This window comes from Psychrobacter sp. CoH-33_TS_01 (assembly GCF_058189395.1).
In genome coordinates, this window is sequence record NZ_JBVGQI010000004.1 from 1 (window position 1) to 414,016 (window position 414,016).

Sequence of the window (414,016 nt, forward strand, 5' to 3'; positions counted from 1 at the left end):
GTCTGCGCCGCCATGCGTAAGCTCGTTCATATCTGTTTCGGTGTCATAAAACACCAAATGCCTTATCAGCCTCAAGTAGCCCATATCACCACTTGATTCTGATTTAACAAGATGGTATCTACCGTATTTCTATAATTCTGCACCTAATCCTTATAATTATTAATAACGACCATAACTAGATTTTGCTAACATAGCCTATTGATTAACCATACTATTTTATAAGGTTATGTTATGAACCGTTTAATGATGCTAATAGGAAGTGTCGTCTTTGGCTATGCCGGTAGCTTTATCGCCAGCTTATTTGGCGCAAGTGATTGGTCGTCGGCAAGCTTAATCATGGGGTTAATTGGTGGCACCGTAGGTATATTCGTAGGGTGGTATGCAGCAGAGAATTGGATGTAATTTTTAGCTCAAATTACCGTAAGCCAAAGCTATTTTTGCTCAATGACAGTCAGCACAGGTAAGCTTCCCACTAAATCATGGCTTTTATGATAGCGGGTCATTAATACCTTGGTCACCGAGACGAGGTGTAGAGCCTCCTCTTTATGTCGATGCAGCTCTATTTTCAAATGATTGTCTTTAGTCAGGTTTTTCATTGCTTGATGATGGCTATCGACTAAAGGTAGGTTGAGATAGGAGATTAATCTACCGTTTCGAGTACGCCAGTTACTATAGTAAGCCCCATAAATATTCGCATAACTTACTGGCTGAAGTGTGCCTAGATTAAAACGACCCGGTCGGTATTGGATACCATCTTTATCAATAATCAGCACAACTGGGTTGGCCAGCCTATAGAGACTAAGAGCTAAGCCTATTAACATGCTAACTATCAAAACCCCACTAACAATCATGCCACTATGAAAACCAGAAAAGCCTTCAATGAGCAGCCCTTTGACAAAGACATATAAAAAAAAGCCCAGTAGAGGTATTAATAATATTTCTTTTAAACCTGAACGATCGATTGCGATAGGCAAAGTTATCTTGCCCATGTCAACGTTAGGATAGGGAACGTTGTCTTCAAAGATATAGTCGAGACTTCTGTTGTCAGCCTTTTTATCAACCATATACTTTCACTTTGCCTCTCACCAAGACTTTCAACTCGTTTATGAGCCCTAAGGCTTGGGGGAGTCCTAATTCAATATTATTAACGTGTGAGGGACTAAAGCCACCCCTCACCATGCTACTTAAACAAAATAGCCTAAGCAAATAAAAAAATTAACTCAACTCAAATCCGCTAACCATTCCGCCACCTGAGCAACCCGCACCTGCCTATCACCGCCAATCCGACGAAACGGCTTACCATGCCGCGTTAATTCCGCAGCAAATAAGTCGGCAATGTCTTCACGGCCATTCGGGCTATCGCGCAAATCGTCAGGCTCCCAAGGGATATCCACCTCTGTTAACAGGATCAAATCATAGTGGTGGGCGAGGGCAGCGTCAGTAAGCGCTTGCGGGCATTCGCCATAATATAAATTCGAGTAGACCATCAGCTCAAACAGACTGGTATCGCAAAATAGATATTGCGGCTCTTGCGCAGCGGCAGTGTTCTCAAGTGTCATCTGACCGCTTGCAATAGGCAATAAATCATCAAAGGTGCAGGTTAATTGCTGCGAGTCCCATTTTTCTTGCAAATACTCACGCATAAATTCGGGAACCCAAGGGGTCCCGAAATGTGCAGCTAAATCTTTACATAGAGTCGTCTTGCCCGTACTTTCAGCGCCCAGGATAGCGACGCTAATGACAGACTTAGGCGTATGCTGGCTCAGCTTGGAGCTGTATGCGGCGTTTCCATTCATAGTAAGCCCAGATTGCGATTAAGGTAAAGACCACATATTGCAGCGAGGTAAAGGTATAGCCCTTATAGAAATATAGCGGTACCGAGATAGCGTCAGCGACGATCCAGACCAACCAGTTTTCAATTTTACGCAGCGCCATTAGATACATTGCGATTAAAAACAACGCGGTAGTCAGCATGTCAGTGTAGTCGACCCAAGTAAATAAGTGTAGCCCAAGGACCGCTCCGTCAAAGCTAAAACCATTATTAATAACTGGGCGCAGGTAATAGACCAAAGCGACAAAGGCGGCAGAAGCGACCGCTAAAGTGAGCATGATGGGCACATCGCGCGCTTGGATGCGCTCAATCGTCACACCGTTCGTATCGGTATCCGTGCCAGTAGCTACCGTATTTTTATTCTGCGACCAGTTATACCAGCCATATAGGCTCATCGCCGTATAATACGCATTGATTAGCATATCGCCAAACAGTTGCCATTCCCACAGTAGGTAAACAAATAGGCCAGTACTTACTAAACCCACCGGATAGACCAGAATATTGGTTTTACGCGCCAGCAATACGCTAGCCACACCAAAAACCACGGCAATCAATTCTAAGCCGATAAATAGGGGGGAATAGGTTGCGTATTGGCCAAATAGCCATTCAAAAAGTCCTGCCATGATGCCTCTCAATAGCTAAATATTATTAACATGCTTGTTTTAAAGTTGGTGTTATTTTATATAAGGATGGTCATATTAGTGTGGGCTATATTCCAGACTGGTAGCCGCGGGTTAGTATACTATTAATGAAGCTAGCAAATGAGCCCTATACTGTCTATCTAGTACTCTGTAGCGTAGGGACATTAGGTTTTGAGAGAGTATGTAGTTATTGCTCGTTTATATTTAATAAAAAGAGTCTGTTAACGACAGGTATGCTGAGGGTAACCACAGTTGTAATAGTGGGCTTAGCTGCTATTATTGGTTTAGTCTACGAAATGGCTAGGCGTTTTAGCGCCCATGCTTTCGGCTATTCTCAGTAGATTACAGTTATTTGTAACAAAGTATTAGCAGAATACAATTAATAAGGCATAATAAAGCCATATTTTTAAGTATACAACCATTCACTAACAGCTGTTTACTCAGAATAATTGATAATCACTCACCTACTTTGATTGTCGCTGAGTCACTAAGCTGTTATTCATTAGTCGCCAACGCCACTAGCCAATCCCTAGTGTATTCAGTAGCTTTAGTATTTTGCTACTGCTTGAGACTTAAGTTAAACCCTGCCAAGGAAGCCCTTATGAAAAACTATATTACTGGAACCGGCCTATACATCCCACCTTACAGCATCAGCAATGAAGAATTGGTGGAGACGTTTAACCAGTATGTCGACAATTATAATGCTGAGCATGCCGAAGCGATTGCAGCGGGTACTGTGACGGAACTTCAGCATTCTTCTGCCGAATTTATCGAAAAGGTTTCTGGTATTAAATCGCGCTATGTCATGGAAAAGGCAGGTATTTTAAATCCTGAAATCATGGCTCCAGTTATCCCAGCTCGTAAGCTTGGCGAAGAGCTGTCAGTCATGGCTGAAATGGGCGTCGCAGCATTAAAAGACGCGCTAGCCGATGCTGGTCTAGAAGCCAATGATTTAGATGGTATTATCCTAGCTTGTTCAAACTTCCAACGTACTTATCCCGCCCTAGCTATCGAGATTCAAGATGCTATCGGCATGGTCGGTGGCTTTGCTTACGATATGAACGTAGCCTGTAGTGCAGCGACCTTTGGTCTAGCACAAGCGGCTGGTTGTATCTCTGCGGGTCTGGGCAAACGTATTGCCGTGGTCAACGTCGAGATTACCTCTGCGCATCTGAACTGGCGCAACCGTGACAGCCATTTCATCTTTGGTGATGTCGCTACTGCTTCGATTTTAGAGTCTTTAGAGACGCCAAAAGGCTATGAAGTCATTAACAGTAAGCTGTTCTCCCAGTTTTCTACCAATATTAAAAACGAATACGGCTTTATGGACCGCGCTGAGTACCTAGCGGCTGAATCGGTCATGTATCCTGATATTAAAGAGCCTGTTACCGATAAGTTATTTCTACAAAATGGCCGTAAAGTATTCCGTGAAGTGTGCCCGAAAGTTTCTGAGATTATCCTAGAGCATTTACAAGAGAATGAGCTGGCCGCTAGTGATGTGAAAATGATGTGGTTGCACCAAGCCAACGCTAATATGTTAGACCTTATTTTACGTACCGTAGTCGGTCGTGATGCGGACAAGTCTATTGCACCTAGCGTGATTGCCGAGTTTGCTAATACCAGTTCAGCCAGTCCCATTATCGTTTTCCATCGCTATAAAGATGAGTTGGCGTCAGGCGATTTAGGCGTTATCTGCTCCTTTGGCGCGGGTTATTCGATTGGCTCAGTGCTGGTCCGTAAGGTATAAGCTATAAGTTTGGCAGTGATTGAGCAGGATTTAGGATGATGCAGAGTGAGTAAGGTATTAATTCTCTAACTGCTCTATAGCGTCTTTTAATCATTGCCTCTTATTACCTCGATTCTTACCATATCTTGAAGAAAGCCAAGTCAGCCAATTGACTTGGCTTTTTACGTTTAGGGTATGACATTAGGACTGTGAATTTTTAAACTACTCTGTATTATTTCGCCATTTAATAACAATAACCAGCAATCTCACCCCTATGACCACACTTTACTAAAAGGGATTTCAGCAACCTGCACAAAGTTTGTTATAATCGCTGTCTTATTTTTATATTCAGAATAAAAGCACCCCCTATGAAAGAATCCTTACGCTTACGCTTAGATCAGATGGTCGATCGTCATGAAGAAGTGACCGCCCTGTTATCCGACCCTGATATTATTAGCGACAATGACAAATTCCGTGAACTCTCAATGGAGTATAGCGACCTAGGCGAGATTACCGCCTTGTGGTTACGCTACGTGCAGGCCGAGACTGATCAGGCTGATGCCGAAGAGATGCTGAACGAAGCTAGCGATCCTGAAATGAAAGAAATGATGCAGGATGAGATTGATACCGCTCGCCAGGCCATTGTAGACATGGAAGAAGAGCTCAATGTCATGATGTTGCCAAAAGACCCGAATGATAAAGTCCCAGCATTCTTAGAGATTCGTGCTGGCACGGGTGGCGATGAAGCCTCTATCTTCTCTGGTGACTTATTCCGCATGTACCAGAAATATGCAGCGACGCAAGGCTGGACGTTGGAGGTTTTATCCGCTAACGAAGGCGAGCATGGTGGTTATAAAGAAATCATTAGCCGCGTATCAGGGACTGGCGTGTATGGCCGCTTGAAGTTTGAGTCCGGCGCGCACCGTGTGCAACGTGTCCCAGAGACCGAGAGTCAAGGCCGTGTGCATACCTCAGCTTGTACCGTTGCGGTAATGCCGGTCGTTGAGATTGATGATACCGTAGATATTAATCCTGCCGATATCCGCTTTGATACCTTCCGCTCTAGTGGTGCTGGTGGTCAGCACGTTAACACTACGGATTCAGCGGTACGTTTAACGCATATTCCTACGGGTGTCGTGGCGGAGTGTCAGCAAGAGCGTAGCCAACATAAAAACCGTGCTAAAGCCATGCAGATGTTGATTTCACGTATTCAGCAAGCCAAAGTGAAGGCGCAGGTTGATACCGCAGATGAGTTACGTCGTGACTTGGTCGGTAGCGGAGACCGCTCAGAGCGTATTCGTACTTATAACTTCCCACAGGGTCGTATGACGGATCACCGTATCAACTTGACCCTCTATAAGCTTGACTCTATTATGGAAGGCGACTTAGACGAAGTGTTAGATGCGCTACTTCGCGAGCATCAGGCCGACTTGATGGCGACTATTGGTGGTGCTGACTAAGTGCAGCAGGGCTTATTAGCACAGTATTGCATTTTTCTCTATCGCAGCAATTTATTGAACGGCTACTGGCAGCGCAAATCTTAGTTTTGTGCTGCTAGTCTATTTATTTACCTAACAATTTTGAGATTCTTATGTCAAAGCAAAATAATCAAGACCAAGCCCCAGCTATGGAAGATACTAATGAGCTGATTGCCCAACGCCAAGCTAAGCTGGATGACATTGCTGCCGCAGGAAAACAGCCGTACCCGAATAAATTCAAACGCACCGATTATGCGCAAGATTTACAAGAGGCTTTTGACGGAATCTCAAAAGAAGAAATCGAAGAAAAAGCGGCCAATGGCGAAAAGACTCAAGTTAAAGTAGCCGGTCGGGTCATGCTCAACCGTGGCGCTTTTATCGTGATTCAAGATATGACGGGTCGTATCCAGTTATATGTTGCGCGTAAAGAATTAGATGAAGCCACCCTAGCAGATATTAAATCCTTGGATTTAGGTGATATCGTAGGTGTCTCAGGCTATATCGGTCGTTCAGGTAAAGGCGACTTATATGTGCATATCGAAGAGTTTACGCTACTGACCAAATCGTTACGTCCTATGCCGAACAAATTCCATGGCTTAGCAGACGTCGAAGCCCGCTATCGCAACCGTCATCTAGATTTGATGACCAATGAAGACAGCCGCAATACCTTTATGATTCGCAGCCAAGTCATCAGTGGTATTCGTCAGTTTATGCTCAATGAAAAGTTCATGGAAGTTGAGACTCCGATGATGCACCCGATCCCAGGTGGCGCGGTCGCTCGTCCTTTTATCACTCATCATAATGCCCTAGATATGCCGTTATACCTGCGTATCGCGCCAGAGCTTTACTTAAAGCGTTTGGTCGTGGGCGGTTTTGATCGCGTGTTTGAGATTAACCGCAGCTTCCGTAACGAAGGGGTATCTACTCGCCATAACCCTGAATTCACTATGATCGAATTCTATCAAGCCTATGCTGATTATCATGATTTGATGGACTTGACTGAGCGTCTGTTTAATCAACTGGCGACGAATATCTTAGGCTCTACCGAAATCACTTATCAAGGTGAAGAAATTAGCTTAAAAGCGCCGTTTATTCGTCTGTCGATGAAAGATGCTATCGCTGAACACGCGGAAGGCTTCGATATGAGCCGTATCGATGACCGCGACTATCTTGCTGATTACGCACAAAATACTTTAAAGCAGCAAGTGAAAGAAGGCTTTGGTATCGGTAAATTGCATACGATTATCTTTGAAGAGACCGCTGAGCATAAATTACGCCAGCCAACCTTTATCACTGAATATCCAGCAGAGACTTCACCGCTAGCACGTCGTAGTGATGACAATCCTGAGATTACCGATCGCTTTGAGCTATTCATTGGCGGCCGTGAGCTGGCCAACGGCTTTAGTGAGCTGAATGACCCAGCCGACCAAGCCGAGCGCTTCCGTGGCCAAGTCGCTGAAAAAGATGCTGGTGATGATGAGGCGATGCATTTTGATGCGGACTATATCGAAGCTTTATCGTATGGCTTGCCACCGACAGCGGGTGAGGGTATTGGTATTGACCGTCTGGTGATGCTATTCACTGATGCAGCCAGTATCCGTGATGTGATTCTCTTCCCACATATGCGTCCTAAAACCGACGCTTAAGTCACGGTTTAGCCCTCATTGAACAATGACTAAGTCATGTTTAGGCCATTATTAGGCTATTGTTAAAGGCGCTGCAGATTTGTAGCGCCTTTATCAGTATAAAGACATGCGCGTTAGATAGGCGTAAGACTTAATAACAATAGACTAAAGTTGTGATATAGTTAAAATGGCTAAATTGGCAAGCATCACTATAGGCTTGTCAGTTTTTCTTTGTTTAATTTTCATGCGTTTATGAATGGGTCAAAGTAAAAAAGGATATTATGACAGCCACTAACGGACAGCCTACCCCTTGGCAAATGATGATTCAGCGTAGTTTTTTATCTTTATATTTACTACCCAACGTCGACATAAAAAAAGCGGATAAATTTCAGGGCTACGATTACGTCTTTGAATTCGCTGATGCGACCTTATATTTACTTATTGAAGCCAATGTGTTGCAGACCAGCCGTCCGCAAATACAGAACAGTCAGGTGCACGAGCTCAGAAAACAGACCGTCAATCAACAGATTAAACGGCATGCTCAGCTCTACCAAAAAAACACCAAAGGCAACGACTCTCCAGCAAGTGAAAAACCGGTATTTTTTGTGGGTCTGACCTCGCTGTCTATTCAGCAAGATCAGGAAATGTATACGATTACCCATCAGTTTGGCAGCACTTTCTTTGCCGAAGAGTGCGTGCTAGATTTGGACAATGAAGACCAAGTTCTGCAGATATTCAGTTTGCAAAGTTTCGTCGATATCATCACCAGACTACAGACGCCTAGCGACCTGAATAGCTTCTTACAGTATCATCGCACTAGCCTAGTACAGCAGCGTACTTTTAGCAGTGAGTCTGAGCTACTCGAGCACTTCTTACGCTCGCCGGTATTCTACCAACGGGCTATTGGTGTGCAGAAGCAATTGATTGAAATTGGCTTGTTAGATGAAGTAGAGCCGCGACTATTGCAAGCGCTTTCGCCCAATCAAACAGAGCATATGCAAGCGCTGAGTGAGCAGCTGCAGAAAAATACTGCGATGTGGTATAAGTTGATTAATGGCCTCACCAAGCGTTTGTATCAAGTCGGTGAGCCGCTGCCCGCTGAGCTGGTCAAAAAGCTAATCGCTGAGTCGATGTATACGCGCACTTGCTTGATGGAAGAAATCCTAGCGTATACTGAGTCCAGCCCTGAAGAGCGTCAGCAAGGCTATGTGCGCCATCAGCATTCTTATAATGCTTTCGGTCGGCATTATATGCTGGTGTTTTATGGGCAAGACCCTAACAGTGCTTTAAGTGCGGACACGGTACGCGCGCAATATAACGACATGCTGTTTGAAGTCAACTCGCAGCTACAAGACCCGGTGATGGATGATTTGTTCTTAATCGGGGTGCACTTTAGCGCTCATAAAGATACGGGCAATACGGAAGTGCAGATTGAGGTTTATCATCAAGAAGGTTCCAAATTAACCGCTGATGTGCAACGTCTATATGCCCAGCTTGCGCAGCTCAAAACTCAGTCCTAAGCTCAAGGCGCTAGTATATTAGCGCTCCAGTATATTAGAGCTCAAGTAGGGTTGTCAGCAGCCGTCTGATTCTGATAATACTAAAGTTTTGATAAAATTTTACGAATGCGCCTTTATGCAAATACAGGCGCATTTTTAGTTTAAGCCGTTTTAGAATACTGAGCGGAGAGGCCGGTTAATGCCCCGTTACTGGCTTGAATGCAGTATAATATAGCTGTTTTTTTCTTCAAAAAATGCCCGAGAAAATACGCCATTGCCTATTCAATACTTATCTTATAGCGTTAAGAGTGGTATGGTAGGCAAGGTCTATAGCGTCTTATTCTCTACAGCGTTCTCTACAGCGTTCTCTACTACGCTACTGCAAGCTTAGGTCACTTTTCACCTTCACTCAATCGGCACTCTTTATGTCTCAGCAATACCAAGTCCTTGCCCGTAAATACCGCCCAAAAAACTTCCATGAGTTGATTGGGCAAGACCATGTGTCGCATGCCCTTATTAATGCTATTGATTATGAGAGGCTGCATCATGCGTACCTGTTTACCGGCACACGTGGGGTTGGTAAGACGACTATTGCGCGTATTTTATCTAAATGCCTAAACTGTGATACTGGGGTGACCAGTAAGCCGTGTGGCGTCTGCGATAACTGTGTGGCCATTGATGAAGGGCGTTTTATCGATCTGATTGAGATTGATGCGGCGTCACGTACGAAGGTGGAGGATACCCGCGAGCTGCTAGACAATGTGCCGTATGCGCCGACTCAAGGGCGTTACAAGGTTTATCTAATCGATGAAGTGCATATGCTGTCCACGCACAGTTTTAATGCGCTGCTAAAGACTTTGGAAGAGCCGCCAGCCCACGTCAAATTTCTATTAGCGACCACCGATCCGCAGAAATTACCTATTACCATTATCTCGCGCTGTCTGCAGTTTGTATTACGCCCTTTACCGCAAGTGCTACTGTCTGAGCATCTGGCGAATATCTTAACGCAAGAGCACGTCACCTATTCAGACCCAGCATTATGGCAGCTGGCTAATGCCGCAAAAGGCTCCGTGCGTGATGCCTTGTCTTTGACCGATCAAGCAATTGCCTTTGGTCAAGGCAGTCTGACGGACGATACAGTTAATAACATGCTAGGGCTGATTAATAGTGCGGATCTGCTTAGCCTGTTAGCGGATATCTATAGCAATAATCGTAGCGCTGTAGCGGCGCAAATCCAGCAGATGCGCCTGCAGATGGTAGATGCGTCTGGTATGTTTGATGGCCTAGCAGAATTGCTGCATCAGATGGCCTTAGTACAGTTATTGCCGGAGATTGCGCTAGGGCTGGATGAGCGCCAAGAGCAAGCCATTATTGAGCTGGCAAACCGTATTAGCCCTGAAGTTTTGCAATTATATTATGAAATTGTGGTGCAGGCTCGCGAAGGGATACGTCTGGCCAATACCCCGATGCAGTCGCTTGAGATGTGCTTGTTACGCTTATTAGCTTTCCGCCCTTTAAGTGATAACGAAGTGGCGGTTACGCCTGTTGCTTCGACTGCTGCCACGCCGCAAATAACGCACACGGCTAGCGAACCGGCTGCTTATGACAGTACAACTAGTGCAGCAGATGCTAGTGATAATGAGCTAAGTGATAATCAAAATAATCAGGCTGATGGCTTTTTAACAAGTAGTGAAGAGGTGAATACTCCTGCTATAGAATCTCCATTAGCAGACGAACCTCTTGCTACAACTCCTACTGTCTCTGACGATACAAATAATACGTTTGATGAGTCGCAGAGCTTAGCTAATACTTCTTTTAATAATGAAGGTTTTCAAGAGCTAGAGGCTGTCAGTACTGAAAACATAGAAGCAGTGTCTTATTCAGAAACAATGTCTTACTCGGAGTCAGATGCTAATGCAGACAATTTTAACCACCAAGCTACTGATGCTGTAGATAATCAGCAAGCGGCCGACTATGGTGCCATAAGCGATGTTACGGCTAGCCAGTATGAAGAAAAGATAGAAGAGGGTAATGATGCGCAAGTCATGGAGAGTCCGGTTGCAGAAGCAGAAACGCTAAGTGACCCTATTAGCCAAGCTGAACCTGAGTTAACCTTACAGCCTGAGCCTATCGTTGAGTCGCAACCATTAGAGCAGCCTGCGCCAGTAGCACAGCCGCAACCGACCGTTGATTCTATTCAGCCAGTCGAGCCCACGCAGGAGTTGACGGTATTGCCCGATGACCCACGTAGCCTACTTAAATGTCCAGCGCAAACTTTGGCAGGCGAGTGGAGTGTAGAAAAGTGGGATTACTGGCTACAGACCGCGCGAGAAAACAAGCAACTGGCAGAAGATGAGTTGGCACTAGCTCGCCAAGGCGTGATGACTGGCTTATGTGATGGCGACGCTACCTTCTTAACCGGAGTGAACAGTCCGCATTTGCACGCCACCTTCGCGCAGTTAGTAGGCAAGATTCAGCAGCAGTTCCCCAATACCCAGATTACTTTGCAAGTAGACCCCAGTATTGGTCAGCAAGCGGTTACTGCGACAGGTAGCGGCGGTACCCCGGAGATGCGCCAAAAGCAGCGTTTACAGCAAGCAGAAATGGTCGCCACGCAGAAATTACAACAATCACCGGTTATGCAATATCTAGCTAATCTTGGCCAAGGGCAAATGGGTAAGGTAAAAATTATAGGTATTTGAACAGTATACGAGTAATGATTTTATACAGTCTAAAGATTGCATAAAGTCACTCATAACAATTAGTATACAACTTGGTTAGTCTGGGTAATCTATGCTATGAGAGAACCTTAATAAGTCTAAAAGTTATTTCTGGGTAACTTTGTACGTAAACTAACATTTTCTGGTGGAAATGTAAGATACGCTAATAGGTATTCAATTATAATACTTTAGATTTATTACAAACTGACAGAGTGGTAATTATGTTAGATAATTTACGTGGTATGGCGGTGTTCGCTAGTGTGGTTGGACATGGCTCATTTAGTGGCTCAGCAAGAGAGCTTGGTATAACGACTAGTGCGGTTAGTCAGCAAATCCGTTCTTTAGAAAATGACTTGGGTGTGGTTTTATTACACCGCTCCACTCGTAAGCTGAGTTTAACAGAAGCGGGCGCCAGTTTTTACGAAGCCGCGAAAGACGTAGTTAGCGCAGCAGAGCAGGGTCGTATCCGCGTAAACCAATTGCGTGATGAGTTGGCTGGTGTGTTACGTATCGCGACGACACCAGAGTTGGGCGTTAATCGTATCTTGCCCGCGCTATCGACTTGGATGGCAGCGCACGATGATTTAAACATCCATTTCTTAGCAGACAACTCTTATGTAGACATGATCGATGAGCGTATCGACATTGCTATTCGTATGAGTCCTAGTATCAATGATTCCAACTTAAGCAGCCATCCTTTGGCCGATGTTCGCCAAATCTTGGTAGCCTCTCCTGATTATTTACGTCAACGTGACAAGATCGAAAAGCCAAAAGATCTGACCTCGCATCAGTTGATTTGTATCGACTTGATGAAAGATGGTCATCAGTTGGACTTTACCCAGACTGAAACGGGTAAAAAGACACGCATTAAGATGAATTCTCGTATTCATACCAATAACGTTTTCGTAGCGACTACTTTAGCTAAAGAAGGTCATGGCTTAGTACGTTTGATGGAAATGGATACTAAGAAAGAATTGGAATCTGGTGAGTTGGTCGAAGTATTACTAGACTATCAATTGCCAAGTTTTGTCCTGTATGCTGTGACCCTAAACCGTGAGCAGCAACCTGCGAAGATTACTCGTTGCTTAGAAGTGTTGAAAAAATACTTCCATTCAGCTTAAGCTTCTGCAATTTAGAGTCTCAAGTTTAGAATCTAAGGTGTAAAGACGATAAGCTACAGTATAGAATGAAAAAGCCGCTTAACTCATAAAGTTAGGCGGCTTTTTTAGGTCACGGGTTTAGTGAAAGCTATAAAATATTTGCGCTTTTAATGGTGTTAATGAGGCGCTCAGCAATTTGCTCACTCTCATTACGTTGGATATTTAAGGTCGGCAATAGACGCACTACGTGACCCCCGGTAATATTGATGATGAGCTTTTGCTCGTCGCGAGCGATATCTACTAACGCGCCACAATCTGCGGTCTCTGGTAAGACGATACCAATCATCATGCCGGCACCGCGACTGCTCACACCCTGTGCGCCAAACTCGTCGGTAAGTGCCTGGCGAATAAAGTCGCCTTCTCGTACGGCATTAGCCATTACATCGCCTGTTAATAGCTCGTACACGGTATGTACTACACGGCTCGCCAGCGGTGTGCCACCATAAGTTGAGCCATGGCTGCCAGCGCTAAATAGGCTAGCGGCACGACCACGCACCATACAAGCGCCAACAGGGAAGCCATTACCCAACCCTTTAGCGGTTGTTAACACATCCGGTTGGCTTTGGCTATGGTGGTAAGCAAAAGGCTTGCCCGTACGACCATTACCTGTCTGTACCTCGTCTAGCATATATAGCCAGTCATGGCTGTCGCATAGTGCCGCAACCTCGTCTAGGAAAGCGAAACCATTAGCGGCCGTATTTAAACCACCTTCCCCTTGAATAGGCTCCAAAAAGATGGCGCAGATATCTTCGTGGTCTTTAGCGGCTTGCTGGATAGCTGCGATATCACCGAAAGGGACTCGGATAAAGTCGTCATCCAAGGTAAAGAAGCCTTCACGAGCTTTTGGATTTGCTGTAGCCGATACCGTCAACAGGGTGCGACCGTGAAAAGACTTTTCCATCACGATGACTTTAGGACGCTTAAGGCCTTTATTGTGCGCAAATAGACGGGCTAATTTTAAAGCCGCTTCATTGGCTTCTGCACCACTATTGGCAAAAAACACATTGTCCATCCCTGCCGCCACGCACAATGACTCACCCGCGCGCTCTTGCCAATCGATACCATATAAATTACTGGTATGCACTAACGTCGCTGCTTGCTCTTGAATGGCGCGCGTAATATCAGGCTGGCAATGGCCAAGACCGCAGACCGCAATACCAGTCAGAGCATCAAGATACGGGGTATCATCAGCCGTATATAACCAACTGCCTTGCCCGCGGACAAAGCTGATAGGCTGGCGATTATAAGTGGGCATTAGATAAGATTGCGACATAGAAAATCCTTAAATCGTGGTAAGGCTTAGGGCGATTAAAATGCCCTAATGGCGGTGGCTATAAGCTTGATAAGTAGGTCAAGGCGCTAGAGGGACTTTTTTATAGAAAGTAGCGTTTTTATAAACACAATGAGTCATAGCTAGCTGACTGAGTCAGAAAATTAATAGTCGTCGTCGGCAGCTTCTTGAATGTCCGATGAAAAAGGACTGTCTTCGGCCCCAAATTTATAATCTTCATTGGCCCAAGCCCCTAAGTCTATCAATTTGCAGCGTGGGCTACAAAAGGGCTTGTTAGGGTTGTCCTGCCAAGGCGTTTTGGTGCCGCAGCGTGGGCAAGGGTAAGTTTTGGGGGTAGAGGCCGTATTCGGCGTATCTGGCACTGAGGATTGAGTCATAAGAATGCGTTTCATTGGCGAGAATAGGAGGAGTAAAGTATCATAGCATGGCCGGCTAAAAACACAATCCAACTTAATCACCTTAGCCCTTACCTAAATTTCATCCTTTCTTTTAGTTATCTTTCATTCACTATAGGTCTGCTCATACTTACTATGCTATCTCATCATCAAACCCGACCCTTTAAACCTGAAAAGCTTAAGCCGCCCCGCGATTTTAATGCGCCTGTATTGCTGCCCAATAAACGCCTGATTATTGAGATTGGCGCCGGTAAAGGCAAGCATGCGCTGCAATATGCCACAGCTAACCCTAGTGACCAACTGATCGCTATTGAGCGCACTCGTGATAAGTTTGATGCTTTCCAAAAGCTAGCCACGAGTGCAAAGCTGAATAACCTGATGCTCACCCATGCCGATGCCATACCTTGGATAATCAATGCCTTGCCGCCGGCTAGTGTTGATGGAGCCTACATTCTTTATCCCAATCCAGAGCCGCACAATCCCAATCAACAGTGGTTAAACATGCCGTTCTTTGAGTTTTTACTATCTCGCTTGAAGCCGGGCAGTCAGATTGTCCTCGCCAGCAATATCGACAGCTATATCGATACGGCTTATGAGCAAGCGGTGCAGACTTGGTGTTTACCTACTGAGCGGACGCCAGTAGCTATAGACAGTCAGCGTACGCATTTTGAAGTTAAGTACCTAGCGCGTGGCGAGACTTGTTGGCAGCTGACGATGATCAAGCCTGAAGGGTATGTCACGCGCTTTGATGATTGGCTAGCTAGTGAGCAGAATAGTCTTAAGTAGCTAGTCTTAATTAGCTAGTTTTCGATTGGGCAGGGAAGCATAGTAGGTGTTGAGCTGATTTTTAATACTGGTGCTTAGTTCTAAAATGTACCTATTGAAACAGAGCTTATTTATCTAGAATGCTTAAGAATAATAACAACAATAAAAAGGATTTTTAATGTTTAGTAAGCTGATTAAAATCATGCAATTGCTTAAGAGCTTATTCAATTTTTCCGGTAATAGCAGCGCTCCAGCTATTGTCTATGATGCGCGCTATCCTTTTGCCTATGCCGATGAGTTTAGCGAAGGACTAGCGACGATAGAAAAGGACGGTAAGTGCGGCTTTATTGACCAAAACGGTACTATAGTGATTGCCTGTGAGTTTGACGATGCTGAATATTTTAATGAAGGTCTTGCCCCTGTGCGGCAAGGTAAGCATTGGGGGCATATCGACCAGACTGGTAAGGTAGTGACGCCGCTAATCTATGATGAAGCCGACTTTCTAATGGACGGACTCGCCTTTGTGATGCAACAGGGTCAGTACGGCTGCGTGGATAAAACTGGAACGCTGGTGGTTCCTTGCCAGTTTGATGATGCCCTATCGTTTGATGAAGGGCGAGCACCCGTCGCAAAAGGGGGTCAATATAGCTATTTAAATGAGTCTGGCAAGTTGCTTAAAGATTATCAGTTTGAAGATGCTGAGTACTTTAATGAAGGCCGCGCTCTGGTGCAACAAAATGGGCTATATGGTTATGTTGATCCTAATATTAACCTGGTTATTCCTTGTCAGTTTACAGCGGCAGAGCCCTTTCAAGATGGAGTAGCAGCGGTCAAAAAAGACGGGCTTTGGGGCGTTATCGATAAACAAGGTAAATTATTATTGCCTTACCGATACCAAGTGCCTTTATCGTTTGTAGAAGGTTTGGCTGGGATACAGGAAGGCAGCTTTCAAGAGGCTAATTCACAAGCACAGCAGCATCGGTTAATAAGTACCTTCAATAGCAAAAGCGACTCTGAGAAGAAATGGGGCTATATCAATAAGTCTGGTAGGCTAGTCATTCCTTATCAGTTTGAGCAAGTTTCTATATTTAGCGAGGGGCTGGCGGGCGTGCAACTGCAAGGTAAAGCGGGCTACATCAATTCTACCGGCAAAGTAGTGATTCCTTACAGTTACGATGAGGGTAGACCTTTTAAAGAGGGTCTGGCTGCCGTAATAGTTGACGGGCAAACCGGCTTTATTAATCGATTGAGAGCGTTAGTTATTCCTACACAGTTTCACTATGCTGAGGATTTTACGGAAAGCATGGCGTTAGTTATGAATGAGCACGGCCAATTTGGCTATATTAATACCCAAGGCGAGTTTCTGCGTTTGCAGACGTCAGAAAGGGTAAGGTATTAAAGCAGTGATAAAGGTTTCCACAGTCAGTATGAATACTTTTATTCCCCAAGTCTTAGCGCTAGCCGATATTCCAGCGCCTCTTTGGACAACAGAAGCTAGTCAATTGCCAAAAGCTGTAGGGTCTTATATTTTAGTTATGCAGTTGGCAGAAGATAAGACGATAACCATTGGTAAGTTAGGCGTCTTTAAATTGCGCGCAGGCAGTTATTATTACGTGGGCAGTGCTATGGGAGGTGGTGGACTTGCCAGCCGAGTAGGGCGGCACTTTAGAGCAGACCCTGATAAAAAACTGCGCTGGCACGTCGATTACCTACGGGCTGAGATGACCCTGCTAGGATGTTGGGTGTGGCAAAGCGCCACAAGGATTGAATGTGCTATTGCGCAGCAGCTTAGTATAGCGATTAAAAATACGGAACAAGGTTTAGTAATGGCGAAAGTAGGCAGTAGCGACTGCCGTTGCCCAGGTCACGTCTTTTATGTAAATGATAGTTTTGAAAAGTAGCAGGCAAAAAAACACCCCACGTAAAGTGAGGTGTCATTAATATCAAATCTATTCATATTACTTTTATTATCAACGTACTATAGCACCGCAGCAATCAAAGGTCTGGATTCTGTATGGGCATCCAATACGGTTAAGAAAGTATAGGCGCCAATAAACTTACGACTGATAAACATCAGCTCTTTTGGCGGCAAGCTAAACTCTGTAGATTGCATGGCTGAGCCCGCCTCTTTCATAATACGCTGATGCAGTCGGCTCTCCGCCCAGCTATACAGACCATCGCTATCGATTAGCGCTGGCGGTATATCGGGATTAAGCTCAGGTAGGCTGAAAGGCTCGGTAGCCGTCAAGAATACTCTGGCCATATCTTCACGCACGCTCTGGCTCATCGTATCCAAAAACTCATAACCATGCATAGAGGCGAGCATAGCGTCAAAGTCATGATAGAAGCCGGCTTCTAATAGTCCGCGCGCAATACGCAGCAGATGGTCATCAAACTGGCGAATCGCCCCAAAGTCTAGTAAGACCACTTGATCCTGTACTTCGCTGTCAGCAGTGAGGTCAGTCGCCGTATCTTCGGGATTATTGATGCGGATCAGGTAATTACCGAAGTTTGGATCGGTCTGCATCTCGCCCCAAACGAAAATCTCCTGCAGCATAATCTCAATAGCGGCCTGACCTAATGCGTTACGGCGCGACTGGCTGAGTTGACGCAGGCTAGGGTCCGTAATAGAAACCCCATGCTCAAAAGTCATACATAACAGACGCTCGGAGCTATAGCGGCGGATAATTTGCGGCACTACATAGCGATTGTCGTCTTTCAGACGGTCATAAAAGCGCTCTGTAGTCGCAGCTTCAGCCAGATAATCGACTTCTTGATGCAGCAAGTCTTGAATCTCGGCAAACCACTCATCAAAGATGCGGGTCTGCGGCACCGCTTTGGTCACCCGTAGCAGATGCTTAAAGAGGCTTAAATCTGAGTCAATCGCATCGGCAACGCCAGGATACTGCACCTTCAGCACGACGACTTGACCAGTCTCACGAATGATAGCCTTATGCACTTGCGCTAAAGAAGCGGTGCCGATAGGTACCGGATCAATCTCTAGCTCAGCGTATAAGTCCCCCAATTGTGCTTTAAGCGTCTTTTGCATAGACGTCCAAGACAGGGTAGCCGTATTGTCATTCAGGCTTTGCAGAGCTTCTGTAATTTCGGGCGGCAAAAAGTGCTCACCGTATAGCGCTAGCATCTGGCCTATTTTGACGACCGAGCCTTTCAGTTTACCGAGCTCATCCGCTAAGTATTTAGCTTGCTCTTGCATAAAGGCTTGATTGCGAGTTCTGCGGTCTTCTTTATTTAAGAACAGCCCAGAGACACTATTGCCTGCCCAGCGCTTACCCAATTGTAGCGAGGTCTTAGCAATAGACAAGCGTCTGTCTAGGCGTGAAGTCTTTAATTCATCAAGCGTGGAGTTCGAGTTATCAGCCATAAAAACCTATCCATCTGGATCACCGGCGTGAATAAAAATAAAACCGCAGTAAAGTAGAGCTATACGATTTTGTCGGAATTAGTTTTGACGAGCGATGGCTTGGTAGCCGATATCGCGGCGGTACTGCGCCCCGTCAAAACGAATGCTGGCAACCGTCTGTAAGGCAGCTTGCTGGGCGTCAAAAATAGTCTCACCTAAGGCAGTGACGCATAATACGCGGCCGCCATCAGTGACGATATGAGCGTTGTCTGCTGCGGTCTTAGTACCGGCATGGAAGACTTTAATTGTAGGGTCTTCTTCAGTATGGTCTAGCTCAGGTAACCCAGTGATGACATCGCCCTTAGACGAAGTTTCCGGATAGCCTTTTGATGCCAATACGATACCTAACGCTGGACGAGGGTCCCAATCCGCACTCTCAGGTAGCTTGCCTGCTAAACCTTGCTCAATCAATGCGACTAAAGAGGTATTTAAGCGCATTAAGATAGGCTGAGTCTCTGGGTCGCCAAAGCGGCAGTTAAACTCGATGACATAAGGGTCACCCGCGTCATCAATCATAAGACCTGCGTAGAGGAAACCCGTATAAGGATGGCCTGCAGCTTTCATCTGCTCGACGACAGGACGAATCACGCGCTCAATGACTTTATCATAGACCGCGTCCGTCACGACAGGAGCAGGTGAGTACGCACCCATACCACCAGTATTAGGCCCTTTATCGCCTTCAAAAGCGCGCTTATGGTCTTGGCTGGTCGCCATTGGCAGAATGTTGTCGCCATCAATCATGCAGATAAAGCTGGCTTCTTCGCCGGTCAAAAACTGCTCAATGACCACACGGCTACCAGCTGCCCCAAATTTATTATCCGCTAGCATGTCATCAATAGCGGCATGCGCATCCGCCACAGTTTCTGCGACGATGACGCCTTTACCCGCTGCTAAGCCATCGGCCTTAACAACGATAGGGGCACCATGAGTATCGACATAAGCTTTTGCTGCCGCCGCTTCAGTGAAGGCCTCATAACCTGCAGTCGGTACGTTGGCCGCTTCCATAAACTCTTTTGCAAAAGTCTTTGAGCCTTCAAGCTGAGCACAGTATTTACTAGGGCCCCAAGTTGGGATACCGGCAGCACGGCAGTCATCGACTAGGCCAGCTACTAGCGGCGCTTCTGGCCCTACAATGATCATATCAACCGCATTGTTTTGGCAAAATTCGATAACGGCTTGATGATTATCGGTGTCTAGCGCAATGTTTTCACACTTATTCTCTAAGGTCGTACCAGCATTACCGGGGGCAATATAGATGGTGTTGACCTTGTCGTCTTTAGCACATTGCCATGCTAGCGCATGCTCACGACCGCCTGATCCGATAATTAGAATATTCATAGTGCTGTCCATAACTTGGTTCGTTACCTATAGTAGGGGAATGAAAAATAAAATAAGGGGAGAAAAGTCAATCAGTAGCGTGCAGTATTGTTAGTGTTGTTTAAGCTGCCGGTCTTTAAGGCTGGTTTAATCGCCAGTAGTCGGTCACCTAATATAAGCCGCTAATTCGTAAAAACGCTGCGTTCTCCAAACTGGCGCTAGAGTAATACGTCTAATGCACAGTTGCAGTAACTGGTTTGTGCGATTTAATCGCTTATTATTAGGGTTTTCTGCGCCCATAAAACCTTTATAACCTTAGAGATACTGATAAAACAGTACAACTGTAAGCTTTAGCTAAAACAGTATAGCTTAAGGGCAGGCTATCTTAACAAAATTCGTGACCATTTGGCTACGTGGTTACTGATAGGTCACCAATTCAAGCAATAAAAACACTAATCCGCCTAGGTTTAATAGCCGATGCCATTAAAGTGAAGCAGATTGTCTCAGTAATCCTTGTTTGACCTAGCACACTCTATTTCTAGTACAGGGTTTACTGCAGTTTTAACCCTGACCTTAAAGCGGCTTTTAACGGAAAAAAACGTAGGCAGAAAAGGAATATTGCTATAGTAAGCTATAGTAGTAAGAGGCAAAGTAGCGGGCTGCTTAGTGTTCTTTATTCGGGCACGCTAGCCTATATTCAACTGCTTCTATTTAACTGTCTTTATTTAAATTGAATAAGCGTTACTTATAAAAGGAGGGGTGATGGCAAAGGTATTAATTATTCTAGGTATAGTGCTAGTTTTGGTCGGTCTAGTATGGTTGGTCTTTCCAGGCGCCTTTTCTTGGTTAGGTCGCTTGCCTGGGGATATCAGTTACAGCTCTGACTCGGGCAATACGCGTTTTTATTTTCCTATAGTCACGATGATTGTCATCAGTATCGTAGCTAGTATTTTGCTGAATTTATTCAGTCGCTAGCTATTTAAGATAGTGGTTTAGGTTGCGGATTTGCTAGGTTAGTGAACACTCATAACCATTTCTTTTCTACCCACTAGCTATAGCCAAGTAATCGCTATAAACCAATGATTTCAGCAGCTGTTTACTTGCGCTAACCCTACTATTAATTATCTATTTGTTACTCATTAATGAAACATTCTTACACCCCTTTAGACGCAGCTTGTGATGCGTTAAAATTACGGGTAACGGCATTACTCCTACCATAAGCTATGGCATATGCATCAAGATGTTATTGCTAGCGAATTCAACTTTTATTAGACCATTTGTACATCACGTGGTCAGGGTTTGCTATTGGTTATTTATAGTAAATGAGTCTCATTATCTATGGGCTGTAAGATGTCGTTTATGTCCGTTTAATTATTTAGCACGACCCATAACCATAATCAAAATCAAGGATTGAACATGCCCAACACCTTAACGATCTCTCCCGAGCGCGTGCACCAGATTAGTGAGATTGCTAGCAGTTATATTCAAGAAGACAAGGCTATATTGGCGCAATTTATTAATCGCTACTACCAGTCATTGCATAGCGCAGTAGCGGATACGATAAGTGACGTTGATTTAGCGGGTATGGCGCTACATCACTATACGTTAGTTAAGCAGTATGATGGTCAGCAGCCTAGCCTGTGCCTATTGAATCCTAGTGCCGAAGAGCAGCATTTTCATAGTACGCGCACAGTCATTCAGATGGTCGCTTATGATCGTCCCTTTTTAGTAGACACTATGAGCATGTGCATCGAGGCGCAAGGCTTAGAAGTGCATCGCATTTATAACACTATTTTGGATGTGCAGCGCGATGACCACGGTCAAATCACTGCCATCGAGAGTGCAGAAGATAGTGATACCCGTCACTTGTCGCTCATTCATTGTGAGATTGACCGTATTGATGCGCAGGAGCTGGCCACCTTACGTCAAGCCCTATTGGATAAAGTCGCTACGCTAGATTGTGTGGTCGCGGATTGGGGCATGATGCAGGACAGACTGGCGCAAATTAAAGAGGAGTTAAAAGGTCAGCAGCTGCCTGAGGCTTATCATACTGCTGAAGAGATTCAAGCGTTTCTAGAATGGGTAATGAACGATAACTTTATCTTTTTAGGGTTTCGCGAATACCGTTTAGAGAATGGCGATACTGTCAAAGAGGGCAGTGAGGCGCATCTAAAAGATGAGTTAAATCTTATTAGCGTCGGCGGTAGTGGGCTAGGTATTCTAAAGGGCGGTAGCGAAGACACTCGCTCGGAAAGCTTTGCGCAGATGCCTGATAATCTAAAAAAACTGCTAACCATACCCCGAGTATTGCTACTGTCTAAGTCTAGCCATGTCTCGCCTGTACATCGTCCGGTCTATATGGACTTTTTGGGCATTCATAAATTTAATGAGGCCGGCGAGCTGATTGGTGAATACCGCTTTGTGGGCTTATTGACCTCGCAAGCTTATCAATTGACCGTGCAGCAAATCCCACTACTGCGCGAAAAAGCCAATAAGATTATGGCGATGGCTGATTTACCGCGCAATGGGCATAACTATCAAAAGTTGATGACTATTATCAATGCCTTGCCGCGTGATGACCTGTTCCAGGCCAGTATTCAAGAGCTGTATCCTATCGTGTCAGGGATTGCCGAACTGCAAGATAAAAAACGTTTGCGTATCTTTAGTCGCACTGATCACTACCAACGTTTTGTCTCAAGCCTCGTGTATATTCCACGCAATAAGTTCAATACCGAGCTGCGTATCAAGGTGCAAGAAGCGCTGATTAAAGCATTTGGCGGCATCTCTTCAGGGTTCACTACAGAGTTTAACGAGTCCTATCATGCTCGCGTGCATGTGCATGTGCGTACCGTGCCCGGCCAAATTAATGAGGTCGACTTGCCGGCCTTAGAAGATGAGCTGAACACGTTGATGGAAGCGTGGACAGACCGCTATCAACAAGTATTGGTTGAAACCGTCGGGGCGCAACGTGCTAATGCCTTGTCTAAGCAATATTTATCCTATATTCCAGCGGCTTACCAAGAGCGCTTTGATGTACGTACCGGGGTAGAAGATACCAAACGTTTGGCCAATCTAAGCCAAGACAATCCGATGCTCTGGCATTTGTATCAATCTACGGGTGATGACAGCAACCAGTTGCACCTCAAGCTTTATGGGTTAAATAAACCAGCTATCTTGTCGCATATCCTGCCAATTTTAGAAGATTTTGGGGTATCGGTTATCTCCGCGCAGACCTATGAGTTTGACTTGCCAGAAAAAGCCACTTGGCTGCAAGAATATGAGCTGACTTTACGCCATGCGGAGGCGGTTGATTTGGCCGTAGTCCGCGAGCAATTTGAAGACAGCCTGGCGCAAATTTGGGCGGGCCGCGTCGAGAGCGATTCGCTGAATGAATTGGTGCTAACCACTAAGCTGGAAACCTTTGAGGTGGTTGTATTGCGCGCGTTAATGCGTTATATGCTACAAGCTAAAGCCCCTTTCTCGAGCCAATATATTCAGCAAACCTTGGTTAAAAATAGCACGATGGCCGTTATGCTCGCCGAGCTGTTTGATGCCCGTCTGAACCCGGCTTATGATGACAGCACTCGTGAGAGTAAAGTTGACGATACTTTGGCGCAGATTAAAACCGCACTGACTAGCGTAGTGAGCTTAGATGAAGACCGTATCCTGCGTTGGTACCTCGACTTGATTAACGCCATTTTACGGACCAATTTCTATCAGCGCGATAGCGATGGTCAGCGCAAAGATCGGTTGGCGTTTAAGTTTGCGGCCAGTCAGATTCCTAATCTACCCAAACCAAAACCCATGTTCGAAATCTTTGTTTATTCGCCAAGAGTCGAGGCTGTGCATCTGCGCGGTGGCAAAGTGGCGCGTGGTGGTTTACGTTGGTCTGACCGCATGGAAGACTACCGTACTGAAGTGTTGGGACTGGTCAAAGCTCAGATGGTGAAAAACGCCGTTATCGTACCTGTGGGCTCGAAAGGTGGCTTTATCGTTAAGCGCAAGTCCATGGCCGATGGCCGTGAAGCCTTCCAAAAAGAAGGCATTGAGTGCTACCAGACTTTCTTACGCGGTATGCTCGATGTGACCGATAATTTAGTCGATGGCGCTATCGTCGCTCCGGACAACACGGTTCGCCATGATGAAGATGATCCGTACTTGGTCGTTGCGGCAGATAAAGGCACAGCGAGCTTCTCAGATATCGCCAATGGTATCTCAGCAGAATATAACTTCTGGCTCGATGACGCCTTTGCTTCCGGTGGCTCAGTAGGCTATGACCATAAAGCGATGGGCATCACCGCTCGTGGCGCTTGGGAGTCGGTCAAACGTCATTTCAGAATGCTAGGGCGTGATATTCAAAATAAAGACGACTTCACTGTGGTCGGTATCGGTGACATGAGTGGCGACGTCTTTGGTAATGGCATGCTGCGCTCAACCCATACGCAACTGCAAGCTGCGTTTAACCACTTGCATATCTTTATCGATCCAAACCCGGATACAGCAAGCTCGTATGCTGAACGCGACCGTCTTTTCAAATTACCACGCTCAACTTGGGAAGATTATAACCAAGACCTTATTAGCCAAGGTGGCGGTATCTTCTCGCGTCAGGATAAGTCCATCGCTATCAGCGACGAGATGAAAGCTGCGTTTGCTATTGAAGCTGATAGTCTAGCGCCAAACGAGCTGATTAATGCCTTGCTAAAAGCCCCAGTCGACCTGATTTGGAACGGCGGTATCGGGACTTATATTAAGAGCAGTGCCGAAAGCAATACGGAAGTCGGCGATCGTGCTAATGATGCGGTCCGAGTCAATGGTAGTGAAATCCGTGCCAAGGTCGTCGGCGAAGGCGGTAACTTGGGTTGTACGCAACGTGGCCGTATCGAATACGCCTTATCAGGTGGCCCTGAGCACGCTGGCGGGCACATCTATACGGATGCTATCGATAACTCAGGTGGCGTCAACTGCTCGGATCACGAAGTGAATATCAAAATCTTACTAGGGGATATTGTCGAACAAGGCGATATGACTGTTAAGCAGCGTAATGAGCTGTTAGAGAGTATGACGACTGATGTGGCAGAGCTGGTACTGCGCCAAAACTACTTGCAGCCGCAAGCGATTGAGCTGAGCCATCTACATGCTGCCGGTAACTTGGGCGACCATGCCCGCTTTATCGAGTATTTAGAGAATGAAGGCCGTCTGGACCGTGCTATTGAATTCTTACCTAGCGAAGACGAGATTGAAGCCCGTCAAAAGGTCAATATCGGTCTCACGCGTCCAGAGCTAGCTGTAGTGTTGGCTTATGGCAAAATGTGGATCTACGACCAACTGCTAGCGTCTGACTTACCAGATGATCAGTACTTCGTCAATGAGCTGCGTAAATACTTCCCGAATGAGCTGGCGAGCCGCTTCTTTGATGAGATGATGAATCACCGTCTGCATCGTGAGATTATCAGTACTTATCTGACCAATAGCGTGGGCAATAGACTGGGTATCGAATCAGTATTCCGTCTATCGGAAGAGACTGGCCAGAGTATGGCGACGTTAATCCGTGCCTATGCGATTGCCCGTGATATCTTCGATATTGGTGGGGTGTGGCAGCGTTTAGAAGCTTTGGACAATCAAGTGGATGCAGTGGTCTTGCTCAAAATGGAGACGCGTATTCGTGAGGCTTTAGAGCAAGGCATGGTGTGGTTAATCAATACCTTTGGTAGCGAGCTGCCAGTAGCCGGTATCATTAAACGTTTTGAAGGCAGCGTGCAAGACTTGACCAAGCCTCAAGGCATTATCGATACTCAGTTTGAAGAGCACTTGCAGGGCGATATTCAAGGTATGCTTGAGCAAGGATTAACCGATAGCGATGCCAGTATCTTTGCTATCTTACCGTACGCTATTGATGCGTTAGATACCGCGCTATTGGCTGAAAAGTATGAGCGCAGTGTCGATGAGATTGCAGGCTTGTATTTTGCGGCTTACCAGAGTCTACATATGGACTGGTTAATCCAACATATCGACGAGTTGCCACAGCAGAATCATTGGGATCGCCGTGCCCGTTCGGCCCTCATTAACGAGGTGTCGCGTAGCTTACGTCAGATGCTAAATGTATTGCTAATGCAAGATGATGCGGCGGCTAGCTTTAAAGCGTGGCAGCAAGCTCATCAAGCGCAGCTCGATTGTATTAATGACGAGATGCAAAAGTTAGACGCATCAGAAGTCGGTTTATCCGCATTATCCGTATTGCTCAGTGAGTTAAATAAACTTATTGTGGATTAATAGCTGAACCAATAATGTGCTAATAGAAGGGGTGTCATAATTATGATGCCCCTTTTTTAATGGTCTAAATATATAATGAATCCCGCTTAAAACGATCACAATTTATAAAAAGAAAAAAAGCCAACTAGGTAAATAAGCGCGCTTTACAATCAAACTGCTAATGACTCTGTTAAGATGCTAAACTGTTAAAAAGCGCAGCTCAATGCCAGACATTAAAATAAAAAGCTATTGATTCACTGACTACTAAGGATATTTTATGGAAAAGAACCCGCTAAAAATTGCTATCGCCGTAGTATTGGCCTTTGTTCTGATTCCCGCTATTGGCTATTATGCCGTTGGAACAGCAGAGACCGACGTCGTGAATGAAGCAGATATCGGCGCCGGTGAGACCACCCAATTACTCAAAGCAGCAGAGACAGCTTCTAATGCTAAGATTACGGACAGCCCCGCATTGGCAAAGCAGATAATTACCAATCGTAATGCTGAAACGGTATTAGTTGCGGCTAAGTAGTTAGTAATAGTTAAATCGAACGGCAAGTTTCCCATTGTGTTCTTTCTGCTTATAGTCAAATATTTGCGAATAAGCACCATTGGCACAAATGCTAAGATTATTAGTTACGATTACTTATACTGCGCCCATAAAAATAAAGCCACCAAGCTATTTGCTTAGTGGCTTTTTTGCGCTTCGATTATTAATAGTTAAGCTTTAACTGGCTATTTGACGACAGCCGGCGCCGCTAAGCTTACTATGACCGCCTGAGATTCTCTCAACCTTGACCTGCGTTAAAATACGGTCTTTAAGCGCTTGCACGTGTGAGATCACCCCGATCAGTTTCCCTTCCTGCTGCAGTCCTGTCAGCGTCGTCAGTGCAATCTCTAACGAGTCCTCATCAAGCGTACCAAAACCTTCATCCAAAAATAACGAATCGACACAGATATTCTGGCTCGCCATTTGTGACAGTCCCAGTGCTAGGGCTAGACTGATAATAAAGCCTTCACCACCTGAAAGGTTTTTAGTACTGCGTATCTCCCCACCTTGATAGTTATCAATGACCGTAAGCTCAAGCGGATTTTCCGTATCACGTTTGAGCAGGTAGCGGTCACTCATCTTATGCAACTGGGCGTTGGCATGGCTGACCATAATGTCAAAGGTGAGACCCTGCGCAAAGGTACGGAACTTTTTACCATCTTTAGAGCCAATTAGGGCATGTAGATTGTTCCAGACCTCAAGCTTATGGGTTTGCTCAGCAATCTTTGCTAATTGTGCTTGCTGCTCGCCTTTGCGTGCTTCATTGTCTCTAAGGGTTTGGTTAATAGCGCCAATTTGCTCAGACAGCGTATTTATCTCAGTTTGAAGCGCTTGCTGGCGAGCGACTAAGTCCTCACGGCTTTCTGCGGTCAAAGGCTCTGCTTGCAAGATGGTGAGGTTTTTCTGAGTTTGGGTTAATAAGAGCTGCGCTTGTTGAACGGCTGACTCAATATTGTGCTGGCGCTGTTGTAAAGCATCGCGCTCTTCTTTAGGCAGGCGTGCGGCTAAAAAGGCTTGCTCAGTAGCAAACTGTGACTCAGCTAGTAATTCGGCAAAGGTTTTCTGTTGCGTCGCTAGAGTAGTCTCGGTAGCGCTAATATCATTGACCAGTTTTTCTTGTCTTTCTTGTGATTGCTGTAGAGTCTGCTTAGCATTATCTAGCGTCCTCTGCGCTGCTGCTAGCTGCTCTTGTGCCTGCTCTTGCGCAATACGCAGTTTATCGGCTTCCACTTCCCAATCTTTATCGCCAAACAGGTCTTTACGCTCTGCCTTTAGCGCTTCTATGCTGATCACCTTATCGTTAAGCCATTGTGACAGCTTATTAAGCTCGCCAGCTTTCTCATCCCGTTGTGTTTGCTTAGCACTAATTTGTGCGGTCAGCCCGCTCAAGTTAGTGGTTAAAGTTTGCTGCTGCTCGCGCTCTTTACGCAAATGCTCGCTGAGTTTTTGTAAGGCGCGATGCTGTTGTCGTAAAGCCTCCATAAAGACGTTACATTCATCTTGATAGCTGACCTTACGTTGGTCAATATTTCCTTGCAAGGTAACTAGCGCTGATTTGGCGGGCAACTCAGTAATATCGGCTAAATGACCGGCTGCCATAGTTATTGATAAGCCATTCTGATATTTATTCACGAGGTACGTGATGTTCGTTATCACCGCCGCTAACTCGGTAAAATTACTTACCGTAGCGATTTCGATACTTTCTATTTTTTGGGCATCGAGGCTGATATTGCTGTTGAGCTCGTTGACTTGATCAGTTACTTGCTGTTGGGCCGTCTCTAAAGCCGTCACTGCTGTACGCGCCTCATCAACCCCCTGGCTGAGCTCGTCATACTGGCTTAAGGTCGTATTCAGCTTGACTCTGTGCTGTTCAAGTTGCTGCTTTACTTGATGAATAGCCTCAGACCGTTGCGCATCATTCGTATAAGGGACGTTCAAGGGCTGAATTATAGATAATAAGGGCTCAGCATAACCTGATGCGCTATTCAATATATGCGCAATAGCAGAGTGTAGCTGGCCGTTCATTTCCTGTACACGAGTTTGCAGGGTGGCTAGGCGTTGCTGCTGGCGCTCAAGCTCATTATTGGCTGTTGCCAATGCCACCCGTTGATCGGCTAACGTATGCTCATGGGTCTTGATAGCTTGGTTTAAGGTCTCAATTTGTGTTTGTAGCTGCTGCTCTTGTATCTGTTGTGCCTGTAGCGTTGACGACTTCTTCGCTAATAAGGGATGGTTGCCACTATAAGGATGCTCCGTTGCGCCGCACAAAGGACAAGGCTGACCGTCTTCTAATAGCTCGATATAGTCCTCAAGCTTAGCGACCTTTTGCGATAGCGCTAGATGGTCTTGTTTCTCTTGACGCTGCTGAGTCGCAGTTTGGATAGCGTCTTCGCTAGCTTTGATATTAGCAGCTAAGGTCGTTAGCTCGGCTTGATCTGCTAAAGCCTTCTGAATCTGCTGACTCTCAAGCTCAATCTCTGCTATTTGCTGCAGCTGATAAGTTAGCGGCTCTATCTGTACCATGATCTCGGTAATATGATTTTGCTGTTGGCGCAAATCAGGCACCTGCTTACCTTGCAACAAGTCGGCTTGCTGCTGTTGCAAATTCGCCAAATGCGTTTGTTGTTTACCAATCTTGCCTATGTCTTGTGCTTGCTGTTGTTTGAGCTGCGCTAGCTTAGTATCGCCAGCTTGCTTGGTTTGCTTAAAGTTCAGCTTGTCTGCGGCTAAATTGGCATTGGCTTCTAATAAAGCTCTTAGCCGGCTGCAATGCGTGGTATTGGTAGCTATATCGCTATCAAGGTCGTTCAGCTCGGGATGACTGTTTAAATACTGCTCTGTGCTGGTAAGCTGCGTCTTTGCCTGCTGCTGCTCCTGTTGGTCCGTCTCTATAGCTTTGGTTAACCGTTCTAAATCGTTATTAAGCTCAACTAGCCTTGCTTCCTCATTCGCTATAGCAGCGGACTGCTGTTGAATTTGCGCATCGAGCGTGCGCACTTGCGTATGGATAGGCCGTTGGCTCTGCCCGTGCTCGGCAGCTTGTTGCTCAGCAGCTTTAGCAGCTATCAAGGCATCGGTAGCGGTCTTTAACGTGGTTTGTTGCGTGGCTATTTTTTCAAGTAAATCCGTTTGCTCTGTCTTAAAGTTGGCTAAGGTTTGCCGGCTATAACTTAACTGACTATAAGGGCTGTCTATCTCTAAAGCACTCATGGCTAAACTTAGACGCGTGGCTTCAGGTGCAAAATTTTGCTGGCTCGTCTGCGCATTAGCGAGTGCCTGCTCATGTTGTTTAAGAGATTGCTGCTGCTCATGGAAATCATCCAACCATTTAAGTTGGCTGTCTAAATCAGCTAGCGTCTGCCGCTGGGTGACTTGCTGCTCCCCTAAAGCTTGCCCCTGTGCTTGGAGTTGGCTTTCTTCCTCAGCGCTTAATAAGGCCAACCCTGCTAAGCCCGTACGCAGATTGGTTAATACGGCTTCCTCTTCACGCTTCTTTTCAAACACATGCGTAGATATAGTCGCATAGATATCCGTACCGGTTATTTTCTCTAAGATATCCGCACGCTCGTCAGGCTTGGCTTTTAGAAAGGCAGAAAAACTGCCCTGAGCCAATAGGATAGAGCGGGTAAATTGCTGAAAGTCCATCCGCGTCAGCTCAATGATTTTGGCTTTAGTACGCGATAGCTTGCTCTCAAGGATATTATCTTCAGCGGCGCCCGCTACAATTTCGGCGACTTCATGGGTGGCGTCCTGCAAGTTACCATCAGCTTTATTATGCGCACGGCGTTGACCCCAGCGGCAGCGATAGTGTTTGTCCCCTAAGTCGATGACCACTTCGGCAAAGCACTCTGCTGTCTGCCGAGTCATGACCTCATTGCTGCTTTTGCTGATGCTATTGATACGCGGCGTCTCCCCATAGAGTGCCAGACAAATCGCATCCAATATCGTGGTCTTGCCCGCACCGGTCTGCCCAGTGATAGCAAAGATACCCTCGTTAATAAAGGCCTCATCAGCAAAGTTGATGTGCCATTCGCCTTTGAGGGAGTTTAGGTTTTTGAGTCTAAGTTCTATGAGTCGCATGGAGAAAAACAACCGTTGTTATAATTATGGGAATGAAGGAATAGGAGCAGTCTCGTAAGAGGAATGAGTCTCTGGGTAATGGGTAGAAAATACGTTATTCCGCTCGGTTATCCGCATGGCGAATGTTATATAAAATCTCTTCATAAGCCGCTTGCAGCCCGCCACGTTGTGATTCGGCTACTTCATGCGCATTGAGACAACGCTTAAATACTTCTAACTCATCCAAATCTTGCAAGGTCTCAGTAGACTCTTGTTGCTGCATGACTTTATCGTAAGTACGAGTGTTTTTAATTTTTAACACTTCACACGGTAGACCGTCTACTAGTGACTCTACCAAATCACGTAAATTGGTTACGATTTCATCGCCAGTATAGATAATTTCTAACCAAATGGTCTCGGTAGGGGTTAAAGACTGCAAAGCGGTCGTAATAGCATCTAAATCCCCTGAGACTTGCGCCAAAGGTTGGAAGCAAGGGATGGGTAAGGAGACCACTTGCATATGGCAAGCCGCGTCTTGATGCACGACTTTAATGGCCGGAGGGACTTGATTAAGTAGGGTTGTTACTGTGGCAGCAGGCTGACCAGTGATTATCTCTGCAGAAGCACTTTTAGAGTCGTCATTTTCGGGTTCAGTCACTTCCGCAAAACCAAATAGGTCATCCATAAACTCAGAGTTATTCGTAGCTGTCTTAGGCTGATTAATATTAACTTCTGGAGTTTTGGCTGTTTCTACAATGCTAGGCTCTAGGGTCGCAACTGTTGGTTTAACGGTATCTCCGCTAGTAAAGTCCCTAAGCGCTTCTCCAAACTGAACGAGCAGTACTTGTTTCTGCTGGCGAGCTTCCCCAAAGCCCATTGCTAACGGGGAGCCGGAATAGCGAATATGCTCGCAACCGCCTACTTTTTGCGGCACATGTAGGTGACCTAAGGCGACATAGTCAAAGCAGTTGGCAAACATATCTGCTGAGACTTTGCCCAAAGAGCCGACATACAGCTCGCGCACGCCATCATCATCAGTGGTCCTGCCACCCGCCGCAAAGAGGTGCCCAGTAGCGATGATAGGGATATGACGACCGTGAGCCTGGATTAATGCTGCTTGCTCAGTCTTAGCAATGGTCGCTACCTCATCGTAGTGAGCCTTAATCCCTGCGACCACCTTTGCGTCTTTATCATCGGCAGACTCGCCAGCGACACTACCACGCACATCACGGTCGCGTAGATATGGCACTGCGGTGATAATGCAATAGGGTGAGCCAGTATTGTCTGTCAAGGTCAGCACTTCGTTGGCGACATCTTCACAAGCGGTGCCAATCACATGCACGTTTAAGTGTTTTAAGAAATCCCTTGGCGCATCTAAAAACGACGGCGAGTCATGATTGCCCGCGACAATGACAATATGTTGGCAGCATAACTTAGTCACCTGACCTAAAAACTCATAATATAAAGCCTGCGCCTTATTGGTCGGAGTCATGACATCAAAGATATCACCAGCGACGATTAGCACATCGACGTTATGCTCTACGATAGTCTCTGTTAGCCACGATAGGAAAGTCGCAAACTCTTCATAGCGATTTTTGCCATAAAGCTTGCGGCCGAGGTGCCAGTCAGAAGTGTGTAAGACGGTAAGCGGAACAGGAGGAGCAATAGGGTTGGTCATAAGCGTAGGTGCAATCAATATAGGAATAAGGGTTAGGTCGATTATAAAGGATGTTAGCGATAATTATGCGGGTCAAAAGTCCTTTCACGACAAGGTGATAAATTAGCAGGATAATAAAGTATAAGGCTCACATCCAAGTTATCACGATTTGATAACCCCTATGGTAGCCCATTATTAGAATGAATAATAACCACCCGATAAACGGTAATAGTCAGTTAATAAGGCACAAGTTGCCCTATAAGATAAGACAACTGCTAACAGGAAGGTTAATAATACTATGACGACTTTTTATGCCTATCTAAATCAGTTAGCTAAACCATATTAAGAGCATGCGCCTGTTGGTCGGAGTCCATATCTACAGTACTACCGTCTGTACCAAACCAAGCTAAGGTCGCATGTAAGCTGACGACCCGACCCAAGATAAGCAAGGCTGGCGTGGGCAGAGTAGCATTGGCTTGTTTTTCAACGATATTGGCTAAGGTACCCGTTAGCACTTGCTGGGTAGGTAAGCTAGCGTGGGCAACGATAGCAATCGGCGTCTTAGGATTACGACCCGCCGCAATCAAGCCGGTAGTCAGACGCTCTAAAGCGTGCAGTCCCATATAAAAGACGACGGTCTCATTTTCGTCCAGTAGATTCGCAAAGTTATTATTCTCCGCGCCCGCTTTCATAAAGCTGGTGACGAACTTAATGGATTGAGCATGGTCACGATGGGTGAGGGGAATCCCGGAATAGCATGAGGCAGCATTAGCCGCAGTGACACCGGGCACGACTTGATAAGCAATACCTGCGGCTTGTAAGGCTTCAATTTCTTCACCGCCACGACCATAGACGAAAGGGTCGCCACCTTTTAGGCGCACGACACGTTTACCAGTCTTAGCAGCATTGATTAATAACTCATTGATACCTTGCTGTGCGACCGCATGATTGCTACGCTTCTTACCGACAAATACCTTATCGGCATCACGGCGGCACAGATCTAACACTTTATCTGAGACCAAAGCATCGTAATAGACGATGTCGGCTTGCTGCATGAGGCGTAGGGCTTTAAAAGTCAGTAACTCAGGATCGCCCGGGCCCGCACCTACGATATAGACTTCACCGTTTTTCTTAATAGGGTTAATCGGTTCTAAGTTAGCGTTTGAGGGGGTTATAGACTCTGCTAACTGCTGCGCGGTTTCCGCCAGATTATCCTCAAGCGCTTGCTGGGCTTCTTTATCGCGACCAGCAAACATCAACTCGCTGACCCGGCCTTCAAAAGCACGCTCCCAAAATTGGCGTCTACCCGTAAGCGTTGGAATCTTCGATTTTACTTCTGCGCGCATGCTACCGGCCAGCTTGGCCAAATTACCATAGCCTTGTGGAATCAAGGTCTCAAGGCGGGCGCGCAGTAGGCGGGCGAGTACTGGGGCTTTGCCATTGGACGAGATACCAATCACGATGGGGTTTCGGTCGACGATAGCAGGGAAGATAAAATCACATAGGGGCGGGGTATCAACCACATTCACAGGGATATTAAGCGTCTGGGCATCAGCATGGACTTGATGGTTGAGCGCTTCATCATCGGTACCTGCAATAATAATACGCTTGCCGGCGAGCCATTTTTTATCGTAATGCTCATGGATTAGGGTATGACGACCACTGGCGATGCCTTCTGCTAGCAGGGCTTGAACTTCCTCGGTAATCTCTGGCGCGACAATGGTAATACAAGCACCAGCGCGGGCGAGCAAATCCGCTTTACGCTGCGCCACCTCACCGCCACCGACAATGAGGATGGGCTGATTATCTAGCTTAAAGAATAGCGGGAAGGTGTTCATAATAGCGCCCTAAGTCAATTAAAAGGTGTGCAAAGATGGTTAGTAAAATAGCCTAAGCAAATAAAATGTTTTAAATTCTACGGTATTATGAATCATCTCTATAGTCAATTCTTTCGCCAAATTAAGCTTAGATTAGTCGATTTAGTCATACTGAGTCTAAAGGATTAGACATTAAGCGTTTGGAAATAATAACCTTATATTTTTTCCGATTATTAAATTGAATAGGCTGCTTTTGAAGGGAGGTCGAGTACTGGTATATAAAGATGGCAAATATGGTTTCTTAAATAGAGAAAGGGCAGTGGCTATCCTGATACCTATGCCCTTAAAAAAATCCCCTTAACCAAATTGGCAAAGGGGATTTTTTGTTTTATCCGTACTCAGGCTAGTAGCCCTGTATTACAGCTGAGTATGCAAACCACACTCACGATGCTCTTCTACTTTCGTCGGATCAAAGTAATCAAACTCGTTGGGCAGGTTATTCTCTTCTAGATATACGTCAAGATCTGCGTCCGTCTTGTAAAACAACGGGGCAACTTTCAATACACCGCTTTTAGACTGGCTAAGCACATCAAGACCTTGGCGGAATTCGGTTTGGTCTTTACGGATGGCGTTAAACCAAACGTCAGGCTGTAGCTCAGCTAGAGCACGACCGAACGGCTCAAGTTTGACTTGCTCGGTGAAGATTTCATGTTTGGCATCGTCAACGCCAGGGATGCCGCCTAAAGTCACATCACGATGGGCACGCGTCTGTTGTGGGATATAAGTCACAACATTTAGGTTCAGGTCTTCGATAACCTTATTAGCAAATTTATAAGTAGCGTCGGTGTTATAACCTGAATCTACCCATAGTACCGTGATATCAGGACGTTGCTTGGCAACGAGATGCAAGATAGCAGACTCGTAAGGGCGGAAGTTCGTCGTGATGATTGGGTTTTTTGCGTCTTTCAATGCCCAAGCCACGATTTCTTCTGGAGTTTTGCCTTGTAGGTCTTGGTTAGCTTGGTCGATATTAATGCTCATAAATAATCCTTAAAAGTAAGTAGAAAGTAAAATTGTGAAGTAAGAATAATTGCTAATAGGGTTAGGCATTAGCCAGTGGTCGCTCATCTACCTGGATTTCAGCCTGTGCTGTGCGGAACATCGGTAGACGGCTAGCGTCATCACCGCTATAGGCCGTAGGTAGGGCATAGAAGGCCGTTTGAATGTCATCCACCATATTTTCATGGGCGATAGCAAAAGTATCGACCCCTGAGCGCATAAGGTAAGGAATCTGATCACGGCCAAACGCGCCGGCCATACGGATTTCACCGGTGTAGCCTTCTAAGCGCAGATAACGGGCCAGACTAAAGCCGCGACCATCGGTGAATAATGGCGTATAGATAACTATCAAATCCAGAGCTCGTACTAGAGAAGTACTGGCGGGCTCTTCTTCATCGTTAGCTTCGTTAGCCGTCTGCTGTAGCTTTAATAGAGCGTCAAGCTGCTCGGTAGTGGTGGCGGTATTGGCCCATAAGCCGATGCGACTGCTACGCTGCGTTATTAACCCAAAAGTCTCTTGTAGTATGCCTTGTGCAGTCAGGACTTCCGTGAGCGGTAACACCACATCAAGGCGCTCATTACGATGCAGCAACTCGTCTAAATGGACGGTAGCGACTGCAATGCCATCCGGCAGCTCAGCCGTATGTAGGGCATGCCAAGTATCCTCATTGGTAATGTCGATACCTTCACGGTCTAAAATATTATGATTACCCATATACAGCTTCCTTAAACGGCGCAATACCGACCCGCTCTACAAAGTCACTAAATAATTCGTGGCTGTCTTCCTCTTGATGGCGCTCGCGAGTATAGACATCCAAGATGGTTTGAATGGTTGCGGCGACCTCATCCGAGGCCACAGCGCGGCCCAAAATTTTGCCGAGGCGCGCATCTTCTTTTGAGCTGCCACCCAGGCTAATCTGATACCAGTTTTCGCCTTTTTTATCCACGCCCAAGATACCGATATCACCGACATGGTGATGGGCACAGGCATTCATACAGCCTGACATGTTTAAGCGAATATCGCCTAAGTCATACAGGTAGTCGATGTCTGTAAATTGTTTTTCGATTTGCTCAGCGATATTGTGCGTGGTGGCATTGGCCAATGAACAAAAATCAAAGCCAGGGCAGACAATCATATCGGTCAGCGTGCCAATATTGGCGCGAGCTAAGTTGAGGGCAGAGAGCTGTTGCCAAATGGTATAGAGATCCGTGATTTTGACATCAGCAAACACCAAGTTTTGGTGATGGGTCGAGCGAATCTCACCAAAGCTGTAAGTATCTGCCATATCAGACAGTTGGTCCATTTGCGTGGCGCTGACATCGCCTGCAGGCACATATTTGCCATCGATTAAACCGGCCTTGAGTGAGATTACTACAGCGCGATATCCGGACACTTTATGAGCGACAGTGTTGTGCTGGTACCAATCTGCAAAGGCCTTATCATTTAATTGCTCTTGCAGCTGAGACTGACTGGCCAAAGCATCGATTTGCTCATAAGGATGCTCTGGAAAGTAGCTTTGCGCGATAGCAAAGTTGTCTTCATTTAGCGTCAGTGGGCCGTCTTTACTACGCGCTTCCCACTCAGTCTCAACCAATTTGGTAAAGTCTTTGGCACCCATGCTCTCAACTAAGATTTTGATACGGGCTTTAAATTTATTATCGCGGCGACCATGCAGGTTATAGACGCGTAAGATGGCATCTAAGTAGCTCAATAGGTGGTTGCGTGGTAGATACTCACGGATTACCTTGCCAATCACTGGGGTACGCCCAAGACCACCGCCTACCATGACTTCAAAGCCTACTTCGCCCTCATCATTTTTGACCAAACGTAAACCAATATCGTGGACTAGCGTGGCGGCACGATCTTCTTCTGTACCAATCACGGCAATCTTAAATTTACGCGGTAAGAAAGCAAACTCAGGATGAAAGGTCGACCACTGGCGAATAATCTCGCAGTAGGGGCGGGGGTCTTCCACTTCGCTAGCATTGATACCGGCATACGGGTCTGTGGTGGTATTGCGAATACAGTTGCCCGAGGTCTGGATAGAGTGCATCTGCACGCTCGCCAGCTCAGCTAGGATATCCGGCACTTCTTCTAACTTGGGCCAGTTCAGCTGAATATTAGTACGGGTGGTAAAGTGACCATACTCTCTATCATATTTACGAGTGATTTCGGCCAGCTTGCGCAATTGGCGGCTGGTCAGCAGGCCATAAGGGACGGCAATACGCAGCATAGGCGCATGGCGTTGGATATAAAGGCCATTTTGCAAGCGGAGCGGTAGAAAATGCTCTTCAGATAGCTCGCCTGACAGGTAACGACGAGTTTGGTCGCGAAATTGGGCGACGCGCTCATCAACCATTGCTTGGTCTGCATGGGTGTACTGATACATAGACGGCTCATACGATTGTCAAATTGATGAGGGTATAGTACCTATCGCGGCGGGGTTCGATAAATTCATATCAGTCATATCCATATCCAAACTATGCATAGATATGAATAAAGGAAGTTAGGTAGGCTAGTGCCCATCCTGACTAATACCTATTTATTAGCTTCCTTAACTTCCTATTTCTCATGATGATTAAAGGCCTGTTTTATGACTGCATCTAGTACCCAACCTGTCCAGCGTCTTGGCAAAACCAGCATCGTCCCGCCGCACGGTAGCGAGCATTTAAAGCCCTTGCTATTAGAAGGTGAGGCCCTCAGCCAAGCCCAGCAGCAAGCAAAAAGCCTGCCACAGATTACGCTGAGCTCAAGAGAGCGCGGCGATCTCATTATGTTTGGTATCGGCGGCTTTACCCCGTTAAATGGCTTTATGAATCAAGCTGACTGGCAAGGGGTGGTCGATGAGATGACTTTGAAAAGCGGTGATAATGCGGGGTTGTTTTGGCCTATTCCTATTACTCTATCTACCAGCGAAGCTATAGCAAATAGCCTAAGCAAAAATGATAAAGTTGCTCTCCTCGCTGAAAATGGCGAAATAATAGGCATCCTCACCGTAGAGGAAACTTATAAAATCGACAAAAATCACGAATGTCAGCAAGTATTTACCACTACTGATACCGAACATCCGGGTGTGAAGCAAGTATTGGAGCAGGGCGAAGTCAACGTTGCCGGTAGTGTGGAAGTCCTTAGCCAAGGGGAGTTCCCAACGCTATACCCTGAAATTTATAAGACCCCTGCTGAGACTCGTGCTCTATTTGAAGAGAAAAACTGGCAAACGGTTGCGGCTTTCCAAACGCGTAACCCAATGCACCGCTCGCACGAGTATCTTGCCAAAATCGCTATCGAAATCTGCGATGGGGTGATGATTCATTCGTTGCTAGGTGCCTTAAAACCGGGCGATATCCCAGCTGAAGTGCGTCAAGAAGCGATTAAGACCTTAATTGACAACTATTTTAAGCAAGATACCGTTATTCAGGCTGGTTATCCTTTAGATATGCGTTATGCCGGACCACGCGAAGCCTTGTTGCATGCGTTATTCCGTCAAAACTATGGTTGCAGTCATCTGATCGTCGGTCGTGACCATGCGGGTGTAGGCGATTATTACGGACCATTCGATGCGCAATCGATATTTGATGAAATCGATCGCGATGCTATGCAGACTAAACCGCTGAAGATTGACTGGACGTTTTGGTGTAATGCTTGCCAAGCGATGGCCTCAACCAAGACTTGCCCACATGATGGCGAGCATCACGTCAAAGTCTCAGGTACGAAGCTACGTAAAGCACTATCAGAAGATGAAGAAGTGCCAGAGAACTTTAGCCGCCCTGAAGTACTAGCTATTTTACGCGAGTATTATGCCGGTATCGCTAAGGAAGACCGTGCTGAAGTACAGTTAAAAGGTCACTCGGCGGTATAACTGTATGTTTACCAATTGCACAATCTAAGATGAATTGAATTTATTTAAACTCGTTTATATATAAAAAAACCAGCCCTTATAACAGTGCTGGTTTTTTTGATATAACAGAGGTGTAAAGAGGGGTAGGGTTGGTATTCGTTTTTTAATAGTTTGCACGATAATTTAAATAATAATTAGTAAATAGTCATTGCTGATTGTAGTGCACCAAAAATAATTAATAACCAAAAAAAGAATCCTAAGACCATCCAAACATAATTTGCTGCGGTAAATTTATCATTGGACAACCCTTCTATATCGCCAGTAGCAATATTCGCCTGGTGCTGCGCTTGCCAAATACTCCAAGCAATTATACCTATCATAACAACAGTCACCACCAGATAAACCACCCCTATCATCTCAAAATTATCCATGCCGTTAAAAGCAATCTCACCAATGATGTACAAGGTGGCAGGGATAGTTAATTTCGATAAATTCTGGCCGCTATTAGCAGTAGCTGCTGTATGCATTTTATCGAAGAGACTGTGGATGAAAAATATAGCAAACAAGGCTCTAGCGACAGGCCATACTTTTTCACCGGTACTGTCACGCCATCTTGACCAGTTTTCCCAAAACCAATACAACGTATACACACTAAAAGTCAAAATGAATAAAGCGAAAAACTTCCTTTTAGAGACAATGTAAAAAGGCGCATTTTGCACTAATAATGGCGGCGGCAAGGTCTCAGCAGTGGGGGCTTGATAAGGGTTATTAGGAATAACCGTATGTTGCTGAGGTTTTTCTAAGTTCATTCATCGTCCTTGAAGGTCATAAAATAAGCGGCAATATCGGTAAATCATAAGTTTTATTCATTATAAAACAAGCTTTTTTTAAATTAAGTTCGGTTTTATTTTAGGGATTTATATATGCCATATAGATATTAACTATATAAATCAGCTAATCATAGCCTTAAATTTTTATTATTCCGTTTAATTCTTTTGATAGCCAAATTAATCTCTAAGCAGAAAATATAAGGGCTGTTAGCATAGCGCCATCATATAGTCAGTCCACTCAAGACTTGACACAGAGTCACTGGTATAAGTTTGCGCCTGCCTCAGTCATATAATGACTTCTAGCCAGAAAATTTATATCAGTGACTCGCTAAGTACCAGTTTTAAACAGGACTGACTATACTAATAGCAACGTGCGCAAGTGCACTTAGAGGTCATCATGACAGTCAAACAAACCACTATAAATCAATATTCTAAAATTCCTGCCAGTATCACTGTCCGTAATACAAGCACCAGCTTATTGAAAACAGGACTGACTGCCATACTAGCAATGACGGTCTTCATCAGCGGTTGTGATCAGACGGCTGCTGATACGCCTGGTAGCAAGAATATCGGCCTGTTAAACGTCTCCTACGATGTTTCGCGTGACTTTTATAAAGGTTATAACCCTGAGTTTATAAAGAGCTACCAAGCGGCGCATCCAGACAGCCAGATAAAGATAGATCAGTCACATGGCGGCTCTAGTAAGCAAGCGTTATCAGTGGCGAATGGCTTACAGGCCGATGTGGTGACTATGAATCAGCAAACCGACATCGATATCTTGGTGGAAAAAGGCTTGGTGAGTAAGGATTGGCAGCAAAAATTTCCTAATAACGCGGTGCCTTATACCAGTACTATGGTATTTCTAGTCCGTACAGGCAACCCCAAGCACATTGAGGACTGGTCAGATTTAGCGCAGCAAGGGGTAGAGGTGGTTATGCCCAATCCGAAGACCAGCGGTACGGCTCGCTATGCCTTTTTGGGCGCCTATGGCTTTGGATTGCATGCTTTTAATCAGGATAAAACCAAGACTGACACTTATATACGCCAACTGCTCGCCAATGTGGTGACCTATGATAATGGCTCCCGTGCGGCCACTACGACGTTTAGTCAGCGCGGTATGGGGGATGTGTTAATTACTACGGAAAATGAGGCGCAACAAGTCGCCCAGCAGTTTGCTAAGGGTAAAGTCGAAGTTATCTATCCTAGCTATTCTATTCGTATCGATAACCCGGTCGCTGAAGTCAAGACCGTAACGGCTAAAAAAGGCACTAGTGAGGCCGCTCAAGCGTATTTGCACAGCCTTTGGGAGGTGAGTACCCAAGAGCAGATGGCCAAACTGTATTTACGTCCTAGCAATCCAGAGGTGCTCGCTGCCCATGCGCAGCAGTTGCCTAAGATTGCGACTTTTAATCCCACCGAAGTATTTGGTCCATGGTCACAGATAATGGAGACTTTTTTTGGAGAAGGCGGTCAGTTCGATCAATTGGCGAACAGTGACTCGTTAACAAAGTAGCGGTTTTTTATTGACGTTAAAATAACTGGCTTTAAAGTAAATGGTTTTAAGGTGAACAGTTAATCCTTCGCTGCTAATTAACACTATAACTAATAAAAAAGGGTGACCAATCATACCTAGTCACCCTTTTTGCTGCCCGTATTATTCTAATATTTAAGCCTTGTTATTGACCTTATGATACTCGCCAGCCAGCGTCGCCCCGCCTGAGCAATAATAATTTAGGGCATTCTTATCCGTACTATCAATCGTTAGTACCCCCTCTTTAATTTGATAGAACACTAAGCTGTTATCCTCAAGCGTCTGCTGAAAAATAGCGCCATGTACCGTATCTTGACCAACGAAACTGGCGGTACCTTGATAGGTACAAGTGGGTTTTTTGATATCGCTACGAGACTGCACATTAATCATAATTTTTTCAGCACTGTGATTAGTACTGCCAGCAGCACTTTTATCGGCAAGAATATCTACTGTCACCCAATCATAGCCTTCAGCGCGCTTGTCATAATCGCTACTGGCATATTTGCCGATGACCATAGGAATCACTTGCGCGGCGCCGACTTTATCCGTCGATAACGGGGTCGCTTTTGCTGTCGTCTTAGCATCTAAGCCGTTATCTGGCATGACTTGGCAGCCTAACAGACTAAAAGATAAGCCTAGGGTGGCGACAAGGCCTGTTAGACGTACTGGAGTGGTAAGGCGTGAAGCAATTGAGGTTGGCATTAAAGAGTGAGTCACAGCAGGTATCCAAGAAGGTTTTGATTTAGAGAGGTTTATTCTAGCTGTCTTACAGTTAGGCAAGCAAGTCTCTCAAGCAGAGGTAAAAAATGGATTATCCCATAGTCGCCTTGATTGCGCACAATTATTCCATTATTCCTTTTATTCACTACGATACCCTTATTCATCATTAAACATAATAACCAAGCACTGTTAGCATGAGCGCATCCATTAAATAACACTCTTTATACCTTTTTACGTCTGTCCTTATCTACTGCATCTATTTCGAGGTTTACCATGAAAGCATTAACTCTTAAGTCTGCTAGTCCATACGCCAACCGCTATAGCACTTATGCTAAGGCCGTCTCTACCGCAGCACTCGCTATCGCCGCATTAGGTCTTAGCGCCTGTAACAAAGCGCCAGAGGGTGAGCCTGCTGCTACCGGTACTGATACAGCTGCCGCTACCACTGAAGGTCAGGATATCGAGCTATTAAACGTCTCTTATGATGTGGCCCGTGACTTCTATAAAGACTACAACCCTATGTTCGTAGAAAAATATAAAGCTGACCACCCAGGTGCGAATGTCACTATTAAGCAATCACATGGCGGCTCTAGTAAGCAAGCCTTATCGGTAGCGAATGGTCTACAAGCTGACGTAGCAACGATGAACCAAGGGTCTGATATCGAACTGTTACAGAAAAAAGGCTTGGTGGCTGACGATTGGGAAAAGCAATTTCCAGATAATGCAGTACCTTTTACCAGCACCATCGTATTCCTAGTGCGTAAAGACAACCCTAAAGGTATCAACGACTGGCAAGATCTGACCAAACCAGGCGTCGAAATCGTTATGGCCAACCCGAAAGTGACGGGTAATGGTCGCTATGCCTTCTTAGGCGCCTATGGTTATGGATTGCATGCCTTTGATAAGAATGAAGATCAAGCCAAAGGCTATGTTAAAGACATGCTGAAAAACGTCAAAGTTTATGAAAATGGTGGCCGTGCTGCGACGACGACTTTCGTACAACGTGGCATTGGTGATGTGCTAGTGACTTTTGAGAATGAAGCCAACTTAGCCGCGACTCAGTTTGGTAAAGGCCAAGTCGACATCGTTTATCCAAAGTACTCTATCAAGTCTGAAAGCCCAGTAGCTGTTGTGAAAGCCGTTACAGATAAAAAAGGCACTACTGACGCCGCCAAAGCTTATCTTGACTACTTATGGAGCGAGCCTGCTCAACAACTAGCGGCTGATTTATACCTCCGTCCTAGCGTGCCTTCAGTCTTGGCCGCCAACAGTGACAAGTTGCCACCAGTAGATACTTTCCGTCCAAACGATGCCTTCGGTACTTGGGATGAGATCATGAGCACTTACTTCAGCGATGGTGGTGTGTTTGACCAATTAGCTGTGAACAACCCTAAGTAAGCCCTGTTTAAAAAATAAATAGTTAAAGAAATACAGCGTTAAAGTTTTACAGCAATAAAAGAGTAAATGTCCTATTGCCGAGCGACTATTGCCAAGCGATAGGCTATTTACTCTTAGCTTAATGAATACCAACCTGAGCAGGACAAAATTTGTTCGTAAAGCATTTATTAAGCTAAGAGTAGAGCCCAAGTTTATCCATTCCCAATGATGTAATGAGAGCGTAATGAAGCCGTTAGCCGCACCCATCCCCGCAGCTCCCAAACGTAACTGGTTAACCCGCCTGCGTCAACGCAACGTGTTACCAGGCTTTGGCTTGTCTATGGGTATCACTGTCCTGAGCCTATCGCTACTGGTGGTACTACCCTTTGCCATGATGGCGTTTACCACCTCGCAGATGGGATGGGCCGGTTTTTGGGGCACAATTACTCAGCCGCAAGTGACCGCAGCGATCATACTCTCGCTCAAGATGTCCTTTTATGCGATGTTGACCAACATGGTATTCGGCACCTTGGTCGCTTGGGTACTGGTGCGTTACGAATTCTGGGGCAAGTCTATTATCAATGCCTTGGTAGATTTGCCTTTTGCTTTACCGACAGCAGTGACCGGTATTTCACTAGCGACCCTATATGCGCCAAACGGTTTGATAGGGCAGTGGTTCGCCAAGTTTGATATTCAAGTGGCTTTTACGCCGCTAGGGATTTGGCTTGCGTTAGTGGTGGTCAGTTTTCCTTTCATCGTACGGGCAGTGCAGCCGGTATTAGAAGAGCTGTCAGTAGAGTTTGAAGAGGCCGCAGCGGTATTGGGGGCCAGTCGTTTCACCACCTTCCGTACCGTGCTATTGCCCGAGCTGTTACCCGCGCTACTGATGGGTGCAGGTATGATGTTTGCTCGTGCAACTGGGGAATACGGTTCTGTTATTTTTATCGCCGGTAACATCCCTATGCAGTCTGAGATCTTACCGCTGATCATTATCAGTAAGCTTGAGCAATTTGATATCCAAGGCGCTTCAGCAGTAGCTCTATTTATGCTGATGATTTCTTTCGTAATTTTACTAGCAATCAACTTACTGCAATGGCGTCTATCTCGCCGAGTTGGCGCCAAGTAGCGGTTTGTTTAAATAGAAAAATTTGACCTTGTAAAGATAAAATTAGGGCTCCTCATGCAAATCTCCAATAGCTATGACTACCAAAGTAATGCCGCCACCCGCGATACCCCGTGGGTGCGCCGAACCTTCATTACGATTGCCTGTTTATTCATGGTCATTATGTTGGTAGTGCCTTTATTCGCGGTCTTTTATGAGGCGTTTAAAGGCGGTTGGGAGCTGTATATCGCCGCCTTGGTCGATCCAGAAGCGCTATCGGCTATCAAGCTAACGTTGATTACTGCCGGTATTGTGCTGCCTATCAACGTGGTGATGGGACTAGCTATTGCTTGGTTAGTAACGCGCTATAAATTTAAAGGCAAGCAACTCGTTACCACCTTATTAGATTTACCGTTTTCGGTATCGCCCGTAGTGGCCGGTCTGATGTTTGTGATGCTATTTGGCTTAAACTCTACGATTGGCGGTTGGTTAGAGTCGTTGGGCTTCCAAGTTATCTTTGCTGTCCCTGGTATCGTATTGGCCACTTTATTCGTAACCTTCCCATTTATTGCCCGTGAATTGATTCCCTTAATGCAGTCGCAAGGGGATAGTGAGGAGCAGGCAGCATTGACGTTAGGCGCTTCAGGGTGGCAGGTATTTTGGCATGTAACGCTACCGAATATTAAATGGGCCCTGCTATACGGCATGATCTTGACCAATGCCCGCGCGATGGGGGAATTTGGTGCGGTCAGTGTGGTCTCGGGCCATATCCGCGGCGAGACCAATACTATGCCGCTACTGGTTGAGATTGCTTATAACGAGTATAACTTTACCGCCGCGTTTGCTTTATCCAGCTTGCTTGCTGCCTTAGCTTTAGTAACTTTGCTGGTTCAGCAGGTCATGAGTAAGCTGCAAACCCGTAAATATGCGAAGGGCAGTGACCGCTTGGCCATTACCGCACCGGCATTAGTGGTAAGCAAAACGGAACCTAAAGGAGGGCTTGATGCAGCCCAACCACAACCTACTAAATGAGTATCACTCAACGGTTAAGATGAATAGTGGCTGTGAATAAGTAGTATTAATATAAATAGCCTAAGTAATTAAAATCTTATATTCTCAAAAGAAACTAAAAGAGCATACGCAAAATGAGCATAGACATTCAACACGTTCGCAAGACTTTTGGCAATTTTACTGCCCTTGAAGACATCACTTTAAGCGTACCTACGGGCAAGTTAGTCACCTTATTAGGGCCTTCAGGGTGTGGTAAGACGACACTGCTACGTATCATTGCCGGACTTGAGTATGCGGATCAGGGTCAGATACTTTTTGATGGGGTAGACGTCACTAATACTCCGGTACAAAAGCGCCATATCGGTTTTATGTTTCAGCACTATGCCTTGTTCCGTCATAAGACCATTGCGGATAATATTGCCTTTGGTCTGACCTTATTGCCAAAAGACCGTCGTCCGAATAAGCCAGACATCCAAAAGCGAGTAGCGGAGTTGTTAGAATTGGTTCAGCTGCCAAACTTAGCCAATGCTTATCCGCATCAGTTGTCTGGGGGTCAGCGTCAGCGTATCGCCTTGGCTCGTGCCTTGGCGGTAAAACCAAAATTATTGCTGCTCGATGAGCCATTTGGCGCACTCGATGCTAAAGTCCGTAAAGAGTTGCGTACTTGGCTGAAACAGATTCATCACGAGTTGGGTGTAACTAGTATTATGGTGACCCATGATCAGGAAGAGGCGCGGGACGTTTCCGATGAAATCGTGGTTATGAATCATGGGGCTATCGAACAAGTGGGTACGCCAGAGACTCTAATTGCCGAGCCTGCCAGCGAATTTGTCGCAGACTTCTTAGATTTAGTTTGAATCTAAAATTGTTTTCACTAAAAAAGCCCTAAGCTTATGGTTAAGCTTAGGGCTTTTTACGTCTTTAACGTCACATAAAGCCTATTAAGTCATTGTCCTATGGCAACAGTAACTTGCCAGCCGGCGTAATGACCGTCTTATGCGAGTAATTACTACGGGCGGGACGTGATACCGTTGCCAATTTTTCGATATAGTCGATAAAGGACTGTGTATACAGCAGCTTGGTATCTTCTACTTTTGTCTTGTCAGTGAAGATAGGTCCAAGCGTAGTATAACCATCGCGACCTTCCGCAATATAATCATTGGTCACCATGACATAAGTCTTAGTTAAGTCGATGGGAGACCAGGTATTGGTTTGGCGATCGCGCACTTCTAAGTTGCGGACACGATTGCCTTTGGTTTGGCTCAAGTCTAAATCCCAGCGCAGACCAGCAGCATACGGGTGGGAGCCAGATGAGCCATTATTGTCTAGATAATTGGCGATAGCATCCTCAAGGGTGGCTAAGACTTGCTGACCCGTAATATCTAGATTGACCAGCGTATTGCTAAAAGGCAGTACGGTATAAGCATCATCGTAGGTTATCGTGCCAGCCGGGATTGTCTCACGAACGCCGCCACTATTTTGCAGCGCAAAATCTGCACGCAACGCGCCATCTAAAAACCCTTCAGCGACGACTTGGGCAATATCACTACCCCGAGCTGACGCAGCGGTATCTTCGCAGCCAGCGATGTCCGCTGATCGGGTGGTCCCTGGGACTCTTACTAGGCAGAGTGATTCCGTGGCTAGGCCAATTTCTTTAGCTAAATTATCGCTCAGTTGGTCAGTATAGCCTTGCAATATCTTAGCGACCTCAAAGTTTTCGGCAAATGGTAGGATAAGGTCCTTTTGTAATAGGGCTGACATTTGCGCGTTAAGCGTATTGACTAACGCCTGATTGTCAGCACTGTTTAAAGCCACAAAGTCTTCACTATCAGCATCAAAGCGGCTAAAAGTCTCAGCTACGGGAATGATTTGCGAACCCGCACAATCGGCGACATTACCTTGGCCATCAAAACTGATATTCATTAGTCCGACTGCCTTGGTGTATTCCCAAGCTTGACCAATACACACTGGGTTGCCATCTTTATTAGTAATCACCGTTGGGTAGGCACCCTGCGAGCCAAACGTGGACTGAGTCGCGTCATTGGCCCCAGGATTATAATCCTTGCTATAGCGACCAAAATCGCCTAATAGAGTGTGAGAGTCCCCACCAATGATGACATCGACGCCAGTAAGAGCAGCGGCAAGCCGTTGATCATTTTCATAGGTATAGTGAGTCAGCAAGACAATATGCTCAATACCTTGATTGCTCAACTCATTGATATAATTTTGCGCGGTCGTTGTCTCATCTAGGAACTCGGTCGTCGCTAATGGCCGTGATGAGTTTTTGGTCTTGCCCGCAATATCGAGACCGATAATGCCAATCTTAACGCCTTCTTTAGTGGTTTTAATCGTATAAGGTTTGATATAGTCATCGACTTTATTGGGCGCTAGCGGTGTGCCAACTTTGGGTTTCACATTCGCTCCCAATACTGGAGTCTGGCAGCTTCCGCTATTCAATCGATCTAAAAAATGCTTAAGTCCCGCATCCCCTTCATCAAACTCATGATTGCCGAGTGCAAAACCATCAAAACAAACAGCACTCATCATATCCGCGTCAGCATCTCCCTTATAAAAGCTGAAGTAACTGGTCCCAGTCAGGGCATCACCAGCATGCAATTTAAGAAAATTACCATTGCCATATTGGCTTTCTAACTCATCAAAAACGGTCTTAATCCGTGGAAAACCACCGTAAGCGCTACGATAAAGGGTATCGCCGATGACGAAATCGAGCTTCTGTTCAGGCTCTAGGTGAGAGTGTGAGTCGTTAATATGGGCTATTGATAACTCAATCGGGGTAAAGGCTGCCGACTCTTGATGATCATCATCGTCATTACACGCCGTCAAAGTACTGAGCATAGCAAAAGCTAGGGCTGAGAGCGCCAGCTTATTGTGGCTAAACGCATGACCATTGATTTTATGATTAGCTTTGCTTTTAAAGTAGGGGTTATAACTGCGATTAGTATTCTTATTCTGCGAAAATTTATTGAACATCATGATATCCTCACCCGATAGTGCAAAAGCACGAAAATACGTGCAAAAATAGAAAAACTGCACAATCAGTGTGAGGTGATAAAATGACATGGCGATGACTAGGCGGTGTCAAGTTAGTGACACGATGTTAATTCGATTTAGGCCTAATTTTCGATTTAGGCCTAATTAATGTAAGAGCAGGACAGGAACTTGGGTTTGTGCTAGTAACTCAGTGGTCGTACTGCCTACGAAGAACCGCCGCCATTTCGCGTGACCATAAGCCCCGATGATCACCATACTAATATCGTGCTCTCGTTGAAAGGCCGTAAGCGTCTTGACCACATTGTCACTATGTTGCTTACTGCTAAAGATATGCACGCTCACCTCCAATCCTGCCGCTATCAGTTGCCGATGTGCCTCATAAAGACTCTCTTCACGACTTTTAAAATGATTGCCCACCATGACTAGATAGCCTTGGCTACCACGAGACAGGTCACTATCACAAATCGTCTGAACGGCCTTAATAGCGGTCGGACTGCCATCAAAGGCTAACATATAGGAAGTGGGGGTGGTAAAAGCTTTTGAGCAAATCAAGATAGGCTGGCTTATTGCCCGTGCCACACTCTCAATCTGACTGCCGATATTTACATACTCGTGTTGATGGTCGGCACTACGACGTCCCATCACAACGACTCGGGTCTTCGGGGCAAAGTGTTCTATAGCAGGGAGGAGCTTGCCGTGGCGCAGATGTGATCGTATTTCTACTGAATCCCTATAATCTGGGTTATTAGCAATATGGGTCTTGGCATCTTTGACCAGTGCTTCGCCATGTTTGACCGTTAATCGAGCCGTTTCTTCATCTAATCGGGTCAATTCGTAGAGCAGAGACTGCCGACTGTCCATTCCGATGGTGCCGCTCAAATCGTGGCGACTCGACTTGGGGCTATGAACCACATGCAGTAGCGTTATAGACAAGTTGAGCTTTTGGGCACACCAGGCAGCGTAGTCACACACAAATTGCGTAACATGAGAGCCGTCGATACAGGCAAGTACCCACTGATTGGCTGGTTTCACGGTGGTAGTGGAAGTCTTTGGCATAGTCGCTTCCTTTCTAGTCTAGCTCGTAAGTGGGACAGCCTAATCCAATCCTAAGGGTGCTGCGAGCACGGCCAGCAATAGACCTAACAACACTGCAGCGTTAGGTCGCTGGGTAAGCTCAGGCTATCATCGGACTCTATACTTGTGATGACCGTTTGGCACCAGTCGGGCATAGCCGGGTCTAGCTGATACCATATCCAAGTCCCTTTACGCTCACTGCTTAAGATACCCGCCCGCTTTAAATGATTGAGATGACGCGAGACCGTAGGCTGTGGTTGCTCTAGTATCTCAGTCAAATCACAGACACATAAGCTCTCATACTGCCTTAATAATAGGACGAGTTTAAGGCGAGTAGGGTCACTTAAGGCTTTAAAAAAGGGCACAGGCAATGGCTGCATATATTTACTTTTCCGAATATATAAGGTAATCTAGCATTATATTCACTTATATGAATATATGCTGCTGTCTTTCATAGTAGCACATTTAGACAGTCCCATTAACCCCTATAAAAGTCGAGTTCATATAGTGCTGTTAGCCATCATAATTTTCCTATTGACCTTAATATTTGTGATCTGGCAGCCCCGTGGTTTAGGGATAGGGTGGAGCGCCGCTGTGGGTGCTGGACTGGCTTTGTTGACTGGGGTCGTCGATTGGTCTGATATTGCAATCGTTTGGGGTATCGTCTGGAATGCGACTTTTGCCTTCATTGCCATTATTATCATTAGTCTATTATTAGATGAAGCTGGGTTTTTCCGGTGGATAGCGCTGCACGTGACCCAAGCCAGTAAGGGCAGTGGACGGCGTTTGTTTGCCCTTATTGTTTTATTAGGAGCGTTTGTTGCCGCATTTTTTGCTAACGATGGCGCCGCGCTTATTTTGACCCCAATCGTCATTGCTATTTTGGTGACTTTACGGTTCTCGCCAGCGACCACCTTAGCCTTCATCATGGCGGCAGGCTTTATCGCCGATACGGCCAGTTTGCCACTGGTGGTCTCAAACTTAGTCAATATTGTCTCAGCCGACTTCTTTAATGTCAGCTTTGCTCGCTATGCGCAGGTCATGGTACCGGTCAACTTAGTCTCGGTCGCCAGCTCCTTGATAGTGCTGTATTTGTTCTACCGTCGTGATATTCCTACAATCTATAATACCGCTGACGTACCATCTCCTGCCACTGCTATCGTTGATAAAGCAACCTTTATGACCGGTTGGCTCGTACTAATCGGTCTGTTATTTGGTTTCTTCGTCTTAGAGCCCATGGGCGTCCCAATTAGCCTTATTGCTGGTATAGGCGCTGCCGTTCTGAGCATCGTCGCGCTATCACAACGCAAAATTGAGCTCATGCCCGTGGTCAAAGGCGCCCCTTGGCAAGTAGTCATTTTCTCGTTAGGCATGTATTTGGTGGTTTATGGGCTGAAGAATCAGGGCCTGACGGATTATCTCGCCAGCGTGCTAACAGCGTTAAGTGACCAGGGTATGTGGGCAGCGACGTTAGGGACAGGCTTGCTCTCTGCAGGATTGTCTTCAGTAATGAATAATATGCCAACGGTGCTGATTCAGGCACTCGCTATCGACCAAGCGACTACCACACCGCAGACTTTAGAGGCGATGGTCTTTGCGAATGTCATCGGCTCTGACTTAGGACCAAAAATTACCCCCATTGGCTCATTAGCAACCTTGCTATGGCTACACGTGCTCGCCAGCAAAAATATTAAAATTACTTGGGGTTATTATTTTAAGGTCGGCATTATTCTAACTTTGCCTGTATTGCTTGCGACCTTATCCGCACTGGTCATTTGGCTCACGCTGCTGCAGTAATCCACTAACTACTAACTACTGGCATCAGATAGGTTGCCTGCATATAAAACTATAATCCCCTATAACAATGAGACCTTATGATCATGACTAATGCAAACGAACCGCTAAGACCGTTAAATATTCTCTATATCTGTACCCACAACCGTTGCCGTAGTGCCTTATCAGAAACCATTACTAATCAATTGGGTAAGGGGCTATTAGTTGCTAAAAGTGCTGGGAGCCAACCCGCCGGTGCAGTGCATCCATTGACGCTCAAGTACTTAACCCAAGCCGGATATGACATCGCAGGCCTGACCAGCAACTCTTGGCAAGATACGGACTATATGGGTAATTTCAAACCAGACGTTGTGATTACTGTCTGCGATAATGCGGCTGGAGAAAGCTGCCCGTTATGGTTAGGTGCTACGCCAAAACTGCATTGGGGGTTAACCGATCCGTCTAAAGCTACAACGGATGAAGCTACCACTGCGGCTAATTTCCAACAGGCTATCGCTGCCATTGAGCAACGGGTCACAAAATTATTAGCAATTGCTCAATTACCATTAGACCAAAGACTAAAAGCACTAACCGAGCTTACCCAGTGATTTACTAACCCTTTCTTAGCACTGTTCCCAATTACCATTATGTTTTACGAGTGCCTATATGACTAACTTGACCAATAAACCGACTTCCGACACTGATTTAAGCACTACCTCCAACCTGAACACCAGGGCCGACTTCGATACTAGCCTGCCCAATATCAAACCAGAGCTATTTCACGTCCCTGCCAGCGCAGACTTTAAGCAAACCCCCAGTACTCATGCACCACGGATACTGTTGTTATATGGCTCATTACGTACGCGCTCGTATAGCCGCCTCGTGGTAGAAGAATCCGCCAGAATACTGCTAGCAATGGGCTGTGAGGTGAGAATTTATAATCCGACCGGTCTGCCACTAGCCGATTCGGCAGACGAGAGCCATCCTAAAGTACAGGAACTGCGTGAGGCGGTGCAATGGAGCGAAGGTATGGTGTGGTGTTCGCCTGAACGTCATGGCGCAATGACTGGCATCATGAAGACACAAATCGATTGGATTCCGTTATCTATTGGAGCGGTTAGACCGACTCAGGGTAAGACGCTCGCAGTTATGCAAGTGTGCGGCGGCTCGCAATCGTTTAATGCGGTCAATCAATTGCGTATCTTGGGACGTTGGATGCGCATGCTGACCATTCCCAACCAGTCGTCAGTGCCCAAAGCCTTTTTAGAATTCGAAGAAGACGGCCGTATGAAGCCGTCAGGTTATTATCTGCGCATTGTCGATGTGCTGGAGGAGCTAGTGAAATTCACACTGCTGACACGAGACCATAGCGACTACCTAGTTGACCGCTATTCTGAGCGGGTGGAGACGGCTGAGGAATTAATGAATCGGGTGAATCAAAAGTCCTTATAACCCCAATAATCCTCAGGAGACTCTGGCAGCTCAATTAGGATACGGCGCAATCCTTCCGCCCATTGTTGCCGGATAGCATTAAAGTAAGCGTCATACTCATCAACGCGGCGGCTTTGATAGTCGTCAAAGTGGTCATTGTGAAAGATGACCACATCGATGGGCATCCCGACGGATAAGTTAGAGCGAATTGTCGAGTCAAAAGACAACATGAGCGCTTGGGTCGCGTGTTGAATATCGGTCTGGTAATGTACGGAACGGTCTAAGATTGGCTTGCCATATTTACTCTCACCCAGTTGAAAGTAGGGCGTATCTTGGGTGGCGCGAATACAGTTGCCCTCTGGGTATATCATATACAACTCAGGCGTTTGCCCTTTAATCTGACCGCCCAACATAAACGAGCTGTTGAAACTAGTACTGTGGTCATCGGCTACGCTTTGCGCATGCTGCGTCACTTCACGCATACATTCACCCACCATCTGCGCTGCGTCAAATAAAGTGAGTACCGTATGCAGATTTTGCTCGTGGCAATGGTCAATGGCCGTTTGCAATTTGGTAAAGACCGCTTGTGAAGTGGCGAGATTACCTGCCGTTTGTAGCACGATAAAGCGCTCGCCTTTAATACCGTAGCGATATAATTTGCGAAAGGTGGAAATGTGGTCCACCCCGGCATTGGTGCGCGTATCGCTAGCGAATATCATACCTGCCTGTAAACGAATAGCCGCGCAATAAGTCATGAGGGATCCTTGAATGAATAGGGTGTTAATACCTACGTTAAGTTAGGCCAGTCGCGTAACCAATACTTGGCTATAGAGGCTCTCATAGCCGCCGCCCATGCGCACACCACGCACAGGAGCCGCATCAAGATAATCACGGCCAATAGCGACGTAAACATGTGAGCTAGGTCGGAATAATTGGTTAGAGATATCAAAGGTATACCAATAGCCATCCAACCAAGCCTCTGCCCAAGCATGGCTCGCCATATGATTTTCAGTATCGTCGTATAAATAGCCCGAGACATAACGCGCTGGGATTTTTTTATCCCGCAAACAAGCTAAAAACACATGGGAATGGTCTTGGCACACGCCAGCGCCAAGCTCGAATGCTTCTGCTGCTGTAGTCCCCACATGAGTAGCGCCTTTGGTGTAAGGCAGCTGTTCAAGCAGAGCCGCAGCTAGCGCCTGCAGACTCTCTAAACTGACTGCTTTTAGATAAGGCTCAGCAAAGTCGCGCATCGCCTCTGAGCATTGAGTTAGCTCACTGGGGACGGTATACAGTAAGTAGGGGACTTGTGGATTGTCCTCTAGGCGCTCTGTATCTGGATTGATTTCTACGATGCCCGAGGCTTGCATCTGTAAGTTGTTATGCGCCTCATTGCGACTCAAGGTCAGCCACTCGTTGCCAAACCCATCTTTTTGACTCTCGGCCACTTTGGGTAGCATCACATGCCACTCATGAATACTTTGGTGCGGCAGCGTCATGGGCGTCATTCGGATATATTGCACGCTACGCTGGGCCAGCTCATCATAATAATAATTGGTCTGATGACTAATCTGTAATTTCATAGTAACTCCCTACTAATATAAGCATTTGCTAACATACGTAATGTCTAACAGCATGATTTTTTAATTTTAAAAATTCTCTCAACTTTAGCGCTAAACCCCTTGCAATAAAATAATGCTAAATTCACGGCTTAAGAGCTTATAGTCTTGCAGCTGCTTGGAGTTGATAATTTGATGAGTCAGACGAATGAGCTCACGCCAGCGGGTGTTTTCGGGCAGTTGATTGACCCAGTGTTTAAAGTCATGACTGGCTTGGGTGCTGTCTTCATTGAGCAGTAGCGTGCGCTCTAGACGCTCAAAACGGCGCCCCAATTGCCAAAAGCAAGTGACCGTCGGATGCTCTTGTTTCATCGCAGCATTACAGGCATAGAGCTGTAGGGTAGCCGCACGATAAGTCCCAGCACTACCTAGCCGTTTAATCAGGTTATATAGCTCAGCCGTATCCTTACCGATGACCCCTTTGACCTCTTGAGCATTGGACTCAATGGCAGCTAGCACCGCGGGGATACGATTTTCATCGAGATCATGCAGCAAGGCCGTGGTCATGCCAGCCACCGACTGTTCGGGGTCCACGCTAAAGCCTAGATTTAGGATAATATGGCGAATTTGCTCTGCAGTTAATTGCTGCTTTACCAACTGCTTGATGAGATGGTTGTATTGATAAAGTCGCTCGCTGTAGCGTCCTAGCCAGACCAAATGATTGGCGGTGGATAGCAGCAAAATCATTGGGGCCTCAGAGATATTCTCGTAGCCAGACTCTACGGGATGAGCCTGCTCTCTATAGTGCTCATGCCGGGACATAAAGCTATGATCTATTTTGTTAGTTTGTTGGGTATCAGTCGTATCCTCTGCAAGTTGCGGCTGGATACTGTGCTCACCGAGCATGGCCGGATAGCGGTCATCGACCACCCAAGTATCCTTGATGCCGCCCCCTTGAGAGGAGTTCACCACCAGTGAGCCTTCTACCATCGCCACCCTAGTTAGACCGCCTGGTACGATATCTACCGTACCGTCGCCATGACTGAGGATAAAGGGTCGTAAGTCTATATGCCGTGGGGCGATACCGTTTTGCACGGCGGTGGGGTTGGTAGATAAGGCGATAGTGGGTTGCGCAATGTACCCCGATGGATTAGCCAATAGGCACTTACGGTAGTCTGCTATTTCCTGCGGCGTTGAGGTGGGCCCAATCAGCATGCCATAGCCACCCGAACCCTGAGTTTCCTTCACCACTAGGTTGTGCAGATTATCGAGTACATACTCTAGCTCATCAGGTTTGCGGCACTGGTAGGTCTTGATATTAGGCAGGATGGGTTTTTCGCCTAAGTAAAACTCAATCATATCAGGCACAAAAGGATACAGGCTTTTATCATCAGCCACCCCCGTACCCGGCGCATTCACGATGACCACATTGCCAGCCCGATAGGCACTCATTAGCCCGGAGACGCCTAAGATGGAGTCTGAGCGAAAGGCTAAAGGATCAATATAAGGGTCATCAATACGGCGATAGATAATATCGACCTGCACCTTACCGCGAATGGCTTGCATATATACTTTGCTGTTTTCGACAATCAAATCATAGCCGTGCACTAAAGGCACATTCATCTCATGCGCCAAAAAGGCATGCTCGTAATAGGCACTGTTAAAACGCCCTGGGGTTAAAATCACGATTTGTGGGTCATATTTGCTGGTCGCACTGGCCAAACAGGTTTTAAGTCGTTGCGGATAGTCGGAGACATCCAATACGGGCATCTGCTCAAAGATATCAGACAGCAGCATCTCAGAGATACTGCGACTCTCTAACATATAAGAGACCCCAGAAGGCGTACGTAGGTTATCCTCTAGCACACAAAATTGCCCCGTCTCATCGCGAATCAAGTCAATACCGCTAATATGCGAGTAGATGGGCTTATCTAAGTTAATACCCATCATCCACGGCTCATAGCAGCCACTGGCATAGACGTAAGTGTCGGGTACAATTCCCGCCTTCATAATAGCCTGCTCATGATAGATGTCATGGATAAAGGCGTTGAGCGCTTTAATACGCTGTTTACACCCTGCTTCTATATGCTGCCATTCTTTTAAAGAGATGATGCGGGGAATAATGTCGAAGGGAATCATGCGCTCGATGTTCTTAGCATCGCTGTATACCGTAAAAGTGACGCCTTTACGATAAAAAATATCTGCAGCTTGCTCATTGAGCTGATTGAGATTGTCTTGATGGGTGCTGTCTAGCCAGCGTCCTACCGACTGAGCAACAGGGCGAAACTGCCCATCTTGTTGGCGCAGCTCATCAAAGCTGTCTCGTCTTGGCGAATTGACAGGGTTTTTCTCAGCAGGCTGACTTTGGACTGGCTGTTTGGTGCTGGTCTTCGACTGGTTGTGTGATTGATTTTGTGTTTGAGAAGAGGTTTTAGTCATAATATTTCCCGTCCTTGGGCTAAGCGCTAATAAATTGAGCAATTGTACAGTTAGCGGTATGCATACCATCCTATGGCTAATACATATCAGTCATTAAAATATACTCTTTTTCACCCCCTATAAACAACAGTGGTTGATGGGTAAATTGTTATGGATATTACTTTTGTCAGGCTTAGGTGTGCCAGCAAGGCTGCATAGATTTACAACATTATCGTAGCGAGCTTTATGATAGGGTAATAGAAAGTACTGAAATTAGTCGATAACCGATTGATTAATTTATTATTTGTGGGTTTTCTTATGGCGCACCATGCTGATATTGGCAGCGTCTCATTTTCTGATACCCACCTGAGACATCCTTGATTTTTATAAGGAACGCTATCATGCCACGCCTATCCAAAAACACCCCAACCTATTTTCAACGTATTGCTACTGTTCTTAAGCGCTTACCGACCTTTATCGTTAGCAGTTTGCTAGCATTAAGTACAATAGTCGTTATGGGCTGTAGTAATGCGCCCACTGAGCAGATTTTACCCGCCGGCAGTAACGTCGTAGCATTGGGAGACTCATTGACTTATGGATATGGGGCTACCCCGGAGAACGCCTATCCTAACGTCCTAGCAGATTTGAGTGATTGGCAAGTGGCCAACGCAGGTATTAACGGCAATACGTCACGCGATGTGCTGGCACGCGTAGATGGAGTTATCCTGCAGCATCCAGATTTAGTCTTACTGGGGGTAGGCGGTAATGATGTGCTACAACGGGTCCAGCCAGCGACCACTAGTGAAAATATCACCGCCATCATCAGCAAATTAAAAGCTGCTGATATTCAGGTCGTCCTGATAGCTCAGCCTTACTTTAGCGCCAGTGCCTTATTGGGTAAGGCCAGCGATAATCCGCTCTATAAAGACATTGCCAAAGCTGAGAAAGTGCCGCTATATTCTGATGGCTGGTCCAAAGTACTATCGAATGACCGCTTAAAGTCAGATCAAATCCACGCCAATCCAGCCGGTTATCAAGAGTTTGCCAAGGGCTTGTTTGTTTATTTACAGAATGAGGGGTTAGCGCGCTAGCTACTTTATCAAAGCTACCTTTATTCATTTAGAGTTAGTTAATGAGGTCGCTGCAATGAGGCGCCTTGAATGAGACTAATGCCTAGGCGGTGTATTATGCAAAAGCTGCTATTAATAAAATTCATAATGCGACGGGTGATTTTATCAGTGCTACTGGCCACTATACCGCTCACCGCCAGTATGGCCGATGGCGCTCCTACTCATAACAGCTTTTCTAATAACCAAGTGGCTAATAATCATTCTGCGGCTACCAACTCGGCTAGTAATCCCAAGCTCACCACTATCAAAGCCATGTATACCGCTTCAAGTGAGCAAGAATTAGGCTCAGAAGTCTTGTTGGCAGATTATAGTAGCGGGGCATTGAAGCAAGCTTTGGCGCTAGAACGCCAGGTGGCGGAAACGGGTATGGTGTGTGGGTCTGGCGGGGATATTATGTGGCAATCGCAAGATACGGACTTTCAAGAGCCAGTGACGTTTGCCATAGATACAGAGGATAGGGTAGTCGTGCAGCTGTCCGACCGCGACACTTTGTCTTATGTGCTGACCTGTGCAGACGAGGGTTGTCTCATAGAAGATATCTATGATTTTGGCGGCTCGGTCAAAGAGATGTTATTGGCGGACTGCCAGTAGCCCACCGTCATTAGCAAAAGCAAAAGCAAAAGCAAAAGTTTAAAAGTTAATATAACCCTTTACCATCCTCAGGCTGTAAACGTAAGAAGTATAACCCCGCTAAAATCGTAATAATGCCCATCACCCAATACGTTGATTGAAACGCTGCGAGGGTATCCATTTCTACCCGTTCCGTTAAGATATTCAACACGGCAGCACCAAAAGCAATACCAAAACTAATCGCTAACTGCTGATTCACCGCCATGAGACTGTTACCACTACTGGTCTGCGTGCCCTGCAAATCGCCAATGGTAATCGTATTCATCGCACTAAATTGCATCGAGTTACACGCGCCCATAAAGGTGAGCAGCGGGATAAACCAATACCACGGTACTGAGGCATCAAACTGTGCCAATAGGATGATTAAAAACCCTATCAAGGTCGTATTTACCACCAACACTTTACGGTAGCTAAAGCGCTGGATAATTTTGCTAACCCACGGTTTGACCCCAATAGCCCCCACGGCAATCGGGGCTAATAACCAACCGGCCTCTGAAGGCGAGTACTTAAATTGAACTTGTAGTAATAAGGGTAATAGGTAAGGAACGGCACTAATCCCTAGGCGAGTGAGTAAGTTGCCCACGATGCCGATACGGAAAGTACGGATATCAAATAAGGATAAGGGGAATAATGGCTTATCCGCACGGCGCGCATGCCAAACGTAACCTGCCAGCAAAGCGAACGACGCAACCGTTAATACAATAGAGCCAAAATAACTGCCCGGTTGCGAGGCTTGTTCTACAGCTAAGCTCAATAAACAGGCCGCTGCAGCGAATAGAACAAAACCTAACCAGTCTAGCCGGCCTACGGTCTCTCTTAAGTCGGGGACTAACTTCATACCCAGATACAAGCCTACTAAGCCCATAGGAATATTAATCAAAAATATCCAATGCCAACTGGTATATTCCACCAGATAGCCGCCTAACAAGGGGCCGATTAAGGGCGCTACTAGAGCGGGAATCACCGCAAAATTCATCACCGTGAGCAGCTGATTACGGGGATACGATTTGACTAATATCAGCCGCGCTACTGGCGTCATCATCGCCCCGCCTAATGCTTGAATAATGCGCGCGCCAATGAGGAATTGTAGATTGGGTGATACTGCACATAGTACTGAGCCGACACAGAAGATGACAATAGCGGAGAGGAAGGTCTTACGCGTCCCATATTTATCAGCTAGAAACCCACTGATGGGGATAAATATCGCTAGGGTTAATGCATAACTAATCACTGCCCATTGCATCTTGAGCGGAGATTCGCCCAAGGCAATAGCCATTTGTGGTAGCGCCGTGTTGAGGATAGTGGCATCCAAAATCTGCATAAACAGAGCCACGGCCAGCACGTAGGGCAAGTATTTCGCTTGGATTGGAGAGAGGAGTGAAGCGGGGGCAGTAGCGGTTGGATTAGTCACGTTTTCTTAGTTGCTCATCAAGGTGTTGGACAATAATGTCAGGGTCTTTGATCCACGCTCCGTGTGGATTGCCTTTTATATGTTTGGGTAGTTTGACAGAAATCAAGGTCGAGTCGGCACACAGTTTGGCAAGATTTTGCGTAGATTTGTAAGGGGCATAGTCATCGCCCTCGATGTAGAAGTAGATGCCCTGACCTTTGCCCGCTTTTTTACTCGCCTGCAGATCAGCTTGGATAAAATCATAGCGTCCGGTCAATGCCGTATGGCACCAATCTGTCATCATGCCCTTAGTCTCACGATCGCCAAACTTAATCTTATAGCCGGGGAAGTAGCCATAGAGCGCAATCATAGGCTTAAACACAGCTACGGCACGGAGAATATTTAACTTGCCAGCCCCTGACCAATTTTTATAGTGCAGGTTGCCCGTAGCGACCCCAATCACCGGCACGTCATGCAGCACACTATAAATCGTTGCCATATGACCGCCCAAGCTATGCCCGAAGAGATAGGTCTTGTCATGCTCCGATAGAGCTAGCAGTTGCGGAATAAAGTCATCGACAATATCTTGGTAGTTATAATCGACGCTTTTATTAACCTGTGGGGTATTCTCACCGCAGCAAGGATAGTCGGCTGCGATAACGCTATAACCCTTAGCGGTTAATTCTGCAAACAACTTACTGTATTTACGCAGTGGCACGCCAATAGCGGTTAAAAACACTAGGGTGGTCTGTTGGTCATCAGCCGGTAAGGGCTTATGAGTGTGCACGTTTACTGTATATTGGCCTTTAAATTTGAAAGTCGTCATTGTCTCATCCTCCATGATGGTTGTTATTCTTATCGTAATGGTTATCGTCGTTAATAAGTCGTAAGTTATTTATTTAAGATATCGGCTTGTTTAAAATCTCAGGGTTTAAGACGCCAACTTGCGTAAGTGTTGGTCAATATGCTCGACAATAAAGTCAGGGTCTTTAATCCAAACCCCATGCGGGTTGCCTTTTAAATGCTGGGGTAACTTGACTGAGATCAGCTCAGACTCTTTACAAAGCGCAGCCAAGTGCTTGACGGCAGGGTAAGGGGAGTAGTTGTCACCTTTGATATGAATAAAGAATCCGCGACCCTTGTCCATATTCCCTTTGATAAAATCAAACTCTCCGGTCTTAATGATATGGCACCAGTTGTTCATTAGCCCACGAGCTTCTTTATCGCCAAAGCCGACTTTATAGCCGGGGAAATAACCGTAAAGCATGGTTAAGGGTTTAAACACGGTTAATACTTGCAGCATCTTGAGCCGCTCTAAGCCGCGCCAGTTTTTAAAATGGATGTTGCCGGTAGCGACGCCAATAGCCGGGATACCGGTTAGCGTACTATAGAGGGTCGCCATCTGACCCCCTAAGCTATGACCAATCAAGTAGGTTTCCTTATGCGGTGCAAAACTGACCAATTGCGGCATGAAATCATCCATAAGATCTTGGTAGTTATAAGTGATACGGCGGCTAACATGGGGGGTATTCTCCCCGCAGCAAGGATAATCCGCGGAGACTACGGTAAAGCCCTTAGCGGTTAAAGCGGCAAATAGCGTGGTATATTTTTCTAAGCGTACCCCAGTGGCGGCCATAAATACCAAGCTCTTCTGTTGGTCGGTATCAGGAGCTGGCGAGTGAATCTGTACGTTGACAGCGTATTTATTTTTGAAGGTAAAGGCGGGCATTAAAAGTATCTTCCATGAAAAATAGGCAATAGCGATGCCCTGATTGTAGCGGAATTTGCCTAGAGGACGAGGAATTCATCTATTTTTTTGGGGACGGTAAGGTCACGTGCCGTTAGTAGTAGACTCCAATAACCTTACCTTATCCTTATATTTGAATGGTTGCCGTTGCTATACAGTCGTTAGCAAATCGTTAATGGTTAACACCCCTATAGCAAGGTAAGATAGTTAGCCTATTAAATAAATAATTCTATAAATACATATATATAAATACATACCTAAAGCCTAAAAGGACCTTTCTATGAATAATGCCACTAATAACAACTCTGCTGACCAGAATGAAGCCTACACGCCACCCAAGGTCTGGTCTTTAGAGGCTGTTGGTAAAGACAACGGGGGCAAATTTGCCAGTGGCAACCGCCCGACGGCTGGCGAGCGCCATGAGCAAAAACTGCCAGTAGGTGATAAGCCCTTCCAATTGTATTCACTCAACACGCCTAATGGGGTTAAAGTAAATATTATCTTAGAAGAGTTGGCAGAATTGGGCATTAAAGAGGCGGCCTATGATGCGTATAAAATTGACATCATGGAAAATGACCAGTTTGGTTCAGACTTAGTGGCCATTAACCCCAACTCTAAGATTCCAGCATTAGTGGATCATTCTGGCGAGACACCTATCAAACTGTTTGAGTCGGGCGCTATCTTAATGTACTTGGCAGAGAAGTTTGACCAGTTTATTCCCAAGCAACCCGGACAACAACGGGCTGATTGTCTCTCATGGGTGATGTGGCAGATGGGCAGTGCGCCGTATCTAGGGGGCGGCTTTGGTCATTTTTATGCCTATGCACCGTATCCGATGCAATATCCAATTGACCGCTTTACCATGGAAGTTAAGCGTCAATTAGACGTCTTAGACCAGCATTTAGCGGACCATGAGTATATGACTGGCGACGGCGAAGACAATTACACCATCGCTGATATCATTATCTGGGCTTGGTATGGGCAGTTGGCATTGGGCAAACTCTATGAGGCCGCTGAATTTTTAGACGTGGCCAGTTATACAAACGTGCGCCGCTGGGCCGAGCAGATAAGCCAGCGTCCTGCAGTACAGCGTGCGGTAGACTTAGAGCTTAAGCCGATTAAGTAAGTGACAATTTGAGTAAGTGACAATCTGTTATAAAGTTAGCCTGAGTTTCTAGGAGCTCAGGCTTAAACGGCGCGTAAGTTGGCATCAACGGCTGATAGCAAAAATAAAGTTGAAACTATTTAAACATTTATTATTAGCTGTGCTATACTGCGCGCCTTGCTGATTGATAACATCGCCTGCAATTGACGTCTGGAGTAGACACCTATTCAAATTGTTGCCGATGATTTTGCTGTTAGCTGTTCATTCAACGCTACTATTATGCGCTGATACTACAGCCTACACTCACGGTAACAACCACCAAAATACGTCACTGACCTTGTACATTGGATGTACAGATCATTCGACGCTTATCTGTGTTGTGCCTTTATTCATTATAATTTTATAAATATTTACGTGTCAGCGACGTAAGCTTTTATATGCCCGAATACTAAGTATTCTAAAGGACCTTACATGACAGATAATACTCTAAACACGCCAGTAATTACCGCAGACGACGACCTAAGCTTTGTAGATCTTCAGTTATCTCCTGAGCTACTAGACGCGCTTAGCCGCAGCGGCTACGACACCCCAACTCCTATCCAAGCACAAGCTATCCCATCAGCCCTAGCGGGTCGTGATTTGATGCTGTCAGCACAGACGGGTAGTGGTAAAACAGCAGCATTCGTACTGCCTGTTCTTGACAAAATCATCCGTGATAAAGCCAACAACAAAACCGTCCATACTGTGATCTTGACGCCAACACGTGAGCTTGCCAACCAGGTTAGCGATAGCGTTCGTCAATACAGCTCACAAACTCGCAATATCTTCAGTGTACCGCTAGTAGGCGGCGCGCCTTACGGTGGTCAGATTCGTGCCCTTAATAAAGGTGTACAAATCATCATCGCTACCCCTGGTCGTTTTATCGATCACATGAAATCTGAGCGTATCGACTTATCACAACTAGACATTCTAGTACTGGATGAAGCCGACCGTATGCTAGACATGGGTTTCGCTGATGATATCGAAATGATCATGAAAGCGGCTCCAAACACGCGTCAAACCATCATGTGTTCTGCTACTTGGGATGGCCCAGTCGGCAAAATCGCTGAAAGCTTCACTAAAAACCCAGAGCGTATCGCTATTAAAGTAGAATCGGCTCACATCGATGAGTCAGTTTACTACTGTGATGATTTCAATCACAAAAACAGATTGCTTGATAAATTGCTAACGCAAAAAGACGTCAACCAAGCCATCGTATTCGCAGCGACCAAACGCAGCTGTGAGACTTTGACTAAAAGCTTGATTGAGCAAGGTCATAAAGCCCGTTTCCTACATGGTGATCTGCCACAAGCCAAGCGTACTCGCATCATCAACGATGTAAAAGCCGGCAAAATTGATATCCTAGTAGCGACTGACGTGGCTGCCCGTGGTATCGACGTAAGTGGTATCACTCACGTATTCAACTATGACTTGCCACGCCAAACAGAAGACTACGTGCATCGTATCGGTCGTAGTGGTCGTGCTGGCCGTACTGGTATCGCTATCAACTTATGTAGCATCGATGACCGTCCACAAATGGATGCCATCAACCGCTATCTAAAGCGTACTATCTTGGTTGAAGAAGTAGAAGGCATGGAGCCTAAGAAAAACACCAAAGAGATGAAAGTTGGTGCAGCTCCTAAACGTGGTCGTGGCGGCAACCGTGGCCGTGGTGGTCAAGGTAATGGTCGTGGCGGCAATGGCGGCGGTGGCTACCGTGGTCGCAGTGCTAGCAATGACAGCAGCCGTGGCGATAGCACTGGCGAAAACCGTGGTGGCTACCGTGGTAAAGCCGCTGCAGGCGCAGGTGCTGGCCGTGGTCGTCCAGCGGGTGCTGGTGCCGGTCGTTCTGACAGCCGTGGCAATGGTGGCGGCGCAGGTCGTCCAGCCGGTGGCCGCCCAGCAGCAGCGGGTAAGCCAAGCGGTGGTCAACGTCGCAGCCCAGCCCGTGCTACTGATGGCAACCGTGCCCCACGTCGCAACAACAATGGCTAATTTAGCATTGCTAGTCTAATAGCGGCTGATGTCTATAACTAGATAAGGCCGTTATATAGATAATAAAAAAGACCAGATAGTTGTTATCTGGTCTTTTTTTGTGCCTGGATTTTATTAAACAGTTAGAACATCATTTAATAAATTAGGCTTAAGTCGTCCATTGATCATTCACAATAGCGACCAGATAATATTGTCCTTGATACTCTTCAAACACCAAGCGCAGTGAGCGCCAATCGATACCGCTGTATTGTTCGCTGCCTTCTGAATAGAACTCCACAAAGTCGGCATCGGGGTATTTTTCTTTCAGATTATTTAAGCTATTGCCACTGCCTTGAAATTGATCATAGCTGACACTTTCAGCTTTATTTAAATCGTCTGCTACCCAAGTGCTCAAATAATTGGGTAGGGTAGTGATATAGATATCGCCGGTGCCGTCCTTTTCACCCCAAGTAAATTTGACCCGAGACTCTTTTAGATATTGGGCAAACTGCTGACGGTTAAACACTTTATCGCTATCGGGTTGGACATAGGCATACATACTAAAGCGCACACCCTTCACGGGATGAATATGCGGGATAATGGCCTGATAATTTTTATTGAGTAGCGCCTGTTTGATATCCTGAGCTTGCTGGGCAATCTGCATTTGCTTGGTTTGTTCTAAGCGCTCTGCTGTAGCAGGTGGGCTAGTTTGGGTAATCTTGTCGGTAATACTGACCGCTGGCTCTCCTGTCACAGGGGGCATAGTATCACTACCAGAGGGGATAGAATTCTGGCAGGCCGTTAATACCAATGCTACCGCCATTGCTGCTGCTAAAGGAAGCTTGCTCCTCTTGGCTGACCTCTTGGTTACCAATGACACATGAGAGCCTATTGTAGAAATAGTCATAAGGGTAACTCCTGTTCTTCTTGTTATTATTACACTGCTGCTAGGGCGTGTCCTCAATTAACAACACTAGCGTGTAATGGACTAAAACTGGCTATATTTTCGTCACTCTGCGAAAATTGTCTAGACAATATGCTTATATTCTCTGCAAAATTTCCATGGACTGACAAAAATCTATCTCACTTTTAGCCTCATGATTCAATTGAGGGCACGCCCTAAACTGTAGCTAAATTATCTATCTGCTAACTAAGCTATCTTTATTCTTGCCATTTTTTAATCTTATCTGCCATTTCATATCATGCTATAAAGCCTACCTTGGTTCTAAGCTTCTTCTGCAATCACTTGACTCAAATAACGGTTAAAGGCACAGGCAACGGCGAGCGTATTGTCATCTTGCTGCTCAGGGAATAAGCTGTTGTCTAAGCTAGGTAAATCAATCCATTGGGTTTGTGGGTAATGCTGTGCCAGGTACTGTTGCAAGTAGGCCTTAGTGCTATCGACAATTTGCGGGTCTGTACCATTCTCAGTGGGATTTACGGTATCTTCAGCTTCGAGGTCTTGTGTAGTATCTTGGGCATTGCTCTGTGAGTCTTCTGGATGCCAATAGTTATAGATGACCGCATGCAGATGTAGCGAGCGATGCTTGAGGGCTTCAATACTAAGCAAGGTATGGTTAATACTGCCCAAACGTCCTGAGGTGACCAACACCACGGGGTATCGCTGGCGCGCGACATAATCAATCGTCAGTAAGTCATCGTTAATAGGCACCATCAGCCCGCCAGCGCCTTCGAGCAAAACCCATTCATATTGGCTCTGTAGCGCTTGCGTCGAGGCCAAAATAACTTCTGGGTCAATTGCGCGTTGCTCTAATGCCGATGATAGGTGCGGGGAGGCCGGTTTGCTAAAGACGTAAGGGCAAGTCGTGCCGTCTTTATCGACCTCGTATAAGGGCGTCGCCATGATTTGGCGATGGGTGAGAATATCATCAGCGATGTCTTCACAACCCGTCTGTACTATTTTTTGGGTAATGACCTGACAACCACGATCTTTAAAGGCCTTTGCCAGTAGTCCGGTAGCGTAAGTCTTGCCAATATCCGTATCAATGCCAGTGATAAATAGTACGCTCATAGTCGCCTTGCCGCCCTTATATAGAAGAAAATAACCATTATTATATAGCGCTACGATATAGGATAAGGCGGTGGCAACGCGTAGGATTTTAGTACTATTTAACTGTCAGATTGTATTTCAAGATATTGATTTAATACCAATTTCAATCTATAACACAAAGTTTCTAATTCATCATTGTTCATAACCAGTGGTGGCATCATATACAGCAGCTTGCCAAAGGGTCGTACCCAGATTTTGTGTGTCAATAATAACGGCTGAAAGGCGGCCATATCGATAGCGTCTTTAAGCTCAATCACGCCAATAGCGCCTAGACAACGTACATCTTGAACTGCTGTATTTGTAGCTAATTCAGTCAGTTGCACCTTTAATATCCGCTCAAATTCACGTGCGCGTGCCGCATAATCGTCAGCTATCAATAAGTCTAATGAGGCGCTAGCAACAGCGCAGGCTAGGGGATTGCCCATAAAAGTGGGCCCATGCATAAGTGCTGGGTAATCGCTTTCGGTGATGGTTTGTGCGACTTTACGGCTACAAATGGTCGCAGCAAAGGTCATATAACCGCCGGTTAAGGCTTTGCCCACAGTCATAATATCGGGGCATATATCTGCATGTTCGCAAGCAAAAAGTCGACCCGTACGGCCAAATCCGGTGGCGATCTCGTCAGCTATAAGCAATACCTGATAGTCGTCACAGAGCTTACGCACGATTTTTAGGTAGTCTGGGCTATAAAAACGCATGCCACCAGCGCCTTGGACGATAGGCTCGATGATAAAGGCCGCCATAGTATGCTGATTATCTGCAAAAAAGCGCTCTAAATTTTGAGCATTTTCAGGACGTAACGCTTGGTCATAGCCCAAAGGTGGCATATCGACAAATAGCTGAACAGGCAGCTGCTTACCGTAGATGCTGTGCATACCATTTTCCGGGTCACAGACGCTCATAGCGTGCCAAGTATCGCCGTAATAGCCCGAACGTGTGGTGGCTATTTGGTTCTTTTGCGGGCGCTGGCAGGCCAATTGGTACTGTAAAGCCATCTTTAAGGCTACTTCAACGGCGACGCTGCCGCTGTCTGCATAGAACACCGCCTCAAGCTTTTGGCTTCCTAAGGCTTTTGGGACAATATCGAGGAGCTTTTTGCCCAAATCTATAGCAGGCTGATGCGTGAGGCCACCAAACATGACATGGGCCATTTTGCCGAGTTGCTCAGTGATAGCCGTATTAAGGGCTGGGTGATTATAGCCATGAACGGCTGCCCACCAAGACGACATGCCATCTAATAGCTCGTCGCCATTTTTGGTATAAAGCGTAACGCCATCAGCGCGGTCGATGACTAAGTTGGGATATGATGGCGGCAATGCGGCATAAGGATGCCAAAGGTGCTGCTGATCAAAGTCGTCATAGTTAGTATTAATAGGATTAGCAGCAACAGCATCAGAGCTTAGAGCGACAGAATTATTTTTGGTCATATTGGCAGTGATGTCCGCAGTTATTTTTTCATCTGTAGATAAGGTATTCGAAGCGTAAGTCATAATAAGAATCCAAGGTTGTAGCAAGCTAATAAAATGCGTGAGTAAAAGTCTGTGGGTAAAATACCGCACAGTAAATACAAAGCCTATAGTTATAGAGTATATTAATGCGTAGATATCCTAGGGTATCATTTCTCCAAACCCAGTTGGTTTGTTTTCGCATAATGTATATTATGTTAAATAGGCTGTTAAAGGTGTAACGGTTATGGGTTTTAAATCGGCTCAACGGTCGCTTTTAATAATAGATTCTGAAAACTTGAAAAACCTTGCACACTCTTTAGCGATGAGCATGAAAGGTTTTTGCTGCAAATCTAATGACTCAATTTCGCCAAACAGTCTGAATTAATATCAGCGATGGTTTTGGCCCCTGTTAAGGTCATCGCAACACGCATTTCTTTATCCAACAAGTCTAACAAATTGCTGACCCCAGCACTGCCATCTGCCGCTAAAGCATAGACAAAGGCACGGCCCAACATACAAAGATCAGCGCCTAGAGCCAACATACGCACAATGTCTAAGCCATTGCGGATACCAGAATCAGCCAAAATTTTAATCTCGCCCTTTACCGCATCGGCTATAGGCGGTAGCGCCCGCGCACTAGATAACACTCCGTCTAGCTGACGTCCACCATGGTTGGACACGACTATGCCATCTGCCCCAAAACGCACTGCATCTTTGGCATCTTCTGGGTCCAAAATACCTTTGATGACCATCGGCCCATCCCAGTATTCCCGAATCCAATCCAAATCCTTCCAAGAAATAGAAGGATCAAAGTTATTACCTAGCCAGCCTATGTAATCTGCTAATCCGGTAGGTTTGCCTAGATAAGTAGAGATATTGCCCAGATCATGCGGACGGCCATTCAGTCCTACATCCCACGCCCATTGTGGATGCGTCATAGACTGTAAATAACGGCGCATAGTGGCATTTTTACCACTCATACCCGAGTGCGCATCACGGTAGCGTGCCCCAGGTACTGGCATATCTACCGTAAAGACTAAGGTCGAACACCCCGCCGCTTTAGCACGCTCCAAGGCATTTTGCATAAAGCCTCGGTCCTTTAATACATAGAGCTGAAACCACATTGGACGCTGAATTTTAGGCGCTACTTCTTCAATCGGACACACCGAAACCGTCGACATAGTAAACGGAATGCCTTTTTGATCCGCGGCCATAGCCGCCTGCACTTCCCCGCGGCGCGCATACATGCCCGTCAGACCCACGGGCGACAACGCTACCGGCATAGACAGGGTCTCATTAAACAGCTGTGTCTCTAAGCTCAGTTGTGACATATCATTCAGCACCCGTTGTCTAAGGGCAATTTGCGATAAATCCTCAACATTACGTTTTAAGGTGTATTCATCATAGGCACCACCATCTATATAGTGAAATAGAAATGGTGGCAGGCGGCGCTTAGCGGCAGCTCTGTAATCATTTGCCGATGAAATAATCATACGTTTGGCCTTTTTATTCTGTTAGTTATCTAGGTAATATTTTGACGCTATCACACGCAGCACGAGCAATTGCGTTTATTTTTTGGCATTTTACCAATGCCAGGATTAAAGGTATTAGTTGGGTCTAAGCTTTTATAAAAGTTTTGCAAATCAGGCTCCGCTTCATATAAGTGCCCGACATTATGTTCAGCAGGATATTTGGCGCCACGTTTATTCAACTGCTCCAGCATCATCTTTTTCACATACTGAGCATCACTGCCCTTTTTCAAAATATAGTCTTGATGAAACACATAACAAAAGAAGTGTCCGTAATACAGCTTCATTTCTAAATGCTGTGCAATGGCTTCAGGTAGGGTTTCGAGCCACTCTAACTCGTTACGTGGTATGGCAATATCGAGCGCTAGTATCTCGCCTACTTCTTTTTCATGGATGAGCTCATACCTTAATGCTGCACCAGCGGCTGCGAAACGATTTAAAAAGGCGCTTTCTGACTCTTGCTCACTACATATAAAATAGCTACCGGTTGTTGATGATGCAAAAAACGACTGCAAAAAATCTTCGGCTTCAGCTATCCCGTCATCACTCATTTTTATCATGAGGTGATGCTCGTACTGATCACGGTACGCCATCATGCGCTCAGGTAAATGCTTTGGGAATAAGTTAGCTATAAACTGCATGACTTTATCGGTGAAATGCTTGGGCAGCCACGACCACTTATGCAGTTTGGCATCAATAGCGCCTTTGATAGAAAACAATCTAGGCAAGGCGTCAGTGCCAAGATGCTTGATACTCAAAAAAGTGTCTTTACCGTATTTGGCCGACACATCAAAGATATCACGATGCATATACTCGCCAACTTCAGGAGTATTGTTGAAGCTTGATAATATCTGCCGTCTTAACTGCGCAAGCTCACTGACACTATTACTGCCTATATAAAACGTCTTCTCTTGTTTAGCCGTGGGATAAGTATCTAAGCGTACGGCAAAAATCGCCAGCTTGCCAGCACAGCCACTGGCTTCATACAGTCTGCGCTTATCAGCATTAAACCGGCTGGGCGTATTGGCATCAACGTCCTTTACTCTGGCGATATATTCTTTATCTGATGCCATCTTGCCATGGTCAGGCAGCTTACTCTTATCAAAATCCCCATTTTGCAATCTCGTCAGTATTTCTTCCGGGGTATCCCCTAGCCCTATATCTAGATGATTGACCAACACCAACTGACCTTGGGCGTTAATCTGCGCAAACAACGCCAACTCAGTGTAAGCAGGGCCTCTTTTTACTAAAGACCCTCCCGAGTTATTCGAAATCCCACCAATAATAGACGCCCCTAAAGTCGAGGAACCAATCACCGAATGCGGCGCTCTATTCACCGCCTTCAGCTGACTTTGTAGTTGGTGTAACGTCGCCCCAGCCAAGCTGATGACTTGCTCATTATCGTTTATCAAATACAATTGGTCTATTGCCAGCGTATTAATGACTACCACAGGTCTATCGTAGTCATTACCGCTTGGCGTTGAGCCTTCGGTTAGGCCTGTTTTTGCCGCTTGCATGATAATAATACAGTTACCCTCAACGCACACTTCTAGGCAACGCCAAATCTCCAGCAAAGTTTGCGGAAACAAAACCGCTAAAGCGCTACCGCCACCAGAGCGCCATCCCATTCTATAGTATTCGTTTTTCTCTGGATCAGCCTGGACATTGCGCGCGCCCAGTACGTCTGTAAGCTTATCCAAGACTTGATCAGGACTGAGTATCTCCTGAAAAGGCATGTTTGCTGAAGAGATACGACCCTCCTTATCTAGTGATGGTATGTCATTCATGATGTTAGAGGACCTTGGTAACTAAAAATATAAATGGCGGCCGTGACGATGATGCCACAGAACAACACATAATATAGAGTAGGCAAAATAGTACGCCGAAGCGTCGCGCCCTCCATACCAAGTAAACCCACCGTTGCAGAGGCAGCCACCACGTTATGTATGGCAATCATATTACCCGCTGCCGCACCAACGGCTTGAGACGCTATGATTAAAGAAGGTGAAATACGTAGGCTCATCGCTGCTTCATACTGAAATTGGCTAAACATCATATTAGAAACGGTATTAGAACCCGCGATAAAGGCTCCTAATGCACCAATCGTAGAACTAATTAACGGAAAAGCATTGCCAAAAGTACCCGCAAACAACTCAGCACTGGCAACTGGCATACTAGCCACATCGGATAAGTTAACCCCTGAATTGATAAAGATTCTGACCATTGGAATAGTAAAAACCAGTACAAAACCAGCCGCTAAGACCGTTTTAGTAGATTCTTTAAAGGCATTATTTAGTGCACTACCAGGTTGTTTAGTTTGCAGAGCAGCGGCAACCAAGGCGCTTATGACTAACAAGCCTCCAGGTAAGTACAGAGGACTAAAACTAGCGCTTATGTCGGCCTCCCCTAACACTGTCGTAAAATCTAACGTGGCACTGGTTAGGAAGGATTCAAATCCAGCGAATACTCTCGAGCACACCAGTAAAATCGCAACGAGCAAATAAGGGAACCACGCCATAACCGCAGACATCTTTTTACTGGTTAAATCAAGCGTCACATCTTCCTTACTGACCACCAGTTTACCCATCCATTCGCTTGGCCAGTTTTTCTGCGGCGCAAAATCCCACGTGGTTTTTGGGACTAAAAATCCTCTTTTGGCCGCGTTGACAACAATGGCGATACTAACTAAACCTCCGACCAGTGAAGGAAACTCAGGCCCCAAAAAGACCCCTGTTAAGGTATAGGGAATCGTAAAGGCCAGACCTGCAAATATAGCAAATGGCCAAATAGCGAAGCCTTCTTTCCAGCTTTTATTCTTACCAAAAAAGCGGGTGAGCATCATCACCATGAACAGCGGCATGAACGTACCAATGACCCCATGAATCATGGCAACTTGACTGGTTATAAGCTGCAAAAAGCTGTCCCACTGCAGCCCTTCTTGTGCTAATCGAGCGCTAATAGCTGCGGTGTCTAAGCCCTTACTTACCCCTATCACAATAGGCGTACCGACGGCACCAAAGGAGACCGGTGTGCTTTGTATCATCATGCCCATTAACACTGCACCCAACGCCGGAAAGCCTATCGCCACCAGTAAAGGGGCAGCAATAGCCGCAGGGGTACCAAAACCAGAGGCGCCTTCCAGAAAGGTGCCAAAGCACCAGGCAATAATAATGGCCTGCACCCGCCTATCTGGCGATACGTTGGTAAATCCAGCTCGAATGACGGCAATGGCACCCGTATGCTTTAAGGTATTCAATAGAAAAATAGCCCCAAAGACTATCCACAATACCGAAACCGTAATGACCAAACCTTGAATGATGGATGAGGACACTCTAGTGAGCGTCATATCCCATATGAAAATAGCCAGCGCTGCGGTAACAGCTAAAACTATCGGCATTGTTTTTTTGGCTGACCATTGCAGGCCTATCAAAAAAATACCACAGAGAACGATTGGCAGTAATGCCAGTAGACCATATATTGTTTGATTCAAAATCATATCCTTTTTTATCGTTTAATCTTCCTTGAACCCAGTCATCGCAGCCTTTATTTTGACGCCTAAATGATGACTAAGTTGTATTAAACATTCACAAACAGGGACTGCTAATTTATCCAAGCCGTGTTGCAGACACAGCCAAGCACGACTTGCGACAGTCTATGGCCCCATGTTCCAAAAGCCTTAAAATAGTCTACGCCTTGTTAATTAATTGATATATTGCATCAATGGACAATGTTATTTTCCTTTTTTGCTATAATCTAATCCGCATTACGCCCATTGGAGCACAAGTATGGTCAAAGCTGACGATATGGTTTTATTTGTCCAAGTTGTTGAGGAAGGGTCATTCTCTAAAGTCGCTGCAAAGCTATCATTAACCAATTCAGTAGTGAGCAAGCGCATTGCAAGACTAGAAGAGAACTTAAATACTCAGCTCATTTATAGAACCACTAGAAAGTTGAGCTTAACCGATGCCGGCAGGACGCTTTATGACAAAGCTAAAATTGCTAAACATGCCTTTCAAGAAGCTGAGGATGCAGTAACGGGTTATAGCGAGGATATGAAAGGCACCATACGAATAACCCTGCCTGTGGTCTCTGCAAACTTGATATTGAGCGAATCGATTGCTGAATTCTGTAAACAACACCCTGAAATATCGGTAGATTTACAAATTACCAATCGCTTGGTTGACTTGATAGAAGAAGGTTTTGATTTGGCAATAAGGACCGCTGAGCTTGAAGACTCATCGCTCATTGCAAGGCGTCTTATAGATAGCCGATGGGTGATATGTGCGACGCCAGATTATTTAAAGCAATATGGCACGCCTCAAACCCCTGAAGAATTAGACCATCATGAGTGTATAATCTATAAGTTTGATAATACTTCTAACAACATATGGCCAGTATGTATAGACGGCACAGAGCAATTAATGCCGGTCTATGGTCGGTTTCATAGCAATCATCTTAGTGCGATTAAACAAGCTACGCTCAGCGATTTAGGCATCGCTTTTTTGCCCCAAGCGCTGGTCCATGAGGAGATACAACAACATACACTTACGCAGATTTTGCAGCGGTTTACACGAAAGGAGCTCGGCATGTATGCAGTATATCCCAAGGCCAGGCAACCCGATCAAAAGTTAAAACTGCTTGTTGCCCATTTGCAAGACTCACTACATCAAAAACAGGCTTACTACTGCTAAGTAAAAAACCTGTTTTGATGGCTATAAAAAAACCCTCCACACTCCTTAACGATGAGCATGAAAGGTTTTTCTATGGGTTTTATTTTCTAGATGTTAACTGCTAGGTGATTATTACTTCAATCTTCAATTCAATAACCAACCGCTTGGCTTAATAATCGATAGTATAGCTCAAGCCGTAGTTCGTCCCCACAGCAGACAGACGGTTAAGATCACCATACGTGGTCTGATGATAAACCGACTGATAGTCTTTATTCAGCAAGTTATAAACCCCATAGTCCAAACGACCCACAGGCATTTTTACTTGGCCTAATAAATCTAAAGTCATATACCCTGTGAATGGCAACGCGCTAGAATTAGGATCTTTTTGCTGGTCTTTAAAAGCTTTATCATCCCCACCAATGGCTAATGCCTGCAAGCGCACATTACTACCACCATCGAAGTTATATTGCGCAAAAGCAGTCCCTTTTAGTGGCGTCAAACTTACCGCGTCCAGCTCTAGCCATTCACCATCTTTGTCGTATTGGCCGCGGGTATAAGCCACGCTACCGCCCACTTGCCATTGGTCATTCAGGTTTTGTACTAAAGAGCCTTCTGCGCCGTAGATGCGTTGGTCAGTATCCACGACTTCTACCGTGTAGCTGTCGGTAAAGCGCACTACCTTGTCTGAATCGTTATAAAATCCGCTTAATTTGGCTGCTGTATCGCCATGCTTGCCTTGCCAGCCAAACTCATAGTTATTCACGGCAATAGGCTGTACATTTTCTGAATTCACTACAAAACCTGCCCGCACATCACGCAGCGCACGCTGGACATCAGCCGTAGTAAATCCTTGAGAAAAATTAGCAAATAATTGATCGTTTGCGGTCACTTGGTAGCTAGTACCCAAGTTAAACAAAGTCTTATCGTGATCAGTACTGCCGGCTTCTACTAATCCCGCTTTATAATCAAAACGATAGGCATCGGCTACCGGTTTTATGCTCGGATTATTAAAGTACTCTTCTAGCATTTGCTCGGTAATCGGAACAAAACTATCAGTTTCCGCTTTTAGCTTCTGATAACGCACGCCGGCACTGGCATGCCATTTATCGGTCAAATCAATATCGGTATTGGCAAATACTCCCAGTTTATCGCTGGTCGTCACGGGGCCACCGTTATAATTAACACCATTGTTTTTGGCTATCAACCCATTGCTAGCTAGGAAGGTATTTAGGTCTTGACCGTAGTAAGTTTGCTCACTTTTTTCGCGCTCATAGTCTACGCCATAACTAAACAAGGCGTTTTTACCCGCCAGCTCGCTTTCGGTCTGCATAGCAGCTCGCAAGCCCATGACTTCAATATCTGCTTCTGACTGGGCCACGATGATTGCCCCGCCTAACAGCTTGCCCAAGGTGGTTGCATCCGTCAAACCATTCGCCACCCAAACTTCCGCAGCAGCATCGGCACCACTTTTACCAGAGGGGTAAAAACGGCCTTTTTCATCGCGATAGTAGCCGGTAACGCTTAGATTTGAGCCAGCAACATCATCATTGTTATAGTTTAAGTTGACAGTAGTCTTGGTAGTAAACGGCTGGTTTTCTATTTCAGCACCCGGTACTGCTTTTAATGACGGAGCCATAGCCTTAGGCTTCAGCAAGACTTGTAGATTTTTACCATAATCGGGTCCGAAGTCTGTGTCCTGCTGATCATCATAATAAGTGACGGCTAAATCAACACGTTGACTGTCGGTTAATTGCGTCCCTACACTGGCATTAATGCTAAGAGCTTCAGTATCTTGTTGATCAGTTTGGTTGACATCAGGGCTAATACGCTGATCAGAACTATCAAACTTACCTCCTTTGCTATCATAGTCTACGTCTAAGCGACCATAGGACTTCTCGCCGCCATAGCCCAAAGTTTGTCCTACATGATAACCCAATGACTCTGAATCAAAATTACGACTGCTACTGACCCCTACTCTGCTTTGTCTAATAGGATCATAGCCTACCAACGACTTAGTGACCAAGTTGATCAGCCCGCCTGCAGCACCTGCACCATAAATACTGGTAGCCCCTGAAAGCACCTCTACCCGCTCTAACTGCTCAGGATCAATACTATTGAGCTCTCTTGACAGACTACGTGAACCACTTAAAGGCACGCCATTGAGCAAAAACTGCACCGGACGACCATGTATGGTGGTGCCATAATTACTGGTAGAGCCACTACTTGCGCCCAAACTTGGGATAAGCTGGGCCAACATATCGCCCACTGTACGATTGCCAGTCGCCTGCATCTTGAGCTCTTCTTCAGTGATGACTTGCGTGACCGCTGGCATCTCACTAATCTTCTGTGCCAGTGCGGTACCGGTTCTGGCGTTTGCAGTAATGGTAATGGTATCTAAAGTAGCATGAGGCGTATCTGTAGCGACTGAGTTAGTCGTGGTCGCTTCAGTGGCAATATCGACAGCAGAGTCATTGGTTTGCGCATACAACTGCTGACTGATACAGAGGGTTAAAACGGACAGAGCAACTTGATGATGACTTTTCATATTTAGTTCGCTTAGTTAGAGGGTCAAATAGTGGCAATGGCTATGTTTAGCTAATACTACTGTATGTGCTATCTTTGTGAACGATATTGTAAATGATAATTATTTTCGTTCATACATTTAATTTTACTAATTTAGTGACTTTAGAGGTTAAAACATTACCTAAACCCCAATTCCCAACTAATTAAAAATAATAATCTATTAAATAATATTAACTTAACTAATAGTGCTAGACACTTGTTGCGGATGACTTTAAATTAAGTACCTATGTCAATTAAGCCGCTATGTTAATTAACTCCCTATCTCATTAACACCATACTCTGGTGATAGGCTTAAGCTGACTTAGGAAGTTTGCAGGCGGATGGCAGCGTGAATAACAAAATTACCGCGATGACTACTAACACCTCTTGGATAGCATTTATCGTGGTGTTCTGAGAGCCGACCGCTAATAATTGAGTACTGCGGCCGTCTATATAGATGGTGGCCAAAGTTATGAATAAAGTAGAGAAGATACGCCGACTGATATTGTTGAGGGCAGCCCCTTCAGTGACCTCTTCTTTGGGCAAGCTGCTAAAACCCACTGTGGTGGTGGGTAGATAGGCCAACCCTACTCCGACACCTCGCACACTCATGATAACGATGAGCAACCAAAGCTCGGGTTGATACAGACACCACGCCAGCATCAAAGTGGACAGCACACTAATAATAATACCCAATATGCCAATATTGCGGGCACCGCGTCGGTCTACTATTTGACCTGCAAAGAGTGTCGTGACACTGGACACTAGTGTTGCTACCATCAGGACAATGCCAGTCCATATGGCGCTCTCCTGCATAACATCTTGGATGAATATCGGCAATAGTAAGAGACATAACATCAGCCCTAAGGTTTGGGTGATGCTGATGATAGTGCTGTGTAAATAAGTTTTATTGCTAAACAAGCGCACGTTGAGTAACGGCTGGCTCTGACGGCGCTCATAACCCCACCAAACGATAGCAGACAGTAAAAAGCCGCCAGCTAATAGCACCAAAGTAGCGAATTCTAACCAGCCATCTGAACTGTATAATGAGCTGAATAAATCGGTATTAAAATCTACCTTCAGGGTGCTTAGCCACACCATCATCGCAAGCAGCCAAATTAGCAAACTGACAAAGCCGACAGTATCAAAAGTAGCATGGGTATCTTGTGCGCTTATATTGGGTACGAACTGCCAGATCATTGCCATGACAATGGCACTCAATGGTATGGTGATAGCGAACAGAGTCCACCAAGCGAATTGCTCAACGAGGTAAGCCCCCACTAAGGGACCAAACGCCAACGACATCATAATGACAATGCCCCATAACGCCATCACTCTACCGTGCTGATGCTGCGGATAGATCTGATACAGTAGCCCAATAGATAGCGGGATGATAAGCCCGCCACTTAGCCCTTGTATGGCGCGAGCCACTATCACTAAGCCCATACTAGAGGCCAACATGCCAAAGATGGACCCCAGCATAAACCCAACTATTGCGGCTAAATAGACCCATTTGAAAACAAATATTTTATTGAGATAGCCGCTTAGCATTAGCCCTACACTCATGGCTAGGACATAAGCATTGATTACCCAGCCGCCCATGACAATATCGACATCGAAGACGGCCATAAAGACAGGAATCGCGGGATTAAGGGCGCTATTACTGAAGCTGACCACGGTGCCGCCGAGCAGTAGTGTGAGTAGCACCTGTTGTCCTTGTTTGTCACTCAGTAAGCTTAAGCCAGTGGCAACAGGAGCATCAGTAATAGTAGCGGCAGCGTGGCTACTGCCATTGTGGAGCTGATTAGCTGTATTAGGGCGGCTATCATGCTCAGTATTTTGACCCGCTTTAAATGCCGCCATCTGCTATATCCTTTTACCGCTATCTATGGGCAGCAGGCACCTTACGAATGAGCCACAAGAAGTAGCCACCACCGATAATGGCAGCAATCGTGCCCGCAGGTAACTCATAGGGGAAGATGACATAACGGCCAATCCAGTCGGCTATCACCATGACCCCCGCACCTAACAAAGCGGCTAACGGTAACTGCCGCTCAATCTTGACGGCACCGAGTGACGTGGCCAAGTGCGGTACCATAAGACCGATAAAGCTCAATGGGCCGACTGCTAGTGTACTGGCAGTACTGAGTGCTGCAACTAATGCTAAGACCGCGAGGGTCACAGGCGTCACAGACACCCCTAAATTACGCGCTACTCCTGGGCCTAAGCCCAAGACACGTAGCGGTTTTAGCAGCAGTAAGCTCAGCACAAATAAGATAGAGGCAATGCCAATGAGGTACCAGACTGTACTGGGCTGAGCGCTATAAGTGGTGCCTGATAGCCAACTGAGCATCGCCTCAAGACGGGGATCACCGGACAGCTTCACCATATGCATCACCCCATCCATCATGGCGGCAATGCCGATACCTACTAGTAATAGATAGCCTGAGCTAACCCTACGTGCCAGCCAAATAATCAGTAGTAATACAGCTATGGCGCCGGATAGGCCTGAAACTAGCAACGTACCAGCCCCGGCGGATAGGCCCCAACTTGGTAGAAATAAAAACCCTAAAATGACCCCAAGCGCAGCCCCCGAGCTAACCCCTAAAACCTCAGGGCTAGCCATCGGATTGCGCGTTAACGTCTGCAATAACACACCGGCGACGGCCAACATCAAACCGGTGGCAGCCGCACTCAAACTACGCGGCAGACGATACTGTTGGGTGAGCGCCCAATCCTTACTAATGCCCCAGCCATTGATATCATGCACAAATAGGCAAGCCAGCATAATAAGGGTAAGCACGCCAACACCCCAACGCCAAAATGCGATGGAGATATGCGTGCCGGCAAGTCCACTAGTCATAGGAGTGACGGTTTCTATGCGCTCGCGGCGCTGACGCAGAATCAGCCAAATAATAAGCGGTGCGCCAAGAATACCGGTCATGGCACCTGCTGGGATTTGCATGCCCAGTATAGGTTCAAGCAGTAAAGCGACATTACTGGTCAATAATAATAGCAATGCTCCCAGCCCAAAGGCGGCGGCTAAGCGCTTACCAATAGCAGAGATGCCTAGGGCATTGACCAAACTTGCTGCCCCAAGCCCGATAAAGCCGATTAAGCCCACTTCACTGATGACTAAAGCCGTTACCACGGCCACTATGATGACTACTAAGGCCCGAATACCATTGATGGGCACGCCCAAGCGTCTGGCTTGAGCATCATCTAAGCTCATCATGGTTAGTGGTTTCAGTAACGGCAAGCAAGCAACGGCCATCACAGCGGCGGTTATGGCCAGTAGAGTGCTGGTATGCCAACTGATTTGCGTCAAAAATCCAGCTGCCCACGACAGCATGCCATTGCTGCGTTCAGCGAAGAACAAAACCATGACATTGGCCACTGCCGCCAGTAAGATATTGACCACCAAACCCGAAAGTATCAGTATTAATGGGTTAAAACGGCTAGGCGCTGATAATGCAAACACCAGACCCATACTGAGGATAGCGCCAATAAAGGCCACGTAAAAACCACCATAGATGGCCAAACTTGGCAAAAATAAAGTCACGATGAGAATGGCCAATTGCGCTCCAACGCCCACCCCTAGCGTAGTGTCTGATGCCAGCGGGTTTTTGACCAACTGCTGCAGTAAAATACTGACGACCCCCAATAATCCACCGGCTAAAAGCGCCACGACACTAGTGGCTAGTATTTGCAGCTGTATTGCCATACTGGCAATATCCAATTGTGAGCTGGGTAGCCACAAATCACTGAGTGGTCGCAGCCACTGCTCCTCTACCAATGCCCAGCTGCTCCATAAAGACAAAGTGGCCAAGCCTATGAGCATGGCCCATAGTCGCCAAGAGATATTGGCCAATAAAGAAGGGCGTGGATTTGGTTCAGTAGGCTTATTTGATGACGGCTCATTTGGTGATGGCTTAGCTGTCTTGACAGGTTGAGAAAGTGGTTGTGGAGAAATTGGCGTCATAGCATCAGTACTGTCGGCGATTTGATGGTTGGTATTAGCAGTATTGCTAGCACTGGCAGCATTGTTAGTGTTAGTGTGGATACTCATAATAGCTCCCCACCTGTTAGGGTCACATCTGATAAGTTATTGGCCAAACCGACCAACGACGACATACCACCATAAATCCATATGGTAGGCAGTTGCCCCATACAGCGAGTGTTGCCATAGCCTAGACGCTGCCAAATCAAACTTTCTTTAATCTCCGCCTGCGTTATAGGGCTCAGTGGCTCAATAATTAATAAGCAAGTATCCTTATCCAGTTTTGCTAAATCGCCCAGTCGTATCGGTGTAAACCCCCAGTTATTGCCTTTGCCTAATACCTCAAGCTCTTTCCCCATACCGTTTAAGGCCGGCTGAAACAGGCTATTGGCCACATACATACGCATATTATTAGCATCAGCAAACTGTACCACGGCAAATTTCTTCACTTTTGGGTAACGCTGTGCTAATTTTTGGCTGGCGAGCTTTATATCCTGCTCACTTGCAACAATATAGTCTTCAGCCAATTTGGGATCATCAATCAGTGCGCCCAACTTACGCGTGGGTTCGGTATAGTCCTCCCAGGTTGCTGTCTCCCCTTTTGCTGCAAACATCACTGACTCAGCCGGTACATCACCATATAAACTCCGCGCATGCTCATAAAAAAAGTTATCTACCACCAGATCTACGGGCAATTGCGCGATTAATTCAGCATTGGGCTGATAACGAATGCCTAAATCGACAATCGACGCCGGTAGCTTAGGATCACCTACCCAGCGCTCCCAAACTCTGACATCCCCTGTCGCAATAGGGGGATGACCCATTGCCGTCAGAGTCGCGGCATTACCCCAATCTGGGGAGACAATATTTATATTCTTCTTAGCTTTGGTAGTGGTTTCTGAGGCAGATTTAGCCGGTGTCTCATCGGTTTGAGTAGCGTTATTACAAGCGGTTAAGGCCATACAGATTAAGACAGTTGCCCATTTTAAGGCAGCTGTAGGCAAGACTATAGAGAACTTTGACAGTCGATCTTTATGAAAATCAGGAGGCATAAAAGCGTGTCTTTGTAGGAGAGTTAGAAAAGGAAAGAGATAAGTGGATATTAAGCCACTGCGACAGGCTGACCTGTGACGGGATGATCCAGTAGTTGCATATCAATATTGAAGATATTACGCAGTACTTCAGGTCGCATCGTGCTGGCTATATCGCCGTTGTGACACACTTGGCCATTTTTTAGCGCGATAATGCGGTCGGCATACTGCGCGGCTAGATTAATATCATGCACAATAATCACCACACTCAAGCCTTGCTCATCTACTAATCGACGAATCAGTTGGATTACTTCGATTTGATAATGTATATCCAGGGCCGCCAACGGCTCATCGAGTAAGAGATACCTAGTATCTTGCGCTAAGCACATAGCCAGCCAAGCCCGAGAACGTTCCCCACCGGATAATGTGGCCGTAATACGGTCAGCAAAAGCTTCGATTTGCGTCACTTGTAGCGCTTGCGCGACTTTATCTCTATCCATTTGCGTGGGTTTTTGCAGCCATTTTTGATGCGGATAACGCCCTAGCATCACTAGCTCACGTACGGTAAATCCAGCGGCTTCAGGCAGTTGCTGCGGCAAATACGCCATTTGCTGCGCCAACTCTTTATTACCATAATCACTGATTTGGCGCCCATCCAATGTAATACTGCCACTACTACTGGCCATCTCACCGGCCAAGGCTTTAATCAGCGTCGATTTGCCCGAGCCATTGTGCCCGACCAGTGCCACCAGTTGATTGCTGCCAATCTCACAGCTCACCTGGTCTAGCAGTGTATTTCCTTGACGGATGACAGTAAGTTGATCGGCACGTAGCATAAAGACACTCATAGGTTATGAAGGGGGATTAAATAAAAGTTATTGTCTATAGCTGATGGCTTAGTTAGAGAACAATAATAAAAAACGATTTTACTCGCTAACGCTAATAAAAACAATTATCATTTAAAATGATAGTTCACTCTCCCCCTCCTCACGATTATAAATAGACTAAGTGTAAGACTGGGTCTGATCCAAGCATAAGTCATGGTCAAGGTTTATGAGCGTCCTAACTAAACCTAGATAAATGCAACACGAGCCAGCTCATATAAAAAGATCAGTGGCTTATATGCATAACAATATTTGCGCTGACTGTTAAGCCATAAATCTCCTTTGAAAAATCCAACCTAGCCAATCTGCAGTTGGCTCATTATCAGCACAACATTTAGTTTTTTGTAAAAACTCCTCTGCTCTCATTTTTTCTGCACTATTTATAATCCATGTACTTAAATAAGGCTATTTTTTCATGCTCTCCTACTTGCACAGAACAGTACTATGACCCTGATTAATTAATTCTGTGCGAGTACGGGAGCATGGTTTTTCTATTCAAATCTGCCTCTTAGCCGCGCTATTAAAAACCCTTTATCCTATTTTTAATCATTCCTATTCAGGCTATTTCGCTAAACCCTATATAGAGCAAGCTATTCATGGCTTACTCCCTTGATTTGCACTATACTATAATCATCCCCAAGGTAGCCTTGGGGATAATTAACTCTATAAACATTATATTTATAAGGTTTCTGGTATATATTAAAATATTCAGTGTCCAACATGGTGTCCAATTATCTAGCAGCAAGAGCAAAAATTACGCTGGTTAAGCTGGTAGCCTTTATAAGCAAATCTGCTGGTTATTCGGTTTCCTGCTAGTCAATTCTCTTTAGAACCCTATTTAACTTTTATCTTACGCACTCGCAAAACTTTACGGATCAAATAATGACCATCAACACCATAAGCGATATCAATAATCTGCAATGCCGGGATAAAGACTACTCGGTGAGTATTGCCGGTATCGCAGGATTAAGCGTGCGCATCTATCCGAACGGTAAAAAAGAATACTACCTGCGCTATCCGCATCCGCATATGGAAGGAAAACGTCCTAGGATGATGCTAGGCCGCGTCGATGAAGTAAGTCTGCACGAGGTCAAGTATAGAGCCGACGCTATCTTGGCTATGGTGGCCCAAGGGGTGGATCCCAAAGCCGCCCAACAACAAGAAAAAGTGAATAAGTATGCTCACTTAAAAAATGCAACTTTTGCAGAAATCGTAAAGGCTTGGCGCGATAATAAGATAGCCAGTCGTGGTAAGGCGAAATCTAGCAAGCTGTCTTTTAGTGAGTCGACCCTGAAGTTTTGGGATTTATGTTTGGGCTATATGTGCCGTGAGATTGGTGATTTACGGATGAATGACATTACTAGCGAGATCATATTAAACGTTTGTGAGTCTATTCAAAATAATAACAATCAGGCGACCTTCGTGGGTGCTAGTACCCGGCTCTATACCGAAAAAGTTTTTGCTTTTGCGGTAGCACGTGGCTTGTGTGAGCGTAATGTCGCTATAGATACCCATGGTGAGCTGGCTCCGGCAAACTCAGGCAGGCACTTGCCCGCCATCACTAAACCAGATAAGTTTGCTGTCCTGTTGCAAGATATGGCCGCATTTAAAGGCGCTAGTGCTATTACTTTAGCCGCTATAAACCTACTGCCGTACGTGTTTGTGCGTAGTATCGATCTGCGCTCGATGCGCTGGCAAGATATTGATTGGGATAATAAGCTCTGGGAGTTCTCCCCCACTAAGGGCGAAGGTCGTGACGATATGGTGTCGCATCTGGTCGTGCCATTAGCGACACAAGTGCTCGAGCGTTTACGAGAAATTCAAAAGGTCACAGGGCATAAAGAGTATGTGTTTGCGTCGATGCGTGACTCTAGCAATGCCTATATTAGTAAGGCCACGCTAGTGCAGATATTTCATAGGCTGGGCTATAAAGATGTGCAATGTGCGCATGGTTTCCGTGCTTCTGCCAAGACCTTACTTATGGAGCAACCCGAATTGCGCTATTCGGATATCGTCACCGAGTTGCAGTTGGGCCATAGAGTCAAAGATACCCATGGTGGCGCTTATAATCGTTTGGATGAGATAGATATCCGCGTGCAGATGATGCAGGATTGGGCGGATTATATTGATGGTTTGCGGGGTGCTATAAGAGTGTAGTTAAATCATAAATCAGCCTTATCATTATCTGAATCTGATGCCATTAACCATTGTTCACCTGAAGAAGTAATGATATAGGCTTGCTCTGGATGATTGGGCGTTTTGTCATAGACATGGCTTAATAAGCCTTCAGTAATCATAAGGTTAAGATAAGATTTACGCAAATAATCAGGGTTACGGTTTAAGGATTTTGCTAAGTCTTCTATACCCAATGCGGACTGCTGGCATAGCCTCAATATAGCCATATACAATTGTTTTTGCGTGGCTTTCTTGGGAAATGCTACGGGGTCTTTCAAACTGTGATCTGCTGGCGTCTTAGCTCCGGAGGTTTGAGCATTAGCTCCGGAGGTTTGAGCATTAGCTCCGGAGGTTTGAGCATTAGCTCCGGAGGTTTGAGGTAAAGGTATCGTTTTTATATTTGCCGCATAGTTTGTCAGTACATAAGAAGTCGCGCGACCGCTACCCTGCTTTTGCAAAAGATTGTCACGACAAAGCTTTGCCAATAGCTTGCTAGCCATCAATGTATCCAGCCCAGTAAGCTCTCTTAGTGTCCCGTTGTTCACACTGCCGGTCTCTTTGGCTAACATCAAAGCATTGGCCTCAACGTCAGATAACTCCTGTCCAAAAGCATCTAACCAGCGTAACTGCTGGTTGTCCATCAACTGATGGAGTAGAAAGCTGGCAGTAAAGTGATTGTTATTATAATCACTATTAAACTCTGGTGGCGTCAGTCCCATCTGCTTGAGCTTATTACGCATGGTACGGATACCACTGCCTTTGGTCTCTGCCCATTTTAAGTCATAAAGCACCGCTGCTATTAAGGGGTTACGAGTCACTGAGCCGGCACGATCTAACGTGTCTAGCGGTTTTAACGAAAACCCTGCATTGTGCATATCCAGATGGTCTTTATAGCGGTTAATTTGTGAGGGTTGATGCACAGCATAGTCTCTATGCATCACCATATTGACTACCGCCTCACGCACCACCCGCTGTGGCAATAATGACTCATCCGAGCGCTGAAGGGCATTGTCTTCTAAGCGAAAATGATTAGGCATATCATCCATAATCATTGCTTCAACGCGCGGAATCATCGTTACTAAAGGCTCACGAAAGTCTTTAGTGTATAAAAACCTTTCATCAGCATCCTCTACCCATTGCGTACCAGTGCTTCTTGTATAGTCTACACGTGCCATGGGTAAATGCCGGCGTAGCGCTGCCACAGAGCCAAATAATAATAAGCCTGCAATATTGGGCTTATTCTCGCCATTCACGCTTTTTAGTAAGTGAAATGAATCCAATAGCTCAACATCACTGTAGTCAAGCTCCACGGCATCCGGCTGCACTTTAACACGTTGTTTACGATAAGCCGTAATAGCCTCTAGGTCTATATCGCTCCATGTCACATCCGGCAAGACAATATTTTCATAAGACTGTCCTGTTTTGGCCATAATAATGTCTTGTAGCTCTTCAATACTGGCTTCATAGTCATTGTTTAAGCCTCTACGCCACACCCCTGTTTTTGAGAAATTCTTCTTATTTCTACCGCTAGTAAAGCCGCAAGGTTTAGAGACGGCATCCAACTCAAAGACTTTAACCAAGATAATTTCTTTATCTTCAATAGTTAGCACGCCAGCATCTATCTGAACCATACGGTTAAATTGATTGCGACAGTTGCCTTGCAGTTGATTGAGGAGATTATCGGTATCTGATACCCCACTTATCCAAAAGTTATCATGCTCGTCATTTGGCTCAGACACTCCCAATAGCAGATAGCCGTGTCCAATATTAGGTTCATTCGCGAAAGCACACACTGTCTGCATGACGGAGTCACCTACCCCGACGGATGCTTTTTTGGCCTCGATATGACGCAGCTCACCGCCAGCTAGTAGCTGCTGATAGACAGATAACATTTCATTTTTTAATATCATTTTTAGTCCATATTTGACTAATTATCAATTATAGGTATCAGCGTTAATGATAACAGGGTACAAGAGATTATGGGAAAACAGATTGCGCCTAACCGAGCCTAATACAGCGCTCAAGGTTTACCCACATATATCGATATTTCAATTGTAGTTTATCTAAAGATAACTATATAATATTTAACGATATTGAAGGGATTAGCACTGGCTGCTACTCTAGATAACCTATTCGAAATATTTCCTCAAGGTGGTTAATTTATGGCCCTAGTGCGATAAGTTAGCCGCCTTTCTATTGTGCCACTGAACGACTCACTAAGAAGACCTATGACTATGGTAGATAATACTCAGCAAAACACGGATAACCCGCACACTCGTATCGAAGCGGATTTACTGGGTCAGCAAGATGTCCCAGCTAATGCCTTATACGGTATTCAAACCCAACGCGCTCACCAAAACTTTAATATTACCGGTGTGCCAATCAGTCATTTCCCTGAGCTAGTCAAAGCCTTAGCTATGGTGAAAGCCGCTGCAGCGAAAGCCAACCATAAACATGGCCTGCTCACCGATGACAAACTCAACGCCATTTTAGCCGCCTGTGATGAACTTATTGCTGGCGAGCATCACGATCAATTCATCGTTGACCTTATCCAAGGCGGCGCCGGCACCTCGACCAACATGAACGCCAACGAAGTCATTGCCAATATCGGCTTGGCCAAGCTAGGCTATGCGTCTGGTGAGTATAAATACCTACATCCTAATAATGACGTCAACCGCTCGCAATCTACCAACGACGTCTACCCTACAGCAGCTCGTTTGGCGATAGTGTTTGCCGCGCAACCGCTGATTGAAGCCGTCACCAAACTACAAGAAAGCTTAGCGGCTAAAGGGGAAGAATTTAGCGGTATCCTGAAAATGGGCCGTACTCAGATGCAAGATGCCGTGCCTATGACCTTGGGCCAAGAGTTCAATGCTTTTGCTAGTGATTTACGCGGTGAGACCGCGCGTATTAAGCGCTCTTGCAATCAATTATGTGAAGTCAACTTAGGCGGCACAGCTATCGGTACCGGTATTAATGCGCCGAATGGTTATGCTCATTTAGCGGTCGATGAATTGGCCGAGATTACGAACTTACCTGTCAAATTGGCTGAAGACCTTATTGCCGCCAGCTCGGATATGGGGTCTTTTATCACGTTCTCCGGCACGCTAAAGCGTCTAGCTATCAAACTATCTAAATTAAGCAATGACTTACGTTTGCTATCTAGTGGGCCACGGACAGGATTCAGTGAAATCAATCTTCCTGCTGTACAACCAGGCTCTTCTATCATGCCTGGCAAGGTCAACCCGGTTATCCCAGAGGCTATGAACCAGACTGCCTTCCAAGTGATGGGCACGGACATGACGATTACTATGGCGGCAGAAGCAGGTCAGCTCCAGCTCAATGCTATGGAGCCGTTGATTGTCTATAACCTGTTGAATAACGCGCGTATGTTAGAAAAGTCGATTCGTATGCTAGATGAGCTGTGCATTCAAGGTATCACCGCTAACGAAGACCGTTGTACCTTCCATGTAGAAAACAGCATCGGCATCGTAACGGCCTTAGTCCCACACATTGGCTATGAGAATGCCAGTCGTATCGCAGGCCAAGCGTTACTTAGTGGCTTGGGTGTATCTGAATTGGTCAAACAAGAGAATCTGTTAAGCGAAGCAGAGTTGTCGGCTATCTTGTCACCGAATAATATGGTTAGTAATTAAAGCTTTGCTTGGAATAATAAAGTGATGATGACTATTCACTTACTGTTCTAAATTATGACTCTATATAAAAAAGGCCTAGAGATAAACATCGCTCTAGGCCTTTTGGATTCTGCTATTTGTCAGCTATATGCTTGGGTATTTATTCAGGCTTTTCACCGGTCAGCTCAACCAATAAATCGTGAATCTCATTCTTTAGCTCTTTATCTTCAATCTTATTAGCGGATATCTTGGCATTCTTTAAATTTTCTACCGCTTCTTTAATCTGACCCATTTGTACTTGTAGCTCCGCCATAGCATAGGCAATCGAGGACATATAGTCTTTTGAATTAATCCCCGTGGCTTTCTCTAAGGCTTTGCTATATAACGCTAAGGCTTCATCACCGTCCTCAGTAAAGTCGGCTAAGGCTTCCCATTGTACTGGGTGGTCTTTATCCGTGCCTTCGTTATCGACACAGATAGCCTTTAAATCGGCATATAGCTCATTGAATAACTCTTGGTTTCTACGGTTGCTCGCCTCTAACAGCTCTTCGGCTAGGACATAAACGGCCTGATATATTTTGGTGTTTAACATAAAATTTTACCTTTCTTTGTTAATAATAAAATGGTTATAGGGGATTTTTTTCTTAAAAATCGAACAAATATTTAAATTTTTAAGAGTTGACTACCTTTTTAACGATAAATACGCCTGCGTTAAGGTTAATGGTAACTTATTGGCGGTAGTCTGCAAACAAAGCGCGCCCGTTTGCTGGCTAATCTGCGCATGCAACTGCTGACGACCTTGCTCATAATCGACTAGCGCATGGTACAGCAAAGCGTCGTCTAAAGCGTACGGTATTGTATCGCCGTGCAGTCTATCTACGAGCGTTTGCTCCATGAGATTGGCAAAGACGACTTTATGTTTGCGACTGAGTGTCTGCACTGCTTGTAGCAGCTCTTGGCTTGCCTCAGCACGGGTATTGGTAATGAGTACGACCACACTGCGTTTTTTAAGTCTGGCGCTGAGTTGTTGTGCGGCTAATAGATAGTCACTGGTCTGCATACTGGGCTTGATATCAGCCGTCTCATTAAGCATATTACGGATTAACGCCACCCCTTTGGTGGGCGGTAAATACACGTCGGTACCGCCAAAGGTCATCAGGCCGACTTTATCGTTCTGCTTATTGGCAATATAAGCCAGTAATAATACCGCATTCAAGACCTTGTCAAAATAATTGGCTTGGCTATGCTGCGAGACGGACTGCGCAAAACCATCACCTACCCTACTCGCCTGCAATACACTTGTTTCTATAATGTCGGTATGTAAGTCGGCATCGATATCACTGACATTTTCATAGTGTTCTTGATGGCGCATTTGCTCACCGCAATCGAGTAACAAGACCACATTCTGATCGTTATCATCCTCGTACGCTTTACTCATCATCCGACGCAAGCGGGCACTGGCTTTCCAATCAATCTGCCGGATAGCATCGCCGGCACTATACTCGCGCAATTTTAAAAAGTCGCTACCATGACCTTGCTGCATCATAGCTTGCACGCCTGCCTGCACACTCTTTTCAAAGATAGCGGACAGCTGATTGCTCATCAATCCCGAAAAGTCCGCTAATACGCGTAGATATTGACCTTGATCGCTACTTTTAACGTTGTTGTTAGGGCTAGTATTTGCCGAGACTGCGCTAATAGCTAACGAGCGACGGAATAATTTTAAGGGCGACCATACCCGTAAATGCGCCACCCCAAAATAACCCGTACCGCGAACGGTAGGTAAGACAGGGTAAGCAATCTTTAAGGTATTTATGTCTGAATCTTGGGCATCCCTATCATTAGAACGGTCATTAGATTTGGTTAGTGGCAAATTAACCCGAATAGGCATGGGCTCTAAAGGGCTTAGCTGGTCGGGGTACTCGTCGTAGAAATCGAGCGTTAGCTTTTTTGCTACGCCAAGCTTGCGTAATAAGCCAATTAAGCGCTGAGTCATACCAGCTGGGTGTGTCGAGCTATGCGCTATAAAGGATAGGTACGCGGTAATCTCAAGCTCATGGTATATCGGGACGTTATTAGGATAGCTGCGTTGTAGCGTATAGTTCGTGACTTGGCTTAAGGTTAATAGGCAAATGACATCCAACACACAGACAATCGCTAGACATGCTAATACTATAAAACATAGGGTGAATAACGGAGTCGTAAGCGCCGCTAACCCTGTCACTCCGAAACCATTGGTCAGATCTAAGACCGTAGCTATCGTCAACACTAGCCACCAAACCAAGATAATCTTAACCAACCGGCTGTTAGGTTGCCAATGACCAAAGCGCTGTCGCCACTTTAGCTTAGCGTTAGGTAATGGCGCTACCGACTGCTCAGATAGTCGCTCAGTAGCTAGAGTATTAGGCGTGGTTGACGCTGGGCTCATTATGGTCCTTACTGGCGCGGTGCTGGCACGGAGGCCAAGACCTGCTCAATGACCTGCGCGGGTTGTACGCCTTCAATCTGATAGTCCGCACTTAAAGCGATACGATGACGTAGCACGGGTACCGCCACACTAAAGACATCATCGGGCACCACGTAATGGCGACCTTCCATCAAGGCGTTGGCACGCGCAGCTCGTAGCAAGGCAATACCACCCCTAGGCCCCGCACCGGCAGCAATACCTTGGTGCTGGCGGGTCATCCGAGTAATCTGTAAGGCATAGTCGACTACCCTATCGTCCAGACGCACCTGCGCGGCCAGTTGCTGTAACTTGACCAATTGCTCAGGCGTCATCACTTGCGGTACCGCGGATAAATCTAAAGTCGCGCCAATACTGCCGCCCAATACGGTCTTAAGCATTAGCGCTTCGTTATCTACTGTCGGATAGTCGATAAGGATGTTAAATAAAAATCGATCGAGCTGGGCTTCAGGCAAGGGATAAGTCCCTTCATGCTCTAACGGATTTTGCGTGGCTATGGTGATAAAGGGTTCGGCAACCGGATAGGTCGTCCCTTCGATAGTCACCTGCTGCTCTTGCATGACTTCTAATAAAGCCGCTTGAGTCTTAGCAGAGGCTCGGTTGATTTCATCGGCAAGCAACAAATTGCAGAATACAGGACCACGACGCACCTTCCACTCGCTGGTCTGCATATCGTATAGGGTATGTCCGGTAATATCGGCAGGCATTAAGTCCGGGGTAAATTGTACTCGGTGATAAGTCCCGCTGATGGCCTGCGCATAAGCCTTGACCGTCAAGGTTTTGCCTAAACCTGGTAAGCCTTCTATCAAGGCATGCCCGCCCGCGACCAAGCAAATACACAGCTGTTTGATAATATCGCTTTGACCAATAACTGCCTGACTGACTGCCGCCATTAAAGCATCAGTTTGGGCTTGTGCCTGTTGCCATTGCTGCGCGCTGCTAGTTTCTAGATGATCAGCATCTAAACGGCTAGCGTCTATAGCAGCTGCCTCAACAGACGCTCCCACTACGGGTTCTAAGTCAGGCTGACGGGCTAAGTTGTCACTCATAGGTATCCTTACTGGTCAGCCTTCACTGACGCTATTGTTTTTTAGCAGGGTTGCGGGTGGCTTATTAGTCTTCTATATAAGTACTCTGCATATTCTATGGCTTAGTACTATCAAAAATTACCTTACCATCTTTAATAGTCTTCATCACGTTGATGTCTTTGATAGCCATGGGTGCAACCGTGACTGGGTTTTTATCAAGAATAACCAAATCAGCACGTTTGCCTGCCGTTAAAGTACCTTTGCTGTCTTCTTCAAAGTACTCGAAAGCGGCATTAGTAGTAATAGCTTTTAACGCTTGGTAAGGGGTAGCTCGCTCGTCAGGACCGATCACTTGACCCGAACGCGAGACTCTATTCACCGCTGACCAAATCCCAAACATAGGATCGATTGGCGTGACCGTATCATCCGAATGGTTGGTGTATAGCAGCCCCATTTTATCTGCAGTGGCCAGCGGGCTTGAGCGATAAGCGCGGTCTTTACCTAAGTTTTTGACGTGTACATCACCCCAAAAGAAAGTGTGATTGGTAAAAAATGACGGCAGCATCTTGTACTTTTTAAAGTCATCTAACTGGTCTTGACGAGCAAATTGTGCATGCACCGGCACAGTTCGGCGATCTTTATCCAGCGCCTGCCCGGTCTTCTCACTGGCATATTTATGCGCCGTTAAAATCATATCGGTGGCGCCGTCGCCATTATTATGGATAAACAACTGATTGTCATTGGCATAACCCATCACAAACATCTTATTTAACTCGTCCTGCGTGACGCTTGGTAGACCCTTGCAGTCCTTATCACAGCCTGGTACTTCAGTGAGATACGGTTGGCTAAAGTAGGCGGTCTTACCTTGTGGCGAGCCATCTGCGACAATCTTAGTGCCTTGGACCTTAAAGCCATTTTGATAGGTCTGCCATTTAAAGTCTTTATCCGCCAAGTTTTCTTCTAAGTCACTGACCCCAGCCAAAGATACGAGGTCAATTTTTAGCTTGCCAGCATCGGCTTGCGACTGAAAGAACTTAATAGCGTCGCGCGTGGTCGAGCCATCTTGCGCAGTGGTTATGCCATACGCGGCATAGTAATCTTGCGTTTGGTCAAAGAATTCAGCTTGCTTGGGAGTGAGTACCGTTAGCATATTGCGCACAAACGGGTACATAGCGGTTTCTTGTACCAAGCCATTAGGTTCTTTAGAGCCTTTAACCCGGTCGATAATACCACCATCTGGGTTTTTGGTCTTCGCCGTGACCTTCATTTCTTTTAAGCCTGCAGAGTTCGCCACGCCCATATGGCCACTGGTATGTTGCAAATACACCGGATTATTAGGCAGTACTTTGTCTATGTCAGACTTGGTGGGATGGCGCCCTTCCTTAAGTTGGGTTTCATCGTAGCCGTAGCCAAATATCCACTCGCCATCCGCTATATCGTTTTCTGCTTTATAGTCTTTTAGGGTTTGCATCATGTCACTGATACTGCTGGTATCGCCGATAGGTGGTGGGTTTAAATTTACCTGCCCCATAGTATTCGATACCATACCAAAGTGGCTGTGCGGGTCGATAAAGCCTGGCAGTAAAGTTTGCTTATTCAGGTTTATTTTTGCTGCATGCTTATATTTATCGCTAGCGGCTTGTAGACTGCCCACATAGGCGATTTTGCCACCTTGCTCTACTAAGGCTTCTACTTGTTCCGGTGCATTGCCTTCCATAGTGATGATATCGCCATTGTAATACAGGGTGGCGGGCGTGCTATTGACTGTAGCATCAGGCGACTCGCCAGTATCGGTCAGCGTTTGGCAGCCGGTCATGCTCATTGCAGTGAGCACAGCGGCAGACAGTGTAGTGGCCTGCAAGGTTTTATTAATGGACGGTCTAGTAGTTATAATAGTCATGGAGTTTCCTTTCTTAAGTCTTTGAATATTTTAGAAATGTTCGATATGCCGAATAAGTTTAACCCATCTAAATATTTGAATAGTGTCTTGTAGTATCTCTTATTTCAACAGCCATTGCACAGTCCACAGGGTCTGCGTCATTTGCGTCAGCTCAAATGCGGTGTTGCCTTGTTTCGCAGTGGGTAATAACGCAGCTCGCAAACGCTCAGGGGTAATCTGCGCTCTAATAAAAGTTTCGTTAGTCAAGAGGTTAGTTAATAGGTTCGCCAGTTCATCGTTGGGCAAGCTTGCTTTTATACCATTGTGCTCAGATACAGGGCTTGGTGACCCTTGTGCATAGCGTTGTTTCTTTTGCTCTAGCTGCACTATTAATACCTGCTGTAAGGCGCTCATATCGGTCGCAAAACTATGCTGCATCGTTAACGCATTATCAGCCATGCCAACTCTTGTACCATCGCTAGTAGCTGTTAACTTGGCGAGCTGCTGGCGTACTTGTGCCCGAGTTACCTCTAGTAACTGCGCTGCTTTATCCTGCTGCCAACCATAACGGCCGACCTGCCGGAAATAACGCAGGATATCGTGTGATTGATCGTCTGGTAGATGCGCCATCTTGCCAAAGCGATTGAACAGCGACCATAACCAGAGCATAGCCAATAGCGCTAGCCCTAATACGGCGGGTCGAGCTTGCTGCCATAGCATGACTGGCAAGGGATCAATATCCACATTGGGCAAAATCCAAACTAGGCTGCTATCTTCGGTCAAGTCGATAAGCCAAGCCGCATTATCGGCACTCAGTAAGGTCACATAGAAGTCTGGATGCAGCCAATTAGCTAATGGCGTGTCTAAGCGGGCGCGCTCATCGACGCGGCTGTCCGTAGCATCTTTGGGTAGGTCTAAATTGGGGTTGGGATTGGCAAAGCTGTGACTATCCACCAATACGCTAATACGACCTTGACCAAAGCCAATGTCCAGATAAATATCATCAATAGGCTTAAATAAGGCTAGGAGCTGCTCATCGGATAGAGCCAATATTGCGGTAAGTAATTTGCTTAATCTACGCGTCTCTATTTCTGTGGCTATAACGGTGCTAGACGTTGCCGTTGCCTTAGACTTATCAGCCGGTAATGGCTTCGTGGCGGTACTCTGTTGAAGTAACCGCTGCTGCTCGGTTAAATATCGGCGAATAGGTGCGGCCTTAGCTGACAGTACCTTTTTATTATTACTCTTTTCTGTCTCAAGGCCCTTATGTTGCGGGTTGTGAAAATGAACCTTAGCGGTGTCTGGATACCACGCTTGTAGTAAGTCGGTATTGAGCTGTTGGCCACTGTGCGGACTTTGCACTAGGAGAGTGGGCTCTGCGGGCGCTATAGCATTCTGCACGGCCGGATTAGATAAAGTGCCAGATAAGGGGCTAGGTAAAAGAGGGTCTACAGGTAATAGGGCTAAAGGCTGATCTTCTGCTAAGCGAGTGAGCGTATTTTTAATAAACTCTGCATCCGTTTGCGATTTACCCTGATATTCTAAGGGCATCTCAGCCAGTAAATCCTCCAATTGCTCGCTTATCTCAGCCATGTCGTCACTATCACTACTGTCCGACTCTGGCGCTACCGCAAAGATACCCAACTGCGTTAAAAATTGGTTACCGGTATTGAGTTCACCTATCAGCTCCGCTAGCTCTGAGTCATTGACTATATCTTCTGCTACTGCTCCATTCTGCTCACTCTGTAGCGCTTTAAGGCGCGCCAGCACCGCTTGCATAGCTTCATAATTGTTGGCATCAGCAGTAAAGGTGATGACATGCCCGCCCTGCTCTACCCATGAGCGCAATTGTTCAAAACGCTCCTCAGTGAGCTTACTGCCTATACTGTTAATAATTAAGGTAGGCTGTTTTTCACTACTCTGATTTAGCGGTGGCAGGTCGCCTAACAACGTCTTTAAGTCACTGTCTAATAAAGTGGTCGCGACTTCATCCTCTGAATCGATAGCGCTATGTTGACTGTTAATCAATAATTCAGCGGCATAATAAGGATTGTATTGGGCTTGAGCACGCAGCTGATAGTCGGTATTACTAACCTGCTCGAAATTGGAGAAAAACCACCAAACTATCAAGGCTAATAATCCTGCGAATAACAAAACGCCAATAGCGTACGCGGGACTTATATTATGGGCAGATAGGCGAAACTTGGGGTTCGTTGCTTGGTTAGGCTTGGTACGTGGCGAGGTGTTATTTGGCATGCGTCACCTCCGCAGTAGCGCTAACCGTATCCTGATTCTTAGTGGTAGTTTGTCGTCCTTTTAATGTGGGCAACTCAACGAGCCAGTGGCTTGAAACTTCGCGTATTTGTGCAGCAAGGGTGGCGCTATGTTGGCTGGCATTGACAGCATCAGCGGCTGAATCATACGCTGCTAGTACCCACAGTTGAATAATACCGCTGATATAGTGATGCTGACCGGACTCATTAAGCTGCTTAATTTGCGCCAGACATTGCTTTTCGGTCATTGCTGGGGCAATAACAAGCTGTTTCGACAGCATCAGCCATCTAAGGCTGCCGCGATAAAGAATAGAGGCTGCTGCGGTTAGCTCTCCTTGCTGTAATTGTGCTGATACCGCTACCGGTATCTGCTCGTGCGCGGGTAAGGCCTGCCAACGTTGGGATAGCGACTCTGGATTATACGGCTCAATACGACTCCTGCGCGATAAGCGGGACTGCATCGTCCCTACCCAACCTTGCAGATAGCCAGCTCGCCGTGCTACCCAGACAATAAAGGCTAATAGCGCTAGTACCAGCAACCCTTTTAATAATAAAGAGAAAAATGCTGCCGTACCCGAGTCGCCCTGGCTGCCAAACAGCCACTTTAATAGCTTGGCCAACCAATTGGGCTCGCGCTCCTTAGTGCTGGCAGGCTTCTCGATACGTTGCCAGCTTTTGACGGCTTTGGACTCCGCATAGTCAGCACTGGTGATAATCTTAACTAAGTCTTGGCGAATGCCAGCTGCGCTATTATTAACATTATCAGCAGCTATTACAGACTGCTCTGAAGTATTGGCAGCACTGGTCACCGTAGCAGCGCTGGCAGGTAAGACTATTATGGTTGCAGCCAGCCCAAGCACGAGCGCTCCCGCGACTCGGTATAGCGGCAGACAATAGTAACGTTCCATAGATACCGGACCCTTCGACATCATCGCGGCTCCCCCATCGTCATAGAGGTGTTGGCACTAGATGTAGCATTAGAGTCGTGACTAGGTATACGAGCAGCGGCAGATGCAGTTTGCTGAGCTCTGGTAGCCGCTACAGAGGATGCGGATAAAGCAGGCTGGTTTGCCCGTGACTGTGAATGGGTGGTGAGCTGTCTTAACGGGTCCGCCTGATCGCGCTCATAACGATGGCGCAATTGCTTAAACACCAACTCAATATCCCAGCCTTCGAGTAAGCAGCGCTTGGTCAGATAGACCGCAAAACCACCGGCAATGAAAAATGGCGCGACGATACTGGCAGCCAAAAAGTAAATAAGCGCCCAGCCTAATTCCGCCCATAACGGCCCTTGCTCAATTAGGGTAAAGAGCGTTTCAGTTTTGACAAACTGGGTCGGCATTAGCTGCCAGATTAAGACTAACGTCGCCACCCCTAATATCATTTCAATATGCAGCATAACCGTAGTATGCCAACCGAGCCCACTACCTTGACCACGTGATAGGATTTGTGTGCGCGCTTTAAATTGCTTTTTGTCAGGTTGCTCAAGTAGCAAGATAGGCAGCAACAATTGCCGTTGTAGCGACAGTCGCTTAGTAACCAATAGCGTCAGTGCATTATCTTTACTCTGCCGCCAACCCGATAAAATACTGCTCTTGACGCTAGGCGCATCCGCAAATAAAGCTTGGCCTAACCACAGCAGCATGGGCTTCTCGTATAGCGGCTTTAGCCACCAAAACACCAGCCCGCCAAAAGCCCCAATACTTATCGCAAAGTTCACATCGAGCCACATACCGCCCAAGTAAAACACCAGATAAATCGGCAGCGCCATGCCGAGCCAAATTTGCCATAGCGGCAAGAACCATTGCCGCGCCATCATCATACCTAGATCCAAGGCTTGTGGCGTGCTCATCGGTCTAATGGCAACCTTCATCGTATCCATATTCATAGTCGGTTACCCGATACGCGCGGCGCATGTTGGGCTGATAAATCTGATTCTGCAGCGACTAGCTTGGTGGGCCTGATTGTCTGGCCTGAATGGTATAATGGGTCAGTAACGCTATTTTGCATTGCGCCATATCCGAAGGCTTTTTGTTCGCGCCGGCCCGCTAGACACAGATAGCCAATCACAAATGCCCACAAGAAAGCCGCGACAATATATTTTACCGCATCAGGAATAATATTAGACGAGGACCAAAACGCTTCGATAAACGCCGCTATGAAGGTCATGGTGGCAGCCCCGACTAACAGCTCGATGCTTTGCTTACCGGCAATCTTAAACGCTTCGATACGACGATAATTACCTGGCATAAATAGCGACTGCGCTAGTCTTAACCCGGCTGCACCACTAATCACGGCAGCGGTTAATTCAAACGAGCCGTGTCCCGCCACGAAAGGCCAGAAGGTCTCACCAAAGCCTATGCCGCTGAGGTGACCGGCAACTCCACCAATGACCAAACCGTTATACAGTAAGCTCAGCAAGGTGCCTATACCGGCAAAGATGCCCATACCATAAATACGGAAGTCGATGCCGACGTTGTTATAAATATAAAAGCCAAACATGGCGATATCGGTATCTGAGCGACGTGTGCTGTCGCGACCTACCATATCGTTGGCCGGGTTATACATCTCTTCCATCTGCGAGACTTGATCTGCTGGCATGATGCTAAACAGCATATCCGACTGCTCATAACTGGCCCAGCCCATTAAGATAGCGGGCACTAAAAAACAAGCTAAGCTGAGCCAAAATAGACCAGCATGAGTACGCAAGCGCACTGGAAAGGTATAAGTAAAAAAACGATAGATGCGCGTCCATAAGTGACTGTCACGCTGATAGAGCTGCTGATGACCCGTAATGACTAAATCGTGCAAGTAGGTGACCAATTGCGGGCTGTAATGGCGCTGTTGTGCTAACGCATAATGCTGACAGATCAAACGATAGAGCCGGACAAACTCGTACCCTGTTGGTTCGTTGGTCATTTCAGTAGTCGTCTTGCGCGCCTGTTCAGGAGTTAAGTCTGCACTGACCTCTGAGTCCTTTGCGGCTGCCTCCTTTTTTGACTTTTTCTTGGTGCTATCCGTTAGCAGTTCTGCGAACCTCACCCAAAGAGCACGATACTGCGCTTCAAATTGCTGCTGTTTCATCGTCCAGCCCCTTGGATCACTTGTGACTTCTGCAGTACTGCTGAGGTTACGGCCTCTTTTCTGGCTTGCGGCGAATTTGGTTTGACGATGACTAAAGGCGCTAGCGCCATAGCAATCTCTTGCTGGCGGGCTACCGATAGAAAAGCCAGTCGTTCGCTAAAGGCGACCAAAGCTTGCTGTTCATTTAGTTGGATAGGATAAAAGAATAACGGCGATGCTGGATCAAACTGGGCTTGATAGTTTGAGTTCGAATTAGCATTTGAGAGAGCCGATAAAGGAGCTGATGATGCGTTATTGGGTGAGGCAGAATTAGAATTGGGATTTTCTAGAGACTGACTCGCTAGCAAGCCATAGACACTTTTATAAAGTTTCTCGATATCGTTTTGCTGCTGATAGACCACTAGCGTGCCGGCTACCAAGTCGCCAATGCGTTGCGAGCGTTGGGTAAACAGTACCGTCAATGCGCCTGCGGCAAAGCCAATCGGCAAGAAGTCCGCCACTCGTAATAGATTGCGAATCATAGAGGATTGTAAAGAGATGGGCGTGCCATCATCGTGGCAGACGTAAATACCTTGAGCTTTTTTGCCGGGGGTCATACCGCGACGATACACTTCAAAAAATACGGGGTAGAGCCAAGTAATTAAAAAATAGCCAATCGCTAAAATACCGCTGCCTGCCGTCCCAAAAAGCGCCGTGATAATACCCAGTACGACCATGACCGCCATACGGATAGCAAAGTCGATGAGCCAAGCAGAGACTCGCGGCATCACCCCTGCCGGCATCAGCGAGAGCATTAAGCCCTCTGGCGTTGGGTGCAGCGCAATGTTGTCAATGAGCGGCTCATGAGTAACCTGAGTCTCGGTGGGGCTCCAATGACGGTACGGCGAATAGGACATAGAGAGGCTTTATCAAAAATAGCATGATTAGAAAGAGCAGCGTACCGTCGAGCCTAACGGTTTAGCACAAATAATGCCATAAAAAAGGCTAAATTATTACGAATGTCTGCACTATCATCTATAGTAGAAACTATTGTCACCTCTACTAGACATTATTTCGCAGGCGCAGGCTCAGCTTCTGCCTCTTCTCTATAGATAGTCGTCTGCGCTTCCTGTTTAAACTCTTCAAAGCTGATAGGCGCCTGGGTATCAATTATCGGCTGCTCGACCACGTTAATCTCCGGCTCAGCAGCACTAGCAGCCTGAGTATCCGTCGGCGTCTCTGCTACTGGCGGCGTAACGGCCTCTTGAGCAGCAGGGACAGTAGCCGCTGAATCTGTATCGGTATTACTGTCGCTCCCCTCTACGATAACCGTATCTTCCATAGGGGCCACCTGGCTGAGTAAAGAGTCATCTAATAAGTTGGGCAGCAAGATGGCGGCAGCGACCCCGATGACAGCCATTATAGGCAATAGTAACGCTAACCAAAACTCGGTGCGGGTATAAGGCGCTGGCGGCAACCCATAAGCATTAACCCCATCATCTCCGCGAGCAAAGTACATATACAGCAGTAAGAAAATATTGATTAGCGGCACGATGAGCAGCAGTAACCACCAGCCCGATTTGCCAATATCGTGGAGGCGACGGCGCGGCAAGATGATGTAAGAGTAGATAGCAGCAGGTAAGGTAAAGATAGAGATAATAGCTAGGATAAGACTGACCGCACCCGGCCCTAATGCTGAGCCCAGTAAGGTGCCGATGATATACAGCAAGGTCGTAATTAAGCCCCAAATCACCCCAAAGGCCAACAGCTGAACCCGGCCTATACGACCATTAAGCGAGTACCAATTGCTAGTGTTATAGCTGGTATGGGTAAAATCTTCTACACCCAAACTGGTCGTAGTAGGTGGTGAATAATAATCGGGCTTGCTTAAATCAGGCGGGCTGGTATGAGCATGCTCGGATAAAGAGTCGTATTGAGGGTCGTCAACAGCGCTAGTATTGAGAGTATTAGCACTGTTCTTTTTACCAAACTTACTCAGAAAACGTTGATGACTGGCACCTAGACCGTCGCCATCTTCGTCACTTTCCGCTTGATGCTTAGCTTTCTTCTTAAAAAAATTACTCATATATCAACAGCCCAAAGCAAACAAATTTTATAATTAAATTCATTATAGCCAAGCGTTATCGTATTGTAACGCTTTTCTTACTGATTTTTTAATGAAGCGCATAATACGCTTAATAGCTTGAGCTACCTGCTCACCCCTACTCTTAGTAATTAAGAAACACACACTATATCAAAGCCCTATCAATTTATAGCTTTAATGCTATACCACTAGCTATTCGACACCTGCCAGCTAATGATAATGAGTTATTAGTAGATAAAATAAGTTTTTGTAATTGTGCTCGCTAGTTTCTAGTACCATAGACCCCCTAAGCAGCTTTTTGTTACATTAACATTCAGTCTGCATCCTGACATCATTCATATGATTTTCGCTATAAGGCTGGTCGCGAAGGATTGCTTCGAGCCTATTTATTTTTGAGGTATACATGTCCACTTCTATTAACCCACAGTCTACTGAATCCCAACCAGAAGGGTTCAATTGGCGTATTTTCGGCCCTGGTATTCTTATGGCCTCGGCAGCGATTGGCGGCTCACATTTGGTCTCGTCAACGCAGGCTGGTGCCATCTATGGTTGGCAGCTGGCGATCATGATTATTCTTGCCAACTTTTTTAAGTATCCTTTTTTCCGTTTTGGTACGGATTATGTCTACGATACCGGCGAGTCGTTAATCGCAGGGTATTTCAAAAAGTCAAAAATCTATCTTTGGATTTATTTCGTTCTCTCTGTCTTATCCGCCGTTATTAGTACTGGTGCGGTTGCCCTATTGGCGGCGGTAATTTTAGGGTTCATGTTGCCTGCTAGTGTGGAATTATCCACTATGACGCTATCCATGGTCGTAATGGGTGTCTCTTGGGTGTTCTTGATTGCTGGCCATTATAAGCTGTTAGATGGGCTGACCAAATGGATCATCATCGCCTTGACGATTGCGACAATAGCAGCAGTGATTATTGCTGCCGGCAAGCCTACTGTTATGATGCCTGATTTCGTCGCCAGCTCACCGTGGAATTTAGCTACGCTAGGCTTTATTGTCGCCTTAATGGGGTGGATGCCAGCGCCGCTTGAGTTTGCCGCGATTACTTCTATGTGGACCTCGGCGAAAGTTAAAGCCGACCATACCACCCATCGCCAAGGTCTTCTCGACTTTAACGTGGGCTACGCCACTTCTGCTATCTTGGCGCTATTCTTTTTAGCGCTTGGCGTCTTTGTCCAGTATGGCTCAGGTCAAGAGATTCAGACAGCGGGCGGCGCTTATGTCGGTCAGTTGATCAGCATGTATACCGCTACTATTGGTGAATGGTCACGTCTATTGGTCGCCTTTATCGCCTTTATGTGTATGTTTGGCACCACGATTACTTGTGCCGATGGCTACGGCCGTGCCAACGCTGAGTGCTGGCGTCTGCTAAAAGGTCAAAGTGAAATTAATAACAAGCAAGTCTTCTTTTGGACCACTTACGCTATCGTTGGTGGCCTGATTATCATCACGTTCTTCACCGGCCAGCTGGGCTCAATGCTTAAGTTTGCTATGATTTCAGCCTTTGTCTCAGCGCCTATCTTTGGCTGGCTCAACTATAGCTTGGTTAGTGGCCGCCAAAAACTCTCGCCAGCGATGAATGCTTTATCCATAGCGGGATTAATTTTCCTAGCGGGTTTTGCTTTATTATTCTTAGCCAGTTTGACAGGTATGATTGGGGCTTAACATAAGGACGCTCTTCAGCTGGTAGCAAAATACAGTTGTATATTCCTAGCATTACATTAGAATCCATATAATACCGAACAGACCGCTAGTCTTAATACGTGACCGTATTGCTAAGGGTTTGCTTGAGTCTTATATGGATTTTTTGCTTTGGAGCATGCTATGCAACCCACCAGTATCAAACAGCCCTTACGCCAGTTAATAGCGGCTATGGCAGTAACTGTCCTAGCAGGCATGACCTTGAGCGCTTGTGAGCAGGCAAGTTCCGATCCTATGCTACAGACCATCCCGACCGACTCGGCAAAATGGCAAGATAAGCTAGGGCCTGCTTTCGCAGAATTACCTGAGGCGGAGCAACAGCTATTAAGCCGTTATATGCAGCGTATTGGGCAAGCTGAGGCCACTACTACGGGTGCCACGCCAAGTACTACTATTAAAGATGCCCTGAAGCAGCAACGCGAATATGAGCAGCTGCATCCAGACAATCCTACGGGCGTTAAAGAGACGCGTACGCGTGCGGACAAACTCGATAGAATTAATCAGACTTATCCAGTGACCCTACAGCCTTCGCAGCTGAATACGGATAATAACTTACAGACTGCTAAACTGAACTTTACCTTGATGAATAAAGGCGAAGTCGCCGTTAAAAGTATCAAAGGCACGTTTACCTTGCAGTCCGCCACCTTTGAAAAAGGCAAAGCTATCACCATCCCGCTGACCGTTTTTAATCCGGCTATCCAGCCTCAGCAGTCCGTCAAGTTAAGCGCGGAAGCTAGTGTCGTTAATGAGCATGTGATTAAAGGGATTCAAAACCCTAAAACCGTGGAAGTACAAATTACTAAAGCTACTATTCTATTGGCCAATGGCGAAAAAATTGTCTTAGAGAAACAAGGGGAAGCAAAGCCTTAAGAGGCTTAGAGCTAGAGCGTTAATTAGCATTGTTAATTCAAACAGCTGTCTATCATCACACATCAACAGACTAGGGCTATAACCCTCCTATGCAACTAAAGCAACTCCAAGCCTTCCATGCCGTCGCTAAGTCACAGAGCTTTAGTGCCGCAGTTGCTATGACCGAATTGTCGCAACCCACGCTAAGCCGCTTGATTAAGCAGCTAGAAGACGAGATTGGCGCGGAGTTAATCGATCGTTATCACCGACCGTTGCAGCTGACTCCAGCCGGCGAGTTCTTTTATGAAAAGTCGCTGTCTCTGCTGGCTGAATTAGATACTATTACCGCCATGACCCAACGGATGGCGCATCCTCCTAAGACGCTACGTATTGGCTTTGTGCCCTCAGTCCTCTATGGCTTGCTACCCAATATTATCGGTGTATTAAAGCGACAGTTGCCGGAGCTCGAAGTACAGCTCAAAGATATTTCCTCATACCAGCAGTTAGAGGCGCTCAAATCAGGCGAGATAGATGTTGGATTTGGTCGCTTTGCGCAGCAGGACAATTGGGTGCAGCAGATATTACTACGCCATGAGCGCTATATCGTCGCCCTGCCCGTTGACCATCCGCTAGCGGGCGTGAATGACCTCCGATTGCCACAATTGGCAGATAACCGCTTGATTCTTTATCACCAAAGCCACCTTAACAATACGGCAGTAGGTCAAGTCACTGAGCCACTGCTAAATTTATTTGACCGCTACGGGGTGCTACCGTTTGCGACGACGACCGTGAGCGATTTACAAGTGGCTTTAGGTTTAGTGGCTGCGGGCGAAGGCATTACCTTAGTGCCAGACAGTCTTAAGACCTTGCGTAGCGAGCAAGTCCGCTACCAAACTTTATTGCATGAAGATGCAACTTCTCCTATTTATCTCAATACTTTATATGAGATAGCTCACCCAGCTTATCCCGCTTTTTTAGACACTATTTACCAAGTGTATGAAGACAAAGGCATCACTTATCGCCGTCGATAGCTCTGTATTGGCACTATTCACTTAGGGCTGAGCTATACACCCCTTCTTTCGTTAAAACCCTCTACACCCTGCCTCTGTCCATTGAATTGTTATTTTTTTGTAAATTAAAATACTGTCTTGATAAGACGGCTATGCCACTGGTAAATATTAATCCGCCCTATTACTCACTAATTTGATATAAGTATTCAATAAATGAATCATATAATATAAATTAAACTATATAATAATTTTAAATTGACTATTGGAGATTTTAGCGACTTTGTTTACTAGAGAAAACATCGTATTCTTAGTGGTATACCTATTTCTTATATAACAATTCTATTCTTTCCCCCTCTAATATTCAGACAAGGACGCTATCATGACGACTTCTTCTGCCGGCAAACGCTTTCGCGATGCCCTCGAGCAACAAAAATCAAGCAACCAACCTTTACAAATCGTCGGTGCTATCAACGCTTATACTGCGATGATGGCGACTGAAGTGGGTCATAAAGCCCTTTACCTATCGGGTGCTGGCGTGGCGAATGCTTCTTATGGCTTGCCTGACCTAGGCATGACCAGCTTGGATAACGTTTTAGAAGACGCTAGCCGCATCACCAATGCCGTGGATACCCCGCTATTGGTAGACATCGATACCGGTTGGGGTGGCGCTTTTAACATCGCCCAAACCGTCAAGAAAATGGAACGTGCTGGCGTCGCTGCTGTACATATCGAAGACCAAGTGGCACAGAAACGCTGTGGTCACCGTCCCAATAAAGAAATCGTCTCTACTGGCGAAATGGTTGACCGTTTAAAAGCGGCTTTAGATGCTAAAACCGACCCGAACTTCGTCGTAATGGCACGTACTGATGCGCTATCGGTTGAAGGTCTAGAAGCGGCGGTTGAGCGTGCGGTTGCCTTCCAAGAAGCCGGTGCAGATATGATTTTTGCTGAAGCTTTAACCGATATCGAAATGTATCGCAAGTTCACAGATGTGCTTGATATTCCAGTACTCGCCAATATGACTGAATTTGGTCAGACGGATTTATACACGACTGAGCAACTGTACAAAGTCGGCGTTGAGATGGTGCTATACCCGCTATCCGCTTTCCGTGCGATGAACAAAGCCGCGCTAAACGTCTATCAGCATCTAATGAGCGATGGCACGCAAGAAAACGTCGTCGACACTATGCAGACGCGTATGGAGCTGTATGATTTCTTAAACTACCACCAGTTTGAGCAAACGCTAGATAAATTATTTGCAGATAAAAAGTAAATCGAAATTTTAACGCAATTTTTAATTAAGTTATCACCCACTCATTAAGCGAAAAGGAATTTATTATGGCAGCAGGCAAACAACTTACAGGCGCAGGACTACGTGGTCAGATCGCTGGTCAAACCGCTCTTTCTACCGTGGGCAAATCAGGCTCAGGCTTGACCTATCGTGGCTATGATGTCAAAGACTTAGCAGAAGCCTGTATCTTTGAAGAAGTCGCTTATTTACTGCTTTACGGTGAGCTACCTACGCAAGCGCAATTAGACGCTTATCAAGCTGAATTAAAGCAGCTGCGTGACATCCCGCAAGCCTTAAAAGACGTACTAGAGCGCATTCCACAAGACGCGCATCCAATGGATGTCTTGCGTACCGGTTGCTCTATGCTAGGTAACTTGGAGCCTGAAGACAGCTTTGAGCAGCAGTTAGAAAAAACCAATCGTATGCTAGCCGCTTTCCCAAGCATCATTAACTACTGGTACCGCTTCAGCCATGATGGCGAAAAAATCGATTGCGTGACTGACGATGCGACTATCGGTGGCCATTTCTTACACCTATTAAACGGTAAAGCGCCAAGCGAATTGCACGAGCGCGTTATGAACGTTTCATTGATTCTATATGCTGAGCATGAGTTTAACGCCTCTACCTTTACCGCGCGTGTTTGTGCTTCAACCTTGTCAGACATCTTCTCTTGCATCACTGGTGCTATTGGTACGCTACGTGGCCCATTGCATGGCGGTGCTAACGAAGCCGCTATGGACTTAATCGAAAGCTTCGATTCACCAGATGCCGCTGAAGAAGGCCTAATGGGCATGCTTGAGCGTAAAGATAAAATCATGGGCTTTGGTCATGCTATCTATAGCGAGTCTGATCCACGTAACGTCATCATCAAAGAGTGGGCAGAGAAATTGGCCACTGATGTGGGTGATACCGTACTTTACCCAGTATCTGTACGTTGTGAAGAAGTCATGTGGCGCGAAAAGAAATTGTTCTGTAATGCGGATTTCTTCCATGCTTCAACGTATCACTTCATGGGCATTCCTACCAAACTATTTACGCCAATCTTCGTGTGCTCACGTCTAACCGGTTGGGCCGCTCACGTGTTCGAGCAACGCTCAAATAACCGTATCATCCGCCCAAGTGCTGAGTATATCGGTGAAGAGCCCCGTTCAGTACCAGCGATAGGCGATCGCGGTTAAGCTGCAATGCCCCTAGACAGCCAATTATTAGCTATTTAAAAGGTACTCTATGACCACCCTAGTCCAACCTATGAACGAAAAATACAAAAAACAGCTGCCTGGCACTGATTTGTATTATTTCGACACTCGCGCCGCCGTTGATGAAATAGAAGCTGGCGCGTATGACAAACTCCCGTTTTGCTCAAAAGTATTTGCAGAAAACTTAGTGCGTCGTTGTGCGCCTGAAGAGCTGACCGCAGCGCTTAAACAGCATATCGAGCGTAAGCAAACGCTAGATTGGCCGTGGTTCCCTGCCCGCGTCGTTTGTCACGACATCTTGGGTCAGACCGCTTTTGTCGATCTTGCCGGCCTACGTGATGCCATCGCTGAACAAGGTGGTGACCCGTCTAAAGTCAATCCAATCGTGCCTACGCAATTGATCGTTGACCACTCATTAGCGGTTGAGCATGCGGGTTTTGAAAAAGACGCTTTCCAAAAGAACCGTGCTATCGAAGAGCGCCGCAACGATGACCGTTTTCACTTCATCAACTGGTGTCAGACTGCCTTTGATAACGTCAACGTCGTGCCACCGGGTAACGGCATCATGCACCAAATCAACTTGGAGAAAATGTCTCCAGTGGTGCAGGTTGCTGCGAACCAAGCTGGCGAGAAATTTGCCTTCCCGGATACCTTAGTCGGTACCGACAGCCATACACCAATGGTTGATGCGCTAGGCGTTATCTCCATCGGTGTAGGTGGTTTGGAAGCCGAAAGTGTCATGTTAGGCAACCCTTCTATGATGCGTCGTCCGGATTACGTGGGCGTGGAAATTACCGGCAAAATCAAACCGGGCATCACCGGTACTGACTTAGTATTAGCGATGACTGAATTCTTGCGTAACGAAGGCGTTGTATCGACTTACATCGAATTCTTCGGTGAAGGCGCGCGTAGCCTGACTGTTGGTGACCGTGCTTCGATCTCCAACATGACGCCAGAATACGGCGCGACTGCAGCGATGTTCTCTATCGATGAGCAGACGATTGATTATCTACGTCTGACTGGCCGTACTGAAGAGCAAATCAAGCTCGTTGAGCAATATGCCAAAGAAACGGGCCTATGGGCTGACGGCATGGTTAATGCGGAATACGAGCGCGTCCTACAGTTTGACTTAGGTCAAGTGACTCGTAACTTAGCCGGTCCATCACGTCCGCACGCCCGCGTTCCGACAAGTGAGCTCGCTATCCGTGGTATCGCGCACAAAGAAAACGAAGCTTTACCCACTAGCGAAGATGGCTTAATGTCGGATGGCGCCGTGATTATCGCTGCCATTACTAGCTGTACGAATACGTCAAACCCACGCAACATGATTGCTGCTGGTCTGATTGCTCGTAACGCCGCCCGTCTTGGTTTACAACGTAAGCCTTGGGTCAAAACATCGCTAGCTCCCGGCTCTAAGACTGTCCAACTTTATCTTGAAGATTCGGGTTTGATGGACGATTTAGAAGAGCTTGGTTTCGGCATCGTCGGTTTTGCTTGTACGACTTGTAATGGTATGAGTGGCGCGCTAGACCCAGTCATCCAACAAGAAATCGTTGATCGTGACCTGTATGCGACAGCTGTGTTGTCTGGTAACCGTAACTTCGATGGCCGTATCCATCCGTATGCGAAAGAAGCTTACTTGGCCTCACCGCCGCTAGTCGTCGCTTATGCTATCGCTGGTACGATTCGCTTTGATATCGAAAAAGATATCTTAGGCTACGATAAAGACAATAATCCGGTCTACTTAAAAGACATCTGGCCTGACGATCAAGAAATCATCGATCTGGTGGCTAAGCACGTGAAGTCTGAGCAGTTTGATGCGGTTTATATCCCAATGTTTGATGAGGCTGCTGTCGATGCTGCCCGCTCAGCCCCGCTATATAACTGGCGCGAGATGAGTACCTATATCCGTCGTCCGCCTTATTGGGAAGGCGCTATGGCACGTGCCAACCGTCTTAAAGGTATGCGTCCGCTAGCTATCTTAGGGGATAACATCACCACCGATCACTTGTCACCATCAAATGCGATTATGGCAAGCAGTGCGGCTGGCGAGTACTTGGCTTATATGCAAGTGCCTGAAGAAGACTTTAACTCTTACGCTACCCATCGCGGCGATCACTTAACTGCACAGCGTGCTACTTTTGCCAACCCGAAACTGCTCAACGAGATGGTTCGTGATGAAGATGGTAGCATTAAGCAAGGGTCTTACGCTCGCGTAGAGCCTGAAGGCGTGACGATGCGTATGTGGGAAGCGATTGAGACCTATATGAATCGTGACGAGCCTCTAATCATCATCGCCGGTGATGGCTATGGTCAAGGCTCAAGCCGTGACTGGGCTGCTAAAGGCGTGCGTCTAGCTGGGGTCGAATGTATCGTCGCTGAAAACTTCGAGCGTATTCACCGTCAGAACCTAGTGGGTATGGGGGTCTTGCCATTACAATTTAAGCCTGATACCAACCGTCAGACGCTAAAATTGAATGGTACTGAGACCTATGACGTTATCGGTACGCCAAGTGCGGGTGGCGAGATGACCCTAGTGATCAACCGTCAAGACGGCAGCGTTGAAAACGTTGATCTCATCGTCCGTTTAGATACGGAAGATGAAGTTGAAATGTATAACAACGGCGGTATGCTACAGCGCTTTGCTAAAGAGTTTTTAGCCAATAGCGTGGCTTAGTCCGTAGCTGTTATGGAATTATTAAAAATAAACCCTGTCTATTAAGATGGGGTTTGTTTTATCAGGATTAGTGTAGGGTTATCAGCTGATATAGCCTATAAATTACAGTTACTGTCTTCAATAGATGAATAAGTCATTAAGATAAAGGTAATATCAAAGGTGCTAGAAAGTACTAAGATAAAACATTATTTAGTGCTTATTACGGCTAATTTTATCTGGAGAATCTTTGATGCATCCTATATTTGCCAACCAAACAGCCAGTATTTCTGAGCTAAAACGCAATCCAACTGCTTTACTTAAACAAGCTAATGGGCAGCCCATTGCCATTTTAAATCATAATAAACCTTCAGCTTATCTAGTGCCTGTAGAGACCTATGAAAGAATGATAGAGATTATTGAAGACTTTGAGTTAGGCAAAATTGTTGAAGCCCGTAAGAGTCAGATACCAGATGCCGTGGAGGTAACTTTAGAAGCGTTACTGACTAATGACTTTTAAGCTAACGAAATCCTTTTTAACATTGTAGGGTATTATAGAATGGCGCAACATTTAATACACATCGTACAACTCTAGGAATCGTTATGCGGGTCATTACTTTTTCAGAAGCTAGAAAAAACTTTAAATCGGTATTAGATACGGTCATCGAAAATGCGGGTGCGACTATTGTCACACGTCGTGATGCCGATGATGCGGTCATCATGTCTTTGGATTATTACAACAGTCTGATGGAGACGGTCCACTTATTAAAGTCGCCTGCAAACGCAGCTCATCTCGCTGACTCCATAGCCCAATATAAAGTGGGTAAGACTTAAGTTAGAGAGTTGGTAAATTCTGCAGATCAGATAGATACTGATGAAGCTTAACTGGGAACTGCGATGAGTATGCAATTGGCATGGACATATGCAGTATGGAGAGATTATCTATATTGGCAAGCCCAAGATAATTAAGAAAAATAAAATTCACTCAGAAAGAATTTTGAGTTTAAAAATACTGCCCCAAGCAAAAAACAAAGAAACTAGCTTGCCTCTTATTACAAAGTCCCATTTAATATTATGGTAAAAGCTATTATTAGTGCCTAGCATAAGCTGCGTGAGAATCAGCTGACCGTTATCGACTTGATAGACCAAAGTGGTAAAGTGTTGCAGGGTCTTAAATTTATAGACTTTATCTAGCATTATTACCCCAGGCTCTTCGGGCAATAAAGCCAGTTCGTCGACGATGTCTTTTATGGTGTCATCTAGAGCTAATTTTTGCTTAGCAGAGAGCTTTTGAACGCTTTGTTTAAAGCTATAGGTTTGGATTATGGATAATGCTGGTAAATATTGCATAATCAATCACCCAAACTCGTAAGGTTCGATCATACCAGCATCGATTTCGGATTGAGCGGTTAGTAGTTGCCGGACGAATTCGTAAGACAGCTCGGGGTGCTCTTCCATTATCTGGCCAATCGTGGCCCAGTGCATAATTTGTTTGGGCGTCGTGCGATGATAAGTCTGTGAAAGTACAGTGGCCCTATCTACCAACGCTTTGTCCAATCGAATACTAGTGGTCGCCATCCTAAGCCTCAAAATAGTAGCTCTTGAAAACATTAACTTTTAAAAATATTACCATAATTAAATTGTCAATGTAGTCTAATTTAACGGGCTATTTTGACCCTTAGCTTTAACCCTTTAATTTTAAATTAACAATTTAACTTTTATTTTCCAACCTATTTTAAAAGGATTTATCCATGAGCCAATCTGCAAACCAAGCTGCCCGCCCTGCCGCGCAAATCTCTGTACCGGCTACCTATATGCGTGGTGGCACCTCAAAAGGCACATTTTTTAAGCTGTCTGACTTGCCTGAGCGCTGCCAAGTCCCAGGCGCGGCACGTGACCAGTTTTTACTACGCGTCATTGGTAGCCCAGACCCTTATGGCAAGCAGATTGATGGCTTAGGCAATGGTAGCTCATCGACTTCCAAGACCGTCATCCTGTCTAAAGCCAAGCAAGCCGACCACGATGTCAACTATCTATTCGGTCAGGTCAATATCGCAAAGCCAATGATTGATTGGGCAGGCAACTGTGGTAACTTAACCGCAGCGGTGGGCGCTTGTGCTATTAACATGGGCCTTGTTGATGACAGTCGTATTCCTGATAACGGTATTTGTGAAGTGCGCATATGGCAAGAGAATATTGGCAAAACTATCATTGCTCATGTGCCCGTCTATACCGATGAACAAGGCAATATCCAAGTACAAGAAACCGGTGATTTTGAGCTGGACGGCGTTACCTTTCCAGCGGCAGAGGTCAAAATTGAGTTTATCGACCCGGTCGATGGCGATAGCAGTATGTTTCCGACCAACAATCTGGTTGACGGCTTTACGATCACCGATAGTGAGGGCAATAGCCAAACTTTCGAGGCCACCTTTATCACAGCCGGTATCCCGACTATCTTTATGAAAGCTGAAGACCTAGGCTTTAATGGCACCGAGCTGCAAGGGGCGATCAATGGTCATAGCGAGCTGCAACAGAAGCTAGAGAGTATTCGTGCACAAGGCGGTGTCGCCATGGGTCTGTTCCAAGACGTTAGTGAAGCGGAAAAGAGTCAGCATATCCCTAAAATAGCTTGGGTCGCGCCAGCTACTACTTATACCGCCTCTAGTGGCAAAACCGTCGCTGGCGAAGACATTGACCTGGTTGTGCGTGCGATGAGTATGGGCCAATTGCACCATGCCATGATGGGCACCGCTGCTGTCGCCATCGCTGCCGCCGCTACTACGCCTGGTACGTTAGTCAACCAAGCCGCCGGAGGGGGTGAATTGTCAGAAGTGCGCTTTGGTCACCCGTCAGGCACGCTATTAGTCGGTGGTAAGACGGAGAATAATGATGGTCGCTGGCAGGCCAAGAAAGTCTCAATGAGCCGCTCTGCCCGTCGTATTATGGTCGGTGAAGTGTTTGTGCCTGCAGATTGCTTTTAAAATTGAGTTGCTTTTAAAATTGATACGAATGAGTTTGAACCGCTATGCCGAAATCCTCGGAATCTGCTTTAAATAAGTCTTCCTCAAATAAAACTACAGACAAGCCCGCTACCGCGCAAACGGTCGTTGGCTTGACTAAAACGCCTTTTAATCAACCGCCAAGCAATAAAGTAGAGCGCGGCGAGCTGCTGTGGAATATCCTCAAAAAGCTAGCTGCGTTTGCCAAACCGTACCGGCTGCTCATCATAGGTACGTTGACCCTAACTGTGCTGGGGTCGTTTACCTCGCAGGTTAACGCCTTTGTACTGCGCTATACCGTCGATCGCTTGACTGAGATTGCTACCCTAGCGGACCCTTGGCAGGCGGGTATCCAAATGCTGACTATCATTAGCGTGGTGTTACTGGTCAAAGAAATTATCTCGGCAGGGCTGTCTTTTGGTCAGCGCTTCTTTGGCGAAAAGATCCGTATTAACCTCTCTCGTGATTTGTCCCAACGAGTGGTCGAGCGTATCTTGACCTATCGCATGTCTTTTTATACTAGTGAAGAAAATGACAGCGGTAAATTACAAACCCGTATTGATCTGGGGGTCAGTAGCCTAACCCGACTGGTACAAAACCTCTTTATCGATATGCTGCCATTGTTTGCCAATGCTATCGTCGCGCTAGTGATTATGTTTACCGCCAACTTTTGGGTGGGCATGGTTGGTCTCATCATTGTGCCGATCTATTTCTTTATTAGTCAAAAGCAGGCGATGCGATTGCGTGGCTTCCGTCGCCAAATGCGCGACTTTCGTGAGCGAAAAAGTGGTCTAATTATCTCGCTGATTAATTCTATTAGCGTGGTCAAATCTTTTGTGCGCGAACCTATTGAGTCAGACAAGCACTTTGATTTACAAAAAGAGATGACCGACAACCAGCTCAAAACCCGCAGTATTGCTTTCGTTTATGACGCGGTAAAGACCTTTATCGAGCAAATTGGGGTCGTCGCTATCATTCTACTGACCTCATATTTTGTACTCAAAGGAGAGATGACCATTGGCATGATTATGTTTCATGTCCTACTGTTCCAAAACGTCGCCGCGCCTATTCGCCAGTTGCACCGCATTTACGATGAAATTAATAATGCGCTTACTTATGCTGAAGGCTTTTTTGATATTTTAGAAGACGACGACCAAGTTGAAAAAGTGGGTGGCATCAGTAGTTCCCATGTTAAGGGGAACATCGAACTCAAACATGTCGATTTTACTTATCCTAATGGCACCCAAGCCTTGCGCGATGTTAGCTTTAGCATTAAACCCAACCGCATTACGGCATTGGTGGGTCTAAGCGGTGCGGGTAAAAGTACCATTATTAACTTACTGGTGAAGTTTTATGAGCCAACGGGCGGTCAAATTTGCTTAGATGGTCACGATCTAGTCGATTATGATACGCAGGAGCTGCGCGAGCAAGTTGGCCTAGTGCTGCAAAAAAATCACATTTTTGGCGGTACGATTAGCGAGAATATCCGCTACGGTAACATGGCAGCTAGCATTGATGACATCATCGTCGCCGCTAAGAAAGCATCCATTCATGAGCAAATATTAGAATTACCTCAAGGTTATGATAGCGAGGCCAAGTCTCTATCGGGTGGTCAGCAGCAGCGTATTGCCTTAGCGCGGATGTTCTTAAAAGATCCGCCGATTGTCTTTTTGGATGAGCCTACAGCCAGTCTTGACGCGATTGCTAGCCAGCAGATTAAGCACAGCTTGGATTTGATTAAAAAAGACCGCACCGTGATTATCGTCTCGCACAGTATTGCGCAGATTATCGATGCTGATGATTTGGTAGTCATTGAACATGGCCGAGTGGTTGAGACTGGCACACACGAAGAGCTTTATGAACAACGTGGTAAATACTATGAAATCTTTACCGCAATGTCAGATAGTCTGAATTTGGATAAGATTAGAGACACTTTAAGCAGCTAAGCGTTATAGTCGCTCTCTTACAGGCTTACTTAGCAGTATGAATTATGCAAACTTTTGCAAACGGTAATGCTATCATGCGCGCTATATAATGGCGGCTAAGAAAATTTAGTAGTCGCCAGCTAACGCCCTAACTTTTCTTTTAACTATCGTTTCATTGCCAGAAGCTTGCTACTTATGACCTGTGAATTTTCCATAAAAACCTTTGACGACCTAACCTCAGTAGATCTTTACCACATCCTTAAAGCACGCTCCCAAGTCTTTGTTGTTGAGCAAAATTGTGCTTATCAAGATATGGATGACGTCGATTTTGACTGTCTGCATTTAGTGGCACATCAAAATGCGGTGCTGGTCGGTTACTGCCGTATTATTCCGCCCGAGTTTAACAAGGTAAAATCTAAGACCGCAGAATCTAAAGCCCTTGGCCCCATGCCATCTATTGGTCGAGTATTAATCATGCCTGAGCATCGCGGTGATGGGCTGGCGCGCGAAATCATGCTGCAGGCTATCAAATACTGCCGTAAGAAGTATGGCAAAAAGCCGATTATCATCTCTGCGCAAACCTACCTGCTCAGCTTCTATGAGTCCTTAGGTTTTGTCCCTGATGGTGAGGTTTACCTTGAGGATAATATCGAGCACGTCACTATGATTCAGCAAGTGGCTAAGAAAAAGAAAGTCGCTGCTCAGCTTACCGAAGCTCCTACGGTAAACAAAATTCTCTATACCCTACTGATTCTGTTGACCACTTTATTTATTGCTGGCTTGTTATATCTGGCGATTTAACAGCGCTATGATGGGTTAATAACTGCTGCAAATGGCAGTTATTAACCCCAGCTGTATAAAATGTATTTTTCTACCAAAATCAAGTTAACTACTCATCTCAATTTTTGCTTTCTACAGGATGCTACCCTTTTCCTTGTGTCATAAAACACCCTCCTTCTCTTAATTCTCCTACCAACATAGAACACAAAATGCCTCCGAGTGCATTGTTGTTTACTCACGTCTGTGTTATTCTAAATAAGAATGATTATCAAATACATAAAATAATGATAAAAAGGATTAGCAATGACGACGATAACCAATAACAAGCAAAACAACGCTTCAATTAATGTGGAAAGCAATGTCCGCCCCGATTACGATATTGAGATTCAAAAAATTGCCGATTATGTTTTAAATTTTGATATTAATAGTGAGTCGCCTAATGCGGATACGGCTTGGCATACCGCGCGCCATTGTCTAATAGATACGCTAGGCTGTGGCTTGCTTGCCCTGCGCTTTCCCGAATGTACCAAACACCTAGGTCCTGATTTTCCCGGACAGTTTACCCCTTATGGCGCTCGCGTACCCGGCACTTCCCATCGCTTAGACCCGATCAAGGCAGCCTTTGATATCGGTTGTATGGTGCGCTGGCTCGACTATAACGACACTTGGCTCGCTGCAGAATGGGGCCACCCCTCTGATAACTTAGGCGGTATTTTAGCGATTGCTGACTATATTAGTCAGGTGAATATCAGCCAAGGCCGTGCCCCACTAACCATGAAAGCGGTGCTAGAAGCCATGATTATGGCGCATGAGATTCAAGGGGTGCTAGCATTAGAGAATTCGTTTAACCGGGTGGGATTAGACCATGTGTTTTTGGTGAAACTAGCCTCTACTGCTGTGGTCGCTAAACTGCAAAACTTACCGCGTGAGCGTATCATGGCGGCTATCTCACAAGCGTTAGTCGATGGTCAAGCCCTAAGAACTTACCGTCATGCGCCTAATGCTGGCAGTCGTAAATCTTGGGCAGCGGGTGACGCTACCAGTCGTGCGGTACGTTTAGTCGATATCACCAAACGTGGTGAGATGGGTATCCCCGGTGTCCTATCCGCACCGCAATGGGGCTTCTATGATGTGCTGTTTAGCCATACCAATAAAGACCTAGCGACCAAACCTGAAGGCGAGCGTCAGTTTAAATTCCAACGCGATTTTGGCACTTATGTGATGGAAAATATCTTATTTAAGATTAGTTTCCCTGCAGAGTTCCATGCGCAGACCGCTTGTGAGGCGGCAGTCATTCTGCATCCCCAGGTGGAAAATCGTGTCGAGGATATCGATAAAATTATCTTAACCACTCATGAGTCCGCGATTCGCATTATTTCTAAAGAAGGGACGCTTGCCAATCCCGCCGACCGGGATCATTGCCTACAATATATGGTCGCTGTGCCGTTATTAACCGGTGATTTAATTGCAGAAAACTACGAGGACAGCTACCACGAGCAGCATCTGTCCATCGATGAGCTGCGCAGTAAGATGGTGGTGGAAGAGGACGAACGCTACACTCAAGACTACCTCGACCCAGAAAAACGCTCTATTGCCAATGCCATTCAAGTCTTCTTTAAAGACGGTAGCAGTACCGATAAAGTCGCGGTGGAATACCCGATTGGCCATAAACGTCGCCGTGAGGAAGGCATCCCGGTATTAGAGGCGAAGTTCCGTGCTAATTTGGCAACTCGCTTTGTTGACAGCCGCTGTGAGGAAATTTTAGCGCTATGTAGCAATCAACAGCAGTTAGAAAACACGCCAGTGAATGAGTTTATGGACTTATTTGTAGTCAATTAACCTTATTTGGGAATGGTTACGCCTACCAAGGAATAGCCGCCCCCGACCAATCCACAAAACTTCCTGTCTGTTCAGCCTTCATAGTGGCTAAGACCGACAGGAGTTTTTCTGCACTATATTCTACGGTAAATAGCTTATCTTCCGGTACGTTACCTTGAAAAGGTTTAGACAGCTCGGTATCCACAGTACCGGGCTGCAAGACCACCACACACACCTGTTTTAGCGTACGTGCCCATTCTATTGACAAGGTCTTCATGCCCATGTTCAGGGCGGTTTTGCTCATCCGATAACTGTACCAGCCGCCCACGCGATTGTCCGTAATACTGCCTACTCGTGCAGATACAGTAGCGTAGATAGTGGCTGGCGCGTCTATCGTTGTAGTTGCGGTCTTAGTTGCAGCCGCAGGTTTTAACAATGGTTTGATATGTTTAGCAATCAGCAAACTCGGTAAAGCATTAATGGCCATATTCTGCATAAAGTATTCGGGCTCAAGCTGACGAATACTCTTTTCCGGACCTTCTGTCGTAGTGTGCAATAACCCTACCGCATTAATCACCCAATGCAGCTGTGCCGTTTGTGCTTTGATATCAGCAAGTGCCGCTGCAATACTAGCTTCATCACTCACATCCATAGGCAGCCAATGTAGATTATCGGCTTGCAAACTAGGCTCACGACTATGATAAGTCGCAAAGATTTGTACGCCCGCTAACGCCACAATGGGATTGTGCTGCAATAGCTGCTGAATCATAGCTTGCCCAATACCGCCAGTACCCCCAATAATCAGAAAGTTATGCGTTGCAGCGAGGTTATTCATAGAGCGCTTCCCTGTGCTTGATAGGATTTTATGTGTTATTTATAGCACGTTTACGCTTACCATTCTGACTATCCGCCCCTTAATAGCGTAGCTTTATAATAAAAGGCTGCATAAATAAAAATTCTTATAAATAAAAAAGCCGCCAACGGGGGCGACTTTATGTGTTTGGAAGTTATAGATCTAAGTCCCTATAGAGCTAAACATTAAGACTAAAGCACATGAGCTGTTAATGGTCGCTAGGTGGCTTGGGACGATCTTTTAACGGCACGACCGCGACTTCATTACCTTGTGCATCAAACAACTTGCCATTTTTAAAGTAATCGCCTTCATTTAAGTCAAAAATCACTGCGGGACGTACCGAGCGATCTTCTGTACCGGCAACGAATACCGACTGTTGGTCTGAGTTGCCTAACTTCATGTGATTAAACAACAGGTTTAAAGCTATAGCCATGATGGCAGTAGAGCTAATACCCGAATGGAAAATTGTGGCAAACCAATCAGGGAACGCATCATAGAATGATGGCATAACAATCGGTAGCATACCAAAACCAACAGCGGTCGCTACGATAATCAGGTTCATATTGTTTTGATAATTCACCTTACCTAAGGTACGAATACCACTGGCTGCGACCGTACCAAACAGCACGACCCCCGCACCGCCTAAGACCGCGGTAGGTACAGCAGCGATCACGCGACCCATCAATGGCATCAAGCCTAAAATGATGAGGATAATCCCCGCAAAGGTCACGACAAAGCGGCTTTTTACCCCGGTTACAGCGACCAAGCCTACGTTTTGCGCAAAGGCGCTTTGAGTAAAGGAGCCAAATAAGGGTGCGATGACACTAGAGATCATATCGGCACGCAGACCATCGCCCAAGCGGCGAGAATCTACTTTGGTTTCAATGATATCACCAACCGCTAAGACATCCGCTGAGGTCTCTACTAAAATCACTAACACTACGATGAACATCGAAATGATGGCAGGCAGATGGAATTCAGGGGTACCAAAATGGAAAGGGGTTGGGAAAGCAAAGATGGGGCCGACTAAGACTTGTGAGAAGTCGACCATGCCGAGCATCCAAGCTAATAGCGTCCCTCCTACCATCGATAGCAAAATAGATAAGCGGCTGATAGCAGCACTGCCTAACTTACTGAATACTAGCACTAAAGCTAAGGTGAAGGCAGCGAGTCCAATGTTGGCCATGCTACCAAAGTCAGGCGACTTCATATTGCCGCCCATCGCCCAACGCGCGGCTACAGGCATCAAGGTTAACCCGATGGTAGTAATGACGGCACCGGTGACTAAAGGGGGGAAAAATCGAATAATCTTAGAAAAAATGGGGGTAATGAGTAAGCCGATAATTGAGGCTGCAATGACGGCGCCAAATACCGAAGGCAGTCCACCCCCAGCTGTGACGATAGCTACAATAGTGGCCACACTAGCAAAGGATACGCCCTGTACTAAGGGCAGCTGGCAGCCAAAAAAAGGAATGCCAAGGGTTTGTAATACAGTAGCTAAGCCTCCGATGAACAGTGAGGCCGCTATGAGCAAGCCGATCTCGGCGCTACCGAGCCCGGCAGCTTGTCCAACGATTAATGGCACGGCAATAATGCCACCATACATGGTTAAAACGTGTTGAAAGCCATAAGCAATATTGGCTAATAGTCCTAAATTTTCGTCTTCTGGTCGTTTAGTGACAGCAGTGGATAAGTGTTCTGACTGCATGAATATGTGCGCTCCTTGCTTGTTAATTTTTGCCGTGGTATCGCCCCACGATTGGATACTGTCCTAAAATAGGACCATCTACCCAATCCGTCATTATTCATCCTGAATATACGTGCCACTATCATGAGCCTTGCCCTAAGAAATGTAAATTGAAATTTATCGAATTTCATTCTATATTTCATAATAAAATTAATCTTATAGCTAAACTGACTACGCAGCAGTACAGCACAATCACACTAAACCCTTGTGGCAAATGAGCTACAATGAGTGAAACAAGATTTGACTTAGTTATTCATGACTACTGCACTATTTAGGCATTTATCTTGTTGGTATTATTATCCTGAAGTCTTTTGAACCCTATTATGGACACCTCACCCTAATGCTATCGAAACAAGACCAACTTACTGAGCTAGTGCGCGAGCTAGAAGGCCAAAATCACGTTTTTGCTGCCGACCCTTTACTGGTCACTGAAAAGTTGCAAGACGAGACGGCGACCCCAATCCAAAAGTTGCATCGCCGCGCCGAACGTATTGATATGAATGGGCAGCTGGCGAGTACGTTGGGCAAGATTGATGGCCGAATTAAGGGCATTATCCTGGTGATGAGTATCGTGTGGTGCATCTCAGGTTTTGTGGGTTTATTTACCTTGCTACAAGCCAATGTGGTCAATTTTTTCTACGTCTTGGTGTGTCTATTAGGTTTTCATACTTTGATGTTAGTGGGTTGGCTAGTCTTCACGTTAGTCAATCAAGGCAAGCAGTCTCCCAGTATTATTACCAGCTTTATTAGCCCTAAAGCGTTAATTCGTGGTAAAGACGATGTGACCCAAGCCGCCGTAGCGGTTTATGATCGCCAGCTACAACATACGGGGATGCGCTGGTATCTCAGTAAATTTAGCCATCAGCTTTGGCTAGCGACTTTGACGGGGATGCTGCTGGCCATTATCTTTTTGCTTATCGTGCGCCAGTATAGTTTTAGTTGGGAGTCTACCCTGCTGTCTGATGCGACCTTGATGTCACTGACCCATTGGCTCGGCTGGTTGCCCAGTATGGTCGGCTTTAGTGTGCCTGATGCTGAGGCTATCGCGCAGAGTCGCTTGGTACAGGGAGCCATGCCACTATCTATTGCGCGGCAGTGGGCAGGCTTGCTGATTGGTAGTTTGCTCATGTATGGCATCGTGCCTAGAGCCATAGCTTGGGCGTTTTGTGCGTTGATGTTTAATCGCAAACAGATGCGTTTAGACTTAAAACTGCCTTATTATCAAAAGATAATTAGCTTTTGGCAGCGTAAAGTGGTTGATGCGGATGACTTCATTGAGCGCGTGCAACCCGTAGCACCAGTGGCCAAAGTGACGCCAGGACAAAAGCTCGTCGCCCTCTTAGAGTATCCCTATGATGATGCCGCGTGGTATCTTGCAGCAGCCGGTGAGCAGGTGCATAATTTTGGTATCTTAGATGACCGCGATGATATGGATAGACTGCTTAGTTATCTTGATAATAACCCTGTCCAAGTCTTGCTAGGTATCCATGCCCACGCCCTGCCTGACCGTGGCACTATGCGCAAGCTGGATAAAATTGCCAGTCATGCGAAGCAAGGATTGATTGTACAATTACTCAATGAGCCTTCAGCCGCTGCCTCTACCACTATTAATAATGCGGAAAAAGATCGTTATCAACAGTGGCAGACGGTCTTAGCCGAACGGCAAATCGGTTTGGTCTCAGCCTAATAAGTCGTATAAGCCGCTAAAAACTTATAACTCTATAAACTTTATAATTCTTTTATAACTTTACTCAAGAAATAAAAACTATGTCTACTCCTTTTAAGAATACTGACAGCCCTACTGATGCTGGCTCTAATATCGACGCTGGTCAAGCTAAGCCGCAAGGATTGTTTGCCGATAAGGCCTTTAAGCTAGACAAGGCTGATGGCAATGAGCCTGTAGTCATGGCCGCAGAAGTCTCGGCTAATACGATGGTAGACAATCCTGCTACAAGTTTAGAAAAAACTGAGTCAGTCGCTGAGGCTAACGGCGATAAAACCATGTCAGAAATCTTAAAGGAAGCCCCAAGGACGACGCTCGCCACGGGTGAAGCACTGAAATTAGCCGTCGTGGGCCATACCAATACCGGCAAAACCTCCATCCTGCGCACTTTGCTACGCGATATGTATTTTGGTGAAGTTAAAAATGAAGCGGCTACTACCCGCCACGTTGAGCGCGCGATTATTAGCGACAGTCAGACGGGTGAAGCGCTCGTTGCCTTATATGACACTCCAGGATTAGAAGATGCCTCGGGCTTGATGGACTGGCTTGAGGACAATACTGCCAGTCGCCGTGATGGTATCGAGCGACTGCAACAATTTTTGGCCAATGATATTGCCAAAGGTGGCGATGAGCGGGTAAGTAGCAGCAATTTTGAGGATTACTCGCAAGAAGCAAAGGTGATTCGTCAGGCGCTAGCCAGTGATATGGCAGTCTACGTAATCGATGCGCGTGAGCCGGTATTGGGTAAATATAAAGACGAGTTGGCGATTCTATCGTGGGCAGCTATCCCAGTGATGCCCGTATTTAACTTTACAGATAGCCAAGATGCTAACATCAGTGAGTGGCAAACCATGCTGGCGCGCCGTAACTTGCATATCTCGACCCGCTTTGATTCAGTAGCCTTTGAATTTAACGATGAGATGCACCTTTGGCAAAACCTCGCTACCATGCTCACCCACCCGGAAATACTCAATCAGCTGATTCATCGCCGCAAAGAAGATTGGGAGCGTCTGTATGATGAGGCTACTATCGTCATCGCGGATTTCTTGCTGAATGTCGCCGCCTTTGTGCGTGAGATTAAGGAAGAGGATGACCCGATGCCGGTATTGCATGAGATGCAAGAGGCCGTGCGCCAAACCGAGCGTGCTATGCAAGGTCAGCTACTTAACCTGTATAAGTTTTATGACAATGCAGCAGTGGCCACGCCTTTAGAGCTGCAAGAATACCAGCAAGATCCTTTTGACCCAGAGCTGCTAAAAGCTTACGGCATTCGTACGACTTCTGGAGCGGCAGCAGGGGCGTTATTAGGGTTAGGCATTGACGCAGCAGCGTTAGGCACGACCTTAGGTTTAGGGGCGGCACTGGGCGGTATCGCCGGTGGTCTGCTGTCGAATACCGGCAGTATTGCTGACAAGATTGCCGGCGTGAAGCGTCTGTATATCGATCCTGCGACTTTGACCTTATTGGCCACCCGCTCGCAAGACCTATTAACGTCATTGCGCCATCGTGGTCATGCGGCAACTGCCGATAGCCCGGTCGCTGAGTTACAAGAGCAGTCTATCGCGCCTTGGGAGCCGAATAAATTACCAAGCGAGCTCAAAAAAGCCCGTGGCAAACCGCAATGGAGCAGTTTCACGGGCAATAACAGCGAGCAGTCTCGCGAGATGCGCATGGATGCCGCTTGGAATCTATCGAGAAAACTGCGTCGTTAGTTTTTTAAAACGCTACTGTGCCGTTATCGCCTGTAGCGCAGCAAAGCCGCGAATATCTGTCTTCTGCAGATACATCTGGTAGCGCGGGTAGTCGCTAAATATCTGCTCAATCTCTGCTAGTAATTTCTGCTGGCGGGTCGCTCGTTGTTGCCAAAAGTCATCGCTCTGCTGCGGTTGAATCAACTGATTGACCACAATAGCCGCTGGCGTGAGTTGCGCGGACTTTAACTGCTCTGTAGCGCGGCGGGTCTCTTCAATCGGTAGCGTATCTGCGGTCAGCACTAGGATTACAGCCGTTTTCTCCTTGTCGTGTAGCAAGTTGCCCGCGGCACTGAATAGCTGCTTACGACGGCTCAATACCTCTACGGCTTGTTGCCAACGGTCTGGTTTGCCTGCCTTCTCAAAAGGGTTGGTCAGTTGGTTTTTTTGTGTCGCAGTACTTAGATGATCTGCGGCACTTTTTAGTTTAGCCTGCCGGCGTTGCTGCGTGAGCAATCCGTCAGTCCACGCTTCCATCATTTCCGGTAATACGAGTAGCCGCAAGGTGTGTCCCGTCGGTGCAGTATCAAAGATGACATGCTCGTAGCCTTCCGCCACAGCGTCGACCAAATGCTTGCAAATAGACTCGAGCATCGCGGCCTCCTGCGCCCCCGGTGCCGTCTTGGACAGTTTGAGATGCGCCTGAATCTTCGGCATCATCTCAGGATTTGCATAGCCGCTAATCGTGCGCTCTACTTGGGCAAAATGCTGATCTATAATAATGTCGGGGTCTAATTCAATAATATCCAGTTGCTCATGCAGCGCTGTTTTCTGATGGCCGAGTTTGGTTGAAAAGATATCTCCTAAACTGTGCGCCGGGTCGGTCGAAATCAATAAGGTACGCTGACCCTGAGTCGCAAAATTGACCGCCAATGCCGCTGCCGTTGTGGTCTTACCTACCCCACCTTTACCCCCAACGAAGACAATAGGCGTGTTATTTAACTGGCGAGCCAACTGCTGAAGCGGCTGAAAACTCATAATGAGCTCCTGTAAACATACTGATTTAAATAGGTGGGCAAGCCCCATTGTTATTGTTCAATTAACTAAGGCTAGCAGCAACCGCCATGTTGTAGCGGACAGCGCTCCATACCCATACGAGTATGCCACTCATGGAATTTTTCTAGAAATATAGGTTGTAGCTCTAAGGTATAAAAGCTGGCTGGATTATCAATGCCCAAGCTTTCTGCAAATAACAGTAGCATGAACAAATCTTCTTCATCACGCGCAGCGCGGGCAAGAGTTTGCCGGTATGGCGCATGGTAGAACTCGTTAAGTCCTTCAACGAAACGCTGCCACAATGAGAGCTCTTGGCTCATGGTTGTCTCCTTGATTGGCTAGGCCCTAAGTGCTGCTTAAGCATAACCCTGTCTAAATGTTAGCTTTTTATCGTATTCATTCTATCACTCAACATATCACCCTAACGAAAAACGCCAGCGACTGCCAGCGTTTCTTCTATCGTTATGAATATCTAAGTGCTTACCTATTCTAGAGACTAGCTAGCTTTTTTATGTTGACGCCATTCGCGACGTAGCACAGAGAAGCTCTCAAAAGTCACTAGAATAGTAGCGACCAGAATAATTAAATCCATGATGACCAATAACCAGTTGCCATCGACATAGAACGTTTTTAATTGAATTAATAATGCGAAAACCGACATGACGAGCAAGAAAGTTAACGGCAGTAAAGTGTACCAAATGGTTTTGCCATTACGTAGCAAAATTACGGTCACAATCATTAAGGTCAGCGCAGCCATTAACTGGTTGGTCGTACCGAATAACGGCCAGATAATCATACCACCTGAACCATCGATACCACCGGCACCAAAAGCCAATAGCAAACAAGTAGCCACGGCTAAGAACGTCGCCACAGTACCTTTTCTTAAGGCGGGCAGGTTGTAAATTTCACCAAATTCTTGGAAGATATAACGCTGTAGACGCACACCGGTATCCATCGTAGTGCCCGCAAATAGAGCTGCCATTACGGTCAGCATGGTTTGTGAAAGCACCATATCAATACCAACACCTGCATTTAGGATAGTCGCACCACCATCGATAAAGGCACCGATTGAGCCGTCACCGAATTTTTGATAGACCGCCTCCCAATCTGCCAGAGTCGCAAAACCTGCTGTAGCAGCTAGAATAGCACCTAAAGCTAGCATGCCTTCGCCGACCGCACCAAAATAGCCGACAAAACGGACATCTTCTTCTTTATCAATCTGCTTAGAGGTAGTACCTGTAGCGACAAGACCATGGAAACCTGAGATGGCCCCACACGCAATGGTCACGAACAATAGTGGCATGATAGACGGAGTGTCCATCGGCAAGTTATGGTTGATGGCTGGCGCGACAATATCTGGCGTAGCGATAAAGATAGCACCATATAACAAGATTAGACCAACGAACAACTGCAGACCGTTGATGTAATCGCGGGGTTGGAGCAACATCCAAACCGGCAGTAATGACGCAATGGCCGCATAAGCGAATAGGATGATAATCCACATAGCATTATCGGGCAGCCCCATAAAGGTCTCGGGCAGTACGATCGGGAACATAGGCCCTAGATAAATCAGCGTATATAGCGCCACAACCCCGATGATAGACACCAAAGGCAAGCTCATTTTATAGCGATAGATACACTGGCCGATAATAGCGGCTACGATTAGCGCACCCCAAACAGGCAGTACCGATGAAGGGGTCTTGATCATCATATTAGCGATAGCCACACCGAAGACGGCGTTGACCATGAGCAGCAATAAGAAGATGACAATCATCATTAAGGTACGAACGCGAGTGCCCATGACGGAGCCTGCGATTGAGCCAATAGACTGGCCTTTATTACGAATACTTGCCCAGACTGCGGACATATCGTGGACACCGGCCATAAAAATCGTCCCTAAGACGACCCAGATAATGGCCGGGACCCAGCCCCAGATGACCGCAATAGCCGGACCGATAATGGGTGCAGCACCCGCTACCGACGTAAAGTGGTGGCCCCAAAGGACATATTTATTGGTAGGCACATAATCGATGCCGTCTTTTAGCGTATGGGCTGGCGTGGGTATGCTGTTGTCTAGCCCCAAGATTTTTTTGGCAATAAATTTTGAATAGAATAAATAGCCGCAAATCATCGCAGCGACACCAAACAAGAGCACAATGGCACTGTTCATTTATCTCTCCCTAGATTGTATAAAACGCATCATCCTTGAATAACAACAGTTATAAGTGTGATGGATTGTGAGGTGGTAATAGAGCAGTATTTTGTCAAACTATGGTTTGAAACGAGGAATGTTGCTGTAAGTTGCTATAGGTAACTGTGGTGCTGCAAATGTTACCCGAACCAGTATAACAATATAATATCTATCAGTATGCTTTATTGGCCGATTATTATAGGTAAATTATAAAAAAATGCTATCAGAACTTGTCTAATAGCATTTATAAGGTTATCAAGCTTGATAATATAACCTTTATTCGTATTCTAAATCATCACCGACTGCATCAATTGCGCCCACTGCTTCAGCGGCATCGGCATCACTATTTTCATAATCGCTATCTTCATAATCGCTGCTAACCCCTTGCATTTGAGCACGCGCCATCGTCTTATACATAGACAGTATACCAAAGATGGTTTTACCAATCTCCGTACCCTCTCCTGAGTCATAATACTCACTCAACGACTTGCTATAGGCTTTAATATCCACGCTATTGCTAGCCGTAGGTACTTGTGCTGCTGCTGGCAAGTTTGGATAGGCTATTGGCATGGATGATAGGGCTTTATAGTGAGTTAAAGCATCTATGGTTAAGCCCTCGCCCGTCTCCACCCCAAGGCTATTTTGTTTTGGCATTTGTGCCCGCTGCATTTTCCATAACAATTGACCGTTGCCATTATAGCCATAGAGGCTTTGGACGGCCGTCAAAGGAGTTTGGTCAGGGCTAGCCGATACTTTCGCATATTGAATCTTGGTAGGTGCAGCGTTATTCAACACTTTTTTAGCGTCCTGAGCCGTTGCTAATTGTTTTTCGGCTTGAGTATCTTGAGTAGTAGCGGCCTCTTCTAAATGCGCTTTAATCAAGCTAAGGACTTGTTTGACGATAGCTTTGCTGGTGAACATGGCTGCGTTTGACTCTGCCTCGTCTGCTCCCGTCTCTAAATTGGTTTCGAAACTGCTTTCTACATTGGTTTCTAAGCCAGCTTCACTGGCGTCATCCAAGTCATTCGTCACCTCGGCATCAGCAGCGTCTTCTTCAGCAATCAGTTCTGGATATTTTTGCGTCAGCTGGTCATATAAATGACGCAAATATAGATTACTGGCTGCCTCACTGGCGCTGTCCGTTTGCTCTTGGCTAGCAATAGTCTGCGCCGTGAGCATAATCGGCAGATGCTTCGGAGCTAATGGTGGCGTCAATGTCTTGAGCTGTGCGGGGCTAATGAACTTAAATTCTTGCAGTGGTGCGGACTCAAGCGCAGCATCTAGAGCGGTAAAGTGACTTTTGATTAAGTCACGACCAAAGCCCGCTGGCAGGCTACCGTCATTGAGAGACAGTTTGAGCCATTTGTTTTGCCAAGTCGTCCCAAGTTTGTCATCGAGAGACTCTGATATAGCTAAAGCAAAGTTGTCTGCCCAAAAATAGATATCGCCGTTGCGCGCATCGATATAAATAGGTTGGTTAACGGCTGAGACATGATTGCGGGTTTGGTACTGAAAGGTAGGCAGTGCTGTTATAGCACCGGCAAAAGGCTTATACACCCCTTGTGCGCTGATAGTCATAGGCTTGAGCAAATAGGCCTCTAACAGTTTGGCTTTTTTGACTGATAAGCGCGTGTGAGTATTGTCATAGCCCGGTAAAAACTCGGTTTCTGATTCTTCAGTAGCTGCATCTTCTTCATTTTCTTCAGTAGCTGCATCTACCGTTTCTGTGGCGGCAACTGCTACGGCCTCTGCGGTATCATCCACTTGGCTATCTTCTTCATCGTCATACCAAGCGGCTTCAGTAGCCCCATCACCCCTAGCCTTTTCCCAAGCACGATACTCCTGATCACAGTCTAAGTAACTGGTCTTTAAGGCCTCGCGCTGCGGAGTAAAAGATTCATCATCTGCTGCCATACCTTGCGCTTCTGCTTGGGTCATCAAAGCCACATAGGCTTGGTCATGCACGTATTCACAGTGATTTTCTGCTGTCTCTGCCATTGCTAACTGCTGCGGAGTCGCTTTCGCTAATGCAGCTTGATAGTTTTGGTTCGAGACTTCGATAGACGTTTCATAAGCATAAGTACGAGTGCGTTGCTTTTGCCAAGTGTCTGCGATGGTCTTTTTGGCCAAAGCAGCATTTTTACTGTCGTTAGCAGAGTTGCTAGCCAATGGGCTGCTTGACGTTATCGGCGTGGTCTGACAGGCCGCTAGTGCCAAAGTTAGTGCTGAGATAGCCGCAATATTGGCTGGTATTTTTAGAGCCGAGCGCTGGCGAGAGTCATGTAATGGCATTATAAATATCCTATTAACCTTAAAGGTGTTAATCAGCGCTGACCGCATCATTATTATCATTAGTCGTGTCTGTCTTTACTGCAGGTTTACTCACGCTTGTTATGGTTCTGCGCTCATACTCTGAGGGTTCGTTAAGGGTCGTATTTGCTACTGCTGCCTCTTTCGCATAATCGGCATAGTCAGCATTGCCTTCATCGCTATAATCATCAGTGTCATCGTTGCCACTGCTTTCGCGCTCATAGTCATAACGAGCATAGCGGGCTTGCTCTAATTTATATTGCTTATCTTTAGTTGCCTGTAGCCAAGCATTACCATCGATTGGGGTGGTCGCAGATGGCGCAAAAGATTGGCTGAATAGTGGCGCTAAAGGATGCTGACTAAAGCTGGCTTGGTCATAGCGAGTTCGACTTAAGAAAGTAGACTTTGAGCCTAATAAATCGCCTCCCACTAGCGTACGTACCTGCTTGCCCAATAGGCGATCCGAGTTATCTAGGTAGTAGTAATTGACTCTATTAAAAGAGATGGGTCCGACGGCTTCTATTAATTGCAAAATAGAGCCGGCATCTTTGGTTTGATAGTGGCTATTGTACTCTTGCCATTTGTCGATACTGGCCTTAATTCTGGACTCTTCTGGAAATTGCTCAGGATGTGCAGCGACATAATCCTCTAAACTCTGTGCCACATGTTTAATGATACCGCCGACCATCTCACCTGTTTGCTTGCTGCCAAAGTTGACCTTGATAGCTTTCGTAGCGCCAATCTGTTTGGCATAAGCATCTTGGGAAATATCTACCGCAGTGAAGTACTCGCTATCTAGATTGCCCATGCTCTTTTCGATAGCATCCACGAAAATATCGTAGATCACATTGGCGGGCAGTTGCGTAGCTAATTCTTCCGGCATATTAAAGCGGACGGTACTCGCACTCATCTCTTCAGGTAAAGGAGCACTATCAGGTTTGGCGAGCGCGATGATAGGCAATACGGCGCTTGGATCAACCGTGATTTGAGCAGCATTAAAGTTGATACCCACTGGCAGCTGTATAGAGGACAGCATCGTTGGAGAGACAAAGTCATAGCTATAGACACTATCGAGCTGCTTATTTTTAGCATTAAATTTACTAACGCTATTTAAGGTTAAGTACTGATAGTTATATTGATTAGACGCTGCAATTTGCGCTGGCGTGCGTTTAAACCAATTAAACATTTGACCGACTACCCCAGAGTATTCGTTCATGCCGCCATAGCGACCCGCGTCTTCGGTATCTGAATCTGCCTCATAATCCTCAGAATCATAGTCTTCTGTAGCATAGTCCTCTGCAACATCAGAGTCGTCAGCCATATACTCTTCGCTACTATCTTCTTGAACACTGCTGTCTTGAACATAGTCAACTGCATAATCTTCTGCGGCAGCATCGGCGTCGGCTCTCATGACCGCGGCACTTGCTACTTCATCTGCGTAGTAGACTTGGTTATAGCTCTCAGCTTCACAAGCAGAAAACTCATAATACGCATCGGCGTAGGCTTGTGGCGCATTCTTATAGGTTTTGCCGGCTAGTCCCAGTGTCTTATGGGCTGACTCTAGGTTACCTGCACAAGCTACCAAACCTTGTTGATGATTTAAGCGGTTTTCTGTTAAGCCATAGGAGATATAAGCAGCGGGCTCCAGCACATGCAGATTATTTACCCGGTCATAGCAGACGTCGTAACTTTTAAATACGCTATCGTATAAGTCATAATCCATTTTTTTGGTGGATCTTGATGGGCTGAGCATATCGTTCAAATTACGATCAAACTGTTGGACACAAGCATTCTGAGCAGTGATATATTGCTGTTGATAGCCTGTAGCGGTGGTTAAGATATCACTATAACTAGATTTCGTCTCCGTCAGACAGTCGCTGTAGGCTTTTTTGAGCGGTTTAACTGCATTGGAGTTGGTCGTTAAGTTAGGATTGGCCTCTACTAGACCATCTAATTCATAGGAATAATCCAACACACAATCATTGGTATTGTCCACATAAGCAATAGCGCGGTCCGTAGCGGCCACAAAATCGTCTGACATTCCCGTCTGTCTATCAATATTATAATTATCAGTCGGCAATCTATCGTTATCTTCATCGATATAGTTTAGGTATAAGGCGGTCGGCTCTGCTAAGTAACGGTCTGCATCGCGGTATGGCTTTTCATAACTGTCTTCATCAGAACTGTTTTCATCAGAATCATAGGAGCCATCGCTATAGTCTTCGTCATCGAGTTTTTTAGCAAAGGTCTCAAACACGGTACGTAATAGACTGTCAGATAAGGCATCCACACTGTCTTCTTTAATGAAAGGTACGGCATGATGGCGCATTTGTGTCACGGCCACATGATCGCTAGTCAAATGACGGTGCAAAGATTGCAACAGGCGACGATGCGCATTCACATCCCCATTATTATCGTCTTCCACGAATAGAGCTTGATAAGCGCTGGTATTGGCAGTGACACGATTTAAATAATTGGCATCGTTGATGGTCGCCGCATTACTAGCACTGCTGTTAGCATGACCGCTCGTAGATTGGCAGCCGGCGAGCATGGCAGCGGCAATACTGATAAACAGAACGCTATATAAAGGTTTTGGAGGGGACAATAAAGTAGGGTTGTTATTTTTCATAATTGAGAGCCATCAGTCGCCATTATAGGCAAAATACCGTTGCCGCTAAGTGTATTATGATATGCAGAGCCATTCAACATAAACTTACAAAGGTTGATAATTTAGCAATATTATTGCTGAAAACCCATGGTTTCAAACGAATAATGCTAATTAAATGCAAAAGTTAATGATATTTAGGACTAAATAATCATATAATCGCGGTCCGCAACGATTCATTCCAAAAATTTTCTATAATCGACTTGATTAGAAAGTAATTTTGTTAGATAGTAGCGTATTTACAGTGAATGCTAGTAGACTGACTTTAGCACTCGTAATTAAATGAACCCCTAATTATTTATCGTGACCTTAAAAGGAATTTTAAATGGCGCATTATTTTGGCTTTAAACCTTCAGAGAAACTCGATGCCATGCTCAATGAAGCAGATGAGCTCATAACCAACGGCGCAGATGTCGACTACTACCCTTATCGCAATGATATCGCTCAGCAGATTGCAAGAGAGATTATCGATAACCTGTTGGTGAGCCTAATCGACGTCATTCCAAGTCCAGAGCGTCAAGCCTCTATGCGCAAAATCGTGCATTCTATTGAGAGCTCTACCGAGACTTTGCTCAAGGTATTGTTGGGTAAAGATGAAAGTGCCGACGTCATCCCTACTTTCAACTTTTTAAAAGATGAGTCCTTATTTATTGATAATGCGGGCGAGCGCCGTATTGGTCTCAAATTGCCAGAAGAGAGCGCCAAAGAAATTAACGCCAGTTTTGCGGCAGTAACGCCTGAGTCTGTAGACATTGATAAATTCAAACATGGTCTGCAAATCATGAATAATGAAGTCCTAGATCACTTCATCACTCGCTTTACTGCTACGCTAAAATTGGGTATGTTTAAACGTAAAGCGGTGCCAGTAGCTAAAGCGGCTATCAATAAAGGTCTCGATATGGCCATCAACAAACTGTTTCCGCAGCTGCCAGATGACTCTTTAAACCGCCTAGCAGAGTTCTATCGTCCCTTTATTGTCGAAATTAATGAATAAATACGTAATTTAGCGACGATGTTGTTGGGTTTGTTGCGCAATTCTTGGTAAAATAAGCAGCATTTTCAATGCAAGGCATATTCCATGACTCAAATCAGTAATCAAGAAATCGAACAGACCCTGCGCAATTCAGAATGTCTAATCAGCAGCATCGAAGTGGCTGCGGCTTATGAGCGTCTTGCGGCTACCTTAAATCTACATTATGTAGGCCTTAACCCTATCGTTATGGTCGTTATGAACGGTGGATTAATCCCAGCCGGACAGCTGCTGACTCATCTGACTTTCTACCATCGTATGCACTATATTCATGCGACGCGCTATCGTGGTAACGAAGGCACTAACGAGCTGGTTTGGAAATATCGCCCAGATGTGTCTTTAGAAGGTGAGCATATCTTATTGATCGACGATATTTTTGATGAAGGCATTACGCTAAAAGCTATCGTTGATGAGTTAAGCGTTGAAAACCCAGCGTCAATCAACTGCTGTGTGTTGTTAAATAAAGAACACGACCGCAAAGTAAACGACTTCGATGTCGATTTCGTTGGTTTAGATGTTGCTGATCGCTATGTTTATGGTTGTGGTATGGATTTCCACGGCTATTTGCGTCATCTGCCTGGCATCTATGCCATTAAAGAAGACAAAATGTAGTCTGTGATTGCGCTATAAAAAAGCACCCTATTTGGGTGCTTTTTTATGCGTATAGTATTTACACCTATTGGCTTAGCCATCAATTATTGATTAGTAATTATCAATAAAAAAGGCAGATTACTAATTATTCCTCAGCAAACTGCAAAGCCAACCCTGTCTGGCGCTCAGTTGGGGTGCTAATCGCTCGCGCAAAAGCCGTCGGTGTACTGTAAATACTTACCTGTTTTTTGGCACGTGTCACCGCCGTATAAATCAGCTCCTTACTTAGCAATCGCATATTGCTATCATCAAAAGTAATCGCTACATGCTCAAACTCAGAGCCCTGTGATTTATGAATGGTCATCGCATAAGCCGTAGCAATCATCTCGTCATTCAACAAATTAACCGCGATACCTTGCTGTTTATTCTCAAAAAACACCTCGAGCCCCTGCTCGGTCTGCAAACAAATACCAATATCTCCGTTAAATAAGCCGAGCTCATAGCTGTTCTGTAAGACCATGACCGGACGACCATGAAACCAAGGACTATTGGACACTGGCAGCTTTAATTCACTGATATGCCAATCACTTAAGTAGTTATTTAAGGCATGATCGCCCCAACGACCGTGGTGCCCTGCGGTTAAGATACGAAATTGATTGAGGGTAGTCAGCAATTCACTCACAAAGGTTTCATAGTCAACTTTAGGCATGGATTTTGCTAATTTTGACTTTTGTAGTGAATTCTTAATTTTATTTACGTAGTTTTGATAGCTATTTGAGAGGTTTTTAAGAATTTTATAATTGCTTAGGCTATTTATATTTTGATTGATAGTAATATTGGCGGTATCGTAAATATTACCCTCACTCATATTGCTATCAATACCATCTTCTCGAGATCTTACTGATTGAAAAGCTAAAGCTTCATCTTCTGCTAATAATTGCCAAATGCTCGGCATATCCGTCTTAGCACTATTAATCTGTACGGCTAACTTACCAATCCCTGAATCACTGCTAAAACGGCGACTTTCTGTCAACTCTTTATGCATCGTTTGCAACATCGGTATACGGCATAAGTCCGCCAGTACTGCTCCAGCATCGACGGCAGCCAACTGATTGGCATCTCCCAATAGAATCAACCTAGCGCCCGGTTTAATGGCACTGACCAAGTGGTTTGCTAACTCGACTCCTAGCATGGAAGCCTCATCAACAATCACAATATCTTCACTCAAAGGATTGTCCGTATGGTAGCGCGGCCGGCCACTCTGCCCGATACCGAGTAAGCGGTGAATGGTCTTCGCCTCTTGCAACTGCATACTCACGCCGGCTGCATCTAGAGCCGCTTGTAACGACTCCTGCATCCTTTGTGCCGCCTTCCCCGTGGGTGCAGAGAGAGCCAAGCTAGCGCTTTTATCTTTCGTAGCACGCTTAGGCAGTTTATCCTGATGCTGCGTGTCCTTTAGGGCAATAACCAGCTGCGCTACCGTATAGGTTTTCCCTGTACCAGGACCGCCAGTGATAATACTAAAGGCGCTATTATTAGCCATCTCAATCGCTGCTTGCTGCTCTGCATTAAGATCGGGATTAATAGCAATAGGCAATGGCTCAATCTGATAGCTGCTAATTTTTTGGATGCGCTGTGCTAATGTATGCTCTGCTTGCCAAGTGCGTTGTATCCATAAAGTTATGCTTAGGCTATTTTTATTATCAAGGTCTTGATAGCGGATGGGTGCTGATTCTTTGCTAATTGCCGTGGTAAATAGGTCATTCTCGGAAATGAGTTGAATAAATTTGCTTAGGCTATTTTCTATACTGGTCGTTAGCTGATTGCTGCTTTGAAAATATTCATATAACTTACGCCCTAGCTTATAGCGCTCCGTCAGTACTTTATGGTCTTCTCGCGGTAATGCTAATTGCATAACAACTTGTGGCCATTGTGCTAATAAAAGGGGGATTGACTCATTACTACTTAGGCTATTTTCAGTAGTGGTATTACCCCCTTCGTTTTGCATAGTCTGCTCTGCAACGGTTAGCATGGCTTGATCGATATACTCTGTCAGAGGAGACAGCAAAATCATTACCAGTTGTTGTTGCCAAGCATATAAAATAGCAGACGTATTGCTATCATTACCGCTATCATCAGCACTCAGGGTTAATACCGTATGCCCTTCTTCTAATTGCTGTGCTAAAGCGATAAATAGTGCCTTAAATAACCAAGCGTGCTTTTGCTCAGCGTGCTGCTCATTCTCTATAGAAGCACCAACAGCACTGCCCTCCCCTGCAAACGCGGTTTCATAGGCTCGTTGATTCTGTAGTCTTCTTTGCAATAAATAATCGCTGACCGTATGTGCCCACGATTGCGTTACCTGGCTGGCAGTATTGGGGTTGGTCTTGTTATTGACTGTTTTCATAATAGGGCCACTGATTTTTATAAGCATTTAATTAATAAAAGCTAAGTTAATAATGGTGGGTTTAATACTCGTTAAATAACGGATAAGCGGCAGCAGCTATATCACTGCAAAATCTGTTTAATTAGCTGGGCTAAAGCGCCAGCCTACCCTTACCTAATTAATAACCTGCATCTGTAGTAATAGAGCAAACCACTTTTGCCCCTAGCGAGAAGGCTTACCAAAGGCAGCATCCAACGCTTTAATAAAGTCGATGGGGATATCCCATTTAACGAGACCAAAGCGCTGTTGGGTTGCCATCGCAGAACCCTCCTCTTCACCGTCACTAGGCACCGCTAACGTACCGCGTAAAAAGACATACTCCACCGCACCAAGATATTTCTCTTCATTACCCACATAGTCGCTGATGCGAATTGCTAAGAAACGATGCAGCGCCACTTGGTAAATAGCGGCTTGTAGCCAATAACCAGCTTTGCTCATCGCTTCCGTTAAGGTCTGCTCATTGTATTCGCTTAGGCTATTTCCTAAATAATTACTCTTATAATCCACCACGTAATATTTGCCTACGTGCTCATAAACCAAGTCAATCTCACCACGTAGATAGCGGTATAGGTGGGGAATATTGTGCTTGGTTAGCACCACATGTTTATCGGGCTCATCAGGTAAATATTGTTGAAAGATATCATTCAACTTTTCCGCACGGAAAGTCTCTGACAGCCCCATATTAAACCCTAATTCAGCAAAGCGATGGCTGGTAGGAATAGCTCTTAAAGATTGGTTGGACGCCAATAACGGAGTCGCTAACACCTCATCTATCCATCCTATTAAGTCTTTATGGGTTGAATCATCCGGTTGGTTTTGTTGCTTATTTCTTGGCGCTACTTTATTCTCGCTACCCTTGTTTTTATTATCTATCTGACGCTGCTGCTGAGCGCTACTGGCATAACTCATCGGCAGCTGATAGTCACGAATGGCCTTATCAATGACGGCTGACCATAGCGTCTGTTCCGTAAAATCTATTTTTTCAAAGATTTCATGCAGGAAGGTACCTGCATTAGCGCCTTTGACAAAACTAAAGCGAATATCCTCCACTGGCTTCAGCCCCGCAAATTGAGCCGTATCTTGTGAGTTAACCGTATTATTCCAAGTTGGGGCAATATACAGGTCATCATCTACCCGCTCATCCATAACCGCCAAATCTTGGCTCTGCTCGCTAAGTTGGCGCGCTAAAGCCGTAAAGCTGGTCTTCGCCCAACCATAAAAGAACTTATCGGGCATCAACTGATCTAAATCAGGATATTGAATGGGCGTAACGCGCTTAGCCTCACCGTTTGGCATAGTTGCTGCTGGTGCTGATTTATCTCGGGAATTTTTTTGCAGGTCATGATAGGTAAAGACTTTACTGCCATCGAGCCAGCCCACTTGTGTTTGCAATCGTTCCGGTAAGACCAACTCCTTATCTTCACAACCAAGCCAAAAAAACGCGGGTCTACTCGTCAACCTGGTTTTCTTAGAGAGGTCTTTTAAGACGATATAAAGCTGCTCACTCGCCCGAGTAAAGGCCACATAACCCAGACGTTTACGCTCACTATAGTTTTCTATCGTTTCTATATTCGTAAAAAAATTCTCGTCATTAGGCTTGCCTTTAACCGGAGACAATTGACGCTGCCATCCTATCGCTTCTTCCGCTACATTAGTAGGCGTATTCGCGGACGGCTGTAATGCAGGGTTCTGTAACTGCTGTGCATTATATAAATATAGACCGTAATCCTCGCGCAAGCCGGCTTCAGGACTGTCGGCATCCATACCTAACACATAAACAATGGGAAACTCTAACCCTTTAGACTTATGGATAGTCATAAGTTGCACGCCAGACTCAGTCGGCAGGGGCTGCTGCGTTGCCCAATCGCCCGTAGGCGCAGTCTCCATATTTTGCTTATACCAAGACAACAGCTCATGCTCGCCCATATTCATACTGTACTGCGCCAAGATATCCAATAAATGACGCAGGTCCATAATATGGCGCTCCCCATCGGGTAATGCGGCTAAACTTTGCCAAGCGCCTTTGGGATGGATAGGACTATTGCCTAATAAATGATGCAATGCCGGTAGAATGCCCCGCTTTTGCCAACGCTCTGCCGCCTCTTTAATATGGGTAATAAAGTCTTGGTAGCGTTGTGAATTCCTGTCTTTATTAGTGACGTCACTAGACCCAGCGGCCACCGTCAAATCATTGTCTGCTGCACCGCTTTGGTCATGACTTAACATCATGGCTTTGACTTGCCGCAAGCTTAAGCCAAAAAATTGGCTCGTCAGTGCCCTATTGATAGTATCGCGGCGGTAAGAGCGCAGCATGGCTTCCATTAGCGCCACTAAATCTGCCGCCATCGTGGTCTCAAAAATGCTAACCTCGCTGGTGCTTAAGGTAGCCACTTTCAGTTTGGTGAGATAATCTTCAATTTGTTTTAGTTCTTTTTTTCTTCTACCAAGCACGCCAATATCATTGGGTCGAATCGGACGCCCATCGATAGTTTGCTGGCTCTCAAGCAAGGCGGCAATATGGTAAGCCGTCGCCTCGCTTTCGTCATAATCATTGTCATCTTTGGGCAGATGAATGACAGTGACTGGCTGCGTAGGCAATAAATCCTGCATGGTAGGCGCTAGCGATGTGTCTGCTGTCTGTTTATGATTCTCTACCTCAGTACTATTAGTAGCAGCTGCAGACTCTCCCAATAGTTGCCAAGACAGCTTGGTACTTTGATTATGGGCTTCAATATACTGATAGTGAATATTTTCGCCAAGTTCCGATAGAGAGTTGGCATTAGACCTTGAATTGCTTAGGCTATTTTCATCAGAAGGCATTAGTTCAAAGTCTGAACTGTCCTCGCTTGCTGTAGTCAGCGGTGCAGGACACCCAAACCAATGATTTAGCGCATCGATTAGGTATGCGTTGGAGCGACGGTTTAGATTTAGCGTCATAATACTATTGGGGAATTTGGCTTTCATATAGTTATAGTTGGCCACGTCGCCGCCACGGAAGCCGTAAATCGCCTGCTTAGGGTCGCCTACCAACAACAAGAAAGTGCTTATCTTTTTCTCTTTATCATTGCCCTCTAATTTTGCAATATTAGCGCCTTTGATCAGCTCTTCATGGGTCGGATTAGGATTGGTCTCGCTAGGCAGATAAATCCTTTCGATCATCTGCGCCTGCTCGCCATTGATATCCTGAGACTCATCAATCAGCGCCACAGGATAGTGATGACGAATATAGCGCGCGAGTTTATGCCCTTGTCTACCGGATAAGGCTTGGTTTAAACGGACCATCTGCAGGGTAAACGTCGTCTCGTTACGCTCTTCTAGGATACTTGCCAGCCTCTCTCTTACTTTTATGGCGATATTGCGGTTAAGGTTGGTGACGATATTGGCTAAATATAAATCCAGTTTTTCACTTTGCTCTATATACCTTTTGAATTGCTCAACAGAATCCAATTCATTAAAAGCGTTATTTGCTATTTCACCTTGTGCGTTTTTATAAAATTGCGAATAAAGAGTGTCTGTTTTGCCAAAAGCTTCTATTAATTTATTCTTATATTTATCTTTATTGATGTAAGGATACGCCGCAATACCGTATTTCTCTAAATCCCTTATTAGGTCTGCCCAACTGTGCCTATTGTTTGAGAGTTGACCTTTAACATCTCCATAGTATTCACCGCTTGGATCAAAATAAGCATGCAATTCATGACTGTTTTTTATGACGTTTGAGATTAAAGTTTCGTAGCTTTCTAATGAAAACTCACCTAAAAACACCTCATCAATAGGCGCAGAAATAAAAGTCAAAGCCTTAGACACGGCTTTGCGGTGGTTATCGATAGTGGTTATCTTGCCTTTCTCTTGTAGCAATTGATAAATCTTAGGCTGCTCATAATAAAGCTTACTTTGAAAGCGCCGCAGCTCATCATGGATGATACCGTCCGTGACCGCCTCAATATCTTCAGTGATGCCCATACCTTTGCGATAGCCGGTCTCCGCGCTATATTCTGACAGCCATTTTTGCGCCAGACTGTCCAAAGTGCCAACAAACAACTTATCCAAAGTGGTCAGTACCAAGGCGGTGCGTCGAATAGCATCAGATAGAGGGTAAGTCGTCACGTTATCCAATAAAAACCCTACCAAATGTAGATTAATAGGATCATCCACACGGTCACTCATGCCAGTCAGCTGCGCTTGCTCTTTTAGCCAATCCTCACGTGCTTTTATAAGTGCCGCTCGTTCGCTACGACTTATTTTCGGTAGTTTTTTATTTACTTTTGCGCGAGGTTCAGCGCTTTTATTAGCCGATTTATTTTGCTTACTGTCTTCCGTAGTGTCTGGCAATATCTGTAAGGCGGCAGGATACAAATTTTGCTCGTAGTCCGCATTGTCTTGTAGGTTATTTAACCATTGTAGGACTTGGAAAAAATCAAGCAGGCGCTCATGCACACGTTGGCGCATCTCTGCTGCTGCGGCTCGGGTAAAGGTCGTAGCAATGATCTGCTCAGGAGCACGCTTAGCCTCAATCAATAAGCGCAGCAAAATCCCAGTCAAGGTCCAGGTCTTACCGGTACCCGCAGAGGCTTCGATGAGATGCTCGCCTACCAATGCCACCCGTACCGCCGGTGGCAACTCATTTGGCGTAGCACTAGACGAACTTTGCTTTAGATCTGTCGGTGCAGATTGAACAGAATGATTAACGGGTTGAGAGGCAGTTTCAGTCATAGCAGTAATATCATTGTTTTAAGTTTTATGAAAAAGTAAAAATCAAGGTTAGCCCAACGCAATAGACCCTTCATAAGGAATACTCTAGGACACAAGCTAAGGGCTTTAAGACGCTTTGCTAAATGCCATTTTTTATTATTCCGTTTTATTATTCTGGTAGCGCCGCAAGGGCTTGGTACATAGGTCCATACATCGGCTCTGCCAAAGTCTTTAATGAGGCTGTTAAGGCAGAAAATATATCTTGTCCTTGCAGCACATATTGCCAAATAGCATGCTGCGCACAAGTATCGTAAACCCCGCCGGCATTAAACCCCGGTGCTAACCAATCGCTAAACTCATTACGGCGTGGGTAGTAAGGCTTAACTTCACCTGTCTTTTTATCAGGCTCAGTCGCTTTACTAAGATTATGAATATAAGTCAGCGCGTAGTCAGGCAAGAGCGTCATAGGTATTTGCCCGGTAAAGTTGGCAAAGACTGCCCATTTCACCAGCTCAATGACGGCACTTTCATAGACAATAGGCTCAAGTACAAAGGTGACTTTATCCTTAAAGTCCTTAATGGATACGCCAGACTTATTAAAGCGCCAAATGCTACGGCCATCGCCTGTGGCAACTTGCACAGATATGGTATGACGGGCTACCTGCCAATACAGGTGCGATAACCAAAAGCGCAGTAAATGATTGGGACGGGCAGAATTCGGCAAGATATTTAACCAAGTTTTGCTAGCAATGGCTTGTTCCGCAGGCACAGCCCCTTTAAAAGCAATCAGGTCAGGCAGCCAGTCTTTGATGATGGCTAGAGCGTCGCCATTAGTAGGCGCTTCTGCCGCTTCTGCCGCTACTGGCTCTTGGTTAGCGGCCTCAGACAATACTGCGAATACGCTCTGCAGGTCGACCTCAGTGATCACCTCTTGGGTGGGGGTCAGTAAGCTTACTGCAGGACTGCTATCGGAGTCAGTAGTAGCACGACTATCGATAGCAATATTAAGCTTTTGCAATTGTGCTCTAAAATCATCGCATTGGCGTTGTAGCTTGCTTAATTGATGCTTTAGCGTCGTCTGCCGTGCTACCCCTGCCGGCATCACTTTTTTATACACTAACGCTTGAATATCACTTTCTGTGGGTATGGTGCCGGCTTGATCAGTACTGGTACTATCCTCACTGTTAGCAGACTCCATCACCTGCAAATGCTTTAGCAGCTCATCATCAATTTGATAGCGAGTTAGACCATCCAATGACAAAGGCTCTTGCCGTAATAGCGAGGCTTCGGACTGAGTGATCAGCACTTGCTGTTCTCGCAAAAACTGCTTGGCAGGATGGCGTACTTGCCATAATAAGGACTGGATATCTACTTGCTCGATAGCAAAGACGTCTTGTTTGAGCGTATTAACCAACTCTGCGTCTGTCAGCTTGGTAGTATTAAACCCTAACAAGCTAGCGAAGTCTTTGAGCTCGCTAGTAGACAGTTCAGTAGTCTTGCTAGAGCGGGTCTTAGCCCCTAACAGCTTCGCCATAGCCTTATATTGAGACTCGCTAGGCAGCGTTACTGTCTGTTCGGCTGCCTCGTTATAACCCTTGCTAGCTATAACCTTAATCTTATCGTTAATGCCAGCACTTTTTTGACCAGTACGTTTATTTAACTCACTAAACACCGATTGCCATACTTGCGCCGGTGGATATTGCCGACGTTGCTCCAACTTCGTCCGCTGCATGGCGGTGTCCAACATTTTATGCCAATTTTCACTATCGCTGCTGTTACTACCACTATTGTTACTGTCTCTGCCTTTATGACTATGATTCTGCGTTATTAACTCGGTATTAGGCATAGGCTCTGCAGCGCTATACTCCCCTACCTCACTATCTACTTCAAATAAATCTCGGGCAAAAGGTAAGGCAGGATGCTGCGTGACCAGCCAGCGCTCCACCAACGTTGGTAAATAGCGCTGTACTTGCTCGGGCGTCACCGCGTCTTTGGCAGCGCTAGTCTTTCCCTCTGTCTCTAAATTATTCAGCGGTTGCCATTGCCATTTGACCTCACCTTGCAGAAATTGCAGCAGCTCGCTAACCGGATTGGCAGGCAGATGCTCATGAGTATCGGTGAGACTTTGACCGTTATAAAATATCCAACAGGCAGAGCGCGCACACAGTAGTGCATCTAAAAACGCCCCATTATCATCATCTTCGCTAAAGCGATCGCCCTGCTTTGACAGGCCTGCCTTCATTAGGTCATAGCGGTTATCCCGGTCGCGGTTGGGAAACTCAGAGATGTTCATATTGAGCATAACAACCAGACCGAAAGGCACATTGCGCAAGGCGCCAAAGCGACCAAAGGTAATTACCCCGGTAGGCTCCGCACTCACTTGCTGACTTTCGAGCTCATCCTCAATACTATCGAGCATAAAGCTCAATTTAAGCGGCAGTTTTTCGACATTGCTCAAGCGCTGCTCGAGGACATTGGCGGCATTATCAGAGGCTTCACTGCTACTGTAATGTTTATAGTGACGGTTGGCGCGCAGGCTCGATTTAAAACCGTTCATAGCCTGATAAATCGCGCGCATACTACGGGTCTGATCGACTGCCGCAAAATAAGTATGGATCACTTGTGACTCAATTTGTCCGAGCCATTCTTCTGCTTGAAAGCGCTGGTTATAATCATCACGGCGGGCTATTAAACCTTGATAAATACGGCATAAAGCTTCAATCAAAGGCGCATCATCGAGGCTAATACCCGCTAATGGCAGCGTTTTCTCAGGTAGCGACCCTTCAGGCCACTGTAGCGGATAGAGACTCGCATTCACCTCCGTCTCAGGCATGATTAGCCCTAGAGTCAACTTGTCTAGCGCATGAGCAAAGCTAAAGCGATAATCGTAATCGTACTGATCTAAACTGTGCTGCAGGTGGCGCTCGTCAAACCCACGGACGAAACCGGCTTGTATTAATAAATCACAGCCGCGGCTCATCTGCTCATGGGTGAGACCAAAGCTCTCATACAGTGGCGGCAGCATCAACCAGTCTAAAACCTCCGGCGCCTCAAAACGCGCACTCTCACTACCGAGCAAGCGATAAAACCCACTGATAGCTTCCCAAAGCTGGCGGATAGACGTATCGACGACCCCGGTCACTTTGGCGGGCAGTGTCAGCCCATCTTGACCTTTGCCATCGACAAACACCGAATTAATCAAGGCATGGTGGCGATCGACATCCGGTAATAGCACTACGATATCTGAGACATGACGCTTACTGCCATCGGGATTGCGCTCATTTAACCAGCGGCCAATCATACCGCGCAACACTTCTAACTGCCGCTGCAAACTATGGCAAGCATGAATGCTTAGGCTATTGTCTTGGTCTGAGACCGCCCATTCACGATGTTTTACAAAGCGCTTTTGCTGCAAAATCGAGTCTGAGTGCCACTCTTCGGGCTCAGCAAAATTCATTGACAGCTGCTCACCCAAGGCTTGACTGACTCGACCTGCGGTAGCCTGCTGGGTAGCGGACTCATCTAACATCAAAACATCGTTTTGCAAGCGTGCCAACAAGGTGTCATTAGGAAAATAGTCTGCCCAAGCATCGCTAGTATCAGCTGCCGAATACGCTAAGCTTTGTTGTTTATATTCTGGCTCATCTTCTTCAGTAAATCTATCCTGCCAGTCAATGACAATATCTTCATGAAACTCGTTACCCGAGAGATTGGCCAACATAGCAAAGGTCTCGCGCGACTGTTTGCCCAGCTGCGACAATAGCGCGTGCCCATATTCACGTAGAAAGACACTTTGCGGGTTGATAATTTTCTGTCGCTGTAGCCAGACTTTATCCACAATATCTGCCCAAAATAGCTTAGAGGGATTGTAGTGCAATAAAGTAATGTCGGTATAGCGAGACAGGCGCTGCAAAAAATCCAACTCATTTTGTGGCAGCTGCTGAATCGTGAAGATGCGCAGGGCTTTCGGTAGGGCTGCCCGCTCATTGGCGTGATTATCCTCTAGCGCTTGCCAAAACAAGTTTTCAATAGCGACACGATGTTGGTGCACGCCGGCAAACAAGTGATACCACAGGTGACGCTGCGCGGCTTCTAACTCGTCATAATGCGCTACCAGCCAAGGTGGCGTCTCCGTAGCATATTGATCAAAGCGCTCAGACAACTCGTCCTTTTCTTTAATCATGCCCTCAACATCGAGGCCTTCGTTTTTGGACCACTGATTAAGCCAATTGTCACGGTGGGTCAGATAGCGGTTAAATACCCGTGCTAGATCCGTAGCAAGTTGCCACAGCCGCGCCTCTTGTTGTACTTGATCACTGTCCGTCCCTAGCAACGAGGCCAATAAAGGATGTACCGGATGACTCTCATCTTCCATAATACTTTGGCGATAGTAGGTCAGATAGCCAAACAAACGCCATTGCATCACCGTGGTCGATAAGACCGCCACTTCGGGCACATTTAATAAAGCAGCGTTCGGGTTTTGTTCCGCCAACCAAGCGTTGTGCTTAGATAGCACATCTTGCATCAGTGTCCACTGATATTGACCCCAAAACTTGGTCGTCACTAAAGTGCTAATACCGGCACGACTGGCAATAGTTTTATCCAACCAATCGCCCAAGACCATCGAGGGTACGATAACCAAAAATTCTTCAAAGATAGATTGTTGTTTTGATTGGTAAGCTTTGAGCAAATGGGTGACTAGGCGCTCAGTACGGTGGGACTGGATAATGGTAAACATAGCAAACGAACCAAAAATTAAATTGAGACCAATGGGAGCAAATAAACTGGGATTGCAGGGCTTTTTATAATCTGAATTAGGGCGGGCTCTATACCAGAGTTGTTCTATTAACCCTCCAATTAGGGTCGCATGAAATCAGCTAAAATACTAGCGTCAATCCTGCTGATTGCGCTTTCTTACGACAGCCTATGTCGCCTGATATTGACATGTTTATTTAGTTTGATTGAAAACAGAGAGCGCTTGACTGAGGCTAACTATAACTGCTGACCCATATTGTAAAAAGATTGCAAAAAGGCAGCAATGATTAACGCCCTATCCCGCCTTTGTGATTAGGATTAAGGATTTCATTGACCTTAACTCATGTTATGATAGCCCGTGGATAGGCTTGCTAAAATACTGTATAGATTGGTAGCTATCCTTAATAGATTCCATGTTAATAATAATGTTGGTTATAATTTTTTCTAAGTTCTACTTTCTAAAATCACCTGCTTTATGCCCTATTTAAGGTAGTCCACTATTATGCCACTACGTCCTATCGATGCCATATTTGTCCATCAGCTGACCCGCTCTTACGTGATCTATCACGATGGTGAAATGTGGCAATTACCGCGCATGAAATTAGATTTGGCCTCTTGGCAATATCGTCAGCCCTATCGCGGCGCCTTAAAGGCGTTAACGTTATGTAGCTCACAAGCTATTGAGGACGCTGCTCTAAGCGCTAAGCTCAATACTTATGATTTGCCTAAGATACTACATGGCATCAGTGTGGAAAAGTTTGAAAGTTGGTGGCGTATGCATGGCTTTGAATGGCAACGTAACAGAAAACTGCAGGCAGATTCTGCTGAGCCTAATCTATCGAGTTAATGAGGGTATTGGGAATAGAGCTTTATGCTATCTAGTCAGCTAACTATGTTCACTAAAAAAATAAATATGCCCATAAAAATAAAATAGTAAATGAAGACACCGTTATGCCTTAAATAATTAAAAACACGTTGATAGGTGCCTAGTTATTTTAACCCACTGTTTGACTTACCTATTATCCTAGCGCTTCCTACCCTATTATGGTTTACGCTCTCTACTCACCTGCCTAAGACCCTGCTCATGCGAAGATTTAAATCTATATTGATTGGCTTGATATTATTAATCGCAACTTCATTGATGTCTCTTTTGAGCTGGATGTGGCAACGTAATAGCCATAATATCAATCCTTTACCGATACCGGCTAATGATACAGAGCTGTCATTACCTATTGATGGGGGTGACAATGAAGCAGAGGACGGCAATACTTCCATTGCAGAGACTGTGCTGCCGGCCTGTGCTGACGAGCAGATCCAGCCTGCGCTCACCGAAGCTATTATTAAATTTGAACGTCGCTATCCCAAACTAGATGTGCAAATCACTTACGTAGACTCGCCTCGTCTCTTACAGGATTGTGATATTGATAAGCAGGATATTCTGTTATTTGCGCGCCCAATCTCCGAAAAAACGCTAACTGCTTTGGAAAAAACCAATCGTAGTATTACAGCGAAGCAGAAGACTGCCTCTGAAGAAACGCCTCCTAAAGATAGTAAGACCGATCTCACTCCCTTTACCTATACACTAAAACAAGAACAACGCTTTGAAGGGGTCGTGCTGACCGATAGCAATCCTGCGCTGAACTTGCGCAATTATTTACTCTCTAGTGTTGGGCAAGATACCTTTGTCCAATTTGGTTATGACAGTATCGACGGCTATAGAAACCAAGTCGATGATTTATTTAATCCAAAAATGAAATCACTGTCGCAAAAAGAAGAGACTATCCTGCCAATCGTTGGTGAATAGTACTTTATGAATAGTTGATGATCGTGAAGCTATAATGAGGGCAAATCTATCTACTAACCCTTTATAGAATGGCTGACTAGGTTAATATATCTGTGAAAATGCCTACTTATCACTAACTATGGCATCTGCATTGCTTTCTTGACGGCTTTTTTTTACAATAGCTGAGCTTAACACGCTGGTGCATCCCGCCGCTGTTTTAGCGGTATTAATCGATATGTCCCTTCCCCTATGCGCCTATAGCTCAACAGGATAGAGCAATTGCCTCCTAAGTGATAGATCCAAGTTCGAGTCTTGGTGGGCGCACTTTTTATGTTTATTTAGATATAGCCTCGCATTACCCTAATTCTTTTAAAGCCTTTATAACCATAGTCATCGGTGATTCTTAAATACTTGCCAAACGATTTATATCGAGAGGCAGTGTGCTTATTGGGGTAAAGTAATGCTTATAATCACAATAAGGCTATATTCTCGCTTGCAAACCTCAACGACTAAAACACCTATCATTTTTATTTAATCAATCAATTATGAGTGAATAAATGCTAAAATAACAGTTATCACTTCATATATGAGTGTTTATAGTATGGATATAAGATTCGATTTTTATACGCCAAGTGAAATCGCTACTATTTTAGGTGAACGTTTAAAGACGCAACGATTAGCACTAAACCTAACACAAGCTACTTTAGCAGAGAAAGCAGCTATTGGGATTAGTACAGTTGCTCGCATTGAATCAGGTCAAGGCGGCACGCTAGATAATATGATTCGTCTTGCCATCGCACTGGGTATGATCAATCACTTTGCTGAGCTTTTTGATATCAAACCTACTAGCATTGAAGACATCATTGCTAAGCAAAACCCACGCCTGCGTGCCTCAAACAAAAGCGATGAGTAAATATATGCATCCACCGATATCAATCGTTAATATTTACTATCAAGGTTTTGGCGCAAAGCGTCTCGTCGGTCAGCTAGCAATGGACGGACGCCGTCCTGTGTTTGGCTATGATGCGGCGTGGCGCTCAACAAACCACCTAAGAATAAGCCCCCAACTTAGTATCCAGCATCAATCGAATAAACTTCTGAACCTGCTTCGGATTAGAAAGCAGGTGCATAGTCATACCTTCGTACGCTGCTTGGCTGTCAAATAGCGCGTCCATCGACGCATCTGGATACCCCCCAACATAATCTGTTCGGTACTGTTATTACTAAACTACATTCTTTCCTAAACTCAAACTAGATTTGACGGCAGGAGTCAGTCTGGGATCAGTACTTTATTCCATAGATAATCAGTGTCATTGCGTTAATAAAAGATCAATTACATATCAATAACCACGCTGATTTAATCTTTTATATTCATCACAACCTGCTTGTAAACCCTTATCACAGGTTTTTCCGTACAACTCCTTTGCTGTAGCTCTGTTCTGACGAAGACCCCCTAAACCATTTTCATAAAAAACGGCAAGTGCAGCTTGACCTCTAGCATCACCTTTATCAGCTGCTTTTTGAAACATTCTTCTTGCGAAGACAAGGTCTTGACGCACACCTTCGCCATCATAATATATCCAACCAACCTTAATTTGATAATCAACATTCCCTTGTTCCGCCCATTTTTTCATATCACTTAAAGTTTCTGGGACAGGCTGTGCAGCTCTTTGATCTTCTTTTTGCTTAGCTTGGCCCCCTAGATTATCAATCATTTGGGAGAGTTCTTCGTGGGTTAATCTCCTATTATGGTTAGAATAAGGGTTAGGCATAACAGTAGGATAGGTATAGCCACTATCGCTAGAACCAAAGATAGGACTTTGACCCAAAACATACGAGTCAGCAGCTACGCTAGTCTGTGTCATACCCACGCCTAGCACTGATAAAATAAATATTATTCTTTTCATAAATTCACTACCTATAACTTTTCACTAATCGCATGCCATTTTTCAACTTCAACTCTATTTCTTATTAAACTCAAACTAGATTTTACGGCTCCTCGCAAACCTGCTTCAAACTTTGACCAAATAAGGTTTGATTCAGCTTTTGATAGCTTTCATAAGCCTGTTCAGAGTCAACACGATACCCTTGATCAACCAGACATCTACCCAGACCAAAAGTTAGCAAATCAATTTTGGCATATTTAGCCGGATTACTAACTTTTTCATTTTGATAACGTGACATGGCATACCTATTTGTTAATGCGCGTTTTTCAACCAACTGCTGCCATTTATCCTGTACAGCAGCTTCATCTTTGAAAAAGGGAGCAATGTATTGCTTACACATCAGCGGACTCAATCTTATCGCTTGTAAGGGATCCACATAAGCAAAAATCTCTAACCGTTTTGTTTTATATTCGCTATCAATAGATTTAACCAACTGCTGTTTATAGTCTTGTGCTTGGGGCACCACATCTAGTCGCTCGACCTGACTCTTAATTTTCTGATACTCTTCAGTGAGTATTGCTAAATCAGCCATAGATATTTTGTCCAGTGCTGCAATATCCATAGGCGAATAAAAGCTCTCCAGATTGCTCCTAGTTAAGCCTCTTATAACGAAATGAGAGTTTTCGATTTGCTTAGCACTATACTTTTTATGGTCAAAATCACCTTCCATAGCGCATAAATCATCCTGCCATTTATAGACTTCGGCTTGGGCGCTATTAGTTACTGCTAGTAAGGCCATTATAGTCACAGCTAAAGCTGAATAACCTTTCATGGTTAAACTCCTTTTATCTCTTCGACGTTTCCCTTAACTAGTCCGGCGCAACTTATCATCTAATGAAAGAATTGAAATACTGAACTCCATTATGGAGCCTTTAGTAATATTATTTGCCACTCCTTCTGCACCATTCATCGCTATCTCTACTGAAGACCTCATATATAGTCAGTTCATACCACTTGCAAAAGGTGAGCATAACTCTCTAATTGTTTTTATGGGCTTGTTCTTGGCTAAGTAAAAACTCAGATATTAAGCGCGTTGACCAGGAAGTTGTTTTAAACATGCCCTCATAAAATCCACAATGACTGCCTTTTTTCGTAGTCACTACAATAATATTTGGCATCTCCTTAATAGTTTGTTTATAAGGTTCCAAGTTCTTAATATGACAAACAGGATCATCTTCTGCATTTAAAATCATTAAGGGGACTTTAATATCTTCAAACGTATAGATTGGGTTAGAGGCTTTAGCATAACTTTCATAGTCAGAAAACCCAGCCATTTTAAAATATATTTTTTCAAATTCGGCTAAAGTTTTGGCCTGAAAAATCTCCTCCCACTGGGGTATTTGTTGCCATATTTGTTGATGGGGCAAAATAAATTTCTGAATGAGTTTTTTAGTCATAACCTTACTATAAATAGGATGAACATTCTTAAACCCTATTTCAGTGTCATAACCTGGACAGAGGGCAAAAGCCGCTTTAATCGGTGTTTTTTCTGCTTCTTCTCCTAAATAACGTATTAACAGTCCGGTTCCAGCAGAAGACCCTACTGCATATAAATCAGACTTTGGGAGTTTTTCTTGGATATAAACAATCTGCTCTCTAAGGTCTTGAGGTGAGCCAAAAAGATTAATTTTAGGCACTGTCAAAGGCAGACTATCATGTCCACGACGCACACACAAAGCCACACGCCATCCTGTATAAGCATTCAAATCACGAACTATTTCTCGCATTGAATCCAGTGTGCCAGTAATAGTATGCAAAAGCACTATGGTTGGGGTATCTTCAGGCAGATCCAATCCAAACCAAGCGACTGCTGTAACACCCCCATCTGCCATAGTTAATTGTTCAATAGCATCATATTTTAAATTAACAAGTTTCTTTTTAACAATATCAAAAAATAGCAGGTGTATATGATGATTACGCAGCCAAGGAGTTGGATTATATTGTTGTTGTAATTGCTCTAGAGCTGTAACAGTATTATTAAACAACCCATCTTTTTTATAGTAAAGCGTCGGTAACTCAGGTTCTAACTTAAAAACTGACTTTACATTGGGTATATATTTCATCGTATTAAATATGCCTTTCATTTTTTTCTCCAGATATTTTGATTTATGCCAACATACTTACCCATTAGGCATTCATCAGATTAAGGACTGAACAGCTATCCTTTTTTTATATTCGCTATTTTATGCAGCAACGTTTTCTAGTATGGAAGTGATCGGATCAAAACCCAACCCTTACACCTCACCTTTGGCCGCATACTCTTCAAGAGACAATCGCACACGCGCGCCTATACTTCGCAATGGCTCAGGTGGTATCCAGCTCGGGACTGAATGATTAAGAATAAAGTCTAACTCCACACTCTCTTTATCGCAGATAAACTCTGCCAAATAATTACCCAAGTAAGTCCCTTTTGCTACGCCCACACCATTCATAGCTGCCACTACGTAGACACCAGAATCATGCTTTTTAAACACAGGCTCATGATTGAGGGTCACACATATCATGCCACCCCAAGTGTATTCAAACGGCACATGTTGTAACTGTGGAAAACGCGCTAAAAAAGATTTGCGATGTTTGGTTTTGGCCTTATCGAGTACCGCTTGATTGCTAGATAAATTTCGCTGAAAATTTAATGTATTACGAATAAAGATTCGCTTGTCAGAAGTTAAGCGTACGGTGGTTCCAGCAGGATGAGCGGACGTCAGCCCCCAAGGTTCTATGGCTTTAAATTCGCCAAGTTCGCTGTCATTAAGCGGACGGGTCATACTGGCATAGGTAAATATGGGCGTGATAGTGTTAGCAGATACCCCAAACTTTTCTGTAAAGGCATTGGTTGCTAGTACTAAGGTGTCAGCAGTGAGCTTTGCTTTCGGTGTCTGTACAATTTTTTGGTGGATATCTATTGCGCAGACCGCCGTGTTTTCTAGCAACGTGACATTGCTTGGTAGCGCACTGGCCACGGAGATAGCTAACGCTGCTGGGTTCACCAAAATATTACCTGATGTATATACAGCACGCTTGTAGTAGGACGTACCTAGTCTTTTTGCTAATGCGTCATCATGCAATACTTCGTACGGCTCCCCTATTGCCTCAAGCGTATTAACAAACGCCGTTAAGCTCGCAAAATGCTTTTCTTCATGCGCAGCTAGATACTTCCCTGCGACTTGCCAGCTGACATCAAGCCCTTGTTGTTCTTGTATACGCTGCAACCGCTCAATAGCAAAACCATTTAAATCGCGAAACTTAGTATTGACCTCTGCATTGGGGGCTGTGGGGTCTAGATTATGAGGTATATCAATAATAAACCCTGCGTTACGCCCAGACGCGCCTTGGCCAACTTGTAAAGCATCTATAAGAGCGATACGGGCTTCTGGGCGCAACTCAGCCAAACGACCCGCAGTCGCTAACCCTGAGAACCCTGCACCAATAATAATCACATCAAAATGCTCATCCTGCGTAGCTTGCTGTACTGGCATAGGCCGTTTAAAAGGCACGGACTCAAACCAGCCAAGCTGTCCATCTTGGGTCGGCAGGTTTTTTATTTTTTGCATTTAAGGCTCCGTCTTAGCATCAGCAGTCGGTTATTTGGTAGTTGAGTAGCTTGGTATTAAGGATTTGTTTATATGGATTTTTTCGAAACGTTATTTTATAGCATTCGTGTCAAGATATCAGGGCTATGGTGAAAGTGATCAATGAAAGCCCTGCCAATAACATACGTTAGCAGAACCTATTGATTGTTAAATGCAACGCTTAAATTTGTATATTTAGTTGATTATATCAACTAATTTAAGTAAAGTTGACTTTATCAACCAATTAATTGCTAAAGTAATGTTGCCTAGGGTCTATCGTGATGACAAAAAAACCGTTAAACAACGTATTACATCAACTGATGCACGCTTACAAACAGCTATTAGCTGAAGAAATTCATAGGCACCAGATTGACTTACCCGTCACTCACATCAGAATTCTAAAAGGTGTTCAATATCAAGCACAAACTTCAGCTCAGTGTACTGCCAACGCGATTGCTGAGTTTATGCAGCGTGACAAAGCGCAGATTACTCGTGCTCTAAATACACTAATTGATAGCAACTTAATCGTGAAGTTGGCTAACCCACTCGATGGTCGTAGCCAACTGCTCAGACTGACCGCAGAGGGCGCGCAGATTGTGTCACAAATCCAAGCTATTGATGATCATGTCCTTGCTAGACTCACGCAAGATTTAGACGCTGATTCCTTAGATGTATTTTTAAAAGTCAGCCGGACTATGATAGCGAACGCCTCAAAACTATCCACTAAAGATAATGCCATTAGCAATGAAGGAAATGCTTTATGAAAAAACCTAACCCACGAACTTTAGATGTCGTTGCTACCCGTTATATCACGCCTAATATGTGCCGAATCACGCTTGGTGGTGCGGGCTTGATGGGTTTTCCAGATGATCAAGACAGCGCTTATATTAAGCTCTTATTTCCATCCGACAACGAGGATACTCAAAAGCTTGATAGCGTTCAGCATCCTGAAAATACTCAAAAATCTGAGCGTGTCAGCAAACCTTTGATGCGCACTTATACGGTTAGCGTCCAGCGCGACAATGAGATTGATGTGGACTTTGCCATGCATAATGCCAAGGGACCAGCCTCTATGTGGGCACAACACGCCAAAGTAGGCGATCAAATCCTTATCAGTGGTCCTGGTCCTAAAAAACTTATTAATGAAGATGCCGACTGGTTTTTGCTAGTCGGTGATATGACAGCCCTGCCTGCTATCAGTGTTAATCTGGCGCAGCTACCTGCTGATGCTCGTGGCTATGCGGTGCTTGAAATCACTGATGAAGTGGACCGCCAAGTGTTAAAGAAACCCGAAAATGTTGAGATTTATTGGGTGATTAACGCCAGTCCAAATACGGATAGCAGCCCTTTATTAGACCACGTACAGCAGCTAGAGTGGCTGCAAGGTCAGCCTGCTGTTTGGGCAGCTTGTGAGTTTCATAGTATGCGTGCCCTACGCCACTACTTTAAAGTGGAGCGTCTTGTCCCTAAGACGCATCTATATATCTCAAGTTATTGGAAAATTGATAGCAACGAGGATCAACACAAGATTATTAAGCGTGAGGATGCTCAAGAGGCAGATTAAATAGCTAAAGAAATAGATAACTGCTCTTATTTCAATAACTTCTCAAAAATAGCAAACCGTGAAATGATCAGTATATCCAATAAAGCGATGCTGATTATGGCGATGATTGCGGTGGGAAAGATAACAGCAACCACCAGTAATACCATCATAAACCACACGGGTATAGACCTCTTGATGCCGCGTGCTGGTGGGTTAAGGCCTGCGACTTCTTCAGCACTGGGTCGACGTTGCCACCACATCAGATAACCACTGATGCAAATGGCAATAACGGCTAGGCAAAACAGTACGTTGGCCACCACACTCCATAACCCAAGCGTGCCCATATGTATGGCGATACCGGCTGCCATAAATTTGCCAAAGGCATTGTAATCATCAAAACGAATATCTGCCAAAACCTTACCCGAGTAGCGGTCAATATGTACGGTTCGGTCAGCGGTTGGACTATTCATATCGTAGCTCATAGAGTCTTGACTGAGCGTCCACACGCCTGTGTCGTCTTGCGGGACATTCATACTATAACGGCCTGTAAACCCTATCTCACGGGCGTACTGATTTACCGTATCTACATTGATAGGTATATTGGCTGAGATGCCCTCTTTACCTTTAGTTGTGCCCGACATAGGCATTGGGGTTAGCTCAAGCACCCAAGGCACTTCTTTGGTTTTACCACTGTTCAAGGCGCTGCCATGGGTGGGTCCACTATGAGCACCATGTACATGAGGTTTCGCCGCGCTCATATCCATAGCCGCATGTGGGTGCTTGGGGTCAACGGACATAGGCATGGGCGCCACACCCCATTTGCCCGCAGGAAACTGACTCCATGCCTGCACCACTTTTTCGCCCCAAATCCCTGCCCATGCCATTCCTGAGATACAGAAAAATAACAGCAGAATAGATATCCAGCTGCCTAGTGTGGCGTGAATAGTGCGAAAAAATGACCTTTTCTGCTTGAGGCTGGTACCATTATCAGGGACTAGCATGGCTTTGACAGACCTGCGTTTTTTCCACCATAAATACCAACCTGTCAAAATCATCAGGATAGTCAAAGAAGCGGTGGTTTCTTGAATATAATCACCCACTTTCCCCAGCAGTAAGTCTGCGTGTATATTATTGAAAGTATGATATAAATTACTGTCCGTCGGTATGCTTTGCACAATGTCAGCGGTGTATGGATTAACCGCCACCATGTTGTTTTGACTGTCTGATTGCACCTGAAACAAGGCCACTGTATCTGTGTCGCGAGGCGCAATATATTTCACCAGCGTGCTCTCAGGAAGCGTGGCTAGCGCAGCTTTGGCTTGAGTAGACACGGGAGCTTGTACCGTGGACTGCGGGGTGATGGTCAAACGATCATTTTCGCGGCCCGTCGTATTAGCCATCAGCAACATACCCAGGGCGCTACAGGCAAGAATAATCAGAAAAGGTGCTATAAAAATACCTGAATAAAAATGCCAACGCCATACGGTAAAGTAATGCTGACGGTTCTGTAGTTTTTGCTTGCTTGCACTCATCAATAAATCCTCTATAGTTATTAATCATACCGCCCTGTTCTTAAATCGACAGTCATCAGCTGGCGTACTAAAAATATTGCGTTCTGCAACCTGCCACGCTATTGAAACGATATTAAGAACAGAAGCTTTGAAGTTGTTGGAAGCTTTTAAGTTATTGAATACTACCTAGCTAAGAGGTGTCTTTTATTGCTCATGGTGCATTTGTTCGTGGTTCATTGACTCATGATTCATCTGTTCATGACTCATTGGCTCGTGATTCATTGATTCGTGGCTCATATTTCCATGATCCATATCTCCATGCATATTGGCCATGACCATAGGCACAGCGACGACGGCGAGTCCAGATATCATCATAATTGCGCCATTTAATTGGCGTAGACGCAGCCGACTAATGTGATGCCGTATCCAATTGACGGTTTCGTGAGTAGCCACCAGCATGGGTACAGTGCCAAGCCCGAAAGCAAACATTAAAACAGCACCCGTTAGTGGCTGATGACCGACTACGGCGATTAGTAACGCACCGTATACCAGCCCACAGGGTAAAAAGCCCCATAGCAATCCTGCTGCTAAGGCTTTGGGCACGGTATCTAAAGGAAATACTTTTTTACGTAGCGGCGCTAAGGTTTGCCAAAAGCGCATACCAAGACGCTCCAGCTTGTTTAAAAAAGGCAGACCAAGCATAGTCAGCCCCACAAAAACCAACACTAACCCAAGCAAGATGCGCGGCGTACTATTCCCCACCATCAATGGCTGCAATACGGTGGTGCCGATCAAACCGGCAATTAACCCTAATAGCGCATAACTGAGTAAGCGACCTAGATGATAGGTGGCAATAAGACCACGCTTTTTCGCTGGGCTGATGTCTTTCATAGATAGTCCAAACGCGGCGACAATCCCCCCACACATCCCCAAACAATGCGGTGACCCAAAAAAACCCATTAACAAGGCTGCAATTAACAATGCCATAGTCATAAAAATGACTCCTAAAACATAGCGTGAATAAGATCAGACCTTCAGTTTTCTGTACCACAGTGCAATCCGAGCAATTTATCTGCCCAGATTAGGGTGTGTCCTCAATTGAATCATGAGGCTAAAAGTGAGATAGATTTTTGTCAGTCCATGGAATTTTTGCAGAGAATATGAGCATATTTTCTAGAAATTTTCGCAGAGTGACGAAAATATAGCCAGTTTTAGTCCATTACACGCTAGTGTTGTTAATTGAGGACACGCCCTAGGTACTTACTGAATATTTTCTGACATAAATAGAGCGCACTGTCAGCACAATATTTTAGGCAAGCGTAGCCACACCAACATAATAATCAGAGCAGAAAACCAGCTCATCGATTAATAGCATGTCGGCCATACTTGATAAATATTGGGCTATAACTGTGCAGGGTGATGAGCAATGGATGGCTATCAACCCTAACTGCTTATGTGAGGATGGCGGTTGGAGGGGCGCGGACGAGGGGTCGTAAAAAGCTACTAGAATAGTAGCTATTGGTGTAGGGTGAAAAAAGGGCTAATGGGGCAGATAACTCAATCCATTCTGCTTCAGGAGGTGCAAAAAATTCTGGCACCATAACTGCAGACATGGAGAGACAAAGGTCACAGCTGATATGTTGTAGCGAATCTGGATCAGTATTACCAACATCGTGCCCGCTATGCGCTACTTCTGAGGAAGATTTTGCATCGACGACGACTATGGGCTGAACGGTTGGAGGCAGTGCTAGAGCGGCAGGTATTATAGAGTTAGTTGCTAGAGAGCTATTACCTAGAGAATCAGCTGCTAGAGAACGGGGGGCTTTATGATGATGTAAATGGTGATCTGCCGCATCATTCGCTAGATTGTCGTGGCTGTGGGTAATGTCAGCGGCTATCTGCTCATGCTGTTGCGCTACTGCTACGATGGGCGCCAGCTGAATACACACCCCATGACCTAAAGTGGCATTCTCATCCCACAGTGGAGTTAACAAAGGGACAATATGCATGATCCAAGCAAAAAATGCGAGCAGCATGCCGAAGCGCATCGTCACCGAGGATGGGAGAACAATTTTGTGACGCTTAGTAGGCATAATAAGGTCATCGTATTACCACCTGTTTGACATGGTAATTTTTATGGATAGAGGCTCTATCGGTGACGCATTATAGAAAGGCTATCTAACAAAACACAGGGGATTATTAGGGATGCCATTTTATTACAATGGCGAAGGTCTTCACAAGCTTTGTGTCTTTATTATTATCAAATCGGGTTTTAAATATAAAAAAGCCCCTCAAAACCATGACAATCACAGCTTTAAGAGGCTTTTATTTTTACGGGACTTTTCTAGCTAGTCATTAGAATGAAGTGCGACGATAATTGCGGTATTGCGGCAACCAGAAATTAGCTTTTAGGCGACGTTCTAAATTTTCGGCCGTTATCGGTAAAGCTAATTTGTCTTCAACTGCTTGAAAAGCTACGGCATAAGCTATCTTTTCACTGATTTCTCTAATAACTCTAATCGGCGGTAAGATAGCGCCAGGTGCCTTTTCATATTCCATAGAGATATCTGCTAAGGCTTGGCTGGCCGCCATAAGCATATTATCGCTGATGCTTTTTGCTCGTGAGGCCAAAACACCTAGGCCAATACCAGGGAATATATAGCTGTTATTACACTGAGAAACTTCGAAAGTCTGACCAGCAAAAGTGGTATTAGGAAAAGGACTGCCCGTAGCAATAATCGCTTTACCTTTACTCCAGTTGGTCACTTCTTGCGGCGTGGCTTCGACACGAGAGGTCGGGTTGGACAGCGGCAACACAATAGGATGTTCCGTATTCGCACATAAAGTTTCGATGACTTCCTGGGTGAATAGCCCTTTTTGTCCGCTCACGCCAAACAAGACGGTGACCTTACCTTGTTTGACCACTTGCGCTAACCCAAGCTTTTGACTCTTATCCCAATGCGCAATAGCGGCCTCTTTTTGCACTAGCGGCGTCTGGAACTTTTGTAGCTCGGTCATCTGGTCGGTCAGTAGGCCATAACGATCCACCATAAACACTTGACTGCGCGCCTGCTCTTCACTCAACCCTTCCCGCTGCATTTGGCGAATAATGTGCTCGGCAATACCACAGCCCGCAGACCCTGCTCCTAAAAAGGCTATTCTTTGTTGGCTCAGTTTTTCACCTTTATTCAAACATGCCGCAATCAAGGTGCCCACTGAAACCGCAGCCGTGCCTTGAATATCATCGTTAAAGCAACAGATCTGATCACGGTATCTGTTCAACAGTGGGGTTGCGTTTTCTTGAGCAAAATCTTCAAATTGTAGTAACGCTTCAGGCCAGCGACGTTTAACCCCTTGAATAAATAAGTCTACAAATTCGTTGTATTCATCACCAGAGATGCGCGGATTTCTCCAGCCCATGTACATAGGATCGTCGAGTAACTGCTGATTATTGGTACCGACATCTAATAAAATCGGTAGGCAATAGGCTGGGCTAATGCCGCCACAAGCGGTGTATAAAGACAATTTACCAATAGGGATACCCATACCGCCAATCCCTTGGTCGCCTAAACCTAAGATACGCTCACCATCGGTAACTACGATGACTCTTACCTTTTGTTTAGTAGCGTTTTGCAGAATATCATCAATTTTATGACGCTCAGGATATGAGATAAATAAACCACGCTTACGGCGATAAATTTTGGAGAATTGCTCACATGCCTGCCCGACCGTAGGGGTATATATAAGCGGCATAACTTCTTCAATATGCTGCTCAATCAAGTGATGAAACAAAGTCTCATTGGTATCTTGAATATTACGCAAATAGATGTGCTTATCCATATCACTGGTAAAGGAGCTCAGCTGGTGATAAGCGCGTAACGATTGCTCTTCGATGGTCTCGATGTTGTGCGGCAATAACCCCGCCAAGTTAAAGCTATCTCGCTCTTCTGAGGTAAAAGCGCTGCCTTTATTTAACAACGGCATTTCTAATAATATGGGACCAGCAAAAGGGATATATAAGGGACGTTCGTTTGGCATAATAGAATCTACTTAATAAGACTTGTGGTGGTGTAAAGAAAAGTGGGTTGCATAACTGATATCTTACCTTAGTGTTTAATACCGCACACTTCAGAGGGGATATCTATTAGAGCTATTTTTAGAGAGTTTTGAGGATGATAAAGTAAACACCATATTGTACTCGCACCATGCCAGAAATAAAGAATAGAAGCAAAATATTCACTAATTCATACAATTAACAAAGGCTGTAGCAGCACTTATTTTATGCAATGCAAGATGCACTCATGCTCTTAGCGAACATAAGGGATGAGGTCGATATGGTATTAAAGCGCTTAGATTATGAGTCTAGCATCAAGACATGATCAATATTGAATGCCTCTAGCACTCAGACCGCAATAAGACGTCTAACCTAAACGTTGAGCGTATCCTCCTTGACCGCTTGAAAGACGATTCATTCGAAAATCTGAAAAATCGTTTTCTTAAACTAATCAGCGTTTTATAAGCTATAGGATTATTATAATAAAACCGCAGTCTCGATGGGCGCGTATTTGTCTGACTCATTATAAGCTTAATATTACCATTCGAACAGGCACAATCACATTCATATGTATGATTTTAGCTTTAACCACCCTCTCCCTAGTCCTCCTTAACAAAATACAATTAATATTCAATATTTTTAGCCATCAATTAAGCATCTCTATACACCAAGAAGTTACTTCGGTAACGCTGTTCACAATTAGACCAAACCAATTTACATTAAGCTACTGAATGTCACTCGGTGCTGAGCTAACCTTAAGTGTGAATAAATTTTACCTAATACAAAATATTTAATACTAAAATGAGGGCTATAAATTATGTCAAACAATACCAGCAATAAAGATAAGTCAGACAATGCAACTGACACTTCTAAAAACAAAGCGGTAACTGCAGTAGAAGTGGTAAAAGGCGATACCGTAGTCTACGAAGACGGTGATTTTGAAGATTATAATGCCGATAAAGATTACGACGCTGATGGCGAGTCTAAGTCAGGTAAAGAGAAAAAAGACGATACAGCCGCAAAGTCTGATAAAGATGAGCAAGCTGATAAAGCGTCTAAATCAGACAAAGAAGAAAAAGCTGATAAGGATTCTAAGTCAGATAAAGAAGACAGTTCAGATAAAGATTCTAAGTCTAAAGAAGATAAAGCGTCTAAAGCAGAAAAAGACGATTCTGATAAAGACAGTGACGCTGATAAAGATGAAGACGGCAATGCACAAGATAAGCAAGGTACTATCATAGCCAATCTATATCAGTGGGCTACCAAACTCAAAGATGACTTTATCTCGGATAAAGAAGATAAGTCTAAGTCAGAGTCTGCTGAAAAAGATGATGATGACGGTGATAGCAAAGAGAAGTCAGAATCAAAATCAGATTCAGACAAAGAAAATAAAGAAGACAAGCATAGCGCTACTATAGCCAACATCTACCAGTGGGCTGCGAAGCTTAAAGATGATGTGGCCTCTGAAGCGGCTAGCCTAACTGATAATGTGTCTGAAAAAGCGGTTGGTCTTATGCTTAAAAGACTGCTAGATGGTGTCGAAACTGAACTGCAAGCTTTTGATAAGCAAGCAGAAGAGTCGAAAGATTCAGATGCGAATAGCGATGATGAGCGTAAGAAAATTTCTGATAAGAAAGACAAGTATCAGAGCATGATTGACTTGCTACAAGGCTAATTTGGCTGTGTAAATCATTGATTTAGATGATTGCTAGAATTAATCTAATGTTAGACGTTTATAGTAAGCGTTTGGCATTGGATTTTTTATTGGCATTAATTTGTACCAAGAAAAGCACCGAGTCATAAGGACTGGGTGCTTTTTACTTGCAGCTTATAACTAGCTTCTATTATAGAGCTAGCTTTTATAGCAGCTCTTTACGCAGCTGCGCAGGGGACTTAGGCGACAATAAACCAGGCGCCACATCCAGGACGGTTTTCGCCCCAGTCTCGCCCGCCATATTCATTTTATAAGTAGCACGAGCATAGGCGACAAGGACGCTAGCGGTAAATTCAGGATTGCTGCCGAGCTTTAATGAAAACTCGATTACCTGATCGTTCTGCTGATCTTCCAGACCACTCACCCCACTACGAATGACAAAACCACCGTGAGGCATACTACGATGCTCACGCTCAAAAGTGGCTTGGTCAATGAAGTTGACAGTAGTGTCGTAGTCGGCAAAGTAATCAGGCATGGTCACGATAGTATTGCGCACAGTCTCTGCGTCGGCACCGTCTGCCAATACGATATAGCATTCACGAGTGTGTTTCTCGCGCGTGCTCAACGTGGGCTGCTCGCCATTACGTACGCGTGCCATAGCCGACTCTGAGGGTAGCGTATATTGTACCCCTGACTTCACCCCTTCCACACGGCGTACCGCATCTGAGTGCCCTTGGCTTAAGCCTTTACCCCAAAAAGTATAGGTCTCACCAACGGGTAAAATAGCTTCGCCATAGAGACGGTTGATAGAAAACAACCCAGGATCCCAGCCTACAGACAGCATAGCCACTTTGCCCGCTTGCTTGGCAGGGGCATCAAGAGCAGCAAAGTATTCAGGAATCTTGGCATGGGTATCAAAGCTATCGACGATGTTAAACAAGCCGGCAAACGCTGGACCCTGCTCGGGCAAGTCAGACTTGGAGCCCCCACATAAGATCAACACGTCGATGTCATCTTTATATTGGGCAATATCGTCCATAGCATATACAGGTACGCTGGTATCGATTAGGGTAACGGTGGCGGGATCACGGCGACTGAAGACACCTACCAACTCCATATCTGGACTTTGTTTAATAGCGGCTTGGGCACCGCGACCGAGGTTGCCATAACCGGCGATGGCGACTCTAATTACTGAGGTCATTATTATTAGCCTTACGTTAGTGTAGCGGACAGACATTTACTGCTGGCGTGATAAGTACCCTCTAATAAGGTTAGGTACTAGGGCTGCAGTAAGCCGCATTATAATAAAGGATGATTTGCAAAACGATATTATCATAACATATTGATTGAGAATCAAATTACGCTAGTTCGACAGGTTGGTGTTTTTATGGAAAAACCACCAAATAATCGCCCTCCTGCCAAGGGATAAACTTGGTCATGGCTTGTAAAAATACGGGATGCTCCAACCAGTGTTGTAGCCACTGCTGTAGGTTAGGATAAGGCAGCGCATAAAACACCTTGCGATCCACATGAGCAAATTGACGCACAAACGGCATAATGCCAATATCAGCTAGGCTCGGCTTATCTCCCAGTAAATAATCATTCTGCGTCAGCAATTCTTCTAAGACCTGTAAAAATACCTCACCTTGTTGGCGATACTCTGTCTGATTCATCTCAACATGACGGTCAGCATATTTATAACGGTCTAGCCAATGTTTAAACTCATTGTCATTTTTATCAATCAAAGCCTGCGCTTGTGACAAAGTCTCGCTGTCTAGTAATCCCTGAGGGTCTTGCTGCGCTAACGCCCACTCCATAATCTCGCGGCTTTCTTCAATCACCCTACCCTCACTCAGCTGTAAGACCGGCACCGTACCTTTCGGGCTAATGGCTAACATGGGCGCTGGTTTATTTTTTAGGACTATCTCGCGCAGTACTACGGGCACCTCGGCAAATAACAGCCCAAGGCGGGCGCGCATGGCGTAAGGACAGCGACGGAAGGAATATAGGAGAGGTAGTGAGGTAGAAGGTGTAGAAGGTAGAGTAGAAGACATAAAAAGGTACCGCAGTAAGTGTAAAATATTGCTTGTCAATAATAGAGCTGAGAATAAGTCATTTTATTTAACAATGGAAATTCGTTAAAAGTGGCTCAGCCCTTATAGAATAAGCATTATTTATAATATTTTAATTGGTAATAAGCAGTGCTTTATCAGTACAATAGCCCTGTATAGCCAGACAAACCCTTTCACTAAATTTGCATAAATAAAGACTGAGGGTATCACATACAGGCTATTTTACGGCAAAGACACCTGTGATCACTCAGCGCTATAAAGGTTTATTATGACGACTTATATACTCGACACTGAAACGACCGGTCTAATTGACCCACATATGACCGAGGCGGCCTACTCTATTGTCGATATCATCAATGGCAAGGTAATCGTACTACAGGAACCCCGCTCAAAACGCTTTAATCCTATGAAAGAGATTAGCTTAGGCTCAATGGCCACCTCGCATATTTGTGATGAGGATGTGGCGAACGAGACCCCGCATACCGAGTTTAAACTGTCCAGTAGCGTTGACTATCTCATCGGCCATAACATTGATTATGACATGCAGGTGTTAAAGAATGCCGGCGTCACCCATACGCCTAAACTCATCTGCACTCAAGCTATGGTAAGTCACCTATTGCCTACTTTAGAGAGCCATAAATTGGTCGCGCTACTCTATCATTTCCATAAAGATATTGCCCGCCAGCAAGCCCGTCAAGCGCATGCCGCTATCGCAGATATCTATTTCACGCAGCTGGTACTGGGTAGCCTGATCGACCTTGCTAACAGTCAAGGTCATAACATTGCGGATGTGGCGAGTTTATATGAGTTTAGCCAAATGGCGCGGGTCCCCACTCATATGTGTTTTGGTAAACATAAAGGGGCGGCTATCGCTGATTTGGCGGCGACTTCTGATGGTGCAGGCTATCTTAAATGGCTACTAAAACAGGATAGCGTTGATCCTTATTTAGCTCAGGCTTGCCAGCAGGCTTTAAAGTAATTTACAAGATGAAATCAGCAATATAGTTATAGGGTGGATTAAAGGATTTATTTGCTTAGGCTATTAACTAACTGCAATGGCTAAGGTATAGCTCGATGTTATATCACCGTTTATATCCTAACCTATAGAATGCTAAAGCATCTTGTTTTAGCGACCTAAAATAGCCAAAGTCTGTTGGTCATATTCTCCAGCGTAAAATTGCTGCAAAAGTTGCTCAAACACTTTAGGTTCCTTTGCCGCTAACGCGAACAGCGTCAATGAAGAGTGGAGCTTTAAATTATCGGGACGGCCAAAGATTTCTAAAGCCGTCTTATCAGTATGCGCTAATAATAGCTCCGCACATTGTAGTAAGCGCGGCCCTAGTATTTCGTGTTGCAGATAGTCCTGCGCTTGCTCTAAGCTGTCTAAAGCATAGCGCTGTGCCATAGTACTAAACCCTAGCCCTCGAATTTGTGGAAAAATGAACCACATCCAATGCGAACGTTTACGACCTTGCGTTAGTTCGCTGACGACTTGTGCATAGCTAAGGTTTTGCGCTTGTACAAAGTCTTCGAACTTAGCGGCATTCATAGTGCTGCTCCTATTCAAAATAGTCAGTACTTTATTCTGATAACGGTTTAACCATTAGGCTGGCAGGTTTAATTTATCCGGTCCAAAATCTATTATCGATATCAGCTTAGGCTATTTATTATAATCTACACAAAACGATTTCTAAGCCACTCGCCGCTCTATTAATACTAAGACAAAAACACCCTGTTTTCTATGTGCCCTACTTTATCAATTGTTACTTGTCTTTTCAGCCAATACCACCCAAGATAGATAGTCTCTAGCGATTTTATAAGTGAATAAATAAGGGTTATAAAGTATGTTTGGTATTATAAAAGACTGGCGGGAGCAGCGGATCTTAGAGCAAAGCCAATTTACTGACGCGGACTGGCAGCTAGCCGCTGAGCAAATCCCCATACTTAAACGCTTAACAGAGGCTGAGTTAGCGCATTTATTTGAGCTAGCGACCTTATTCGTACATGATAAGTCGTTTACGGGTGCGCAGGGCTTTACCATTACTGATAATGTGAAACAGACCATCGCACTACAGGCCTGCCTGCCTATTCTAAATATAGGTCTGAACTCGTATGACGGCTGGTCCTCTATTATCGTCTATCCGCGAGCCTTTAAAAGTGAAAGTACCATTACTGACGAGTACGGTATTGTGCATCAGAAAAACCAAAGCCGTAGCGGAGAAGCTTGGCAGCGCGGACCCGTTATTCTATCTTGGGATGACGTCGAGCATGCGGGCAACCGTGATGGTCATAATGTCGTGATTCATGAGTTTGTCCATAAACTGGATATGTTGAATGGTCGTGCCAATGGCTTCCCCCCGATGCAACCTGATATGGACCCTGCCCGCTGGACAGAAACTATGGCGCGTGGCTTTGAGGATTTTCAAGAGCATCCTAAATCTGGACTAGACCGCTATGGTGCTACCAATCCAGCTGAGTTTTTTGCCGTGCTCAGTGAAGTGTTTTTTGAGACTCCCGATAAACTAATTGCGGCTTACCCTGAGATTTACGAGATTATGGTGAAATTTTTTCGTCAGTCGCCTTTGCAAGCTTAGAAGCGGATTATGGACTTCTAAGCTTATGCTAAACTCTTTGTCATTATTCCTGTTATAAAACAGCTTTGCTAGCGCCAGCCGCCCGTGCAATCAGTAAATCTATCGGCGCGTCAGGGCTTAAAGTGCCAAAAGCCAAACCGTGCTCATTGCCCAATCGTGAGCTACAGAAGGCTTGAGCTATTTCGCTATGCTCCGTCTGCAATAAGATGGAAGCCTGTAGCATCAACGCTAGGCGCTCAATCACGTAGCGACTGCGAAATTCTAGGGTCGCAACATCCGCAAAACGACCTGCCAGTAGCTTAAGTTCTGCATCATAATCTGCATTTTTGCCCGCAGCTTTTTGCAGTTCCTTAAACAGAGCCTGCTGAGTTTCCGGCTCTTTATTAAGGGCGCGCAGCACATCTAAACACTGAACGTTACCGCTGCCTTCCCAGATTGAATTCAGCGGTGCTTGTCTATAGAGACGCGGCATCATGGTCTCTTCTACGTAACCAATACCGCCTAAACATTCCTGCGCCTCATTCACTAAGACCGGAGTCCGTTTGCATATCCAGTATTTACCAATGGCTGTGGCAATACGCGCAAGCGCGGCCTCATGAGGGTCTTTTTCTATACTGTCTACGGCGCGCGCAATGCGCATAGTCAAAGCTAAGGCCGCTTCAGACTCTAACGCTAAGTCTGCCAAAACGTTGCGCATGATAGGTTGATCAATTAATAATTTACCAAAAGCTTCGCGCTGGCTGGTGTGGTGAATAGCTTGCACGATAGCTTGGCGCATCTGTGCTGAGGAGCCAATCATACAGTCCAAACGGGTGAGCGCCACCATTTCAATAATGGTAGGAATCCCGCGGCCTTCGACACCTACTAACTCGCCAAACGCCCCTTGAAACTCCACCTCTGAAGAGGCATTCGACCAATCGCCCAACTTGTCTTTTAAGCGCTGCACTTGGATAGCATTGCGCGTGCCATCAGCACGAAAGCGCGGCACTAGAAAGCAACTGAGACCATTTTCAGATTTCGCCAAGACCAGATGCGCATCACACATCGGCGCTGAGAAAAACCATTTATGACCCACTATTTCATAAGTGCCATCGTCTTGTAGGATAGCTCGAGTGGTATTACGTCGTAAGTCTGAGCCGCCTTGCTTCTCTGTCATGCCCATACCCATAGTGCAGCCGTTTTTTTCTTCCATCGGCAAACTGCGTGGGTCATAGTCTTGCGAGAGTAGCTTCGGCAGCCATTTTTCAGCCAGGACGGGAGAATGTCGTAAGGCAGGAATAGCGGCATAGCTCATAGACATAGGACAACCAAACCCTGCTTCAGGCTGCGAGCCTAGGTACATGATAGCCGCTCGAGCCACATGCGCACTGTCTTGATCTTCATGACGCCAAGCAAAATTATTCATCCCGTATTTCACGCCGGCCCGCATCAAATCATGGTAGGCCGGATGAAACTCGACTTCATCTATGCGGCGACCGTAACTGTCAAAGTTGCGTAGTTTTGGCTTATTCTCGTTGGCCAACCAGCCACTGGCCATCATCTCCCCGCCAGTCAGTGCACCAAACTCTTGCAAATGGCTTTCTGCCCATGCCGCCCCTTCACGAATAACCGCTTCTTTGAGCGCAATATCTGTCTCCCAGGCATTGTAGGGAGTTAAGGCAAAAGGCTGATTGTGCACCTCATGGGTATTAAATTGATTTACAATTGACATAATGGTTATCTTCCCTGATTTTAAATGATACTTCCTATATTCCAATATTTAGTATTACATAATAAAACCAATACCGTCAACAGGTGTAATATGAATAAACCGACCCCTCGTCTACTGTTGTTACGCCTGCTAACCGTCGCCGAGAACAATACGTTAACCGCTTCTGAAGCGGTGCTAGCCGGCTCTATCTTTGCTATGACTGCTAATAGCATTCGGGTGACTTTGGCACGGTTGACCCAAGCAGAGCTTGCTGAAGCTATTGGCCCTGCTCACTATAAACTGGGACCTAAAGCCCAAAAGTTAGGCGCAGACGTAGCCTTATGGCATACCGCCGATAAAAGAACCGTCACCTCAGATGGGTCTTGGATAGCGGTAGCTACTGGCGGCCTACCTCGCAGTGATCGCAAAGTTTTACGGGCACGGGCGCGGGCGTTATCGCTATTAGGGTTTCGTGAACTCGAACAAGGCCTGTACCTGCGCCCCAATAATTTATTAGGGGGTGTTGAGGGGGTGCGCAAACGGCTGTTGGATTTGGGGTTAGAGCAGGAAGCAGCGGTGTTTAACGCCTGTGACTTTGATAACGATAGACAAGCTAAAGCGCTAGGGCTTTGGTCGGATATGCAGCTCGAAACCCATTACGAAAAGATGTCGCGGGAGCTCACTGACTGGTTGCAGCATATGGATGAGCTGCCACCTGAGGTCGCGCTGCGAGAAATATTTATATTGGGAGATGCCGGCATCCGTAGTGTGATTTTTGATCCTTTGTTGCCCGCTCCCTTAGTCGATGAGCAAGCGAGACAAAGATATTTTAATACGGTGCGGCGCATCAATGAGGAAGGTCGCAGGCTGTGGTTTGCTTTCTTTAAAGAGGCGAATACTGAGGGCGAGATTAATGGGGCTTAGTGGTTATATTTGAAGTCATTTATTTATGCTTTAACTCGCAACATAGACCATACCCATCCAAAAATCGTCAGTTTCATCAACCGTTTTCATTTCATAAAAAGCCTCTGTATTATCTGTACAGATATGCTCGATAATCATGGTTAATTCATTAAGTTCGATAAGCGATAAGAATCGTTGGCCTTCACAAAAAAATAATATATTTTCGATAATGCAGCCTGTGGGAATTTGCTTAATTAACTGGTGAGCTAGAGCTTTTAGTGCCTCTGAATCTGGCATGCCTATAGCCCTTACCTGTATAAATCTTGCCGGTTGTGTATACCAAGACGGTATCTTAAGATCATTGATATTGTAGGGATGGGTCATCTCAGAAGCTAATATGGCATCATATAGGGCGACAACTTGATCTACTTCATCAGATTGGCAAATCACTACCCCATCTATCACATCAAAATTATCAATGGTTTTTTTAGTAGTTTGTAACCCCAGTAAGCAAATTGCTCCGATTTTATCCTTTAGTTCGACCAGCGATTTTTCGTCCCAACCCTCATCTACATTAAAAAATCCACATTTTGATAATCCATACTCACTGGTGGTCGGTGAATACAAGCTAGTAAGAGGCATACCCTCTATCCAAAACGGCTTATCACGATGCTTTACGCTTAGGTTTGTCGGTAATTTCTTATAGTCGTCTTCCCTTACGATAGCAATGTCACTAGCCAACTGCTTTCTTAGATAATCCCGAATACTATTGCTGCCACTAGACCTACTAGGATCATGCAAGCCCTTACAGCCAAAGGGTAAGCCGAGTAGGAAATCAGTAGTCTCTTTAGATAAGTCAACCAACCTAGCAGTAGTCTCATCTTCAGCAATAGCCAAATAGTCTAGTTTTTTTAGCTGCACAATACTCTCTGGTAGCGTGGTAAGCGGATTGTCCACAATATCCAAATATTTTAAATTGCTGAGCTGACCAATACTATCTGGCAACTTTTCTAGCTGATTATCACTGACCATCAAGCGTCTTAATTGGGTTAACTGACCGATGCTTTCTGGTAACTCAGTAAGGTTTTTAGCACGGATATCCAAGTCTGTAATCGCCAACAGCTCCTCTGGATTACGAGGTAGTTGCTCTGCCGATACCTCAAAGTTATCAGCCCACTCCCATAACTCTGTCATCCAAGGCTCTGGCATAGAATTGGCAGTTCTATTATTGATTACTGACATCGTTTATATCCCTTTATTTGGTTAGGGTTAATGAGTTTAAACTCGTAAAGTTGCATGCTTCTGGTTAGTATTTGGCAAGACAGCCACTATCTTTTAACTTATTAAAAACTTTATCCATTTCTGCTAGGATTTTAACTGCCATTTTGTCTTCATTAATCATTACCCATGCCTCACTCGACCCCTTCCAGTCTGTTGGCTCAAAATAATAATAAGCGGCCCACAGAGCGGAAGAGCTGACTTTATTACTAGGTAGTAAAGTATCTAATACTTCTTTCATCTTATCTGTATGCGGACAAGATATTGCCTCATCTACAGAAATGAACTTAATCCCTAAAATTGGTCTGTCGAAATTTGCATTATCAAACTCGAAACAAACCTGTGCTTTATCATAGTCATTAATAATGAAACTAATTCGCTCGTACCTTTTCCCTTCACCGAAATAACTAATATCTAATTTATAGTCAGTGTTTTGACATTTTACTAATAAGTCTGTTTTCAGCTTTGCTATGAGCTCTTTTTTCATCCGCTCTACCGTATTAGACACTTGAATACTGGCCTCAATAGTCGCTGAATCTTTTTTGATAATATCTAAAACGGCATTGTCTTTACTCATATCCTCAATCCCCATAAACTGTTTTTGAATAAATTTGATTAACTGTGCGAGAAATTCGCTAACGCTATGATTCTGACATTCCACTTGGCAAGCCTTCAGCCAACCAATCAGGTCACTAAAGCGCAGATGGCTATATTGCTTAGCGTCTCTCCAAGCGTTTAAGGTCTTAGTATCAACGCTATATTCACTGGGTATTTCATTGTTTTCATTAAGATAGACGACGTGCCAAGCTTTATGACATCTATTCTCAAGCTCATCAGCGTAATCACTCATTTGTTTAGACTGATCCGCTGCGTACGGTTTATTTTCAATACAAATACCATAGCTATCAATACCCGCCTGACAGCTTAAATAGATATCCATACGCCGTTGCGTACCACTTTTCACAGTCACGTGTTCAAGAAAAACTTTAGTTTTATCTATGTTTTCAATAAGAGACTGCCAGTTAGGTTCGGCATAAATAGTAGGCAAACAATGCTCAACGAATAGCTTTAAAAAGGTTGCTTGCTGAGCATGACTGCCTTTTGGGTCGAGCAAAGCCGCTAAGATACGACTAAGCCCTAACTCATCAGTATTGATATAATCAAAAGTATTAAAATCTGGAGAAAGCTGACGGCTATAGAGTGTTTGCGCTGTCTCTAAAGCCTTCATTTTTTGACTAACTTCCTCTAGTAATGTTTGTACGGCACTCATCCTTACTGCTCCTTATTATTTAATAACAGTTATTCGTTGCTTATTCTGGCAGCGTGACTAGGTTAATCCTTATACAACGCCAAAGCATTCTGTAAACGTTCAAGAATGATCTCTTTTAAGTCAATTGGCGCTACTACCACTGATAGCTGCGACATACTCACTAGCCAATCTTGCAGGCGCTGCGTATTAGCCACGGTGGCCGTCACTTGATGCCAATCGTCCTCAATAACAGTGATTTTCTGATCTGCTGACAAGGGACGCTCGTAGAGATGTTCGCAGGCGTATTTTTGTACTTGCAAGACTAAATTGATTTTGGTTTTGTCCGTAAGCTCTAACTTGCCCAAGCGCTGTAAGCTTTTTAAGGTAAATACATCTCGCTCGACCCAATCCGGTATTGGCTCATTAGTAACTTGAGCGGTAACCATACGACAGACCGCAAAGTTACGATGCTTCGCTAATAACACCGAATCATCAATATTATCTTCAACAGGATCAAATCCGCTGAGATACATCATATTATCGATGAAAACCAAGCCTTTAGGATAAATTATCCTTTGCTTAGGCAGGTCATGCCATTTTTTATAATAGATAATAGTAAGCTGTCGACCTTGTAATAAAGCTTGATGAATACTAGCCAGTACCTCGCTATCTAACTTAGGGGCTTGCAGCATACTAGGTAGGGTAAGCAGATAGTTATGCCACTGGCCCAACGAGCTCTGTTCAAAGGCTGCTCGGTCATGGCGACGGATGGCTGACAACTTGTCGCTAATAGTATTTTGTATGGAGACGGGTAGATAGTTAGCCGTATAGTTGCTCAGCATCTCCCAAAAAAACAACGTCTGCTCATTAATGATATCGATACTAAAGTTAGGCTCGATATAAAACCGTGGCGTCTTACCACTAATATTTTGCTCCCACGCCGGCACTCTGACCAAAGCTTCGCTATAGAAAATAGTCTCGAATATATGCTTTAAACTGATCAGGTCGTTTTCTAAGTTCTTACGCTCATTGGCAAAACATGCCGGGTCATTCCCATAAGTGCTCATCAACTCTGTTAGCGATAGCGCCTGGTCTTTGCCCCTTGGCAAACACTGATAGAGGATGAAGAGTCGCTCTGATTTGTTATGACTGGCTATCGGGCTTGTTGGCATAGTCATCGTCTATACTAAAATTGGTTGGCGATGATTTAACTCTAGGTCATTTAAACACTTCATTAACGTGACAATTTTTTCTGAGACCTCATCAAGGTCAAAACAATCAAATTCCCATGAAATATCCCAAATAGTATTATTAGATTCGTGTAGGTTTTGCATGAAACTCTTTGGAAAATCTTTTGCTAATAAGGTCATAAAAGTATTAATTAATTCTTCTGACTTATCATTAATACGCAAATTAATAATGTGTGATACCGATTTTTCGTGTTTCCTGAGGCAGAGAGCAATATATGATTGGGCTTTCCAACTTGCATTGGAGAACTTTATTACTGGTTCATAGTAATACCATTTAACGTATTTCCTCTTACAAACAAAATCATCTAACCCACTATTATTCAAATTTAATTCTATTTTTTCACCTATTTTTGGCATTAGGTTCTCATAGATATAAGCACTTAGCTCAGTAAAGGCTTTAAAGTTTTCGGTTAGAAAGTCAATTTCACTGTTATTAATACTGCCCATTTTATTTAACTCCTTTAAATGCAATAAAAACTCTCTAGCGAATAGACCCCACTTGTTATAAGGGTTCTCTAGCAACGCTTTTGATAGTCGTATCTCAATAGTTTGTGCTAAATCTTGGTAAGATAGCCCATGCCAGCCGTTAGGCTCCAAATCATTAGCCTTTAATACATTACTAATCTCACCGTTCAGGCACAGCACTAACTTAACTAGTTTCTGCTCCTGTTCACTGTTCTTTTTACGGTCATTGATACGTTGCTCACCGTAGCTACTATAGTCGTCAAATGGGTTGTTCTGCTCGTGATAAATCTTACATTCGACTGCGATCACTGCTTGGTCAGTTTCTAAAACTAAATCAATGCGATTACCTGTAGCTGTCGCTACCTCAGTTTCTACACTCTGTAAGTGACCAAGACTAGCAAGTATCTCTTTATCTGCCAGAACGTCTTGCAGTCCATGCAGGAAACAATCGCCTAAACCATGTTCTTTTGTAGAGTCTAAAAAGAAACTTAACAACTCTGTGGTTGGATTTTCAAAATGTCCACGAGTACCTACATCAAATAAAGTCAGCTCTTTAGTAATGACATCCAACTTTTTAAACTTGTTAAACTTGTTAATTAGCTCTTTATAGCTGTCTATCTTAGCTTCACTTTTTAAAGCGCTCATTTATCTTCCTTACTTTTGAGGATTTTTGGCTAATGTAACATGTAACTAATAGATATCACTGATAAAAATCCTAATATTTGTTCACTGGAATCGCACCACTATAGCCGTACCATTATCATAAGCATTCCCAGCCGAGGTGTAGACTTGAGTCTTGAGAGCTCTTAGCCAAGCTTGTAAATCAGTCTTTGTATTGACGAGTTGCCAGTCATTACTAGACACTAAATCGTGGATACCATCGCTGCAAATTACCAGACAATCGCCGGACTGAATTTGTACCGTTTGGACGCTCGCCTCTAGCATCTCACTACCAGAAGAATCCTCCTCAGTAGTTAAGGCAAAGCATTCTGTAATGCTATATAAACTACCCGCCATGCCTTCACGGTTATAGTCAGCAAAGTCAGCCTGCCTACCCTGCTCCCGCGCTTGTTCATCTACCAACTCATTTAATAAGTTATGATCGCGGGTCAGACACTGCCAGTGGGTCTCGCCAGCGGCTAATCGATAGACCCGACTGTCGCCGACATGGGTTATTTGCAGCGTGATAATGTCAGCATCATTTACCTTACCGGTTACCATAGCTAGCGTTGCCGCTGCACCCCGACGTTTGGGCGCATGCTGAGTTTGTTTTAAGAGCTTATAAATACCTGCAACAGTGACGCTTAAGTCTGTAGTCCATAACCTTTTAATAGCTTTCACTATTGCTTTTGAGCAGTGTTGGGAATAGTTAGAACTGGCTACGCCATCAGACACGGCCAAACAAAACGGCGCAGTTACTACTGTAATTTCTGTGACACCTAGCACCTCTTGATACCAGTCCTCCAAAAAGAAAAAAGCATCTTGTTGCCGACCATTGCTGGCATTGCCTTGGAAAGTAATGGCGCAAGCATGGGCTATGGGATGGTTGTATGGAGCATGGGTCGAATCTACTGAGGAAGTCATAGCAAGGCATCCGATTTTAAGACTTATCAAACAGTATAAAAGACGAGCTATAATTTGGTTTTCTAGGTGCGCCTATAGGTAGTAATTTTAATAAATTATTATGTTACCTCCCCTTTAAATTATTTTATCAGCCTTGATTAAGGTCTATAGCTGTCTATTAGACCTACAATTCATCCCTTAGTTATGCTGATATTACTGCCGTAATCTGTTATCATTTCGTCCCTCAAAAATTTTCAATCTAGCAGCAATATTCAGCTGTTATCGCAGACCTCACAGTCAAATCTTAGGCTATAATGTTTCTGTAATTATGGTCTTATCTTGTTTAGTGTGGGGCTATCTGAGCCACTAGTTAAGCACTGGGTTACTCCTTTTCGTCCAATTTTAAGAGTCTTCTATGGCATTTGTACACCTTGGTATCCACAGCGAATTTTCCATCACCGACTCTATCGTGCGCATCAAGCCACTGGTAAAAGCGGCAGCAGCGGATGGGCAAAAAGCGCTGGCCCTTACCGATGTGTCCAACCTCTACGCGACTGTGAAATTTTATCGCGCCTGCCTAGGTGCCGGCATCAAACCCATCATCGGCTCTGAGATCATCATGGACGATGAGAATACTCGCATGACTTTGCTAGCCCTCAATAATGAAGGCTATCAAAACATCACCCGATTAGTTTCGCTAGGCTTTACCGAAGGCCGTAATGATCCGGCGAACATGGGCGTGCCTGTCGTGAAACGCAGCGCTGTATTAGAGCACGCTGCGGGTGTGGTCGTGCTATTGACTGAAAAGTCGGACGTGGGGCAAACGTTATTAGGCTCAATGCCAGAAAAAGTTGATGAGCTACTTGCAGACTGGCAAGCCCATTTTGGCGACCGCTTATATTTCGCGATTAAACGCACCAACCGTTCGGGGGAAGACGCCTTTATTAAAGCCGCTATCGAGACCGGTAGCCGTTTTAACATCCCGCTTATTGCCCATAACGACGTGCGATTCTTACAGCAAGAAGACTTTGATGCCCATGAGGCTCGCGTTTGTATCGCAGGCTCTTACGTGTTGGCCGATCCCAAACGTCCGAGAGACTATTCGGATGCGCAGTACCTAAAGACGCAAGCTGAGATGCAAGAGCTGTTTGCTGATTTACCGCAAGTTATTGATAACACGCTACAGTTGGCGATGCGTTGTAACGTGGTTCTGACGCTAGGTATTAACGTTTTACCTGAATTTCCGGTACCTGAAGGTGAGACCACGGAATCTTTTTTCCGCAATGAGTCAGCACGCGGCTTGAATGCCCGTTTAGATAAAATTTTCCCAGTAGCAGAGCGTGGCGACGATTGGCCAGAGATCCGTAAGCCCTATGATGAGCGTCTTAATTACGAGCTAGATATTATCTTAGAAATGGGATTCCCTGGTTACTTCTTGATTGTTATGGACTTTATTCGTTGGGCAAAAGCCAATGGCGTGCCAGTAGGGCCAGGCCGTGGTTCTGGTGCGGGCTCACTAGTCGCTTACGCACTGAACATTACCGATCTCGACCCCTTACATTATGACTTGCTGTTTGAGCGCTTCCTAAACCCTGAACGTGTTTCCATGCCCGATTTTGATATTGACTTCTGTATCGAAGGCCGGGACCGCGTAATCGATTACGTGGCGAGTCAGTACGGTCGCGATGCTGTCTCACAGATTATCACTTTCGGTACGATGGCCGCCAAAGCCGTAGTGCGTGACGTCGCGCGCGTGCAAGGTAAATCTTATGGTTTGGCCGATAAAATCTCTAAACTCATTCCTAAGACCCCAGGTATTTCGCTCTCTGAAGCCTTAGAGCAAGAGCCGCAGCTTAAAGACCTACTCTCTAATCCCGATAATATGGATTATGAAGATGCCAATGAGTTGTGGGAAATGGCGACTAAATTAGAAGGCGTCACCCGTAACGTCGGTAAGCATGCCGGTGGCGTACTAATCGCGCCCAAACGCATTACCGATTTCAGTGCTATCTATTGTGATGATGAAGGTCACCGCGTCAGTCAGTTCGATAAAGATGATGTCGAGGCAGTGGGGTTGGTGAAGTTTGACTTCTTAGGCTTGCGTAACCTCACGGTGATTAACGCTGCGGTCGAAAACATCAACCGTCGCCGAGTCTCAGAAGGTAAAGACCCCATTGTTCTAGAAGACTTACCCCTCGATGATAAAAAAGCCTATGCGCTATTGCAGGATGCCAAGACCACCGCGGTGTTCCAGTTAGAAAGTACGGGTATGAAAAAATACCTGGCCAAGCTGAAACCAACAGACATCGAAGACGTCATCGCAATGTGTGCCTTGTATCGTCCGGGTCCACTCGATGCTGGCATGGTGGAGATGTATATTGACCGGAAACATGGCCGCGAAAAGGTCGAGTACGATCACCCCAATCTAGAGCCTATTTTAGAAAATACCAACGGCGTTATCGTCTACCAGGAGCAGGTCATGCAGATCTCTCAGGTAATGGCGGGCTACAGTCTCGGCGGCGCTGACATGCTACGCCGCGCGATGGGTAAAAAGAAACCCGAAGAGATGGCTAAGCAGCGCGATATTTTTGTGACTGGTGCCACGGCGCAAGGTATTGATGAAGTCACCTCAGGTGGCGTATTCGATTTGATGGAAAAGTTTGCGGGTTACGGCTTTAACCGCTCGCATTCCGCAGCTTATGGCGTGCTGGCTTATCAAACGGCCTATTTAAAATGCTACTACCCTGCCGAATTTATGGCAGCGGTCCTCACCTCAGATATGAACAACACGGACAACGTCGTGTTCTTTATTAACGACTGCCGTGAAAACTTTGGGCTGACTGTCGTGAACCCTTCGGTGAATCGCAGTGAGTGGCGCTTTGTTGCGGATACGCCAACCAATATTATCTATGGCCTAGGAGCTATCAAAGGTGTTGGTGAAGGCGCAGTTGAGTCTATCGTGGATGCGCGTCGTCGTGAAGGTGACTTTAAAGACCTCTACGATTTCTGCCGCCGTATAGATATTAAAAAGGTCAATAAACGCACCTTAGAGGCGCTGGTACGTGCCGGTTGTTTCGACGATTTCGCTAAAACGCTTAGACCTGACTTGCCAGCAGATGCCGCTTATGAGATTCGCGGTGCCTTAATGGCGCAATTACCGAATGCCGTACAGGCCGCTGAGCAGGCACGTCAAAATAACGAAATCGGTATGATGGATCTGTTTGGTGATGCGAATAACGTCATTGAAGCACCGCCATTGCCTACTGGTGCCGAGCTGATTTGGGGCGATAAGCACCGCCTTAAAGCTGAGAAAGACACCTTGGGTCTGTACTTAACCGGTCACCCTATCGATGTCTACCGTGATGAGTTGAAACGCTATACCGGTGGCGCACGCCTCGATGACTTGTCGGATACCGGCTACAACGGTTCTTGTTATTTCTCTGGCCTAATTATGGACATTGCCAACTTTGGTACCCGCAGTGTGATTACCTTAGACGATGGTACCTCGCGCCTAGAAGTCAGCTGTTATGCCGAGCGTTTCAACCGTCTCAAAGACAAGCTCAAAGTCGATGAAGTGATTATCGTGAAAGGGAGTATCCGCGAGCGCGATGGTCGTATGTTTGCACGGCTCGACAATGTCATGACCATGGTAGAGGCGCGACTACGCTGGATTAAAAAAATCAGTATCAAGATTCATGCTGAAGATGTCAGTTTGCTTGAACGCATGCAGCCTTTATTAAAATCGGCGCAACCGGAAGTCATTCCGCAGATTTTAGATCGCAGTGACGAAGACGAAGGCGATTATTATCAAGGCGGCAGCTCCGAGGACGCCAGTGGTGAGGAATACGGACTCTATGACGAGGAAGGTAATGACTTGCTGGCCAATAGCTCCTCCAGTAGCGCGCCTGTCTTGAATAGTCGCCAACTCGAAGACGGCTGCTTGCCGCTCGGCCTCAGTATTTACGAAAGCTTTGGTATTGCCAATGTCAATTTATCAGAGCACTGGCGACTTTATCCGAATGATGATAACTTCCAACACCTTAAAGATTTGGTGCCGGTAGAGAATCTGCACTTTCATTTTTCATAGCTTTTCCGTCTACCGCCTAACGTGAACTGAGCGAATAGTGTTAATAAAGCCTGAGTTATAGTTTATGTCTGTAAATATAGCGCAAGTGCTGCCATAGACTTTGCTATATTGATTGCACACCTTGCTAGAACTAAATGAACGGCTTAACTGAAATAAGACTTTTGCTAAACTGTAGCTGTTATTGTTGGATGAGCCTTCGTACTTATTGTCGGGTATTTATTATCGGATACTTATTGTCGCTAAATTATCGCTAGCCTTTGCAGAAAGGCGCTTTATAGCTTTTGCTACAAGGAATATTTATGACTACGCCTAATGACTTGCCACCCCTATCTTTAAGCGCACAAGAGGTAATAGATACCGAGCAGTTTGAAGATATGCGCGACCTCTTAGAAGAGGATTTCTCCGACTTGGTACAAACCTATATTGTCGATAGTCGGGCTCGGGTAGAGAGCTTACGCGATGCCCTAGCCCGTGCAGATGATGCCACAGGTTTTGATATCGCTCATACTTTGAAAGGGGCCAGTGCGAATATCGGTGCCCCACGTCTGACCGAGTGCTGTGCACTAATGCAAGAAGCCTGTCGTCATAACACCATCACAGAACAAGGCGACTTGCTTGAGCATATTGCTGCGGAGCTGGAGTTGGTCGCTGCAGAGATTCGTGAGCGTTTGGCCTAAACTTATAGGCGCTAATATGTGCTAAATAGTTAGCTGCAGTGAAACCATAAGCTGCCCTAGCCATTTTTAACAACCTAAATTTTAATAGCTTTAATCTTTAATAACTAAAACGAGACAGCGTTAATGCCTACTGAAAGCCCGGCCACAGATACCCATCCTTTAGACTCTCAGTCAACGATAGACAGCTTGGCGAATAATAGCAGTACTGGGCATGAGCCAACGCAGGGCACTTCGGCAGAGAATAAGGATACTATGAGCCCTAGTGCAGCATTATCGAGCGTCAGCGACTATCTACAGTGCTTACAAGTGGTTATGGTGAATACGACCCTACCCGCTAATATCGGCTCAGCGGCGCGGGCTATGCATACTATGGGCTTGTCTCGCCTGACTGTGGTAGATCCCAGACTGCCTATCGATGACACCAGTGTGGCCCATGCTGCGGGTGGCACTACTGTATTGGACCAGGCAAAAATAACGGACACCTTAAGTGAGGCTTTAGCCCCTTGCCAACTTATTTTTGCAGCCAGTAGTCGCAGTCGTCATCTGCCTAGACCTGTCGTGACGCCAAGCCAAGCCGCCGACATTATGCTACGCTTTATTGAGCAGCACGCGCAAAGTCAGCACCCTAGCAAAGCATCAGACTGCGAGCAAAGTACAAAGGCTAACCAAGCATCGGGTACCACTACGCCCGCCAGTATCGCCATCTTATTTGGTCGTGAAGATCGTGGTCTAACCAACGAAGAGCTGGCCCTTGCCGATTATCATATCCAAATTCAGGCCAATCCTGAGTATCCGGTATTAAACGTCGCTTCAGCCGTACAGGTCATTGCCAGCTTTATCTTTGCGCAAATCCAAGACCATCTTGACCGGGCAGCCGCCAACACAGAAAGTGTTCAAGAAACCGAGACGCAAGTAGAATCACAAACTAAACCGGCGACGGATACAGCCCATAACGCTACCCATGAGCTAGACGTCATCCTAAGACAAGTTTGGGATGAGCCGGCGATTACTCATGAGCAAGCTCAGCAACTCACTGACCGCTTAACCGACTTAATGGTACAATTAAGACTAGCCAATCCAGAGCATCTGCGCGCCTTGCCACAGCGGTTATCGAGACTGACTTCACGCTTGCAATTGGATCAAAAAGAATACCAACTGCTAAGTGCTGTATTGGCAAAATTGACCCCTTAGGCTATAGCTTAGTAGGGACGCTAGCAGCAACCCTAAACCCAGTTAAAACCTTTTTAAGATTTTCAGCCTATATCTAACAGCCCTAATTAAGACCTAAAAAAAGCCACAGGATACGCCATGCGATCACCTAAATCCCTATTGAAAACTTTAAGTAACATTAAAAAAGAGGTGAGCGAGGATATTTTAGCCGTCTTTGACCGCGACCCTGCCGCGCGCACTACTGCTGAAGTTATTTTTACTTATCCCGGTATTCATGCCCTACTCTTACATCGCGGTGCGCATTATCTCTGGCAACAAGACCAGAAGTTTGTCGCACGGGCTATCTCTTACGGCTCGCGTATTATTACTGGTATTGAAATACATCCGGCTGCTAAGATTGGTCGCCGCTTCTTTATCGATCATGGTGTGGGCGTGGTTATCGGTGAGACTGCAGAGATAGGCAACGATGTCACCTTATATCATGGTGTCACTCTAGGAGGGGTCTCTTGGAACGAAGGCAAACGTCACCCGACATTAGAAGACGGCGTGGTAGTGGGTGCTGGCGCGAAAGTATTGGGACCCTTTACCGTAGGCAAGAACGCTAAGATTGGCTCCAATGCTGTGGTCGTCAAACCTGTGCCCGCTGGTGCCACGATGGTGGGTAGTGCGGCGCGAATGATCTCTGAGCACCATGATGAAAACGGCGCGCCTTTGGAGAGTGCAGCGAAAAAAGCGGATGTTAAGCATAAAGTTGACGCTAAAGATAAAAAGACAGATATGCTGGCGCAAAATAAAGTCAGCGAGCAAGATGCGCTACTACAGCCCGTAGATACAAAAACTTTAGAGCAGTCTTTAAGCAAAGAAGATTGCCAAAAGTTACGGTTAGCACAAGCCTTTGGTTTTACCGCTTATGGGTTAGAGCCCGGCTCGCAAGACCCTGTGGCAGAGGCCTTTGCTAAGATGCTGACCCATATTCAGCAGTCGGAAGCCCGTCTTGATGAGCTCCAAGCCGCTGTTTGCAAATTAGACCCAAACTTCTGCACCAAAGAGTATGAAAAATTATCGGCAAAGGATTTAGACGTTTTAGATTAAAAATTTTCGCTAACTTAATTCCTCTGTCGTAAAAATAAAAACCCTCTATAAAAATAGAGGGTTTTTTTGTCGCTGCTAAGCAAAATGACTGCTAGCTTTTAAGAGGATCCAAAGGTGCTGAAGCTAGGCTTAATGACGTTGTTGGTAACAGTGATGGCGAGGTTAATAACTCCTGCAACCCTATTTTTTCATGCTCCTTCAAAGGCAAACGGCGTTGTATCAAGCGCCATTCTCTATTTGCCTGCTGCCTAAACCCTAAGATATCGATATCCATACTGACTAATTTCACGGGCGGACTTGCTAAGGATTTATCGACATTGGTAGCACTGTTTTTATACAAAGTCTTCTCTGCTAGTAACCCGGTATCTAGTGCCCGTTGCCGCTCACATAATGTTTCTATAGCGGCAAAATACTCGCTTAATTCGAGGAAACTCAATGCCCTATTCAATTCAATATAAACGCATTGATTGGTATAGTCCGGTTTAGGAACGTCTGGCGCAGCGGTAAAGTCTGGATTGACCAAAGGCTCTGATACTATCATCTTACCCAGTTTACTTAACTGCTCACGTGTCTGGGCTAAATGAAAATTCGCTTGCTGATTACTGCCAATAGCTAATAGCACCGCAGTTATAGCTGTATCGCTGTCAATCGCCGTGTCGGCCACCACTAACTCTGAGCCAGCCAGTAGCTCTGGACTAGCCGCATCCATCCAGGCTATACAATCCGCTAAGCGGCCTGCACGAGCTGAGCCACCCGCTTGATGATTAGATATCAGCATGGGGATAAGCGTAGCTATTATAATAATTACTATAAATCATAGGATGTCGCCAGATAAACATGAGACGCAAGGAGTAAGATTAGCAATTGCTTAAGCCTTACTGCGGGTAATCTTTACGCCTACTGCTGAGGCAGCACTAATAGCGGTGGGCTTAGAGACTTTAATAGTGACTTGTTCGCAATCATAATTTTCTAGAATCTGTGCAGCTAAATGCTCAGCTAGATGCTCTAACAGTCCCGACTTGCTAGCTTGCGTCCAAGCGGTAACATCATCACAAACGGCTTTATAATTAATCGCTTTAGTCACATCATCAGTGGCAGCCGCAGGTTTAATATCCGTAAGCATCTGAATGTCTAGCAGGAGCGGTTGGGTAATAGCGCGCTCCCAATTAAAAATGCCAATGACGGCATCTATTTTTAACCCTTCAATAAAGACCATATCGCTATTTGCTGCCATGCTTATACTCCACTGCTTGCTAACGGGTTATTTGCTAATAATTACTTTATGAGCGGCTAAAAGATAATAGCTCATTCGTAAAGCGGATTTATTTAAACTTGGCTATATTAAGCTACTTCCGTGCCTTCTGGTACTGCCAAGCGTTTGCTAGGACGATTACGCCATAAATCAATGCTAAATAATAACAGCGCAAACCAGATTAGACCAAATACCGCCAATCTATGCATATCAAAGGGTTCGTTATAATAGAAGATGGCTAAAATAAAGATAAAGGTTGGGGTCAGATAGTTCATAAAGCTTAATATACTATACGCCACTTGTTTGGTCGATTTATTGAACAATAACAACGGTATCAAGGTGACTGGACCTGCTAGCATAAGCAACCAAATATTGGAGCTGACCCAAAAGTCTAGATGACTGCTCACCACGTCCGCCTGCCAAAACCACCAGAGACAAAAAGGCAGTAATAGCGCAGTCTCAACAAACATAGCATCAATGGCCGTCAATGGCGTCTGCCGTTGAATCGTACCATAAGTACTAAAGCTAAAGGCCAACACTAAGGAAACCCACGGTAAATTACCTAACATCACTAGCTGAATGACTACTGATAATAGCGCAAAACCGATAGCGACCCATTGTAAAGGGCGCAGACGCTCTTTGAATAATAACATCGATAAAGCCACACCCACCAACGGCCCAATAAAGTAGCCGAGACTGGCCTCCAATATCATGTCATTGTTGACCGCCCACACATAGGTTAACCAGTTCACCGCAATAATAATACTGGCGAAAAAGGTAATGCCCAACCATTTGGGCTGTTGCCTAAGGATACTAAACCATGCTGTGCGCCTACTGACCAACATAAATATCGAAACACAGATAAAGGTCCAAACGATACGATGGCCAATAATCTCGGTAGCGTTATAAGCCGCTAATTGCTTGAAGTATAGCGGGAATGCGCCCCAAATCATAAAGGCGGTAAGCGCCGTGATGACGCCTTTTTTAGTCGTAGTAATAGGGGCAGCGGGGGTCTTAGCGACAGCTGGTGTGGTCATAAGTGGTAAGCCTAAAAAAGACAACGCACCCAAAACTGGGCGCGGCGTGTAAAAAATCAATAAGATGGATGCAACATAGTGCAGAAACTAATAGGGCAAAACTCGATAAAGAGTTTAATAATAAATTTGCTAAGAATTTGATTTAGAATTAAAACAAGCGAGGTAGCGTATAACTAGATCAGTCATGGGCTACGGAAAGGCTATTTTAAGAGTTTGCTAGAAATAGAAATTTTAACACGAGAAAAGCCTTACGAGGTTGGCTTTATGCTGAATATATATTGCCTTAATGCTGAATCAAAGTACCTTTTGTTCAGTACAAGTGGCTTTTATTTAGTGCAAGTGCCCGCTATTTAATGAAATTAGCTATTATTTAGTGCAAGTAGCTGTTATTTAATAGAAATGCCGGTTATCTAATAACGCTTTTAAACTTGCCCATAATAAGAAAGCCATGACGCCCTAATTAAGGACTCATGGCTACATAATTTATAAGAACAGCTTTAGCAGCCGTACTATCTATAGGACTGTCTATAGGCGCTAATAGACCTTAAATAATCGGCTTAAATTATCCAGTCGCTCAATAGCTTACGCTGATTTTATAGCAATTGAAAGACCCACTTCGTTTGCCAACTCTGCAAAACCAGGGAAGCTAGTATTCACAGTTTCTGTGCCTTCGATAGTGATGGTTTCAGTGGCGCGAAGACTGGCCACAGCAAAGCTCATAGCGATGCGATGATCGTGGTGTGAAGTTACGCTGCCACCACCAAAGACAGGCTCAAAGCTGTCGGTTTTACCGCGACCTTCGATGATGATGCCGTCTTCAGTCACTGTACAGTCAATACCTAAAGTCTGTAGGCCATCCGCCATTACTGCGATACGGTCAGATTCTTTTACGCGCAGCTCTTTAGCACCAGTGAGGACCGTCTGACCTACCGCACAACTCGCCGCAATGAACAATACTGGGAATTCATCAATCGCTAGAGGTACTAAATGCTCAGGGATTTCAATACCGTGTAAAGTAGATGAGCGCAACGTTACATCAGCTACTGGCTCGCCACCCACATGAGTTTCATTGCTCAAAGTAATATCAGCGCCCATCAAGCGTAGAATATCGATAATACCGGTACGCGTTGGGTTCATACCCACTTGCGTTAGGGTCAACTCGCTGTCCTTAGCGATGACACCTGCCACCATAAAGAAAGCCGCTGAAGAAATATCCGCCGGGACAGCTATGTCGCCACCGGTGAGCTCACCACCCCCTTCAACACTGATACGATTGCCATCCACTTTTACAGGATAACCAAACGCACTGAGCATACGCTCGGTATGGTCGCGGCTAATTTCTGGCTGTACAACTGTGGTAGTGCCTTCTGCCCAAAGTCCAGCAAGTAGCAAGCACGACTTCACCTGTGCTGAGGCCACAGGCATATCATACTCAACCCCTTTAAGCGGCGTGCCTGCTTTGGTACGACCGGTGATGCTTAACGGTGCAGTCCCTTTTTGACCCGTAGACTGGATCAACGCCCCCATATCCCGTAAAGGCGCGGCCACTCGTTCCATAGGACGCTGTGATAGGCTCACGTCCCCTGTGAGCACGCTATCAAACTCTTGCGCGGCTAAGATACCGGCTAATAAGCGCATGCTGGTACCCGAGTTGCCCATATATAAAGGGGTCTTGCTAGGCTTAAGACCGTGCATGCCCACGCCATGAATCACGACATTGCCATTGTCTGGACCTTCAATCGTCACGCCCATGTCTCGGAATGCTTGTAAGGTCGCTAGCGCATCCTCCCCTTCTAGAAATCCAGTTACGCGAGTAGTGCCGGTCGCCAAACTGCCAAGCATGATGCTGCGGTGCGAGATAGATTTGTCGCCTGGGATGCTGATAGTGCCTGAAACGCTGTGACTGGGAGTAATAATGTAAGACGCTGACATGGTGTGGGTATCCGTATAAGGGGTGCTAGTTAACATGTGTCCAAAATGGCGACGGGCGGCTTGGGCACGGCCCAACAAGCCTAACATTGCCACAGAATCTTGCGTGACCATCAGCTCACGGAGCTGGGCTAGATAATCACTGTATTCATCGAGCGCGCTGACGATGGCCGACTGATTCGCTAAAAAGATATCGTGCCACATCTTCGGGTCGCTAGCTGCAATTCGGGTAAAGTCGCGAAAACCACCGGCAGCATAGCGAAAGATGTCCATATTATCATCGTGATCCGCCAACTGAGCGACCAAATTAAAGGCCAACAGGTGCGGCAAATGACTGGTATGTGCCAAGACTTGATCGTGGTGCTCGGGCGTCATAGTAATCACAGCTGCACCCACTGCTTGCCATAGCGAACTCAGCTTAGCAATCGCTAATGAGCTGGCAGTCTCTGGCGGACAGACAATCACATTATGGTTGACGAATAAATCAGCGCGGCGAGCATAGTAGCCCGAATTTTCTGCCCCAGCAATAGGGTGCGCAGGGACTAAGCCGCTAGGTATATTGTCACCAAATACGTCTTTCGCCGCTTCAATCACCGTGACCTTCGTACTGCAGACATCACTAATGAGACAATTCGTGGCTAATGCGCCCGATTGCATGGCTTGATAAATGTCTGATAACACGGCTTTGACGGCTTTAACGGGTACTGCAATGAGGATTAAATCAGCACCTGCGACTACCTCGGCAAGCTGATTACTGCCCTGAGTTAACAAACCTTCGCTAAGGGCGGCTTTAATGCTGGGTAGATGCTGATCCACCGCCGCTATCTGAGTACTTAGGTCATGGTCTTTAATAGCTTGCGCTAAACTGGCACCAATCAACCCTAAACCCACCACCACTACTTTGTTAAATAAAGGCGGTTGCTTGGCAATGGATTTAGTATTCAATGCAGTTTTAGACCCTGTTTTTGACGAAAGGTTGCCGGATACCGGCGGTATTTGACTCACAATGACTCACTTAACTCAGCATTAGATAAATCGTACAGCAGAAAATAGTAGGGTATGCTGCAACAGAGAGCTATTAAACATGCTACTAAATAGCCCGCTACGACTCCGATAGAATAGAGCGCAATGTATCAATGAGTCGTAGGTTATCTTCAGGCAGCCCTACTGTGACCCGTAGCCAATTGTCCAAGCCGTAGCCGGTCAATGGGCGCACGATAACCCCTTGCTCTAACAGCGCTTGATAGACGGCTCTAGCGCCCTCTACTTCTACCATTAAGAAATTGGCATGCGAATTAATAAACCCTAGCCCTAGCGCATCAAACTGTTGCTTGAGCCACTGCATTTGCTCAGCATTGCTAGTGCGAGAGCGGTCAATAAACTCTTGGTCTGTTAACGCAGTCTTGGCAGCCGCTTGTGCTAACCGGCTAACATTGTAAGGTTGACGAATACGATTGAGGACGGCGGCAACATCAGGATGGCTTAGCGAATAGCCAATGCGCAAGCCCGCTAGACCATAAGCCTTAGAGAAAGTACGCACTAATACCAAACGCTCAAATTCATCCAGCAGCGCGCGGTTATTACTCTCAGGGCAATACTCGATATAAGCTTCGTCAATGACGACGAGCACATGCTCTGGCATCGCTTGCAAGAAATCACGCAACTCTTCCGTCGTAAGGAGAGTGCCCGTGGGGTTATTCGGATTGGCAATAAAGACCACTTTGACATTATTACACTCAAGCACCGCTTGGCGCATGGCGTCTAAATCATGACCATAACGCTTGGCGGGCACTTCAATCCCCGTAGCGCCTTGCATCTTGGTGACCATCGAATACACCACAAACGCATACTGGCTATAGACCACGGCATCATCGCTGCTAATAAAAGCACGCGCTATCATATCTAGTAAGTCATTAGAGCCATTGCCTAACGTGATATGCGAGATATCCGTATCGTTAAAGTCCGCTAAGGCTTGCTTGAGATAGTAGCCATTACCATCGGGGTAACGTGCTAATTGTCCTAGCTGCTCGGTAATCGCGAGCGTGACTAAGGGGGAGCAGCCCATAGGGTTTTCATTACGGGCGAGTTTAACGCCATAATTAAAGCCATATTCACGAGACAACTCTTCAATTGGCTTGCCAGTTTGGTAAGCTTGAATCGATAAAATACTGTCATAAGCGGGAGGTAATGGCACGGTGTTCTCCAAGCAGAACGAAAAAATAAGACTAGCAAAGTCGTACAGATATACAGCAATAGGGTAAAACGAAACTCAATGTTTGCAACGCAAAGCTAGCAAAGTATAGCCAGCCAAATTGATTAATAGGTTGGTTAATCAGCGGGTTAAATTAATACCAGCCCAATAACCATGCCCATCTGGCGTCCTATATTAAAATTTAATATAGAACGCCAGATAACCTACTATAGCACTGCTTTAGGATAAGAGCCTAAGATACGCACATCTTTTACTAGAGGGCGAATATCGGCAATCGCTGCGCTAACATTAGGGTCATTAATATGCCCATTCATATCGATAAAGAAGACGTAAGCCCATTTGTTTGGACGCTCAGGACGGGTCTCGATACTGGTCATAGAGACGCCATGCGCTGATAATGGTTTTAAGATTTCGATCAACGCCCCGGCTCTATCATGTGCGGAGACGACAATAGAAGTCTTATCTTGGCCTGAAGGTGGAATGGCTTCATGACCAATGATTAAAAAGCGCGTGGTGTTGCTAGGATTGTCTTCGATATTTTCATACAGCTTATGCAAGTCGTACTCTGCTGCGGCAACATCACCAGCGATAGCCGCTGAATGCCACTCATTTTTGAGACGACGTGCCGCTTCACCATTACTTGATACAGCTACCCGCTCAACGTTCGGGAAATTCACATCGAGCCAATGACGGCACTGAGCTAGTGACTGTTGATGCGAATAAATACGGCTTAAGCTATCGACCTTAGTATGCTCAGCCACTAAGAAGTTTTGATGGATAGGCAGCTCGACCTCACCAATGATATTTAACGACGATGATAAGAAGCCATCTAAAGTATGGTTGACCACGCCTTCTGAAGAGTTTTCAACCGGCACCACGCCATACATAGCCGTCCCTGCTTCGACTTCACGGAAGACGTCCGTAATAGTAGTCAAAGGCACAGTATCAGCAGCTTTGCCGAAGTGCTTTAACGCAGCAGCGTGAGTAAAGGTGCCCAATGGGCCTAAAAAGGCAATGCGCTGCGGCGCTTCTAAAGACAGACAAACCGACATGATTTCGCGGAATAAACGCGCCATCTTTTCATCGCTGATAGGACCAGCATTACGCGCCATCACGGCTTTAAGCACTTGCGCTTCACGCTCAGGACGATAGAAAATAGGATGCGCCTTATCGTTACCGCCAGCACTAGCATGAGTCTTTTTGACCACCGCCACTTGCTGCGCTAACTTGGCACGCTCATTGATTAAAGTGTGGATTTCACAGTCTACTGAGTCGATTTTTTGGCGAATAATATTTAAAAATTCTTGATCACTATTGGCGGCCGCTAGGTTATTGTTCTCTGCCGCATTATCCGCGCTCATTGCTTGCTTAGCTGTTTCAGACTGCTCTGAAGACTGATTACTCATTCCGCCCTTCCCTTATTTATTGTGGCATTACTGCTGTGATTTAACAGTAGTGGTCTATTTGCCCTTACTATACCAAAAACCTTGCGATGTGCCCATGTCAAAAACTATTTTTTAATGGTCCATGGTCTAGATGAGCAAAACTATTGTCTTAATTACTAAGTAATTAGCTCTATTGCTCATCATTCTGCAATATTGTCCGCTTATCCTAGGCTTTGTTCGCAGTCGCCCGTCGTGACTTATAGTCTGATACTATAATCGGTGTTACCATAAGTGCATTGGCGAATCACCATAAGTTGAGTGCTGGTCATCCAGATAATGGCCTATAGGCGCTATTATTGCGCCCTTAGTATGTACTCTATGGTCAGCCATCGACTATAACATTGATTGAAATCAAACGATTCCCCGTAACTCTTTTTAATAAAGCCAGTAGAACAGGACACCCTATGAACGCGCTTGAACAACTCCGTACCATGACCACCATCGTTGCTGATACTGGCGACTTGCTTGCCATTGAGCGCTTAGCCCCTGTCGATGCCACGACCAACCCGAGCTTAATCACTAAAGCCCTTACCCATCCTGATAAACAAGCGCTGCTATCAGACAGTCTCAATCAATTCCACGGCGATATTGACTCAGTCATTGATTCGCTAACGGTAGAAATTGGTTGCGATATTCTCAAATTAATCGAAGGCCGCGTATCTACCGAAGTGGATGCTAGATTGTCCTACGATACTGATGCTACGATTAGCAAAGCATTAGAATTTATGGAAGCCTATGACAAGGCTGGTATTAACAGCGAGCGCGTACTGATTAAGATGGCGGCGACTTGGCAAGGGATTAAAGCGGCAGAGGTCTTAGAAAAACAAAACATTCATTGTAACCTTACTCTACTCTTTGGTCAGCACCAAGCCGTGGCCTGTGCCGATGCCGGCGTGACGCTAATCTCTCCTTTCGTGGGTCGTATTCTAGACTGGCAAAAACGCCAGCAGAACCGTCAAATAGTCCCCGTTGAAGACGATATGGGCGTTGAGTCTGTTCGCTTAATTTACCAATACTTTAAGCAGCACAATTATAATACCCAAGTGATGGGCGCAAGTTTCCGCAGCCCTGAGCAAGTCTTAGCGCTAGCCGGCTGTGATCTATTAACTATCTCACCCGATATCCTAGATAGCTTGGCCAATATGAACATTAAGGTTGAGCGTCAGTTATCGCCAGATATGGCCGTCAAAGCTATGGATAAAGTCACGTTAGATCAAGCCGCCTTCGATGCCTCGTACCAAGAAGACAAAGTGACGCAAAATTTATTGCCTAAAGGTATCGATGGTTTTATCGCGGCTAGAGATGAATTGGCGGCTACCCTAGAAGCGATGAAAAGATAGTTTAAGACTAGGAATAGAGTGTAATTTTGATCAGCGTTTTTTCCTTTTGGCTAATTAAAATTACGACCATAAAAAACCCTGCTAATGATTAGCAGGGTTTTTATTTACCAGTATTATGGTATTAGCAATAAACAATTAGCTCTATGCTCTAAATATAACCACTAATTAAGCCGTTAGCACCGTATATACCGGCGTTGGGAAGCTGCCATGCAGATCTACTAAATCTAATAATACCAATGCACCCGCTACCTCATGTTTTGCCAAGCAGCACAGTTCATAAGCGGTACTCAAAGTACCTCCAGTGGCTAAGATATCATCCACTAACAACACTTTAGCAGGCGGCAGGTTATCTTGCATCTCCAAGGTATCGTTGCCATATTCCAACGCATAAGACTTATTAGCGACCGGTGGCGGTAATTTACCCGGTTTTCTTAGCAGAATAATCCCTTTATCCAACCGAGCTGCCAATAAACTGGCAAAGACAAATCCGCGTGCTTCGACTGCGGCTAAGCAATCGACTTCATCGAGCAGACCGTCAGGCAAGGCTGCAATTAGCGCATCAATGACTGGCGTGATATGGGTACGCAGCAACGGTGTAATGTCATAAAAGTCGATACCCGGCTTAGGAAAGTCTGTCACAGTACGAATAACTTGCCAAAATTCGTGATCTAAATTCTTATCACGTGGCAGGAGTTGGTGAGTAGTGTCGGTAGGCGCTGAATCGATAGCAGTCATATATCCTCTTTATCTGGACGTTTGGTCATGTGAAGACCCCACTCAATACGTGGCATCCCTAATTCAGGGCGCATAGTAGCATAGCTTTGCTGTAATTCCATGCGCTTAGCGTAACTATTCGGCTAATTATCGCCACCTTTCACGCCTAGCCACTTATAGAAATGACCCGATAAACTTAGAGCGCAGTATGGCAATCGTCGATAAGTCTAACCATCAGTCCATGACTGCTCTGGCGCTACAATAAGCACTAGCATACGTTTACAACCGTGCACGGTATGATAGAATATTGCGACTTTAATAATGGGTCATGAGTCCCTATATAGAGAGCAGTGTTATCCGTTGCAAATTTATACGTTGCAGACGGTGACGACTCTCTTAACTCACCTTTTAAAGCCCTGACTCAATTGAGCTATTCAATAGGAAACCGTATGAAGCGTTATGAATGTATAGTCTGTGGATGGATTTATGATGAAGCTTTGGGCTGCCCTGAAGAAGGTATCGCCCCTGGCACTAAATGGGAAGATATCCCCGATGACTGGACTTGCCCTGAGTGCGGCGTTGGTAAGCTAGACTTTGAGATGCTAGAGATGTAATGCTTATTTTACCCCTAATGAACTGTGACCTGCTATGACTTATGTAAGCTCTACCAACGCTGCCGCAACGGGCAAAGTACCTACTATTAATACTCTTGCTAATCCTGACACCCAAGCCAAACATGCGCCCTGCAATCTGCCTGATAGCCGTTGGCAGTGCCTCGGTGAGCATGATTGGCAGCCTTCAAGTATCACCGAAGGGCTGTATCAAACTATGGTCGATATCGGCGATGGGCTAGAGCTGTGTGTAGAAGCCGGTGGTAATCCTGAGCACCCTGTATTGCTGCTTATTATGGGCTTAGGGTCACAGTTGATTTTTTGGCCCGATGCTTTTATTCACCGTTTAATAGCAGCGGGCTATTTCGTAATTCGTTTTGATAACAGGGATATTGGCCTATCGTCAAAGGTTACGAATCCTGAAACTGCCAATATTAATCGCATCAAAATGATGGCGCGTATGCAAGCGGGTTTGTCTAATGCGGATCAGCCGGTAGCTTATACCCTGCATGAGATGGCGGATGACACGGTGAAATTGATTGAGGCTTTTAAGCTGGATCAACGCAAAGAGCCTCCGCATATAATGGGCGCCTCCATGGGGGGTATCATTGCGCAGTTAATCAGTGCTACTCGTCCCGAACTGGTGAATAAGCTCGTGTTGTTATTTACCACCAATAACCGTGCGTTTTTAGTACCGCCAAAACCTCGCCAACTCAGCACCTTAATCAAGCGTCCTGCCGGCCAAGAGCGCCAGGATATTATCAAGCATAGTATTTGGTTTATTAAGACCATCGGCTCACCTGGCTTTGTCGACGAGAGTATGGTGGTAGATAAATCCATACTGCACTATGAGCGCAGCTACCATCCCACAGGTCCCGTACAACAGCTGAGCGCTATTTTAGCGACCGGTAGTATTCGCCCCTTTAGCCGTCGTATTCAGGCGCCTACCCTCGTCTTGCATGGCAGCGCTGATGGCCTATTGCCGCCTGCTCATGGCAAGGATGTGGCCAAGAGTATTCCCAATGCAAAATTTGTGCTAATTGATGGTATGGGGCATGATTTGGCTAAATATTATCAACCCTTTTTGGTCAGTCAGATTTGCCAACATCTACAAAACTAAGCTTAAGGCCGGTTTACGCTAGACGAGTCAGCCAAAAAAGTTATAATAACGCTTAGATAAAGACAGCAAAGGGCACTGGGAATATTTCCTAAGTGCCCTTTACCTTGCCCATGGTCACAAAATTTTTTTATTAATTGAGTCAGCGTTAATCACAATTCACATTAGTGCCTTCTTTATTAATACAAATCTTGAGGCCACTTTTGAGACTGCCCACCCAAGCTTTGTTATTTTTAAACGTAAATGGTTTGACGCCTTGATAACGAGCCTCCTTATCGACACCAGCGTCATCGAAACGGAACGGAATAACCAGCTCACCACCCAGATTCACAAAGCCCCAATTGTTGGCAATACGCACGCCCGCTAACCCTTCTGCGAAAGGCATGACCTCATCGAATGAATAGGTAATCATGGTCACATCTTGATCATCGACAAAGCCCCAACGGCCATCTTGTTGATGCGGATATAAAATGGTGAAGCTGTTGCGTGGTGGAGCAGCGTTGTTAGTACCGCTATTGTTAGAGCCACTATTGTTAGCAGCCCTATTATTGTTATTGGCAGATTGCGGCGCTGGGGCAGATTTAATGATATTGCCTTTTTTATCGAGTGCCTGCGCCCCTTGACCGGCTTTGGTCACCTGGACACGGCCACTGCGATAATCGCCCATAGTGGTGATATCTCTAGAAAAAGAGACGACAACTTTATTACTGGTATTAATGACCCCATAGCTGCCATTACTTTTGACGACAATCAGGCCGTCAGAAACTGGGCGCGCCCAGCCATTTACCCCGTCTGATAAAATATCGTAAACAGCGGGTACGACTTCGCGACCTTTTAAATTTACGTAGCCGACTTTATTGCCACGCTTTACAGGGATGAGACCACCGCTTATTTTATCGGCAGCGACTTCTTGATAGCGAGAGAGGTCCACCACTCCTTTACCGTTTTTATCAATTAAGGCTACGGGAGCACCAGAGTCCTTGACCGCCAAGAAATAACGTGAATCTGCCGTACAAGAGACATGTTTATAAAAACTCTTGGGCACCTTACAGCCCGCTGCATGAGCTGGCAAACTCATAGCACTACTCGCTAAAAACAGGGCGGCAGTCAGGATATAGACTCGGCTGGGTTGGTATCGAACGACTGGTCTAAACATCGGGGCCATTATAAACATCTCTCCGGTGGGTGGGGCGGGTTGCGCTATGAACAACTCTTTAGCACAACGTAGCTCGGCTAATTTAACAAATTTTTTGATACTTCCCAATACGGCTTCTGTAAGGATCGATTTAAGTTTTGTGCTAGCAGTACTCACCATAGCACTAGCCTTATAGCAAAGTACACTGCGCCCATAGGGATTAACAGACCATTTAGCAACCTTCTTAAATGTAACCGTAGCCTTAAATAGAGCGTACTTAGGAAGTCATCACTAGTTCAGCTTAAAGTCAAACTCAAAAATCCTAACTTTTACATTAATCAAATACGTGCAGTAGTCTGCATAATACAAGGAGGTCAGATGGCGGACGTACAGCCACAGCATACCAGCTCACAATCAGCCTCATTAGGGCTCATCATTGGCTGTATTATTTTTGGCCTTGGCAGCCTAATCGTGGCTCATGTGGAGGTCGGCGGTTATGCGATGGCCTTTTGGCGTTTGGCCATTTCTGGAGTGGTCTTTACCTTGCTGGCTCGTTGGAAATCGCAACCCACTCCAGCCTCCCGTAAAGCCTTAATTTATGCGCTGCTCTCCGGTGCCTTTTTGGGCTTTGATTTAGCTTTATGGCACGAGAGTATCTATGCAGTAGGTCCTGGCATATCGACGCTACTAAACAGCTTGCAAATCTTCTTTTTAGCGGCGTTTGGCTACTTTATTTTTAAAGAGCGGCAGACGATTTTTCAGTTGATTAGCTTAGTCATTGCCCTAGTGGGCGTCACCTTTATTGCCAGTCCTGAGTTTGCTAATAACACCCATGCGGCGCGTGGCTTTATTACCGGGATTATTTCAGGCGCGATGCTCGCCAGCTCTATGACTTTTATTCGCATGACCCATGATGCGGCCCCTACCCCGATATTCGTATTGATGCAGCGCATTAGTATCGGCGGTAGTATAGCGATGCTCATACCTATGCTCATGTTAGACCAAGGTAATATCTTGCCAAATACGCTAAATGAGGTGGGCTGGATTCTAATTTATGGCACGGTTATGCAGTGTTTGGCTTGGGGGTTGATTGCTTACTCTATCCCCAAACTGTCTTTAGCCTTAACCGGCTTACTGCTATTGAGTGAACCCGTAGCGGCGCTATTGATTGACTATCTATGGTTGTATAAACCCATCAATACACTGCAATGGCTCGGGGCGGGCTTGACGATGTTTGCCATTTATTTAGGCTCTCTCAAGCCCAAGCCTCTGCTGGCCGATGCGAAGCTTCGCCGTTACCGTTTCTTTGCGCGTTTTTATCGTCGCCGTTAGTTTTCATATTATTGCAATGGAGCGGAATCCCTCCCCAACCCTCCCTTTACAAAAGTGAGGGGATAAAACCTATTGAAATCTTAAAAGGTTTATAGTCCCCCTTTTTTAAAGGGGGATTTAGGGGGATTTTCTTTAAACCATTAAAAAAGGGAGCCTACTTTAATTAGGCTCCCTTTTTATTAGCGGCGTTTTATGAATACCTACTCAGTATTTCATCAGCAATAGTATTAAGCCTTGTTTGACTGACGGTTAAACAAAGCGTTTAGGATAATCGCCGCTAAAGTAGCGGTACCAATACCACCCAAATCAAAGCCACCCAAATGCAGATTAAAGTTACCCGCACCCATGATGACCGTCACAGCGGCAATGATAAGGTTGCTGTTTTTGCTAAAGTCGATGTTGTTATCGATCCAGATTTTCACCCCAGCTACGGCAATAAGACCGAAGACTACGATAGACGCGCCACCTAGCAATGCCGGTGGGATGCTTTGGATGAGCGCACCAAATTTAGGCGATAGACCTAACAATATAGCTACGACACCTGCTAGGACAAAAATCGTAGTGCTATAAACCTTCGTTACCGCCATGACGCCAATATTTTCAGCATAAGTCGTCACACCTGTGCCACCAAAGCCAGCTGAAAACGTCGTTGCTAAGCCATCTGCGAGAAATGAGCGACCGATATAAGGGGTCACGCGGGATTTCGTCATGCCTTCTACCGCTTTAAAATGGCCTAAGTTTTCAGCAATAAGAATAAAGGCTACTGGAGCAATTAAGATAATCGCATTTAATTCAAAAGTAGGCGTATGTAAAGAAGGCAAACCAACCCAAGCTGCTTGCTGGACGCCGCTAAAGTCGATGGGCGTACCATAGCCCAGACCATTGGTCACGACGTAATAGATGAGGTAAGACAAAATCAAACCGACTAGCAATAGCAGACGACGTAACATGCCTCGGGTAAAGATAGCCACGCTACTAATCATGAGCACGGTCAAAGTCGCCATCCACGCATCAAACTGATTGGCCGATACCCCTTGAATGGTCACCGGTGCTAAGTTTAGACCGATAATCATTACGATAGCACCTGTTACGACAGGCGGCATTAGACGCTCAATCCAACCGGTACCCGCCTTCATGACCAGTAAGCCTACCGCTGCATAAATCGCACCACAAGCCATGATACCGCCAAGGGCGACACTTAGGTTGCCGTTAGGACCACTGCCCGCGTAAGCCGTAGCTGCGATGACTGGACCAATAAAGGCAAAGCTCGAGCCCAAATAGCTCGGCATGCGACCACCGGTAATCATAAAGAACATGATAGTACAAATACCGGACATCAAAATAGCGAGGTTGGCATCAAAGCCCATCAATAGCGGGGCTAATACTGTCGCACCAAACATGGCAAAGGTATGCTGAACCGCCAATAAGACACTTTTACCCGGTGGCAGGTACTCATTAATGGCGACTGCATGTTGATCTAAGTTGCCTTGGAAAGGACGCCAAGTCGGAAACCATTCCCCATTATCAAAGTCAGGATTATGTTGGGGGCCAGAGTCGTCTAAGGCACCATTGTGAGATAACGAAGTATCTGAGTCTGTCGTAGGGTGGTTTAGCGCCATAGTGAAGTCCTTAAATTCGGGAGAGGAAGAGGCTGTTACGGGTACACAGTAGAGCTTGCGGCTTCAGCAGTATTAGGGTGGCCGGCTTGCCAGCAGGTATCACTAACTTATGTTATAAAAAAGTTATAAATACGCTAATTGTCATCAACTTGTCATAACCACTTGCTAATTTTGATATTAGCTTAGTGGCGACTTGCTGCTTTTATTAGTGGTCTCAAATGCGATTATTTTAGAGTTTGGACACGAGTGAATTCGATTTTTGACTGTAGCGGATAACTCACCAACCTCTAAACCCTGCATATTTTAGGCTAGAAAAACCAGCCAAGAGACTACCCTTAAGACTACCTAGGATGCCGCGCGAGAGAATTGTACCGAATTAGTGACTTGATAGCGATGCTTTTACCCTTTAGCCGCCTATTTTTATCTTAGCTGTTGTTTATCTTCACTGCTATTTAGATTAGATTTTTTATCTAAGCCTTTTTTCATCACACATTATTGACACACATCGATATCGTAAATCTTGTTTTCACTATATCCGCTCAACGCTTATACCCTCGCATTAGCCCTTCCTCCCTCCTATCGAGCGTGCGTGACCCTTCATGACTACCCTTAGCACCATGACTACTCTAAACACCGTAAATATTAGCGACTCGCCTTATAAGATTAAGCGTAAGCGTTCTAAATACGCGAGCTTTATGAAAGCTTATAGAGTGCGCACTCCCAAATATAAATTTTACGTAGAATGTGGTGGTGACTCTACAGCACCCGTCGTCTTACTTATTATGGGCTTAGGGGCTCAGTTCTTAGTGTGGCCCAATGAATTTTGCCAACACCTTATTGATGCCGGTTTTCAAGTGGTGCGCTTTGATAATCGCGATTGTGGCAAGTCTAGTAAATTCAAACATAAAAACGCCCTGACTACTCAGCATCTCACCTTAACCCGCCAGCTCAAGCTACTGGCGCAATTTAAGTTGGGGGTAAAGCTGCCTTCGCTAGGTCGCTACTATCGCCGAATTTATGATGAGAGCGCTACCAATGAGCTGCCTATTCCTTATTATTTAACGGATATGGCAGAGGATACTTATCATTTACTGAATGCCTTGCAAATCGAGCGCTGCCATATCATAGGTATGTCAATGGGCGGTATGATTGGGCAGATTATAGCGGCTGAACACCCTGAGAGAGTAATAAGTTTAGGTTTACTTTCTACTAGCAATAATAGGTTTTTATTACCAGTGCCTAGCGTAAAAACGCTTCGAAATCTTCTGCGTACGGCTCCTCCCAAACAAGACGTGGAAGCGGTTATTACCCATACTGTCGCCCTACTCAAAGCCATCAGCTCAGCTCAATATTTTGATGATAAGTTGGCCTATGGCAAGGCTCGCGTGTTATATGACCGGCGCTTTTACCCCAAAGGCGTCACCCGGCACCTATTAGCTATCTTAGCGACCGGCTCCCTAAGGCCTTATAATGCGCGGATTAAAGCCCCGACCTTAGTCGTTCATGGCAGCAAGGACCGACTGCTCTCTGCGACGCATGGGCGTGAAGTGGCTAGAGCTATTCCAGACGCTAAATTTGAGTTAATTAAAGGTTTAGGCCATGACATTCCCATTGAGTTAGCGGCAGAGATTAGCCATTTGTTTGTTAAGCATTTTAACGAGGCACAGAGCTTAGTTAAGTCTTAAGGAAAGCTTGGCATCCAGAACGCAATTAGTCTTAATAGTTACGCATTGATTTAAACCACTACCTTAGGCTAATGGCACCTTATAACCCCTCTTAATTCATGTCATTAACCTAACTCATAAATTATTTGTCTATACATTAATAAACCACTTGGAGTATGGCCATCGCATCAGTTATGCTATAGCTAACTTTAAGGCATTATTGATGTAATATTATGATTAGCGTATTCGATTTATTCAAAATTGGTATTGGCCCCTCCAGCTCACATACCGTCGGCCCAATGGTGGCTGCTAATACTTTCTTATCGGCTGTTGCTAGCCACTTTGATTTGACAGCCGTTGCGCGTATAGAGGTCGAACTTTTTGGTTCATTAGCGGCGACTGGCAAAGGTCACGCGACTGATACGGCTATCCTTTTAGGTTTGCAAGGCCATCAGCCCAGTACTATTGATACTCGCCTGACCGAGGAATATTTAGACCCTATATTTAATGAGCACACGCTGACGCTAAATGGTACGCACCAAGTCGCGTTTCATTATGAGCAAGATGTGCTTTGGCATGGCGATATTGTGCTGCCTTACCATCCGAATGCTTTGACGCTACGGGTCTATTTCGCTGAGCAGGCCGGTTATGCGCAGAGCACTTATCAACAAACCTATTATTCGATTGGGGGCGGTTTCATTATAAATGAAGAAGCGGCAGGCAATCCCGATGTGGATCAAGCCAACCCTTCTATTGGGGCTATACCCTACCCTTTTAATAGCGCCGCCGAGCTGTATGACCAATGTCAGCAGCATAAATTAAGCATTAGTGAGTTGGTGATGGCTAACGAGTGTCATTACCGCGAGCGTAAAGATGTACTCGATTATCTAGATGCTATTTGGCAAGTAATGCAAGATTGCGTGACCGCAGGCTGTCGCAACGAGGGTATTTTACCTGGCGGCCTCAATGTGAAACGCCGTGCTCATGACTTATACCAACAGCTATCGGTCGAATTTGACCAGCCTGCTGCCAACAATGACCGCTTGCAAGCAATGGAGTGGATCAACCTGTATGCCCTAGCTGTGAATGAAGAAAACGCCAATGGTGGTAAAGTCGTCACCGCTCCTACTAATGGGGCAGCTGGCATTATTCCCGCAGTCCTACATTACTATCGTGATTTTTTACCCAGCTATAATGCGGACGGCGTCCATGACTTCTTATTAGTAGCCACCGCTATTGGTAGCTTAATTAAGCAAAACGCCTCGATTTCTGGAGCAGAAGTGGGTTGCCAAGGCGAGGTCGGCTCGGCCAGCTCTATGGCGGCGGGCGCGCTAGCACAAATATTGGGCGGCAATGTCGCGCAATGCTTAAATGCTGCTGAAATTGGCATTGAACATAACTTAGGATTAACTTGTGACCCTATCGGCGGCTTAGTGCAAGTGCCTTGTATCGAGCGCAATGCTATGGCTGCGGTTAAAGCTATCAATGCCGCTAGACTGGCCTGCCGTGGTAATGGCGAGCACTGCGTCTCTTTAGACAAAGTGATCCAAACCATGAAGCAAACGGGTGCGGATATGTCGGATAAATATAAAGAAACGGCTCGCGGTGGTTTAGCCGTCTATGCTGATAGTCGCATTCCTACGGCAACGGTTGGGGTGACGGTGAACTATAGCCAGTGTTAGGCGTTATGTTAATTGGCATTAGTATAGACAATCCAGCTGAAAACGGAAACATAGCGAGTCACTATTATAAATTTTCTGGCTAGCAGTCATAGGACGACTGAGGCAGGCGCAAACTTATAACAGTGACTCTGTAGCCAATTTGCGTGGACTACGTATAGCTTGAGTCCATACAGCTTTGCTGTATTTAGTGACTAAAAGTAAAAAGTAACGCCCATAAAAAAGCACCCAAATCGGGTGCTTTTTTACGTCTAAAAATTATTTCAATCTAACGTGCTAATCCAATTTTAAAAATGATTACTGGACAACAGTAGGTTCAGCAGTTTTAGAAATCACGTCATTTAGAATCCAAACTGGGCTTACTACGCCAGATTCAGTATCCGCAACGGCTTCTTGACGCACGTCTAACATGTAACGATAGTTAGGCTCATAAGTGAAACCTTGGATATTACCGTTCATAGTCGTGTAGTTTTTCTGATGCGCTTGACGGTACTGGATACATTCTGATTTCACAGTATTACCAGCAGTATCCACGATATCACAAACGGCTTTACGCGGAGCAATCTCAACTTTAAAGCTTGGGATTGGCACAACTTTCACTTTCATAGGTTGGCCTTCAACGACCATTACTTTTTCGTCAACAAGACTTTGAGTAGAACAACCAGTAGCCGCAAAAGCAGTTAATAGAGCAGCGATAGCTAACTTTTTCATAAATACACCTTAAATTCATCAATAGTTAAATAGACGGTAGCAGCAGATGGTTTTGTTTTTAGCGAACCTCTCTGAGCTTTTGTATGACTCAATTCGTTTTACTTTTTTCGGAGACTTGCCTGAATGATCATCTGCGTTACCCAATTAATAACCACTACGGACATCTTAAGCCAACACTAGCACTCATCTGTAAATTTAGCCTAAAGCTATAAATACGTATGCTCTAGATACCAATAAATAGCCATATAATGCTGTAGTAGTCGTTCTTTAAGCACATTAAGAAGTATAAAAGGGCACACCTTTTCCCTCTATAACTCATTTGTAACTTAACGTCAGCTTATGCAACAGACTTCTTATTTGGTACTTAAATACCACAGTACCCACTTACTAAAGTGGTTGTATAAAGCCAGCTAAGTCAAATAGTGAGAACGACCTATTATGATTCGAATTTATTTAAGCTTATCTATGCCTATTTTAAACTTACCCACGCTTATATAGCTGCCTAGCCCATTTATAAAAACAACCCACAGACTAGGCAAACTATTAGCTGCGGTAATCCGCATTGATTTTTACATAGTCATAAGACAAATCGCAGGTATATACCGTATCAGCAAAATCCCCACGCGCTAAGTCGATATGGATACGTATCTCAGGGCGGCTCATTACCTCTTTCCCTGCTGTCTCAGTATAGCTTTCAGCTAAGCCGCCGCGCTCACAGATAACCACCTCATCTAACGAGACATTAATGCGACTGGTATCTAAGTCTTTGACACCCGCGTAGCCAACCGCAGCTAATATGCGGCCCCAGTTAGGATCGCTAGCAAAAAAAGCGGTCTTAACCAATGGAGAATGGGCTACGGCATAAGCCACATCGCAACACTCTTGACGGTCGTTACCACCAGTGACATTGACTGTGATAAATTTAGTCGCCCCTTCGCCATCACGGACGATTAATTGGGCTAAGCGTATAAAGACCGCCTTAAGTCCTGCGTATATCGCCTCGTAATGCGGATGCTGGTCACTGTCAATCACTGAGCCTGACGCAGCACCAGTCGCTATTAAAGTACAGCAGTCATTGGTGGAAGTATCGCCATCGATAGTAATGCGGTTGAAAGAATCATTGGTAATTTGCAGCAGCATTTGCTGCAATAAAGGCTGCGCGATATTAGCATCGGTGGCAACAAAGCCTAGCATCGTCGCCATATTAGGACGGATCATGCCCGCCCCTTTAGAGATACCGGTAATGTGATAACTGCTGCCATCGTCCGTGCTCACTTTGAGACTGTCAAGCTTAGGCACGGTATCTGTAGTACAAATCCCTTTCGCGGCCCGCGGCCAATTATTAGCGTCTAGGTTTTGCTGCGCCGCGGCTAGCCCCGCAATAATAGCTTCGTGATTTAGCGGCTCACCAATCACACCGGTTGAATAAGGTAATACCGCTTGTGGCGTGACACTCATAGCAGCAGCGACGCCCTCACACACAGCTTGCGCCCGTGCCATACCATCTTCACCCGTACCTGCATTGGCGTTACCGGTATTAATAATCAAATAGCGCGGCGTCGTCTCAGCAATATGCGCTCTCAATAGACACACAGGCGCGGCACAAAAGGCATTGGTAGTAGTAACTGCAGCCGTAGTGGCGTTTTCTGCTATCTCAATCAATACCACATCATCGCGGTTTTGATAGCGCACGCCAGCAGCCGTGACGCCCAATCTAATACCTTCAATAGCGTGAATAACTTCTGGTGGGGCAATATTTCCTACAGGCATACAGAGTCCTTATTGTTAGGGGTTAATGGAATATTTATGGGCGATTAATAACGCGTCCTGCTTAACTTAATTTCTTCTTAATTTAGTTTATGCTTAGCCGACTTTATACAAATTTACAGCTACTTGCTAAAATTAAAAGCGGACCAGATTGGCGCATGATCCGATGGCTTTTCCATCGCACGCAGCTCATAGCTAATACCGGCATCAACACAATGTTCTTTGATATCTGGCGTGCAGAGGATATGGTCAATCCGTAGGCCGCGTTTCGGCTCATCATTGAAGCCGCGGCTGCGGTAATCAAACCAACTAAATAGGCTGTTATCTTCTGGATAATGCAGGCGATACGTGTCATGCAAATCTGTAGCCATTAGTGACTGATACCACTCGCGCTCCTCCGGCAAGAATGAGCAACTGCCTTTTTTCAACCAACGGGCAGCATTGACTTCACCAATACCAATATCGATGTCTTCTGGCGAGATATTCATATCCCCCATGACAATGAGCGTACGCCCCTCGCCCTGCAATTTTTTAATATAGTCAATTAAATCGGCATAGTAAGCACGCTTCATCGGAAACTTAGTTTCATGACTGCGATTTTCTCCTTGGGGAAAATAGCCATTGAGCACATCAATCTCACGACCCTCAAAGTCATAACGACCATGAATAAAACGTCTCTGCGCATCTTCAGCATCACCAGGAAAGCCTTTTTGCACAAATATAGGCGCAACCTTAGACAATAATGCTACGCCGTAATGACCTTTTTGGCCAAAATACTCAACGTGATACCCTAGCGCTTCGACATCGGCTAAAGGAAACTGCTCATCATGCACCTTAGTTTCTTGCAGCCCCATGACATCAGGGTCGATGATGTCTTTTACCGCTTCAAGTTGATGTTGGCGAGCACGGATACCGTTAATATTAAAGCTGACAAAAAGCGTCATTATTAATCCTATTATTAAATACTTAGAATAAAAAGAAAGTGAATAGCATCAAGAGAGCTAACAAAGCCCATTATCATACTAGTTTTCGCCTCGTTACGGTAGGTCAGTCCATTGAATAGAGTTGCTGCTAGTAAGTGCTGCTAATAACTGTCTACCTATTGTCGACACCTATTCGTTGCCCGTGTATTTATGCCAACAACATTACTTTGCTAGCGAATACTCAGTAGCGCTTTAAATAGTGTACACTTATTCACTGAATCCATTTATGATGATATGATTATTCTCGTTATAATTAGTCGTTATAATTAATCGATATAGTTGCCGGTAAATTTAATATTTACTTTATAGACTTTTACTTGGCGTAAGGCTTGGTGCTATGACCGGTCAGCACTTACTGCATGCTACGCCTACTTGCTACTGACAAAGATAAAAGAGAAATCCTATGCTAACCGCGCCCCTCTTTCACCATAACTATCAAGTTTATATCAACCATACCGATGCCGGTGGCATTGTTTATCACGCCAATCATCTGGTTTTTTACGAGCACAGTCGCCGCGATTGGTTTGCGAAATTAGGATTAAATGCTTATTTTTTTAACACCTCTTCTTCGGTGATGAATCAAGCGACGCATGCGGATAACGGCACAGGAGCTGCTGCGCACAATGATATCCATCACTTCGTGGTGGCAGATGCCCATCTTAAGTATCAACAGCCTATCTTGTTGGATGAAACCATCGCGGTCACTATTGATAAGGTCACGCTAAGAGCTGCTAGTTTGATATTTGAGCAGAGCATTTATCGCCTGTCTAAAGAGGGAGTAGACTTGACAGACACGACTGATGAGCCGACGAATGTCACGCCAGCTTTTGTGCAAAAAAGCCAACTGTTGAGCCAAGCCCGTATTGTCATTGCTTGCGTCCATAACGAATTGGTGTTAAACCCGGAGTCCAAGTCAGTAGCCGCTGAGGGCAACCCCTTAGCCAGTCGACCCGAACTTAAAATACGCCCTGCTAGACTACCGCAGTCGCTGCGAGAAGGTATAGAAAAAGTATTAGCGGGTTAATCTCAGATTTACATTGCATCAGAACATTGCATCAGCACATTGAAACGGTAATATCCCATACTACTGCAGGCTTAATATAAAAAACAGGGTTACATTAAGAAAGTATTTAGCTACAATGAATTACCTTTTATCAACTTTATAGTACCTTTTATATTAAGTTCTGGTGAAGGACGGCGCATATTTGGCTATGGACAGTTAATTTTGCCTTATTCATTACGATAATTGTAATTTTTAGTTTTTCGCAATGGAATTGCCCTCACTGCGCAAAAATCTTTTAGGAAGCGCTGCTATGCAAAAAATTTGGTTATCTCAATACCCTGAGAGTATCCCTGCTACGATCAATCCTGATGCTTATGAGAATGCGACGCTCTTGTTTGAAGAGTGCTTTGAGCGTTATCGTCATCATCCTATGACTATCTGCATGGGCGTAACCCATACCTATGGTGAAGTAGATAGCGCCTCAATCGCTATCGGCGCCTGGCTGCAATCACAGAATATACCGAAAGGTAGCGTAGTGGCCTTGATGATGCCGAACATTCCCCAATACTTACCTACGATGATTGGGATTATGCGTGCAGGCTATATTTGTACCCCAGTCAACCCTTTATATACGGGTCGCGAGCTGCGGCATCAACTTAATGATTCTGGCGCTGAAACGATTATCCTAGTTGATAATTTTGCACAAGCGCTTGAGCAGGTGGTCGACGAGACTAAGATCAAACGTATTGTCCTATCTAAGATGGGCGATATGATGGGCCTAAAAGGCATGCTGGTGAATATTGTTATTCGTCAGGTGAAGCGTTTGGTACCTAAATATAAACTCGATAGCACTCGCCACACCGTCTATAAATTTCCCGATATCCTAAAAAAAGGCCGCACCCTACCCTTACGTCAGCCTAAAACCAAGTCGGATGCCACGGCAGTTTACCAATATACTGGCGGCACTACCGGGCTGTCGAAAGGCGCGATTCTCACGCATCGCAACGTCATTGCGGCGGCACTACAGACCGAAGCTTGGATTAGACCCGCGACCCGTGAGCTTAAAGAAGTTTACATTAACATGGTGTTAGCGCTGCCGCTGTACCATATATTTGCCTTTATGCTCGCCCTATTGGGTATGCGCTCTGGCCATACTTTTATCCTGATTCCTAACCCGCGCGATATGCCAGGCTTTGTTAAAACCCTGTCTAAACAACCCTTCCACGTCTTCCCTGGGGTCAATACACTATTTAAAGGTTTGCTCGATCAGCCGAACTTTAAAGACCTCGACTTCTCGCACTTAAAAGTGACGCAAGCAGGTGGTATGGCAGCGAGCGAGCAGACGGCCAAGCAGTGGTTAGAGACCACGGGCTGCCCTATGGTCGAAGGCTGGGGGATGAGTGAAATCTCAGTGGGCACGGCCAACATTGTGACCGACAAGAATTTTAATGGCACTATTGGTATACCCATTCCTAACGTCGATGTGGTAATTAGAGACGAAAATGGGGTCGATGTGGAGCTCAATGAGGCGGGCGAACTCTGTATCGCAGGGCCAAACGTCACCTCTGGCTATCTAAATAAAGACAGTGCCGAATTCTTTACCCCTGACGGCTATTTCAAAACCGGTGATATCGTGAGCATGGACGAAAAAGGTTATATCAGCCTGCTCGACCGCAAAAAAGATATGATTTTAGTCTCTGGCTTTAACGTCTATCCAAATGAAGTAGAAGCGGTTATGTTAGATTGCCAGGGTATTTCAGAAGTGGCGGTCATTGGTGTACCGGACGAGCGTCAAGGCGAATCAGTCAAACTGTATGTGGTACGCTACGACAATAACTTGACGGAAGCTGAGATTAAAAACTTTGCTTTGGATAATTTAACCGGCTATAAGTGCCCGCGTCATATCGAATTTGTTGATGAATTGCCAAAATCTAACGTCGGTAAAATCTTACGTCAGAAACTGCGTGAAAAGCATAAACTTGATCATGGCTAAGCTCGTCTAGCAAACATATTCAAAATCTTTATGCTATGAATAATCTTAGAAACAACCGTCCAATAAAAAAGCCCCGTTATCATTAAGATAGCGGGACTTCTGTTTGTTTATTAACTAGCAACCAATCACTAGCTATAAACTTTTTGCAGAATATTAGTCAGAATAATTTAGCGCATTAAACGACTATCGCTCTCAAGCTTAGCCATCACTTCTGGCAATTTTTTTGCTGCCGTGCTGATGAGCATATTCAAGGTACCTTGGGCCGCATTGGCAAAGCCTAATTTCTCTGCAAAGGTCGGTTTTTGACGCGAATGTAGCGCGTATACTTCGTGCGATTTCATGCGTTCAAGTAAGTAAGCATCTGAAGTCTTGAGCGTATCCACCAACTTAAGGTGCAAGGCATCTTCGCCATACCAATGATCACCGTTAGCTACCTTATCTAGTTCGAGCGTTGGGCGATAAGTCGTCACAAAGTGTTTGAATAAGGCGTGGGTCTGCTCGAGCTCTTCCTTATACTTGGCGCGGTCGGCATCATCGTTTTCACCAAATACGGTCACGGTACGCTTGTATTCACCTGCGGTAAACATCTCGTAATCGATATCGTTTTTCTTTAGCAATTTATGGAAGTTAGGCAATTGCGAGACCACCCCAATAGAGCCAATCACCGCAAAAGGCGCTGCTACGATTTCATCAGCGACGCAGGCCATCATATAACCGCCACTGGCCGCAATTTTATCGACACAAACGGTCAGCTTTAGTCCGGCTTCTTTTAAACGCACCAATTGTGCAGCCGCTAAACCATAGCTATGCACCAACCCGCCGCCTGACTCTAGGCGCACTACTACCTCATCACCCTTGTCAGCAGAGCTGATCAACGTGCTGATTTCTTCGCGCAAATGCTTTACTGCAGAGGCTTTGATATCACCATCGAAGTCGAGTACGAAGACTTTATGGTCTGTATCTTTGTTTTTATCCTTACTCTTAGCAGTCTTAGCTTTTTCTTTTAGCGTCTGTTTGGCTTTTTTGGCCAGACGTTTTTTCAGCTGCTTTAGCCCCTGCTTATCCGTTGTGGCTTCCATTAAGTCTTGGCGGCGCTGCTCTTGGTTTTTATTCAGGTGGGTGACCCTAAGTTCGACAGGGTTTTTTGCGGGATGAAATAACATAATGGACGTCCTTATAACTTTTATATTGAATGCTAGATATCGAAGGCTCAATGGGTGTTTATAGCTCTGTAGCTCATAATAATAAAGAATAACTGTAACTTAACCTGCTCTAAAACTGGGCAAATCTTAAAAGAGGGGGTTATAGTAATCGCTAGTATTGATAAGACTCAGTTATATTCCTGTATCGTCTTAATATGCTACTCGACGCAATCAATTTCAAGGGCGTGCGGTTGTAACAGAGGCTAAGATTGGGCATAATGGTCGTTTGATAAAAATTAGTTAATTTTATTACTTTGTACTCAAATTTAATGTGGACGACAAATTTATGATGCGTAACGAGTATTGCGGAGCAGTCACCGAAGAGCTATTAGATCAAACCATTACGGTAACCGGCTGGGTGCATCGCCGCCGTGATCATGGCGGCGTGATATTTTTGGACATGCGTGACCGCGAAGGCGTCCTTCAGGTAGTGGTCGATCCGGATACCCCTGAGGCGTTTGCCACGGCCGATGCCGTACGCCCTGAATATGTACTTAAAATTACTGGCCGAGTACGCCGTCGCTATGAAGGCACTGAAAATGCCAATATGACCAGCGGTCAAGTAGAGTTATTGGGTAAAGAAATCGAAGTATTGGCCAAGTCAGAGACCCCGCCATTCCCATTGAATGATGACAACACGACAGTCTCAGAAGACTTACGCCTAAAATATCGCTATCTCGATATGCGTCGCCCGCAGATGCAAGAGCGTATGGTCTTCCGTGCGAAGGCGACTTCGACGATTCGTCGCTATTTAGACGATCACGGCTTCTTAGACGTTGAAACACCTATCTTGACTCGTGCTACTCCTGAAGGCGCGCGCGATTATCTAGTGCCGTCACGTACACGTCCCGGTAACTTCTTTGCGCTGCCACAATCCCCACAGCTGTTCAAACAGCTATTGATGGTGGCAGGCTTTGATCGTTATTACCAAGTCGCTAAGTGCTTCCGTGACGAAGACTTACGTGCGGATCGTCAGCCTGAATTCACCCAAGTGGACATCGAGACTTCTTTCTTAAATGAAGAAGAAATCATGGACATCAACGAAGGTCTGATTCAGAACTTGTTCAAGACCATGCTAGATGTTGATTTGGGCAAATTCCCACGTATGACTTATGCCGAAGCGATGCGTGACTATGCCTCAGACAAGCCTGACTTGCGTATCCCGCTAAAATTGATTGATGTCGCTGACCTTATGCAAGGCGTTGATTTCAAAGTATTCGCTGGCCCTGCGAACGATCCTAAAGGTCGTGTTGCTGCCTTACGTGTACCTAATGGCGGTTCACTATCCCGCAAGCAAATCGATGAATATACTAAGTTTGTTGGTATCTACGGCGCGCGCGGTCTGGCTTATATCAAAGTCAATGACGCTAGCAATATCAATAACGGTGTCGATAAAGACTCTGGCCTACAATCGCCAATTATCAAAAACATGAGCGATGAGGTGTTGGCTAGCTTGGTTGAGCGTACCGGCGCAGAAGATGGCGACATTATCTTCTTTGGTGCTGATAAAGCTAAGATTGTGAACGATGCGATGGGTGCTTTGCGTCAGAAAATCGGTCTAGACCTAGAAATGACCACTTGTCAGTGGGCGCCATTATGGGTGACTGACTTCCCGATGTTTGAAGAGACTGACGATGGTCGTTGGACTTCAATGCATCACCCGTTCACGAAGCCTAAAGGCTCAGTAGAAGAGCTGAAGAATAATCCAGAGACTGCCCTATCTATCGCTTACGATATGGTATTAAACGGTACTGAAGTGGGTGGCGGTAGCTTGCGTATCAACACGGTTGAGATGCAAAAAGCAGTCTTTGATGCGCTAGGTATTTCTGATGAAGAAGCCGATGAGAAATTCAGCTTCTTACTCGATGCGCTTAAATTTGGTGCGCCACCGCATGGTGGTCTTGCTTTCGGTCTCGATCGCCTAATCATGCTTATGGTTGGTGCTAGCTCGATTCGCGATGTCATTGCTTTCCCTAAAACTAAAACGGCTGATTGTCCATTGACCCAAGCCCCAGCGGAAGTAGATAACAAGCAGCTACGTGAGCTAGGTATTCGGGTTCGTGAAAAAGTCGCAACTGAGGGCGGCGAATCTACTAAGTAACCGATATAGATAATTTATATGCTAATGAGTTGATTCACTGATTCATTAGCATCCTAATTAATTTATATCACAGTTACTGGGTAGCTTTTGCTAGCTTGTCATAATGAATCCATTTTTTTTCTTTAAATTCGTGCCACTGTCTGTCTTGCAGATACTGGCACGTTTTATTGCTTGGGTTATCATAAAAAACCCTAACCTGAGCGTTATGCGCACTATCATGACCAATTTGCGTTTGGTCTATCCTGATAGTAGTGCCCATAAGTTGCAGCTGCTCACTGAGCAGATTGTCCTAAATCAGTGTCTAAGCGGAGTTGAGTCCATTAAATGTTGGGCGATGCCACCAGCTTGGAGCCTTCAACAAATTCGCCAAGTTCATAATCAATCCATCCTGACTGATGCTCTTAATAACCCCAAAGGTATGTTGGCTATCGTGCCGCACCTAGGGACTTGGGAGATAATGAACGCGTGGCTCAATCAATTTGGCTCGCCAACTATTATGTATAAACCGGTCAAAGGCCGGCTAAGTAATGACTTTGTGTTAAAGGGTCGCCAACGCTTAAATGCCACTTTAGTGCCGACTGATGGTCAAGGCGTCAAAGCGATATTTAAGACCTTAAAACAGGGCGGCTTTAGTATTATTCTCCCCGATCATGTTCCTGAGCCTTCAGGTGGCGTCATCGCTCCTTTTTTTGGTGTAAATACCCTAACCAGTACACTAGCGCCCAAACTGGTGAGTAAGACGAAGTGTGCTCTGGTGGGCTTGGCCTGTATTCGCCGTGAAGATGGCACGGGTTACGACATTCATTGTTATGATATGAATAATCCCCAGCTTTATGACCGTGATGCCACTATTGCCACGACAGCTATGAATGAAGCGCTTGAACATATTATTAATGCTCACTTTACCCATTACGTTTGGGGCTATCGCCGCTTTAAATACTTGCCGGTGATTCATAATCCTTATAAGCTCAATCCTGCTGAACTTAAAGATTATATTCAGCAGCATATTTTGCCAACAAGGGCTTTGCAACAAGCTGCCAACGCTCCACTATCAGCCGCTATCTCAGATACTTCTACGCCATCTCCTACACGCCAAGATGACCGCTAGACCCCATACTCGCTTAAGGACTACCTATGCCTTCTACAACGCCTATTAGCCAAGTTCAAGATACTGCTACCCCGGTAGCCACATCCGACAAACGCTATATTATTTGTATGAAATGGGGCGATAAATATGGTGCCGAATACGTCAATCGCCTTTATAATATGGTCAGTAAAAACCTGACCTTAGACTTTGAGATGGTCTGTTTAACCGATGATACAAGTGGTATTGATGCTCAGGTAAAGTGCTACCCTATCCCTGAACTTAATTTGCCCGCCGGTCTGCCAGAACGCGGTTGGAAAAAACTCACCACCTTTAAATCTGAGCTTTATGACTTACAAGGCACCGCATTATTCTTAGATATCGATATCGTCATCGTTGATAATATTGATTGCTTCTTTGAATATGAAGCAGAGCATGAAGACAGCGTGGTCATCATTCGGGACTGGAAAAAACCTTGGCGCATGGTGGGCAACAGCTCAGTCTACCGCTTTAAAATTGGGCAAAACACTTATCCTAATCTACTGACTAATTTTGAAGAGAACTTCGTAAAAATCAGCGGTGAAGTCCGCCATGAGCAGGCCTATCTGTCCAATTATTTACGCGAGCACCATCATTTAGAATATTGGGATAAGTCGTGGTGTGTAAGTTTTAAATACCAATGTATTCGCCCTTTTCCACAGAGCTTAATACAAGCGCCTACGCTGCCGGATAATGCTAAAATCGTCATTTTTCATGGCGAGATTAATCCCCCTGATGCCATTCAAGGTGGCGGTGGTAAATGGTATCGTCATGTGAAGCCCAGCCCTTGGTTAAAAGACTATTGGCAATAACTCCTTATGCGCCCGTATAGTGATAGCGGGCTTATTACAAAGGCTAAATATCAATAGGCCACCCCTACTGCATCAGCCTACCTATTGGATACTATTATGGGTCTGCCCAATACCGTCAAAATTAAAGCTGGCAATCAGCTGATTGATATTCAAGCTTTTAACGCGCAGCAGGCTGGACAAAGCCTCTCACAACAGCCCGTGCAAATACTGGCTTCTGGCCCTTCTGTGGCTAAGCTGGCCTTTACCGACGAAATACTAGCGACGGCTACTATCTTTGTAAATGGCAGCCTCAGTTTGTTGGGACAGCATGACTTTAAGTCCGTGGTCGGCTATGTGATTAGCGACGCGCGCTTTGTGAATCATCAGACGGATATCCTCACAAAATATTATCAAGGTCAGCCGTTATATGCGACCTTGGCTGTCTTTGAAGCTATTGCGGCTTCTCAGCCCGAAATCTTCATCCGCTATCATGAGTCTATGCGGGTGATCTTCCCTGTAGATAGACCTTGGGGCGTGCAAGTCAATAAACCTTGGCATGGCAGACTGCCTTTGGCCGCTAAATTGTTTGATAAACATTGGCTCAATAGAAAGAAACCTTTAGCAGAATTTGCTTCACATCCCAGCTTTGTCATCGACAGCCAGTCACAGCCACAAGCCATTGGCGTGTCTTTGGATATGAGTCATGGTTTCGTGGAAGCGGGTACTGTCGCCTATGTAGCTGCTCAATTGGCCTATGCGCGTGAGGCTGCTGCTATTCATCTATATGGCATCGATTTATTAAACAGCAATCAACCCCGTTTCTATGAAAATAAAGACAATAGTGCGCCGAGCAAACTCGATAAGGCCATTAGCGATCGCATCGTGCCGTCGTTTGATTTAATGGGTCAGGTCTACCGCGAGCATGGCGTGTCAGTGATTAACCACTCTCCTATTTCTAAAGATTTATTTAGTGAGCTAGAGATAGCGGCTCATAAATAGCGCGAGCTATTAGTAGGTTAAGCGTTGAATAAATAGGTTGAATGTTAAATTAATGATTATCTTGCTGATTTTTTTATGCTTATAGCTTATTAAATTTTTATACCGATAAACTGTAAATACTCTCGAGCAATCGCTTGTGGCAATAGCCCTGAATTCAGAGGAGCATAAAAGTCCATGGGCGCTGCCATAGTACGATCTATTAAGCGGGCCAACCCTTCGATATCGTCCACAGGCACTAAGTTTTGCGCGGGTAGCAACTCTCGAGGACCAAAAGGACAGTCTGTGCTAATGACAGGTACTCTTAAGGCCTGAGCCTCTACGATGACATAGCCAAACCCTTCAAACTTAGAGGCTAGCACCATAAAAGCGGCCTGCTGAATCAAAGGATAAGGATTGGCTTGATAGCCTACAAATCTGACCTTATCGCTTATCCCTAGCGCTATTGCTAAGTCTTTTATTTCTTTCTCTAATCTGCCCTTCCCTACCAATACTAGCGGCATCTGACGCGATGTCAACGCATACGCCTCTAGTAACTCTGCATGCCCTTTCATAGCATCAAACGATCCCACGTGAATAAGGTAGTCTTTAGCCACTAAGGCAAAGCTGTCTAAATAAGAGTTGTCTAAATCAAAGTTGTCTAAATCAAAAGGCTCGGCAGCAGCTTGCGCAATCTCATCCACATTACACGGGTTATAAACCGTTGCCGTTTTCGTTGAATTACCAATGAGCGACTGTAAGTCTTGTCTTGCCCCCTCGCTTACACAGCTACAAGGGTGTGCTCCATAAATCATTTTGAGATGGGCTATGGTTTCCTCTGGAGATTCTGCCAACTGGGTGGCAAACTGCCGAGATAAAGCAGTATGTAAGATGTTGACGATATTAGGCAATTGGCTATGAGCCATGGCACGATTCAATTTATGAATATTGACTAAGATTAAATCAGGCTGACCAATATTAGCGATGACATAGCGGTCTATATTATCTGCAACTTCTTGGTACGGTGCTGTTTGATCAAAGTCTGCTGGAAGTTTAGCAGGGTCATATCCCAAGACATGATAGTGGACTCGTTCATCGAGCGGAAACTCTAAATCATCCTCTAGACACAGCACATGAGCTTGCGTGCCCAACTCAACGAACGCACGCGCTAATATTGTCACGGCACGCTGTGCTCCGCGGCCTTCTAAGGATTTAATCACTAGCAATATAATGGGTTGGGCCATACTAACGCCTATAGTAAAAGAAAATCTAGCAGATTAAAGTATGCCTACATACAAGTCAGATTTATAGAGGGACTCTCAAGCCAGTCCGATGTAATAACTGTCAATGTACTACATTCCTTGCACCTGTAATTTAAATCAACACGTTATATTGCGCTATTGTAATAATGGCTGACTTATTATTCATCTACGTTATTATTTTCTATCTAAATTGTCTTTTGACCTAGCTTTTATAATAAAATCTTATATACTGCCGTTTAAATAATTACCTGACAATATATATTCGCAATTATATCAGCATCTTATGTTTATTATTATACATTTAGATAATGACAGCATACAAACAATGAGGTCGAGCTTAGGTAGCTTCCGCTACTTTACGTTATCAATAAAATCATGGTCACTATGTTATTATTCTTTTTTTCATCTTCTTTATAACTGCCATATTCTCTACTATTAAAAAACTGCCAAAGACGCTAAGTCTCAATGTGATTGGAATCGTTTAAAATCTATACCAATAGTATTTCTGACTAATAATCTCACAGTAATCTTAACTAACCCTGACTTATAGAGTGACCTATGACCGAAACTCCTACTTCTGCCTCCTTAGAAAACCTCACCTCAACTGATAGCTTTGTAGTATGTTGCTTCTTTACCGACACTTATTTTGACCATGCTATGTCCTTAAAATCTTCACTTGATGATTTTGGCTTAAATTACTATTTTAAACGGGTCGAAGATGCAGGTTATTGGGAGGCTAATACTCGGATAAAGCCACATTTTGTCTTAGAGTGTTTGGAGAGGTTCCCTCAGAAAGATGTCCTTTATCTCGATGCAGATGCCATGGTCAAAAAACCTTTAGATTATTTTAATCATATTGATGCTGATGTGGCTTTTTATAAGACTAAAGGATTACCAGGGATGTCACACGACTATCTTGCTAGCACTATGTTTTTTAAAAATACGCCAGCTACTAGACAATTGGTTGAGCAATGGATAGCAGAACAAGTGGACGGCAAGCGCACCCAAGTCGATCAAGATAGCCTTGATGAAGCTATGAATAAACTCGAATCTACATTGCGTATTGAACCGCTAAATCCTGGATATATTAAAATATTCGATAAGAATTATGAAGGTGAGGTTTACATCGAGCAGTATCAAGCCAGTCGTGGGCAGACCAAACTTAAACGTCAGCTCATCCGAAAACGCAACAAGGCTATTATTATTGGTCTAGTTGTAGTGCTAGTCGTTGGAGTTTTTATCCTTCTTTAGTAACAATACCCAAGGAAAAATCAGCTTTTAAGAAATATTTTTTAATTAATCTACTGGTCTTTATCTAGGAGTTTTATATGGCGATCCCTCAGAGTAAGCTTTTTGCTAACGTCATTAGCGAGTCAAAGCCTGCTGAATTTAGTAATGCCATTGTGTTTAGTGTGGACGCTACTTACTTGCCTTACGCTATCTTCGTCGCCAATCAAATCTTGACCAAAGAGCCCGACATAGAATTAGATATTTGTATTTGCTTACCTGATTTATCAGCTGTACCAAGCAACTTTATCTCTTCTAAAATTCGCTTTGTAGAAATTGCAATTGAGGGATTAGAGTTATTACCTGTTGGAAAGCTCAGCTTGTCAGCCTATCATCGATTATTTTTACCTGAACTATTGAAGCAAGACTACCAATATTTAATTTATCTGGATGCTGACACTTATATACTTCGAGCTTTTAGTAGCGCCATCTTAAGTACTATTGAAAGCTTTGATGACAGCTTCTGCGTAGCGGCTGCCATGGATATTTGTGAGTTACAAATAGAGACTGTCAATAAAAATAAACTGAATAAAGTTCAAAAATACGTTTCCCAATATCACCAACATAACCATATATATAGGAATTCTGGTGTGTTGGTCTTCAATATTGAAAACTATCTAAAAAAAGACTGTCGCAATAAAATCATTAATTATGCTTTTGATAATTTACAAAGCTTACAATGCCATGATCAGTCTGCTTTAAATGGAGCTCTATTAAATGAAATCGCTCTACTACCGTTCAGCTTTAATTGGCAGGTTCATAAATTAACTTATAACTCACTAGATGAATATAAGCCTTACATATTACATTTCATTGGAGAAAATAAACCTTGGTCGTTGATAAATCACCTAACTCATAATTATTATAATGATTATTTAGAATTTTTTAATAATTCTTATGATTCTGCAAATCTTGATATTCTTACCCAATATGAAAGGCGTCTAAAACAACCCAAATATGACAATAAGGTTAAAGAGATCGTCTCTAGAGAATCGCAAAGGTTAAAGCAAAAATTATTACTAAAGCATACTAACCCGCATAGAAATATTGATAAGATAAAGTCTTCCTTAGCGGATAAGGGGTTAGTTTAAGGTAAGCTTTCAAGAAAACCCTAATATCAAAAAAATATTGCTCTAGTTCATTAAACACCAGTTGACTCTAAGGGATAACTGGTGTTTTTTATCCGCATCCTATCGTTTATTTTGATTTTCTTATCTGTGCTGATTGCTATTGATAGTAGCGAATAATTTATGATGTAAATTAAACTCAGTGAACTACTTATCAAAGTCTGACATTCCTAAAATAGTACTTATTCAGCTAACGTGCATAACGTCCATATTTGTATCATTTCGACGTCAAACCTTGAATGAGGCCTTATAATAGCCCCTCCATTATTTACTAATAAACATCATGCTTGATACTGACTCATTAGGTAAATCATTGAATATAATAAAGCATTGGCGCAACTTCGCTATTTTCATAGCCCTCTACTTCCTAATCTGGGCAATAGCACCCGCCCTACTCAGCAGCAGCGTGCCCTTAGACGTCAGCGAAGGGATTAACTGGGGCAGTGAATTTCAGTGGGGTTACTATAAACACCCCCCTTTATCTTCTTGGATTCTATTTAGCTTTTATGATGTCTTTGGCCATTTTGGGCCTTATCTGCTCAGTCAACTCTACGTTATTTTGACCTTATGGTTGGTTTATTGCTTAGGTAAGAAGGTCATGTCAGCCGACCGAGCGCTGCTAGGTACGGCCTTGACGATGGGCGTGGTCTATTACACCTACCCTAGCCTAGAGTTTAATCATAACGTCGCGCAGTTCCCAATTTGGGCAGGGCTATCGTTACTGTTTTATCAAAGCGTCACTCACAATCGCTACCGAGACTGGCTACTCTTTGCTCTCGTCGGTGGCTTGGGTATGCTCACCAAATATAGTGTCATATTTTTATTATTACCGATGGCAGTGTACTTAGTATTGCCCAAGCAATGGCCTCTGCTTAAGACGCCGAAGCCTTGGATTGCCGCCATACTGATGCTGGCTGTATTCGCCCCACATTTTTATTGGCTGAGCCAAAATGAGTGGCTACCGCTGACTTATGCCAATGGTCGCTCGCATGATGGTAATGAAGGGAGTAGCTTAGGCGCCCACTTTAGTGGTTTTGGTTTTACCCTAGCGCAGTTTATAGCCCATGTCCCACTATTGGTAATGCTATTAATTCTACGTAAATCGGCCTCTATAAAGCAGGCATTATCAGTGCCGCTTAATACAGTTTCTTTGAGTGGAACAGCGCACAATGCACCAAATACAACCACTGCTCCAAACACGTTAAATAACCAGCGAACGCTCACTGAGCAACCACTAAAATTACTAGCTTACCTTTGGTTAACCCCATTGCTATTATTAATAGTGCTGAGCCTAGTATTGGGCCTAGGTCTGCGAGATATGTGGGGGATGCCCATGTGGTCGCTATCGGGCTTGCTATTTGCCGCTATTATTCGACCTAGCGCTTTATCTAGCGTCCTACCCAAGTTACGTAAGTACCTAGTCATTTGGCTTGGTCTAGTCACAGTGTTAATGCTAACCTACTTAGCCTTCGGGCATAGCATTCGTGATAAGCCTTCGCGGATGGATTGGCCTGAGCAAGCATTAGCCAGTCAGGCGCAAGAGACCTGGCAGTCGCTCAGCAGCTGCTCATTAGATAGTGTATCGGGCGATCGTTGGTTGGGTGCGCTCGTCGCAATGAATTCAGCGCCTAGCAAGTGGCCTTCACAGATGATTTCTGGTACTGCTAGCTTATCTCCTTGGATGACGCCGCAACGTTTGGCTGAACAGGGAACATTGGTCATGCAATTGCCGGAAGAAGAGATGGTCTTGCCCTTGATTGATACCGCTAATAAAGCCAACTTTGTGCATCATCAAGGTCAATGGTCGCTGCCTTGGCCCCGCCAGCCTAATGCTGAGCCGCTACTCATCGATTGGGAAGCTTATGTGCCAAAATCCTGTGCCGTTGTTAGTAAATAGCGGGTTGGTGATAGCCAAGCTGCTGCTATCTAACGTGCTCAGCCCCCATTTATTCCCCATTCATCTGGGTTTGAGGTAGTTATGAATACTCAGTCCTTTTATCTTTCCATCATCTTGCCTGCGTATAATGATGCCGAGGCTTTGCAGCGCTTTTTGCCGCAGGTACTGGACTTTGCGGCGACCTTACCGCAGCGTCAACAAATCATCATCGTAGATGACGGCAGTCGTGACCCTATTCAGCAGGTCGTTGCAGAGATGATGAGTCGCTGTCCTGCCAATGTGCACCTACAGCTTATTCGCTTATCGCGTAACTTCGGTAAAGAGTCGGCATTAAGTGCAGGACTCGCTCATGCAACCGGTGATTATGTGGCTATGTTAGACGCTGACGGTCAACACCCGCTATCCGTATTACAGCAGATGCTGACCATGATGCAGCAGCAAGGCGATATCGATATGATTGCCGGTATCCAAGCTAACCGCCCGCATGAAAGTCAGCTCGCCAAACTCTTTAAACGCAGCTTTTATCACTTTATCCAAGATACGCGCCGTTATGAGATTCGCCCTAATGCCGGCGATTTTCGTGTGATGAAGCAGAAAGTGGTGCGTGCTTTGATGTCATTGCCCGAGCGACAAAGGTTTATGAAGGGGCTGTATGCTTGGGTCGGCTTTCAGACAGTATATCTGCCTTTTACTGCGGACAGTCGTGATACTGGCGAGAGTAAGTTTAACTTTGGCAGCCTCTTTGAGTTGGCGTTAGTGGGCATAACCTCTTTCTCCCAACGTCCCCTTAGGCTCATCTCGCGGATGGGCTTTATCGTCTCGCTATTGGCTTTCTTATATGGTTGTTATATCGTCTTTGAAACCTTGATGTTTGGCAATAATGTCGCCGGTTGGGCCACTGTCGCTGCCGGTATTATGTTCTCTACTGGGATTCAACTGGTCTGTATTGGGGTGATTGGCGAATACGTGGGTAGACTTTATGAAGAGGTCAAACAGCGGCCGTTATATTTGATTGATGAGACTATCAGTAGCGATGATTTTATCAAGCAAACCAGTGATAGCGCAGCATCTAAGACTATGCAAACTGCTGATACACTGCCTACAGATACGTCCTCATGAGTCAGCGTATAATCAGTAAGCAACTCATTAAGTTCATCGTTATGGGCAGCTTAGCGGCTTTAGTCCATCTTGCTGTACTATATATTGCCGTTACCTTTTTAGATATTGCACCTGCTTGGGCCAATGCCATCGCTTTTATAGTCGCTTTTGTTGTGAGCTTTATCGGTCATTTAAACGTGACTTTTAAAGAAAACCACCTTGCGCAGACAGCCTCTGTCTCTAGCCGACTGTTAAAATGGTTTATGAGTGCCGTAACAGGCTTTATGCTCAATCAAGGGTTGTTTGTGCTGGGCTTAGCGTGGCTTGGTGAGTCCTATTATTTGCTCATCTGGTTTATCGTGACTGGCATTGTTACTGCATTAAGTTTTTTATTGGGCAAGCTATGGGCCTTCAAATAATGAGTCATAACGGCTATTTAACGTTCACCGTTGGCATAAGTTACCAAGCTGATAGTCTATTGCCGATACCAAGCCATTTTCATCACTATAGTGATATGCCTCTATGAATCAAACTACTACCCCTATGCAAAGCTCCTCCTCGTATGAGCGCCAAGTCATTATTAATATTGACGATTTAGGGTTGTCCGATTCCGTCAATGAGGCTGTGATAGCCTTAGGCACTTTAGGCAAGATACGCTCGACCAGCTATATGGCAGGTGGAACTATCTCTGAATCGCAAATTCGCTCGTTGACGTGTTTGCAGTTGGAAGTTGGTCTGCATCTAGACTTTACTGGGATTTACCCCTCGGCTCTAACGCAATCACTCTCTAGCGTGCTCATGGCCAGTTATCTGCGCCGACTGGATAAGCAAGCAGTAACGGCTTTGATTCATCAGCAATTAGATGGCTTTGAAGAGAAGTTTAATCAGCGACCTGTCTTTATAGACGGTCACCAACATGTACATCAATTCCCCGTCATTAGAATTTGTCTAGCGAATGTCTTACAGGCTCGCTATGGGGACGCTAAGGCTACAAGCCATGCGAAAATTAATATGGCGGCACGGGTAACCACTCCATTAGTTAATGATTTAAAGTCTTGGATTATTTATGTTTTAGGTGGCCCAGCTTGGCAGCAATTATGCCGACACCATCAGATGCCGACCAACGGAAAATTCGGTGGAGCTTACGATTTTGAGGCCAATCAAGACAAATTGGCTAAACTTTGGGAAAGCTGGTTTGCTAAATGCCCGTTAATAAATACGAACGCTTCCACAAGCGAGCAGCAGCAGTCCCCTACGCTTATTATGTGCCACCCCGCTGTCCCTAATAACGGTTGGAAAGACGAAATTAAAGCCGCGCGTGAGCAAGAGTTTCAATGGCTGATGAGCGACACCTTTGCTGCCCTTTGTCAAAAGTATCAGGTGGTACCTATGGGTTGGCAGTCATAAATCCATATGACATAGTTAATGCTTTTTAAAACGGACATATAGCGAGTTACTGCTGTAAATTTTCTGGCTAGAAGTCATGATCTGACTGAGGCAGGCGAAAACCTATACCAGTTACTCTCTAGCAAATCTTGACCAGACTGCCTCTAAGAAAGCTCTGTCCTTAAAAAAAACCCTAACTCCTAATCCTAAAAAAGCAAAAAGCCTGTTATCACTAACAGGCTTTTTTTATGCGCAAATTTTACTTAAACTTTAAATCGGCTTTGAGATTATTCGTCAATAAAGCTTAACCAATCCATATACTGCTCATTGCGGCCATGGACCACATCGAAGTATAAGGTTTGCAGTTTTTCAGTGATTTCACCACGGCCACCATTGCCAATGATACGGTCATCGTATTCACGGATTGGCGTGACTTCAGCGGCAGTACCGGTCATAAAGATTTCATCCGCTAAGTAAAACTCATCACGAGTAATACGACGCTCAGTCACTTTAATGCCTAAATCTGCAGCGAACTGCATGATAGTACGGCGGGTAATACCGTCTAATGCGCCACCAGCGAGGTCTGGCGTATGCAGTTCACCATTCTTCACTAAGAATAAGTTTTCGCCTGAACCTTGGCACACGTAACCTTGCGAATCCATCAAGATAGCTTCGTCATAACCGTTACGGGTCACTTCTTGGTTCGCCATGATAGATACCGGATAGTTGTGTGAGGCTTTGGCCTTACACATCGTGATATTCGGCATATGGTGCGTGTAAGAAGAGGTCTTCACACGGATACCTTTTTCGATACCCTCTTCGCCAAGGTAGGCGCCCCAATGCCATGCAGCAACCATCGCATTGATGCTGTTATCGTGCGAAGAAAGACCCAGCTTTTCAGCACCGACCCAGATAAGCGGACGGATATAAGCCGAAGCTAAGTTATTTTGCGCTACGATATCTTTATGGGCTTGCTCAAGGGTAGCTTGGTCATAAGGGACCTTCATTTGGAAGATTTTAGCAGAGCCCAGCAAGCGATCGGTATGATCTTTTAAGCGAAATATGGCAGTGCGACCATCATCGGTCTGATAGGCACGAACCCCTTCAAAAATAGCCATGCCGTAATGTAGGCTATGGGTCAATACGTGAACTTTCGCATCCGGCTGTTCGACGATCTCGCCATTGAGCCAAAGTTTGCCGTCTGCAGTTGCCATACTCATAATTTTGTCCTTGTCTTATTATCATACAGACCGCTATCTTATAATAGCCATCTGCATAGTGTCATTGAGCTTTGTAGGTGTTTTACTACACGAAGATACGGGGTAACTGAGCCCGTTTTACTTAAGTGACCTTAAGCTAAGTTAGATTTGCTTTATAGATGCAGTGTAGGATTATAGCACTGCCTCCGATAAGGATTGCAAGCATTTAGTTTATTACTAAGCAGCAGAAAGCTTTGAATACTTATTCAATGAGCGTTGGCTTAGGGCCTGCAACCTCCTAAAGTTTCAAAATTAACCGGCTTTAGGATTAAAAGCTATCATTACAGCCCCGTACTAGCTTTCTCCGTCTTCACGACTGGGCATATTGTCTGACATGCTGCTGGTCGCCACGCCCATAAGATGCTGCCACTGCGCCTGCACTAAGATACGGGTCTCGTGCCAAAGTGACTCTTCTACTGATAAGGTTTGCTCGGATAAGGCCAATTGATGCGTGGCGGCTCGAATGCGTAGATAGGCCTTGGTGAGGTCATCGCAAGTTTGCTGCGGCCAAATCCCTAAGCTGGCTAGGGTCTCAAAAATACGTACGTTATCAGGCCATTTGGTCAGTTCTGGATACTCATGCGCATAAGCTAATACGGCAAATTGTGCCATAAACTCGATATCGACAATCCCGCCAGCATCTTGCTTAAGCTGAAACTTACCGCTCTGCTGCGCCCATTTATCACTGCCCAGATGCGTCTGCATTTTAATGCGCATACTGGTCACATCTGCCCGCACTTCCTCTAGGGTACGTGGCATAGTCAACACATCACGACGGATATCATTAAAGCGGGTCATGGCTCGACGATCCCCGCAGATAGCTCGTGCCCGTACTAGCGCCTGATGTTCCCATGCCCAAGCTTTATCGCGTTGATAAGTCTCAAAGGCATGACTCGATACCACCATCATGCCGGCATTGCCAGAAGGTCGGAGGCGCATATCAATCTCATAAGCGCGGCCGTCACGAGTCTGGGTATTTAGGTAAGTCATCAGCTTTTGTGCCAAGCGTGCGGCAAACTTCATCCCACTCACCGACTTCTCGCCGGTACTCATGGCTTGCTCTTTGATTTGGTGCAAAAAGACCAAGTCTAAGTCTGAGGAATAAGACAGCTCAAGCCCGCCCAACTTGCCATACCCAATAATAGCAAAGCCACAATCTGCCTCGGTAACCGGGTCACCATTATGGCCTATCGGATAGCCATGGCGTTTCACTAAACTGGCAAAGGCGCGCTCTAAGGCAGCCTCTAACACTACTTCAGCGATAAAGGTGAGCGAGTCTGACACTTGCATAATAGGACGCTCAGCGATGACATCACTTGCCGCCACAGCCAGCACTTGGCTCTTTTTAAATAATCGTAGGACGCTCAGCAGCTCCTCTTCATCATCGGGCTCTACTCGCAATAACAGCTGCCGCAGGATATCGCGCAGCTCCACTTTATTGGGCAGATGACGATAGCGCTGCTGCAAGAAAGTATCTAGCAATACCGGATATTGGGCTAATTCGCTAGCAATCCAAGGACTAGCCGATAGCATGGGGATAAGACTGACCGTAGCATTCGGGTTTTCCGCAATCATCACCAAATAGATAGAGCGGCGGCAGATAGCTTCTAATAGGGTAAGTAATCTAGGGACAGCGGTATTGACCGAATGCACTTTATTCGCTTGGGTCAGCAAAGCATGCACGATGACTGGATAGGCATTATCGAGACGCTCTTTTGCCTCATCCGAGAGATTGGCCACCATTTTTGAGGACCAAAATACTTGTAAACGTTCTATATTTTCTGGTGATAACAAGGTCTCTAACTGCTCTAACTGCTTGGCAAACGGCTCTTCTTCGGCTTCATCTTCTGGCAAAATGCTAGGAGATTGCCGCTCCGTCACCATCCGCTCAAAAGGAATAGACACATTATCGCGGTGAGCATTCAGCACATCCAGTAATGCGTCCCAATCGCTAAACCCTAAGGTTATCGCTAAGTTATGTCGCCATTTCTCATTGCTAGGCAAGCGTTGGGTCTGCTGATCATGGATAGCCTGAATCCCGTGCTCTAGCCGACGTAAAAAGCGATATGCTCCTTCTAAATCCTCATACGTTTGCGCATCTAGGTATTCTAGCTCATGCAAGGCCTGCAAGGTTTGCAGGCACGATTTCACCTGCAGTTGCGGTTGTCGCCCTCCATAAATGAGCTGAAAAGCCTGTACGACAAATTCGATATCACGAATCCCGCCCGCCCCTAGCTTGATATTATCCAAGTCCTCGCGCTGAGCCACTTGGTTTTGAATCAAAGACTTCATTTCACGCAAGGCTGCAAAAGCACTAAAATCAACATAGTAGCGAAAGACGAAAGGCTTAATCAACTCATCAAGTTGCTCAGCAAAATCCTTACCTATGCGACTGACCTCACGCGCCTTTAACCAAGCAAAACGCTCCCATGCCCGGCCATGATTGGCAAAGTACTTTTCTAATGCTGCCAAATGAATGGCCAAATCACTACCATCACCCCAAGGGCGCAAACGCATATCTACGCGGAAAACAAACCCATCTGCTGTATTGGTGTCGAGCAGCTTAATAATCCCTTGACCCAAGCGGTTCATAAAGCGCTTATTATCAATACACTTAGTGCCTTTCGACTTATGACCATCGGTCTCACCATACGCTTGATGGATAAAAATAAGGTCGATATCGCTCGATAAGTTTAATTCTTTAGCACCGAGCTTACCCATAGCCATAATCGCCATATCATCGATTTGGCGCTGCCCTTGCGCATCTATAAAGGTCGGTTGCCCATAGCGGCTGACCAGCTGCTCATAAGTATAATTTTTGGCAAAGACGATACAGCCATCAGCAAATTCGGAAAGCTCGTCAGTCAGCTGCTCAATAGTGGTTAGGCCGAGGGCATCTTGCCAAATCCAACGCATCATAAGCAGCATTCTCAACCGACGCAGGCCACTCATCACGCCCGCCTCATCAGCGACTTCATAATCTTCGTTTAGGGTATAGTCCTGAATGAGGTCGTCAATGTGCTGATTGGTCAGAGTAGTATCGAGCGGATAACTGCGTAAAAAGGTCTGGCAAGAGTTGGTTTTATTCTGCCAAATCTGATGCGCAAACTCACTGGCTATGGCCAAGCGCTCAATCTGTGCGGCTGTGGGGCCATGATTAGGGGTAGATTCAAAAGTACTGCTAGCAGCAGGGTGGTCAGGAGGAGTAGCAGAGGGAGAAGAACTAACAGAAGACCGTTCAAGTTGAGTGGCTGAGGACATGATTATGAAAGACTCCTAATAGCGTATGCCTTAAGCCTATCACACTTTTTAGCGATTTTATGAGACCACTCTATAATATAATCGCAATATTACCGTATACATTATTATAGTTATAGTAAATACACCTTGTAATGCTACCGTATAAAATAGTAAGGCGCTGCGGGCACAAGCGGTCTTATGATGGACCTAATTAAGTTATATTTGCAACTGCTTTTCCCCACCTAATCGCCCTTAAAGGACTAGGCTATTTAACAGACGCTGAATCAGCGGGGTGAGTTGGGCCAAGCCTGCGCCTATTAATGCGCCAATGGCCACATCGGTCGGATAGTGTAAGCCCAGCACCATACGCGATAGCGCTACCAATAGCGCAAAAGGCACCATCAACCAGAGTAAAATAGGAAAATAACCACCCAGCGCACAGGTAAATAACACGGCTTGTAAGGTGTGCCCAGAAGGAAAGCTAAAAACATCTAATGGCCGCTCACCCATGATGATGACCTGATGCACCTGATACGGCCGTGGTCTGACCGTCTTTATTTTTAGTATTTTATACAACCCTACTCCAATACTGCTCGTTAGTATGATGCTAAAAATCGGCAGCCAGATTGCCCAGCCTGTAGTGCCCAACCTGTACTGTGACAGTAAAGCGGCGAATAACATCACTCCCCAAAACCAACCATCACCGAGCCGACTCACCGACTTAAAAAAGGCGGCGATACGTTGGTAGCTTGAGTAGCGGTTGATATGGATGCAAAGCGAGGTATCCCAGTTGAGCAAGTGATTGGTAGTCGCGGCTAAAGCTGGATAATCATTGAGATAGGTTAAAAAGGGATGCTTGGGGCTGTGAGATACATGGGCGGATAATTTAGTAGGCGTCTTGGGAGGCTTATTTTTAACATGAGCCTGAGCCTGGATTCTTGGAGGTTTATTAACAACCCTATTAGCAGGCATCTCCTGCCTTCCTACCACAGTATAATGCTGCTGAGAGGCAGAATCGATAAGGGGCGATTTAGCTTGTAGCTTTGGTTCGGGCAGCTTCATAATCGTTGCTCCAAAAAAGACCAATAGATAATGACGAATAACCTCTGAGCATTTGGGCGTGCAGGCCCTTAAACAGAAACAGAAACAGAAACAGAAACAGAAACAACTACACTTAAATCACGGCCAGGCTTAAAAAGTATAAACCCTGCTATAAACTTTAAAATAACTGTCGGCTAAAATAACTAACAGCGGTAACAAACCTTTAATGGGTCGGGTGGCTATGAGGGTCTTTACTACCTGTTAATACACTCGCCTTAGACAGGGCCACTTTTACCTCAGCTCTATCACGCAGCGGTAGCGTCGCGCCCTGTTTAAATAAAGTCTGCTCTGTTGCCGGCTCTAGCCTTAATAACTCTACTTTTTTGGCTAATGACTGAGCCTTACCCTGATGGGCAGCTTTATTTACTAATACGTCTTTAAACATCGTGAGCATTTGCTCAGCGGGACGTCCCCAAGACATCTCTAACACTTGCGCGCGCGCCTGCTGTCCAAGTTGTTTTAGTTGCTGTACCTTGGGCAACTCGCTCACCATAGCTATAAACTGTTGGCTATCCCCTAGACTGGCTAGCGCGCCACAATGCTCATCGACCAACATGCCGGCAGCCGCATCATCAAAAGCATAAACAGGCAAACCACTGGCCATAGCTTCGGTCACGACATTGCCAAAGGTCTCCACTTGGCTGGCAAAGATAAAGGCATCACCACTGGCATAATGCTCAGCCAAAGCCTGCCCCATTTGTGCGCCTGCAAAAATAATATCATCGCTACCGCGCACTAAAGACTGTAGCCGAGCTTTATCTGGACCGTCCCCAACGATAACGAGTTTCATAGCCCGGTGCAGTTGCTGCATCTGCAGGGCTTGATAGCTTTTAATCACTAAGTCCACCCCCTTTTCAGGAGACAGTCGACTCACCATAATGAGCACGGTATGCTGCTGACCCGCTCCCCAAGATTGCCGCAGTACCTCTGAGCTTTTGCTAGGGTTAAACCGCTCTATATCTACCCCACGACCCACGTGTACAAGACGTTTAAAGCCGAATGCCGCCAAGTCATTTTGCGTTTTTGGGCTGGGCACACAAGTGGCATCTGACCAATTGTGAAAGTATTTAAAATAAGCCAACAAAGGTCGCGCTAACAGCCCGATACCAAAGTGCTTACTAAAATCATGGAACTGCGTATGATAGCCCGTCGTCACCGCGATTTTTAGGCGTTTGGCCGCCAGCAATGCCGCTAATCCCAACGGCCCTTCTGTAGCAATATGGACGATATCGGGCTGTATATCCTGCAGATAATGCTTGATACGGCTATAGGCTGGCATCCCAAATTGCAACTCTGGATAGCGTGGAATCGGCATCCCTTTGACTGCTAGCATACTGGTAATAACCAGCTCATCTGCCTTGTTAGGTTGTGCCTGACTTTCTTGATAATCGCTACTTTCAGAGCTACTGCTACTCCTACTACTAGCACTGGCCACCACGGGAAACTCTACTGACGTAATATTTAGTTTAACAATATTTTCACGCTTTTTAGGTTTAATTAAGCTGATTTCATGACCCATTGCTGCTAAGTGTTGCATCAGTTGTTTCAGGCTTAAAGACACCCCATTCACCTCGGGCAGCCACGTCTCTGTCACTAAGACAATGTGCAGCTTATTGGCTTGCGCATTGCTCTGCGGCTCTACTAGAGGATTGCGGCGATAATTGATCGTGGCCATATTTTTTATCCATCCCTGTAACTATAGGCTTACCTTAGCAAAATCAGTTGACAGTTTTATGGCAGTATTAACGCAATTCCATGACAACGGTCTACTTTTCAACCCTCTAAATAAATGATTATCCTAAAGTTTTTTATTGCCCTAGTATTACTCTAGAGCAAGTGCTCTATTCATCCAATCAAAGTGGTCGCCATACGCTACGACCCGCCAGAAAATTTATATCAGTGACTCGCTATGTGTCAGTTTGCAACAGGACTGACACATAGCAATTCATAGTAAGTATAAGGTGAGGCTTGATTGCGATAACGCTACTGAAGCGCCACAACACTACTAAGCGCTGAGTAAGTCGCAGCCCTTACACTATAGGCTGCAAACTTCCTAACGATAAAAACTCAATACCTATCTCAACAACCCTCTTAACGACTATTTTAACAACTGTCTCAATCATCCATTTAATAACTCAATACATTCAATAACTATAGGTCGCCACCATGCATAACACCCAACAAAACCAACAAATTGTCCTCGCCGCCCATCCTAAAGGCATACCTACGCCAGATACCTTTAAAATTAAGGCTATCGATATGCCGGAATTGGGGGCTAACGAGGTATTACTAAAAAGTATTTATGTCTCGGTAGATCCAGGTATGCGCGGCTTTATGGACAAAGGCGATGACGACGCAGCAGGGAATAAATATGAGCTGAATAAACCCATTACCAGCAGAACCGTAGCGCAAGTAGTGGCCAGCAACAGTGCTGACTTTGCGGTCGGCGATATCGTTCACGGCCGCTTTGCTTGGCAAAAGTTCCAAAGCGTATCACCTGATGGGCTAGAGAAGGTTGACCCCAGTCTAGCTCCCATCTCTACCGCTGTGAGTATGCTAGGCGTACCCGGCTTGTCTGCCTATTTTGGTATGCTCAAAGTCGCCAATATTAAAGCCGGAGATACGGTCGTGGTCTCTGGTGCAGCGGGTTCTGTGGGCAGCATAGCCGCTCAAATTGCCAAGATTCACGGTTGTAGAGTGGTTGGGATTGCTGGCTCAGCGAAAAAAATCGCCTATTTAGAGACCGATTTAGGCTTAGATAAAGGGATTAATTATAAAACCACTGACGATATGACAGCGGCTATAGCTGACGCCTGTCCTGAGGGCGTTGATGTTTTCTTTGATAATGTCGGTGGTGAGTTGTTTGATGCGGTATTTGCCAATATTAACCCTCATGCGCGTATTGCCATCTGTGGACAAATTGCGGATTATAATAATGATACAGTTGCTCAAGGGCCGCGACCTATGCACACACTAATCAAAAAGAGCGCACGTATGGAAGGGTTTGTGGTGTTTAACTATGCGGATGAGTTCGATGCGGCTAAAAAGCAGCTCGCTAAGTGGTACAATGAGGATAAATTAAAGTATAAGGAAACCCTTACCGAAGGCTTTGCTAATATCCCAGAGGCCTTTATCGGGCTATTTTCTGGAGAGAATATCGGCAAACAAATGGTAAAAGTGGCTGACCTTGACTCATAACCCAATTTGCTTTTCTATACTGCTCTAACCAAGACTCTTTACTGGCCTAACCGAGACTTTTACTGACCCAACTAAGACACTTTTAACCGTGTGTGATACCCAGCTTATGACTATTGACGCTCCGCTTTCTGTAACCCCAACTGCAAATACCGCCGCTACCCTGACCCCGCTATTGCTTATTACTGCTGACCCCAGCCATCCGTTAGCCGCTATGGCGCTGCGTTATGCACAGGCTTATTTAGCGTCGTCTGAGAATGAGCCTGCCTTGCAGGTATTTTTCTATGCTGATGGTGCCCATACTGCCAATCGTTTGCGCTGGCAATCTGCCGATCAAGCGGACATCACACAAGCTTGGCAAGCCTTAGCTGAGCAATACCAACTGAGCTTACCGGTTTGCGTGAGTACAGCTTTAAGTCGCGGGATTAGTGATGAGGACAATAGCCAACGCCATCAATTGCAGGGCGATAATCTTGCCGCAGGCTTTAACTTGGTAGGCTTAGGAGAGCTGGCGATGCTACTACAGAGCGATTGCCGCGTACTGCAATTTTAGAGGAAGGTTATGACCATATTAGTGAAACTTTGCACGCCGACTGAATTGGCCAGCTATGAAGGCTGCGCCTTAGCCTTGACCTTGGCAACCTTTGGCCATGAAGTACGGCTGTATTTAGACGCGCCGGTGTTTGGGGTTTTGATGCAACCTGAGTCGCGCTTAGCAGGGATGATTAAGTCGCTAGACTTATACGATATGCCGCCAGCTTGGTTGCCAGACGATGTCTTTAGCGGTTGGTTAGTGGGCATGGTGCCTGATGCCTTGGCAAGTCAGCTTGAGTTGGTCCCTGAAGCACTGAACGACCATCCATTCGAGCAAATTTTGACGTTTTAAACGGCCGCTAACCCTCTAGCCACCCCATTATTATTTTGAATTTTAAGTGGTATTTATGAGCACTTTGTATCAACTGCATGGCAATTTAACCTCCCTAAAACAGCATATCGACACGCTAGCTATGACTTGGCAGCCGCAAGATAGCGTCTTGCTATTGGGCGAGACCGTCGCTTATTTGGATTGGCTCGATGCCTATATTGCTGATAGCGAAATGCCGGAGATGACTTTGAGCCGTCTGTACGTGCTACAGGCCGATATTGATGCGCTATCTCTCACGACCCAACAGTATCTCAATATTGCTTCAAGAGCCTGCCAGGTATTAAGTGATAGTGACTGGGTTGCACTGACTTTATCCCAATATGAGACTGCTAGCTCAGTATTAGAGAGCCCATCGCCCAATAAATCTGCGGCGAACCCACAGTTTAGCAAAGTGGTGACGATTGCGTAGGGCTTTGACCGTAAAACCTTGCGCTTCAAATTCTACCTAGTACTAAGCTTAAAAGTCATCTTAATCTTAATCTTAATCTTAATCTTAATCTTAATCTTAATCTTAATCTTAACACCTAGAATAAACCCCTATGACCCAATCCCCTACTTCAGCCTTAGACACCTCTACCACAGCTACTGAGCCTAACCAACCGTTTGCGTTGGATGCCGAAGGCCATCTGCTAGACCATCGTCTATGGACGCCAGAAATCGCGCAGCAGCTTGCTGACACTTTGGCCGTTGAGCTGACCGCTTTACACCTACGCATCTTGATGCAAGTGCGCGAGTTTCATACAGAATTTAATCATCCTCCCTCTACTCGGCCTTTGATTAAATACCTTATGAAGACGTTACCGGATGACGATATTAGCAATCAGCGCTTGCAGGCGTTATTTAATACGGGGCTAGTAGCCCGCCATGTCAATCGACTTGCTGGCTTGCCCAAACCCCCCAATTGTTTGTAAGGGTCAACGTTACAGAGCTATTGTCAGTCCAAGCAAGAGCCACATGACGCTTTATCGTCATAAAAAAAAGCGTAATCCTTGCTAAAGCATATTCAGACCAGATGATAGGCAGACTCTATAAGGCAGTTCAGGTTGCCTATTTAGGATTAAAAGGCACTAAATTATCATAGCCTGTACTCTGCCCTTCATCCCCTTTAAAACCCTGCTGCCGCCACACTTCATATAGGCAAATTGATACGCTGTTGGCTAAATTTAAACTGCGTGACTCGGGTAGCATTGGCAATCTTAACCAATTGGCCTCACCAATATCTGCTCGAATATCTTCCGGTAAGCCTGCCGTCTCAGAACCAAATACTAAAGCAATATTGTCCTCATCCCCTTGACTGCTGAAGTCGTAGTCATAAAAAGGGTGGCTGAGCTTAGTGGTCAATGCCACCATGTTAGGACAGTTGGCCTGTTGTAGCGCCATTTTGGCGTCTTGCCAAGTTTCATGCACTAGCATGTCCGCATATTCATGATAATCCAGGCCCGCTCGACGCATCTTTTTATCTTCTAAATCAAACCCTAATGGCTTTACCAAATGCAGCTGTGCTCCTGAATTGGCACATAAGCGAATAATACTGCCGGTGTTATTAGGAATTTTGGGGCTGACTAATACAATATGAATGGTCATAATTGGCTCTTAAATGGTTTTATTAAAGGTTTTGTATCTGCAGAGTAACGTCAAATTACGTAGAAACCTGCGTATTTATAGACTCTTGCAAAAATATGTTACAGTTTTATGGCGGTAATTACACTTTGCTACTGGGCAGGCTTTTTTCATTTAACTATGATACCCCTAATGAAGGGCGGCAGCCTAAATCTAGTCATTCACTGCTTACTGCTTTGTAAGGGCGCTTTGTCTCCATATGGTGGCATGGTTCTTATTTATTACACCGTATATTTTTTAATGTAGGTTTAATCAGAGCGCAAAGTTAGGGTATTGGCTTTAGGTGAGTACTTTACTTAAGTGTTGGTCTGATTTATAGCCTTACTTGGGTGCTAGTGTTTTGCTCTCTTTCACTATCGTGGTTACGTTTGATTTATAGAAATCAAAGGCCCTATTTCCTTACTTATTTAGAGGTAGTTATTATGAAAAAAGTTATCATTGCATCTTTAGCAGCTATGTTCGTTCTTACTGGTTGCAACACGTTCAAAGGTCTAGGCCAAGACGTGTCTAGCGCTGGTGATGCTGTAACTGACGGCGCACAAAAAGTTGAAAACAAAATCTAATTTCCCTAGATTTAGTGCTGATTTACTTCACAGTAGTCGCACCTAGTTTTCAAAAAAGCTCATCTTTTGATGGGCTTTTTTTATGTCTGACCGTTAGTTAGCTTATGCAAGCTTTTATAAAAAAGCATACAGCACTTGATTCAGATAACGCCGGCCTTTGTCGGTAGTGAGTAAGCGCTCAGTATCCTCTGTCAGTAAACCCTGGGCGATAAGCGCGGCCACCTGCGGTTCAATAGTCGCTTTTGGCAGTCCAGTGCGTTCTACGAAAGCTTGCCACGTCACCCCACCCTCTAGTCTGAGCGCATTTAGCATAAACTCTGCAGGCAACTGATCCTGAGGAATGGCTTCAAAACCCACCGTTTTCGGATAAAGTAGAGTCGAACCAAGTACAGTCGCTGTAGACTTCTCATACTGGCCCGCTGTCTCTGCAGCCTCATTATGCAAAGTATTCGCCACCTGCCATTTGTCTTGATCAAGATAGTCTTTGGGCAAGCGTGATTTACTAAACCGGGCAATTTGTGGTCCTGGCGCTGCTGTGTCATAGGCAACTAATCCTACTGCTGACTTTAAATGAGCGTCTGCTGCTAAACTTATCTTGCCATGGGCACCTGCGCCGATAGCCAGATAATCCCCAAACTGCCAGTAGTTCACATTGTGCTGACACTCTCTATCATGCGCGCCTGCCCAAGCCGAGACTTCGTAGCGGCGATAGCCCAACTGCTGTAGCCTAGTCTGTCCTGCCTCTTCGATATCTGCCAAGGCATCTTCGTCAGGCAATAAGGGCGCATTACGATAAAATACCGTATTCGGCTCGACCGTCAGTTGATACCAAGAAATGTGCGTCGCCCCAGCATCATGCGCCTGCTGGATATCGTACAACGCTTGCGTACTGTTTTGTGTGGGTAAGCCATGCATCAAGTCCACGTTGACCCGCGTAAAGCCCGCCTGACGAGCTTGGCCAATAGCGGTTCGCGCTTGCTGAGGGTCATGGATACGCCCAAGGGTAGTTAATTGTGCGCTATCAAAGCTTTGCACCCCGATCGATAGCCGATTAATCCCTACCTCAAGATATTCGGCAAAGGGGGCGTGCTCAAGCGTGCCTGGATTCGCTTCCATCGTCACTTCGCAGTCGGCTATAAAGGGCAATCGCTCGCGTAAGCCTTGAAAGAGGCGCTGGTATTCAGCTATCGGCAATAAGGATGGCGTGCCCCCACCGATAAACACCGAGCCAATAGAGCGACCCTGTAACCAAGGAATTTGCGCACTGGCATCCGCTAATAGCGCATCGACATAAGCGCTATACATGGCAGCATTGTCGAGACTGGCGCTCAACTCGTGCGAATTAAAGTCACAATACGGGCATTTCTTTACGCACCAAGGGATATGAATATACAGCGCTAAGGGTATGGCAGAGATAGATAACAACATGATAAAACAGCCTAACGCAAAACATTGCTAAAATAAAAGAGTGCTAGGATAACGATTTGAGGCGTTAATGAACAGCTTTGTTCATAAACAGCCTTAATGACAATAATGACCACTGCTGCCCTAGCCGCCTACTAACGGCTATTTTACGCTCATTTACTAGTGAATGATTGAATGAGTGTTATTCGATATGCTTTGAGTGTGGTGGCCATAATTTTAGCTAGACATCCCCTTAGGCGCATGAGCATCAAACTATCGATAACAATAAAAGAGACAGACAATGAAATATTGGTTAATCAAATCCAACCCCAAGTGTTTTGGTATTCATGACTTAGAGGCTCTCGATACGGAGATGTGGGAAGGTGTGCGTAATTATCGCGCTAGCAATTTTATGCGCGATGATATGCAAGTGGGTGATCAGATTATCTTTTATCACTCTAGTGCCAAACCCTCTGGCGTGGTTGGCATCATGAGCGTTGCTACTGCAGGCTATCCTGACCCCACGCAGTTTCACCCCGAAAGCCGGCATTACGACCCACGCTCTACGCCAGAGAAACCACGTTGGTATGCTATCGATGTAAAATTTGAGCGAGCCTTTTCTGGCATTCTACCTTTGCCAAAACTGAAACAAATGACTGTATTAGAAGATTCGCTATTGTTACGTAAAGGCTGTGAGCAACTGACGGTATTGCCGCTAGAGGCAAAACACTGGTACGCCATTATGGATGCCGCGGTAGCAGAAGGGTTGATTGAAGATATTGAATAACCGCTTTTTTATCACCCTTTATAAGCCCTTATAAAAGGGCTTTTTCTTTGCCACTGTCTGCACTGCATTAAATATCAGAATTAAAAATCATCCTTCTTCTTTATCTCAGCTGTAAACCCTCCTTAAAGACTTTTTTAAACTCCTGTTAATACCCACCAAAACCACCTTAAAGTTTGTCTTTGACAGCTTTAGAAAACCTAAAGTTTTGTTAACGTTATCAACCAGTCAGCGTTAGGTGTATGAGTTTTCGGCTGTTATAATACTGTGACTTATTGACTTAATATACTGTACAGATACTGGATATGCTTAACGCATCGTGGCTGTTTTTACCCATTGCCGCTGTCTTTACACCTGGTCATTGTTTCTATCAACATACTGTACTGTACTTTTGATTCTCTTTAGATCACTACTACTCTTTAAACGATCACTGATTTTTAGAGACTAACAGCTGGCTATAAATCTCGCCCTGCACTCTACGCAGGCGACTGATTATCAAGTCCTCAGATTAAGACCACAGTATAAGTATATTTCTAGACAATCTGAATCCCAGATAAAACCAGACTTATCTCGAATTCAGGTTATTTTATTTTTGTAAGCCGCATCAAGAGAAGGATCATAATATGGAAATTACCTTAAACGGATATTACACGCTGATTCTAGCGACCCTAGTATTGTTGCTAGGGCGCTTTTTAGTGAGAAACATCAAGTTCTTAGAGGACTTCAATATCCCAGAACCTGTCGCTGGTGGTTTGGTTGCGGCCATTATCGTTTATGCTCTAAATTTAATCGGTGGTTATAGCTTTAACTTCCAGCAAGATTTGCAAACCGCTTGTATGTTGATGTTCTTTGCCTCTATCGGTCTTAGTGCTGACTTCGGCAGGCTTAAAGCTGGTGGTACGCCCCTATTGATATTCACTGCCGTAGTGGGCGTGTTTATTGTCCTACAGGACGTCGTGGGCGTGGGCATGGCGAGTATGCTCGGGCTTGATCCTTTACTGGGCTTAGTCACAGGCTCTATCGCCTTGACGGGTGGTCATGGTACAGCGGGCGCTTGGGGCATCACTTTAGAGGAGCAATATGGTGTAGTGGGCGCGACGACGCTAGGTATCGCTGTGGCCACCTACGGCTTAGTAGCGGGTGGCGTGATTGGGGGTCCTGTTGCGCGCAGATTGATTAATAAGCTAGGGCTTAAGCCTACCCCTATGAATCCTAACCCTAGTGAAGTAGAAAAACTGGCTGCTGAGCAGTCACTCTACAGCACGAAGCATAGCGAAAGTGAAGTTCATGCTAATAAAGAAATGTTTGAGAAACCGGATAATATTCGTCTGATCACTGCGTCTTCTACTATCGAATCTCTAGCGCTATTTGCTGCTGCGTTGGCTTTTGCCGATGTCATGACTATAGTGGCTAAAGACACTTGGTTTGAATTACCTACGTTTGTATGGGCACTAGCGGCTGGTGTTATTATCCGTAATGCCTTAACCATGATTTTCAATTTTGATATGTTTGACCGTGCTATCGACGTCATTGGTAACGCTTCTTTGAGCTTATTCTTAGCAATGGCTCTATTATCATTGAAATTATGGCAGTTGACAGATTTGGCGGGTCCTGTATTGATCATCCTACTGGTACAGACTCTAGTGATGATCGGTTATGCTTACTTTATTACCTATAGAATCATGGGCAAAGATTACGATGCCGCCGTGTTATCAGCGGGTCATTGTGGTTTTGGTATGGGCGCGACCCCTACCGCTATTGCCAATATGCAGGCAGTAACCGATCGCTACTTACCTTCGCACAAAGCATTCTTAATTGTGCCTATGGTTGGTGCTTTCTTTGTCGATATCGTCAATGCTACCGTACTGCAAATTTTCACTAAACTGCCGTTTATGTAAGCCACTACTTTGCCACTCTCTAGAGATTTTTTATAACTAGTTTTTTATAACTTTTAGAGCGGGCATCATCAACAGGGCTATAAAAGGTACGTTAACATTAGGCTATCCTGAGTGAGTTGCATCTTGCTCAGGATAGTTTGCCTTTATGCTAGCTATAATCAAGCTATTTATAATTAGACTATCTTATAGTTATCCCGTCTATAACCATTGCCCTCTCAGACTAGCGAGCGCTTGCTGGCAGAATTTTAGTAAAATAAATACTGACTGTTACGCTGTCACACTATATTCTAGTGACCCTGACCTCTATCTTAGCGATGCTTATACTGTCCTAGATAATCACGATTACGAATAAAAAATCTGTCGTAATTAAGGCATTTTTTGCTCAAGACATACCTCATTTAAGAGACCTCAAGGATCCTCTAGCATGCTAAAACACAACCGCTCTATGCTCGCGCTTAGCTTAATGACTATCACTACTGTAGCCCTAAGTGGTTGTGGTGGCGAAGAGACCGATAAGATTAAAAGAGAATACGACCGTATCTCAGACCAAGTCAAAGCAGAATATAAACGTGTTGAAGCCAAGCTCACAGACAATGAAAAAAGCATGGCCGAGATTTTAGAGTCGGTATTCTTACCTGAAGAGAGTTTAGATAAATTCTTAGATAAAATTACCCCAGAAGGTGGTAAAGGTGGTTTGTACGCCGGGCACTTTATTGAACTTAATGACGGTGATGCCGGCGATATAGATATCGGTGCTTTGTACTTTGATATCAGCAAAGCCGGCGCTGGTAGCATCGATGGTCGCGTCAGTTACCAGCAGCAGCCTTGCCAAGATAACCGTACCCTCGCTACCGATACTGCGGTAAAAGTAGACAATGTCATCGTGGGCAAACTATCCGGCAGCTTAGATACCTTAAAGTTCTTAGATGTGAAATACGTCAACGATTTAGGTATTGAGACGCCCAATATATTAACCACCTTTAGTGGTAAGTTTAATGACAAGATGGCGGGCAGCCCTTGGTTCGGCAGTTTTGAATACCAAGATGGTCTGGGCGGCACCCAGCTTTCTTCCGGCAACGACGGCTGTAATGTCCGTTATACGCTAAGCGACCGCGCCAACTTCGTCACTTACCCCTTAGATTATAACAAGGGTGAGCTTAAAGCCGATATTATCGGTACAGGCAGCCAAGCACGCTTAACGTGGAAAAACCCTGAAAATACCGCTACGGTATTGGTCAGCCAAATTAATGTGAATAAGGCAGAAAAGGGAGCGAATGGCTACGTGCGTAACCAAATCTTGACGGCGGGCGAGACTCAATTTACGCCAGCCGTTGATGCTACCCCGACCAACTACGCCTTTGTCGTCCAGGCTTTTGATAAAGATAATAACTTTATCGGTTATCAAGCGCGCGTGATGGACTTACCAGAAGCCCGTTAAGCCAATGGGCGCTAAACAAAGGGCGCCAAGTCATAGGGTTTAGTTTAGGCTATACACGGCCCTAATTCAGCTTAATCAAGCCCTCTTATACAAGCGTTCAGACCTGCCCATCTTGTGACAGATCGGCAGGTCGTTTTTATTCATGGCTTTCTAAAGGACTCATTAGAAGTCGCCAATAGCGTCTGAGTAGTGGATATCAAGGTCGATAGTCCAGCAGACCATAATTCAGTTAGTGATTTAGTAAGTGATTTAGCTATGCTCACGGATTTTAATTTCTCTCAGTTCACCTTCCATAGTCGTCGCCTTTGGGTTCTCGTCTTACCCATCTTAATTACCCAATTTAGCCAAGCTGCTTTAGGCGTGGTGGATGCCATTATGGCCGGTCGCGTATCCGCCTTAGACTTGGCTGCGGTTTCTATTGGCTCAGGGATTTGGTTGCCGTTATTTTTATTGGCCACGGGTATCTTGATTGCCACTACACCGTTAATTGGTGAAGCGGTTGGCCAAGATAATATGCATCACGTGCCGCATATCACCCAGCAGTCGTTATGGACAGCGATAGCTTTGGGACTAATAGGCTTCGTGGTGGTCAACCTTATGCCCAATGTCTTGCCGTTGATGGGCGTACCTGCGAATATCGTCCCTAAAGCCAGCCAGTACCTCCACGGGGTCTCCTTTGGCTTTCCGGCCATTGCCGCCTACGCAGTATTACGCAGCTATTGTGAAGCGTTAGGGCGCCCGGAGCCAGTGACGATTATTAGTATCATTGGTCTGCTCGCTGATATCCCCTTAAACTACATCTTTATCCACGGTCTATTTGGTATGCCCGAGCTTGGCGGCGCGGGTTGTGGGGTTGCAACTGCGATTGTCCTATGGATTAACGTTTTATTATTAGCCACCTATACGCATTTTTCTAAACAGAAACAGATTGCTAGTACCCGGTTTTTCTATAGCTTTACCAGCCCCAATCGCGAGCAAATCACTAAGCTATTAAAACTAGGCGTGCCCATTGGCGTATCCATCTTTTTTGAAGCTAGCCTATTTAGCTTAGCCTCTTTGGTTATCAGCCCTTTGGGTGAGCTCGCCGTCGCGTCCCATCAAGTGGCCTTAGCCGTCACCTCACAGCTATTTATGGTGCCCATGTCACTGGCGATGGCCTTAACCATTATGGTGTCCAATCGCTTTGGCGAGCGCAATTTTACTGCCTTACGCCATGTTCAGACTACGGGGCTAATTTGGACCGTCCTCATTGCGGTTGTGGCCATGGTCATGGTCTGGATATTCCGCCCGCAGTTGGCAGCGCTATTTACGGATAACCCTGTGGTACAAGAGCAAGCTATGTATCTGCTTATCTTTGCCTTAGGCTATCAATTATTCGATGGTTGGCAAGTCAACGTTGCCGGTATCTTACGCGGCTTGCAAGATACTACGGTACCGATGTGGATTACGTTATTTTGTTATTGGTTGGTTGCGTTACCTTTAGGAACCTATTTGGTGCGTTATACTGATATCGGCGCTCAGGGCTTTTGGATGGCGCTGGTAATGGGCTTACTGTTATCCGCTATTCTCCTCACCTTCAGATTGCGCCACCAACAACGAAAAATTCAGCTAAATTATGGGCTGTAGCGCCAACAGTAAAGGGACTTAATAAACAAATAGATAACAAAAATTGTAAGTGTACATATGTACATCGATTGCTCATTGCGGCAAATATAGGTATGATTAGCACGTATTGTATAAATATTTTGTTACAGTCGCTTATCGCTAGTTATTAATGGTTTATTCTATTGAAAAATATAATTTAATTAGCTAGCTTTTAAGCTGTTTTTTAGGCCAAGTGACTGTTACAACGTCATAGGGCGACGATAATTTATACCTTTTTTATTCTATTATTTTCATTATTAGGCACAAGGCATACACCTTTTATGGACATTGAAAAGATCCGCACCTTAATTGCACTTATGGAAGAGAGCGAGCTGGTTAACCTAGAGGTTAGCAGCGGGGATGAGAGCATTAGTCTGACCCGTCATTACGACGCACCTATACCAGCCATGATGGCAGCTCCCGCTAGTCTTCCAGCAGCAGGCGCACCCGACAGTAAGACCGCGACCATGAAAGCTGGCAGTGTTGAGACCGCCCCTATGGTTGGGGTTTTCTATTCAGCACCCAGCCCAAATGACCCTCCTTACGCCAAGGTTGGACAGAAAGTTCAAGCCGGTGATACCCTGGGCATCATCGAAGCCATGAAAATCATGAACCCGTTAGAGGCCACTCAAAGCGGCGTCATCGATGAGATTTTGGTCGAAAATGCCGATGTTGTGCAATTTGGTCAGCCTATCGTTCGCTATAAAGCTTAATCGCTGTAGCTACCTTTAGGGGATTGCTTAACATTACTCTAAAGCGTCTAGGGCGACAAACCAGTTGATAGTCAGCTTGATAAACTGAGTTTGCGCGGCGCTTTGGCATACGAACAAAATAGGACGTACTCATGATAAAAAAACTGCTGATAGCCAATAGAGGGGAAATCGCGCTACGTATCGTCCGCGCGTGTAAGCAGCTGGGCATCGAAACTGTCGGTGTCTACTCTACTGCCGATGCAAATTTAATGCATTTGCGCTTTGTTGACGAAGCGGTCTGTATTGGCAAACCCAATGCCAATCAAAGCTACTTAGATATTAATACCCTACTCACTGCAGCAGAAATCACTGGCGCGGATGCTATTCATCCTGGCTATGGTTTTCTATCAGAAAATGCTGAATTCGCTGAGCAAGTCGAGCAAGCAGGGTTGACCTTTGTGGGTCCCCACGCTGATCATATTCGCCTGATGGGGAATAAAGTCTCTGCTATTAATGCTATGAAAAAAGCGGGCGTTCCTACGGTGCCCGGTTCGGTTGGTCCAGTCACCTTGCATAACGCAGAAGAGCAAGCTCGTCATATCGGTTTTCCGCTATTGATCAAAGCGGCCTCTGGTGGCGGTGGTCGTGGTATGCGTATCGTTGAGCATTTCGACCAGCTGGTCGGCCAAGTCCAAGCTGCTAAACAAGAAGCCGAGTTGTGGTTTGGTGATGATACGGTCTACATGGAGCGCTATCTTAAAAACCCTCGCCACGTTGAAGTGCAAGTCTTAGGGGATGGTAATGGTAATGCCATTCACCTGTATGACCGTGATTGCTCACTACAGCGTCGCCATCAGAAAGTACTAGAGGAAGCCCCTGCCCCCGATATCCCAGATGACGTGCGCGAGCCTATCTTATTGGCCTGTGTCAAAGCCTCTGAAGATATTAACTATCGCGGCGCGGGTACTTTTGAGTTTCTTTACGAAGATGGTCAGTTCTTCTTTATCGAAATGAACACTCGTGTCCAGGTCGAGCATCCGGTCACTGAGATGATTACTGGTATCGATGTCGTCGTTGAGCAGCTAAAAATTGCAGCGGGTTACGGATTATCGTATCGCCAAAATGAAATCGTCGCGCATGGTCATGCTATCGAATGCCGTATTAATGCCGAAGATCCAGCGACCTTTATGCCGTGTCCCGGTACGGTAGATCAATTCTTTACGCCCAACGGCTCAGGAGTGCGTTTTGACTCGCACCTCTATCCAGGCTATGAGATTCCGTCTTATTATGACTCATTGATTGGTAAGCTAATCTGTTACGGTCAGACCCGCCAACAAGCGATTGCGAAGACCTTGCAAGCGCTGGATGAGTTGATTATTACGGGTATCAAAACCAATATGGCTTTACATCGCGATATCATCCTGACAGATGAAGACTTTACCCGTGAAGCGCAGAATATTCATTATCTTGAAGATAAGCTACTCAAGAAGAATGACAAGACTAAAGCAGACAAGGCTTAGGCTATTTTGCTAATCACAGCGCGTTAATAATGGCTATTTTATAGTCAGCCAATAAAAAGCCCTTTTTCTGATGGAGAAAGGGCTTTTTTATGAGTAAAGTTCTAGTATTTTAACTCTCTACGGCAAGATACGTTTAAACGAAGCAAAACACTCCTCACCTTCAGGATCAGCACACCATTGCATCTTATTGTCTTTATGGTTTAAATAAGCGACTATGGCCTCATCCGTTTGGTCAATTTGATTGCCAGCGCAGTCGACTTCATTATTATCATAAACTGTCTTGATAGCGATAATAGGTAAGCCTTGGTCAGGATGGGTTACTAAATACTTGCCATAAGTCCATTCCGCCCCGCTCACTGCCCACATATTATTGTCTTCGCTAAAGTTATATAGCTCACGACAGCTGCCCTGCTCCATAGGTTTGCCTTTTACCTGTAGATGGCTAGACTCTTCTATAGTCACTACATCGGTCACTGCATCATCCGCCATAGCCACAGCTTGCTCGGTATTTTCTGCAGGCCTAGCGGCATCCCGTGCTTTCGCCTCGTTTAAGTCAATCTCCCATTGCCCAGCTATGGCTGGAAGACTGTGGGTACTAATGACCGACTTGCTTACGGGCTCGCCAGAGGTAGGTAGTGAGGCCAATACGGCGGCTAAACTGAATGAAGCAAATGAGATGGGTTCCATATCTACTCTTATAATCTAGGGGCGGGTTAGCCGCCAATGAGGTTAGCTAATGCCCAATTTATGAAAGTGAGGCTGTGCTACCAGTCGCTTGAGCCAATACCTGCAGCGGACTGCCAGTAGCGCAATCAAATCAGTAGTGACCACTATTAAATAGAATAACGGAATGATTTCACTACTTTTACCAACTAAAATGTGCAAACAATGCTAAGGCATTTAAAGGTTTATTATCCCTGAAAATAGGACTAAAAGCTGTCAATTTAGCGTAAGCCTTCTACCCATTAATTACAACCTCTAATCATCGGCTTTTGCACTGAATTACTGATAAGACGACATACTATGTCGCTGTGTCTTATCGTTTATCAAGTTTACCCTTCATGAAAGCATAATATTAATTCTTATTATAAAAAAGGCCGCGCTAATGATTACAGCACGGCCTCATATCTTTGCAGTCTAAAACTTATAACTTCCTAAGCACCGGTAGAAGCAGGGGCTTGAGCTAACGCTGATAACGCCCCTTTCAGCATCGCTGAGACCGTGCTGGTGCAAGTGCCAATCCCTGAGTAAATCTTACCATCAACCGTGAGCTGAATATACGCTGCAGCGTTGGCATTGGTTTTGTTTTCACGGTCGGTCTCAATCTCAGACTCATCATAGTTGAGGTGATGCGGGCTGATAGCATGCTCGGCATAGTTAATGATATGTACTGAGCTGCCCATCGTCTGCGCGAGGCCATCGATAAAGGACGATAGCGGGCCGTTACCCACCCCATCAATATCAACAATCTCGCCGTACGCTTTGACCTGTCCGACAAACTGGACCTCACCGCCTTTATTATTCACGCTATAGTCGAGCAATTCAAAATCAGACTGCTGCAAATAGGTGCGCTCAAAGGTCTGTAATATTTCATCATTCTGGAGCTCACGCGCCTCTTTTTCCGCTTGGTTTTGCACGACGCGGCTAAAGTCAATCTGCATCCAACGTGGCAAGTTAAAGCCATAGTTGCGCTGCAAGATATAGGCGACGCCACCTTTACCAGACTGGCTGTTAATACGCACCACGTCTTGGTAGCTACGGCCAATGTGCGCAGGGTCGATAGGCAGATAAGCCACGTCCCAATGGTCTGCAGTCTCTGCGTGTTGAGTGTTGTAATCCAACGACTTTTTAATAGCATCTTGATGCGAACCGCTAAACGCAGTAAAGACCAACTCACCCACATACGGATGGCGTGGGTGCAATGGTAAATTATTGCATTCGCTCACCACTTGGACGATTTCGCTCATATTACTGAAGTCGAGCTCAGGATCTACGCCTTGGCTAAATAGATTCATTGCCATGACCATAATATCCATATTCCCAGTGCGCTCACCATTACCGAGCAAGGTACCTTCGATACGATCTGCGCCCGCCATCAATCCAAGCTCAGCTGCAGCGATACCACAACCGCGATCATTATGCGTATGCAAACTCACCACGATATCTTTACGGCAGCTTAAATGACGGCAAAAGTATTCAACCTGATCCGCGAATATGTTGGGGGTAGACGCTTCTACAGTCGCTGGCAAGTTAATAATAACCCCTTGACCAGATTGCGGCTGCCACACCTTACAAACCGCTTCACACACTTCTATAGCAAAGTCGGTCTCGGTCTGGCTAAAGCTCTCTGGTGAGTACTGGAATACCCACTCCGTCTCTGGATATTGCGCGGCGTACTGTTTGACTAAGGTCGCGCCATCGATAGCGATTTGCTTGATTTCTTCCTTAGTTTTGCCATAAACCTTATCACGCTGCACTCGACTAGTAGAGTTATACACGTGGACAATAGCGCGCTTGGCCCCTTTCAAGGACTCAAAAGTGCGCTGAATGAGGTGCTCACGCGCTTGTACCAAGACTTGCAACGTTACATCAGCAGGCACATGGCCTTCTTCGATAAGCTTGCGGGTGAAATCAAACTCAACTTGCGCCGCAGAGGGGAAGCCAATCTCAATCTCTTTAAAGCCCACATCGACGAGGGTCTTAAAAAAACGCATTTTTTGGTCAATGGTCATTGGGTCAATCAGGGCTTGGTTACCATCGCGCAGATCCACACTCGCCCAGATTGGCGACTGGGTGATTTCTTGATCAGGCCAGGTGCGAGCCGTCAGTTTTGGCGCAAAACCAAAAGCACGATATTTACGATAATCGAAGGCAGGATTTTTTGGCGTAATCTTAGAATTTGCTGGAGTGGTTGTGCCCATGAGTGAGTCCTTGCTGTGATTCAAAGTTAAGAGTTAAGAAGCGAATTAATGAAGCTAAAAGGTTATATCCATAAGTACTGACGAAGTTTCAATAAAATCATTATAGCAAAGTGCTAAGAGTGATAATCAACAAATAACGCCTTTATTTTAATAATATTAGAGCTTTTTGCTAAAATTATAATTATAATTAGTTAAAATCACTAATTAACGGTCTTATATGAAAAATGATAGCATAACGCCAGAATATGACGCGATCGATAAAAAGATTATCGAGCTGCTATTGGTCGATGCCCGCATGAGCGTGACCGAAATTGCGGAACGGGTCAATCTCTCTGCCACGCCATGTGCGCGCCGCATCAAACAGTTGGAACAAAGCGGCATTATTACTGGTTACCATGCGGCGACTGATCCGCATAAACTGGGCTATCGCCTCGCTGTCTTTATTGCCGTCGGTATGGACAAGCATACTGCTGAGCGCTTCGAGCAATTTGAAGAGAACGTTAAAAGCTTTGATGAAGTGGTCAGTTGTAGCATTGTCACGGGCCGTAGCGAGGACTATCTCATCAAAGTTTTAGTCCGTGATATGGCGCATTATGAAGAATTTTTATTGCATCGCTTAAACCGTATCGAGGGGGTGAGCCACGTGCATACCAGCTTTGAGCTACGCGAAGTGTTTAGTCGTAGTGCGGTATAGACTTAGAATGAGACTTAGGCAATAAGCGAATCAATAGGATAAGGACTAAGCCGATAATAAGCCCCCCACCTGCGACCGCGAGTCCTGCATTAAAATTATCACTCTTGCCTGCCAAAGCCACCGTCACGAGCGGTCCTAAAAACTGCCCTATTGCATAAGCGAGCGTGGCTAGGCCAATCAAGAGATTAGAATAGTTTGGATTGACCTCTTTAATAATCCCCAAGGTCATCGAGACGATACCGACAAAGGTCGCCCCAAGGATAATCGCATTACCATATAAGCCTAGCGCTCCTGGGCTCAACATGGGTAAAAACATGCCAAAGGCTTGTAGGATAATCAAGCCAATCAGCGTTTTAAATTCGCCAATATCTCTCGCTAACCGTCCCCATAGTGGGTTAGAAAAAGTGGCAAATATCCCGACCAATAGCCAAATAAATAGTCCTGCCTCTTGACCTGATAGTCCCTGCCCCGACCCTGAGCCTAGACTCTGGGTAGCCATTACGGGCAAAAAGGTCGCCGAAGTAATATAGCCAAACCCAGACAGCCCATAGCTGATCAATAGTAAAGTAATCACATAGCCTTGATTGGCCAAAGCGGCTTTCATGACGCCGCGCAATTGACTGAGCTTGGCGCCTATAGAGTTGGGCTTCAGCGTTTGCACTGAGTCGCTCTGCTTGCGCGCAAGGTCTGCTTGCTTAGTAGCGACATAAGGGCCACTAGACTCGAGCGCTTGCTCGGTAGCGCTAGGTCGGATTTTAATTAACAATAGTAATAAGGGCAAACTGGTTAGGGCGGCAACCCACCAAATAGTAGCAAAGTGATAGCCCATCGCAAAAAGCGACCAAGTTAGCGCAGCCGAGGCGGTAATACCAACGCCGATACCCCCGTAATGGATGGTCGATAGCATAGCTCGTCGCGACATACTAAAGTGCTTGACCACGTAAGAGGAGCCCAAAATCATGGCGACCCCACTAGCGATACCGGCAATGAGACGTATCACTTGCCAAATGAATAACGACATATCGGGTATGGCAAGCGCCGCTGTGGTCACAATACTTATGAGACTGGCGATAATCAGCGCCAACCAAGTATGCCGCTGCGGCACAAACATGGCGATAATAGCGCCTAAAAAATAGCCGATGTAATTAATAGAGGCGAGCCAGCCGGCCATAGCCGTTGATAGCCCCAGTTGCACGATAATGTCGGGTAGCGTGGCAGTGAAAAGAAACCGGCCATAGCCCATGACGACCGCCATACCATACAAGCCAATCCAGGCAATAGCGACTTCACCAAAACGCGAAGGCGACACTGTAGGCGCCTGTGGGTTATCCATAACTTAGCATCCAAAACTCTTATTCATTAACCGCAGTTAGCCCTTAAGCCCTTTTTAAAACCTTCCTATTTACAATAGGCTAGCAATATATGCAGCGCATAAATACAGTAGCTATAAACCCCGTGCTTAGCAATACCCTCGCCATAAATAATAGCGACTTAGCCAATAGCTCGCTTATAGCGTGCAGGAGGAAAATAAGGACAAAAAAATAGCCAGAACAATACGCTGCCCTGGCTATTCAATATTAGCTACTAAATACTAGCTGCCTCATGCTAGCTTTGATCATGAATGAGACTAACTCGACTGTCGCTAAACATATCCATACCCGGCGCTAAAGTGCGCATAAAGCGGTCAAAATATAGCATTTGCTTGGTCAATAGCGCAAAGTCACGTGGGAAATGGAGACCATGACGTTTGCCTGTCTCGACGATCTCTAACATAATTTTATTCAATTCATCCGCTTGGTCTTTGGAGTTAAATGGCTTGCCTGAGGTATAAGTCTTATCGTCGGTCACCACTGCGCCCACCATTCTTTGTAAATCGGTGGCCAACTGCGCTTCATCCACTTGACTGCGCTCATGGGTCATCCCCATATCAATCATATGATGCGCCATACCGGGATAGTCATTATCTTGCAGCGATTGCATCATGCCCATACAGGCGCGCCAGCTTTCAGGTGCTAGCTTACCCACGATACCAAAGTCTAAAAAGCCAATGCGGCCATCGTTCAATAACATTAGATTGCCCGCATGCAAATCTGCATGGAAGCTATTGCATAGCATCAGGCTTGCAAACCAAGTATTCAGCGTATCCGCCATCACCTGAGCTGGGTCGGCACAATATTGGCGCATGGCATGCTCATTGACCATAGAGACGCCGTATAGACGGCTCATCGTCAACACCCGCTTAGTCGTCAACTCGCGTACGACATCCGGTGCAACGACTTTAGTATTACCCGTCATGCTGAGGAACTGCTGGAAGTCACGAATGTTTTGCGCTTCAGCGACAAAGTCTGTTTCCGCTAACATACGCAGACGAATCTCATCAATAATCGGGGCGATACTGGCAAACTTCATCGATGGCATCAAGACTTCCATCAGCTTAGTCACGCCATGCAACACGCCCAAATCAGTCTGCATGATGGTTTCGACTTCAGGCTTTTGTACCTTCAACACGACTTCAGTACCATCGTGCAAGGTCGCTGCATGCACTTGCGCAATTGAAGCTGACGCTAGCGGTGTAGGCTCAATATGTTTAAACAGACTCTCTAAGGTCTCACCATCACGCTCTAACTCAGCTCTCAGTACCTTCTCGACATAACGATAAGAGATGGGCGTGGTCTGATCCAAGCAATCTTGAAAGGCTAAGACGTATTCGCGCGGAAACAATGACGGTGTACTGGCGATAAACTGACCGATTTTGATATAAGTCGTGCCCAACTGCTCGAAGGTCTCTTTTAACAGCTTGGCATCGGGCTTTTCGCCTTTAGCCACACGCAGTGCTGACAGCCCAGCCACGCTTGCCGTCTGCCGTACTCGATTCAGGACGTTAAAGGAATGCTTTAAAAAATTGGGTCGGGTTGCTTGAGTCATAATAGTCATTCAACTGGATAAAAGAATAAGGTTAGCATTAAAATCAGGTTGGTATGCCCTTGGTGTCTGCACAATCAACCGGCCTTGCTACAAATAGGACAAGCAGGATCTTGCCGATAGCCTATACTGCGTTGGCGCATACGCTGACCGTCCCATAGCAATAATTGCTGCGCTAAAGGGTTACTCTCTAAGCCTAAATACTGCAAGGCAGCATTGGCTTGCAGCGTACCCATTATTGCGGTAGTACTGGCTAGGACCCCTGAATTGGCGCAATTTTGTTCTGACGACGCGTCATTCTCAGCAGCATTAGTGCTGCTAGCAATACTGTCACCGAACACACAATGATAGCATCCTGACGCCTTGGCCGGTTCGTACAATGCTAGCTGCCCAGTCATAGCAATCGCGGATGCGGACAGCAATGGAATAGCGTGCTCCACACTAATACGGTTGAGCAGCTCACGTATCGCAAAGTTGTCCGTACAGTCTAGCAGCAAATCTGGCCATGCCGTCTCTAGCGCTGTAGCACTATTGACCGAGGGATTAGCAGGCCGTTTTAGTAGGTCTGCCGCGTTATCCGAGTCTACGCGGGCGACCTGATAACTGATAGTGACCAGCTCATTAATCTCAGTCAATCGCGCAGCGGCCACTTGGGCTTTAGGCTCACCTACATCTTGCGGTAAAAATAAAGTTTGCCGCTGTAAGTTGCTGATTTCGATAGTGTCATCATCAATCAGATGAATATGACCCACCCCCGCACGTGCTAGGGTCTCAGACGCCGGACACCCTAAGCCCCCTGCCCCTACGATGACAATACGGCTATTCTTTAGTCTTATTTGCGCATCGATATCCCAGCCGTCTAACAAGACCTGCCGAGAATACCGCATCAATTCATTATCCGTTAGCATAATACCATCACCTTGAGCGTTGCTAAGGTTATGGATGCACAGTCGATATTCTTCAAGTTTATAAGGGTCATATATTTTTTATATTTTAAAATGAGGCATTTATGAATAGTTGAGCAGCAGCAACTTATCTATATTTTCAAAACGACCGCTTAAATTTAACGACACTACCTTTGCCAAATTAGCATCTACAAATGGCTTTTTTTAACCATAAAGAAGCCGCTGTATTATAAGCGGCTTAGGGCAGGAGTGGTACGAGTAGATTGTATTAGCTCAGTGGCGAAGTAGACTTTAACTTACGTAAATTCCAATCGCCCAGCCCTTAATCAACGATTTGCAAATATTTTAGCGTCTGTAATAACCCCTGTTGAAAGTCTTGGGCTAAGCGGGCTAACTCAGCCAAATTGTCCTCGTCTCCCACTAAATTATTGCCTTCTTTTATTAGGCATTGCCCTTGGCTTTTGAGGAGCTGCCAAGCAGAATCCACCCAAGCTTGCGGCTCGGTAGCCCCTTGTTTATAAGCATTTAAAAATAGCATTGGAACTCTAGACACGTGCACGCTACCGCCTGTGACTGGACTCGCCAAATTTGCTGTCTCTGCTCCGTTAACGTTTTGCTGAATAAGATGCGCGTTGAGAGCGGCACATTTTGACCGCACAGCTTGGATCATCGCTTCATCTTGCACCAATACTATATGCCCTTTACTGTGCAAAATTGCCAAGGCTTCAGCTAATAAGGGGGCATCAAACATTGCAAGCAACTGCTCTTTGATTGCGGTGTAGCTATGAATTTTATGGTCAGACAATAGGGCTATTAACGGCTGATAAATATCTTCGCGCAAGTCTACATTGCCAAGCGTGCCCACTATTTTGAGCTCAATATCTTTGGGATTGACCACTAATAGAAAGCGCAGCGGTTGCCAGTATTGCTCAAGCTGATGGGCGGATAGCGTGCGTGCTCCTTTTACCCAGTAGTCGCGGCGAAAGATTTTATTTTGCATATAGTCTTTGCTGGTTTGCACAAAGATAGGATCGGCTAACTTATCCAGAAAGGCTTGTTGCTCATTGTTGAAGTTACTCGCTGAAAAGTCTTCTAAATAGTTGGCTGAGCTAACGTAAGACAGCTTAGCAGGCGCTAAGGCTTCAGCGACTTGCGAGAAATACAGCGCCTGCCAAGATTGATTAAAATATTCATGGACGAGATAGCTAGGGTCTTTTTCACTATTTTGTTGAATACGGTCGAGGATAGCCGGAGCTTGCAGAATCATGGACGGGGATAACTGTATCAGCGCTTTGCTAAAGTCAAAAGCATTGGTGACTCGCTCAAGCTGGCTCTCTTTACGACTGCCGACTACTTGATCATATTGACTCAGCATATGCTGTAAGGGCGCAATCGTCGACCAACCTGGTAGCGTGTTATAACTAATATAGACGGCACCACCAACGCGGAGCTTGCGACGAATAAAATCAATAATAATCTGCTGATTTTCTAAAGATATCCAAGCCCAAATACCGTGGAGACCAATAAAGTCGAACTCAGGCAAATCATCACGCTCACAGAACTCTCTAAAGGACTGGTCATAAAGGCAAGCATTATTACCGGCAATCTCTGCTAACTCTTGCGCAAAACCCACTTGTGAGGGGTTAAAGTCTGTGCCGTACCACTGTACTTCACTGGCGCTAGCATGGATATTGAGTGACACGCCTTGGCCAAATCCCAACTCACAAGCATGGCTCACTTTTGGCGGCGCAATGCCTGCCATTAAAAAGGGAATAACCGTATTGTTTGGATTTAGCTCTGAATAATACCCATAGGTGTAATTGATCTCACTAACGTACCCTTCTGACCACTCTGCCATCTTTTATTTCCTAATTATTATATGCTACAACCTGTCACGCTATATAAACGCTGGCTGATAGCTATGGGCATATGAAATAGATCAAAGGGTATTTAAACACACTCTGTGCGCTTTTAAAGCAGATTACTTTTTTAATCGCTCCAAAGAGCTTCTTAAGATATAAATCGCCAGGACAACGCCTAGCGCCGTAAAAGCCGCAATGCCTATCTTGGTGCTGTCCATATAGATGGCGTAGATAATCACCACCAATACGCATAAGCCGAAGAAAGTCCCTAGGTACAATCCCCAAACGAATAGCTTTTGGTTGTGTTCTTGGTTGGCGATATTGGCATCATTGATTTTTCGGGTCTCGGCCATTTGAAAATTGGCAATATCATCTTGTTGGGCTTGCGCTTGCTCGGTGAGCGCTAAGATGCGCTCTGCTGATCCGGGCAATATCTCTTCGTATTCACGGACTAAATCTGCTGGCGGGTAAGGCGTGTAATACTCTGCCTCTTCTTGCGTGGCGGACAACTCTTGTCCTTGCTGCAATAAGGTGGTGCGCGTCGCCCGCTGATTTTGGCTCATCCGCTAGGACATATCGGCAGGTTGGCGTTTGACTTGCCGCTCAATCGTTTTACTGGCTTGCCGCATGCGCTCACCGGTCGCCTGCCAGTGTTGCGCAGTAGCTTGTGTCCCAGTAGTGACCTGATTGATAGCATCCATTTTATGGGCGGGTTGAATATTGGCTACTGCCTGCCGAGTGGGCGATATCATCGCTCCGGCAAAGCCATCGAGTAAAGCTTTAGTCACGGTCATAGCTGTCTCCCTTACCTTTCAGCATGCGCTAGTGTGTCTTGCTATGACTTTTATCCTAACAAAACCCACCCTTGTTCGCCAAGCCTTTTTGTAAGATAGCCTTGATAAATAAAGGCTCCAGCAGTATTACTGCTACTAAAAACACAATTTTTTATTTTCGAAAATTCCTTTATTATCTTATCAATATCAGTTGATTGTCTTGCATCATCATTGGTCTAAATCACACCTTTTTTAAATAAATTTTAGCGTATAAAAAAAACAGCCCAAGGGACTGTTATTTTATGACAATGATTAAAATTAAAGTTTTTAAACGTTTTCCTTTAAGCGTTCTAGCACTCCCATCGTCACCCGATCATTATCCCCATAATCTTGCACCGTCTGTACCTTAACAAATCCCGCCTCGGTAAATATCTGTTGAACCGCTGCGCCTTGGTCATAGCCATGCTCAATCGCTAATAACCCACCCTCTATGAGATAATTTATCGCCCCACTGACAATTTTCTGAATATCAGCTAGACCCTTATTATCAGCAATAAGTGCCGATAATGGCTCAGCGCTGAGGCTATCAAGGTGCGTATCTACAGGGTCAATATAAGGCGGATTAGAGACAATAACTTGGTATTTAACCTGGCTGGGCAACGAGTTATACCAATCGCTCTGGATAAAGTTAATGGTCAGCGTGTCATTTAAAACAGCATTCTGCTTAGCAATATCGAGTGCCCCTTGGGAATAATCCACCGCAGTCACTTGCCAATCTTGCGACTGCAACCCTAGCTCATACGCCAAACTAATAGCGATACAGCCACTGCCGGTACCAAGGTCTAATAATTGGTAAGGTTTTTGCGGGTTAGTATTATCCAAATCATTACTTAGGCTATTTTGCTTTGCTAGATGATTAAATGTATCAGCCTCTACATTAGCAGCTATCCACGCTAATACTTGTTCAACTAATATCTCAGTATCAGGGCGTGGTATCAGCGTGTGCTCATTGACCTTAAACTCTAATGACCAAAAGGCTTGCTGACCCGTCAAATAAGCCAATGGTATGCCTGCCTGCATCTTGGCGATACCGGCTGCAAACGCCGACTGTTCTGCAGCGGTTAGCAGATAATCACTGTCGGTGATTAAGAATGAGGCAGGCTGCTGCACAATATGTAATAACCACTCATTCACCCAATGCACTGGGAGAGCGGTGCCGTCTGCCTCACTTAAATAGCTACGACGTTTTAGCGCTTTAATAGACGCATCATCTGTAGATATACCATTAGAATATTGATTTGCTGTAGTCATTATTTATTCAGACGCTCTATTTATTCAGAAGCTCTAGGGGGCTCTTGGGTATCTGTGAGTGCCGGGTTGGCTTTGGTCAATTTATTGCTACCATCGCTATCCCCATAGATATCATCATTATCGCCAATCACAATATGCTTATCGACCAGATAGATAATCAGCAAGATAGGCACCCCTATCAGCGCGGTAAAGGTAAAGAAGAACGGATAGCCCAAGTTATCCACTATGGTGCCTGAGTAGCCGCCCAATACTTTCGGTAATAGCGTCATTAATGAGGAGAAAATCGCATATTGCACCGCGGTAAAGCGTATAGAGGTCAATGCTGATAAGAAGGCAATGAACACAGCACTGGCCAGACCAGCCGCTAAGTTATCAAAAATCACGGCCGTATACATGACCGGTAAGCTGCCCGGATGATAGGTCAAAACTACAAACAGCATATTACTGACTGCGGCCAAGATGGCACCGATCATCATCGCCTGCATCATACGTATCTTTTGCGCCAAGATGCCGCCTAAAAAGCCACCACCGATGACCATAATCACGCCAACTAACTTCACGGCAGTAGCGATATCGGTTTTACTAAAGCCCATGTCTTGATAGAAGACGTTGGACATGACCCCAGCGACGATATCAGAAATACGATACAGACCAATCAAGGCCAACAGTAATAGCGCCTTTTTCCCATAGCGGCGGAAGAAATCGACGATGGGCTCAATCCAAGTGACATAGGCCATTTGCTTATTCACTAGACCTACCATGACCAATAGGTAGCCTACCAGTAACGATACCCCTAAGCTTGACAGCATCCGGATGACTTCGTATAAGAATTCAACCGCCACGCTCTCACTATCTGGCAGCACCTGACCTACATAGATAAATGTCATGACGAAAGCTGAGACGGCTAAGGCGAATACAAAGACTAAGCGGCCATAATCGCTCGCTTTCTGCTCAATACGCACTTGCTGACTAATCGGCTCCTTAATTACTAAAGTCGTCACTACCCCGACGCCCATAACGGCCGCCATAATCCAATAAGTGTTGCGCCAGGCTTCATAACTATATAAAGCTTCCGTCGAGCCGAAATAATCTGCTAAATACAGCGCCCCTGCTCCCGCAAAAATCATCCCTAAACGATAACCAGCGGTATACATGGCCGATAAGACCGACTGCAAACTGGGCGGTGCCAACTCGATACGATAGGCATCAATAACAATATCTTGCGTGGCAGATGAAAACCCGAGTAAGACTGCTCCCACTGCCATATAGGTCAACATATCGTCATTAATAGGATTGACGCTGGCCATAATGCAGATAGCGCCAATGATTAGCGCCTGCGACACCAGCATCCATGCCCGTCTTCGCCCCAGCCACTTCGTTAATATAGGCAATGGCACGGCATCGATCAGCGGTGCCCAAATAAACTTAAAAGAATAGCCTAACGCTGCCCAACTGAAAGTCGTGACCACGCCACGTTCTATACCCGCCTCTCTTAGCCATAGCGATAGACTAGAGAAAATTAATAGAATAGGAATACCAGCGGCAAAACCTAAAAACAGCATGATAATCGCACGGCGATCCAGATAGGCTTTCGCAGCCTCAGACCAAGACTTCTTGGCGACGATGCCGTGGGGATGAGCAGGTGGAGTTGCAGACATAATGGTGGAGCCTAACCAAGGGGATATATAGAAACTATCCAGATAATAAGAAGACTTATTGCCAACTGCTTAGACCGTGCGAGCCTGCAAACCTACTAACTGCTCAGTTATAACGGCATCACGGTAGGGATTGGCAAATTCAGCTATGGTACTGCAGAAATTCTGTAATGACCAGTACTGATGCGCCAGCATAACTTGCACCATTTGCTGAATAAACAATACTCCTATCAATGCGTAAGATACCCGTAGCGAAAGCTTGAGGTAAATATAAGTCCTAATGACACTGGCATGATTACAGGAGTAATAGCAACGTGGCGAGAAAGCTAAGTCGTTCTAACGTTTTAAATTATTAATAATTAGCTACTCTATGATTCATTATACAAATACACACCATGGGTTTGATTAACTATTCAAATCATACCGGGGATTGTATTGTATTTAATAAATCAACAAAATCTTTTTACTCTAGCTAAGCTCACCTCTCAGCCAAGGATATGATTATGGACAACAATACTAATACCCCAACGGGCAAATGCCCTGTAGATCACGAAGCTGCGAAACAAAATCTTAATCCTACTAACCCTGTCTCTAAGACGGCTTCTCAAACTGTCGCTAATCCAGAACGCGCCGAAATTGGTGATGACCATGGCCCTACTATCCATAGCGAAAATGTAGACAGCGATCATACTCCGGAGCGTCCCGCAATGAGCGGTTGCCCCGTCATGCATCAAGCCCATACTTTGCAGGATTCTTCCGCCACGGATTGGTGGCCAAATGCCCTCAACCTAGATATTTTGCATCAACACGATACCAAGACCAACCCTTTGGACCCAGATTTTGACTACGCCAAAGCGTTTGCTTCACTGGATTTAGAAGCCGTAAAATCTGACCTGAAAGATTTGATGACGGACTCACAAGAGTGGTGGCCAGCCGATTGGGGTCATTATGGTGGTCTGATGATTCGTATGGCGTGGCACTCAGCAGGCACATATCGCAAGAGCGATGGCCGTGGTGGCGCAAATACCGGCAACCAACGCTTTGCGCCATTAAATAGCTGGCCGGATAATGCTAACTTAGACAAAGCCCGCCGTTTGCTTTGGCCGATTAAGCAGAAATATGGCAACAAGCTCTCTTGGGCAGACCTTATGATTTTGGCCGGCAACATGGCTTATGAATCAATGGGCTTTGAGACCTTTGGCTTTGCCGGTGGTCGCGCCGATATTTGGCATCCCGAAAAAGACATTTATTGGGGTAATGAGCGCGAGTGGCTAGCCCCAACAGAGCAGCGCTATAATGATGATGGCGACCGTGAGTCGTTAGAGAATCCTCTAGCGGCTGTGCAAATGGGCCTCATCTATGTCAATCCTGAAGGTGTCGATGGTGTCCCCGACCCTATCAAGTCAGCACAAGATATTCGCACCACGTTTGGCCGCATGGCGATGAACAACGAAGAGACTGTCGCCCTTGCAGCCGGTGGTCACACCGTCGGTAAATGTCATGGTAATGGCGATGCTACCGTGTTAGGTGATGAGCCAGAAGCCGGTGATATCACCGACCAAGGCTTTGGTTGGCTCAACCCTAAAGGCTCAGGCAATGCTGGCGATACGGTCACCAGTGGTATCGAAGGCGCTTGGACCACCAATCCGACGCAGTGGGATAATGGCTATTTCGAGATGCTGTTCAAACATGATTGGGCACTATCAAAAAGTCCTGCCGGCGCACATCAGTGGGAGCCTCTGAACATCAAAGAAGAAGATATGCCGGTCGATGCCCATGACCCTAGCGTACGTCGCAAGCCCATTATGACCGATGCTGATATGGCCATGATTAAAGATCCTGAGTATCGCAAGATTTCAGAGAAGTTCTATAACGACCCTGAGTACTTCTCAGAAGTATTCGCTCGAGCTTGGTTTAAGTTGACGCATCGTGATATGGGCCCGAAGAGTCGTTATATTGGCCCTGATGTACCGGCAGAAGACCTCATCTGGCAAGATCCTATCCCGAGTATAGACTATACTTTAGATGATAATGAAATCGCTGAGCTTAAGGCTAAAATCCTAGACTCAGGCCTGAGCCGCCAAGACCTAATTAATACCGCTTGGGACAGTGCTCGCACTTTCCGCAACTCAGACTATCGTGGTGGGGCCAATGGCGCACGTATTCGCCTAGCGCCACAGAAAGATTGGGTAGGCAATGAGCCCGCGCGCTTACAGACTGTCCTTACAGCACTAGAGGGCCTACAAGCAGACCTTGAGAAACCTGTGAGCCTAGCTGACCTGATCGTATTGGGTGGTAGCGCGGCTATCGAAGCTGCAGCTCGCGGCGCGGGTGTCGATGTCAGTGTACCGTTTACCCCTGGTCGTGGTGATGCGACGGATGAGATGACCGATGGGGAGTCTTTTGAAGATTTAGAGCCACGTCATGATGGGTATCGCAACTGGGTGAAATCCCAATATGCGGTCTCTCCTGAAGAGCTACTGCTCGACCGCAGCCAACTTATGGGGCTCACGGCTCCTGAAATGACCGTACTAGTCGGTGGCATGCGCGTCTTGGGGGCCAACTATAGCGACAGTCAACACGGTGTCTTTACCGACCGGGTCGGCGTGCTAAGCAACGATTTCTTTGTCAATTTGACCGATATGAATAACAATTGGGTGCCCGCTGCTAAGACGGCAGATAACAACCTTTTTGAGATTCGTGACCGTCAAACTGGGGAAGTTAAGTGGACCGCCACTCGGGTTGACTTAGTCTTTGGCTCCAACTCTATCTTACGCTCATACAGCGAGCACTATGCGCAAAATGACAACCAAGAGAAGTTCGTCAAAGACTTTATTAAAGCTTGGGTAAAAGTGATGGATGCCGACCGCTTTGATGTTAAAGGCTAAAGGGTCAACCGCTAGGGTTATCCGGCCAGTACCGGCCTGCTGAATTTAACAGTCGAACTCAACAGTTTAACTCAAAACCTGAGCTCAGAAACCGAACTAAAAATTGAGTTAAATCTAGTATTTACCTAACAAAAAGGCAGTCAGTATCTTTACTGGTTGCCTTTTATTCATTTATAGAATATAAAAATACTAATAATTAATTTATTAGAATATAATATAGCGACTACACTGTAGCCCATAACGCTGTATGACAGCAAAACCTACGGATAGGGACCATTTACGTCCAATTTATATTAGCTATTCTTTGATATTGGGCCGCATTGGCCCTGTTGTCTTATCTCTATCAAATACCTTACTGTGTTTTAGGAACTCATCATGGCCATCAATGTCGTCGTCAACCAGCGCCATTTACAGATTCAATTAAAGCAGCTTGAGACCGTTTGGCATACGGTGGTCAATGGCTATAATCTCAGTCAGGCGGCAAATGTCCTGCACACTAGTCAATCGAGCTTATCGAAGCATATTGCTGCGCTAGAAAACCAATTAAAAACTGAAGTATTCGTACGCCAAGGTAAACGTTTGACGGGTCTCACGCCCATGGGTGAGTCGCTGCTGCCGCATATTGAATCGATATTTGCAGAGATTCGTACGATTGAAAACTTAAGCTTAGATTTTAACAATCCGCAGACCGGCACCTTAACCATTGCGACGACGCACACGCAAGCCCGCTATGTGCTACCCGATGTGATTAAACAGTTCCGTGAGCGCTTCCCTAAGGTCAATTTAATTTTACAGCAAGCCGATCCAGAGACAATCGCGCAAATGGTTATCCGTGGCCAAGCAGATATCGGCGTGGCTACCGAGTCGCTACTGCATAATAATTATCTACGCTGCCACCGTTACTACGACTGGTCGCATCGCATCATCGTACCCAATGACCATGAGTTGGCCGGTGAGACCGAGATTGACTTACCAACGCTCGCCAGCTATCCCATCATTACCTATCATGGCGGCTTTACTGGCCGCGGTGCTATTGACCAAACCTTTACGGATGCTGGGCTTGAGCCTGAAATCGTCCTTGCTGCTTTAGATGCTGACGTGATTAGCACTTATGTAGGTTTAGGTTTGGGTGTGGGTATCATCGCTGAAATGGCGTTTGAGCCGCGTCATTACCCTGAGTTGACTGCCATCCCTGTCGATCATTTTGGCCGCTTTACCAGTTGGATGGCGGTGCGAGACGATGCTGAGATTCGTCAATATGGTCGTGCCTTTATCGACTTGTGCCAAAAGCAGTTTGCCAGCTAGGTGCGTCTATTAAATAAGCCTTAAATCCAGAAAAATAGTCTCTGCCTTTAATGGCATTATTTACCGCTAATAAACTATTTCACTATCCTAAAGTCATAACCCTACTAGCAAAGTTGTTAGTAGGGTTTTTTGTGTAATTGTAACCAGTTTATTTATGGTCAGTATTATGGGTTTATAATTAACTCTCTGATGCGACTCGTTTATATAGGAATACTTTTGAGTGAGCGTACAAATATCTGCGCACTGTCTGCAAGAGTGCTATTAAAACAGCAGTACTTTTTGCACGATATTAATTTTGCACCATCTCGTCAATCCCAGTATCACTACTTAGCTTAAGTCACCCAGCTGACTATTGCAGCTGCACTGATTAAGCCGACTTTTAACTTCTCCTGCTGTGAGTCAGGTTATGGACCGTCATAACTGATTATCGCTAGCAAAGATGGAATACCCATGGAAAAATTTGTCGCCATTATTATGGCTCTATTCGCGCTGCCGCTATTGATTGGTGGTGGCTACCTGTTGTCACTTGGAGGTAGCCCCTACTATGTCATCGCGGGCTTAGCGATGTTGGCAACCGCCTTTTTATTATTTAAACGTCATTGGACCGCCTATCTGGTCTACGCTATATTTATTTTAGCTACGGTCATTTGGGCCGTCTGGGAAGCAGGCTTCTATTGGTGGGCCTTAGCCACTCGTTTAGGCTTCCCACTCATTTTTGGTGCTCTCATGCTATTGCCTTGGGTCGCCAAAAAGATGGGCATCGTCTCGCCAAAAAACAGATATAAAGTCTTATTAGGGCCGGCAGACAATACCTTGTCTACGGAAGCTGGCTTAGAGACGGGCGCTGTCGCCGAGCCTATCGTAACGGCAGATAAGGTAGAAAATGATGCGATAGTTCAAGACAACCCTAAACCAAATAGCGGCAGCCCTGCCTATTATTGGGCCCTGTTAGCCAGTGTCGGGGTGGGCGCATTGGTCGCTTTTGGTAGTATGGCAAACAATGCTACCGATAAGTTAGGCCGGCTAGATTTAGGTAATGAAGTCGCTGATGCCAAAACGGATACAGCCGCTGCCACTACCACAGCAAATCTAGGCGACCCACTCGCTGATGGCCGCGAAACGCCGGATGGAGAATGGAGCGCTTACGGCCGTACTGACTACGGTCAACGCTACTCGCCACTGGCACAAATTAATACCAGTAACGTAAATAAACTCAAGCTCACTTGGCAAATCCAGACTGGCGACGTCAAAGGGCCTAACGATATTGGCGAGACCACTTATCAAGCTACCCCACTAAAAGTGGGCAATGCGCTGTTCTTATGTACCCCGCATAACTGGGTCATGGCGTTAGATGCTGATAACGGTGAGAGTCTTTGGACCTTCGACCCTAAAGTTGGCAAAGACTTACAACGTCAGCATCAGACTTGCCGCGGTGTGTCTTACTATTCTGGCCGCAGTGCCGCTGGAGACACGGCGACCGCTACAGACTTAAAAGTAGAAAAGGTCACGGGTAACACCTTTGAGCAGCCTGCTACTCAATGTGATGCCAAGATTTATATTCCAACTTCCGACGCGAAGCTCTATGCTTTAGATCCAAAAACGGGGCAACGCTGTACCGATTTCGCCAAAGATGGCGAGCTCGATCTTATGCACAATATGCCTTATAAACAAGATGGCTATTATTACTCTACCTCTCCACCTATCGTGGCGGGTAACGTAATTATTGTCGCCGGTGCCGTCAATGATAACTATGATATCAACTCGCCTTCAGGCGTGATTCGTGCCTATGATGTCAATACTGGTGAGCTGATGTGGAACTGGGATTCAGGCAATCCTGATGAAACCGCTCCTTTTGATGTCAATGACCCCACCCAAACTTATATGACCAGCTCCCCCAACTCATGGGCGATTGCTAGTGCCGATGAAGAGCTTGGTTTAGCATACTTCCCGATGGGCAACCGTACGCCCGATCAGCTAGGCCGTTATCGCACGCCTGCAGAAGAGAAATACTCGACTTCAGTAGTAGCGCTCGATTTAAAAACGGGTAAAGCACGTTGGGTTCAGCAGTTTGTGCATCATGACCTTTGGGATATGGACACGCCTGCGCAGCCAAGCTTGATTGACCTAAATACTAAGGATGGTCTGCAAAAAGCCTTAGTCGTGCCTACCAAACAGGGTGACGTCTATGTGCTAAACCGAGCTACTGGTGAGCCTATCCTGCCGGTTGAAGAGCGTCCTGCCCCGCAAGACTATCTCATCGAAGGTGAGCATGCCGCTCCTACGCAGCCTTTCTCAGCACTGAGCTTTGAGCCTGAGCCTCTCGTCGAAAAAGACATGTGGGGCGCCAGCTTACTCGATCAAATGATGTGCCGTATTGAATTTAATAAGCTCAATTATCAAGGCCGTTATACACCGCCTTCGTTACAAGGCAGCTTAGTCTATCCGGGTAACTTCGGGACCTTTAACTGGGGTGGTATCGCGGTTGATCCTGAACATGGTGTGATGTTTGGCATGCCCACTTACTTAGCCTTTACCTCTAAGCTGATTCCTCAAGAGCAAGTCAAAGGCGCGACCAATGAAGGTGAGCATGGTGTCAACGCTAATATAGGGGCTGACTATGCAGTTGAATTAGGTCCCTTCCTATCGCCACTTGGTGTCCCTTGTCAGCAGCCACCTTGGGGTACAGTCGCTGGTGCAGACTTAACTACAGGTAAAGTCGCTTACCAACGTAAAAACGGTACCGTACAAGATCTGTCGCCTATCCCTGTGAAGTTTGAACTGGGTGTGCCGGGTATTGGTGGTCCTATCATTACCAAAGGTGGGGTCGCGTTCTTATCAGCCGCTACAGAAGATAACTTCCGTGCTTATGACTTAAAAACGGGTAAGGTATTGTGGAACGAACGCATTCCTGCCGGTGGACAAGCCACGCCAATGACTTATCTCAACTCGAAAGGGGAACAGATGGTCGTATTGGTCGCGGGTGGACACGGCTCTGTCGGTACTAAAATTGGGGATTATGTCTTGGCTTATAAACTAGCGGATTAACTTCTCGTTTATTCAACCGTATGACTAAATAAAAGCAGGTGACTAAATAGGCGCCTGCTTTTTTTCTTATGCCTGTTTTACTGATGCCTATTTCTATTGTAGCTTTATGCAGCACTACCTTGAAACCTCCTTTATGAACAAGCATATACCTTGCATAGCAAAATAATAATGACTACAGCATCTGCTTTTATCTAATGCTAGCTGTCCTTCTATAACAAAGCTGCTATTTAATAAAATACTTCCTTAATATAAAGAGAATTCTATGACTATCCCCCTATCCTTTTTAGACCTAGCCCCTGTCCCCGAAGATAAAACTGTCGCTGAAGGTATTCAGCAAACTGTCGAAGTTGCAAAGCTTGCAGAGTCGGTTGGTATTAATCGCTATTGGCTGGCTGAACATCATAATATGCCTGGGATTGCCAGTGCCGCGACTTCAGTACTATTGTCCCATATCGGCAGCCAAACCAGCCGTATGCGGATAGGCTCTGGTGGCGTTATGCTCCCCAATCATGCGCCTATCGTGATTGCTGAGCAGTTTGGTACGTTACAGGCCCTCTACGGTGATCGTATCGACTTAGGTCTTGGCCGTGCCCCGGGTACGGATGGCGCTACCTTTAGAGCCCTCAGACGCCAAATGCAAGACGCCGACCGCTTTCCGCAAGATGTGCAAGAGCTGCTGTTCTTTTTGGGCAATGACTCGAATGACAGTCCTGTGCAAGCCTTCCCAGGTGCTAATAGCAATATTCCCGTTTGGATATTAGGCTCCTCGCTGTTTGGCGCTACTTTGGCGGCAAAGCTGGGTCTGCCTTATGCCTTTGCCTCTCACTTTGCCCCGCGGATGATGACGCAAGCTATCCAAGCGTACCGCGAGCAGTTTGAACCCTCACAGTATTTAGATAAGCCCTATGTGATGCTAGCGGCGAACTTATTATTGGCCGATGATGACGAGACCGCGCGCTACCACTTTACTTCGACCCAGCAGAGCTTTGTACGTCTGCGCCGGGGTGGTCGTGGCCAGATGCCAAAACCAACGCATAATATGGACAACATTTGGAGCGCTCCCGAAAAAGCCATGGTGGATGATGCCCTAGCCGTATCCTTTGTTGGTAGCGTGCCGACCGTACAAACCTTACTGCGTCACTTTATTGACGAGCATCAACCTGATGAGCTGATGGTGACCGCTAATATCTATGATCAAGCGGCAAGATTACGCTCACTAGAGCTAATTCCTGAGCTGGGTATATTTGATTTAGCTCAGTAAAAACGACCTATTAGTAGGCAAAAAACCCAGACCATATGGCCTGGGTTTTTTCTAGCAATTTTATCTTAGTGACTTGCTATGTGCTTTTTTTAAACTTAATTTTCTATCCGGCTTAAGGCCAGTATTAACGACACAGCTTTTCGGCTAATAATTTCGCAGAGTCGCCATTGAAATCATAAATATCGCTAACTTTGCAGTCATTAGCATCACAAGTTAGGCTAAAGTCTTTATAGCCCTTATCGTACCCGCCCATACCATCATGAAAAATGGATTCGGCTCTAACCCGGCCTTTACCCACCATACTGTAGTTGATGTGATCCGCATCGTTCAGCATATAGCCATTGCCTTCTACCAATTTCATAGCCTCAACCGCATCGAAGCACTCGGTTAAATCACTAGAGCCATCCTCATATTGAATCGTGCTGTTGCTGCTCGCCATACTAAGGGCTTTTTGCAGACCACTATCTGCATATTTATATAGCGTCTTATCGATATCGTAATCTTCATTCGCCGACAGCTCAGCCAACGCTTCGTTATACATATTTTCTATCGTAGATAATTTCAAATCATCATTGGCATGGACTAATGAGGTGGCCATTAAGGATAAAGCCAGCAGCGCTATTTTACTTTTCATTGTGCAATCTTCTTATCTTGAGTGGTTTATTGCTTAACATTGTTTGTCATGGTTTGTCATTACTGAACTGGACCCATCATTATAAATTAATGCCGTCGATTTCAGATAAATAATGCGCCTTATTACATCCAGCCCGCCCCCCGCAGCATAGCCGCACCGATGGCCATACCAAATAGTGATACCACCGTCGTGAACGCTAAGATATTAGCCGCTAATACCTCATTGCCCCCCATAGCCTTGGCCATGACATAACTGGCTGCCGCCGTGGGTGAGGCCACCATTAGAAATAATACGCCCATGTGTACGCCAGTGAGACCAAAGCCCAAGCCTACGGCAACTGCCAACAAAGGAGCGATAACGATTCGCCCTATACTCGCCTGCATGGATAAGCCAGAGGGGCTCAGCATCGATTTGATATCGATAGTGGCCCCTGCACAGATTAAGGCTAAAGGTAGCGCAATAGCGGCTAATAAATTACCCGTTTGTAGAATAACGCCCTGTAATGTAGGCAGCCCTAGCGCTTTATAAACGAAGGCAGAGACTAAAGCAATAATGAGGGGATTGGCTATGATCTTTTTACCAATCATGAGTATGCGACCGCGCCCTGTGGTGATGCCGGTAGAGACCCGGCTTAGGGTAATGACGGCTAGCACATTAAAGACAATCGTAATGATGCCCATATAGACGGCGCCTACGCTTAAACCCACTTCGCCATAAGCATTCGCTACGGTCGCCAGCCCTAAAATCGCCATATTGCTACGGAAGATACCTTGCACAAAGACGCCCTGATCTTCAGGCTGCTCAATGAAGCAACGAGCATAGATTTCAGCACCACCAAACAGCAATAGCGTGACTAGTAACCCTGCGCCGATTAACACGATTTGCTGGCTATAATCTACCGAGCTGTTGGCGACACTGAAAAATAGCAGACAAGGCAGCGCATAATTAAACACCATCTTTGACGCTTGATCGATAAAGGCTTGGCTCACCTCACCGCGACGCTGCATAAAAAAACCTAACCCCATCAAGACAAGGTTAGGCAGAACAATAGTGATGGCAAAAATAATAGCAGCAGACATGGACGGCTCATTGACGAGTAGCGCGGGGTGATAAACCCACTTTACTGCCTTTTAAGGCGGTAAAAATACGCTACTGTTGATGGTATGTAGCAAGACGAAAAATAACATAGGAAACAATATAAGAAACCACGACTACCTGCAATAATGCATTAGGCAAAGTAGCCGCTGTTTATGTGCTCTCTCTTATGACGATGCGAGGGCAGCTTTGGCTTTTTTCTGTTTTTTTACCGTCATCGCCAGCAACTGAATCGCTGCCGGTGTCACGCCACTGACTCGGCTCGCTTGCGCTAGGGTCACCGGGCGCACTTGCGCTAATTTCTGTACTATTTCATTGGATAGCCCTGAGACTACGCTATAGTCAAAATCGACCGGTAGCGCGGTATTCTCAAGACGCTTCATCTGCTCGATGTCATCGGCTTGGCGGTCGATATAACCGGCATATTTGACCGAAATTTCGATTTGCTCGCCGACTTGCGCATCAACTTTTGAATCCGTAATCGCGGCAATATCGGCAAAGTGAATCTGCGGCCGTTTAAGCAAGTCATAGGCGGTAGCTTCTTTTGACAACACCTCCCCCGTTTGCTCAGCTACTCTGGCGCCTAGCTCATTGCCTGGGCTCGCCCATAGCGCTTGCAGACGCGCAGATTCGCTAGCGACCGCTTCCATCTTACTCTGATAAGCCTCCCAGCGTGTATCATCAACCAGACCCAGCTTACGGCCCTCTTCAGTTAAGCGCTGATCGGCATTGTCTTCGCGCAACAATAGACGGTATTCGGCACGGCTGGTAAACATGCGGTACGGCTCTTTGGTGCCGTGGGTAATCAGGTCATCGACCAACACCCCCAGATAAGCTTGATCACGGCGTGGCGTCCACGTCTCCATGGCTGGATTGTCTTGGGTCGCTAAGGCAGCGTTGGCTCCGGCCAATAACCCTTGCGCGCCAGCCTCTTCGTAACCGGTAGTGCCATTAATCTGACCGGCGAAATATAAGGCATCGATGGACTTGGTCTCAAGCGTCGGCTTTAGATTCTGCGGATCAAAGTAATCATACTCAATCGCATAGCCTGGACGGGTGATATGAGCATTCTCCAACCCTTTCATGGTATGGATAAACTCTAGCTGCACATCGAAAGGCAGACTGGTTGAGATACCGTTTGGATATAACTCATGGGTGGTGAGACCTTCGGGCTCAATGAATATCTGATGGCTATCTTTGTCGGCAAAGCGGTGGATTTTATCTTCGATAGAAGGACAATAGCGTGGCCCTACCCCTTCGATTTTGCCAGAGAATAGCGGTGAGCGATCCAAATGTTGACGGATGATGTCATGGGTCTGAGCATTGGTATGGGTGATATAGCAATTGACCTGCTCAGGGTGCATCGAGACGTCGCCCATATAGCTCATCACCGGTAGCGGCGTATCGCCAGGCTGTACCGTCATAACGCTAAAATCGACTGTGCGCGCGTCAATACGAGCCGGTGTACCGGTCTTGAGACGTCCGACGGGCAGTTTGAGCTCCCGCAAACGATCGGCTAATTTGATAGACGGTTGGTCGCCCGCACGGCCGCCTTTGGTATTATCAAGACCGATATGGATAACCCCACCTAAGAAGGTGCCTGAGGTCAGTACCACGGTTTTGGTACGGAAGATAATGCCGGTTGAGGTCACGACCGCACAGGCCTTACCATTTTCCACCAAGATATCATCAGCGGCTTGCTGAAATAAATCCAGATTGGGCTGATTCTCTAGCGTATGGCGAATAGCGGCTTTATAAAGGATACGGTCAGCCTGCGCGCGCGTAGCCCGTACCGCCGCTCCTTTACGGCTATTAAGGACACGGAATTGAATACCGGCCTTATCAGTGGCTAGCGCCATAGCCCCACCTAAGGCATCAATCTCACGCACCAGATGCGACTTACCAATCCCGCCAATAGCCGGATTACAGCTCATCTGTCCGAGCGTCTCGATATTATGGGTCAGGAGCAGCGTTTGCGCACCCATGCGTGCAGCTGCCAGCGCCGCTTCCGTCCCTGCGTGCCCGCCGCCAATGACGACGACATCGTAAGTTTTTGGATATTGCATGTGTGCCTCGCTTGACCGCTATCAGGACGCCCTATAATGTTAGGGGCGCCTAAGCCGTCGTAAATAATGGTAGTAAGATAAGTTGGCAAATTATAACAAATTTGACCTAGGCAATATATGGCTTCATTGCAGTGGTTTACTTAAATAACGGCAAAATTAGGGATCAGGTCAAAAAATCAATTTGCCATGACGCTGAATCTTATGAGCACCACCTGTTGATGCTTTAAGCCCTAAGTCCTAAGCCCTAACCTCTAAGGTTTTACTCTTTTGGACTTAATGGCACAATACGGTCGGTCTGACCACTGGCAATATTAATACCGCTGCCATAGCCTTCTGGATTAATCTGTAAATACGCATTCATTTTCCCAATAGCCTCGCCGTCATTACTGGCCAAGATACGCGCTTTAATGGGCTCAACGGGAGGGAGTGGCAAGTTCTTTAACAACGATAACAATTGCTCATTATCGCCTTTCTCGACGACCATAGTTATAAGCTGGCGGGCATCAACCGGTAAATCTGAAGTGCTTTGCGCTAATAAGGCTAAATGATAAGCGCCATAGGTATCTTGATCCGCGACAATACGGCGTTCAATAGCAGTATACGTGCTTTCTGTAGCGCCGCCAGCGACACTCAGTAGATGAATACAGCGTAAGGCTGAGTTGGCCTCATTGTCTGCAATAGCAATAATCTCAGCAGACTTCTCTTGCAGACGGGCACGTTTTTCTTCTAAAGTTTCGGCTTGAGTAGGAGCATTATTCATAGACTTAGTCTCTTGTAAGGTCTCGTGTAAATTCTCTTGCAATGCAATATAGGCAGTTGTAGCGAACGCCGTAGAGGCAAGCTAAAAAGACAAAAAAACCTAAGCGATGCTGCCATCGCTTAGGTCTTCGGCTCATCACAGTGGATCAGCGTCTTACGCGGCAGGGCTATGCTCTTCAACCAGTGGCTTTAGCTCACCAGATTGGTACATCTGTAAGATAATGTCTGAACCGCCCATTAACTCACCATTAATCCACAATTGCGGGAAAGTCGGCCAATTCGCAATCTTTGGCAACGTTGCACGGATTTCAGGGTTTTCTAAGATATTGACAAAAGCAAACGGACGGCCGATTTGCGTCAATACTTCGATGGCTTTGGCAGAAAAACCACACTGTGGGAACTGCGGAGTGCCTTTCATATATAGAATCACTTTATTATCAGCGATCTGGTTACGAATTAACTGTTCAATGTCTGGCGTGGCTTGTGGCTGGTCGCTCATAATTATTCCTTACAGGTTAGCGGGTGGTCGCAAATACTAGCTGATGGAGCAATAAGACTAGTAGGGTTTTGATAAAGTAAATTTTTAGCAAAGTTTTTTAACAATGTATAGCTTAATAATTATTATGAAATAGGTCACTACTACTAAGTAGGTAGAGCTTATATTTAAATACTCAGGCTTAAGCCCCTATATTAAGTTACCGGATTAAGTTACTGGGCTTAGCTTAATTCGAGCTGGTTTACGAAAATATGGGGGCAGTTATTAAGATTACAACCACATCGGTCTTTGAATCTCTCATTATGGGGCTGCATGATTACGCTATAAACGCTGCTGCCCACTAGCATAAAACTTTATTCAACTATTGGTGCAGTGGTCTCAGCACGCTTTGCTTCAGAAGACTTTGACTCAGCACTCTTAATTAACAACACCACAGCACTAACCATAATGCCTTCTTGACGCCCGGTAAAGCCTAACTTTTCCGTCGTGGTGGCTTTGACACTGACGTTACTAATATCCGTCCCTAAATCTATAGCTAAATTTTGCCGCATCGCCATATTATGCGGTGCCATTTTAGGCCGCTCACACATAACTGTCACGTCTAAATTACCCAACTGATAGCCCGCTTGAGTCACTAAGCTACAGACATGGCGCAGTAAGATACGCGAATCGAGGCCTGCATTGGCATCATCAGTATCGGGAAAATGCTGGCCGATATCTCCTAAGGCTAAAGCGCCTAACAAGGCATCCGCGACGGCATGCAAAACCACATCACCATCGGAGTGGGCCAGCAAGCTGTGCGTGTGCTCAATCTGCACCCCTGCTAAGGTAACATATTGCTCGACCTGACCATTATTATGAAAGGCATGCACATCAATACCTTGTCCTATTTTAATCATTACCACCACTGTCCTTTTACTGGCTGACTGCCATCTTCGTGTTAAGTGAGGTTTATCCTCTGCTACCGATGCCATATCAATGTTATAATTATCCTTAAATTCTACCACAGCTTAGCGCCAATTATTTATGTCTGACTCACAAACTGCCCCATTACCCCCTGCCCTGCAGGCTCTTGCCCCTTTAAGCCTCGCCGATGTGCCAAATCCAAGCCAAACTCGCGTGATTGTCGGGATGTCTGGCGGGGTCGATTCGTCGGTCTCAGCCGTGTTACTGCAACAAGCCGGTTTTATCGTCGAAGGCCTGTTTATGAAAAACTGGGAAGAGGACGACGGTACCGAATACTGTACGGCAATGGACGATTTAGCGGATGCGCAAGCGGTCTGCGATAAGATTGGCATGGTGCTACATACCGCCAACTTTGCCATGGAGTATTGGGACCGGGTCTTTGAGCACTTCTTAGCCGAGTATAAGGCGGGCCGTACCCCCAACCCCGATATCTTATGCAATAAAGAAATTAAGTTTAAGGCCTTTTTAGACTACGCGCTGACATTAGGCGCTGACTATATTGCGACTGGCCACTATACCCGTCGTAGTACTAACTATACCAATGCAGATGGCTTAGAAGTCGCGCAGTTATTACGTGGACTGGATAATAATAAAGACCAAAGCTACTTCTTGCATGCGGTTGGCGGTGACAAAATCGCCAAGACCTTATTCCCTGTGGGTGAGTTAGAAAAGCCGGAAGTGCGTAGAATAGCGGAAGCGCATGATTTAGCTACGGCGAAGAAAAAAGACTCTACCGGCATTTGCTTTATTGGTGAGCGCCGTTTTAAAGACTTCTTACAACAGTACTTGCCGGCTCAGCCCGGCGATATCGTCACCGATGATGGCATGGTAATCGGTCGTCACGATGGCTTGATGTACTATACGCTCGGGCAACGCGGTGGTATTGGTATTGGTGGTGTTAAAGACCGTCCAGACGAGCCGTGGTTTGTGTTAGCCAAAGACTTGGAGGCCAATCGCTTAATCGTGGGGCAAGGCCATCAGCACCCCATGATGATGAGCCGATCCCTGCGAGCTTATAAGCTCGACTGGGTCGCTCGCGTACCACCACAAGATATCTTTAGTGAGCAAGGGCTGCGCTGTACGGCGCAATCGCGCTACCGTCAACCTGACCAAGTCTGCTATGTCAAAGCGGCCAATGCGGATGGCTCTGAAGTGTATGCGGTCTTTGATGAGCCACAACGTGCGGTCACCCCCGGCCAGTCTGCGGTATTTTATGTGGATGAAGTTTGCTTAGGCGGCGGGGTTATCTGCGCAGTGGATGAACCTATCTAGCGCTATTGCCTTGTCTTTGACCGCTAACGTCCTTATTTAAGCCCCAGTCTTCTGCGTAAGTCTGGGGCTTATTTTTGTCTATTAGCAGCCTGCTTTAGAATAAAAAATGACTGACCTCAGTCTTTAAGTTTACCTTAATTATAAAAACTTTAAACCCGTAATTATTAACCTACACAGCGCTAATAATAAGTAAATATAAAAAATACAAATCAGGAAATAAATATTAATTTAATTTTTTATTAAAATTTTTTAATCAATAAATCTAATAGTAGCTAATTATCATTTGATAATATTTATTAAATTATTTATATGAAATTCTTATCAATAGATGTACTGCTAAAACGGCATAAATGTTGACAACACCCTTTCTTTTAACATTTGCTTTGCTTGCCTAGCCTATTGCCTACGCTATTGACTGTCTAGTTTTCAAATAATTTTTGGGATACTTATTACTAAAAATTATTTATTACTGATATCTTCTTGATAGCCCTTCAGCCCAATAAAACTCTTATTTTTTAATAATTATTGCTGGCTTAGCAGGCTACTTTTATTGGAATTTAGCCCCTTTTCTTACTATTTATTTCTTTTATTTATCAGCTTATTACCATTAATTTTCTCTAAACATGTTTATCGGTCATTGTGTTTATGGAAAAAATGCCTTATTTTATGATGCACCGTATTTAGGGTGAATCGTAAACATATCAGATAATTACTCGGCATATTTTCGAGTGACTAGCCTGATTTAGATAAGGACAGCTGTATATGAAAATGCAAGACGTTATTAACGATCTAGAAAAACGCTACCCCCATCAGCCTGAATTCATCCAGGCCGTTAAAGAAGTCGCTATTACTATTAGTAGTGTCTACGATTCACATCCAGACTACAGCCGCTGCAATATCTTCGAACGTTTAACCGAACCTGACCGCATTATTAGCTTCCGTATTAACTGGGAAGATGATCAAGGTAATATCCAAGTCAACCGTGGCTGGCGTGTCCAATTTAGTAATGCTATTGGCCCTTATAAAGGCGGGTTACGTTTTCACCCAACCGTCAACGAGTCGGTCTTAAAGTTTTTAGGTTTTGAGCAAATCTTTAAAAATGCATTAACCGGTTTGCCTATGGGCGGCGGTAAAGGCGGTTCTGATTTTGACCCTAAAGGCAAATCAGATAATGAAATCCGTCGTTTCTGTTACGCTTTTATCCGCGAGTTGTATAAATACATCGGTAAAGATGTGGACGTACCTGCCGGCGATATCGGAGTTGGTGGTCGCGAAGTCAGCTATATGTTTGCCATGTACAAAAACTTAACGAACGAATATAGCGGTGTATTAACCGGTAAAGGTGTTGGGTTTGGCGGTAGTTTGATCCGTACAGAAGCGACAGGCTATGGCGCGGTTTACTTCCTAGAAAACATGCTAGGCGTCCACAAAGATAACTTGACCAATAAGCGTGTCCTCGTCTCTGGGGCCGGTAACGTCTCGCTACACGCTGCCGAAAAAGCGGCAAGCTTGGACGCTATCGTGTTGACCGTGTCAGACTCGCAAGGGACATTGTATGATGCCAAAGGCTTTGACCAAGAGAAAATCGATTGGCTCAAAAAGCAAAAAGAGCAGCGTAAGCCTTTAGAAGAGTATGTCGCTGTCTTCGGTGGTGAATGGTTAGCGGGCCAGAAACCTTGGCAGTTCGAAGCCGATATCGCCCTGCCTTGTGCTACGCAAAACGAAGTGGATATTGCAGAAGCCAAGCAGATGCATGAAAATGGCGTCAAATATATCGTTGAAGGCGCAAATATGCCTTTAACGGCAGAAGCGGTCGATTACATCCGTGAAAAGAATATTCATTATGCCCCTGGTAAAGCCGCCAATGCTGGTGGGGTTGCTGTATCAGGCCTCGAGATGTCACAAAACTCGGTACGCCAGTATCGCAGCTTTGAAGACTTAGACTTGCAACTGCATCGCATCATCAAAGACATCCATGATAGTGCTATGCGTGCCGCACAAGCTTGCCAGCCTGAAGATGCGCCTTGTATCGACTATATGACTGGGGCCAATATCGTTGGCTTTAGCCGCGTTGCTGATGCGCTCGTCGCGTACGGCATCTTAAACTAATACTCCGTTCACATTGAACTGAAGCTAGTTGATTTTAATAAAAAAAGTGTGCCAGATTAACTCTGTCACACTTTTTTTAGGTTTAAAATTTGTACCTTCCTATAGGAAAGTTTAAATAAATTCGACTCATAATAGGCCGTGCAACTGGTAAAAATTTTTATGGCTAGTTGTAGGTCATAAACTTACAAAGGCTGCAAAAAATTTCTCCCAGTCGCACTATATCGGTTTTAAATCTAATCAACTATATGCAAATTTATACTTCTTATTCAAACTTATAATCTAACAATAAACCTACTGGCTTGCGTCAGTAATATCAATTGCTTCATTAAGATCAGTCACCTCAGCAATGTTATAGGTCAGCTGTGCAATAGGTTGCAGCGCTGAATTAAACTGATAAAAACGGATGTCATAACTGCCCGGCTGCCAGCCATCATAGGGCTTAAAGCTCACCCAGTTTTGCTCACTATTTGCGACGATATCTTTCTTCTCAAACAGATACACTTGTCCTGTGTCATTATTCACCCATTTGACGAATACAAACGGGCTACTGGGTATTTTGCCATGCGTGTCTAAATGCGCATAAAGTTTGGTTTCTTTAGGCAAACGAGTAGTATCTAGAGTTACCGTTGGCATATCAGGGTTTGCCGATAGCTTAATATCACCGACCAAACGCTGATTATCATTGGGCTTATACAGCTCTTCAATCGCACGCTTAGCAAAGCGTCTCTTATCTGTGATGGCCGAGCTGGCCTCCTTCGCCATAAATTTATCCACGTATTGCCCCAACACATAATCGGGCATGCCTTCGATTAGCGCTAGTGCCTGCGTTTGCGAGTAGTCATTAATAGAGACGCTTTCGGCGGGACTCAGCTCAGTCAGTGACATTAAATCGTCCGTATTACTAGCTGCTGTGTCCTCAATCGCTGCGGGAGTCTCCGCTATAGGCGCATGATTATCTATGGGCGCACTCGCCTGCTGCAACAATTGATCCATCTGCTGTTTGGTCATGAGCAGATAGGTGGACAAAGCGCCCAATGCAAAAGCTATGAGCACCGTAGCTATGGTCAAGGTCTTATTCATTTGGGATTATTTCGCCTCATAATAATAAAGGATAGCTCTACTCTATAGTATAAACAAAACAGCACCTACTATTGAGTAAGTGCTGTTGGTAAGCTTGCAAAGGCTTAAAAATTTTATCTATAGCCACTCTTATTTAAAACGCTTACCTAATGAGCCACTGATATAAATTTCCTGGCTAGAAGTCATAATATGACTGAGGCTGGCGTAAACTTATACCAATGGCTCTATGTCAAATCTTGAGTGGCTTGGCTAGAATGGTTATTGGCAAGTAAATAGGTAATCATTTACTTTAATGCTACCTGTCTTTGATTGAAGACCGCCTGCTAGAATAATTTTTCCGTCATCCGCACAGATAACCTCTGAAGGCTTACCTTGATTTAAGAAACTGAGGGTAACTTTGCAGATATTGCGCTTCTGGCCATAAACAGTCTTACCATCAGTCTTACAATTTTCAGTATTTTCAGGATCAAAAGGCTTGGTTACTTCTTTAGTTAGCTTACATTTAGCAGCTTTACACATGGTGTCAGTTTTACAGGCTTTTTGTGCAGCTTCCGAAGGGCAGCTGTATTCATTACCGTTAAATATTTTAGTCTTATAAGAAGTCACATAAGAGCCACTACTGTCGCTATCGCCGCCACAACCACTCAAGGCTAACGCTGAACCCAACACTACGAAACTTGCCACACCTATTAACTTCATTATGCTCTATCCCTATCAACACTAAACACGGCTCAACCCAAAGTGTTATAAACTTTCAATTGTTATAAACTTTGCAGCGCCGACATGATTAGCTGGAGTATTCATTAATAAAAAACCCTTAATTTATTATTAAGTGTTTGTATTTTCGGAATATAACAGTATTACCAAGGGAAGTAAATTATTAAACAATTGCGGCTACCGCCCTTTTTTGTCGTAACTCTTGTTATAATTGCCCTCTAAAATTACCCTGTTGTTCTTTGACACCTTTTGTCCTCAACACCACTGCTCGGCACTCCTTTGCCGATTTCACTTTTATTTTTAAGGCGACATTATGACCTCTCTTACTGCGCTCTCTCCTATCGACGGCCGCTATGCCAGCAAAGCCGACAGCTTACGCCCCTATCTGTCTGAATTTGGCCTAATTAAAGCTCGCGTCACGGTAGAGATTCGTTGGTTACAGATGCTGGCTGAAAACACAGGTATCACTGAGCTTGCGCCCTTTGATAGCGAAACGACTGCCTTCTTGGATGAGATTGTCTCAAACTTTAGTGAAGCTGATGCACAAGCTATCAAAGATATTGAAAGCACGACCAACCATGATGTGAAAGCCGTAGAGTATTTCATCAAAGACAAATTCCGTGGCAATGCCAAGCTCGAGGACAGCCTAGAATTTATCCATTTCGCTTGTACTTCTGAAGATATCAACAACTTATCTTATGCTTTGATGTTAAAAGACAGCCGTGAAGTCGTACTCGATAAGATGCAGCAATTGACCGATGCGCTAGCGACTCTTGCTAAGACGCATGCTGACCAACCTATGCTATCGCGCACCCACGGTCAGACAGCTAGCCCGACGACCCTAGGTAAAGAGATGGCGAACGTCGCTTACCGCCTCGCCCGCCAAATCAAACAGTTCAAACAAGTGGAACTATTGGGCAAAATTAATGGCGCAGTAGGTAACTATAACGCCCATTATTCAGCCTATCCTGATATCGATTGGCAGCAAGTGGCTGAGCAATTCATCACGGACAGCTTAGCGCTAACGTTTAACCCGTACACCACCCAGATTGAGCCACACGATTATATCGCTGAGCTATTTGACGTAGTACGTCGTTTTAATACCATCTTAATCGATTTCAACCGTGATATCTGGCAGTACATTAGCTTAGGCTATTTTAAACAAAAGCTAAAAGATGGCGAAGTTGGCTCATCGACTATGCCGCATAAAGTCAATCCCATTGACTTCGAAAACTCGGAAGGCAACTTAGGTGTCGCCAACGCTATGCTCGCGCACTTAGGTGAAAAACTGCCGATTTCAAGAATGCAGCGTGACCTATCAGACTCTACCGTATTGCGTAATATCGGTGTGGGCCTAGCGCAAAGCATGATCGCCTATGATGCTTGCTTAAAAGGTATCGGCAAATTGGAAGTCAACCCTGCCCGCCTAGATAGCGATTTGGATAATGCACAAGAAGTCTTGGCTGAGCCAATTCAGACGGTTATGCGCCGCTACCGTGTAGAAAACCCATACGAGAAGCTAAAAGCGTTGACTCGTGGTCAAGCTATGACGCGTGACGACATGCTGACTTTCGTAGACGGTAATGAGCTAGACGCGGTCGCTGAAGATGCTAAAGCACGCTTGCGTGAGATGACACCAGCGACTTATATCGGTAATGCAGCTGAGCAAGCGCGTACTATCGATACGCATATCGCTAAGCTAAATGAAAAATAGATTTGGTTTATTTAGATAAGCTATAGATCATAACAATGAGCTAAGCGTTTTATTAAAGACGCTTAGCTTTTTTCGTTAATAGTGTATGGTTAATAGTTCATGCCTAATAAATCAGCGGTTTGCTAAGGAGTAGCATTTGCAAATACTGGAAAGTAAGACGCTAGCAATAGCGTTGGGGAGTTGTCGATTAAGAGGCACCTTTGCAAAAGTCATCACCCTTGATTAGGGGTTCTAAAGCTGTCTGGATCAGCTCTCTGATAGTTATAATCGTTATGCTGCTCGCCAGCATTAACCCTTTAGAGTGGTCTAGCTATCTGTTGCATCAAGCCGGCACGCTTCTTTTTATGGGAGCAATGCTACTAGCTTATCGCTATCTTAAGATAAGTGCTCATGCTTATGTTCTAGCCATGGTGTTTTTGCTTATTCACATTATCGGTGCGCGTTATCTCTATTCGTACGTGCCTTATGACGTTTGGATGCAATCGCTATTCGGCTGTAAGTTAAACGACTACTTTGGTTGGCAGCGCAATATGTACGATAGACTCGTGCATTTTAGCTATGGGTTGCTACTCTTTGCCACGATGTATGAGGCTCTCAAAGCTGTCTTGCGCCTGCCCTCACCACGCCAGCTCATTGCCATCACCTTAATGCTGAATATGGCCTCGAGTATGCTCTATGAGCTGTTTGAATGGGGCATTGCCATGACGCTCTCAGCGGAAGATGCGGAAAGCTACAATGGTCAGCAAGGCGATATGTGGGATGCACATAAAGATATGGCGTTGGCGTTATTAGGTGGGGTTATCAGTGCGCTTGTCTATACGGTGACACCTTTACGGGCATTGCTGCGTGAACCCTAGCCACGGATAGTAGGCTTCCTTTAGCGATATATTAACTTTACTACGGTGATCATTGAGGAAGTGATCTATCGCAGTGCGAAGAGGGCCAAGCAAATCTATCCAAACCATTTAGTAGGGCATTTATTTTAGATGGCGGGCTTAGATTACGGGCGCAGTATGTTTTGATTAGGTTGGCGTCAGTATGCTGCGGTATAATATCGCATATAAGCTATTAATTTATCACGACATGAGACTACCGTGATAAGTGCCCGCTCAGTCTGCTAGGTAGATCAGCGCCTGCACCCACTAGCTAAACTTAACTTAACTTATTTTTTCTTTCTATCCTCATCTTCATCGTCGTCTTCGCCACCCGGTATAATGGCTTTACCTACCGCGACCGTCCCTTTAACCACGCCTTTCGTAGTTTTATAGGCTATTTTCGCAGGTACGGTGACAATTTTGTGGACGCAAGCTTGTAAAAACAGCGTGCTGATTAAGATAACTATAAGGGGAAAAGGTTTCATAAAAGTCCTAATAATGGAGGTTGGCTGGCAACCATGAGACAATGCTAATAATAAACTATTAGCGGGCTTTTCTAAAGCACCCTACTCCCTTATCTTCACCGCATTCGTATACCCTGTAATCTCACGACCTAGATTCATCAACGACCCGGATTATTTCATGACCTCTTTAAAACTCTGTTTGCCCGACTCTATCACTCCCGCCCAGTTCCTCGCCGATTATTGGCAAAAAAAACCACTGCTCATTAAACAAGGCCTGCCGAAGCTGGTCGGTATGTTCGAGCCTGAAGATATTTTAGGGCTGGCCCTAGATGAAGAGGCGCTGGCTCGCTTATTGGTGAATGACCCTAGCAATGCTGATACAGAGTCTCCCCAATGGACGATGAAAAAGTCACCATTAAGCGATGCGGACTTAGCGCCTTTATTGGCGCAAGACGGTAGTAATCAAAACCGTGCAGACGATACGCAATCTAGCAACTGGACCGTGCTGGTACAGAATTTAGAACAATGGTCACCCGAGCTTGGCCAGTTGTGGCAGTCGTTTGACTTTATTCCGCAGTGGCAGCGTGATGACATTATGGTGTCTTACGCGCCAGCAGGAGGCTCTGTCGGTCGCCATTATGACGACTACGATGTTTTTTTAGCGCAAGGATTTGGCAGTCGCCGTTGGCAGTTGGGGCAATACTGTGATGAAACCACTGCTTTCGTTGCCAATGAACCTATCCGTATCTTTGACGATATGGGTGAGATTATTTTTGATGAAGTTTTAGAAGCCGGTGATGTGCTGTATGTCCCACCAAAACTGGCGCATTATGGCGTCGCTGTGGAGGATTGCCTAACCTTCTCCTTTGGTTTTCGCCGTCCGAACCTCATGCAAGTACTCGATAGCTTGGCGGATGTGGCCACCAGCGAGCAGAGCTTATTTGTGCCGATGTTGCTGGAGCAACCTCTGCAGTCCTCAGGAGAGTTGCAAGCAGATAGTATCGCGCAAATCAAAGCGCAGCTTATCGACATGCTCAGCTCAGCTCGCGGCGATGAGCTCATTCGTCAGAGTGTTAGTGAAGTCGTCAGTAAACGCCAGTACGACCTACTAAACCCTGAAGAAATTATCGAAGATTACGAATTGGTCGAAGCTTTAGCTACGGAGGCTACTTTAAAAATTGATTATAGCAGTCGGCTAATTTATACCCAAGATGCTGACGGTAGTATTAGTATTTACGCCAATGGGCAAAGGTTAGATGATATTAGTAGTGTCGAGGCGCAATTGCTCAAACATCTAGCGGATGGGGGCACGATAACCAAAGACCACCTCTCTACAGACGATTATGAAATCGATCCCGCTACCGTAATGCAGTGGCTAGAGAATGGTTGGGTGTGGTTAGATTACTAACAGCTAGATTACTAAGAATACTGGCGTTAACTGTAGCCGTTTAAATAACCCGTAATAAAAAGCCCGCCGTAATCTAATTATGGCGGGCTTTTTTAGCGCAATCTAACAGACTATTAGCCTTAACTCAGCCAATACTACCGATGATTACAGTAGGAAGAAATAAGCCCAGAGGCCGACGAGGACCACTGACACTATGTTTAGCACGATACCAACGCGCACCATTTCGGCCTGCTTGATTAATCCAGTACCGAAAACAATAGCGTTAGGCGGCGTAGCGACCGGTAGCATAAAGGCACAAGAGGCGCCGATACCGATAATGAGCACTAAGACCTCATGAGGTAGTCCCATATGTTCAGCAATGGCCATAAATACAGGCACTAATAAAGCAGCAGAAGCGGTATTAGAGGCAAATTCTGTCAAAAAGATAATGAAGGCAGAGATGGCAAACATCACCACTAATAATGGCGCGGTCGTCAAGGCATTAGCGACCGTCTCCCCCATGACTAGTGAGGCTCCTGACAGCTTTAGCACGTTAGACAAGGCAATACCGCCACCGAAGAGCATTAACACACCCCAGTCAGTGTTATCCGAGACTTGTTTCCAAGAGACCAACCCTAAGCTCACTACTGCCGCTGCCGCACTCAAAGCAATGATAGAGTCTAGTTTGCCAATACCAAAGATAGTTTCTAGCTTAGCACTGAATATCCACGAGATAGCAGTTATTAAAAACACGATAATGGTCAGGATACGTGGGGTCGTCCATGCAATCTCTTGATCCAACGTGGTATTAATACGCACATTAAGATTGGGCTTGAGCACCATATACATGACGCCTAATAGCACTGGGAGCAGTACTAACATCACAGGGATACCAAACTTCATCCAATCAAAGAATGATAGATTCAGAGCTTTGGCAGCGATGGCATTAGGAGGAGAGCCTACTAGCGTGCCAAGACCACCCAAGCTAGCACAATAAGCGATACCGAGTAAGACGAATACGAAAGTACCGCGATCTTTCTCCCGGTCTATTTGTGACAACATACCAATGGCTAGCGGCAACATCATGGCAGCAGTAGCGGTATTGGATATCCACATTGATAGCAGCGCAGTGGCTGCAAATATTAGCATGACGGCGACGTTTAATCGTCCACCCGACATAGAGATAATCTTTAGGGCAATCTTTCTATCTAACTGCTGCACATGCAAGGCTGCTGCTAAGGCAAAGCCCCCGAAGAAGATATAGATAATAGGGTCAGCAAAGCTGGCCAGCGCACTGGTGGTATCAAAATCTGGGATACCAATAACGACGCCAATAATCATAACTAAAATGGCGGTAATGGTTACGTGAACAGCTTCGGTTAACCACAATGCCCCAATAAACACCAACATAGCCAGACCCTTATTCACATTAGGGTCAAACTGCAAAGTGTTATATATCAGCAAGCTAACTAGAGCAGCAATGGCGACAATGATAAGGCCTTTGCCTGTACCTTTAGGAAAAGTATCGGTAAAGAGATATTCATTACCATCAACGGGCAGGTGGCCGTCTAATGGTGGTTTTTGCGGGTTTTCTGACATGAGGATTCCTTATCTTGTACGCTAGTAGCTTAAATATACAATAATGGGCTGACTTTATAACATAAATTCATGCTAATTAGTTAGCCTAAATTGGAATACTATTATTAAAGTCAATGACTTAATTTATACTTAACAGTTTTTATTTTTTACAATACCTTAATCGAATTATTAACTTGGTCTTATCTAACGCTCTACTTATCTTATATGCCATTTAATAAGACAGCTATTAAAAAACCCGCCATAATCATTATGACGGGTTGAGTATTTTTCAGAGCTAGAGCTAGCAACTAAACCAGAGGTCAAACTAAAAGTATAACCCTCAATAGCTATCGGCCACTACTGCTGCGGCGCATAGACCGATACCATAACTTCTACTCGGCGGTTGGGTTGCAAGCAGTTGATAAGCGCCTGAGTGTTGGCAGACTCTGTGCATAGCGCCACCGGTTTGGCCTCTCCAGCACCCGTAGCGCTGATAGTGGCGGCATTGACACCCTGCTGGATTAAATACGAACGCACAGTATTGGCACGGCGTTCAGACAGTTGTAAATTATAAGCATCATCGCCTAAGCGATCGGTATGACCAGTAATGACTACGCGGCTATTGCCTTGGTCTTGATACTTTCTTAAAACTGCAGCCAATTCATCAAGAGACTGCTTTCCGTTAGGCTTTATATTGCTGATTTGCCATTGGTCAAAATCAAATAGCGCATCGGCTGCTAAATTAATTTGCTCATTAACGATTGGCGTAGCGACTACCCCACTTGATGCCTTCTCTACCTGGGCATACTTAGCACAGTCATTAGGCAGCCAATAGAATTGCTGGGCAATATTGTCTTTATCAAAGATGACTTTGAACTGACACTTCTCTATTGAACCATCGTCTTGATAGAACTTAAAGATATAATCCCATTCTTTAGCATGTTGGCGCTCACTAAAATGCGGACGACCAATCAACTGGTACAAATCGTCTTTATTGACGCCGGCACGTACCTTATTTAGATTCTCACTATTTGGAAAAACACCTTCTTTTTCCCAAGCCTTATCCATTTCAGGAAATACTAAATCTGAGGTCGCTACTTGACCTTCGGAATTAATGTTATGGCTTAAAGTACTGGTACAACCGGTGGCTAGCACAGCAGCAGCTAAAGACATGGAAATGGCTAGAGATTTTAATACGCTGGTAGGTCGAATGTTCTTTATCATTGTTATTCCTTAATGGGCTTTGACAATTAATGAGCTTTGATAAGAGTGACCAGTAGCATAAGGGTGCGCCCCTATACTACTGGTCTGAGAAAGTACGCTCTACTTACCAGTGCATACCAACGCCTGCTGCAGCCCCCGCATTGCCTTTGGTATCTGCTGAGCCGTTGATCTTGATGACCCAACGACCATTATCAGACAACTTAGACATACCGACGGCTACTGCGCCCTCACCGTTATAAGTCGCGATACCACCAGAAATCATGCTCTTACCTGGTAGGAAAGCTTGTGGCATAGAGGCCATTGCCATAGCAGAGGAGATACCCGCGTTGGCTTCTTCCTGCACCCCATCTAACTTATAACCTAGGTCATCGACGCTGTTGGCGACTTTGGTGATGGCTTGGTTGGTGTTGTATAACTGACCACCATTAACTGCATCATTGCTGCCTTCCGTAATCTTGCCTTCAGCTACATTGGTAATCTGTTGATTGCCCGCGTTAATACCTTGCACCGTCACACTTGGTGCTTTAGTAATAGCTGTGCCATTCTTATCGACGAAGGTCATACCATCAGCACCATATACAGTACCGTTTTTAGCGTTTGAGACTGTGACGCCATTGGCACCAGTAGTCGCTTTATTACCATCTTTGTCCGCTACTGTGCTACCTGCCGCACCATAGTTGCTTGTATTACCAGCAGCATCTTTCACATTAGTACCATTGGCAGTCAACGTGGCTGAATTGCCTTCACCATCCTCTGCAGTGACCGTTTGCGCGGCAACTGATTTCACAGTGATGTTATCAGCTAAGCCCAATTGCACCCCATCGGTAGTAGTTGTGCTAGTAACATTACTATCGCCCTTAACATTGATGGTATCGCCAAGCTGATAATTGTTAGCTGCAGAACCATTACCGAAGTTAACGCCTTTGCTCACATTACCTGTAGTAGTACCGATATTAGTCTTTAAGGCTTCAATAGCTTGATTGGTACCGTATAACTGGCTGCCGTTAATAGCGTCCGTACTGTCTTTGCTGATTAAGCCCGCCGCAACGTTTTGGATACGACGCTCAGCATCTACATCGCCCACACTCACGACACCAGCTGCTGTGCCACCTGCATAATTGTAAGTCTCGCCATTGATTTTGCTTTGGTTATAGACGGTGGTACCAGCAGTTGAGTTACTAGCTTCAGTAGAAGCCGCTGACTTACTGCCTAGGTTTACTGAGTTTTCAGCCGTCTTAGTCACGTCATTACCGATGACGAAACTGTTATCAGTAGCGACAGTGTTGTCATTACCTAGTGAGTAGCTGCCGTCACCTGTAACCGTAGACGGATCACCGATAGCACCAGAGCCAGTACCTGTGACGACGTTACCTGTGCCGATAGCGATACTGTCAGCACCTGTTACCGTGGCGCCTTTACCGATAGCGATACCATTGGTGGCTTGATTGCCCACTTTGGCCTGATAACCGATAGAGGTACTGTAAGCACCGCCTGCACTCGAGTCTATCGAGTTAGTGGCTTGCTCTGGAATTTCAGAACCCGCTGTCTCATCATTCACGTGGATGAATTTAATACCTTCTTCATTCATCTTATTGATTGCACCAATAACTGAGTTATTGATGAACTCAGCTTGGCCAGCGACATTATAAGTAATTAACGCATCTTTACCCGCTTGCGTTAAGTTGCCCTTATCATCTATTAATATCTTGCCATCCTCATCTTTACCAAGGGCTTGAGAGAGATTAGTGACATTATTAGTGACGTTGGTTACATTGCCTTGGACTTGAGTCAAATCACCGACAGTAGCCGCATTTTTCCACTGAGCGCTTGAGGATCCTTCAGCTTTTATTTGTTCAACCGTCTTACCTTCAAGGCCACTAGCCACATTTCTGATGACCGTATTACCCGCATCGATACCACCTTTGGTGATACTTGGTGTGCCCGCAATAGCCTCACCAGTAGTCGTGTCAATGAAGGTTAAGCCCTCAGCGCCATAGCTGGTAGCATTACCCTTACCGTCTTGAACAGTCATACCATTAGCCGCAGTCATTGTTTGATTACCAGCAGTGTCTACAATTGTATTACCGGTAGCCTTACTAACATTGGTATTACCGGCGTTATCAGTAATAGTTGATCCGGCAGCACCATAGACACTTTCGTTACCATTGATGTCTTTGACCTTTGTACCATTAGCAGCAGTAATAGTCTCATTACCATCTGCGTCAGTAATCTTGCTACCTGCTGCACCATAGTTGCTTGCGTTACCAGCAGCATCTTTAACATTAGTACCATCAGCTGCAGTAATAGTTTCATTACCGGCGTCATCAGTCAGGGTATTGCCTGCTGCAGTGTTGGCATTAGTGTTGCCATTGGTATCGACGATGGTCGAACCCGTAGCATTGTAACTGCTGTTATTACCTGCAGTGTCCGTCACCTTAGTGCCAGTGCTATCAAGCTTGGTCACGTTGCCATTGCCATCATTGGCAGTAACCGATTTAACGCTAATCTCCTCAGCTAGATCGTAGTTGATGCCGTTATCAGATACCGTAGCTACTAGATTACTGTCTTTATTGGTGTATTTAACCGTTTCGCCTAGTTGGACGTTATCTGTAGTGCCATTATCTGCAGCAATATTAAAGCCTTTGTTCGCCTGGCCTTGAGCATTGGCAATCGCTTGGTTGGTCTCAAACAACTGATTGCCATTGATAGCATCCGTGCTGTCTTTAGCGACATTACCAGCAGCTACATCTTTGATAACCGTGTTGCCTGCGCTGATACCTGCTTTGGTAATACTTGGCGTGTTGGCAACTGGATCACCATTGGTATCAAGGAAGGTTAGGCCTTCAGCGCCATAGCTAGTTCCTGCTCCCGTCTTATCACTAACCATGACGCCATTAGCAGCAGTCGTCGTTTTATTGCCGGCTTTATCGCTGACTGTTGAGCCATCTGCTGTAGTAATAACTTGGTTGCCAGCGGCATCTTTAATGCTGCTACCATTAGCGCCATAGTTACTAGCGTTACCTTGATTGTCCTTAACTTGAGTACCGGCAGTCGTGAGTTTAGTAACATTGCCATCTTTATCATCAACGGTAACGCCAGCGTTGTTAGTAACGGTATTACCCGTAGTCACGCTACCAGTCGCACCTAAATCAAGGTTCTTCTTCAGGCTGTACTTGATGGTGTTGGCAGACTTAACCACTTCTAAGTTGTTCTCACCAGCAGCCGTACCGATGTCTATGGTGTCGCCAGCTTTCACTGCAGCGCCATTTGCACCATTAGTCTGTAGCGTGAAGCCTTGGTCTAATGCACTGATGGCATCGCCAACGTTGTTGCTGTTAGTACCATTGACGCTGTAAGTCGGTGCACTTACTGTACCCGTCTTATCGTCATAAGTAGCGCCGCCACCTAGGTTGCTTGCCGTGCTGTTGCCTAAAGCATCAGTCTTTGTGCTGCCAGCAGTGGCTAAAGCGTCTAATTGACCTTTATTCACTGCATCTTTCGTCGCTGTGCCGTCAGCCACATTAGTGATCTTGTCTCCACCAACATCTAAACCATTGGCCGTGCTGGTCAACACCGTGCTGTTGGTAGCATCACCAACAGTAACTTGCTGAACACTGATTTGGTCCGCTAGACCAAGTTGAACCCCATCTGCAGTGGTGACGCTAGTGACATTGCTGTCACCTTTAACATTAATGGTGTTGCCAAGCTTGTAGTTGTTGCTCGTTGCGCCATCACCGAAGTTGATGCCTTTATTAACTTCACCTTGGGCAGCACTAATAGCTTCATTAGTGGTATTGAGCTGATCACCATTGATAGCATCAGCACTACCCGCAACAACACTGCCAGGAGCGACATTCGTAATCTTCTTGCTGCCGGCATCAATACCTGCTTTGGTGATGCTTGGGGCGTTAGTAATTGGCGCACCGTTCTTATCAAGGAACGTTAAGCCTTCAGCACCATAGTTGGTTGCATTGCCTTGGTTGTCCTTAACTTGAGTACCAGCAGTCGTCATCTTAGTAACGTTGCCTGCTTTGTCATCAACGGTAACGCCAGCGTTGTTAGTGACGGTATTACCCGTCGTCACGCTGCCAGTCGCACCAAGATTAATGTCTTTATTTAGCTTAACGGTTAACGTATTTGTGTCATTAGAAACCACACCAATATTGTTGTCAGTTAAGGTCGCTTCAGCAGCGCCACCACGTACCTTGAGCTCTTCACCAAGTTTGCGAGTGAAGACCGTACCGTTGTCGCCCGAGAACTGTAAACCTGAGTTAGTTAGGCTGTCTTTAACACCCAATAGCTGATCACCATTGATAGCATCAGTACTACCTGCAGCAACACTGCCAGGAGCTACGTTAGTAATCTTCTGGTTGCCCGCGCTAATACCCGTTTTAGTGATGCTTGGGGTATTGGCTAGCTCATTACCCGTCTTATCAAGAAAGGTTAAGCCTTCAGCGCCATAGTTAGTAGTGTTAGTACCATCAGTTACTTTAGTGCCAGCAGTCGTCATCTTAGTAACGTTGCCTGCTTTATCATCAACGGTAACGCCAGTATTGTCAGTGACCGTATTACCCGTCGTCACGCTACCAGTCGCACCTAAATCCAAGTTCTTCTTCAGACTGTACTTGATGGTGTTGGCAGACTTAACCACTTCTAAGTTATTCTCACCAGCCGCCGTACCGATGTCTATGGTGTCACCCGCTTTAACCGCAGCGCCATCCGCACCATTAGTCTGTAGCGTGAAGCCTTGGTCTAATGCAGTGATAGCATCGCCAACGTTGTTGCTATTCTTACCATTGACTTGGTAAGTCGGTGCACTAACTGTACCTGTCTTATCGTCATACTTAGCACCGCCACCTAGGTTATCTGCCGTGCTGTTGCCTAAAGCATCAGTCTTGGTACTGCCAGCAGTGGCTAAAGCGTCTAATTGACCTTTGTTCACCGCATCTTTCGTCGCTGTACCGTCAGCCACATTAGTGATCTTGTCACCACCAACATCTAAACCATTGGCCGTGCTGGTCAACACCGTGCTGTTGGTAGCATCACCAACAGTAACTTGTTTAACACTGATCTCGTCCGCTAGACCAAGTTGAACCCCATCTGCAGTAGTGACACTAGTAACATTGCTATCACCTTTGACGTTGATGGTGTCGCCAAGCTTGTAGTTTTCGCTCGTTGCGCCATCACCGAAGTTGATGCCTTTATTAACTTCACCTTGGGTGGCATTAACAGCTTCATTAGTGGTATTGAGCTGATCACCATTAATAGCATCAGCACTACCCGCAGCAACACTGCCAGGAGCGACATTAGTAATCTTCTGGTTGCCCGCGCTAATACCCGTTTTAGTGATGCTTGGGGCGTTAGTAATTGGCGCACCGTTCTTATCAAGGAACGTTAAGCCTTCAGCACCATAGTTGGTTGCATTGCCTTGGTTGTCCTTAACTTGAGTACCAGCAGTCGTCATCTTAGTAACGTTGCCTGCTTTATCATCAACGGTAACGCCAGCGTTGTTAGTGACGGTATTACCTGTCGTCACGCTACCAGTCGCACCAAGATTAATGTCTTTATTTAGCTTAACGGTTAACGTATTTGTGTCATTAGAAACCACACCAATATTGTTGTCAGTTAAGGTCGCTTCAGCAGCGCCACCACGCACCTTGAGCTCTTCACCAAGTTTGCGAGTGAAGACCGTACCGTTGTCGCCCGAGAACTGTAAACCTGAGTTAGTTAGGCTGTCTTTAACACCCAATAGCTGATCGCCATTGATAGCATCAGTACTACCTGCAGCAACACTGCCAGGAGCTACGTTAGTAATCTTCTGGTTGCCCGCGCTAATACCCGTTTTAGTGATGCTTGGGGTATTGGCTAGCTCATTACCCGTCTTATCAAGAAAGGTTAAGCCTTCAGCGCCATAGTTAGTAGTGTTAGTACCATCAGTTACTTTAGTGCCAGCGGCCGTCATCTTGGTAACGTTGCCTGCTTTATCATTGACAGTCACACCAGCATTGTCAGTAACGGTATTACCGGTAGTCACACTACCAGTAGCACCAAGATCCAAGTTCTTCTTCAAGCTGTACTTGATAGTGTTATCGGCTTTAACCACTTCCAGATTGTTCTCACCAGCAGCCGTACCGATGTCTATGGTGTCGCCAGCTTTCACGGCAGCACCATTCGCGCCATTGGTCTGTAGCGTGAAGCCTTGATCCAATGCAGTGATAGCATCGCCAACGTTGTTGCTATTCTTACCATTGACTTGGTAAGTCGGTGCACTAACTGTACCCGTCTTATCGTCGTAAGTAGCGCCGCCACCTAGGTTATCCGCTGTGCTGTTGCCTAAAGCATCAGTCTTGGTGCTGCCCGCTGTGGCTAAAGCGTCTAATTGACCTTTGTTCACCGCATCTTTCGTCGCTGTACCGTCAGCCACATTAGTGATCTTGTCGCCACCAACATCCAAGCCATTGGCAGTGCTGGTCAACACCGTGCTGTTGGCAGCATCACCAACGGTAACTTGTTTAACACTGATCTCGTCCGCTAGACCAAGTTGAACCCCATCTGCAGTGGTGACGCTTGTGACATTGCTATCGCCTTTGACGTTGATGGTATCGCCAAGCTTGTAGTTTTCGCTCGTTGCGCCATCACCGAAGTTGATGCCTTTATTAACTTCACCTTGAGCGGCATTAACAGCTTCGTTAGTGGTGTTGAGCTGATCGCCATTGATGGCATCAGTACTACCCGCTGCAACAGCGCCAGCAGTGACATTAGTAATCTTCTGGTTGCCCGCGCTAATACCTGCTTTAGTAATGCTTGGGGCGTTAGTAATTGGGGCACCGTCCTTATCAAGGAACGTTAGGCCTTCAGCACCATAGTTGGTTGCATTGCCTTGGTTGTCCTTAACTTGAGTGCCAGCGGCCGTCATCTTAGTAACGTTGCCTGCTTTGTCATCAACGGTAACGCCAGCATTGTTAGTGACCGTGTTGCCCGTCGTCACGCTGCCAGTCGCACCAAGATCTAAGTTCTTCTTCAGGCTGTACTTGATGGTGTTATCGGTTTTGACGACTTCTAAGTTGTTCTCACCAGCAGCCGTACCGATGTCTATGGTGTCGCCCGCTTTCACTGCAGCAGCATCCGCACCATTGGTCTGTAGCGTAAAGCCTTGGTCTAATGCGCTGATGGCATCACCAACGTTGTTGCTGTTCTTACCATTGACTTGGTAAGTCGGTGCACTTACTGCACCGGTGCTAGCGTCATACTGCGCTCCACCACCTAGGTTATCCGCTGTGCTGTTGCCTAAAGCATCAGTCTTGGTGCTGCCAGCAGTTGCTAAAGCGTCTAATTGACCTTTGTTCACCGCATCTTTCGTCGCTGTACCGTCAGCCACATTAGTGATCTTGTCACCACCAACATCTAAACCATTGGCCGTGCTGGTCAACACTGTGCTGTTGGTAGCATCACCAACGGTAACTTGTTTAACACTGATCTCGTCCGCTAGACCAAGTTGAACCCCATCTGCAGTGGTGGCGCTTGTGACATTGCTATCGCCTTTGACGTTAATGGTGTCGCCAAGCTTGTAGTTTTCGCTCGTTGCGCCATCACCGAAGTTGATGCCTTTATTCACTTCACCTTGGGCGGCATTAACAGCTTCATTAGTGGTGTTGAGCTGATCACCATTGATAGCATCAGTACTACCCGCTGCAACAGCTCCAGGAGCGACATTGGTAATCTTCTTGCTGCCGGCATCAATACCTGCTTTAGTGATGCTTGGGGCGTTAGTAATTGGGGCACCGTTTTTATCAAGGAACGTTAGACCTTCAGCGCCATAGTTGGTCGCATTGCCTTGGTTGTCCTTAACTTGAGTACCGGCAGTCGTCATCTTAGTAACGTTGCCTGATTTGTCATCAATGGTAACGCCAGCGTTGTTAGTGACCGTGCTGCCAGTAGTCACACTGCCAGTCGCACCTAAATCCAAGTTCTTCTTCAGGCTGTACTTGATGGTGTTATCGGTTTTAACCACTTCTAAGTTGTTCTCACCAGCAGCCGTACCGATGTCTATGGTGTCGCCCGCTTTCACTGCAGCGCCATCCGCACCATTGGTCTGTAGCGTGAAGCCTTGGTCTAATGCGCTGATGGCATCACCAACGTTGTTGCTGTTAGTACCATTGACTTGGTAAGTCGGTGCACTTACTGCACCGGTGCTAGCGTCATACTGCGCTCCACCACCTAGGTTATCTGCTGTGCTGTTGCCTAAAGCATCAGTCTTGGTGCTGCCAGCAGTTGCTAAAGCGTCTAATTGACCTTTGTTCACCGCATCTTTCGTCGCTGTACCGTCAGCCACATTAGTGATCTTGTCACCACCAACATCTAAACCATTGGCCGTGCTGGTCAACACTGTGCTGTTGGTAGCATCACCAACAGTAACTTGTTTAACACTAATCTCGTCCGCTAGACCAAGTTGAACCCCATCTGCAGTGGTGGCGCTTGTGACATTGCTATCGCCTTTGACGTTAATGGTGTCGCCAAGCTTGTAGTTTTCGCTCGTTGCGCCATCACCGAAGTTGATGCCTTTATTCACTTCACCTTGGGCGGCATTAACAGCTTCATTAGTGGTGTTGAGCTGATCACCATTGATAGCATCAGTACTACCCGCTGCAACAGCGCCAGCAGTGACATTAGTGATTTTCTGGTTGCCCGCGCTAATACCCGTTTTAGTGATGCTTGGGGCGTTAATAATTGGGGCACCGTCCTTATCAAGGAACGTTAGGCCTTCAGCACCATAGTTGGTTGCATTGCCTTGGTTGTCCTTAACTTGAGTACCGGCAGTCGTCATCTTAGTAACGTTGCCTGCTTTATCATCAACGGTAACGCCAGCGTTGTTAGTGACCGTGTTGCCCGTCGTCACACTGCCAGTCGCACCAAGATTAATGTCTTTATTTAGCTTAACAGTTAACGTATTTGTGTCATTAGAAACCACACCAATATTGTTGTCAGTTAAGGTCGCTTCAGCAGCGCCACCACGTACTTTTAGCTCTTCACCAAGTTTGCGAGTGAAGACCGTACCGTTGTCACCCGAGAACTGTAAACCTGAGTTAGTTAGGCTGTCTTTAACACCCAATAGTTGATCACCATTGATAGCATCAGTACTACCCGCTGCAACAGCGCCAGCAGTGACATTAGTGATTTTCTGGTTGCCCGCATTAATACCTGCTTTAGTGATGCTTGGGGTATTGGCTAGCTCGTTACCCGTCTTGTCAAGGAACGTTAGACCTTCCGCACCATAGTTAGTAGTGTTAGTACCATCAGTTACTTTAGTGCCAGCGGCCGTCATCTTAGTAACGTTGCCTGCTTTGTCATCAACGGTAACGCCAGCGTTGTCAGTAACGGTATTACCCGTAGTCACGCTGCCAGTTGCACCTAAATCCAAGTTCTTCTTTAGGCTGTACTTGATGGTGTTGGCAGACTTAACCACTTCTAAGTTGTTCTCACCAGCAGCCGTACCGATGTCTATGGTGTCGCCAGCTTTCACTGCAGCGCCATTTGCACCATTAGTCTGTAGCGTGAAGCCTTGGTCTAATGCACTGATGGCATCGCCAACGTTGTTGCTGTTAGTACCATTGACGCTGTAAGTCGGTGCACTTACTGTACCCGTCTTATCGTCATAAGTAGCGCCGCCACCTAGGTTTCTTGCCGTGCTGTTGCCTAGGGCATCAGTATTAGCTTTGCCAGCAGTCGCTAAGTTATCCAACTGACCTTTGTTCACTGCATCTTTAGCCGCTGTACCGTCAGCTACATTAGTAATCTTGTCACCACCAACATCCAAGCCATTGGCTGTACTGGTCAATATTGTGCTGTTGGTAGCATCACCAACGGTAACTTGCTGAACACTAATCTCGTCCGCTAGACCAAGTTGAACCCCATCTGCAGTGGTAACGCTAGTAACATTGCTATCACCTTTGACGTTAATCGTGTCGCCAAGCTTGTAGTTGTTGTTCGTGGCGCCATCACCAAAGTTGATGCCTTTATTAACTTCGCCTTGAGCCGCTGCAATTGATTGATTAGTGGTATTGAGCTGGTCACCATTGATAGCCTCTTGGCTACTCGCAGCAACAGTGCCAGGAGCTACATTAGTGATTTTCTGGTTGCCCGCGCTAATACCTGCTTTCGTGATGCTTGGGGCGTTAGCAATTGGAGCACCGTTCTTATCAAGGAACATTAAGCCTTCAGCACCGTAGTTGGTCGCATTGCCTTGATTGTCCTTAACTTGAGTACCGGCAGTCGTCATCTTAGTAACGTTGCCTGCTTTGTCATCAACGGTAACGCCAGCATTGTTAGTGACGGTATTACCCGTCGTCACACTGCCAGTCGCTCCAAGATTAATGTCTTTATTTAGCTTAACGGTTAACGTATTTGTGTCATTAGAAACCACACCAATGTTGTTGTCAGTTAAGGTCGCTTCAGTAGCGCCACCTCGTACTTTCAGCTCTTCACCAAGTTTGCGAGTGAACGCCGTACCGTTGTCGCCCGAGAACTGTAGACCTGAGTTAGTTAGACTGTCTTTAACACCAAATAGCTGATCACCATTGATAGCATCAGTACTACCCGCTGCAACAGCTCCAGGAGCGACATTCGTAATCTTCTGGTTGCCCGCACTAATACCCGTTTTAGTGATGCTTGGGGCGTTAGTAATTGGATCACCATTGGTGTCAAGGAAGGTTAGACCTTCAGCGCCATAGTTGGTCGCATTGCCTTGGTTGTCCTTGACTTGAGTACCAGCAGTCGTCATCTTAGTAACGTTGCCATTACCGTCATCCGCTGTGACCGAATCGACTTTGATGTTCTTAGCCAAATCGTAGTTGATAGCGTTATTACTAACCGTGGCTACTAAGTTGCTATCCTTATTAGTGTAGGTGACCGTTTCGCTAAGCTTAACGTTATCCGTAGTACCATTGTCAGCGGCAATGTTAAAACCTTCATTTAAAGCTGCCACTGCATTATTAATCGCTGTAGTATTACTAGAGATATCACCAGCATTTTTGGTGATGTTCTGAGTGTTATTAGCAATATCTGTAGCATTGGTAGCTACATTATCTTGGGTAGCCTTTAATTGGCCAAAGTTGACCGCATCAGTAGTTGCAATACCGGCAGCTACATTAGTGATTTTATCACCACCAACGTTCAGCCCATCAGCAGTACTACTCAGAATTGTATTGTCTCCTGTAGTACTACCAACGATGACTTTGGAAAAAGTTGGGGTATCAGAGAAATCTAGTTCAATGTTGTTGCCTGTTCTAGTAGCGGTAAGATTAGGGTCGTTAGAGATTACAGTCTGTAGCGCGGTGTCTGCTTTTGCCAAACTATTTTTAGCAGCAGTATTCAAGTCTACTGTGTAAATAGTTTTATTCGCATCAGTGGTATCTGTTTGGCTAGTAACTGTAGTATTGTTTCCAGCAACTACACTACTGGTTTTAGCACTGCTATTAATGACATTTTTTAGTTGACCAAAGTTCACAGCATCGCTATCCACCTCTCCAACTGCAACGCCAGTAATCTTTTCACCACCCGCATCAAAACCCTTTGCGCTGACTTTACCTGTGAAGGTTGGAGCATTTAGTAATTGAATATCAACTTTGCCGTCAGTAACCACTGTTTTGACGTTAGCATTGCTTGAATCACCAGTAGCACCACCACTAATATTAAAAGTACTACCAAGCTTTTGCTGGCTACCATCAGCACCAACATCGTTTAGTACATTGCCGGTAAAGGTTAGAGTACGATTAACCGCCGTATCTAAAGTACTTAAGGCACTACCGACATTATTACTGGTAGTCGTCGCACTCACACTTGGATTATTGGTTAGCGTATAAGAAGGTGCTACGTACTCACCTGTGCTAGGATTGATTTTTGCCCCACCGCCTAAAGCATCTTGAGTAGCTTTCGCCGCTTCATTTAACGCCTTACTGGTAATGAACAACTGACTGCCATTAATAGCATCAGTACTGGTGGCATTTATATTACCAGCCGCGACATTAGTAATTCTACGTTCAGTACCAACCCCGCCAACTGACACTACAGAGGTTGGTGTTCTTCCGGCTGCCTTATCATCAACATTAGTAGTAGAATTAATCCGATAAGTGCCTGAATTAACAATGGCGGCTGTTGTAGAGCCTTGACCTAGTGCCACATCACCATTTTGCGCATTTGCCGTGGCTTGCCTACCAATCGCTACTCCATCAATTTTATTTGTTGTTGAATTAAGTCCGACCGCAACTGCGCCTTGCCCGGCTGCAGATGACGCCGGACCCAGTGCCACCGCACCCTTTTTGGAAGCTTTAGAGCCAACACCCATAGCCACTGCTGCCTCTGCTGTGGCAAACGATCTCACTCCTACTGCTGTAGAGAAGTTTCCTGAAGATATTGACTGAACCCCTACCGCAACACTACCCGCTCCTGATGATTCAGTTGACACATATTCGGTTGGATTAAGTGTAACGCCTGTAAGATTTTCATAGTCCTGACCATAAGCATTAATAACCCTCTTAAGATCATCCCCACCTATAGCTACAGAGGAGTCACCTGAAGCCCTAGTATTAGCCCCTAATCCAACAGACTGATCGCCTTTAGCCTGCGCATCGTTACCGATAGCAATACTCTGGGCATTTTGGTCTCCACTGTCTACTTTAGTCGTGGCACCTCCGCCTATCGCAATAGCCTGGGTACCAGCGGCATTTACTGCAACACCAATGGCCACTGATTGCGAACCACTAGCTATCGTTTTGTCATAATTCTTTGTATCTTTATTCGTAGCCCCCGAGCCAATAGCAACCGAACCTGCTCCAGATGCAACTGTTCCTTCACCACATGCAACCTCATCGCTAGAACCTCCAGAAGCAACTTGGTTAATTGCAGCTGGACCCGTGCAAGTTGCATCAACAGCAAAAGCCGTAGAGCTCAAACCCAAAGACAAAAAGATAGCCGCCGATAGTGTGGTGAGTCCACTGAGCCCCATCGCATAACGGCTAGTGGCCGCCTGACCGCTCTCCGAACTCGCTACCGAGCCAACCGTACCACTGCCTTTTTTGCCATGGGCACGCGCAAATTCAGCTACTGCGACGAAAGTGCCTGTTGCTTTACAGAAGATAACTTTATAGATATGGTTCATATGATTCCTATTGACTCAATTTATGTCGGATATTCTGATGGTAATAAAACTAATATTTAAATATTTTGTAAAATAAGATGTTGAATTTAATCGATATTTTTAGTGATGACACTTAAGAATAAAATCTATACATCTAGTTATTTTAGTGCGCATTTTGTAACTAAGATTCTGTAACTAAATGATTTTATCTAAATATTTATATGATTTAACGTAATTTAACCTAATGATTTCCACATTAGTTGAGGGGTTTTAGCTAGCATTATTTTTTATAATATTCTTTGCTACGACCATAACCCTGCAGTTTTTTTTCTCGCCTAGAAAGAGAGTGAAACACTAACAATCATTAGAAATATTAGCGCAAACCTATATGCAGCCTATGCTTTAGGTTAGAAAACGGTTTATTCTATATATTTTTTTATGAGAAATAACGCACTGTTAGATGAATGGTCATTAATACCGATAAGTTGTTTAGTTAGAAAATATAAACATTTGATTATTATTTTTATATAAAACATGATTGTAAGAATATAAAAATCACTAATGCAGATAGGGATAAATATAAAACTAGTGCACAGATGTTTTAAATTAACAGGAATATAACTGATTTACTATATATAAACAACATAAAGATTTTATATTTATCAAAAACTTAAGAGTATGTTTAAGTTTTTGCAATATTTTAGTTAAAATAGAAAACATATATTTAATGAATTTAAAAACAATAGTTTATTATATAATTAAGAAATCAGAAAATAGACTAAAGTTTATCTTTTGCTATCTGTTATTAAAATTCTATATCTGACAAAAAAGACAACACTAAGTAAATAAAACACTCACTAATGCAACAGTCATTAGGTTGAACTCCCTACTCATCCCCTATAGTATTTAGTCATGCCAGTTGTAATGATTTAGAACTAAAACACACATACGATAAGGAAATTATTATGTCTAACAATAAAGTAGACCCCACCACGAAGATGGCTCCAAACGATATTAACCAAGATGGTCTGGCTAAAGAGAACCAACAGCGTACTGATGACTCAGCATTAGATATGATGCAAGGTATGCATGAACATGAAGACCATAATGAAGAAGAGGAAAAATAGTTAAAGACTATATAACCCCTTAATTCTTCAAAGTTATTTTATAAGACTCGTTTTTAGACACAAAAAAAGCCGCTGAAATAATCAGCGGCTTTTCTATGGAAGCTAGATTTTTATCGATATAGTGGCACGGTCAAACGTTCAAGATTATCAGTCTGCATTCACTTCAGGCAAGCGGTCGGAAGCTAAGTTATAGATAAAGGCGGCAGACAGCACAATCCCGATAGGGACAAATAACGCACCGTAGCCAACCTTCGTATATAAAAAGGCGCCGACTACCCCGCCACCGCAAAAGCAGTACCAGATAATGGCTTGAAATCCCAAGGTCGGCTTACTGATTGAGCGGCCAGCCAGCCAATTGCCAATGGCAGCGCCCATGTCTGAAGTCAAGCCCGTTAAATGCGTGGTACGAATGACCGCTCCGCTATAGGTTGCTACCATGGCATTTTGTAGCCCACAAGCCATAGCAGCGGCTAATTGCCCTAGATAATCGTGTTGTTGATAGAGGAAGTAGCTAATTAGTAGCAGCCCTGCCTCCAAATAAAGAGCTCGACCATAACGGCGGCCTAGCTTTAAGGAGGTCTGGCCAATGATAAAGCCGCTCAATATCGCCCCTATCAAAAAAGAAATCAGTGAGGCGCCGATATATAAGAGACTTTGCCCATCAAAATGAGCAATAGCAGCAGAGAATAAACTGACGTTACCTGTGACATGCGAGACCGATAGATTGGTAAAGCCCATCAACGCGGCAGTATTTAAGCTCCCTGCACTAAAGGCCAGTACGGCGCCGCCCCATAATATCCATCTTGGAAGTTTGGTAATCATACCCGCTGCCTAAGCTCTTTATACGCCAAAAATGGGAGTATTATAACCAAAAAAGACAGCCCTTTGGCTGCCTTCCTACTGAACGACCTTTAATATGTCAAAGGGTTAGAACTTATACTTAGTCCTTTGACGGCTTGGCTAAGGCTAGTCGTCGCCCATCATCAACTGCTCGCTGATGGCTACGGTATTGAAGCCCGCGTCGACGAATAAGATTTCACCAGTGATACCAGACGCCCACGGCGATAACAAGAATAGCGCGGCATTACCGACTTCAGGTTGCGTGACGTTGCGCTGTAGCGGTGCTATTTTTTCGTTAATATCTAGCATTTTACGGAATGATTTAATCCCACTAGCCGCAAGGGTACGGATAGGACCAGCCGAGATAGCATTCACGCGAATGCCCTCTTTGCCCATTGAGGTCGCGAGATAACGCACACTGGCTTCCAAGCTCGCTTTTGCCATGCCCATCACATTATAGTTCGGCAATACTGAAATGCTGCCTTCATAAGTTAGAGTGAGTAAAGAGCCATGACGCTGCGCTAATAACCCACGTGAGGCTTTGGCTAATGCCACAAAGCTATACGCTGAGATATCATGAGCAATCTGACTGCCTTCACGCGTGGTCACTTCGGTAAAGTCACCGTTGAGCTGGTCCATCGGGGCAAAGCCAATAGCGTGAACGACGCCGTCAATACCATCGCTCCAATGCGCTGCAATCTGCTCAAAACAAGTGGCAATAGAGTCATCAGATGCCACATCACATTCGAGCACAAGATCGGCACCAAACTGCTCAGCGGCCATATCGACACGCTTTTTAATCTTGTCATTGGGGTACGTCAAAATCAGTGACGCGCCTTCTCTATGGAGCGCTTCTGCAATCGCCCAAGCGATAGACAATTTGCTGGCAATACCCGTAATGACAAAGCGCTGACCTTGGAGTAGCATGGTGTATCCTTCTAAAATTAAATGAAAACTATAATAACTTAGCTAGCTGCTAGCCATATTTAGCCTGAAATATAATAAATAGTAAAACAAAGATGTCGCTTAGTTTACGACTGTTTACTTAAAACTGCAATCCCAACCCCGTTACAGTTACTTATTTGCAAAAAAACTCTATCATGCTAACCAGATAAGCTGAGCGCTGCTAAAGTTAGCTTTAATTTATTTCATGCTTTAAAGCTGATAATTGCTTATGAATTGAACTTTTATTTAGCAAATCCTAAAAATGCTTATAAACGGGAGGTTTTTACGAAAAAACCTTTACAAATTGAGTTTAGGAGTTAAGCTATAGCCACGTTTTATCACCCTGATTTGTGACCTGTGCCATGTCTGACCAAAATTTTCCAAACGAAGTTCTTTATAGCAAACTCATTGCCTCTACCGGTGAAAATCTCCAGCGCCCCGGCCTAGTAGATACCCCGATTCGTGCAGCCAAAGCTTTTTCATACCTAACCCAAGGCTATGAGCAGTCGTTAGAGGAAGTGACTAATAAAGCAGTGTTTCCTTCGAGTAGCCGCGAGCTAGTATTGGTACAGAATATTGAGTTTTATTCGCTCTGTGAGCATCATATGTTGCCTTTCCATGGCGTCGCCCATGTCGGTTATCTGCCGGATGGTCAGGTATTAGGGCTGTCGAAATTTGCTCGTATTATCGATATGTATGCGCGCCGCCTACAAATCCAAGAAAACTTAACTGAGCAAGTGGCTCAAGCCATTATGGACGTAACGGGCTGTAGCGGTGTCGCTGTGGTCATGGATGCCTCGCATATGTGTATGATGATGCGCGGTGTCGGCAAACAGCACTCAACTACTCGTACCACCTCAATGCTAGGCGCCTTTACTACGGATATGCAAGCCCGTAGCGAGTTCCTCAACGCTGTGCCAAGACGTCAACCTGCCTTTGGCTAATCTGCCTTTTAGCGCCTAGTGGGTGGTTTATCTTTATTAATACGATAATTAACCGCTAGGCAGTCTCTGCATACTGCCATGCTCATGCCTAATAACCTCATACCTACTAGCGTTGCAGGTTTAAGCGAAGTTTGCACTAGCCACACTGGCTTGCATCAGCTGTTTTGAGTAGTCATGCTGTGGCTGATTAAACAGCGCTTCGGTCTCTGCCATCTCGACACACTGGCCTGCTTTTAGCACAACGATATGTTGGCATAGCGCCCGCACCACGTTTAGGTCGTGGCTAATAAAAATATAACCAATAGCAAAATCTCGCTGAATCTGCCGCAATAGCGCCACCACCGTCACTTGGGTAGTACTGTCTAGTGCCGAGGTCGGTTCGTCTAAAATAATCAATTTGGGTCGCATCACCAAAGCTCTAGCCAATGCCACCCGCTGCCGTTGACCGCCTGATAGCTCATGCGGATAGCGATCAGCCAACTCTACCGGCAGTTGCACCGTGGTCAAAGCCTCCAAAACAGCCTGTTCGCGACGGGCCTTATCCTGTCCCTGCACCAATAAGCCTTCCTCAACGATTTGCCTGACGGTAAAGCGCGGGTTAATACTGGCAAACGGATCTTGAAAGACCATCTGTACTTCAGCACGAAACTGTCTTAGCTCAGCCTTACTCAGGCTATAGATATCTTGCCCCGCTATTCGGGTCTGGCCGGTCACTTGGGCTTGCTGGCTCAGCAGCCGCGCAATGGCCAAAGCCGCGGTGGTCTTACCCGACCCTGACTCACCAACAATGCCTAAGGCATAACCGGGCTGCAAGGTAATGCTCAATGACTCCAAGGCCGCTGACCAGGTCTTGGTAGCGCCTAGCCAGCCCTTTTGTAGAGGATAGCCCACGCCTAGGTTATCAGTAGTTAATAACGGCGTTTGTTGCCCTTGCCCTTGACCTTGAGTCGAGGTTGTCTTTGAAGGGGCTTGTGGATTGTCTTTAAGCTTCTCTAATTCTGCTATCGATAAAGCACTGCCAAAATCATGCGCCATCAATAGCTTGGTATAGTCGGCTTGCGGATTGGCAAACAGTGCCTCGGTAGCGCCTTGCTCGACCACGCGGCCTTGCCGCATCACAATAATATTATCGCTATAGCGGCGGACTAAATTTAGGTCATGGCTAATTAATATCATCGCCATACCGTACTCAGCTTTTAGCCTATTGAGCAGGGTCAGTATGTCGTGCTGCAAGGTGACATCGAGCGCCGTGGTGGGCTCGTCAGCAATCAAAATCTTCGGGCGCTGCGCTAGAGCCATAGCAATCATGACCCGCTGGCGCTGCCCTCCTGAGAGCTCGTGGGGATAGCGGGCAAGTTTGGCTTCAGGGTCGGTGATATTGACATCATTAAGCAGGCTTAACCGCTGCTGGGCAATCTCAGACTTCTTTACGCCGGCTAGCATTAAGCTCTCGGCAAGCTGGCGTCCCACCGTATGCAAAGGATTTAACGCGGTCATTGGCTCTTGAAAGATCATGCCGATACGGGTACCGCGAATCTGCTGAAAGCTATGCTCGCGTTGTTTGTCCTGCTTGGTCGCACTGCTGCTCAAGTTCGGCTTATTGGCTAATGGTAACTGCCCGACCCCGGCCAGCGTCAGCTCACCAGATATGCTTAGGCTATTTGTTAATAACCCCAGCAAAGCCAAACTCGATATCGATTTACCCGATCCGGACTCGCCTACAATCGCTAGGGTCTGCGTGCCAAATAAGTCATAAGATAATTGGTCTACTAAGGTTGCATTGGCTGAAGCTATCGTTAACCCGCGTAACGACAATACCGGCTCAGCATGAGAATCAGCAGCGGGCGCATTGATAGCAGGACTATTAGTAGTAGAGCCATTAGTGTTTTGGGTCAAAAGCATCGCGTAGCCCCTCCCCAATAAAGATCAGTAGCGATAAAATAAAGGTCAAACTAAAGAATCCGGACAGTGCCAGCCAAGGCGCATCTAGGTTATTACGGCCTTGCACCATCAATTCTCCCAATGATGGCGAGCCCGGCGGCAAACCATATCCCAAAAAGTCTAAGGAGGTCAGCGCGATGACATTGGCCGTTAAAATAAAAGGCAATTGCGATAAGCTTGAGGCTAAGGCGTTGGGTAAGATATGGCGGGTCATAATCTGCCAATCAGACACCCCTAGATTATGTGCAGCCCGTACGTAATCAAAGTTACGCGCACGCAAAAACTCAGCCCGCACCAGACCGACCAGTCCCATCCAACCAAACAATAGCATCAAGGCAAATAGAATATAAACGCTGGGGCTAAATAAGCTGACTAAGATAATAATCATAAACAGCTGCGGCATGCCACTCCACACTTCCATAAAGCGCTGCCCGGCTAAATCCACCCAACCGCCGTAATAGCCCTGAATAGCGCCCACGATAATGCCAATCATTGCCCCTGCTGCGGTCAGTGCTAAGCCAAACAATAGCGAAATGCGCATGCCATACAAGATACGCGCCAACACATCACGGCCGACATCATCGGTACCGAGCCAATTTTGTACATTGGGCGGCGCAGGATAAGGCACAGCCCGTTCCACATTAGGGGTCTGATCGGCAAAGGGTATCGGCGGCATGACATAGTAGCCGTCCGCGTTAATAAGCGCTTTTACTGCCGGGTCCTTATAGTCGGCTTCGGTTTCAAAAACCCCGCCAAAGCTGGTCTCAGGATAGGCCTTAACGATTGGAAAGTAATAATCGCCCTGATACTGCACCACTAGCGGCTTGTCATTGGCAATGACTTCCACCGCCATACAAAGGACAAATATAATAGCAAACAGCACTAAGGCAATCATAGCCAAGCGATTGCGCCGAAAGCGCTGTAGTCGCGCCCGCCAAATAGGGTTGCTAAATAATGACTTTTTAGCGGGCATAGCGGGTTTAAAATTCCCGCTTTGATCGGCTGTACGATTATGCATAGAGTCGGGCGTTACAGAATCTGACATTTAGCGTCCCTCAAAGTCGATGCGAGGATCGATTAAATGATAGCTAATATCGCTGATTAACTGCACCAGTAAACCCACCAAGGTAAAGATAAATAAAGAGCCAAATATCACTGGATAATCACGCTGCTGAATGGCCTCAAAGCCTAGCAAACCTAAGCCATCAAGCTTAAAGATAATCTCGATCAAAAAGTTACCAGTAAAAAAGATCCCGATGATAGCCGCCGGCACGCCAGCAATAATAATCAGCATGGCATTGCGAAAGACATGGCCGTATAACACTTGTCGCCACCCCAGTCCTTTCGCCCTAGCAGTGAGCACATATTGCTTACTCAGCTCCTCCAAAAAACTAAACTTGGTCAGATAGGTCAGGCCGGCAAAGCCGCCCACCGTGCTCGCCAATAGCGGCAAGGCCAAATGCCAAAAGTAATCTTTAATTTTACCCAAGGCGCTGAGCTGATCGAAATTTTCCGAGGTGAGATTTTGCAGAGGGAATAATTGCCAATAGCTACCGCCAGCAAACAATACCAGCAGAATCACCGCAAAGACAAAGACCGGGATGGCATGTCCGATAGCCAGCAATAATGCCGAGCCTTTATCAAAGCCGCTGCCATTGTGTACCGCTTTATAGATGCCTAAGGGGATAGCTATCAGGTAGATAAGCAGCGTACTCCAAAGCCCTAAGGAAATAGACACCGGCAGCTTATCGATAATCAACTCGGTAACCGGCTGGCCTTTAAAGAAAGACTCGCCAAAATCGAGGGTGGCATAGCTCTTTACCATCAACCAAAAGCGTTCAGGGGCGGATTTATCAAAGCCGTACTGAGCTTTGATCGCCTCCACCATCTCATCGGACAAGCCACGCGTGCCTTGATAAGTGCTTTGACCCTTCGACCCGCCAGCCGCATTAGGATTGACCGCATCAAACTTTGCCGCTTGTTCAATCTGCGAGATCTGCTGCTCTACAGGACCGCCTGGTGCCGCCTGCACAATGACAAAGTTGGCCAATAAAATTAAAAATAGCGTCGGGATAATGAGCAGCAAGCGCTTAAGAATATATCGACCCATAATGTCTATCCCAACCTGCTTGATTGCGTATTAGTAATTAATATTAATAATGAACATCAATAATGAACATCAATAATGAACATCAGCGAACACTTAGTAGCTAAGCAGCATCTAAGATTAAGCAGCAGCTACCCACTAATAATATAACTTAGAAGTTATCTTTAAGCTCGCGCAAAGCTGCGAAAATGGTTAAAGGCTTCTCATCCGCTAAGCTGATTTTTTCTTTTACCCCAGCGATGACTTCGAGACTGTCCGTGCGCAAGAAGACATTCACTTTGCGCTCATGGGCCAAGGTTACCGGTAAGGTGGGTTTGCCATGCTTGGTTTTTTCTTGTGCGATCTCCAAAGCGGCTTGCATAGCAATATTATCCGGCTCAATACTTAAGCCAAAGCGTAGATTATTCGCCGTATACTCGTGAGCGGGATATAGCAAAGTGTCTTCTGGCAAAGTATTCAGACGTTTAAAGCTGTTATACAATTGCTCGATAGTGCCGGTAAACACGCGGCCACAACCGGCGCTGAATAAGGTATCACCGCAGAAGACGTGCTTTTGATTGTCAATATCTAAGACATACGCCATATGATGGTTGGTATGTCCTGATATATCCCAAACCTGAACACTGGCGCCCCAAGCACTCACCGAACTGCCATCTTTAATCGTTTGGTCGGGGTCTACCCCGTGCTCAGCATGGGCGACCACATGGGTCATTGGGAAGTATTCACGCAACTCTGCCACCCCGCCGGTATGGTCAAAATGATGATGGGTGGTCCAAATCGCGGTCAAGTCCAAGTCCTGCTTATTAAGAAAAGCCGCTACTGGCTCAGCTTGACCTGGGTCAATGACAATCGCCTGTTTATTGGTATCGTTAATCAGCGTCCAAATATAATTGTCCGAAAAGGCTTTGATGGGTTGGATAGTAATTTTCATAAAATTCCTTGGAAAGTATTGTGCGCTAAAAACAGGCTAGGCCAAACAGGGTATAGGGATATCTGTATACAAATCTAGGCCTTAATTGTTTACGGCAGCCGATCAGCGTTTTAAATACGCATTAATTTTGGCTTCAGCCGCCTGATCGACCCACCAATAGTCAATCCCCACTGCATTGCTCGGCAGTTTTGCGACATGACGGTATTGATCCCAGTAAGCGACGTTTGTGGTCGATTTACCATAAGTCGGCACTAGATAGTAGCCGGCGCGTAATAAGCGGTCTAGCACTTTGGTGTATAAAATAATTTCGTCACGATTATCAGCGGCTATCAGCTTGGCTATCACCGCATCAATCGCTGGGTTTTTAATGCCCGCCGTGTTGCTATTGCCCACTTCATCAGCGGCTTTACTGCCCCAAAAGTAGGCTTGCTCTGCCCCAGGCGACAGACTCTGGGCAAACACATCCACAATCATATCGTAATCGAAACGACGCACCCGCTCGTAATACTGCGGAGCATCAACTTGGCGCAGTTTGGCATCAAACCCTAAGCGCTGCAGACTACGGATATACGGCAGTATCACCCGCCCCATAGTGTCGCCGGTCATCAAAACCTCTAGCTTGGCCGGTTTGCCATCGGGCTGATAGAGGTGCATATCTTGATAATAAAAGCCTGCGTCTAATAGCAGCTGCCGCGCTTTGAGCAAGCCTTGCCGATTAAAGCCTTTGCCATCAGTTTTAGGCAGTTGCCAGGCTTGCATCACCTCTTGACGCTGCACCGGCTCAAGTTTGGCCAATAATGGCTTGAGGACTTGCAACTCTGCCTTTGAGGGCTCACCTTTCGCTGCCAGCTCTGAGCCATGAAAGTAACTTTGCGGGCGCTCGTATTGACCATGAAATAAGGTCGCATTCATCCATTCAAAATCATAAGCCGCGCTCAAGGCTTGGCGTACCCGAATATCTTGAAACAGCGGCCGGCGCATATTCATCACAAAGCCCTGCATCGGCATCGGGTTGCCATTAGCGATTTCTTCTTTAACGATTAAGCCTGCTTGTGTGGCTGGAAAATCATAAGACTTTGCCCAATTGGACGCTTTATTTTCGCTACGAAAACGATATTGTCCAGATTTAAAGCCTTCAAAAGCAATCTCATCGCTGCCATAGTAGACAAACTTGATCCTATCGAAGTTATAGCGGCCACGATTGACCATCAATTGTCGCCCCCAATAGTTAGGGTCACGCACATAGGTCACGCTACGGCCTGCATCTACCTTCGCGAGCTTATACGGGCCACTGCCCATAAGCGGGGTAAAGCTGATGCTATCAAAGTCGCTATCGACGGTGGCTTTAGAGAAGATAGGAAACTGCCCTACTGTAAGTAGGATTTCCCGATTGTCTGCGGACTGAAAGGTAAATTTCACCCTATTGGCATCGAGCACTTGCACCGCTTTAATATCCGCTAAATAGCTGCGAATCGACATCGGCCCTTTGCTAAGCAGGGCGTCAAAGGTGGCTTTAACATCGCTACTGGTGACAGCAGTGCCATCCCAAAAGCGTGCTTTCGGATTGATATGATAAATGATCCAACTGGCATCTTCGGTGTCATAGGTGACTTTACTGGCCAGTTGCGGATACATAGTAAAAGCTTCATTGAGCGAGCCGGTCATCAGCGTATCGTAAAGATAGTCGGTTCCCGCCATCGGCATGCCCGTGGTCGTCCATTTTTTCGCACTATTAAAGGAGCCGCGCGCATCTAACGATAGCGTGCCCCCGGTCGGCGCGTTGGGATTGGCATACGGCATATAAGGCGCATCTTTATACACCGCCGTACTGTTATGCCCTAAGGCGGTCGTGGTGACAATTTCGGCATGGCTTACAGTGGCCAATGGCAGCGACACCGTAATCGCCATAATTGCCGCCAATAAAGGCGTCCCGACTTCAAGATAAGCTGGCTTCATCGCAGCCCGTGACCCGCCCGGTAGCATTGAGACGCAGACGGGTGCGGCGCGTACAGGTGAGACTAGCGTTGCTAAAGCAGATATCACGGACATAGGGACAGACTTATGCGGCACATTAACCTTTATCATAGCAAAACTCATAGGCGAAAACAGCTGTCTTACCCATCGGTGCACTCATAATCTAAAGAGTACGCCAACAGGTAAAGACAGCTGTCGGTAAATCAGTAGCCAATGCCGCTTTATCACGACAATACCACTAAGCTTTAAGTTGATTTAGCCATGCGCATATCCATGAGAATAGCTCTTAACCCTAGCCATTAACTTAGCCATGCTTGCGCTCAAACTCTTGCATAAAGTCAACCAGTTGACTGACCCAATCGAGGCTCACAGCATTATAGATACTGGCGCGCATACCGCCCACATCACGGTGACCTTTCAGGTTTAATAAGCCTGCTTGCTCAGACTCTTGCAAGAATACTTTATCTAGCGCACTGTCTGCTAAGGTAAACGGCACGTTCATGATGGAGCGATGCGCGTTAGCCACCGGGTTGGCATAAAAGCTGCTGTTATCGATGGCATCATATAACAGCTTGGCTTTTTGCTGATTAATCTTACCGATAGCCTCAACACCGCCCTGCTCTTCTAACCAATCAAACACCAACCCAGCCAGATACCATGAATAAGTGGCTGGCGTGTTTGACATCGACTCTTTATCGATTTGATGGGCGTAATTGAGTAGCATCGGGCACCACTCGCTGGCTTTATCGATTAAATCTTCACGAATGATGATAATCACTAAACCGGCAGGACCAATATTCTTTTGCGCGCCCGCATAAATCATACCGAACTGACTGACATCGATAGGCTGCGACAGAATGCAAGAAGACATATCAGCCACTAACGGCGCACCCACTTGCGGTGGCTGAAAAATCTGCAAACCATGAATAGTTTCGTTAGCACAATAATGGAAATACGCAGCATTGTCGCTCAGCGTCCAGTCCTTGATATCCGGCACGTCGGTGAAGTTACTGGCTTTACCACTACCTACCACATTAATCTTGCCCAGACCTAGCGCCTCATAACGTTGCGCTTCTTTGATCGCTTTACCTGACCAAGCTCCGGTATTGAGATAATCGGCCGTACCACCACCCAGTAAATTTAGCGGGATAGCAGAAAACTGTAGACTAGCGCCGCCCTGTAAGAATAAAACTTTATAGTTATTCGGAATGTTCATCAATTGGCGCAGCTTGGCTTCGGCACGTTCAGCAATATCGACATAATCCGCACTACGATGACTCATCTCCATCACCGATAGGCCACGCCCTTGCCAGTCTAAAAGGTCAGCTTGCGCGCGTTCTAAGACTTGCGTCGGCATAGTCGCGGGACCTGCGCAGAAATTGGGTAAACGTTTGGCAGTAGTGTGCGAGGTATTCTGAGTCATTGGATGTCCTATAAAGTAGAAACAAAGGAAGAGTGGAGAAATAAAGAGAAAACAAATAAAAATAAGCCCAGGGGTAAAACACTAAGTGGTTAATTAATGGTATAGATAATTTAAGGCACGAAAAATTAATGTTGATGCTGACAATAGCGGATAATTACTCTGTGCAGATCTTAGCACAGCGTAACGCGCCAACAACCCTATAGCCCTATAGCCCTATAGCCCTATAGCCCTATAGCCCTATAGCCCTATAGCCCTATAGCCCTATGATTAGCATAGTTATTAGCATAGCTATTAGCGTCTGCTAAATTAGCATATCTAGGATTGAGATAGCTAGTGTAAAAATCATATTTACCCGTTAGATTATTACTTTGAATTGACTAAGGTTTTTGCATTAAAAAGCTTGCGATAGCCTACCCGCGCACGCAGATTAAGCGCAAAGCAATTGCCACAATTGTCGCTTTTGCGCCGGCTCGGCCAGCATCTCTTCTAATAAGGGCGCACGCACCATCTGCTCGTGGTCCAATCCTTCTGGCAAGTCGGTTAAGGCGGCTACTTGGATATGCTCGCTACCGCCTAATTTAAAGACAAAGCCCGCCAAGCTCGCATTGGCCATATCAAGGGTAGACATGGTTTTGCAAAAAGGAAATGCCAAGGACTCGCATCGGCTGGATAAGCCTACTTGCATATTTTGCCAAAGCTTTTGTCCCATTGCGCTCAAGGCAGCACTATCTACTAACAGCACCCAATTATTATAGCGAATGCCCTGTAAGGTAAACGGCTCAATGGGAATCTGCGCTTCTTCCTCATCGGCAAAGTCGCTGCTAGAGACCACAGGGGTATTAGCGGTGGCGGCTGGGTTATTATCAAAATAGCCAAACTGCGGATCAAAGGGGGTGTTGTTAGGCGTGATGTCATCCGGCATAGGCGGATAGCCCGAATCTGTATATGCTGAGCCTTCATAGCCACTGCTGCTAACCGGTGAGCCAGTCATTGCCGCACTGTCAGAGGCAGCACTAGCGGCGCTATTGGGCGAACTGTGGGTCGGGCTTATAGCCAGATTTGTAGCCGGACTGCTAGGAGTGACTGCTGCCGTAGCCATGCTTAGCGACTCAGCCGTACTTGACTCAGGCGCTGCCGCTAGCATGTCTTGTAAGTCTGCCGTGACTGCCTCGCGTCCCACCCAAGGCGTGACCCCCATCATGGCTAATATCTGTCGACGTTGGGCTTGGCGCTGCTGGGTCATCATAATGGTTTGAGGCTTATTATTGGTATAAAAAAATATGAAAAAGAGCATTAAAAACAATAGCTAGCAGTTTAAACAAAGGCATTTACTGCCCAAGCTCATAAAGTAACACGCCTGCATAATTACAGCGGACATTACTTTTTCAGCGGTTGGCAACAGAGCCTTTATTCACTGATGCTATGATAGCACGGAACACCAATTCAGCCGCTATTTGTATCTGATAAGATTGCTAACTGCCTTGCTGATCATCTTGCTAATTAACGGGGCAGCGACCGTTCACTGTTAAATAAAATTAATAATAATTATACTATTTAATTGCTAATTGATTATAATTTTGTTAAAACTTATCTCTGCAAGTCTTCTGGCGAAGCGTTACTGCGCTTATGTTTGCCAACAAGACAGGCCAATAACGCCTATAAAAAGTGGTTTTTTATTCGCGTTATTTTAGCCATATAAAGGACATTACCATGACTCGTCACCCTCTAAGCGTTGCCCTACTGGCTATAAGCGCATTAGGTTTAAGTGCTAGCTTTAGCGGTTGCAGCAGCAACTATCAAGTCCTTGAAAAAATGCCTACGGCTACTGCTCCGGCAGCAGTAAGCGCTAGCCATAAAACGAGCACCACACACCCTGCGTGGTCCTATACGGGTGCTACTGGTCCTGAATTTTGGGGTAATTTAGATAATGCTAGCGCCTGCAAAATTGGTCAAGCGCAATCCCCAATCAATATCACCCAAGTGATGGCCAGTAAAAGCGCGGCACCTGTCATTAATTATAGCCAAGCGGCCGATATTAAGATTCATAATAACGGCCATACCATAGTTTATACCCCAACCACTACTACCAATGCGATAACGCTAGAGGGTGAGCAATATACCCTTAAGCAGTTCCACTACCATATCCCTAGCGAGCATCAGTTGGCGGGTAAAAACTATCCCGGTGAGTTGCATTTCGTCCATGCTAATGCCAAAGGCAATCTTGCGGTTATCGGGGTTATGCTGCAGCCGGGCCAAGCCAATGCCGTATTGCGAATTTTATTAAACGGTACTCAGTTAAGCATTGAAAATAACGTAGGATTTACCGCGAATAACGTCAATCTAGCCGCGCTGATTCCCAATGCACCCACCTTTTATCATTACGATGGTTCGCTAACTACCCCACCTTGCTCTGAGCAAGTACAGTGGTATGTGACCAAGCAGCCGATAAGCTTGGCTAGCGATCAATTTGCCATTATGTATGACTTATACGATGGTAATAACCGTCCAGTGCGCCCGCAAGGTGAGCGGGTCGTAGAGCAATTAGGTAATTAGTTTACCGTTTTGAACGGCTAAAACGGTTCAGCTAAAGCTATTAAACCAAAACTATCCTACCTAAGCAAAAACCCCAAGCGCTGATTAAATGCTTGGGGTTTTCTTTTTCTAGAATAAGGCGCTAACTGCCTGCCAATAAACCTTTACACAATAGGGGATACAGGCTGAGTCACATCCGCATTTTGACCACGATGACGCAGGTAGTGATCTAGTATGACGATAGCCATCATAGCTTCAGCGATAGGGGTCGCACGCACGCCCACACAAGGGTCATGGCGGCCCTTGGTAATCATCTCTAAGGGCTCACCTTGGGTATCGATACTGCGGCCTTTAGTGGTAATACTGGCAGTCGGTTTGAGTGCAATGCTAGCCGTGATATGTTGCCCTGAAGAGATACCGCCCAAGATACCACCAGCATGATTGGCGGTAAAACCTTCTGGGGTCAGCTCATCACGTGATAGATGACCGAACTGACCGGCGACCGCCATGCCATCCCCAATCTCAACGCCTTTGACTGCATTGATGCTCATTAGAGCATGGGCAAGATCGGCATCCAAACGATCAAAGACGGGCTCCCCTAGCCCCACTGGCACGCCAGCAGCAATAATTTGTAGCTTAGCGCCACAGCTGCTGCCTTGACGACGCAGGCTGTCGATTAAGGCTTCAAAACGGGGCACCGCCTCGCTGTCCGCACAGAAAAACGGGTTGCTATTCACATAGTCCCAATCAATCTGGCTAAAGTCTTGCACCTTGGCGTATTCATCCCCAATTTGCGTCACATGACCCCGGATTTGCACCCCCAAGGTATCGCTTAAGTATTTCTTTGCGATAGCCCCTGCCGCCACTCGCATGGCTGTCTCTCTAGCCGATGAGCGCCCGCCGCCACGGTAGTCACGAAAGCCATATTTCATACTATAAGTATAGTCGGCATGGCCCGGACGGAAGGTGTTTTTGATATCGCTATAGTCTTTAGACTTTTGGTTGGTATTGCGAATTAATAGGCCAATCGAGGTGCCTGTGGTTTTCCCTTCGAATACACCCGAGATAATCTCAACTTCATCGGCTTCCCGGCGCTGGGTTGAGTACTTCGACGTACCTGGCTTACGACGGTCCAAATCAACCTGCAAATCCTCTGCTGCCAAGCTTAGACCAGGTGGAATACCATCTACGATAGCCAATAACCCTGCGCCATGCGACTCACCACAGGTCGTGACTCGAAATACCTGCCCAATACTATTGCCTGCCATATGCTGCCCTATTTACTTTGCGATACACCGTAACGATGACGGTAAGAATAAACCAAATACTTCATTGTATGAAAATGACTGCAGTCTTAAACCGTCATTATGCAACGACGGCTTAAGCCAGTAATCAAGACTCCAAACCTGCAAGAATTCAAACCTATTAGAGGCTTGGGGTATTTTGTGCCAATGCCATAGCATACTGCGCAAACTCATCACGGTGGTCCATCAGCTCTTCGTAAGTGATGGCAAAGATACCGCGGCCACCCTTGGCAAAGCGCAACCAATCAAACTGAATCTCAGGATAGGCTTGGTTTAACGCCCACTCACTGTTGCCCACTTCACAGACTAGCAAGCCATCACGGGTCAGATAATCTGGCGCTTCATATAAAATACGGTGTACTAAATCCAAACCGTCTTGACCTGCCGCTAAAGCATGATCCGGCTCGTATAAGAACTCTTGGGGCAAATTAGCCATATCTTCCGCATCCACATACGGCGGGTTGGTCACGATTAGCTCGTATTGATTCTCTGCAGGTATTTTGCTAAATAGGTCAGATTCAATCAAATTCACTTGATGATTAACATTATGATGGTCCACATTGACTGAGGCGACTTCTAAAGCCGACTTATCAATATCCGCAGCATCAACCGTCGCATCGATAAAGCGCGACGCTAAGGCAATGGCGATACAGCCAGAACCCGTACACATATCTAGAATACGCTCAGGATGTGCCAATTGCTTTAGCTCTAAACCATGGTCAAAAAATGGCGACGCATCGGCATCCGCTTTCACGCTGGCTAAACCCAAAGGCTGGGCACGCTCATCGGCATCAAAATACGGATAAAACTGCTGACGGATTAATTCTGCAATGGGCGAGCGCGGTATTAGGACCCGCTCATCCACATAGAAAGGCAAATCACAGAAATAAGCTAGATTAATGAGATAGCTAAGCGGCATACGTAAAGTGATGCGCTCTTGTAATAAGGTGAGGACTTCCTGCTTTTCACTGTCCGTTAAGCGGCAATCTAAGATTTGCTCATCGGCAGACCAGTCTAGCGACAAAGTATGCAGAACAATAGCAGCGGCTTCGGCAAATTCATCATTGGTACCTTGCGCTACGACCACATCATAACGGCGCAGTTGGGTCACACAAAAACGGATAAAATCACGAATGCTGTATAGCGACTGGCTGGCTTCTGCGAGTTGCGCTTGCAGTACTGCCATATCTTCGTCTTCAATAAAGCTTTGTGCGCTATCCAGATTATAGCTCTCATAGCTCTCTTGGCTAGCGTCATTGTCCTGACTGTTTTGGAAGTCTGCAGCGCTCATGGTTTCGTGGTCTGACATAATTGGCCTTGTTTACGAAGTAAAAATAGGGATTAAAAGGGACTAAATTAACTAAAAAACGTTTAATTATAGCAAGCTTATTATAAAGGGTATTAAGATAAAAAATATGCTAATAAAGGCTATTAAAATAAAAGCCTCTATAAATATAAGCGAGCCAAAAGCATAGCATTACTCACTGTTTAGCAGTAATACCTGCTAGACAATGCCTCTAAGAAGATGCTGCAACGTTACTGTAATGTCAATAATGGCTCTATTTTGGTAAGCAACGCTACGTAAATTGGTCTGCTATACCGCTAATAAAGGCAGTTACTACCCTGCTATTCAGGCCTAGCTATAGCGGCTCATAATCTCATAATCGCCATTAATAAGTTGACTGGCACACCCTCGACGGCTTGCAACCATGACCACTAGGGCATTATAGACATATTACCTTTAGCTTGCCAGTCGCTAAAGGGGCTTATAAGGACGACTACCTCAGACCCCAATGTCTCTAGACTTACCCGCTCTATCCATAAATGATTCACACAAAAATGTATTGCAAAAGTTTGCGAACCTTACAAATTATGCGCATAATACTGATTACTTTTCAATAACGTGTGACTATATTATGCGTACACCTACTTTATTAGATTCGCCAAATAAATCATCAACTAGATATGCATTGTCTGCTGCAGTCCGCGCAGCGATGCTAGGTTCTGTCTGTTTGTTGGCGGGCGTCAGTACTGGCGCTATAGCGGCACCTAATGCCAGTGAGCGCACGCTGCCTGTTCGTAATGTTGACTCAATGCCTAACTTGGCTAAATTGGCCAGTTTAAAAATTGATGAAAATCATAGCAACTCTTTAGGCGCGACTGCTAGCACCAGCTCAAATACTGAGCAAGCTACTGGCGACCGTATGGGCCAGTTGATTGAGAATAGAAGCCAGCCTGCAGCTACCGTCAACCCTGATAATATCAGTGCCTCTGAGCTTACGCGTCAGGACGCCATTAAAGATGCCTCTGATGATATCGAAGAAGGGCAAGCCGTTGCCTCACCAGATGATAGCGGCGTCGCTGACCCCCTGACCAACACGCAAACTGACAATACCAGTTTAGCTTCGGCAGCGGGCGATAGCTCGATTAAAAGCATCGAAGATAAAGACGGTAAGAAAATCACTACCCTAGATTTATCCAGCTATGCCCAGACGGTCAACAGCTCGAAATGGTCGCCGAACATGAAAGTCAACTCAGCGATGACCATCAGAATGCAGGCCTTGCTAGATTGGAACCATGCCTCACCGGGTCCGATCGATGGTGGTTGGGGTATGAACAGTAAAAAAGCCCTAATTAACTTCCAGAATATGCATGGCTTACCGGCTACTGGCAAGATGGACCAAAAGACTTGGGATGCTTTGAATAAAAACATTTCACCTGACAGACCTGTTTTGGTGACTTACACGCTGACTGAAGAAGATGTTAAATCTACTTTTGCACCGACTCCTAATGGCTCGGAAGCTAAGTCTAAAGTCAAAGGCTTGTATTACCAAGATATTAAAGAGATGTTAGGTGAGCGCTTCCACATGGACGTCCGCTATCTCGATAAGCTTAATAAAAACAAGAGCTATAGTGCTGGTGAAAAAATCACCGTCGTTAATACCCGCCCTGAGCTAAAGCAAACCATTACCCGTGTCGTTGCTAATAAAGCCGATAAGACGCTCTATGCTTATAATGGTGATAAGTTGGTTGCCACTTATCCAACGACAGTAGGTAGCAGCTCTACCCCATCTCCGCATGGTACTTTCAAGGTCGTCAATAAAGTGAAAATGCCTTGGTATAAAGCAACGGTCGGCGAGGATAAGAACAAGCAAGTCTTTATGCTACCCCCTGGCCCGAATAACCCAGTGGGCGTCGTGTGGATGGGCCTCTCTAAGCCTTCTTACGGTATCCATGGCTCGCCAACCCCTGAAGGTATTAGCCGTCAAGGCTCACACGGTTGTATCCGCTTGACCAACTGGGACGTTTTAGAAGTTTATGCCAATATCCAAAACGGCGCTACGGTTGAGCTTAAATAGCCTGACGCTCTAAACTATATATATCACTGAGCTAGAGACTATCTGGCTTACTGAAACTAAAAAAGCCTCCTACTATATTTAGTTAGGAGGCTTTTTTATGCGCGTACTTTTAAAGCTAAGTCTTCAAAATCTTACTATTCCTCAAAATCGAGCTAGGTTATACAAAAATATCTATTCACCTAGCTATTGCCTCTATCTGGTAAGTGACTTTATCTGGCAAGAGCGGCGCATCGGGGTCTTATTGCTAAGACGAGCCCTAAGCTAAACTCAATTTATTTTTGTGCTTACTTATTCGTAAGTCTCTTCCCCAGTGATGCTACCAATCTTTTTAGTAAAGTAGAGACCAAGAGGGATAGATAGCAGCGCACAAGCTACAGCGACTGTAATAATATGCGGGATCTCATTAAAGCCAGTTACTAGCGCGATTACGATGACAACACCAGTCAAGACAGTAGCAGCAATAGAGTACATCATGGAGAATAATGGCCAGTTCATAGTTTTCACCTTATTATCTGTGTGGGTATAGTGTATTTATACACCAATTCCTTATAAAGTGTAAGTATTTAAATTTCCTTGCTGTTCATTTATATTGACTGACATTCAGATAAAACCTTGTTATAATCAGGGTATAAATATCTCTTAGTATTTCATTAACTATTCCTTAACCACTTTCCCTAATACTCTCCTTTAAAACCATTCCTTAATGACCTTCCTTAACAATCTTTCCTGACAGAATGGTTATCCTATTAACCATTCCTGTATTTTTATGAGCACCCTCTTGCTCACACTGTCTACTTTTGCCTGTTAAGCTCTTAATAGCTATCCATTTATCTAATGTTTTCATAACCCTCACTATAATCGTAACGTGGCTTGGTCCTGCGTAGCGTTGCGCTGAGGCTATAAGACCCTTTAAAGTCTTGCCGCTCATACTCTGTAGCTAGGCTATGAAGATGCCAACTTATGGTTATGAGCAAACGTATCATTGCTACAATTTCATTATTATTTCAATAAAATACTCTCGCTATTTGCTCATTTGCCAGTACAATAAGCCGACCTTAGCCTAGATAAAATACTGCTCTTATGACTCAAGACTCTTCTCAACGTGCCCAGCGTGACGCTACTGATAATGACAATGTTGTGGATAGCCGCCTAGATATTGACAGCAATACAGATGCAGCTACGAATGCAGATGCTGAAAATGCCACTACAGGCGATGGTAATGGCATTGCCCAGATACCCGAAGCTAAAATCATAATCACTGAAGAAAGTCCTGATGTGGTTATAGCGGAGATTGCTCCCGACACTGAACCAGCAGTCGTCGTTGTAGCAACAAATACAACAGAGGCACCGAATACTGCAGCCGCTGAGCAAGCCGAACTTGCCACCGTAGCTGAGTTAGCCGAAGCTGAACTGGCGGCCAATGGCTTAGAGTCAGAAGAGCAGCCGTCTACTGATACCCCCTCGCCTGCCTTAGAGATTCCAGAAGGTAGCGTGTTAGAGCTTGCAGGGATTAGTGCCAAGTCGCTGTTGACCCCACCTAATAGCGACAACGTTACTACTAATGACGAATCAGAGGGTCTCGATTCAGACAATACCGATAATACCTCTCAGTTAGATAGCACCGATACTCATAAAGACGAGTATATAAAGCAGGAGCTGGCGAAAAAGCAATCATCAGACCATCATGTGGACGCTGAAGGCGAAGATGCGGATAGTCATACTGCTAGTGATGAAGATGAGGATGAGGACGAAGAAGAAACGGAAGAAGAGCGCGAGCAACGAAAAAGAGAAGAGAAGCTAGAGGCTTACAAACAGTTTCTCGCTCAACAAGAAAACGAGCAAAAGATTGACTACTCAAAAGTTCGTGTAAGCATCGAGGCTAATGCGCTACCGAGTAAAATGTACTTTTTAATGAATGCGTTATCTGCAATCATTGCCAGCTATGGTTTAGTCGCCAACTCGCCTGCCGTCGTCATCGGCGCTATGTTGGTCGCCATGATGCTAGGACCTATCACTGGGGTCGCCCTTGCGATTATTGACTACCGGATGCCGCTACTGCGTAAATCGCTGTTTACGGTAGCGGCAGGCGGGGCTTTAGTGGTGGTGATTGGCTTCATTGTGGGTCTATTGCATCAAGGCCAGCCCCTCACGAACGAAATTCTCTCGCGTACCCAACCCACCTCGATGGACTTAATGATTGCCTTAGCCGGGGGTACGGCAGGGGCTTACGCAATGATTTCGCCACACTTATCCGTTGCTGTCGTTGGTGTTGCCGTCGCCACAGCATTGGTCCCGCCTTTAGCGGCCAGTGGTATCTTATTGTCCAATGGCGAGATATCTTTAGGTCTAGGCGCCCTACTCTTGGCCATGACCAACATTATTGCCATCCAATTTACCAACGCTATGGTGTTGTGGTTTACCGGCTTTCGCCGGTTGGTCGATGACGATTATAAATCAGGCACTTATTTGACGTTTTTTCGCCGCAATGCCGTGACTTTATTATTATTAATTGGCTTAGGGATTTACCTGACCCTGAATCTAAACACTATCGCCAAGCAGCAACAGTTTGAGACCAATGTAAAAACCAATATTAATGATTATTTCATTGATAAAGGCAACGTACTCACCAATACCCAGTTTGAGAAGTACGATGGTTATCAGACTATTCGCGCGGTAGTGCGCGGTGAGACGGTGCCTACCTCTTACGATGTGCGCCAAATAGAAGCTAAAATTACTCAAGATATGGATGAAAACTTCCCTAAATATTTGCCGGTCAAACTACAGCTGCGCTACTTGCCTATTAAAGTTATTGAGGCCAATCCGCTCATTAAAGATAAATTGGATGAGACTGATGCTGCGATATTGAATAACTAGGTGTTAGAATTTTCAATCTTATAAACTTACAGTAGGCTGGCGCTTTAGCCCAGCTTATAAATTGAATTGTGTAAGCATGCTGGGCTAAAGCACCAGCCTACCCAGACCGAATTGAATAAAGTAAAAGCAGGGAGCGCCCGGCGCACCAGTTATCAACATTTAAAAACCAAGCCGCTTACTGCTTTAGCTAGCTACCATAAGTTAATAATTGAAAATATTGATAAGTGTTTTTAACCGTATTGTGGTGACCACCTAGGGACGAACCGCCCTACTGCACGGCAACTATGCTAAAATTGCGTTTCTTTAAAACTGTGCTTTGCTCAATCGGTAAAGTTTACGGTGATACTGACCCTATTAGTTATTGACTGATTGCTTGAGTCCCTGACTCAAACCCCTCATTTATCGACACCCAGTGCATTATTAAGGAGCCACAGTGAGCCGACCATTTCGCTCAGCCGACATTCGCCAGGCCTTCATAGATTACTTCGTAAGCAAGCAGCATACTTATGTGACCTCATCGAGCCTGATTCCGCACAATGACCCGACCTTGTTATTTACCAATGCGGGCATGAACCAATTTAAAGAGAGCTTCTTAGGTCTAGAGGACCGAGGCTATCAGCGGGCAGTGTCGTCACAAAAATGTGTGCGCGCGGGTGGCAAACACAATGATTTGGATAACGTAGGCTACACCGCTCGTCACCACACTTTCTTTGAGATGCTCGGTAACTTCTCTTTTGGCGATTACTTCAAAAAAGACGCTATTCCTTTCGTTTGGGAATTCTTAACGTCACCAGACTGGTTGGGTTTAGATACCGAGCGTCTGTACGTGACGATTTATGAGACCGACGAAGAAGCCTTTGATATTTGGCATAAAGACATCGGCCTAGCGCCAGAGCGCATTATCCGCATTGGCGATAATAAAGGCGCGCCTTATGCTTCAGATAACTTCTGGACGATGGGCGATACTGGTCCTTGTGGCCCTTGTACTGAAGTCTTTTATGACCACGGTGAGCACATCGAAGGCGGTTTGCCAGGTACGCCAGAAGAAGACGGCGACCGCTTTATCGAAATCTGGAACTGCGTCTTTATGCAGTTTAATCGCCAAAAAGACGGTAGCCTTGAGCCACTCCCCGCGCCTAGCGTAGATACGGGCATGGGCCTTGAGCGTATTAGCGCTATCTTGCAGGGCGTGCATGGCAACTACGAGATCGACTTATTCGTACACCTTATGGATGCCGCTGCTGATATCTTAGAGATTGAGAACACTCAGCAAGCCTCATTAAAAGTGATCGCCGATCATATTCGTGCCGTATCGTTCCTAATAGCTGACGGTGTATTACCAAGCAATGAAGGTCGTGGTTATGTGCTGCGCCGTATCATTCGTCGTGCAGTCCGTCATGGCAATAAGCTGGGTGCTGAGTCTGCCTTCTTCTATAAAATGGTCTCGCCATTGGTGCAAGAGATGGGTACCGCCTATCCTGAACTGGTCGAACGCCAAAAAGATATCGAAAGTGCTATCGAAAAAGAAGAAACGCAGTTTGCCAAGACCCTAGCTCAAGGGCTACGTCTGCTCTCTGGTGAATTAGAAGGGCTAAAATCTGGCGACGTGTTAGACGGTGCTACGGCATTTAAACTCTACGACACTTATGGCTTCCCAGTCGATTTAACCGCAGATATCGCCCGTGAATATGACATCACTATCGATGAAGTAGGCTTTGAAGAGAACATGCAAGAGCAACGCCAACGGGCGCGTGCTGCCGGTAAATTTGATGTCGACTATAGCAGCGTCATCAAAGTAGAGACCCCGACTGAGTTTATCGGTTACGACCAACTCGACCAAGAAAATGTCAATATCTTAGCGGTCTTTGCTGACGGTACTCCTTGTGAGTCTTTGAGCGAAGGGGATGAAGGTATTGTGGTGCTAGACCGTACGCCTTTTTATGCAGAAGGCGGTGGTCAGGTCGGTGAAAACGGTGAAATCCGTACCGATTCAGGCGTCTTTAATGTACAAGACACCAAAAAAGCGGGCCATAGCATCATTCATTATGGCGTTGTGACTATGGGTGAGATTCAAGCCCAGCAAACGGCCCATGCCGAAGTCACCTCTAGCCTACGTGCCGCCAGTGCGAAAAACCATTCCGCGACGCATCTATTGCATGCTGCCTTACGCCGTGAATTGGGCGATAAAGTCTCGCAGAAAGGGTCGCTAGTGTCTAGTGAGATTCTGCGTTTTGACTTTGCTTATGATGAGCCGGTTAGCCCGCAGACTTTGGCGAAGATTGAGCGGGTAGTGAACGAACAGATTCAAGCCAACGTGCCGTCTAGAATTGAGCACTTAAGCATCGATCAAGCGATGGAAAAAGGCGCAATGGCGCTATTCGGCGAAAAATACGGCGATGAAGTCCGGGTGCTAACCATGGGCACCAGCACTGTTAAAGACGGCGTGGAAATACCCTTCTCTATCGAGCTGTGTGGTGGTCTGCATGTGCAGCGCTCAGGCGATATCGGCCTGTTTAAGATCATTAGCGAGTCAGGCATTGCTGCCGGTATCCGCCGTATTGAAGCCGTTACCGGTATGGGCGCTGTCAAATACGTTCAGCAAGGCGATCAGCAGCTCAATACTATGGCCGCCCAACTCAAAGTGAAGCGCCCTGAAATCGCTGAGCGCGTGCAAATCATGGCGACTAAACAGCGCGAACTTGAAAAAGAGATCGAGCGTTTAAGCCAAAAATTAGCCAGTAGCCAAGCCGCCAGCTTAGTCGATGACGTACAGACTTTAGCGGGTCAGCCTGTGCTGGTCAGCCACGTCACCGGTATTGATGGCAAAGCTATCCGTGGCTTGATGGACGACATCAAGTCCAAGCTGCCCGAGAGCATTGTCGTATTAATCGGCGAAAAAGACGGTCAATTGGCGCTAGCTGCTAGCGTAGCGAAACCCCTTACTGCTAGCATTAAAGCCGGTGACATTATCCGTCATTTAGCAGGCGAACTAGGCGGCAAAGGTGGCGGAAAACCCGATTACGCTCAAGGGGGCGCACCAAAGGCCGATAACTTCGCGCAAGTTATCGCAGAGTTACCCAGTTGGATTGAGAGCCAATTGAGCGCTTAGAGCTATGCCTATTTATCATAAGATAGGTATAAAAAGACACGCGTAAAATTAGCTTAAGGTGGCCTTTACGGCTTTGGTTATAAGGGCCATAACCAAATACCATGATTATAACTGCTTAGCATACTTAAACTTCGTGGTTTATTATGATATAAATGATGGCTGAAATTTTTGGTGGCGTCGGCAGCGTCACTACTTGATAAACGGATAAACTTATGGCGTTAATCGTACAGAAATACGGCGGCACTTCGATGGGCAGTATCGACCGCATCAAAAATGTCGCCAAACGAGTCAAGCGTTGGCATGATAATGGCCACCAAATCGTCGTGGTCGTCTCTGCTATGAGCGGTGAGACCAATAGACTGATTGACCTAGCCCGTCAGATTAGTCCGAGTCCAGATCCCCGCGAATATGACCAAATGGTCTCGACCGGTGAGCAAGTATCTATCTCTTTATTGGCCATGGCTATTCAAGAGCAAGGTATTGGCGCCCGGTCATTTACCGGTGGTCAAGTCGCTATTCAGACGGACAGCGAGCACAATAAAGCGCGCATTCAGCATATCGACGACCATAAAATCCGTGAGCAGCTAGATGCTGGTAATGTGGTCGTGGTCGCAGGCTTCCAAGGCCGTGATGAAGCGGGCAATGTGACTACTTTAGGCCGCGGTGGCTCTGATACTACTGGGGTCGCTATTGCCGCCGCTTTAGGGGCCGATGAGTGCCAGATTTATACAGACGTTGATGGCGTCTATACTACGGATCCTCGGGTCACCTCAAAAGCCAAAAAGCTGAGCAAAATCACCTTTGAAGAGATGCTAGAGATGGCGAGCTTAGGCTCAAAAGTCTTGCAAATTCGTTCGGTAGAGTTCGCTGGCAAATATCAAGTCCCCCTGCGCGTCTTGTCTAGCTTTGATGAGTCGATGGATGGCAGTTATGACGACGATTTCAAACAGAACGTCGGCACCCTTATTACTATAGATGAAGGAGACAACATGGAACAGGCTATCATTTCAGGGATTGCATTCAATCGCGACGAAGCCAAAATTGTCGTGCGCGGCGTGCCTGATCACCCTGGCGTTGCCTCTGCAATTTTGACCCCAATCGGTAAGGCCAATATCGAAGTTGATATGATCGTACAGAACTTATCAACCAATGGCACGACTGACTTTAGCTTTACGGTCAACCGTCCTGATTTCGATAAGGCTATTGCCGTTTTAAATAACGAAGTCAAAGACGAAATCAATGCTAAAGAAATTATCGGTAATGATAATGTTGTGAAGTTATCTTTGGTAGGTGTTGGCATGCGTTCACACGCCGGTGTGGCCAGCTTGATGTTCCAAACATTAGCGGAAAACAACATCAATATCCAAATGATTTCTACCAGTGAAATCAAAGTCTCTGTGCTGATCCAAGAGCAATACTTGGAAAAAGCTGTAAAATCATTGCACACTGCTTTTGGTCTCGATCGTCAAGATGGTGATACCACCATCGCTGGTCTCTAACCCTTAGCTAGTAAACAGTAATTACGGTTTAAATAGTTCGATTAGCGTTAGGCTCCTGCAGCCTAGCGCTTTTTTTATTGTTAGTATTCTTACAAACAGCAGTCCCCTTTTATCCCCCACAGTCTATTTGCCGTCTTTTGTCTGATAATTTATAAATATTCTGCTATCCTGTTGTAACCCATATGATTTGTCGTATAAGTGTCAGTCTATTCTTAAGGAGGCTTTGTTAAACCTATTATTAAATTAAGTTTAACTAAGCGCGCATTTACTAATTAGTCGCAAGGGATTTGACCGGTTACATAGTTTTGTTAAAAGCCGTGACAGCATAGACCTTGGCACTTATAATAGACAGTCATTTGGGCGAATGAACCTTCATTTCCTTGAGCTGCGTGGCTATTTTTCTGCGTTTTGCGAGAGGACTTTTTTAATTGAGATGTAATCTAATGATTTATGAGTTATTAGTGCGACATAAGGAGTGTGACGCATGTTAATTTTGACACGCAGGGTTGGCGAAACATTAATGATTGGCGATGAAGTCAGCGTAACTGTTCTGGGCGTTAAAGGTAATCAAGTAAGGTTGGGGGTTAATGCTCCCAAAGAGATTGCAGTACACCGCGAAGAGATTTATCAGCGCATTCAGCATGAGCGTTCAGTACAATCGCACATGCAGCATTTGGAGCAGGGTAACTTCCCGGCCTCTTTTGATGATGAAGACTACTTTAACCGTTAATAGGTTAGCTGCTAAAGCTGAGTTAATGGGCGGTATATCGGGATTTCCAAATAGTACATTTTTTTAATTTTAAGGTGTTAGCTTATGAGTATCCGTCAATCTGATGTGTCTGCACTTCTGAACGGTTTAAGCAGAAAAGCCATTGGCTTTAATGATGTTATCAATTTTATCGATGACTTCTACCGTTATTCACCTGTGCCATTTGTGAATGGCATGCAGCATAATGTCGCCGGTGAGAATGAAGGTAGCGCCAAAATATTTGGTTTTGCCAAACATCACCGCTTAAACCAGTTGGATACTTTAGCTTTATTTGGTGAGCATTATCATAAGGTTGTCGCTACACCAAACGGTACTGATCATGCCAATATTCGTAACTTTTTACATTGGGGTTGGCAGGGCTTTTTGATGGAAAAGAACCCATTGACGCCGCGTCCTAATGTCGACACGACGACTATCTAGACAGCTCATAGCTGTAGCGCTTCACTTTAGCTCTCGTAATAAAAAAGCCACGCTTAGTCGTGGCTTTTCTATGGGTCAAACTATATTAGTGTGATAAAACCTGGTTTATCGCGAAAAATCTTATTTATCCCGAAACTTAACCGGTTGAATAGCGCCTTTAGGATTGGGCATATTAGGATAATGGTGCTCGTGCTCGACATCGCACTCCTCTCCTACGATGCTACCGTCGTCTTTGACCGGTTTATGGATAAAGCCGGTACGCTCAGCAGGCGGCAGATGCTCATGCTCCCACACCATCACGGCTTGCATACAGGTCTCACGCTGCTCTGGCGTTAATGGACGGCCATCAGGCCACTTACTAATTTCAATGGCCGTACGAAAGCGCTCGACGATCTCAGGGGTTAGGCTGGCCAGAATAGTTTGTTTGTCCATAAGTCCTCTCTTTAGGTAAGTCAGCTCGATACCGCTAAGTATCAGGGTCTAAATATTACAATCTGGGTATTAGGGTTAGGCTATTAGGGCCTGTTGTACTGCCCTAAAAATCAATGTCCGTGTCGTCGTCATCCAAATCCATGCCAAACTCTTCAGCATGGACATTCCAGTGCAGTTTGGTGCGGCAGGCTTCATAAAAGTCAAAGCCTGGAGGATGCAATAGCGTGAGCTTATCAGGATGCTTGCGAATATGCAGGCGCTGATTTTGCTCTAGTGGCACACTGGCTTTGCCATCGGCACTCACCATCGGCTGGGTACGATTATCTTCATGAATTTGCATGGTAATTTCACTATTACCACTGACCACTATCGGCCGGCTTGATAGCGTATGCGGGTGCATAGGCACCAAACAAATGGCATCCATACTTGGATGGATAATAGGGCCGCCACCGGACAAAGCATAAGCGGTTGAGCCTGTCGGTGTTGCCGCAATCAGGCCATCGCTATGCTGACGATACACATTCTGCCCATCGATACGCATTTGAAAATCAATCATATGCACCGATTTACCCGCGTGCAAGACCACATCGTTCAAAGCCATATCTTGATAGATAATGTCACGGCCTTCGCGAATCTCCATGGTTAATAAAAACCGATGGTCCAATTGATAATCACCGGTTAAGACCTGGCGCAGCTTAAAGGCCACCTCATCAGGATTCACATCGGCTAGAAAACCCAAACGACCACGGTTCACCCCCAATACCGGCACACGATAACGGGCTAAGGCTTCAGCGGCGTGCAAAATAGAGCCATCACCCCCTACCACAATGACCAAATCACAAATTTCACCAATTAAGCTGCGTTTGACGATTTGTACTTGATTGAGCTCGCTAAGGTCTAGCGTGGGCAATTTGGCGGTATTGACGTCCATGACCAACGACATCCCCATCTCATGGATGGTCTGGCCAATTTGCACTAAGGTGCGGGTGACCGTACGCTTACCTGCCCGCCCCATCAAGCCAATGCGGCGAAAAGCCGGGTTTTTAATCGTAGCAAAAAGTTCGGAGTTAGATAAGTGCGGTAGTCGTTCGGACTGCGCTGAGTTTTCCATACAAAGGCTCAAAAATTGCGGTAAAGGAGTGCGGTAAAATAGGGTATATATTTAATGCATAACCACGTATATGTCAGGCTAAGTACGCCGACTCGGCACTACGATTAGCACCAAGAATAACCTTAAGAAAAGCTAGGCCTAACCCTACGCGCGTTAATGATAGCTAGATTTGCGCGCTTAGACTAGCAGATTTTGTTTAAGATTGTATGTCCTGTCTATAATAGGCGCTGATTTTCTTGTAATAGCCCCTACCCGCGCCCATATATATTAAAGTTAATTATTTAAGCTAACCCTGGATTTAAAAGTCATGCGGCGCTACTAAAAAGCGACTCTATAGCGGCCTACCTTCACGCAAACTCAGTTGACAATAAGGGCGGATTTGCTAAAGTAGCGCTATTGCCTACTTTTGGTTATATTTAGTTTTATTGGTTCCTATTTATCTCTTGGTTTTGCTTATTCAAGACTAATTATTCAAACTCACTTATTATATTCAAGATCACTTATTAAAGGACACTGTTATGGCAAACCCTATTGTCAGTCGTGCTGAACTTGCGGTTGGCGCCACACCGATGACCGTTAAGGGCGTCGTACAAAAGACCAGCTTATTGCTCGCCCTTTCCGCCATTTCCGGTTTAGGTTTTTTCTTTTATGCTATCGCAGCCGGCTTGTCGCAAGGCTTTATCACTATTGCCGCTTTTGGCAGCATGTTTGCCGCTTTCGGCTTGGCAATTTTTATCACCTTCAAACCTCAAAAAGCCAAGACCTTAGCCGTCCCTTACGCGCTGTTAGAAGGTATCTTTTTAGGTGGTATCTCACTATTCTTTATGAGAATGTATCCGAGTGTGCCGATTACCGCGCTGTGTGCGACCTTTGTGACCGCTGCAGTAATGCTAGGCTTATACCGCTCTGGCGTGATTAAGGTCACAGAAAAGTTCCGCTCTATCATGATGTCTGCGGTATTCGCTATCATGATTCTCTATCTAGTACAGTGGGGCTTTATCGCTTTTGGCTCTAGTCTACCGTTTCTATTTGACGGCGGCATGATTGCTATTGGCTTTAGCTTATTCGTAGTATTGATCGCTTCTTTTAGCCTGCTATTAGACTTTGATAACGTCGATCGCGGTGTCGCTATGGGCATCTCTGAAGACTACGAATGGTTATTCAGTATCGGTATCCTAGCCACGCTAGTGTGGATGTATATCGAATTTATGCGTCTACTCAGCTACTTACAAGACTAATCGACTTATAAAACTAAGCAAGCTTAATACCGCTAGCCCCTTTAGCAAACCAAAAACCGCCTTATGATAGGGCGGTTTTTTTATGGGCTAAAATAAATCAGTTCTCTTAGGCTCTTTTTAAACGCAGGGCATTTAGCACCACAAACAATGAGCTTAATGACATACCAATAGCCGCGAGCCAAGGCGGTACGTAACCAAATACCGCAGGCAGTAACACGCTAAAGTTATAGAACAACGCCCAACGAAAATTCTGTTTGATAATTTTTTGGCTTTTATCAGCCACCCTTTTGGCATCACTAATGGCTGAGATTCTACCGTTTAAGATGACGCTGTCACTGGAGACCTGCGCAAGATCTGCTGCTCCTGCTATCGAAGAAGACACATCCGCAGCAGCCAATACCGGAGCATCATTGATTCCATCCCCGACCATTAACACCCGTGCGCCTGACTTTTGTAAGCGCTGGATATGGGTGACTTTATCCGAGGGAGATAAGCCATTGTAGGCTTCTGCAATACCCAGCTCTTGGGCCAATACTAAGGCTTGCGGACTGGGGTCACCGGTCAACATCACAGGGTGCAAGTTGCGAGCTTTTAATTGCTCAATTAAGTCTTTGGCGGTATCGCGCACGCTGTCATTAAAATAGAAGAAAGCCAGCGGCTGCCATAGGCCAGTTGCCGCTGAATCTGACTTAACCGATAGCACTACCGCTGAGCTGGCTCTATTGACTAGTAAATCAGGACGGATGCTAGCTTGCGCAAGCGTCTGCTCATCATAGTCGACGGCAAACTCAAAATGACCGATACGATAAGTATGCTGTCCCGAAGCCGTCGTTACGATCGCCTCGACCCCACCAGCAGGATAATTCAGTCGCTCTGCCGTGGCCGGTAAATGCATTTGATACGCTGCGGTCAGTAAGGCATGCGCGACAGGATGGCGACTGCCCACCTCCAAAGCTGCGGCGATAGCGAGCAGTTCTTCATCAGACTGCTGAGCGCTCTCTAGCACCTCGATATTTAATAGGTTGGGCTTGCCATTGGTCAGCGTGCCGGTTTTATCGAAAGCGACGTGGGTAATCTCAGCTAAAGTCTGCAGCGTATGACCACGAGTGGTTAAAAACCCATAGCTTGCCAGCCTGTTGGTCGCGACCGTGAGCGCAATGGGTGTGGCCAGCGATAACGCACAAGGACAAGTAGCGACCAATACTGCTACCGTGGCCCAAATGGCTTGGCTTGGGTCGACCAGATACCAGCCAATAAATACCAGCACTGACAAAATTAGAATCCGCGCCACAAACCAGCGCGCCAGCTCATCCGCTTTCTGCGCAATCTTGGGCTTTTCGCTCATCGCTCGATTCATCAAGCGATCGATTAGCCCAATTTGGCTGTCTTCTACCAACGCCGTGACTAGCATGTAGAAAGGCTGGCTGTCATTTTGTGAGCCCCCCACGACATAATCGCCTTGCTGCTTCACGATTAAATCGCCCTCGCCGGTTAATAGGCTCTGCGAAACGGTGGCTGTCTCACTTAACAAGATACCGTCGCTGATAATCTCGCTACCCGCAGCCACCATGACGATATCACCAACTTGCAGACCTTGTGCGGTAATCATGGTCTCATTAATAGCTAATGCTGGGCTGGCGTCTACCCCTTGCTGATTAGCCATTTTATTGACAAGGTTTTGCTTATCAGCAATTAATTCCTTGCCTCCTAGCGCTTTGCCACCTAACCGATAGTGTGCTTGTAGCTTGCTAGCAATTCGCGCAGTTTCTTGTTTGGTCGCAGCAGGTAATTCATTATGCAGAAATCCAGAGGGGCTTTGTATGGCGTTGATAGCGGTCATTAATTGGTTAGCTGCCTCCGTATCGCTAGCCACTTTTTGTACTAGGACAGGTTCGATGACCACCAAATCATTGGCCATAGTAGCCGCTTTAAGGCGCGCATTATGTTCGATATAGCGGCCTGCCAGCAGGAAGAAGATAAACATGCTGACCGAATCAAAATAGGTTTGCCCTGACCCTGTGATAGTGGCATACAGACTGGCAAAAAAGGTCACTATCAAGGCTACGCTGACCGGCACATCCATGTTGACTTGCCGCGCCCGTACCGCTGACCAAGCTGAGGTAAAAAAAGGAATACCGGCATAAAAGAAGACGGGAATACTGACGAATAACGAGACCCAACGTAAAAAGTCGCGTTGGTTGATTAAAATCTCACCATACTCGCCAAAGTAAAGCGCTACGGCATACATCATCGACTGCATAGCGCCTAAAGCGGCAATTCCCAAACGCAGCAACATTTTTTTATTATGCCGTGCCAGCATGGCTTCATGACTGTCTTGACGATAAGGCTTGGCCTCATAGCCTATCTCGCCGATAGTCGCTAAGACCTGACTGATGGGCAGCTTGTCTTCGTCCCAAATCACTCGCATTCGTTGATTGGTCAAATTGACTTGGCATTTATTAACCCCATCCAGCTCATCTAACCGTGACTCAATCAGCCAAGTACAAGCAGCACAGCGCAAATTATTCACAGACAGTTCCGCTACCGAAAGCCCTTCTTGCTGATAGACAAATTGGCTTTTGATATCGTCGTGGTCATAGGCTTGCAGGCGCGTCATCTCTGTTGGCAGACTGGCGGTACGGTTAATCTCAGAGCGGTCTAAGTAGTACTGTTCTAGCCCCGCCTCCACGATACTTTGCGAGGCCAATTGACACCCGAGACAGCACATCTCACGGCGCTCGCCTAAGATTTCACTAAAAAATGGCGGCTTGGGCACCGGGTCTCCACAGTGAAAGCAATGCCCTGCTTTCGGCAACACCAGACCTTCATTTAAAGAATAACTGGTTTCGTGATATTCAGGATATTCGGTTGCTTGACTCTCTTGCACGGCAGTTACCTTATCTAGCAGTTACCTTATCTAAATGATGGCGCACTTTTATTACGCGCCTTAGTATAGCATCGCTAGGCGCCCATGACCCATTCCATAGGCTTTCCACAATGATGGATTGAAAATTTTGGTGTTTTACGTCATTATGAGTCAGTTTTTTTAGATTGGTATCCTGCCTGTGCAAAGCAAATTTACGCCCTCTTCTCGCGCCCCACACCCACGCCAGCCTTTACCGACCTCGCAACGTGGGGTGGTGATTAGCATGGTCTTATTGATCATCCTAATCGTAGCTTTAGTGTTTGTGACGCTTTACTTGCTCAAACTGGACCGCACGATTACCAGTAAGTTTGAAGGCAAGCGCTGGGATATCCCTGCCAAAGTGTATTCACAGCCTTTAGAGCTCTATCAAGGCGCGGCAATAGAGTCGAGCACGATTGATACGTGGCTTGAGCTTCTCAACTACCGTAGTGATAGCAAGTATGATCGCACGGGTACTTTTTCCAAAAAAGGCCAAAATTACTTTATTCACACGCGTGGCTTTAGTTATAACGCTACTGACAATGATAAAGAACAAATCATTAAGCTGACTATTAGCGGCAATAAAGTCAAAAATATTCAAAGTACGGTAGCGACAGAATCAGGTATTATTCGCCTTGAGCCAGTCGGTATCGGTGGTATTTATCCCGATAATAATGAAGACCGTATCGTCACTGCTCTCTCTGATGTGCCGCAACCGCTTATTGACGCCCTCATCGCTACTGAAGACCGTGGCTTTTATGAGCATAAAGGGGTCTCAGTGCGTGGTATCGCCCGTGCTGTCGTGAATAACTTTAGAGGTGGCTCCATGCAAGGTGGCTCGACCATCACGCAGCAGCTGATTAAAAACTTCTATTTGAATTCAGACCGTACTCTCAAACGTAAGGTAAACGAAGCGTTAATGGCGGTGCTGCTTGAGCTGCACTACGATAAAGATGAAATCTTGCAAGCTTATCTCAATGAGATTTACCTAGGCCAAAACGGTAAACGCTCAATTAATGGCTTTGGGCTCGCCTCACAGTTTTATTTTGATCAGCCGTTGAGCGAGCTGCGCCCGGATCAGCAAGCCTTCTTAGTGGGTCTCGCCAAAGGCCCTAGCGTTTACAACCCCCGCCGTTATCCTGATAATGCTGTAGCACGTCGTAATGTGGTACTGAGCAATATGCAAGTTGTGGGTAAGCTGTCGCAGGAAGAGTATGATGCTGCCGTAAAACAACCGCTTAAAGTCATTGAAAAACCTAGCGTGGGCAAGAGTCGCTTCCCAGATTTCTTAGACATCGTGAAACGTGAGCTCAATGACGTCTATTATGCCGATGACTTAAAGAACGAAGGGCTGAAAATTATCAGTACCCTCGACCCTATTGCCCAGATGGCTGCCGATAACGCGGTGGATAGAAAACTAAAAGAGCTGCGTAAAAACAATAAAAAAGCCGAAAATTTAGAAGGCGCCTTAGTCAGCGCTAACCCAGAAACAGGCGAGCTGGTCGCTGTCGTAGGTAGTGGCAGCGAATTTACCGGCTTTAACCGTGCTGTTGATGCCAAGCGTCAAGTCGGCTCACTATTAAAACCTATTATTTATATGACGGCGTTAGAAAGCGGCCGCTATAACCTCGCCAGCTCAGTCGATGATTCGCCTATTACCATCAATCTAAGCAATGGTGAGAAATGGACACCGCGCAACTATGATGGTCGTGATCACGGTTATGTCCCCCTAACCACCGCCTTAGCACAATCGTATAACCAAAGTGCCGTGCGTCTTGGCAATGAATTTGGCATTAGTACTTTCGTTGAGCAACTGCGCCGGATGGGGGTTAAGCAAAAAATCCCTGAGTATCCTTCTGTATTACTAGGCTCAGTGAATCTAAGCCCTATGGACATGCTCGGTGTTTATCAGGTGTTTGCCACTGGTGGCTTCCGTACCCCTATCCATAGTATTCGCTCGGTGTCAGATAATCGCGGCGCAGTGCTACAGCGCTCTGGGTTAAATACTGAACGCAGTATCCCGCCTGAAGCCAACTATTTGACCAACTATGCTCTGCAAGAAGTCGTCAAATCAGGTACCGCTAAGCGCCTGCAGTCGTTAGGCAGTGACCTTAATCTTGCTGGTAAAACCGGGACTACCAATGACTATCGTGATGCGTGGTTCGCCGGCTACAGTGGCAACTACGTGAGTGTGGTGTGGGTCGGTCGTGATGACAATAAGCCAATCGGCTTGAGTGGTGGCAGCGGCGCATTACCGGTGTGGGTCGATTATATGAATCGCCTGAAGCTTACCCCGGTCACTATGGCGCAGCCTGAAGGTATTGAGTGGCTCTGGTTAGAAAATAACTCCGGTAAGCTATCAAATGAAAACTGTGCGAACGCGCGTTACTTGCCCGTCATGTCGGCTCATATACCGGAAGAAGCCAGTACTTGTGCCATCAATATGTATGAAGAAGAGCGTGCCCGTGAGCAAATGCAATGGATGCAACAGCAGCAAGGTATGATGCGTCAGCGTCGTCAAGAAGGCTTGCCTATTCCGAATAGCCGAGTAACTACAACGGATAATGGAGAGAATAATGCCGGCCCTAATGAGGGGGGTAACGATGAAGCCCCTGCTGAGTCCAATCCTAATGCCGATACTTGGTATGATAAAGCGTTAGAGTGGTTTTAAACCGTTTCCTAACCTTATTTTTTAGTTGAACAGCGGCTTTATGAGTTAATCGCGAGTATTAGTTAACCCTTGGTCGCTGCATGGTTTATAATTGACGCTTTATCTCTACTTTTATCGTTTATTCACGGCTTAATAGCTGCGGTATAGTTTACTAAAAAGGAATGCTATGTTGTTGGATTTGCTATCATCACGCTCGGTATGGGTGGCCACTATGGGCATGTGCTTGATGGGGTTAACAGCTTGTGAGTCTGTACCGAGCAGTCCGCAAGCAGCGACTTCGGCAAGTACGGGCATGATGACGACGCCTCCTGAAGATACCGCAGTTATCTCACAATCGTCCACGCACACTACAACAGCGCAAACGCAAACCTCGCAAACTATTGTGATTAAACCAACACCGTCGTTGGAGGCTCCTGCTGAGCCTATGACCCAGAGTGTGCCTAGGGTCACTGACAGCCCCGCTACCGTCGCATCAGAAAACCCTTTGACTACCACGACATCAGGCCATAACGAAGGGTATAGCACGCATGAGTCGCCTTTTAGCCTGCCTGAGATTACCAATCCACCTAAGCTACCGACTTATGAGACACCGAGCTTACCCCCTGTACCGGTCATTAATACCCCTACCCAGCCGACGCAATCCGCCCGTGATGCTTTACTAGAGCGCGCCCGTCAAAACAGCCAATCGGGTTTTGAGACGCAGCCTTCCTCTGCAAGTAATGGCGATAATTTACCTGCTTTTCGCCAGTTGATGAACAGTGGCATAGCGGACCTAAAAGCCAACCGTCTCACTGCTGCTGAAAGTAAATTTACCCGCGCGCAAAGACTAGCGCCTCGCTCTTCTGCGGTCTATTTCTATCTTAGCCAAGTCGCGCTAAAAAAGAACCAACCTAAAAAAGCGGAAGCGATGGCACGCAGAGGATTGGTGGTCGCTGAAGATACGACTCGCCGCCGGGCTTTATGGCAGTTGATTTTACGCTCAGGACAGATGCAGAATAACGCTCGCGTGGTCTCGGAAGCCTCTAAGGCTTTACGCTAAATCCTTTTGTATTGCTTTTGCCCAGCTTGCCCAAACTAATATTTTTAGCCTATTAATGGTCAGCATAAGTCCCAGCTTATGCTGATTCGTTGTTCTCAGGGTGCTTATTTTATGCGCTTGTTTTATGCGCGTGGCTAGCGATTATTCGCCGTTACTTTTTAAACACCCTTTGATCATTACCTTTTACAGTTATTCTATATTTATTAACCTAGCATTTTTTTAGTCTTTTTTTATTTAATCTATTTATTAAGGAACTTCTATGGCTTGGCAGCAAGTACATATCCAATGCGAAAAATCACAAGTCGATTTAGCCGAGGCTTTATTCCTCGAGGCAGGCGCCGTTTCTATCGTATTAGAAGATGCTGGCGATCAGCCTTTATTTGAGCCCATGCCAGGCGAGTCGCCTTTATGGGATGACGTGGTCCTCACGGCTATCTTTCAATTAAGCGACGATGACCAAGGTGCAGCTAGCGATGCTAATCCTGTCGCTGCGCTAAATTTTGAAGCCTTAGGCCAAGATATTGCGACTCAGACCCAAGCTACGCGCGTATGGCTGACTTCTTTAGAGGATAAAGATTGGGAGCGTGAATGGATGAGTCATTACCATCCTATCCCTTGCGCGAATAATCTCTGGATAGTGCCAAACTGGATTACCCCACCTGAGCCTGAAGCGACCAATATCATTATGGATCCTGGCCTAGCTTTCGGTACGGGCTACCATGCTACGACGCGCTTGTGCCTAGATTGGTTGACGGAGCAAGACCTAGCGGGCAAGACGGTCATCGACTACGGATGCGGTTCAGGTATTTTAGGTATTGGTGCACTATTACTAGGCGCTAAAGAAGTGCTCTCGGTGGATATTGACCCGCAAGCCGTTTTAGCTACCAACCAAAATGCAGAACGCAATAACGTCCAAGACCGCTTGACCGCTTTTTTACCGCATGAATTCACTGAGTATTGTGCCAATAATGACGTGTTGCCGGTAGAGATGATTGTCGCCAACATCTTGGCTAAGCCACTGATGGAGTTGGCACCTTACTTTGCAACGTTGGCCAAACCCGCCGCGCAAATTGTCTTGGCAGGCTTGATTGAAACGCAAATTGACGATGTGACGGCCGCTTATCAGCCTTACTTTAATCTGGACCAACGCCATGCCTTCCCCAAACAAGAAGATATGCATTGGCATCGCTTAGCCGGTACCTTTATCGGCTAGGCTATGGGCTTAGTTATTGTTTAGGTGGCCTTACTCAGCCGTTTTAGCGGTTGAGTCGCTTAGACTTGTCGGGTATTTTTATAGGCTAGAAACACAGGATAATACCTGTTACGATACGCAACACTACCGTGACATTACTATAAGAATTAACTAGATGTGTATGATGATATTGCAAATGGAATTTGAATCATGACTCAATTGAAAACCCAGTGTCCTATTTGCGATGCTCTCTTTGCACTACCAGAAAAAGCGGTCGGCAATGCTACGGCTAAGGCTCGCTGCAAACACTGTCAGAGTATTTTTCTAGTCAATGAACACATCTATCAACCCGGCGATACTGCTACCAATCAAGACTCTGCGGCAACGATAGCCGCAGACGCTGAGTCTGGAGCGGCGGCTAGCGTACGCCCTACCTTTAGTAAAGACAGCCATCATGCAGTAGATGAGTATGGGCTAGGCGATATGGATTGGCGCAGCGATGCTAGCCCTGCGACCCACCATCCAGACAGCAGTAAGGGTAGTGGCCATAGAGCCCAACCCGCTATTAATAATGACGCTTCTGCGGACATTAGCGCTGATGCCGATGCAGCTTGGCTTAACGACTTATTGGATGAAGAATTGCCCGTAGTTGCTTCTTCAGCTTCAGGGCCCCAGTCTGTAGAGAATAATGATTTAGAAGCGGGTGATTTGACCGACTTATTGTCAGAGTTTGGGGTAGAAAGCATTACGCCTGCTGCCATCACTCGTGAGGAAGTGCTCGCAAAGATTGATGCACGGCTAGAAAACGACCGAGCCAGCCAGCGTCAAGCCCCAGGTCCCTCGCCAATGGCCAAACTATTTTGGGTAATGGGTTGTTTGATTTTAGCGTTATTATTATTTGCTCAATACGTCATTTTTAACATCGATAACCTCGTGAAAAACCCGGCCTATGCCAGTAAGCTAGCTGGCGTCTGCGAGTTGGCCAGCTGCTCCTTACCAGGTGCTGATTTGGCCGTGTTAAATTTGTCTCATATTAAGCACCGTCCTAGCCAAGTCAATGCACAATCGACCCACAGCGATATCATGGCAGCCATGGTCAATCAGAGCAATGTAGAGCAGCTTTATCCCAACCTAAAGGTTAGCGTCTATGGTGACTCTGACTTAATCGGTGAGTTTGTCGCAGGCCCTGAGGACTACCTCACCCCGCCCCAACGCATGATTATCGGCCAGCAAGCCAAGCTCATCATGTTCACAGTCCCCGTAAAAGATGCTAAAATTGATCGGATTGATATCAGTACTTTTTATTAATCTCTAGGCTGGTCCTGTAGGCGTTACTTCAACGATTAACGCTGCTTGGGGCCGTTCCTTATTTTTTTTATCCTTTAGCGACCCGACCCCCTCCATGACTTATTCTCAAGCTTTGCCGACTGCCTATCCTGTCCAAGCTACCTCTAATAATAGCGACTCTAGCGCTGCGCATAGCAATTTTTCAGAAGGGTTCAGCCCGGCTCTCGTTCACCCGAGCCATGACGCTACCCCACAGGATAATCCTTCACTGCAGCCCAGCACTTTAGAGAGTGTTGGTGAAATGCCGGTGGCTTTACCTTTGAGTACGAGCGTTGAGCAGGCAGTGCGCCGCTACTTTTCTGCGCTAGAAGGCGAGACGTCTTCAGACCTCTATGACTTAATCCTCAGTCAGGTTGAAAAGCCGCTGTTATTGGTGGCGCTTGAGCACTCTCAAGGCAATCAGTCTAAATGTGCCAGCATCCTAGGGCTGAACCGCGGTACCTTACGCAAAAAGCTTAAGGCTTATAATTTAATAGACTAATTGCAGCCACGACTTTAAGCCATCAATTACCGCCGCTAGCATCTTAACCTGTAGGGCCAGTCGTTTTTTTATTCACGATGATAATTTTTCTTGCCAGCTGTTAGTTAGTTTATCCACACTCCTTAACTAACCAAAATGCTTTAACGAAAATTTTGCTTTACCCCTCGCTAGTGACCTTTGTTAATGACCCTTGCTAATGAGCTTCAGCTTTAATAAATAGCAGGCTAAGCTTAGCTGTTAATGAGTAATATTGCAGTTATTGACTATAATCGCCCGTTGTTTGCTTGCTGAGAGCGACTTAGCATTTTAATTACTGCCCGAATCCGCTATTCTATCGGGCTTTACTCTCCCACTCATTTTTTACGTTTTGGAAGCCAATTATGTCCAACCCATCCTACGCGCTCTTATCCGTATCCGATAAAGCTGGTCTGACTGAATTTGCTCAAGGCTTGATTGAGGCAGGCTATCGCCTGTTGTCTACTGGTGGCACCTATAAGCTGTTAAACGAGCAGAATATCGCCGTAACAGAAGTGTCTGATTACACCAAATTTGCAGAGATGATGGATGGCCGCGTCAAGACGCTACATCCTAAGATTCACGGGGGTATTTTAGGCCGTCGTGGTATTGATGACGACATCATGGCCGAGCATGGTATTGAGCGTATTGATTTGGTCGTAGTCAACCTTTATCCCTTTGCGCAAACCATTGCTAATCCTAACGTTACTATGGTGGATGCGATTGAGAATATCGATATCGGTGGCCCAACGATGGTGCGCTCAGCCGCTAAAAACCATGCCCACGTTGGTATCGTTACCGACAGCGCAGACTACCCTCGTGTGTTAAAGGCCTTAAAAACAGAAGGCAGTTTGCCGGCCTCACTACGTTATGATCTAGCTGTAAAAGCCTTTGAGCATACCGCTCAGTATGACGGTATGATTGCTAGCTTCCTAGGTCAGCGCCTCAACGACACGCAAACGCCTGAGCCTTTCGCACGCACGCTAAACTTGCAATTGAGCAAGTCACAAGACTTACGTTATGGTGAAAACCCGCACCAACAAGCGGCTTTCTACGTTGAAGATAACTTAGCAAGCACTGCTCAAGCGTCTATTGCCACTGCAGTACAGCATCAAGGTAAAGCCCTATCGTATAACAACATCGCAGATACCGATGCGGCTTTAGAATGTGTTAAATCATTCGACGCGCCGGCCTGTGTTATTGTCAAGCATGCCAACCCTTGCGGCGTAGCCATTAATGTCGACCAAGTTGCCGCTTACCAAACTGCATTTAGCACTGACCCTGAGTCTTCATTTGGTGGCATCATTGCTTTCAACACCCCATTGACTCAAGCAGCCGCCAAAGCTATCGTCGACAATCAATTTGTCGAAGTTATCATCGCGCCAAGCGTTGAGCAAGGCGTGTTAGAGATTACTGCCAGTAAGAAAAACGTTCGCGTATTAACATGTGGTGACTTACCTGCTTTTGCCAACCGTCAAGCCCAGTGGGATTATAAACGCGTCCAAGGTGGCCTATTGGTGCAACAGCAGGATATCGGTCGTATCACTATGGATGACTTAAAGATTGTCACCAAAGTAGCGCCTACGCAAGCGCAGTTAGAAGACCTATTGTTCACTTGGACCGTAGCGAAATACGTCAAATCTAACGCTATCGTCTATGGTAAAGACCAACGTACCGTTGGTATCGGTGCCGGTCAGATGAGCCGCGTCAACTCAGCACGTATTGCCGCTATCAAAGCTGAACATGCGAACTTAACGCCTGCTGGTGCGGTTATGGCCTCTGATGCCTTCTTCCCGTTCCGTGATGGCATTGATAACGCAGCTGAAGTCGGTATCTCAGCGATCATCCAACCGGGTGGCTCTATGCGTGATGACGAGACTATTGCTGCCGCTGATGAGCATGGTATCGCTATGGTGTTTACTGGCATGCGTCATTTTAGACACTAAGTTTATTAGAGACTAAGCTTATTAGAGACTAAGTTTAGAGCGAACACCGCTAAACTTAGCGTCTGCTGCTAAAAACTAAGCAAAAAAAACCACCCTAATTAGGGTGGTTTTTTTATGGTCGCAAACTAATATGCGGCATAGTAAAGACATACTCTAGCTGCTAATTGCTAATCGAATAAGTCATTAACTTAGCTAACAGTTAACGGCTTATTCAATCCAACGCTATAGCCTCTTAACGACCGCGAGCACTGGCTATATTTTTATCATTGAGCTTCACGTCGTAAATCAAGCGCAGATACTCAAGATAATCTTTTAATTGATCTTCCCCTAAGATATCGCGGATAGTAGCCGCAGTGCCTGCTTTTTGTAGCTCAGACAATGGTGATTCGCTTTGCGTCTGGATAGGGTCTGCCACGATAATGGTAGCACCGGCATCAGTTTCAGCCACTAAGGACACCACGCCATCTTTTGGAGCGGCTTCACTAAAGGCCAGACCGCGCTCTTTATCAGTGAACTGTGGCGCTTGGCGAGTCACTTGACCTAAGGCTTGGAAAGCTACCTTTTGCTTGGCAATATCGCCAGGGGTTTTAATGGTCTTAGCGATAGCTTGTGCTTGCTGCACTGCAAGCTTGGTCGCTTCTTGCTGTACCAAGGTCTGACGAATGCTATCGGTAGCCTGTGCTAACGTTAGCGTCGCCACAGGACGGTAGTTATTAGGCTGTACCCACACGGTGCCATTGGCAATCTCAATACCTGTGGTCACTGCTTGGTCATGGATAGTAAAGTCATCAAAGGCTTTATTAACCACAGCCGGTTGCGATAACTTAGTGGTATTGTTGTCTTTAGTATAGTTTTTCAACGTGGCAACTTTTAAGCCTTCTTGTTGAGCAATATCTTGCATACTAAAGCCATCAGCCGCCAAATCATTGACCGCAGCGACTTTATCCGCATAAGCCGTTTCACGCTTATACACCGCCGCTTTCGCTGTTAACTCTTCACGCATAGACTCAAGTGAAGGCACTTTAGCACCACTGTCTTTAGTCACAGTAAAGATTTGATAGCCAAAACTGGTTTTAACCGGTGCACTAACTTCGCCGACCTTTAGACCCTGTAGGGCTTGCTCTACTGCTCCCGCGTCATTACCAAAGACCGAAGGGTTAAAGCGACCAATACCACCGCCTTGCTGACCGGTAGGATCGTCTGAATACTGCTTGGCTAAGGCGGCAAACTTTGCGCCTTTATCCAACTGAGCTTTGATATCCGTAGCTTTTTTCTTAGCATCATCACCCGTGATTAGGATTTGTGCCAATTCACGCTCATCCGCACCAGCTGCGCTTTGTTTATACGCAGTATACTGCTGTTGGATATCTGCTTCGGTCACTTTAGGCACCGCAACGGTAGTAGGCGACAATTCGATATAATCCAAATCCACCATGGCTTGGCTTTTTAACGACTCTTTATGGGTGTCGTAATATTTGTTAATCGCTGCCGGCGTCACTGTCACCTTATCGGCATAGCTCTGCCAATCGATACGATGCAACCATACACGGCGACTCTCTAGCTGCAGATCCAGCATCTTATCCACCGCTTGCATCGGATAAATTGCCGTACCTACGATGCTAGCGTTTAACTGATCTAAGCTTAACTGCTCACGGAATACCGAAAATAATTGATCTTTGGTCATACCGCTTTGACGTAAGTAATTGGCAAAACGCTCGTTAGAGAATTCTCCAGACTCATCTTTAAAGCCTTCTTCTTGACGCAGCAGTCTATTAATCGTGTCGTCCGAGATTGTCATACCCAGTTTTTTAGCCTGCTGCTCTAAGAGCTTGCGATCGATTAAGCCGCGCAGCACTTGCTCGTGTAAGACATCTTCATTGAGCAGGCTGGCATCGGGCAGTTGCTCTAGCAGCTCCGTACGGCGTGCATTAACCGCTGACTGATACTCATTGAGGCTAATACTAGCATCACCGACTTGAGCTATCTGATTAGGGTCGGTATTGCCTTGAAGATAGCCTTCAATACCGAGTAGGGCCAAAGGCGCCAAACACAGTACCAAGAGCAAACGTCCTGGCCAACTTTTCAAAAAATCGCGCAATTTATCCATAGTTAATTCTGCTTTGACCTTAATTAAAAATTTATAATCTATCGAATAGCTTTTTGAGAGTATGAGCCCAGCGCTATAGAGACTTTTTACTGAATGCGGTATGGCTATATTGTCCGTGGCATACTGTTTAGGGGCAATAAGACAACGTCATATAATACGTGAATTTACCTGAAGACTCAAAGTATTCCCCTACTCCTTCAGCAATTGTTCACCTTATGACCATAGCCAGCTTCTTTTGTACCCACAACGTCCTGAATTCACTAGGATACTTTCGATTTTACTTAGGTTACTTTCAATTTTACTGTGGGGCAGCCTACTTTAAAACCGCCATAAAAAAAGCACCTAATCAGTAGGTGCTTTTTTGAAACTAGAGATAGTACGTTATGCCAATGCTTAGCAAATTCTAGTTTAAACGATCTTTTAGGTTTTTGCCGGCTTTAAAGCTAGGCACTTTGCTGGCTGGAATCTCAAGTGGATCGCCAGTCTTAGGGTTACGGCCAGTACGTGCTTTGCGGTCTTTTACGCTAAAAGTACCAAAGCCTACTAGTGAGATGCTGTCATCATTTTCAAGAGCTTCACCAACGCTTTCGATAAAGGCGTTTAGGGCATCACCAGCTTGAGTTTTGTTTAGGCCGCTTTTTTCAGCGATGTTGTCAATCAGTTCTGATTTATTCATAAAAGTATCCTTAAAGGTTGTAGCTATGATAGTTGTTTGGGTGAGGTATTGTATCGCCCAAAATTGATTTAGGCAATATAAACCCCTGTCCCTGTTGAATTAAGAGCTAATTCTTCAGTCTATGCTAGGCATTAAACACTCGATACGGCATCTCAAATGCAAGTTCAGAAGTCACTAGTGAAAGGCAGATGGGCTCTCGACTACTGCTATCACCAAAAAATGACGAACAATAATGTAAATGAGATCCTATTAGCCGACTTCACTTGCCTTCAGAACCGCTTAGTCTACTACAACTAAGGCGCTGTACGCTATACGGCTGTTGCGGATAGTAACCAATGTATACACATCCGTATACAGGAATCCGTTATTAGCACTGGCGCTTTTATAGTAGCAGTAATACTCATTAAGCAATACGGCACTAGTCTTTTCTACCTAAGTTACTGGTCACACTGTGTATTTACTCAACCAAAACTGTACTATTAAAACTTTAGAAACGGACACGTGAGTGTCTGAACTTGTTTAATAATACTGTCTGATTTAAGCGGTACAAAGGCTGCAAACCACTAACCAAACATAAGGTTAGAGCAGTTATAGCAAGGCCGCAGCGCTTGCGCAAGTGATTTTACATTTTTACTGTATGACCTTACGTGGGCACAAACGTCAAATTATATGGCTCTGCCCATAAAAAAATCCATCAATAGAAACCCAGATAATGGCAGACTAACACCCAAGCGGCACTTTATAAACGCACCAGCCCCACTTTATAAACTACCCTTACTAGAGGTTAATATACAGAGTATGCTATTTTGCTCTATACTTCGTTACCCGTTACTACGGCGCTATATATAATAAAGACATATTAGTCATACTCTTACTCATATTTTATTGAAAAGTATTAACGGATATACGACATCACAACAGTTTATAAATCGTTATTTACTGAGGTTATTTGATAATATTACGCCTAATACGGTATCTTATGCCTTTTTGTGTGTTGAGCGCTATTGCATAACCACCCTTGTTTCTATTGATTTACTCACTTATTTGGACTGTCTTCATGAAGCGTACTACTTTGTCTCACTCTCTGTTGAATATCATTTTAGTATTTATAGAGTCTGCTCTCACCTTGTTATTACGCTTAGACCCCGCCTTACGTAAAGCAGCGTATCCTCTTGCCAAAAAAAGCACGGTGGTGTGTTTGCGCTTGTATTTACCCCATACGGAAGTCTATGCCACCTTTAGCTATAAAGGCGTACTATTAGACGCCGCTTTGCCTAGTGGTCGTACTGAACCCGATGTGATTATCAACGCTTATAGCTTGCAAGTGCTCAATGTTTTGACCTCACATAGCGAGACGCAATTGAACAAATTGCAGATGCGTGGGGATGTCGTGCAAGTCGATTTGGTAAAGAGCTTTTTACTGCAACTCGGGCTTGGCAGCTTAGTACAGAGTTTATTGAAGAAGTTTAAAGGCTCGCATAAAGACACTGGCGCCGATGCAGAAGCACGCGAACAAAAGAAAAACGATTATAAAATTCGTATTGCGGAACAACAAACTCAGATCAATACCTTAACGATGAAGAACCGCGAACTTGAAACCACAGTAAATGAGTTGAATAGTAAGCATAAGACCTTGCTGATTAGCACCATTGTAGCGGTAGTGATCGCTATAGCGGCCGTGATTGCTTGGATTATGAAATAGCGGTTGTAGTTGCTTATAAGCGCTCGGCAAGACTTTGATAGATGCGCAAACTTTAAAAATTACGGATATCAGTGAGGCAAGGAGCACTAGCACTATAAAGGGGCTGGTGCTTTTTTATTTTTTGCCCCTACCATTTACTCATCCATTTACCCATTAACTTTAATAATTAAGGCATAAAGTTAAACTCATTAATGACTTGTAATCCTTGATTTGCTTAGGGATAAGCCTTTAATCTGGCAACAAAATCAATCTTGACTATTTTACTCGGAATTAAGTATAATAGCCCCAGTAACAAGAAAAGAGTAATGAGACAATCATGCCTCGATACCAGCAGTTATTTTTCTTTATATGGTGTTCTTTATATAAAGTCGCTTTATTACAAGCTTCCTTATATAAGCCATATAAACCACTGCTACTAGGGCAACAGCACGAATAGTCTCAAGCTTATTCCTATAAGATTGCAGTATATTAACTGGAGAGACTTTATGCGTTTAACGACTCGGGGCAGGTATGCGGTTACCGCGCTACTAGATTTAGCGCTACAAAATAGCCAGCAAGAAAGCGCCGTATCACTCTCTGATATTGCTAAGCGACAGTCTATCTCGATTTCTTATCTCGAGCAGCTGTTCTCTAAACTGCGTAAGCGCGGCTTAGTGACTAGTATTCGCGGCGCAGCAGGCGGCTATTATTTGGCCAAGCCATTGGATGAAATCGACGTTATGAGTATAATCTCTGCTGTCGACGAATCTGTCAATGCGATGCAATGCGAAGGCCGCGGCGACTGCCAGGGTGGTGCTATGTGCCTAACTCACGATTTATGGTGTGCCCTATCAGGTCATATAGAGCAGTATCTTAAAAATATTACGCTCGCTCAATTACTGGACCTAGAAAGCGTCCAATCCGTCTCTGAACGTCAGCACTTAATTGCTGGCAAAGACATAACTTCTATTACTTTATCGACCAGCGAGGTGAACCCAGCATGAGTCAAACCAACCATTTAATTTATCTTGATTATGCCGCAACCACACCTGTGGACAAGCAGGTAGCACAAAAAATGATGCAGTACCTAACGGTAGATGGCATATTCGGTAATCCCGCTTCACGCTCGCACGGCTACGGCTGGCAAGCAGAAGAAGCGGTAGAGACAGCCCGTCAGCAAATCGCTGAGCTGATTCATGCCGATCCAAGAGAGATTGTCTTTACTTCTGGGGCGACAGAATCTGACAACCTGGCCCTAAAAGGTGTGGCTCATTTTTACCAAAGCCGTGGCAAACACATTATTACTAGTAAAATCGAGCACAAAGCGATTCTGGATACTTGCCGTGAGCTTGAGCAAGAAGGCTTTGAAATTACTTACCTAGAGCCGCAGCCAGGCACAGGTATGATTTTACCAGAACAAGTTAAAGACGCCTTGCGTGAAGACACTATCTTAGTTTCACTAATGATGGTGAACAATGAGCTGGGTACGATTACAGATGTTGCTGCTATCGGTGAAATCACTCGTGAAGCTGGCGTAATCTTCCACGTTGATGGTGCTCAGTCCGTTGGTAAAGTTGAAGTCAACCTTGAAGAGATGAAAATCGACTTAATGAGCTTTTCAGGTCATAAAGTCTATGGTCCTAAAGGTATTGGCGCCCTATTCGTCCGTCGTAAGCCGCGTATTCGCCTAAAAGCAGAGCAGCACGGTGGTGGTCATGAGCGCGGTATGCGTTCGGGCACTTTAGCCACGCATCAGATCGTCGCTATGGGCGAAGCCTTCCGTATCGTAAGCGAGCGTTTTGAGCAAGACCATGCGCATGCTACGAAGCTGCGTCAAAAGCTTTGGGATGGCCTACAAGATATCGAAGAAATCTACTTAAATGGTGATCTTGAGCATAGCGTTCCTCACATTGCGAACATCAGCTTTAACTTCGTAGAGGGCGAGTCATTAATGATGTCGCTGAAAGACTTAGCCGTCTCATCAGGATCGGCTTGTACTTCAGCTACCCTTGAGCCGTCTTACGTGTTACGCGCTATCGGTCGCTCTGACGAGTTAGCCCACAGCTCTATTCGTTTCAGCTTTGGTCGTTATACTACTGAAGAAGATATCGATACGGTTATCAAACAAATGCACGAAGCGGTCGACAAACTACGCGCCCTGTCTCCACTTTGGGACATGTACCAAGAAGGCGTCGACTTAGACTCAGTAGAATGGGCAGAGCACTAATCTGACCCTAGTATTGAATAATTGACCGTTTGACCCCAAATACCGAGGTGTACGCAGTTGACGGCACCTCACCTAACTAGGAGAAAACTCATGGCTTATAGCGATAAAGTTATTGACCATTACGAAAACCCACGCAACGTTGGCAACCTTGATAAAAATGCTGCTAACGTCGGTACTGGTATGGTCGGCGCTCCAGCTTGTGGTGACGTCATGCGCTTACAGATCCAAGTAAACGATGAAGGCATCATTGAAGATGCGCGCTTTAAAACTTATGGTTGTGGTTCTGCCATTGCTTCAAGCTCACTCGTCACTGAGTGGCTAAAAGGCAAGACCCTAGACCAAGCCGGCACTATCAAAAATAAAGACATCGCTGAAGAATTGGCTTTACCGCCAGTTAAGGTGCATTGCTCAGTATTAGCAGAAGATGCTATCAAAGCAGCTATCAGTGATTATCAAGGTAAGCATCAGCCGGTTGATGCTTAATCCGTCTAGCGTATTTTATAGCTTCTTTGTAGATAGTCACCTATTGCATAAGCAGCTGAATAATCATGCTAACAGACTAGAGCGCTGACTTTTTATAGCCATTGCGATGGAGATAGAAAGTTAAGTGGTCTAGAAGTAGTAACTAATAAGGTGACAAAAAGCTGCTAACTTTGTCACCTTTATTTTATTGTCTTTTTGACGCTATAACGGCTAATAGAATTACTACTAGCTGACGGTTTTATCCTAACTCTAGACTATTGGCCGCTGTATTACTTGCAGTAACCAGACAGTGACAAAGTTAGATTTAGCTAGTGACAAAGTCAGATGACAGAGCTAGACAGTAACAATGGGCGCTAAGCAGCTATTTATAGCACAGCTATTATGGATAAGATATTAAGGAGTCATTATGATCGAACTGACTGAACGCGCGGCAAAACATATCAGCGACTTTTTAGACAATCGCGGTAAGGGCGAAGGCATTCGTGTCGGTATTCGTACGGCAGGCTGTTCAGGATTGGCTTATGTTCTAGAATTCGTCGACGAGCCGGATGCGAACGATGAGCGTTTTGTAAGCCGAGATGTTAATATATTCGTCGATCCCAAAAGCATGGTGTACCTAAATGGCTTGCATATGGATTATATTGTTGAAGGGCTAAATGAAGGCTTTAGATTTAGCAATCCTAATCAAAAAGGTGAATGTGGCTGTGGCGAATCTTTCACGGTTTAAGCCGCTTACTCTTAGCTTATATTCTAAATCTTAGCTTATATTCCAAATAATAGATCCATTATATAGAGGCTTATTTACTCTATTAATTCTCAGCTAGACCTACCCTCCTCTATCTTCAATAAGGCGCTGATTATGGCTATCGACTCTGCTACTTCTAACGAGACTGCTGCGAAAAAGCCAGCGCAATTTAGTGATTTTTTCGCTTTATTTAGCCTACCCGTACAGTTTGCTATAGACCGAGAGGGTCTCGATGCCCAGTATCGTGCCCTACAGAAAAAATACCATCCCGATAATCAGTCTAGTCACTCGTCAAATAGTCAGACCGACAATACCGCTAATTCAGCACAAGCCTCTGCGGCTGCCAGTGGCGTCTCTGCGGTGATTAATCATGCCTATCAAACCTTAAAAATGCTGGACAGTCGCGCGACTTATCTGCTCGAGATGCAGGACAAAGCTGAGACTTTAGACAACTCTATTGCTGACTTAGACTTTTTAGATGACGCCATGACCATGCGCATGGACTTAGATGATGCCATTCAAGAGCAGTCGCTACCCCAATTGCAGCAAATTAAGCCTTTAGTGGCAGCGCGTTTAGAGCAGCAATCAGGCCGTTTTGAGCAAGCTTATAATGAGCAAAATTGGGCAGACGCTTGTGATGCCGCGCAAAAACTAAAATTCTTAGTCAAGCTCAATATCGACGTATTAGCCGGTATTGATACTATTGCTAATCAAGCGGATGCTGGTGATGATGACTTGTATGTCTAATCACCCTACTTTTTAGTCAGTTTTTATAGTAGGTATTTTAGATTGCGCTTATTGGGCGTCAAGCTTGCGTAAAACAATCAACGCTACATTGCTAGATTTTATTGCTAAATTTCATTGTTAATATATTTGAGCCGTATTATGTCTTTATTACAAATTGCTGAGCCTAATCAAAGTTCTAAACCACATGAACATCGCTATGGCATCGGCATTGATTTGGGAACCACGCACTCTTTGGTTGCCGTCGTACGATCGGGTAAAGCAAAAATTATAGAAGCCAGCAACCCTGCAGATACCTTATTATCCTCTGTCGTTCATTACCCTGAATCCGGCGCGCCTCTCGTAGGACAGGCCGCTTTAGCGCATCGTAGTGACGATTCAGCCAGTACTATCATCTCAGCCAAACGCTTTATGGGCCGTAGCCAAGCCGATATCAAATTCTCTCACCCTTATACGTTAAGCGGTGCAGCTGACGCTATGCCGACCTTTGTGACCGCCCAAGGGAACATTTCGCCCGTCGCTGTATCAGCGCAAATCCTAAACACCCTTTATCAGCGTGCGGCCGCTAGCCTGCCTGAAGATAGCATTGAAGGGGCGGTGATTACAGTGCCGGCTTATTTTGATGAAGCCCAACGTCAGGCGACCAAAGACGCAGCCGCAGCGGCTGGTATTAATGTCTTACGTCTACTGAATGAGCCTACGGCTGCGGCTATCGCTTATGGTCTGGATAATGTCGCTAGTGATGCTAACAGTACTGAGCAACCGGCGCGTTACTATTTGATTTATGACTTGGGCGGTGGCACTTTTGATGTGTCCATTCTTAAATTAACGGATGGGGTGTTTGAGGTCTTAGCTACCGGCGGTAATAGTGCTTTGGGCGGCGATGATATCGACCGTTTGCTAGCCAACTGGTTGATTCAACAAGCCGGTATTGAGCCTAGTGCCGTGAGCAGCCATGACAAATCAGAGCTAGCGCGCTTAGCGAAAACTTACAAACAGCAGCTCACTGAGCAAGATCACGTGGCCGTTGATATTACGGTAAATGGCAGCCAATGGCAGGGCAACTTATCAGCCGCAGAATTGACAGCGATTATCACGCCAGTGACCCGCCGGACGCTACAGGTCTGTGAGCAAGTGCTGCGCGATGCCGATTTAGATAAGGACGCCTTAGACCAAGTTATCTTAGTCGGTGGTTCTACTCGGATGCCGGCTATCCAAGCTTTAGTGGGTGAGTTTTTTGCCACTGAGCCATTGTGTCGTCATAACCCCGATGAAGTAGTAGCCCTTGGTGCCGCTCAAGCGGCCCACCAATTGGTCAATGGTAGCGACGATAGCTTATTGCTACTCGACGTTACGCCGCTATCGCTAGGTTTGGAAACGATGGGCGGACTGGTCGAAGTGATTATTCCCCGTAACACCCCTATCCCTGTGAAAAAACGCCAAGTATTTACCACTTATAAAGATGGCCAGAATGGCATGGTCATTCACGTGGTTCAAGGCGAGCGCGAGACTGTAGCGGACTGTCGAACCCTAGGCCGCTTTGAATTATTCGGCATCCCTCCTATGAAGGCCGGCTTTGCCCGTATTGAAGTCACCTTTAGTATAGATGCCAATGGTCAGTTGACGGTCAGCGCACAAGAAACCACTACTGGTACGGCTAGCGAAATCGAAATTACCCCCGCTTATGGGTTATCCGATGAGCAAAAGGAGCAGCTTCTACTAGCAGGGTTTCAATATGCTGAACAAGACAAGCAAGCTCGCGCGCTGATTGAGATGAAAGTAGAGGCTGAGCGTGAAGTATTAGCACTAGAATCGGCCTTACAGGATTTCTCTGGTCTGCTTAGCAGTGATGAAATAAGCGCTTTACAGCACCATATCGCTGCAGTAAAAGTTACCTTAGACTCTGCTGACCGAGCCGAAATAGAGCAAGCCCAAGCCGCTTTAAAACCTGGCAGTGATGCTTTCGCAGCGCGCATTATGGATCAAAGCGTCAAGACCACGATGGCAGGTACTAAAACTGACCAGTGGTAACCTGTGATGCTGGCTTGCATGCATCACCAGACTTATATTAATAACCAGATAGTTTGAATAAACGAGCTCGAATACCGATTGTATTTGAGATGACTTTTTGATTGATTAGCAATGGATGTTGTATCTATGCCAAAGATTACCGTACTACCCCATTTTGAAATTTGCCCTGAAGGCGCTGAAGTTGAGTTAGCGGACGGCGTTAACTTATGTGAGGGCTTACTTGAGCAAGGCATTAAAATTGAGCATGCTTGTGAGATGTCGAAAGCTTGTACGACTTGTCACGTGGTGGTGCGTAAGGGCTTTAACAGCTTAGAAGAGATGGATGATATCGAAGCCGATTTACTAGACCGTGCTTGGGGACTTGAGCCCGATTCACGCTTATCTTGCCAGTGCATTATAGAAGGCCAAGATTTGACGATAGAGATTCCAAAATACACCTTAAACCATGCCAAAGAGAACCATTAAGGTAGGCATTTAAGGTCAATTAAGGGAGATAAGGTAAACCACTTATCTCCCTTTTTTATGGCGTATATTTCTGTTGATGGCTTATGCTAAAGCTTTTAACCAAAGTGCTGCATTACGGCTCTGCATCATCATCGGTCTGTTCTTGCTTTTCTATTTGTTCGAGTGCCTGACTTAAATGGCGACGAATGAGGGAATAATCATAATTTCTAATATCTTTAAAGTTAAGATGTAGATTAAACCCCGGTAAATCATGATCCACCCATTTTGAGTGCGGCTGCTGACTCACATCAGGGTCTAGCACCTGCCAAGCTTTTACCGCTTCATCAAAGCCTTTCAGCTCCTGTAAAGCCATAGGCACGCACGCATACTCATGACAAACATAGTCATAAGTCGCCTCACTAATTAAGATATCGCCTTTTTTTGCGGCCCCCTCTAAACGAGCCGCCAGATTGACCTCGCGACCTATTAGGGTGTAATTCATTCTAGTTTCGCTACCAAAATTACCCACATGACAATACCCTGTGGCAATCCCTATCCGAATATACAGCCCCTCAAAGCCTAACAATCGCCACTGATGCCGTAAGGTGCGCATCTCTCGGCGCATATCGATAGCCATCGCCACACAATTAATAGCATCTTGCCGATTGCCTTCGCTATTGGGATCACCAAAAAAACAAACCAATCCATCTCCGATAAACTTATCTAAGACCGCACCATGACGATTCGCAATAATGGTCATACTTTCCATATATTGGTTTAAGATATCGGCCAAAGTATCTGCGCTTAAAGAATCGGATAATTCGGTAAAGCCCGCAATATCTGAAAATAATACGGTCAGCTTTGCGCGCTTATTATTTACACTAATAGCCGCATTACTCTTAGTGATGGGCTGCCAAAGTTGTGGCGGCAAAAAGCGAATTAATTTGCTAATCACGGATACCATTGTCGTCACCCGCTCGTGGGATTCTTGCGCAAATTTACGCTGCTCAGTAAATTGATGCTGTATTTTTGCCAACTGCCAGAGTACTCCAGCACAGCTCAGCAGTAATATCAGCGCCGTCAACCATAGACCTAATGACAGCTGCAGACCATAAGGGCGCAAGTTGATACTGATAACATACCAAAATACCGTGCATAGAATAGCGAATAGGAATAGCGGCAGACGTGCGCGCCGCTGAGTGGTCAAGAGACGGCTGCAGAGTAGCGAAGCGAGGCCAATAGAGAGGATTGGCGAAAATTGTAGCGAGCCAATCACAATAGCAATGAGCTTGACCGTGAAGACGGTAGTATAAAGATTGACTTGACGAAGGTAAGTATAGAGGAGTAATAGAAAGCTTAGCGTAGCTGTAGTGAGGAAGAGCGTATATTCATAGACCGCTGCGGTAGATTGCCAGAATAGCAACAGCATTATTAAAATCAAAATCAATAATTCAGGGTAGGCAAGATTACTTAAGGAAGTAGGCTCTATCGGGGGCTTATGAGTTGATGAAGTAAAGAACGGCATACAGCGCTTGTACCTCGATAATACAGCAGACCCTATTATTGACTGCTAGCCTAAAGCTGCGCCAGCCCGTAGAATCTAGCCCCGCTGAGACTTATATTAAGCCATCCTTATAATGAGTATCATCATAATGACAGCTTATTGACTCATGGCTTATTAAATAGCTGTTTTTTAAATAACGGTTTATTAAATAACGGCCTGTAGATGCTGAGCTTTTTAGGCTCGCCAGCGTGTCTGAATACGATAGCGACTCGTGTAGCTCTTAGCTTACATTTTCCAATCAAACGGCATTTGATGGTGGCCGCGTAAAGCCATCATTAGCGTCTGCTGCATCTGTGCTAACACTTCATTGGTATAAGGAACGGCAGGCGTGCCCCACACTGGGCTTGGCCACTTAATGTCATTTTGATAGCGTACGATATGATGGAAATGCAACTGAGGAACTTGGTTGCCCAAAGCCGCTACATTCATCTTATCGGCTTGGAAAGTCTTGGCCAATTGACTGGACAGCCAGCTAGACTCGCGCAAAAACTGTATTTGCTCACTGTCTGACATCTCATACAACTCTTTGATACCACTAATACGCGGCACCAAAATCAGCCAAGGGAACTGACAGTCATTCATCAGACGACAAGTAGACAAGGGGAAATCACCGACTAAAAAAGTATCTTGAGCTAAGGTAGGGTGTAATTGGAACATAGGAGCGCTGTCTCTAAAGTAGCTGGGATTAAATTAAAGGGATAAAACCAGTAAGGGGCAAACTCGGTTAGCGAGCTAACGAGGTTAATTATAATTTTTCCATTTTATCAGGAATCACCCCCATTTTATAGAGTCGCGCGTCATAGAGTTGTATATGAGCTTAGCCTGCCTCTACGGCAATTGCGAATAGCGACATTTTATAGCCCACCAAAGAAAAGACAGCCCAATAAGGCTGTCTTAGTATTGCGGATATAGCAAGTGAGTCAATCGTTATTGTTATTGGCTTATTATTATCGTTATCTTATTTTAGTGGCTCTTTATCAGGCTAATTTATTCACTTTCGTTACTCATTTTATAACGCACAGCTTATATGGTTCATAGCTTTTATAGCTCGTAGCCATCTTCACTGTCTTCATCACTATAGCGCTCTAGTAAGTCGTCTGCATCGTGATACCACGTTGGTAAATCAATATCTTCTAACTCTATGGCAAATCTGATACGGGTCATAATGCTTTCCTTAACCTGGTTCTTATGTCAATTATTAGTGAATTATTTTAACTAGCAATTTATATAGATTTTTTATTGGGCTTTAGCAAAGCGCTGTTGACTGCCACCTTGGTCAACGCAGTTATAATATAAAAATGTCATGACAATGATGTGACATTGCCATGACATTTTAGTGACACTGAACTGCTGTATTGATATAGCCTACTGAAATAGCTGCTGTAGAGTTGGCTGATAAGGACTGCGTTATCTTAACCACAGAGTCAGTTAAGCCGGCTCTTCTTCCACCACATGCTGGGCAAAATGACTGAGTAACTCTTGTACAGAGACCACCCGCTGCTCAGGCGTTTTCAGCTTATCAGCATTCTGATAGCGAATACCTGACGCCCCATTCATACGATACTTCTGCCCATCGGATTGAATCAATTTAATAATAGCCAAGGCATCGACTGGAGTATCTGGAGCAAACTCCATCGTGATGCTGCTGGTACTGGCATCTATTTTATTAATCTTCAGGCGTTCAGCTTGCAGACGCAATTGATGAATCGCAAACAGCTGCTTAGTTTGATCCGGCAAGGTGCCAAAGCGGTCAATCATCTCGGTACGAATATCAGTCAATGCCTCTTTATCATCCGCATTACTGATGCGCTTATAGAATAAGAGACGCTGATGCACATCATGCAGGTAGGACTCGGGAATGAGCGCTGAGCAATGCAGGTTAATATCGCTGGTCAACGACAATGGCGTGTTCAAATCCGGCTCACGCCCGGCTTTAATCGCTTTAGTAGCGCGCTCTAACATATCCATGTAGAGACTAAAGCCAATCGCTTGCATATTGCCACTCTGCTGTTTGCCGAGCAACTCCCCTGCCCCGCGAATCTCTAAGTCTTCGCTCGCCAGCATAAACCCTGCACCAAGTGTATTGGCCCGCTCAATAGCGTTGAGACGGCGCTTAGCATCGCCTTTGAGCCCTTTGATAGAAGGCACTAATAGATAACAATAGGCTTGATGATGACTGCGCCCCACCCGCCCGCGCAGCTGATGCAGCTGGGCTAAACCAAATTTATCCGCACGTTCAATAATGATGGTATTGGCATTGGGCACGTCAATGCCGGTCTCAATGATGGTACTGCACACCAAGACATTAAACTTTTTATGGTAGAACTGCTGCATCACCTGCTCAAGACTGCGCTCATTCATCTGCCCATGGGCAACGCCAACCCGCGCTTCAGGCACCAGCTCACGAATCGTCTCAGCCATGCGCTCAATACTGGCCACATCATTGTGCAGCAGATATACCTGACCACCACGTAGCAGCTCGCGTAAGATAGCCTCTTTCATCAACGCTTCGGTCTTTTGCATGACGAAAGTTTTAATGGCGAGACGACGCGCTGGCGGGGTGGCAATAATCGACATATCGCGCATGCCCGATAAGGCCATATTTAGCGTTCGCGGAATCGGGGTAGCCGTCATAGATAGGCTATCAACATCGCTCTGAATGGCTTTAATACGCTCTTTATGGCGCACGCCAAAGCGATGCTCTTCATCGACAATCATTAAGCCTAGATTGGCGAATTTCACGTCCTTTTGCAGCAGCTTATGGGTACCAATGACAATATCGACTTTGCCAGACTGTAGATCCTCAAGCACCTTATCTTGATGCTTCTTACCACCAAAGCGCGATAACGACTCTATTCGCACCGGCCAATCCGCGAAACGATCCAAGAAATTGTCTTCGTGCTGGCCGGCGAGCAAAGTCGTCGGTACCAATACCGCCACTTGATACCCTGCACTAACCGCAATAAAGGCCGCGCGCATAGCAACTTCGGTCTTACCAAAACCGACATCACCACAAATAAGGCGATCCATCGGTTTATTCTGCTTCATATCATACATGACGGCGTCGATGGCATTGGCTTGGTCGGGGGTCTCTTCAAAAGCAAACTGACTGGTAAACAGCTCGTATTGCGACATATCAATTTTAAAATGAATGCCGACTTTGGCATCCCGACGCGCTTGTATATTAAGCAACTCAGCTGCCACATCGTGAATCTGCTGTAAGGCCTTTTGTTTGGCCTTGTCCCACTTGCCACTGCCAATCTTATGCAGCGGCGCTAGCGCAGGGTCACCGCCACTATAGCGACTGATCAGCTGTAAGTTTGCCACGGGCACATAGATACTCGCATCCTCAGCATACTTGAGGTGAATAAACTCTTGTTCCCCCTCGCCGACATCTAAAGTAATCAACCCGTGATAACGGCCAATCCCGTGCTCGATATGCACTACCGGACTGCCCTCTGTCATCTCTGTGACACTTTTAATCAAGAACTCTTCGGACACATCGCTTTGACGGCGGCGACGCGTTTGCAAGACTTGTCGACCAAACAATTGGGTTTCGCTAATAATAACCAGACGACCCGGCACAAAAACCCCACGCTCAATCGGCGCCACGGTCAAGCCTACAGTCGGTAAGGCGTTTTTATTAGCCGCTGTATTATTGGCAATGTCATCCGCTTGGCGCTGTTCGTTCCATGCTAAAAAGCTAGCGAAATTCTCGTGGGCCTGAACCTGAATCTTACCTTTAAATAACTCTAGTAAAATCTCCCGTCGTCCTGGAGTCTCTGCCACGATGAGAATAGGCGCGCCTTGATGCTGGCTCTCATCGGTAATATATGCGAGCAAGTCGGCCAGCGGCTCAGCCTTTTGATGGCTAACAGGTAACGCAGGCGGCTCTTTTGCATTCAGTGTGACCCAACCCTCAGGTAAGGTCGCTAACGTCTCACCAGCGACCTTGTCAGGCGCTTGAGCACCTAAGATGACCCGAGGATAGCGATTAAGATGTTCGTTCAGGGTATTAGCTGGCAAATACAGTAACGAAGGCTCTAATATAGGCTTATCAATGTCATGGCGACGCTCTTCATAACGGCGCTGAATCTGTGCCCAATAATCTACCTGTTTGGCCGGGACTCCTTCATCCACTACAAACAAGGTCGACTCTGGGAAGTAATCGAATAGTGTGCCTTCCGTTTTCCAAGTCTCAAGGTCGAAAAATAGCGGCTGATAGTACTCAAGTCCACTGCTCGCTATGCCAGCCATGACATCTTTATGCAGCTCAAATTTACGGCTGCTCACGTTGGGGAACATGGCGGCGAAATTGGCGCGGAAAGTCTCTTTGCCATCTTCCAAAGGAAACTCTTTAGCCGGTAAAATCTGAAACTTCGTAATGGACTGCGATACGTCCGGCAGCTTGTGCAATAACGATAGCGACTCTTGGCCAATACTCTTATCACTGCCTGCGACAATCTCTTTTAGCGCTTCGGTGGTTAAAGTACGCTGGGTCTGCGGATGAAAGAAACGAATCGTTTCAATTTCATCATCAAATAAATCTAAGCGCAGTGGAAACGGCTGGCCCATAGCAAAAATATCCACGATGCTGCCACGTATCGCAAACTCGCCTGGCTCAAAGACATTGTCTACAGCACGATAGCCTGCCCGCGCGAGTAATTCCCGCTGCGACTCAATATCAAAGCGGTCGCCCACACTTAAGTCAAAATGCTGACCAATCAGCCAACTTGGCGGGGCCACTCGCTGCATCAAAGTCTGCACTGATATCAGCAAGGTGCCACTCTTAGGCATATCCGTCAGTAAGTTAATACGCTCACTAACGATATCTTGATGCGGTGACAGCTCATCGTAAGTTAAGGTCTCCCAATCCGGAAACACGTAAGCATCCACACCACAAAAAGCCAGCTCCGTCTCGATTTGATTCAGTTGATTCTGATCAGCGGCGACCACGACCTTTAAGCGGCCCGCAACCTCTCCTACCGGCGTCTCTTGCAAGCTGGCGAGCCATAAGCTACCTACAGCCCCATAGCAAGGCGTCAACCAACGCTTTTGCGCGGCTTTAATAGGGAAGAGTTGCTCATTGATCGGTAAAAAAGCGAAGGTTAACGGCGATTTCGTCATATAGAGTGGCTTAACATATAAGTTGGCTTAAAGGGTGGTGCTAAAAATGGGGCGAGCATAGGCCTGATTAAAACAAGCTATACGCTGCTTATCCTCAGGTTATTGATTTATTATTAAACAATTAAGCATTAAAACAGCTATTAGTCTAGCGACTGAGATTGCCTAGCCCCTGAAATAATAGCAATAAAGAGTATACGAATAAAAGCTGCTGCGGACAAAAGGTGTGACGTTACGGTTTGTGATTGCTGACATTACAATTTGTGATTTATAGGTGGCTGCGCCCATTACTCTCACCTTAAGCGATAAAAACCCAGCCTAAAGCTGGGTCTAAAAGTATATTGATAGTGACTACTAGCCAATAAAAGATAAGACTCAGTTAATGCCCAGTCAGCACTATATCAAGGGCTTATCGCTAGCAATGATGCCATTGTTGTCGGCATAGACATACATACCCGAGGTCAACGTCAAGTCACCAAAGCGAATCTCAATATCAGTCTGCCCTTCGTCACGGCGCGTGGATTTGCGCGGAATGCAGCCCAACGCTTTAACCCCAATATCCATCTGTGCCATATCGTCAACGTCACGCACACAACCGTAAACGATTACACCCGCCCAATGATTATCAATTGCAGCCTGGGCAATCATATCGCCCAATAGCGCACAGCGCATAGAGCCGCCACCATCGACCACCAGCACCTTACCCTCGCCATTGCTGTCTTTACCATCGCTATTTAGCAGTGATTTAACATAGCTATTGTCCTCAAAGCATTTTACGGTGACGATTTCACCACAGAATTTATCTTTACCACCAAAGCTATAAAAAGATTTACCTTCAATATTGGGCAAGCAAACTTGGCTATCAGGATTGGCATCTAGTAAATCGCAAGTTACAAAATTGTCTTTGGTCATCTGAGTCATCATTATCTCCTTGGTTGGCGCTTAACTGGCCTTATTATTGCTCTATTTATTGGACGGCTTGTTACTTTACGCTTAATCATTCCATTGAATGATAGCAGGGTATGGTCAGCCGCATTACCCTAACCCTTAAGTCGCCTTAGCTCATACTAAAACTTAATTTTTTACCCGCGTCATCGCTAGCATCTGCTTATTTTCTATAATAGTCACGCTAGGCGTACTCGAGGGTACGGTACGGAATTTGGCCCGTTGGTAGTGTTCATGAGCACTCATGGCCATCGCAATAGCGACCCGTTTGGCAGAAATAGGATGGATAGAGGAGGACTCTGGGACAATAGGCGAAATTAGCTTAAACATCCCTTGGCTAATGCGCTCAAGCGGACGGCCTTTATGTTTACCCAATAATAATGAGGGGCGGAAAATATTTAGACTCGCAAACCCTATCTGTTGAATAGCCGCTTCCGTCTCTGCCTTCACGCGATTATAAAAGAAGCGACTGTCCGCCTCAGCACCGAGCGCAGACAATAGGAAAAACTGCTGCACGCCTTTATCAAAGCACAACTGCGCAAAATCAACGTTGTATTGATAGTCTATCAAGCGAAAAGCCTCTTCACTGCCCGCTTGCTTTTGGGTGGTGCCTAAACAGCTAAAAGCATCCGTGCGCTGATCCAAATCTAGATTCGCAAAGATTTCTGATAAATTAGCAAAGTCATTGAGCTGATAATAATGCATGCTGGCATTCATATATCGGGGCGGCTGCCGCGCAATCACGATAACTTTTTCGTAAAGAACACTCAATTGTTTAACCAGCTGTTGGCCGACTAACCCGGTAGCTCCGATAATGATGGCTTTACGTTGCATAAGGTTTCCATAACAATAACGTAGGACAAATATGTTTAGGGACTGTGTTGAATAACCGGACCGCTTGACCCCTTGCCCTGCTAAAAATAGCATAGTTTACCCTACGTTCATATAGTGTGCACTGCGTATATCCCTAACTTCAGGTAAATTTGAGTCACAATGAGCCGAGCAATTGGCAAAATTTTCTGACCCGTATTATTGCGCAAGCTTATACGCAAAGATTATTCCACCAGCTTATAAAGCGCGATAAAAGCCGTTTACTCAGGAATTAGGGTCTGCTATTGCACCCTAATAGTAGAGTGATGAGGTTAGCGCCACCATAAAAACGCAGGATGCCTTGCCACTGCTACCAAGCACTTGGGTAAAAACATGTAAATATATTGTCCTAGGGCGATATATTTGCTAAGATATGCCGCTTTACACATCTAGCTAATAGTTGCTACTTTAAATATTCCTAAGAGCAGTTATAGTGTAGATACCCTATTTAACCTCTGATGAGCAAAACATCAAATTTCATGGTGAGCCGGCTACTCCCTTTTGATGCTTACTTGTTGAGTGTTACTTTTTAATTTATCTTTATCTGTCTTTTACCAAGGAGATTCGCGTGGCAAACTCTGCACAAGCTCGTAAACGCGCTCGTCAAAATACCCAACGTCGTCAACATTCAGCTTCACAGCGTTCAATGATCCGCACTTATTTAAAGCGTGTCAATGCAGCTATCGAAGCTAAAGACTATGATACTGCTACTACTGCTTATAACAAAGCGGTACCAGTTATCGATCGTATGGCTGACAAAGGCATTATTCATAAGAATAAAGCTGCTCGTCATAAGAGCCGTTTAAACAAAGCAATCAAAGCACTACAAGCTTAGTATTTGATTCGCTGTAGTATTAGCGCTTGCTGATACTACAAAGCCGGGGCATTTCTCTATTGGTGAGGAGTGCCCCGGCTTTTTTTATGGCTACTTTTTTATAGTTATGACTTATCGCGGTTAATGCTAATAGTTTGCTTTACCACAAGGTCTTTCGAGACCAACAGGCTTTAACTTATTACAAGTAACTTATAAATATCTTATAAATAAATCTGTGGATCAAACCCAGAGCGCTCATAAGCGGCCAATAAGGCGGCTACGGGACGCACATAAACTTGACCACGCCATAAGAAATAAGCACTAGCCTGATCAAAGGGCTTGTCATCAAACCACAGGAACACCCCTTCCATCATCTTCGGCCAATCGTTCCACTCAATCTTTGGCGCATCAAACATCACTGCCAAAAAAGCCGATAGCAGCGTATCGTGACTAACGGCTAATTTCAATTGCCCCAATTCAGGCTGATGGTGATAAAACAGCGAGAGAATATCTAAGCCACCTTGATAAGTATTTTTAGTGCCCTCTAGCTCGCCCGTCAAAAACTTATTGAGAAAATTTAGCGCCCCTATCTGCTTAAAGACCGGACTGGCAATTGCAGGTTCAGTTACCAGACTGCCCGGCTCAACCAATAATGACTGGTGTATGATGCCTCGTTGCAGCCCTGCCCCTTCTTGCATCAGCTCAGCCGTATCCAAACAGCGCCCTATAGGGCTAGAGATGCTGTCTACGTCCATAGAGTATGGTAGGTGCGATGCTAGCCAGCGTCCCCATGATTTCGCCAATACCCGCCCTTTAGGAGTCAATGGCAGCTGTTCACTAGCAAAACCATTACCATCCGAGCGCTCACGTAAGGAATGCCGCGTAAACAGCATCAGCCGTTTTTCAGCCGGCAATAGATTGACTGACGACATCATACTGGGAGGTAGATGTGACGGTGCGGGCGCAGAAGGTGGCGTAATGAGTTGATAGTCTGAATATTTGGATAAAGTCATGGCAAGCGCTGTATAAGGTTGACAATAAAAGGTTCAAATATACCGTTATAATAGTCGGCGTTAAAGCGAGACCGTGTAAGCATAATTCAGCCAGGTTTTGCTTCTTTAAGCGATATTTTGCTGTACCCCTACTATACGACAGTGACGACTTTATCCCAAGCAAACTCTAGATCGGTACTGCTAATCTCACCAGGATAAGCGCGTGGATTGACCACGACTCGGGTATTACCAACCTGATAGTCGAAAGCTTCGTGCGTATGGCCATGTACCCACAGTTGCGGCGCCCAATCTTCATGCATCCAAGCGGACAAATCACTAATGAAAGCGGCGTTGCTGGGCAGCTGAGCATACTTGTCAGAGACCGATAACGGGCTGACGCTATGATGGGTCATAACAATAGCTTTTTTATCTTGGCGCACGGTTTCTTGTAACGCCTCTTTTAGCCATCGGCGTTGCTGTTGGTGCAGTTGTATAGAAATCTCTGGCGAAAACAGGGTGTCTCCGGCACGAATCTGCTGATAATCTCGCATAAAACGCATAGCCGTTGCCATAGTGTCCTCAGTAAACTGATAGCGATAGTCTGTCCATAAGGTACAGCCTAAGATACGAAAGTCACCGATATCGAAATGCTGACATTGCATGACTTTGAGGCCTTGTTGGGTCGTAGCGTCATAATTATCCCAAGTGGCTAGCTTATCATCAAAGCTCAGCACATCCTCATCAAAGTACTCATGGTTACCTGCAATAGTCAGCACAGGCACCTCAAGCCGCTTTGCTTGCGCCTGTAACCAGCGCATCCCTTGGTCACTATTGGCCGTATCACCGGCCACAAAAACAATATCGGCGTCGGTCTTAGGTATCTCACCTATAAACTCTTTACGGCGGGCATAAGTATCTATGTGTAAATCACTTACTATCTGAATTCGCATATGGATCTTCATCTAAACAAACAGCTTTAAAGGAATAAAATAGCGACTCACCCTGTCTTTGGTAAGCCCATTCTAACTAACGTTCAGCCTCAAGTCTGAACAGGCCTTAGTGTATCATTGATTGATTTGACATAAAAAAAAGACAACGATAAGTTGTCTTTTTTATTAAATATTTAGCATCAATACGAAGAGCTAAATATTGGGTAGCACCTATTAAACCAGCATGCGCTATTAATGGGTACAGCCGTCAAGTATCATTTTTAACTTCTCTACAGGATTGGCCGCCGTGGTAATAGAACGACCAATGACGAGATAATCGGCGCCATTACTTAGCGCCTCTGCTGGCGTGCAAATCCGCTTTTGGTCGTCTTGGCTGTCCTCTAATAAGCGAATGCCGGGCGTCACCAGTTTAAAGTCTGCACCGCAAGCGGTTTTTAAAGCACTGGCTTCTTGTGCTGAACATACTACCCCATCTAAACCCGCTTGATGGGTTAACTTCGCTAAGCGGAGTACCTGCGCATCGACCTCTGCGACCATACCTATCTGTTGCAAGGTATCTGCCGTCATAGAGGTTAATACCGTCACAGCTATCAAGAGCGTGTCATGGCCATTATCTAACAAGCGCTGCTTAGCCAATGCCATGGCATCCAACCCTATACTAGCGTGTACATTCACCATCCATACCCCCATATCAGCCGCAGCTAAAACAGCCTGTGCCGTGGTATTGGGAATATCATGGAACTTCAAGTCTAAAAAGACCTCAAAGCCTCTTTGCTGCAGGGCATCGACGATACTGGGACCGCAGCGAGTAAATAACTCTTTACCCACCTTCACACGGCATAAACTGGGGTCTAAAGTATCGGCTAAGGCCAAAGCAGAAGCCATATCCGGCTTGTCGATAGCGACAACGATTGGCGAGGTAACAAGAGTAGTACTAGAAGATGCAGTAGTCATAAATAGGGTATCAGCTTGCTTATTAGAGGATTGCTTAAAGGACGAATGACAAAAGAGAGTCCTGCAACTGAGTCAGCTGTAGGCTCGCCCATATTATACGAACTCGCCTAGCTAAATAGCAATAAGAGAAGCAGCGCTTAAAACTTTTCTACCCGACTTGGCGCGTCTACATGCGGAGATAAACCTGCCACTTCATTGATAGTGGGCGCATTAGCTTGACGATCAATGGCGATATTGGCTTGCTTAAGCTGCTCTTGCAACGCTCTATTTTCTTTATTTAAGCGGCTAATTTCCCACTTATTCTGCAATACGCGGAATAACAATAGAGCCAATAGCATACCAATGACGACGCCTAGTATTAGGCAAATAATAAGCAATAGCCCTAGGTTCATCGCAGGCGCTTGCGAGAAGATAAGGTTGACCCCCACTTCCGTATTATTTGCTAGTACCAACCCTAGTGAATACGCAAACACTAAGAACAACAATATGATTAAAATAACGCGCATATAAGACTTCCTTCGATTAAAATTTTGTTCACTTTACAGGATAATTTTTAGCTTGGATAGTTGCTAAGTGCAAATAATGACTAAAGACCAATGTTGAGTCGCAAGCTATTCCCTATCTACTATCCGCTTTCTAGCTTAGAGCTATCCCCGCTAGCATAAAGCAAGTGTTAAACATTCAGTATTATCTGTCAAGCCATAGCACAAGCTTAATATAGAGCTTGAGTGCTAATACTCTGTCATCCTAACGTAAAAAACTGGCCTTAATGCTAAAGCCAGTCTTCTTAGAAATTCAAATACCGTTTTTCATGGTTACTGGTGCAATGTTCATGCTTTTGTAGCCACGAGCGTGCTTGTAACCGTAGTCCTGCTAGTAGCCATCACTACCATAACTCCACACTATCAACCTATGTGGGCTGTCATCCGTTCCGTATCAAACCACTAATGCGTAGTTTAGATATCCGCGTTTTCATTAACAGCTTCACGCAATGCTTTACCGGGTTTAAAGTGGGGTATAGCTTTAGCCGGAACCTCTACACTTTCACCCGTTTTAGGGTTACGGCCTATTCTGGCTTGACGATGGTGTAAACAGAAGCTGCCAAAACCTCTGATTTCTACTCGACCATCATTGACTAAGGTATCAACCATTAGCGATAAAATGTGCCTGACTGCTTCATCAACAGCCGAGTCAGTTATATCATCGCAAGTCGATCCCAAGTTACCAATAAAATCTGACTTGTTAATTACTTGATGCATAATTTGTTTACCTTTTAGACAGTCATTGAAGTTAAACGAAGCTCTACTCTAAAACTTATCAACTTTCACGTTGCTTAAAAGCCTATGAGCAACCTGTTACATTAAACACCGTTAAGATTAATTTATCTTAACAATATCAAAGGCAGCTTTTAACCGATAAAAGGTACAATCCTTGACCAATCCTAAGGTTAGTACCTTTATAAAGTTATGATAACGTAGTTTTACTAAAAAGTGAATAGTTAATATAACCTTACTAATAGCAAGGATAATAGAAAAATCTCTTTATTTTATTAGCAAAAACCGTTTAGTCTTCATAAACTGACGCTTTCTTAAATCATGATAAAATTATTTAAATTACATAGGCTAACGTTCAAATTAGCTGGAGTGAGTTTACAGTGGTTCATCGAAAAATGACATGATAAATCGATAAAAGCATAACAATAGGTGATATAAAAACAATATAGGTATAATTTGGGCTGAATAAGGCTAGCCATACTGGCTTAGCACACTTAGTAATCAGTAATTAGCTAAATCCCTAACCTAACTAACATAAGTTACAGACAGCAAAAAAGGGAGCGACCGAAGTCACTCCCTTTCTGTTTAGTGCTGCTAGCCACCCTAAGGAGGCATAAGCGCTAAAGCAATAGTTACTGCATTTGCTCTTTGATCAAGTCACCGATAGTTTTCGGTTGCGCTTCAGTACCAGGAGCAGCAGTAGTAGTGCTACCTAGGTCTTTAATCGCTTGACGCTCTTCAGCTTCGTCTTTCGCTTTGATAGACAGGCTGATGTTACGTGACTTACGATCAACGCTGATGATTTTCGCTTCAACATCATCACCTTCGTTTAAGTGCTTAGTAGCATCTTCAACTTTATCGCGTTGGATTTCAGAAGCGCGTAAGTAGCCTTCAACTTCGTCAGCTAGTACGATTACCGCACCTTTAGCGTCAACTTCTTTCACTTTACCATTTACGATGCTACCACGGTCATTGTTGACTAGGTATTCGTTGAATGGATCAGAGCTTAGCTGTTTCACGCCTAGGCTGATACGGTTGGCTTCGGCGTCTACAGACAATACCATAGCTTCTACAGTGTCGCCTTTGTTGTAGTTACGGATAGCGTCTTCGCCCGTCTCATTCCAAGAGATATCAGACAGATGCACTAGACCATCAATACCGCCGTCTAGGCCGATGAAGATACCAAAGTCAGTGATTGACTTGATAGTACCGGTGATCTTATCGCCGCGCTCATGGTTCTTATCGAACTCATCCCATGGGTTAGCTAGCGTCTGTTTGATACCTAAGCTGATACGACGACGTTCTTCGTCGATATCAAGAATCATAACGTCAACTTCGTCGCCCACTTGAACAACTTTAGATGGGTGGATGTTTTTGTTCGTGTGATCCATTTCTGAAACGTGAACTAGACCTTCGATACCTTCAGCGATTTCAGCAAAGCAACCGTAGTCAGTCAAGTTAGTAACACGCGCTTGTACGATGCTACCCACTGGGTAAGTACCGCCAACGTTGTCCCAAGGATCAGTACCAAGTTGCTTAAGACCTAGGCTGACGCGGTTACGCTCACGGTCAAACTTAAGGACTTTAACTTTAAGGTCTTGACCCACTTCAACGACTTCAGATGGGTGCTTAATACGGCGCCATGCCATATCAGTGATGTGCAATAGACCATCAATACCACCTAGGTCAACGAATGCGCCGTAATCAGTTAGGTTCTTAACGATACCTTCGATTTCGATGCCTTCTTCAAGCTTGTTCAACAGCTCTTCGCGCTCAGCTGAGTTTTCGGCTTCCATGACGGCACGACGGCTAACAACGACGTTGTTACGCTTTTGATCAAGTTTAATAACTTTAAACTCAAGCTCTTTGCCTTCAAGGTGCGTAGTGTCACGGATAGGACGCACATCTACCAATGAACCTGGCAAGAACGCACGGACAGAACCGATATCTACAGTGAAACCGCCTTTAACTTTGTTTGAGATTAAGCCAGTTACGACTTCGTCATTTTCAAAGATTTTTTCTAGAGCGTTCCAAGTTTCAACACGTTTCGCTTTTTCACGAGATAGCAAGGTTTGACCCATGCCATTATCGACGGCTTCAACTACCACGTCGACGTTATCGCCAACTTCTACTTCAAGCTCGCCTTCTTCGCTTAGAAATTCTTCGCGAGCGACAATGCCTTCAGATTTCAGACCGGTATCTACAGTGATCCAATCATTGTCGATAGCGACAACAGCACCTGTGATGACTGAGCCACGCTCAATATCAAGACCCTGTTCTTCTAGGCTCGCTTCAAATAGTTCAGCAAATGATTCCATTATGTCTACCTTTGTATAGCCGTAGCCTGTCCAGCACAGTACGGATCAAATTAATGCCATCAGCAGAAATACGCTGGTTTTCACTCCGTCGATGACATGTTTAAAATTGGGTGTTGCTAGTAATATCGTGTCTTACAAATAATACTTAATGACGGCTAAATTCTTTATATCGGACTAAGTATCAACCTAGGCCTTAAAACAAATACCCTTGGCTTGGCAATGCGCCTTAATAGCCTCGTATACTTGCTTGGCCGTCAATACGGAGCTGTCTAATAGTAACGCATCTTCTGCCGGCTTTGATGGTGACGCTGAGCGAGTCTCATCACGAATATCACGCTCTTGAATCGTGGCTAAGATCGCCTCGTAATCTGCTGTCTCACCCGCTTGCTCTAGTTGAGTCACGCGTCTTTGCGCTCGCGACTCACTGCTGGCGGTCAAAAATACTTTTGCGTCTGCATCTGGGAAAACTACCGTGCCCATATCGCGACCATCGGCAATAACACCGGAATGTTCAGCCATCTCTTGCTGCAATTGCAACAAAGCTTGACGAACTTTAGGGAATACCGCTACTTTTGAGGCGTACCCACCCACTGTTTCGTTGCGGATATCCTTGCCTATCAATGCCCCATCAATCAGGATATCGACATTGCCTGTGGCCTCATTCGGCTGAAAGCTAATGCTAAGCTTTTGCGTCAACGCCGTAATAGCGTCTTCATCTAATACTTCATGGGCCAATAACCCAGCTTCAAAAGCCTTTAGCCCCACTATGCGGTATAAAGCACCAGAGTCTAACAATTGATAGTCTAGCTCTTTGGCCAATCGCCAAGCTGCCGTACCTTTACCTGCGCCACTCGGGCCATCAATCGTAATCACAGGGTAACGCGGGGTTGTAGGCGTAGCAATAGCGGCGTTATCTGGCGTCATAGTTTAATTACTTAAAATTTTAGTTACTTAAAATATAGTTGCTTAATAATTCAATTATTTGTGGCTTATGTGCTTATGAATAGCAGGCTACACTTAATAAAAAGTTACCACCAAATATCGGCTAGCAAATGCACATTATCGGATTGAATTTCAATTAAAAGTCGCTATACCAGCGTATTTTCAAATTAATTCAAAACTAAATTCGCAAGATGATATCAAAGCTAAATAGGGCAATATTATAGCAAAAATTATCCCCCTTCTCTAGTCATGATTACATATATTTGTAATCAGCTTTCACTAATTTCATTTTGGCTTAGCGCTTATATTTAAAGGGCTAAAACCTAGCGAAATAACGGCATAATACGGTCATTTTTGAATAGTTTATTCATTTTTTACGAGCACGGCGCTGCTTAAAAAAAGTCTTAAGCATCTGACTGCTTTGCTCGGCTAATAAGCCACCATGTACCTGAATCTTATGGTTATAGAAATCTTGCGATGATAAATCCAACTGACTGCCCAACATACCTGCTCGCGGTTCTCTAGTCGCATATACTAAGCGATGAAGTCGCGCATGAATTAACGCTCCAATACACATGGTACAAGGCTCTAAAGTCACGTATAGCGTGGTGCCAAGCGGTAGTCGGTAATTCTCTAGCTGCTGACAGGCCGCGCGTACAGTAACAATTTCAGCATGACAGGTCGGATCACTTTGGGTAATAGGTTGATTAAAGCCCTGCCCTATTATTTGGCCCTCATGGACCAGAATAGCACCTACAGGTACTTCGCCTAGCTCACTACCTTGCAGCGCTAATGCTAACGCCACTTGCATCCACTGCACATCTTGCGACGGCCAAAAGTGATTATCTGCTGCAGGCTGGTCTTGTAAAGCATTGCTAACCTGCCGAAAAGGAAGCTTCTGTGACGTCCCTTCTGGCTTTGCTACCTTACTAATCTTACGCTCAACACTCGCACATGAGCAAGAATTATTCATTATAGTCATCGTCATAGTTATTAAAATTGCTCAATAAGGCCTGGCTTAGCTTAACGACAAACAAGCGTTATTGCGGTAGCTGCCAGTCAATAGGGGCTTTACCATACTGCTCCAGATAGTCATTGGCTTTCGAAAAGGGCTTACTACCAAAAAAACCACCGCGGTTGGCAGCTAGTGGCGACGGATGCACCGCCGTCAATATCAAATGGCGGTTGGTATCAATAAACTTACCCTTACTTTTGGCCTTACTGCCCCACAAAATAAACACGGTATGGTTGGTCTGCTCATTGATGACATCGATAACCGCATCGGTGAACTGCTCCCAACCTTTGTTTTGATGACTGTTGGCCTCGCCCGCTTCTACCGATAAAGAAGCATTAAGCAGCAAAACTCCTTGCTGTGCCCAATGGGTTAAATCACCATGAGCTGAATACTGGGTACCAATATCTGTCGCCATTTCTTTGAGCAGATTATTTAGGGATGGCGGCTTTGGGATGGTCTTAGGTACGGAGAAAGACAGACCCATCGCTTGCCCCGGACCATGGTAAGGGTCTTGCCCTAAGATGACCACTTTGACTTGGGATAATGGTGTCAAATCAAAAGCATTAAACATGAGCGGCGCTGGGGGATAAATAGTTTTACCCGCTTGATACTCTTGTCTTAAAAAATCTCGGAGCTGGTCCATATTATCACTGGTCAGCTCATCAGCTAACGCTGCCTTCCAATCTTCAGGCATACGCACTTTAGCCAAGATAGCTTCTTTGTCAGCAGCCGTCTTTTGCGAGCTCGCTGCATCGTCAAATAATTCCATAATTTATCCTAGATTAATGCTTATCAGTATTAGTCATACAAAACTAGTTATACAAAAATATTGTTTGAGTTGATGAAGAGTATGCCAAAAAAACGGCTACCGAAGTAACCGTTTATGGTAAATAGCGCTCAATTAGAACTACAGTTTCCAAAACCACTCATCATAATGAAACGTTTAAAGCAGTGCTGTGACAAGATAGGCTAGCCTTAATAATAGCCTTCATCTAGATGCGCTAGAGACTAGCTCGGTAACGATTCTGAATGGTCGCCATTACGCGAACCATGAGTTTCAACCACCGTCAGCAGGATTTCACGGTTTTTCACAGCCGCTTTATCCCAAGGCTTATCCTCGCTGTCTGCAGCCTTATCGATATTTACCTTCAGACTCTCGTCCTCTGCGGCATCCTCTTTGGTCTGCAGCGTGACATGCACCGTCCCGCCATCTGCCAAATCACCAAACAAAATCATACTCGCTAGCGGCTTTTTGATTTCGTCTTGGATAAGACGCTGCATAGGACGTGCCCCCATGAGGCGGTCATAGCCTTTGGCGGCTAAGTAATCGCGCACTTCGTCATCAATCTCTAGCATGACTTGCTTATCATCCAACTGCGCTTGCAACTCAACTAAGAACTTATCAACGACAGAGACCACCACTGAAGGATCTAACGGGTTGAATTGGATAATCGCGTCCAAACGGTTGCGGAATTCAGGGGTAAAGACGCGGTTGAGCGACTCCGTATTGTCCCTGCTATGGTCTTGGTGCGTGAAGCCCATAGACGAGCGGCTCATACTTTCTGCCCCAACGTTGGTGGTCATAATCACAATGACCTGCTTAAAGCTAGAGGTACGGCCGTTGTTGTCCGTCAAGCTACCATGATCCATGACTTGCAACAACAAGTTAAACACATCGGGATGCGCTTTTTCGATTTCATCTAACAATAATACGCAATGCGGGAACTGATTAATCTTTTCAGTTAATAACCCACCTTGGTCAAAACCAACATAGCCCGGTGGCGCCCCGATAAGTCGAGAGGCGGTATGCGCTTCCATATACTCGGACATATCAAAACGTACGAGTTCGACCCCTAACAGGTTGGCCAACTGACGGGAGACTTCCGTTTTACCTACCCCCGTTGGACCTGCAAACATAAACGACCCAATAGGCTTATCTGGAGACTTCAGACCGGCACGCGACAGTTTGATAGCGTCCGCTAAAGTACTGATGGCTTCGTCTTGACCAAACACCAGACGTTTTAAATCACGGTCTAAATGCTGCAGCAATGACTTGTCATCATTGGAGACCGACTTGGGTGGAATACGCGCCAATTTAGCGATAATAGCTTCAATATCGGCCACATCGATGATCGTAGCTGGCGGCTTAGTATCTTTATCTTGTGCAGACTCAGCTTTGCTAATCGATCTATAAACATCAGACTTACTAGAAGCCGCTTGATGCATAGCTGCGTCTTCTTCTTCCGCGGCTAACTCATCCGCTTCTTCATCTGACAATTCCGCAAAGTCATAAGTGCTGACAGCATCGTTATCAGTCTCTTCTTCTAAAGTCGCCAACAGCTCATCTTCAGCGTCCACATCTTGCGGGTCAGGCGTAATCCCTAAGCGTTTATAAGCCCCTGCTTCATCGATTACGTCGATAGCTTTGTCGGGTAAGAAACGCTCATGAATGTGCTTGGCAGAAAGCGTAACTGCTGTCACTAACGCAGCATCGGTATAAGAGACATTATGGAACTCTTCATAGCGAGGTTTTAGCCCGCGTAAGATATCGATGCTGTCTTCAACACTCGGCTCTTTGACATCAATTTTTTGGAAACGTCTGGCCAATGCATGATCTTTTTCAAACACTTGACGATATTCGCTAAAGGTGGTCGAACCAATACAGCGCAGCTCACCATTGGCCAACGCAGGCTTGATGAGGTTAGACACATCCATATTGCTGCTCATCGACGAGCCGGCACCAATAATCATGTGAATCTCATCGATAAACAAGATAGCATTGGGCTTTTTCTTTAGCGCATCTAACAGGCCTTTCATACGTTTTTCGAAGTCACCCCGGTATTTAGTACCGGCAATCAACGAGCCTATATCTAAGCTATAGATAACGCAGCCATTCAGCGGTTTTGGGGCTTTATTATTAATAATTAACCAAGCCAATCCTTCAGCGATGGAAGTTTTCCCCACCCCCGGATCACCCACTAATAGCGGGTTGTTTTTACGGCGGCGACACAGTACTTGTGCCGTACGCTCAATCTCGCTAGCCCGACCAATAAGGGGATCAGTTTTGCCTTCTGCCGCTCGTTTATTGAGGTTGGTGGCAAATTCGACTAGGGGGTCTTTGCTGGTCTTTTCAGAGCGGCTGTCTGCAGAGGCTGATGATTTTGCGCCACTGTCTTCGCCTTTGTCTTGACCGTGCGATAAGTACTGGGTCAATTCTAGACGGCTAACGCCCTGCTTTTTCAGCAAGTATACCGCATAGGTATCATGCTCAGAGAACATGGAGACTAAGATATCTGACCCTTCTACTAGACGACCGCCGCCAATAGACTGCACGTGAAAAATAGCGCGCTGTAAGATGCGGTCAAAGCTTTGGGTAGGCTGAGGAGATTGCTCAACGTCTTCATCCAGCGTCGGCGTGTGCTTATCAATATAAGCTTCAAGTTCTGAGCGCAATGTGGCAATCTCGCCGCCGCAAGCCTTGAGGGTAGTCGCCGCATGATTGTTCTCAAGCAGCGCCAGTAATAGGTGCTCTACCGTGAGGTACTCATGAGACTTTTGACGAGCTAGGGTCATTGCTAGGCGTAAAGAGACTTCTAAATGACGACTTAACATATATGTATCCTACGGTTTTATCTGGTCGCGGCTATTATTACTATAGCCTAATCGGTTTTTGGGTACCATGACAATTATATGACGTAGGCGGACTTAGCCATTCCTTTAAGGCGCCAATATAAAACACGCCTAAAGACTAATCTGCCTTGAATAAAGCTGACTGCATGACTCAGCTTAACGGATTTTGTGGTGAATATGAAACAACAAACTGAATATTTAGTTGTGCAAGTGTGGCTGATCCATAATGAATGGTGACTAGTAGCATTAAATAATGCTCAGGCTATGGCGCCACTACCAGTCTTAAATAAGGTTGGTGGAAGGTAAAATCAAGAGGGGCTATTGAATCGCTACAAACAAACTTTTTTGCGTAAGAATAATAAGTAGTAGGCCAGAAATTGGCTCAGCTTAGTATATGAGGGGTAGGCGTAAAAAAACAATAGCTAACCACAAGACTCTAGCACCCTAGCCCATAGCCCATAGCCCATAGCCCATAGCCCATAGCCCATAGCGTACAAATAAATCAGCCATAAAAATAGCCCCGTGAGACGATCATACCTCAAGCGGGGCTATCAAAGATTGGTAGGCCTATTTTAGCGCAGCAGCAACTATTCGCCTTGGTGCGGTTCAATCTGCGTGAGTAAAGGATAGCCTTCACGATGCGCTAAACTGTTCACTTTTTTAGCTTTAGTTTCTGCGATATCTTTTGGATAGATACCAGCGATACCTTTACCTGAGTTATGGATACTCAGCATTATCTCTACGGCTGAATCCGTATTGTGCTTAAACTCAGACTGCAGCACATAAACGACAAACTCCATTGGCGTATAGTTGTCGTTATACATCACCACCGCATACATAGGCGGCTTGGCAATCTCAGGCTCTGCTACCAGCACATCGGCTTGTGGATTCTGCTCAGGATCGTGCTCATCTTGGGCACGCGGGCTGACTGGCTTATTGGGATAATGCCAGTCTAATCTTGGAGATAAACTCGATAATTTATTTAAAGTCATAAGGATAAAGGTAGTCACTTTGGCTGATGAATAACCCTGCAAACTATAGAGTGCAGGTGCTATTGACACCTAAGTAGACCTCCTATGCGCTGACAGGCGGGAGCTACTTAAAGGCTAAGAGGGTAGTAATAAAAAGAGTGTCTGACCCGAGTAGGGTCAGTACTTCACGGTTTAAATTAACAGGTAGGCTATTCTGGCTCGACTGGATTTTCATCCACTTCGGGCAGCTCTTCTAGGGACAAAGGCATATTTTCGATACTCTTGCCCAAGCTCCAATTGTAAATTTGTTCGACACTTTGACCGTTCGATTTTAGATTGAGCTTTACTTGTAGCGGTTTAAAGCCGTCGGGCATCATAAAGCGACCACGAATACGGGCTACGCCATTAATATCATAGCGCTTAGGCTCTAAAGGCACTTCGACTAAACTGTCATCGTTCAGTAGCGTCAAGGTCGGCGTCAAAGTCTTTGAGCTGCCATCACGACTCACCATGGCCACATCAAAACGATACTCAAACGCTTGCTCAGGTAACGGCTCAATCTTGGCGCCTATGACCGCTAAAGGCATACCGCCTTTTTCCGCAATAAAATCAGTAAATACGTCATTCACTTGGGTTAATTGACGATTATCGACTTTTAGGCTCTCATCAATGCGGCGGAGCTCATCAAGATTGGTCAAACTAATGGCCAACTCTTGCTTGGCCGTGGCCACATCATTACTCAAGATTTCATTTTTGCGCTTTAGCTCTTTGACTTGCTCAGTGGTCAGTGCTTCGCCATCCGTATTCTTATTTAGCTCTGACTGCGAGGAGTGATAGCCTCGTTGATAGCCTATCTTTTGTCCAAACAATAAGGCCACAAGTGCGGTGGCAATCATGGCTACTACAAACAAAACCAGCATGCCATTAGCCGAGCCTAATTGGCGATTTTTGCGGCCATGAGATGGCTTAGTTTTGTCTTCGTGAGTCTGTGTCATATCACTCATTTCTGTCGTCATTTCAGTGGATGTGGGCAAGCTTGCTAACCGATGCTTACCTTGCTCTGTGACAAGCCGCCTATAGATTCAGGGGGCATCCACATCAGGAGCAGCGTATAACCGGCAGCATTATATAAGTTAAGAACGCCGTATTATAACGGAAAACCTGAGCAATACCTAACTTACTTAAATTTTGCTTATATGAGCTAGCAACGCCTATTATATCTAGGGTTGCCAAGGATTTACAAAAAGTAATCTGCTCTAAAAACCTTGGGTTACCTGCGTAATAATTGGTTAATAAAAGCTAGAAAATAGCAAATTTATTAAGATGAAATCCTGGTTTTATCGGACAACACTACCCTGTAGAAAACAACATTAGTCTTTAGAAAACAGCCCTAACCCCTAGAAAAAATAGTCTCTAGGGAGCATTGCTAAGTGCTAAGGTCAACCCATACTCCTTAATCACTCTCAATGCTGTTTAAGGGAAAAAAGTGCTGTTTAAGGAACCACAGGTATGTGCGATAAGCCCAAATATTCCTCAATGCCTAATACGACATTCATGCTTTGTACCGCCTGACCTGCAGCGCCTTTTACCAAGTTATCTTGGGTTACCAAAATAGTGAGTTCGTGGCGGTCATTATTTTGATAAATCGCTATTCTCAAAAAGTTGCTAGCACGCACGCTGCGTGAATCGGGATACAGTCCTGCTGGTAAAATGTCGACAAATACTTCATCTGCATAGCACGCTTCAAACTGTTGCTGCCAATCGATAGCGCAGCCCGCTTCCGTCAACTCTAGGTGAATGGTCGAAAACATACCCCGAATCATAGGCACGAGATGCGGGACGAAACGTATACGTTGGGTGTGTTTACTGGCTAATAGCACCTCAACACCCTGCTCTATCTCTGGTAAATGACGATGTCCGGTCACCCCATAAGCCTTAAAATTATCAGCAGCTTCCGCAAAGTTGAGACTGATATCTGCTTTGCGGCCAGCCCCAGATACACCAGATTTCGCATCGATAATAATGCGCTCATCAACTAGACGCTCAGCCGCCTTATTTTGCTGCTCGATGATGGGCTTAAGGCCCAAAATAGCGGTAGTAGGATAGCAACCTGGATTACCAACGATGTTGGCAGTCTTCAAGGCTTCACGCGTGACTTCCGGCAGCCCATAAACCGCCTCTTTTAGCAACTCTGGGCAGGCATGTTCGTGCTTATACCAGGCTTCAAAGTCTTGTAGCGACTGCAAGCGAAAGTCAGCGGCCAAATCGATGACCTTAGCACCGGCTTTGGTAAGGCGCTGCGCATGTTGCATCGCTACCCCGTGCGGCGTGGCAAAAAATACCACATCGCATTTCTCAAGCTCGCTAAACGTCGCTTCATCCATATCGCTAAATACTAGGTTGGAGACGCCTCGTAAGCTAGGAAAGACTTCATCAGCGCGAGTCCCTGCTTGGCTGCGCGAGGTCAGTAAATCGACTGAGACCTTAGGGTGGTCAGACAATAAGCGAATAAGCTCGACACCGGTGTAACCTGTGCCGCCAACGATGGCTGCTGAAAACATAATTAGTCCTGTTTATCTAGAGTATAGGCAAAATTTCTACTGTAATTTTTATAAGGGATGATTACTTTGTGAGTGGCTGTTATTCATCATAACTAGGGGTCGCTATTCATCATAGTCTATGCCGCCCCTAATCATTCTATAAAAAAACAGCGCTATAAGCACTGTTTTTATAAGGGATGAATAACTGCCTAGTCGTGCTATACCTTTATAACTGGTAGTCGTGCACTGCATCAACGAAGACTTTAGCGTGCTCAGGGTTGACCCATTGGGTAATACCATGGCCTAAGTTCGCTACATAACCGGTCTTCTCTCCAGAAGCATAAGCATCGTCTAGCATAAGTTTGACTTGTTGACGGATATCCTCAGGAGACGCATATAAGGTCGCTGGGTCTAGGTTACCTTGGATGGCTTTGCTACGCTGTACTTTTTTATACTTCTTAGTCAAAGCACGCTGCTGCTCAGTCAGTACTTGACGCGCTCTATCTAACGGCATCGTCCAGTCTAAACCTAGGGCATCTGCTGCACTGTCCGCTTGCACGTCTAGCCAGAGACCGCCGCCTTTGGTAAATAGAATCACTGGTATCTCAGGATGACGCTGCTTTAGCTCAGCCACAATTCTCTTATTATAAGCATGTGAGAATTCGATGAATTGACGATGCGCTAATGCGCCGCCCCAACTGTCAAAGATTTGAATGGCTTGAGCGCCCGCTATAATTTGCGCATCTAAATAGTCGGTAACCGCGACTGCAATCTTATCTAGCAACTGATGTAAGAACTCAGGCTTGCTATACAGCAACCCTTTGGTATAACGGTAATCTTTAGAGCTGCCGCCTTCAATCATATAGGTCGCTAGCGTCCAAGGACTGCCCGAAAAGCCAAATAAAGGCACTTTGCCATTGATTTCTTTACGGATACTAGTCACTGCACGCATGACGTAATCTAAAGAATCATTAACGTCTAATACCGGCAGGCGCTCTAGGTCCGATTGCGTACGCACAGTCTGCTTAAACTTGGGACCTTCGCCGGCCTCAAAGTAGAGCCCAAGGCCCATAGCATCAGGGATGGTTAAGATGTCGCTGAATAAAATGGCCGCATCTAAGTCAAAACGGCGTAGCGGCTGCATGGTCACTTCTGTGGCACGCGCGGTATCTTTACACAAGCTCATAAAGTCACCGGCCTCGGCACGGGTCGCTTTATATTCTGGTAAATAACGGCCGGCTTGACGCATCATCCAGACCGGAGTGGTGTCTACTGGCTCAAAGCGCAAGGCACGCAGCAAGCGATCATTAACTAACGGCGCAAACTTGTGCCCTGGGTTACTCGTTTGCTGAACTGACTCAGACCCGCTCATTTTACTCTCCAACTTAGTATTATTCGATAACCACTACCAGCGTTTTTACCACGCTCATTATAGCGAACGGTTATCCCTAGTATCGTTAAAATAGTTAAGCAGCACCACTCGGTTAAGTGATACTGCTTGGCTAAAAGCTGATTGGTGCGACCTCTACCCTAACGGTAGACAGTTTCACCATTATAAATAACCGTCTTTACTAGCTGTCGTTACCAGATAGTATAGATAAATAGAAAGTATTAATAACTAGCGTTAAGCAGAAATCTGCTGCGTCAATATGGCCATATCATCGCGATGCACCATCACGACCCGATCTTCGCTGGTGCCAAAGATAGTATCAAATTTCTCGGTACGCTCACGGGCGACGCGGCGGGCATCATCAGAAGAGAAGTTGACTTGACCAACGGCTAGACGCTCACCGGTATCCTGATGAATAATTTCTACTACATCGCGCTCATCGAAGTCACCGCGCACTTCGACCACCCCAACCGGCAGTAAGCTTTTGTTATTCGTCACTAGCGCATGGGCCGCACCCGCATCGATGACCAAGCTACCCGACATACGCAGATGCGCCGCTAACCACTGTTTGCGGGCAATGATTTTATCCGCTTCGTTGGTAATCAATAGCGTGCCTAGAGCTTCACCCGAGACGATACGGGTAATCACATCATCGATATCGCCGCTGACGATAACCGTAGGACAGCCGCTCATAGCCGCAAGTCTAGCCGCACGAATCTTGGTCAGCATACCACCGCGACCCAGCTTGCCGCCATCACCAGCAATATCAAATAGATAATCTGCCATCGCACGCTCTTGACGAATCATCTTGGCATCCGGATTATCACGAGGGTTGTCCGTAAAGACCCCTTCTTGATCGGTGAGAATGATATAAAGATCCGCCTGCACCATGGCAGCAGCCATCGCGCCTAAGGTATCATTATCGCCGAATTTAATCTCATCAACGGTAATCGTATCGTTTTCATTAATTACGGGAAGCACACGCCACTCATGCAGCTGATTTAGGGCACCCGAGGTATTTAAATAACGACGACGATGCGATAAGTCATCATGGGTTAACAGCAGCTGAGCACTTTGCACCCCATGCTGAATTAATGCTGACCACCAAGTCTCAATCAGACCCATTTGCCCAATAGAGGCACAGGCTTGCAGCGCCGCCAATTTCTTAGGACGCTGGTCAAGGTTCATTCTCACGACCCCTTCGGCTACTGCGCCCGAAGAGACCAGCAAGACTTCCATACCTTGATTATGCAACTTTGCAATTTGCTTTGCCCAACCATAAATCGCAGTACGATCAAGTCCTCGGCCGTTATTTGTCAGTAATGAAGAGCCGATTTTTACCACCACGCGTTTTAGAGAAAAGTTCCGAGGAACGACTTCAAAGCGGGCTTCTATTTCGGGTTGGGCGTCATTGATTGCTGATGTTGGGGTCGTTGTGGCTTGAATAGTATCTGCCTTAGGCATAGTGCAAAGCTCCTTAAAGTTATAAAAATAAATGGATTTATCTAATCAATATAGGGACCATTAGCTGGCTTAATTCTCGCCGCTCTTGTACTACTGCCCAGTCGCCCCTACTCATGACCTAACCCTTATTTTATATCAAGGTGTTAACCAGACCAGCAACCGTGCATATCAGAACTACATCGCTAAGCAATATGCCGTTATTAACCTCTATATTAGCTATTAACTCCTTATCGCTCAGCGGTTTTTGTCTTAGTTGTCTTCGTTGATTACTTATCTTACGTATTCAACTTGGACGTCATAATCATCATCATCGTCTTCATCATCATCCATGACGCCACGTTCACGAGCCGCGCGTTTGGCAGCACGATAAGCCTCTCTTTGGACTTCGATATTGCGGCGCACTTCGGCCTCAAGACGCTCAAAGCGCTCTTTTTGCGCATCAGCAAAGATAGGATCTTCTAGCTCGCGCTCACGCTCTAACTCGATTTCGTTCATCAAATGATATTTGACCGGATCTACTCCATCACCATTCAGCGTAGAGGTGCGGAACACCATACCAGTCCAGCCAAGCTCAGCCACGATATGTGTGCACACTTCGTTAAGCTCTTCTTCGTCTGGGATTTGGTCAATTTTATTAAGAATCAAAATCTGTGGCAGTTGTGCCAGCTCAGGAGAGAACTTCTCTAGCTCGTTTAAGATAATACGTGCATTCTCTACCGGATCAGTACCATCAATAGGTTTGACATCTACCAAATGCAGCAGGCGACGCGTTCTTGCTACGTGCTTTAGGAAACGTATACCTAGACCAGCCCCTTCAGAAGCGCCTTCAATCAGACCTGGAATATCGGCCATCACGAACGAGCGGTGTTTACCGATATCCACAACACCCAAGTTGGGCACTAAGGTTGTGAATGGGTAGTTGGCTACCTTTGGTTTCGCTGCAGACACTTGGCGAATAAAGGTCGACTTGCCGGCATTAGGGAGACCAATTAGGCCCACATCTGCCACAACTTTCAGCTCAAATTTTAGGCATTTCAATTCGCCTTCAAAACCTGGCGTACATTTACGTGGCGCTTGGTTGGTAGAGCTTTTGAAATGGGTATTGCCTAACCCACCGTCACCGCCTTTGGCGATCAGTAGAGTTTGACCCAATTCTGTCAAATCGCCCAAGACTTCGTTGGTCTCAGTATCAATGATAGTGGTGCCAATAGGGACTGACAAAAAGATATCTTCAGAGCCTTTGCCTGAACAGTTTTTACTGTGGCCGTTTTCGCCGCGGCGGGCATCATAACGGCGGGTATAGCGATAATCTACCAAAGTATTGGTATTATCATCGGCTATAACATACACGTCACCACCGCTGCCACCATCACCACCATCTGGCCCACCGCGCGGGACATATTTCTCACGGCGGAAGCTGACGATGCCGTTACCACCATCACCGGCCTTGACTGTTACGATGGCTTCATCAATAAATCGCATGCTAATTCCTGTAAATTTTAAATAAAGTACTGAATACAGTACTACTATCAATCATAACTCTATAAAAATAACTGTGTTAATAGCAGGCAAATGGCCTACTAAAAATCTTAGTTGCTCTGTCAGTTGCTATACTATTTTCCCTATTAAGGGATGACTCGTTTTAGCTTATCAATTTTAGGCTATCAATAGGATAAACCTGACCTACCTTTATTTTACTAGTACCAAGCGTTGCTCAAGTTACCTGTGCATTAGGGTTATTAGACAAGCTAGCCTTATCTAAACTGACATGAAAACCAATTTAATAACTATTGGCCAGCCAGCATTAAGGAATTATAGGCGCACAGAGCCCTAAAGTGAACCCGTATCCTCTTGCCTTAGTCTAGATAATGCGTTATTTATTCAAGATAATCTGGGTATCTTACGGATTAATAGCACAAGATACCATAGCCGTGCTGTAAAAGCAGGTGGGTGGCAAGACGCTAGTAACGTTTATGGCCATTTTAACACAGACGCGCTGTAAAAATTTGCCTATGCCGCTCTTTGCTAAGTGCGGTCTGTAAATGTCAGCGGACTATGAAAAAACAAAACCCGCTAGCCAATAGACTACCGGGTCTGTATAAAAAATAGCATTTTCTGCACTAGCTGGCTATGTATCTATCTGGTACTAAGCTAAGCCTATTGAATGGCCTACTAAGCGATAGACAGATAGTTAATACCAGCCATTTGCGTAGCGACACGCAATACTTGCGTGCTATAACCTACTTCGTTGTCATACCAGATATAAACAGTGGCATGGTTATCGGTAACGATAGTGGCTTGCGCATCAACGATACCCACTTGCTCAGTCCCTACAAAATCGGTAGAAACGGCTTCAGTAGAATCAGTATAAGCGATTTGTGACTGCCACTGAGCACTGTTCGACATCTCACGCAAGAACTGATTCACAGCATCCGCACTTTCTGGCGCGGTTTTTAGATTCAGGTTCAAGATAGCTAAGCTGACGTTTGGTGTAGGGACACGGATAGCGTTACCCGTCAATTTACCATCCAACGCTGGCAAGGCTTTACCCACGGCTTTAGCAGCACCGGTACTAGTAATAACCATGTTTAACACCGCACTACGGCCACGACGGTCGGCTTTATGGTAGTTATCAATCAAGTTTTGATCATTCGTGAACGAGTGAATGGTCTCAACGTGACCATTTTCGATGCCGTATTTGTCATTTAATACTTTCAATGACGGGGTGATCGCGTTGGTAGTACAGCTAGCGGCACTAACGATAGTGTCTTCGCCGATAGTGTCACTGTTCACGCCAAATACGACGTTTTTGATGTTGCCTGACGCAGGAGCCGTTAGCAATACTTTGCTCGCGCCTTTGGCTTGTAGGTGTTTGCCTAGGCCGTCTTCGTCTTTCCATTTACCTGTGTTATCAATAACTAAGGCATTATCGATACCATAAGCGGTATAGTCGATTTCGCTAGGGTCATTAGCATAAATGACCTGGACAAAACGGCCATTAATAATCATACCGTTGTTGTCGCTATCGACGCTGATGCCGCCTGGGAAAGTACCGTGGATTGAGTCACGCTCTAATAGTGAGGCACGTTTTGCGATATCGCCTGCACTACCCGGACGCACTACGATAGCTTTAAGCTGTAAGCCTTTATCTGAAGCAGCTTGGCTGAGTAGCAAACGCGTTAAGATACGACCAATACGACCAAAACCATATAACACCACATCGCGAGCTTCGTTGGCTACAGTGGCTGTCGGAGCTGCTGCCTCGATAGCGGCCGTCACGTCTTTATCAGCATGGATAAGCTGACCGACATCAATACGGGCAGCACGTAAATCTGTCTTTTGCGCGATGGCTTTCACAGCGGCTAAAGTATCTGCGACACTTAGAGGCTGACCGTCATTAGTACGCAGCGCTGTACCTTGATGGATAGCAAGCAGACGACTGACTGAACGGGTCTGTAGCGCCTCACCAAATAGAGTCACTTGCACATCTTGCTCATTACTTAATTGATTCAATAAACCAATGAGTTCAAGGGCTTGCTGCTCTTGTTGGTTATAGTTGGATAGATGATCAGTATGTAATTGACGTAAGGTATCAGCGTTGCTCACGATAACGGTCCTTTTGGTTAATAAATTCAAGAATTAAAATAAGGTAACTTATAGGATAATAAAGAGGTGCGCGCATCTAACGGTATGGCGTACTTTAGCTGCAGAAAGGGCATTAGTAACGGTCATAGGCTAAGCACTTAAAAACTGCCTAGATTCTATCCCAATTCCCCTCAGGATTCCAGTGACCCGCGCCATTAAAGGCAAACTATTCAGAGGAATAAAAAAAAGACACTGCTTAATCTGGTCACTTTTATCAAGCGCTTTAAGCAATGTCTTTTCTTAAAATATTTTCAAAGTACTATAAACAAGTTCAAATAAATCCGAGTCATCATGGTTCGTGCAACTGCTAAAAATTTTTATGGCTGGTTGTACGCCTATAGCTTTCAAAAGCTGCAAAAAATTTCTCCCAGTCGCCCTGTATCTTACCTATTGAGCCGTTTGCGTAGTCAGAGTGAAATCCGCTAGGTTATAGCCTTGGTTCTGAGCAATCTTACGATAGGTCTGATAAGTCTCACTATCCATACTTGGTGAGCGCGATAATAACCATAAATACTTCTTATTAGGCGTACCCACTAAGGCAGTTTTATAGTCGTCATCTAGAGCTAAGACCCAATAGTCGGCCTTACCGAAAGGCGCCCAACGTAACCAGGAGGGTAAGAACGTCACTTTTAATTTGCTGCCACTGGCATCTGCCGGTACAGCTTCACCGTTGGCTACAATTTCTTTGCCACTACTGCTCATGCATTTATTTACCACAGTGATAGAGTCGCTGTCCGCATTGGGCTTATAAGTTGCCGTCACATCGGCCGCGCAATTGCGTTGAAAATACATAGGCAGACGCGCAATCTCATACCATTGTCCGGCATAGCGCGATAAGTCCACGGATGTTACTGTTGCAGGATTGGCCATACCCGCCATAGACTCTGTAGCGACTTGACCGACCCGAATGGGGGTTTTATCACTGGTCATTAGACCCGTATTAGCAGTGTTATTAGTTGCTGTTACTACGGCATTTGCACTCTGTTTTACGGGCATGGTAGGCTCTGCGGCATAAGCGGATACTGCGGCTAGCGGTACAATAATGGCCAGTGCTATAGCCGTATGCTTCACTAAACTGTTCATGAATAAACGATTATCAATCTGTGGCTGCTCTACTAAGGTAGTACCATTATAAGGGTCATTGTCTGTATTGTGGTTCATCAACTGCCTCTCATTATTAGTTTGGCGCTTAGAATTTAGGTGTTGTATGTCGCTGAGCAGACTCACTAATTCAGCGTCTTCATCCTCTACTGTACTGGCTGCCAGAGTATCCATATCGGAGTCATCGAGGTCAGCAGCATCAGTGCCTGTAAGCGCCTTAAGGCGGTTGAGGGTATTGAGACTAAGGTATTGCAAACGCTCATTGGGTAGCAACGCCTGGTCTGTATTACTAGCTGAAGGCGCAACCACATAACTATTGGCAATGTGGGCCCATTCATTATCGCGCTGCATGGCTATGCTGCTAAAGCGCTTGCTAGCATGACTTACACTACTCTGATAGTGAGTAGCTCGCTGGCTTGGTGGTAATTGAGTCTTGCCAGCACTACGTTTTTCTAATTGCGTCGTTAAGAGGGTATTGGCGGATTGATAGCGCATTCTAGCAGTCAAGTCATTATCATCACTCACTGCTGTCTTATCATCACTCGCTTTGCTAGCCGCCTCCCTATTGGTCTTAATATAATTAAACTTGATAGTAGCCCATTCTCTACTACTCATTTGCTCTAAGCTAGCCACATCAAAGCTTTCTATATTAAAGATTTGCTGATCGGCATTTAATTTATCAGTGCCTTGATGATTTGCGCCTAGCTCATTAATATTGCGCTTATGACGGTATAACTGCTCTGCAGATAGTGGCTTGACTACGCTATTAGACAACGCTATTGGAGTATCTTCATTACGTTTCATCAGAACACCATAGGGTCTATAATTGGATTATGAATCGCGCAAACCTTATTTTAATAAGTAGCTTTTAATCACTAGTCAGCAAGGCCAACACTATCAACCTTCCCTAAATTAATGAATTCACGTTGAGATTCGGGGTAGCTACTGAGGCTAGCAATAGCGGCATACTATGAATTATTGACTAAACCGAAATATTGACTGCATCTTTAATAGCTATAAGCCAATTTAACTACATTCGCGTCATCATAAATCGTGTCACTGCTGTGCCTAACCTGTTGGCTAATTCGCCCAATATTTTTAAACGCTCTATAATCATCAGTCAACTTACTAATAATAAAACTAAGCAATTATCCAACCGCTGCTTATCATTAATGATTTAGCAAACTTTAATGTTCGTGGCTTTGCTAATTAAAAATGCCGACCTATTAATTAGAGAATTTAAAGCCTATCGGGCAAAAGCTATAGTACTTATATATGCGCCTTCACCCTAGTGTGGCATTGTTGAAAAAAGCAACGGTTTGTAATTAAAATTAAGAAATGTAAGTTGCATGCTCCTGCAAAAAGGCTCTAATACCGGCCACACAGATACCACCATAACCCCTTGCTTGCTCACGGTCTGCAGGGGTTAACCCGCCTAAGGCGATCACTGGCAAATCCATGCGCTCACTGAGCTGAGAGAATTTTGACCAACCTAAAGGCGTACTATCGGGATGGGTTAAAGTCGTACAAACTGGTGATAAAAACGCTCCTAAAACGACAGGTTGACCGTGTTGAATTCTATGATTAGCCAAGGTATTGGCTTCGGCTATACTCACCAAATCATGACAACTGACTAATAGCGGTAACTTATCCCCTAACAAAGACTCGACTAAGCTATTGTCTGGACTACTAGCACTATTTTTAGCCTGTGCTAGCGTATCAACATACTCAATTAAGGTCTTATGAGAGCAATGCTGCGCCAACACTCGTTGAGCGGCAATAACCTGATTAAGCTCAGCCAATAGCCTTTTGATTGCCGTATTATCCGGCGTATCTCTCTGATCAGAGTAAGTAAGGACCTCCTCGGGTTTACTTACCAATAGCTCGGGCAGAATCACTTTAATATCCGCTCTTGCAGTGATTAACGCCAGGACTGCGGTCAACGTCACAAGGTTGGCTTGCTGCTCAATGCTGCCTACCGCCTCTACTACCTTAATGTCGACTTTGGGTCGAATATAGACTGTACTGCCATGGGGCAACTGCTCGGTATGATACTTAGTCCATGCGTCAATAGGGTGACTTTCTTGGGAAAAATGCCCCAATTCGTGAGTGATAATAATCTCTGTTGGTACGGTCAACCAAGTTAATATCGGCAAGTTAGCAGCAGGTAATGGAAAGTCACCGGCCAGCAAAGCCGACTTATCCACCCATCGTAATGGCTGCCCCTCGCAACCTTCGCTCACTGTAGCAAACGACTCATACTGCCCTGCTGTCATCGCCACATCATAGATGTGTAAACGGACTTGTTTATCTCCATAGTTATGAGTAATGCGGCCGATTTTGATCAGCTGCTCCCTGCTCAAGGCCAGGCCGATTTCTTCTTGCACCTCACGTATTAAGGCTACCTGAGCCGTTTCATCTGCCTCAATTTTGCCGCCCACAAATTCGAAGCGCTCCCCTTGATGCTGCGCTTTATGACGGTAGGCCAATAAATAACGCGCTTGATAGTGCAATACCGCGACGGCGACTTCGACAGGTGGCTTTACTTTTGACACGATAGTTTTTCCTTATTCAGCATAAACAGTTTTTTAAAAGGGCTACGATGGCGATACTTTCGCTACTAGAATGGTAGATATATAACGGCAAACCGCTTGTTTACGGGGGTTATCAGCGAAGTGTGATTGGTTTTTATCAAGATTACTATGGGTTTAATTACACAAGTTTACATAATAATGGGTATTTATTTTATTAATCGCTTGCATCTAATCCAATTCTAAATGATAATTATTATCGTTAAGTAGCTTATTAGCCACATCAATCGCAGCCACATTTAAAGGAATATATTATGAGCATGGTCATTTCTAGATACTTAAGCACTCGTGAAAACCGCCTACCTACACTACAGTCGCAGCATCTATTTGCTCTGACCAAAGAAGTCCGTATCGAGCATGAAGGCGAAGAATACCGTCTGCGCTTAACGCGTAATAACCGCTTGATTCTCACCAAATAGCGCCTTGCTAGTTAAATTTTTATGAGCGCTGTGACCTATTGACCCGTCGTCAATAATTTACACCTCAATACCCTGTCACCGCTAGCAGTCTTTCTCTAACCAGATTGCACAAATAGCCGGACAAGAAAAACGCCTCAAATAGAGGCGTTTTTTTATGGCGAGATACTTAAACAGGGTCGCTAAAAAACAACATTAGAATTGCCAACTATAAACCACATCCACCGCATTTTCAGCTGCTGAAGTCGCTTCTACATAGACGCGGCGGGTCAACTGATAACGCACAGACAGACTGTTTTGTGCGTTAAAGACGCCGACCCCATAACGAATATACAGGTCTGGAGTAATATAACCGGTCACGTTTAGGTTGGTATCTTCACTAGTGCCTGAAGCATCTACGGTCAAGCTCTGCAGTCCAAAGGCACGACCAATTTCATTGGTGAGACTGCGTGTGCCACTGAGGCCAAAGCTTAAGCCTGCCGCCGCCAAGTTATTGGTTACCTCGGATTTAAAGCCCTGCTCGCTGACTTGAGCACCGCTTGGGTTACGGATGCGGCCGGTCACTAGCGCGTTCATTGCTTGCTGCTGCGTCAAGCCGGCATTGTTGAATACCACAATGTTCGGATTGGCCGTATCGCCTTTGACACGGACACCAACATATTTGCCTTCAATCTCTTTGGCAGCTTCAATACTTAGGGTTGGCTTTCTGATATCGCCATTAAAGCGAATCTGCGCATAGTTGAGCTCTAGACTCTGTCCAAAGGCATCGATATTCGTCCGGCGTGATACCTGCACGACCCCAATACCTTGCATGACGCCTTGACCGCGTTGTTTGACTTCAATCGCACCGGCCAGTGGCAACACCGCACCAAAGCCCCTAAAGTTGACCTCATCGCCTAAATCGACTCCGATGTCAGCATTAATAGACCAAGGCTTAGCGATGGCTAGGACTTCATCTAGGTTACCAATCAAGCGTCTGTCTAAAACGACCACGTCTTCAGATTGAGTAATAATATCTTCGCTGGCTTCTGGCGGACGTATAGTCGCTCTTGGCACACTTACTGCTCCTTCGATATTCACATAGCGATCGCCTGGTCGGACAATAATATCGATATCTGGGCTAATGCGTGCTACCAGTAAAGGCGGCTGAGTGATCAGTAAATTTTCACCCACAATACTGAGCTTCGCCTGTAGTTTCTGCTGCCAGTTAATCGTTCCGTCAATGGTGCCTTCACCACTACCACTATTAAAGCGACCATCCACCACGGCTTCATTACCGCGAATCTTCGCTGTGGCATTAATCTTAGTAAAGTTAATAGGCATATCTAGGACGGCGACTCGGCCATCTTTTAGGCTGACATTACCATAGAAGTCGGGCTTGCTTAGCGTACCACCGATACCCCCCGCCATAGTAATATTGCCTTCCAACACCCGCATACCAGGGAAGAAAGGTTTGAATACCGCTAGGTTTAATTCATTGACTACCACGGCACCAGAGATTGGTTTTGGCGTGCTATAAGGATCGACGACGACTTCAGCATAGCCGCGACCGCCACGACCGGTATTGATATCAGAACGAATCTTTAGACCATCAGCGACCGACATAGCGATGAGCGATACGCGTTTATAGGTAATCGCTACAGGCTGGCTTTCCCCGTCTTGAATGAGCCCAAACTTACCATTATCCGAGTACATAGTGGCGTTAATACTTGGCTTTTGGCCTTTTTGCCAGCCAATATCCGCTTTACCATTAATCTTCGCCTGCCAGTCTAAATCATTCGGCATAAATGGCGACAGTAAAGAGGTATCGATGTTCTGTATGGTGATATCGACGTTGCCTTTTTCTGGCGACGCAATTAAATTCTCTCGCAGGCAGAGTTTACCCGTTTGATCGGCAGCTCCCCAACAATGAGCCGCCAGTTGAATTTGTGCAGAACGGGCATTCGCGCCCCCTTCAATAGGTAGGCGAGCGATGAGTTGCGCTGGTTGCAGCTGCTGTAAGGTCGCGTACTTAGACGTAATCTTACCTTTACCCAAGATACCTGACCACTGCATAGTGCGGCGATCAAAGCCACCTTTAACTAGCGCAGAGACGGCTCCTTGATCTGTGCCTAAAGACAGACTCAAGACATGATCTTGCTCAGTACCGTTAAAGACAGCGTTGACCTTTTGAAAGACGCGACCTGAGACCTCAAGATCTTCTGCACTGACGACTAACTGGCTCGGACTATTGGCCATATTGACGATCTTACCGCGAATACGACCTTGGCGTAGCAATAGCCCTGGGAACGCCATGCGCTCCCCAACCAAGTCCACATAAATAGTCGGTAGCGATTGGCCATTAGGCTGACTCACTGTCGCGCCACCGGAGACTTTACCCGCTAGCTTGTCTGACAACTGATCCAGACTGGTAATATTAATCTTCGCCTGCAGCTGTTTCGCATTACCATCGGCAGTGAGGTAGTTGTCCCCCCAACGTAACACTAAATTATCGGCATCGAGGCGTTTAATCAACGCATTAACCTGCTGATATTGTGCCTCACCGGTTTGACCTTTTAGCCGCTCAAAATAAGCCGGTAAATCTTTCGGTAAGGTAAGCTGCGCATCTAGGCTACCCACAGCGCTTAAAGGCTGTCCTTTTAGCGTGCCAGTCAAGTTGATACGGCGTAAATTGATACTTTGCTGGTTATCTCCCCAACGGCCATCGGTATCAATAACCCCAGTAATATTACTTGGTAAGTCAGCTGCGAAATACCCTAGGTTAAACTGCTGCATTTTCGCATTAATGTCCCAAGCAATACCTTGGCGCACATCAATTTTACCACTGGCATCAATACTGCCCGCATCGCCCACATGGCGGAAACGGTTGACTGTAATCACTTGCGCGTTGCCATTTGCATCGATAGTTAACTTACCGGCAGGCAGCTTATCCGTGTCTAAAACCCCATCAAATTTCAGGTCAAAGGCCCCGAGTGTCCCCGCGCTATCCGCGTTAGGCTTTTTATTTGGTATCCAGCGGCCTGAGGTTTTCAATTTGCCTGAAAGAATCGCCGGATTGTCAGGCAAGAAATAGCCGACATCAAACTTATCAAAATCACCCGTCACATCCCAAGCGATATCGCGGCGCAAATCAATATCACCCGCTACGTTCATGCGACCGGCTTCACCGCCATAACGTAGGTGGCGTAGATAGATATGGTCAAGCGCCCCATAAGCATCTACGGAAATATCTCCAGCGGGCACATCTGCGGTCTGTACACGGCCGTCAAATCTAGCGTCAAAATTGGTCAGCTCACCGCCGATAAGGTCAATCTTGGCATCGCCTTGGCCTTTAATCGCCACTTCGCGGTTGTCTTGGCTCTCATCCAAGCGGACTTGTAGGTCGGCACCATTAATAGTGACGTAGTGACGCTGCCCTTGCCGGCGAGACTTCACCACCTTGCCATTTTTATTCTTTGTGCTAATGGTTTGGCTGATATCTACCATGCGGCCGTTGGCACTAATATTGCCTTGGAGGCGCTCGACGGGCAAATCTTTACGATAGTTCTGCGGCAGCAATTCATTAGTGACTGCATCAATTTGCCAAGTGAGCGGACGCTGACCACGCGCCAATTGAATCTGTCCTGTGCCGCTTAAGTCCCCAACAATACCTTTATAATTCACTTTATTGAGGTTAATAATGTCGCCATTTTTGCGCATTTTGACATCATAGCGACCAGCAGGCGCAATACTTAACTCATTAATATCGGCATCGGCATCCACGGTTAGGCGGCCATCTTGAAGAATGACGTTCGCACGACCTTTAGGGCTATTAATATTACCAATACTAGGCACGTCTTTTCTGATAAGTGCCAGCCAATTGGCCTTAATATACCAAGGGGCCTGTTGTTTTGATTTGGCCGGTTGTTTGCCACGAACCATAGAAACATCGAGCTGCTCGCCATCGCGCTGATCTAAAGCAACATCGATTTGCATATTACCGGCGGGATTTTTATTATCAAATTTAAAATTAAGCTTACCGTCTAAAGTCTTAGGGGCATAAGCCTTATAGTCCGCATAGTCACGAGGAATGGCCTGGCGAATATCAAAATTGCGACCGTTTGCGGTGATATCAGCCGTAAATGCTTCTGACCAATCTAGCAAGCCGGTCAAATTCAGGCGCCCTTCAGAGACATTCGCAATCAGTTGGCCTATTTCTAACTGACTGTTTGCGACGACACCACGCGCTTGATAGCGGCCTGAAGGAATGTCTTTGGCGGTCAAGTCGGTATTGATGCGCAGGTTAATGTTAGAAATCACCCCATTCGCAGTCAATAGCCCTGATTTTAAATGAATATTCTGGTCTTCTACATACGGGATTTGAATGTCATCCCAACGCAGTTCGGCTTGGAAAGGCGCATTATCATCCAACCCTTGCGCGATGAACTCACCTGCCACCTCGGAGTCGTTATAACGACTTTTTACCTTACCTATCGTGCGTTTAAGGGTCCCTGAGACGCTGACGTCTAATGGATCGACATAGATTTTTTCTAACGCACTAACGGTAACGACGGCGTCTGCATCTAATGGATAATCACCACTCAGTTCAATATCGCCTTTTAGGTCCGCTACCTTGACGATATCCGCATATTGCAGATTGGCCTTGCCAATGCTCACCAAACTGCCTACCCAAGTTAAATCTCGGGCAGCCACATTTTTGATAATAATAGGGTCTTTAGTGACTTGTTTATAATGAATACTATCAATCTGTGCTTGGTCAAAGCGTAAATTAACGGGCAACTTGAGGGTTTTATAATCGAAGGGCTCACCGGTAGGCGGAGCACGATTAATGACGTCAATGCGCTTAATTTTAGCTTCTCTTAAATGCACTTCTTTTGCAAAGACTGCACGCCAGCCCACTTTAACGTAAGCTTCATCAACGTCCACCTCGATATCTTTGGTGGCAGGAATATGAATATCTCGAATCCAAATCCCGTCCCTTAGATTCCCTTTGCCATAAGCAAACTTAATGCCGGTCTCTGAGCTGACTTTCTCTAATAGAAACTTTGTGCCCTTTTCTGTACCGGCAGCATAATAAAATACCGCAAACATGATAACCAGCAGTAATAAAACCAACAGCAGCAGTTTTAATAGAAACGACAGCGGATACCATTGGCGAACGGCTCTGGCATCTCGCTGTGCAGGGTCTTCTGAGGGATCTTTTGGCGCTTGGGGTTGATTGGTTATCATGATACTCAAGTAGGTAAATTAATAAATAACGATACTATATGCTTAGTCTTAGCTTATATAGTGCCATTAGTAATAGGGGAAGGAGCCATTAGCGCCGCCCAGTCATTATAAAGGCGAACCAATAAAGAAGTGTAATCTAACAGGAATGCTCTCTTCCGTCACCCCTGCTGCCACATCCACTCGCACCACCCCGATTGGTGACGCCCAACGTACCCCAACGCCCACACCGACCTTGGTATCAGTGTCAAAGTCTTTATCGTAGGCGTTACCAACGTCTGTAAACACTGCCGCTCGTAGCCCAGGTTTAAACTCGTAGTTATATTCTGCACTACCGACCGCGAGGATCTGCCCACCGGTTAGATAGCCTTTTTCAATGGGCGATAAACTGTTGTAATCGAAACCACGAATACTCTGATCACCGCCAGCGAAGAAGCGTAGCTTATAAGGCACTTCGTAGAAGTCATCTGCCCATAAGTAGCCCGCATCAAACTTACCCAATACTTGATGTTCTTTATTCTCACCAAAGGTATAGAGTCCTCGTACGCCCGCGCGGGCAATGGCCATGTTGGTGTCTGTCAACGCGCCTTCTGCCCCCGCCTCGATACCATAGTACTGACGTATACCCTTCGTTGGATTGGTCACATTATCCACATCCAACTTACTCATACCATAGCCTAATAATAAGGCCTGCTGTTTAGGTTGTGAGGAGGTAAAGCGGACCGGTAGATTATCACGCTCTGCCTCATCTACGCTCGTTTCTAACTGATCCAAACGATAGCGCAGTGAATAAGTACGATCCCAACTGTTTTCACGGCGGATATTACGGGATAAGTTAGCTTTGAGCGTCTTGGTAGACAAATCAAAGTTACCTTCGCCTTGATCAATCAGCTCTTCTTCATAAGTAAGCTGCGCATTCAACGTATCATCTAAGGGATGTGTTAGGGGGCGCTTGCCATAGACCGTGACGTTTTTATTAATACGCGATGCGGCGACTTCTAAGCCCGCTTGATAACCCTCTCGGTTAATCAAATTATAGTCAATCTTGCCCGTAGCGCGTACACCCGTATCGGTACCATAACCAATACCCACTTGCGCATCTCGCGGTTTTTCTGAAGAGACATAGACGTATAACGGTACTTTTTTACTCTGTTGTACTTCTTCTGGGGTCTTACGATTGGCCAGTTTTTCAGGTTTTAAGACGGTATTCTCATCGCTATCGTCAGGAATGATTTTTTCGGCGATAGTGCTAATAGAGTCGCTGATTCTACCCAATAAATTTTTGGCCTTCTGGTCTTTTTCATCCAGCACGCGGTCATCAGGCAACGAGATTAAGCGCTCAGCTTTTTCTTTAATCGCTACCAGCTTCGCTTGGGTCTCTTCATCTACTTGGAAGTCAATCGGAGCGATATCTTGCGCGTTAATAATGTCGCTATTGCCACTGCCACTGCCACTGCCATTATTTTCACCCGTTAACGTGGCCCCACTTGTACTGCTATTGGCGTCCTTACCGTTGGCATCCGTATTGATAGTCACATTGCCATCGCCAATCGTAATATCCTCATCGCCATTAGCAGCTAGCGAGTCACTATCATCGATAGTACTATCAAAGCCTAATGTCGCAGGTTTGTCTTCAGCTTCGCTAGGCAGTATCACTTCGACGTTGACCGTATTAAAGTAGCGGGTCGCCGATAAATCATTACTGAATTTGGTAATGCTCGGACGGTAGTACGGGTCGCCCTCATCAAAGCCGATAAGTTTGCGCAGCAGCTCAGGTCTAACAGGCAGCTTATTCGGGTCTCGGGTCAGCTCATTATTTTCGGCGTCGTAAGTGAAAAAGACAACCTCATCAAACTTATAGCGCTCGCCGGTATCATAGATTAAATCCACATCGGCTTTATTGTCCGGCAAGATGATATCTACTGATTTGTTTAGCCAGGCTTGATCAAAATAGCCTTCATTACTGCTCAACGTCTCTAATGTGGCTTTGGTCGATTTATAGACGCCATGATTAAAGATGTCTTTTTCTTGCGGCGGTAGCGAGGTCTCTAAGGCTTGGAATTTAGGATCTTCACCCCCTTCCCCGCGCACATCTATTAAGCGACTGTCTACGAGGACCGGCTCGCCCAACTCTTCAATAATCACATCAATCTGGTCTTCGTCTGTGCGCCTCAGCCGTAGCGTCACTTCGTAATACCCCACAGCTTTGGCCGCATTCAAGGCAGTCTGACGCAGTCTTGGCAGGGCTGCAGTAAAGTCTTCAACCGACTGTACGGTGATATCTTCGAGCGCAGCTTTAATGTTATTAATAGGCTGGCTACTGGCATCCGCTTTCACGAGGCGTGCCGGTGCGGTTTCTGTCGCTTTCTGCTCTAAATAGACGGTCGCATTGACGCGAGGCAGCGCTATATAGCCGTCTTTAAAGTAGCGGTTATACAGACGCTTAAGAGGGTTGGTACTATTGCGGGCGCGGGTTGGTGATTTCGTCGCATCGTTCTCTAAGCTATCAGCTACGGCATCTGCGTCGCTGCTGGCCTCATAATCAGGCAGGTAATCATCTGGGTTAATTTTTTCAGCATTAGCCGCTTGGGCAGCCTCCACATAACTGTCTACCTGTTGCTGCTGCTCATCCCCCATTAGCTGTCCGCGATTTTGCTCCGCCAGTACCTCAGCGGCATTGGCTTGTGCCGTGATATCGTCACTGTCAGGCGTGCGGCCACTACTGACCGCATTAGACACCTCAATAGGACGATCCGCTATAGGCTTTGCAGTAGGGGTGACGGGTTCCTCATCTGCAAGCCCTAAAGTCTCCAAGTTACTGGGTGCGCTCAAGGTTGCTGAGCTCAGCTCCGTATCAAGACCTATTGGTGTGGTCGTGCTGTCCAAAGTAGCCACGGGGGTATCAAACTGCGCCGCCTGCTGTACTAGGCCATCTACTATTCCCAATTGACTGTCGATCTCACTAGGGCTCATCATCTGATAGCCCTCTTGTTGTAACTGCTGTGCTTCTTGCACCAGTACTTCTTGTGAGACTAACGGAATAGGCTGATTAATCTGCTGTTCAGCCGCATAATCTAAGTCAGCGCCCGTTACCTTATCATAGACTGTTATCTTGTCATCGGCACTATTTTCACTAACCGTACTACTAGCATTACTAGAGGCCTCATTGGAGGTATTGTTAGCGTCGGTATTAGTCGGCTGAGCATCTGTCTTGCTGGCCGCCGGTTCTTTTTTAAAGTCTAAATCTGGGTTGGTTGGTGCCTTATTATTTAACGTTTGTTCACGATACTCTTCTAATACGGAAGCATCAATAATGCCATTGTCCACTGCTTTTTTTAGGCGCAAAGCATCCAATGCTTGATTGACTTTAGGGTCATTCTTAGTCTTACTGTCCTTACTGGTGGTGACACTATTAATCACATCTTTAGCAGAGGTGGTCTCAGCCGCATTGGCATGAGGCATCAACATCAGGCTGCCAATAGCGGTCGCCAAAGCGGTCGTCGTAAAGTAGTTTTTTTGCATAAAAGGGGCGCTAGTAGTAGAGGAAGTATTGTGAGTAGCAACAGAGGTAATAGTCAGTTTATTAGCAGAGAGATTTTTAATACAAGCGTAAATCACAGACATAGCAGCTACATAAGGTATAGAAGCGATAGAAGGAATAGTCAGCCCAGCTAAGCGAGCTTTAATACAGCTGCCTGAACTTACCGCTATTTTCTGAGTGAGCGGATATAAATTATGAGCGTTATCTTCAACAGTCTCGACTGGGCTAGCCGTCACAGCAGTTTTACGTCTCATAGTCCTCTATACCTTACAAACCTAATGATCATCACAGTGATGTTCTGACTAAATAGCCTATAAAACAGGCTGGATAAAACTTACAAATCATAACCCAGTTAATGCGCTAATAATAGCTTAGTATGCATGTATTTATATTTCAGCCTTGGTATTATACGACCTACATTAATGGCCGATATTATAACTTTGGCCTGCATAAACGCTTTGGTTTCAAGCGTAACTTTAGTTCAAATAGCCTTTATTTTCATAGCTTTTTTTAGCTAAACAAGCGCTGTGACCAGGATAAAAATTATGAGTATTGTGCTGACATCTCGTCCGCACTACCTTTAGGAGCCGGCATGGCAACCCAATTTCAACTTTTTCGGCACCGCCGCTTTACATCGATGTTTTTTACCCAGTTTCTGGGCGCCTTTAATGACAATGTTTTTAAGCAAGCGTTAATCTTAGTACTGACCTTTAGTGCGGCCAGTAAAATGGGCGTGGAGATTAGCATATTAAACAACCTGGCTGCCATGCTATTTATCCTCCCGTATTTTTTATTTTCTGCGCTGGCAGGACAGTTGGCGGATAAGTTTGAGAAATCCAAACTGACTCGCGCGCTAAAACTGCTCGAGCTTGCCATTATGCTAGTAGCAGCTGTTGGCTTCGTCTTTGAATTATATCCGCTATTATTCGTCGCCTTATTTATGATGGGGACCCACTCGACCTTTTTTGGTCCGATTAAATATGCCTACTTGCCGCAAGCGATGCAGGGTAATGAGTTGGTGGGTGCTAATGGGCTCTTTCAAATGGGCACCTCGCTAGCGATTCTACTGGGGATGATAATTGCCGGCGTGCTAGCCCAGCTCACTAATCCATTGTACTGGGTGAGCGCTTGTGTGGTGGGGATTGCAGTATTGGGCTATATGGCTGCCAGATATATTCCTGTCACGCCAGCCATGCAACCAAACCTGACGGTAAATTGGAATATTTTTACCACCAGTATGCACACCATAAAATACCTTTACTCACTGCCCTACTTATTCTTTATTATTCTTGGCAACAGTTGGTTTTGGTTTTATGGGGCCACATTTTTAACCCAAACGCCTGAATTTAGTAAAATCATTTTGCATGGCAATGAGATGGTGGTTATCTTCTTACTGACCCTGTTTTCGGTCGGGGTCTCTATTGGCTCGCTACTGTGCAAAACTTTGACCAAAAATACGGTAAGCCTGCGCTTATTGCCGTTTGGAATTGCAGGCCTGAGTATCTTTGCCATTGACCTATATCTATCTCTTTCGGGCTTGTCCATCACTGGCGATGCGCTATTAGGGATTAGTGAATTAAGTCAGGTAGCTGGTAGCTGGCGGGTCTTTTTAGATTTATTTATGCTAGGCTTTAGTGGTGGTTTATATATCGTCCCGTTATATGCATCGATGCAGGCTTATGCGCCACCGAGTCATCGAGCTCGCGTAGTGGGGGCCAATAATATCTTTAATGCCCTATTTATGGTGACCGCTGCTATCTTTGCGATTGTGGTGTTAAACGTATTGCAATTTTCTTTGCCGCAGCTCTTTTTAGTCACCGGGATTTTAAACTTGATTTTCGGTATCTTCTTATACTTTAAACTGCGCAAGCACAGTCGCCACGCTATTATTCAGACCCAAGACTCTGACACTCATGTGAGTGCCTAGCTTATAAGTGTAGAGTTCGTTATTCTACAGACTGTCGTTGTAAAAAGGCGCTGCTTGCTAAGCTGGCGCCGCTATTAAGACTAAGGAAACTATGATGACCCTGCCTACTCCTAACCATCGTGCTTTGAGCAAAATGGACCGTATGTTAGTTGGACTCGACCAAGCTATCCGCGCTGTCGTACCGCACTCGAACCCTTCGACGCGCCCGCTACCGGTGAGCACGGATACGATTCCAGAACTGTCTATCACAGAGTCGCGCCACGTGGCTGGGCTGATGCGCATCAACCATACTGGCGAGGTCTGTGCGCAAGGCTTATACCATGGCCAAGCTTTTAGCGCGAAAGACGATGGCGTTAAAGCGGCTATGCAACATTCTGCTGAAGAAGAAGTCGATCATTTAGTGTGGTGTGAGACTAGACTTGCTGAATTGGGCAGCCACCCTAGCGTCTTTACCCCGCTTTGGTACGGTTTATCCTTTGGCCTTGGGGCGGTAGCTGGCGCAATCTCTAACGAGTTTAGCTTGGGCTTTGTGGCTGAGACCGAAGCGCAGGTGAGCGAGCACTTACAGGAGCATATCGAGCAATTGCCGCCGCAAGATCAGCGGACACGTGAAATCCTAGGACAAATGGATATCGAAGAGTTACACCACCGTGAGATGGCCTTAGACAATGGCGGTCGCGCCCTACCGTTGCCTATTAAACATGGTATGCGTTGGATGGCCAATCGTATGAAAGATGTGGCTTATCATCTATAAAAGGGGCAACTGCAGTGCGGTTATATTTTTAACAATCCTACTATTGAGACAGCAGTAAGGTATTTGTTACGGTAACGGCACTCCTCTATTTTCGTTAATCGCGTTAAATAGCAGGCTTAAAACAATTGGCAATATTTTACGGTTAACTATAGCGCTTTGGTATTTACCACCTCATAATAAGCAGCATGGAGCTAATAATACTGACTGCATAAGTACTCATGGATCAGTCACCATTAATTATTAAATAACCCTTAAATCACTACAGGTAAGACACTATATGAAACGACATATCCCCGCTTTTACGCTCACCCTTTTAGCAGCTACCCTAACTATGATGTCAGCAGGTACGGCTCAAGCCGCTGCTGCAGCTGAAGGTCCAAACGCTGTGCCTAGCGCGGTCGACTCTACTAAACGAGTCATTCGTGCCGTGAATAGCAGCACGCCAGCCGCAAGTGCTACAGCATCTGCCAACCAAGCGACTGCGCCACAAGTCATGCCAAACACGCCTGCTGCTCCAAGTGCCCAAGCGCCAGCTATGCCGATGAATACTGCGGAAGTAGAGCCAAAATTGGATGTCCGTGTCTATCAAAACCCACAAGTGGACCTAAGCGCTGCCGGCGTTGATTTACGTCAAGGTCAATTGACCAATATCCCGACTCCGACCACGTCCGTATCTGCCGTTAGCTTTGTAGAGACCGTATTGATTCCCCAAACCCGTGATGGGGCGTCTGGTCAATTAGATGTGAGCTTGTTGGATGACTTCTTAACGGCTGCGGCACCCAACGTGCGTCATTATCCACCTAACTTCCCAAACCGCTCACAACGTTACAATGTTCGTGAAAAGATTAAAGGCTTTGCGGAATGGATAGATCAATACGCTGCGTCACCAAATGCCTCTTATGAAGTCCTACTGCGTGCCGCTAAATTGAACGGTATGGCGCGTAACCTCGATTTAGGCTCAGACTATGCTATTAAAGCCAGCACCTATGTCGCCAAAGCTATCGATCGCCAACCTAATAGTGCGGAAGCAAACTTCTTATACGGTATGATGCTAACCGAAGGCGGCGGCTTTAAAGAAGGTAAAAAATATTTAGATAAAGCCGTGTCTCTAGGCTATACCGAAGCGGAGCAAAGCTTAGCGCAATCCGACCTATTGAGTGACCGCCGTGATGAGGCTTTAAATCGTCTGCGTCAATTACAGCAGCGTCTGCCTAACGATAAGATGATTGCCCAGCAGATTAAGTTGGTAGAAGATGGTAAATATTATATCTGGGATATCCCAGCGCCAGACCTCAACATCAAGCCTTAATTACCGACAGGCAGACCGAAGCAATAGCCGTCAATTTTAGTTAAAACTTCCTATTTAGTTTAAGAAAGCCCCCTTATTCGGGGGCTTTCTTAATGGCTACTATTTTACAAAGTTTACCTATAGGGCTGCGCTGACAAAGGATGGGCTATGAAAAATGTCTCGAGGCATTTATCTTGGTGATTAGCAATAGTGCTGGCGAGGAATAAAGCTACTCTATGTCCGTTAAAATAAGAGACGTAACAATAGCTTTGATGGTATATTTCCTCATTAAATCATTTATGAGTTGAGGCGCTTCATGTCTTTTTTACGGCCAACGTTTAATCAAACTGCCCTAAGCCGTATAGGTCATACTGAGCTAAGACTGCCGCCAAAGTGCCGCGTGCCCTCTAGTACGTTATTGCTTAGCAGTCTATTACTAGTAACAGTATCGGGCTGTAGTAGCGTCGCTGTAGAAAAACAATCTGCTGCTAAAACTTTAGTGGCGCAGCGGGGCAATATTGTCACCGAAGACAAACTCAGTACTGCCGCCGCCTCTGCCTTATTGTCTGCAGGGCTTAACGAAGAAGCTTGCATGCTGCGTTTTGAGCGCTGTTTGATGCAATTATCCGACAGTTTATTTAATGAGCATTATCGCCAAGCTTTAGCCATATTTGCAGAGCTGCATTATACGAAAGCCTTGCGTCTTGGCGGCTCAGAAGCCTGCCAAAATGCGCTAGCCCGCCCACCTCTTGACCCCAATTATGCCAATGCGCCTATTCCCGAAGATGAGCTGAATAAACAAACACGCTTAACCAAATATTGTCTAAACACTTACCATGCCGAATTATTAGAGGCGGTCAAATACAGCTATACCTATTTATTCTATGACGAGCTCGAGCATGATTTCCAAGACTCTATGCGAGATCCGCAAACTATGAGTCGCCGCTTGCCTAGCGAGCTCGATATCCAAACCACAGATATCTACAACTCTGCTAGTAATGACATTATTACCCAGCTTTATGAGTCTTCTGAGGCCAATAAACCGCTCTATAACAGTACAGTTAAGATGGAGCATTTAGCGGTAGATACCAAGACTATGGACAATAAGGTTTCGGATGCTACCGTAGTCTCGTCAGATAGTGCCGCGCAGCAAGTCAAAGTCATGAAAATCACTTTGGGCGATTATAAACTCGATGTCTTTTTACCCAATGAAAAAAACTATTTGATCAATGCCGGCAGTCAAAGCCAAGCTTTAACAGATTTGGTCTCCACTTATCAGCTGCGTTTATCAGGTCTAAACTCTATTAGTAAGCGAGACGGGTTTGGCATTAGTTTTGTGGCCTCGTTAAATGACCGCTACACCACATCTATCCGGCAACTGCTGCGTAAAACGCTGCCTGACGCCTTGAGTGATAATAAAGCGGGCGATAAAAATAGCGTCGATGAAAGCCAGCCTATCAACCGTATTTATCCTACTGGGCATTTGCTGCTGACCGGACTGATTAAGCCACAAGGGAACAGTATCTTAGAGGTCTTAACCCACAATAAGCTCGACATTCATTTGTATAATCCTTACCGCACTGAAAAGGTTACTTTACTGGGCGAAGACTACCCGCTGGCAGCCAACTTTTCAGCCAGTTATGGCTTATGGTTGTCCGAAAATCAGCTCAACAGTGTGGGCTACCTTAATCTACTGGCTCCGCAGAACGAAGCTAGCCTACCGCGGCTGTTCAAACTCGAGCCTTACGACCCTAATAAACGCGTTATTATCATGCTGCATGGCTTAGCCTCTAGCCCAGCGACTTGGGTCAATTTAACCAACGATATTTTTAACGACGCTACGCTACGAGACAACTATCAAGTCTGGCAAGTCTTCTACCCTACCAACCTGCCTATTTTAGAGAACCGCTACCAGATTCAGCAGCTTATCGAGACAGCTTACCAGCAGGTCGACCCTAATGCGCAAGATGCAGCCAGCAGTAATAGTGTCATTATCAGCCATAGTATGGGAGCAGTCATTGCGCGTATGTTGGTGTCCGATACCAATTTATCGACGCGTCTAGATACTTTGAACGCCGCGCCTAAATCCTCTGCCGTTAGCCAAGCAATAGACGGTCCTTTGGTGAATGAAGACACGGCTGACCTACCCGACTTGAGTAACGATAGACAGGTGTCGGCTATGCTGAAAAAGTCCTATGGTAATAATAAAGAACTCGCGGATCGCTTTGCTTTAAAACCCCTTAAGCAAGTCGACACTGTGGTCTTTTTAAGTGCGCCTTTCCGCGGTACCGATTACGCCGATCGTTGGTTTACTAGAGCCATGCGCCGTATTATTCATTTGCCCTTAGGGCTTGTCCAAACCGTGACTAGCAACCTAACCACCATTGCAACTGAAGGTGAGCTGGCGCAGAACCCATTGGGTGCGCTGTATTTAGAAAATGGGGCCAGTCAGCTGAGCGATAAGTCTTCTTTTGTGAAATTGACCAAGGACTTACCTATCGTCCCTGAAGTCACTTACCACTCTATTATCGCCAATGCTGATTCTGATATTGCTAGAGGCTTATCAGAGCTACAATCGAGCATGGTAAGCTTTGATTTATCTCAAGAAATAGAGGAGTCTCAAGAAATAGCTGTTGCAGGCTCAGGCTCCTCTGGTGCCACCGTACACGACATCTCAAAACCTGAAGCCAACGAAGTTGTCTTACCCAACGAGGCTGAGCAAATCGATTTACTAGGAGAAGGCGCGGCGGCTGATACCGATACCGATACTGCTGCCTTAAACTATGCAAATTCTGAAAATGAGACCGATGTCCCTACAGACGCCTCTTATATTGCGGCTATCACCGTTGATCAACCGTTAGATGATGAGCTAACAAATAAACTTTCAGATGGTATTGTCCCTTATAAAAGTGCCCATCTTGACGGAGCTGCGTCTGAAACTATCATCATTGGCGGTCATAGTATTCAAGAGAACCCACAAACTATCTTGACCCTACGTCGTATCTTGCATCAACAATTAAAAAAGGATTAGGCGGAGCGCAAATATTGCTGAGTACGGTGATCAACTGCTCATGAGTAATGAGGGCGGTCACCGGCCAAATATCTTTTTGGAATTACAATGCTTTTTAATAGTACGAAACCGTCACATATAGTCTGCGTAGATACCTGATAAAGCGTAGGATTAGGCGTATAATGAGTCACATGCCAGTTACTCTCTATGAGGTTGTGACCTATGCTCGCTTTATTTGCCTTAGAACAGCTCGATGCGGTGCTCTTAGCCCGTCTCCAGTTCGCTTTTGTTATCTCTTACCATATTGTCTTTCCTGCCTTCTCTATCGGTTTGGCCAGTTGGCTGACCGTCCTTGAATTTCGCTGGTTAAAAACCGGCAACCCCATTTATGCTGAAGTCTATAAGCACTGGATTAAAATCTTTGCTGTCGTCTTCGGTATTGGCGTGGTCACGGGTGTCGTCATGTCTTATCAATTCGGTACCAACTGGGCCGTATTCTCTGACAGGACGGGTAACGTCTTAGGGCCACTATTGGCCTACGAAGTATTGACTGCGTTTTTCTTAGAAGCGTCTTTCCTAGGCATCATGCTATTTGGTTGGGGTCGCGTGAGTAAACGCATGCACTTTGCTGCGACTGCTATCGTAGCCATTGGCACCATGATTTCAGGCTTTTGGATTTTATCCGCCAACAGCTTTATGCAGACCCCGCAAGGGTTTTCATTAGGCGCTGATGGCCTGCTCTATCCTGAAAATTGGTTAGAGATTATCTTTAACCCCTCGTTCCCTTACCGTTATGCCCATATGATGACCGCCGCCTTCCTAACGACGGCTTTTGTGGTCGGCGGTGCAGGAGCCTATTACCTGCAATCCAAACGTCATGCAGACCATCGTGAGCATGGCAAGATTATGTTAGGTATGGCCATGTTGATGGCGATATTCATTGCTCCTTTGCAAGCCTTTATTGGCGATGAACATGGTCTAAATACCCTTGAGCATCAGCCCGCTAAGGTCGCTGCGATGGAAGGGATTTGGGAAGATGAGCGCGGGGCTGCGCTTAGGCTATTTGCTATTCCTGATCAAAAAAACCAAACCAATAAATATGAAGTCAAAATTCCTTATGTCTCAGGTCTTATCTTGACCCACTCCTTAGATGGAGAGATTAAAGGATTAAAAAATTGGGCTCCTGAAGACCAACCTCCGGTGATTATTGTCTTTTGGGCTTTCCGTATTATGGTCGGTATTGGTCTATTAATGATTGCCGTCGGCTTATTTAGTGCCTACAAATATTTTAGAAAGCAGCACTTTGATGCTAATAGCGTTTGGTTCCATCGTACTTGGATGGCGATGATGCCTTTAGGCTTCACGGCTTTACTCGCAGGTTGGTTTGTGACCGAAACTGGCCGTCAGCCTTATACGGTATATGGGGTATTACGCACCGTAGACAGTGTGTCGCCGCTTGCCGCTGAGCAGGTGGCTGCTACCTTACTTGGCTTTATCATACTTTATATCTTCGTCTTTGGTGCCGGTAGCCTCTATATCTTAAGGTTAATCGCCCTAGGTCCTAAGCCGTTCGAAGACCCTGCTGATGATAATTTCTATGAGCACTCAGTCACAGAAGGCCAAGGACGTACGCTTAGTGGCGACAGTGATCCCGCTGAGCATACTAAAGAGTCGGCAAACCCTAGCGATGATTTGGATAAACCGGCCAATGATAAGCAAGATGGAGGACTACGCTAATGTTTAACTTTGGTGATGTACTAGATCTACCCCTTATTTGGGGTGGTTTGATTGCCCTAGCGGTCTTCGTTTATGTCCTGTTAGATGGCTTTGATTTGGGCTGCGGGATACTCTTCCCTTTTGCTGGCTCTGATAAGAACCGTAGCCGTATCATGAACTCTATTGCCCCCTTTTGGGATGGTAATGAGACCTGGCTAGTGCTAGGCGGCGGCGGTCTATTTGCGGCTTTCCCAGTCGCCTACGGTATCATTATGACAGGGCTATATTTACCTGTTATTACTATGCTTTTTGGCCTGATTCTGCGCGGTGTGGCTTTCGAGTTTCGCTTTAAGTCTAATACCCGTCGCTACGTTTGGGACACTTGTTTTTTCGTCGGCTCAGTCGTGGCATCTTTTACCCAAGGCGTTATGCTAGGGGCTTTGGTACAGGGTATCGAGTCGAGCAACCGTGTCTTTAGTGGTGGTCAATATGACTGGTTAACGCCTTTCAGCATTGTCTGTGGGTTTGCGTTGATGATTGGCTATGCCCTATTAGGCTCAACCTGGTTAATTATCAAGACTGAACATACCTTGCAGGTTTGGGCGCGTAAAGTCTCAGGCTGGTTATTGGTAGCGCTAGTAGCGGCCATGGCCATAGTCACGGTCTTCATGTACTTCTCTTCTATTGAAGCGGTCACTCATTGGTTTACGCTACCTGATATGCTATACCTGATCCCTGTTCCTATTGTTATCGCCGCTTTATTTGTTCTCATGGGCAAAGACTTAAAAACAGAGCGAGAATATCGGCCCTTCCTCTTAACAGTTGCTATGTTTTTAGTCGGCTATTTGGGCGTTTGCTATGCCATCTTCCCACACATTGTGCCTTACAGCATGACGATTTATGAAGCGGCAGCAGCGGACACTTCGCTATCCTTTATGCTAATTGGTGCCGGTATCATGCTCCCCATTATCTTAAGTTATACGGCTTATGCCTACTATACCTTTAAAGGTAAAACGGACCACGAGCATATGTATTAAGGTCAATAAAAGATAGATGCAAGATAAATAAAGGCTAGGTGAGATGAGTTTAAGCTTGGATATAGTGTGCAGTATCCTTCCATATCCAAGCGGACTCAACACTTAGATACGTATCTTTATAACGGAGGCTCTATGAAAAAGCTCAGTAAAAAACAATCCCAGTGGGCTTGGTTTATTGGACTTTACTTTGCGGGATTTCTGACCATATTTACTATTGCACAATTAATTAGGATGGCTATGGGCATCCACTAGACTTCCCCATTATTGTTCGATAACTTTAAAAATGTCCTGCAAACTGTTTAATGCATCAATATTATGTTTTTGCTGCAAATTACGACAGAAGTTATGCAACCTTGCCGCTAATAAGGCACCTTCTAACAGCTCTTTTTCACTATAACTCTCTATATAACTCAGTAGCGCAGCATTCCCTCGCACTTTCATACTCTCAATAACTGCAGCAATTTCTTGCTTCATGTGGGCTGATATTGGCCAATAGGCACCTAAACTCTCAAACACCCACCCCTGCCAACAATAAACGATAGGCTTTGCCTCACAGACGGCCAGTCGTAACGTCGATAAATTATCTAACGTTAAAGTCTTTGGGAGCCGCTCTATTCTGACTATCAAATTATCCCACTGGCCTATCATCTCATCTAGCCTTAACTCGTCACGCTCATCTTGATGTAAATAATCTAATCGTGACCAGTCGAGCGCACGCATTCGTTGAGCTAAATCCACATGGGTTCTCTGGAACTTCTCAATTAACTGATTAGGTACGGATAAATTATAAATGTGCTCTCTTATCTGAGCATAATAGGGTCTGCGCTTCTCCAGCGTTTGACCTAGGGCAGCAGGATGAAAATCCATCAGCAGATATCTGCCCTGCTCTAATTTTCCGGACGCTATAAAAGTCGGTATTAATGACACATCATGACTTTTGGCCTTATTCTCTTGCATCGAATTCACTGGAATATCGGAGGGCCGCCATACCTTCTCAGGCTTTTTATTATAGTCCTCTCTCTTACTAGAAAATCCTGCCACACTTAGGGTGGGATTGGGAACACCGCTCTTAGGCAGAATGCTATTATTCTCAGATAGGGGGCCGTTAGCTATGAGGTTATCAGTATAGTTCTCAGTGCTGCTAGACGTGCCAAATACTGTCAAAAAATCAATTTCATGCTGAGCAAAACTTTCTTTGGTCGGGTGATAGCATTTAAGCAATAGATAATAGGGTGTGGGTGATTTCTTATCCTGTCTAATCTCGGTTAGGCGCACTACGACATAGGCAACAGTTGCCTTACTAAAGAGCTTGCACTCCACACACTCGATTGATAGCGCTTTGGGATAGCGACTAATCATCCACTGTGGCAACCATTCATTCAGGTTTTTCTGGTAAAACTGCTGCTCAAAATCGTTTTGAGTCATTAAGCCAAGCTGCTGCTCTTTAGACAAAAATAATAGATTAATATTATTAATGCGTTTCTTAATGCCCAACAAGCCAAGAGCGATATTAATATAGGCCAATAACGCTTGCCTAATGACTAACACCGCTATAAAAGTCAGCACCAAGGTTGGCAGACTCTGCTGAGTATAATCATAGACAATGACCGCAAAGCTAACGGCAATACCGAGGTTGGTGAGCAATAAGCTATTTTGCTGAAGGCGATCCTGCAACTTTTGATAGTCGGCTAAATGCTGTGAATGGTACGAGGTGTAGCTAATACTAAGGGCGAGTACCAGCATATAGAAGAGGACAGCGATAGCCAATTTAGGATAAAGAAATAAAATGATGGTCGTAAATATAACCCAGTTAACAATGGCCGCCAAACTGCGAATAATGACCCCCATAGTGAAATGAGCAATCGACTGGTGGTTTACCATCAATTTCGTCTTATCTAATGAACGGACTACCGCATCAGCTAGACTGTCTATCCACACTTTGCTTTGATGCTTTAACCAAACGTAAAGGCCAAAACTAAGCGCAATAATGATACTCAACCAAATCAATTGCAGCATCGCTGGCATTGGGGTAGTCAACATACTGTCCATCCGGCTATGACCCGTGGATAGCACGTAGAGAATCTGCCAAGGCAAGATTAGACTGACCAATAGACACACTTGCGATAGCAAACTCATCGCCAAGATCGCCCCTACTCTAACTTTATGCTGAGCGAAGAGGTGCTGGTAAATATGAAGGGCATTTGCAAGCATAGTGCTGTCTCGCCAGCAGATATTTTATGAGTGTGAAATCCTTACTTAAAACTTTTTTACGTCAATTGCCTTTATCTTACTTTCGATAATCTTGGGTTGAGCCTAACTAATTAAAGATAACCAGTGAAGTATAACCAACCATTTAAGTACAACCATGAGCGAACGATAAACAATAAATAACACCTATAGCTTTATCGCTAAGAACGTCTTTAGCTCATTTGACTGCTGCGCTTTAGGCACTACCCGATTTACAGCACGCTTGGTAGCTTCCCAGATATAAGGGTTTAGAGAGTCTTCACTCTGCATTTTTTCTTTCCATCCGTACGGTGGCCAACCTTTTATTTCTGACACTCGTAGGCTCTCTGCTGCCAACTCCTCAAAAAGGATAGGAATGAACTCAGTGCCATAGGCTTTATTATCAGCGACGACGGGTGCTCCTGAAAGATATTTTTGGCTAGCGAGGGTGTCTGGGATAACGAATTCATCATTGTCGTCAATTTGCTGGAATAAGCGCGTCCACATTTTGCTCGCGCCGTAATTGGTATCCATTACTTTAAGTAGCTCAGCTCTCGATTGCGGCAAGGATGGACTGGCCTCTCCGGTACCTTCAGTAAATAGAGATTGTGTCCAACGCGCCAGCCCTTCTAATAACCAGCCGTTTTTAAACATAATCTGACTATTTTGGTATAAGTGAAACAGCTCATGGGCAGGCGTCGCGAACTCTCTACTGTCTCCATAAACTTCATTACCTAGTGCCAACCGAATAAAGCACTCGTTGTTGGGATCGGCTTTACTGGTATGGACTTCATCAAACGCACGGCCATACGCTTTGTCAGGTGGCGATATTTCAATATTGATATATTGCGCCAGCTGGTAACGCGGCTGCTCGAGCGGACTCTTCAGGTGTAATACTTGCTGATACAAGTCATCTGCTCCTTCAAGCTGTCTTTGAATATCAATAGCTTGTGGCGCAGATAGCGTCTGTTGCACTTCGCTGCTCAATTCGTTCTTCGCTTGCGCTTCTGTCTTTATTGAAAACCTAAAATAATCACTAGCAGGCTGGTTTGAGTAACGAAACGGCTTTAAAAAATGCTTACCCTCTAGGCAGGCGCTGTAGTTTCTACCCGACATATCACGCCGATCTGGCGCAGCAGAAGCGCTGGCCTTGGTATCACCAATGCCGTCTATTAACGAGATATCATTGGCGGACAGTAGCAGATAACCAATAATAACCACGACGAATATCGCCAAACCTTGGTAGGTAGTCATAAATTTCTTCTCATTTTATTGCTAATGTTATTATCCAATAGTTTTATCAAACTGATGGCGTCAACAGCTTCAATCAATGGCCTTATTCAAGGTAATAGCATCTTTTTAAAAATAGCGCCCGTCTTACCAAAGTCGCTATCTCTACTAGAGCCTTTGAATAAAACTACATCATTAGGACTCACCTGCTGCTTCAAGAACTCTGCGAGCGCTTGCGCATGATCAAAGTGAGGCCCTAGAATCGTGTCGGGGAGTTTGGCGCGCAGCCATTTCATCTCATCACCATGAGTGAGTACTAAATCCGGCCCACTTTGTAACAACGGCTCGGCTAAGGCTTCATGGATATCTTTGGCCTTATCGCCAAGATGGACGATACGCCCAAGCACAAATATCTTTTTGTTATAGCGGCTCACTGGATCGCCATTAACTGAGGTGGTGTTAGTAGTAGAAGCATCAGCATCAGCATCAGCACCTTTGGTATCCGCTTCTTTAAAAGCCTGACTCTTAAAAATGGTAAAAGCATTCACCATAGAGTCGTATTCCGCATTAAAACTGTCATCGATGATATTCACGACACCTTGCTTATAGCTTAATTTTTCAATCTGCAACCTACCTTTGGTAGTCTCGAAGCGCTCAATAGCGCGACAGGCCGCCTGTTTATCGAATCCTAAAGCGTGAATCACTGCAAAGGCCGCAATTGCATTTTTTGCCATCCCTATAGACGGCATGGGCACGATAAACTCAAAGTCTCCCTCATCCGTCTCTATTTGTACGCGGCTAGATTCTAATGATAGCTCGATATCTTTGATTCGGAGTTGCGATTGGGGATGATCGCCATAGATGACCACGCTTTTGCTATATTTTTGCGCGTAATCGAGGACTTGTTCGAAGAACGGTAAATGCGCCCCAACGACAGCTATCGCATTGCGACTTAAGCCATTGAATATCTGTGCCTTGTACTTCATGGTCTGCTCAAGGGAGCTAAGCTGTTGAGTCTGTGAATAGCCTATTTCGGTGACTAGGGCCACATCAGGTTGGATAAACTGGGTGACCGGTCCTCTTTTCATCCATAATGCGCTTTGTGCTACCTCTATTATCGCGGCATCATGATCCGGTGCCAGACTGGCCAATACCCCAAGCGCGCCTACTCGTGAGTTATAGTTATCAAATGATGTCAATACTTTACTATCGACCATCATGTGCTCCAACATGTCACAAGTGCTCGATTTTCCTACCGTCCCTGTGATAGCGATAACCGGTTTGTCAAAGCGGGTTCGAGCCGCAATGCCTATCTCTATCCAAGCTTTAATAGGATCTTTAACTAATAATACGGGGAAATCATCTGGTAAGCCTTCGATAGGACGTTCAACGATAGCACCTGCTAGTTTGGCTACATTCGGTTGGATCTGATCGTGACGGTCAAACGGCTGAGGTCGCTTAGTACTGTTTTCATGCTGGGCCCTATTTTCATTGGTATTGGCCACCATAAGCACTTGCTGCCCACTAAATTCATCAATATGTTTTTGACTATTGACCACAGCATCGATATACCAACCTTTAGGAGGCGGTTTTAGCCATTTACCGCGAGTGATAGATTGCAGTTGGTCGGCATTCCATGTACCCACTGTATGACGGTCATAAACCTTGTCTGCAAAGGCTTGACGATACTTTAAATGTTCTGGCAATGAAGCGGCGTATTTGACGTCATTGATATGCAGAGTGTAATGAAAGGGCAAACTCTTAAATGGGGTATTCAAGCCAGCGCCTCGAATAGCCACTTCAAGCTGTAATACACCATTATCCCAAGTCTTTAAGTAAGGCGGTCGCAAGCCATAAAAATCTCTATATATCCTGCCAACTTCCCAAGTAGAGGTGGGCATCAGCCAATCGCAGGGATCATGTGAGGTACCTCGACCCCAAGCTAGCATAGTCGTGGCAAAAGTCGGCTTGCCACGAAAATGAATGCGATAATCTTCGCTTACGGTCTCAGCTATTTCCCAGAAACTCTCCACCCATAACATCCGACGTCGATTGAAGAACCGCGGCTTGGTTTGTAGTCCTATTAACCGCATAGGGCCGAATTCTATAGGGTCTATCCGAGCCTCTGCTGGCACCTCATCTACCCGTAAATCACTGCGAGATTTTGCATCCCATGGGGTGAAATCTAGCTGACCCTCATTAGCATGTTTACGGTAGCGAGTATCCGAAATTTCTGTAGAGGGTTGAATAGATAAATTATGCTTAATCGGGCTCGCCTCGTTGGGTGTCAACACAGCAAGACAGCCCTCCTCATAAATCTGCACTGGCGTTTTCATAGCTTGGCAAAGCTGCGCAAAACTCTGACAGCTCGCAATAGCCTCCTTGCCCTTTATGGACTCTGTCCTTCCATAATCGACAGCGACCGGATGCATGAGGACTGCTTCAACACCTTGCTGCGATATTTGCAGTTCAAAAACGCCACCATCTTTCGGGTCTGCTACCATGGCATCAAACAGTAAATCACCAGCGTCATGGATAATAGGCTTGCCTTTATAGAGCTCTATACCTTGTAGTCGATGCGCCGATGCACCCAATATGGCATCCGCTCCAGCTTCTATCAACTGATGACCTATGGCAATTTCATCCTTATCAGGCACCGATCGTTCATTCGCTCCCCAATGAATGGCTATTAATACCAAACGACCGCTAGACTTTTCTCGCTTAAATAAAGGCTGATAGGTCTGTAACCATTGATCATGGTCTTTGGGGTTAATATAAGCGGCCCCAGCCGAGATTTCCGCTATGCCATTGACCGTTGCCTTAGCTGAGCCTGTTGGTTTGCCATTAACTACTGACGAGCTGGCAACCGCATAGCGTTTCATAGTCGCATCAACATTGAATAAAGCGAGCTGAACCCCGTTGGGCAAAGTATGATATATAGGAGCAAAGGCGGCTTCTCTACTTTCGCCAACCCCCACAGAGTCGATGCCAACGGCACGTAAAATCTCTGCCTGCTCAATTAAGGCGGCAGTCCCGTAATCGCCACTGTGGTTATTGGCGCAGGTCACTGCATCTACGCCAGCCTTAAGTAGCACTGTCACCATCTCTGGGCGTGCTCGATAATAAAAAGGCCCACCCTCCCCTTTTTGGCGACCTTGCTCCCCTTGCACGGACAGCACGCACTCAAGATTAACAATGGTGTAATCGGCTTCTTTTAATACGGCGATATCTAGTACGTTGTCTGCACCATATTCTGCTGTCAAAAAGTGCTGACGACGACCTAAATTCACATCACCGCCCCACGCAACAGTACAAATATCATCGCGCTTCTCTGGAGCTTGAGTAATAGGTACTGGTGCAGTGACAGGTGCTTTAAGGGAAGTCGCTTCGGTAAGCAGTTTGGGATACTTTGGATTCGCTAATAAAGCATAATAATTCACATATCCTGACAGATAATGCTCTACATCATCGATACGGACACGAAAGCCATGATGGCGAATAAAGAAGCCGTGTTCGATGGAATTAGGAGATTTAAAGAACATGGCAACTTCAGGAAAAAAGAAACCATTTAGCAGGTAGTTTGCACGAGCATGTAGAGCCTCGTAAAATTCTGCAATATCAAATCCTTCTAAAACATAATGGTACTCAGGGTAGTCGTCGAGCTTGATAAGCATCTTGTGAAAGGCCATGCTGAGCTCAAGCAAGGTAGGAAAAGTAGTAATACGGTTTTTTATGAAGTCGGTATAGCCTTTGACATTATTAACCGCAAACTGAAAATACTTTTTGTCAGGCTTATAGATAACCAATTCATTAGAGCAGTAAGATAACCAGTGATCATGAGCGTGGTAGTGTTTGGCATCTATGAAATGGTCAAAAGCACGCACAACACAGTCTAACCAGCGGTCATCTTTAGTCAATCCATACAAACGCATCAGACCAAATGCCGCTTCTCCATCATAATAAATGATACGGGTTTTTTGCTTTAATTTGAGTGAATCGGCATGTAGGACATGGACAAAACTACCATCTTTCTGCTGCATCGCCACTATACCTGAGGCGAGCTTTTCAGTAATGGCTAGATACTCATCGCGATGCTCAGTATTGGAGAAGACCTGTAAATACTTTACGAATGCTAAAATAGCAACGGCATTGGCACCAAGTTTGATTTCATCATTCAGGTCAATCACATAAGCTACGTCTCCATAATCTCTAATAAGCTTATCTCTCACATATTTTAAGGCATGGTCTATACGGGTTTTAAGCTCTGCAAGCTCATTAGCATTTAACGTTTGTTTATCCCGGCAAACTTCGAAACCTTCTATTAGGGCATAAGTGCTACTGGCATGACGTAGGTTGTTATAAAAATCGATCTTACGATCGAAACATGGAAAGTAACCGTATATATACTTACCTGAAGTTTGTACTTGTTCGGCAAGGTACTGGCTGCTTTTGGTGACTATGCTCAATGTCGAATTTGGTTGCAAACTCCCTATTAAGCGCCTGCCTTTGTTTCTAGGCTGCGTATTGATATCCCAGCATTCGCTCGTACGAATATCAAAAAACCACCCAGTAGTATTAAAAGTTAGCATCTCTAAATCGGGAGTATAATTAGGAATTTGGCTACTGCCATGACGTCTTTTAAAATAGCGTGAAAAGTTATTATCATTAACTGCAGCATGCGAGGTCTGGCCCCCTTTATAAAGGCAAGCATTAGCATTTAATTCCATTTCAGTAAGTAACAGCCATGGTTCGCGAATGCCTTTGAAGGCAATTCCTGAGCGATAATAATTACGTTTAAATTTTTTCAGTGAGTTAGTAAATTCAGACCAAGTCGTTAGTTGGCTATTAATCATCCATTCAATTCTGCAAGTTACTAGGGGCTCATCCAACTTTTCAGCCATTTCTATAAGCTTCACTGCAATACCCTGACTCAATGATGCCGACAAAGCTTGCTGACCTTCTACGTCTGCAATCCATACGGTTTTAGTAATAGCACGACTGTACATATCGCTCGCTGAGATAATCATACAGTAGTCTGCTGTCCCATCGAATTTATTTAGTGCTGACCATAGACCAGTTTCACTAGTGAGTTTTTGCTTAATTAATGTGAATAATTCCTTAATTTTATAGTCTTTTATGGCTTCCATTGAGCTGCTGACTCCTATTTATTATTATCCATATCTTAATTAATTGTTAAATTAAATTTATCATAATTTTAAGTTAATTTGGTTAATTACTTAGGGATAATTCTTATCGTAACTAGCATTAAGAGCAACGCATTGAAATTAGTACAAACTATTTGTGAGATAGTCTCCACTATCAGCAAAGTAGAAAAATTTAGGTTTCTAAAGTAATCACTAGCTGAAGAAAATTAATATCTATAATAAAAAAACGCCTCCATTTGGAAGCGTCTTTTATAGGGGGATCTAAATAATCTCTGTGATTCGGTTTAGATAATATTTACCTGAACATCAGTATCGATAAAGACACATTCTGCTGTACTTGTACTGAAGTAGAGGTCGTAGCCACTCATGTTGCTACTACTGGTTGTCCAGTCTCCCGTCATATTAACTTGATCTGAGTCTGTGCCAGATATTACTAGGTCATTGGTCTCAGTATTAGCCAATACATCAGCCAAGCTTAGATTGACAGTATCATGACCATTTAGATTGATATTCTCAAACCCAGTCACATGCTCTAGGTCTAAAGTGGTACGACAGTTACCTGTTAAGTTCAAGGTGTCATTACTGCCGTCACCACCATCAATCTGGCTATGACTATAATAGTTACCATCGATAGTCAGCGTATCGTCACCGTCACCTAATTCAATAGTGGCACTGGTAAAGTGACTGCCTACGTTTCCGACATTCACCACATCATCACCTTCACCCGTATCCAAAGTAGAATGACCTTTGATAGAGCCATCGATAGTGATTGTGTCATTACCCATACCCGTATCAATCGTACTACAGACTGAGACATTGCCGCCAACATCTATAGTGTCATCACCCATGCCCATATCTACCTCTGAGCCTAATGAAATATGATGTCCTACGGATAACGTATCATTACCAGAGCCCATAGAGATGTCTGAATTTAAGACAGCATGGCTAACTTGAATCACATCATCACAGCCGTAAGTACTAATACTCGAGGCCGCTACTATGCCGCCAAACGGTATCGTGCTGCCATTGGCGTTATATCCCACCATGATACTGTCGGCGTAGTCAGTCGTAGCTGGGCTAGCGATTGACTGACAAACGACATTCCAATGATAAGTCGGATGCGCATCAACATCGCAGTCCGCGTCACAATCCGAATCAGCGTCGGCGTCAGCATCGGCGTCAGCATCGGCGTCAGCATCGGCGTCAGCATCGGCGTCAGCATCGGCGTCAGCATCAGCATCAGCATCAGCATCAGCATCAGCATCAGCATCAGCATCAGCATCAGCATCGGCATCGGCATCGGCATCAGCATCAGCATCAGCATCAGCATCAGCATCAGCATCAGCATCAGCATCGGCATCGGCATCAGCATCGGCATCAGCATCAGCATCGGCGTCAGCATCAGCATCAGCATCAGCATCAGCATCAGCATCAGCATCGGCGTCGGCGTCGGCATCGGCATCGGCGTCGGCATCGGCATCGGCATCGGCATCGGCGTCTGCATCAGCGTCTGCATCAGCATCAGCATCACAATCCGCGTCGGCGTCTGCATCGGCGTCAGCATCGGCGTCGGCGTCGGCATCGGCGTCAGCATCGGCGTCAGCATCGGCGTCAGCATCGGCGTCAGCATCAGCATCAGCATCAGCATCAGCATCAGCATCAGCATCAGCATCAGCATCAGCATC

At 45.6% G+C, this 414,016-nt stretch carries 296 protein-coding genes, 1 tRNA gene and 2 pseudogenes; 131 read left to right on the forward strand and 168 right to left on the reverse strand.

Features of this window, described 5'->3' with window-relative positions:
- Positions 1 to 231: 231 nt before the first annotated feature.
- The gene (locus tag ACZ2XM_RS07940; protein ID WP_490589458.1) at positions 232 to 402 is read left to right on the forward strand and encodes a hypothetical protein; all 171 of its coding nucleotides are present in this window, start codon (positions 232 to 234) and stop codon (positions 400 to 402) included.
- 29 nt (positions 403 to 431) lie between these two features.
- Here ACZ2XM_RS07940 and ACZ2XM_RS07945 read toward each other — a convergent pair whose 3' ends face one another.
- From ACZ2XM_RS07945 to pnuC, 3 genes are all read right to left on the reverse strand, one after another.
- Positions 432 to 1,064 (reverse strand): hypothetical protein, encoded by a 633-nt coding sequence (locus tag ACZ2XM_RS07945; protein ID WP_490589457.1) that lies wholly within the window; start codon positions 1,062 to 1,064, stop codon positions 432 to 434.
- 156 nt (positions 1,065 to 1,220) lie between these two features.
- Positions 1,221 to 1,796, reverse strand: a complete 576-nt coding sequence (locus ACZ2XM_RS07950; protein WP_490589456.1) for an AAA family ATPase — start codon at positions 1,794 to 1,796, stop codon at positions 1,221 to 1,223.
- A complete protein-coding gene (gene pnuC, locus ACZ2XM_RS07955; RefSeq protein ID WP_490589455.1) occupies positions 1,747 to 2,454 on the reverse strand; it encodes a nicotinamide riboside transporter PnuC in 708 nt (235 codons plus the stop codon). The genes ACZ2XM_RS07950 and pnuC overlap by 50 nt, the downstream gene beginning before the upstream one ends.
- A 619-nt stretch (positions 2,455 to 3,073) precedes the next feature.
- On the opposite strand from pnuC, the gene ACZ2XM_RS07960 reads away from it, so the two are divergent.
- The 6 genes from ACZ2XM_RS07960 to ACZ2XM_RS07985 all read left to right on the forward strand — a co-directional run bounded on the left by ACZ2XM_RS07960 (position 3,074) and on the right by ACZ2XM_RS07985 (position 12,641).
- On the forward strand, positions 3,074 to 4,219 hold the full coding sequence (locus tag ACZ2XM_RS07960; RefSeq protein WP_490589454.1) for a beta-ketoacyl-ACP synthase III: 1,146 nt from the start codon (positions 3,074 to 3,076) through the stop codon (positions 4,217 to 4,219).
- 347 nt (positions 4,220 to 4,566) lie between these two features.
- Positions 4,567 to 5,658 (forward strand): peptide chain release factor 1, encoded by a 1,092-nt coding sequence (gene prfA / locus ACZ2XM_RS07965; protein WP_490589453.1) that lies wholly within the window; start codon positions 4,567 to 4,569, stop codon positions 5,656 to 5,658.
- 131 nt (positions 5,659 to 5,789) lie between these two features.
- Positions 5,790 to 7,322: a lysine--tRNA ligase gene (gene lysS / locus ACZ2XM_RS07970; protein ID WP_490589452.1), complete on the forward strand. Its 1,533-nt coding sequence runs from the start codon at positions 5,790 to 5,792 to the stop codon at positions 7,320 to 7,322.
- A gap of 260 nt (positions 7,323 to 7,582) precedes the next feature.
- Positions 7,583 to 8,821: a hypothetical protein gene (locus ACZ2XM_RS07975; RefSeq protein WP_490589451.1), complete on the forward strand. Its 1,239-nt coding sequence runs from the start codon at positions 7,583 to 7,585 to the stop codon at positions 8,819 to 8,821.
- Positions 8,822 to 9,225: 404 nt separating this feature from the next.
- Positions 9,226 to 11,502 (forward strand): DNA polymerase III subunit gamma/tau, encoded by a 2,277-nt coding sequence (dnaX, locus tag ACZ2XM_RS07980; protein WP_490589450.1) that lies wholly within the window; start codon positions 9,226 to 9,228, stop codon positions 11,500 to 11,502.
- 239 nt (positions 11,503 to 11,741) lie between these two features.
- Entirely contained in the window at positions 11,742 to 12,641 is a 900-nt protein-coding gene (locus ACZ2XM_RS07985; RefSeq protein ID WP_490589449.1) for a LysR family transcriptional regulator, read from the forward strand.
- Between the two features lie 127 nt (positions 12,642 to 12,768).
- Here the strand turns inward: ACZ2XM_RS07985 and ACZ2XM_RS07990 are convergent, their stop codons facing one another.
- Positions 12,769 to 13,953 carry an aspartate aminotransferase family protein gene (locus ACZ2XM_RS07990; protein ID WP_490589448.1) on the reverse strand — a complete coding sequence of 395 codons (1,185 nt, stop codon included), beginning with the start codon at positions 13,951 to 13,953 and terminating at the stop codon, positions 12,769 to 12,771.
- A gap of 161 nt (positions 13,954 to 14,114) precedes the next feature.
- On the reverse strand, positions 14,115 to 14,348 hold the full coding sequence (locus tag ACZ2XM_RS07995; RefSeq protein WP_490589447.1) for a DNA gyrase inhibitor YacG: 234 nt from the start codon (positions 14,346 to 14,348) through the stop codon (positions 14,115 to 14,117).
- Positions 14,349 to 14,501: 153 nt separating this feature from the next.
- Between ACZ2XM_RS07995 and ACZ2XM_RS08000 the strand changes: the two genes are divergently transcribed.
- From ACZ2XM_RS08000 to ACZ2XM_RS08010, 3 genes are all read left to right on the forward strand, one after another.
- Positions 14,502 to 15,152: a class I SAM-dependent methyltransferase gene (locus tag ACZ2XM_RS08000; RefSeq protein ID WP_490589446.1), complete on the forward strand. Its 651-nt coding sequence runs from the start codon at positions 14,502 to 14,504 to the stop codon at positions 15,150 to 15,152.
- Between the two features lie 157 nt (positions 15,153 to 15,309).
- A complete protein-coding gene (locus tag ACZ2XM_RS08005) occupies positions 15,310 to 16,530 on the forward strand; it encodes a WG repeat-containing protein (RefSeq protein WP_490589445.1) in 1,221 nt (406 codons plus the stop codon).
- Between the two features lie 28 nt (positions 16,531 to 16,558).
- Positions 16,559 to 17,032, forward strand: a complete 474-nt coding sequence (locus ACZ2XM_RS08010; protein WP_490589444.1) for a GIY-YIG nuclease family protein — start codon at positions 16,559 to 16,561, stop codon at positions 17,030 to 17,032.
- 77 nt (positions 17,033 to 17,109) lie between these two features.
- On the opposite strand, the gene ACZ2XM_RS08015 is transcribed toward ACZ2XM_RS08010, so the two are convergent.
- On the reverse strand, positions 17,110 to 18,516 hold the full coding sequence (locus ACZ2XM_RS08015; RefSeq protein ID WP_490589443.1) for an ABC1 kinase family protein: 1,407 nt from the start codon (positions 18,514 to 18,516) through the stop codon (positions 17,110 to 17,112).
- 78 nt (positions 18,517 to 18,594) lie between these two features.
- Positions 18,595 to 19,893, reverse strand: coding sequence for a phosphoribosylamine--glycine ligase (gene purD / locus ACZ2XM_RS08020; RefSeq protein ID WP_490589442.1), 1,299 nt, complete (start codon positions 19,891 to 19,893; stop codon positions 18,595 to 18,597).
- Between the two features lie 741 nt (positions 19,894 to 20,634).
- Between purD and ACZ2XM_RS08025 the strand changes: the two genes are divergently transcribed.
- The 3 genes from ACZ2XM_RS08025 to ACZ2XM_RS08035 all read left to right on the forward strand — a co-directional run bounded on the left by ACZ2XM_RS08025 (position 20,635) and on the right by ACZ2XM_RS08035 (position 26,653).
- A complete protein-coding gene (locus ACZ2XM_RS08025) occupies positions 20,635 to 20,847 on the forward strand; it encodes a DUF2905 domain-containing protein (protein WP_490589441.1) in 213 nt (70 codons plus the stop codon).
- Between the two features lie 441 nt (positions 20,848 to 21,288).
- A complete protein-coding gene (locus ACZ2XM_RS08030) occupies positions 21,289 to 26,142 on the forward strand; it encodes an NAD-glutamate dehydrogenase (protein WP_490589440.1) in 4,854 nt (1,617 codons plus the stop codon).
- Between the two features lie 256 nt (positions 26,143 to 26,398).
- Positions 26,399 to 26,653, forward strand: a complete 255-nt coding sequence (locus ACZ2XM_RS08035) for a hypothetical protein (RefSeq protein WP_490589439.1) — start codon at positions 26,399 to 26,401, stop codon at positions 26,651 to 26,653.
- A gap of 195 nt (positions 26,654 to 26,848) precedes the next feature.
- Here ACZ2XM_RS08035 and ACZ2XM_RS08040 read toward each other — a convergent pair whose 3' ends face one another.
- The 6 genes from ACZ2XM_RS08040 to ACZ2XM_RS08065 form a co-directional block, all read right to left on the reverse strand.
- Complete coding sequence (locus ACZ2XM_RS08040) at positions 26,849 to 30,751, reverse strand: AAA family ATPase (protein ID WP_490589438.1); 3,903 nt, start codon at positions 30,749 to 30,751, stop codon at positions 26,849 to 26,851.
- 94 nt (positions 30,752 to 30,845) lie between these two features.
- Positions 30,846 to 32,408 carry an exonuclease SbcCD subunit D C-terminal domain-containing protein gene (locus ACZ2XM_RS08045; RefSeq protein WP_490589437.1) on the reverse strand — a complete coding sequence of 521 codons (1,563 nt, stop codon included), beginning with the start codon at positions 32,406 to 32,408 and terminating at the stop codon, positions 30,846 to 30,848.
- A gap of 311 nt (positions 32,409 to 32,719) precedes the next feature.
- On the reverse strand, positions 32,720 to 34,225 hold the full coding sequence (gene cysG / locus ACZ2XM_RS08050; protein WP_490589436.1) for a siroheme synthase CysG: 1,506 nt from the start codon (positions 34,223 to 34,225) through the stop codon (positions 32,720 to 32,722).
- Positions 34,226 to 34,621: 396 nt separating this feature from the next.
- Positions 34,622 to 35,245 carry a phosphoadenosine phosphosulfate reductase domain-containing protein gene (locus tag ACZ2XM_RS08055; protein ID WP_490589435.1) on the reverse strand — a complete coding sequence of 208 codons (624 nt, stop codon included), beginning with the start codon at positions 35,243 to 35,245 and terminating at the stop codon, positions 34,622 to 34,624.
- 61 nt (positions 35,246 to 35,306) lie between these two features.
- Positions 35,307 to 35,978 carry a DUF934 domain-containing protein gene (locus ACZ2XM_RS08060; protein WP_490589434.1) on the reverse strand — a complete coding sequence of 224 codons (672 nt, stop codon included), beginning with the start codon at positions 35,976 to 35,978 and terminating at the stop codon, positions 35,307 to 35,309.
- Positions 35,971 to 37,653: a nitrite/sulfite reductase gene (locus ACZ2XM_RS08065; RefSeq protein WP_490589433.1), complete on the reverse strand. Its 1,683-nt coding sequence runs from the start codon at positions 37,651 to 37,653 to the stop codon at positions 35,971 to 35,973. Before ACZ2XM_RS08065 ends, ACZ2XM_RS08060 begins: the two co-directional genes overlap by 8 nt.
- A gap of 204 nt (positions 37,654 to 37,857) precedes the next feature.
- Between ACZ2XM_RS08065 and sat the strand changes: the two genes are divergently transcribed.
- Positions 37,858 to 39,123: a sulfate adenylyltransferase gene (gene sat / locus ACZ2XM_RS08070; protein ID WP_490589432.1), complete on the forward strand. Its 1,266-nt coding sequence runs from the start codon at positions 37,858 to 37,860 to the stop codon at positions 39,121 to 39,123.
- Between the two features lie 173 nt (positions 39,124 to 39,296).
- On the opposite strand, the gene ACZ2XM_RS08075 is transcribed toward sat, so the two are convergent.
- Positions 39,297 to 39,911: a hypothetical protein gene (locus ACZ2XM_RS08075; RefSeq protein ID WP_490589431.1), complete on the reverse strand. Its 615-nt coding sequence runs from the start codon at positions 39,909 to 39,911 to the stop codon at positions 39,297 to 39,299.
- A 418-nt stretch (positions 39,912 to 40,329) separates the two neighbouring features.
- Between ACZ2XM_RS08075 and ACZ2XM_RS08080 the strand changes: the two genes are divergently transcribed.
- Positions 40,330 to 41,445: a sulfate ABC transporter substrate-binding protein gene (locus tag ACZ2XM_RS08080; protein ID WP_490589430.1), complete on the forward strand. Its 1,116-nt coding sequence runs from the start codon at positions 40,330 to 40,332 to the stop codon at positions 41,443 to 41,445.
- Positions 41,446 to 41,598: 153 nt separating this feature from the next.
- Here ACZ2XM_RS08080 and ACZ2XM_RS08085 read toward each other — a convergent pair whose 3' ends face one another.
- On the reverse strand, positions 41,599 to 42,180 hold the full coding sequence (locus ACZ2XM_RS08085) for a hypothetical protein (protein ID WP_490589429.1): 582 nt from the start codon (positions 42,178 to 42,180) through the stop codon (positions 41,599 to 41,601).
- A gap of 276 nt (positions 42,181 to 42,456) precedes the next feature.
- Between ACZ2XM_RS08085 and ACZ2XM_RS08090 the strand changes: the two genes are divergently transcribed.
- The 4 genes from ACZ2XM_RS08090 (at position 42,457) to ACZ2XM_RS08105 (ending at position 46,530) form a co-directional block, all read left to right on the forward strand.
- Positions 42,457 to 43,581, forward strand: a complete 1,125-nt coding sequence (locus ACZ2XM_RS08090; protein WP_490589428.1) for a sulfate ABC transporter substrate-binding protein — start codon at positions 42,457 to 42,459, stop codon at positions 43,579 to 43,581.
- Positions 43,582 to 43,804: 223 nt separating this feature from the next.
- Positions 43,805 to 44,686 (forward strand): sulfate ABC transporter permease subunit CysT, encoded by an 882-nt coding sequence (gene cysT / locus ACZ2XM_RS08095; RefSeq protein ID WP_490589427.1) that lies wholly within the window; start codon positions 43,805 to 43,807, stop codon positions 44,684 to 44,686.
- Between the two features lie 54 nt (positions 44,687 to 44,740).
- On the forward strand, positions 44,741 to 45,694 hold the full coding sequence (gene cysW, locus ACZ2XM_RS08100) for a sulfate ABC transporter permease subunit CysW (RefSeq protein ID WP_490589426.1): 954 nt from the start codon (positions 44,741 to 44,743) through the stop codon (positions 45,692 to 45,694).
- Positions 45,695 to 45,807: 113 nt separating this feature from the next.
- Positions 45,808 to 46,530 carry a sulfate/molybdate ABC transporter ATP-binding protein gene (locus ACZ2XM_RS08105; protein ID WP_490589425.1) on the forward strand — a complete coding sequence of 241 codons (723 nt, stop codon included), beginning with the start codon at positions 45,808 to 45,810 and terminating at the stop codon, positions 46,528 to 46,530.
- Positions 46,531 to 46,627: 97 nt separating this feature from the next.
- Here the strand turns inward: ACZ2XM_RS08105 and ACZ2XM_RS08110 are convergent, their stop codons facing one another.
- The 3 genes from ACZ2XM_RS08110 to ACZ2XM_RS08120 all read right to left on the reverse strand — a co-directional run bounded on the left by ACZ2XM_RS08110 (position 46,628) and on the right by ACZ2XM_RS08120 (position 50,139).
- Entirely contained in the window at positions 46,628 to 48,667 is a 2,040-nt protein-coding gene (locus ACZ2XM_RS08110) for a bifunctional metallophosphatase/5'-nucleotidase (protein WP_490589424.1), read from the reverse strand.
- 162 nt (positions 48,668 to 48,829) lie between these two features.
- Positions 48,830 to 49,741, reverse strand: a complete 912-nt coding sequence (locus ACZ2XM_RS08115; RefSeq protein ID WP_490589423.1) for a universal stress protein — start codon at positions 49,739 to 49,741, stop codon at positions 48,830 to 48,832.
- Between the two features lie 83 nt (positions 49,742 to 49,824).
- Complete coding sequence (locus ACZ2XM_RS08120; RefSeq protein WP_490589422.1) at positions 49,825 to 50,139, reverse strand: ArsR/SmtB family transcription factor; 315 nt, start codon at positions 50,137 to 50,139, stop codon at positions 49,825 to 49,827.
- A 127-nt stretch (positions 50,140 to 50,266) separates the two neighbouring features.
- Between ACZ2XM_RS08120 and ACZ2XM_RS08125 the strand changes: the two genes are divergently transcribed.
- From ACZ2XM_RS08125 to arsH, 3 genes are all read left to right on the forward strand, one after another.
- The gene (locus ACZ2XM_RS08125) at positions 50,267 to 51,556 is read left to right on the forward strand and encodes an arsenic transporter (protein WP_490589421.1); all 1,290 of its coding nucleotides are present in this window, start codon (positions 50,267 to 50,269) and stop codon (positions 51,554 to 51,556) included.
- Between the two features lie 83 nt (positions 51,557 to 51,639).
- Entirely contained in the window at positions 51,640 to 52,140 is a 501-nt protein-coding gene (locus ACZ2XM_RS08130; protein ID WP_490589420.1) for an arsenate reductase ArsC, read from the forward strand.
- A gap of 58 nt (positions 52,141 to 52,198) precedes the next feature.
- A complete protein-coding gene (gene arsH, locus ACZ2XM_RS08135; protein ID WP_490589419.1) occupies positions 52,199 to 52,984 on the forward strand; it encodes an arsenical resistance protein ArsH in 786 nt (261 codons plus the stop codon).
- Here the strand turns inward: arsH and ACZ2XM_RS08140 are convergent.
- The 4 genes and pseudogenes from ACZ2XM_RS08140 to ACZ2XM_RS08155 form a co-directional block, all read right to left on the reverse strand.
- Positions 52,969 to 53,718, reverse strand: coding sequence for a proteasome-type protease (locus ACZ2XM_RS08140; protein ID WP_490589418.1), 750 nt, complete (start codon positions 53,716 to 53,718; stop codon positions 52,969 to 52,971). The two genes, arsH and ACZ2XM_RS08140, sit on opposite strands and share 16 nt — an antisense overlap.
- A 42-nt stretch (positions 53,719 to 53,760) precedes the next feature.
- On the reverse strand, positions 53,761 to 54,546 hold the full coding sequence (locus ACZ2XM_RS08145) for a transglutaminase family protein (RefSeq protein ID WP_490589417.1): 786 nt from the start codon (positions 54,544 to 54,546) through the stop codon (positions 53,761 to 53,763).
- 90 nt (positions 54,547 to 54,636) lie between these two features.
- A complete protein-coding gene (locus ACZ2XM_RS08150; protein ID WP_490610531.1) occupies positions 54,637 to 55,428 on the reverse strand; it encodes an alpha-E domain-containing protein in 792 nt (263 codons plus the stop codon).
- A gap of 12 nt (positions 55,429 to 55,440) precedes the next feature.
- Positions 55,441 to 56,961, reverse strand: a pseudogene (locus tag ACZ2XM_RS08155) (circularly permuted type 2 ATP-grasp protein); the annotation flags it as partial.
- A 380-nt stretch (positions 56,962 to 57,341) separates the two neighbouring features.
- Between ACZ2XM_RS08155 and ACZ2XM_RS08160 the strand changes: the two are divergent.
- Together ACZ2XM_RS08160 and ACZ2XM_RS08165 are read left to right on the forward strand one after the other, a co-directional pair.
- Positions 57,342 to 58,031, forward strand: coding sequence for a GDSL-type esterase/lipase family protein (locus ACZ2XM_RS08160; protein WP_490589416.1), 690 nt, complete (start codon positions 57,342 to 57,344; stop codon positions 58,029 to 58,031).
- 135 nt (positions 58,032 to 58,166) lie between these two features.
- Positions 58,167 to 58,661: a hypothetical protein gene (locus tag ACZ2XM_RS08165; RefSeq protein ID WP_490589415.1), complete on the forward strand. Its 495-nt coding sequence runs from the start codon at positions 58,167 to 58,169 to the stop codon at positions 58,659 to 58,661.
- Between the two features lie 46 nt (positions 58,662 to 58,707).
- Here the strand turns inward: ACZ2XM_RS08165 and ACZ2XM_RS08170 are convergent, their stop codons facing one another.
- The 3 genes from ACZ2XM_RS08170 to ACZ2XM_RS08180 all read right to left on the reverse strand — a co-directional run bounded on the left by ACZ2XM_RS08170 (position 58,708) and on the right by ACZ2XM_RS08180 (position 61,819).
- A complete protein-coding gene (locus ACZ2XM_RS08170) occupies positions 58,708 to 60,111 on the reverse strand; it encodes a DHA2 family efflux MFS transporter permease subunit (protein WP_490589414.1) in 1,404 nt (467 codons plus the stop codon).
- A complete protein-coding gene (locus ACZ2XM_RS08175) occupies positions 60,104 to 60,916 on the reverse strand; it encodes an alpha/beta fold hydrolase (RefSeq protein ID WP_490589413.1) in 813 nt (270 codons plus the stop codon). Before ACZ2XM_RS08175 ends, ACZ2XM_RS08170 begins: the two co-directional genes overlap by 8 nt.
- 105 nt (positions 60,917 to 61,021) lie before the next feature.
- A complete protein-coding gene (locus tag ACZ2XM_RS08180) occupies positions 61,022 to 61,819 on the reverse strand; it encodes an alpha/beta fold hydrolase (RefSeq protein ID WP_490589412.1) in 798 nt (265 codons plus the stop codon).
- A 298-nt stretch (positions 61,820 to 62,117) separates the two neighbouring features.
- Between ACZ2XM_RS08180 and yghU the strand changes: the two genes are divergently transcribed.
- Positions 62,118 to 62,963, forward strand: coding sequence for a glutathione-dependent disulfide-bond oxidoreductase (yghU, locus tag ACZ2XM_RS08185; protein WP_490589411.1), 846 nt, complete (start codon positions 62,118 to 62,120; stop codon positions 62,961 to 62,963).
- A 450-nt stretch (positions 62,964 to 63,413) separates the two neighbouring features.
- Entirely contained in the window at positions 63,414 to 64,976 is a 1,563-nt protein-coding gene (gene csdA / locus ACZ2XM_RS08190; RefSeq protein ID WP_490589410.1) for a DEAD/DEAH box helicase CsdA, read from the forward strand.
- A 148-nt stretch (positions 64,977 to 65,124) separates the two neighbouring features.
- On the opposite strand, the gene ACZ2XM_RS08195 is transcribed toward csdA, so the two are convergent.
- The 6 genes from ACZ2XM_RS08195 to ACZ2XM_RS08220 all read right to left on the reverse strand — a co-directional run bounded on the left by ACZ2XM_RS08195 (position 65,125) and on the right by ACZ2XM_RS08220 (position 73,493).
- Positions 65,125 to 65,862 carry a hypothetical protein gene (locus ACZ2XM_RS08195; protein ID WP_490589409.1) on the reverse strand — a complete coding sequence of 246 codons (738 nt, stop codon included), beginning with the start codon at positions 65,860 to 65,862 and terminating at the stop codon, positions 65,125 to 65,127.
- A 318-nt stretch (positions 65,863 to 66,180) separates the two neighbouring features.
- Entirely contained in the window at positions 66,181 to 66,987 is an 807-nt protein-coding gene (gene bioD, locus ACZ2XM_RS08200) for a dethiobiotin synthase (RefSeq protein WP_490589408.1), read from the reverse strand.
- A gap of 98 nt (positions 66,988 to 67,085) precedes the next feature.
- Complete coding sequence (gene bioA / locus ACZ2XM_RS08205; RefSeq protein WP_490589464.1) at positions 67,086 to 68,453, reverse strand: adenosylmethionine--8-amino-7-oxononanoate transaminase; 1,368 nt, start codon at positions 68,451 to 68,453, stop codon at positions 67,086 to 67,088.
- Positions 68,454 to 68,824: 371 nt separating this feature from the next.
- On the reverse strand, positions 68,825 to 69,967 hold the full coding sequence (gene lldD, locus ACZ2XM_RS08210; RefSeq protein ID WP_490589407.1) for an FMN-dependent L-lactate dehydrogenase LldD: 1,143 nt from the start codon (positions 69,965 to 69,967) through the stop codon (positions 68,825 to 68,827).
- A 50-nt stretch (positions 69,968 to 70,017) separates the two neighbouring features.
- Positions 70,018 to 71,739 carry a D-lactate dehydrogenase gene (gene dld, locus ACZ2XM_RS08215; protein WP_490589463.1) on the reverse strand — a complete coding sequence of 574 codons (1,722 nt, stop codon included), beginning with the start codon at positions 71,737 to 71,739 and terminating at the stop codon, positions 70,018 to 70,020.
- Positions 71,740 to 71,786: 47 nt separating this feature from the next.
- Complete coding sequence (locus ACZ2XM_RS08220) at positions 71,787 to 73,493, reverse strand: L-lactate permease (protein WP_490589406.1); 1,707 nt, start codon at positions 73,491 to 73,493, stop codon at positions 71,787 to 71,789.
- Positions 73,494 to 73,788: 295 nt separating this feature from the next.
- Between ACZ2XM_RS08220 and ACZ2XM_RS08225 the strand changes: the two genes are divergently transcribed.
- Positions 73,789 to 74,694: a LysR family transcriptional regulator gene (locus ACZ2XM_RS08225; protein WP_490589405.1), complete on the forward strand. Its 906-nt coding sequence runs from the start codon at positions 73,789 to 73,791 to the stop codon at positions 74,692 to 74,694.
- A 148-nt stretch (positions 74,695 to 74,842) separates the two neighbouring features.
- On the opposite strand, the gene ACZ2XM_RS08230 is transcribed toward ACZ2XM_RS08225, so the two are convergent.
- The 5 genes from ACZ2XM_RS08230 to ACZ2XM_RS08250 all read right to left on the reverse strand — a co-directional run bounded on the left by ACZ2XM_RS08230 (position 74,843) and on the right by ACZ2XM_RS08250 (position 83,102).
- Entirely contained in the window at positions 74,843 to 77,218 is a 2,376-nt protein-coding gene (locus ACZ2XM_RS08230; RefSeq protein WP_490589404.1) for a TonB-dependent receptor, read from the reverse strand.
- Between the two features lie 329 nt (positions 77,219 to 77,547).
- The gene (locus ACZ2XM_RS08235; RefSeq protein WP_490589403.1) at positions 77,548 to 79,098 is read right to left on the reverse strand and encodes an MFS transporter; all 1,551 of its coding nucleotides are present in this window, start codon (positions 79,096 to 79,098) and stop codon (positions 77,548 to 77,550) included.
- Between the two features lie 19 nt (positions 79,099 to 79,117).
- Entirely contained in the window at positions 79,118 to 81,304 is a 2,187-nt protein-coding gene (fhuB, locus tag ACZ2XM_RS08240) for a Fe(3+)-hydroxamate ABC transporter permease FhuB (RefSeq protein WP_490589402.1), read from the reverse strand.
- Positions 81,301 to 82,287, reverse strand: coding sequence for an ABC transporter substrate-binding protein (locus ACZ2XM_RS08245; protein ID WP_490589401.1), 987 nt, complete (start codon positions 82,285 to 82,287; stop codon positions 81,301 to 81,303). The genes fhuB and ACZ2XM_RS08245 overlap by 4 nt, the downstream gene beginning before the upstream one ends.
- Before the next feature lie 50 nt (positions 82,288 to 82,337).
- Positions 82,338 to 83,102: an ABC transporter ATP-binding protein gene (locus ACZ2XM_RS08250; RefSeq protein WP_490610529.1), complete on the reverse strand. Its 765-nt coding sequence runs from the start codon at positions 83,100 to 83,102 to the stop codon at positions 82,338 to 82,340.
- Between the two features lie 930 nt (positions 83,103 to 84,032).
- Between ACZ2XM_RS08250 and ACZ2XM_RS08255 the strand changes: the two genes are divergently transcribed.
- Entirely contained in the window at positions 84,033 to 85,307 is a 1,275-nt protein-coding gene (locus tag ACZ2XM_RS08255) for a tyrosine-type recombinase/integrase (protein ID WP_490589400.1), read from the forward strand.
- A 5-nt stretch (positions 85,308 to 85,312) separates the two neighbouring features.
- Here the strand turns inward: ACZ2XM_RS08255 and ACZ2XM_RS08260 are convergent, their stop codons facing one another.
- A complete protein-coding gene (locus ACZ2XM_RS08260; RefSeq protein ID WP_490589399.1) occupies positions 85,313 to 87,235 on the reverse strand; it encodes an RNA/DNA-binding domain-containing protein in 1,923 nt (640 codons plus the stop codon).
- A 318-nt stretch (positions 87,236 to 87,553) separates the two neighbouring features.
- Here ACZ2XM_RS08260 and ACZ2XM_RS08265 point away from each other — a divergent pair, with 318 nt between their 5' ends.
- Entirely contained in the window at positions 87,554 to 88,981 is a 1,428-nt protein-coding gene (locus ACZ2XM_RS08265) for an aspartate ammonia-lyase (RefSeq protein ID WP_490589398.1), read from the forward strand.
- A gap of 139 nt (positions 88,982 to 89,120) precedes the next feature.
- Here the strand turns inward: ACZ2XM_RS08265 and ACZ2XM_RS08270 are convergent, their stop codons facing one another.
- From ACZ2XM_RS08270 to ACZ2XM_RS08315, 10 genes are all read right to left on the reverse strand, one after another.
- Positions 89,121 to 89,552 carry a tetratricopeptide repeat protein gene (locus tag ACZ2XM_RS08270; protein ID WP_490589397.1) on the reverse strand — a complete coding sequence of 144 codons (432 nt, stop codon included), beginning with the start codon at positions 89,550 to 89,552 and terminating at the stop codon, positions 89,121 to 89,123.
- 90 nt (positions 89,553 to 89,642) lie between these two features.
- Positions 89,643 to 91,388 carry a DUF58 domain-containing protein gene (locus ACZ2XM_RS08275; RefSeq protein WP_490589396.1) on the reverse strand — a complete coding sequence of 582 codons (1,746 nt, stop codon included), beginning with the start codon at positions 91,386 to 91,388 and terminating at the stop codon, positions 89,643 to 89,645.
- A gap of 8 nt (positions 91,389 to 91,396) precedes the next feature.
- Positions 91,397 to 92,473, reverse strand: coding sequence for an AAA family ATPase (locus tag ACZ2XM_RS08280; protein ID WP_490589395.1), 1,077 nt, complete (start codon positions 92,471 to 92,473; stop codon positions 91,397 to 91,399).
- 94 nt (positions 92,474 to 92,567) lie between these two features.
- Positions 92,568 to 94,352, reverse strand: coding sequence for an amidohydrolase (locus ACZ2XM_RS08285; RefSeq protein WP_490589394.1), 1,785 nt, complete (start codon positions 94,350 to 94,352; stop codon positions 92,568 to 92,570).
- 99 nt (positions 94,353 to 94,451) lie between these two features.
- Entirely contained in the window at positions 94,452 to 96,587 is a 2,136-nt protein-coding gene (locus ACZ2XM_RS08290; protein WP_490589393.1) for a hypothetical protein, read from the reverse strand.
- Positions 96,577 to 97,536: a hypothetical protein gene (locus ACZ2XM_RS08295; RefSeq protein WP_490589392.1), complete on the reverse strand. Its 960-nt coding sequence runs from the start codon at positions 97,534 to 97,536 to the stop codon at positions 96,577 to 96,579. The genes ACZ2XM_RS08290 and ACZ2XM_RS08295 overlap by 11 nt, the downstream gene beginning before the upstream one ends.
- The gene (locus tag ACZ2XM_RS08300) at positions 97,533 to 98,492 is read right to left on the reverse strand and encodes a hypothetical protein (protein WP_490589391.1); all 960 of its coding nucleotides are present in this window, start codon (positions 98,490 to 98,492) and stop codon (positions 97,533 to 97,535) included. The genes ACZ2XM_RS08295 and ACZ2XM_RS08300 overlap by 4 nt, the downstream gene beginning before the upstream one ends.
- A complete protein-coding gene (locus tag ACZ2XM_RS08305) occupies positions 98,489 to 99,688 on the reverse strand; it encodes a stage II sporulation protein M (RefSeq protein ID WP_490589390.1) in 1,200 nt (399 codons plus the stop codon). Before ACZ2XM_RS08305 ends, ACZ2XM_RS08300 begins: the two co-directional genes overlap by 4 nt.
- The gene (locus ACZ2XM_RS08310) at positions 99,685 to 100,584 is read right to left on the reverse strand and encodes an RDD family protein (RefSeq protein WP_490589389.1); all 900 of its coding nucleotides are present in this window, start codon (positions 100,582 to 100,584) and stop codon (positions 99,685 to 99,687) included. Before ACZ2XM_RS08310 ends, ACZ2XM_RS08305 begins: the two co-directional genes overlap by 4 nt.
- Before the next feature lie 152 nt (positions 100,585 to 100,736).
- Positions 100,737 to 101,753, reverse strand: a complete 1,017-nt coding sequence (locus tag ACZ2XM_RS08315; RefSeq protein WP_490589388.1) for a DUF805 domain-containing protein — start codon at positions 101,751 to 101,753, stop codon at positions 100,737 to 100,739.
- A gap of 421 nt (positions 101,754 to 102,174) precedes the next feature.
- On the opposite strand from ACZ2XM_RS08315, the gene ACZ2XM_RS08320 reads away from it, so the two are divergent.
- From ACZ2XM_RS08320 to ACZ2XM_RS08355, 8 genes are all read left to right on the forward strand, one after another.
- Positions 102,175 to 103,446: an NRAMP family divalent metal transporter gene (locus tag ACZ2XM_RS08320; RefSeq protein WP_490589387.1), complete on the forward strand. Its 1,272-nt coding sequence runs from the start codon at positions 102,175 to 102,177 to the stop codon at positions 103,444 to 103,446.
- 159 nt (positions 103,447 to 103,605) lie between these two features.
- The gene (locus tag ACZ2XM_RS08325) at positions 103,606 to 104,352 is read left to right on the forward strand and encodes a hypothetical protein (protein ID WP_490589386.1); all 747 of its coding nucleotides are present in this window, start codon (positions 103,606 to 103,608) and stop codon (positions 104,350 to 104,352) included.
- 89 nt (positions 104,353 to 104,441) lie between these two features.
- Positions 104,442 to 105,362, forward strand: a complete 921-nt coding sequence (locus tag ACZ2XM_RS08330) for a LysR substrate-binding domain-containing protein (RefSeq protein ID WP_490589385.1) — start codon at positions 104,442 to 104,444, stop codon at positions 105,360 to 105,362.
- A gap of 358 nt (positions 105,363 to 105,720) precedes the next feature.
- Positions 105,721 to 106,614, forward strand: a complete 894-nt coding sequence (gene prpB, locus ACZ2XM_RS08335; RefSeq protein ID WP_490589384.1) for a methylisocitrate lyase — start codon at positions 105,721 to 105,723, stop codon at positions 106,612 to 106,614.
- 65 nt (positions 106,615 to 106,679) lie between these two features.
- Positions 106,680 to 107,810 carry a bifunctional 2-methylcitrate synthase/citrate synthase gene (prpC, locus tag ACZ2XM_RS08340; protein ID WP_490589383.1) on the forward strand — a complete coding sequence of 377 codons (1,131 nt, stop codon included), beginning with the start codon at positions 106,680 to 106,682 and terminating at the stop codon, positions 107,808 to 107,810.
- 70 nt (positions 107,811 to 107,880) lie between these two features.
- A complete protein-coding gene (gene acnD, locus ACZ2XM_RS08345) occupies positions 107,881 to 110,505 on the forward strand; it encodes a Fe/S-dependent 2-methylisocitrate dehydratase AcnD (RefSeq protein WP_490589462.1) in 2,625 nt (874 codons plus the stop codon).
- Between the two features lie 229 nt (positions 110,506 to 110,734).
- Complete coding sequence (locus ACZ2XM_RS08350) at positions 110,735 to 111,001, forward strand: type II toxin-antitoxin system Phd/YefM family antitoxin (protein WP_490589461.1); 267 nt, start codon at positions 110,735 to 110,737, stop codon at positions 110,999 to 111,001.
- An 83-nt stretch (positions 111,002 to 111,084) separates the two neighbouring features.
- Positions 111,085 to 111,315 (forward strand): type II toxin-antitoxin system Phd/YefM family antitoxin, encoded by a 231-nt coding sequence (locus ACZ2XM_RS08355; RefSeq protein WP_490589382.1) that lies wholly within the window; start codon positions 111,085 to 111,087, stop codon positions 111,313 to 111,315.
- A 147-nt stretch (positions 111,316 to 111,462) separates the two neighbouring features.
- Here the strand turns inward: ACZ2XM_RS08355 and ACZ2XM_RS08360 are convergent, their stop codons facing one another.
- Positions 111,463 to 111,831 (reverse strand): type II toxin-antitoxin system RelE/ParE family toxin, encoded by a 369-nt coding sequence (locus ACZ2XM_RS08360; protein ID WP_490589381.1) that lies wholly within the window; start codon positions 111,829 to 111,831, stop codon positions 111,463 to 111,465.
- A gap of 6 nt (positions 111,832 to 111,837) precedes the next feature.
- Positions 111,838 to 112,059 carry a TA system antitoxin ParD family protein gene (locus ACZ2XM_RS08365; protein WP_490589380.1) on the reverse strand — a complete coding sequence of 74 codons (222 nt, stop codon included), beginning with the start codon at positions 112,057 to 112,059 and terminating at the stop codon, positions 111,838 to 111,840.
- 173 nt (positions 112,060 to 112,232) lie between these two features.
- Here ACZ2XM_RS08365 and prpF point away from each other — a divergent pair, with 173 nt between their 5' ends.
- From prpF to ACZ2XM_RS08385, 4 genes are all read left to right on the forward strand, one after another.
- The gene (gene prpF, locus ACZ2XM_RS08370) at positions 112,233 to 113,462 is read left to right on the forward strand and encodes a 2-methylaconitate cis-trans isomerase PrpF (protein ID WP_490589379.1); all 1,230 of its coding nucleotides are present in this window, start codon (positions 112,233 to 112,235) and stop codon (positions 113,460 to 113,462) included.
- A gap of 44 nt (positions 113,463 to 113,506) precedes the next feature.
- Positions 113,507 to 115,426, forward strand: coding sequence for an ABC transporter ATP-binding protein (locus ACZ2XM_RS08375; RefSeq protein ID WP_490589378.1), 1,920 nt, complete (start codon positions 113,507 to 113,509; stop codon positions 115,424 to 115,426).
- A 174-nt stretch (positions 115,427 to 115,600) separates the two neighbouring features.
- On the forward strand, positions 115,601 to 116,206 hold the full coding sequence (locus ACZ2XM_RS08380; RefSeq protein ID WP_490589377.1) for a GNAT family N-acetyltransferase: 606 nt from the start codon (positions 115,601 to 115,603) through the stop codon (positions 116,204 to 116,206).
- 282 nt (positions 116,207 to 116,488) lie between these two features.
- Entirely contained in the window at positions 116,489 to 118,024 is a 1,536-nt protein-coding gene (locus ACZ2XM_RS08385; protein ID WP_490589376.1) for a bifunctional 2-methylcitrate dehydratase/aconitate hydratase, read from the forward strand.
- A 22-nt stretch (positions 118,025 to 118,046) separates the two neighbouring features.
- Here the strand turns inward: ACZ2XM_RS08385 and ACZ2XM_RS08390 are convergent, their stop codons facing one another.
- Both ACZ2XM_RS08390 and ACZ2XM_RS08395 read right to left on the reverse strand, forming a co-directional pair.
- Positions 118,047 to 118,838: an SDR family oxidoreductase gene (locus ACZ2XM_RS08390; RefSeq protein WP_490589375.1), complete on the reverse strand. Its 792-nt coding sequence runs from the start codon at positions 118,836 to 118,838 to the stop codon at positions 118,047 to 118,049.
- 226 nt (positions 118,839 to 119,064) lie between these two features.
- Positions 119,065 to 120,564, reverse strand: a complete 1,500-nt coding sequence (locus tag ACZ2XM_RS08395; protein WP_490589374.1) for a nucleobase:cation symporter-2 family protein — start codon at positions 120,562 to 120,564, stop codon at positions 119,065 to 119,067.
- Between the two features lie 379 nt (positions 120,565 to 120,943).
- Between ACZ2XM_RS08395 and ACZ2XM_RS08400 the strand changes: the two genes are divergently transcribed.
- Both ACZ2XM_RS08400 and ACZ2XM_RS08405 read left to right on the forward strand, forming a co-directional pair.
- A complete protein-coding gene (locus ACZ2XM_RS08400; protein ID WP_490589373.1) occupies positions 120,944 to 122,290 on the forward strand; it encodes a DUF2868 domain-containing protein in 1,347 nt (448 codons plus the stop codon).
- Positions 122,291 to 122,370: 80 nt separating this feature from the next.
- Positions 122,371 to 124,038, forward strand: coding sequence for a DUF3482 domain-containing protein (locus ACZ2XM_RS08405; RefSeq protein ID WP_490589372.1), 1,668 nt, complete (start codon positions 122,371 to 122,373; stop codon positions 124,036 to 124,038).
- Between the two features lie 12 nt (positions 124,039 to 124,050).
- Here ACZ2XM_RS08405 and ACZ2XM_RS08410 read toward each other — a convergent pair whose 3' ends face one another.
- The 5 genes from ACZ2XM_RS08410 to ACZ2XM_RS08430 form a co-directional block, all read right to left on the reverse strand.
- Positions 124,051 to 125,055, reverse strand: coding sequence for an ArsA family ATPase (locus ACZ2XM_RS08410; protein ID WP_490589371.1), 1,005 nt, complete (start codon positions 125,053 to 125,055; stop codon positions 124,051 to 124,053).
- A gap of 71 nt (positions 125,056 to 125,126) precedes the next feature.
- The gene (locus ACZ2XM_RS08415; protein WP_490589370.1) at positions 125,127 to 125,393 is read right to left on the reverse strand and encodes a cory-CC-star protein; all 267 of its coding nucleotides are present in this window, start codon (positions 125,391 to 125,393) and stop codon (positions 125,127 to 125,129) included.
- Between the two features lie 176 nt (positions 125,394 to 125,569).
- Positions 125,570 to 127,243: a carbon starvation CstA family protein gene (locus tag ACZ2XM_RS08420; RefSeq protein WP_490589369.1), complete on the reverse strand. Its 1,674-nt coding sequence runs from the start codon at positions 127,241 to 127,243 to the stop codon at positions 125,570 to 125,572.
- A 297-nt stretch (positions 127,244 to 127,540) separates the two neighbouring features.
- Positions 127,541 to 129,556 carry a hypothetical protein gene (locus ACZ2XM_RS08425; RefSeq protein ID WP_490589368.1) on the reverse strand — a complete coding sequence of 672 codons (2,016 nt, stop codon included), beginning with the start codon at positions 129,554 to 129,556 and terminating at the stop codon, positions 127,541 to 127,543.
- Positions 129,557 to 129,584: 28 nt separating this feature from the next.
- Positions 129,585 to 132,203, reverse strand: coding sequence for a hypothetical protein (locus tag ACZ2XM_RS08430; protein WP_490589367.1), 2,619 nt, complete (start codon positions 132,201 to 132,203; stop codon positions 129,585 to 129,587).
- Between the two features lie 361 nt (positions 132,204 to 132,564).
- On the opposite strand from ACZ2XM_RS08430, the gene ACZ2XM_RS08435 reads away from it, so the two are divergent.
- Together ACZ2XM_RS08435 and ACZ2XM_RS08440 are read left to right on the forward strand one after the other, a co-directional pair.
- Entirely contained in the window at positions 132,565 to 133,233 is a 669-nt protein-coding gene (locus ACZ2XM_RS08435) for a hypothetical protein (protein WP_490589366.1), read from the forward strand.
- An 84-nt stretch (positions 133,234 to 133,317) separates the two neighbouring features.
- A complete protein-coding gene (locus ACZ2XM_RS08440; RefSeq protein ID WP_490589365.1) occupies positions 133,318 to 133,881 on the forward strand; it encodes a hypoxanthine-guanine phosphoribosyltransferase in 564 nt (187 codons plus the stop codon).
- A 124-nt stretch (positions 133,882 to 134,005) separates the two neighbouring features.
- Here the strand turns inward: ACZ2XM_RS08440 and recD are convergent, their stop codons facing one another.
- From recD to ACZ2XM_RS08455, 3 genes are all read right to left on the reverse strand, one after another.
- Positions 134,006 to 136,267: an exodeoxyribonuclease V subunit alpha gene (recD, locus tag ACZ2XM_RS08445; protein WP_490589364.1), complete on the reverse strand. Its 2,262-nt coding sequence runs from the start codon at positions 136,265 to 136,267 to the stop codon at positions 134,006 to 134,008.
- Positions 136,268 to 136,468: 201 nt separating this feature from the next.
- Complete coding sequence (locus ACZ2XM_RS08450) at positions 136,469 to 141,019, reverse strand: UvrD-helicase domain-containing protein (RefSeq protein ID WP_490589363.1); 4,551 nt, start codon at positions 141,017 to 141,019, stop codon at positions 136,469 to 136,471.
- Between the two features lie 148 nt (positions 141,020 to 141,167).
- A complete protein-coding gene (locus tag ACZ2XM_RS08455) occupies positions 141,168 to 145,736 on the reverse strand; it encodes an exodeoxyribonuclease V subunit gamma (RefSeq protein ID WP_490589362.1) in 4,569 nt (1,522 codons plus the stop codon).
- 519 nt (positions 145,737 to 146,255) lie between these two features.
- Here ACZ2XM_RS08455 and ACZ2XM_RS08460 point away from each other — a divergent pair.
- From ACZ2XM_RS08460 to ACZ2XM_RS08475, 4 genes are all read left to right on the forward strand, one after another.
- Entirely contained in the window at positions 146,256 to 146,600 is a 345-nt protein-coding gene (locus tag ACZ2XM_RS08460) for a hypothetical protein (protein ID WP_490589361.1), read from the forward strand.
- Positions 146,601 to 146,837: 237 nt separating this feature from the next.
- Complete coding sequence (locus ACZ2XM_RS08465) at positions 146,838 to 147,557, forward strand: hypothetical protein (protein WP_490589360.1); 720 nt, start codon at positions 146,838 to 146,840, stop codon at positions 147,555 to 147,557.
- Between the two features lie 230 nt (positions 147,558 to 147,787).
- Positions 147,788 to 147,860 (forward strand) — tRNA-Arg (locus tag ACZ2XM_RS08470).
- Positions 147,861 to 148,137: 277 nt separating this feature from the next.
- Positions 148,138 to 148,449 (forward strand): helix-turn-helix domain-containing protein, encoded by a 312-nt coding sequence (locus ACZ2XM_RS08475; protein ID WP_490589359.1) that lies wholly within the window; start codon positions 148,138 to 148,140, stop codon positions 148,447 to 148,449.
- 427 nt (positions 148,450 to 148,876) lie between these two features.
- Here the strand turns inward: ACZ2XM_RS08475 and ACZ2XM_RS08480 are convergent, their stop codons facing one another.
- From ACZ2XM_RS08480 to ACZ2XM_RS08495, 4 genes are all read right to left on the reverse strand, one after another.
- Complete coding sequence (locus tag ACZ2XM_RS08480) at positions 148,877 to 149,401, reverse strand: tetratricopeptide repeat protein (RefSeq protein ID WP_490589358.1); 525 nt, start codon at positions 149,399 to 149,401, stop codon at positions 148,877 to 148,879.
- Positions 149,402 to 149,525: 124 nt separating this feature from the next.
- Positions 149,526 to 150,254, reverse strand: a complete 729-nt coding sequence (locus ACZ2XM_RS08485; protein ID WP_490589357.1) for a hypothetical protein — start codon at positions 150,252 to 150,254, stop codon at positions 149,526 to 149,528.
- 205 nt (positions 150,255 to 150,459) lie between these two features.
- Positions 150,460 to 151,545: a YheT family hydrolase gene (locus ACZ2XM_RS08490; RefSeq protein WP_490589460.1), complete on the reverse strand. Its 1,086-nt coding sequence runs from the start codon at positions 151,543 to 151,545 to the stop codon at positions 150,460 to 150,462.
- Between the two features lie 171 nt (positions 151,546 to 151,716).
- Complete coding sequence (locus tag ACZ2XM_RS08495; protein ID WP_490589356.1) at positions 151,717 to 153,033, reverse strand: NAD(P)/FAD-dependent oxidoreductase; 1,317 nt, start codon at positions 153,031 to 153,033, stop codon at positions 151,717 to 151,719.
- 299 nt (positions 153,034 to 153,332) lie between these two features.
- On the opposite strand from ACZ2XM_RS08495, the gene ACZ2XM_RS08500 reads away from it, so the two are divergent.
- On the forward strand, positions 153,333 to 153,815 hold the full coding sequence (locus tag ACZ2XM_RS08500) for a MarR family winged helix-turn-helix transcriptional regulator (protein WP_490589459.1): 483 nt from the start codon (positions 153,333 to 153,335) through the stop codon (positions 153,813 to 153,815).
- On the forward strand, positions 153,812 to 154,615 hold the full coding sequence (locus ACZ2XM_RS08505) for a siderophore-interacting protein (protein WP_490589355.1): 804 nt from the start codon (positions 153,812 to 153,814) through the stop codon (positions 154,613 to 154,615). Before ACZ2XM_RS08500 ends, ACZ2XM_RS08505 begins: the two co-directional genes overlap by 4 nt.
- 26 nt (positions 154,616 to 154,641) lie before the next feature.
- On the opposite strand, the gene ACZ2XM_RS08510 is transcribed toward ACZ2XM_RS08505, so the two are convergent.
- From ACZ2XM_RS08510 to ACZ2XM_RS08525, 4 genes are all read right to left on the reverse strand, one after another.
- Positions 154,642 to 156,126, reverse strand: coding sequence for a PepSY-associated TM helix domain-containing protein (locus ACZ2XM_RS08510; protein ID WP_490589354.1), 1,485 nt, complete (start codon positions 156,124 to 156,126; stop codon positions 154,642 to 154,644).
- A 183-nt stretch (positions 156,127 to 156,309) separates the two neighbouring features.
- On the reverse strand, positions 156,310 to 157,098 hold the full coding sequence (locus ACZ2XM_RS08515; RefSeq protein WP_490589353.1) for a sulfite exporter TauE/SafE family protein: 789 nt from the start codon (positions 157,096 to 157,098) through the stop codon (positions 156,310 to 156,312).
- Positions 157,099 to 157,556: 458 nt separating this feature from the next.
- On the reverse strand, positions 157,557 to 158,198 hold the full coding sequence (locus tag ACZ2XM_RS08520; RefSeq protein WP_490589554.1) for a hypothetical protein: 642 nt from the start codon (positions 158,196 to 158,198) through the stop codon (positions 157,557 to 157,559).
- A 262-nt stretch (positions 158,199 to 158,460) separates the two neighbouring features.
- On the reverse strand, positions 158,461 to 160,143 hold the full coding sequence (locus tag ACZ2XM_RS08525) for an NAD-dependent malic enzyme (RefSeq protein ID WP_490589553.1): 1,683 nt from the start codon (positions 160,141 to 160,143) through the stop codon (positions 158,461 to 158,463).
- A gap of 833 nt (positions 160,144 to 160,976) precedes the next feature.
- Here ACZ2XM_RS08525 and ACZ2XM_RS08530 point away from each other — a divergent pair.
- Positions 160,977 to 161,834 (forward strand): hypothetical protein, encoded by an 858-nt coding sequence (locus tag ACZ2XM_RS08530; RefSeq protein ID WP_490589552.1) that lies wholly within the window; start codon positions 160,977 to 160,979, stop codon positions 161,832 to 161,834.
- A 184-nt stretch (positions 161,835 to 162,018) separates the two neighbouring features.
- On the opposite strand, the gene ACZ2XM_RS08535 is transcribed toward ACZ2XM_RS08530, so the two are convergent.
- Together ACZ2XM_RS08535 and ACZ2XM_RS08540 are read right to left on the reverse strand one after the other, a co-directional pair.
- The gene (locus tag ACZ2XM_RS08535) at positions 162,019 to 163,014 is read right to left on the reverse strand and encodes a diaminopimelate dehydrogenase (protein ID WP_490589551.1); all 996 of its coding nucleotides are present in this window, start codon (positions 163,012 to 163,014) and stop codon (positions 162,019 to 162,021) included.
- 184 nt (positions 163,015 to 163,198) lie between these two features.
- Positions 163,199 to 163,867 carry a glutathione S-transferase gene (locus ACZ2XM_RS08540; RefSeq protein ID WP_490589550.1) on the reverse strand — a complete coding sequence of 223 codons (669 nt, stop codon included), beginning with the start codon at positions 163,865 to 163,867 and terminating at the stop codon, positions 163,199 to 163,201.
- A 286-nt stretch (positions 163,868 to 164,153) separates the two neighbouring features.
- Here ACZ2XM_RS08540 and ACZ2XM_RS08545 point away from each other — a divergent pair, with 286 nt between their 5' ends.
- Complete coding sequence (locus tag ACZ2XM_RS08545) at positions 164,154 to 164,864, forward strand: 3'-5' exonuclease (protein ID WP_490589549.1); 711 nt, start codon at positions 164,154 to 164,156, stop codon at positions 164,862 to 164,864.
- A 147-nt stretch (positions 164,865 to 165,011) separates the two neighbouring features.
- On the opposite strand, the gene ACZ2XM_RS08550 is transcribed toward ACZ2XM_RS08545, so the two are convergent.
- Positions 165,012 to 165,434 carry a DUF1810 domain-containing protein gene (locus ACZ2XM_RS08550; protein ID WP_490589548.1) on the reverse strand — a complete coding sequence of 141 codons (423 nt, stop codon included), beginning with the start codon at positions 165,432 to 165,434 and terminating at the stop codon, positions 165,012 to 165,014.
- A 295-nt stretch (positions 165,435 to 165,729) separates the two neighbouring features.
- On the opposite strand from ACZ2XM_RS08550, the gene ACZ2XM_RS08555 reads away from it, so the two are divergent.
- Entirely contained in the window at positions 165,730 to 166,479 is a 750-nt protein-coding gene (locus ACZ2XM_RS08555; RefSeq protein ID WP_490589547.1) for a M90 family metallopeptidase, read from the forward strand.
- Positions 166,480 to 166,531: 52 nt separating this feature from the next.
- On the opposite strand, the gene ACZ2XM_RS08560 is transcribed toward ACZ2XM_RS08555, so the two are convergent.
- Positions 166,532 to 168,190, reverse strand: coding sequence for an isovaleryl-CoA dehydrogenase (locus ACZ2XM_RS08560; RefSeq protein ID WP_490589546.1), 1,659 nt, complete (start codon positions 168,188 to 168,190; stop codon positions 166,532 to 166,534).
- Between the two features lie 90 nt (positions 168,191 to 168,280).
- On the opposite strand from ACZ2XM_RS08560, the gene ACZ2XM_RS08565 reads away from it, so the two are divergent.
- The gene (locus ACZ2XM_RS08565; protein WP_490589545.1) at positions 168,281 to 169,093 is read left to right on the forward strand and encodes a PaaX family transcriptional regulator; all 813 of its coding nucleotides are present in this window, start codon (positions 168,281 to 168,283) and stop codon (positions 169,091 to 169,093) included.
- A 30-nt stretch (positions 169,094 to 169,123) separates the two neighbouring features.
- Here the strand turns inward: ACZ2XM_RS08565 and ACZ2XM_RS08570 are convergent, their stop codons facing one another.
- The 5 genes from ACZ2XM_RS08570 to ACZ2XM_RS08590 form a co-directional block, all read right to left on the reverse strand.
- Positions 169,124 to 170,314, reverse strand: coding sequence for a leucine-rich repeat domain-containing protein (locus tag ACZ2XM_RS08570; RefSeq protein ID WP_490589544.1), 1,191 nt, complete (start codon positions 170,312 to 170,314; stop codon positions 169,124 to 169,126).
- A gap of 64 nt (positions 170,315 to 170,378) precedes the next feature.
- Complete coding sequence (locus tag ACZ2XM_RS08575; RefSeq protein WP_490589543.1) at positions 170,379 to 171,620, reverse strand: PDDEXK-like family protein; 1,242 nt, start codon at positions 171,618 to 171,620, stop codon at positions 170,379 to 170,381.
- Positions 171,621 to 171,682: 62 nt separating this feature from the next.
- Positions 171,683 to 172,777 (reverse strand): helix-turn-helix transcriptional regulator, encoded by a 1,095-nt coding sequence (locus ACZ2XM_RS08580; RefSeq protein ID WP_490610530.1) that lies wholly within the window; start codon positions 172,775 to 172,777, stop codon positions 171,683 to 171,685.
- 3 nt (positions 172,778 to 172,780) lie between these two features.
- Positions 172,781 to 173,959: a PD-(D/E)XK nuclease family protein gene (locus ACZ2XM_RS08585; protein WP_490589541.1), complete on the reverse strand. Its 1,179-nt coding sequence runs from the start codon at positions 173,957 to 173,959 to the stop codon at positions 172,781 to 172,783.
- An 81-nt stretch (positions 173,960 to 174,040) separates the two neighbouring features.
- Positions 174,041 to 174,898 carry a PP2C family protein-serine/threonine phosphatase gene (locus ACZ2XM_RS08590; RefSeq protein ID WP_490589540.1) on the reverse strand — a complete coding sequence of 286 codons (858 nt, stop codon included), beginning with the start codon at positions 174,896 to 174,898 and terminating at the stop codon, positions 174,041 to 174,043.
- A gap of 394 nt (positions 174,899 to 175,292) precedes the next feature.
- Between ACZ2XM_RS08590 and dnaE the strand changes: the two genes are divergently transcribed.
- From dnaE to cysE, 4 genes are all read left to right on the forward strand, one after another.
- Positions 175,293 to 178,964, forward strand: coding sequence for a DNA polymerase III subunit alpha (gene dnaE / locus ACZ2XM_RS08595; RefSeq protein WP_490589539.1), 3,672 nt, complete (start codon positions 175,293 to 175,295; stop codon positions 178,962 to 178,964).
- 299 nt (positions 178,965 to 179,263) lie between these two features.
- A complete protein-coding gene (locus ACZ2XM_RS08600; protein WP_490589538.1) occupies positions 179,264 to 179,641 on the forward strand; it encodes an Hpt domain-containing protein in 378 nt (125 codons plus the stop codon).
- Between the two features lie 252 nt (positions 179,642 to 179,893).
- Complete coding sequence (locus ACZ2XM_RS08605) at positions 179,894 to 180,832, forward strand: RNA methyltransferase (protein WP_490589564.1); 939 nt, start codon at positions 179,894 to 179,896, stop codon at positions 180,830 to 180,832.
- 117 nt (positions 180,833 to 180,949) lie between these two features.
- Positions 180,950 to 181,903, forward strand: a complete 954-nt coding sequence (cysE, locus tag ACZ2XM_RS08610) for a serine O-acetyltransferase (protein ID WP_490589537.1) — start codon at positions 180,950 to 180,952, stop codon at positions 181,901 to 181,903.
- 91 nt (positions 181,904 to 181,994) lie between these two features.
- Here the strand turns inward: cysE and ACZ2XM_RS08615 are convergent, their stop codons facing one another.
- From ACZ2XM_RS08615 to pheA, 6 genes are all read right to left on the reverse strand, one after another.
- Positions 181,995 to 182,681 (reverse strand): hypothetical protein, encoded by a 687-nt coding sequence (locus ACZ2XM_RS08615; protein WP_490589536.1) that lies wholly within the window; start codon positions 182,679 to 182,681, stop codon positions 181,995 to 181,997.
- Positions 182,682 to 182,771: 90 nt separating this feature from the next.
- A complete protein-coding gene (folB, locus tag ACZ2XM_RS08620) occupies positions 182,772 to 183,137 on the reverse strand; it encodes a dihydroneopterin aldolase (protein ID WP_490589535.1) in 366 nt (121 codons plus the stop codon).
- Positions 183,138 to 183,244: 107 nt separating this feature from the next.
- Positions 183,245 to 184,192, reverse strand: coding sequence for an EamA family transporter RarD (rarD, locus tag ACZ2XM_RS08625; RefSeq protein ID WP_490589534.1), 948 nt, complete (start codon positions 184,190 to 184,192; stop codon positions 183,245 to 183,247).
- A gap of 582 nt (positions 184,193 to 184,774) precedes the next feature.
- Entirely contained in the window at positions 184,775 to 187,051 is a 2,277-nt protein-coding gene (locus tag ACZ2XM_RS08630) for a bifunctional prephenate dehydrogenase/3-phosphoshikimate 1-carboxyvinyltransferase (protein WP_490589563.1), read from the reverse strand.
- Positions 187,052 to 187,223: 172 nt separating this feature from the next.
- Positions 187,224 to 188,342 carry a histidinol-phosphate transaminase gene (gene hisC, locus ACZ2XM_RS08635; protein WP_490589562.1) on the reverse strand — a complete coding sequence of 373 codons (1,119 nt, stop codon included), beginning with the start codon at positions 188,340 to 188,342 and terminating at the stop codon, positions 187,224 to 187,226.
- A 197-nt stretch (positions 188,343 to 188,539) separates the two neighbouring features.
- Complete coding sequence (pheA, locus tag ACZ2XM_RS08640) at positions 188,540 to 189,694, reverse strand: prephenate dehydratase (RefSeq protein WP_490589561.1); 1,155 nt, start codon at positions 189,692 to 189,694, stop codon at positions 188,540 to 188,542.
- Positions 189,695 to 190,182: 488 nt separating this feature from the next.
- Here pheA and ACZ2XM_RS08645 point away from each other — a divergent pair, with 488 nt between their 5' ends.
- On the forward strand, positions 190,183 to 191,118 hold the full coding sequence (locus ACZ2XM_RS08645) for a transaldolase (protein ID WP_201497159.1): 936 nt from the start codon (positions 190,183 to 190,185) through the stop codon (positions 191,116 to 191,118).
- Positions 191,119 to 191,283: 165 nt separating this feature from the next.
- Here the strand turns inward: ACZ2XM_RS08645 and ACZ2XM_RS08650 are convergent, their stop codons facing one another.
- Complete coding sequence (locus tag ACZ2XM_RS08650; RefSeq protein WP_490589533.1) at positions 191,284 to 191,853, reverse strand: adenine phosphoribosyltransferase; 570 nt, start codon at positions 191,851 to 191,853, stop codon at positions 191,284 to 191,286.
- A gap of 428 nt (positions 191,854 to 192,281) precedes the next feature.
- Between ACZ2XM_RS08650 and ACZ2XM_RS08655 the strand changes: the two genes are divergently transcribed.
- Complete coding sequence (locus ACZ2XM_RS08655) at positions 192,282 to 192,446, forward strand: rubredoxin (RefSeq protein ID WP_201497161.1); 165 nt, start codon at positions 192,282 to 192,284, stop codon at positions 192,444 to 192,446.
- Positions 192,447 to 192,660: 214 nt separating this feature from the next.
- The gene (locus tag ACZ2XM_RS08660; RefSeq protein WP_490589560.1) at positions 192,661 to 193,563 is read left to right on the forward strand and encodes an alpha/beta fold hydrolase; all 903 of its coding nucleotides are present in this window, start codon (positions 192,661 to 192,663) and stop codon (positions 193,561 to 193,563) included.
- 145 nt (positions 193,564 to 193,708) lie between these two features.
- Here ACZ2XM_RS08660 and ACZ2XM_RS08665 read toward each other — a convergent pair whose 3' ends face one another.
- Positions 193,709 to 194,875 carry a WG repeat-containing protein gene (locus ACZ2XM_RS08665; RefSeq protein ID WP_490589532.1) on the reverse strand — a complete coding sequence of 389 codons (1,167 nt, stop codon included), beginning with the start codon at positions 194,873 to 194,875 and terminating at the stop codon, positions 193,709 to 193,711.
- 198 nt (positions 194,876 to 195,073) lie between these two features.
- Here ACZ2XM_RS08665 and ACZ2XM_RS08670 point away from each other — a divergent pair, with 198 nt between their 5' ends.
- On the forward strand, positions 195,074 to 196,027 hold the full coding sequence (locus ACZ2XM_RS08670) for a DMT family transporter (RefSeq protein WP_490589531.1): 954 nt from the start codon (positions 195,074 to 195,076) through the stop codon (positions 196,025 to 196,027).
- A 227-nt stretch (positions 196,028 to 196,254) separates the two neighbouring features.
- Here ACZ2XM_RS08670 and ACZ2XM_RS08675 read toward each other — a convergent pair whose 3' ends face one another.
- Positions 196,255 to 197,646: a solute carrier family 23 protein gene (locus tag ACZ2XM_RS08675; protein WP_490589530.1), complete on the reverse strand. Its 1,392-nt coding sequence runs from the start codon at positions 197,644 to 197,646 to the stop codon at positions 196,255 to 196,257.
- 599 nt (positions 197,647 to 198,245) lie between these two features.
- On the opposite strand from ACZ2XM_RS08675, the gene ACZ2XM_RS08680 reads away from it, so the two are divergent.
- A complete protein-coding gene (locus ACZ2XM_RS08680) occupies positions 198,246 to 199,331 on the forward strand; it encodes an alpha/beta fold hydrolase (protein ID WP_490589529.1) in 1,086 nt (361 codons plus the stop codon).
- Between the two features lie 209 nt (positions 199,332 to 199,540).
- On the forward strand, positions 199,541 to 200,992 hold the full coding sequence (locus tag ACZ2XM_RS08685) for an L-serine ammonia-lyase (protein ID WP_490589559.1): 1,452 nt from the start codon (positions 199,541 to 199,543) through the stop codon (positions 200,990 to 200,992).
- Positions 200,993 to 201,286: 294 nt separating this feature from the next.
- Here the strand turns inward: ACZ2XM_RS08685 and ACZ2XM_RS08690 are convergent, their stop codons facing one another.
- From ACZ2XM_RS08690 to xthA, 3 genes are all read right to left on the reverse strand, one after another.
- A complete protein-coding gene (locus ACZ2XM_RS08690) occupies positions 201,287 to 201,700 on the reverse strand; it encodes a DUF4377 domain-containing protein (RefSeq protein WP_490589528.1) in 414 nt (137 codons plus the stop codon).
- A 543-nt stretch (positions 201,701 to 202,243) separates the two neighbouring features.
- Positions 202,244 to 203,470 (reverse strand): bifunctional glutamate N-acetyltransferase/amino-acid acetyltransferase ArgJ, encoded by a 1,227-nt coding sequence (argJ, locus tag ACZ2XM_RS08695; RefSeq protein ID WP_490589527.1) that lies wholly within the window; start codon positions 203,468 to 203,470, stop codon positions 202,244 to 202,246.
- Positions 203,471 to 203,589: 119 nt separating this feature from the next.
- A complete protein-coding gene (xthA, locus tag ACZ2XM_RS08700) occupies positions 203,590 to 204,411 on the reverse strand; it encodes an exodeoxyribonuclease III (RefSeq protein WP_490589526.1) in 822 nt (273 codons plus the stop codon).
- A 442-nt stretch (positions 204,412 to 204,853) separates the two neighbouring features.
- On the opposite strand from xthA, the gene ACZ2XM_RS08705 reads away from it, so the two are divergent.
- Positions 204,854 to 205,474 (forward strand): thioesterase family protein, encoded by a 621-nt coding sequence (locus ACZ2XM_RS08705; RefSeq protein ID WP_490589525.1) that lies wholly within the window; start codon positions 204,854 to 204,856, stop codon positions 205,472 to 205,474.
- 289 nt (positions 205,475 to 205,763) lie between these two features.
- Complete coding sequence (locus tag ACZ2XM_RS08710) at positions 205,764 to 207,446, forward strand: AMP-binding protein (RefSeq protein ID WP_490589524.1); 1,683 nt, start codon at positions 205,764 to 205,766, stop codon at positions 207,444 to 207,446.
- A gap of 167 nt (positions 207,447 to 207,613) precedes the next feature.
- Here the strand turns inward: ACZ2XM_RS08710 and sohB are convergent, their stop codons facing one another.
- Positions 207,614 to 208,609 carry a protease SohB gene (gene sohB / locus ACZ2XM_RS08715; protein WP_490589523.1) on the reverse strand — a complete coding sequence of 332 codons (996 nt, stop codon included), beginning with the start codon at positions 208,607 to 208,609 and terminating at the stop codon, positions 207,614 to 207,616.
- A 325-nt stretch (positions 208,610 to 208,934) separates the two neighbouring features.
- On the opposite strand from sohB, the gene aspS reads away from it, so the two are divergent.
- The 4 genes from aspS to ACZ2XM_RS08735 all read left to right on the forward strand — a co-directional run bounded on the left by aspS (position 208,935) and on the right by ACZ2XM_RS08735 (position 213,662).
- Entirely contained in the window at positions 208,935 to 210,749 is a 1,815-nt protein-coding gene (aspS, locus tag ACZ2XM_RS08720; protein ID WP_490589522.1) for an aspartate--tRNA ligase, read from the forward strand.
- Positions 210,750 to 210,852: 103 nt separating this feature from the next.
- Entirely contained in the window at positions 210,853 to 211,857 is a 1,005-nt protein-coding gene (locus ACZ2XM_RS08725; RefSeq protein ID WP_490589521.1) for a lysophospholipid acyltransferase family protein, read from the forward strand.
- Positions 211,858 to 211,883: 26 nt separating this feature from the next.
- Positions 211,884 to 212,684, forward strand: a complete 801-nt coding sequence (locus ACZ2XM_RS08730; RefSeq protein WP_490589520.1) for a glycosyltransferase — start codon at positions 211,884 to 211,886, stop codon at positions 212,682 to 212,684.
- A gap of 96 nt (positions 212,685 to 212,780) precedes the next feature.
- Entirely contained in the window at positions 212,781 to 213,662 is an 882-nt protein-coding gene (locus ACZ2XM_RS08735) for a hypothetical protein (protein WP_490589519.1), read from the forward strand.
- A gap of 89 nt (positions 213,663 to 213,751) precedes the next feature.
- On the opposite strand, the gene ACZ2XM_RS08740 is transcribed toward ACZ2XM_RS08735, so the two are convergent.
- Complete coding sequence (locus ACZ2XM_RS08740) at positions 213,752 to 214,882, reverse strand: glycosyltransferase (RefSeq protein ID WP_490589518.1); 1,131 nt, start codon at positions 214,880 to 214,882, stop codon at positions 213,752 to 213,754.
- A 576-nt stretch (positions 214,883 to 215,458) separates the two neighbouring features.
- Between ACZ2XM_RS08740 and ACZ2XM_RS08745 the strand changes: the two genes are divergently transcribed.
- The 6 genes from ACZ2XM_RS08745 to ACZ2XM_RS08770 all read left to right on the forward strand — a co-directional run bounded on the left by ACZ2XM_RS08745 (position 215,459) and on the right by ACZ2XM_RS08770 (position 221,716).
- Entirely contained in the window at positions 215,459 to 216,151 is a 693-nt protein-coding gene (locus tag ACZ2XM_RS08745) for a putative nucleotide-diphospho-sugar transferase (RefSeq protein WP_490589517.1), read from the forward strand.
- Between the two features lie 77 nt (positions 216,152 to 216,228).
- Positions 216,229 to 217,278 (forward strand): glycosyltransferase family 8 protein, encoded by a 1,050-nt coding sequence (locus ACZ2XM_RS08750; RefSeq protein ID WP_490589516.1) that lies wholly within the window; start codon positions 216,229 to 216,231, stop codon positions 217,276 to 217,278.
- A gap of 349 nt (positions 217,279 to 217,627) precedes the next feature.
- The gene (locus ACZ2XM_RS08755; protein ID WP_490589515.1) at positions 217,628 to 219,211 is read left to right on the forward strand and encodes a glycosyltransferase family 39 protein; all 1,584 of its coding nucleotides are present in this window, start codon (positions 217,628 to 217,630) and stop codon (positions 219,209 to 219,211) included.
- An 81-nt stretch (positions 219,212 to 219,292) separates the two neighbouring features.
- Positions 219,293 to 220,330 (forward strand): glycosyltransferase family 2 protein, encoded by a 1,038-nt coding sequence (locus ACZ2XM_RS08760; RefSeq protein ID WP_490589514.1) that lies wholly within the window; start codon positions 219,293 to 219,295, stop codon positions 220,328 to 220,330.
- On the forward strand, positions 220,327 to 220,728 hold the full coding sequence (locus ACZ2XM_RS08765) for a GtrA family protein (protein WP_490589513.1): 402 nt from the start codon (positions 220,327 to 220,329) through the stop codon (positions 220,726 to 220,728). Before ACZ2XM_RS08760 ends, ACZ2XM_RS08765 begins: the two co-directional genes overlap by 4 nt.
- A gap of 103 nt (positions 220,729 to 220,831) precedes the next feature.
- Entirely contained in the window at positions 220,832 to 221,716 is an 885-nt protein-coding gene (locus ACZ2XM_RS08770; protein WP_490589512.1) for a ChbG/HpnK family deacetylase, read from the forward strand.
- A 266-nt stretch (positions 221,717 to 221,982) separates the two neighbouring features.
- Here the strand turns inward: ACZ2XM_RS08770 and ACZ2XM_RS08775 are convergent, their stop codons facing one another.
- The 4 genes from ACZ2XM_RS08775 to ACZ2XM_RS08790 all read right to left on the reverse strand — a co-directional run bounded on the left by ACZ2XM_RS08775 (position 221,983) and on the right by ACZ2XM_RS08790 (position 228,970).
- Positions 221,983 to 222,915: a branched-chain amino acid transaminase gene (locus ACZ2XM_RS08775; protein WP_490589511.1), complete on the reverse strand. Its 933-nt coding sequence runs from the start codon at positions 222,913 to 222,915 to the stop codon at positions 221,983 to 221,985.
- 333 nt (positions 222,916 to 223,248) lie between these two features.
- Positions 223,249 to 226,215: a bifunctional [glutamate--ammonia ligase]-adenylyl-L-tyrosine phosphorylase/[glutamate--ammonia-ligase] adenylyltransferase gene (gene glnE, locus ACZ2XM_RS08780; protein WP_490589510.1), complete on the reverse strand. Its 2,967-nt coding sequence runs from the start codon at positions 226,213 to 226,215 to the stop codon at positions 223,249 to 223,251.
- Positions 226,216 to 226,446: 231 nt separating this feature from the next.
- Positions 226,447 to 226,992, reverse strand: a complete 546-nt coding sequence (locus ACZ2XM_RS08785; RefSeq protein WP_490589558.1) for a phosphatase PAP2 family protein — start codon at positions 226,990 to 226,992, stop codon at positions 226,447 to 226,449.
- 466 nt (positions 226,993 to 227,458) lie between these two features.
- The gene (locus ACZ2XM_RS08790) at positions 227,459 to 228,970 is read right to left on the reverse strand and encodes a glycosyltransferase family 4 protein (protein WP_490589509.1); all 1,512 of its coding nucleotides are present in this window, start codon (positions 228,968 to 228,970) and stop codon (positions 227,459 to 227,461) included.
- A gap of 491 nt (positions 228,971 to 229,461) precedes the next feature.
- On the opposite strand from ACZ2XM_RS08790, the gene ACZ2XM_RS08795 reads away from it, so the two are divergent.
- The 5 genes from ACZ2XM_RS08795 to ACZ2XM_RS08815 all read left to right on the forward strand — a co-directional run bounded on the left by ACZ2XM_RS08795 (position 229,462) and on the right by ACZ2XM_RS08815 (position 232,326).
- Positions 229,462 to 230,493: an NADP-dependent oxidoreductase gene (locus tag ACZ2XM_RS08795; RefSeq protein WP_490589508.1), complete on the forward strand. Its 1,032-nt coding sequence runs from the start codon at positions 229,462 to 229,464 to the stop codon at positions 230,491 to 230,493.
- A 106-nt stretch (positions 230,494 to 230,599) separates the two neighbouring features.
- Positions 230,600 to 231,043 (forward strand): sulfurtransferase complex subunit TusD, encoded by a 444-nt coding sequence (gene tusD, locus ACZ2XM_RS08800; RefSeq protein ID WP_490589507.1) that lies wholly within the window; start codon positions 230,600 to 230,602, stop codon positions 231,041 to 231,043.
- 9 nt (positions 231,044 to 231,052) lie between these two features.
- The gene (locus ACZ2XM_RS08805; RefSeq protein ID WP_490589506.1) at positions 231,053 to 231,376 is read left to right on the forward strand and encodes a hypothetical protein; all 324 of its coding nucleotides are present in this window, start codon (positions 231,053 to 231,055) and stop codon (positions 231,374 to 231,376) included.
- 55 nt (positions 231,377 to 231,431) lie between these two features.
- Positions 231,432 to 231,824 carry a DsrH/TusB family sulfur metabolism protein gene (locus ACZ2XM_RS08810; protein ID WP_490589505.1) on the forward strand — a complete coding sequence of 131 codons (393 nt, stop codon included), beginning with the start codon at positions 231,432 to 231,434 and terminating at the stop codon, positions 231,822 to 231,824.
- A gap of 130 nt (positions 231,825 to 231,954) precedes the next feature.
- Complete coding sequence (locus ACZ2XM_RS08815; protein ID WP_490589504.1) at positions 231,955 to 232,326, forward strand: TusE/DsrC/DsvC family sulfur relay protein; 372 nt, start codon at positions 231,955 to 231,957, stop codon at positions 232,324 to 232,326.
- 136 nt (positions 232,327 to 232,462) lie between these two features.
- On the opposite strand, the gene ACZ2XM_RS08820 is transcribed toward ACZ2XM_RS08815, so the two are convergent.
- Positions 232,463 to 232,999: a tRNA (cytidine(34)-2'-O)-methyltransferase gene (locus ACZ2XM_RS08820; protein WP_490589503.1), complete on the reverse strand. Its 537-nt coding sequence runs from the start codon at positions 232,997 to 232,999 to the stop codon at positions 232,463 to 232,465.
- 458 nt (positions 233,000 to 233,457) lie between these two features.
- On the opposite strand from ACZ2XM_RS08820, the gene ACZ2XM_RS08825 reads away from it, so the two are divergent.
- Positions 233,458 to 233,598, forward strand: a complete 141-nt coding sequence (locus tag ACZ2XM_RS08825; protein ID WP_490589502.1) for an entericidin A/B family lipoprotein — start codon at positions 233,458 to 233,460, stop codon at positions 233,596 to 233,598.
- Positions 233,599 to 233,712: 114 nt separating this feature from the next.
- On the opposite strand, the gene hemW is transcribed toward ACZ2XM_RS08825, so the two are convergent.
- The gene (hemW, locus tag ACZ2XM_RS08830) at positions 233,713 to 235,026 is read right to left on the reverse strand and encodes a radical SAM family heme chaperone HemW (protein ID WP_490589501.1); all 1,314 of its coding nucleotides are present in this window, start codon (positions 235,024 to 235,026) and stop codon (positions 233,713 to 233,715) included.
- Between the two features lie 277 nt (positions 235,027 to 235,303).
- Here hemW and ACZ2XM_RS08835 point away from each other — a divergent pair, with 277 nt between their 5' ends.
- The 6 genes from ACZ2XM_RS08835 to accC all read left to right on the forward strand — a co-directional run bounded on the left by ACZ2XM_RS08835 (position 235,304) and on the right by accC (position 242,978).
- Entirely contained in the window at positions 235,304 to 235,789 is a 486-nt protein-coding gene (locus tag ACZ2XM_RS08835) for an EVE domain-containing protein (protein ID WP_490589500.1), read from the forward strand.
- A 620-nt stretch (positions 235,790 to 236,409) separates the two neighbouring features.
- A complete protein-coding gene (gltS, locus tag ACZ2XM_RS08840) occupies positions 236,410 to 237,684 on the forward strand; it encodes a sodium/glutamate symporter (protein WP_490589499.1) in 1,275 nt (424 codons plus the stop codon).
- Between the two features lie 424 nt (positions 237,685 to 238,108).
- Positions 238,109 to 239,122 carry a hypothetical protein gene (locus tag ACZ2XM_RS08845; protein ID WP_490589498.1) on the forward strand — a complete coding sequence of 338 codons (1,014 nt, stop codon included), beginning with the start codon at positions 238,109 to 238,111 and terminating at the stop codon, positions 239,120 to 239,122.
- A gap of 255 nt (positions 239,123 to 239,377) precedes the next feature.
- The gene (locus tag ACZ2XM_RS08850; RefSeq protein WP_490589497.1) at positions 239,378 to 240,748 is read left to right on the forward strand and encodes an MATE family efflux transporter; all 1,371 of its coding nucleotides are present in this window, start codon (positions 239,378 to 239,380) and stop codon (positions 240,746 to 240,748) included.
- 299 nt (positions 240,749 to 241,047) lie between these two features.
- A complete protein-coding gene (gene accB, locus ACZ2XM_RS08855) occupies positions 241,048 to 241,479 on the forward strand; it encodes an acetyl-CoA carboxylase biotin carboxyl carrier protein (protein WP_490589496.1) in 432 nt (143 codons plus the stop codon).
- A gap of 131 nt (positions 241,480 to 241,610) precedes the next feature.
- Entirely contained in the window at positions 241,611 to 242,978 is a 1,368-nt protein-coding gene (gene accC, locus ACZ2XM_RS08860) for an acetyl-CoA carboxylase biotin carboxylase subunit (protein ID WP_490589495.1), read from the forward strand.
- Between the two features lie 117 nt (positions 242,979 to 243,095).
- Here the strand turns inward: accC and ACZ2XM_RS08865 are convergent, their stop codons facing one another.
- Positions 243,096 to 243,665 (reverse strand): hypothetical protein, encoded by a 570-nt coding sequence (locus tag ACZ2XM_RS08865; protein WP_490589494.1) that lies wholly within the window; start codon positions 243,663 to 243,665, stop codon positions 243,096 to 243,098.
- 467 nt (positions 243,666 to 244,132) lie between these two features.
- Complete coding sequence (gene leuA, locus ACZ2XM_RS08870) at positions 244,133 to 245,899, reverse strand: 2-isopropylmalate synthase (RefSeq protein WP_490589493.1); 1,767 nt, start codon at positions 245,897 to 245,899, stop codon at positions 244,133 to 244,135.
- Positions 245,900 to 246,116: 217 nt separating this feature from the next.
- On the opposite strand from leuA, the gene ACZ2XM_RS08875 reads away from it, so the two are divergent.
- A complete protein-coding gene (locus ACZ2XM_RS08875; RefSeq protein WP_490589492.1) occupies positions 246,117 to 246,593 on the forward strand; it encodes an Lrp/AsnC family transcriptional regulator in 477 nt (158 codons plus the stop codon).
- Here ACZ2XM_RS08875 and ACZ2XM_RS08880 read toward each other — a convergent pair.
- From ACZ2XM_RS08880 to ACZ2XM_RS08920, 9 genes are all read right to left on the reverse strand, one after another.
- Positions 246,574 to 247,926 (reverse strand): YbfB/YjiJ family MFS transporter, encoded by a 1,353-nt coding sequence (locus ACZ2XM_RS08880; RefSeq protein ID WP_490589491.1) that lies wholly within the window; start codon positions 247,924 to 247,926, stop codon positions 246,574 to 246,576. The two genes, ACZ2XM_RS08875 and ACZ2XM_RS08880, sit on opposite strands and share 20 nt — an antisense overlap.
- 272 nt (positions 247,927 to 248,198) lie before the next feature.
- Positions 248,199 to 249,518 (reverse strand): ABC1 kinase family protein, encoded by a 1,320-nt coding sequence (locus tag ACZ2XM_RS08885; protein ID WP_490589490.1) that lies wholly within the window; start codon positions 249,516 to 249,518, stop codon positions 248,199 to 248,201.
- Between the two features lie 74 nt (positions 249,519 to 249,592).
- The gene (locus ACZ2XM_RS08890; RefSeq protein ID WP_490589489.1) at positions 249,593 to 250,423 is read right to left on the reverse strand and encodes a HesA/MoeB/ThiF family protein; all 831 of its coding nucleotides are present in this window, start codon (positions 250,421 to 250,423) and stop codon (positions 249,593 to 249,595) included.
- A gap of 319 nt (positions 250,424 to 250,742) precedes the next feature.
- Complete coding sequence (locus ACZ2XM_RS08895) at positions 250,743 to 252,278, reverse strand: class I SAM-dependent methyltransferase (protein ID WP_490589488.1); 1,536 nt, start codon at positions 252,276 to 252,278, stop codon at positions 250,743 to 250,745.
- Between the two features lie 123 nt (positions 252,279 to 252,401).
- On the reverse strand, positions 252,402 to 252,845 hold the full coding sequence (locus ACZ2XM_RS08900) for a DUF2335 domain-containing protein (protein WP_490589487.1): 444 nt from the start codon (positions 252,843 to 252,845) through the stop codon (positions 252,402 to 252,404).
- A gap of 3 nt (positions 252,846 to 252,848) precedes the next feature.
- The gene (locus ACZ2XM_RS08905; protein WP_490589486.1) at positions 252,849 to 253,076 is read right to left on the reverse strand and encodes a hypothetical protein; all 228 of its coding nucleotides are present in this window, start codon (positions 253,074 to 253,076) and stop codon (positions 252,849 to 252,851) included.
- A gap of 306 nt (positions 253,077 to 253,382) precedes the next feature.
- Entirely contained in the window at positions 253,383 to 254,366 is a 984-nt protein-coding gene (gene prmC / locus ACZ2XM_RS08910; RefSeq protein WP_490589485.1) for a peptide chain release factor N(5)-glutamine methyltransferase, read from the reverse strand.
- Positions 254,367 to 254,386: 20 nt separating this feature from the next.
- Entirely contained in the window at positions 254,387 to 256,024 is a 1,638-nt protein-coding gene (locus tag ACZ2XM_RS08915) for an AmpG family muropeptide MFS transporter (RefSeq protein WP_490589484.1), read from the reverse strand.
- Positions 256,025 to 256,093: 69 nt separating this feature from the next.
- Positions 256,094 to 256,243 carry a hypothetical protein gene (locus ACZ2XM_RS08920; RefSeq protein WP_490589483.1) on the reverse strand — a complete coding sequence of 50 codons (150 nt, stop codon included), beginning with the start codon at positions 256,241 to 256,243 and terminating at the stop codon, positions 256,094 to 256,096.
- 485 nt (positions 256,244 to 256,728) lie between these two features.
- Between ACZ2XM_RS08920 and katG the strand changes: the two genes are divergently transcribed.
- The 4 genes from katG (at position 256,729) to ACZ2XM_RS08940 (ending at position 264,520) form a co-directional block, all read left to right on the forward strand.
- Positions 256,729 to 258,909, forward strand: coding sequence for a catalase/peroxidase HPI (gene katG / locus ACZ2XM_RS08925; RefSeq protein ID WP_490589557.1), 2,181 nt, complete (start codon positions 256,729 to 256,731; stop codon positions 258,907 to 258,909).
- Between the two features lie 414 nt (positions 258,910 to 259,323).
- Positions 259,324 to 260,214, forward strand: coding sequence for a LysR substrate-binding domain-containing protein (locus ACZ2XM_RS08930; protein ID WP_490589556.1), 891 nt, complete (start codon positions 259,324 to 259,326; stop codon positions 260,212 to 260,214).
- 450 nt (positions 260,215 to 260,664) lie between these two features.
- Complete coding sequence (locus ACZ2XM_RS08935) at positions 260,665 to 263,259, forward strand: membrane-bound PQQ-dependent dehydrogenase, glucose/quinate/shikimate family (protein WP_490589482.1); 2,595 nt, start codon at positions 260,665 to 260,667, stop codon at positions 263,257 to 263,259.
- A gap of 262 nt (positions 263,260 to 263,521) precedes the next feature.
- Complete coding sequence (locus ACZ2XM_RS08940; RefSeq protein WP_490589481.1) at positions 263,522 to 264,520, forward strand: LLM class flavin-dependent oxidoreductase; 999 nt, start codon at positions 263,522 to 263,524, stop codon at positions 264,518 to 264,520.
- Between the two features lie 124 nt (positions 264,521 to 264,644).
- On the opposite strand, the gene ACZ2XM_RS08945 is transcribed toward ACZ2XM_RS08940, so the two are convergent.
- The 6 genes from ACZ2XM_RS08945 to ispF form a co-directional block, all read right to left on the reverse strand.
- Entirely contained in the window at positions 264,645 to 265,154 is a 510-nt protein-coding gene (locus ACZ2XM_RS08945) for a hypothetical protein (protein WP_490589480.1), read from the reverse strand.
- Between the two features lie 122 nt (positions 265,155 to 265,276).
- Positions 265,277 to 266,233: an AEC family transporter gene (locus tag ACZ2XM_RS08950; protein WP_490589479.1), complete on the reverse strand. Its 957-nt coding sequence runs from the start codon at positions 266,231 to 266,233 to the stop codon at positions 265,277 to 265,279.
- Between the two features lie 183 nt (positions 266,234 to 266,416).
- A complete protein-coding gene (mnmG, locus tag ACZ2XM_RS08955) occupies positions 266,417 to 268,315 on the reverse strand; it encodes a tRNA uridine-5-carboxymethylaminomethyl(34) synthesis enzyme MnmG (RefSeq protein WP_490589478.1) in 1,899 nt (632 codons plus the stop codon).
- A gap of 259 nt (positions 268,316 to 268,574) precedes the next feature.
- Positions 268,575 to 269,075: a hypothetical protein gene (locus tag ACZ2XM_RS08960; protein ID WP_490589477.1), complete on the reverse strand. Its 501-nt coding sequence runs from the start codon at positions 269,073 to 269,075 to the stop codon at positions 268,575 to 268,577.
- A gap of 153 nt (positions 269,076 to 269,228) precedes the next feature.
- Entirely contained in the window at positions 269,229 to 269,573 is a 345-nt protein-coding gene (grxD, locus tag ACZ2XM_RS08965) for a Grx4 family monothiol glutaredoxin (RefSeq protein ID WP_201497217.1), read from the reverse strand.
- Between the two features lie 350 nt (positions 269,574 to 269,923).
- Positions 269,924 to 270,478, reverse strand: coding sequence for a 2-C-methyl-D-erythritol 2,4-cyclodiphosphate synthase (gene ispF / locus ACZ2XM_RS08970; protein ID WP_490589555.1), 555 nt, complete (start codon positions 270,476 to 270,478; stop codon positions 269,924 to 269,926).
- Positions 270,479 to 270,596: 118 nt separating this feature from the next.
- On the opposite strand from ispF, the gene mnmA reads away from it, so the two are divergent.
- Together mnmA and gdhA are read left to right on the forward strand one after the other, a co-directional pair.
- Entirely contained in the window at positions 270,597 to 271,808 is a 1,212-nt protein-coding gene (gene mnmA, locus ACZ2XM_RS08975; protein WP_490589476.1) for a tRNA 2-thiouridine(34) synthase MnmA, read from the forward strand.
- Between the two features lie 762 nt (positions 271,809 to 272,570).
- Entirely contained in the window at positions 272,571 to 273,917 is a 1,347-nt protein-coding gene (gene gdhA / locus ACZ2XM_RS08980; RefSeq protein WP_490589475.1) for an NADP-specific glutamate dehydrogenase, read from the forward strand.
- 291 nt (positions 273,918 to 274,208) lie between these two features.
- Here gdhA and ACZ2XM_RS08985 read toward each other — a convergent pair whose 3' ends face one another.
- Both ACZ2XM_RS08985 and ACZ2XM_RS08990 read right to left on the reverse strand, forming a co-directional pair.
- Positions 274,209 to 274,997 carry a hypothetical protein gene (locus ACZ2XM_RS08985; RefSeq protein WP_490589474.1) on the reverse strand — a complete coding sequence of 263 codons (789 nt, stop codon included), beginning with the start codon at positions 274,995 to 274,997 and terminating at the stop codon, positions 274,209 to 274,211.
- Between the two features lie 258 nt (positions 274,998 to 275,255).
- Entirely contained in the window at positions 275,256 to 275,696 is a 441-nt protein-coding gene (locus tag ACZ2XM_RS08990) for a hypothetical protein (RefSeq protein ID WP_490589473.1), read from the reverse strand.
- Positions 275,697 to 276,027: 331 nt separating this feature from the next.
- Between ACZ2XM_RS08990 and purB the strand changes: the two genes are divergently transcribed.
- Both purB and ACZ2XM_RS09000 read left to right on the forward strand, forming a co-directional pair.
- Complete coding sequence (purB, locus tag ACZ2XM_RS08995; protein WP_490589472.1) at positions 276,028 to 277,428, forward strand: adenylosuccinate lyase; 1,401 nt, start codon at positions 276,028 to 276,030, stop codon at positions 277,426 to 277,428.
- A 272-nt stretch (positions 277,429 to 277,700) separates the two neighbouring features.
- Positions 277,701 to 278,285 (forward strand): DUF2238 domain-containing protein, encoded by a 585-nt coding sequence (locus ACZ2XM_RS09000; RefSeq protein WP_490589471.1) that lies wholly within the window; start codon positions 277,701 to 277,703, stop codon positions 278,283 to 278,285.
- Between the two features lie 305 nt (positions 278,286 to 278,590).
- Here ACZ2XM_RS09000 and ACZ2XM_RS09005 read toward each other — a convergent pair whose 3' ends face one another.
- A complete protein-coding gene (locus ACZ2XM_RS09005) occupies positions 278,591 to 278,788 on the reverse strand; it encodes an NF038104 family lipoprotein (protein WP_490589470.1) in 198 nt (65 codons plus the stop codon).
- Positions 278,789 to 278,945: 157 nt separating this feature from the next.
- Here ACZ2XM_RS09005 and ACZ2XM_RS09010 point away from each other — a divergent pair, with 157 nt between their 5' ends.
- The gene (locus ACZ2XM_RS09010) at positions 278,946 to 280,175 is read left to right on the forward strand and encodes a JmjC domain-containing protein (protein WP_490589469.1); all 1,230 of its coding nucleotides are present in this window, start codon (positions 278,946 to 278,948) and stop codon (positions 280,173 to 280,175) included.
- Between the two features lie 144 nt (positions 280,176 to 280,319).
- Here ACZ2XM_RS09010 and ACZ2XM_RS09015 read toward each other — a convergent pair whose 3' ends face one another.
- The 3 genes and pseudogenes from ACZ2XM_RS09015 to ACZ2XM_RS09025 form a co-directional block, all read right to left on the reverse strand.
- Complete coding sequence (locus tag ACZ2XM_RS09015; RefSeq protein ID WP_490589468.1) at positions 280,320 to 281,753, reverse strand: SLC13 family permease; 1,434 nt, start codon at positions 281,751 to 281,753, stop codon at positions 280,320 to 280,322.
- A gap of 336 nt (positions 281,754 to 282,089) precedes the next feature.
- Positions 282,090 to 282,956, reverse strand: coding sequence for an OmpA family protein (locus ACZ2XM_RS09020; protein ID WP_490589467.1), 867 nt, complete (start codon positions 282,954 to 282,956; stop codon positions 282,090 to 282,092).
- A gap of 118 nt (positions 282,957 to 283,074) precedes the next feature.
- A pseudogene (locus tag ACZ2XM_RS09025) lies at positions 283,075 to 296,109 on the reverse strand (ESPR-type extended signal peptide-containing protein); the annotation flags it as partial.
- Positions 296,110 to 297,053: 944 nt separating this feature from the next.
- Here ACZ2XM_RS09025 and ACZ2XM_RS09030 point away from each other — a divergent pair.
- Entirely contained in the window at positions 297,054 to 297,215 is a 162-nt protein-coding gene (locus ACZ2XM_RS09030) for a hypothetical protein (protein WP_490588212.1), read from the forward strand.
- Positions 297,216 to 297,362: 147 nt separating this feature from the next.
- Here ACZ2XM_RS09030 and ACZ2XM_RS09035 read toward each other — a convergent pair whose 3' ends face one another.
- Entirely contained in the window at positions 297,363 to 298,037 is a 675-nt protein-coding gene (locus ACZ2XM_RS09035) for a YoaK family protein (protein ID WP_490588213.1), read from the reverse strand.
- 144 nt (positions 298,038 to 298,181) lie between these two features.
- Positions 298,182 to 298,982 carry an enoyl-ACP reductase FabI gene (locus ACZ2XM_RS09040; protein ID WP_490588214.1) on the reverse strand — a complete coding sequence of 267 codons (801 nt, stop codon included), beginning with the start codon at positions 298,980 to 298,982 and terminating at the stop codon, positions 298,182 to 298,184.
- A gap of 380 nt (positions 298,983 to 299,362) precedes the next feature.
- Here ACZ2XM_RS09040 and folE point away from each other — a divergent pair, with 380 nt between their 5' ends.
- Complete coding sequence (gene folE / locus ACZ2XM_RS09045; RefSeq protein ID WP_490588215.1) at positions 299,363 to 299,944, forward strand: GTP cyclohydrolase I FolE; 582 nt, start codon at positions 299,363 to 299,365, stop codon at positions 299,942 to 299,944.
- A gap of 120 nt (positions 299,945 to 300,064) precedes the next feature.
- Here folE and ACZ2XM_RS09050 read toward each other — a convergent pair whose 3' ends face one another.
- From ACZ2XM_RS09050 to ACZ2XM_RS09080, 7 genes are all read right to left on the reverse strand, one after another.
- Positions 300,065 to 301,846 (reverse strand): dipeptide ABC transporter ATP-binding protein, encoded by a 1,782-nt coding sequence (locus ACZ2XM_RS09050; protein WP_490588216.1) that lies wholly within the window; start codon positions 301,844 to 301,846, stop codon positions 300,065 to 300,067.
- The gene (locus ACZ2XM_RS09055) at positions 301,824 to 302,858 is read right to left on the reverse strand and encodes an ABC transporter permease (RefSeq protein WP_490588533.1); all 1,035 of its coding nucleotides are present in this window, start codon (positions 302,856 to 302,858) and stop codon (positions 301,824 to 301,826) included. Before ACZ2XM_RS09055 ends, ACZ2XM_RS09050 begins: the two co-directional genes overlap by 23 nt.
- Before the next feature lie 72 nt (positions 302,859 to 302,930).
- Entirely contained in the window at positions 302,931 to 303,995 is a 1,065-nt protein-coding gene (locus ACZ2XM_RS09060) for a microcin C ABC transporter permease YejB (protein ID WP_490588217.1), read from the reverse strand.
- 148 nt (positions 303,996 to 304,143) lie between these two features.
- Positions 304,144 to 304,923 carry a hydroxyacylglutathione hydrolase gene (gene gloB, locus ACZ2XM_RS09065; protein WP_490588218.1) on the reverse strand — a complete coding sequence of 260 codons (780 nt, stop codon included), beginning with the start codon at positions 304,921 to 304,923 and terminating at the stop codon, positions 304,144 to 304,146.
- A gap of 102 nt (positions 304,924 to 305,025) precedes the next feature.
- Entirely contained in the window at positions 305,026 to 306,831 is a 1,806-nt protein-coding gene (locus tag ACZ2XM_RS09070; protein WP_490588534.1) for an extracellular solute-binding protein, read from the reverse strand.
- A gap of 370 nt (positions 306,832 to 307,201) precedes the next feature.
- On the reverse strand, positions 307,202 to 308,320 hold the full coding sequence (serC, locus tag ACZ2XM_RS09075; protein WP_490588219.1) for a 3-phosphoserine/phosphohydroxythreonine transaminase: 1,119 nt from the start codon (positions 308,318 to 308,320) through the stop codon (positions 307,202 to 307,204).
- Between the two features lie 427 nt (positions 308,321 to 308,747).
- Positions 308,748 to 309,566, reverse strand: a complete 819-nt coding sequence (locus ACZ2XM_RS09080; protein ID WP_490588220.1) for a hypothetical protein — start codon at positions 309,564 to 309,566, stop codon at positions 308,748 to 308,750.
- Positions 309,567 to 310,030: 464 nt separating this feature from the next.
- Between ACZ2XM_RS09080 and ACZ2XM_RS09085 the strand changes: the two genes are divergently transcribed.
- On the forward strand, positions 310,031 to 310,873 hold the full coding sequence (locus ACZ2XM_RS09085) for a carbonic anhydrase (protein WP_490588221.1): 843 nt from the start codon (positions 310,031 to 310,033) through the stop codon (positions 310,871 to 310,873).
- A 143-nt stretch (positions 310,874 to 311,016) separates the two neighbouring features.
- On the opposite strand, the gene aroC is transcribed toward ACZ2XM_RS09085, so the two are convergent.
- Positions 311,017 to 312,120: a chorismate synthase gene (aroC, locus tag ACZ2XM_RS09090; RefSeq protein ID WP_490588222.1), complete on the reverse strand. Its 1,104-nt coding sequence runs from the start codon at positions 312,118 to 312,120 to the stop codon at positions 311,017 to 311,019.
- Between the two features lie 157 nt (positions 312,121 to 312,277).
- A complete protein-coding gene (gene prmB / locus ACZ2XM_RS09095; RefSeq protein ID WP_490588535.1) occupies positions 312,278 to 313,342 on the reverse strand; it encodes a 50S ribosomal protein L3 N(5)-glutamine methyltransferase in 1,065 nt (354 codons plus the stop codon).
- Between the two features lie 808 nt (positions 313,343 to 314,150).
- On the opposite strand from prmB, the gene ACZ2XM_RS09100 reads away from it, so the two are divergent.
- On the forward strand, positions 314,151 to 315,515 hold the full coding sequence (locus ACZ2XM_RS09100) for a L,D-transpeptidase family protein (RefSeq protein WP_490588536.1): 1,365 nt from the start codon (positions 314,151 to 314,153) through the stop codon (positions 315,513 to 315,515).
- A 288-nt stretch (positions 315,516 to 315,803) separates the two neighbouring features.
- On the opposite strand, the gene ACZ2XM_RS09105 is transcribed toward ACZ2XM_RS09100, so the two are convergent.
- Both ACZ2XM_RS09105 and ACZ2XM_RS09110 read right to left on the reverse strand, forming a co-directional pair.
- Positions 315,804 to 316,010 carry a hypothetical protein gene (locus tag ACZ2XM_RS09105; protein WP_490588223.1) on the reverse strand — a complete coding sequence of 69 codons (207 nt, stop codon included), beginning with the start codon at positions 316,008 to 316,010 and terminating at the stop codon, positions 315,804 to 315,806.
- A 205-nt stretch (positions 316,011 to 316,215) separates the two neighbouring features.
- Complete coding sequence (locus ACZ2XM_RS09110) at positions 316,216 to 316,359, reverse strand: hypothetical protein (protein ID WP_490588224.1); 144 nt, start codon at positions 316,357 to 316,359, stop codon at positions 316,216 to 316,218.
- 236 nt (positions 316,360 to 316,595) lie between these two features.
- Between ACZ2XM_RS09110 and ACZ2XM_RS09115 the strand changes: the two genes are divergently transcribed.
- The 5 genes from ACZ2XM_RS09115 to ACZ2XM_RS09135 all read left to right on the forward strand — a co-directional run bounded on the left by ACZ2XM_RS09115 (position 316,596) and on the right by ACZ2XM_RS09135 (position 324,186).
- On the forward strand, positions 316,596 to 318,389 hold the full coding sequence (locus ACZ2XM_RS09115) for a TIGR00341 family protein (protein ID WP_490588225.1): 1,794 nt from the start codon (positions 316,596 to 316,598) through the stop codon (positions 318,387 to 318,389).
- 433 nt (positions 318,390 to 318,822) lie between these two features.
- Positions 318,823 to 321,498 (forward strand): alanine--tRNA ligase, encoded by a 2,676-nt coding sequence (alaS, locus tag ACZ2XM_RS09120; RefSeq protein WP_490588226.1) that lies wholly within the window; start codon positions 318,823 to 318,825, stop codon positions 321,496 to 321,498.
- A 212-nt stretch (positions 321,499 to 321,710) separates the two neighbouring features.
- Positions 321,711 to 322,997: an aspartate kinase gene (locus ACZ2XM_RS09125; protein WP_490588227.1), complete on the forward strand. Its 1,287-nt coding sequence runs from the start codon at positions 321,711 to 321,713 to the stop codon at positions 322,995 to 322,997.
- A 484-nt stretch (positions 322,998 to 323,481) separates the two neighbouring features.
- Positions 323,482 to 323,727, forward strand: coding sequence for a carbon storage regulator CsrA (csrA, locus tag ACZ2XM_RS09130; protein ID WP_201497245.1), 246 nt, complete (start codon positions 323,482 to 323,484; stop codon positions 323,725 to 323,727).
- A gap of 84 nt (positions 323,728 to 323,811) precedes the next feature.
- Complete coding sequence (locus tag ACZ2XM_RS09135; RefSeq protein WP_490588228.1) at positions 323,812 to 324,186, forward strand: HopJ type III effector protein; 375 nt, start codon at positions 323,812 to 323,814, stop codon at positions 324,184 to 324,186.
- A gap of 120 nt (positions 324,187 to 324,306) precedes the next feature.
- On the opposite strand, the gene ACZ2XM_RS09140 is transcribed toward ACZ2XM_RS09135, so the two are convergent.
- The gene (locus ACZ2XM_RS09140; protein ID WP_490588229.1) at positions 324,307 to 324,618 is read right to left on the reverse strand and encodes a YeaC family protein; all 312 of its coding nucleotides are present in this window, start codon (positions 324,616 to 324,618) and stop codon (positions 324,307 to 324,309) included.
- Positions 324,619 to 324,721: 103 nt separating this feature from the next.
- Positions 324,722 to 325,729, reverse strand: a complete 1,008-nt coding sequence (locus ACZ2XM_RS09145) for an NAD(+) kinase (RefSeq protein WP_490588230.1) — start codon at positions 325,727 to 325,729, stop codon at positions 324,722 to 324,724.
- A 518-nt stretch (positions 325,730 to 326,247) separates the two neighbouring features.
- On the opposite strand from ACZ2XM_RS09145, the gene ACZ2XM_RS09150 reads away from it, so the two are divergent.
- Positions 326,248 to 326,967: a Bax inhibitor-1/YccA family protein gene (locus ACZ2XM_RS09150; protein WP_201497250.1), complete on the forward strand. Its 720-nt coding sequence runs from the start codon at positions 326,248 to 326,250 to the stop codon at positions 326,965 to 326,967.
- A gap of 106 nt (positions 326,968 to 327,073) precedes the next feature.
- On the opposite strand, the gene ACZ2XM_RS09155 is transcribed toward ACZ2XM_RS09150, so the two are convergent.
- Positions 327,074 to 329,854: a heavy metal translocating P-type ATPase gene (locus ACZ2XM_RS09155; protein ID WP_490588231.1), complete on the reverse strand. Its 2,781-nt coding sequence runs from the start codon at positions 329,852 to 329,854 to the stop codon at positions 327,074 to 327,076.
- Between the two features lie 178 nt (positions 329,855 to 330,032).
- On the opposite strand from ACZ2XM_RS09155, the gene mrcB reads away from it, so the two are divergent.
- From mrcB to purH, 6 genes are all read left to right on the forward strand, one after another.
- Positions 330,033 to 332,543, forward strand: coding sequence for a penicillin-binding protein 1B (mrcB, locus tag ACZ2XM_RS09160; RefSeq protein WP_490619000.1), 2,511 nt, complete (start codon positions 330,033 to 330,035; stop codon positions 332,541 to 332,543).
- A 166-nt stretch (positions 332,544 to 332,709) separates the two neighbouring features.
- Positions 332,710 to 333,582, forward strand: a complete 873-nt coding sequence (locus ACZ2XM_RS09165; RefSeq protein ID WP_490588232.1) for a tetratricopeptide repeat protein — start codon at positions 332,710 to 332,712, stop codon at positions 333,580 to 333,582.
- A gap of 259 nt (positions 333,583 to 333,841) precedes the next feature.
- On the forward strand, positions 333,842 to 334,795 hold the full coding sequence (prmA, locus tag ACZ2XM_RS09170; protein ID WP_490588233.1) for a 50S ribosomal protein L11 methyltransferase: 954 nt from the start codon (positions 333,842 to 333,844) through the stop codon (positions 334,793 to 334,795).
- A 189-nt stretch (positions 334,796 to 334,984) separates the two neighbouring features.
- Positions 334,985 to 336,082: a hypothetical protein gene (locus tag ACZ2XM_RS09175; protein WP_490588234.1), complete on the forward strand. Its 1,098-nt coding sequence runs from the start codon at positions 334,985 to 334,987 to the stop codon at positions 336,080 to 336,082.
- 280 nt (positions 336,083 to 336,362) lie between these two features.
- On the forward strand, positions 336,363 to 336,602 hold the full coding sequence (locus ACZ2XM_RS09180; protein ID WP_490588538.1) for a helix-turn-helix domain-containing protein: 240 nt from the start codon (positions 336,363 to 336,365) through the stop codon (positions 336,600 to 336,602).
- A 380-nt stretch (positions 336,603 to 336,982) separates the two neighbouring features.
- Complete coding sequence (gene purH / locus ACZ2XM_RS09185) at positions 336,983 to 338,563, forward strand: bifunctional phosphoribosylaminoimidazolecarboxamide formyltransferase/IMP cyclohydrolase (RefSeq protein WP_490588235.1); 1,581 nt, start codon at positions 336,983 to 336,985, stop codon at positions 338,561 to 338,563.
- Between the two features lie 232 nt (positions 338,564 to 338,795).
- Here the strand turns inward: purH and ACZ2XM_RS09190 are convergent, their stop codons facing one another.
- Entirely contained in the window at positions 338,796 to 340,670 is a 1,875-nt protein-coding gene (locus ACZ2XM_RS09190) for a SurA N-terminal domain-containing protein (RefSeq protein WP_490588236.1), read from the reverse strand.
- A gap of 403 nt (positions 340,671 to 341,073) precedes the next feature.
- The gene (locus ACZ2XM_RS09195; RefSeq protein ID WP_490588237.1) at positions 341,074 to 341,346 is read right to left on the reverse strand and encodes an HU family DNA-binding protein; all 273 of its coding nucleotides are present in this window, start codon (positions 341,344 to 341,346) and stop codon (positions 341,074 to 341,076) included.
- Between the two features lie 1,057 nt (positions 341,347 to 342,403).
- Between ACZ2XM_RS09195 and ACZ2XM_RS09200 the strand changes: the two genes are divergently transcribed.
- The 8 genes from ACZ2XM_RS09200 (at position 342,404) to fdx (ending at position 349,722) form a co-directional block, all read left to right on the forward strand.
- The gene (locus tag ACZ2XM_RS09200; RefSeq protein ID WP_490588238.1) at positions 342,404 to 343,048 is read left to right on the forward strand and encodes a hypothetical protein; all 645 of its coding nucleotides are present in this window, start codon (positions 342,404 to 342,406) and stop codon (positions 343,046 to 343,048) included.
- Positions 343,049 to 343,533: 485 nt separating this feature from the next.
- Positions 343,534 to 344,031, forward strand: a complete 498-nt coding sequence (locus ACZ2XM_RS09205; protein ID WP_490588239.1) for an Rrf2 family transcriptional regulator — start codon at positions 343,534 to 343,536, stop codon at positions 344,029 to 344,031.
- Complete coding sequence (locus ACZ2XM_RS09210) at positions 344,028 to 345,254, forward strand: IscS subfamily cysteine desulfurase (protein WP_490588240.1); 1,227 nt, start codon at positions 344,028 to 344,030, stop codon at positions 345,252 to 345,254. The genes ACZ2XM_RS09205 and ACZ2XM_RS09210 overlap by 4 nt, the downstream gene beginning before the upstream one ends.
- A 90-nt stretch (positions 345,255 to 345,344) precedes the next feature.
- A complete protein-coding gene (gene iscU, locus ACZ2XM_RS09215; RefSeq protein ID WP_490588241.1) occupies positions 345,345 to 345,737 on the forward strand; it encodes a Fe-S cluster assembly scaffold IscU in 393 nt (130 codons plus the stop codon).
- Positions 345,738 to 346,143: 406 nt separating this feature from the next.
- Positions 346,144 to 346,464, forward strand: a complete 321-nt coding sequence (iscA, locus tag ACZ2XM_RS09220) for an iron-sulfur cluster assembly protein IscA (protein WP_490588242.1) — start codon at positions 346,144 to 346,146, stop codon at positions 346,462 to 346,464.
- A gap of 132 nt (positions 346,465 to 346,596) precedes the next feature.
- Positions 346,597 to 347,229, forward strand: a complete 633-nt coding sequence (gene hscB, locus ACZ2XM_RS09225; RefSeq protein ID WP_490588243.1) for a Fe-S protein assembly co-chaperone HscB — start codon at positions 346,597 to 346,599, stop codon at positions 347,227 to 347,229.
- Positions 347,230 to 347,367: 138 nt separating this feature from the next.
- Positions 347,368 to 349,257 (forward strand): Fe-S protein assembly chaperone HscA, encoded by a 1,890-nt coding sequence (gene hscA, locus ACZ2XM_RS09230; protein ID WP_490588244.1) that lies wholly within the window; start codon positions 347,368 to 347,370, stop codon positions 349,255 to 349,257.
- Between the two features lie 126 nt (positions 349,258 to 349,383).
- Positions 349,384 to 349,722, forward strand: a complete 339-nt coding sequence (gene fdx, locus ACZ2XM_RS09235) for an ISC system 2Fe-2S type ferredoxin (RefSeq protein WP_490588245.1) — start codon at positions 349,384 to 349,386, stop codon at positions 349,720 to 349,722.
- A 112-nt stretch (positions 349,723 to 349,834) separates the two neighbouring features.
- Here the strand turns inward: fdx and ACZ2XM_RS09240 are convergent, their stop codons facing one another.
- The 6 genes from ACZ2XM_RS09240 to ACZ2XM_RS09265 form a co-directional block, all read right to left on the reverse strand.
- Positions 349,835 to 351,130 (reverse strand): adenylate/guanylate cyclase domain-containing protein, encoded by a 1,296-nt coding sequence (locus ACZ2XM_RS09240; RefSeq protein WP_490588246.1) that lies wholly within the window; start codon positions 351,128 to 351,130, stop codon positions 349,835 to 349,837.
- Positions 351,131 to 351,490: 360 nt separating this feature from the next.
- Positions 351,491 to 351,922, reverse strand: a complete 432-nt coding sequence (locus ACZ2XM_RS09245; protein WP_490588247.1) for an HIT domain-containing protein — start codon at positions 351,920 to 351,922, stop codon at positions 351,491 to 351,493.
- A gap of 384 nt (positions 351,923 to 352,306) precedes the next feature.
- On the reverse strand, positions 352,307 to 352,429 hold the full coding sequence (locus ACZ2XM_RS09250) for a hypothetical protein (RefSeq protein WP_490588248.1): 123 nt from the start codon (positions 352,427 to 352,429) through the stop codon (positions 352,307 to 352,309).
- Between the two features lie 264 nt (positions 352,430 to 352,693).
- Entirely contained in the window at positions 352,694 to 356,392 is a 3,699-nt protein-coding gene (gene mfd, locus ACZ2XM_RS09255; protein WP_490588249.1) for a transcription-repair coupling factor, read from the reverse strand.
- Between the two features lie 393 nt (positions 356,393 to 356,785).
- On the reverse strand, positions 356,786 to 357,310 hold the full coding sequence (rraA, locus tag ACZ2XM_RS09260; RefSeq protein WP_490588250.1) for a ribonuclease E activity regulator RraA: 525 nt from the start codon (positions 357,308 to 357,310) through the stop codon (positions 356,786 to 356,788).
- A 153-nt stretch (positions 357,311 to 357,463) separates the two neighbouring features.
- Positions 357,464 to 358,168 carry an NAD-dependent epimerase/dehydratase family protein gene (locus ACZ2XM_RS09265; protein ID WP_490588251.1) on the reverse strand — a complete coding sequence of 235 codons (705 nt, stop codon included), beginning with the start codon at positions 358,166 to 358,168 and terminating at the stop codon, positions 357,464 to 357,466.
- A gap of 604 nt (positions 358,169 to 358,772) precedes the next feature.
- Between ACZ2XM_RS09265 and rpsT the strand changes: the two genes are divergently transcribed.
- Positions 358,773 to 359,039, forward strand: a complete 267-nt coding sequence (rpsT, locus tag ACZ2XM_RS09270) for a 30S ribosomal protein S20 (protein ID WP_490588252.1) — start codon at positions 358,773 to 358,775, stop codon at positions 359,037 to 359,039.
- A gap of 200 nt (positions 359,040 to 359,239) precedes the next feature.
- Here rpsT and ACZ2XM_RS09275 read toward each other — a convergent pair whose 3' ends face one another.
- From ACZ2XM_RS09275 to ACZ2XM_RS09365, 19 genes are all read right to left on the reverse strand, one after another.
- Positions 359,240 to 360,031, reverse strand: a complete 792-nt coding sequence (locus ACZ2XM_RS09275) for a histidine phosphatase family protein (RefSeq protein ID WP_490588253.1) — start codon at positions 360,029 to 360,031, stop codon at positions 359,240 to 359,242.
- A 131-nt stretch (positions 360,032 to 360,162) separates the two neighbouring features.
- Positions 360,163 to 360,960, reverse strand: coding sequence for a metallophosphoesterase (locus ACZ2XM_RS09280; protein ID WP_490588254.1), 798 nt, complete (start codon positions 360,958 to 360,960; stop codon positions 360,163 to 360,165).
- Positions 360,961 to 361,191: 231 nt separating this feature from the next.
- Complete coding sequence (pyrF, locus tag ACZ2XM_RS09285; protein ID WP_490588255.1) at positions 361,192 to 361,914, reverse strand: orotidine-5'-phosphate decarboxylase; 723 nt, start codon at positions 361,912 to 361,914, stop codon at positions 361,192 to 361,194.
- 137 nt (positions 361,915 to 362,051) lie between these two features.
- Positions 362,052 to 362,420 carry a lipopolysaccharide assembly protein LapA domain-containing protein gene (locus tag ACZ2XM_RS09290; protein ID WP_490588256.1) on the reverse strand — a complete coding sequence of 123 codons (369 nt, stop codon included), beginning with the start codon at positions 362,418 to 362,420 and terminating at the stop codon, positions 362,052 to 362,054.
- Positions 362,421 to 362,870: 450 nt separating this feature from the next.
- A complete protein-coding gene (locus tag ACZ2XM_RS09295) occupies positions 362,871 to 363,173 on the reverse strand; it encodes an integration host factor subunit beta (protein ID WP_490588257.1) in 303 nt (100 codons plus the stop codon).
- Between the two features lie 647 nt (positions 363,174 to 363,820).
- Positions 363,821 to 365,506 (reverse strand): 30S ribosomal protein S1, encoded by a 1,686-nt coding sequence (rpsA, locus tag ACZ2XM_RS09300; RefSeq protein WP_490588258.1) that lies wholly within the window; start codon positions 365,504 to 365,506, stop codon positions 363,821 to 363,823.
- Between the two features lie 186 nt (positions 365,507 to 365,692).
- Complete coding sequence (cmk, locus tag ACZ2XM_RS09305) at positions 365,693 to 366,430, reverse strand: (d)CMP kinase (RefSeq protein WP_490588259.1); 738 nt, start codon at positions 366,428 to 366,430, stop codon at positions 365,693 to 365,695.
- 385 nt (positions 366,431 to 366,815) lie between these two features.
- Positions 366,816 to 367,421, reverse strand: a complete 606-nt coding sequence (gene tadA, locus ACZ2XM_RS09310) for a tRNA adenosine(34) deaminase TadA (RefSeq protein WP_490588260.1) — start codon at positions 367,419 to 367,421, stop codon at positions 366,816 to 366,818.
- 67 nt (positions 367,422 to 367,488) lie between these two features.
- Positions 367,489 to 368,232, reverse strand: coding sequence for a uracil-DNA glycosylase (gene ung, locus ACZ2XM_RS09315; protein WP_490588261.1), 744 nt, complete (start codon positions 368,230 to 368,232; stop codon positions 367,489 to 367,491).
- Between the two features lie 239 nt (positions 368,233 to 368,471).
- Positions 368,472 to 371,075 (reverse strand): ATP-dependent Clp protease ATP-binding subunit ClpA, encoded by a 2,604-nt coding sequence (gene clpA / locus ACZ2XM_RS09320; RefSeq protein ID WP_490588262.1) that lies wholly within the window; start codon positions 371,073 to 371,075, stop codon positions 368,472 to 368,474.
- A 605-nt stretch (positions 371,076 to 371,680) separates the two neighbouring features.
- Complete coding sequence (locus tag ACZ2XM_RS09325; RefSeq protein WP_490588539.1) at positions 371,681 to 372,085, reverse strand: ATP-dependent Clp protease adaptor ClpS; 405 nt, start codon at positions 372,083 to 372,085, stop codon at positions 371,681 to 371,683.
- A 188-nt stretch (positions 372,086 to 372,273) separates the two neighbouring features.
- Entirely contained in the window at positions 372,274 to 373,059 is a 786-nt protein-coding gene (locus ACZ2XM_RS09330; RefSeq protein ID WP_490588263.1) for a hypothetical protein, read from the reverse strand.
- A 498-nt stretch (positions 373,060 to 373,557) separates the two neighbouring features.
- A complete protein-coding gene (gene argC, locus ACZ2XM_RS09335; protein ID WP_490588264.1) occupies positions 373,558 to 374,625 on the reverse strand; it encodes an N-acetyl-gamma-glutamyl-phosphate reductase in 1,068 nt (355 codons plus the stop codon).
- A gap of 205 nt (positions 374,626 to 374,830) precedes the next feature.
- Entirely contained in the window at positions 374,831 to 375,976 is a 1,146-nt protein-coding gene (gene hemE / locus ACZ2XM_RS09340; RefSeq protein WP_490588265.1) for a uroporphyrinogen decarboxylase, read from the reverse strand.
- 252 nt (positions 375,977 to 376,228) lie between these two features.
- Positions 376,229 to 377,458, reverse strand: coding sequence for a glutamate 5-kinase (gene proB, locus ACZ2XM_RS09345; RefSeq protein WP_490588266.1), 1,230 nt, complete (start codon positions 377,456 to 377,458; stop codon positions 376,229 to 376,231).
- 270 nt (positions 377,459 to 377,728) lie between these two features.
- Positions 377,729 to 378,940 (reverse strand): Obg family GTPase CgtA, encoded by a 1,212-nt coding sequence (gene cgtA, locus ACZ2XM_RS09350; protein WP_490588267.1) that lies wholly within the window; start codon positions 378,938 to 378,940, stop codon positions 377,729 to 377,731.
- 690 nt (positions 378,941 to 379,630) lie between these two features.
- Entirely contained in the window at positions 379,631 to 381,064 is a 1,434-nt protein-coding gene (locus ACZ2XM_RS09355; protein ID WP_490588268.1) for a glyceraldehyde-3-phosphate dehydrogenase, read from the reverse strand.
- Between the two features lie 426 nt (positions 381,065 to 381,490).
- On the reverse strand, positions 381,491 to 383,008 hold the full coding sequence (locus tag ACZ2XM_RS09360) for a lipocalin family protein (protein ID WP_490588269.1): 1,518 nt from the start codon (positions 383,006 to 383,008) through the stop codon (positions 381,491 to 381,493).
- A 527-nt stretch (positions 383,009 to 383,535) separates the two neighbouring features.
- On the reverse strand, positions 383,536 to 384,759 hold the full coding sequence (locus ACZ2XM_RS09365) for an NUDIX domain-containing protein (RefSeq protein WP_490588270.1): 1,224 nt from the start codon (positions 384,757 to 384,759) through the stop codon (positions 383,536 to 383,538).
- A 296-nt stretch (positions 384,760 to 385,055) separates the two neighbouring features.
- On the opposite strand from ACZ2XM_RS09365, the gene hemP reads away from it, so the two are divergent.
- Positions 385,056 to 385,214, forward strand: coding sequence for a hemin uptake protein HemP (hemP, locus tag ACZ2XM_RS09370; protein ID WP_227676710.1), 159 nt, complete (start codon positions 385,056 to 385,058; stop codon positions 385,212 to 385,214).
- Positions 385,215 to 385,406: 192 nt separating this feature from the next.
- Here hemP and ACZ2XM_RS09375 read toward each other — a convergent pair whose 3' ends face one another.
- Both ACZ2XM_RS09375 and ACZ2XM_RS09380 read right to left on the reverse strand, forming a co-directional pair.
- Entirely contained in the window at positions 385,407 to 390,440 is a 5,034-nt protein-coding gene (locus tag ACZ2XM_RS09375) for a translocation/assembly module TamB domain-containing protein (RefSeq protein WP_490588271.1), read from the reverse strand.
- 105 nt (positions 390,441 to 390,545) lie between these two features.
- Entirely contained in the window at positions 390,546 to 394,232 is a 3,687-nt protein-coding gene (locus tag ACZ2XM_RS09380; protein WP_490588272.1) for an autotransporter assembly complex protein TamA, read from the reverse strand.
- A 338-nt stretch (positions 394,233 to 394,570) separates the two neighbouring features.
- On the opposite strand from ACZ2XM_RS09380, the gene ACZ2XM_RS09385 reads away from it, so the two are divergent.
- The 6 genes from ACZ2XM_RS09385 to cydB all read left to right on the forward strand — a co-directional run bounded on the left by ACZ2XM_RS09385 (position 394,571) and on the right by cydB (position 403,710).
- The gene (locus tag ACZ2XM_RS09385; RefSeq protein ID WP_490588273.1) at positions 394,571 to 395,905 is read left to right on the forward strand and encodes an MFS transporter; all 1,335 of its coding nucleotides are present in this window, start codon (positions 394,571 to 394,573) and stop codon (positions 395,903 to 395,905) included.
- 94 nt (positions 395,906 to 395,999) lie between these two features.
- A complete protein-coding gene (gene coq7 / locus ACZ2XM_RS09390; protein WP_490588274.1) occupies positions 396,000 to 396,659 on the forward strand; it encodes a 2-polyprenyl-3-methyl-6-methoxy-1,4-benzoquinone monooxygenase in 660 nt (219 codons plus the stop codon).
- Between the two features lie 277 nt (positions 396,660 to 396,936).
- A complete protein-coding gene (locus tag ACZ2XM_RS09395; protein WP_490588275.1) occupies positions 396,937 to 397,968 on the forward strand; it encodes a tetratricopeptide repeat protein in 1,032 nt (343 codons plus the stop codon).
- Between the two features lie 295 nt (positions 397,969 to 398,263).
- A complete protein-coding gene (locus tag ACZ2XM_RS09400) occupies positions 398,264 to 400,978 on the forward strand; it encodes an esterase/lipase family protein (RefSeq protein ID WP_490588276.1) in 2,715 nt (904 codons plus the stop codon).
- A 201-nt stretch (positions 400,979 to 401,179) separates the two neighbouring features.
- Complete coding sequence (locus ACZ2XM_RS09405; RefSeq protein ID WP_490588277.1) at positions 401,180 to 402,694, forward strand: cytochrome ubiquinol oxidase subunit I; 1,515 nt, start codon at positions 401,180 to 401,182, stop codon at positions 402,692 to 402,694.
- Positions 402,694 to 403,710 (forward strand): cytochrome d ubiquinol oxidase subunit II, encoded by a 1,017-nt coding sequence (gene cydB / locus ACZ2XM_RS09410; protein WP_490588278.1) that lies wholly within the window; start codon positions 402,694 to 402,696, stop codon positions 403,708 to 403,710. Before ACZ2XM_RS09405 ends, cydB begins: the two co-directional genes overlap by 1 nt.
- A 261-nt stretch (positions 403,711 to 403,971) precedes the next feature.
- Here the strand turns inward: cydB and ACZ2XM_RS09415 are convergent, their stop codons facing one another.
- The 4 genes from ACZ2XM_RS09415 to ACZ2XM_RS09430 all read right to left on the reverse strand — a co-directional run.
- On the reverse strand, positions 403,972 to 405,921 hold the full coding sequence (locus ACZ2XM_RS09415; protein WP_490588279.1) for a hypothetical protein: 1,950 nt from the start codon (positions 405,919 to 405,921) through the stop codon (positions 403,972 to 403,974).
- A 183-nt stretch (positions 405,922 to 406,104) separates the two neighbouring features.
- Positions 406,105 to 407,190, reverse strand: a complete 1,086-nt coding sequence (locus ACZ2XM_RS09420) for a hypothetical protein (protein ID WP_490588280.1) — start codon at positions 407,188 to 407,190, stop codon at positions 406,105 to 406,107.
- Between the two features lie 86 nt (positions 407,191 to 407,276).
- Positions 407,277 to 412,313, reverse strand: a complete 5,037-nt coding sequence (locus ACZ2XM_RS09425) for a CapA family protein (protein WP_490588281.1) — start codon at positions 412,311 to 412,313, stop codon at positions 407,277 to 407,279.
- Between the two features lie 302 nt (positions 412,314 to 412,615).
- The coding region (locus tag ACZ2XM_RS09430) for a hypothetical protein (RefSeq protein ID WP_490619001.1) at positions 412,616 to 414,016 on the reverse strand (1,401 nt) is incomplete at its 5' end.

Excerpts from the sequence above, each read along its gene's own strand:
- ACZ2XM_RS08935 (WP_490589482.1), top strand. The coding sequence starts at position 260,665 with ATGGAAAAATTTGTCGCCATTATTATGGCTCTATTCGCGCTGCCGCTA.
- ACZ2XM_RS08525 (WP_490589553.1), bottom strand. The coding sequence starts at position 160,143 with ATGCCAAACGAACGTCCCTTATATATCCCTTTTGCTGGTCCCATATTA.
- ACZ2XM_RS08075 (WP_490589431.1), bottom strand. The coding sequence starts at position 39,911 with ATGAACTTAGAAAAACCTCAGCAACATACGGTTATTCCTAATAACCCT.
- ACZ2XM_RS09280 (WP_490588254.1), bottom strand. The coding sequence starts at position 360,960 with ATGCGAATTCAGATAGTAAGTGATTTACACATAGATACTTATGCCCGC.
- ACZ2XM_RS09005 (WP_490589470.1), bottom strand. The coding sequence starts at position 278,788 with ATGAAACCTTTTCCCCTTATAGTTATCTTAATCAGCACGCTGTTTTTA.
- ACZ2XM_RS08460 (WP_490589361.1), top strand. The coding sequence starts at position 146,256 with ATGCCACTACGTCCTATCGATGCCATATTTGTCCATCAGCTGACCCGC.
- ACZ2XM_RS09135 (WP_490588228.1), top strand. The coding sequence starts at position 323,812 with ATGAGTATCCGTCAATCTGATGTGTCTGCACTTCTGAACGGTTTAAGC.
- ACZ2XM_RS08040 (WP_490589438.1), bottom strand. The coding sequence starts at position 30,751 with ATGCGACTCATAGAACTTAGACTCAAAAACCTAAACTCCCTCAAAGGC.
- ACZ2XM_RS08195 (WP_490589409.1), bottom strand. The coding sequence starts at position 65,862 with ATGACTATTTCTACAATAGGCTCTCATGTGTCATTGGTAACCAAGAGG.
- ACZ2XM_RS08875 (WP_490589492.1), top strand. The coding sequence starts at position 246,117 with ATGAAAAATGATAGCATAACGCCAGAATATGACGCGATCGATAAAAAG.
- ACZ2XM_RS08435 (WP_490589366.1), top strand. The coding sequence starts at position 132,565 with ATGGCGCATTATTTTGGCTTTAAACCTTCAGAGAAACTCGATGCCATG.
- ACZ2XM_RS09165 (WP_490588232.1), top strand. The coding sequence starts at position 332,710 with ATGTTGTTGGATTTGCTATCATCACGCTCGGTATGGGTGGCCACTATG.
- ACZ2XM_RS08105 (WP_490589425.1), top strand. The coding sequence starts at position 45,808 with ATGAGCATAGACATTCAACACGTTCGCAAGACTTTTGGCAATTTTACT.
- ACZ2XM_RS08015 (WP_490589443.1), bottom strand. The coding sequence starts at position 18,516 with ATGGCTGATAACTCGAACTCCACGCTTGATGAATTAAAGACTTCACGC.
- ACZ2XM_RS09175 (WP_490588234.1), top strand. The coding sequence starts at position 334,985 with ATGACTCAATTGAAAACCCAGTGTCCTATTTGCGATGCTCTCTTTGCA.
- arsH (WP_490589419.1), top strand. The coding sequence starts at position 52,199 with ATGACTAACTTGACCAATAAACCGACTTCCGACACTGATTTAAGCACT.
- aspS (WP_490589522.1), top strand. The coding sequence starts at position 208,935 with ATGATGCGTAACGAGTATTGCGGAGCAGTCACCGAAGAGCTATTAGAT.
- ACZ2XM_RS08740 (WP_490589518.1), bottom strand. The coding sequence starts at position 214,882 with ATGGCCCAACCCATTATATTGCTAGTGATTAAATCCTTAGAAGGCCGC.
- ACZ2XM_RS09295 (WP_490588257.1), bottom strand. The coding sequence starts at position 363,173 with ATGCATCAAGTAATTAACAAGTCAGATTTTATTGGTAACTTGGGATCG.
- ACZ2XM_RS08585 (WP_490589541.1), bottom strand. The coding sequence starts at position 173,959 with ATGAGCGCTTTAAAAAGTGAAGCTAAGATAGACAGCTATAAAGAGCTA.
- rpsA (WP_490588258.1), bottom strand. The coding sequence starts at position 365,506 with ATGGAATCATTTGCTGAACTATTTGAAGCGAGCCTAGAAGAACAGGGT.
- iscA (WP_490588242.1), top strand. The coding sequence starts at position 346,144 with ATGATCGAACTGACTGAACGCGCGGCAAAACATATCAGCGACTTTTTA.
- ACZ2XM_RS07945 (WP_490589457.1), bottom strand. The coding sequence starts at position 1,064 with ATGGTTGATAAAAAGGCTGACAACAGAAGTCTCGACTATATCTTTGAA.
- ACZ2XM_RS08400 (WP_490589373.1), top strand. The coding sequence starts at position 120,944 with ATGCTATCGAAACAAGACCAACTTACTGAGCTAGTGCGCGAGCTAGAA.
- bioD (WP_490589408.1), bottom strand. The coding sequence starts at position 66,987 with ATGAGCGTACTATTTATCACTGGCATTGATACGGATATTGGCAAGACT.
- ACZ2XM_RS08485 (WP_490589357.1), bottom strand. The coding sequence starts at position 150,254 with ATGAAAGGTTATTCAGCTTTAGCTGTGACTATAATGGCCTTACTAGCA.
- ACZ2XM_RS08735 (WP_490589519.1), top strand. The coding sequence starts at position 212,781 with ATGGGTCTGCCCAATACCGTCAAAATTAAAGCTGGCAATCAGCTGATT.
- ACZ2XM_RS08915 (WP_490589484.1), bottom strand. The coding sequence starts at position 256,024 with ATGTCTGCAACTCCACCTGCTCATCCCCACGGCATCGTCGCCAAGAAG.
- ACZ2XM_RS08810 (WP_490589505.1), top strand. The coding sequence starts at position 231,432 with ATGAGCACTTTGTATCAACTGCATGGCAATTTAACCTCCCTAAAACAG.
- ACZ2XM_RS08750 (WP_490589516.1), top strand. The coding sequence starts at position 216,229 with ATGGCGATCCCTCAGAGTAAGCTTTTTGCTAACGTCATTAGCGAGTCA.
- ACZ2XM_RS07960 (WP_490589454.1), top strand. The coding sequence starts at position 3,074 with ATGAAAAACTATATTACTGGAACCGGCCTATACATCCCACCTTACAGC.
- ACZ2XM_RS08380 (WP_490589377.1), top strand. The coding sequence starts at position 115,601 with ATGACCTGTGAATTTTCCATAAAAACCTTTGACGACCTAACCTCAGTA.
- ACZ2XM_RS08645 (WP_201497159.1), top strand. The coding sequence starts at position 190,183 with ATGAACGCGCTTGAACAACTCCGTACCATGACCACCATCGTTGCTGAT.
- ACZ2XM_RS08580 (WP_490610530.1), bottom strand. The coding sequence starts at position 172,777 with ATGACTATGCCAACAAGCCCGATAGCCAGTCATAACAAATCAGAGCGA.
- ACZ2XM_RS08950 (WP_490589479.1), bottom strand. The coding sequence starts at position 266,233 with ATGTCTGCTGCTATTATTTTTGCCATCACTATTGTTCTGCCTAACCTT.
- ACZ2XM_RS08425 (WP_490589368.1), bottom strand. The coding sequence starts at position 129,556 with ATGCCATTACATGACTCTCGCCAGCGCTCGGCTCTAAAAATACCAGCC.
- ACZ2XM_RS08960 (WP_490589477.1), bottom strand. The coding sequence starts at position 269,075 with ATGAATAATGCTCCTACTCAAGCCGAAACTTTAGAAGAAAAACGTGCC.
- ACZ2XM_RS08140 (WP_490589418.1), bottom strand. The coding sequence starts at position 53,718 with ATGACTTATTGCGCGGCTATTCGTTTACAGGCAGGTATGATATTCGCT.
- ACZ2XM_RS09010 (WP_490589469.1), top strand. The coding sequence starts at position 278,946 with ATGACCTCTTTAAAACTCTGTTTGCCCGACTCTATCACTCCCGCCCAG.
- ACZ2XM_RS08985 (WP_490589474.1), bottom strand. The coding sequence starts at position 274,997 with ATGAATAAGACCTTGACCATAGCTACGGTGCTCATAGCTTTTGCATTG.
- ACZ2XM_RS08060 (WP_490589434.1), bottom strand. The coding sequence starts at position 35,978 with ATGGGTAATCATAATATTTTAGACCGTGAAGGTATCGACATTACCAAT.
- folE (WP_490588215.1), top strand. The coding sequence starts at position 299,363 with ATGTCTGACCAAAATTTTCCAAACGAAGTTCTTTATAGCAAACTCATT.
- ACZ2XM_RS08845 (WP_490589498.1), top strand. The coding sequence starts at position 238,109 with ATGCTAAAACACAACCGCTCTATGCTCGCGCTTAGCTTAATGACTATC.
- ACZ2XM_RS08025 (WP_490589441.1), top strand. The coding sequence starts at position 20,635 with ATGGCAAAGGTATTAATTATTCTAGGTATAGTGCTAGTTTTGGTCGGT.
- cysG (WP_490589436.1), bottom strand. The coding sequence starts at position 34,225 with ATGAACACCTTCCCGCTATTCTTTAAGCTAGATAATCAGCCCATCCTC.
- gltS (WP_490589499.1), top strand. The coding sequence starts at position 236,410 with ATGGAAATTACCTTAAACGGATATTACACGCTGATTCTAGCGACCCTA.
- ACZ2XM_RS08745 (WP_490589517.1), top strand. The coding sequence starts at position 215,459 with ATGACCGAAACTCCTACTTCTGCCTCCTTAGAAAACCTCACCTCAACT.
- ACZ2XM_RS08180 (WP_490589412.1), bottom strand. The coding sequence starts at position 61,819 with ATGCCCGCCTTTACCTTCAAAAATAAATACGCTGTCAACGTACAGATT.
- ACZ2XM_RS09115 (WP_490588225.1), top strand. The coding sequence starts at position 316,596 with ATGACTCAAGACTCTTCTCAACGTGCCCAGCGTGACGCTACTGATAAT.
- ACZ2XM_RS08410 (WP_490589371.1), bottom strand. The coding sequence starts at position 125,055 with ATGAGTTTTCAGCCGCTTCAGCAGTTGGCTCGCCAGTTAAATAACACG.
- hscB (WP_490588243.1), top strand. The coding sequence starts at position 346,597 with ATGGCTATCGACTCTGCTACTTCTAACGAGACTGCTGCGAAAAAGCCA.
- coq7 (WP_490588274.1), top strand. The coding sequence starts at position 396,000 with ATGACCCTGCCTACTCCTAACCATCGTGCTTTGAGCAAAATGGACCGT.
- ACZ2XM_RS08540 (WP_490589550.1), bottom strand. The coding sequence starts at position 163,867 with ATGTCTTCTACTCTACCTTCTACACCTTCTACCTCACTACCTCTCCTA.
- prpF (WP_490589379.1), top strand. The coding sequence starts at position 112,233 with ATGAGCCAATCTGCAAACCAAGCTGCCCGCCCTGCCGCGCAAATCTCT.
- ACZ2XM_RS08115 (WP_490589423.1), bottom strand. The coding sequence starts at position 49,741 with ATGCCAAAGACTTCCACTACCACCGTGAAACCAGCCAATCAGTGGGTA.
- ACZ2XM_RS08565 (WP_490589545.1), top strand. The coding sequence starts at position 168,281 with ATGAATAAACCGACCCCTCGTCTACTGTTGTTACGCCTGCTAACCGTC.
- ACZ2XM_RS08280 (WP_490589395.1), bottom strand. The coding sequence starts at position 92,473 with ATGAGTGACAACTTAGCCCGTCAGCCTGACTTAGAACCCGTAGTGGGA.
- ACZ2XM_RS08850 (WP_490589497.1), top strand. The coding sequence starts at position 239,378 with ATGCTCACGGATTTTAATTTCTCTCAGTTCACCTTCCATAGTCGTCGC.
- recD (WP_490589364.1), bottom strand. The coding sequence starts at position 136,267 with ATGAAAACAGTCAATAACAAGACCAACCCCAATACTGCCAGCCAGGTA.
- tadA (WP_490588260.1), bottom strand. The coding sequence starts at position 367,421 with ATGAATAATTCTTGCTCATGTGCGAGTGTTGAGCGTAAGATTAGTAAG.
- prpC (WP_490589383.1), top strand. The coding sequence starts at position 106,680 with ATGGCAGCAGGCAAACAACTTACAGGCGCAGGACTACGTGGTCAGATC.
- lldD (WP_490589407.1), bottom strand. The coding sequence starts at position 69,967 with ATGATTATTTCATCGGCAAATGATTACAGAGCTGCCGCTAAGCGCCGC.
- ACZ2XM_RS08305 (WP_490589390.1), bottom strand. The coding sequence starts at position 99,688 with ATGAAACAGCAGCAATTTGAAGCGCAGTATCGTGCTCTTTGGGTGAGG.
- ACZ2XM_RS08675 (WP_490589530.1), bottom strand. The coding sequence starts at position 197,646 with ATGGCGCTAAACCACCCTACGACAGACTCAGATACTTCGTTATCTCAC.
- ACZ2XM_RS08530 (WP_490589552.1), top strand. The coding sequence starts at position 160,977 with ATGTCAAACAATACCAGCAATAAAGATAAGTCAGACAATGCAACTGAC.
- ACZ2XM_RS08360 (WP_490589381.1), bottom strand. The coding sequence starts at position 111,831 with ATGCAATATTTACCAGCATTATCCATAATCCAAACCTATAGCTTTAAA.
- ACZ2XM_RS08350 (WP_490589461.1), top strand. The coding sequence starts at position 110,735 with ATGCATCCTATATTTGCCAACCAAACAGCCAGTATTTCTGAGCTAAAA.
- glnE (WP_490589510.1), bottom strand. The coding sequence starts at position 226,215 with ATGTCCTCAGCCACTCAACTTGAACGGTCTTCTGTTAGTTCTTCTCCC.
- folB (WP_490589535.1), bottom strand. The coding sequence starts at position 183,137 with ATGGCAGCAAATAGCGATATGGTCTTTATTGAAGGGTTAAAAATAGAT.
- ACZ2XM_RS08505 (WP_490589355.1), top strand. The coding sequence starts at position 153,812 with ATGAAAAAACCTAACCCACGAACTTTAGATGTCGTTGCTACCCGTTAT.
- ACZ2XM_RS09030 (WP_490588212.1), top strand. The coding sequence starts at position 297,054 with ATGTCTAACAATAAAGTAGACCCCACCACGAAGATGGCTCCAAACGAT.
- ACZ2XM_RS08945 (WP_490589480.1), bottom strand. The coding sequence starts at position 265,154 with ATGAAAAGTAAAATAGCGCTGCTGGCTTTATCCTTAATGGCCACCTCA.
- ACZ2XM_RS08655 (WP_201497161.1), top strand. The coding sequence starts at position 192,282 with ATGAAGCGTTATGAATGTATAGTCTGTGGATGGATTTATGATGAAGCT.
- ACZ2XM_RS09070 (WP_490588534.1), bottom strand. The coding sequence starts at position 306,831 with ATGGCGATTACGGTGTCGCTGCCATTGGCCACTGTAAGCCATGCCGAA.
- ACZ2XM_RS08230 (WP_490589404.1), bottom strand. The coding sequence starts at position 77,218 with ATGAAAAGTCATCATCAAGTTGCTCTGTCCGTTTTAACCCTCTGTATC.
- proB (WP_490588266.1), bottom strand. The coding sequence starts at position 377,458 with ATGCCTAAGGCAGATACTATTCAAGCCACAACGACCCCAACATCAGCA.
- ACZ2XM_RS08605 (WP_490589564.1), top strand. The coding sequence starts at position 179,894 with ATGAGCCCTAGTGCAGCATTATCGAGCGTCAGCGACTATCTACAGTGC.
- ACZ2XM_RS08835 (WP_490589500.1), top strand. The coding sequence starts at position 235,304 with ATGAAATATTGGTTAATCAAATCCAACCCCAAGTGTTTTGGTATTCAT.
- ACZ2XM_RS09190 (WP_490588236.1), bottom strand. The coding sequence starts at position 340,670 with ATGGATAAATTGCGCGATTTTTTGAAAAGTTGGCCAGGACGTTTGCTC.
- csrA (WP_201497245.1), top strand. The coding sequence starts at position 323,482 with ATGTTAATTTTGACACGCAGGGTTGGCGAAACATTAATGATTGGCGAT.
- ACZ2XM_RS09250 (WP_490588248.1), bottom strand. The coding sequence starts at position 352,429 with ATGACCCGTATCAGATTTGCCATAGAGTTAGAAGATATTGATTTACCA.
- ACZ2XM_RS09330 (WP_490588263.1), bottom strand. The coding sequence starts at position 373,059 with ATGACACAGACTCACGAAGACAAAACTAAGCCATCTCATGGCCGCAAA.
- ACZ2XM_RS08990 (WP_490589473.1), bottom strand. The coding sequence starts at position 275,696 with ATGAAGTTAATAGGTGTGGCAAGTTTCGTAGTGTTGGGTTCAGCGTTA.
- serC (WP_490588219.1), bottom strand. The coding sequence starts at position 308,320 with ATGACTCAGAATACCTCGCACACTACTGCCAAACGTTTACCCAATTTC.
- cgtA (WP_490588267.1), bottom strand. The coding sequence starts at position 378,940 with ATGCGATTTATTGATGAAGCCATCGTAACAGTCAAGGCCGGTGATGGT.
- ACZ2XM_RS08905 (WP_490589486.1), bottom strand. The coding sequence starts at position 253,076 with ATGACCGTGACTAAAGCTTTACTCGATGGCTTTGCCGGAGCGATGATA.
- rarD (WP_490589534.1), bottom strand. The coding sequence starts at position 184,192 with ATGACCACACCAGCTGTCGCTAAGACCCCCGCTGCCCCTATTACTACG.
- ACZ2XM_RS08555 (WP_490589547.1), top strand. The coding sequence starts at position 165,730 with ATGTTTGGTATTATAAAAGACTGGCGGGAGCAGCGGATCTTAGAGCAA.
- ACZ2XM_RS09055 (WP_490588533.1), bottom strand. The coding sequence starts at position 302,858 with ATGCCCGCTAAAAAGTCATTATTTAGCAACCCTATTTGGCGGGCGCGA.
- ACZ2XM_RS08545 (WP_490589549.1), top strand. The coding sequence starts at position 164,154 with ATGACGACTTATATACTCGACACTGAAACGACCGGTCTAATTGACCCA.
- rraA (WP_490588250.1), bottom strand. The coding sequence starts at position 357,310 with ATGACTCAGATGACCAAAGACAATTTTGTAACTTGCGATTTACTAGAT.
- ACZ2XM_RS09245 (WP_490588247.1), bottom strand. The coding sequence starts at position 351,922 with ATGTTCCAATTACACCCTACCTTAGCTCAAGATACTTTTTTAGTCGGT.
- ACZ2XM_RS08290 (WP_490589393.1), bottom strand. The coding sequence starts at position 96,587 with ATGCCAAATAACACCTCGCCACGTACCAAGCCTAACCAAGCAACGAAC.
- ACZ2XM_RS08665 (WP_490589532.1), bottom strand. The coding sequence starts at position 194,875 with ATGGTGAGTACTGCTAGCACAAAACTTAAATCGATCCTTACAGAAGCC.
- ACZ2XM_RS08000 (WP_490589446.1), top strand. The coding sequence starts at position 14,502 with ATGCTATCTCATCATCAAACCCGACCCTTTAAACCTGAAAAGCTTAAG.
- ACZ2XM_RS09415 (WP_490588279.1), bottom strand. The coding sequence starts at position 405,921 with ATGCTTGCAAATGCCCTTCATATTTACCAGCACCTCTTCGCTCAGCAT.
- ACZ2XM_RS08440 (WP_490589365.1), top strand. The coding sequence starts at position 133,318 with ATGACTCAAATCAGTAATCAAGAAATCGAACAGACCCTGCGCAATTCA.
- ACZ2XM_RS08255 (WP_490589400.1), top strand. The coding sequence starts at position 84,033 with ATGACCATCAACACCATAAGCGATATCAATAATCTGCAATGCCGGGAT.
- ung (WP_490588261.1), bottom strand. The coding sequence starts at position 368,232 with ATGGAATTATTTGACGATGCAGCGAGCTCGCAAAAGACGGCTGCTGAC.
- ACZ2XM_RS07985 (WP_490589449.1), top strand. The coding sequence starts at position 11,742 with ATGTTAGATAATTTACGTGGTATGGCGGTGTTCGCTAGTGTGGTTGGA.
- ACZ2XM_RS07950 (WP_490589456.1), bottom strand. The coding sequence starts at position 1,796 with ATGAATGGAAACGCCGCATACAGCTCCAAGCTGAGCCAGCATACGCCT.
- ACZ2XM_RS08315 (WP_490589388.1), bottom strand. The coding sequence starts at position 101,753 with ATGAGTAATTTTTTTAAGAAGAAAGCTAAGCATCAAGCGGAAAGTGAC.
- ACZ2XM_RS08775 (WP_490589511.1), bottom strand. The coding sequence starts at position 222,915 with ATGAGTATGGCAACTGCAGACGGCAAACTTTGGCTCAATGGCGAGATC.
- ACZ2XM_RS09140 (WP_490588229.1), bottom strand. The coding sequence starts at position 324,618 with ATGGACAAACAAACTATTCTGGCCAGCCTAACCCCTGAGATCGTCGAG.
- ACZ2XM_RS07975 (WP_490589451.1), top strand. The coding sequence starts at position 7,583 with ATGACAGCCACTAACGGACAGCCTACCCCTTGGCAAATGATGATTCAG.
- ACZ2XM_RS08245 (WP_490589401.1), bottom strand. The coding sequence starts at position 82,287 with ATGCCTCCTGATTTTCATAAAGATCGACTGTCAAAGTTCTCTATAGTC.
- ACZ2XM_RS09150 (WP_201497250.1), top strand. The coding sequence starts at position 326,248 with ATGGCAAACCCTATTGTCAGTCGTGCTGAACTTGCGGTTGGCGCCACA.
- prmC (WP_490589485.1), bottom strand. The coding sequence starts at position 254,366 with ATGACTACAGCAAATCAATATTCTAATGGTATATCTACAGATGATGCG.
- ACZ2XM_RS08765 (WP_490589513.1), top strand. The coding sequence starts at position 220,327 with ATGAGTCAGCGTATAATCAGTAAGCAACTCATTAAGTTCATCGTTATG.
- clpA (WP_490588262.1), bottom strand. The coding sequence starts at position 371,075 with ATGTTAAGTCGTCATTTAGAAGTCTCTTTACGCCTAGCAATGACCCTA.
- ACZ2XM_RS09050 (WP_490588216.1), bottom strand. The coding sequence starts at position 301,846 with ATGCTTTTGACCCAAAACACTAATGGCTCTACTACTAATAGTCCTGCT.
- ACZ2XM_RS08710 (WP_490589524.1), top strand. The coding sequence starts at position 205,764 with ATGCAAAAAATTTGGTTATCTCAATACCCTGAGAGTATCCCTGCTACG.
- ACZ2XM_RS08690 (WP_490589528.1), bottom strand. The coding sequence starts at position 201,700 with ATGAAAAAGTTAGCTATCGCTGCTCTATTAACTGCTTTTGCGGCTACT.
- ACZ2XM_RS09180 (WP_490588538.1), top strand. The coding sequence starts at position 336,363 with ATGCCGGTGGCTTTACCTTTGAGTACGAGCGTTGAGCAGGCAGTGCGC.
- ACZ2XM_RS08890 (WP_490589489.1), bottom strand. The coding sequence starts at position 250,423 with ATGCTAACGGATAATGAATTGATGCGGTATTCTCGGCAGGTCTTGTTA.
- ACZ2XM_RS08270 (WP_490589397.1), bottom strand. The coding sequence starts at position 89,552 with ATGTTAAACACCAAAATATATCAGGCCGTTTATGTCCTAGCCGAAGAG.
- yghU (WP_490589411.1), top strand. The coding sequence starts at position 62,118 with ATGAATAATGCCACTAATAACAACTCTGCTGACCAGAATGAAGCCTAC.
- hemE (WP_490588265.1), bottom strand. The coding sequence starts at position 375,976 with ATGAGCGGGTCTGAGTCAGTTCAGCAAACGAGTAACCCAGGGCACAAG.
- ACZ2XM_RS09420 (WP_490588280.1), bottom strand. The coding sequence starts at position 407,190 with ATGACTACCTACCAAGGTTTGGCGATATTCGTCGTGGTTATTATTGGT.
- ACZ2XM_RS09425 (WP_490588281.1), bottom strand. The coding sequence starts at position 412,313 with ATGGAAGCCATAAAAGACTATAAAATTAAGGAATTATTCACATTAATT.
- aroC (WP_490588222.1), bottom strand. The coding sequence starts at position 312,120 with ATGGCAGGCAATAGTATTGGGCAGGTATTTCGAGTCACGACCTGTGGT.
- acnD (WP_490589462.1), top strand. The coding sequence starts at position 107,881 with ATGAACGAAAAATACAAAAAACAGCTGCCTGGCACTGATTTGTATTAT.
- ACZ2XM_RS08310 (WP_490589389.1), bottom strand. The coding sequence starts at position 100,584 with ATGTCCTATTCGCCGTACCGTCATTGGAGCCCCACCGAGACTCAGGTT.
- ACZ2XM_RS08405 (WP_490589372.1), top strand. The coding sequence starts at position 122,371 with ATGTCTACTCCTTTTAAGAATACTGACAGCCCTACTGATGCTGGCTCT.
- hemP (WP_227676710.1), top strand. The coding sequence starts at position 385,056 with ATGGTCATTTCTAGATACTTAAGCACTCGTGAAAACCGCCTACCTACA.
- ACZ2XM_RS08375 (WP_490589378.1), top strand. The coding sequence starts at position 113,507 with ATGCCGAAATCCTCGGAATCTGCTTTAAATAAGTCTTCCTCAAATAAA.
- purB (WP_490589472.1), top strand. The coding sequence starts at position 276,028 with ATGACCTCTCTTACTGCGCTCTCTCCTATCGACGGCCGCTATGCCAGC.
- prpB (WP_490589384.1), top strand. The coding sequence starts at position 105,721 with ATGACGACTTCTTCTGCCGGCAAACGCTTTCGCGATGCCCTCGAGCAA.
- dnaX (WP_490589450.1), top strand. The coding sequence starts at position 9,226 with ATGTCTCAGCAATACCAAGTCCTTGCCCGTAAATACCGCCCAAAAAAC.
- ACZ2XM_RS09020 (WP_490589467.1), bottom strand. The coding sequence starts at position 282,956 with ATGATAAAGAACATTCGACCTACCAGCGTATTAAAATCTCTAGCCATT.
- xthA (WP_490589526.1), bottom strand. The coding sequence starts at position 204,411 with ATGACGCTTTTTGTCAGCTTTAATATTAACGGTATCCGTGCTCGCCAA.
- accC (WP_490589495.1), top strand. The coding sequence starts at position 241,611 with ATGATAAAAAAACTGCTGATAGCCAATAGAGGGGAAATCGCGCTACGT.
- ACZ2XM_RS09360 (WP_490588269.1), bottom strand. The coding sequence starts at position 383,008 with ATGAAACGTAATGAAGATACTCCAATAGCGTTGTCTAATAGCGTAGTC.
- ACZ2XM_RS08510 (WP_490589354.1), bottom strand. The coding sequence starts at position 156,126 with ATGAGTGCAAGCAAGCAAAAACTACAGAACCGTCAGCATTACTTTACC.
- ACZ2XM_RS09145 (WP_490588230.1), bottom strand. The coding sequence starts at position 325,729 with ATGGAAAACTCAGCGCAGTCCGAACGACTACCGCACTTATCTAACTCC.
- ACZ2XM_RS08900 (WP_490589487.1), bottom strand. The coding sequence starts at position 252,845 with ATGAGCCAAAATCAGCGGGCGACGCGCACCACCTTATTGCAGCAAGGA.
- ACZ2XM_RS08090 (WP_490589428.1), top strand. The coding sequence starts at position 42,457 with ATGAAAGCATTAACTCTTAAGTCTGCTAGTCCATACGCCAACCGCTAT.
- argJ (WP_490589527.1), bottom strand. The coding sequence starts at position 203,470 with ATGCCTGTAGGAAATATTGCCCCACCAGAAGTTATTCACGCTATTGAA.
- bioA (WP_490589464.1), bottom strand. The coding sequence starts at position 68,453 with ATGACCAAAAATAATTCTGTCGCTCTAAGCTCTGATGCTGTTGCTGCT.
- ACZ2XM_RS08670 (WP_490589531.1), top strand. The coding sequence starts at position 195,074 with ATGGCGGACGTACAGCCACAGCATACCAGCTCACAATCAGCCTCATTA.
- pyrF (WP_490588255.1), bottom strand. The coding sequence starts at position 361,914 with ATGACTACTGCATCTTCTAGTACTACTCTTGTTACCTCGCCAATCGTT.
- ACZ2XM_RS09125 (WP_490588227.1), top strand. The coding sequence starts at position 321,711 with ATGGCGTTAATCGTACAGAAATACGGCGGCACTTCGATGGGCAGTATC.
- lysS (WP_490589452.1), top strand. The coding sequence starts at position 5,790 with ATGTCAAAGCAAAATAATCAAGACCAAGCCCCAGCTATGGAAGATACT.
- sat (WP_490589432.1), top strand. The coding sequence starts at position 37,858 with ATGACTGCATCTAGTACCCAACCTGTCCAGCGTCTTGGCAAAACCAGC.
- dnaE (WP_490589539.1), top strand. The coding sequence starts at position 175,293 with ATGGCATTTGTACACCTTGGTATCCACAGCGAATTTTCCATCACCGAC.
- gdhA (WP_490589475.1), top strand. The coding sequence starts at position 272,571 with ATGAAAATGCAAGACGTTATTAACGATCTAGAAAAACGCTACCCCCAT.
- ACZ2XM_RS08225 (WP_490589405.1), top strand. The coding sequence starts at position 73,789 with ATGGTCAAAGCTGACGATATGGTTTTATTTGTCCAAGTTGTTGAGGAA.
- ACZ2XM_RS08725 (WP_490589521.1), top strand. The coding sequence starts at position 210,853 with ATGAATCCATTTTTTTTCTTTAAATTCGTGCCACTGTCTGTCTTGCAG.
- ACZ2XM_RS08560 (WP_490589546.1), bottom strand. The coding sequence starts at position 168,190 with ATGTCAATTGTAAATCAATTTAATACCCATGAGGTGCACAATCAGCCT.
- ACZ2XM_RS09265 (WP_490588251.1), bottom strand. The coding sequence starts at position 358,168 with ATGCAACGTAAAGCCATCATTATCGGAGCTACCGGGTTAGTCGGCCAA.
- pnuC (WP_490589455.1), bottom strand. The coding sequence starts at position 2,454 with ATGGCAGGACTTTTTGAATGGCTATTTGGCCAATACGCAACCTATTCC.
- ACZ2XM_RS08030 (WP_490589440.1), top strand. The coding sequence starts at position 21,289 with ATGCCCAACACCTTAACGATCTCTCCCGAGCGCGTGCACCAGATTAGT.
- ACZ2XM_RS08770 (WP_490589512.1), top strand. The coding sequence starts at position 220,832 with ATGAATCAAACTACTACCCCTATGCAAAGCTCCTCCTCGTATGAGCGC.
- prmA (WP_490588233.1), top strand. The coding sequence starts at position 333,842 with ATGGCTTGGCAGCAAGTACATATCCAATGCGAAAAATCACAAGTCGAT.
- ACZ2XM_RS08705 (WP_490589525.1), top strand. The coding sequence starts at position 204,854 with ATGCTAACCGCGCCCCTCTTTCACCATAACTATCAAGTTTATATCAAC.
- ACZ2XM_RS08035 (WP_490589439.1), top strand. The coding sequence starts at position 26,399 with ATGGAAAAGAACCCGCTAAAAATTGCTATCGCCGTAGTATTGGCCTTT.
- ACZ2XM_RS09040 (WP_490588214.1), bottom strand. The coding sequence starts at position 298,982 with ATGCTACTCCAAGGTCAGCGCTTTGTCATTACGGGTATTGCCAGCAAA.
- ACZ2XM_RS08825 (WP_490589502.1), top strand. The coding sequence starts at position 233,458 with ATGAAAAAAGTTATCATTGCATCTTTAGCAGCTATGTTCGTTCTTACT.
- ACZ2XM_RS08045 (WP_490589437.1), bottom strand. The coding sequence starts at position 32,408 with ATGACCAACCCTATTGCTCCTCCTGTTCCGCTTACCGTCTTACACACT.
- ACZ2XM_RS08150 (WP_490610531.1), bottom strand. The coding sequence starts at position 55,428 with ATGCTCGGTGAGCACAGTATCCAGCCGCAACTTGCAGAGGATACGACT.
- ACZ2XM_RS08285 (WP_490589394.1), bottom strand. The coding sequence starts at position 94,352 with ATGACTATTATAACTACTAGACCGTCCATTAATAAAACCTTGCAGGCC.
- mnmA (WP_490589476.1), top strand. The coding sequence starts at position 270,597 with ATGTCTGACTCACAAACTGCCCCATTACCCCCTGCCCTGCAGGCTCTT.
- mnmG (WP_490589478.1), bottom strand. The coding sequence starts at position 268,315 with ATGCAATATCCAAAAACTTACGATGTCGTCGTCATTGGCGGCGGGCAC.
- purH (WP_490588235.1), top strand. The coding sequence starts at position 336,983 with ATGTCCAACCCATCCTACGCGCTCTTATCCGTATCCGATAAAGCTGGT.
- ACZ2XM_RS09110 (WP_490588224.1), bottom strand. The coding sequence starts at position 316,359 with ATGAAAACATTAGATAAATGGATAGCTATTAAGAGCTTAACAGGCAAA.
- ACZ2XM_RS08895 (WP_490589488.1), bottom strand. The coding sequence starts at position 252,278 with ATGGCAGAGTGGTCAGAAGGGTACGTTAGTGAGATCAATTACACCTAT.
- ACZ2XM_RS09015 (WP_490589468.1), bottom strand. The coding sequence starts at position 281,753 with ATGTCAGAAAACCCGCAAAAACCACCATTAGACGGCCACCTGCCCGTT.
- ACZ2XM_RS09195 (WP_490588237.1), bottom strand. The coding sequence starts at position 341,346 with ATGAATAAATCAGAACTGATTGACAACATCGCTGAAAAAAGCGGCCTA.
- ACZ2XM_RS08495 (WP_490589356.1), bottom strand. The coding sequence starts at position 153,033 with ATGCAAAAAATAAAAAACCTGCCGACCCAAGATGGACAGCTTGGCTGG.
- ACZ2XM_RS08145 (WP_490589417.1), bottom strand. The coding sequence starts at position 54,546 with ATGAAATTACAGATTAGTCATCAGACCAATTATTATTATGATGAGCTG.
- ACZ2XM_RS09100 (WP_490588536.1), top strand. The coding sequence starts at position 314,151 with ATGCTAGGTTCTGTCTGTTTGTTGGCGGGCGTCAGTACTGGCGCTATA.
- ACZ2XM_RS09375 (WP_490588271.1), bottom strand. The coding sequence starts at position 390,440 with ATGATAACCAATCAACCCCAAGCGCCAAAAGATCCCTCAGAAGACCCT.
- ACZ2XM_RS08175 (WP_490589413.1), bottom strand. The coding sequence starts at position 60,916 with ATGACGACTTTCAAATTTAAAGGCCAATATACAGTAAACGTGCACACT.
- ACZ2XM_RS08880 (WP_490589491.1), bottom strand. The coding sequence starts at position 247,926 with ATGGATAACCCACAGGCGCCTACAGTGTCGCCTTCGCGTTTTGGTGAA.
- ACZ2XM_RS08490 (WP_490589460.1), bottom strand. The coding sequence starts at position 151,545 with ATGAAATATATACCCAATGTAAAGTCAGTTTTTAAGTTAGAACCTGAG.
- ACZ2XM_RS08110 (WP_490589424.1), bottom strand. The coding sequence starts at position 48,667 with ATGATGTTCAATAAATTTTCGCAGAATAAGAATACTAATCGCAGTTAT.
- ACZ2XM_RS09060 (WP_490588217.1), bottom strand. The coding sequence starts at position 303,995 with ATGGGTCGATATATTCTTAAGCGCTTGCTGCTCATTATCCCGACGCTA.
- ACZ2XM_RS09035 (WP_490588213.1), bottom strand. The coding sequence starts at position 298,037 with ATGATTACCAAACTTCCAAGATGGATATTATGGGGCGGCGCCGTACTG.
- hscA (WP_490588244.1), top strand. The coding sequence starts at position 347,368 with ATGTCTTTATTACAAATTGCTGAGCCTAATCAAAGTTCTAAACCACAT.
- prmB (WP_490588535.1), bottom strand. The coding sequence starts at position 313,342 with ATGGCAGTACTGCAAGCGCAACTCGCAGAAGCCAGCCAGTCGCTATAC.
- gloB (WP_490588218.1), bottom strand. The coding sequence starts at position 304,923 with ATGAAAATTACTATCCAACCCATCAAAGCCTTTTCGGACAATTATATT.
- ACZ2XM_RS08650 (WP_490589533.1), bottom strand. The coding sequence starts at position 191,853 with ATGACTGCTATCGATTCAGCGCCTACCGACACTACTCACCAACTCCTG.
- accB (WP_490589496.1), top strand. The coding sequence starts at position 241,048 with ATGGACATTGAAAAGATCCGCACCTTAATTGCACTTATGGAAGAGAGC.
- ACZ2XM_RS09205 (WP_490588239.1), top strand. The coding sequence starts at position 343,534 with ATGCGTTTAACGACTCGGGGCAGGTATGCGGTTACCGCGCTACTAGAT.
- ACZ2XM_RS08080 (WP_490589430.1), top strand. The coding sequence starts at position 40,330 with ATGACAGTCAAACAAACCACTATAAATCAATATTCTAAAATTCCTGCC.
- ACZ2XM_RS08065 (WP_490589433.1), bottom strand. The coding sequence starts at position 37,653 with ATGTATCAGTACACCCATGCAGACCAAGCAATGGTTGATGAGCGCGTC.
- sohB (WP_490589523.1), bottom strand. The coding sequence starts at position 208,609 with ATGTTATTTCATCCCGCAAAAAACCCTGTCGAACTTAGGGTCACCCAC.
- ACZ2XM_RS08535 (WP_490589551.1), bottom strand. The coding sequence starts at position 163,014 with ATGACCTCAGTAATTAGAGTCGCCATCGCCGGTTATGGCAACCTCGGT.
- ACZ2XM_RS08265 (WP_490589398.1), top strand. The coding sequence starts at position 87,554 with ATGACTATGGTAGATAATACTCAGCAAAACACGGATAACCCGCACACT.
- ACZ2XM_RS09405 (WP_490588277.1), top strand. The coding sequence starts at position 401,180 with ATGCTCGCTTTATTTGCCTTAGAACAGCTCGATGCGGTGCTCTTAGCC.
- ACZ2XM_RS08815 (WP_490589504.1), top strand. The coding sequence starts at position 231,955 with ATGACCCAATCCCCTACTTCAGCCTTAGACACCTCTACCACAGCTACT.
- cysT (WP_490589427.1), top strand. The coding sequence starts at position 43,805 with ATGAAGCCGTTAGCCGCACCCATCCCCGCAGCTCCCAAACGTAACTGG.
- ACZ2XM_RS08355 (WP_490589382.1), top strand. The coding sequence starts at position 111,085 with ATGCGGGTCATTACTTTTTCAGAAGCTAGAAAAAACTTTAAATCGGTA.
- fhuB (WP_490589402.1), bottom strand. The coding sequence starts at position 81,304 with ATGAGTATCCACACTAACACTAACAATGCTGCCAGTGCTAGCAATACT.
- ACZ2XM_RS08385 (WP_490589376.1), top strand. The coding sequence starts at position 116,489 with ATGACGACGATAACCAATAACAAGCAAAACAACGCTTCAATTAATGTG.
- ACZ2XM_RS09240 (WP_490588246.1), bottom strand. The coding sequence starts at position 351,130 with ATGCTGTTGCTATTCTGGCAATCTACCGCAGCGGTCTATGAATATACG.
- iscU (WP_490588241.1), top strand. The coding sequence starts at position 345,345 with ATGGCTTATAGCGATAAAGTTATTGACCATTACGAAAACCCACGCAAC.
- leuA (WP_490589493.1), bottom strand. The coding sequence starts at position 245,899 with ATGGGCACAACCACTCCAGCAAATTCTAAGATTACGCCAAAAAATCCT.
- ACZ2XM_RS08275 (WP_490589396.1), bottom strand. The coding sequence starts at position 91,388 with ATGAGCCCAGCGTCAACCACGCCTAATACTCTAGCTACTGAGCGACTA.
- ACZ2XM_RS08005 (WP_490589445.1), top strand. The coding sequence starts at position 15,310 with ATGTTTAGTAAGCTGATTAAAATCATGCAATTGCTTAAGAGCTTATTC.
- argC (WP_490588264.1), bottom strand. The coding sequence starts at position 374,625 with ATGTTTTCAGCAGCCATCGTTGGCGGCACAGGTTACACCGGTGTCGAG.
- ACZ2XM_RS08320 (WP_490589387.1), top strand. The coding sequence starts at position 102,175 with ATGTCCACTTCTATTAACCCACAGTCTACTGAATCCCAACCAGAAGGG.
- ACZ2XM_RS09380 (WP_490588272.1), bottom strand. The coding sequence starts at position 394,232 with ATGAGACGTAAAACTGCTGTGACGGCTAGCCCAGTCGAGACTGTTGAA.
- ACZ2XM_RS08235 (WP_490589403.1), bottom strand. The coding sequence starts at position 79,098 with ATGGCGGCATTTAAAGCGGGTCAAAATACTGAGCATGATAGCCGCCCT.
- ACZ2XM_RS09400 (WP_490588276.1), top strand. The coding sequence starts at position 398,264 with ATGTCTTTTTTACGGCCAACGTTTAATCAAACTGCCCTAAGCCGTATA.
- ACZ2XM_RS09325 (WP_490588539.1), bottom strand. The coding sequence starts at position 372,085 with ATGACTTTAAATAAATTATCGAGTTTATCTCCAAGATTAGACTGGCAT.
- ACZ2XM_RS08475 (WP_490589359.1), top strand. The coding sequence starts at position 148,138 with ATGGATATAAGATTCGATTTTTATACGCCAAGTGAAATCGCTACTATT.
- ACZ2XM_RS08455 (WP_490589362.1), bottom strand. The coding sequence starts at position 145,736 with ATGTTTACCATTATCCAGTCCCACCGTACTGAGCGCCTAGTCACCCAT.
- ACZ2XM_RS08055 (WP_490589435.1), bottom strand. The coding sequence starts at position 35,245 with ATGAGCATTAATATCGACCAAGCTAACCAAGACCTACAAGGCAAAACT.
- pheA (WP_490589561.1), bottom strand. The coding sequence starts at position 189,694 with ATGAGCGCGGATAATGCGGCAGAGAACAATAACCTAGCGGCCGCCAAT.
- ACZ2XM_RS09275 (WP_490588253.1), bottom strand. The coding sequence starts at position 360,031 with ATGACTTTATCCAAATATTCAGACTATCAACTCATTACGCCACCTTCT.
- tusD (WP_490589507.1), top strand. The coding sequence starts at position 230,600 with ATGACTATTGACGCTCCGCTTTCTGTAACCCCAACTGCAAATACCGCC.
- ACZ2XM_RS08550 (WP_490589548.1), bottom strand. The coding sequence starts at position 165,434 with ATGAATGCCGCTAAGTTCGAAGACTTTGTACAAGCGCAAAACCTTAGC.
- ACZ2XM_RS09105 (WP_490588223.1), bottom strand. The coding sequence starts at position 316,010 with ATGAACTGGCCATTATTCTCCATGATGTACTCTATTGCTGCTACTGTC.
- purD (WP_490589442.1), bottom strand. The coding sequence starts at position 19,893 with ATGAATATTCTAATTATCGGATCAGGCGGTCGTGAGCATGCGCTAGCA.
- ACZ2XM_RS08365 (WP_490589380.1), bottom strand. The coding sequence starts at position 112,059 with ATGGCGACCACTAGTATTCGATTGGACAAAGCGTTGGTAGATAGGGCC.
- ACZ2XM_RS08010 (WP_490589444.1), top strand. The coding sequence starts at position 16,559 with ATGAATACTTTTATTCCCCAAGTCTTAGCGCTAGCCGATATTCCAGCG.
- ACZ2XM_RS08120 (WP_490589422.1), bottom strand. The coding sequence starts at position 50,139 with ATGCAGCCATTGCCTGTGCCCTTTTTTAAAGCCTTAAGTGACCCTACT.
- ACZ2XM_RS08300 (WP_490589391.1), bottom strand. The coding sequence starts at position 98,492 with ATGAATATGGATACGATGAAGGTTGCCATTAGACCGATGAGCACGCCA.
- prfA (WP_490589453.1), top strand. The coding sequence starts at position 4,567 with ATGAAAGAATCCTTACGCTTACGCTTAGATCAGATGGTCGATCGTCAT.
- cysE (WP_490589537.1), top strand. The coding sequence starts at position 180,950 with ATGCGATCACCTAAATCCCTATTGAAAACTTTAAGTAACATTAAAAAA.
- ACZ2XM_RS08885 (WP_490589490.1), bottom strand. The coding sequence starts at position 249,518 with ATGACTCAAGCAACCCGACCCAATTTTTTAAAGCATTCCTTTAACGTC.
- ACZ2XM_RS08295 (WP_490589392.1), bottom strand. The coding sequence starts at position 97,536 with ATGATGTCGAAGGGTCCGGTATCTATGGAACGTTACTATTGTCTGCCG.
- katG (WP_490589557.1), top strand. The coding sequence starts at position 256,729 with ATGAGCGGTTGCCCCGTCATGCATCAAGCCCATACTTTGCAGGATTCT.
- ACZ2XM_RS08575 (WP_490589543.1), bottom strand. The coding sequence starts at position 171,620 with ATGAGTGCCGTACAAACATTACTAGAGGAAGTTAGTCAAAAAATGAAG.
- ACZ2XM_RS08795 (WP_490589508.1), top strand. The coding sequence starts at position 229,462 with ATGCATAACACCCAACAAAACCAACAAATTGTCCTCGCCGCCCATCCT.
- ACZ2XM_RS08680 (WP_490589529.1), top strand. The coding sequence starts at position 198,246 with ATGACTACCCTTAGCACCATGACTACTCTAAACACCGTAAATATTAGC.
- ACZ2XM_RS08615 (WP_490589536.1), bottom strand. The coding sequence starts at position 182,681 with ATGCTGATATCTAATCATCAAGCGGGTGGCTCAGCTCGTGCAGGCCGC.
- ACZ2XM_RS08480 (WP_490589358.1), bottom strand. The coding sequence starts at position 149,401 with ATGACACAGACTAGCGTAGCTGCTGACTCGTATGTTTTGGGTCAAAGT.
- ACZ2XM_RS08600 (WP_490589538.1), top strand. The coding sequence starts at position 179,264 with ATGACTACGCCTAATGACTTGCCACCCCTATCTTTAAGCGCACAAGAG.
- ACZ2XM_RS08820 (WP_490589503.1), bottom strand. The coding sequence starts at position 232,999 with ATGACCATTCATATTGTATTAGTCAGCCCCAAAATTCCTAATAACACC.
- ACZ2XM_RS09395 (WP_490588275.1), top strand. The coding sequence starts at position 396,937 with ATGAAACGACATATCCCCGCTTTTACGCTCACCCTTTTAGCAGCTACC.
- cysW (WP_490589426.1), top strand. The coding sequence starts at position 44,741 with ATGCAAATCTCCAATAGCTATGACTACCAAAGTAATGCCGCCACCCGC.
- ACZ2XM_RS08805 (WP_490589506.1), top strand. The coding sequence starts at position 231,053 with ATGACCATATTAGTGAAACTTTGCACGCCGACTGAATTGGCCAGCTAT.
- mfd (WP_490588249.1), bottom strand. The coding sequence starts at position 356,392 with ATGACGAAATCGCCGTTAACCTTCGCTTTTTTACCGATCAATGAGCAA.
- ACZ2XM_RS08395 (WP_490589374.1), bottom strand. The coding sequence starts at position 120,564 with ATGCAGTCAGAACACTTATCCACTGCTGTCACTAAACGACCAGAAGAC.
- ACZ2XM_RS09290 (WP_490588256.1), bottom strand. The coding sequence starts at position 362,420 with ATGCGCGTTATTTTAATCATATTGTTGTTCTTAGTGTTTGCGTATTCA.
- ACZ2XM_RS08590 (WP_490589540.1), bottom strand. The coding sequence starts at position 174,898 with ATGACTTCCTCAGTAGATTCGACCCATGCTCCATACAACCATCCCATA.
- ACZ2XM_RS08515 (WP_490589353.1), bottom strand. The coding sequence starts at position 157,098 with ATGACTATGGCATTGTTAATTGCAGCCTTGTTAATGGGTTTTTTTGGG.
- ACZ2XM_RS08730 (WP_490589520.1), top strand. The coding sequence starts at position 211,884 with ATGCCTTCTACAACGCCTATTAGCCAAGTTCAAGATACTGCTACCCCG.
- ACZ2XM_RS08325 (WP_490589386.1), top strand. The coding sequence starts at position 103,606 with ATGCAACCCACCAGTATCAAACAGCCCTTACGCCAGTTAATAGCGGCT.
- ACZ2XM_RS08865 (WP_490589494.1), bottom strand. The coding sequence starts at position 243,665 with ATGGAACCCATCTCATTTGCTTCATTCAGTTTAGCCGCCGTATTGGCC.
- ACZ2XM_RS08520 (WP_490589554.1), bottom strand. The coding sequence starts at position 158,198 with ATGCCTACTAAGCGTCACAAAATTGTTCTCCCATCCTCGGTGACGATG.
- ACZ2XM_RS08760 (WP_490589514.1), top strand. The coding sequence starts at position 219,293 with ATGAATACTCAGTCCTTTTATCTTTCCATCATCTTGCCTGCGTATAAT.
- ACZ2XM_RS07995 (WP_490589447.1), bottom strand. The coding sequence starts at position 14,348 with ATGACTCAATCCTCAGTGCCAGATACGCCGAATACGGCCTCTACCCCC.
- ACZ2XM_RS08130 (WP_490589420.1), top strand. The coding sequence starts at position 51,640 with ATGACTAATGCAAACGAACCGCTAAGACCGTTAAATATTCTCTATATC.
- ACZ2XM_RS08390 (WP_490589375.1), bottom strand. The coding sequence starts at position 118,838 with ATGAATAACCTCGCTGCAACGCATAACTTTCTGATTATTGGGGGTACT.
- ACZ2XM_RS08660 (WP_490589560.1), top strand. The coding sequence starts at position 192,661 with ATGGTCGATATCGGCGATGGGCTAGAGCTGTGTGTAGAAGCCGGTGGT.
- ACZ2XM_RS08330 (WP_490589385.1), top strand. The coding sequence starts at position 104,442 with ATGCAACTAAAGCAACTCCAAGCCTTCCATGCCGTCGCTAAGTCACAG.
- ACZ2XM_RS08500 (WP_490589459.1), top strand. The coding sequence starts at position 153,333 with ATGACAAAAAAACCGTTAAACAACGTATTACATCAACTGATGCACGCT.
- ACZ2XM_RS08260 (WP_490589399.1), bottom strand. The coding sequence starts at position 87,235 with ATGATATTAAAAAATGAAATGTTATCTGTCTATCAGCAGCTACTAGCT.
- ACZ2XM_RS08450 (WP_490589363.1), bottom strand. The coding sequence starts at position 141,019 with ATGACTGAAACTGCCTCTCAACCCGTTAATCATTCTGTTCAATCTGCA.
- ACZ2XM_RS09080 (WP_490588220.1), bottom strand. The coding sequence starts at position 309,566 with ATGATGACCCAGCAGCGCCAAGCCCAACGTCGACAGATATTAGCCATG.
- ACZ2XM_RS09085 (WP_490588221.1), top strand. The coding sequence starts at position 310,031 with ATGACTCGTCACCCTCTAAGCGTTGCCCTACTGGCTATAAGCGCATTA.
- csdA (WP_490589410.1), top strand. The coding sequence starts at position 63,414 with ATGACAGATAATACTCTAAACACGCCAGTAATTACCGCAGACGACGAC.
- ACZ2XM_RS08160 (WP_490589416.1), top strand. The coding sequence starts at position 57,342 with ATGCCACGCCTATCCAAAAACACCCCAACCTATTTTCAACGTATTGCT.
- ACZ2XM_RS07990 (WP_490589448.1), bottom strand. The coding sequence starts at position 13,953 with ATGTCGCAATCTTATCTAATGCCCACTTATAATCGCCAGCCTATCAGC.
- ACZ2XM_RS08415 (WP_490589370.1), bottom strand. The coding sequence starts at position 125,393 with ATGAGCCAAGAGCTCTCATTGTGGCAGCGTTTCGTTGAAGGACTTAAC.
- ACZ2XM_RS09000 (WP_490589471.1), top strand. The coding sequence starts at position 277,701 with ATGCTGCTCGCCAGCATTAACCCTTTAGAGTGGTCTAGCTATCTGTTG.
- cmk (WP_490588259.1), bottom strand. The coding sequence starts at position 366,430 with ATGACGCCAGATAACGCCGCTATTGCTACGCCTACAACCCCGCGTTAC.
- ACZ2XM_RS08430 (WP_490589367.1), bottom strand. The coding sequence starts at position 132,203 with ATGAAAAATAACAACCCTACTTTATTGTCCCCTCCAAAACCTTTATAT.
- ACZ2XM_RS08940 (WP_490589481.1), top strand. The coding sequence starts at position 263,522 with ATGACTATCCCCCTATCCTTTTTAGACCTAGCCCCTGTCCCCGAAGAT.
- ACZ2XM_RS08570 (WP_490589544.1), bottom strand. The coding sequence starts at position 170,314 with ATGTCAGTAATCAATAATAGAACTGCCAATTCTATGCCAGAGCCTTGG.
- ACZ2XM_RS09200 (WP_490588238.1), top strand. The coding sequence starts at position 342,404 with ATGAAGCGTACTACTTTGTCTCACTCTCTGTTGAATATCATTTTAGTA.
- ACZ2XM_RS09210 (WP_490588240.1), top strand. The coding sequence starts at position 344,028 with ATGAGTCAAACCAACCATTTAATTTATCTTGATTATGCCGCAACCACA.
- ACZ2XM_RS08465 (WP_490589360.1), top strand. The coding sequence starts at position 146,838 with ATGCGAAGATTTAAATCTATATTGATTGGCTTGATATTATTAATCGCA.
- cydB (WP_490588278.1), top strand. The coding sequence starts at position 402,694 with ATGTTTAACTTTGGTGATGTACTAGATCTACCCCTTATTTGGGGTGGT.
- hemW (WP_490589501.1), bottom strand. The coding sequence starts at position 235,026 with ATGTTGTTATCTATCTCTGCCATACCCTTAGCGCTGTATATTCATATC.
- dld (WP_490589463.1), bottom strand. The coding sequence starts at position 71,739 with ATGCCTTTTCAGGAGATACTCAGTCCTGATCAAGTCTTGGATAAGCTT.
- grxD (WP_201497217.1), bottom strand. The coding sequence starts at position 269,573 with ATGAGCGACCAGCCACAAGCCACGCCAGACATTGAACAGTTAATTCGT.
- fdx (WP_490588245.1), top strand. The coding sequence starts at position 349,384 with ATGCCAAAGATTACCGTACTACCCCATTTTGAAATTTGCCCTGAAGGC.
- ACZ2XM_RS08250 (WP_490610529.1), bottom strand. The coding sequence starts at position 83,102 with ATGCTACGTGCCGATCAACTTACTGTCATCCGTCAAGGAAATACACTG.
- ACZ2XM_RS08420 (WP_490589369.1), bottom strand. The coding sequence starts at position 127,243 with ATGAACAGTGCCATTGTGCTCTTGTTTGGTGTCGCTGCGATGATTTGC.
- ACZ2XM_RS07940 (WP_490589458.1), top strand. The coding sequence starts at position 232 with ATGAACCGTTTAATGATGCTAATAGGAAGTGTCGTCTTTGGCTATGCC.
- ACZ2XM_RS08790 (WP_490589509.1), bottom strand. The coding sequence starts at position 228,970 with ATGGCCACGATCAATTATCGCCGCAATCCTCTAGTAGAGCCGCAGAGC.
- ACZ2XM_RS09385 (WP_490588273.1), top strand. The coding sequence starts at position 394,571 with ATGGCAACCCAATTTCAACTTTTTCGGCACCGCCGCTTTACATCGATG.